This window comes from Salarchaeum japonicum (assembly GCF_049705945.1).
Lineage (GTDB): Archaea > Halobacteriota > Halobacteria > Halobacteriales > Halobacteriaceae > Salarchaeum > Salarchaeum japonicum_A.
Genome location: NZ_JBNAMV010000004.1, coordinates 809,012 through 1,246,263, shown reverse-complemented (window position 1 = coordinate 1,246,263; position 437,252 = coordinate 809,012). Strand labels below are relative to the sequence as shown.

The following is a 437,252-nucleotide window of genomic DNA, read 5'->3' as shown; positions in this document are numbered from 1 at the left end:
TCGCGGTGACGGCGCTGGACGGCGACGTGGCGGACGCGGTGCACACGGCGCTCGACCACCCGCGCTCGCGCGTGGAGACGACGACGGAGCGCGTCGTGCTCGAAGAACTCGGCGGCGGCTGCATCGCCCCCATCGGCGTGCACGCGTTCATCCAGGGCGGCGTCGTCCGCACGCACGTCCAGGTGTTCAACGAGGACGGCAGCGAGTCCGTGACGGAGACGCGCGAACTCGACATCGACGACTACGCGTCCGAGGCGCGCGAACTCGCCGCCGACCTCCGCGAGCGCGGCGCTGCCGACCTCATCGCGGAGGCGCGCCGAGAATGACCGGCACCGTCTCGCTCGTCGGGAGCGGCCCCGGTGACCCCGAACTCCTCACCGTGAAGGCCCGTCGGCTGCTCGACGAGGCCGACGTGGTGTTGCACGACAAGCTTCCCGGCCCGGACATCCTGGAGACGATTCCGAAGGAGAAGCGCGAGGACGTGGGGAAGCGCGCGGGCGGCGAGCGCACCCCGCAGTCGGAGATAAACGCGCGACTCGTCGAACTCGCCCGGGAGGACAAGCACGTGGTGCGGTTGAAGGGCGGCGACCCGTTCGTGTTCGGGCGGGGCGGCGAGGAGATGGCGTACCTCGCGGACCACGACGTGCCGTTCGAGGTCGTGCCCGGCGTCACGTCGCCGCTCGCCGCGCCCGCGGTGACGGGGATTCCAGCGACCCACCGCGACTTCGTGTCGAGCGTCACGCTGGTCACCGGCCACGAGGACCCGACGAAGGAGGAGTCGAGCGTGGACTGGGGCGCGCTCGCGGACACCGGCGGCACGCTCGTCGTGCTGATGGGCGTCGGAAAACTCCCGGAGTACACGCGCGAACTCCGCGGGGCCGGCATGGACCCGGAGACGCCGGTCGCGCTCGTGGAGAAGGGAACGCGTCCGGGCCAGCGCGTCGCCACCGGCACGCTCGACACCATCGTCGGCGTGCGCGACGAGGAGGGCATCGAACCACCCGCGGTGACGGTCATCGGCGAGGTCGCGCGCGTCCGAGAGCGCGTGGAGGCGTGGTTGGATGCCTGACGTCGCCGTCTTCCGGCCCGACGACGGCCGGCTCGCGCGCGCCGCGGACTACCTCGAATCGCGCGGTGCGGACCCCGTCGGGGACCCGATGCTCGCGGTCGCGCCCACCGGAAACGCGCCCCGGGACGACGCGGAGTACGTGGTGTTCACGAGCAAGACGGGCGCGGAACTCGTCGGCGACGCCGGCTGGACACCCGGCGACGCGACCGTGTGCGCGATCGGCGAGTCGACGCGAGTTGCACTAGAAACGGAGGGGTTCGGCGTGGGCGTGGTCCCCGGGGAGTACTCGTCTACCGGCCTCGTGAACGTCCTGCGGGACCGGGTCGGTGGGTTGCGCGTGGAAGTCGCGCGCTCCGACCACGGGAGCGACGTGTTGCTCGACGGCCTCACCGAGGCGGGCGCGTACGTCCACGAGACCGTTCTCTACCGTCTCACGCGTCCGAGCGAGAGCGGCGCGTCGACGGAGCGCGCGGCCAGCGGCGACCTCGACGCCGCGCTGTTCACGTCGAGCCTCACCGTCGAACACTTCCTCGACGCCGCGGACGAACGCGGCCAGCGCGCGCAAGCGGTCGAAGGGCTGAACCGCGCCGTCGTCGGCACCATCGGCGAACCGACCCGCCAGACCGCCGAGGAGCGTGGTATCGACGTCGACGTCGTGCCCGCCGAGGCGAGTTTCGAGGCGCTCGCGGACGCGGTGCTCGACCGACTGTAGGGCGGACGTTTATAGCCGGGAGCGACCTAGCGGGTAGCGATGAGTGAGTCCACGGCGTCCTTTCCCGTTCCCGAACTCGAAGCGCGCGCACGCCGGTGTGCGGACGCGCTCCGCGACGCGGACGACGTTCTCCTCGCGTCCCACATCGACGCCGACGGCCTCACGAGCGCCGGCGTCGCCTCCCAGGCCCTCTCTCGGGCGGGCATCGACCACGAGACCCGGTTCGAGAACCAACTCGGCCCGGAAGAAATCGAAGCCATCGCCGACACCGGCCACGACACCGTTCTCTTCACGGACTTCGGGAGCGGCCAACTGGACGAAATTACCGAGTACGACTTCACGCCCGTCGTGGCCGACCACCACCAGCCCGCGGACGTAGACATCGACTACCACCTGAACCCGCTTCTGGAGGGTGTTGACGGCGGAAGCGAACTCTCGGGCGCGGGCGCGGCGTACGTGCTCGCTCGGGCGCTCGGCGGTTCCGAGAACAGGGACTTGGCGGCGCTCGCCGTCGTCGGCGCGGTCGGCGACATGCAGACGGAGGGCGGGGAACTGGTCGGCGCGAACACCGTCGTCGCGGAGGAAGGCGTGGAAGCCGGCGTGCTCGACACCGCGCGCGGCCTCGCCGTGTACGGCGTGCAGACCCGCCCACTCCCGAAACTCTTCGCGTACGCGAGCGACGTCCACATCGCCGGTATCACGAACGACAGACAGGGCGCGGTGCGCTTCCTCGCCGGTCTCGACATCGACCTCAAGCGGGACGGCGAGTGGCCGACGTGGGCCGAGCTCACCGTCGAGGAGAAGCAGACGGTGGCGAGCGCGCTCATCCGGCGCGCGATACGCAACGGCGTGGACACGGACGACGTTGAGGACCTCGTCGGAACGACGTACACCCTGGTCAAGGAGACGCCGGGGACGGAGGTGCGGGACGCGAGCGAGTTCTCCACGCTCCTGAACGCGACGGCGCGCTACGAGCGCGCGGACGTGGGGCTCGCGGTCTGCCTCGGCGACCGCGGGGACGCGCTCGACGACGCCCGCGACCTCCTCGCCGAGCACCGCCGGAACCTCTCCGCGGGCGTGCGTTGGGTGGAGGAACACGGTGTCACGCAGGAGGAGCACGTGCAGTGGTTCGACGCCGGCGACGAGATTCGGGATACCATCGTCGGTATCGTCGCAGGGATGGCGATGAGCGCGGACGGCGTGCGATACGCCAAACCCATCGTGGCGCTCGCGCGAAAGAACGAGACGGAACTGAAGGCGTCAGCACGGGGGACGGGCCAACTCGTGGACGACGGCCTTGACCTCTCCGTCGTGATGGGGGAGGCCGCGCGGTCGGTCGGCGGTGACGGCGGCGGACACACCGTCGCGGCAGGCGCGACGATTCCGGAGGACGCCGTCGAGGCGTTCATCGACGAGGTCGGGCGGTTGGTCGCGGCGCAGTTAGCCTAACTCCAAAACCCCGGCGTACACGAGCACGGAGACGGAGAACGCGTAGACAGCGCTCGCGGCGGCCAGTACGATAAACGGGACCGAGAGCAGTCGGGCGGTCCGATAACCGACGAACCCTCTGCTGGTACCCATGACGAGGAACCCGCAGAGCGTCGCAATCAGAGTAACGACGGCGGCGGCGACGAGGCGGTCACGGCGGCGCATACCAAGGGATTGCGGAGCGCCGGCAAATCGATGTCGGTCACCAACCAACCCAGATTCTGTATCGTCGTATGGAGTTTATCGTTGGTGAATCGGCCGGTTTTTACTTCCGACTCCCCCGATGGAGGGTATGAGCGACTTCACGCCCGAGGAGTTCGAGGAGGAGAAGTACACGGAGTACTTCTCGCAGCTCCAGACCGCGTACAAGCGGGCGTTCAACGAACTGAACGGGACGTACGACTCGACGCTGATTCACGCCATCGACCAGCAGATACTGAACGAGAGCGAACCGCACTACGAGGGCGACGGCGAGTTCTCGATAGAACTCCCCGAGAACCCCATCGACCGCTTGACGGGCGTGCCCGTGAGCGACGAGAAGGCCGAAGAGACGCTCGACGTGTACGTGGCGGAGTTGAAGACGCAGTTGCGAGCGACGTTCGATTTCGCGTAGGTCCAAGAACTTAAGCCGCCAGACACCGTATTCTTCTATATGAGCACCGAGAGTCAGTCCGGCGACGACCTGGAGGAGCGAATCAACAACTTCCTCCGCCGGAACTTCCCCCAGATTCAGATGCACGGCGGGAACCACGCCATCCAGAACATCGACCGAGAGAACGGCACGGTCAGCATCGCGCTCGGCGGCGCGTGTTCCGGCTGCGGCATCAGCCCGATGACGATTCAGGCGATCAAGTCCCGGATGACGAAGGAGATTCCGGAGATTAACACGGTTCACGCGGACACCGGCATGGACGGCGGCCACGACACCGGCGGGATGAGCCCCTCGTTCCCCGGTGAGACGTCCGACGACGGCGAGGACGACGAAGGCCCCCAGGCCCCGTTCTAGTCCTCAGTCCAGTAGTAGAGCTGTTCTTTTTCGGCGCCACACGACGGACACTCATCGGGAAGCCCGTCGTGGAGGTCGCCCATTTCGCCGCACTCCGAGCAGCGCCAGGTGAGTTCGGCCTCGCCGAACTCGTGGCCGGCGCGTTCGTGTTCGATCGAGAGCGATTCGACGCCCTCGCGGGTGGTGACGTAGAAGCCGTCCTCGTCGAACCCGCGGACGGTGCCGAGTTTCTGTCCGTCCTCGTCGTAGATCGTTGCGCCGAGTGCGACCGTTGGTGAGTCGTCTGCCATACGCGGAGAATCGACTGCATCCGGGATAAAGGCACCCGCCAACTACGCGATAAACTATATTCCACGATATAGAAAAGTGGATTCCCCGCACGGTTTACGGGGTGTGGGGTTCTCCAACGTGTATGGACACGAAGAACTTCCTGTTCTGTTCGCTCGACGCGGCGCTCATCGGCGACGTAGCGTGGCAGGTCTCACGGGAGGGGCACAACGTGAAGTACTACATCGAGGCGGAGAGCGACCAGGAGATAGCGGACGGGTTCGTGGAGAAAACGGACGACTGGCGCGCTGAGGTCGAGTGGGCGGACGTGGTGATTTTCGACGACATCTGGGTCGGGTCGGACATCGGAACCGGCGAACTCGCGGAGGAGCTGCGAGAGCAGGGGAAGGCGGTGGTCGGTGGGACGCCGAACACCGATCACCTCGAAGAAGACCGTGGGTACGCGATGGAGGTTCTCGAAGACCAGGGTGTCAACACCATCGAACACCACATCTTCCACGACTTCGACGCGGGTATTCAGCACGTCCGGGAGAACCCGGCTCCGTACGTCATCAAGCCGCTCGGCGAGGTGCAGAACGTCAAACGGCTGCTCTACGTCGGGAGCGAGGACGACGGCAGCGACATCGTGGACGTCCTCCGCGCCTACAAGAAGGCGTGGGGCCACCGAATGAAGGGATTCCAGCTGCAGCGGAAGGTCGAGGGCGTCGAGGTCGCGGTCTGCGGCTTTTTCAACGGCGAGTCGTTCGTCGAACCCATCAACTTCAATTTCGAGCACAAGAAGCTCTTCCCGGGGAACATCGGGCCGTCGACGGGCGAGATGGGGACGTCGATGTTCTGGGCGGGGCGGAACAGGCTGTTCGAGGAGACGCTCGGCCGGCTGGAAGAGTGGCTCGCGGACGAGGGCTACGTCGGGAGTATCGACCTGAACTGCATCGTGAACGACACCGGCGTCTATCCGTTAGAGTTCACGCCGCGGTTCGGCTATCCGACCATCACGCTCCAAGAGGAGTCCTTCGAATCGGGGACGGGCGCGTTCTTCTACGACCTCGCGAACGGCCGCGACCCCGAGCTCGAAGTGCATCGCGGCTACCAAATAGGCGTGCGGGTCGTGCTGCCGCCGTTCCCGTTCGACGACGAGAAGACGTACGACGAGAACTCCCGGAACGCCGCGGTCGTCTTCGAGTCGAACAACAGGGAGGGCGTGCACATCGAGGACGCGAAACTCGTGGACGGCCAGTGGCGGGTCGCCGGCGAGTCCGGAATGCCGCTCGTCGTGACGGGGAAGGGCGAGACGATGCAGGCGGCGCGCGAGCAGGCGTACTCGCGTATCGACGATATCACCATCCCGAACCTCTACTACCGGGACGACATCGGGGAGCGCTGGGTGGACGGCGACGGCGACCGCCTGCATGCGTGGGGCTACCTCGGGCCGGCGTAGATTAGCTCACGCGGGGGTCAAGAAGGGCGCGTGCGGTGTCCCGGAGGAGCGTTCCGAGGACGCCGAGGCCGACCATGCCGAACACGGCGGTGAAGCTCAGCATCGGGTCGCCCGCGCCGAACCCGTTGAACACGGCGACGCCGACGCCCTGGATTCCCCAGACTTCTTCCACGACGATGGTGGTGAGGACGAGCAAGCCGAGCGCTTCACCGAGGACGACGGAGACGAGCGCGGGCCACGTGTTCCGGAAGACGTGGACGGCGAGGCGGAGGCGGCCGGCGCCCTTCGAGCGCGCGGTTTTCACGAACTCCGCGGAGAGGTACTGCGTCGTCTCGCTCTTGACGTGACGGATTTGGACGGCGGCGAACGTGAACGCGATGAGCGCGGCGGCGAGCGCGAACCGCTGGAGGTTCCGGGGGTGCCAGAAGCCGATGTTTCGGTCGGGGACGTACGTCCAGCCGAGCAGGGTGGGGACGCCGATGAGGAGGGCTTCGGCGGCGACGAACGCCGGGAGGCTCAGTCCGGTGTAGGAGACGGCGGAGAGCGCGCGGTCGAGGAGGCTGTCCGGCTTCACGGCGGCGTACGTGGCGACGCCGGTGCCGAGGACGAGCGACCCGACGAGACCGGGGACGACGTACGCGAGCGTGATGGGGATGCGGTCGGCGTACAGGGAGACGACTGACGTGTCGTAGAACGTGGACTGCCCCCAGTCGAGCGTGAGGAAGGACGCCATCCACTGAACGTACTGTGCGAGCGGGCCGGCGTTCGACTCCGTGACCGCCGCGAACCCCATTTCGATGGGAGTGAGGCCGACGAACCGCGTCGCGGGGAGGGAGGCGAGGATGACGTAGGTCGCGGTGAGCACGACCCAGACGACGCCGACCGCCCACGCCAGTCGGCCGAGGACGTAGCGTGTTCCCGAAGAGTCCGACATGTTCGCACTCACACGACCACTCCGTGATAAGCGTTCCCAATACATCGTGTCGGTAGATGGAAACCTCTATATGGATAACCCTGGGTGATGTTACCAATCGATGCGCACGGACGCCCTCCCCGACGTGGACGAGTCGTCGTCCACCGGTGTCTCGGTGCGCGCGCGGACGCTCGTCGTGCTCGCCGGCCTCGCGGCCATCGCGGTCGTGTTCCTGCGCGCGTACCTCACGCCCGACCCGCCCCACGCGACCAGCTACGAGTTCCTCCAGTACGAAATCAGTCGACTGGAGTGGCTGTGGGTTGCGAGCCTCTGGATACTCGTCGTCTTCGCCGCCGACCTCGTCGTGCGAAGCCCCGGCCGGGTCCGAGATGCGTTCCGCCGCCTCCGCCGCCGTCCAGTGACGCTCGCGGCGGCGGTAGTGACGTTCGTCGTCTTTCTCGCGGGCACGCTCGGCCCCGTCGTCCTCGACCCACCCACCGTCAGCATCCCCTACCGAAACCAACCGCCGGTCTTCACGAGCGTCCGCGAGACCGCGGTCGTTCAGTGCTACAATCCGTCCGGAGACCGATGTTACGGCTCGTGGGCGCACCCGCTCGGCACCGGCCGGTTCGGCGAGGACATGATAACGCTCCTCGTGTTCGGCGCGCGGAACGTCGTCCAGCTCGCGCTGGTCGCCGTCATGCTCATCGTCCCGCTCGCCACAGTCGTCGGAACCGTCAGCGCGTACGTCGGCGGCCGCACGGACTGGGCGCTCTCCGGCATCGCCGAGAGCCTGAAAGCCATCCCCGCGCTCCTCGTGTTCCTGGTGTGGCGGTGGGTCAGCGGCGAGGGCACGCTCTTTATGCTCGTCGTCTCCTTCGGCCTCGTCAACTGGGGGAGCGTCGCCACCGTCGTCCGCAGCAGAACGCTCGACGAGGTCTCGAAGCGCTACGTGCACGCCGCGCGCGCCGCCGGCGCGTCTCCCCGACAGGTCGTCCAGTGGCACCTGCTCCCGAACGTCTCCCGCACCGCAATCACCACCGCCGTCTACCAGGTCCCGCTCTTCATCACCATCGAAGCGACGCTCTCCTTCCTCCGGTTCGGCAGCCCGGCCTCACCCCTCCTCCTCGCCCCGCCCTCCTTCAAGTCCTGGGGCACCATGATCGGCCAAACCATCAGCAACGCCGGGACCTACTGGTGGGAACCAACGATTCCCGTCGCCGCGCTCTTCGTCACGATTCTCTCCGTCAGCATCCTCAGCGACGGCATCAGCGACATCGTCGACGCACAATAACTATCAAAACCCAGCGAGGGCTACATGAAGTCCGCAATCCCGGACTGCTTGTTCTTGTCGTTCTCGAAGATGCTCTCCAGTGACTGTTCGAGGACTTCGAGGCGCTGTTTGGTGTACTCGCGGCAGTCGTACTCCTCCGCGACCTGAATCGCGGTGTCCATGTACTTGTTGACGGACCCCCGGTGCACGGTGAGGTTCACGGTGCCGCCGCACTCCCGGCAGTCACCGGTGAGCGGGACGCGCCGATACTTCTTCCCGCAGTCCAGACACCGCGTCTCCTGCCGGCTGAACGCGCGGAGGTTCCCGATGAGGTCGGGGAGGAAGTGGTACTCGATGACGCGCTCGGCCACGTCCGTCTCGTCCACCGCGCGGAGCTTCCGCGCGAGCTCGAGCTGCGCGTCCATCTTCTCCATCATCGACCCCAGGGTCTTGTACGCGGAGAGGTCGGGGCCGAGCGCGATGTTCGACGTATCGTGCGTGTGGTCGAACCCCGTGTACTCCAGGTCCGTCCCGAGGTTCTCCTCCGCGATTTCCACGTCCACGGACTCCGGGTCCGCGAGCTCCCGGGACGCCTCGTAGAACTCCCGCGAATACTGCCGCACCACGTCCATGTTGTGCGCCTCGTCGTCGATCTCCGACGGGTCGATACGACTCGACATCACGAGCGGCGCGTCCATCTGCCCACCGCGCTTGTCCGGCAAGAACGACTTCGAGAAGTTCAGTAGACCGTCCATCAGCAGCATCACGCAATCTTCATCTCCGTCACAATTCCTTCGCTTCGCTGCGTGGAAGTAGGGGTGGGCGTAGCCGACGGCGGCGCTGGTGAAGCCGACGACGCGGCCGACGGTGGCGGCGCTGGTGTGGGGGGCCATGCCGAAGACGAGTTCGCCGACGAGGTCGTCGCGGTCGTCGAGTTCGTAGAAGGGTTCGACGTCGTAGTATTGGGTGAGGAGGTCGTCGACGAAGTCGGCGGTTTTGAGCATGTGTTCGGCGGCGCCGTCGCTGAGGACGATGTCCTGAACGTTGAGTTCGAGGAGTTGGTCGTCGTGCTGGAGGGGGTCGTCGTTGATGTCGTGGGTGTAGCCGAGTTCGCGGAACTGTTCGACGGTGACATCGAGTTCGCTGGGGCGGACGGAGGTGACGGGGAGGTCCGTCATGTCGTAGCGGACGGTGCCGTCCTTGAACGAGGTGACGTCGTGTTTCGCGCGGAGGACGCCTTTCTCGATGGGTTCGGGGACTTTCTCCGAGGACATGAGTCCTTTGACGCCTTTGAGGATGTCGTAGGCGTTCTCGCGTTCGCCGACGGATTGGAGGGCGTCGGCGTACTTCTTCCGGAGGTCGATGGTTTGAGTGGTGACGTTGTCGAGTTCGCGCTCGCAGCGCGGGCATTCGACGCGCCCGGATTCGTCGGGGTGGGCTTCGACGCCGCAGTCCGGGCATTCGTAGTAGGGGTCGGTCCAGGTCTCGCAGTCGGAACAGCGGGCTTCGTAGGTGTGTTGACTGCAGTCCGGGCACTCGCGGACGCCGAGCTGTACGTCGATTTGGCCGGGCGTGCTCTGCATGTCGGGCGCGTGTTTCGCGGCTTTCGCCACGTCGCGTTGGCTGCCGCCGGCTTCGCCGATCGGGAAGAGCGTGTGGACGGCGGGGGAGAGGTCGCGGGATTCGGATTTCTCGGGGCGGCCCATGCGGTTCCCGATGCGGGTGGGGGCGCGTTCCTGCACGGCGAACGGCGCGACTTCCTCGACGGCTTTCATCGCGTTCTCCCACTGCTTGGCGTCGGGGCTGAGGGCGTCCCACGTCTTCTCCAGGTCGGTGGTGAGGCCGAGCGACCGGACGAACGGCTGCCAGTCCGTCACGCGAATGTGCTCGCCCTGGTGGTGGGGGAGGATGAGGGCTTCGACGGTCTCCCGAACCTCATCGTCGTAGGGGAAGACGAGTTCCTCGCCGTCGATTTCGCCCTGAGAGACGGCGTCGGCGAGCGCGCGAAACTCGGGTACTGAGATGTCGTGCCAGAGGTAGGTGTACTCGGGGTGGAGGGGGGCGTCGTACTCGTCGGCCCAGTCGAGCGCTTGGTCGGGGCTGGGGTGGTCGAGGTCGACGTACGGCGAGTCGCGGAGCGCCTGGAGGTCCGCGCCGGCGGCGGCGAGGTCTTGCTCCCACCACTCGACGACGTAGGACGCGGGCGCGAGCGGGTGGTTGTTCTCCACGAACTCGCCGTAGTTCACGAGGTACTCGCCGAGGTCGAGGATGCGTTCGACGCCGTTCCGGACTTCCAGCGCCTCGCGGGGGTCGTCGATGCGGCGGACGTCCCCGTTCGCGAGTTTGACCGTGGGGCCGTCGATGCTGTCGACGGGCACGACGCCGGCGGCCTTTCCGGGGCGTTCGGTCTTTATCTGGGTGCCGGTGGCGAGGAAGTCGTCCACGAGGTGCATCGTCGCGGGGTGGACTCCGGCGGTCGCGAACCCGTGGTTGCGCGAGCGCCCGTACCGCAACCGGAAGCCGCCTTCGCGGGAGGGGTGGCCGAAGACCGGGCGGCCGGCGATGAGGTCGCGGAGGAACTTCCCCGAGGATTCGACCCGCGGCGGCCCCTCCGGTTCACTCGACGTTCCCCCGCTCTCGCCGTCGTCCTCGCCGTCATTGTCGGCGTCCGCGCTCTCGTCGGTCTGCTCGGCCTCGTCGCTCGCGTCGTCGCTATCGTAGTAGGTGCCGTCGATGAGGTCCTGAAGCCACGGCCAGTCCACCTCGTCCAAGCCGCGCGTGTACCGCTGAATCTTCGGGGCTTTGAGCGCGATTCCCTCCGCGAGCACGAGACACATGCCGCCACGGGGGTTGTTCGTGTCGACGCGTTCGAGGTCGCGGAAGCCGGAGACCTCCTCCTGGCCCGTCGCCTCCCCGTCGAGCATGATGGGCATGTGCTCGGCGATGAATTTGGTTTCCTCGTCCTTCGGCGTGTACTGGAGGCCGGTCTCGGAGTCGTAGAGCGCGACTTCCTCCGCGTACCGCTCTATCTCGTCGTCCCGGCCCTTGTACTCGCTCATCCCGAGGAGCGCGCGGGCGTAGTCCGCGACGAGCACGCTGAGCGCCTGCGCCGTCCCGCCCGCGGAGCGAATCGGGCCGGCGTAGTAGACGTTCACGAACTCGGTTCCGTCGTCGTTTTCGAGGACTTCCACGCGGTCGATGCCCTCGATGGGCGCGGCGACAACGCCCTCCGTGAGTAGAGCGACCGCCGTTCGGACCGCGCCCTCAACCTTCCCGGCGTCGGTCTCGTAGTCGCCGACAGTGCCTTCGACGAAGTCCTCGGTGAGTTCGAGCGCGGCCTCCTCCCGACTCATCTCGCCTTCGAGTTCGCGGACGCGTTCGGCGACGCCGTCAATGCCGAGGATGTTCTCCACGCGGTCGGCCATGTCCTTCGCGACCGGAATTTCCACCTCGGGCTTGGGGTCGCCGCCCCGCTGTTTCGCGCGCTCCGCGAGGTCGAACGCCTCGTCCAACCGGGATTCGAGTCGTTCGAAGTATGCTTCGTCCTCGGAGCGCATGTACGCCTACCGGATACAGCGGACGGACTATTAGGGGTTGTGTTCGCCCACCCCGCCGGGGGTTGCGCGAACCGTGTCGTTTGAAGGCCTCCGCGACGAATCCGAGGTATGGCGCTCATCGCGTTCGATTTCGACGGGACGCTGTCCGACGACGAGATGCTCGTGCTGCTTGCGGAGCAGTACGGGGTCGCGGCGGACGTGGAGGACATCACGGAGCGGGCGATGCGGGGCGAGCTCGCGTACGCGGAGAGCCTGCGCGAGCGCGCCGCGCTCCTCGACGGGCTTCCCGAGCCCGAAGCGCGCGCGGCCTACGAGCAGGTCTATCTCCGGCCGGGCGCGGCCGACCTCATCGAGGCGCTGCGGGACGCCGGCCACACGGTCGTCATCCTCACCGGCGGGTTCGAGGAGGGCGTTCGCGCGGCGCTCGACAAGGAGAACGTCGAGGTCGACGCCATCACCGCGAACGCGCTCCCCGTCGAGGACGGCCACCTCACCGGGGAGGTCGAGGGACCGCTCATCGAGGGGACGAAGGACGACGCGCTCGACGCCGCGATGACGGAGTTCGGCGTCGACCGCGCGGACACCATCGCGGTGGGGGACGGCGCGAACGACCTCCCGATGCTGGAACGCGCGGGCCGCGCGATAGGGTTCCTTCCGAAGCCGAACGTTCGTCCCGAGTGTGACATCGTCGTCGCGCGCATGGACGTGCTCCACGAGGTGTTCGTGGAGGACGGCCTCATACGACCCTGACCTGGAACTCCCTGCGCTCGTCGACGGCCTCGACGTAGTACGTCATATCCGGCGTGCCGTCCCCGACCTTGCTCTCGTCGAGGTCTCCCGACATGTAGTACTCGTCCTCGTACGTCCACGTCCGCGTCTCTCCGGAATCGAGAACGAACGACGGCGTCTCGATGGGGGCGTGCGCGACGAAGGGGCCCGCACGGTTCAGCGCACCGAGGAAGCGCGCGGGCGCGTCGGCGTCGTTGGTTACCGTCAGCCCGACCGTGGGGCGCTCGCCGCGCTCGACGGTCTCCGGGAAGTCGTACTCGACGCTGAAGTCGAAGCCCGCGGCGAGGCGCTCGCGGAGCGACTGTGGGAGCGGCCACTCGCCGCCCGGCCACGAGAGTCGGGCGTTCGCGGCGTCGCCCGACTGTGGAATGTCGAAGAGCAGCCAGCCGTCCCGGCCGTCGACGCCGTACGCGATCGCGCGGTCGCCGTACTCCCGCCACAGCCGAACATCGTCGGGGTCGACGGGCGCGTAGTCAGTGCCGTCGAATCGGAGTGCGAACTCGTCGCGGGCAGGCGCGTCGTCGCCGTCGGGCGCGATGTCGAGGAAGAGCGCGGCCCGGTCACCGTCCCGGACGCCGATGGAGTCGGGAGAGGTCATCGCGACGACGCCTGGCTGATAGCGGTCGAGCGACACCGACAGCGGCGTGCTCGTGGTCGTCTCGGTCTTCGGCGGGTCGGGCGTCTCTCGGTCGGTCGTGCCGGTCGTTTCGGTCGGACTGGAGCCAGTGTTCTCGGTGAGACAGCCCGCGGCGGCGGTGGTGGCGAGCGCGCCGGTGGCGGCGAGGAAGCGGCGTCGGTGCATACCCGATAGCTGGCGCGGACGCGGTAAGTGTCTTCAGCAGGGTGAAAGAGGCGTTTCAGGCTGCGTCGGTGGCGGCGCCGATGGCCTGCTCGAGGTCGGCGACGATGTCCGCGGGGTCCTCGATGCCGACGGAGAGCCGCACCATCTCGGGGAGGACGCCGGCGTCGGCCTGCTCCTCGTCGCTGAGCTGTTGGTGCGTGGTGCTCGCGGGGTGGATGATGAGGGTTTTCGCGTCCCCGACGTTCGCGAGGAGGCTGGCGAGTTCGGTGTTCTCCACGGTCGACTGGGCGGCGTCGAAGCCGTCGTCGAGGCCGAACGTGAGCATCCCGCCGTAGCCGCCGTCGAGGTACTCGCTCGCGGCGTCGTGGGTCTCGTGGGATTCGAGGCCGGGATAGTTCACCCACGAGACCGCGTCGTGGTCCTGGAGGTACTCAGCGACCACTTGGGCGTTCTCGCAGTGGCGGTCCATGCGGAGCGGGAGGGACTCCATGCCCTGCAGGGTCGTCCACGCGTCGAACGGGCTCTGCTGGTTCCCGAGGTCGCGGAGGCCCCTGGCGATGGCGGCGTACGTGAACGCGGCGTCGCCGAAGCGCTCCGCGAAGTTCACGCCGTGGTAGGCGGGGTTGTCCGCGCCGATTTCGGGGTACTTGTCGGCGTTCGCCTGCCAGTCGAAGGTCCCCGCGTCGACGAGCGCGCCGCCGACCGTCGTGCCGGCGCCGTGCAGCCATTTCGTGGTGGAGTGCCAAACGATGTCCGCGCCGTGCTCGATGGGGTTGCAGAGCGCGGGTGTCGCGAACGTGTTGTCCACGAGGAGCGGCGTGTCGTGTTCGTGCGCCACGTCCGCGATGGCTTCGAGGTCGGGCGTCACGAGCGCCGGATTGCCGATGGTTTCGACGAGCACGTACGCGGTGTCCTCGTCGATGGCCTCGCGGTAGGCGTCGACGTCGAGGGTGTCGACGAAGCGCGTGGTGACGCCGCGGCGCTCGACGGTGTGGCTGAGGTAGGTGTGGGTGCCGCCGTAGAGCGCGTTCGCGGCGACGATGTTGTCCCCGGCTTCCGCGAGCAGGAACGTCGCGACGTTCAGCGCGGACATCCCGGAGGACGTGGCGACCGCGCCGACGCCGCCTTCGAGCGCCGCGAGGCGGTCCTGGAGCACGTCCACGGTCGGGTTCATCAGCCGCGAGTAGATGTGGCCGGGTTTCTCCAGCGCGAACTGGGCGGCCGCGTCGTCGGCGTCCGCGAACTCGTAGGAAGTCGTCTGATAAATCGGGGTGGCGCGCGCTCCCGTGGCGGGGTCGGGGTCGCTGCCCGCGTGCACGCTGCGCGTGTCGAATCCGGGCGCGTCGTCGGAGTCCTCTGTCATGCACGACGGTTCTCCCCGACGCGATGTAAAGCAGGCACACACCTGCAGTATCTACCGGCGTCTACCCCGGGAAGAGGCTGTTGTGGACGGGCGCGTGCCCGCCGTCGGTCGAAACGCCGTCGGCGAGGAAGGAGCGGAGGGGCGGGCCGACGTTCTCGGGTTCGACGAGGAAGGCGTCGTGGCCGTGGTCGGAGTCGACGACGCGGTGCGTGACGGGGATGTCGGCGTCCTCGAACGCGGCTTCGAGCGCGTGGGACTGCTCGACGGTGAAGTGCCAGTCGCCCGTGAACGACATCACGAGGGTTTCACCGGTGAACGCGGCGAGCGCGTCAGCGTCGCTCTCGTAGCCGTTCGCGAGGTCGTAGTCGTCCATCGCGCGCGTGAGGTAGAGGTAGCTGTTCGCGTCGAAGCGGTCCGTGAACTGACTCGCGTTGTAATCGAGGTAGGACTCAACCTCGCGGTAGGGGAAGAAGCCGCCCGCGGGGTCGCTCGGGAAGCGGTCGCGCGCGCTCTCGCGGCCCGCGCTCCGCCGACCGAACTTGCGCTCCATCGAGTCCTTCGAGAGGTACATCAGGTGGCCGATCTGGCGGGCGAGCGCGAGGCCGTCTGTCGGGCCGTCGCCGTCGTAGTAGTCGCCGTTCTGCCAGTCGGGGTCGGTGGTGATGGCGCGGCGCGCGATGGCGTCCAGGCCGAGGCACTGCGCGTCCAGTCGGGCGGCGGTGGCGACGGCGACGACTCGACGGACGTCGTCGGGGTAGCGTTTCGCCCAGTCGAGCGCGTTCATTCCGCCGACGCTCCCGCCGACGACGGCGTGGAGGCGGCCGACGCCGAGTTCGTCGAGGAGTTGGCGCTGGGCGCGCGTCCAGTCGCCGACGGTCACGGCCGGGAAGTCGGTGCCCCAAGGGTCGCCGTCCGGGCCCTCGCTCGCGGGGCCGGTGGTGCCGTAGCAGGACCCGGGGACGTTCGCGCAGACGACGTAGTACTCGTTCGTGTCGATGGCCTTCCCGGGGCCGACTACGTCGTCCCACCACGCGCGCGCCTGGCCGGCGGTGCCCTCAGCCTCACGTGCGCCGGAAGCGACGTGCTGGCTGCCGGTGAGGGCGTGACAGACGAGGACGGCGTTGTTCCCGTCGAACTCGCCGTACGTCTCGTAGGCGACTTCGAGTTCGGGAACCGTCTCTCCGCACTCGAACGTGAAACTCCCGAGTTCGACCGTCATAGCGCGTCGTCGAAGTCCGCGAGGATGTCGGCGGGGTCCTCGATGCCGACGGAGACGCGAACCATGTCGGGGAGGACGCCCGAACTGCGCTGTTCGTCCTCGCTCAACTGGGCGTGCGTGGTGCTCGCGGGATGGATGACGAGCGTCTTCGCGTCCCCGACGTTCGCGAGGAAGGACGCGAGATTCACGCTCTCACAGAACGATTTGGCGGCGTCGAAACTCCCGAGACCGAACGTCACCATCCCGCCGTAGCCGCCGTCGAGGTACTTCGTGGCGTTCCCGTGCGTTTTGTGGCTTTCGAGACCGGGATAGGACACCCAGTCGGCGGCGGGGTGGTCTTCGAGGTACTCGGCGAGAATGTGCGCGTTCTCGCTGTGGCGGTCCATGCGGAGGCCGAGCGTTTCGAGGCCCTGGAGGGTCTGCCAGGCGTCGAACGGGCTCTGCTGGTTCCCGAGGCTGCGGGTGGCGCGGTGGCGGGCGACCGCCGCGAACGGCGCGTCCGGGAACCGTTCGGTGAATCGAACGCCGTGGAACGCGGGGTTCTCGCCCGCGATTTCGGGGTACGTCTCGGCGTGTGCGTCCCAGTCGAAACTCCCGCCGTCGACGACGACGCCACCGAGCGTGGTGCCGCCACCGTGCAACCATTTCGTGGTGGAGTGCCAGACGACGTCCGCACCGTGCTCCAGGGGCCGGCAGAGCGCGGGCGTCGCGAACGTGTTGTCCACGACGAACGGAACGCCGTTCTCGTGGGCGATGTCGGCGAGGCGTTCGAGGTCCGCGGTGACGAGCGCGGGGTTCCCGATGGTTTCGGCGTGGACGTACGCGGTGTCCTCGTCGATGGCCTCCTCGTACGCGTCGTAGTCGAGGGTGTCGACGAACCGGGCTTCGACGCCGCGGCGGCGGGCGGTGTGCGCGAGGTACGCGCGAGTCCCGCCGTAGATTGCGCTCGCGGAGACGACGTTGTCGCCGGCGGACGCGAGCGCGAAGTTCAGGGCGTCGAAACTCGCCATCCCGCTGGCGTTCGCGACCGCCGCGCTGGCGCCGGCGAGGTCCGCGATGCGGTCTTCGAGCGTGGCGACCGTGGGGTTGCTGATGCGCGAGTAGATGTCGCCCTTGCCCTCGAGCGCGTAGAGGGAGGCGGCGTAGTCCGCGCTCTCGAACTCGTAGGAGGTCGTCTGAAATATCGGGGTGGCGCGCGCCCCGGTCGCGGGGTCGGGGTCGCTGCCGGCGTGGACGGTGCGGGTGTCGAAGCCCGACTCACCCTCGTCACTCATACACTGCACTCATACTCCTACAGGCTTCTATAACTGACAGTTACGGCGAGGTTTGCCGGCTACAGTGACACCAGCCGAATCGTGAGGTAGGGCGCGAGGTAGCCGAGACAGTACCCGAGCAAGTGCGAGTAGAGGTTCAACACCGTGCCGTCCCCGAACGACACCGTGGTGAACGCCGCGAACGGCGCGCCGACGAACAGAACGAGGGAGAGCGCCGCGAGTTCGAGATGGCCCGCGGGCGTGAGCGCGTGCTGGAAGCCCGCGATTGAGAGGTCGGAGACGTCCCCGTAGATGTCTCGGACGTAGAGCAGAACACCGGCGCCCGCTACCGCCGCGACCGCCAGCCCGCCGATCCGCGACGGGACCGCTATCAGCGCGATGACGCCCGTTCCGACGAAGAACAGCGCAGGGGCGTGCGAGTCGAGCACCTCCGCCGTGAACTGCCGGGAGACGTATCCGACGAGCATCGTCGGGAGCAGGCCGACGAACGCCATGTTCACGCCGGAAAAACCGTAGCCGATGCGGGGGCGAATGAACGCGAGGTTCAGGAGGGAGAGCACGACCGGGAACACTGTCAGAAAAGTTATGAATGCCGCGTAGAACCGCGCGCGCCGCCCGGAGAGCGTCGCGAGCAGGTAGGTCGAGCCCGCGAGCAGGACGTACGTGGAGACGTTCGCGACGAGGTGCGGGCGCGCGATGTGCACGAAACTGGACGTGTAGAGCGTCACGAGCGTCGGGTCCGTGTAGGAGAGGACGTAGTCGTACTTCACCGCGTCCGGGAGCGCGTACACCGCGAAGAGGACGGCGGGGACGGACGCGAGGAGCGGCAGGTCGTACCAGCGCGCACGCTCGGCGAGGGCGCGCAGGAACGACTGGCGCGTCGACATACCGAAGAGAAGAGCGCGAGCCGTAAAAGGGGCTGTGGCCCTACTGGCGGCGGCGTGCCACCGCGAACAGCGCGACCACCAGCATGGCGACGCCGCCGAACACGACCAGCGCGGTGGTGTCGAGCTGGCTCTGCTCAGCGGGCGGCACAGTCGTCGTGGACTGCGTCGTACCGGTCGACTGCGTCGTCGTTGTCGTCTCGCTCTCGACGGTGAGCGTTCCGGCCGTCACGCCGTTCGCGGCGACCTCGTAGGTTCCGGCGTCGGGCGTGACAGTGAACCTCGCCGTGGTGGACTCCCCGGCGTCCAGCGAGACTGTTTGCGTGCTCACTTGGTCGCCGTCCAGTGTCAGTTCGACTGTCGTGTTCCCGGCCGCCGTCCCGTCGTTCTCGACCGTGACGCTCACGGTCGCGGACTCGCCGGCCGCGACGGTCGTCGTGTCGAGCGCGGCGTCGGTGACGTTCAGGGACGCGGACCCGCTGCGGACCGCGAACACCGACAGGCCGGGCGAGACGGCTCCGAACGTGGCGACGCCGTCGGTCGTTCCGATGTGTGTCGTTTCGAGTTCGTTCCACGCGCCGTCGTGATACCGGTAAAGCACGACGTTCTCGGGCGCGACACCGCGCTCCGCGAGTGTCGACTCGGCGACGGTGAAGGAGAACGACACCTCGCCGATGGACTCCTCAGGCACGTCGTGGTCAACCTGGATGTACGTCACGACCTCACCGCCCCCGTCGCCCGCGTCGGGTTCGGGGGTGTCACCAGCCGAGTCGTCCGAGACGGAGACGGAGAGGTTGAGGGATGTGTTCTCCGTCGTGGAGACGTTCATCCCTGTGAGGGTCGTTGACTCCGTCGCGGTCGCGTTCGTCTCCGGGAAGGAGACGGTCGCGGTGTCGTTCGCGGACACCGTGGAGACCGAGACGTTCGTCGCATCCGGCGACAGCGTCACGTTCACCGACGGTTCGTCCGCGGTATCGTTCGCGGGTTCGTCAGCCGTATCGTTCCCGGTGTCTGTGGGTTCGTCCGCGTCGTCAGCGGGTGGCTCCGGCGGTGCGGGGGCCGGAGAGACGGTGATAGTCGTCGTCGCTTCGACCGTGTTCCCGGCGTCGTCGCTCGCCGTGAGCGTCACCGTGTACGTGCCGGGCGAACTGTACGCGTGCGAGACCGAGCTTCCGGTCGCGCTCGCGCCGTCACCGAACGACCACGAGAGCGAGGTTACGCCGACGTTGTCGGTCGCGGACGCGTCGAACGTCACCGTGTTCCCGACGTTCGCCGCGCTCACCGCGTCGATGGACGCAGACGGGGACGTGTCGTCGCTCACCGAGAGCGAGAGCTCCGTCGCGCTCCCTGACGACCAGTTCGCGGAGACGCCGGTCGGTTCACCGGCGACCCGGAACGTCACGGTCGCGTTCTCCGCGTCCGGCTTCGACACGTCGAGTTTGTCCGCGAACGCGCCCGGACCGCCGAACGACCCGTCCGCGTTCGTCTCGATGGTCGCGACGACCGAGCCGTCAACGACAGCCGACACCGACACGCCCGCCGGTGCGGGATCACCGTCCACCGTCGCCTGTCCGTAGTAGGACGCCGGTGGCTCCGGCGGCGCCGCAGCCGCCGCGCCAGCCAGCGGACCCGCGACCGCCGCAGCGAACAGCGCCGCGACCATCGCAACCGTCCGCGCGTGCTCCTTCATCGGTCAGTTCACCACCCGGGGCGGGAGGAACGGAATGTCGCCCCTCTCCGACAGGTAGGCGTTGTGGAGTGCGTACTCCTCGACGGTCGTGCCCGCGGGCATCGCCGCCGCGAGGTCGCCGTCCTCGTTCACGTACACCCAGTAGCCGGTGTGGGCGTTTACGTCAGGCGCGACAATCCCGCCGAACGTGTAAGACGTGAAGTCCGTGCCGGACTCGGTGGGGAGCGAACTCGCCGGCTCGAACGCCGTCATGATGCGCCCGAGGTCCGCGGAGGACGCGCCGAACGCAGCGTTCGCGTTCCCGCTCTGCGGCGCGCCGACGAGGTTCCAACCTTCGTGGAGGTCGGTCGTGGACGGCGTGCTGAGTTCGCCAGTCTTCGTGTCCGCATAGTCCATCGAGATTGTCGCGCGCTCCGTCGCGTTCACTACAACGGCGTCAAGCGCGTGCACGGACTGACTCGCGTCCGGCCGCACCCACGTGCTGTTCGCAGCGTCGTACGCCCAGACGCTGCCGTTGAACTCACCGAACACGTCGCCGAACGTCCCTTCGAGGTCCGCGGGGAACGCGATGGTGTGCAGCTGGCCGTCAGCCGGAATCACCACGTCGTTCCCGAACTGCTGGGACTCACTGAGGTCCGCGGGCTGCTCGCTCGGCGGCGCGGTCAGGAACGGATCGTACGTCACCGGCCCGGAGATGTCACCGGACGCGGGGCCGTCCTCGCTCCCGAACCAGTTCAGCGTCGCGTCGAGCGACCCGGACGCCTCGGTCGCGGGGTCGACCCGAATCGCGTCGGTGGTCGTGTTCAGGAACGCGTTGTTCGTCACCGTGAGTTCGTCGAGGTCTTCGAGGTTCGCACCGACGTTCACCGCGGCCTGCACGTACTCGGTGTCTGTGTCGCCCGCGGCGTCGAACGTGTTGTTCTCCACGACCACATTGTTCGTGCTCGTGTCGAACGCGTCCATGAAGGGACCGTCGACGTACACGCCGGACTTCGTCGTGTTCTCGACCGCGTTCTCGGTGACGGTCGCATCGTCAACCGCGATGAGGGAGAACGCGGAGCCGCTGGCGTTCTCGACCGTGTTATCCGTGACCGTCAGGTCCTGGAGATTCCAGAGCCGGAACGCATCCCCGGTGTTCGTCACTTCGTTCTCGGCGATGGTCCAGCCGGACTTGAGGTCTGCCTTCCCACCGTCCTCGCCGCCGTGAATCAGCGCGTTCTCGACGCCGACAAACTCGTTGTTCTCGATTGTGAGGTCGTCACCGGCGTCGTTCGCGTTAATCGCTACGCCGTCCGTCGTGAACGTGAACCCGGAGACGGTCACGTCCTCGGGATACATCTCGTTCTCGAAGCCGACGGACGCGGTCAGCGTCGCGTCTTCACCCTGCAGCGTGACGTTATCCGCTGCGAACTGAACCGACTCAGTGAACGTGCCCGTTGCGAACACGGTCTCGCTCGACTCCGCAGAGGAGACCGCGTCCGGGAGTGTGCCGAAGATTGATGCACCGTTCGTGTCGCGGTCGGTTCCGACGTAGGCTGCTGCGTCGTAGTCGTTCGCCTCGTAGATATCGGTGGTGTCGAGCGACCCCGTATAGTCCCCGACGTGCCACGTGTTGTTCGCGAAGTCGTTGTCGGTGATGGAAACGTTCGTGGACGCCGCCACACCAATCGCTATCTGGCTGTCTGTTATCGTGTTGTTCTCGACGACAGTCTCTGCGGCGCTACTGTGGCCGTAGAGGAGTACGCTCGATGCGCTCCAGTCCTCACCGGTGTAGGCATGACCCGTGATAGTGTTGTTGACGATGACACCCTGTGCACCACCGGACATCTGCACGCCATTCTGGCCGGTTACATCGGTCGGGCCGTGGCCGATGACGGATGTATCGAGGACACGGGCGGTGAGACCCTCACCGGACGCGACGACACCGCCTTTCTGGTAATTGACGATTCGAGAGTTACTGAGCGTGAACTTCCTGTCCTCGCCATCGAGGTTGAACGCCCCGACCGCGATTCCATGCTGTACGCCGGAGAACTCGGTGTCCGTGACGTTCGTCACGGTAACGTCGTCAACCGTTCCGCTCGCGTTCACGTACGCGACGCCGTAGAACTCGTGGTTCGTGTCGCCGGTCCGCGCCCCATCGACGGTGAGCCTACTGATGTCAGCGGACGCGTTCTCGACGAGCACGACGGCGTGGCTCGCAGCACTACCCCGGGTGAACGTCTCCGGAATTGAAGTCGGCGAGGTCACGGTCGTGTCGTTGTCACCCGCCCCAATGAGCGTGAGCTCGGACTCGATGTGAACCGACTCTGTGTACGTTCCCGGACCGACACGAACGGTGTCGCCCGCGTCAGCCGCGTCGACGGCGGTCTGGATGGACATGCCGTCAGCGACGACGAATGTCGACCCGAGGGCGAGTCCGTCCTCAGTCCGCGTGAGGGTCTGGACGGTGGAACTGTCACTGTTCGCGAGGTTGCGTACGTAGTCAATCGCGTCGGCTTCGTTTTTCAGGAAGAACGTGAAGTCTCCACCGCGATCGCGGTGGTCGGGGTTCTGCACTGCGTAGTCGTACTCGGGCGCGGTGAGAGTCCCGAGCGTGCCGTCGTACTCCATGTCCGCGTATAGCGACGTGGGTTCGGAGAGGTCGCTGGACGCGGTCACGGTGATGTCTGTCGGGTTCGTCCGGAGGTCCCAGCCTTCGGGAGCGTCAACTTCAGGGTTGAGGTCGTAGATTCCGACACCCCCCCACGCGTTTCCGGCGGTGTCGACATCGTCGAGCGTGACGTTCTCCACAGCGGAGAGCGCGATACCGACGCCGGCAGTGTCGTCACCGTTCGCAGTAACGTCGTGGAGCGTCGCGTTCACGACGTTGTTGAGGTCGAATTCGTTACCCGAGGACTCGGAAACTGTGACGTGTTCAATGGTCAGCCCCTCCACGAACGCGGCCTTGACGGTGTCGTCGGAGCCGGACTGCGTCGTCCCCTGAATCGTGAGGTTCCGGAGCGTGACATCGTCAACGTTGTGCGCGTAAACCGGCCACCCCTGACCGGACGCGTCGAGTACGACGCTCGATTCGGCCGCGCCTTCAACGGTAACGCCGTCCGCCGGAATCTGGAGGCGTTCGTCGACGGTGTACGTTCCAGCGCTCACGGAGACTGTCGCACCGTTGCCGGCCTCGCTGAGCGCCGTGGAGACGTCGGTTGCGATGGTCTGGCCGCCGGTCGCGTAGACCGCTTTGTCGAAGGTGTTGTTCTCGTAAAGTACGTCGAGCGATTCGTACGGTGCGGTCCAGTCTTTGACGTGACGGTCGTTGTCTCTGAAGGTGTTCTCCGTGAGGGAGAGGTCGGTGACCGTGCCGATGCCGACGCCCTCGGTGTTGTTCGCGAACGTGTTCTCGGTGACAGTGACGTTCGCGCCTTCGAGGCCGCCAACTCCGGCGGCATTGTGCTGGATGTCGTTGTTCTCAACCGTGACGTTCTCGGCGGTACTGAGGTAGACACCGGTCGTGAACTCGGATATCTCGTTGTCCACGATCATCGTGTCACCGGTCGCGCTCTCGGCGAACAGGACGCCACGGCTCGTTTTGTCCGTGGACTCGACGATGACGTTATCGGCAATGCGGTGGTCGCCCGAGTCGACCGGAACGTAGACGCCGACCTGCTGGCTGACGCCGTGGAAGTTCGCGGACTCGATGGTGAAGTTGATCACGTCCGTGCCGTCCGCGGCGAGCGTCACGCCCTCGCTGAGGGTCGCATCGCCGGTCGCGCGCAGTGTGACGTTCTCCACGTCGAGCGTGACGTGGTCGTAGGTTCCGGAGGCGACCTCGACGGTCGCGTCCTCGGCGTTCGTGACCGCTTGGTCGATGGTCGCGTACGCGGTGTCTCCGACGGTGATGGCACCGTCGTAGACGTGTCCGGAGTCGTAGAACGCGACCGAGTCGACGGCCGCGGAGTCGAGCGCGGCGTTCGCGGTCGCGACGTCGTCGCTCACGCTGCCGTAGTAGCGGACGGCGGGCGCGTCGTCCGCGGTCGTGACGGTTGCGGGGGCGACGGAGTGCTCGTCACCGAGAAGACCGAACCCTTCGGTGAGAGCGCCTGTAATCGTGTTGTCGCGCGCGGTGTCGGCCCCACCCTGAAGCGAGATGCCGACGTTTGCGTCCGTCACGGTGTTGTCGACGATGCTGACGTTCGCGCTCGCGGACGTGGTCTGGATGCCGGTGACGTCCGCGTCGCCGAGAACCTCGACGTTCCGGACTGTCGTGTTCTCACCGCTGACGGAGACGCCGGTGAGGTACGTGTCGGATGCGTGAGTGGCGTCAACCGTGAGGTTGGAGACGGTCGCGCCGTCCGCGCGGACGTCGACGACGCGCTCGCCGGCGCGGCCGAGGCCGTCGCTCGCGGAGACCGTCGCGTCAACGCCGGGTGCGGCGGTGACGGTGAGGTTCGTGTTCAGCAGGAATCCGGCGTACGTGCCGGACTCGGTGATGGTGACGGTGCTCTCGGCGGGCGCGTTCGAGACGGCTTGCTGGAGCGTCGCGTACGTCGTGTCGTCCGCGACGATGCTGGCGTCGTAGACGTGGCCGTTCGCGTTGACCGCCACCGTGTCGACGGTGTCGAGGCCGAGGTAGTCGTTCGCTGCCGCAACCTCGTTCTCGACGCTGCCGTAGAGTTGGACTGCGGGTCCGTCACCGGAGATCTCGTCGTTCCCGGAGAAGTCATGGGTCGCGCCGACCGCGCCGATACCCTCCATAGTGAAGCCGGTGATGGTGTTTTCAGTGACGGTGTGGGTGCCGCCGGTGAGCGAGACGCCGACCTGGGACGGCTCGATGGTGTTGTTCTCGATGAGCGCGTCCGTCGCGGACGCGTCGGTGTTCGCGTCGTCCTGCACCTGAATCCCGGTCGTGACGCCCGTAATCGTGTTACCGGTGATGGTGATGTTGTCCGCCCGGACTTCGACGCCGAGCGTGGCGCCCTCACCCGCGAGCGTGAACCTGTGGAGTGTCGCGCCGTCCGACGCGCCTTCGAGCTGGATGAGCGCGTCGCTGCCACCGGAGACGGTCGCCGTCGCGCCGTCCGCGGCGCGTACCGTCACGTTCTCGGTGACCGTGAACGGCGAGTACGTGCCGTTGTGCACGACGATTGTGTCGTGGTCGTCGGCGAGTGCGAGCGCGTCAGAAATCGTTGCTGTTGCGTTCGTTCCCAGTTCGTAGCCGTCGCCGACGAGGTCCTCGGTGGTGTTGTCGGACCAGTCGTCGTCGACGTGTATCGTTACTGGATTCGTACTGTCAGCCGCTGCGGCGGCGCCCGGGAGCGCCGACGCCGCGGCGAGGATGACAAGCGCGCCCGCGAGGAGTGCGAGGGCGCGTCCCCGATAGTTTCCAGATGTCATTCATCGGGCATCGACACTACGACACCTTACTTAGGATGAAGTTATAGAGTTTTAACTAGTCGTTTCAGCGGCCAAAGCAGGCATATAGGACAAATCATCCGTTGGACAGAAAGTAAGTATGTGGCGAGAGATGACGGCGAAGAATACAACACGTTCAATATGTCGTGAACCAAAGATGTGCGTAATGAGGGGACGGACGCTGCTCTCACAGCCACGATCGAGCAGTCTCGATAAGGCCGACATCCACGACGTCCTCCGGAACGACCGCCGGCGCCACGTCATCGAGTACCTCCGGGACCGCGATGGCGAGACGACCGCGCGCGAACTCTCCGAGTACATCGCCGAACAGGAGAGCGGCGAGTCTCCGCCGCCGCGGAACGTCCGTCAGTCCGTCTACGTCACCCTCCAGCAGACCCACCTCCCGAAACTCGCGGAGCTGGACATCATCGAGTACGACGAGAACGAGAAGACCGTCACGCTCTCCGACCACGCGAAGGACGTCAGCATCTATCTCGAAGTCGTCCCGAAGTACGGGCTGTCGTGGAGCGAGTTCTACGCGGGCCTGAGCGTGCTCGGCATCCTGCTCGTGCTCGCCACCGAAGTCGGCGTTCCCTTCCTCAACTACGTCTCGCCCGCCTACTGGGCTATCTTCACGTTCTGCCTCATCATCGCGTGCGCTGTCTACCAGACGTACGCACAGGAGAGCTCGGTCCTCCACCGCGTCCGCGAGTAACCGCATCGGCTATACGACTTGCCTCCTTGACTTCGGCGTGTGACGGAACGACGTGAACGCGCAGCGCTCGCCGCCGTCGTCTTCGCGACCCTGTTCGCACAGGTCCTCCTCTATCCGGGAATTCCCGACCTCGTGGACGCGCTCGGCGCATCCACGAGTATCGATGCGAGTACGTGGTTCCTCGGCGCGGAGTTCGCGGCGTTCGTCGCGTTCGCCGGCGTTTGGGGCGCCGTGAGCGACCGGACGGGCCGCCGCGTCCCGTACATCATCGCGGGTGCTGTCGGCGGCGCGGTCTGTTACGCGGCGCTCGCCGCGACCGCCGGCGCGCTCTCCCTCCCGGCGCTCGTCGCGCTCCGCGTCCTTCAGGGCGCGCTCACCGTCGGCGCGTTCAGCCTCGCCATCACGATGCTCGCCGATCTCTCCAGCGAACGCGGGAAGAACATGGGCGCCGCCGGTCTCGCCATCGGCCTCGGAACCGCGCTCGGCGCGCCCGTCGGCGGCCAACTCACCGACGTGAACCCAGTCCTCCCGCTCTGGGCGGGCGCGCTCTCCCTCGGGCTTGTGGGCGTGCTCGCGCTGTTCGTCACCGACCGCGCGCCCGACCGCGCCGCGTCCGCGCTCGACGCGCTCCGCACGCTCCGCCGCCGCCCCGAACTCGCCGTCCCCTACACGTTCGGGTTCGTCGACCGGTTCACAGCGGGGTTCTTCGCGCTCGTCGGCACCTACTACTTCCGGGACGCGTTCGGACTGGACGGCGCGGCGACCGGCCTCACGCTCGCGCTGTTCTTCGCGCCGTTCGCCCTCCTCCAATACCCGTTCGGCCGGCTCTCCGATAGGATCGGTCGCACGCTCCCCATCGCCGGCGGGTCCGCGCTCTACGGCGTCGTCGTCGCTGCTGTCGGCCTCGTCCCCACCCTACTCTACGCCCGCGTCGGCATGGTCGCGGTCGGCGTGCTCGGCGCGCTGATGGCACCCGCGACGATGGCACTGGTCGCCGACCTCACCGGAGAAACGGAACGCGGCGTCGGGATGGCGGGGTTCAACGCCGCCGGCAGCCTCGGATTCCTCGTCGGCATCGTCGGCGGAAGCCACGTCGCCGACGAGTACGGATATCAAGAAGCCTTTCTCGCGGCGGGCGGCGCGGAACTCCTGCTCGCCGCCGTCGCGCTACCCGCGCTCCTCAAACTCGACCGCTAACTACTGGCGGAGGTGGTCGCGCGCCGCGTCCAACGCTGCCGCGGTATCGACATCAACGCCGACCGCGTCGAAGGACTCGCCGATGGTCCGAATCCCGCGGAGGACGTGCTCGCTCGTCAGGTTCCCCATGTTCGAGACGCGGAATATCTGCCCGCCGAGGTGGGCCTGACCGCCACTGATTGAGACGCCGCGCTCGCTGATTTCGCTCATGAACGCCTCGGGTTCGCCGTACACCTCGTCTGGGAGGCTGACGGCGGTGAGCGTGTTCGAGTACGTCGAGTGTTCGTTCAAGTCGGGGAAGAGACTGAGCCCCATCGCCTCGAACGCCGCGCGGAACGCCGCGGACTGCCGGCGGTGTCGGGCGATGCGCTCGCTCATGCCCTCGTTGTGGATGTCCTCCACGGCGACCGCCAGCCCACGGAAGAGCGGGACGGCGCTCGTGAACGGCGTCTGGTGGCTGTCGGCCTTCCGGAGGTGCCAGTCGAGGTCCTCGTAGAACGGCGCGTCCTCGCCCTCAATGTGGGCTTCTGCGCGCTCCGAGACGTAGAGCGCGCTCACGCCGGGCGGGCCCGCGAGCGCCTTCTGACCGTCCGTGATGGCGATGTCCACGTGCCAGTCGTCGACCCGGAACTCGTCGCCACCGATGGACGTGACGCCGTCCACGACGTACCGCGCGTCGTGGTCAGCCGCGATTTCGCCGACGGTCTCGACGGGGTTGAGGAGGCCCGTGCTCGTCTCGTTGTGCACCATCGTCACCACCGCAGTGTCGTCCGAAACCGCGTCCGCCACCGCGTCCACGTCGACCGGGCTCCCCCAGTCGAACTCGACGCGCGTCACGTCCGCGTGCCGGTCCGAGATTCGCGCGAACCGACGGCCGAACTTCCCGTTCACGACCGCGACGACCTCCTCGCCGTCACCGGCGAGGTTCGCGACCGCCGCCTCCATTCCCATCGTCGCCGTGCCGTTCAGGACGAGGCTCGTCCCCCCGCTGGAGGTTTCGGCCTCGTCCAGCGTGGAGCGCTCGAACACGTAGTCGAGTCCGTCCTGCGCGCGCTCATAGACGGCCTCGAACTCGCTGGAGCGATGCGACACCATCGGCTCCGACATCGCCATGCGGACGTCGTCCGATAGCGGCACGGGACCCGGGTTCAGGAGGAGGAAGTCCTCTCGCATACCCGTGAATTGGACGGACGCGGGTTAAGCGTCGTGGGTCCGTGCAACTAGTGCCGGCGCGCGGCGGCCCCGTGCTTTACTTCGCCCCCAGTCGTACCTCGAGCCATGTCAGACGCGGCGTTCGAGGACCTGGAGGGAGCCGCGAGCCTCGATTCCGAGAACCCCTACATCACGGACCCGAAGACGGAGTTCAGGAACCCCGATGACCTCACCGAGGAGAAAGCCGAATCACAGGTCGCGCACCTGCGGGAGGCGGTGCGGTTCCACGACTACCGGTACTACGTGCTGAACGACCCCGTGATATCGGACCATGCGTACGACCGACTGTTCGAGCGCCTGCAGGAACTCGAGGACGCGTTCGACCTCCAGACCGAGGACTCGCCGACGCGACGTGTCGGCGGCGAACCGCTCGACGAACTCGGGACTGTCGAGCACGTCGCACCGATGCTGTCCATCGACTCCAGCGGCGACGAAGCCGACGTGCGGGACTTCGACGCGCGCGTCCGCCGGAACGTCGACGGCGACGTGGACTACGTCTGCGAGCCGAAATTCGACGGGCTCTCCATCGAAATCGTCTACGAGAACGGCCGGTACGTTCGCGCCGCGACCCGCGGCGACGGCGAGACCGGCGAGGACGTAACTGAGAACGTCCGCACCATCGAGAGCGTGCCCGCCCGATTGCGCGGCGACTACCCGGACTTTCTCGCCGTCCGCGGCGAGGTGTACATGCCGCGCGAGGCGTTCCAGAAACACAACCGGGAGCGCGTGCAGGCCGGAGAGGAGCCGTTCGCGAACCCGCGGAACGCCGCCGCGGGCACGCTCCGCCAACTCGACCCGTCCGTGACGGCGGAACGCCCGCTCGACTGCTTCTTCTACGACATCCTCGCCGCTGGCGAGAGCGAAGGCGACGTGGCGGGCGCGACGGCGTCCCGGGGTGCGCTCGGCGCTGAGGGGCTCGGAACGCACTGGAGCGAACACGAACAATTCCCCGACTGGGGCTTGAAGGTGAACGGCCGCACGCGGCTCGTCGACGACATCGAGGACGCCATCGCGTACCGGAACGAACTGCAGGACGCGCGCGAGGACTTGAACTACGAGATAGACGGCGTCGTCTACAAGGTGAACTCGCGCGCGCAGTGCGCCGACCTCGGGACGACGAGCCGGCACTACCGGTGGGCGTACGCGTACAAGTTCCCCGCGCGCTCCGAGACGACGCAAATTACGGACATCGTCGTCCAAGTGGGGCGGACGGGGCGACTGACGCCCGTGGCGTTGCTCGAACCCGTGGACGTGGCGGGGGTAACGGTGTCGCGCGCGAGCCTCCACAATCAGGACGAAATCGAGGAGATGGACGTGAACGTCGGCGATGAAGTCCGAGTGGAGCGCGCGGGCGAAGTCATCCCGTACGTTGACGAGGTCGTGGAGAAACGCTCGGACGGCCACTTCGAGTTCCCCGAGGAGTGCCCGGTCTGCGGGAGCGAGACCGAGCGCCGCGGCCCGCTCCACTACTGCACCGGCGGACTGGCGTGTCCCGCGCAGTTGAAGCGGTCCGTCGAGTACTTCGCGAGCGACGACGGCCTCGATATCGAGGGACTGGGCTCGGAAGCCGCGGAACAGTTCGTCGAAGCGGGGCTCGTGGAGCACAGCGTCGCCGACCTCTACGACCTCACCGCCGCCGACATCGCGGAACTGGACGGCTGGGGAGAGATGAGTGCGACGAACCTCGTCGAGGAACTGGAGGCGTCGACGAACCCGTCGCTCGCCGAGTTCCTCGCCGCCATCGGCATCCCGGAGGTCGGGCCGACGGTCGCGCGCGACCTCGCGCGACACTTCGGCGGACTGGACGCGGTGCTGGACGCGAGCGAGAACGACCTCCGCGAGGTGGACGGCGTCGGTGAGACGGTCGCGGGCGAGATTCGCGAGTTCTTCGAGAACGAGCGGAACCGCGAGGTCATCGAGCGCCTGCGCGAACGCGGCGTCACACCGCACGTCGAAGCCGAAGAGACCGGGAGCGAGCTCGACGGTCTCACAATCGTGTTCACGGGGTCGGTCGCGGACTGGACGCGGGACGAACTCGAAACGCTCGTCGAGTCACACGGCGGGAACGTGACCGGAAGCGTCTCCTCGAACACGGACTACCTCGTCGTCGGCGAGAACCCTGGAGCGACGAAGCGCGAGGACGCGGACGAGGAGGACGTACCGGAACGCACGCCGGAGGAGTTCTTCGAGTTGCTCGCCGACCGCGGCGTCGACGTGTGAACTCCGTGGGACAGGGGCGTTCACGGCGACGCGTCCTCGTTCACGGGCGGGCGCGTCGCCGGGGTTTCGGGCTCCCGTCCCGCGCTCCTCTCAGAGCACGCCACCCGCTGGCCCCGACATCCTACTTCAATCTACGCTGATGGGGAAGAGATAGCGTCCACGGTGCGGTCGCGGTGCGGGCACGGTGCGGTGGCGGCTTTTTCCTCCAGCGTCAGAGCGATGCTCGGACTGGCTCCCGCTCACTCACCGTCGTTCGTTCGCGGGAACAGGTTTATCGAGACGAGGCGCAGAGCGCCTCGTCTCCAAAAAGGTGGGTGGGAAAGGACAATTCTTTATGCTCGGCAGATGTAGCGTCGGGCACTATGGGTAAGAAGTCGAAGTCCAAGAAGAAGCGGCTGGCGAAGCTGGAGCGCCAGAACAGCCGGGTTCCGGCGTGGGTCATCATGAAGACGGACCGTGACGTGCAGCGAAACCCGAAGCGCCGAAATTGGCGGCGTAGCGACACTGACGAATAATGAGCGCGAGTGATTTCGAGGAGCGGATCGTGACCGTTCCCCTCCGTGACGTGCTCGCGGAGCCGAAACACGAGCGCGCGGGGAAGGCGATGACGCTCATCCGCGAGCACCTCGCGAAGCACTTCAGTGTGGACGAGGACGCGGTGCGTCTCGACCCCTCCATCAACGAGGTTGCGTGGGCGCGCGGCCAGAAGAAGCCGCCGAGTAAGGTTCGTGTTCGCGCTGCTCGCTTCGAGGAGGAGGGCGAACCCGTCGTGGAAGCGGAGTACGCGGACGAGTAAGTCGTGTTTCGCACGTCGTTCGCGGGGTCCCCGTACGTCGGTGTGTTCGCGCGGGCGACCGATGATTGTGTAGTGGTGCGGCCTGACGTCGAGGATGACGTAGCCACATCGCTCGAAGACGAGTTGGATGTATCGGTGGTTCGGACGACCGTCGGCGGGTCTTCGACCGTCGGGTCGTTGGTCGCCGGGAACAGCAGCGGGCTCGTGGTGAGCGGTCGTGCTCGGGAGCGCGAGCGCGAGCGACTTGAGGCGGAGACCGACCTCGCGGTGGACGTGCTTCCGGGGCGCGTAAACGCTGCGGGGAACGTCGTGCTCGCGAACGACGAGGGCGCGTACGTCCATCCGGACCTCTCGGACCGCGCGCTCGATATCGTCGCGGACACGCTCGACGTGTCGGTGGAGCGCGGGACGCTCGGCGGCGTCGACACGGTCGGCACCGCGGGCGTCGCGAACGACCGCGGCGTGCTCTGCCATCCGAAATCGACGGACGCGGAGTTGGACGCGGTGGAGGACGCGCTCGGCGTCCCCGCGGACATCGGCACCATCAACTACGGCGCGCCGCTCGTCGGCTCCGGGCTAATCGCGAACTCGAACGGCTACATCGTCGGCGAGGACACCACCGGCCCCGAACTCGGCCGCATCGAGGACGCGCTCGGCTACATCTGAAAGCCCTCAGCCCGCCGGAGGCGGGCTGACCCCTTTTCATTTCCCACCACTGCCGTCGGCAGACGCAGTCGCACCCGCTACGCGGGTGCGTACCGCATCACACCGACTCGGTCCACACCGCCCGTTGGTTACTCGGTATCGAGTACGTCGAAAACACTCTCCAGTCCGCCGGCGCGGAGGTTGTTCTTCTCATCTGGAAGATCGTTTCAAGTACGTTCCTGGTCTACCAGCGGGCGTTCGGGGCGTCGTTTCCGGCCGCTTGAGTGTCGGATTGTCTTGCTATGATGCGGTACGCACCCGCGTAGCGGGTGCGACTGCGTCCAACTGCTCAGAAGCAGTTGCCTGGCGGAATCTCCAAGGGCGAACACGCCGGAGGCGTGTGAGGGCTTGGAAAGATACTTCCCGCTTGCGGCCCGCTCTATTGGTATCATGAGTCTTGGAGGCGGCGGTGGCGGTCGACAGCAGCTTCAGGCGCTCTCACAGGAAATCGAAGCTATCGAGGAGGAAATCGAGGAGCTTCGAGCGGACGTCGAGGCCCTCGAAGCGGAGAAGACGGAGATTGACGAGGCCATCGAGGCGCTCGACCTGCTCGAAACGGAGTCGACGGTGCAGGTGCCGCTCGGCGGCGACGCGTACGTTCGCGCCGAAGTCCAGGATATCGACGAGGTCGTCGTCGGTCTCGGCGGCGGGTACGCGGCCGAGCAGGAGGAAGACGAGGCGGTCGACACCCTCGAATCGAAGAAGGAGACTGTGGACGACCGCATCGACGACGTGCAGGAGGAGATCGCGGAGCTCGAGTCCGAGAGCCAGCAGCTCGAACAGCAGGCCCAGCAGGCCCAGCAGCAGATGATGCAGCAGCAGATGCAGGGCATGCAGGAGCAGGGCGAGGACGAATAGGGGATGTTCGACGGGCTGAAGGAGAAACTCGGTCGGTTCAAGTCGGACGCGGAGGAATCCGTCGAGGAAGCGGCGGAAGACGCCGAAGCAGAGGCCGAGGAGGCTGCGGCGGATGCGGCTGCGTCCGAAGCCGGTGACGACGCCGAGGTCGCGGAGTCATCCGAACCGGACACAGAAACGGTCGAACCGGACGCGGCCGAGGAATCGGACGCGGAGTCCGCGTCCGCGGAGCCGTCCGATTCCGAGCCCGAAGACGAGGACGAGTCGGCGGCGGGGTTGGCGTCGCGCGCGAAGTCGTTCGCGCGCGGTCGTGTCGTCATCGATGAGGAGGACCTCGAGGAGCCGCTTCGAGAGCTCGAACTCGCGCTTCTGTCGAGCGACGTGGAGATGAGCGTCGCGGACGAGATACTGGACGCGATTCGAGACGACCTCGTGGGCGAGGAGCGGAAGTTCACGGAGTCCACCGGCTCTATCGTTGAGGACGCGCTCGAGGACGCCCTGCTGTCCGTGATTTCGGTGGGGCAGTTCGACTTCCTCGAACGCATCGAGGAGTCGGAGAAGCCGGTCGTCGTCATCTTCACTGGCGTGAACGGCGTGGGGAAGACGACGAGCATCGCGAAGCTCTCCGAGTACCTCGCGGACCACGGTTTTTCGTCCGTGTTGGCGAACGGTGACACGTACCGGGCGGGGGCGAACGAGCAGATCCGCGAGCACGCGCGGAACCTCGACCGAAAACTCATCACGCACGAGCAGGGCGGCGACCCCGCGGCCGTCATCTACGACGCGGTGGAGTACGCGGAGGCGAACGACGTGGACGTTGTGCTGGGGGATACGGCGGGCCGCCTGCACACGTCGGACGACCTGATGAGTCAGTTGGAGAAGATAGAGCGCGTCGTCGACCCGGACATGACGGTGTTCGTGGACGAAGCCGTCGCGGGTCAGGACGCGGTGAATCGTGCGCGGGAGTTCGATTCCGCCGCGGAAATCGACGGCACGATTCTGACGAAGGCGGACGCGGACAGTCAGGGCGGCGCGGCGATTTCGGTGTCGCACGTCACGGGTAAACCCATCCTCTTCCTGGGGACGGGCCAGGGGTACGACGACATCGAGCGATTCGACCCCGAGGAACTGGTCGCGGACCTAGTCGAGGACTGAGTCTTCCTCTGTTTCGGCCGAGACTATCGTGAGCGAGAGGCGTCGCCCGTTCCGGTCGTACGCGCGCACGTCGTCGGGGTTCCACGGCGGGACGCCGACGAGGATGCGGGCGTGGAGGTCGTCGGTCGTCGATACCGACGGGTCACCCTTCGGATGTGAGAGGAATCTCGCGTCCGTCTTCCCCGAGGGCGTGGTGATGTCCATGCCGAACACGCGGTTGATGGAGTCGCCGGCGTCCGGGAAGTAGAAGTCGCTGAGGACGCGGGTGTCGTCGGGGATGCTGGTGAGCGCGACGCCCGCGTCGTCGTCCGTCGGCAGGAGGTTGCGGGCGGGCGTGGCGGCGAGCGATACGTCGATGGGACGGGGGTCCGCGTCCGCGGCGAGGTCGCAGAGCACGGAGAGGAGCGCGCGGGTGGCGTAGAGCGTCTCGGTCACAGTCCGTGTAGGTGGGCCGCCGGGGAAAGCGCGTCGCACGTGTTCTCGGCAGAAAAAGCCTTTAACCGACGCGGCGACTATCTGTCGTCAAATGGTACTCGACGACCTGGGGAGTTCCCTTCGCGGGACTCTAGATAAGCTGCGCGGGCAGTCCCGCATCTCCGAGGAGGACGTCGATGAGGTCGTCAAGGAGATTCAGCGCTCCTTGCTGCAGGCGGACGTGGACGTCAGCCTCGTGATGGACCTCTCCGACTCCATCAAGGAGCGGGCGCTGGAGGAGGAGCCGCCGGGCGGAACGACGGCGCGCGACCACGTCCTCCGCATCGTCTACGAGGAGCTCGTGGACCTCGTCGGCGACTCGACGAACCTCCCGCTCGAAGAACAGACCATCATGCTCGCGGGCCTCCAGGGGTCGGGGAAGACGACCTCTGCGGCGAAGATGGCGTGGTGGTTCTCGAAGAAGGGACTGCGGCCGGCAGTCATTCAGACGGACACGTTCCGGCCGGGAGCGTACGACCAGGCGAAGCAGATGACGGAGCGCGCGGAGGTCGACTTCTACGGCGACCCCGACGAGGATGACCCCGTGAAAATCGCGCGGGAGGGCCTCGAAGCCACGAGCGACGCGGACGTGCAGATTGTGGACACGGCGGGCCGGCACGCGCTGGAGGACGACCTCATCGACGAAATCGAGGAGATCGAGGCCGAAGTCCAGCCGGACCGCTCGCTTCTCGTGCTCGACGCGGCTATCGGGCAGGGCGCGAAGGACCAAGCGCAACAGTTTGAGGAGTCCATCGGCATCGACGGCGTCGTCATCTCGAAGCTCGACGGAACGGCGAAGGGTGGCGGTGCGCTGACGGCGGTGAACGAGACCGGCTCTACCATCGCGTTCCTCGGGACCGGGGAGACCGTGCAGGACATCGAGCGGTTCGAGCCGGACGGCTTCATCTCCCGGCTGCTCGGGATGGGTGACCTGAAGCAGCTCACCGAGCGCGTGGAGCGCGCGATGGAGGAGACCGGCGACGAGGACGAGGACTGGGAGCCCGAGGACATGCTGAAGGGCGAGTTCACGCTGAAGGACATGCGTCAGCAGATGAGCGCCCTGGACAACATGGGGCCGCTGTCGCAGGTGATGGACATGATTCCCGGGATGGGCGGCGGGATGATGGACCAGTTGCCGGACGACGCGATGGACGTGACGCAGGACCGGATGCGGCAGTTCGAGGTCGTGATGGACTCCATGACCGAAGAGGAACTGGAGAACCCGCGGAGCGTCGGCGCGAGCCAGATTCGCCGCGTCGCGAAAGGCGCAGGTGTCTCCGAGGAGACGGTGCGTGAACTCCTGGAACAGCACAAGATGATGGCGCGCACGATGAAGCAGTTCCAGGGAATGGGCGACGGCGACATGCAGCGCATGATGAAGAAGATGGGCGGCGGCGGTGGCGGCGGTGGCATGGGCGGCATGGGGCCGTTCGGATAAGTGACGGCCCGGGAGACGCTCGCGGACCTCGACGCGCTCGTTCTCGCCGCGGGTATCTGGTTCCTCGCGAAGTTCCTCCGGTACGCGTTCCCGCCGCTGTTCCCGGCGTTCAGCGCCGAGTACGACGTGAGCAATGCCGCGCTCGGCGTGGCGTTCACGGCGATGATGCTCGTGTACGCACTCCTGCAGTTCCCGTCGGGCGCGCTCGCGGACCGCCTCGGCCGCGTCCCCGTCATCGCCGCGGGGGCGGTCGTGGCCGCAGTCGGCGCGCTCGCGCTCACCGTCGACGTTCCCTACCTCGTGCTCGTCGCGGCGATGGTGCTGGTGGGGGCGGGAACGGGCGTCCACAAGACCGTCGCCGTCGGCTTACTATCGGCGACGTATCCCTCGCGAACCGGGCGGTCGCTCGGCGTGCTGGACACGTTCGGCGCGTTCGGCGGCGTCGTCGCGCCCGCCGCAGTGCTCGTGCTCGCGGACGCCGGCGGCTGGCACGCCGTCTTCCTCCCCGCCGGCCTGCTCGGCCTCGCGCTCGCCGGCGTGTTCGTCGCGCGCGTCGACGACCCCGACAAGAGAGAAGCCGAAACGGGCGGCGGGACGCCCGTTCGCGCGTACCTCGGGCTGTTCCGGGACGCGCGGTTCAGCGCGTTCGTCCTCGTCACCGTGGGGTTCTCGTTCGCGTACAACGGCGTCGTCGCGTTCCTCCCGCTCTACCTCACGGACGCCGCGGGCGCGAGCGACGGCGCCGCCGGCCTGCTCTATTCCGGGCTGTTCCTCGTGAGTCTTGTCCAGCCGGTGACGGGCGAACTCGCCGACCGTTTCAGTCGAATCCGCGTCGTCGCGGGGACGCTCGCGCTCGCCTTGGTCGGCCTCGCTGTCCTTCTCGTGGCGGACGCGCCGCTCGTCGTGCTCGCCGCTGGCGTCGTCGCGTTCGGCCTCGGGAGCCACGGCTTCCGACCCGTCCGGGGCGCGTACCTCGTCGACCTCGTCCCCGACTCGATGGCGGGCGGCGGCCTCGGCGTCGTCCGAACCATCCTGATGGGCGCCGGCGCGCTCGCGCCCGCCGTCGTCGGCATCGTCTCCGAACGCGCCTCGTACGGCGCCGCGTTCGCGCTCCTCCTGGTGTCGCTCGCGGCCGCGGCGGCCGTCGCGCTCTGGCTCGCGGCCTCGGAGTGACCGGCCCGGTTTTTTAACCGTTCCCGCACATCTCACTGGTACATGAGCATCCGGGCGGTCGCGCGGGACGCGTACGGGGAAGCGCTCGGCGTGCTCGCGCTCTCCGCCGTCGGCGGCCTGTTCGCCGGCGTCGTGCTCGGCGGGATGGAGCGCGAACTCACCGTCGTCCCCGGCCTCCTCGTGCTCGTCCCCGCGCTGCTCGCGACCCGCGGGAACGTCTACGGGTCGCTCGGCGCGCGCCTCGCCACCGGCCTCCACCAGGGACTCGTCGAACCCGACCTCTCGCTCGACGACGACCGCGTCCGCGCCGCCGTCACCGCCGCGATGGCGAACGGCGTCGCCGTCTCCGCGGTCGCCGCCGTCCTCGGCTACCTCGTCCTCCTCGGCCTCGGCCGCCCCGCCGCACCGCTCCCCGGTCTGCTCGTCGTCGCGCTCGTCGCCGGCGTGCTCTCGGGAATCGGACTGACCGTGGTCGTCGTGGTCGCCGTCTTCCTCGGGTATCGCCGCGGGATGAACCCGGACACGCTCGCGGGCCCCGTCGTCACGACCACCGGCGACGTCATCGGCATCGCCACCATGCTCGCGGGCGCACGGGTCGCCATCGCGCTCGGGGTGACGTAGGTGCCGGAGAACTGGACCGTCCGGGGAATCATCCGCGCGACCTTCCCCCTGCTCGTCGGACTGACGCTCGTCGAACTCGCGAGCGGGCTCGTGCTCGACACCGGCCAGGAGATACTCACGACGTATCCGAGCCTCCTCACGCTCGTCCCAGTGACTATCGGAATGGCTGGAAACCTCGGGAGCGTGCTCGCAAGCAGGCTCTCCACCGCGCTCCACCTCGGGACGCTCGGGTTCGACGCGCGGGACGACGAACTCGCCGGGAACGCGCTCGCCACCATCGCCCTCGGTCTCACGCTCTTCCCGCTCGTCGGCGCGGGCGCGTGGGTCGTCCAGTTCGCGCTCGGCGGCCTCGTCCTCCCGCTCACGACCGTCGTCGTCGTTGCGACCGCGAGCGGCGTCGTCCTCGCCGTGCTCGCCGTCGTGGTCGCAGCCGCCGCGACCTACGCCGCGTACCGCTTCCGCCTCGACCCCGACGACGTGGTGATTCCGGTCGTCACGAACGTCTGCGACGTGCTCGGCGTCGTCGTGTTGCTCACCGCCGTGGAACTGTTCGTCTGAAGCGGACCGCCTTTCTTCCCCGAGTACCTACCAGAGAGTGTGTCACTCGCGGGCCTCCTCGGCGACGTGCTCCCCCGGGTCGCGTCCATCGCCGTGTTCATCTCGCTGGGGCTGTTCGCGGCGAACCTCCTCGTCGCGTTCGGCCTTGTGGAGAAAGTGGCGGGGCTCGCACGCTACCTCACCGGGCCGGCGAACCTCCCGGACGGCGTCGGAACCGCGATACTCGCGACGGCCGCGAGTCCGACCGCGGGCTACGGGATGCTCGCCGAGTTCCGCGAGGAGGGATTGAGCGACGCCGCGACACTCATCGCGGTCACGATAAACACGTTCTTCGGGTTCGTCCAGCACATCTTCACGTTCTACCTCCCGGTGCTCATTCCGATTCTCGGCCTGGAGGTCGGCGTGATGTACGTCGGCGCGCGCGCCGCAATCAGCCTCGCGATTACGCTCACGGGAATCCTCGCGGGGATGGTGCTGTTGTCGTCCCCGGAACCGCTGTCCGCGACGCCGAGCGGCCCCGACACCGAGAACGCGACGCGTCGGGAGAAACTCCAAGAAGCGGGCGAACGGACGGCGTCGAAGCTGACGACCATCGTGCCGCGGCTGGCGGTCGTCTACCTCGCCGTCGCGTGGTTGACGACGAACGACTTCGCGAACGCCCGCCTGCTCGCGGACGCCGCCACGGGAGTGACCGGCATGTCGCTTCCGGACGTGCCCGCGCGCTCACTGCTCGATACGGTGGGGTTGCCGGCGGCGGCCGTTCCCGTGGTGGCGGTGTTCGCGGTGGACACGACGAGCGGCGCGGCGACCATCGCACCCCTGCTCGACGGGACGTTCACGGCACGGCAGGCGGTGGCGACGATGCTCATCGGCGGTATCGTCTCCTTCGCGTTCTCGACGTTCAAGCGCTCGATTCCGTTCCAGTACGGCATCTGGGGACCGAGCTTCGGGTCGAAAGTCGTCGCGCTCAACACGCTACTCAAAGTCGCGTTCATCGGCGCGACGCTCGTCGTTCTGCTCGCGCCCTAGTCCTCGATGGGTTTTCCGTCGCGGGTCTCGGGTGCGAGGTGCGTGACGAACTCGTCCACGCTCGGCTCCTCCACCTCGACCTCGACGTGGATGTCGCCGAGTTCCGCGGGGCTTCCGACGGAGAAGTTCACGACGCCCTGAACCGCCGCCTGCTTCTTCAAGTCGAACGAGAACCCGTCGTCGGTTCGATTCCGCTGGAACTCGGAGCGCGCGGTGTCGAGGATTTCCTGCTCGTACAGGCGTTCGCGGAACGCGTCGAAGTCGTGGGTCGTTCCCCGGACCTCGTCGTCGGTGACGATGAGGTCTGCGTTCGGGAAGAGTTCGCGAATCGCGTCGGCAACGCGTTCGGAGACCTCGGTCGGCTGCACCGGCGCAGTGATGGTGGCGGTGATGGCGTACATCACGCGAGTAGTTCCTCGATTTCTTCTTGGAAGGAGTCCAGGCTTCCGGTGTTCTCGACGGTCACGTCGGCGCGTTCGATGGCGTCGTCCATCCCGAACCCGCGTTCGCGCTCGTCGCGCTCCCGGAGCGACTCGGCGTCGGCGTTGTCGCGGCCACGCGTCGTGATGCGTTCGTTTCGGAGGTCGAATGGCGCGTACACGTTCACGAGCAGGAAGTCGTCGCCGAACGCCTCCTCGAATCGCTCTACTTCCGTGCCGGAACGGATGCCGTCCACGAGCACGGTGTCGTTCTCGTCGAGCGCGTCCCGAATCATGGGGAGCGAGCGGTCGGCGATGGCGGCGGGGCCGCCCTCCTCCCGGAGCGCCTGTGCGACCTCGCCGTGGTGGGTGGCGGGGTCGAGGCCGCGGTCGCGGCAGGCCTGCCGGATGACGTCCCCCATCGTCACGACGGGCACGCCGAGCGTCTCCGCGACGGCCGCGGCCTCGCTCTTCCCGCTGCCGGGGAGGCCGACGATACCGATGACAGTCATGGGCGTTGGTAGCCGCGTCCACCCTAAAAGCACACCCCTTCGGGGAGTACGGCTTAGTGGCCCGCGCGGGAACCCGATGGTATGCGGACCGTGGTCGCACTCGGCGGGAACGCGCTCGTGTCGGGCGGCGAAGGCAGCGTCGCGGAGATGCGCGACCACCTCGCGCGCGCCACGCCGGAGCTCGGCGCGCTCGCGGACCGCGGCCACGACCTCGTCGTGACGCACGGAAACGGCCCGCAGGTCGGCAGTCTCCTCGAAGAACAGGCGGCCACGGACACTCCCGAGCGGCCGCTGGACGTGCTGGTTGCGGAGACGCAAGCCCAGATCGGGACGCTCGTCGTTCGCGCGCTCGACGACGAACTCGACGCGCGCGCCGTCTCGATGGTGACGCACGCGGTCGTCGACCCCGACGACGACGCCTTCGACGACCCAGCGAAGCCCGTCGGTCCCTACCTCAACGCGGAGACGGCCGCGGCCGCGGACTACCCCACGCGCGAGGTCGAGACCGAGCAGGGGACCGTTCATCGCCGCGTCGTCGCCAGTCCGAAACCCCGCGAACTGCTCGAATCCGAGCACGTCGCCCGACTGGTGGACGCCGGTACGCCCGTCGTCTGCGGCGGTGGCGGCGGCGTTCCCGTCTCCCACGGAGACTCCACGGAGGGCGTGGAGGCGGTCGTGGACAAGGACTACACCACGGAACTGCTCGCGCGCGAGACCGACGCCGACACGCTTCTGATGGTGACGGACGTCTCTCACGCGTACCGAGGGTACAACACGCCCGACGAAGAGCCGATTCGGGACGTGAGCGCCGAGACGATGCGCGACTACCTCGACGCCGGGGAGTTCGAAGCCGGGAGCATGCACCCGAAAGTCGACGCCTGCCTCGACTTCCTCGACGCCGGCGGCGAGCGCGCCATTATCACCAGTATCGACGACGTGGCCGCTGCCGTCGACGGCGACGCAGGCACCCGGATTTCGTAACCCAACGGCTTTTGTCCGCCGGCGCGTACCTCGGCCGAGGGCACGTAGCTCAGCTCGGATAGAGCGTTCGGCTTCTAACCGAACGGTCGGGGGTTCAAATCCCTCCGTGCCCGTGACTGTAGGTTTTTGCGATGGAGAAAACTCAGATCGTGTCGCCCCGGAGAGGACGGAATTCTGGGTCGCGTGCTGCGGCTGCCCGGGTGTATGCGTGAGGGTGGGAGGGCGTCAGGTCATCAGTTCGGCAACTTCGTCGAAGTCGCTGCGGCAGAACGGACAACGGTAGTTGGTCTCGAAGCCCGTGGTCTGTGCGACGGTACGCGTTTCGAGTTCGTGCATGGCGATGCCGCGTTCGCACTCCGGGCAGTCGAGCTGAGGCATGTGGTACCACACACCTGCCAAACACTTAAAACGTGGTATGAAAGTTCGTACCACACTCTCGACGTACGGGAGTTCGATGACGAACGGCCAAAAGCGAGTACGACCCCTCGACGGCGAGCGTTGAAGTACGATGGCGCGGCCAGCGGGCGGTGTGACGTAACGACAGTCGGCCGGGGGACGAGACGGGAGCGCGGCGCACCTCGGTCGACCGAACTGCCGCCTGTCAGCCCCATTCGGAGAGCGACGTGCTCGCGTTAGCCGTCGAACCCGTCTTCGAAGCGGAAGGTGCCGTCGCGCTGCACGACTTCTCCATCGACCTCGATAACGGAGTCCTCGCTCATGTCCACAATCATGTCCACGTGCGTCGCCGACTCGTTGGGTTCGCGGTCGTCGGGAACGCAGGCGTCGTACGCCATGCCGACGGCGAGGTGGACGGTGTCGCCCATCTTCTCGTCGAACAGCATGTTGTACGTGAACTGGTCGATATCTCGATTCATCCCGATACCGAGCTCACCGAGGTGGCGCGCGCCCTCGTCCGTCTCCAGAACGCTCGTGAGCACGTCGCGGTTCTTCCCGGCGTCGTGCTGGACGACGCGGCCGTCCTCGAATTCGAGGTAGGCGTCCTCTATCTCCCGGCTCTGATGGTAGAGCGGGAGGTCGAACCGAACAGTCCCCTCGACGCTGTCGGGAACGGGCGCGGTGAACACCTCGCCGCCGGGGAGGTTGTGTTCGCCGTGGTCGTTCAGCGTCTTCATCCCGGAGACGCTCATCGTGAGGTCCGTCTCGTCCCCCGAGCGGATACGCACCTCGTCCGCCGGGTCGAGAATCTCGACCATCTGCGACTGATGTTCGCGCTGGGCCTCCCAGTCCTTGTTGACGGCGTTCCACACGAACTCCTCGTACTCGCCGGTGCTCATGCCGGCGAGCTGTGCGTCCGCCGGCGTCGGATACTGCGTGAGACACCACTGGGTCGAGAGGAGTTCGGTGCGCGCGGGCTGAATCGCGCGCTGATAGGCGGCGTTCTGTTCGTCGTCCACGTCGGCGCGCTCGGCGACGTTATCGTGTCCGCGGATGCGGATGGTCGCGTCGGTTTCCTCGAAGAGCGCCTGGAGGTGGTCGGGGTTCTCGAACTCGTCGGCCTCCCGGAGATACGCGCGAGCGGCGCGATCCGCGCCGAGGCTCGTGTCGCCGCCGTACAGCATGACGGGGGTCGCGCCCTCCTCGGCGAGTCGTTCGTAGACGGCGACGGCGAGGTCTTCCGCCACCGGCGGCGCGGTGACGGCGACCCGGTCGCCGTTCTCGATGCCGGTGGAGTGCGAGACGATGACGTCGGCGTGGTCGCGGATACGGGGATCCATACCGGAACCTGGCGGGGGACGCGAAAACCGCTTTCGGAGTGCCGGAACCGCGAGCGTTTTCCTCCTCGGCGGGCGAGTCGAGGGTATGCTCGATTTCCGGAGCGACACCGTCACGCGACCGACCGAGGAGATGCGGGAGGCCGCGCAGACGGCGGACGTTGGCGACGACGTCTACCGCGAGGACCCGACCGTGAACGAACTCGAAGCCGAGGCCGCTGCGCGCGTGGGGATGGAGGCCGCGATGTTCGTCCCGTCGGGGACGATGGGGAACCAGGTCGCGGCGCGCGTCCACACCGAACGCGGCCAGGAGGCGCTCGTGGAGGAGACGAGTCACGTCTACAAGTACGAACTCGGCGGGTTCGCGCAGCACTCCGAACTCCAGGTGCGGACGTTCGACGGCGGCGAGAACGGCGCGCCGACGCCCGCCCAGGTCGAAGCGGGCTACGTGGCGGAGGAACTCCACCGACCGGGCACGGGCCTGCTCTGCCTCGAAAACACGCACAACGTGAAGGGCGGCGTCGCCGTCGACCCGGACGCCATCGGCGCGGCGGCGGCTGCGGCGCGCGACCACGGCGTCCCCGTCCACCTCGACGGCGCGCGGTTGTTCAACGCCGCCGTCTCTCTCGACGTGCCCGCGAGCGACATCACCGAACACGTGGACTCCGTGATGTTCTGCCTCTCGAAGGGACTCGGCGCGCCCGTCGGGTCGATTCTCGCGGGTGACGCGGCGTTCATCGAGCGAGCGCGCCGCGTCCGAAAGCTGTTCGGCGGCGGGATGCGGCAGGCCGGCATGGTCGCCGCGCCGGGACTGGTCGCGCTGGAGAACGTCTCCCGACTCGCCACCGACCACGAGAACGCGGCGGCGCTCGCGGCCGGTCTCGACGCCATCGACGGCCTGCGCGCGTCCGCGCCGGACACAAACATCGTGCTCGTCGACACCGCGGACGCGGGTCTCACCGCGAGCGAACTCGTGGAGCGCTGCGAGCGCGAGGACGTGCGTGCGTCGGTGTTCGGCGAGTATACTGTTCGGTTCTGCACGCACCAGAACGTGGATTCGACGGACGTGACGACCGCTATCGAGACGGTCACAGACGCGGTTTAGTCCTTCCCATCGTGGAAGCCGTCCCGGAACCCGGACACCGTCCGGATGAGGAAGCGATAGACGTAGAGGACGAACGCGACGAAAATCGCGGCAATCGCGTAGAACACCGGGTCGTCGGGGAGCACACGTGAGAGGTGCCCGTAGTCGCGTATAGGGTTTTCGCCGAGTAACGCTAAAGCCGGAGGACGCTCAAGGAGGGGGTATGTCCCTCTTGCCCTCCCAGAAGCCGGACGCGCCCGACGGGGACCCGCGCGTCATCGGTGTGGACTCGGACGACGCCGACCAGGTGTTGTCCGCGCTCTCCGCCGGCACCGCTCGCACGATGCTCACCGCGCTCCACGAGGAACCGGCGACCGCGTCCGAACTCGCGGACGAGGTGGATACGAGCCTCCAGAACGCCCAGTACCATCTCGGGAAGCTCCGGGACGCCGACCTCGTGGAGGTCGCGGGCACCTCGTACTCGGAGAAGGGCCGCGAGATGACGGTGTACGCGCCGACGGACGCGCCGCTCGTGTTGTTCGCGGGCGACGAGAACACGGGGAGTACGGTGCGGTCGATGCTCGGCGGCCTCCTCGGCGCGGTCGCCCTGCTCGGTGTCGCGTCCCTGCTCGTGCAGTTCCTTGCTGAACGCGTCCTCGCGCCGAGCGGGAGCGGTGGCGGGGTCTCGACCGCGAGCACGGAGACGGCGTCGAACGCGGCGGCGGCCGTGCCGCCGGGCGTCCTGTTCTTCCTCGGCGGCCTCCTCGTGCTCTGCCTCGCCGTGGGATACCGGTACTGGAGATAACTCAAACGGCCGTTTGAGTCTTCACGAACTACTTGATGTATCCGATGGTAGAGACAGGTACAGGCCGCTCCCCCGTGGCCTGACCGCGTCCTCGTGACGCACCCGCTACGTTCGGCCCTCCACCCCGAACGCCTCGACGACCGTTCCGTCCTGTCGCTTGATTTCTCCCGCCAGTCCGGTCTCCGTCGGTTCGAGTTCCGCGTGCGTCACCGGATGGCTCCGGGGTTCCGCGTGCGTCCCGGGATTGAGTAACACCAGGTCGCCCACGTCCGTGACGTTCGGGCGGTGCGTGTGTCCGGAAATCACGAGGTCGGCGCCGTGCTGGCGGCCGAACATCGCGAGACCGGTCTCGCCGCCGCGTTCGGTGTGCGTCAGCGCGACCCGGACGCCGTCGAGGTCGACGGTCCGAGCGCTGGGGAGGCGGTCGCGGACGCCCTGTGTGTCCGCGTTCCCGTGCACGGCGTGCAGGCGGTTCGCGGCGTCGTGGAACGCGTCGAGCGCCGATTCGGTCGTGAAGTCGCCCGCGTGCAGGACGGCCTCGGCGGCGTCGACGGCGTCGCGGGTGCGTCCGGCGAGTTCGTGACCCGTCTCGCTGTGCGTGTCGGAGACGACGGTAATCATGCCGGGGGGACCGCGACGGCGAGCAGGTAGAGAGCGGCACCGGTGACGGCCGCGCCGACGAGGGACTGAACGTGAATCCGGACGGCCTTCCGGCGGTCGGCGCGGCGCGCGGCGTCGTCAACGACCTCGTGACGGTCGTTCGCGCTGTCGCTCACGTCGTAGATACCGGCGGTCGCGAATCCCGCGCAGAACCGCTGTGCGCCCTGAAGTACGCCTTCGAACCCCGCGAACAGGGGGACGACGGCGGCGAGCATCCAGACGGCGGGGAACGAGAACGCGTACACCGCGACGGCCACGGCGGCGGCCACGGCGAACCCCGCAACGCCGAACGCGTACCGCTTTCGTTGCTCTCCCGCGCCGATGTTACACACGCCTGGCTGGTACTCCGTCATACGTCCGGGAAGGGCGGCGACCACCGAAACGGTTCCGGCGGGCGCTTTTTTCACGCCACGGGGAGAAGCCACCGGTAATGGCGTCAAGCAAGTCTGTGGTTCTCGCGGCGTTGTTCGCGAACGCCGCCATCGCGGTCCTGAAGTTCATCGGGTTCACACTCACCGGGAGTCCGGCGATGCTCTCGGAGACGTACCACTCTATCTCCGATACGGGCAACCAGATATTCCTCCTCATCGGCCTGCGGTACGGCGGGAAGAAAGCCACCCGCGCCCATCCGTTCGGGTACGGGAAGGCGCAGTTCTTCTACGCGTTCCTCGTGAGCGTCCTCCTGTTCGGCATCGCCGGCTGGGAGAGCTTCAACCACGGCTACCACGCGCTCACCAGCCACACGTCCGCCGCACCGGCGGGAGATGTCACGCTGCTCTCCCAGACGTTCCCCGCCGTCTGGGTGAACTACGGCGTCCTCCTCGGCGGCATCGGATTCGAGTCGTACGCGCTCCGACAGGCGATTCTCGGGATGCGGGCGGACATCCGCCGGCACGACTGGAGCGGGTTCCGTGAGGCGTTCCGGAAGACCTCGAACGTCACGACGCTCACCGCGTTCACCGAGGACCTCATCGCCGTCACCGGCCTCGTGCTCGCGCTCGTCGGCGTCTTCCTGAGCGACACGACCGGCGACCCGGTCTACGACGCCGCCGCCGCGCTCCTCATCGGCGTGCTCCTGATGGGGTTCGCGGTCGCGCTCGCCTGGGAGAACAAGCGCCTCCTGGTCGGCGAGAGCCTGCAGAAAGAAGAGGAAGACGACCTGCGCGCCATCATCGCCGACTGGGAGGGCGTCGAGGAAATCGAGGACCTCCGCACCGTGTTCTTCGGCCCGAACCGCGTGCTGGTGACCGCTGACGTGGTGTTCGACTCCTCGTGGGACACCGAACGCATCGACGACACCATCACCGCCATCGAGGACGAACTCCAGGCCACGAACAGCGACGTGCGGAAGGTCTACATCGAACCCGAGGTGTAGCGGAACCCCGAGTTTAAGCCGTTTCGCGGTCAATACGTTCCCAACGTGGCTTCGAGCAACGCGGACTACCTCCGGTTCTTCCCGAAACCGTCGCCGTACGACAATCAGTCGGCGGCGATGGCGCGGATTCGGGAGTCCTTGGAGGACGGCCGGAACGTCCTGTTCGAGGGGGCGTGCGGAACGGGGAAGACGCTGGCGTCGCTCGCGCCGGCGCTGTCGTACGCGCGGGAGACGGACAAGACGGTCGTCATCACGACGAACGTCCACCAGCAGATGCGGCAGTTCGTCCGTGAGGCCCGAGAGATTCACGCGGAGGAACCCATCCGGGGCATCGTGTTCAAGGGGAAGGGCGAGATGTGCCACATCGACGTGGGGTACGAGGAGTGTCAGGTGCTCCGGGACAACACCCACGAGGTCGTGGACGCGGAGCGCGACAGGGAGCAGTTAGTGGAGCGCCAGCAGGAGTTGTTGGACGCGGCGAACGAGGGCGAGTCGGGGGCGGCGGACGCGCGGCAGGCCGTGATGGACGAACTCGAATCCGTGGAGGCCGAACTGGAGGAGTTGGAAGAGAAGAACACCTGTGAGCACTACTACGAGAACCTCACGGCGGACACGGACGACTTCTACGCGTGGCTGTACGACGACGTCCGAACTCCCGAGGATATCTACGAGTACGCGGCGATGGAGGGGCTCTGCGGGTACGAACTCCTCAAGGACGGCATCGAGGGCGTGGACCTCGCGGTGTGTAACTACCACCACCTGCTCGACCCCGGCATCCGCGCGCAGTTCTTCCGCTGGCTCGGCCGCGACCCCGAGGACGTGGTGGTGGTGTTCGACGAGGCGCACAACGTCGAGGGCGCAGCGCGCGACCACGCCTCAGAGACGCTCACCGAGAACACGCTCGACGAAGCGGTTTCGGAGTTAGAGGAGTCGAGCGACGCGCGGGCGGACGCGGCGCTGAACGTCGTCGAGGCGTTCCGGGACGCGCTCGTGGAGACCTACGAGGACTCCTTCGGGTACGGGGACGCGGAGCGCGTCGGGGAGAACTGGGAGGACGTGCCGGTCGCGAACGAGACCAAGCGCGACGACCTCACGCTCGCGTTCCTGGAGCACTACGAGGGGCGCGGCATCAGCACGGACGTGGACGACGCGTTCGCGCTCGGCGAACACCTCGACGACGAGTACGAGGACGCGTACCGGAACGGGGACGCGACCACCCGGCAGGACTGTCAGACCCTGCAGTGCGCGCGGTTCGTGGACGCCTACCTGACGAAGGGCACGGAACTCGGCCAGTATCCCACCGTCTCCGTTCGCCGGGATTCGGGCACCGGGAACATCTACGGTCGCGCGGAACTCTACACGTGCATCCCCCGGGACGTCACCACCGAGCTGTTCGAGGACGTGCACGCGAGCGTGCTGATGAGCGCGACGCTGCGGCCGTTCGACGTGACCGCGGACGTGCTCGGACTGGAGGACCCGGAGACGATGGCGTACGGCCTCCAGTTCCCGGAGGACCGCCGGCGGACGTTCGCCGTGGACACGGAGCCGTTGTTTTCGAGCAACCGGGAGGACCCGGCGGTGCAGCGGGAGTACGCGGACGCGCTCCGGGACTTCGTGGAGTTCTCCGCGGGGAACACGCTCCTGTTCTTCCCGAGTTACTCGGAGGCTGAGCGCTATCACGACCTGCTCGCGGACGCGGACGCCGCGCGCTACCTGGACGAACCGGGCGTGAGCGCGCAGGACCTCCGGGAGGAGTTCGTGGCGGACGACGACGCCGTGCTGTTCACGAGCCTCTGGGGGACGCTCGCGGAGGGCGTGTCCTTCGACGGCGACGACGCGCGCTCGGTGGGCGTGGTGGGCGTGCCGTACCCGCATCTGGACGAGCGGGCGCAGGCGGTGCAGGACGCGTACGGCGAGGCGTTCAAGGACACGGGCCGTCAGCGCCGCGGCGAGGACCCGGGCTGGCGGTACGCCGTCGAGATTCCGACGGTTCGGAAGACGCGGCAGGCGCTCGGGCGCGTCATCCGGTCGCCGGACGACTTCGGCGTTCGCGCGCTCTTTGACCGTCGGTACACGAAGGAGTCGCGGACGGCGATGCGGAAGTACAGCGTGAACAACGCGTTTCCGCCGGAGGAGCGCGCGGAACTCATCGACATCGCTCCTGAGAAACTGAAGTTCGCGACTCTGAACTTCTACGGCGACATGGACGCCTGGGACGGCAGTCCGCCGCGGCCCTAGGCGGGAAGGGAGAGCGTGCTGATTCGTTCGTGGTGGGTGGCGTCCCGGAACTCCAGTTCCTCGACGGTCCACGTCACGGAGTCGACGTCGGCGGCGAGCACGTCGTCGAGCGCCGATTGGGCGCGGAACCCGGAGAGGTCGCGGGCGAGCGTGACGTGCGGCGTGTAGTCGTCGCCCTCCATCCCCGGGACGGGGTCGAAGGCGTCACAGAGTCGTCGGTGGATCTCGTGGAGGCCGGGGCTCTCGACGGCGAGGTAGACGACGGGGCTCGTGCCGCTCGGCGGGTCGCGGAACGCGTCGATTCCGGAGATTCGGCACTCGAAACTCGGCGCGCCGCGGAGGGCGTCACGGACGCGGCGCTCGTTCTCGCGGTACGTGCGGCGGTTCTCAGCGGGGAGGCGTTTCGCGACGAGCGAGCGCGTGCGGCGCTCTCGGACGCGGTCGAACGGCGTGAGGAGCGGGCGGAGGTCGTCCACGACCGCGTGGACGGGGTCGGGGACGGGGACGTTCACGCTGTACACGCGAGAGAACAGGGACTGCGGAGGTTTGCTGTTGTCGGCTCAGATGCGGTCGAGGAGCCAGAGGACGATGATGGCGGCGATGAGCAGGCCGACGATGGGGCCGGCGATGGCCGCGAGCGTGCCGACGATTTCGCCGACGATTTCGAGGGCGAGCCAGACGACGACGAGCACGAGCACGATCTTGAGGAGGTCCTCCACCTCCAGTTCGCCACGGTTGCGCATAGCCGGCGGTTCGCGGTCGCCCCTGATAACGTATGCGGCGCGTGCCGCGATGACGAAACCCATTAATACGAGGGCGAGTGTAAGAACGGGTACGATGATGACGGCTCCCGCCAACGCGCGTTCGCGTCCGGTGAGTGAGTCGTCCGCCGCTTTCCTCGCGCGACGACGACGACCGGGGTCTCCTGACCCCAACTAGTTACTCCCCCACGTCGGTTGGTCGTTCGCGCGCTCACTAACTTCGGAATCCAACGATAATGTCAGGAAAAGCGGCGCTCGCCTTCTCGGGCGGGCTCGATACGACGGTCTGTGTACCGCTGCTAAAGGAAGAGTACGGTTACGACGAGGTCATCGGCGTCACGGTCGACGTCGGCCAACCCGAGTCGGAGTTCGCCGAGGCCGAGGAGACGGCCGAGGCGCTCGACTTGGAGCACTTCGTCGTCGACGCGAAGGACGACTTTGCCTCGCTGTGTATGGACGCAGTGCAGGCGAACGCCGACTACCAGGGCTACCCGCTCGGGACGGCGCTCGCGCGGCCGGTCATCGCGAAAGCCATCCTCGAAGTCGCGGAAGAGGAGGGCTGTGCGGCGGTCGCGCACGGCTGTACCGGAAAAGGAAACGACCAGCTCCGCTTCGAGGCGGTGTGGCGGAGCTCCGACCTCGAGGTCGTCGCGCCGGTCCGTGAGATGGGACTCACTCGCGAGTGGGAGGTCGACTACGCGGCCGAGAAGAACCTGCCCGTCGAGGGCGGGAACGCGGGCGTGTGGAGTATCGACTCGAACCTCTGGAGTCGCAGCATCGAGGGCGGCCAGCTGGAGGACCCGGGGTACGTGCCGCCGACGGACATCTACGAGTGGACGGACGACCCCGGTGAGGAAACCGAGCTCGTCGAAATCGAGTTCGAGGCGGGCGTGCCGGTCGCGGTGAACGGCGAGGAACTCCCGCAGGTGCAGCTCATCCAGTACTTGAACGACCTCGCGGGCGGGTACGGCGTCGGCCGTACGGACATGATGGAGGACCGCATGCTCGGGCTGAAGGTCCGCGAGAACTACGAGCATCCGGCGGCGACGACGCTCCTGAACGCGCACGAGGCCCTTGAGGGTCTCGTGTTGACGAAGGAGGAGCGCGACTTCAAGCAGGAAGTCGACGCGCAGTGGTCGCAGAAGGCCTACGAGGGCCTTGTCGACGCGCCGCTCGTCGACGCCCTGGAGGGCTTCATCTCGACGACGCAGGAGCGCGTCACCGGAACGGTGACCATCAAGTTCGAGGGCGGGCAGGCGCGTCCGGTCGCGCGCGACAGCGAGTACGCGGTGTACTCGGAGTCCGCGGCGTCGTTCAACACGGAAACCGTGGACGGCATCGAGCAGGCGGACGCCACCGGGGTCGCGAAGTACCACGGGTTCCAGTCCCGTCTCGCGAACAAGTCGAAGCCGACGCTCACGACGGACGGGGGCGACGACGAATGAGCGACGGAGAGGACTCGACAGCGGTTCGCCGGGAGCGCTTTAGCGGCGGCCCCGCCCGCGAGTTCCTCTCCTCGATGGGCGCCGATTCCCGTATTTTCGCCGCGGACCTCGCGGTGGACCGCGCGCACGTCGTGATGCTCGCCGAGCAGGGAGTCATCGAGGAGTCGGCGGCCGCGACGATTCTGGGCGCGCTCGACGACGTGGAGTCGGCGGGGTTCGACGCCCTCCCGGACGGCGAGGACGTGCACGAGGCCATCGAAACCGCCGTCATCGACCGCGTCGGGCCAGTCGGCGGGAAGATGCACACGGCGCGCTCGCGGAACGACGAGGTCGCGACCTGCATCCGCCACCGGTTCCGCGACGACCTGTTGGACGCCGTGGAGACCACTATCGCGTTCCGGGAGGCGCTCCTGGAGACCGCCGCGGAGCACGCGGACACGGTGATGCCGGGGTACACGCACCTCCAGCCGGCGCAGCCGGTGACGGTCGCGCACTTCCTGCTCTCCTACGAGTCCGCGGTCGCGCGTGACACCGAACGTCTCCTCGACGCCTACTCGCGGACGAACCGGAGTCCGCTGGGCGCGGCGGCGTTCGGCGGCACGCCGTTCGACATCGACCGCGAGCGCACCGCCGACCTCCTCGGATTCGATTCCGTCGTCGAGAACAGCATGGACGCGTCCTCGACCCGGGACTTCCTCGTGGAGGGCGTGTCCGCGCTCGCGGCGCTCGCGACGACGGTCTCGGGGCTGGCGGAGGACCTCGTGGTGTTCTCGAACAAGGGCCTCCTCGACCTCGCGGACGACTACTCCTCGACGTCCTCCATCATGCCGCAGAAGAAGAACCCGGACACGCTCGAACTCGTCCGCGCGACCGCGGGCGACGCGGCGGGCGCGCTCCAGGGGCTGCTCACGACGCTGAAGGGACTTCCGAGAGCGTACAACCGCGACCTTCAGTCCGCGACGGGCTACGGCTGGACGGCCGTGGACGAAGTCAGCGAGGCCGTGGAGGTGGCCGCGGGTGCGGTCGCCACGGCGGAGTGGCCGGTGGCCGCGCTCGCGGACGCCGCGGGCGAAGGGTTCTCGACCGCGACGGGCGTCGCGGACACGCTCGCGATGGCGGGCCTCCCGTTCCGCACCGCGCACGAAATCGTCGCCGAGGCCGGGACGGGCGACCTCGCCGCGCTCGACGATGCGGCGCGCGCGGTGACGGGCGAACCGCTCGCGGACCTCGCGGACATCGAGGCCGTGGAAGCGGCGTTGGACCCGGCGGCGAGCGTGGCGATGCGCGATTCCTTCGGCGGTCCCGCGCCGGACGCCGTCGCGGGCGCGCTCGACCGCGCGGCGGAGTCGGTCGCCGCGGACGTGGACGCCGTGGACGCGCGCCGGAACGCGCTCGCGGACGCCGACGACGCGCTCGCGGCGGAGGTGGCGGCCTATGAGTGACCACGCGGCCGCCGGACTGCTGCGACGACCGCGACCCCCGCTCGGGGGACTTTATAACTACAGCACCGGCTTCGGCTCTCGGTTTCGTTCGGATTTTTCGGGCGTTTTGCCCGGGTAGCGACCCGCACACGTTTTGTTAATTTTTCTGACAGGTTCGACGTGTTTAAGTGAGTGTAGTCGGTACTCGTGAGTGTATGACAGACTGTGTCGAGTGCGGGGCGGAAGTCTCCCTGCACGAGGACCTCGAAGTCGGAGAGATCGTCGACTGTGACACCTGCGGCCAGGAACTCGAAGTCGTCGACACCGAGCCTCCCGTCCTCGACCGGGCTCCCGAGCTCGACGAGGACTGGGGGGAGTAGCGTGAACATCGGCATCCTCTACTCGCGGATACGGAAGGACGAGAAGCTCCTCCTCTCCGAACTCCGCGAGCGCGGCCACACCGTCGAGAAGCTCGACGTTCGCAAGCTCGAGTTCGGCGTCGGCGACCCCCCCGAGGGCGTCGCGGACCTCGACATCGTGCTCGACCGGTGTCTCGCCACCAGCCGCAGCCGGTACGCCACCCAGTTCGTCGACAGCTACGGCGTTCCGGTCGTGAACTCGCCGGACACCGCCGACCTCTGCGCGGACAAGGCGAAGACGAGCATCGCGCTCGACGACGCGGGCGTCCCGACGCCGGAGACGACCGTGGCGTTCGACACGGACAGCGCGCTCTCCGCCATCGAGGAGTTCGGGTATCCCTGCGTCGTCAAGCCCGTCGTCGGGTCGTGGGGTCGCCTGATGGCGAAACTCGAATCCCGGAGCGCCGCCGAAGCCGTGCTCGAACACAAGGCCACGCTCGGCCACTACGAGCACAAGGTGTTCTACGTTCAGGAGTACGTGGAGAAACCCGGCCGCGACATCCGCGTCGTCGCGCTGGACGGCGAGCCGGTCGCCGCGATGACGCGCTCGGCCGACCACTGGCTCACCAACGCCGCGAAGGGCGCGAAGACCAAGGAGTTCGAGCTCACGCCCGAGGTCGAATCCCTCGTCGAACGCGCGAGCGACGCGGTCGGCGGCGGCCTCCTAGGTGTGGACCTGATGGAGACCAACGCGGCGCGGAGCGCCGCGGAACAGTCGAGCGGCGACGAGCCGCGAGACCCCTCGTACACCGTGCACGAGGTGAACCACACGGTCGAGTTCAAGGCGCTGAACGACTGCGTCGACATCGACGTGCCCGCGGCCGTGGTTGACTGGCTGGAGGCGAAAGCCGAGACGGGGGTGCCGGCATGAAGGTCGGCGTCGTCGGTGCGTCGGGGTTCACGGGCGGCGAGCTCTGCCGGCTCGTCGATTCGCATCCCGAGTTCGAACTCACGACCGCGACGAGCCGCGAGTACGCGAACAAGACGCTGGGGAGCGTCCATCCAAACCTCCGCGGACTCGACCTCCGCTTCTCGCATCCGGACGACCTCGACTCGCTAGACGTGCTGTTCGTCGCCGCGCCGCACGGTGTGACGATGGAGCACGTCGAGGAGTACCGCGACCTCGCCGACCTCGTGGTCGACCTCTCGGCGGATTTCCGCCTCGATTCCGAAGACCAGTACGATGAGTGGTACGACGGCCACAGCGCGCCCGAACACATCGCGGACGGCGTGTACGCGCTCCCCGAACTCCACCGCGAGGACTTGCCGGGCGCGGAGTTGGTGGCGTCGGGCGGCTGTAACGCGACCGCGACGATTCTGGGACTGAAACCGCTCGCTGACGCGGGCATCCTCGACGGCGCGGACGTGACCGTCGACGTGAAAGTCGGCTCGTCGGAGGGCGGTGCGGGCGGCGGCGCGGCGTCCTCGCATCCCGAGCGTTCGGGCGTCGTGCGGCCGTACGCGCCGACCGGCCACCGCCACGAGGCCGAAATCGAACAGGAACTCGGCGTCCAAGTCGGGTTCACCGCGCACGCGGTGGACATGACGCGCGGCGCGGCCGCGACCTGCCACGTCTACCCCGAGGACCTCCCCGGAACGGGCGACCTCTGGCAGGCGTTCCGCGAGTGCTACGAGGACGAACCGTTCGTCCGCCTCGTCGCCGGAAGTGGTGGCGTCTACCGCTATCCCGAACCGAAGGCGGTGGCCGGCACGAACTACGCCGACATCGGGTTCGAACTCGACGAGCGCAACGGCCGCGTCGTCGTGTTCTCCGCCATCGACAACATGATGAAAGGCTCGGCGGGACAGGCCGTGCACGCGGCGAACGTCGCGCTCGGCATCGACGAGACATCGGGCCTGGAGTTCGACGGACTCCATCCCGTGGGGGCGCCATGACGTTAGTCGTCAAAATCGGCGGCGCGCGCGCCGTGAACCCGGCGGGCGCGCTGACGGACATCGCGCACCTCGTGTTGAACGACGAGGACGTGGTGGTCGTGCACGGCGGGTCGACCGCGGTGGACGACCTGCTCGACGACCTCGACATCGAACCGGACTACGTGGAATCCCCCTCGGGGATGACGGGTCGGTTCACGGACGCGGAGACGATGGACGCGTTCACGATGGCGATGGCTGGCGTGAACACCGACCTAGTCGCCGCACTCCAGGACACCGGCGTGCCCGCGGTGGGCGTGTCGGGCGTGGACGGCGCACTTCTCACCGGCCCGCGGAAGTCGATGGTGAAGGTCGTGGAGGACGGGAAGAAGAAGATTCGCCGGGGCGACCACTCCGGGAAGATAACGGACGTGAACACGGATTTGCTCGACACCTTGCTCGACGAGTACGTTCCGGTCGTTTCGCTCCCGATGCTCGCGGAGGCTGGCGTGCCGGTGAACGCGGACGCGGACCGCGCGGCGGCGGCGGTCGCTGGCGCGCTCGACGCCGACCTCGTGGTTCTCACGGACGTCGCGGGCGTGTACGCGGACCCGGACGACCCCGGGACGCTCGTGGACACCGTCGAGTCCCCTGAGGGTCTCGATGCGGTCGAGGAGTACGCGGAGGGGTTCATGTCGAAGAAGGTGCTCGCGGCGACGGAAGCGCTCGACGGGGGCGCGGCGTCCGTGACCATCGCGGACGCGAACGCGAACGACCCCATCGTCTCCGCGCTCTCCGGCCGCGGCACGCACTTCACGCCGGGCGCGCTCGGAGGTGAGACCGATGCCTGAGGCGTCGTTCGTCTTCGGCGAGAAACCCATCCGTATCGAGTCCGGCGACGGCGTCCACCTCCACGACGACGACGGGAACGCGTACCTCGACTTCGGCGCGAGTTACGCGTGTACACCGCTGGGGCACAGCCATCCCGCCGTCGTCGACGCCGTTCAGGAACAGGTCGCGGAGTTGACGTTCGTCCAGGGGTCGTATCCCGTGGACGCCCGCGACGGCCTCTACGAGCGCCTCGGCGCGCTCGGGCCGGGCGACTGCTCGAACGTCTGGCTCTGCAACTCGGGAACTGAAGCGAACGAGGCCGCGTTGAAGTTCGCGCGGCACGCCACCGGAAATTCAGAAATCGTCGCGGCGACCCGCGCGTTCCACGGGCGGACGATGGGGTCGCTCGCGGCGACGTGGAAGGACGAGTACAAGGAAGGGTTCGGGCCGCTCCCCGAGGGGTTCACGCACGTCCCGTACGGTGATTCGGAGGCGCTCGCCGAGGCGGTCACGGAGGACACCGCGGCGGTCATCCTCGAACCCGTGCAGGGCGAGGGCGGCATCAACCCCGCTCCGGACGGCTACCTCGAGGCCGCGCGTGACGCGACCGACGCGGCGGGCGCGGCGCTCGTGTTCGACGAGATTCAGACCGGGCTCGGCCGCACGGGAACGCTCTGGGCGTGCGAGGACGCGGGCGTCACGCCCGACATCCTCACCACGGCGAAGGGCCTGGGGAACGGCCTGCCCGTCGCCGCCACGCTCTGCGCGGACTGGATCGCCGAGGACGCCGGGTCGCACGGCTCGACGTTCTCCGGCGGCCCCGTGGTCTGCGCGGCCGCGAACGCCACGCTCGACGCCATCGTCGAGGAGGACTTGCCCGCGCACGCCGCCAGCCTGGGCGAGACGTTCAAGAACCGGCTGGGCGACATCGACGACCTCCGGGACGTGCGCGGCGAGGGCTTGCTCGTGGGTGTCGAGGTGAAACGCGGGGCGAACCGCGCGCTGCGCGACCTCGCGCTGAACCACGGCGTGCTCGCGCTCCCGACCGGACGGACGGTCGTGCGGTTCCTCCCGCCGCTCGTCGCGACTGAGGAGCACTGCACGACGGTTGCCGACGCGCTCGAATCGGTGGTCGGATGACCCGGAGCCTGCTCCGCGACCTCGTCGAGACGCCCTCGGTGTCCGGCGACGAAGCCGCGGCGGCCGCCGTGCTCGTCGACTTCTTCGAGTCCCACGACCGCGAGGTCCGGGTCGACGCGGTCGGAAACGTCCGCGCGCCCGCCGACGACTCCGTGCTCCTCACGTCCCACGTGGACACCGTCCCCGGCGACATCGAGGTGCGCGTCGAGGACGACACCCTCTACGGCCGGGGGAGCGTGGACGCGAAGGGACCGCTCGCGGCGATGGCGACCGCCGCCGTCGAAACCGGCGCGTCGTTCGTCGGCGTCGTCGGCGAGGAGCGCGACTCCCGGGGCGCGCGCCACCTCGTCGCGAACCGCGACGAACCGGACGCCGTGGTGAACGGCGAACCCTCCGGCTGGGACGCCGTGACGCTCGGCTACCGCGGCCTCCTTCCGGCGCGCTACGAGGTGGAGACGCCGACGGCGCACGGGTCGCTCCCGGAGCCGAACGCCATCGACCACGCGACCGCGTGGTGGGAGAACGTCCGGAGAGCGTTCGCGGAAGAGTCCGAGTCCGTGTTCGAGACGGTGACGCCGACGCCGCTCGACCTCACCGGCGGGACGAGCGGGGATGGCCTAAGCGTGGACGCCACGCTCACCGCGTCGTTCCGCCTGCCGCCGGAGACGAGCGCGGACGACGTGAAGGAAACGCTCGCGGGCCTCACCGAGCACGGGAGCGTCTCCTACGACCAGCACTACCAGCCGGTGATGGCGTCCGCACGTACGCCGGTCGCTGGCGCGCTCCGCGCCGCCATCCGCGAGGAGGGCGGGAGTCCGGGGCACGTCCGGAAGACCGGGACGAGCGACATGAACGTGTACGCCGCGGCCTGGGACTGCCCGATGGCGACCTATGGCCCCGGCGACTCCGAGTTGGACCACACGCCGAACGAACACCTCGATCTCGCCGAGTACGACCGGAGCGTCCGGGTGCTCTCGGCGACCGCAGACCGCCTATGCACTTCCTGACTATAGACGACCTCACGCCCACGGAGTTGGATAGCGTGCTCACCAGCGCCCGCGACCTGAAGGGCGACTACGACGGAACCCCGCTCGCCGATACGAGCCTCGCGATGCTGTTCGAGAAGGCGAGCACCCGAACCCGCGTGAGCTTCGAGGTCGGAATGACGAAGCTCGGCGGACACGCCGTCTTCCTCGGGAAGGACGACATCCAGCTCGGGCGCGGCGAACCCGTGCAGGACACCGCCCGGGCGCTCGCGTGCTACGCCGACGCCGTGATGGCGCGCGTGGACGACCACGAGACGCTCGAAACGCTCGCGTCCTACTCGGACATTCCGGTCGTGAACGGCCTCTCGGACGAATCCCATCCGGTGCAAACGCTCGCCGACCTCCTCACCGTCGAGGAAGTCGTGGGCGAGGACGCTTCCGTCGCCTGGGTCGGGGACGGGAACAACGTCGCCGCGTCGTTCGTCGTCGGCGCGGCGATGCGCGGCCACGACGTCTCCGTCGCCACGCCGGACGCGTACGCGCTCGACGGCGGCGTGTTCGACCGCGCGAGCGACTACCCCGGCACCGTCACCGCGACCGCCGACCCCGCGGAAGCGGTCGCCGACGCCGACATCGTCTACACGGACGTGTGGGTGAGCATGGGCGACGAGGACGAACGCGAGGAACGCCTCGACGCCCTCCAGCCCTACCAGGTGAACGAGGAGCTACTCGTGGGAACGAACGCGAAGGTGATGCACTGTCTGCCCGCGCACCGCGGCGAGGAAATCACCGAGAGCGTGCTGGAGAGCGAGCGAGCGGTCGTGTGGCGGCAGGCGGAGAACCGGATGCACGGCCAGAACGGCCTGCTCCTCGAACTGGTGTAGTTGCGCGAAGCGCCCCCTATTTGTGGCTCGGCCGCGCACGTCCGACAATGACCGACCTCAGTCTCGACGTGCCGACGCCGCCGGAAGCGGACGACGGCGTCTGGCTCGCGTGCATCGAGTGCGGGAACGCGGTCGCGCCGTTCGACGACGTCGTCTACCGATGCCCCGACTGCGACGGCCTGCTCGAAGCGCGCTACGACGACTATCCGGACTGGAGCGAGTTCGAGGGGCGTGGCGTCTGGCGGTACAGCGCCGCGCTCCCCTTCGAATCCGGCGTGAGCATCGAGGAGGGGGACACGCCGCTCTACACCGTCCCCGGCATCGAGGACGACCTCGGACTGGCCGACCTCCGCGTGAAGCACGAGGGCATGAACCCCACGGGGAGTTTCAAGGACCGCGGGATGACGGTCGGCGTGAAGGTCGCGGGCGAACTCGGCGTCGGGCGTCTCGCGTGTGCCTCCACCGGGAACACGTCCGCGGCGCTCGCGTGCTACGGCACCCGCGCGGGCAGTCAGGTGCTCGTGCTCCTGCCCGCGGGGAAGGTCGCGGCGGGGAAGGTCGCGCAGGCGAGCCTGCACGGCGCGAAGATCTGCGAGGTCGACGGGAACTTCGACGACTGCCTCGACGTGGTCGCCGAACTCGCGGACCGCGGCGAAGCCTACCTCCTGAACAGCCTCAATCCGTTCCGGCTGGAGGGCCAGAAGACCATCGGGCTCGAAATCCTCGAACAGTCGAAGGCGGCGACCGGCGAGTACCCGGACCGCATCGCGCTTCCGGTGGGGAACGCGGGGAACACCGCGGCATTGTACAAGTGCTTCCGCGAACTCGTCGCGGCGGGCGCGATGGACGACTCGGAGATGCCGAAGCTGACGGGCGTGCAGGCCGCGGGCGCGGCGCCGATGGTCGAAGCGGTGGAGAACGGCTGGGACGAAGTGCAGCCGTGGAGCGATGTGGAGACGCGCGCGACCGCCATCCGCATCGGGAACCCGGTGAACGCGCCGAAGGCGCTGCCCGGGATTCGCGCGACCGACGGCACCGCCGTCGCCGTGGACGACGACGAAATCACGGACGCACAGCGCGCGCTCGCCCGGGAGGGCGTCGGCGTCGAACCGGCGTCCGCGGCGTCGGTGGCGGGCGTGCGGAAACTCCGCGACGCGGGCGAAATCGACGCGGACGAACGCGTCGTCTGTCTCACGACCGGCCACCTGCTGAAGGACCCGGACGCCGCGGCCGCCGCCGGCTCCGAGCCGGTGCCGGTGCCGGCTGACGCGGACGGCGTGCTCGACGCGCTCTAGGCGGTATTCTTATTCCGGTGGGCGTCCGGTAGTCGCGTAGAGAGGGAGAGGGGGATGCAGGTATCGGCCGCAGTCTGGCTGTCGTCGCTGTCCGGAGCGGCCGCGCTGCTCGTCGCCGGCTACTCGTGGCGGCTCCGGTCCGCGCCGGGCGCGCGAGCGCTCACCGCGTTCCTCGTCGCGTCAGCGGTGTGGGCTCTCGGGAACGGGGCGCAGGCCGCGGCGACGACGCTTCCCGGGAAGCTTCTGGCGGTGGACGTCCAGTACGTCGGCATCGCGGTCGCCCCGGTCGCGTGGCTGGTGTTCGCCGCGCAGTACGCCGACCGCGACGACTGGCTCACCCGTCGGACGGTCGCGCTCCTCTGCGTCGTTCCGGTCGTGACACTCGCGCTCGCGTGGACGAACGGGATGCACGGGTTCCTGCGGACGAGCGCCACCCTCGAACAGGCGGGCGGCGTCGCGACGCTCGTCCGCGAGTTCGGGCCGTGGTTCTGGGTGGCGTGGGCGTACTTCGGGGTGACGAACACGCTCGGGACGGCGCTGCTGCTCGGCGCGCTCGTCCGGTCGCCGCCCGCGGTCCGCGGACAGGTCGTCGCGGTTCTCGTCGGCGTGAGCGTGCCCGCGGTCGCGCAGGTCGCGTACTTCTCGGGCGAGAGTCCGTTCGAGCCCGAGGCGTTCGTCGGCCTCACCGCGGTCGCGTTCGGGTACGCGCTCTCCCGGCACGCGTTCCTCGACGTGGTGCCGGTCGCGCGGGACACGCTCGTGGAGGAACTGGACGACGGCGTGCTCGTCGTGGACGCCGCCGGGCGCGTCGCGGACGCGAACAGCGCGGCCGAACGGTTGCTTGACGCGTCGGACGTGGTCGGCGCGCACGTCGACGCCGTGCTCCCTGAACGGGTTCGCCAGGCCGGCGAGGAGACGGCGGTTTCGGTGACAGACGCGGACGGCCGCGAGCGCTGGGTGACGGTCACGGAGCGCGCGCTCGACAACGACGGCGCGCTCGTCCGACTGCGGGACATGACGGAGCTCGAACGCAAGCGCCGCGAGCTCGCGCGGGAGAACAACCGCCTGAACCGGGTGGCGGACACCATCAGTCACGACGTGCGGAGTCCGCTGACGGTGGCGATGGGGTCGCTCGAACTCGCGAGGGAGACCGGGAGCGCGGCGGACTTCGAGCGCGCCGAGCGCGCGCTGGACCGCGTCGAACGCGTCGTCGATAGCACGGTTCGAGCCGCGCGAACCGACCTCGGCGTGCCGGAGCGCGAGCGCGTCGACGTCGAGACGGTCGCGGCGGCCGCGTGGGAGACAGCCGAGACCGGGGACGCGTCGCTCGTCGTCGAGTCCACGGGGACGGTGCTCGCGGACCGCTCGCAGTTCCGGAGTCTGCTGGAGAACCTCTTTCGGAACGCGGTCGCACACGGCGACGCGGACACCGTCACGGTCCGCGCGACCGAGTCGGGGTTCGTCGTGTCGGACGACGGGTCGGGAATTCCCGAGAGCGAGCGCGAGACCGTGTTCGAGACGGGGTACACGACGAACGACGGCGGAACCGGGCTCGGCCTCTCCATCGTACAGGCCATCGTGGACGCGCACGACTGGACGGTCGCGCTGGACAACGCCGACACCGGCGGTGCGCGATTCACGTTCGAGACCGACACGGAGCGGACGGAGAACAGACCGGGGAGCAGCGGGGAGCGTGCGGAACGCGCTGAAGGCGCTTAGTCGCCGTTCAGGTCGATCTCTTGGACGTTGATGATGCGGTCGTCGGCTTCGAGGTCGGCGCGCACGTTCTCGGGGACGGGGTTGTCGAGGTTGTAGACGGTGAGCGCTTCGCCGCCGATGGTTTCGCGGGCGTTGAACATGCCGGCGATGTTGATGTCGCTCTCGCCGAGCACGGTACCGATGAGGCCGATGACGCCGGGTTCGTCTCGGTTGCGCGCGACGAGCATCGTGCCGTGGGGGATGGCGTCGACGCGGTAGCCGTCGATGGAGACGAGGCGGGGTTCGTTGCCGGTGAAGAGGGTGCCGGAGACGGAGAGTTCGCGGTCGTCGACGCCGACGGTGACGGTGAGGAGGCTCTGGAAGTCCTCGGTCGTGTGCGTCTTGGATTCGGTCACGTCGATGCCGCGTTCCTCAGCGACTCGGGGGGCGTTGACGGCGTTCACGTTCCACTCCAGCGGCTCGAAGACGCCCTTCTGCGCGCTCGCGGTGACGAGGTCGAGGTCCTCGTCGGCGATGTCGCCGGCGTACGTCACTTCGATGCTGTCGATGCGCTCGCCGAACAGCTGAGCGGCGACCTTTCCGGCGGTCTCGGCGAGGTCGATGTAGGGCTCGATGCGCTCGTACGCGGTCTCGTCGACGCTCGGCGCGTTCAGCGCGTTCAGCACTGGCTGATCGGCGAGCGCGGCGACGACCTGGTCGGCGGTGGTGGTGGCGACGTGTTCCTGCGCCGCTTCGGTCGACGCGCCGAGGTGGGGCGTTGTGATGATGTCCTCGACGTCGAGGAGCGGCGAGTTCTGGCTCAGGGGTTCGTCCTCGAACACGTCGAGCGCCGCGCCCTTGAGCACGCCGTCCTGAACGGCTTCGGCGAGCGCGGCCTCGTCCACGACGCCGCCACGCGCGACGTTCACGAGGTAGCCGCCCTCGACCTGGGCGAGTTCGTCCTCGCCGATGAGGTGGTGGGTTTCGTCCGTGAGCGGGACGTGGACGGTGACGAAGTCCGCGGCGTCAAGGCAGTCGTCGAGGTCGACGAGTTCGGCGCCGAGCTGGTTCGCGCGGTCCTCGCCGATGTAGGGGTCGTACGCGACGAGGTCCATGCCGACGCTGCCGAGGCGTTTCGCGACCTCCTGGCCGACGCGGCCCAGGCCGACGATGCCGAGCGTCTTGCCGTTGAGTTCGGTTCCCAGGAAGTCGCCTTTCGCCCATTCGCCGTCGGTGAGGCGGGCGTGGGCCTGCGGGATGGAGCGGGCGGTGGCGAACATCATGGCGACGGTGTGTTCGGCGGCGGCGCGGACGTTCCCCTCGGGGGCGTTGGCGACGATGACGCCGTGGTCGGTGGCGGCGTCGATGTCGATGTTGTCCACGCCGATGCCGGCGCGGCCGACGATTCGGAGGTCGGGCGCGTGTTCGAACACCTCGCGGGTGACTTTGGTTCCGGAGCGGACGATGAGGCCGTTCGCGTCGGCGACGGCGTCGAGGAGGGCGTCGCCCTCGATTTCGTAGGCTTCGACGACCTCGTGGCCGGCGTCGCGCAGTCGCTCCAGACCGGCGTCCGCGATGGGGTCCGTGACGAGTACCTTCATGTGGTGGTGGAGTCGGCCCATCCGCCTAAAGGTTTCTGCACGTGCATGAATTGTCACCGCCAAACACACCCAAGAATATGCACGTTTGTGGTGTTTTCGAGGGTTCGGTCGGCGGGGATACCCACGCCCGCGCTACAGCCAGAGGTCGAGGTCGGTCACGTCGTCGTGCTCGCGTTCCAGCGGCGTCTCGAACTCGCGGAGGGAGACCTCGCCCGCGAACACCGTCGCGCGGTCGAGGTGGCCGGCGAGCGCCTGCCCGGACTTCCGGGAGAGCACCGCGTGCGTGTGGGCGAACACGTCCCCGTCGAGCAGGGAGACGTTGCCGACGCACGCCGCGACCTCCAGCGGTTCGTCGAAGCGAGCGGGCTTGTACTCGAAGTCGTCCTGGTCGTAGTACCAGAGTTCCGCGTCCTGTACGGCGCCCATCGCGACGAACCAGCCGGCCTCGACGCCCTCGTCGCGGGCGAGGCTCTCAATCTCCTCGCGCCAGTCCGCGCCGTGTTCCATCCGAGCGAGGAATTCGCGCGTCGTGGTGACTTCGCGGTAGTCCATAGTCGAAGGGAAACCGGGAGTCGGGAAAAAGGTGGGTTATCGCCAGTCGGCGAGCGGTGCTGCGTCCCGTGCATCGATGGTTACCCACGCGTCGTCACGCGAGACGTCCGCGATGACGAGGCGCTCCGTCGGGCCATCGTCGTCTATCGAGGCCATCACATCAGCGCCGGAAGCCGGGACGGCAGTGGCAGAGGTTGCCATGACATATGGTACGTTGTACCAGTCCTATTTAACCCCGTCGTTCCGACAGTTGCCACGTCAACGGTTAACAATAGTCAACCAAAGAGCAGTAGAACCGATAATCTCCAACCATACCCCGCAGAAACCCCTAAATCAGCAACTTTATCATATTGGGGTGGCAAGTACTGCCCGGATGACAGACAATGACAACGTCAGCCGGCGTCGCTTCCTACAGGCGACCGGCGGCGCGGCAACAGCGGCCGCGCTCGCGGGCTGTTCCGGCAGCTCGGACACGACGACGGAGCAGACCACGACTTCCGGCACGACCGACGACGGCGACAGTGGGAGTTCGGAGAAGACGTACCGGCGGACGAACTCCACAATCACGACGCTCGACCCCGTCGCCTCGACCGACGAGGCGTCGGCGTATCTCATTCACCAGCTGTACGATACGCTCACCGTCTACCCGAACGCGTACACGACGGCGGAGACCTTCCTCGCGACGGGCTACGAACTCAACGACGACAGCACCGTCATCACGTTCGACCTCAAGGAGGACGTCACGTTCCACGACGGCGAGTCGTTCACCGCGTCCGACATGGTGTACTCGTGGGAGCGCCTCGCGGCCTCCGACAGCAGCCGCCGCGCCTCGTTCCTCCTGAACGTGCTCGGCGTCACGCACGAGACGAACGACGACGGTTCCTACGTCTCCGGTTCGCTCGGCGTCGAAGCCGTCGACCAGACCACGTTCAAGATCGAGCTCACCCAGCCGTTCTACGCGGCGCTCGAAATGATGGCGTACGACCCCTTCGCGGCCCAGAAGGAGGGCTACGTCGGCGACATCGACGGCTACGGTGGCGAGGTCAGCCAGTCCGAGTACGCGACCGAGAGCCCGATGGGGACCGGTCCGTTCACGCTCGATAAGTGGACGAAGGGTACCGAAGCGACCCTCGAACGCTACGACGACTTCCACGGCGAGACCGCGAAGGTCGCGGGCGTCCACTTCCAGATCGTCGAGAAGACGAACGCTCTCTACACGTACGCGACCAAGAACGTCAACGCAGACCACCCGAACGTTCCGTCCTCGAAGTACGACCCGAGCAAGATCACCATCGAGGGCACGGACGAGAACGGCCACCCCTACGGGACGTACGGTCCGCTCGTCAACGACCTGACCGCGGACTACTACCGCACGTCCGAACTCACGACGTACTACTACGCGTTCAACACGGACGAGGTCATCAAGCCCGCGCGGAAGGCGTTCGCGTACGCGTTCAGCGCGCGCCAGATGGTCAACACCGTGTTCGGCCGTCCGTACAAGCCCGCGTACTTCTTCCTGCCTCCGGGTCTCTACCCCGGCGGCGCGTCCGCCTACAACGAGGCGGCGCAGGACTACCCGTACGGATACGGTGAAAACCAGGCGGCGGAGACGATGCTCCAGAAGGCCCGCGAGGTCATGGAGGACGCCGGCTACAGCCAAGACAACAAGTACGAGTTCACCATGACCTCCTACCAGTCCCAGACGTGGTCGGAGGAGACGAAGCTCATGCGTGACAAGCTCGCGTCCTGCCACATCAAGATGAACTACGAGCAGGTTCCGTTCGCGACGCTCACCGAGCGCGGCCGCAACGGCAACCTCGAAGGCTACACGCTCGGCTGGGGTGCGGACTACCCCGGCGGCGACAACTTCCTCCAGCTCATGGCCCCGCAGTTCTCGCAGGTCGAGAAGGACAACGCGGTGTCCTACACGAACTGGGAGGGAACGCCGGCCGCGGAGCAGGCTCGCGAAGCCTGGAACACCATCACGAGCAACTACGGCCTAAGCGAGGACGCGCAGCAGGCGCGTGCTGAGGCCTACGTCGACATGGAGAAAGCGAACTGGGAGGACGCGGTGTTCATCAACTGCTTCCACGTGAATGCTGAGCACATGTCGTACCCCTGGGTCGACAAGCCTCGTGTCGGCCCGATGGGCACGGCCTCGACAAAGTTCAATCAGGTCTCCATCGGCGACCGCGGACAGTACGAGTAACAAAAGAAACACGACTGGTTTATTTATTTTCTGCGGGTAGCTTCGCATTTATCCAGACGATTGGGAAGTGAAAGCGACAGGCCTAATTACGGCTCACGGGCTACAATACCGCACGCAACATGGAAGTGGTTGGCACGGGGCGGTGGGTACAGTCATGAACAGGCTTGCCTACCTCCTCAAACGAATCCTCCTCTCGATTCCCGTCGTCATCTTCGGGACGTCCCTGACGTTCATCATCCTGTACGCAGGGCCGATCGACCCGGTATCGGCGATTCTCGGCCGCGGGAACGCGAACGGACCCGCCGCTGAGGAGATTCGACGGAAACTGAACTTGAACGAACCGCTCTGGAGTCGCTACTTCGACTTCATGACCGACCTCCTGACGTTCAACCTCGGGCAATCCTACGTGTTCTCGCCCTCCACGCCAGCATTCGACATCATCGTCCAGTTCCTCCCCCGGACGATGTGGATGGGCGCGTGGGCGGTCCTCATCCCGCTGTTCATCGGGATACCGCTCGGGTTCTACGCGGGACTCAACCCGAACACGTTCGGCGACTACACCGCGTCATTCACCGGTATCGTCTGGCGCGCGATGCCGAACTTCTGGCTCGCGGTCATCATCATGCAGTTCCTGTCCGGGTCCGAGGGCGCGACCGTCGGCATCGCGAACTTCCTCAACAGCCTCCCCGCGATCAGCGGCATCCAGCCGTTCAACTGGGAGTCCTGGGTCGTCCAGACGAAAGTCATCGGGCCGCCCGAGCTCGGCCAGCTCCTCGGGCCGAACACGACGCTCGGCCTGCCGATGCCGAACTGGGAGAACCTGCTCGCCGCGACGAAGAAAATCCTCCCGGCGTCCATCGTGCTCGGGTCCGCGAGCATGGGCAACGAGATGCGTATCGGCCGCACCGCCATGCTCGAATCGAAGAACTCGAACTACGTCGAGATGGCGAAGGCGAAGGGGCTGCCGCCGCGCACCATCGTCTGGAAGCACATCTTCCGGAACGCCCTCATCCCCCTGGTGCCCGTCATCACGGCGGAGGCGTTCGTGCTCGTGGGCGGGAGCGTGCTCATCGAGTACGTGTTCGCCATCAACGGTATCGGCTACGTGTTCCTGCAAGCGATGCTGAACGGCGACATCCCGCTTGCGAGCGCGCTCATGTACGTCTTCATCCTGCTGCTCGTCATCATGAACATCGTTCAAGACATCCTGTACACGATAATCGACCCACGAGTCGGTTTCGAGGGACAATAGTATGGCTGCAACCGACTACTCGGACGCCCCTCTCTCGGAACGAATCAAGGCGAACCCGCGCCCCGCCGCGCTCTGGACGGGCGTGTTCGCGGCGCTGATAGCCCTCGAACTCGGCGCGCTCGCCGGGTTCGTGATGGCGATGCCGTACGACGTCATCACCGAACCCCTCCTCGGCGCGCTCCCGAGCCTCATCTCCGGCCCGCTCGGCGGCGTCCTCGGCGCCATCGCCGACGCCGGGGCGGCCGTGAACGGTCTGCCGACGCTGCTCGACCGCAGTCTCATCCCGAACCAGGGCTACCAGATGCCCGACGGTTCCTGGGAGAGCACGTTCCTCGGTCTCTCAGCGGCGTACGCGTGGGCGCTCCGCCTCGTGTTCGTGTACGCGTACGCGTTCCTCGTGCTCTACTGGGTGTGGCGCGGCTACCTCGTGTTCCGCGAGCACTACCGGTACGCGTCTTGGACGCCGACCGACGACATGATCGACCGGCTCCGCGGCCACTCTTGGGGGACGTTCGGCCTGGTCATCGTGTTCGTGTTTATCATCATGGCCATCTTCGCGCCGACCATCAGTCCGACCACGGCGAACGCGAACATCGAGAACCCGTACAGCCACCAGATCGAGTACTACGACGAAGCGTCCGGGAGCGTGCAGACGGTCACCGCGGGCGCGGCGAACATCGCCTCGAAGTCACAGGGCGACCGGCAGAACTTCGGCATCGGCTCCTACGACCGATACGACCGATTCCATCCGTTCGGGACGTTAGTATCCGGAAAAGACCTGTTCACGTTCATGGCGTACGGCGCCCGAGTGAGCCTGTTCATCGGCTTGGTCGCCATCGGTATCGCGGGCAGTATCGCGGTGTCCCTCGCGCTCATGTCCGCGTACTACAAGGGAGTGTTCGACCTCGCGACCGTGCTCGTGAGCGACTCCTTCCAGGCGATGCCCCAGCTTCTGGTGCTCATCATGCTCAGCGTCGTCCTCGGGGATACGTGGATCTCTGAAATCTACAGCGGCGCGTTCGTCCTCGCGCTCATCTTCGGCGCGTGGGGGTGGACGGGACTGTGGCGCGCAGTGCGTGGGCCCGCGTTCCAGACGGTGGAGAACGAGTGGGTCGACGCCGCCGAGTCGTTCGGCGAGCGCGCGGACGTGATGATGCGGAAGCACGTCGCGCCGTACATCCTCGGCTACCTCCTCATCTACGCGTCGATGAGCATGGGCGGCTACATGATCGCGACCGCCGGCCTCGGCTACATCGGTATCGGCGTCCAACCGCCGACGCCGGAGTGGGGGCGCGCGGTCGCGGACGGCCAGAACTACATCATCTCGGCCTCCTGGCACATCTCCGTGCTGCCCGGACTCGCCATCACGACCGTCGTCGTCGGGTTCAACGCGCTCGGCGACGGCATCCGTGACGCCATCGACCCGCAGAGCGAGGGCGGAAGCACGGACGAGGTCGCCGCGACCGGGGGTGGTGCGTAATGACGCGCGCACGCCCCGACACGGACGCCATCCTCTCGGTTGAAGACCTCCACACGGCGTTCTTCACGGAGAAGGAGACCGTTCGCGCGGCGGACGGCGTCTCCTTCGACATCGGGTACGGTGAGACCGTGGGCATCGTCGGCGAGTCCGGGAGCGGGAAGTCCGTCACCGCCCGTTCCATCATGGGCCTCGTCGAGAGCCCCGGGAAGATAACGGACGGCCACATCAAGTACCGCGGCATCGAGACGGTCCAGGAGTTCGAGGACCGCTACAATCGCTCGACCGCCGACCTGAGCGCGGGCGACACCGTCGGCGACGGCGATTTCGTCGTCGTCGAGGAGCGGGACGCGGAGGGCGTAGTCACGGACGGCTACGTCGACATCGCGAACATGCCGGAGAACGCACGACAGCGCCTCCGCGGGAGCGCCATCTCGATGGTGTTCCAGGACCCGCTCACGAGCCTCAATCCCGTCTACACGGTCGGGAATCAGATCAAGGAGGCGCTGCGCCTCCACCAGGACCTGCGCGGCCGGGAGGCGACCCGGGAGGCCATCGAACTCCTCGAAGCGGTCGGGATTCCGGACGCGCCGCGTCGCGTGAACGAGTACCCCCACGAGTTCTCGGGCGGGATGCGGCAGCGCGCCGTCATCGCGACGGCGCTCGCCTGCGACCCCGAACTCCTCATCTGCGACGAACCGACCACGGCGCTCGACGTGACGATTCAAGCCCAGATTCTGGAACTCCTGAAGGAGTTGCAGGAGGAGCGCGACCTCTCCATCATGTTCATCACGCACGACATGGGCGTCGTCGCGGAGATCTGTGACCGCGTGAACGTGATGTACGCGGGCGAACTCGTGGAGCGCGCGAGCGCCGTCGAACTGTTCGGGAACCCCAAGCATCCCTACACGCAGGGCTTGCTCGACAGCATTCCCTCGCGGAACACGGGCGGCGACCGACTCAGCATCATCGAAGGCGACGTCGAGACGCCGAACGAACCCGCGACGTACTGTCGGTTCGCGCCGCGCTGTCCGAAGGCGTTCGACGAGTGCGACCACGTCCATCCCGTCCTCGTGGACGTAAACGAGGAGAACGAGGACCACGAGGCCGCCTGCCTCCTCTATCCGGAGGACGAACCGCAGGAGGCGGCGGTCGAGCGCCACCGGTCGCAGACTACCGGCGCGGAGGTCGAACGATGAGCACGACAGATTCGAACCCGACGACGGAATCGGCCGCCGAAGAGGACACGCTCGTTCGCGTCCGCGACCTGAAGACGTACTACGGCGGCGACGGCGTGTTCGACAACAAGCCCGTGAAGGCCGTCGACGGCGTCTCCTTCGACATCAAGCGCGGGGAGACGCTCGGCCTCGTGGGTGAGTCCGGCTGTGGGAAGACGACGCTCGGCCGCACGCTCATCCGTCTCGAACAGGCGACCGCGGGCGAAGTCTCGTACGACGGAACCGACGCCACCGCGCTCTCCGGGAAGGCCCTGAAGCAGTGGCGGCGGAACGTCCAGATGGTGTTCCAGGACCCGGACAGCAGCCTGAACGAACGGATGACCATCGGCGAAATCGTCCAGGAACCCCTGGACGTGCACGACTGGCCGTACCTCTCCGTCGCGCTTGACAACGCTGGCGACCGGGAGGTCGCGGGCGACATGGTGGCCGCGTTCGACATCGACGCGCACGACCGCCCCGACATCACGGTCGACGTTGAGGGCGGTCAGCCCGCGGTGACCATCCGGGAGGAGATTCCGCTCGAACCCGAGCGCGTCGACGTGACGGTGACCGACGACACGGTGCGGGTTCGCGTGAACACGACGAAACGCCGCCTGCGCCGGGCGCGCGTCCGCGAACTGCTCGACACCGTCGGACTGCAGCCGGAGCACTACTACCGCTACCCCCACCAGTTCTCGGGCGGCCAGAAACAACGCATCGGCATCGCCCGCGCCCTCGCACTCGAACCCGACTTCGTCATCCTCGACGAACCCGTGTCGGCGCTCGACGCGTCCGTACAGGCGAAAATACTCAACCTCCTCGAAGACCTGCAGGACGAGTTCGACCTCACCTACCTGTTCATCGCGCACGACCTCGCGGTCGTCGAACACATCTGTGACCGGGTCGCCGTGATGTACCTCGGGAACGTGATGGAACTCGGGCCGTCGGCGGAGGTGTTCGACGACCCGGCGAACCCGTACACGCACTCGCTGCTGTCCGCGATTCCGGAACCCGACCCGACCGCGGACAAACAACGCATCACGCTCCGGGGAACGCCACCGAGTCCGCGCGACCCGCCGAGCGGCTGTGCGTTCAGCACGCGGTGCCCGATGAAGATTCGACCGGAAGCGTACGAGGACATCGACAACGAGGTCTGGGAGGCCATCGAAGTGTTCCGGGACGTGCTCCGGCAGCGCGAGAGCCGCGAGAAGTCGGTGACTCAGCAGGTGTTCGAACTCGCGGGGCTCTCCGACCCATACGAGGACATCGACAGCCTCGTCGACGAGGTGTTCGGCGACCTCGACCTCCCGAGCGCCGTAGAGACTCATCTAGAAGACGCGGTCGAGCAGATCCGCGCCGGCGAGAGCGACGCGGCGCGGGCGGCGTTCCGCGAGGAGTTCGGAAGCGTCTGCGAGCGCGAACGCCCCGCGGACCACCAGGTGTCGACGAGCGGTCGACGCAGCCGGTGTCACCGCCATCAAGACGAGTACGAGGAACCCGACGAGTACCTCGAAACGCACGTCCTCGACTAATATGAGCGGAAAGCGTCGGCGCTGGCTCGGGAAGACCGCGTACACGGTGACGTACGCTGTCGTCGCGGCGCTCGGCGTTTCACTCGCGTTAGCCGCTGTGAGCGCGCTGTACGACGCGGGCGCGTCCGGCGTGAAGTTCGGACAGTTCGTCGTCGGCTGGCTCCTCCTCGGGTACGCCGCCATCAAACTCCGGCCGACGGCCGCGTGGAAGCGCGATTCGGAGAGCGACCAGGCGACGAGCGCGCGCGTCGAGCAGACCGCCGACCCGGCCGCGGAGGACGACGAACGGAGCGACCGCGAGAAGGCGGCGGCCGCAGCGAGCGTGCTGAACCCGTTCGCGAGCACGGACGGCCGCGTCGGCGCGGACCGGAGCGGCCCGGACGACTTCGGCGAGGCGGAACGCGGCGGGACGGTCGCGCGGTACGTCGCGCGACTGCCGCCAGCCAGCCTCGTTCCCCTCCATCCGGACGACCGGCCGCGGGCCGGTGTGACCGTCGGCGCGACCGCTCTCTGCCTGCTCGCCGTCTCCTTCCTGATCGAGGTCGCGCTCGGCGTCTAACGGCCAGCGGAACGTTCTTCCGTCGGAATCGCCCATTTCGAGGTATGGTTAAGCAGGGGCCGGACACGCCGGACAAGGACGAGCTCGCGGAGCGGCGCGAGCAGATAACGGAGAACCCGGACGCGAAGAAGGACGCGTGGGCGCAGACCCTCGCGGACATGGACGCGCTCGCGGACGAACTCGAAGCAGAGGGCTGGACGACGGTGACGCTGCGCGCGGGCGACACCGCGACCAAGGGCCTCGACTCGAACGACGACCCCGCGGACGACGACGACGTGCAGTACGGCATCGTCCACGTCGTCCCGGACAACGACGCGGAGGAGTTCGCCGACGTGTTCCGCGAGGACGGCTTCCCCGTCTACGACGTGTACCGCGCCGAAGTCGACGGCCGCGTGTTCTTCGTGACGGAGCTTCGCGACCCCGAGACGAAGACGGCTATCTTCATCGCGGGGAACTTCCTCCGGCACTACGCGCAGCCGCTCGTCGAGACCGCAGTCGAACACGGGACGCTGTACACGCACGTCCAGCGGCTCGACAAGACCCATCTCGGGTCGTTCGAGCACGACGGGTACGAGAAGTTCTTCCCGGAGGCGGACCGCGTCGTCGCCGAGAACTGAGGGCGTAGCCTACAAATGGGCGGGCGTCGTAGACCGCCCCATATGAACGTCGCTGACGCGATGACACCACGCTCGGAGCTCGTGACGGTCGAGCTTCCGGGTACTCGCGAGGACGTACTCACGTATCTGCAGGAGCGCGAGTTCTCTTCTGTGCCCGTCGTCAAGAACGACGAGGGCGAACGCTACCGCGGACTCGTTTCCCGCGAGGACCTCATCGAGCAGCCGGACGAGGACCAGCTCGCGCTGCTGATGCAGGAGGTGCCGACGACGACCGCGGACACGTCGGTCGTGGAGGCGGCGCGGCTGATGGTCGCGGAGGACGCGCGCCGCGTTCCCGTTGTCGGTGACGACGACGAGCTGGAGGGTATCATCACCATCACGGACGTGGTGCGCGCCATCGCGGACGGCGACGTGGACGGCGCCAGCGAGGTCGGCGGGCTCGCCAGACGCGATGTGAACACCGTCTACGAGGGAACGCCGCTCCCCGTCTCGGAGCGCGAAATCGCGTACGCGAACGTGCCGTACGCGGTCGTGCTCGACGACGACGCGGAGATGACGGGCATCGTCACCGAGGTCGACGTCATCGACGTGGCGCGCGTCGTCGAGGGTGAGGACGACATCGGGGACTCCATCGCGGGCCAGGACGACGACTGGATGTGGGAGGGCATCAAGGCGGTCGGGAACCGCTACTTCCCGACGCGGAACGTCGAGATTCCCGCCGAACCGGTCAGTGAGTTCATGACTGCCGACCCCGTGACGGTGTCGAGCACGAAGACCGCGCAGGAGGTCGCGCAGTCGATGCTCACGCACGACGTGGAGCAGCTCCCGCTCGTGAACGGCGACGACCTCACCGGCATCGTCCGGGACATCGACCTGCTCTCCGCGCTATGAAGCTGGACGAACTCGCCCGCCGCCGCGGTTTCTTCTTCCAGGCGAACGAGGCGTACGGCGGCGTCGCCGGCTTCTACACGTACGGTCCGGAGGGCGCGAGCCTGAAGCGGAACGTGGAGGACGCGTGGCGCGACCGCTTCGTCACCCGCGAGGGCAACATGGAGATCGACGCGCCGACCGTCACGCCGGAGCCCGTGTTCGAGGCGTCCGGCCACATCGAGACGTTCGACGACATGCTCGTCGAGTGCCCGGAGTGCGGGGAGAGCCACCGCGCCGACCACCTCATCGAGGACAACACGGGCATCGAGGACGCCGAGAGCCTCCCGATTCCCGAAGTCGAGGGCCTGATTCGGGACCACGACCTCGTCTGTCCGAACTGTGGGACGCCGCTCGCGGGCGAGGACGTGGAGAACTTCAACCTCATGTTCAAGACCCAGATCGGGCCGGGCGACGGCCAGACCGGCTACCTCCGCCCGGAGACCGCGCAGGGGATGTTCGTGGAGTTCCCGCGGCTGAAGGAGTACGCGCGCGAGCAACTGCCGTTCGGCGCGGCGCAGGTCGGGACGGGCTACCGGAACGAAATCAGCCCGCGGAAGGCGCTCCTCCGCACCCGGGAGTTCACGATGGCGGAGTTGGAGTACTTCTTCGACCCCGAGTCCGACAGCCCGGACCTCGAATCGGTGAGCGACGTGTCGCTCACCCTCTATCCGGTCGCGGAGCAGCAGGCGGAGGACGGCGAGTACGTCCAGAAGACGCCGCGCGAGGCCGTCGACGAGGGTATCGTCGGCGACGAGTGGACGGCGTACTGGCTCGGCGTGAGCCAGCGGTGGTTCGACCGCGTCGGCGTCGACATGGACCGGTTCCGGTTCCGCCAGCACCTCCCGGGCGAACTCTCGCACTACGCGAGCGACTGCTGGGACGCCGAATCCGAGGTGGACGGCGACTGGATCGAAATCGAGGGGTTGGCGTCGCGGACGGACTACGACCTCTCGAAGCACGCGAAGCACTCCGGGGAGAACTTCACGGTGTTCAAGCAGTTCGACGAGCCGAAGACCGTCGAGCGCGCGACCGTTGACCCCGACATGTCATTCCTCGGGCCGGAGTTCGGCGGCGCGGCGGGCGACGTGGCGGACGCGCTCGAAGCGAAGGCCGAGCGCGACCGCGCGGCGTTCGACGGCGAGACCGTCGAAGTGGAGGTCGACAGCGAGACGTACGAGGTGCCCGTCAAGAAGACCGGCTTCTCCGTGGAGGAGGTGACGGAGGCCGGGCGGCACATCACGCCGCACGTCGTCGAACCCGCGTTCGGCGTCGGGCGCGTCGTCTACACGGTGCTCGCGCACGCGCTCGACACCGACGAGGTGGACGGCGAAGAGCGCGACGTGCTCCGCCTCGACCCCGAGGTCGCGCCGACGTTCGTCGGCGTGTTCCCGCTGATGGACAAGGACGGCCTCGGCGAGGAAGCGCGGGGTCTCGCGCGCGACCTCCGCGAAGCCGGCTTTTCCGTGACGTACGACGACTCCGGGAACATCGGCCGCCGGTACCGCCGGCAGGACGAGGTCGGCACGCCGTTCTGCGTCACCATCGACTACGAGAGCCTCGAAGACGGCGACGCGACCCTGCGCGACCGTGATTCGACCGACCAGACCCGCGTCGAAATCAGCGAACTGCCCGGCGTGCTCGCCGACCTCCGCGCCGGCCGCGTCGACTTCTCCGACCTGTGAGCGAACTCCCGCGGCGCGCCGTTCACGCGAGCACGTCGGTCGTCCCGCTCGCGTGGCTGCTGGGCGCGCCGTGGACGTACGTGCAGGGATTCCTAGTGCTCGCGTGTGTCGTCGTCGCCGCGGCGGAGGCGCTCCGGCTCGCGGGCGTCATCGACCACTGGCGGCTCTTCTCGAAGCTCACCCGTGAGTACGAGCAGGAGAACCCCGCGGGGTACGCGCTCGGTGCGGTGGCGATGACGGTGGTCGCGCTCGCGTTCGACCCGTTCCTCGCGGTGCCCGCGATGTTCATGCTGACGCTCGGCGACCCCATTTCGGGCCTCCTGTCGAGCGACGACCTCGGCGTGAAGCAGTCCTGGGTGATGCTCGCGACGTTCGGCGTCTGCCTCGCCATCGCGAGCGTCCTCCGCGTCCCCCTGCCCGCGGCGATTGCGGGCGCGGTGGCTGCGACCGTCGCGGACGGCGTGAAACCGGTCGTGTTCACGTACGTCGTCGACGACAACTTCTCCATTCCGGTCGCCTCGGCGAGCGCGATGTGGGCGGTCATCAACCTCGTATAGGCCACAAACCGTTTTTCGGACGCGTCCGAACCCCGGGATATGACACCAGTCGAGTGGGCGAGTATCGCGATAGTGGCGCTCGTGGTCATCGCGCTCCTCGTGGCCGTCCTCGACCTCGACACCCTGCTCGAACTCGCGGAACTCGTGGACTGATTCACTTTCACTCCGCCACGCGAACCCTTAAACGCGTGAACGGCCAACGTCGTGGTGAATGGCCGCCACCGACGCAGACTACGTGAGCCGTCCGCTCCTCACCGCGGGCGTCATCGAGCGCCGCGATTATCAGGTCGACCTCGCGGAGCGCGCGCTCTCGGGAAACACCCTCGTCTGTCTCCCCACGGGACTGGGAAAGACGGCGGTGAGTCTGCTGGTGACGGCGGAACGATTAGCCGAAGATAGTGGCGGAAAAGCGCTCTTGCTCGCGCCGACGAAGCCGCTGGTGGAGCAGCACGCGTCGTTCTACCGGGACGCGCTCGAAATCCCGGACGACGAGATAGTGGTGTTCACGGGCGAAGTTCGACCGGACGACCGCGCGGAACTCTGGGAGTCCGCGCGCATCGTGATTGCGACGCCGCAGGTGGTGGAGAACGACCTCGTGGGCAGTCGCGTGAGCCTGCGGGACGTGGTGCACTGCACGTTCGACGAGTGTCACCGCGCGACGGGCGACTACGCGTACACGTACATCGCGGAGCGCTACCTCGCGGACGCCGCGGACCCGCTCGTGACGGGGATGAGCGCGAGCCCCGGCGGGAACGAGGAGGACATCCGGCAGGTGTGCGAGAACCTCGGCATCACGTCGGTCGAGGTGAAGACGGAGGACGACGACGACGTGGCGGCGTTCACGCACGACACGGACGTGGAGTGGGAGCGCATCGAACTCCCGGACGAAATCATCGAGATTCGGGATAAGCTGAACGAGGTGATTCAGGAGCGCTTGGAGGCGTTGAAGGAGTTGGGCGTGACGAACACGACGCAGCCGGACGTGTCGCAGAAGGACCTGAATCGGATGCGCGCCCAGTTGCGGAAGCTCATCGACAACGACCAGTCGGAGGGCTACGAGGGGATGAGCGCGCACGCGGAAGTGATGAAGCTTCGGCGCGCGGTCGAACTGGTGGAGACGCAGAGCGTCGAGTCCGTTCGGCGGTACTTCGAGCGCCAGCGGAACGCGGCGCGGTCGTCGGGCGCGTCGAAGGCCTCCCAGCGGTTGGTGAGCGAGCCGCGGGTGAAGGAGGCGATGCGGCGCGTACAGGAGTACGACGATCTCCATCCGAAGTTCCGGCGGGTGCGGATGTTGCTCGCGGAAACCCTCGGTATCGAGGGCGGCGACCGCGTCATCGTGTTCACGGAGTCCCGGGACACCGCGGAAGCGCTCACCGAGTTCCTCGGGAACCACTTCGAGACGGAGCGGTTCGTCGGCCAGGGCGACAAGGACGGCTCCGACGGGATGACGCAGACGGAGCAGAAGGACCGCCTGGACGCGTTCAGCGCGGGTGACTTCGAAGTGCTCGTGTCCACGAGCGTCGCTGAGGAGGGGTTGGACGTGCCCGAAGTCGACCTCGTGTTGTTCTTCGAACCCGTCCCAACGGCGATTCGGTCCGTCCAGCGGAAGGGCCGGACGGGCCGGCAGGACGAGGGGCGCGTCGTCGTGCTGATGGCCGAGGACACCCGCGACGAGGCGTACTTCTGGATTAGCCGCCGGCGGGAGAAGGAGATGGAGCAGGAACTCCGCGACCTGAAGGGCGTCGCCGACGAGGTCGAAGACGAACTCGACGACAGCCAGCAAGCACTCACGGACTTCGAGAACGGCGGCGACGCGGACGCGGATGGGCAGATGAAAGCGGCGGGGGAATCGGGAGCGGACGCGGAGAGCGGCGAGGGCGATGGGCAGGCGGCGCTGTCAGGGTTCGAGCCGCCGGACCCGGACGAGCAAGCGGTCAAGGCGAAGGAGACGCCCGACGACCCGCATCACGACGACGAGGAGACGGTGGAGGTCGTGGTGGACCAGCGTGAACTCGACTCCCACATCGCCCGCGACCTCTCGAAGCGCGAGCAGGTCGACACGCGCTTGGAGACGCTCGCGGTCGGCGATTACGTGCTCTCCGACCGGGTGGCGGTCGAGCGCAAGAGCATCGAGGACTTCCTCGACACCCTCTTGGGCGGCGACCGCTCCGTGTTCGAGCAGGCGACCGACCTCGTCCGGCACTACGACCGGCCGGTGTACGTCATCGAGGGCGACGACCTCTACGGCGCGCGGAACGTCCATCCGAACGCGATTCGGGGTGCGCTCGCGAGTCTCGCGGTCGACTACGGCGTCAGTATCCTCCGAACCGAGGACGAGAACGATACGGCGGACTTGTTGGAGACCATCGCGAATAGAGAGCAGTTGTCGCGCGACCGCGAGGTGAGCGCGCACGGCGAGAAGTCCGCGAAGACGCTGGACGAACAGCAGGAGTACGTGGTCGAGTCCATCGCGGACATCGGGCCAGTGACCGCGCGCTCGCTCTTGGAGCACTTCGGGACTGTGGAGGAAGTGATGACCGCGCGCGAGGAGGACTTACTGGAGGTGTCGGGCGTCGGCGAGGTGACCGCCGAGCGCGTGCGCGAAGTTATCGGCTCCCAGTACGAGCCCTAGGGGACGACCGTCACCGCGACCGTGTCGGACTTGATGACGGTCTCGGCGGCGCTCCCGAGGATAGCTCGCTCCACCGTACCGGAGCCGTGGTGGCCCATGACGACGTGGTCGTAGCCGCGTTCGTCCACGAGCGTGAGGATGTCCTCGCCGACGCGTTTCGACGGCCGGAAGTCGAGGTCGAGGTCGAGGCTGACCTCGGGGTCGTCGTCGATGCCTTCCGCGTCGAGGATGTCCTGCGCGCGCTCGACGATCTCGTCGGTCACGTCGTTCTTCCGGTCCGTGATGTGGACGACGTGCACCGTGCCCTCGTACCGGCGCGCCATCTCCGCCGCGAAGGAGAGCGCTCGAAAACTGATGTCGCTGCCGTCTACGGGTACGAGTATCTTCATGGCGGAACGTGAGCGGAGAAGAAGGATAAGTGTTGGTGGCCCGTTCCGGCGGCTTCGCCGCCGGAGTAATCGAACGGCAACGCCGGGAGAGTTCGCGTGATACTCGCTTGTCGCGTGGTGTTATCGGTCGAGCGCGCGGAGGGTGTCGGCGGCTTCGTGGGCGGCTTCGAGGTAGTCCGTGGCGCGGTGGGGGTCGTCGGTGTCGGCGGCGCGGCGGGCGAGCGTTTCGATGGAGGTGGCGAGGGCGGCACGGGCGTCCGCGAGGTCGGCGGTATCGGCGGTCGCGGTCTGGGTCGTCGGTTCGTCGGCCTGCGTGGGTTCGTCGGACGGGGTCTGCTCGCTCCGGTCGGTAGTCGTGGTGGGTGCGGGGGCGCGGACGGCGTCGGACGCGTCGGGAGCGGCGTCAGCGGCCTCGTTCGGCGTTTCGTCGGTGGTGTCGGGTTCGGCGGTTGCGGCGGTCTGCGCCGTCGCGGGCTGTTCGGCGCTGTCCGGGCTGGATTCGTCCGTCTGAGGTTGGTTGCCTTCGGCGCGGCAGGTCGGGCAGAACTCCTCGTCGTTCTGGCGGAAAATCGGGCTGCCGCAGCGGTCGCAGTGCTTGTTCGTCATCGTCGCGCCCTGCAGGAGGAGGTCGCTCATTCGCCCCGTCGTCTCGCGGTCCTTTCGGTCCTTCGCGTACTTCTCGCGGAGTTTTCGTTTTTCCTCCTCGCGGTCGAACTCGTCGCTCATGGGTGAGGAGAGGAGGGCTGGGGACTTCTTCGCTGTGGTTAGAAGAGTTTCTCCGCCCATTTCACGGCGTACTCGGGGCCGTGCTCGCGGTAGGCGACGGTGTCGAGCGCGCCGAACGGCGTCGGCACGTCGAGGTCGTGCTTGACGGCGCTGCACGCCAACTCCGCCGCGTCGCCGAACTCGGTGGTGCCGCGCGCGACCTCACCGGGAAGGTCGTCGAGGCGGGGTTGGAGGCGCTCGCCCGCGTCCCGCCACGCGTCGTGGAGGCGGTCGTGTTCGCCCGCCCACGATTCGAAGACGTCGCGGGTGTGGAGGCCACGGTAGGCGTCGTACACCGCGACCGCGATTTGATAAGTCGCGGTCGGGTCGGCGTCCACGGCCGCCGCGAACTCGCGGTAAGTGTCCGTGAAGAACCCGAGGAAGTGCTCGGGGAGGTCGAGTCCGAGTTCGACGAGCGCCTCGGCGACGAGGAAGTCCACGAAGCTCTCGGGCGCGCCCTCGACGCGCGGTTTCACGAGGACGAACGCGGGGTCGGTCTGGCGGGTCCACGCGACGCTGCCGTCGCCGGGCATCCCGACGACGAGGTCGCCCGAGGTGAGCCGCTGGAGCAGCTGCGGGCGGTCCTCGGGGAGCCAGTCGGGGTCGTAGGCGGTTGGCGTGAGGCCGTCCGCGCGGGTGGCGATGTCGTCGAGCGCGTGGCTGGGCAGGGTCTCGAAGTCGCTCGACGCGTCCAGCACGACGGCGTCGGGCGCGTGGTCGTCGCGGACGCTCGTCACGTCGCTGGGAAGGTCGCGCGCCTCGAACACGCTACGCGAGCGCGATCTGCGCGGCGATGACGAGTGAGAGCGCGGCGGACGCGCCGACGGTGCCGAGGACGAACTTCGTCGCTTTGCTCATACTGCGTTACGGGGCCGCGTCCCACTTAAATCAGGTCGTTTGGTTCGTGGCGCGCGCGCCGATCTCGCGCCACTTCCCGGAGCGAAAGCGCACGAAGTTCACGGCGGCGCGCGTGTACATGTCGGCGACGATGGCGACGTAAATGGCGGGGAGCGCCCAGCCGAGTCCGGGCGTGAGCGTGACGCCAAGCAGGGGGACGGTGACCGCGAACGTCGCGGGGAGCGCGGCGAACGCGATGGGGAGTCGGACCACGTACGTGCTGAGGAGGCCGCCGTAGAACGGCCACGAGGTGTCGCCCGCGCCGCGGAGGCCGCCGCGGAGGGTGCGGGAGACGCTGAACGCGGCGACGCCGAGGCCGAACACGCGGATGAAGGTGACGGTGAGGTCGAGGTCGGCGGCGTCGAACGCGGCGGCGATGGGGCGGGCGGCGGCGAAGATGGCGACGGCGATGATGAGCTGGGTGACGAGCGCGATGCGGAGGGTCTGCCAGCCGTATTCGGCGGCCTCGTCGCCTTGGCCCGCGCCGATGGCCTGCCCGACGAGCGTCGAGGACGCCGTGGAGTACCCCCACGCGGGCATCAGCGCGAGGAGCATGACGCGGCGGCCGATGGCGTACGCGGCGACGACTTCGCTGCCGAGCACGGCGAGCACGAACAGGAACGGGAACCGGCCGAACGTCCGGGAGAGCCGGGTGCCGGCGAGCGGGACGGCGACGCGGACGATTTCGCTCGCAATACTCCAGTCCCACTGTTTCCCGCCGAGGTGGAGTTGGACGCTGTACCGTCCGGAGACGAGGAGGACGAAGAAGATGCCGGCGGCGAGCGCGTTCGCGACCGCGGTGCCGATGGCGGCGCCGGCGACGCCGAGCGCGGGGAAGCCGAGCAGGCCGAAGATGAGGACGGCGTTGACGACGATGTTCGTCGGGAGCGTGAGCAGGCGGACGTACATCGGGGTTCGGGTGTCGCCCGCGCCCGCGAGCGCCCGGGCCGCAATCATTCCCCAGAACCGGAACGCGACGGACAGCATCACGATTTGGAGGTAGACCGCGCCCTCCTCGATGGCGACCGGGTCGTTCGTGAGGAGGTCTATCATCGGTTCCGCGTACACCCAGGTCAGGGCGGTGATTGGGACGGAGAGGAGGACGGAGAGCCAGAGCGACTGCTTGATGGCGAAGTCGGCCCTGCGGTGGCGGTCAGCGCCCTTCAATCGGGAGACGACGCTGATGGTTCCGGAGGTGAGCGCGAGCGCCAACCCGAACGGGATGAAGTAGTACTGGAACCCGAATTCGAGCGCGGCGACCGCGCTCCCGCCGGCGGCGACGCTCACCATGAAGAAGTCCGCGGTCCGCAGGAGCGTGCGCAGGCCGCCCGTGACCATCGCGGGGACTGCGAGGTCGAACGCCTCCTCGCCCTTCTCGCGGTCGAGGAACCCGATTCGCGCGAGGAGGACGGGGAAGGCGTAGAGGACGGCGGTGAGCCGGCGGAACGCGGCGCGTAACACGGCGGGCGTTCTCGGCGCGCACAAAAGGAGTTTCGGCAGCCGGCAAACGCGTTTAGTTCTCGAACTTGCGGACGGTCACGTCGAGCGTGTCGAGGTCGAGGATGGGCGCGGTCGCCACGTCCGGGTCGATGTTGACGGACTTCTGGAACTCGGTCTGCTCCTGCCAGCACCCCGAGTTCACGAGGCGGACGTTGTTGTACGTCCCGACGCCGAGCTTGTGGACGTGGCCCGTATGGAACACGTCGGGCACGTCGTCCATGACGAGGTAGTCCTTCTCCTCCGGCGCGACGCGGAGGCGGCCGCCGTACTGGGGGGCGACGTGGCGCTTCCGGAGGAGTTTCTCCATCGCTCGGTGTGGCGCCTGGTAGGAGACGGACTCGCTCGGGTGTTCGGCGATGACCTCGTCGATGCTGACGCCGTGGTACATCAGGACGTTCACGCCCTCGACGGTCACCGTGCTGGGGTTTCCGGTGATGCGGGCGTCGTGCGCGCTCATGATGTCGCGGAGTTCCTCGTCGAACGCCGGCTGGGGTTCCGCGAGCCGGACCGCGTCGTGGTTCCCCGGAATCATCACGATCTCCATGTCTCCGGGGACCTGCTTGAGTTTCTCCGCGAACGCCTCGTACTGCTCGTAGATGTCGACGATGTCGAGCTCGTCGTCCTGATTCGGGTAGACGCCGACGCCCTCGACCATGTCGCCCGCGATGAGGAGGTACTCGACGTGTTCGGCTTCCTCGGTGTGAAGCCAGCGCGCGAACGATTCCCAGGCGTAGTCCGCGAACTCCTGGCTGCCGACGTGCACGTCGCTGATGAGTGCGGCCTGCACGTGGCGGTCGGCGGTGTTCGGCTCGTACGTCCGCGGGACGTCGGGGAAGTGCAGCGAGTCCACGAAGAGGATGCCGCCGTCCTGTGCGAGCGACCCCTCGACGGCGATGACCTCGTCCAAGAGGAGTTCGTCGACGTGCGCGGCGATGTCCCGGTCCTTCATGACGAGCGCGGGGAAGACGCCGTTCGTGTCCTCCAGTTCGATGAGCCAGTGACCGCTCGCGGTGGAGCGGATGTCGTTCACCATCCCGACGATGGCGGCCTCGCTCCCGCCGCCCATCGATTCGAGCGCGTTCGTCGGCCGGTGGTTCACGCGCCCGCGGAGTTTCGAGGAGAGCCGGTCGTAGCGGTCGCGGAACACGGAGACGAAGTCGCCGTAGTCGCCGGTTCCGGTGGACTGGCCCGTGATGTCGTTCGCGACACGCACCTCGTGCAACGTCTCGTCCACCGCACGCTCGAACTCTCCGATAGAATCCGCGTCCAGCGCATCCGAAACGCCAGTTGACCCCTCACTAACCCCCTTTGTTTCGGGTGCAGAACCACTAGCCTTACTCGAGGAAGTTGTTTTCTCGCTTCCACTCGAAATAGTGGGTTCGGAAGGGTTGTCGTCGGTGTGGTCTGTGGTGTGGTCAGCGGCATCCGGAGCGTTCTGTTCGGCAGTATCCGCGGTGTCGTCCGCGGCGGTGGGCGACGCGGCGTCGGTGGACGGCCCGGGGCGGTCGTTCCTGGCTCCGGATGCGTCGGCGGCCTCGTCATCGCCGCGAGCCTTGAGGGCGTCGCGGACCTGCGCGGCGGAGATGGTGAGCACGTCCGCGGGGGCGTGCTCGACGACGTGCTCGACGGCGCGCGCGGGGTCGGGTTCGTCCGCGAGCAGGGTCACGGCGTCCCGGTCCGCGTTGTAGCCGTGGCTCGTGAGTTCCCGAACGACCACGACCGGCGTCGAGTTCGGCACACTCACTCGGGAGGGGGGACGCGAGCAAAAGCCCTGCGGTGGACGTGGGCGTGAGCGGCGTGCCGGACGGTGTCCCGGAGTACCCGCAAGTCGGAGACGACCGGACCGGCGGGGCTTTTGTCCCCCGGGCGCATCGTCCGTTCTGTATGGCCGACGACGACGCGCCGGACCCGCGACGAAGCCCCACGGACGCCGTCCGGTGGGTGTTCCGGACGAACAACGAGTTCGTCGTGTTCCTGCGAGAAATGGTGTCGAGCGCGCTCGCCGTCCTCCTCGTCGGCATGCTGTTGTTCAGCGTGAGCGGACTGTGGCCGCCGCTGGTCGCCGTCGAATCCGGGAGCATGGAGCCGCACATGCAGCGCGGCGACCTCGTGTTCGTCGTCGAGGAACACCGGTTCGCGGGCGACATGGGGTACGCGGACACCGGCGTCATCACCCACGAGATAGCCGAAGACGTGGACTACCAGCGCTTCGGCGGCTACGGCGACGTGCTCGTCTACCAGCGCGACGGCCGGAGCGGCGCCACCCCCATCATCCACCGCGCGCGGTTCTGGGTCGCGGACGGCGAGAACTGGTACGACAGAGCCGACCCCGAGTACGTCGACGGCAACAGCTGTGCGGCGATATCGAACTGTCCCGCGCCCCACGCCGGGTTCGTCACGAAGGGCGACAACAACCAGTACTACGACCAGGTGAACGGCATCAGCAGTCCCGTCAAGCCAGAGTGGGTGCAGGGGCGCGCGCAGTTCCGAGTGCCGTGGCTCGGGTACGTTCGCCTCATCTTCTCCGGCGAGGCCACTGTCGGTGAAGCGGTGACCGAACTCGTCTCGTAGAACAGGTATTCGAGGTTACTCGTTGTCGAAGCGCGCCTGCACGAACGGCGTGACGTTCTCCACGTCCCCCAACCGAGAGTCGGCTTCGAGGACGGCTTCCGTCTCCTCGACGGGCACGGAGAGACTGATTTCTTTCGTGCGGCCGTAGCGGCCCTTCGAGACGACGACGGCGTTCACGATGCCGAGCATGTCGAGTTCGCTGATGAGGTCGGTCACCCGGCGCTGGGTGAGCACGTCGGCGTCGATCTCGTCGCAGAGACGCTTGTAGATGTTGTACACTTCGCCCGTGTTGATGTTGTGCACGCCGTGTTTTTCGAGGACGAGGATGGCGTAGAGGACGAGTTTCGACTGCGTGGGGAGGGTGCGGACGACCTCGACGACGCGGTCGAGTTCGATCTTGTCCTGCGCGCGACGCACGTGGGATTCGGTGACGATGTCGGCCTGGTCGCGTTCCGCGAGTTCGCCCGCGGTGCGGAGGAGGTCGAGCGCGCGGCGCGCGTCCCCGTGTTCCTGCGCGGCGAACGCCGCACACAACGGGAGTACGTCCTCGGAGAGCGCGTCCGCCTTGAACGACGTCTCCGAGCGGTGTTCGAGGATGTCGCGGAGCTGGTTCGCGTCGTAGGGCGGGAAGACGATTTCCTCCTCGCCGAGGGAGGACTTGACGCGGGGGTCGAGGAAGTCCGTGAACTTCAGGTCGTTACTGATGCCGATGATGGAGACGCGTGAGTTGTCGAGTTCGGAGTTCATCCGGGAGAGGTTGTAGAGGGTGTCGTCCCCGGATTTCTCGACGAGTTTGTCGATTTCGTCGAGCATGATGACGGCGACGCGTTCGACGTAGTCCACGGCGTCGAAGAACTCCGTGTACACGCGGTCAGTCGGCCATCCGGTCATCGGAACGTCCTCCATCTCCTCGCGGTCGTCGAGCAGGGAGTCGACGCGTTCGACGACTTCCTCGACGGAGTCGAACTCGGTGTCATCGAGTGCGGGCGGGTCGTCGCGGGCGCGTTCGGCGAGGGCTTCGAGTTCGTCCACGCGGTCGTCGACGAACTCGCGGTTCTGCTGGATGAACGTGTTCGCGAGCTGCGCGAGCACGCGATACTGGGTGTCCGTGACCTCGCAGTTGATGTACTCGACCTCGCAGGGAACCTCGTACTTCCGCGAGGTCTTTTCGAGTTCCTGGCTAACGAACTTCGCGGAGGCGGTCTTTCCGGTGCCGGTTTTCCCGTAAATGAGGATGTTCGAGGGGGTTTCTCCGCGGAGCGCGGCGACGAGGATGGTCGCCATGTTGTTGATCTGTTCGTTCCGGTGCGGGAGTTCGTGCGGGGTGTAGGAGGGGCGGAGGACTTCTTTGTTCTCGAAGATGGGTTCGCCGCGGAGGAGGTCGTCGAAGAGGCCGTCCTCGTCGTCTTCGGCGTCCTCGTCGAGAACGTCGTCGATCTCCACGTCGAAGTCGCGCGCCGTGCGTCGGTCGTCCGCCGGTGTGTTGTCATCCATATCTGAATCGTTCACCCCTCTGTTTCAGGTGGAGATGCCCGCGAGGCAGCGAGAACCGGCGTAAGTGAGACCCTGCCGCCGGAATAACGGTGGCCGCCCGTGAGGCGTATGCAGTTGATGCAGATGAAACAATGGAAAGTACAGGAGTTAATAAGTTTCGGTCCAGCGTGCAGACTCCGCGGATACCACGAGAAATCGACAGACAGAGCGGAGATAACCGAAGACAAGAGAGGCGGGACGACGAGAAAGTTGGAGAACCGAGGCGGCACGAGCGTTTCGTTCGGAGAAAGTGCGGACGCAGAACGTCGAGCGCTGACGACCGTTCATCAGGAAATTCTCGCGTGGTGAAGAGTATTCGGAGAACGATTGGATCCAATCGCAGACGAGCCGGTAACTGAACGGAACGGAGCCCCGAGGAGTCGGAGAGCGGGAGCGCGTGAGGGGAGTGCAACGTTCCGATAGTGAGGAGTTATAGTCGGTTCCACCTGAAACGGGTGGGTCCTGGTGTGGGACGGGTCGGACCCCCCCACCCCTTCGTTTCGGGTGGAGATGGGTGATGGGGTGGGTGGGGTTGCGACGAGGTCGCTAGACACGAGAAAGAACTAAGTAAGATACGGAACAACCAAAACCGTACTGCAACAGTAAGAGAAATTTGGATAGGTGTTGTGTTGGTTTCTAGTGGAGTTCTCGCTCGTTCTCCGCCCAGCCCACCCACCGTTCTCCACCGTTCCACTCGAAACAGAGGGGTGGGGGGCAATCGGGAGGGCTCTCACCCAGTCGCTATGGATGGGCTCCCGCCCTGTCCCAGGTGGTCGTGTTCACCGGGCCAGCTGAACCCCTTCGTTTCGCTTCTACAAACCGCCCGGATGCCGTCCGTCTGACGCGATATCGGCCGTAGGAGTGCGAGTTCTGCGTTAGCCTTACACGTATGGGGGTGCGTAGGAGAGCCAAGGATGGGACTGTTCGCAGACCTCAAAGACAGCATCTCCGGTGTGACGGCGAAGCTCTTCGCCGGTGACGGCGAGGAAGCCAAGCGCATCGGGATATACGGACCACCCAACGCGGGGAAGACGACGCTCGCGAATCGAATCGCGCGCGACTGGACCGGTGACGCCATCGGCCCCGAGAGTCACGTTCCACACGAAACCCGGCGCGCGCGCCGGAAGGAGAACGTCGAAATCGAGCGCAACGGCCGCACCGTCAGCATCGACATCGTCGACACGCCAGGTGTCGCGACGAAGGTCGACTACGAGGAGTTCGTCGAGCACGGCATGGAGAAGGACGAGGCCGTTCGTCGGTCTCGCGAGGCGACCGAGGGCGTCGCCGAGGCGATGCACTGGCTGCGAGAGGACGTGGACGGCGTCATCTACGTGCTCGACGCGACCACGGACCCGTTCACGCAGGTGAACACGATGCTCATCGGCATCATCGAGAGCCGGGACCTTCCCGTTCTCATCCTCGCGAACAAGACCGACCTGGAGGACGCGAACATCCAGCGCATCAAGAACGCGTTCCCCCAGCACGACACCCTCCCGCTCTCCGCACTGGAGGGCGACAACATGGACGAAGTGTACGACGAGATTGCGACAAAATTCGGGTGACACAGGATGCCAGAAATAGAACACGAAGACGGCGTGCAGATCGACTTCATCAGCGGCGAGCGGATGGAGGGAAAGACCTCGATGGAGAAGATCCGGCTCATTCTCGACGGCGTCCACGACGGGAACATCGTGGTGCTCGAACGCGGCCTGAGCCCGGACGAGGAGTCGAAGCTCATCGAAGTGACGATGAGCGAAATCAATCCTGATGGGTTCTCCGGCATCGAAATCGAGTCGTTCCCGCGCTCCGAGACGAACAACGGCGGGTTCCTCAATCGCTTGATGGGGAACAACGAGTCCTCGAAGCTCACGGTCATCGGACCGGCGAACCAGATAAAGTCGCTGCACAAGGACGACACCCTCATCAGCGCGCTCGTCTCCCGCGACTAGGATGCCCCACCAGTGCACGAACTGCGGGCATACGTTCCCCGACGGCTCGAAGGACATGCTGTCGGGCTGCCCGGAGTGTGGCGGAAACAAGTTCCAGTTCCATCCCGACGCCGCGCCCGACGACCCCGAGGAGTCCGCGGAACCGCCGGAGCCGCCAGAACCCGATAGCGGGTCGGTGACGTCCGCGGTCGGCCGCGCAGCCGCGAGCGTCCGCGACACACTCTCCTCGTCGTCCGACAGCGAGGAACCCGACGCCTGGCCCGGCGAGAACCCCGACTCCGATGACGAAACGGACACCGCGTCGGCGGACGCCACAACGGCCGACGCGTCGAGCGACGACGCCGACCCCGTACCCGGTGACATCGAATCGGCGACCAGTGACACCGATTCCGCGACCGGTGACGTAGAAACCGCGAGCGAGGCGGCGGACGCGGACCGCGATATTCCAGAAGACCTTGAGGCGGTGGACGCGGACCGTGAGGACACCGCGCAGGCGGACGCGCGCTCGGAGATGGTGACCTCCGACGACCTGCCGCCGAAACCCGAACGTGAGGGTCGCGTGGTGCAGGAACCGGAGTCGGACGACCGGCCCGATATGGACGAACTCCGCCAGGAACTGAACAGTCAGTTCGAGTCCATCAAGGTCGTCGCGCCCGGGCAGTACGAACTCAACCTCATGGAGCTGTACGACCGCGAGGAGTACATCATCGCGCTCCAGGAGAACGGCCGGTACGTCATCGAGGTCCCCGAGTCTTGGCGCGAGGAGGACTAATCGTACCTGTATCGGGTCGTCTTCTCGCCTGCGAACCGCGGTCCCGGTCCCACGTTCTCGAACCCCTTCGTTTCCACTGCGAACGCGACGCTATCTGCTGATTCTTCGACGAGGAGTTCCACCGGAAGCCCCTCGGTCTCGGCGAACGCCAGCGGCTCGTCGAGCAGTCGCGTCATCGCGTCGCGCTCGCCCGCGAGTCGCGTCACGTGCACCGTGGTGCTGTCGGCGTCGAACGCGACGACACCCACCACGGTTTCGTCTCGAACGGCGACCGAGACGGTGCGCTCGCGTAGCAGGCGGTCCGCGACGCCCGCGGGTTCGCCCAACAGGTCCGAAATCCCTACCCTGTCCGTTTCGACCGCCTCCCTGACGTGCATACGTGACCGTTCGTGTACACGGGCAAAAGTTCCGTGCGACGAAGCCGTTATCTTCGTGCCCGCGCAACCACGGGCTATGAACGCTCTGAGTCACGTGGAGGCGTCGCGATGCGCGTCGTAGCTAAGTTCGGCGGAACGAGCCTCGGAAGCGGGGAGCGCATCGAGCGCGCCGCCGCCTCCATCGCCGCCGCCGTCGACGCGGGCCACGAGGTCGCGGTCGTCGCGTCCGCGATGGGTGATACGACGGACGAACTCCTCGACGACATCACGTTCGAGGCGGAGTCCGCGGACCGCGCGGAAATCGTCTCGATGGGCGAACGCACGTCCGTTCGAATGCTGAAGGCCGCGCTCGCGTCCCGCGGCGTGAACGCGGTGTTCCTCGAACCCGGCCATCCGGACTGGCCGGTCGTCACGAACAGCCGCGGCGAGGTCAACATCGAGGAGACGCAGAAGCGCGCAAAATCGCTCGCCGAAGAACTCGACGACGCCGTTCCCGTCATCACGGGCTTCCTCGCGGAAGACCTGGAGGGGAACGTCACGACGCTCGGCCGCGGCGGCAGCGACACCACGGCCGTGATGCTCGGCCGATACCTCGACGCGGACGAAGTCGTCATCGTCACCGACGTGGAGGGCATCATGACGGGCGACCCACGAGTCGTCGAGGGCGCGCGGAACGTCGGCGAAATCACCGTGGACGAACTCAGAAACCTCTCCTTCCGCGGCGCGGAGGTCGTCGCGCCGAGCGCGCTCTCGTACAAGGACGAGGACCTCGAAGTCCGCGTCGTCCACTACCAGCACGGCGACCTGCTCTCCGGCGGCACCCGCATCGAGGGCCGGTTCGAGAACATCATCGACATGCGCGAACAGCCGCTCGCGTGCCTCACCGTCGCGGGCCGCGCGATGCGGAACAAACCCGGCATCATGTCTCGGCTCTCTACGGCGCTCTCCGAGGCCGACATCAACGTCGACGCGGTCGCCTCCGGCATGGATTCGATGACGTTCTACGTGAACGCCGAACTCGCCGAGGAAGCCGAGAACGTCCTCCACCGCGAGGTCATCGAGGACGACACGCTCTCCAGCGTCACCGTCTCCGACGACGTCGCCGTCATCCGCGTGCTCGGCGGCGAACTCCCGAACCAGCCCGGCGTCATCCAGCGAATCGTCGACCCCATCGCTGACGCCCGCATCAACCTCCACGACGTCATCACGTCCGCCACCTCCGTCGCGCTCTTCGTCGACTGGAACGACCGCGACGACGTCCTCGATATCATTCAAGAACTGTTCGCGGAGTAGGAGACGGCGAAGCCCTCTCCGAACACGCGAGCGGGGAGGAACGACCCGCGAGCGGGCGGCGCCGAAATCCGCGTCTGCGGTCAACCCAGTGTGCGACCGCTCCGGTGTTTCGTGTGGAAACGACTTTCCGTCTCTTCGCCGTGGGTCGCGTAATGGCTGAGACCGACGTCGAGGAGTGTGGGGTCGGGATTCGCGGGGTTGCGTTGGCGGTCGATTCTGTGGTGTGGTTCGCGTTCCTGTTCGTGGCGGTGTACGCGGTTGGGTTCGTGACGGGGGACGTGCAGGTGACCGGGGCGTCCGCGGACGCGGAGCTGTCGGGGCTGGCGGCGCAGGTGGCGTTCCTGCTGTGGCTCGTGCTGTCCATCGAGTACCACGTGCTGCTGGAGTATCGGTACGGGCAGACGATCGGGAAGTACCTCGTGGCGATTCGGGTGGTCGCGGCGGACGGCGGCGACCTGTCGTTACGCGCGGCGACCGTGCGGAACGCTCTCCGTCTGGTGGACGTGCTGCCCGTGTTCTACCTCGTCGGCATCGTCTCCGTCGTGGCGTCGGACCGGAAGCAACGCTTGGGCGACCGGGTCGCGGACACGGTCGTCGTCCGTCCCTAGCTCTCGTTCCAGGGCGCGGCGTCGAAGTCGACGATGCGGTGTTTCTCATCGATGTCGGCGATGCGCGCCATCTCGTCGTCGGTGAGCGTAACGTCTCGGCTTTCGAGGTTCTCGGTGATGTGGTCGGTCGAGGTCGCTTTCGGGACCGCGGCGACGTTTTCGAGGCCGTCGAGCCACGCCAGGCTCACCTGGGCGGGCGTCGCGTCGTGCGCGTCCGCTATCTCCTGAATCACGTCTACGTCGGCGACTTGGTTGCGGGCGATTGGGCAGTACGCGACGAGCCCGTGGTCGTGCTCGCGGGCGTACGCTCGCAGCTCGTCCTGCTGGAGAAGCGGGTGGCATTCGACTTGGTGTGCGAACAGCTCGGGGTCGAGGCGGTCGAGCGCGGCGTCGAGTTGGTCGGGCCGGAAGTTCGAGAGGCCGATGCGGTCGACGACGCCGTCCGCGTGCAGGTCGTTCAGGGCGTCGATGGTCTCCGTCTCGCTGTACGTGTCGAGCGGCCAGTGGACGTAGAGCAGGTCGATGCTGTCGACGCCGAGGCGCGCGGCGGACTCGTGCGCGCTGTCGACGGCGTCCTCGTATTCGAGGTTGTCCGTGGAGAGTTTCGTCGCGACGAACACGTCGTCTCCATCGACGCCGCTGCGTTCGATGCCGCGTCGAACCAACCCCTCGTTCCCGTAGCTCTGCGCGGAGTCGACGTGCCGGTAGCCCGCGTCGAGCGCGGTAGCGACGCTGTCAGCGCATTGGCTGCCCGTGAGTTGGTAGGTTCCGAGGCCGAAGGAGTCGAACTCGCTCATACCGGGTGAAGTCGCGCCCGCCGCCTCAGTGTACCGATTCAGCGTCCTTCTCGGAGGCGGCTCGCCGTCGACTCCGGAAGCCCAGCGTTCCGAACCGCGTCCGCCACCGACTCGATATCGTACTCCACGCGGCGCTCTTCTACCGTGACATCCGCGTCCGCGTCCTTGTCCGCATCCCCGTCCGCCAACTCCACCAGAGCGTACGCGGCCCGTGGGTCGCCGTCACGGGGTTGGCCGACGCTCCCCGGATTGAGGACGACGCCCTCCGGGAACGTCTCGTGCGCCTGCACGTGCGTGTGGCCGAGGACGAGAACGTCTTCTTCCTCCAGGAGGTCGCCAGAGAACTGCTCGGGGTACGTGTAGTGGTCTCGGCGCGTCGGATGGTCGTGCACGACCTTCAGTCGACCGTCGAACAGCACGCGCTCGCGCGGCAACCCCCGAACCCACTCCGCTTGGTCGTCCGTGAGTTCGCGCTTCGCGTGCGTAATTCCCGCGCTCGCCATCCCGTTCCCGTGGAAGTTCGACCCCGTGACTATCTTCCGGTCGTGGTTCCCCATCACCGTCGGCACGTCCCGCTCTCGGAGCGCGTCGACGCACGCCGCTGGCCACGGATTGTAGCCGATGACGTCGCCCGCGCAGACGAGCGCGTCCACGTCCGGCATGTCCTCGAACACGGCGTCGAGCGCCACCCTGTTCGCGTGCACGTCCGAAATCACGCCGACTCGCATACCCGCCCCTTCGACCGCCAGCCCTTACTCGCTATCGGCGAACGCGAACGACACCTCGTCGCCGACGGTGACGCCCGCCGCGCACACCGCGTGCTCGAACCCGGCGTCCAGCACCTCGCGCGCCGCCCCCGCCGCGGTGTCGGCGTCGAGCGCGTACGCCTCCGGGCTGTCCTTCTCGTACGTCGCGACGAGCGTCGGCTCCGCGACCGACCGTACGAGCAGCGCGTCCTTCCGCACGATACCGATGAAGGCCTCGTCAGCACCCACGACGCCCGCGATGCGGGGCGTGTCGTAGTCGTCTTTCTCGTAGTCCAGCGAGAACAACCCCGACACGAGCGCGTCCCGCGCCGGATACCCCATGTCGAGTTTCTCCGTGATCGGGTCGACGTGCGACCCGTTCCCCACCACGGCGCGCCCCCCGGACTCCCGCGCGCAGTTGTACGACACGTACGGGTTCTCCGTCTCCGCCGCGTCCGCCGTCGGCACGACCGTCAACAGGCCGTCGCGCTCCACAACCGTCCGATTCGGGAACGACCGCGACGACACTCGATACGCGCCGACACCCGGACCGACGACCACGAACCGACCAACGTACATACGAAAACGTGCCCACACCACGCAAAAATAGGTGTCGGAGTATGCACGAACGCGGTTCCCGTAGGGGGCGACCGAACCGCCTTCGCAAGGCTAATAAATTCGAGACCCATTCATTCAACTGTAGTCCATTGGGGTAGCTGGCCAATCCTGTTGCCTTCTGGGGGCAACGACTCTGGTTCGAATCCAGAATGGACTACTTCTCTCGCGTCTCACATTCGAGACGGTGTCCTGGGTCCGTCAGACACGCGTCCGCTCTCCGCGGGCGCCGTTTCGACTGGAACTCACTTCTCGCCGTACTTCTCGGACTCCTGTTCTTCGAGCGCGTCGAGTTCGCGTTCGGGGTTGTACTCGTTCTCGTCGCCGTGTTCGCGGCCGGCGGCGCCGGTGAGTTCGCCGAGCACGGCTTCGCGGGCGTCCTCGTGGGTTTCGTACTCCGTGTCTTCGAGGCGGTCGAAGACGTCGCCGAGGGATTCGGTTTCGTTCGGGAGTTCCGACGCGGTTTCGCCGTAGACGGCTTTCATCTCGCTCGGGTTCGTGGGGTAGCTCAGGCCGTCCAGCGTGGCGTCGACGGCTTCGAGGGTCTCTTCGACGCGTTCGGTGCGTTCGTGCTGTCGCTCGCGTGCGTTGTCGGTGACGTCGTCTCGGCTCATAGTCGGATGTTCGACGCGATGGTCAAAAACCGTGGTGGCTACTTCTCGACGTCCAGGAGGGCGACGCGTTCGCGGACGAGGTCCGTGAGGGATGCGTCGGTCGCGGCGCGTTCCGCGTCGGAGATGTCGAAGAAGTCGGTGAGTGCGGGTTCGTCGAGCGAGTCGAGGGTGTCGCGTTCGTCGACGAGCGGTCGGAGTTCGTCGACGGCGGCGGGTTCGTCGCCGCCGTCCACGACGATGACGGCGTCCGTCTCCCCCTCCGCGACCCCCATTTCGAGTGCGCGACGGATCTGTCGGCGGCCGGCGGCGTAGAGGAGGATTTCGACGGCGCGGTCGCGCGCGACGTTCTCGCCGCGGTCGAACGAGCGGTTCGCGTGCCGGACGGCGGTTTCGAGGTGGGGGCGGCCGGCGACGTACGCGGCGTCGAACGCCTGCACCGCGCAGTCGTGGTCGTCCCCGACGGCGCGCAGGGTTTCGACGAACGCGTCCACGTCCGCCACGGTGACGCGGCCCTCGACGGTTCTCATTCGAAGTCACCCAGGCTCGCCTGGCCGTCCTCGTCGCTCATGTCCGCGGTGCGGGCGGCGGCCTCGGCGTCCGCGTCGGCGCGCACGTCCGCCATCGAGGGGTTCTCGTGGCCGACGTTCTCCAGGACGGTTTCGGCGGTTCGGCGGCGTCCGCGGAGCGCGCCGAGGACGACGGGTTTCGCGGCGTTCCGGAGGTCGGCGCGCGTCTCGATGCCGGCCTCGTACAGTCGGCGGGCGCGCTTCCGGCCGACGTTCCGCACGCCCGCGAGGTCGAGCAGTTCCTCGCCGACGCCGTACTCCACGCGCTTTCTGGCGTCCCGAACGGCTTTCGTGTTTCCGTACCCGAGGTCGCCGGCGAGGCGTTCGGCGGCGTTCAACAGCCACTCCGCCGTCTCGACCTTCCCGCGGATGTCGCCGGGGCCGACGCCGTAGCGCTCCGCGATGGTGTCCTCCTCCAGTTCGTTCGCCCAGTCTTCGAGGAGTTTCGCGGTCTTGGTGGCGGCGAGCCAGTCCTCCCACTCGTTCTCCTCGAACTCGCTCGGCATCCGCCCGAGGAACTCCGTTTCGCGCTCGTACGCCACTTCCGTGTACTGTTCGCGGTCTCCGGACCGGAGGTAGAGTCCGTAGAGGTCGGGTGTGCGGGCGACAAGGTGGTAGAGGCCGAACGGCGTCGGGTCGTCGGCGTCTTCCAAGCCGTGGATGAGTTCCGCGGCGCTCATCGGGTCGACGTACAGCCGGCTCACGAGGTGGCCGCTCGACGTGGCTTCGAGGCCGTCGTCGCGCTCCACGAAGTCGTTCGCGACGAGGTAGTCGAGCACGTCGTCGGTCACGGACTCCAGACGCTCCGGGTCGTCCGTCTGCGTCGCGTACAGCGTCCCGGAGAGGAACTCCAGGAGGCCGTCGCGGCTCCGCGCGACCCCGGTTGCGACCGCGGCGAGGACGTGCGTGCGGAGCGCGGGTTCGGCCGCGAGCTTCGACCGCACGGGTTCGGGGTCCGCGTAGATGTATCGGTCGAACAGCTCTTCCAACTCTTCGTGGGTGTTCGCGAGCAGGACGGCTTCGCCGTACGGGTCGAGGCCGGGGCGGCCCGCGCGCCCGAACATCTGGTGGACTTCGAGCACGGACAGCGGCTGCATCCCGCCAGCGTCGCCGTCGTAGCGCTGCCAGTCCCGGACGATGACGCGCCGACTCGGCGTGTTCACGCCGGCGGCGAGCGTCGGCGTCGCCGACACGACCTTCACGAGGCGGTCGCGAAAGGCCTCCTCGACGAGTTCGCGGTGCTCGCGGGCGAGTCCGGCGTGGTGGAACGCCGCGCCGCGCTCCACCGCGTCCGCGAGGTCGTCGCTCGTCTCGGTGTCGCTCACGCCCCGAATCTCCTCGGCGATGTCGTGGAGGGCCTCGCGTTCGTCGCCGTCGAGGTGGTGCCGGCTCACGTCCCCGAGCCGCCCCGCCGCGGACTCGGCGTTCCGCCGCGAGTTCACGAACACGAGCGTCGACCCGCCGTCGTCGAGCGTGTCCTCCACGAGAGCGCTCGTCTGATTCCGGTTCCCGTCCGCGCTGAGTTCGCGCTGGCTGCCGTCGTCGAGGTGGAGCGACTGGCCGTAGTGGACGCCCGTCCGGAGGTCGATGGGTCGCCAGTCGGAGTCCACGAGTTCGGCGTCCAGCCACTCCGCGAGCTCGTCCGCGTTCCCGACCGTCGCGCTCAGTGCGACGACTTGGAGCGACGGGACGCGCTGGCGGAGTTTCGCGAGCGTCACTTCCAGGGTCGGGCCGCGGTGCGCGTCGTCGACGAGGTGGACCTCGTCCGCGACCACGCAGGAGAGGTCGTCCACCCAGTCCGCGCCGTTCCGAATCAGCGAATCCACCTTCTCCGAGGTCGCGACGATGATGTCCTTCGAGCCGAGCCAGTCGCCGTCGCTCTGGTAGTTCCCGGTGGAGACGCCGACGGAGACGCCGTACTCCTCGAACGCCTCGAACTCCCGGGCCTTCTCCCCGGCGAGCGCTCGAAGCGGAACGATGTAGAGGGCTTTTCCGCCGCGCTCGACCGCGGACAGCATCCCGAGTTGTGCGATGAGGGTCTTCCCGCTCGCGGTCGGAACGCTCGCGACGAGGCTCTCGCCCTCGGTGACGCCGGCCTCGACCGCCTCCTCCTGCGGGGGATAGAACTCCTCGATTCCCTCCCCCTCCAGGTAGTCCGTGACGCCCGCGGGGAGGCCGTCGAGGTCCGATGGTCTCATTGCCCGAACGTAGGGCGGTCACGCGGTTTAAAGTATCGTCCTCCCGTCTCACGGGTATGGCGCGTGCGGAACTCACGACGGTCGAAACGGTCCACGACGAGCGCTCCTGGCTTTTCACCGTCGCGGACGACTACGGGAACGAGGAGGAGGTCATTCTACTGCCGTGCGAGGAGTCCGTGGAAGCCTGGGTGAACACGTGCCCCCACGAGTTCCAGCGCTTCGACCGCGGAATGGGCGCGGCGATGCGGGACGGCCAGGTCATCTGTCCGAAACACGGGTCGATGTTCGACACGTGCTCCGGCGACTGCGACAACGGCGAGGCCGCCGGAACGACGCTCGTGGACGTGGGTCTCGCGGTGGACGACGGCACCGTCTACCTCGACGACGAGGACTACGTCTTCCGGCACGAGGGCGGTATCGACGACACCGACGACGGCCCGAGTTCGACCAGCCACCTCTCCTTCTAACCCCGACTGCTTTACCCCGTCCCGCCCCAAGCGCGAGTATGCGAGTCGAGTTCGACCGGGACACCTGCATCGGCATGTACCAGTGCGTCGCGGAGTGGGACGGTTTCGAGAAGAATTCTGACGCCGGGAAGGCCGTGCTCGTCGACGGCGAAGAAACCGAGGACGGCGTGTTCAGCCGGGAAATCCCGGCGGACGCGGAGTTCGACGCGAAGTTCGCGGCGCGGTCGTGTCCCGTCGACGCCATCCGCGTCTACGACGACGACGGCGAACAGGTCGTCTAGGGCTTCACGAGGACTTTCACGGCGTCGCGCTCGTCCATCGCCTCGTAGCCCTCGGGGACGCCGTCGAGGCCGACTGTTTTCGTGAAGATGGGTGAGGGGTCGAGCGTCCCCTGGAGCACGTCCGCCATCAGGTCGTCCACGTAGGCGCGAACGGGCGCGACGCCGCCCTTGAGCGTGACGTTCTTCGAGAACGCGGTCCCGAGGAACTCGGCCTCGTCCACGCCGGCCGGGACGCCGACGTAGCCGACGGTGCCGCCGGGACGCGCCACGTCGAACGCCGTGCTCATCGACGACTCGGCACCGACGCATTCGAGGACGTGGTTCGCGCCGCCGTACGTCAGTTCTCGAACCTCTTCCACCGCTTCCTCGCCGCGACTCGACACGGTTTCCGTCGCGCCGAACTCCTCGGCGATTTCGAGGCGGTCCTCGTGGTGGCCGACCGCGACGATACGTTCCGCGCCCAGTCGCGACGCCGCGAGCACGCCGCACAGGCCGACCGCGCCGTCCCCGACGACGACCGCGGTGTCGCCCGCTTCGACGCCGGCGCTGACGGCGGCGTGGTGGCCCGTGCACATCACGTCCGTCAATGGGAGGAGGGCTTCGAGCGTGTCCTCGTCGTCGGCGTACCGCTCGGGAACCCGGACGAGCGTGCCGTCCGCGGTTGGCGCGCGGATGCGCTCGCCCTGTGCGCCCCCGTTCGCGCCGCTCCAGCCGTCGCCGTTCACGCACGACGTGTGCAGTCCCTTCCGGCAGAACTCGCACTCGCCGCACGAGATGGAGAACGGCGCGAGCACGCGGTCGCCCGGCCGAACGTGCCGCACGTCCGAGCCGACCTTCTCGACGATACCCATCGGTTCGTGGCCGATGCGTGTTCCTTCGTCCTGGTCGCTCTGGCCGCGGTACGGCCAGAGGTCGGACCCGCAGATGGCGGTGTGGGTGACGCGGACGATGGCGTCCGTCGGTTCTTCGAGCTCGGGGTCGGGAACACTCTCGATGCGAACGTCACCGGGGCCGTGGTAGACAGCGGCGTCCATACGCTATCCCCGGACGCGACCCGCAAAAATCCACTCCTCGCGCCAACACTTTTATACTCGAACGACAAATGTGTGGGTGTATACCATGTGTCCCCCCTGGGAGGAGGTACCGGTCTGGACCGATTCGGACGATGACGACGAGGACGCCGAGATGGCGGACGTCCAGCGAGAAGTCCCGCCTAGCTGATTTCGGCGTACTGCTCGGAGAGCTTCTCCGCGGCCTCGCCGAGCTGGTCGCGCTCGTACTCGGTGAGGTCCCACTCGACCACTTCCTCCACGCCGTCGGAGCCGAGTCGCACGGGAACGCCGAACGCCGTGTCCTCGTGTCCGAACTCGCCCTGCAGGGGAATGCTCGCCGGAAGCACTTCGCCGGTGTCCCGGAGCACGGCCTCGACCATGTGCGCGACGCCGGTCGCCGGCCCCCACTGAGTCGCGCCCTTCCGCTCAATGACGTTCATCGCCGACTCCTGAAGGTCGGAGAGGATTTCGCTCCGCTCGTCCTCGTCGAACGACGGGTCGCGACCGTCCACGCGGACCTTCGAGAACACCGGCACCTGTGCGTCCCCGTGTTCGCCGAGGATGGTCGCCTCGACGTTCCGCACGGGCACGTCGAAGCGCTGGGAGAGCACGTACCGGAAGCGCGCGCTGTCCAGACGGCCGCCGAACCCGATGACCTTCTCCCGCGCCCGCTCACCCGTCTCGTAGAGGTGGCGGTTCAGGAGGTCGACGGGGTTCGAGGTCGTGATAGAGACGAAGTCGTCGTTGTACTCCGCCAGACTCGACCCGATGTCCTCCATGATGGGCGCGTTGTCGCCCGCGAGATCGATACGGGTCTGGCCGGGCTTGCGCGGAATCCCGGCGGTGATGACGACCACGTCGGAGCCCTCGGTGGCGGCGTAGTCGCCCTGCACGACCTCCGTATTGGCGTCGTACGCGATACCGTGGTTCGCGTCCGCGGCCTGCCCGACGGCCTCGTCCTCTTTCTCCGGGATGTCCACGAACACGAGTTCGTCCACGACATCGCGGAGTGCGAGACTGTAGCCTGCCGCAGCGCCGACCGTACCCGCCGCGCCGACGATGCTGACTTTCGCCATACCCGAGAGTGCTCGCGGCGTTCTGTTAAGCGCTTCGACACCACCGCGTTCCGCCGGAGTCAGGCGTCAGAGACGGTCACCGAGCCGTCGTCGTCGAGTTCCACGACGAGCCCCGCGTGCTCCCGGAACCGCTCGATGACGTCGGGGTCGTGGACCTCCGCGGAGACGTGGAACAGCCCAACCGCGTCGTGCTCGCTGAGGAGGGCGGCAAGCCGGTCCAGCGCGTCCAGCGCGCGCTCCTCGTCCGCGTAGTACGCGAGTTCCGTGATGGAGTCGAAGCTCACGCGGCGCTTCCCTTCGGTGTCGTTGAGGAAGTCCTCCGCCACCGCGATGATACCGTCCACGTCGTCCGGCGATGACACGTACCTGATGTGTTCTGAGCCGCGCCGCGAGTACCCGCGGTCGACGCTTAGCGCGTCCAGCACGTCCGCCCGCGATTCGTCCACGTCGTAGTAGTTGAGTTTCTGCGCGACCTCCCGCGCGGTGGTTCGCGTGGAGATGACGAGGAAGCGGTCCGTGTCCGTCTTGAGGAAGTCGGTGTCGATACGGTCCGTCTCGGCCGTACTCGGATGCAGGAGGAGGACGGCAGTTCCCCCTGGAATCGACGCCGGCCCGCCCTCGATTGCGAGTTCGTAGTCCACACTACGGGGCAGGGGTTCCCGGAACTTAACTTCCGCTGGCGTGCACGACGAACGCGCTGCTCGCGTGGACGCCTGTTCGTCGGGTTTCGCGGTGGCGTCCACGACGCCGTTCAGGTCACGCCCACTGCTGGGCGCGCGCTCGTATTTGAACGCTCGGCGAAATCGTGGTGGAAAAACGTGGTTAGAGGTCGCGGCCGTTGAATCGGAGGTAGCCGACGAGCGGCGCGAGGACGAACCACGCGACGAGCAGGGCGACCATGGTGACACCATCGAAGACGATGCTGTCGGGGAGGCTGCCGAGGGCGACGCCGAATCCGGCTTCGGGGACGAAGTTCGCGAGCGCGAACGTGTACGCGCCGGACGGCGGGAGGACGTTGAAGACGAACGGCCAGACGGCGTCCGAGGACACCTGGAGGTCGAGGAGGGCGACGAGGCCGGTCGGGATGAGCGGGAGGATGAACTCGACGAGGAGGTAGAACCCGGCGGCGCCGATGGTGGCGCGGCCGCTGTCGTTGGTCAGGCTGGATATCCCGACGCCGATGGCGGTGTAGACCGCGCCGAGCACGAGCGAGAACACGCCGAAGATGGCGAACGACGTGAGCGTGTACTCGTCGTAGAGCGCGACCATGACGAGGAGGCTGGCGACCAAACCGACGAGGATGGAGAGGGAGAGGACGGCGGCGCGTCCGACGACTTTTCCGACGACGGCGTCGCGTCGGCTGTGGGGGAGGGAGAGGAGGAGTTTCGCGCTCCCGGACTCGACTTCGCCCGCGATGGCCTTGTGGCCGACGACGAGGCCGGTGATGGGAACGAGGAGGGTGACGGGACTGGAGAGGAAGGCGATGAGGCCGAGCGTGTCCACGGTCGGGTCGCCCGTTCCGCCGCTCTCGGTGAACACCTGAAAGAGGTACGCCATACCGGCCATGAACAGGACGAACAGGGCGGTGAGCCCCCAGAGCATCCGAGAGCGCATGGCGTCCTGGAAGTCCTTCTTCGCGATGACGCTCCAGCTCATTCTGCGTCCTCCGTGTAGGCCGCGAACACTTCGTCTAGGCTCGCTTCCTCGGTGGCGAAGTCGTTGACCGTCACGCCCGTGCCCTCGATAGCGTCGAGCACGCGGGTTTTGGCGTTACTGTCGGCGCGCACGCGGATGGTGTCGCGGTTGGCGTCCACGTGTTCGACGCCCTCGACTCCACGTGCGGCTTCGAGCGCCTCCGGCGTCACTTCGTCCACGACGACGGTGAGGACGGTGCCGGTGCCGACGGCCTTCCGGAGACCGCGAATGGTGTCCTCGGCGACGAGTTCGCCCTTCCGGAGGATTCCCACTCTGTCGCAGACTGCTTCGACCTGTTCGAGGATGTGACTGGAGAAGAACACGGTCGCGCCGCGGTCGGCTTCTTCGAGGATGAGTTCGCGCATCTCGCGCGCGCCGTTCGGGTCGAGGCCGGTGCTCGGTTCGTCGAGGAGGAGCAGGTCGGGTTCGCCGACGAGCGCCATCGCGAGCGCGAGGCGCTGTTGCATTCCCTTGGAGTATCCGCCGGCTTTCCGGTCGCGGTCGGCGGGCTCGATGCCGACGCGGTCGAGGAGTTCGTCGGCGTCGTCGCTCGCGCCTTTCGATTCGACCGCGAACTCGACGTGTTGGCGGCCGGTGAGGCGGTTGTAGACGGAGAACCCTTCGGGGAGGACGCCGATGTCGTCGCGGATGGAGAGCGAGTCGGCGTGGGCGTCGCGGCCGAGTACGCGCGCCTCGCCGTCGGTGGGGCGGACGAAGTCGAGGATGATGTCGATGGTCGTGGATTTTCCGGCGCCGTTCGGGCCGAGGAAGCCGAACACTTCGCCGTCCTCGACTTCGAGGTCGACACCGCGGAGGGCGGTGACGTCACCGAACTCCTTTCGGACTCCGGATAATTTTATCGCTGCCATGTCTGTCGAATGTCACTGTCGTGTGAAGAAGATACCGGAAAGGGTTGCCTAGAGATCTACTGTGTCGAACCGAGCGCTCCCGAGACCGAGCGGAACGACCGCCCAAGCGAGGAGGACGCCGAACGCGACCACGGCGTTCCCCGTCCCTTCCACCGGAAAGCCGACGCCGCGAAGCACGTCCATGTAGGCGGTCGCGGGATTGAGAGCGGGGTACCACGACAGCCAGTCCGGGTGGGGCGTCGCGGGCCACGCGAACCCGTTGAGGACGAAGTGCGCGGCGTCCACGGGCAGCCACCAGTAGAGGACGAGGCCGCCGACGCCGATACAGCCGATGAGCGCGCGGGTCGGCGTGCGGGTCGCGGCCGACCAGCCGACCGCGACGCCGACGAACGCGGCGGTGAGTGCGAGGCCCGCGATGAGGGTGCCGCCAGCGGCGACGAGCCCGTCGACTGGCCGGGCGCGCGTCACCGCGAACAGCGCGCCGACGGCGAGCAGGACGAATACGGGAACTGCGGTGGTGACGAACCGGCCGAGCGCGGTGCCGGCGACGACTTCGCGCCGCGAGAGCGGGAGGGAGAGCGGGATGCGGAGGCGGCCGGACTGCCGCGGGCCGTTCACGGCGTCGTAGCAGTTCGCGGCGACGGAGATGGGGACGACGACCAACAGCAGCGGCCCGAACAGCCGCATCGTATCGGGCGCGCTCCACGAACCCGTGCTCAGGAGGTCGATGCCGCCGGCGACGAACACGGCGAACAGCGCCGCGCCGGCCGTGGACCACGCGAGGCTACCGTCGGCGCGCGCGACCCGCACGTCCTGTCGCGCGACGACGAGCCAGCCGGGCGTTCTGGAGGACATACTCGCACCTCCCGCCCACAGTCCCCTAAACCTGCCTACACGACGTCCTCGGGGTCGTGCTGGTCCCGCATCCGCTCGGCTTCCTTCCGGTACTGCTCGCGGCGGTCCTCGTCCTCGACGGGTTCGAGCGTGTCCTCGTCCACCATCGTCGCGGCGGTCGGTTCGGCGGCGTGCAGCGACCGCTCCTTGTGGAGCACGCGCTCGCCGTCCGGCGTCGCGTACACCAGGCTCAACAGTCCCTTGTTCGTGTACTCGCGGTAGACGAGCCACGCGCGGGTCTCGCTCATATCTGGGTTTTTCGCGGTTCGAACTTAACGCTGGCCCGTCCGCGGCGGCCACGCTTATCACCGGCGGCGTCGAAGCCGCGAGTGATGTCGGTCGCGCTCTCCGAAGTCCTGTTCGACGGTGAGTCGGTCGTGGAGCGCGTGGACTGCGGCGCGAACGCGCTCGTCGTCACCACTCACCGCGTCGTCGCGCTCACGCCCACCGGGGACGGCGAGCGCGTGCGGTACGCCGACCGGCCGAACGTCGAGACGGTGCGGGTGGAGACGGCAGGAACGACCGGCCACCTCCGCTTCGGCCTCCGACAGACCGCGTTCGCCGTCTTCCTGTTCGCGGCCGGCACGCTGTTCTCGCTCGACGGCATCGCGGACTCCGTGACGGGCGCGACCGGAACCGCGCGCCAGGTTGGCGTCGGGTCGCTCGTCCAGGTGTTGTCGGCGGTCGCGCTGTTCGCGCGGTTCTTCGACGACGCGCTCGTCGCGCTCTCCGGACTGACCGCCCTGCTCGCGGCTGTCGGGTTCGCGCGCTACCTCCGGTCGCGCTCTCGGGCGCTCGTCGTGGAGACGTACGGCGGCGAGGAACTCCGCGTTCCCGCGCCCGACGCCGACGCGGAGACCGCTGGCCGGGTTCTGGAAGCGCTCGACTGAAAGCCCGCGAGCGCCAAGCGTGAGTGATGGACGCGAGACAGGTGCGCGAGCGCGCGAGCGACCTCCCCACGGACCCCGGCGTCTACCAGTTCCTCACCGAGGACGGCGCGGTGCTCTACGTCGGGAAGGCCGTGGATTTGCGCTCGCGCGTGCGGTCCTACGCGGACCCGCGGAGCAACCGCATCGCCCGGATGGTCGAGCGGTCCGCCGCTCTCGACTTCGCGGTGACGGACACGGAGACGCAGGCGCTCCTGCTCGAAGCGAATCTCATCAAGCGCCACCAGCCCCGGTACAACGTCCGCCTGAAGGACGACAAGTCCTATCCGCTGGTCCAGTTTACGGACCACGACTACCCCCGCATCGAAATCACGCGCGACCCCGACGAGGGCGCGACCGCGTACGGCCCGTACACGGACAAGAAACGCGTCGAGACGGTGGTGAAGGCCGTTCGCGAGCAGTACGGCCTCCGGGGGTGTTCGGACCACAAGTTCTCGAACCGCGACCGTCCCTGTCTCGACCACGACATCGGCCTCTGCACCGCGCCGTGTACGGGCGAAATCACGCGCGAGGACTACGTTTCTGATACCGACGCAGTGCAGCGCTTTTTCGAGGGCGAGACGGGCGTGCTCGCGGACCCGATAGAGCGCGCGATGGCGGACGCGGCGGAGCGCGAGGAGTTCGAGCGCGCGGCGAACCTCCGCGACCGATTGGAGGCGGTGCGGGCGTTTCACGGCGGCGGCGGGGAGGCCGTCGCCGGGCACGGCCACGAGCGCCACGTCGACGTTCTGGGTGCGGTCATCGAGGGCGACAGCGCGACCGTCGCGAGGTTGCACGCGGAGGACGGCCAGCTCGTGGAGCGCGACCAGCACCGCGTGGACGCCCCGGAGGGCGAGGACCGCGTCGCAGCGGTGCTCGCGGCGTTCGTTCCGCAGTACTACGCGGAGCGCGACCTCCCGAACGCCCTCCTGCTGCCCGAGGACCCGGACGACCCGGATTTGGACGTGTGGCTGGCCGCGGAGGGCGTGGACGTGCGCGTGCCGGGCGCGGGCCGCGAGGCGACGCTCGTCGACCTCGCGCTGAAGAACGCCCACCGGCGCTCGGGGACGCGGGACGAACTCGGCGCGCTCGCGGACGCGCTCGGAATACCGCGACCGACTCGCATCGAGGGGTTCGACGTGAGTCACGCGCAGGGCAAGTCGGTAGTCGGGAGCGACGTGACGTTCGCCGACGGGTCGCCCGAGAAGTCCGACTACCGCCGGAAGAAACTCGAAGAGGAGAACGACGACTACGCGAACATGCGGCGGCTCGTCCGCTGGCGCGCCGAGCGCGCGCTCGCGGGGGAGGACGACCGTCCCGACCCCGACCTCCTCCTCATCGACGGCGGCCGCGGCCAGCTCGACGCGGCCCTCGCCGCGCTCGACGAAACAGGCTGGGAGGTACCCGTGGTGTCGCTGGCGAAACAGGAGGAGGTCGTCGTCGCGCCCGACCGCTCGTACGACTGGCCGGGCGACGCCCCCCAACTCCACGTCCTCCAGCGCGTCCGCGACGAGGCGCACCGGTTCGCCGTCCAGTACCACCAGAGCCTCCGCGACGACGTGTCCACGGCGTTGGACGACGTGGCCGGCGTCGGCCCGGAGCTCCGCAAACGCCTCCTCCGGCGGTTCGGGAGCGTCGACGGCGTGCGCGCGGCGTCCGAAGAGGAACTCCGCGGCGTTGAGGGCGTGGGCGAGGCCACCGCGGAGACGCTCGAACGCCGGCTCTGAGAAAGGGACGCGGCCCGGGTGCGGAGGGCGGTGGGGCCGCGTCGGTGGCGGCGAACGGGGAGCAGGTCGCCGCCGGTGTTCGCTTCACACCCACCGACAATAAAACCTACTTTCACTAACTCAAACCTAGTTGTTTTACTGGGATGGGTGTCACGGAAGCGTATGGACTCCGTCCCTCTGTTCGACTCCTACACGGAACGCAGCGAGATTCTGATGCCGAACGAGACGAACAACCTCGGGCGCGCGCTCGGCGGCGCGGTCCTCCACTGGATGGACATCTGCGGCGCAATCACCGGCCGGCGGTTCGCCCGCCGCCAGGTCGTCACCGCCTCCATGGACCACGTCGACTTCCTTGCCCCCATCGACCTCGGCGACATCGTGACGGTTCGGGGCTACGTCTTCGACACGGGCGAGTCGAGCCTCGACGTGAAGGTAGACGTGACTGCCGAACGCCCGAGCGACCGCGAGAAACGGGAGACGGCGAGTTCGTTCTTCACGTTCGTCGCGCTCGACGACGACGAGACGCCCGCCGCCGTCCCGGACGTGGAGACGCCGACCGACGAGGAAGCCGAACTGCGGGCCGACGCGCTCCGCGAACGCCGCGAACGGAGGGAGGCGATTCAGTCCCAGTCCAACTGACCGCCGGACTGGTACTCCGTCACGGTGGACTCGAAGAAGTTCTTCTCCTTGTTCAGGTCGGCCTGTTCGGCCATCCACGGGAACGGGTTCTCCGTGCCGAACACGGGCTCCATGCGGAGCTGGCGGAGGCGGCGGTCCGCGATGTACTCGACGTACTCCACGAACTGCTCGCTCGACATCCCGAGCACGTCCTCCCGGCACGCCTCCCGCGCGTACCGCGCTTCGAGGTCGACGGCCTCCCGAATCAATTCCTCGACCTCGCTCTCGAAGTCGGCGGTCCAGACGCCGGGGTTCTCGTCCCGTATCTGATTGATGAGGTCCACGCCGAAGTTCAGGTGGAGCGACTCGTCGCGCATGATGTACTCGAACTGCTCGCCGACGCCCACCATCTTCTTCTGGCGTTTCAACGCGAGCATCATCGCGAACCCCGCGTAGAAGAACACGCCCTCCATCACCACGTAGAACCCCACGAGGTCGCGCACGAACTCCCGGAGGTCGTCCGTCGTCTCGATGGTGAAGTCGTCGCGGTCGAGCGCACGCGTCAAGTCCACTACGAAGTCGTCCTTTGCCTCGATGGCGGGGATGCGGTCGTACATCCCGTACATGTAGTCCGGGTCGAACCCGAGGCTGTCACAGCAGTAGATGAAGGTGTCCGTGTGGATGGCTTCCTCGTACGCCTGCCGGAGGAGGTACTGCCGGCACTCCGGCGCGGTGACGTGCTCGTACACCGCGAGCACGAGGTTGTTCGCGGTGAGCGACTCCGCGGTGGAGAAGAACCCGAGGTTCCACTCCACGAGCTGGCGTTCGGCGTCGCTGAGCGCGTCGCCCCGCCACTGGGACACGTCGTCCTGCATCGGCACCTCCTCGGGCGTCCAGTTGTTCGCGACGCCCTGCTGGTAGTACTCGCGCGCCCAGTCGTAGTCGATGGGCAGTATCTTGTTCGGGTCGTGCTGGCTGTCGGTGTTGATGACGGGCATTACTGGCAGGCCTCGCAGGTCGGGTCCTCGACGCTCGGCAGACTGCTCTCCTCGTCGTCGCTCTCGCCGTCGTCGTTCCGGAACTGGGTGTCGTCGTACTCGGTCATGTCGAGCGTGGACTTCTCTATCTGGCTCGCGCCGAGCGTGCGGAGGTAGTACGTCGTCTTCAACCCCAACTCCCACGCGGCCGTGTACACGTCGTCGAGCTTGCTGCCGTCCGTCGACGGGAAAAAGACGTTGTGGGACTGGCTCTGGTCGATCCAGGTCGCGCGCTCCGCGGACAGCCTGAGCTGGTGCCGGGGGTCGATTTCGAACGCCGTCCGGTACAGCTCCTTGAGGTCGTCCGGCACCGCTTCTATCTCCTGAACGGAGCCGTCGTGGTAGGTGAGTTTGTCGCGGAGTTCGTCCGTCCACAACCCCCGTTCTTCGAGGTCGTCGACGAGGTGGGTGTTGACGCGCGTGAAGTCCCCGCTCATGTTCGACTTCACGTAGAGGTTCGAGTAGACGGGTTCGATAGAGGGCGTCGTGCCCGCGATGGTCGAAATCGTCGCGGTGGGCGCGACCGCCATCGTGTTCGAGTTCCGCATCCCGTGGTCGCTTATCTTCTCCCGCACTCGGCTCCAGTCGAGGCGTTCCTCGACCTCGATGGGCGTCTCGCGGCCGCGTTCGTCTTCGAGGAGTTCGACCGTGTCCTGCGGGAGGATGTCGCGGCTCCACTTCGACCCCTCGAAGGAGTCGTACGCGCCGCGTTCGGCCGCCAAGTCCGCGGAGGACTCGATGGCGTGGTAGGCGACGAACTCCTGCGCGCGGTCCGCGAAGTCGAGGGCGTCAGCGGAGTTCATCGGGACGCGCTGGGCGAGCAGGGCGTCGTGGAACCCCATCACGCCCAACCCCACCGGGCGGTGACGCATGTTCGAGCGCTCCGACTTCTCGCTCGGGTAGAAGTTCAGGTCGACGACGTTGTCCAGCATCCGCATCGCCGTCGAGACGGTCTCCCGCAGTTTCTCGCGCTCCAGCCCGGACTCGGTGACGTGGCGGGAGAGGTTCACGGACCCGAGGTTGCAGACCGCGGTCTCCTCCTCGGACGTGTTGAGCGTGATTTCCGTGCAGAGGTTCGACGAACGCACGACGCCCGCGTGGTCCTGGGGAGACCGGATGTTACAGGGGTCCTTGAACGTGATCCAGGGGTGCCCGGTCTCGAACAGGCGGGTGAGCATCGTCCGCCAGAGGTCGCTCGCGTCCCGCCGCTCGAAGTTCTCTATCTCGCCCTCGTCCGCGAGGCGCTCGTACTCCTCGTACTTCTCCACGAACTCTTGGCCGTACGTCTCGTGGAGGTCGGGAACCTCGTCGGGGGAGAACAGCGTCCACTCCTCGTCGTTCTGCACGCGCTCCATGAAGAGGTCGGGCACCCACGCGGCGGTGTTGAGGTCGTGGGTGCGGCGGCGTTCGTCGCCCGTGTTCCGGCGGAGGTCGAGGAAGGAGGGGAAGTCGAGGTGCCAGCACGCGAGGTAGGCGGCGGCCGCCCCGCGGCGTTTCCCGGAGCGGTTGATGGCACCGGTCACGTCGTTCGATATCTTGAGGAACGGGACGACGCCCGTGGACTCGACGCCCGTGGACGATATCGTCGCGCCGGTCGCGCGGACGGGCGTCCAGTCGTTCCCGAGGCCGCCCGACCACTTCGAGAGTTTCGCGTGTTCGTGGTAGCCCTCGAAGATACCGTCGAGGTCGTCGGGGATGGTGGTGAGGTAGCACGAGGAGAGCTGGGCGTGCGTGGTGCCCGCGTGGAAGAGCGTGGGCGTGGAGTGGACGAACCGCAGCGTGGAGAGCATGTCGTAGAACTCCTCGGCGTACGCCTGCCGGTCCCCCTCGGGTTCGCGGAGCGCGACCCCCATCGCGACCCGCATCCAGAACGTCTGCGGGAGTTCGATTGGGGTGTCGCCGTCCCGGAGGAAGTACCGCTGGTGGAGGGTGTCCATCGCGGTGTAGTCGAGGCGGTCGTCCCGGTCGAGTTCGATGTAGTCGGCGAGCGCGTCGAGGTCGTAGGTGAGCATGCGCTCGTCCAGGATGTCGGCGGCGACGCCGCGTTCGATGCCGTCCACCAGGGAATCGCGGTAGTCGGCGTCGCTGGTGTGGTCGTCGAGGCGTTCGCGGCGGTCGCGTTCGCGCTGGACGCGCGCGGCGACGGTGTCGTAGGCGGGGTCGCGGTCGACGCGCGCGGTGAGCGTGTCGGTGAGCGCGTCGTACTGCTCGCGGGGGCTGGCGTCGGCGTAGCTGTTGCGTTCGGCGGCGGTGACAAGGTCGCTCGCGGTGTCGTCGTCGATGGCGTCCTCGTGGCCGTCGCGGGCGCGGTCGAGAACCGCGCGGAGCGATACGGTCGTGGTGGCGTGTTGTTGACTCATATGTGGTGAGCGCCGCCGCTAACTGGAGCAGTAGCTCCCGGAGAACGGCGGCCAGTCGGTCCGTCCCGACGGATTCGGCGCGTCGGGCGTACTCGGTGTAGTGCGCCGGGACCGACATAAGGTTTTCCAACAGACTTGCACAAGATAAAGTACAGTTTAACGGGCGTGCCGTGCCTTTATGTCACTCGTCGCGGACTCCTTTACCAATGAGCGAACGCGACGACGTGTTCTACCAGCTCGGCCGGCTCACGGCGGGCGACATCCCGCGTCGCCTGCTCGGCGCGCTCGGAGCCGTGACCGTGCTCGTCGCCGCCGTCGTCCTCTTTTCCATCCTCTCCCCGCTGTACGCCGCGGGCGCGCTCCTCCTCGTGCTCGCCGCCGTCACCGTCACCGCCTCCGTCGTGGTCGTACAGGCCTACGAGAAGACCGTTCTCACCGTGTTCGGCGAGTACCGCGGCATCCTCGAACCCGGCATCCACCTCGTTCCGCCGTTCGTCTCCCACACGTACCCGTTCGACATGCGGACGCAGACCCTCGACGTCTCCAAACAGGAGGCCATCACGCGCGACAACTCGCCCGTCCACGCCGACGCCATCGTCTACATCCGCGTGATGGACGCCGAGCGCGCGTTCCTCGAAATCGAGAACTACCGGAACGCCACCGCGTCGCTCGCGCAGACGACGCTCCGCGCCGTCATCGGCGACATGGAACTCGACGACACGCTCTCCCGCCGCGACACCATCAACGAGCGCATCGACAAGGAACTCGCGGAACCCACCGACGCCTGGGGCGTCCGCATCGAGGCCGTCGAAGTGCAGACGGTGATGCCGAGTCAGGGCGTCGTGAGCGCGATGGAACAGCAGTCCTCGGCCGAACGCCGCCGCCGCGCGATGATTCTCGAAGCGCAGGGCGAACGCCAGTCCGCCATCGAGACCGCGCAGGGAGAGAAGCAGGCGAGCATCATCCGCGCGCAGGGGTCGAAGCAGAGCCAGATTCTCGAAGCACAAGGTGACGCCGTCGCCACCGTCCTCCGCGCGAAGTCCGCGGAGTCGATGGGCGAGCGCGCCATCGTCGAACGCGGCATGGAGGCGGTCGAGCGCATCGGGCGCTCGCCGTCCACGACGTTCGTCCTCCCGCAGGAACTCACGAGTCTGGTGGGGCGATACGGCAAACACCTCTCCGGCGGCGTCGAACCCGGCGGCGGACTGGAGAGTCTCGGGTTCGACGACGAGACGCGCGAACTCATCGGCATCGACGACTACGAGGCCGACTTCGTCGAGGGCGAGCGCCAGTAATCCCGCTGGCGTGTGCGACGAACGTGGCGCTCACGCCACCCACGGCATTTATTGTCTATCATGAATAATAGGTCGGTGTGATGAGTTTCGACGACAGTTCCTCCGACGCCGTGGGCGCGGATGTCCCGCGTCCGCCGGACGTATCGGACGAAACGGACGACCGCTCGACGCCGCTCGACGCGCTCTGGCGAGCCTACGAGCGCCTTCGGACGCACGTCCGCGAGTGGCCGAGTCGGTACGTCGAACAGCAGGCGAGCGTCTACGAGGACTAGTCGTCGCTCGGCCGAACGCTCACGACCGGTACCGGCGACCGCCGAACGACTTTCTCCGTCACGCTCCCGATGAGGTAGTGGTCCAGGCCGGTGCGCCCGTGCGTCCCCATCACTATCATGTCCACCCCGGCTTCCTCGGCGTATTCCAGGATGACGGTGCGGGGGACGCCGCTCCGCACGACCTCCTCGGTGGTGAGGCGCGCGGGAAGCGAGGCCGCCGTCTCGCGCACGGCGTCCTCCGCGCGCTCGCGTTCGGCGTCGTTCCACGCGTCGGACGCGATGCCGCTACTCGGACTCTCGAAGCGGTTCCGGGTGTCCATCACGGAGAGCACGTGCACTGTCGCGTCGTACGTCGTGGCGAGTTCGCTCGCGTGCGACACCGCGGCCGCGGTGCCCGCGCTCGCGTCGGTCGGAAGGAGGATATCGTCGTACATCAGAGGACACCCCCGGCCGCCATCACGAAGAGCGCAACGGCGATAATCGCGAACAGACCGCCGACCCCCGTCTTGATGGTGTCCGTGTCGAGCGCCGCGGAGACGTAGGGAGCGACTTGGCCGCCCGTCACCGTCGCCGGCACCGTGAACACGACCATGTTCCACGGCGTGGACGCGAGACTGAGGGAGTGACCGCCGACGAGGCCGCCGCCGAACACGTGGACGAGCGAGGCGATGATGGCGGTGGTCGCGACGACGATGTGGTTCGTGCCGATGGCGACTCGGACCGGGACTTTCGTGCGGAGCATCGAGATGATACCGAGTTCTCCGATGCCGAATCCGGCGAGTCCTTGGAACACGCCGCCGATGCTGTACGTGCCGAACCGTTCGAGGTAGCCGGCCCGCGAGTACCGGTACTCTTGGCCGTCGCGGTCCACGCGCGTCACTTGGCCGTCGTCGCCCGTGCGGACGCCCGCGGGGCCGAGTTTGTCGCTGTCGTCGGGAAGGGTCTTGTTCGTGGCGTCACCGGGGTGGCCGCCGTCCGTCGCGGCCTCGCCGTCCGCCGGTTCGCCGTGTCCGAGGTTGATGCGGAAGAGGAGATAGGACGCCGTGATGAGCGCGACCGCGAGCAGACCGTGGAACACCCACTCCGGGATGACGAAGGAGAGGAGTGCGCCACCGACGACGAACGGGATGCCGCCGAGCACGAGCGCGAGCGCCAGCCGTCGGTCGACGAGGCCGTACCGGATGAACGCGATGGACGAACTCGACAGGCCGAACGCCTCACTGATGAGGCCGACTTTCACGAGCGTCTCCGGCGTCAACGGGTGCGCGAGCAGCGGGAAGACGAAGATGAGGAACGGCACGAACAGCGCGGACCCGCTGATGCCGACGGTGTTGACGATGGTCGCGCCGAGCAGGAAGAACGGGAACAGCCACCAGTATTCGAGCCAGTAGCCGGTTCCGCCGGCGTCACCCGTCGGCGCGAACCCGACGACGCCCGCGATGAAGAGGACTGGCGCCGCGAACACGAACACGTGCTGGTACTTGAGGAACGTCTTGACCGCGCGGTCGTACGACGCCATCTATGTGAACACCTCGCGGCGACTCGGTGACGGGCGGCGAACGCGTGCGGTGAGCGCCACCGAGGCCTCTCGGGGGTCGGTTGTAGTCGACATAGCCAGCGTATACACCCGTATCGGTGGAAAAGTCTTGATATACGGGCGAAGCCTGACGAGTTATCCGAGTTCGGAGCGGCGGAAGGAGACGTAGCCGGCGAGCAGGCCGAGGCCGCCCCACGCGAGCATCACGAGAGCGTTGAACCACCGCTGGTCCTGGAGTTGCGCCGAGTCCTCACCGAACGTCCCTGCGAGCTGCGGGTACTGGTCGAACACGCCGCTGTAGACGGGTTCGGTCGCGAAGAGGTAGGCGGTCGCGGGGGAGAGCGAGTTGACGAACGACCGCGTGGAGTCCGTGATGGTCGTGCCGAACGTGGTCGCGACGGCGTCGAGCACGGTGCCGAGGTTGACGATGGGGAGGAACCCGAACCAGAACGGGACGAGCAGGAAGTACGCGCCGAACACGCCGAGCATCGCCCGGGAGCGCCGACTGGTCGCAGCGGACACGCCGACGAACAGGCCGGTGAGAGACACGCCGTAGAGCGCGGACACGGCGGCGAACGTAGCGAACCGCCCGATGCTCGGCGCGTTCTCGAACGTCGCGAACGCGACGACGAACCCGACCGCGAGCGCGACGACGACCGCGGCGAGCGTGACGCTCACGCGGGACGCGAACTTCCCGAGAACGTAGCCCGCTCGCGAGTTCGGGAGGCCGAGCACGTACTTGATGACGCCGGACTCCCGGTCGCCCGCGACCGCCAGGTAGGCGAGCGGCGCGACGAACAGCGGGAACACGAGGAACGTCATGAAGGACACGTCGAACAGCGTCCGATAGGGGTCGGGGTAGATGTTGCGCTCGGCGACGAACACGAGCGCGACGAGCGCCGCGAACACGCCGATGACGCCGAGCACGACGTACGAGCGCGCGGCGTTCTTCAGGTCGTCCCGGGCGACCGTGCGAATGCTCACGCCGACTCACCTCCGGCGTTCGCGACTGTTTCACTATTTCCGGTCGCCGCTTCGCCCTCGCTCTCGCCGTCGCTCGCTGGCGTTCCGTCCCCGTTCGTGTAGCGTTCGAAGAGGGTTTCGAGGGACGCGTCGTCGATGGTCACGTCCACGACGGATGCGGTGTCGTCGAGCGCGCGGAGCGCGGGCATCTTCGCCGCGGGTCGGGCGACTGTGAGTTCGACGGTGGCGTCGCGTTCGCTCACGGCGGTCACGCCCTCGACGGCTTCGACGGCCGCGAGGTTCGGCGTGCCGTCCACGTCCGCCTCGATGACCGATTCCGCGCTGAGTTCCGCGCGGAGGTTGTCGATGGTGTCGACGGCGACGAGTTCGCCGTCGCTCATGATTCCCACCCTATCGCAGACCTTCTCCACCTGTTCGAGGATGTGACTGGAGAAGAACACGGTCGCGCCGCGGTCGGCTTCCTCCTCGACGATGCGGCGCAGTCGCTTGATTCCCTCCGGGTCGAGGCCCGACGAGGGTTCGTCGAGCACGAGCAGGTCGGGGTCGCCGACGAGCGCGATAGCGAGGCCGAGGCGCTGTTTCATCCCCTTCGAGTACCCGCCGGTGCGGCGGCGCGCCGCTTCTTCCGTGAGGCCGACGCGTTCGATGAGTTCGTCGGGGTCGTCGCTCGCTCCTTTCGTCTCGATGGCGGACGCGACGTGCTCGCGGCCGGTGAGGTTCTCGTAGAGTTCGAGGCCGTCGGGGAGGAGGCCGGTGCGCTGGCGGACCGCCTGCGACTCTCGTGTGGCGTCGTGGCCGAGCACCGTCGCACTCCCCTCGCTCGGGTCGAGGAACCCGAGGAGCATGTCGATGGTCGTGGATTTCCCCGCGCCGTTCGGCCCGAGGAAGCCGTACACTTCGCCCGACTCGACGTCCAGGTCGAGGTCGTCGACGGCGACGAACTCACCGAACCGTTTCGTCAACGACGTGGTCTGGAGGGCTGACACAGCCGAGTGTTATCGACTCGGCCTATCAATCCACCGGACTACCAGTCGGCTTCGGGTTCGACGCCCGCGTCCTTCGCCTCGAAATCCCACTCCTCGCGGAGGTCGCGCACGCGGTCCCGGATGTCCGCCGCGAGCTCGAATTCGAGGTTGTCCGCGGCCTCCCGCATCCGCTCCTCCAGGACCTCGATGCGTTCGCGCGCTTCCTCCTCAGTGTCGGGGCCGTCGCCGGTCACGTCGCTCGTGTCGGTCTTCGCGCCGGGGAGGTTCGTCTCCGACACCGCCTTCTCTATCGTCTTCGGGGTCGCGCCGTGCTCCTCGTTGAACTCCTGCTGGATGCGGCGGCGGCGCTGCGTCTCCTCGATGGCTTCCTCCATCGCGTCCGTGGTCTCGTCCGCGTACAGGACGACTTCGCCGTTCACGTTCCGCGCGGCGCGCCCCATCGTCTGAATGAGGCTCGTGCGCGAGCGCAGGAACCCCTGCTGGTCGGCGTCCAGAATCCCCACGAGCGACACCTCCGGGATGTCGAGGCCCTCGCGGAGGAGGTTGATACCCACCAAGACGTCGAACTCGCCGAGGCGGAGGCCGCGAACGAGTTCGTGGCGCTCCAGCGTGTCCGTCTCGTCGTGCATGTACTCGACCGCCACCCCGGCTTCCTCAAGGTACTCGGTGAGGTCCTCGGCCATCCGCTTCGTGAGCGTCGTGACGAGCACGCGCTCGTCGCGCTCCGCTCGCGCCCGAATACGTTCCAGCAAGTCCTCCACTTGGCCTTCGGCGGGCGACACCTCGACCTGCGGGTCGACGAGGTGGGTCGGGCGAACGATCTGCTCCACGACGTTCCCGGATACGTCGCGCTCGTAGTCGCTCGGCGTCGCGGACACGTACAGCGTCTGGTCGGTCTTCTCCTCGAACTCCTCGAAACTCAGGGGACGGTTCTCGTACGCCGTCGGCAGCCGGAAGCCGTTCTCCACGAGGCTCTCCTTTCGGGACTTGTCGCCCGCGAGCTGGCCCTTGATCTGGGGGACCGTCCGGTGTGACTCGTCGATGACGGTGAGGAAGTCGTCCGGGAAGTAATCGAGGAGGGTGTAGGGCGCGTCGCCCTGCTCGCGGTCCGAGAAGTAGAGCGTGTAGTTCTCGATGCCCGAACAGTACCCGGCTTCCCGGAGCATTTCGAGGTCGAACGTCGTGCGCTCCTCGATGCGTTGGGCCGCCAGGAGGTCGCCCTGGCGTTCGAAGTGCGCGATGCGGTCGTCCATGTCGGTCTCGATGCGCTCGATGGCGTTCTCCAACCGCTTCTCGGGAATCGAGTAGTGCTCCGCCGGGTGGACGAGCACCGCCGGCTCCTCCGACTGCACCTCGCCCTCAAGCGGGTCTATCTTCCGGAGAGTGTCGATTTCGTCCCCCCAGAATTCCACGCGCACGGCGTACCGGCCGTACATCGGGAAAATCTCCACAGTATCGCCGCGCACTCTGAACGTGCCCTGCGTGAAGTCCACGTCGTTTCGCTCGTAGTTCAGGTCCACGAGCCGCCCCAGCAGTTCGTCCCGGTCTATCTCCTGGCCCCGCGACAGTTCGAGGCTCATGTCCACGTAGTTCGACGGGTCGCCGAGCCCGTAGATGGCGGACACCGACGCCACCACGATGACGTCGTCGCGCGTCAGCAGCGACCGCGTCGCGGAGTGCCGCAAGCGGTCGATCTCCTCGTTTACGGACGCGTCCTTGTCGATATATGTATCAGTTTGTTCGACGTACGCCTCCGGCTGATAGTAGTCGTAGTAGGAGACGAAGTATTCTACCGCATTATCCGGGAAGAGGTTCTTGAACTCCTCGTACAACTGCGCCGCGAGCGTCTTGTTGTGCGCGATGACCAGCGTCGGCTTCTGTATCTCCTCGACCGTCCACGACACCGTGTTCGTCTTCCCCGACCCCGTCACCCCGAGCAGCGTCTGCTTGTCCACACCGTTCTCGAACCCGCGCGCGAGCTGCTCGATGGCCTCGGGCTGGTCGCCTGCGGGCTCGAACGGCGCGTCCACGCGGAACGGCTGCTCCGCCTCCGGCCGGTCCGGCTGCAACGCACCCTCAGAATCACTCATTACCAGTTCCTAGGGACGCAGAAACGTAAGGACCGCGCCCGCCACACCCATCTCTCGCCGGTATTCTTCCTCCAGGTTTTCAGCCCTCACCGCCGTTCGGGCTGAAAAAGTGGAACGCAAGGACCGCGCCCATCGCACTCACGCAAGTACCCCGCTCACCGCGCCCGTCTCGGTCGCGTCGTCAGTCGCGGCGTGCGAGCAGGACGGCCGCGAGCAGACCGACCACTGCGACGGCGACGCCGAACCCGGGCACGCTCGCGGCCGACGTATCCTGCGTGGATGTGTTCGTCGTCCTCGACGTGGTTGTGGACTCCGTACCGGCGGTCATGGTGGTGTCGCTGGTCGTTGTAGTGCCGGTGGTCGTCGTGGTTGTCGTGTCCGTTCGAGTCGTGGACTGCGTGGTGGCTGTCGTCGTTTGCGTCGTCGTTGCTGTGGTTGTGGTCGTTGGTGTCGTGCTCGTCGCGGGGTCGGTGGTTGTCGTATCGGCTGGGTCGGTGTTCGTTGGCGTGTCCGCGGTGACGTCCACGGTGAGCGAAGCGGTCTCGGTGTTGCCCGCTTCGTCGGTGACGGAGAGCCTGACCGTGTAGGTACCGGCGTCCTCGTAAGCGTACGTCGTCGTTCGGTTGTCGACGACGGTGGGGCCGAGGTTCCACGTGTAGTCGGCGACGCCGGACGCGTCGTCGCTCGCGGTCTCGGGCGCGAACGTCACCGACTCCCCGATGTTGACTGTCCGGTCCGCGCCGACGGCGACGGTGGGGTCGACGGCGTCGAGCAGGAGGTCGTTCGAGGTGTTTGCGTCCACGGAGCCCTGGCCATCGCGCGCGGTGACGGTGACGGTCTCGTTCCCAGCGGTGTCGTCAGCGTCGACGGCGACGGTCGCGGCGTACGTGTCGCCGCTCTCGTGGGTGAGGGCGACGGTGCCCGCGCCGAACGCGGACGCGTCGGCGGTCACGCTCCCCACGTCACCCGTGACGTTCGCGGTGACGGTCACCGAGTCCGAGGCGTTCACGAGGCCGTCCGCGTTCGTCGCGTCCGCGAGCGTCGCGTTCGCCACGACGACGCCGGTCTGATTCCGGGTCGCGTTCGCGGTGAGCGTCCCGTCGAACGTGTTCATCCCCGTTGTCGCCGAGTCGAGTGCGAGCGTGTAGTTCCCGTCCGTGGCCACCGTGCGCGTGCCCTCGTACCGGAAGGGGTCGCTGGACGAGGTTTCGGCGAGGTCGCTCAGTTCGAGCGTGGCGTTCTCCGCACCCGAGAGGTCGAGGGACGCGCTGTCCAAGTCTGCGGTGGAGTTGAACCCGAACCGGAGGTCGCCGTCCGCGGTCGTGTCGAGCGTGAGCTTCCAGACCGTGAACCCGCGGTCGATGGTGGCGCCGTCCTCGTACCCCGGGCTCACCTTGTCGCCGTCGAGCGAGGTCGCGGACACGAGCGTGCCGTTGTACTCGCCGTTCGCGTCCGGCACGTACGTCTTCGCGTACCGGTAGCCGTCGGCGGTGTCGCTCTCGGTGAAGTCGTCGATGTCGAGCGTGCGGTTCGACGGCCCCGCGATATCGACGGTGGCCGCGCTCAGGCGTTCGTCCGCGCTGAACGCCACGCGGAGCTTTCCGGACTCGTTCGTGAGCGTGAAGTCCCACGTCTCCAGTTTCTGTTCGACCGTCACGGTCTCCGTGAGGTTTTCGTCGTCCGTCCCGGTGGGCGCGGACGCGGAGTCGAACGTCACGGTGTACGTCCCGTCGCTGCTCCCGTCGTACGTGCCGTTGTAGACGTAGGGCGCGCTCGAATCGCTCGTCGAGAACTCGGAGAGCGAGAGCGTCGCGTTCTCCGGACCGGAGATTCCGAGCGTCAGCGAGTCGAGTTCGTCCGTCGCCTCGAACGAGACGTTCAGGTCCTGGCCGGGCGCGGCGCTCGCGTTCAGGTCCGACACGTCGAACACCCGGTCGATCGTCGCGCTGTCGGTCAGGTCGGGGTTCGCGGTGTCGCCGTCTACCGATTCGCCGGATTCGAGCGTCCCCTCGTACGTCCCGTCCGCGGTCGGCGTGTAGTTCGCGACGTACGTGTGGTCAGCGCCCGACGACACCTCGTCGAAGTCCGAGAGCGACAGGTCGGTGCCGTCCGGCCCCGAGACGTTCACGGAGACGGACTGTAGGTCTTCCGTCGCGTCAAAGGATATCTGGAGACTGTTCGAGTCGTTCGACACTGAGAAGTTCGAGAATTCGAGGGGTTCGTCGGTGTCTTGAACCCACGCAATACCCGGTTTCTCCTTCACGTCAGTTCGAACCGTACCGGTCGACCCATCAAGCGTGACGTACTTGATGGTGTTCGCGGAGTTACTGCTGAAATAGAGGGCTTCGAGCGTCTCGTCACCAGTCCAGTTCACTGCCGCAACTGGAACCTTCTTTGCATCACTCGTGAGGGTCGTCTCCGTCCCGTTCATGTACGCAAGCTGGAGGTTTTTGTTGCCGTCCACGTACAGGAGGCGGGCGACGCCGTCATTGTTGAAGTCGCGCGGCGCGGCGATTTCACCGGGCTGGTTCGGTCCGAAACTCTTCTGGACGACGCCCGAGCTGTTGTAGTAATGGAACTGCTCGCCTTGGACGAACACGAGTTCAGCGGCGCCGTCGCCGGTGACATCCGCGACGCCAGCGACGGAGTGCGCGTCATACCCGGTTCCAACAGTCTGGGGCGTCCCGTTGTACGTCACTTTCTGCAGAGTGTTGTCGTCGTTCGCGAAGAAGACGGCGCGCGTCCCGTCCCCATTGAGGTCACCAACCGCGAATTTCGCCACCGCACCCGACGAACCAGTGGGGTTCGTTTTCGCGTTCGACGCGAGTTGTTTCTTTTCGCCGGTTCGGTCGATGACGTAGAGCGCGCCGTTGCTCGTCACATATGGGACTTCAGCGTAGTAGTCGCCGTCGAGGTCCTTCGCCGCGCCGACGACGTCCGCTGTCACGCCCATGTCGATTGTGTCGCCCGATTCGGTCGCGAGCGTGACGTTCCCCGTGCTGTCGTCGACGTACGCGAACTTCACGACCGGGTCGGTGTCACCGGTCGCTGCGGTCGCGTTCTGCGCGGCGATACCCGTCGCGACGGGGGCGGCAACGAGCATCGCGGCGAGGACGAGCACGGCCGCCCGCCCATTTCTCTGACTCATTTGTCAGTCGAACGCCACTCACACGGAAAGACCTTCTCGCCGATTTTACCCTTTTGAACGTTGTGGCAGCCGATATCGGGGCGTACGCCGGTGTCGGGGTTCCAGCAACTTCGACGGACAAATCAGGGCAGTTTAAAGGACGGAGTCCGCGGTTGCGGCACCGACGACGGAGAAAATCGCGCCCACGCACATCGCCTTCAGCGTGAGTACCGCGAGCGGCATCGCCTCCGCGGGCACGTCCGCCGCGCTCGCGAACGTCGACGGCGCGCCGAACGCGAACGCGAGCACGAGCACCGACCCGAACGCCACGAGCAGGAGGCTCACGAACCGCACCGGAACACCCCCGACCTCCGCCTCCTGGTCCGGGTCCCGGTCGGCGTCCGCCTTGTACAACGCCCCGTACCCGATACCCGACACGATGAGCACCGTCACGAGCACGTGATACCACCCCATTCCGCCAGCGAGCACCCACACCTCCTCGGTCACCACGAACGGCCCCGCCAGCAGGAACCCGCCCACGACCTGCTGGGCGGTGTCCGCGACCGCGTACCGTTTCCCTCGCCCGACCATACCAGCCACAGACTCACCACACTCAAGGCGCTTTCGGCGACCTCTCGCGTTGCTCGCGTGTTCTGCTCGCGGGTCACTTCGTTCCCCGCTCGCTTATTCGGAGAGCGCGAACAGCGTGAGCGCTCTCCGACACCACAACGGCTACTTATCACCTCGCCCTTCCCTTGGTATGAGCGTCCGCGAGGAGTTTGACGAGTGGGCGGCGTCGGGCCGCGACAAGGGCATGGAGGACCGACACTGGCACACCGCGAAGCACGTGCTGGCGCGGATGCCGGTCGAGGCGGGCGACACCGTCCTCGACCTCGGGACGGGGAGCGGGTACGCCGTCAGGGCGCTCCGCCAGCGCGACGTGGGCCGGGCGTACGGCTTGGACGGTGCGCCGGAGATGGCGCGGAACGCGCGCTCGTACACGGACGACGACCGCGTCGGCTACGTCGTCGGCGACTTCGGGAGTCTGCCGTTCGAGACGGACAGCGTCGACCACGTGTTCTCGATGGAGGCGTTCTACTACTCGGCGGACCCCCAGGAGACGCTGGAGGAAGTGCGGCGGGTGCTGCGGCCGGGCGGGACGTTCTACTGCGCGGTGAACTACTACGAGGAGAACACGTACTCGCACGCCTGGCAGGACTCCATCAGCGTCGACATGACGCGATGGAGTCGCGACGACTACCGGCGCGGATTCCGCGATGCGGGACTGTTCGTGGCGGAGCAGGACAACGTCCCGGACCGAGACATCCAGATTCCGGACGCCAGCGAGTTCCCCACGGAGTCGTTCGACACGCGCGAGGAGATGGTCGAACGCTACCGCAGGCTCGGCACGCTGCTCACGGTCGGCGTCGCGCCCTAACCACACCAGTTCCACTCGAAACAGGGGTTGTTCTGTGGGTCGGGTGGTGGGATATGCCACACAGTCCCGTCCCACGCACCCTCCCCATGGCTCGCGCTCCGCATCCCGTTCTCGCTCGACCTTCCCGTTTCGCGTGGAGTCACGGCCGATAGCGCCCGCCGACGTAGTCGATGACGACGAAACTCAGCGCCGTCACGACGAGCAGAACGGTCCCCATCGCGGCTGCGGGGCCGATGCTCGGGCCGGCCGTCCTGTCGACGAGGAAGCGCTTCAGCGCGACCGGCATCGTGTACGTGTTTTCGCCCGCGAGGATGATGGTGGAGTCGAACTCGCCGATGCTGATGGCGAACGCGAACGCCGCGCCCGCGACGACACCGGGCCAGACGAGCGGGAGTTCGACGTCCCAGAGCGCGCGGGCGCGGTCCGCGCCGAGGCTGCGCGCCGCCTCGACGAGGCGAGAATCGATGTTTCCGAGCATCGGCGCGACGTTCCGCACGACGAACGGGTAGCCGGCGACCGCGTGCGCGAGCACGACCACTGCGGGGCCGACGACGCTCACTCGGTACGGCCCGATGTCCACGCCGAACACGAGTCCCTGGAGCAGTCCGAACCCGACGACGACGCCGGACACCGCGATGGGCGCCATCAGGACTGTGTCACCGAGTTTGCGGAAGCGGCCGCCGCGCGTGCTGAACGCCGCGACGACGACGCCCATCGGGAGCGCGACCGCGAGCGCGCCGAGGCCGAACAAGAGGGAGTTCCGAACCGCCACGGACGGCTCCGTCCGACTCCCCTGTCGCTCGACGAGCAACCGCCACCACTCGAGCGTCGGGTCCGAGACGCCGCCGACGCTCGCGAGGACCATGCTCACGAGCGGCAGGACGAACACGACGAGCACGACGACGCCGTACGCCGCGACGCCCGCCCGCCTGAGCCAGTCGTGTAGCGTGTCCGCCGAGAACAGGCGCTCGCGCGGGAGCGGTTTGCCCGTGCCGCTGCTCGCGCGACGCGCCTCGTACCGGAGGTAGACGTACATGAAGAACAGGGAAAAGGCGGTTTCGAGCGTGCCGAGCGCGGCCGCGGTCTCGTAGTCGAGCTGGTTCACGCTTGCGTACAGCCAGACCTCGACGGTCGCGAGCCGCAGGCCGCCGAGCCCGAGGACGATGGGGAACGTCATGAACGTGAAGATGAACGTGAGGAGAGCGCTCGCGGCGAGCGCGGGCAGTAGCTGCGGGAGCACCACGTCCGTGAACGACCGCAGTCGGCCCGCGCCGAGGCTGCGCGCGGTCTCGACGGCGTTCGCGTTCACGTTCTCCCACGCCGTCCCGACCATCCGCGTCACCAGCGGCGCGTTGTAGAACGCGTGTGCGACGAGGACGAGTTCGAGCGTGTACAGCATCTCCACTCGCTCCAGGCCGAGCGCGGCGAGGACGTTGTTCACGGTGCCGAACGTCCCGAACGTCGCCACGAACCCCGCGACCACCATGATGGACGGCAGGACGAACGGCAGGATGGTGAGCGACTTCAGAGTGCGCCGGCCCGGGAACTCGAAGCGCGCGAGGACCCACGCGCCCGGCAGGCCGACCAGCACGCTCAACACCGTTGAGAGCACGGCCTGGTACGCGGTGAAGCCGAACAGTCCGAAGTCGACGTTGCCGGCGTCGTGCACGAGGACGACGAACGGCGGGCGGGAGACGACTGCGGGGCGTGCGGTCGCGAGGAACTCGACGGTCCACGCGGCGGCGTCGCCGGGCACGCGCAGCGGCGCTTCGAACAGCGTGTGCGCCGCGCCGAGGAAGAACGGGTCCGAGAGAACGCCTAGCAGCACGTCGGGCGTCACCGCGGCCAGCGGGTCGGCGAGCGCGTCGAAGACGCCGTAGCCGTCGCGGAGCACGGCGTTCTCGAACACCGTCCAGACCGGATAGTAGAAGACGACGAGCAGGACGAGCAGGGTCGCCAGCCCGGCCGCGGCGAGCAGCGCTCGCGCCGGTGTCGGCGCTAGCTGCTCGCTATCTGGCGCGCCCACTCGTTTATCCATCCGTCGAGGTTTCCTGCGAGTTCCTCGTACGTAAACGTCACCGGCTCCGGCGGCTCGTGCGCGTACTGGTCGTACTCGTCGGGGAGGTCAGCCGTCGTCGTCGCCGGGAACTGGACGTTGTTCACCGCGATGTTCGCCTGCGCCTCGTCCGTGAGCACGAAGTCCATGAACGCCGCCGCCGTCTCCGGCTGGTTCGTGTCCGCAAAGCGCGCCATCGCCTCGGGGTTCGCGTACCCTTGGTCGTTCAGGAACCCGATCTGGTGGCGGGGGAGTTCGTCCTCGCCGTGGTAGTACACTTGGTCGGTGGAGTAGGAGACGACCATCGGTCGCTCCCGGTTCATGAATGCGTTGTAGGCCGGCTGCCAGTCGTCGAGGATGCGCACGTCGTTGTCCGCGAGGTCCTGCCAGTAGTCGAGGTAGTTCTCCGGCCCCATCTCGTGAATCGTCCAGAGGAGGAACGCCCGCCCGGGGTCGCTCGTTTGCGCGTTCTCCGCGAGCAGCGCGCCCTCGTAGGCGGGAGTGGTGAGGTCGTCGAACGTCTGCGGTTCCTCGATTTCCGTGCTGTCGTAGACGAGGCTGATGTAGCCCGTGTCGTAGGGGAGCGCGCGGCGCTCGGGGTCGATCTGGAGGCCGTCCTTGATGCGGTTCGCGTTCGCGAGGCCGTCCGGCGTGTCGAACAGCCGCGCGTTCGGGAGTTGTTCGTCAACGCGGACGAGTTCGCCCGTGTTCAGGCCGACGAAGAGGTCGGCGTCGATGCCCGCGCCCTGCTTCTTCCGGCTGATGAACTCGTTGACGCCGTTCGAGGGCGCGGTGAACTCGATTTTCGTGTCGTGTTCGGCCTCCCACGCCTGCTTCAGCCAGTTCCCGGCGGTGCCGTCGTCCCCGAAGAAGGAGTCGTAGGTCGCCACCGTGAGGGGTTCGTCGGGCTCGCTGGTCGTGCCGGTGGTCGTCCCGCCGGTCGTTCCCTCGGTTGTGCCGTCGGTGGTCGTTCCGTCGTTCGAGTCAGTGACGTTCAGACAGCCGGCGAGGCCAGCGATGGCCGCCGCGCCGCCGGTTTTGAGGTACGTGCGCCGCTTCATTACTCGGTTGTTTCACTGGGTGGTACATAAATCGGGCGCTTCCGGACCGAAGCGTTAACTCGGCCGGCCCGGAATCTCCAGGCGTGCCGTCCCGACGCGTCACCCTCACCGCCCTCGTCGCCGCCTTCGCCACCCTCGCGGGAACCGTCCTCTTCGACGTGCTCGGGACCGTCTTCTTCGCGCTCACCGTCACCTACCTCCTCGCACCGCTCCACCGCCGGCTCAACGACCACCTTCCGCCCTGGCCGGCCGCCGCCGCCACCACCGTCGCCGTCACCACCGGACTGCTCGTCGCGCTCGCCTCCATCATCCTCCTGCTCGCCCGACGCGCCGACGACCTCGTCCACCTCATCCGCGAAATCCCCGGCGAGTTCACGTTCGTCGTCTTCGACATGCCCGTCGTCATCGACGTCAGCACCCTCCTCGCCGCCGCCCGCGAAGCCGCCGGCGCAATCGCGGTCGACGCCGCCACCGCGCTCCCCACGCTCGGCCTCAAACTCACCGTGTTCGCCTTCCTCGTCTTCGCGCTCCTCATCCACCACCACTCCGTCGAGCGCGCCGTTCTCGCCGCCATCCCCGACACCTACCACGACGTGGCGGGCGCGCTCGCCGACCGCGCCCGCGCCACCCTCTACGCAATCTACGTCCTCCAGGCCGCCACGGCGCTCGGCACGTTCCTCATCGCGCTCCCGGTCTTCTTCGCGCTCGGCTACCCTGCGTACGCCACGCTCGCGCTCGCCGCCGCCGTCCTCCAGTTCCTCCCAATCGTCGGGCCGAGCCTCGTCGTGCTCGCGCTCGCCGCCTACCACCTCACCACCGGCGACATCCCGAGCGCCGCGCTCGTCACCGTCGTCGCCGGCGTGCTGGTCGCGTGGCTCCCCGACGTGCTCATCCGGCCGCGACTCGCCCGCGAGACAGCGAACCTCCCCGGCAGCCTCTACTTCGTCGGGTTCACGGGCGGCCTGCTCACGCTCGGCCCCGTCGGAATCATCGCCGGCCCGCTCGTCGCCGCACTGCTCGCCGAAGCCGTCCAACTCCTCGCCGCAGAACAGAACCGAACCCGCGTCACGTAGCGACGTCTCGCCCCAGTTCGCGCCACTCCGTCAGACTCCCCTCGTAGAACTGCACGTCCGCGAACCCGAGCCATCGCAGCACGACGAACGTGTGGCTGATGCGGCGCGCCGTGTTGCAGTAGAGAACGACGCGCTCGCCCGGCACGATGCCTCGCTCCCCGAGCACCACGTCGAGTTCGTCCGGGTGTTTGATGCCGCGCGTCCCCTCGTCCACGAGGTCCTTCCAATCGAGGTTCACCGAACCGGGGATGTGGCCCTCCGCGTACTCCTCGGGCCGTCTCGTATCCACGACCACCGCGTCGCCCTCGCTCGCCGCCGCCACCGCGTCCGCGCCGACGAACGGCGTCTCCGCGGGCGGTTCGGGGTCGTACGTCGTCGGTTCGACCGACACTGACTCCGTGGACGATTCGTGGTCGCGCGTCCACGCGCTGAAGTCGCCGTTCAGGAGGTGGAGGCGCTCTATCGGGTGGCCGTGGTAGAGCGCGGTGACGAGGAAGCGCGCCGCGAACACGCCGTGCGTGTCGTCGTACGCCACGAGGTGCGTGTCCGGCGTGACGCCCGCGTCTCCAAGCAGGGCCGTCCAGTTCTCCCGCGGCGGCATCATCCCGGACTCACCAGACTCGGTTCGGAAGGAGTCGAAGGGGACGTTCACCGCGCCCGGCACGTGCCCGATGCCGTCGTACTCCCAGGCGTCCCGCACGTCCACCACGCGCACGCCAGAGTCGTTTAGGCGGTCCGCGACCCACGACGCTGACACAACGAGGTCGTCCGTCTCGCTCATACCCGCTGTAGGACCGGCGCGTCCTTAGCCTCGCGGGACGCGACACTCGTCCAGAATATCGGCAAAAACGACCTGTACATTCGGCGTGTCATCGGCGACCGAGAGATAATCCGCGAACAGTCGGAAATACTTGCCCGTACGTGGGTCGAGAGGGGGTTCCTGCCGACGGCGGATGGGGTTATGTGGCTGGCGAGTGAAACGACACGCGTATGGCAGAAGACGATTACGCGAACGACGTGCTCGTAAGCGCGGACTGGGTCGAGTCGAACCTCGACAAGTTCGAGTCCGACGACCCCGACTACCGCCTCGTCGAGGTCGACGTGGACACCGAATCCTACGAGGACTCCCACGCGCCCGGCGCGGTCGGGTTCAACTGGGAGACCCAACTGCAGGACCAGGTGCAGCGGGACATCCTCGAACAGGAGGACTTCGCGGACCTCCTCGGCTCCCACGGCATCACGGAGGACACCACGGTCGTCCTGTACGGCGACAACTCGAACTGGTTCGCCGCCTACGCGTACTGGCAGTTCAAGTACTACGGCCACGAGGACGTGAAACTCCTCGACGGCGGCCGCGACTACTGGGTCGCGAACGACTACCCGACCACGGACGAAGTCCCCGACTTCCCCGAGCAGGAGTACGACGCGCGCGGTCCCTTCGACGGCATCCGCGCGTACCGAGACGACGTGGAGACCGCCATCGACCGCGGCATCCCGCTCGTCGACGTTCGGTCGCCCGAGGAGTACTCCGGCGAGATTCTCGCGCCCCCGGGACTCCAGGAGACCGCGCAGCGCGGCGGCCACATCCCCGGCGCGCAGAACGTCTCGTGGGCCGCGACCGTCAACGAGGACGGCACGTTCAAGACCAAGGACGAACTCGCCGACCTCTACGAGGACGCCGGCGTGACGAACGACCAGGAGGTCGTCGCGTACTGCCGCATCGGCGAACGCTCGTCCATCGCGTGGTTCGCGCTCAGCGAACTCCTCGGCTACGACGACGTCACCAACTACGACGGCTCGTGGACCGAGTGGGGGAACCTCGTCGACGCCCCCATCGAACAGGGCGAATAATCAGGCCGCTTCCTCGCGGTCCGTTTCGAGCGCGTCCAGAATCTTCTCCGTCGTCTCCGCCACCACTTGCTCGACGAACTCGGGGTCCGCGTTCGTCGGGTCGCCGAGACCGCCTTCTTCCGTGATGTCGTCGAAGTACGCGAACTTCCGCGCCTCGTACGACGCGCGCCGCGTCTGCGGTTCCTTCTCCTCCTCGCGAACGAGTTCGGGATGGAAGAGTTCGATGACGCTCGTCTCGTGGTCGCCCGCGTGCCCCCAGCCCGCGTCGTCGTCCTGCCAGCCCGGCCCGAAGTGCTCCTCCAGTCGGTCGCGCGCGAAGTCCGTCCAGTGGACGAAGTACGTCTCGACGCCGTGGTCGCGCTGGAGGCGGTCCGCCGCGAGGTCGAGCGGCGACCGATTCCCGCCGTGGCAGTTCAACAACACTAGTCGCGACACGTCGTGTTCCGCGAGCGACGCCCCGATGTCCTCGACGACCTGCTGGTAGGTGTCCGCGCTGAGCGTCACCGTCCCCGCGAACCCCATGTGGTGTTCCGAGTAGCCGTAGGGGAGGGTCGGCAGGCGCACCATCGACAGGTCGCGGTCGGCCGCTGCCTCCACGAGTTCTCGGCTCAAGTTCTCCGCACGCAGCGTATCCACGCTCACGGGGAGATGCGTCGAGTGTTGTTCGATACTCCCGCACGGAAGCACGACGAACGCGGCGTCCGCGAGCGCCGACTCTGCGTCCTCCCACGTCATGCTCCCGAGGTCGTAGCCCTCGTAATCGAGCGAAACCGGCATACCCGCGACCACTCCCGCGTCCCTCCTAAACGTTCGCCGCCGACGATGCTTAGAAGGCACTCGCTCCGCTATTCTCGGGCATGACTCCCGACGACGTGTTCGAGCGGGTTCGCGAGGAGAACGACACCGCGCTCTCCCGGCTCGGGTCCTCGAAGTCGCTGTACGCCGCGACTGGCGGCGAGATGGAGACCGCGGACGTGCTGCGCGCCGCCGCGGACGCGGAGCACGCCGCCCATGAGACCTTCCAAGCGTGGGCGGACACCAGCGACGACCTCGTCCACGAACTCTACCAGGAGACGTCGGACGAGGAAGCCGACCACTACGACCGCGTCACAGCCGAACTAGACGACCACACGCCGAGCGAGGACGCGTCCGCGATGCACGCCCACCTCCGCGCGCTCGACGACCCCGTGGAGCGCGCCGGCGGCTACGTCGGCCGTCTCCTCGCTACCCGCGCCTCCAAAGAACAGTACGTCGGATTCTTCGTCGGCCAAGCCGACCCCCAGACGGCGCAGTTGTTCCGCGACCTCAAGGGCGACCTCGACGACCAGAACGTCCGCGCACACGACCTCCTCGACGCCGTCTGCGACACCGCCGAGGACTCCCAGCGCGCCATCGACGCCGCCACCGACACCATCCAAGCCGCCTACGACGAATACACCCACCAACTCGAATCCCTCGGCGTCAACCCCAAACCTGTCTGCTGAGGGACCTTTTTTACGCTCGGGTTCGCGCTACCCGCGAACCGCTCGCGCAAAAAATCTCCACCAAAAAATCCGGTCGCCGAAGGCGACCGGTCAATCCCGCTCACTTCCGGGTTCGTTCGAACCGCTCGTTCGCGCGAACGCGTCCCGCCTCCGATTCCGCTAACCGCACCGCTCCAGCTCCGCGTTCGAGCCGTCGGCGTACGTTGAAGTAGGATGCCGGGGCCAGCCGGTGGCGTGCTCTGAGAGGAGCGCGGGACGGGAGCGCGAAACCCCGGCGATGCGCCCGCCCGCGACCGAGAACGCGTCGCCGTGAACGCCCCGGTTCGGGAGTAGTTCTATACCGTCCGGGTGTGGAGACAGGGGTATGACCGCTCCCCTGTCGGACGACGCAGCGGACCGCTTCGTCAGCGTCGCGCGCACCGCGCTCGGCGACAGCCTGCGCTCGCTGACGTTCTTCACGCGAACGGACTACGAACAGCTCTACCTTCGCGACGACCTCGAACAGGACGCCGACCTCTCCTCGTTCATCGGCCACGAGTGGCAGGCGTTCCAGCTCACGCAGGACACGTACAAGGGCTCGGAACTCGGCGAGTACCAGTACACGGTCCGGTCGTTCGAGAACGGCTTCCTCCTCCGCGTCGCCACCGAACGCGACGGCGTCTTCGTCACCACGGACGGCCTCACGGTCACGCAGTTCGACGAGGCCGCGAGCGCGCTCGAATCCGTGCTCGAAGACCGCCGCGACTAGAGCGAGAACGCCGCCACCGTCTCGTACTCCGCGCCCTCCGGCGTGAGCGTGCTCTTCGTCAACCGAACTTCCGAGACGCGTGCCGTCCCGACGGTCGGCGACCCCTCCCGAACGCGCTCCTGCACGAGGTCCTTCCCGCCCGCGTGCTGCATCCGCGCGAGCGTCACGTGCGGCGTGAACGCGTGGTCCTCCGGGTCGAAGCCGAACTCGACGAGCCGTTGCTCTACGGACTCGTGCAGTCGTACGAACGACTCTGTGCCGTCCTCGACGCCGAGCCAGAGCACGCTGATGTAGTCGAGGTTCGGGAACACGCCGAGCCCGCCGTACGTCGCGTCGAACGGCGTCACGTCCGCGTCCCCGACCGCGTCCTCCAGCGCGTTCGCGACGGCGTCTACCTCGTCATCGGACACGTCCCCGAGGAACTTCATCGTCACGTGGCTCTGGGTCGGGTCGGTGAACGAGAGGCCGCCGGCGGCCGCGAACTCGGCCTGCACGTCCGCGACGGCGTCGTGCAGGTTTGCGGGAAGGTCGACGGAGACGAACAACCGCATACCGCGGATTCGTTCTGCGTAGCCCTTAACCCCGTCCCTCCCATTTCTATAGCTATGACTGACCGAGAGGACGAACGCCATCACTTCTCCGAGGGCCAGGGCTTCGACGACCCCTACGAGGGGTTCGACCTCGACCCGCCGGAACTCGAACCCGACCTGAACGAGGTCGACCCCGTCGACTCCCGGGTCGTCGTTGACAGCCTCGACGAGCGAAACCTCTCCGCGAAGAACGTCGACGCGGACGAACTCATCGACGTGGGCCTGAACTACATGGGCATCAACCGCCACGAGCAGGCCGCGGACGCGTTCGAGCGCGCCGCGCGGTACGCCGAGGACGACGAGACCGCGCAGGAGGCGTGGGTGAACAAGGGCGTCGCGCACGCCGAGATGGAGGAATGGGACGACGCCGCCGGCGCGCACCGCGAGGCCGTGTTCGTGGACGAGGACGGCCCGTTCGCGGCGGAGGCGGAGACGAACCTCGCGTACGCGCTCTGGGAGTTCGGGGACGACGAGGAAGCAATCTACCACGCGGAGCGCGCGGTTCGGAAGAACGACCGACTCCCGCAGGCCTGGTACAACCTCGGCTTCATGGAGAACGAGCGCGGCCGCCACGAGGAGGCGCTGGAGTGCCTCGACAACGCCATCCGTCTCGGATTCAAGCAGGCGGACGTCTACCAGGAGAAGTCTCGCGCGCTCGACGAACTCGGCCGCGAGGAGGAAGCCGGTGAGGTCGAGGCGCAGGCCGACCGCATCCGGAAGGAGCAGGAGCAGCGACTCGTCGACCAGGAATGATAGTCAGCGAGCGACAGACGGACCAGGGACTCCTCGTCACCGTCTGCGATACGGGTCTTATCGGAGAGACGTTCGAGGACGGCGACGTTTCGATAACCGTGAACGAGGAGTTCTACGGCGGCGACGAGGTCGGCGAGGACGACGTGCTCGACAGCCTCGGGCGTGCGAGCGTCGCGAACCTCGTCGGCACGCGAACGGTCGAGTTCGCCATCGACGAGGGGTTCGTGGACGAGTCCGTCGTCCTCGACATCGCGGACACCCGGCACGCCCAGGTCTTGCGGCTCTAACGGCGCACGCCGTCACGCACGCCGGCGAAACCCCGGTGCATCGAAGGAACCAAACGCCTCCGAACCCTGTTTTCGCGTATGGCTACGGGTGAACAGAGCCCGCTCGACGTCGAGCGGGTTCGCGAGGACTTCCCCATTCTCGACCGGGAGGTCGGGGAGGGGGTTCCCCTCGTCTACTTCGACAACGCGGCGACCACGCAGACGCCGAACGAGGTCATCGATACGTTCGGCGACTACTACCGCGGGTACAACGCGAACGTCCACCGCGGCATCCACCAGCTCAGTCAGGAGGCCTCTATCGCGTACGAGGAGGCGCACGACCGGCTCGCCGAGTTCGTCGGCGCGAGCGGCGAGCGCGAGGAGATGATCTTCACGAAGAACACGACCGAGGCCATGAACCTCGTCGCGTACGCGTGGGGGTTGAACGAACTCGGTGAGGGCGACGAAATCGTGCTCACGGAGATGGAGCACCACTCCAGTCTGGTGACGTGGCAGCAGATGGCGAAACGCACCGGCGCGGAGGTGAAGTACATCCGCGTCGACCCCGCGGACGGCAGCCTCGACATGGAGCACGCGAAGGAACTCATCGGCCCCGACACCGCGATGGTGTCCGCCGTGCACGTCTCGAACGTCCTCGGGACCGTGAACCCGCTCGCCGAACTCGCGGACATGGCGCACGAACACGACGCGCTCATCTTCGGCGACGGCGCGCAAGCCGTCCCGAACCGTCCCGTCGACGTCGAAGACCTGGACGTGGACTTCTACGCGTTCAGCGGCCACAAGATGGCCGGCCCCACCGGCGTCGGCGGCCTCTACGGGAAGAAGGCGATTCTGGAGGAGATGGAGCCGTTCATGTACGGCGGCGAGATGATTCGCCGCGTCACCTACGAGGACTCCTCGTGGGCCGACCTTCCCTGGAAGTACGAGGCCGGCACGCCGCTCATCGCGGAGGGCATCGCGTTCGCCGTCGCCGCGGACTACCTTGACGACCTCGGCATGGAGACCATCCGCGCACACGAAGAACACGTCACCGCCGAGGCCTACGACCGCCTCAGCCGCATCGACGGCCTCGAAATCTACGGCCCCCGCCAGGGCGAGGAGCGCGCCGGACTCGTCTCCTTCAACCTCGACGGCGTGCACGCCCACGACCTCTCCAGCATCCTCAACGACCACGGCGTCGCCATCCGCGCCGGCGACCACTGCACCCAGCCCCTCCACCAGAAGATGGACATCGCCGCGTCCGTCCGCGCCTCCTTCTACCTCTACAACACCACGGACGAACTCGACGCGCTCGTCGAGGGCATCGAGGCCGCGAAGGACATCTTCGCCTGACTATTCCAGGCGTTCTCCGAACACGATTTCCGTGCGTGACAGTGCTGCGGTCGGCGGCTGAACCCTACGACCGCACGGCCGGCACGGTAGGCTTTTACGCCGCACGACCCACGTATTCCGTATGAGCATGGGTTCGGACATGTACCGGCAGCAGATCCTCGACCACTACAAGAACCCCCGGAACTACGGGGAGCTGCCGGACCCGACGTTCACCCACGAGGGCTACAATCCCTCCTGTGGCGACGAAATCGAGTTCGATGTCGAACTCGCCGACGACGGCGAGACCATCGAATCCGTGGCGTGGGACGGCGACGGCTGCGCCATTAGCCAGGCCTCCGCGAGCATGCTCTCGGGCGAACTCCCCGGGATGACGCTCGACGAGGTCGACGACCTCGACCGCGACGACGTGCTCGACCTGCTCGGCGTCGAAGTGACGCCGATGCGAATCAAGTGCGCGGTGCTCGCGGAGAAAGTCGTGCAGGACGGCGCGCGCGTCTACCGCGGCGACCTCGAAAAGGCCGCGACCAGCACGGAAGACGACGAATAACCCCCTGCGGGTTTTTCGACTCGCGCTGTTTCTATCGATGAATAGAGAAGAGGACGGATAGAGAGAGAAGCGCGTTATTCGGGTTTCAGGCCGCCGTCCTGGACGCGCATGACGGCTTCGCCGTCGGCGAGGTTCGGCGCGTCGACGAGTCGGACGATGCGCTTGTCGTTCTTGGACTTCCGGAGGTAGATGCGGAACGTGGACTTGTGGCCGAGGATGTTCCCACCGACGGGCTTGGTGGGGTCGCCGAAGAACGCGTCCGGATTGGACTGCACCTGATTCGTGACGACGACGGCGCTGTTGTAGAGGTTCCCGACCTTCTCGAGGTCGTGAAGGTGCTTGTTGAGTTTCTGCTGTCGGTTCGCGAGTTCGCCGCGGCCCACGTACTCCGCGCGGAAGTGCGCGGTGAGCGAGTCCACGCAGAGCAGTCGAACGGGGTAGTCGTCGTCCTCGTACTCGCTCCCGATCTCCTTCGCCTTCTCGGCGAGGAGCATCTGGTGGTTGGAGTTGAAGGCTTTCGCGACGTGGATCTTGTCGAGGACGTCCTCCATGAGTTCATCCATCGCGTCCTCGTCGCGGGGTTCGCCCTCGATTCCGCGGTCTTCCATCGTCGCCGCCAACTGTTCGTCGGACAGCCCGCGAACCATGTCGTCGATACGCTCGGGGCGGAAGGTGTCCTCGCTGTCGAGGAAGATGACGCGGCCGTGCAGGCCGCCCTGGTCCTTGGGGAGCTGGGCGGTCACTGCGAGTTCGTGCGTCACCTGGGACTTCCCGGCGCCGAACTCGCCGTAGACTTCCGTGATAGACTGGGTTTCGACGCCGCCGCCGAGGAGCTCGTCGACGTCGGGGACGTTCCACGTGAGCTTCCCGATTCGCTGGCGCTGTTCGAGGATTGCGCTCCCGGTCTCGAACCCGCCGACGTCGGCTTCTTCGCGAGCGCTCTGAATGATGTCGGCGGCGGTGGAGTCGCCCACGTCCGCGGTGTTCGAGAGTTCGCCGGGGCTGGCGACGGCGATGCTCTGGAACGACTCGTAGCCCGCGTCGCGGAGTTTTTCGGCCGTGGCGGGACCGACGCCGGAGAGGATTTCGAGGTCTGCGTCTGCTGGCATGTACTCATTCATTTTGCCCATACGACCTTAAACCCTCGTAAACACCGGAGTGAAAGTGAAAATAGGGGGTGTGGGTGGGGTGGCGCTCGGTCGCGTACGAAGGTTGAAACCGGGTGCGCGGGACTTAACCGCCTCAGTCGCCTTCGCCCTCCTATGAGTACCGAGTCCGCCACGTTCTGCCCGCGCTGTGGCGACCCCACGACGGAAGCGGAGACGGGGGCGACGCGACGCGAGCGGGCGCTCTGTAACGACTGCTACTTCGAGGACTTCGACCTCGTCGACGTCCCCGACACCATCGAAGTTCGGGTGTGCGCGCGCTGCGGCGCGGTCCACCGCGGGAACCGCTGGGTGGACGTGGGCGCGCAGGACTACACCGACATCGCCATCGAGGAGACCACCGAAGCGCTCGGCGTGCACGTCGGTGCGAGCGAGTTCGACTGGCAGGTCCGGCCCGAGCAGGTCGACGCGACCACCATCCGGATGCACTGCCGGTTCTCCGGTATCGTCCGCGGCGAACCGATGACCGAGGAGGTCATGGTCCCCGTCCGCATCTCGAAGGAGACCTGCCTCCGGTGTGGCCGCATCGCGGGCGACTACTACGCGAGCGTCGTTCAGGTGCGCGCCGTCGGCGACCGCACGCCCACCACCGAGGAGACGGAGCGCGCGACGGAGATCGCGAACGAAATCGTCGCCGACATGGAGGCGACGGGCGACCGGAACGCGTTCGTCACCGAAATCTCGGAGAAGCCGGAGGGTCTCGATATGCGGCTCTCAACGACGAAAATCGGGAAGAAGGTCAGCCGGAAACTCGTCGAGGAGTTCGGCGGGTCCTTTTCGGACTCGGAGACGCTCGTCACGGAGGACGAGGACGGCAACGAGGTGTACCGGGTGACGTTCGCGGTCCGTCTCCCCGAGTTCGTCGCCGGCGACGTCATCGACATCGAGGACGACGACGGCGGCCCCGTGCTCGTGCGGTCCGTCCGCGGGAACCTCAAGGGCGTGCGCGTCACGACGGGCGAACCGTACGAGGCGGGCTACGAGGTCGGGGACGCGCCCGACGCCCGGAAACTCGGGACGACTGACGACGCCGTGGAGACGACGGTCGTCACCGTCGAGGACGAGAACTCGGTGCAGCTCCTCGACCCCGAGACGTACGAGTCGAAGACCGTCGCGCGCCCCGACTACATGGACGAGTCGAGCGACACCGTTCCGGTGCTCCGGAGCCGCGAAGGCATCCACGTCCTCCCCGATGCCTGACCTCGCCGTTCTCGTCGCGAAACCCGACGCCGAGGCCAGCATCGAGAGCCTGCGCGCCGAGGGCGTCTACGACGACGACCGCCGCGTGCGCGAGCGCGACGACCAGCGCGTCGAACTCCCCGTGCTCGCCGCACCGACGGAGACGGACGTGCTCGCCACCGTCGAGCAGTCCGACCCCGACTACCGCGCCCGGGGACTGGACGACCTGCTCCGCGAGCGAGGGTGGAGCGAGGACGAACGCGAGCGCGCGCCGTCGTCGTGGGCGGTCGTCGGCGACGTGCTGCTTGCGGACTTCACCGACTGCCCGCGCCCCGACGCGGTCGCGGACGCGCTCCTGACGCTCCACCGCGAGGCCGACACCGTCCTCGACCGCGGGCCCGTCGACGGCGAGTTCCGCACGCCGAGCGTCACGGTGCTCGCGGGCAGCGGCGACACCGAAACCGTCCACACCGAACACGGCACGAAGTACGCGCTCGACCTTTCCCGGGTGATGTTCTCGCCCGGGAACCAGCACGAGCGCGCCCGGATGGGCGAGGTCGTCGACGCGGACGAGCGCGTGCTCGACATGTTCGCGGGCATCGGTTACTTCGCGCTCCCGATGGCGCGCGCCGGCGCGGACGTGACCGCCGTGGAGAAGAACCCCGAGGCGTTCCGCTACCTCGCGGAGAACGCCCAACTCAACGGCGTCTCGGACGCGATAAACCTCGTCCTCGGTGATTGTCGGGACGTCGAGACGAGCGCCGACCGCGTGGTGATGGGGTACTACGACGCGCTCGACCCGGACTACCTCGCCGCGGGAATCGAGGCCCTCGACTCCGGTGGAACGCTCCACGCGCACGCCACCGTCCACGAGGCCGACCTCCCCGAAACGCCCACGGAGCGCGTCCACACCGCTGCCCGAGACGCCGACCGAACCGTCGAGTCCGTCGACGTTCGGCGCGTGAAGTCCCACGCGGAGGGCGTCTGGCACGTCGTCGCCGACGCGCGCCTCGCGTAGGGACAACACAGAAGGTCGAGCGTCCGATACAGCCAGTATGAACCGTCAGCAACTCATCGCGATATTCTTCACCGTCGTGATGCTCACGTCCGCGGTGTTCTACGTTATCTCCTCCATCTAGTCTACGTCCCACACGTCCGCCATCGGACTCCGCCGCTCCCGCCGACTCCCCGGTTCGTCGGCCGTATCCTCCGGTGTCCCGGCGTCCGAGTCGGCCTGCCCGCCCGGGTTCTGGGTCGCGTGCTCGATGTCGGTCACGCCGGCGCGCGCGGCCGCCGCGTCCAACTCCGGGAGGTCCGGCGTTCTCATTCCGTCGACCTGCTCCGCGAACCAGCTCGGCATGTCGTGGCGTGCGCGCTCGAACACGTCCAGCACGGAGTCGTCGGCGATGTACGTCGCGCCGTAGTCGTCCGGCGCGCGCACCACGCGGCCCGCGGCCTGGATGATGGTGCGGAGCGCGCTCCGGTAGTACCACGACCACTGGCCGTCCTCCAACCGCCGCGCGACCCGGGAGTCGCCCGTGTTCAGGAACGGGGCCTTGCAGACGACCTGCCAGCGCGCGAGGTCGCCCTCCAGGTTCAGCGCCTCCTCCATCTTCACCGAGAGGAACACCTCGGGCTTCCCGCTCGCCTTCCACGCGTCCAGTTCGTTGTCCCGGTTCTCGGACGTGTGCGTCCGCACGCGGTCCGCCACGCCGAGTTCCCGGAGGTGGTCGTGGAGGCGCTCCTGAATCCCGTACGAGTGACAGTGGACGATTCCCTTCTCGTCGTCGTGTTTCTGCATCACGCGCGCCACGACGCGCGCCACCGCGGGCAGCGTCTCGTCGCGCTCGTCGTACGTCATCTTCCCCCGCGTCACGTCGTAGAGCGGGCGATTTTCCACCGGGAACGTGTGCGGCACGTCCACCAGCGCGACGTTCGACGGGTCGAGGCCGACGCCCCGACAGAACGCCTCCTTGTTCAGAATCGTCGCGGACAGGAGCGCGAACTTCTCCGCGCGGTCCCAGACGGTGTGCTGGAGGTACCGCTCGGGATTCATCGGCTTGATGGTGATGCCGCGCGCCGACTGGTCGACCACCCACGTCGTCGCGGACTCGTGGTCGCGGGAGTCCTCCGCGAACCACTCCAGCTCCCCGATGAGTTCCTGCAGTCGGTCGCGCTCTCTCGCCTCGTCCGCGGTGAGTTCGTCCACGCCGACGAGTTCGTCCTTGCGCGACTCGCAGACGCGGACGAGGGTGTCCGCGAACCGCGCCGCCGCGTCCACGTCACCGTCCACGTCGGGCACGTTCACGTCGCTCCAGACGGGGACGCTCGCGGGCGAGAGGTCGATGGTCGCGTACATCTCCGCCCACTCCGCGAGCCCGTGCGCCTCGTCGATGACGCACACGTCCCGGCCCCGGAACACCTCGCTGCCCGCGGTGCGCATGAAGTACGCGAGCGTCATCGCCGCGAACTCCCGGGAGGACGCGATGGCGCGGTCGGAGAAGTACGGACAGCGGTGTTTGACGGCGCAGTCGTAGCCGCGTTCGCGAGCGCAGGGCGCGCGGTCGACGGGGGTGTCCTGTTCGTCCGGCAGAATGCACGTGTAGTTCGACTTCCCGCGAATGAGCTTGAAGTCCGAGAGCAGGTCGTCCGAGGCCACGTCGTCCAGCTGGCTGACCTGCGGCGTCGTGTAGTACGCGCCCACGGGCTCAGCGGGGCCGGCTTCGCCCGCCTGACGCGCGCAGCCCATGATGGCGCGGGCGAGCAGTGACTTCCCGCTCCCCGTCGGTGCGCGCACCAACACCACGTCGTTCCCGTCCGCGAACGCGTCCCGCACGTCCGAGAGCGCTTGCTCCTGTGCGCCCCGATAGGTGGGGGCGGGGAACTCCTCGTGGATGCGCGCGGGGTTCACGTCACGTGTGGAGCGCCGGGAGCGCCTTAGGTCGTCCGGCTCTCCCGAACCGCTTCCACGTCCGCCGCCGTGGGGTTCTCGGGGAGCGCCTCGATGCAGTCGAAACACAGGAAGAACTCGGAGTCGTCGCGGAGCTCGAGCGTCAGCCCGCCCGAGGACGCCTTCTCGAGGTCGCCGAAGTCCCAGAAGTCGCCCGCGCCGCCCGAGATGGCTACGGGGGCCCCGCAGCAGTCACACGTCGCTTTCGCCATACCTCGTGGAGGGGAGAGCGCCGTATAGGCCTCCCGCTCCCGTCCGTGGTTCTCGCCCCCACACCTATGACGTCTCCCGTCCACGTTCGGGTATGCGCGTACTCGTCACCGGGGCGACCGGGTTCGTCGGCGGCCGCCTCGTCCCCGCGATCGTCGACGCCGGCCACGAGGTCGTCGCGCTCGTCCGCGACCCCGACCGATACGACCCGCCCGACGGCGTCGAGGTCGCGACGGGCGACCTGCTTGACCCCGACCTCACGCTCCCCAGCGCGGACGCCGCGTACTACCTCGTGCACTCGATGGAATCGGGCGGCGACTTCGAGGAGCGCGACCGCCGCTGCGCCCGGAACTTCGCAACAGCGGCGACCGCCGCGGGCGTCGAGCGCGTCGTCTACCTCGGGGGACTCGGCGCGGACCGCGACGACCTCTCCGACCACCTCCGCTCCCGGCGCGAGGTCGAGTTCGTGCTCGCGGACGGCGACTACGACCTCACCGTCCTCCGCGCCGCCGTCATCGTCGGCGCGGGCAGCGCGAGCTTCTCCGTGGTCCGCCAGCTCGTCGAACACCTCCCCGTGATGGTGACGCCGAGCTGGGTGCGCACGCCCTGCCAGCCCATCGCCATCTCGGACGTGGTCGCGTACCTCACGTGCGTCCTCTCCCATCCCGAGACCGCGGGCGACACCTACGAAATCGGCGGCCCGGACGTGCTCACGTACGAATCGATGCTGCGCACGACCGCCCGCGTCACGGACAACACGCTCCACCTCCTGCCCGTGCCCGTGCTCTCACCGCGGCTCTCCGCGTACTGGCTCTCGCTCGTCACGGACGTGTCGCCGTCGGTCGCGCGCCCGCTCGTCGAAGGCCTCAAGAACCCCGTCGTCTGCGACGAGAACCGCCTCCTCGACATCTGTGACGTGACGCCGACCTCGTTCGAGGACGCCGTGCGAGCCGCGCTCGCGGAGGCCGCGTGAGCGACCGATACGGCCGCACCTGGGTGTACGAGAGCATCGTCGGCGCGATACCCGGGCTCTCGCTCCCCGACCGACTCGCGGTCGCCGTCCAGTTCGTCCTGTTCGAGACGCTCGTCCTCGCCGCCGCCGCGGTGTACGGCTACTGGAACGCCGTCGTCCCGGGCACGCTCGCCGTCGCGGTCGCGGCCGCCGGGAGCGCGTTCATGCTCGACATGGGCCGTCGCGTCCGCGGCCTCTCGCTCCCCGACTCCTACACGCGCCTCCTGTTCGGGTCGAGCGTCGAGGTCGTGCTCGGCGTCGTCTCCTTCGTCCTGCTCGTCACCTACCTGTTCGTCGTCGACCCCCGGGACGGCGCGACGCTCCTCCGACGGTTGTTCGGTCCGAACCCCGCCGCGCCCGCGGTCGCGCTCACCCTGCTCGTGCTCTGGGACGTCTGCTACCGCATCGGCACCGGCTGGTGGGCCGCCGTCCTCGCCGCCTACCGCGAACTCGCGTACTCGTTCGACGGCGACACCGCCGCGGAACTGCGGGCGCTCGACTCGCGGAACGTCGGGTTCGCGTTCCTCCAGCTCGCGGTGGTTCCGCTGCTCGCCGACCAGCCGCTACTGGCGTTCGCCGTTGCTGGACACGTACTCGCGGTAGGAATTGTGGTGGCGGTCGCTCGGCTCAGTTCTGCTTGATGCGCTCGAACGTTTCGAGCAGGTCGTCCGCGGACTCCCCCGAGTCGTACTCGACCGTGCCCTCGTACTGGGTGCGGGTGTCGTCGTTCGTCGTGTCGACGGACGCGTTCTTGCGTTCGCGGCGCTCGTGTTCGGCTTCGTCGTAAGACCCGATTGACATGGTAAGACAACACATGGTTAGCGACTCGACCATATCAATGTATCGCCGACGGACACGACGACTGACACGATATCTCGACTGAACCGACCGTTCGCACACCACAGAATCGAATCGGTGTGGGTTCGGACGCAGAACCTATCGCTCGTGGAAGAATCAGCAGCGGAGTGCGGCCGGGGTCGTGGCCGCGGCCGTGAACCTATGGAGTCGCCCGCGAAACTGCGGGCGGCCTAAAACGACACCTGAGTGGGGCCGTCGACGCCCATGGGGGTGGGGTCGCGGTCGGAGTAGTTCCGGCGGCCGATGGCTTCGCCGCCGACCGCGCCCATGAGCGCGTGCTGGGCGGCGGTGGCGTCGTCGAAGCGGTCGTCGCCGGCGCGGTCGATGATGTCTCCGAGGGTTTCGGTGCCGTTGGGGAGGTCGAGTTCGAAGTCGCCGTGGGTGGTCTTGATGTCGTCGGCGGTGGTCGGGTACTCCTGGGTTTCGAGCAGTTGCGCGGCGTCTCTGAGCGTCATACACCTTCCTGGATGATAGACCATTAAGAACGTTCTCCATGAACGATGGTGTAGAATAATAGTTTCCTTAAACACAAGCCGCTGGCCGCCAACGGTTTGGTATGGTGTACGCGGACCTCCACGTCCACACGACCCGCTCCGACGGCACGTTCGACCCCGCCGCGGTCGCGCCCGCCGCCGCGGACGCCGGCCTCAACGCGGTCGCCATCACCGACCACGACCGCGTCCAGCCCGACCTCCCGCCCGTCACCACCCGCGCGGGCGTCGAACTCGTGCACGGCATCGAACTCCGCGTCGAAACCCCCGAAGAACAGATCGACCTCCTCGGCTACGGCGTCACCCCGACCGACGCCCTCACCGACGAACTGGAACGCCTCCAGCGCGACCGCGAGACCCGCGGCCGCCGCATCATCGAGAACGTCGAAGCACATCTCGATGTCGACCTCGGCATCGAAGCCCGCGAGGGCATCGGCCGCCCGCACATCGCGCGCGCCGTCGTCGACCACCCAGACACCCGGTACGACGAGGTCTCGGGCGTGTTCGACGAACTCATCGGCGACGACGGACCCTGCTTCGTCGCGCGCGACGTGACCGGCTACGACGAGGGCGTCCGCCTCCTCCGCGACGCCTGCGGCGTCGTCGGCCTCGCACACCCGCTCCGATACGACGACCCCGCCGCCGCGCTCGCCCGCGCGAGCGACCTCGACGCCGTCGAACTCCACTACCCCTACGACCGCCCCGTCGGCGAGGACCCGACCGACGCCGGGTTCGAGCGCGTCCGCGAAACCATCGAAGAACACGACCTGCTCGCCACCGGCGGCACCGACGCGCACGGCACCGAACTCGCCAAAGAAGGCGTGAGCGAGGCCGAGTACGACCGGCTCCGCGAGCGCCTATAACGCCGGAGGCACCAAGTTAAGGTACCTGCGGGCCCGAGTTTCGGGTATGCGTTGTCACTACTGCGACCGGAGCGCCGACGTGTCCGTCGAGAAGGACGGCCTCCAGGTCGGCCTCTGCGAAGACCACTTCCAGGACCGCCTGGAAGAACTCGCGGACTCGGACGCCCTCCACGACCTCCGGGAGCAGCTCGACATCGACCGCGCCTAACGGCTCGAATCCACGTCGATAGCGTCCACCGGACACACGTCGACACAGAGCATGCAGTCGATGCACTGAATCTCGTTCGCCGGGTCGGCCTTCCGCTCCGACTCCGGATGCCCCGGCGTGTCCACCCACTCGAACACGTCCACGGGACAGTCCTCCACGCACGCGCTGTCCTCGATGCACACGTCGAAGTCCACCGCGACGTGCGTGCCGTGAATCCCCAGTTTCTCCGGTTCGTCCACGGGCCCCCAGACGTCGTGGCCCTTGTGCGAATCCACGACCTCCCTGTTCTCGTCGAAACTCGGGTCGATAGCCATACTGATTCGTTCGTGTCGCGCTACTTAATTGGCGCGCAGCGCTCTCGTGCTGGAGGCCGGCCACCACCATTGAAACGTCGCGCACCCCAACACTGGGTATGCGCAAGGTTCGACTCTCCGAGTTCTCCTCCCGAATGAGTCCGGCGGACGTGAGCTATCCGCTCGCGGACGCGCTGGGGACGACGAACGTCTCCCTGAACTACTACGAACTGGACGAGGGCGACAGCACGTCGTTCGGCTATCACGCCCACGAGGAACAGGAGGAAGTGTTCTACGTGCAGGCCGGGACGGTGACGTTCCGCACCGAAGAGGAGAGCGTGCCGGTGCGGTCGGGCGAACTCGTGCGCTTCGCGCCCGGTGAGTACCAGCGCGCGGTGAACGAGCACGCGGACCGCGCCATCGTGCTCGCGGTCGGCGCACCCCGCGAGGCCGGTGAAACTACGATTCTCCGGTACTGCGACGACTGCGAGGCGGAGACGACGCAGACCATCGAACTCGCGGACGACCGCGACTCCATCGTCGCGCGCTGCGAGAACTGCGGGAGCGAGACGGGGCGATTCACCGATGAGTGAACACCCGCCGCGCCTCGTCTACGACGACGAGTGCGGGTTCTGCACGTGGTGTGCGCGCCTCGCCGACGACCTCGGGGACTTCGAACTCGTGGGGTTCCACGAACTCACGCCCGACCAGCGCGCGCGCCTGCCCGACGACTACGAGACCTGCGCGCACCTCCTCACCGACGACGCCGTCTACGACTGCGGCGAAGCGATGGAGCAGGCGCTCGCTCGAATCCACCCTGTCTTCGACGCCGCCTTCGAGGTTCTCCGGGCCGTTCCCGGCTACCCGTCGCTCCGCGAGAAACTCTACCGATGGGGTGCGGACCGCCGCGACTGGTGGGGGAAAATCGTGCGCTGCGACCCGCCCGCGAAGAACTAATCGGACGCGCTCGCCGAGCGCGCGTGCTCGGTGAAGTTCTCGAACAGCCGCTTCGCCTCGCACGCCTTCTCGAAGTTCTCCGGCGTGATGTCGTCCGTGACGGCCTGTTTTCGCTCCTCGGCGAGGTCGTCTTTCCGCCGGGTGACGCTCTCGGCGGTTTCCATGTCGTACTCGGGGTGGAACTGGACGCCGACCGCGTCGCCCTTCCGGAACCCGTGGATGCCGTAGTCGTTCTCCGCCAACAGCTCCGCGCCCGGCGGGAGTTCCGTCACCGCATCCGAGTGCGTGGTGAACACCACGAACTCCTCGCCCAGCCCGTCGAGGAGCGGGTCGTCTCGGGTCTTCGAGACGGTTCGGTAGCCGATTTCGTACTCGTTCATGCCTTCGACGGTGCCGCCGAGCGCGTCCGCGAGGAGTTGATGGCCGAAACAGACGCCGAGCACGGGCATCCGCTCGGCGGCCTCCCCCACCCACTCGCGCGTGGGCTGAATCCACTCCTCGTCCCAGTAGACGGACGCGCGACTGCCGGAGACGACCGCGCCGTCGAAGTCAAATTCCCGCGGGATGGTTCCGTCCGTGACGTGGAACTCCACCAGGTCCGCGTCCAATTCACGGCGGAAGTTCTTCAGGGTGTCAGCGCCGTCGTGCGCGGCGTTGACGAACGCGATACGTGGTTTGCTCATAGCACCGATACCGCGTCCGCGTGAAAATGCGTTTCGCCAGTGTCACTCTCCGACGGTATCCGAGCGGGGATGGAAGTGGTTGTGGTGAACTATCACACCACACGCTACTGGTGGGGTGGCCGGTATAAATCGAGTGGGGTCGCGGAAAAATCTGAACCGGGAGAGATAACGGGCTGCCCGCCGCGCTCTGCACCATGCGCGCCATCAAGGACAGCGTCCACGACTACATCGAGGTGGACGGCGTCGCGTCCGCCCTCCTCGACACCCCGCAGGTGCAGCGGCTCCGCCACATCAAGCAGCTCTCCACCGTCCGCCTCGTCTACCCGTCCGCGAACCACACGCGCTTCGAGCACAGCCTCGGCGTCTACCACCTCGCCGACCGCGCACTCGACCACCTCGGCGTGTCCGGCGCGCGCGCCGACAAAGCCCGCGCCGCCGCGCTCCTCCACGACATCGGCCACGGCCCGTACGGCCACCAGACCGAGGGCATCATCGAACGCCGCCTCGGCCGCCACCACGACGACGTCAGCGACCTCCTCGGCGACGGTCCGGTCGCGGACGTGCTCGCGGACTACGGCCTCGACCCTGATGGCGTCGCCGACCTCATCGCGGGCGACGGCCAGCTCGGCCAGCTCGTCGCCGGCGAACTCGACGTCGACCGCATGGACTACCTCGTCCGGGACGCCCACCACACCGGCGTCCCCTACGGCACGGTCGACCACGGCCGGCTCGTGCGCGCGCTCGCCTTCCGCGACGACGACCTCGTCCTCGCGGAGGGGAACGTCGCCACCGCCGAATCCCTCCTCGTCGCCCGCGCGCTGATGAACGCGACCGTCTACCGCCACCATGTCTCCCGCATCGCCGGCGGGATGCTCGAACGCGCGAGCGAACGCCTCCTCGACACCAGCAGCCTCTCCGTCAGCGAGTTCGCGCGCATGACCGACGACGAACTCCTCGCCGCGCTCCGCGAGCACGACGAGACCGAGGAGTTCGTTCGCCGACTCGCCGAGCGCGACCTCTACAAGCGCGCCGCCTGGTGCGAACGCTCCGCCGTCCCCGAGGACGTGGTCGTCGCCGACCACGACCAGGTCCGGGAGTTCGAGCGCGAGATAGCGGACGCGGCCGGCGTCCCCGAGAAACACGTCGTCGTCGACACCCCCGGCCGGCCGTCGATGCCCGAATCAAGTGCGCGCGTCGTCGTCAACGGCGACACGAAACGCCTCGCCGACCACAGCGCGCTCGTCGAGGGCATGCAGCACTCACAGGAAGTCCAGTGGCGATTCGGCGTCTACGCGCCCGAAGACGACACGGAGGCCGTCGGCCGCGCCGCCCAACGCGTCCTCGGCCTCTCGGGCGTCGGCGACGCCGTCGACTACTGAGAACTCTCTCCCTCCGGTCGTCCGTTTTACGTCCAGCTGTCCGCGATGCGGCCGCCGATGTACCCGCCGACCGCGCCGAGACCGACGGCGAACACGGTGGCGAACAGGCCGGCGACGAGCATGACGGCGACGGTCACGACCTCCAGACCGGCCGCGGAAACGCTGGCGAGCCCGACGTAGAGGCCGGCCGTGACGAAGAGGAGGATGACGAGGAGCGGTGCGGCACCGAGGAGGCCGGAGAGCGCGCCGGGTCCGATTCCTCGCTCGCTCCGCAGGCTTTCGAGGTAGCCGGCGACGCCGCCGCCGATGGCGGGCGAGAACGGAATGAACGAGACGAACGCGGTGACGACGGCGCCGACGACGGCGGCCGACAGGTAGGACCCGGCGGACTCGTCGGGGCCGGCCGCGGTGTGCGCTCGGTGGCGAACGACGACGTAGCCGACCGCGAACAGTACCAGCAGAACGCCGGTCACGAGGAGGCCCCAGCCAGTCCAGTTCGCGACCGCTTGGGCGACTTCGAGCGTCTCCGCCTCCGTGAGTTCGCGCTCGAATATCACGACCGTTAGTTCGCCCGACTGAACGCTCTCGCGGAGGGTGTCTTGGTCGACCGCGAACGCGAGCACCGTTCCGCCGACCGTCAACACGAGGCCGACGAGTGCGATGACAGCGCCTGCGATCCAGTCGACGAATTCGGGGAGATGGTAGCCGAACGGGGTCGAGTCGGCGTCGTCGGACCCGGTGGTGGAGGATGCCATACCTGGAAAATTCTACACCCCCGAACTTGATTGTACTCCTCGACCGCCACGCGGCCCGGTCCGTCGCGGCCCGTCACGGCAGGCGTGTGGAGCGAACTTAGCTCTCCGCGACGACAGTCCGCAGTATCTCGGGCGCTTCCGCGAGTGCGTCGTCGAGTTTGTCGCTGTCGGGGCCGCCGCCCTGCGCGAAGTCCGGCGGGCCGCCGCCGCCGCCGCCGACCATGCTCGCGAGTTCGCTGACGACCTGTCCCGCGTTCACGGGGACGCCGTCGGGGACGCCGACGACGAACTGCGCGCCCGATTTCCCGGAGCCAACGACGGCGATGTTGCCGTCGTCGACGAGCGCGTTCGCGGTCGCGCGGAGTTCGTCCATGTCGCCGTCCACGCGCTGAATCACGGCCGTCGTGCCGGCGACCTCGACCTCTTCGGCGTCCGCGCCGCCGCCCGCGCGGGCTTCCGCGAGCTGTTCCTTGAGGTCCTCTACTTGCTTTCCGCGCTCCTTCCACTCCGTGAAGAACCGCTCGGCGGTCTCCGGGAGTTCGTCCGGTGTCACGTCGAGCGTGTCCGCGGCGTCGAGCAGGTAGTCCTCCTGTTCCTGCACGTGCTCGATGGCGGCGCGCCCGGCGGCGAACGTGAACCGCTCCACGCCGTCCTGCACGCGCTCCGTGTTCAGAATCTTGATGGCGCCGATGTCACCCGTGCGGGAGACGTGCGTTCCGCCGCAGGCCTGGACGTCGTCGCCGACGTGGATGAGGCGGATGTTCTCGCCCGCCGGAATGCCGCCCTGGTAGAGGTCGAAACCGTGCTGGGCTTCCGCCTCGTTCCGGTCCGGCCACTCCTGGTGGACGGTCGTGTTCTCCCGCACGACTTCGTTCGCGCGGTGCTCGATCTCCTTCACCGTCTCCCGGTCGAGTCGCTCGTAGTGCCGGATGTCGATTCGCGAGCTCTCCACGCCCTTCTGCGCGCCCGCCTGCCGGACGTGCTCGCCCAACACCTGTCGGGCGGCGTGCACGACGATGTGGGTAGCGGTGTGGTGCGCCATCAGGCGCTCGCGGCGGTCCCAGTCCACCTGTCCGCGCACGAACTCGCCCTTCCCCGGGTTCTCGTTCGTCCGGTGGAGGACGACGCCGTCACGCTTCTGTACGTCTTCCACCTGAATGGTGGCGTCGTCCGTCGACAGCGTCCCGCGGTCGGCGGGCTGTCCACCGCCCTCGGGATAGAACCGCGTCTGGTCGAGCACTACGTCGTACGCGGTGTCGCCGTCGGTCTCGCGCTCGAACACGTCGAGCACGACCGCCTCGAACTCCGTGCGCTCCTGGTCCTCGTAGTAGAGCGACTCCGTCTCCGGGAGGTCGCCGAGACGGTCGTCTTGGGCTTCCTCGTCCTCGAACGCCTCCGCGGAGTCGTGGCGCTCCGCGACGAGCGAGTAGAAGTCGTCCGGCGCGTCCACCTCAGCGCCTTCCTCGGCCGCGATCTCTTCCACCATGTCCGGCTGGAGGCCGTGGCTGTCGTAGAGGTCCACCAGCGTCGACGCCGGAATCGGCTCGCCGCGCTCGGCGTGGTCGCGCGCCAACTGCTCGACCTTCCGACTCCCGCGCTCCAGTGTCTCCTCGTACTTCGCGACCTCCTTCCGCACGATGTCTCGAATTGTCGAGCGGTTCTCGTACCCCAGTCGGTCCGCTTGTACGTCCACGAGGTCCGCGAGGTCGTCCGTCACGCCGACGGTGTCCATGAGGCGGACCGTCCGCCGCAGCACCATCCGCGCGAGGTAGCCCGTGCCGACGTTCGACGGCACGATACCGTCACCGAACATGTACGCGAGCGTCCGACAGTGGTCGGCGATGGCGTAGAGGTCTTCGAGCGGCCGCATCAGGTCGTGCAGGCGCTCCGTGGACACGTCGAGTTTGTCCGCGAGGTTGTCGCGGGCGGCGTCCATGTCCTCCACCTCGTCGATGTCGAGGTGGCCGGCGAGCTTCGAGGCGCGGTGGACGAGTTCTTCCTCCTCGTCGTCCAGTTCGATGCCCGCACTCTCCTTCAGCGTCGCAATCATCTCGGGATAGATAGCCTCGTACACCGTGGGCGTCCCCTGACTCATCCACGTCCAGCGTTCGAGGCCGTACCCGGTGTCCACGACGCGGCGGTCCATCCGCGCGTACGTGTTCCCGTCCTTCATCTCGTACTCGCCGTCCGGGTCCTGCTCCATCGACATGAAGACCAGCGTGGCGAGTTCGAGGCCCTTGTAGATAACTTCGAACGCGGGGCCGGCGTTCCCGCCGCCCACCCAGGGGTCTTCGATGAACGTCACGTCTTCACGCGGAACGCCGAACGACGCGAAGAACTCCTCGCAGTACTCCACGCACTGGTCCTTCCAGTAGACCTCGCCCTCGTACGCGTAGTCCGTGCCCTCGTCCGCGTTGAACGCGTGATGGCCCATCATCTCGAACGCCATCGTGTGCCGCCCCGTCTTCCCGACGTTGTCGATGTCCTGCATGCGGATGCAGGGCTGACTCACCGCGAGCGGATTCGCGGGCGGCGGGGACTGCCCGCTCGTGACGTGCGGCTGGAAGTCGTAGATGGACGCCTGCGTCAGGAGCACGTCGTCCCGCCAGCGGTTCGCCGCCACCGGATAGGGACTGATGCGTTCGTGGTCGTGCTCCTCGAAGAACGAGAGGAAGGCCTCCCGCATCTCCTCCAGCGTGTACTCGTCGTCGAACCCGGGGTCGTCGATGAACCCGTAGTCCTCACAGGGGGGTTCGCCGCACGTCTCCCGCTCGCCGTCCCGCGTCCAGAAGTTCGCTCCACACTCCGTACAGGATTTCCGCGTGAAGCCCTCCTCTTCGAAGTACTCGAGACGGTACTCCTCGGTGAGGTCGCTCATTGCACACAGGTAGTCCGTCCTGCCGGTAAAACCCTTGTACTTCCGCGCGACACCCGCAGCGGTCGCCGTGGCCCCCGGGTTTTTGCGGCGTCCGACGCATCGTTTGGGTATGGGACGAATGGTCGACGGCGAGTGGCACACGGACGAGGAGATGATAGAACACGACGAATCCGGGGAGTTCGAGCGCACGGAGACCTCCTTCCGGGACTGGATTCGGGGGTCGCGAAAGAGTCCGGACGAAGTCGCCACTGAGGGCCCGGAACCCGCGTCGGGGCGCTACCACCTCTACGTCTCCTACGCGTGCCCGTGGGCGCACCGCGCGCTCACCGTCCGCGCCCTCCTCGGCCTCGAAGACGCCATCTCGGTGAGCGTCGTCGACCCCGTCCGGTACGACCAGGGCTGGGAGTTCGACGCCTCGAAACCCGGCAGCACCGAGGACCACCTGTTCGGGTCGGAGTACCTCCGCGAGGTCTACCGGGAGGCCGACGCCGACTACACGGGACGCGTCACCGTCCCCGTCCTCTGGGACAAAGAGGAGGACACCATCGTGAACAACGAATCCGAGGAGATAATTCGGATGTTCGCCACCGCCTTCGGAGAGTACGACAACGGCGTCGACCTCTACCCGGAGGGCGACCGCGCCGAGATTGACGAGGTCATCGACGACATCTATCCGCGCATCAACAACGGCGTGTACCGCGCCGGGTTCGCGGACAGCCAGGACGCGTACGACGACGCCGTCCGCGACCTCTTCGACGCGCTGGAGGAGTACGACGCCCGTCTCGCCACGCAGCGCTTCCTCGTCGGGGACTCGCTCACGCTCGCGGACGTCTGCATGTTCACCACCCTCTACCGGTTCGACGAGGTCTACCACAACCACTTCAAGTGCAACTACCGCCAGATAGTGGACTACGACGCGCTCTGGGGCTACCTCCGCGAACTCTGCCAGCTCCCCGGCGTCGAGGAGACCTGCGACATGTGGCACGTGAAACAGCACTACTACCGGAGTCACGGCGACATCAACCCGAAGCGCCGCGTCCCTATCGGCCCCGACCCCGACTTCTTTGCGCCCCACACTCGTGACGACCTCCCCGGCGACCTGCCGGCCGTACTCACCCCGTAACTTAGGCCGTCGCGCACGAACAAGGGGATATGTTCTCTCGCGACGACATCCCCGGCCTCGCGCTCGCCATCGTCATCTGTGAAGCCGTCGGCGCCGCGCCCGCACTCGTCACCGCCACCGGCAGCGGGTCGTGGTACGCGACGCTCCTCAGGCCCGCGCTCGCCCCGCCGAACTGGGTGTTCGGCCCCGTCTGGACGACGCTCTTCTTCCTCCTCGGCGTCGCCGTCTACCTCGTGCTCCGAGACGGCCGCGGGAACCCGAGACGGGTCGCGTTCGCGCTGTTCGTCGCGCAGTACGTGCTCAACGTCGCGTGGACGCTGGTCTTCTTCGGCGGCGAGAACATCGCGGGCGGCCTCGTCGTCATCACCGTGCTCTGGGCGCTCATCGCCGCCACGATTCTCGCGTTCTATCGCGTCAGCCGCACCGCCGCGCTCCTCCTCGTTCCCTACCTCGCCTGGGTGTCCTTCGCCGCCGTCCTCAACTACGAACTCTACCGGCTGAACTGACCCGTCAGCCCGCACGACTCCGAACGCCCGTGAACAGTCGTGAACGGTGCCGTATTGTTTTGGTCGTGGCGACACTTATCGTCCGTATGTCCCGAGACACCGCTGCCCTCACGACGCACCTCCGGGAGCGCCTCGGCCCGAACCTCCGCCTCGTCTTCGACTATCAGGGCGCCGACGTGACGTTCTCCTACATCCGCGACGACCTCCCCCGCGACCTCGTGCGCGAACGCTGCGAACTCATGGCCGACCTCTACCAGAACGAGTACCGAGAACTCGTCGAACGCGGCGACGACCACGTCGAACTCAACTCCCTCACCGCCTCCCTCCACCTCTTCGATATCGGACTCATCCTCAACCTCCGCGACCCCCAAAACCCCGAGGGCGGCGTCGCGTTCACGTTCGACTACGAGACCGGCTCTCGACTCATCGGCTTCGTCGCCGAATGCTCCGAAGTCCTCTACGGCGACCCCCACCACACCGTCCCCGACGACCCCCTCAGCAAACTCCTCGAATAAGAACCAAAGCCTAGTTTTCGAGCGCGACAGACGCCAGCAGCGCTTCGAGTTGGACTTTTTCGTTGGCGCCTTCGGCGATGCGGTAGTCGGCTTCGCCGACGCGGTCCATGAGGCGGACGGCGGCTTCCTCTTCGAGGTCGAACTCCCAGACCGAGCGGTGGAGTTGGTCGATGATGTCGCCGCCGGCGAGGCCGCGTTCGGTGAGCATCTCGTCGAGGACGCTGCGCGCGGCGACGAAGTCGCCGGTGATGGCGGCGGTGACCATCTCCTCGATTTCCTCGGGGCGCGCGGTCGCGGTGATTCCATACACTACGTCCTCCTCGACGCGTTCGCCGGTCGCGGCGGCGGCTTGGAGGCTGTTGATGGCGCGGCGCATGTCGCCGTCCGCGGCGTACACGAGCGCGTCCACGCCGTCCTCGGTGTACTCGATACCTTCCTTTTCGGCGATTTTCCGAATCTGGGCGGCGACCGCGTCGTCGTTCAGTTGGCTGAACCGGAACACCGCACAGCGCGACTGAATCGGGTCGATAATCTGCGAACTGTAGTTACAGGAGAGGATGAACCGGGTGTTGTTCGAGAACTGCTCCATCGTCCGACGGAGCGCGGACTGCGCGTCGCTCGTCAGCGCGTCGGCCTCGTCGAGGAAGATGATGCGGTAATCGTACCCGCCGAAGCTCGTGCGCGCGAAGTTCTTGATGCGGTCGCGAACCACGTCGATGCCGCGCTCGTCGCTGGCGTTGAGTTCGAGGAAGTTCTCCCGCCAGTCGTCGCCGTACACTTCCTTCGCGATGCTGACCGCGGACGCGGTCTTCCCGACGCCCGCAGGTCCGGCGAACAGGAGGTGGGGGAGGTCGTTCTGTTCGACGTAGCTCTCGATGCGGGAGATGATGTTCTCGTGCCCGACGACGTCGTTCAGGCTCTCGGGCCGGTACTTCTCGACCCAGATCTCCTGGCGGCCCGCGCGCTCACTCATGCGTCGAGGGAGGCGCGGGCGCGCCTTAAGTTCCGCGAGACCCCCGCGGGTCGCGCGCGAACACGCGGCGACCTATCGGGCGACGAACGTTTATCGTGCCGTGCGACATTTGTCCGCGTATGGTACGCATACAGCGCCTGCTGCCCCTCCTCCTCGTGGTGGCGCTCGCGCTCGCGGTCGTTCCCGGGAGCGCAGCCGCGGACACGCGCGCCGGCGGCACGGTCGTCGTCGCGGAGAACGAAACGGTCGACGGACTCACCGCGTTCGGCGGCACCGTGGTCGTCCACGGCACCGTCGACGGTGACGTGACGGCGTTCGGCGGCACCGTGGTCGTCTACGGAACGGTTACGGGCGACGTGACGGCGCTCGGCGGCACGGTCGAAGTCGACGACGGCGGCGTCGTTCAGGGCGACCTTACCGCCGCCGGCGGCGCCGTCACCATCGCTGGACGCGTCGGCGGTGACGTGAACGCCGCCGCGGACACCGTCACGCTCACCGACACCGCGGCCGTCGCGGGTACGCTCTCCTACGACGGCGAACTCGTCAGCGCGCCCGGTGCCACTGTCGGGGGCGGCGTCGTCGAAGGTTCCGGCGGGTTCGGCCCGCTCCCTGACATCCCCACCTGGGCCGGCACGGTCTCCAGCATCGTCTCCACGCTCGTCGTCGGCGCGCTCCTCGTCGCCGTCCTCCCCGGGTTTACCGACCGTGTCGCGGACGCCGCCGTGGACGCGCCCGGCCGCTCCGCGCTCTCCGGACTCGGTTTCCTCGTCTTCGTCCCCATCACGCTCATCCTCATCGCGTTCACGCTCATCGGCATCCCCGTCACGATTCTCGGCTTCATCGCGTACGCCGTCCTCCTCACCGTCGGGTACGTCGCCGGCAACTACACGCTCGGCCGGTACATTCTCTCGATTCGCGACATGGAGAACCGCTGGCTCGCGCTCCTCGTCGGCGTTCTGCTCGTCGCGGCGCTCGACTTCGCGCCGCTCGTCGGCGGCCTCGTCCAACTCGTGGTGTTCCTCCTCGGTGTCGGCGCGCTCGTACTCGCGCTCCTCGGCGCGTACCGCGACCGCCGCGACCGCCGGAACGACGACGCGGACGCGACACCCTCAAACGAGTCCCCGAACTAACCCGGGTATGCACGTCACGGTCGAAGTCGTGGGGGACGCCACCCACGAGTTCGACGTTACGGACGCGACGTACGCCGACCTCCTCGACCGCGTGGACCTCAGCCCGCACGAGGTGTCGGTGATGGTGGACGGCCGGCCCGTCCCGGAGGACCAGCCGGTCGACACGGACCACGTGACGGTTCTCAGGCTCATTCGTGGCGGTCGACGTTAGACCCGCCGTCGCCCGCGACCCCCTCGGCGTGATGCGGGTGTTGGACGGCGCGATGCTCGACGTCGACAGCGAGACCGTGGAGCGACGCATCGCGGCAGACGGCGTGTTCGTCGCGGACGACGACCGCCGCATCGTCGGCGCGCTCCTCACCGTTCCCCGGGAGACGGGCGCGCACATCGAGGCCATCGCGGTCCGACGCGCGCGCCGGGACAGCGGCATCGGCTCCCGACTCGTCGCGGCCGCCGCGGAGCGCTGGCGACCGCTCACCGCGGACTTCCGCGGGAACGTCAGGCCGTTCTACGCGTCGCTCGGGTTCGAAATCGAAGAACAGGGAGACCGCTATCGGGGGACGCTCAGATGAGTGGTTCGACGAGGTCGCGGCCCGCGTCGAGCAGTTCCTCGACGCGCTCCTGGCTGCCGGCCTCCGCGTAGACCCGCATCTTCGGCTCCGTTCCCGACGGCCGGACGAGCAGCCACGAACCGTCCGCGAGCAGTATCTTGAAGCCGTCCGCGTCGTTCACGCGCTCCACGCGCTCGCCCGCCACCGTCTCGGGGAGGCGGTCCGCGAGCTCGCGGAGCACGGGCTGCTTGCGGTCTTCGAGACAGTCGACGCTCGTCTTCTCCTGATGGATGTCGCCGTACGTCTCGCTAATCTGGTCGAGGCGGCCGTCGATACCGCCGTCCGCGGCCGCAGCCGCGGCGTACAGCGCCATCAGCACGCCGTCCTTCTCCCGGACGTGTCCGCGCACCGAGTACCCGCCGGACTCCTCGCCGCCGACGAGCGCGTCGTGCTCGCCCATCGCCGCCGCGACCCACTTGAACCCGACCGGGGTCTCCACGACCCCGGTGTCGTGCGCTTCCGCGATGCGGTCCACGAGGAACGTCGTCGACACCGTCCGCACCGCCGGCCCCGCCCGGGTTTCGAGGAGGTAGTCGTAGAGCAGCGCGAAGAACTGGTTTCCGTCGAGGTAGCCGCGCTCGGGCGCGACGGCGGCGACGCGGTCGGCGTCCCCGTCGTTCGCGACGCCGAGGTCGGCGTCGTACTCGTCCACGGCGATTTCGAGGCCTTCGAGGTTCGCGTAATCCGGTTCCGGTGGGGTTCCGCCGAAGTCGGGGTCGCGCTCGTCCCGCAGCGAAATCACCTCTGCGCCCGCGGCGCGGAGGAGTTCGTCCGTCACGCCCCGCCCGCTCCCGTGCATCGCGTCGTACACCACCGTCAGCCCCGAGAGGTCCGCGTCCACGAGGTCCAAGGCGTGCTCGCGGTGCGGCGTCACGAGGTCCACTTCCGAAATTTCGCCCCAGTCCCCCTCGGGCTTCACCGTCGGTTCGTCGAGGTGGGACTCGATGGACTCCGTGACCTCGGGGAGCGCGGGCGCGCCGTCCGCCGGAATGAACTTCACGCCGTTGTACTCCGGCGGATTGTGGGACGCCGTGATGACGACCGCGCCCGCGAGGTCGCGTTCCACGATGGCGTGCGCCACCAGCGGCGTCGGGCAGTCGCGCTCCGGCAGCACCACGTCGAACCCGTTCGACGCGAGCACGCGCGCCACCTCGTCCGCGAACCCCTCGGAGGTTTCCCGCGCGTCGTACCCCACCGCAACCGTCTCGCCATCCCGGCCCGCTTCCTTCAGGTGGGTGGCGACGCCCTGCGCGACCATCCGCACGCGGTCGTCCGTGAACACGTCCAGCGTTTCCCGCCAGCCGTCGGTCCCGAACGCGATCTCGTCCATACCCGGACTCTCGCCGGCATCCGGTAAAACGCCTCGCTTCACGCACCGACCGCCGTTCCACCAGGCGGTCCACCAGCCACTCCACCACTCACTCCAGCAGTCGTTCCTTGCGCCGCCGTGAGAGCTGCTTTATCTCGTACTCGCGGCTCATCGCGGCCGATTTCGTGTCGTACTCCTCGACGTGCCGGAGGGTGACCGGGGTACGGCCGCGGGTGTACTTCGCGCCGTCGCCGGCGTCGTGTTCGGCGACGCGGCGCTCCACGTCGGTCGTGTAGCCCGTGTAGTACGTGCCGTCGGCGCATTCGAGCACGTAGACGTAGTGGGACACGGCCGGTTCGTCGCGTTCAGCGGGCTTGGGGGTTTCCGTTCCACCCCGTAATCCGATGGAGGCATATTCGGTGGGGTTCGTGAGGACGAAACCCGGCGTAAATCGCCCCAGTGAGGCCGGTGTGGCCGTTCCCTTATGGGAAGCCTTATTAAGCGGGGCGGGAAAAAACGGCGTGTATGGCAGACCTCATCGTCAAAGCCGCAGTGAAGGAAGCGCTCGACGACAAGAACGTTGCTTCGGACTTCTACGACGCCCTCGACGAGGAAGTCGAGGAGATCCTCGAGGACGCGGCGCGCCGCGCCGAGGAGAACGGTCGCAAGACCGTTCAGCCGCGAGACCTCTAAACAGGATTTTCCCTTCGTATTTTTCTCGCCGCGTAGCGCCGGCTACGGGTACTCGACCGTCACGCCGTCCTCGTCGCCGATGTGGAGTTCGTCCGCCATCGATGGGAAGACACCGTGGTCGACGATTCCCGGGACGGCGTCGAGGTCGAGCGCGGTCGCGCCGGGGTTCGTGAGGTCGCCGAAATCGCAGTCGAGCACGAGGTTGCCGTTGTCAGTGACGACGGGCCCGTCCTTTCGCTCCGCCTGCCGGAGCGTCGGTTCCGCGCCGAAGTTGCGGACGGTGTCCGCGACGACGGGTTTCGCGTCCGGCAACACCTCCACGGGAACGGGATGGTCGAGCACGGAGACGACCTTCGAGGGGTCGGCGACGACGACGAAGCGCTCCGCGGCGGCGTCCACGTACTTCTCGCGGGCGTGCGCCGCGCCGCCGCCCTTGACGAGGTCCGCGCCCGTCACTTGGTCCGCGCCGTCGATGGCGATGTCGAGACTGTCCACGTCCGCGAGCGTCGTGAGCGGGACGCCGGCGTCGCGTGCGAGCTCTCGGGACTGATACGAGGTCGGGACGCCCGCGATGTCGAGGCCCGCGTCGACGCGGTCGCCGAGCGCGCGAATGGCTTCTGCAGCCGTGCTGCCCGTGCCGAGGCCGACGACGTCTCCGTCCTCTACGAGGTCCGCGGCGGACTCGCCCGCGCGGCGCTTCATCTCTTGCGTGTCACTCATGCGTGGGTGGTCGGCCGCCGACGGCAAAAAACACTCACTACAGTCGCTCGCGGACCGCGCCGGGGTCGTGTTCGAGGCTCAACACGCGGGAGCGGCCGCGTCCCTCCAGGCTCTCGTACTCCGCGCGGATGAGGTCGAGCTGGTCGAGCTTGTTCACGATTTCCGTGTAACGCGTGTAGCCGAGGCCGGTGCGTTCGGCGAACGGCTCGTACACGTCGCCCGCGCGCTCGCCGTCGTGGTCGGCGACGACCTCCATCAGCGCGCGCTCGTTCTCCGTGAGGCCGTCGAGCCGCCGCGCGAGGTGGAGGTGTTTGGCTTCCTCGGAGACGGCGTCCACGTCCTCGGCTTCGACGACGGGACTCGCGCGCATCTCCGCGTGCAGTCCCGCGCGCCGCAGGAGGTCGATGCCGATCCGGAGGTCGCCCGCGTCCGCGGTGAACTCCGACACGCGGTCGAGAATCTCCGTGGACACCGCGCCGTCCCGGAACCCGGCTTTCACGCGGTCGCCGAGGATGCTCGCGATTTCGGTGCGGTCGTACACGGGGAAGTAGGCTTCCTCGGGTCGGAAGACGGACTGTACGCGGCCGTCGAGTTCCTCGATGACGTTCAGGTCGAGGTCGGAGGAGACGAGGATGACGCCGACCTTCGCGCCCGCGTGGGTCTCGTGCGCCCGCAGCAGCGAGTAGAGCGCGTCCGACGCCTCGTTCTCGTAGAACAGGTAGTTCACGTCGTCCAGCGCCACCACCAGCACCTCCTCGTCCTCCACGAGCCTGTCCGTCACCTGATTGAACAGCTTCTTGAACGAAATTCCGGAGGAGGGCGGTTCGTAGTCGAAAATAGCCTCGAACACCCGGCTGAACACGGCGTACCGAGTGGAGTCGTGCTGGCAGTTCACGTGCACGGTGCGGACGCCGGTCTGCGCGCCGAGCTCGCCGAACAGCTTCTGGACCGCCGTCGTCTTCCCCGTCCCCGGCGGCCCGCGAACCATCGCGTTCAGCGGGCGGTTCCCGCGGACCGCGGGCCGGAGCGCGTACTGGAGGGTCTGGAGTTGGGATTCGCGGTGCCGGAACACCTCGGGGACGTAGTCGATTTCGAAGACGTGTTCGTCGCGGAACACCGTCTCGTCCCACGACAGCATCCCCTCCTCGGGGTCCTCGGCCATCACGCGAGAGATTCGCCGCAGTCCACTTAACAGTACTGCAGGGATTAGAATTTCTCCAGCAAGCGCCGGTAGAACGCGCGTTCGCGGTCGCTCCCGTCCTCGCCGTCCGCCAGTTTCTCCACGATGAGTTCGGGCGTCGAGCGCGCGAGGTGGTCCTTCACCGGCGAGCGGTTCACGACGAGTTCGCCGTCCTCCAGTCCCACGGCCTGAATGCCGTCCACGGTCACGTCGAACCCGCAGGCGTCCCGTATCTCGCCCGCGAGGTGGCTGACGAACACGCCGCTCGCGCCCGCGTCGTCGAGCGCTTCGAGGATGCCCGCGATGATCTTCGCGGACGCCCCGGGTTCCGTGATGGATTCGAGTTCGTCCACCAACACGAGCGTAGTCGCCTCGGACGCGCCCGTCGCGAGGCGGCCGAAGTCCCGCAGCGTCGCTTCGAACGCGCCCGCGTCGAGCGTCCCCTGGGACTTCGCGTAGTAGTGCAGTTCCTCCACCTCGGGCACGCGCGCGGAGTCGGCGGGGACGGGCAACCCCATGTGCGCGAGCACGACCACCGTGGCGACGAGGTCGAGCGTGCTCGTCTTCCCGCCGGAGTTCACGCCGGACAGGAGCGCGACACCGTCCGCGCCGTAATCCACCGGCTCCACGTCCTCGAACGGAACGTCCAGCAGGGGCGAGCGGCCGCCCTCGATGTCGAACCCGTCGCCGGCGCGCTCGGGCGTCGTGCAGTCGAAGTCGTCGCAGAAGCGCGCGACGGCGAGTTCCACGTCGAGTTCGAGCGCCGCCCGGACGAGCGCCGTCGCGTCTCCGCGGGCGTCCGCGAGGTCCGCCGCGAGCTCGCGTTTCCGCCGCGCCGCCCGCCGGTCGCGCGCCGCCGTGAGTTCCTCTCGAAGCCGTGTGACGGCGTCCTCCTCGCGCTCCACGGGAAACGTCGGGTCGTCCGCGAACGCCTGCCGGGCGACGCTCGCCTCGCCCTCCGTCAGGTCGAGCGCGTCCACGAGGTGGTCGCGGGCCGCCGCGACCGCCTCGTCGAACTCGTCCGCTAACTCCCGGGAGAGCAACGAATCCACGCCGGCGCCGCGCTCCACGAGCGAGAGCAGGTCCGCGCCCTCGATGGTCACGTCCCGCTCCTGAATCGCCTCCCGAAGCCGGTCGTTCGCGACCGATTCCGCCGTCGACACCGCCGCGTCGAGGTCGTTCACCGCGTCCGTGAGTCGGTCGAGCTCGTCGTCGCCCGCGACGCTCCCGTCCGCCTCTAGGCGGGCGAGCGCTCCCTCCAGCGTGTCGAGGTCGAGCGGCGGACTGAGACTGCTGCGACGGTGAACCGCGACGGCGGCCTCCAGGCGGTCGCGGTTCTCGGCGAAGAACGCGAGCGCGCGCTCCGGCACGACCTCCGCCGGGTTCTCCAGCGCGTTCGGCTCGACGCGCACGTCGCCCTCCACGTCAACGCCCGCGAACGCCTCGTCCAGCGCGACGACGGTCGAGTACCCGCGCGCGAGTTCCGCGAGCCCCCTGGCGTCCTCCACGATTTCGACGCTCACCTCCGGAATCAGTTCCTGCGCGCGACTGTACGTCTCCGCGTCCGTCGTCGCGAGACACCGGTCGCGCACCCGCACGCCGGACGGCTCCACCAATGGCTCGACGCCCGCGAGCGCGTCCAGCACGCCGTCCTCGACCTCCCGGCTCCGCGCCCGCTCAACGAACTCCCTGACCTCCGCGATGCGGTCGGGACTCCGCGACGGATAGAGCGTCCGCAGGCGCTTCTCGCCGTACGTCGTCACCGCGCGCTCCGTGAGCAACGCGAGCACGTCCTCGTAGACCTCGCGGGCGCGGTCGGTCGCGAGGAAGCCGCCCGGGTCGTCGTGGCGCGCGCGAATCGCCCCCCGAACGACGCGCGCCGCCCGCCCCTCGCTGATACCCGGCGCACCCGCGATAGCGGCCACGTCCCCGCGCTCCAGCGCGCCCTCCGGGTCGTCCAGCTCCCGGAGCGACGCCGCCGTCTTCGCGCCGACACCCGGCACGTCCTCCAGTTCCATTCGACAACTCTCTACTCGCCCCACCGGAAAAACCTTCGCCCGTGCGTGTCGTTCCGCCCTCTGTTCCGCTTCCCTCGATTCGTACGCTCTCTCCACTTGCACTATCCGCTTCCACTACTGGATTTATTTTGTTTGAAATATTCACCGTAGTATAGAGATGCAACGAGCGCTCGAAACAATCTGTCTCACGCTCTCGCCACTCGGCGGTGGCGCGCTCCTGGTCGCTCGGGTCGTTCCGGCCGACCCGCTCCCGGTCGGCGTCATGGCAGGCGTCCTCTCGATACCCGGCTTCTGGTACGTGCTCCGCTTCGCGCACGACTTCGACTACAAGCGCTTCGCCGCGCACGGAGGCACGCTAGGTCTCGCCGTTTCTCTCGTAGGAGTCGCCGCCGCTCACGCGGCGCTCGGCGTCGTCCTACTCTCGGCTGCCACCGCGTTCGCGCCCGGACTCCTCACCGTCGGCTTGACCTACGCTGTCCTGTGCTGGCTGGGGGTCATTGAAGGACCGAAAGTGTTCGCAGCCCTGGCGGACGACTCTGCCGAGTACGCGCCGTCCCTTCCCTCCCCGAACCGCGTTCTGTCCGCCGCCGGCGCGTGGCTATTCCTCGTCTTCGCGGTGCTCGTCGCCCTCGTCGGAGTTCCGTCACCGGTCGAGGCGAGCGCCACCGGCTGGCTCGGGACGCTTCCGTACGCGTACTCACACGTCCGCGGCCCGTCCCGTCCGTCGGTGCCGTTTCTCGCCCTCGGAACGGTCGTGCACGCGGCACTTACCGCGACCGGCGCAACGATTCTCCTCACGGCGAGCCAACCGACCGCATCGGCGCTCGTGACGTACGCCGCCTGGATAACCGTCATCGCTGTCGCCGTGCTCTCCGCACGCCTGTCGTCTACAACCGTTATTCGGCTCTCCTCCTCGCCATACAGAACTGATAGCCGAGAAAGACCTGACTAATGTCGTCCCGCCGCCTTCCGAGCGTCGTGGTTCAGTGGTCGCCGCTACTGATAGTTCCGTTAGAGTACGTTCTGCACCCAGTCTCAATTGGGGAGGCGCTCGTTTTCTTCCCTGCCGTTACACTCCTTTACCCGTACGAGACGCTTCGATACGGTCAATCAGTGCAGTACGAACGGTTCCGGGAGCGCACGACGTACGGTGTTCTTCCCTGGCTCGTAGTAGGGTACGTCCTCCATGTAATCGCGATGTTCGTCTTTCTCTACGCCGCCTACGCCGCTCTCAACGAACCGGACGGCTGGCTCTTCCTCGCGTTACTCCACGCACCCCTCATGTTCGTCTTCGTCGTCCCACCCGCGGTTGTTCGCATTGCCGGCTTCGTCCACCGGCCAACTATATAAAAGAAGCACAGGTATTGGGGGTCCTGTCCGAGACGAGCGTTCGGGACGTAGCGCTGTTCGTCGGCCTCGGAGCGAGCGCGTACGCGGTTCTCGCGTTGTTCCCGCTTTCGCCGGTGTTCGTCGGCGTGCTGGCCGCGGTGACCGTCGCACCTGGTCTCTGGCTCGTCGTGCGAACGACGACGCCGTTCGAGCATCGAGAATTTGTTCGGGAGCGTGGACGGATTCGCGCCCTCGGGTCGCTGGGCGGACTGCTCGCTATTCCCGGCGTGCTCGCCGCCGGCCTGTACTGGCTGGCCGTCACGCTGTTCGGGACGACGACTGCGCTCGTGTCCGTCCTCGCGTACGTGTTCGCGTGGACAGTCTCGGTGCTCGTCGCGTCCCGCGTGTTCTTCGCGCTCCACGACGACTACTGGACCGGCGACGACCCGGCGCTTCCCCTGACACCGACGCGTCGCCGCGCGCTCCGGTACGCGACCGCGTGGCTACCGTTCGCGGCCATCGTTGCGCTCGCGGCCTTGGTCACGTCCCGCGGCGCGCCGGACATCCCGGTTCTCGTGTTCGCCATGGTCGTGGTGCTCTCGGTGGCCGCGCTCCCCGCCGCGTACGCGTCCCGCCGCTTCCGTGACGGCTCCGAGTCCGTGTCGAGACGCGGCGTCGCGTGGTTCGGCGGCCTGTTTCTCGCGCTCGTTGCGCTCGTCGCCGCGGCCACGGTCGCGGCCGACGCGCTCGGCCTGTTCGACTCGACTGCAGGAACTGTTCTCGTCACAGCAGTCCTCTCACTCGTCGGCCCGTTCTCAGTCACGCGCTTCCCGCACTTCGTCAGCCGTCGTTACGACGAGGGCTAGTTCCCGGTCCAGCGGAGCGCGCCGAGCGTACCCTCGAAGAGGACGACCATGGTGATGGCGACGAGGATGGGGGCGATGCCGGTGGGGTCGGGCGTGAAGAGGAAGGAGATGCCGAGGAAGCCGCCCCAGAAGAGGAGGCGGCGGTTTTCGAGCCAGCGCCGGGTCGTGATGCCCATCATGATGGCGAGCATGATGAAGAGGGGAATCTGGAAGACGATGGCGAGGTACCCCATCAGGATGAGGATGAGGTTGAACGTATCGGAGAGCGCGAACGCGATGTCGGCGACGGGCTGGCTGTAGTTGTAGAAGTAGCCGAAGACGGCGGGGAGGACGACGAAGTACGCGAACGTCAATCCGAGTACGGCGAGCACGAGGCTCATCGGGACGGCGGCGAGGTAGTATCGTCGTTCGTTCGGGTAGAGGCCGGGGCGCATGAACGCGTACGTCTGGTAGACGAACACGGGCAATGCCGCGATCAGTCCGGCGAGGCTCGCGACCTTGAACTGGGTGATGAGGAGTTCGAGCGGCTGATAGAGGTGGGGCGCGCCGCGGCCCGCTCCCGTGGGTGCAGGCGGCGTCGCCGGGATGACGGCGTACCAGAGGTGGGTGATTATCTCCTCGCCGAGCGGCCAGACGGCGATGCTGACGAGGCCCGCGATTGAGACGACGATGGCGAGGCGTTTCACCATCTCCTCGACGTGGTCCGCGAGCGGCAACTCCTCGTCCGTCTCCGGGCCCTGTACGCCCTCGACGGTCTCGTTCTTCCGCTCGACGGGCGTCGCGCCGCTCATGGCCTCGGCGGGCATGTCCGGGAACGCCTCGTCGCTCTCCACGGTTTCCACGCCCTCGCCGCGTTCGTCATCCGCTACTCGTTCGACCGCGGGAGTGGGGGCGACGCGCTCCACCGCGGGCGTCGGCGCGACCCGCCTGACCGCGGGCGTCACGTCCGCCGAATCGACGGGCGGTGCGCTCCCATCGTCGGTGTCCTCGCCCGTCGCGTCGTCGGGTGACGCGGCGCTATCTTCGGGTTTCGAGTCCTGTGGCTCGTCGTGGTCGCCGACCGGCATATCCGCGCCGGGACGCCACTCCTCCCCGTCGCCGGCGCGTTCCCCGTCGTCGCCGTCACCCATTCGTTGCGCGGAAGTACGCGCGTCCCGCGTTATAGGCTTTTTACTTCGTCCAGACGAGAAGATTGATAACTCGCAATCGGCTACCCGCAAGGGAATGAGTAGTTCGGGCGGCGTACGCGAGGACGCAGCGCGCGCTGTTGGCGTCGGCCGCGAGACAATCGGCGTCACGCTCCGCACCCTCCAGAAGAAACTCCAGGTCGCGTTCGTCTTCTTCGTCGTCGGCCTGCTCGGCGGCGTGCTCGGGATGCGCCTCTTCATCTGGCCGCAACTCCGCGCTGACCTCCTCGCGACCGAGGCCCGAATCATCACGCAGACGCCCTTTGACGTCATCCTGATGCAGGTCAAAATCGGGATGATAACCGGTATCCTCGCCACCGTCCCGGCGCTCCTCTATCACGCCCGCGAACCGCTGAAGGAACGCGGCATCATTCCGGATGTCCAAGTGAAGGTCTGGCATCTCGCCGTGTTCGCCGTGTTCGCCACGCTCCTGTTCGCGCTCGGCGTGGCGTACGCCTACGGCCTCTTCTTCCCCATCGTCTTCTATTTCCTCGCGGACTACGCGGTGAAGGCCGGCCTCGCGCCGATGTACTCCATCGTGATGTGGACGGAGTTCATCCTGATGCTCGCGGTGTCGTTCGGACTCGCGGCCCAACTCCCGCTCGTGATGTCCGCGCTCGCGTACGCCGAAGTCGTCCAGTACGAGACGTTCCGCGACAAGTGGAAGTACGCCATCGTCGGTATCTTCCTGTTCGGCGCGGTGTTCTCGCCGCCCGACCCCTTCACGCAAATCCTGTGGGCGCTCCCGCTCTGCCTGCTGTACGGCGTCAGCCTCTACGTCACGAAGGTCGTCGTCACCGCGAAGCGCGGGAGCGAACGCATCGACGTGCTCGGCGTCCTGCGCGAGCGCTGGAACGTCCCGCTCGCCGTCGCCGTCGTCGGGTTCGCGCTCGGGTACGGCGCGTACCGCTACGGCGTCGTCGCCCGCGTGAACGACGCGCTCACCGGCACGATATACCCGCAGGCGTACCTCCTGCCCCAGTACGACCCGCTCCCCGTCGGCATCGCGGTCGGCGTGGTCGCGCTGGTCGGCGCGCTCGCGTACGTCGCGTTCGTCGCCATCGAACGCGCCGCGTCCGCCGAAGCCGAAGTGTACGGCGGACAGGTGCCGAGCCCGGAGAACCTCAACCTCGACGTGCTCGACGCCGCGGGCGTCCGCGCCGCGCCCGAGGAACGATTCGTCGCGATGGACGAGGAGGAAGCGCTCGCCGCCGCCCGCACCGCCATCGACGAGGACGACGACGAGAAGGCCCAGGCCATCCTCGACCGGTTCGACGACGCCGAAGAAGAACGCGAAGAACAGGCCGCCGAGGCCGAGCAGGAGGCCGAGGAAGAAGCGGGAACCATCACGAAGCGCACGGCCGGGATGCTGGACGCGTTCACCGACGACGAGACGACGGAGGACGACGTGGGCGGCTACTACACCGACATTCTCGCTATCGCCGGTGAACTCCGGTCGCGTGCGTTCCGCATCGCCGCGGTGTTCATGAGCGTGCTCGTCGCCGCCTTCGGATTCCTCTACTACGGCGGCCTCGCGACGCTCCGCGACGACTTCATCGGCCGCCTGCCCGCGGACGTCCGCACCGCGAGCAACGCCAGCGCCGGCCCGGCCGCCGACCCCGGAACGGCCGCTTCCGCGATGCAGTGGCCCATCACCCTCCACCCGGTCGAGGCGCTCGTCTTCGAGGCGAAGGTGAGCGCTGTCGCGGCCGCTATCGCCACCCTCCCGCTCGTCGTCTACTACGCGTGGCCGGCGCTCGCGGAACGCGGCATCGTCACGGGCAACCGACGCACCATCGTCGTCTGGGCGGGCGGCGTGTTCGGCGGTCTCGTCGCCGGGAGCGTCCTCGGCTACCTGTTCGTCGCGCCGAACGTCATCACGTACCTCGTCGCGGACGCGCTCCGCGCCGACATGGTCATCAGTTACCGCATCAGCAACTTCCTCTGGATGGTGTTCCTCACCACCGCCGGCATCGGCCTCCTCATGGACGTCCCCATCTCGATGGCGCTGTTCCACGGCGGCGGCCTCGTCTCGTATCGGGCGATGCGGGAGCGCTGGCGGGTCGCCGTGCTCGTGAGTTTCGCGCTCGGCGCGCTCCTCACCCCGGACACGGTGTACACGATGCTCATCGTCGGACTCCCGCTCTCCGCCGCGTACTTCGTCGGCTTGGGCGTGCTCTGGCTGGTGACGCTCGGCGGCCGACGCGGCGGCGGACGCGCGTCCGCGGAACGCACGGCCTAAGTAATACCTCGCGAATACTCGGGTATGCCGAAGATAAGCGTGGACGTGCCCGAGGAGCTCCTCACGGACCTCGACTCGCACGTCGGCGAGAACGGGAAGTTCGTCAACCGCAGCGAGGCCATCCGCGCCTGCATTCGGAAGACGCTCGACCAGCTCGACGAAATCGACGCCCGCCACGGGAGGCTCGACGATGAATAGAGAGTCGCTCGCCACGGGCCGCGTCGTCCTCATCGGCGTGTTCATGACCGCGCTCGTGACGAGTCAGCTCACGGCGTCGAAACTCCTCCTGTTCGAACTGCCGTTCAGCATCCCCGTCACGGGGAGCGAACTCGTGATGCCCGGCGCGGCGCTCGCGTACGCGCTCACGTTCTTCGCCTCGGACTGTTACAGCGAACTCTACGGCCGGAACGCCGCGCGGACGATGGTGAACGTCGGGTTCGCGATGACGCTCCTGATGCTCGCGCTCGTCTGGACGACCATCAAGGCCCCCATCGCACCCTTTTCGGGCGTCGGTCAGTCCGAGTTCAGTCGCGTGCTCTGGTCGAGCGCGAACATCGTCGCCGGCAGCCTGCTCGCGTACGTCGTGAGCCAGAACTGGGACGTGTACGTCTTCCACGCCATCCGCCGCCGCACGGGCGAGCGGTTCCTCTGGCTGCGCAACATCGCGTCCACGGCGACGAGTCAGGCCATCGACACCGTCATCTTCGTCTCCGTCGCGTTCTACCTCGCGCCGAAGTACCTCGGCATCGGAATGCAGTACGAACTGGCGATGGTCGCGTCGCTCATCGTCGGGCAGTACGTCCTCAAGCTCGGAATCGCGCTCGCCGACACGCCGTTCGTGTACGGCACGGTCGCGTACTTCCGGCGCTAAACTAGGGAGGCGAACGCGTAGTTCGGCTTCACGTCCTCGATTTCGATTTCGACCTCGTCGCCCTCGCTCGCACCGGAGACGAACACGGTGAAGCCGTCGACTTTCGCGATGCCGTCGCCCTCGCTCCCCTCGTCCTCCACGGTGACGGTGAGAACGTCGCCGGCCGCGATGGGCGCGTTCACGTAGTTCTTCCCGACGACGTACATCTCGGAGGACGACTCCCGGGACGCGTCGGGGCTGGTGACGCGAACGAAACTGAACGACTCCTCCACGTCCTCGACGAACGCGTCGAAGTCCTGGCCCTCGAACACCTTCACCGCGAAGTGCCCGCCGGGCTTCAGGAGGTCGCGCGCCGTCGCCAGCGCCTGCTGGGCGAGGTAGACGGAGCGCGCCTGGTCGAGGTTGTACTCGCCGGTCATGTTCGGCGCCATGTCCGAGAGCACGACGTCCGCGCTCCCGTTCGCGACCTCCCGCACCTCCGCCTTCGTGTCGTCCTCGGTCATGTCGCCGCGCACCGTCGTCACGCCGTCGATGTCGTCGATGCGCTGGAAGTCCACGCCGATGACGCGGCCCGGCTCCCCGACCTCCTCCGCCGCGACCTGCAGCCAGCCACCGGGGGCCGCGCCGAGGTCCACGACGGTCGCGCCGTGCGGCAGGAGGTCGAGCTCGCGGTCGAGCTGCTTCAGCTTGTACGCCGCCCGCGACCGATAGCCCTCCTGCTTCGACTTGTTGTAGTAGTGGTCCTTCCCGCTCATACTCGAAAATGAGCGCGCGAGCGGTTACGTGCTTCGTTCGCCCGCGAGATACCGCCGCACGCTCGCGCTATCCACTTCCACGACGACCTCGTTCGTCCGGCGGAACGGCGGCGTGAACGGCGCGTCGTACCGCCGCAACGACGGCTCGCCGACCGTCTCGATGTCCGCGTCTTCGAGGGCGTCCGCGAGCGCCGTCTCCTTCTTCCGCACGCGGAACCCGGGCGTCCACCACGAAAAGGAGAGGACGGCGAGCGTCGCGGGCGGGTCGATGACGAGCGAAACGGCGTCGTTCGACGGTTCGGGCGCCGTCTCCGGCGTGTACGATTCGGGGAGGAAGAACGACATCGTCACGTCGCCCTCGGCCGCCTCGGTTTCGACGGGCGCGGTCATGGCGATGGACTCGCCAGCCTCGTCAGTCTCCCCGGTTTCGACGGGCGCGGTCATCGCCACGGACTCGTCGCCGTCGTTCGCGCCGTCGATATACCGATAGAGACGCCGGAACGCCGTCCGTTGCGACGGCGCAGTCGTCTCCACGCGCACTCGCTCGGGATACCGTCGGAGTTCCACGCCGTCCACGTCGCCGACGTGCGTGTAATCGACGCGCTCGACCCGTAGCTTCCCGAGCGCGTCTGCGAGCGTCCACGCGCCCAGCGCGCCCGCCGCGGCACCGACCGCGCCACCGACCACTTTTAGCTTCGTTCGCGTTTCCATACCGAGTGATTCGTCCGCCACCCTGAAAGCCGGTTCGGGCGGGCGAGTCGCGGGCCGCGCTTCACGCACGCGCGCGTACCGTGTGCCTTTTTATGCCGCCTCGTTCTACCTCTGGATAAGATGTTCAAGGCGATTATTAGCGCCGACACGCTCCGCACGACACTCGACGCCGTGAGCGTGCTGGTGGACGAATGTAAGATCCACCTCAACGAGGACGGACTCGCGATTCGCGCCGTCGACCCCGCAAACGTCGGCATGGTCGACCTCGAACTCTCCAGCGACGCCTTCGAGTCGTACGACGCCGACGGCGGCCTCATCGGCGTCAACCTCTCCCGCCTCGAAGATATCGCCGGGATGGCGGACGCCGGCCAACTCATCCATCTGGAACTCGACGAGGAAACCCGGAAGCTCCACATCCAGATCGAGGGCCTCGAGTACACGCTCGCGCTCATCGACCCGGACAGCATCCGGCAGGAACCCGACCTCCCCGACCTCGACCTCCCCGCGACCGTCGTCATCGAGGGCGCGGACCTCGACCGCGCCGTTCGCGCCGCCGACATGGTCTCCGACCACATCGCGCTCGGCGTCGACGAGGCGGACGAACTGTTCTACGTGGACGCCGAAGGCGACACCGACGACGTCCACCTCGAACTCGGCGTGGACGACCTCATCGACCTCGAAGTCGGGCCCGCGCACAGCCTGTTCAGCCTCGACTACCTCAAGGACATGAACAAGGCGATTCCGAAGGACGCCGAAATCACCGCGGAACTCGGCGACGAGTTCCCCGTCAAACTCCACTTCGACCTCGCGGAAGGCCAGGGCAGCGTCACGTACATGCTCGCCCCCCGCATCCAGAGCGACTGACTACGCTTCGTCTACCAATATAGTCTCGCCGGCCCGCACGGTGTCTCCTTCCTCGACGAGGACGTCTGATTTCTCGTACGTCGGCGGGAGTTTCACGTCGGCGCGACTGCCGAAGCTGATGTGGCCGATGCGGTCGCCGCGCTCCACGACCCGTCCGGGTTCGAGGCGGGGGTGGATGCGGCGGGCGAACGCGCCCGCGATGAGCACGACCTCGTAGTCGCCGAACTGGAAGGTGACCCGCTCGTTCCGCTCGGAGTCCTTCGAGAACGCGGGCTTGTGCGCGCCGGGCGTGTGCGTGACGTGTTCGAGGAACCCGGATTTGGGCGCGCGGTTCACGTGCACGTCCGCGGCGCTCATGTAGACGCCGACCCTGAGCCAGTCGTCCTCCTCGCGAATCACGGAGACCGTGCCGTCGGCGGGCGCGACGACGCCGGACTCGGGACTGCTGCGCTCCGGGTCGCGGTGGAACCAGAGGACGAACGCGGGCGCGAGCACGACGACCGCGACGCCGAACGGAACGAACACGAAGGGGAGTGCGGCGACGAGCGCGTACGCCGCGAGCCGTCGCGCACCGGGGGCGAATTGCACACGTGGGGTTCGAACGCCGGGGGTTTGGGTGGTTCGGTCCCTATCCGCGGCGTTTATTCGGGTCCGGCACGACGACGCGAACGAATGGACGCGCGCCACGCCCGATACCCGTTCCTCGCGAGCGCCCGCACGGCGGTCCAGGAGGCCGGCGTGGACCTCGCGGACGTGGTGCAGAACGACGACGCGGTCGTGGAGCGCGCGCTGGAGCGCGTCACCACCGCGGTCACCGAACGCGAGATAGGGGAGTCCGCGCACAGCACGCGCGTCGAACTCCTCTCGTATCCGGTGGCGCGCGTCATCGTCTCGCTCGTGGACGAGAACATCCTCGTGCGGCGGTACGCGCAGGGTGAGGCGAACACCGCGTACGAGCGCTTCCGCGACGATTTCGCGAGCGACGACGACCTCGCGAGCGTCCGCACCGACGCTCGCGTCTCCCGCGACGACCTCCTCACGGAGTTCGACCTCGGAGAACACGTCACTCCCACCGACGAGGGGTTCGACGTGGGCGTCGCCACCTACCTCCTGCTCTCCTCCGGGATTCGCGGCGAGGACTGGCGGCTCGCCAACCGCCGCCTCGACGACGGCCTCGTTCCCGTGACGGGACTCGAACTCGACGAACTCCTCCGGCAGGCCGTCGAGGAACGCGTCGCAGAGGGCCTCCCGCTCGCCGTCCCGGACGCCATCGGGAGCGAACTCGGCGAAGAAGTCTCCGAGGTGAAGACCGTACTCTCCGAACTCGACCTCACCCGGGACATCGACACCGTCGTCCCCGAACTGTTCCCGCCCTGCATGACGCACTTGCTCGAACGCGTCCAGCGCGGCGACCACCTCCCCCACCACAGTCGGTTCGCTATCACGTCCTTCCTCGCGAACATCGGCCTCAGCACGGACGAAATCGTCCAGCTCTACGAGGTCAATCCCGGGTTCGGTGAGGAGATGACGCGCTACCAGACGGACCATATTCAGGGTGAGAGCAGTCCTACCGAGTACACCGCGCCGGCGTGCGCGACGATGAAATCGTACGGCGACTGCGTGAACCCGGACGCGCTCTGCGACCACATCAGCCACCCACTCTCTTACTACGAGGCGAAACTCGACGACGCCGACGAGGACGAACTCGACGACTGGCGCGACGGAGACGAGGAACAGTCCGAGGCCTAGTCGCGCGTCGAGAGGTAGAAGCCGATGCCGCCCATCAGGGCGAGGAAGAGAACGAGACTTCCGACGACTGCGAGCGTTCCCTGACGGCCGAGCGACTCTCCGTTCACCGCCGCGGTTCCGACCAGCGCCGCGATGAACACGACCACGCCGAGCGTCGCCCAGCCGGCCTCCACCAGTTTCTCCCGCTCGAATGCCATACCAAGGGATTCCCGAGAACACGCCAAAAGGGCTTCGAACACGCGCGCTCGCTCTGCCGCCGCTCACGCGCCGAACCCGACCGAACCTTCATCCGTGATACCGCGACCAATCGAGTGCGTGACGTGACACTCGCCGTCGGACGCTCGCGACTTGTGCGGCCACTGCCCGACGCCCCGAAACGGCCGCCTGCACGCCCCAAACGCCCGATTGAGAGCGTAAACGTTCGTCGGAACGGAGCGCCTTACGGTCGCTGAGCCCCTCTTCTCTGTATGGTGCCTTCGAAACCCACCAGCACCACGACCAGCGAACCGACCTCGCTCTCGCCCCGCGGCCCCACCCGGACGCGCGCCGACCGCGCACGCACGGAACGCATGGCCGTCACCACCATCGGCGGCGGCTGCTACGACGTCGCGACCGAGCACGACACCGTCTACACCGTCGACCTCCCCGGAGGGCGATGCACGTGCCCGGACTACCAGCACCGCCGCGCGCGCTGCAAACACCTCCGCCGCGCCGCCATCGACGTGACTGACGGCCGCGTCCCCGCACCCGGACAGCGCGAGGACGCCTGTGCGGCCTGCGAGAAAGCCGTCTACGTCGACGAGGACGAACCCACGCCCGTCTACTGTGAGACGTGCACGCTCGACACCGGCCGGTTCGTCCGCGACCGCGAACGCGGCGACCTCCTCGTCGTCGCGCGCACCACCCGGGACCGCGCGAACACCGTCGAGGTTCCCGGCTGGGACACCACGGTCGCCGACTACCCGACCAACCGCGCCTACCCGGAGACTGACGTGGTCGTCGAAGTCCTCTACCCGATCAGTCGCGACCTCGCGCCCGACGACCTCACCCCGAGCGATCTCAAGCGGTACGCGTTCCCGCGGAGTCGTCTTGAACCGCTACTCCAGTAGTTCGACCGCATCGTCGACGGAGATAGCGCCCTGTTCGAACGCGTTCAGGACCTCGCGAACGCTCCGCTCGCTTCCCCCGTCGTCGCCCCTCGCCTTCAGGTCGGCGATGGTTTCGCCCGATTCAAGCGCCGTCTCCTTCTTCACGCGGTAGTTCCCGCCGTCCGTCTGGTGGAGGTCGTGCGGATGGAAGAAGTACCAGTCCTCGCGGTCGAAGCGCGCGCCGACCTTCGGGCGCGCGCCGAAGTTCTGGGAGAAGTAGACGAGCGCCTCTATCTCCTCGCCCGTGAGGTAGATGGGGTCGCCCGACGACGACTTCGCCTCGACCGCGTAGAAACTCTCGCCGTCGCCCGCGAGTACGTCCGGGAGTTCGCGCTGGGTCGCGCTCCCGGACGCCGGCGCGCGCATCACCGCGAACCCTGCCTCGTCGAGGCGGTTCACGAGCTCGCGCTCCCGCCGGTCGCCCTTCCGGTTCCTGACCATACCCTCCGTTCGAGACCCGCGGTAAAGAGGGACACGTGTCGTCGCGGCCACGCGGTTTTTCTCCATCCGGTCGAACCACCGACAGTGACCGACAGCGACGCACCGGTCGATAAGAAGTCGCAGACGGACATCCTCGCCGTCCAGATAGAGGAGGGATTGGACGAACTCGAACGTCCCGCGGGCGCGCTCTTCCTGTCCGCGGTGTCCGCCGGCCTCGACATCGGGTTCGGGCCGTTCTTCATGGCGGTCGTGCTCACGCTCGTCGGCGGCGCGCTCTCCGACCCCGTGACCACGCTGCTCGTCGCGAACGCATACACGTTCGGGTTCGTGTTCGTCATCCTCGGCCGGACCGAGTTGTTCACCGAGCACACGACGCTCGCCGTCCTCCCGGTGCTCGACGGCCACGCCTCCGTTCGCAGACTCGCCCGGCTCTGGGGGCTCGTCTACGCCGGGAACGTCCTCGCTGGGGCGGTGTTCGCGGCGGCCATGGTCGTGCTCGCGCCCGCATACGGCGTCGTCGACCCCGCGGCGTTCGAACACCTGGCGAGACCGCTCGTGTCGCACCCGCCGCTCGTCCTCCTCATGGGCGGCGTACTCGCAGGCTGGCTGATGGGACTGCTCTCCTGGCTCATCACCGCCGCGGACTCCACGCTCTCCCGCATCGTCCTCGTTTGGCTCGTCACAATGGGCATCGGCCTCGCCCACCTCCCGCACTCCATCGCCGGGAACGTCGAGGTGCTCGCCGCCGTCCTCTCCTCGTCAGTCGCCGTCTCCACGTACGTCGGCTTCCTCCTCCTCGCGACCGCGGGGAACGTCGTCGGCGGGACGCTGTTCGTTGCACTCCTCAAGTACGGCTACGTAGTGCGCGGCGAAGAGTGACCGGCGAAAATTTTTATCCTCAAACTTGATAGTGTGCGTATGGAATTTCGTCGAGAGTTTCTCGGGGCCGTCGCCGGTGGGACGGCGCTGACCGCGCTCCCCACCCGGTCGGTTCGCGCGTCCCAGTCCGCGGGCACGCTCACCGAGTCCGTGACGGTGTCCGCAGACTGGGACGCGCCCCGCGTCCGCTTCGACTACGAGTACGATGTCCCCGACTCGGTGTCCTCCTTCGCTATCTCCGCGATGTCGGCCGGGTTCACCGTCGAATCGAACGGGTTCGAACGCGACGGCCGCAAGTACGTCTGGGACGGCACCGACTCCCCGCGCCAGACCGTCTTCCTCGACGGCGACTCGTCCGCCGTCGGCGACGAACTCACCCTGCAGAACTGGGGGTACGTCGCCGCCGACTCCGCGTTCGTGTGGGTGCCGTCGCTCGATGTCGGTTCGGTCGTGGGCGACCTGGACGCGGTGTCGCGCTCGCGGTCGTTCGACGGCGAGGGAGTCGTCACTCCGTCGTTCGCGTTCGCCGGCCCGAACACGACCGCCCGGGAGTTCGTGAGCGACGCGCACGCGACCCTCGTCTTCTCCGACGAGGTGTCGCGCGACATCGACACCGGCGCGCTCTTCGAGGAACTCGCGTTCCAACAGACCCACCTCTCGCCCCGGCGGCGTTACACCGACACGGCGCTCTTCGTCCTCCCCCGCGAACGCATCAGCCCCCGCGGGCTGGCGTCCGCGCGCGACATGGTCGTCTCCGCCGCCGCCGTCCCCTCCCGGTCGCTCAACGGCGTGCTCCCCCACGAGTTCGCGCACGTCATGTTCGGAACGTTCGGCGGCGGGCGGATGCGGTGGCTGACGGAAGCGAGCGCGGAGTACTACGGCCGGCTCACGCTCTTCAACCGCGGTCTCGCGAGCTTCACCGAGTTCCACAACACGCTCGACACGAACGAGGACTACGACGCCGGCTACACCGACATCGTGCTCGCACAGCCGTACACGTGGCGAGACACCAGCGCGCACTACCGGAAGGGGTCGCAGGTGCTCGCGGCGCTCGACGCCGAGATTCAGCGGCGCTCCGACGGCGACTACGCCCTTATCGACGTCCTCGCGGACACCTCGGTCCCGCTCACGTCCTACCAGGGGTTCGAGAACGCGGTCGCCAATTATGCCGGCGAGCGGATGGACGACTGGCTCGACCAGTACGTCAACTCCGACGGCCTCCCGTCCGTCCCCTACGACCCCGAGTACTACGTGCTCCCCGGCGTCTCCCGCGACACGCTCGACGTCTCGACCACCACCGAGTCCCCGACGACGCACTCCACGTCGACCGAGTCCGCGACCGACCCGACCACGTCGACGGACGCCTCTTCGGGGAGTACGCCCGGGTTCGGCGTCGGCACGGGACTCGCGGCGCTCGTCGGCGGAACGGTCGCGGCGCTCAGAAAGAAAACCGAGTAGGGGCGCTTACGTGCCGTGCTGCCAGGAGTCCATGTACTCGCGCTGGACGTCCGTGAGCTCGTCGAGTTCGATGCCCTCGGCGTCGAGTTTGAGTTCCGCGACCTCGCGGTCGAGCGCGTCCGGCACGTCGTGCAATCCGTCGTCGTAGCCGTCGCCGTGCGTGGCGAGTTCGCGGACGCAGACGGCCTGCACGCCGAACGACTGGTCCATCACTTCGACCGGGTGCCCGAGGCTGACGGGGCTGGCGAGGTTCACGAGGCGGCCCTCGGCGAGCACGTTCACGCGCGAACCGTCGGCGAGTTCGTACTCCTGCACGCCATCGCGGACTTCGCGTTCGTTCACGGAGAGGTCGCGGAGGTCTTCGAGGTTGATCTCCACGTCGAAGTGGCCGGCGTTCGCGAGGACGACGCCGTCCTGCATGTCCTCGAAGTGGTCTGCCGTGACGACGTCCCGGTTTCCGGTGGTGGTGACGAACACGTCGCCGCGCTCGGCGGCGTCGTCCATGCTCGTGACCTCGTAGCCCTCCATGTGCGCTTCGAGCGCGCGCCGCGGGTCGATTTCGGTGACGATGACGTGCGCGTTCTGCCCGCGCGCTTTCTTCGCGACGCCGCGACCGCAGTACCCGAACCCGGCGACGACGACCGTCTTACCGGCCCAGGAGAGGTTCGTGGTCATCGCGATGTTCGCGAGCGCGGACTCCCCGGTGCCGTGCACGTTGTCGAAGAGGTGCTTCATCGGGGTGTCGTTCACGTTGAACATCGGGTAGTCGAGCGCGCCGTCCGCGTCCATCGCGCGGAGGCGGTGAACGCCCGTCGTCGTCTCCTCGGTGCCGCCGATGATGGAGTCGACGAGCTCGGGGTACTCCTCGTGGATGCGGAAGACGAGGTCGCCGCCGTCGTCCACCGTGATGGTGGGTTCGTGGTCGATGACGGCGTCGATACCCTCGTAGTACTCGGTGTCGTCGATGCCGTGCTCGGCGTACGACGTGATGTTCTCGTGCGCGTCCAGCGCGACGCTCACGTCGTCGTGCGTGCTGAGCGGATTACAGCCCGTGATGGCGACCTCCGCGCCGCCCTCGGCGAGCAGTTCGACGAGCGCCGCCGTCTTCGCCTCCACGTGCAGCGCCATTCCGACCGTCTGGCCGGAGAGCGGGCGCTCCGCGGTGAACTCGTCTTCGAGCGCGGAGAGAATCGGCATGTGTTCGCGGGCCCAGTCGATCTTCTGTCGGCCCGACTCGTGTTTCGCGTCCACGTCGGGGACGCGTTCGCTGATGGGAGCAGCCGTTTCCATACCTATGCGTTACGTACGCGACCCAAAACCCTACCGAAGCGAACCGCGTTCGGCTCGGAGACGGCGAACCACTGCGGCGATTCAGACCGCTCGTCGCGCCGGCACTGCGACGACAGCCGTCCATCGACCGCGTTCAGAAAAAGACCGGCGGCCGCAGCAACGGAACCGCGCTACGAAGCGACCGCGTTAGTTCCGGCCGGGCGCGTTCGCCGCGTTACCGTTCGACCCGCGCTCGCTGTCCTCGTCGTCGTCGCTGTCGTCCGCGTCCTCGTCGTCGTCGCTCTCCTCACTGTCCTCGTCGCTGTCGTCGTCGTTCGCGGACGCTTCGTGGTCGGGGCCGCGGTCTTCAGGCGGGCCCTGTGCATCGCTTTCGCCGTTCTCGCTCGCGTCGTCATGGTCGGGGCCGCGGTCTTCAGGCGGGCCCTGCGTGGTGTTCTCCGCCGTTTCGTTCACGTCGTCGGTCGCGTTCCGGTCGTCATGGTCGGGGCGGTCCTCGGGCGGGCCGGCGTGGTCGGGCCGGTCGTCCGCGCCGGGGTTGTTCGCGGTGACGAACTCGGAGAGGACGCTCCCGTCGACCGCGCCGTCACCGAACGCCGCGGCGATGAACTGCTGGACCTGCTGGCCGAACGGACTCTCCTCGGTGACCGTCTCGTTCTCCTCGCTCTCGCTTGCGTTCGTCTCCGCGAGGAGGGTCGCGGTCGTGGACGCCGTCGTGTTGTTGTGCGTCGCCGTCACCGCGACGGTGACGTTCGTGTCGGGCGCGGGAAGCGCGATGGTACCGTTCGCGTCCGTCACGTAGGCTCCCGTGCCGTTGTACGTGGTGTTCGTCGTCTCCGTGACGTTCACGGTCGCGTTCGCGACCGCGGTGTCGTTCGCCGTCACGGTGACGGTCGCGTCGGTTCCGGCGTCGGGCTGGTCGACGCCGACGCTCAGTTCGCCTGTCGCCGTCGCACCGGCGACCGCGGGCGTTGCGACCGCGAGTACTGCCATGGCCACGACGAGCGCGGCGGTGAGTTTCATCGAGCGCATTGCATCCCACCCTATCGGCGGCACGGAGAAAAGGGGGGATGAGCGTTCGACCCGTTCAGTCCGTTCGCGAGAACGCGGAACTCCGTTCACGACCGTTTACCGCGGGCGAAAACAGCGGTATTCGGTTAGTCGGCGCGTTCAGCGAGGTCGGCGGCGCGGTCGGCGGCACGCCCCCGAATCTCGCCTTCGTCGAGCGTCACGAGGTCTCGGTCTTCCATGAGCACGCGGCCGTCGCAGACGGTGTGGCGCACGTCGCTCCCGCGGACGGCGTACGCGAGGTGGCTGACGTGGTCGTGTACGGGCGTCAAGTGGGGGACGTCGAAGTCCACGACGGCGAGGTCGGCGTTCGCGCCCGCCTCGATTCGCCCGGAGTCGAACCCGAGCGCGTCCGCGCCGCCCGCGGTCGCCATCTCCACGGCCGCTTCGGCGGGCACGGCGGCGGCATCGTCCGCGGCGAGCTTCCCGAGCATCGCCGCGTCCCGCAGTTCGTCGAACACGTCGAGGTCGTTGTTCGACGCCGCGCCGTCCGTTCCGAGAGCGACCGTCACGCCGGCCTCCCGCATGCGCTGGACGGGCGCCATCCCCGACGCGAGCTTCATGTTCGACGCCGGACAGTGCACGACCGCCGTCCCGCGCTCCGCCAAGATGTCGATTTCCTCGTCGTCCACGTGCACGCCGTGCGCGAGGAAGTCGTCGCCGGTGAGCAGTCCGAGTCCGTCGGCGTGCGCGAGCGGGCGTTCGCCCTCCGCGTCGACGATGGGGTCGACCTCACCCTGGGTCTCGTTCGCGTGGAAGTGAAGCGGTACGCCCGCCTCGCGGGCCTCCGCGGTGAACTCCGCGAGGAGATCGTCGTCCACCGTCGTCAGGCTGTGCGGCGCGTACACCGTCTTCACGCGGCCGTCCGCGTACCCGTCGTACTCCCGGGCGAACGCGAGGCTCTCCTCGTTGTCCGCGCGCGCCGCGTCGTCGTCCTTCCCGACGGTGACGACGCCGTGGCCGAGGCGCGCCCGCACGCCCGCCTCAGCCACCGCGTCCGCGACCGTGGGTTCCTCGAAGTACATGTCCGCGAACGCCGTCACGCCGCCCCGAATCATCTCCACGAGCGCGAGTTCCGTGCCGGCGCGCACGTCCTCGGCCGTGAGCTCGGCCTCCGCCGGCCAGATGTCCTCCTGCAACCAGCTTTCGAGCGGCTTGTCGTCCGCGTATCCTCGCAGGAGCGTCATCGCGGCGTGCGTGTGCGCGTTCACGAGCCCCGGCATCACCAGACAGCCCGCCGCGTCCAGCGTCTCGTCGCCGGCGTCCATGTCACCCACGTCCAGAATCTCGCCCGCGTCCTGGTCTAGCAGCACGTCCGCGCGCGCCACCGAGAAATCCGGTCGGAGCACTCGCCCGCCCGCGACTCGCAGTGTATTCATATCCCGGAATTCACGGATAGCGGCCGTTAATCTGTTGGAAAATCGGCGGAAGACTTACCCGGAGTCTGACAAACGTCCGGACATGGGCATCATCAGTCGCCTGAAAACAGGGTTCGCGTTCGCTCGTCGGAGCGCCCGCGCCCTCCGCGACCACCCGCGCCTCACCGTCCTCCCCGCGGTCGCCGGCCTCGCCGGCCTGCTGTACCTCGCCGCGCTCTGGGGGGTCGTGCTCTCCGTCGAACCGTCCCCGAGCCAACCCCTCCTCCTCGGCGCGCTCCTCGCGCTCTACTTCGGGTCCACGTTCATCGCGTCGTACTTCACCGCCGCGTTGATGTTCTGCGTGAAACAGGCGCTCGACGGCGAGAACCCCGTCCTCCGGGACGGCCTTCGCGCCGCCAGCCGAAACCTCGGCCCGCTACTCGCGTGGGCGGCCATCAGCGCCGTCGTCGGCGTCATCATCCGCCTCATCGAGTCGAACGACTCCCTCCCCGCGAAGCTCGTCGCGGCCGTGTTCAGCGTCGCGTGGGGCGTCCTCACCTTCTTCGTCGTCCCCGTCATCGTCTTCGAAGACGTCGGCGTCTTCGAGATGTTCTCCCGGAGCAAGGAGACGGTTCGACAGACGTGGGGCGAGTCCCTCGGCGCGGCGGGGGCCGTCGGCCTCGTCACCGTCGCGTTGGTCCTCGTCGGCGCGCTCCCCGGCGCAGTCCTCCTCGTCACCCTCCCCGCCGCAACGCCGGTTTCCCTCGTCGTGCTCGTGGTCGGCGTCCTCCTCGGGGGTCTCGTCGGCCAGACCCTCGACGGTGTCGCGAAGACCGCGCTCTACGTCTACGCCACCGAGGACGAGACGCCCGCGTACTTCGACGGCATCGACTTCGGCGACGACGGCGACGGTGGACGCGGCGGAACCGGCGGCCTGCGCGGCGGCCTCCCCGGCTCCGGCGGCATCGCGGGAAGGCAAAACTAGTTCCCGCTCGCCGCCGACCCTCCCCGTATGCGCATCGCCGTCCCCAACAAGGGCCGCCTACACGACCCGACCGTCGACCTCTTGGACCGCGCGGGGCTCTCGATAGAGCCGACCGCGGACCGACAGCTCTACGCGGACACCGTCGACCCCGACATCACGGTGTTGTTCGCGCGCGCCGCCGACATCCCGGAGTACGTCGCGGACGGCGCCGCCGACCTCGGCATCACCGGCCTCGACCAGGTCCGGGAGTCCGGCGTCGACCTTGAGGACCGCCTCGACCTCGGCTACGGCGAGTGCCGGCTCGTCCTCGCCGCGCCCGAGGAGGACGACGTGGCGTCGGTCGCGGACCTCGCGGGGAAGACGGTCGCCACCGAGTTCCCCCGAATCGCCCGCGAGTACTTCGCGGAGACGACCGTCGACCCGGATATCGTGGAAGTCTCGGGCGCGACCGAACTCACGCCGCACGTGGAGATGGCGGACGCCATCATCGACATCACGTCCACGGGCACGACGCTCCGCGTGAACCGCCTCGAAATCGTGGACGAGGTGCTCGCGAGTTCCGTCCGCCTGTTCGCCCGCCCCGGCGTCGAGAGCGAGAAAGCCAGTCAGGTCGAGACCGCTCTCGACTCCGTCATCGCCGCCGAGGACAAGCGCTACCTCATGCTGAACGCGCCCGCCGACCGCCTCGACGACATCGAGGACGTCATCCCGGGCCTCGGCGGTCCCACCGTCCTCGACGTCGACGAACCGAATACGGTCGCCGTGCACGCCGTCGTCCCCGAACGCGAGGTGTTCCAGACGATTACGGACCTGAAGGAGAAGGGCGCGAGCGACGTTTTGGTGACTGAAATCGAGCGGTTGGTCGAGTAAGCCTACTCACCGAGACGTTCGCCGAGTTCCGCGGCTTTCGCGGGCACGAACCACAGCAGTCCGGCAGCGACCGCGAGACCGAGGAACGCGACCGTCGTCTCGCGGAGCGCGCTCGCGTCGACACTCAGAAAGACCACGACAGCGGCGACGCCGAGCGAGAGCCAGACGAGGCCGAACCGGTCGTCGAGCACGCCCAGCACCACGCCCGCGAACGCGGCGACGCACGCGGCGCCCAGCGCGGCCGCGAGCACGATGGAGGGTTCGAGCACGTAACTCAGCGCGAACAGCGCGACGGCGACGCCGACCAGCGCCGCGCCCGCACGAAACACCGGGTCGCGAGTGGAGGGCTCCATACGTTCGTATTCGACCCGCTTACGCAAAAACGGCGCGCCCGGTTTCACTCGCTGTAACCCCGCATCTGCCGAACGAACGGCTCGAAGAGCCTGAGAGAGGCAGTTCGCTCGCGGCTCCGCCGCGAGGATTTTTATGTTACTTTTTAGCGGAGTGGGTCGCGGAGCGACCCCGACGCTAAAAATTTACTCGAGCAGGCCGAGTTCTTCGAGGCGGCTGACGATCTTGTCGACGGCGTGTTCGGCGTCCTCGGGCTTCTTCCCGCCGGTGATGACGAGTTTGCCGGAGCCGAAGAGGAGCGCGACGACTTCCGGTTCGTCGAGCCGGTAGACGAGGCCGGGGAACTGCTCGGGCTCGTACTCGATGTTTTCGAGGCCGAGGCCGATGGCGATGGCGTTGAGGTTGAGTTGGCGGCCGAGGTCCGCGCTCGTGACGATGTTCTGGACGACGATTTCGGGGTCGTCCTCGACTTCGATGTTGAGTTCTCGGAGTTTGTCGAAGACGATGCGGAGGCTTTCGTGGACGTCCGCGGTGGACTTCGCGCCCGTGCAGACGATTTTGCCGGAGCGGAAGATGAGCGCGGCGCTCTTCGGTTCCTGGGTTCGGTAGACGAGGCCGGGGAACTGTTCGGGGTCGTAATCCGCGCCTTCGAGGTCCATGGCGACGCTCTGAAGGTCGAGCTCCTGGCCGATTCCCGTGGAGGCGACCACGTTTTCAATGTTGATGGTTTCCTTGGGGTCGGTCATATACGACTTAAATATCGTATTTAACCTTTATAAAGTTTGGCGGTCCGGCGAGGCCGACCCCCACTGGGTTTAACAAACGCCTTGTGTCGACGCCGTCAAGAACCGGTGTGTACCTCCTCGAACTCGTCGGTTCGCACGACGACTTCGCGGTCGCGGAGGCGCGCGCGGCCGCCGCACCGGACGTCGACCGAATCGCGCCCGGTCTCGCCGTCGCGCCCTCGCTCGACCTCGAGCGGGCGCGAGACCTCGCGTTCACGCGGTACGCGAGCCGGCTCGTCGGCCGCACCGACGCCAGCGTCGAGCGCGCCGCCACACTTCTGGACGCCGCGAACGTCGGAATCGAGGGGACGGTCGCGGTGCGCGCGACAGATGTTCGCGGGAGCGCGGGCGTCGACACCCAGCGCGCGGAGCGCGAACTCGGCGGCGTGCTCACCGACCGCGGGTTCGCGGTGGACCTCGACGACCCGGACTTCGTGTTGCGCGCGGTGTTCAGCAACGACACGTGCGCGCTCGGCTGGCTGTCGGTCGCGACCGACCGCGACTACGACGCCCGCAAACCCACGAAGCGCCCGTTCTTCCAGCCGGGGTCGATGGATCCGATGCTCGCTCGCGCCCTCGTCAACCTCGCCGGCGCGAGTCCAGGGAGTCGGCTTCTCGACCCGATGTGCGGGACGGGCGGCGTGCTCATCGAGGCCGGGTTGGTCGGCGCGACCCCGCTGGGGAACGACGCGCAGGCGAAGATGGTTCGCGGCGCGCGTGAGAACCTCGCCGCCTACGCCCCGGAGTTCGCCGTCTGGCAGGGAGACGCCACCCACCTTCCCCTCCGGGACGACGCGGTCGACGCGGCGGTGTTCGACGCGCCCTATGGCCGGCAGTCCAAGATAGAGACGCATAGCCTCCGCGACCTCGTCGGCGGCGCGCTCGCCGAAGTCGAACGCGTCACCACCGGCCGCTGCGTGCTCGTCGCGGACCGCGACTGGTGCGACGAGGCCACAGAAGCGGGCTGGACCGTCGAATCGCGGTTCGTGCGGCGCGTCCACCGCTCGCTCGACCGCCACGTTCTCGTCCTCGACCCCGCCACAGGCGACTGACCGCGCACGCAGAACTCGCGTGGTTCGACGCGGCCCGTGTCGCTCGTCGGGCGCGCGCCGGCCGAGAGGATACTCCTATACGTCCTAGGCGTGTGCTCCACGCGTATGGAGCAGTACCTCGGGCTCGTATCTGACACCCTCCGCGAGGGCAACTACAAGCCGAATCGGACGGGCGTCGACACGATTTCGGCGTTCAGCCGGCACTACGAGACGGACCTCGCGGACGGCTACCCCCTCCTGACGACGAAGAAGATGGACGGCTTCCGGTGGAAGTCGATGCTGCACGAACTCCTCTGGTACCTCTCCGGGGAGGAGCACGTCCGCGACCTCCGCGAGAAGACCGGTATCTGGGACGAGTGGGCGGACGAGGACGGCCACCTCGACACCGCCTACGGCCGGTTTTGGCGGCGGTATCCGATTCCGGACGAGGGCTTGCCGGGCGAGACGTGGGCCGGCGAGGAGAACGACTGGGTGAACGATGAGGGGACGTTCGACCAGATACAGTACGTCCTCGACCAACTGGAGGAGAACCCGAACTCGCGGCGTATCGTCGTGAACGCGTGGCATCCCGCGAACGCCGCGGTGTCGACGCTCCCGCCCTGCCACTACACGTTCGTGTTCAACGTCCAGGGCGACCGCCTGAACCTCCACCTGACGCAGCGCTCGGGCGACATCGCGCTCGGCGTGCCGTTCAACCTCGCGGCGTACGCGCTCCTCCTCACCGCCGTCGCGCAGCGCGCGGGCTTCGAACCCGGGACGTTCGCGCACACCGTCGTGGACGCCCACGTCTACTGCGGCGAGGGCGCGCGCGGCGCGTGGTACGGCGACAACCTCGACGAACTCCAGTCCCGGCTCGCCGACGGCGACCCGCTCGACGTGAAATCGTGGGTCGAATCCACAGCGCCCGAAGGGAGCAGTGACCCGCGCGGGAAGCCGTACGACCACGTCCCCGGCCTCCTCGAACAGCTCTCGCGCGACCCCAAGGAGAAACCGACTATCGAGGTCGCGGACGCGCTGCTCGACGCCCTCGAATTCGATGACATCACGCTCACGGGCTACGACTCGCACCCCGGTCTGGACTTCGGCGTGGCGGAATGAAACTCAGCATCGTCGCCGCCGTCGCCGCGAACGGCGTCATCGGCCGCGAGGGCGGGATGCCCTGGCACTACCCGGAAGACCTCCAGCACTTCAAACAGACCACGACCGGCCACCCCGTCATCATGGGCCGGCGGACGTTCGAGAGCATCCGCGACCGCCTCGGCGGCCCGCTCCCCGACCGCACGAACATCGTCCTCACGAGCACTCCAGACAGCCTCCCGGACGGCGTCGTCGGCGTCGGAAGCGTCGACGAAGCCGTGTCCGCCGCGCGCGCCCGCGACGACGAAGCCTACGTCGTCGGCGGCGAAACCGTCTACCGCCAGTTCCTCCCGGACGCCGACGAACTCGTTCTCACCGAACTCAGTGAGGAGTACGAGGGCGACACGCACTTTCCGGACTGGTCGCACGAGAACTGGACGGAAGTCGAGCGCGACGACCGCGAGGAGTTCGCGTTCGTCACCTACCGCAGGCGCGCCAGCACGCGGTCGTAGCCCGCGGCGAGCGCGCCGAGTGCGGCGGCGACGAGCCAGAGCGCGACGCCTTCGACCGGCTGCGGCTCGCGCATGTCCAGGTTGGCGAGTTCGTACAGCGCGAGCGACGCGAGCATCGTCACGATGGCGAACCGCCACGTCCGCGTGTACGAGAGCCGGATTCGGTCGGTGGCGACGAGCCAGCCGACGCCACCGGCGACCACGAGCGTTCCCGTGAAAACCACGCCTGTCCCGAAGTTTGTCGTCACACTGGCGAGCGGGCTGGTCGCGATGATACCGAGCAGCAGCGTTCCGAGCACGATACCGGCGCGCTCGAAGGTGTCAGGGAGGGCCACGTACGCGAACCACTCATCTATCCGATAAAAACCTTCGTCGGACGCTACCGGCCGAGTTCTGCGAGCATTCGGCTCAATTGGACGCGGTCACTGTTTCCTTCCGCGAGCATCACGTCCACGTCGCCCGCGAGTTCGTGGAGTTCGGCGAGGGCGTCGCCCGCGTACCGCGACCGCCCGACGCGGAGGATTTCGTCGAGGACTTCGGTGCCGTTGAGGCCTTCGTCGACGAGGAGGTCGTCGAGGGTGGAGCGCGCGTCCGTGAAGTCGCCGGATTCGGCGTCGTCCAGCATCCCCGAGATTTCGTCGTCCAATCCCACGTCCTGCAGCGTCTCGTAGGCGGCGTCCATCGTCACCTCGCCCTCCGCCTCGTGGGTCGCCTGCGCGGCGGTGACGGCCTTCCGAAGGTTGCCGGCGGCGTACCCCGCGACGTACTCCAGGCCGTCGCCCTCGTACGGCACGCCCTCCGCTTCGACGATGTCGCGGAGCACGTCGACGGTCTCGTCCGCGGTCGGCGCGCGCACCGAGACGGGGAAGCAGCGCGAGCGAATCGGCGGAATGAGCTTCGTCGGCTGTCGGGTCGCGATGACGAACTGGGTCGCCTCGTGGTGCTGCTCCATCACGCGACGCAGCGCCTGCTGGAAGTCCTCCCGGATGGATTCCGCGTTGTCGAGCAGGACTGTCGTGTAGTCGCCCGAAACCGGCGGATAGCTCGCGGACTCCTTCAGCACGTAGTTGATGAGGTCGGCCTTCGAGGACTCGCGCTTGCGCTTCGGCGTGATGAAGTGCTCGAAGCGCGGGTCGTTCGATATCTCCTTCTTCGTCATCCCGAAGAAGTCCTTCACGTTCAACTCGAACAGGTCGTTCTCGCTCTCGTGCGCCGCGTCGGCGAGCGCGCGCACCGCCGCGGTCTTCCCCGAGCCGACGGGTCCGTGGAGCACGAGGTTCACGGGTTCGTCCACGGCGTCCTGGAGTCGCTCGCGCACGTCCTCCTGCGGGATGTCGTCCAAGGAGGGCGCGTGCGTCTCTATCCAGAGCGGGTCGTCCATACGAGAAGAAGTCGCGGCGCGGGTAAGAATCGGTCGGTTACGCCTACTGCTCGCTTCCGCGTTCGCTTCCGCCGCCGCCGTCCCCGCCGCGCTCACCGCCGCCGCGGTCGCTCAGACGGACCGAGAGCGTCCCCTCGTGGTCGTCCGTCTCCGCGAGCACGCGGACGTGGTGTGCGTCCGGGACGGTGACAGCGATGGTGCCGTTCGTGTCCGTCGCGCCGCCGCGGTCGCCGTTCACGGTGACGGTCGCGTTCGCGGCCGCGCTCCCGTTCTCGGTGACGCGCACGGTGACGTTCTCGCCCGCGGAGACGTTCCCCGCGAACGAGACGTTCAGACTCCCGCTACTCCCGCACATGCAGTCCTCGTGCATCCGAACGGGGTTCACGGGCTTGTTCAGGCCGGTCTCGCTCACCACGGGCTTGATGATGTACTTCCCGCTGTTGCCCGCCTTCACGACGTTGATGTCGTAGACGAAGTGCGCGGAACCGCTCACGTTCAGCGTGAACTCCGAGTTCACGTGGAGCTTCTGCGACGGCAGTTTCACGTTCACGGACTCTCCGGTCGTGAGCGTGCCGTTCACGCCGCTCACGTACGCGAACACCTTGTCGTACGTGCCGGCGGGAACCGAGACGTTCCCGAGCAGGCTCGCGTTCTCGCCCTGCAGCCGCGTCAGGTCGACCGTCGTGTCGTTCACGTCGCGCTCAACCCACTCGCCGCCGCCGGACACGGACTCGTCCGTCGTCTCCGCCGCGGTGGTTGTGGTAGTCGCGGTGGTGGTCGTGGTGTTCGTCGCGGTCGTCGTGTCGTTCACGGTCGTTGCGGTCGTCGACGACTCGTTCGTCGCGGTCGTCGATGCGTCGGTCGTGGCGTTCGCGCTTCCGACCTGGTGGAAGCCGACGCGCGTGATGGTGACGTTCAGGTGTTCGAAGTCACCGATAGCGCCCGGGCGGTCGCTCACGTAGAACGCGACCTGCGCCGCGCCGTCGGTCGTCGTGCCGTCCGTGCCGTCGGTTGTGGTCGCCGTCGTGGTGGGGCCGCCAGCGCCGGCGCACCCGGCGAGAACGACGGTTGCCGCGACGACGAGCGTGGCCAGTGTTCGGTTCATGCGTTCGACTGATGGGGCGCGATGTGGATTAAGCCGGACGGCCGTTCACCCGTTTGAACGGTTTCGGACGGTTTGAACGACGAGTCGAAGCCGCTTTCCGGCCGCCACGCCCACTCACGGCTATGACTCTCCACGTTACCTTCCTCGGGACCAGCGGCGCGGTCCCCACGACGACGCGGAACCCGAGTTCCGTCTTCGTGAAGCGCGAGGGTGACGCGTTCCTCTTCGACGCCGGGGAGGGAACGCAGCGCCAGATGATGCAGTACGGCACGGGCTTCGACGTCTCCGACGTGTTCGTCTCGCACGTGCACGGCGACCACGTGCTCGGCCTCCCGGGGCTCGTGCAGACCTGGGACTTCAACGACCGCTCGGAGCCGGTGACGATTCACACGCCCCGCGGCACGAAGTCGAAGCTCGACCAGCTCGTGCGCGCCATCGGCTCCCCGACGGGGTTCTCGGTGCGCGTGAGCGAAGTCACGCCGGGCGAGGTCGTGCTCGACCGGGACGAGTACGAGGTGCGGGCGTTCGAGACGGAGCACCGCACGACCTCGGTCGGGTACGCGCTCCGCGAGCACGACCGGAAGGGCCGGTTCGACCGCGAGAAAGCGGAGGAACTCGGCGTGCCCGTCGGCCCGAAGTTCAGCGAACTCCACGACGGCAATCCGGTCGAACTCGACGACGGCACGCTCGTTCGACCTGAGCAAGTGGTCGGAGAGCCCCGTCCCGGCCGAACCGTCGTCTACACGGGCGACACGCGCCCAGTCGAGTCGACCGTCGAGGCTGCACGGGACGCGGACCTCCTGATTCACGACGCGACGTTCGCGGACGACGCCGCCGAGCGCGCCGTCGAAACGGGCCATTCCACCGCGAGCGAGGCCGCCCGAATCGCCCGCGACGCCGGCGTACAACGCCTCGCGCTCACCCACATCTCCAGCCGATACGCGGGCGACGTGAGCACCCTCAAACAGCAGGCTGAGAGCACGTTCCCCGGGAAGTCCGTCGTCGCGCACGACGGCCTCGAACTCGACGTTCCCTACCCCCGGTAGGGCGGCCGTGCGCTTATATTTCCCAATCGCCTATTTTCCGCCGTGAGTACCCGTACCCGCGCGCTGGACGCGCTGGTGTTCGGCGTCGACGTGCAGAGCGGCGACGTCCGCGGTGACGCACCCTCGTACGCGCTCGTCGTGTACGACGGCGACACCATCGAACGCGACGTGGTGAGCCGCCGCAAACTCCTCCGACTCGTCGACGACGAGGAACCCGACCTCCTCGCGACGGACAACATGTACGAACTCGCGGCGGACAAGGACCAACTCGTCCACCTCCTCCGCGCCCTCCCCGCGGAGACGAAACTCGTTCAGGTGACGGGTGACGAGCGCCCGGAACCGCTCTCCCGGGTGGCGAAGCGCCACGGCGTCCCGTACGGGAAACCGGCGATGGAGGAGGCGGAGGCGGCCGCCCGCCTCGCCGCGCGGAACGTCGGCTACGAGGTCTCAGCGTTCACGAACGAGACCGAAATCAAGGTCTCGCGCGGGCGCTCCACCGGAAAGGGCGGGTGGAGTTCCGATAGGTACACACGCCGCATCCACGGGAACGTGAAGGGCGACGCCCGCGACATCGCGTCGACGCTCGACGATGCCGGATTGGACTACGAGATGGACGAGACCGAGAAGTACGGCGGCTTCTCGAACGCCGTGTTCACCGTGCACGCGCGGATGGAGGACATCCCGGTGTCGAGCCGTCGGTCCGGGGACACCCGCGTGGAAATCGAACCCGTGCGACGGGACGGCATCGAGTTCGTGCCGCTCGCGCGTCGCCGCGACCACGTCCTCGTCGGTATCGACCCCGGAACCACCACGGCGGTCGCGCTCGTGGACTTCGACGGCCGCGTGCTCGACGTGCTCAGCACCCGCACCGCGGACACCGCCGACGTGGTGGAGTGGATTATCGAACACGGCCGGCCCGTCCTCGTCGCCGCGGACGTGACGCCGATGCCCGAAACCGTCGATAGCTTCCGGCGGACGTTCGACGCCGCGGGCTGGGAGCCGGACACCGACCTGCCGGTGGACGAGAAACAGCACCGGACGCGCGAGGCGGGCTACGAGAACGACCACGAGCGGGACGCGATGGCCGCCGCGCTGTTCGCGTACGACGCGCACGAAACACAGATTCGACGGGTGACCGAGCAGATTCCGCCGCAGGTCGAACGAGAGGAGGTACTCGCGCGCGTCGTCGGGAACGACGAACACGTCGACGCGGTCGTGGACGACCTCACCGCGACCGAGCAGTCCGAACCCGAGGAGACCGAACACGAGGTGCGCGAACTCACCGACGAGGAGAAACGCATCCGCGACCTCGAACGCCAGGTCGAACGGCTCAGCGACCACGTCGACGAACTCGAAACCGAACTCGCCGAAAAAGAAGACACCATCGAGGAGTACGAGTCCGAACTTTCGGACGCCCGCCGCGAGGAACGAGAACGCGCTCGGGAACGCCGCGAGGTCACGAAACTCGAATGGGAGAACTCGCGGCTCGAAGACGAACTCGAAGCAGAACGCGAGCGCGCCGACGAACTGGAGTCGAAACTCGCGCGCCTGAAGGACCTCTGGAAGCTCGACCACTCGAACTTCGCGGACGTGAACTCGGGGAACCTCGTCGCCGTGAAACCGGTCGAGCAGTTCACGCGGGACGCCATCGAGACCACCGTCAAGGAGTACGGCATCGCCGCCGGCGATGTGGTGTACTTCCGTGACGCCTCCGGCGCGGGCCGCACGACCGCGGAACTGCTCGCCGACCACGACCCCCGCGTCGTCCTGCTCTCCGGTAGTACGTCCGACGCCGCCCGCGACGTGCTCTACGAGGAAGACGTGGCGTTCGGGCCCGCGGACGACGTGCGAATCCGCGAAATCGACGAACTCGCAATCGCCAGCGAGGACGCCGTCGAAGCCGTCGAAGCCGACTACGCGGAGCGCGTCGAGGAACGCGAACAGGAACAGAACGAGGAGATGGTCGACCAAATCATCTCGGAACACCGCGCTGACCGCGAGTAGTCGCGCGGAACCGAGAGTTTCTTTCCCGCTCGTCGGGAGACTCGTGTATGGACACGTACGAGTTGGTCACGCGGAACGCCGCGGAAGTCGTGACCGAAGAGGAAGTCCGAGCGCTCGCCGACGACCCCGAAGGGAAGCGGGTGTACGTCGGGTACGAGCCGTCGGGCGTCCTCCACATCGGCCACCTGCTCGGCGCGAACAAACTCATCGACCTCCAGGACGCCGGGTTCGACGTGGTGGTGTTGCTCGCGGACGTCCACGCGTACCTGAACGACAAGGGGTCGTTCGACGAAATCGAGCAAATCGCGGAGCGGATGCGCGAGCAGTTCCTCGCGTACGGACTGGACGAGGACTCCACGGAGTTCGTCTACGGCTCTTCGTTCCAGTTCGACGAGGACTACGTGCTCGACCTGCACGCGCTCGAACTGGAGACGACGCTCTCGCGGGCGGAACGCGCGATGAGCGAAATCAAGAGCGGAGACTCCGTGAAGGTCTCGCAGGCCGTTTACCCGTTGATGCAGGCGCTCGACATCGAGTACCTCGACGTCGACCTCGCGATCGGCGGGATGGAGCAGCGGAAGGTCCACATGCTCGCGCGGGACGTGCTTCCGAAGACCGGGTACGACGCGCCGACCTCGCTACACACGCCGCTCATCGCCGACCTCGACTCCGGCGAGGGGAAGATGAGTTCGTCCTCCGGCGTCAACATCAGCATGGAGGACTCGACGGAGGACATCGCGGAGAAGGTCAACAGCGCGTTCTGCCCGCCGACCCGCGACCCCGAGGGCGACCTCGAGAACCCCGTGCTCCAGATCTTCGAGTACCACGTGTTCCCGCGGTTCGACGAGGTTGTCGTGGAGCGGCCCGACGAGTACGGCGGCGACCTGACGTACGCCGAGTACGAGGCGCTCGCGGAAGACCTCGAATCCGGCGAACTCCACCCGGCGGACGCGAAGGGCGCGCTCGCGGACTACCTCGACAAACTCATCGCTCCCGGTCGAGCGCGGCTGCGGGAGCTCCGGTCCTGAGTGGGGCGCTGGGGCGTTCGGGCAGTCGCCGGGGCCGCACGGGAGTGACTGCCGCGTTCCGATTCTTGGTTCCGTGCGGTGGCCTACTGGGTGATAGCGGTGGCTGTGTCGGTCTGGTATGTGAACTATCGGGCGCGGGCGGCGAGAACGAGCGCGGAGACGGTGAGGGCGGCCGCACCGACGGCGGCCGGATAGGGGTGTGCGATGACGTGGACGTGGAGGACGACGGCGAGCGCGGCGAGTGTCGCGCCGACGCCGGCGATGGCGAGCGCGGCGATGTCGAGGGTGCCGATGGGGCGGGGGTGTTCGTGGCGCCACCAGCCGCGGAACGTCGCGGCTGCGACGAGCGCGAGCGCGCCGAGCACGACGACGGCGGTGGCGTACGCGTGGTTCACGGGTGGGTTTCGTGAGTATGGGTCTTGGGCGTTTAGGCCATTCCCATCATCTCCATGCCGGCGCGGAGGCCGCGGCGGACGAGGATGGTGAGGCCGAGCAGGACGACGAACAGGCCGACCGCGACGATTGGTGCGTTGTAGGCGACGATACCGAGGCCGGCGAGCACGAGGACGGCTCCGAGGACGCCCTGCGCGCCGAGTTTGTCGAGCATACGTGTGCGTCTCTCGGGGCGGGGAAGCCGGTTTCGGTGCGAGAGAAGTAGGGATTTAAAAGCCTGCCGCGACTATGCGGGCGTATGAGCGACGACGAGGGGAGCCGCAAGAACTTGCGGATGCCCGACGAGGACGAAGTGTTCGCCGAGGTGACGAACATGCTCGGCGCGAACCGAGTTAACGTCCGCTGTGCGGACGGGACGGAGCGCACCGCGCGCATCCCGGGTCGGATGCAGAAGCGCATCTGGATTCGCGAGGGCGACATTGTGCTGGTGGAGCCGTGGGACTGGCAGGACGAGAAGGCGGACGTGACGTGGCGCTACGAGAAGGCGGACGCGGAACAACTGCGGGAGGAGGGCCACCTGAACTAGCGTGGCAGACGACGACTTCGTAGAGGAGACAGAGGGGGCGGCGGGGGACGAGTTCGAGCAGATCGACGTTACCGACACCGAAGCCGACCGTATCGCGCGCCAGCGGGACCGCGAGTTCGCGGAGTTCCGCAAGCGCGTGAAGGACGCCGACCAGTTCAAGGTCGAGGCGGGCGCGTTCGACGACGCGACGTACGCGGCCATCTACAAGCTCGTGCAGGACGGGTACGTCGCGGCGCTCGGCGGCCCGATTTCGACGGGCAAAGAGGCGAACGTGTACGCGGCGGAAGCACCGGAGGGCGAGACGGTCGCGCTGAAAGTGTATCGCGTGAACGCCTCCGACTTCCGCCATATGCGGGACTACCTGGAGGGCGACCCGCGCTTCGAGGGAATCCGAGGGGACAAGAAGTCGGTCGTGTTGGCGTGGACGCGCAAGGAGTTCGCGAACCTCCAGCGCGCCGCCGAAGCGGGCGTGAAAGTCCCAGAGCCGATTGCGGTGCAGCGGAACGTGCTCGCGATGGAGTACATCGGCGGCGAGGACGAGGCCGCGCCGACGCTCCACGACGTGACGCTGGAGAACCCGGAGACGGCGTACGAGGTCGTGCGGGAGTACATGCGGCGGTTGTACGACGCGAAACTCGTGCACGGCGACCTCTCCGAGTACAACATCGTCGTCCACGAAGGCGAACTGACGGTAATCGACGTGGGGCAGGCGGTGACGACCTTCCACCCGAACGCAGACGAGTTCCTGCGACGGGACTGCAAGAACGTCGTGAACTTCTTCTCGCGCGCCGGCGCGGACGCCGACGTGGACGACCTCTACGCGTTCGTCACCCGCGAGTAGAGCGATACGCTTTTCTGGCGGTCGCGCTGACGCTCGCGTATGCAGTCCGCTCCCGACTGGCGCTGGCATGGCCCGGGAGCGGACAGTGTCGCTCGCGCCGAGTACGCGGCGTAACCGCGTGCTCGCCGGGCGGCGCTCCCTCGCTCTTCTCGCGCATCACACACAGAGAGCCACGCAGCCAGCCACATGACCCAGACAGTCACACCATACCACGTTTCGGGCGACATCGACTACGAACGACTCCTCGACGAATTCGGCGCGGATCGCCTCAGCGACCGCCAGCAGACGCGATTGGGCCATCCGCTCGCGCGGCGCGACGTGTTCTACGCGGGCCGGAGCGTCGACCGGTTCCTTGACGCCGACCGTCGGTCGGTCGTCACGGGCCGCGGGCCGAGCGGGCCGATGCACCTCGGGCACGTCCTCCCGTTCTACTTCGCGAAACACCTCCAGGACGCGTTCGACGCGACGGTGTACGTCCCGCTGTCCGACGACGAGAAGTACTACGCGAAGGATCAGACGTATCCGGAAACCCGGAACTACCTCCGCGACAATCTTCGGGATGTGCTGGCGGTGGGGTTCGACCCCGAGAAGACCCGTATCGTCGTGGACACGGACGACGCGGACGTGGTGTATCCGGTCGCGTCGGCGTTCGCGGGCGACATCACGCACAGTCAGATGACGGCGACGTACGGTGACCCGCCGAACGTCGGCCTCGCGTTCTACCCTGCCGTCCAGACCGCACACCTCCTGCTCCCGCAGCTCGTGCACGGCGAGCACGCCACTCTGGTACCCATCGCGGTGGATCAGGACCCGCACGTTCGCGTCTCGCGTGACGTGGCCGCGAAAGCGAAGTACGACGTCTCGAAACCGGGCGCGCTCCTCGGGAAGTTCCTGCCCAGTCTGGACGGCCCGGGGAAGATGAGTTCGAGCGAGGGCGTCGCCATCCACCTCGACGACGACCCCGAGACGGTGCGGGAGAAAATCTCCTCGCACGCGTACACGGGCGGTCGCGCGACCGTTGCCGAACACCGCGAGAAGGGCGGAATTCCCGAGGAGGACGTGCCGTTCCAGTACCTGCAGGCGTTCTTCGAATCCGACGACGACCGTCTCCGCGACGTTGAGGCCGCCTACCGGTCGGGCGAGTTGCTTTCGGGCGAACTGAAGGAACTCGCGGCCGAGAAGATAGCGGCGTTCCTCCGTGAGCACCAGTCGCGGAAGGCGAATCTGGGGTCGCTCGCCGACGAACTCGCGCCGTACCGACTCACTGCGGACGAGCGCGAGCGCGCGCGGTCGGCGGTCGGCCTGTCGCGCGGAAGCGGAGGACTGAACGCTTAAACCGCTTCATCTCTTAGAATTCGCTATATGACTCAGCACGTGAAGATTCCGCAGGACCGCATCGGGGTCCTCATCGGCGAGGGCGGCGAGACGCTCCGCCGCATCGAGCGGGAGGCGGAGGTCGACCTCGACGTGGATTCCGAGAACGGCGCGGTCGCGGTGGAGAAGACGGGCGACCCGGTTCGCGGCCTGAAGGGCCCGGACATCGTACGGGCCATCGGTCGCGGATTCCGGCCGGACGACGCGCTCACCCTGCTCGACGACGATATGCGGCTGTTCGACACTATCGACATCGGCCGCGCGGCGCGCAACGACAACGACCTCCGCCGCAAGAAGGGACGTCTCATCGGCGAGAACGGCCGGACGCGCCAGCTCATCGAGGAGCTCACGGGCGCGAGCGTCGTCATCTACGGGTCGACGTTCGGCGTCATCGGCGGGCCGAACGAGGTCGAAATCGCGCGGTCGGCCGCGGAGATGATTCTGGACGGCGCGCCCCACGGAGCGGTGTACTCCTTCCTGGAGCGAAAGCGCGCGGAGGAACTCAAGCATCAGGGAATGGAGTACCACGAGTACCACGGATAGGACTTAAACGCTCTTCCTTGGTAGTGTGTAACACGCTGTGGTGGCGTTTCACGCGCTTCGTTAGCACTTCCGTCGGTGGTTTTATGTAGAAGGACAATCAATCATTCGAGTAGCTATGGCGCAGCAAATGGGTAATCAGCCGCTTATCGTACTCTCCGACGACTCGCAGCGAACGTCGGGGAAGGACGCACAGTCGATGAACATCACCGCCGGAAAGGCCGTCGCGGAGTCCGTCCGCACCACGCTCGGCCCGAAAGGCATGGACAAGATGCTCGTCGACTCCTCGGGGAACGTCGTCGTCACGAACGACGGCGTCACGATCCTCAAGGAGATGGACATCGAGCACCCCGCCGCGAACATGATCGTGGAAGTCGCCGAGACCCAGGAGAACGAGGTCGGCGACGGCACCACGTCCGCGGTCATCGTCAGCGGCGAACTCCTCAAGGAGGCCGAGGAACTCCTCGAGCAGGACATCCACGCGACCACGCTCGCCCAGGGATACCGAGAGGCCTCCCAGCAGGCACGTGAAATCCTCGAGGACATCGCCATCGACATCGACTCCGACGACACCGAATACCTCGAAAAGATCGCGTCGACCGCCATGACCGGCAAGGGCGCGGAGAACGCGAAGGACGTGCTCAGCGAACTCGTCGTTCGCGCCGTCCAGTCCGTCGCCGACGACGGCGTCGTCGACACGGACAACATCAAGGTCGAGAAGGTCACCGGCGGCGCAATCGAGAACTCCGAACTCGTCGAGGGCGTCATCGTCGACAAAGAACGCGTCAGCGAGAACATGCCGTTCGCCGTCGAGGACGCGAACGTCGCGCTCCTCGGGGACGCGCTCGAAGTCCAAGAGACTGAAATCGACACCGAGGTCAACGTCACCGACCCCGACCAGCTCCAGGAGTTCCTCGACCAGGAAGAACAGCAGCTCGAGGAGATGGTGGACGCGCTCGCCGACGTGGGCGCGAACGTCGTGTTCGTCGACGGCGGTATCGACGACATGGCCCAGCACTACCTCGCACAGCACGGCATCCTCGCCGTCCGCCGCACCACGAGCGACGACATCAGCCGCCTCGCCCGCGCGACCGGCGCAACCCCGGTCTCGAACGTGAAGGACATCGAGGAGTCCGACCTCGGGCACGCCGGCAACGTCGCGCAGAAGGACATCGGCGGCGACGAACGCATCTTCGTCGAGGATGTCGCTGACGCGAAGTCCGTCACGCTCATCCTCCGCGGCGGCACCGAACACGTCGTCGACGAAGTCGAGCGCGCAATCGACGACTCGCTCGGCGTCGTCCGCGTCACGCTCGAAGACGGGCAGGTGCTCCCCGGCGGCGGCGCGCCCGAGACCGAACTCGCGATGCGCCTCCGCGACTACGCTGACTCCGTCGGCGGCCGCGAGCAGCTCGCCGTCGAGGCGTTCGCCGACACGCTCGAAGTCATCCCGCGCACCCTCGCCGAGAACGCGGGTCTCGACTCCATCGACTCGCTCGTCGACCTCCGCAGCCAGCACGACGGCGGCGCGACCGCGGCCGGTCTTGACGCCTACACGGGCGAAGTCATCGACATGGACGACGAGGGCGTCGTCGAACCCCTCCGCGTCAAGACGCAGGCTCTCGAATCCGCGACCGAGGCCGCGACGATGATCCTCCGCATCGACGACGTCATCGCTGCGGGCGACCTCGCCGGCGGCCAGATCGACTCCGACTCCGGCGGCGACGACGGCCCCGGCGGCCCCGGTGGCGCCGGCGGCATGGGCGGCATGGGCGGTATGGGTGGCATGGGCGGCGCTATGTAAGAGCGGCCATAACCCACGCACCCACGCCGACCGCTGTACCGCTCGCCTGACACACCACGGTTTTTCTTCGCGCGACGCGCCGGGTAGCCGCGACGCCCGAAATCACCGGACTGTCACGGTTCTCGACTCCGGTTTTCGAACACCCTAAGTATTGCCCGGAGAAAGTCCGGGATATGGTTACTCTCCTGCTGAACAAGGAGGACGTGGACGAGAACACGCCGATGGCGGAACTCATCTCGGCGGTCGAGGACGCGTTCGCCGCGTACGAGACCGGTGACGCCCAGATGCCCGCCAAGTCCTACATCGACCTCCCGCAGTACAACGGCGATTTCCGGTCGATGCCCGCCTACCTCGACGCCGGCACCTGGGACGCCGCCGGCATCAAGTGGGTGAACGTCCACCCCGACAACCCCGACCGCTTCGACCTCCCGACAGTGATGGGAACGATGGTGTACTCGGACCCCGAGAACGCCTACCCGCTCGCCATCATGGACGGCACGGAACTCACGATGAAGCGCACGGGCGCAGCGGCCGCCGTCGCCACCGACCACCTCGCGGTCAAGGACGCGTCCAGCTTCGGATTGGTCGGCGCGGGCGTCCAGTCCTACACGCAGCTGGAGGCCATCAGCGAGGTTCGTGACATCGAGGAAGTCGTCGTCAGCGACCTGAACGAGGGCCGCATCGAGCGGTTCATCGACTACTTCGGCGACGAGTTCGACGTGCGCGAGGGCACCATCTCGGAGGCCGGGCACTGCGACGTCCTCTCCACCGTCACGCCCGTCGAAGACCCAATCGTCCACCCCGGCGACGTCGGCGACCACACGCACGTGAACGCGATGGGCGCGGATGCCGAGGGGAAACACGAACTCGCGGACGACGTGCTGCTCGACGCGAAACTCGTCATCGACGACTTCGCGCAGACCACGCACTCCGGCGAAATCAACGTCCCGTGGAGCGAGGGCGTCCTCGACGAGGACGACCTCTATGGCGAAATCGGCCAGATAGTCACCGGCGAACTCGACGGTCGCACCGCAGCGGACGGCGTCACAGTCTTCGACTCCACCGGCCTCGCGATTCAGGACGTCGCCGCCGCGCACGTCGTCTACGAGCACGCGAACGAGAAGGACAACGGCACCGAGTTCGACCTGCTCGGCGTCCGCTAGCCCCCGGTATCGGTCTGACAGGCTGTTCTCCCGCGAACTGTCGTTCGAAAAGGTATAGGGTCGTGGGCCCCCGTGTTCGGAGTAACTGGACTTCCTATGGCTCGCGACTTCCAACACACGGCCGTCGAATCGAAGTGGCAGGACCGATGGGACGACGAGAACGTCTACCACGTCGAGGACGCCGAGGTCGACCCGACGTACGTCCTCGCGATGTTCCCGTACACCTCCGGCAACCTCCACATGGGCCACGTTCGCAACTACACCATCACGGACGCCTACAGTCGGTTCCGCCGGATGCAGGGCGACGACGTCCTCCATCCGATCGGCTGGGACTCCTTCGGGTTGCCCGCGGAGAACGCCGCGGAGGAACGCGACACCAACCCCCGCGACTGGACGCTGGACTGCATCGACACGATGCGCGAGGGGATGCGCGACCTCGGGTTCGGCTACGACTGGGAGCGCGAAATCACCACGTGCGACCCCGACTACTACCGGTGGAACCAGTGGTTGTTCCGGCGGTTCCACGAGGAGGACTTGGTCGAGCGTCGCGCTGCGGACGTGAACTGGTGTCCGTCCTGCGAGACCGTGCTCGCGGACGAGCAGGTGGAGGGCGACGACGAACTCTGCTGGCGGTGTGACACGCCGGTCGAGACGCGCGAACTCGACCAGTGGTTCCTGAAGACGACCGAGTACGCGGACGAACTGCTGGACGGCATCGACGACTTGGACGGTTGGCCGGCGTCGGTGCGGGAGATGCAGCGAAACTGGATCGGCCGCCAGGAGGGCGCGACCGTCGAGTTCGACGTGGAAGACCACGGCCCCGTCGAGGTGTTCACCACCCGCTTGGACACCATTCACGGCGCGACGTTCTTCGCGCTCGCACCCGAGCATCCCGTCGCCCAGTCGATAGCCGAGGACGACGACGCGGTCGCCGACTACATCGACGCCGTCGACCCGGACGCGGACACCGACGAGAAGACCGGCGTCGACACGGGCCTCACGGCGACGAACCCCGCGACCGGCGAGCAGATTCCGGTGTACGTCGCGGACTTCGTGCTCGCCGACGTGGGCACGGGCGCGCTGATGGCCGTCCCCGGGCACGACGAACGCGACCACGAGTTCGCGGTGAAGAAAGACCTCCCGATCAAGCAGGTCGTCGCGCCCGAGGACGGCGACGACGTGGACGTGTCCGAGGCAGCGTACGGCGAGGACGGCGTGCTCGTGAACAGCGACGGCTACGACGGCATGTCGAGCGCGGCGGCGCGCGAAGCCCTGGAAGCGGACATCGAGAGCGCCAGCCACGAGACGAACTATCGGCTGCGCGACTGGGGAATCTCCCGCCAGCGCTACTGGGGGACGCCGATTCCCGTGGTCTACTGCGACGACTGCGGGCCCGTGCTCGTTCCCGACGACGACCTGCCGGTCGAACTCCCCGAGTTCGTCAACACCACCGGGAACCCGCTCGACGCCGCCGACGAGTGGAAGCAGACGACGTGCCCCGAGTGCGGCGGCGACGCGCGCCGGGAGACGGACACGATGGACACGTTCGTCGACTCCTCGTGGTACTTCCTGCGGTACACCGACCCGCACAACACCGACATGCCCTTCGACCCCGAGCGCGCGAACGCCTGGATGCCGGTCGACCAGTACGTCGGCGGCATCGAACACGCCGTGATGCACCTGCTGTACTCGCGGTTCGTCACTCGCGCGCTCGAAGACATGGGGTACGTGGACGAACCCGAACCGTTCGAGAACCTCGTCACGCAGGGGATGGTTCGCCTGGACGGCTCGAAGATGTCGAAGTCCAAGGGGAACGTCGTCTCGCCCGAGCGCATCGTGGAGGAGTACGGCGCGGACACCGCGCGCCTGTTCATGATGAGCGCCGCGCAGCCCGAGCGCGACTTCGACTGGAGCGCGTCCGGCGTGGAGTCCGCGCGCGAGTTCCTGGACACCGTCTACCGCCTCGTCACCGAACGCCCGACCGAGACCGGAGAGAGCGACCCCGATGTGGACGAGTACGTCGCCCGCGAGGTGGACGCCGCGGTCGCCACCGCCACCGACGAGTACGAGGACTTGACGTTCAACAACGCGCTGAGCGAGGCGCGCGGCCTCGCCTCCCTCCTGGTGCGCTACCAGTCGGACGCGACCCCCGACCGCGACACGCTCGAACGCGGCCTGTCCGCGCTCGTCCGCCTGCTCGCACCGGTCGCGCCGCACGTCGCCGAGGAACTGTGGGCGGAGCTGGGCCACGACGGGTTCGTCGCGGAGGCCGCGTGGCCGGAACCCGAGCGCGACGTGTCCGACCACGACCTCGAACGCGCGCTCGTGGAGAACACCCGCGAGGACGTGCGCCACATCTGCGATGTCGCGGACATCGACGACCCCGCGGCGGTCGAAATCGTCGTCGCGCCCGAGTGGATGCACACCGCGCTCGACCTCGCGCGCGACGCCGACGGGAACGTCATGGGTGCCGTGATGGGTGACGAGGACCTCCAGCAGCACGGGGACGCCGCGGCGTCGTACGCCCGCGACCTCCAGGAGTCCGCGGAAGCCCTGCCCGACGTCCTCGCGCCCGAGGAGGAGTACGAGGTCCTCGAACGCGCCGCGTGGCTCGTCGAGGACGAGTTCGACGCCGACGTGTCCATCGAGCGAGCCGAGGACGCGCCCGACGACGTGGCGAGCAAGGCCCGCCCCGGCCGGCCCGCGATTCAGGTCCACGAGGAGTAACTTCTTTTTCCTCCCCGCCGTCGCCCAGCTCGTGGCCGCCTTCACGGACGCCGTTCACGACGCCCTGCGGGACGCGCTCGCGGAGCGACTGCCCGGATTCGAGTGGACGACCGAGGAGCGCGTCCGCCGCACCTCGGTGGATGTGACCGGCGAGCGCGCGGACCGTCGGGTGTTCGTCGAGGTGGAGATGCGGCGAGCGGACCCTGCGAACAATCCCGTGAAGCTCGCGCGGTACGCCGACGCCGGTGACTTCGACTGTCCGGTCTTCCTGGTGCAGGCGTTCAGCGACTACTACGAACTCGACTCAGGGGGCGTCTCGTCGAAACGAAAGAACGCTATGTTCGTCGGCCGACTCGCGGACGACCACATCTCGGGGTTCTCCTATCGCGCGCTCGACCTGTCGCTCACGCCGCCGAAACACGGCGACTACGCGGAGGACTGGCGGCCGGCGGTCGACGCGCTCGCGGCCGAACTCGCGGAGCTAGTCTAGGGTCGCGAGGCCGTCGTCGAGGATGTCGCCGAGCACGTCGCGGGCGTGGCCGTCCGGCTTCACGCCCTCGTAGGCGTGCGTGACCTCGCCGTTCGCGAGCACGAACGTCACGCGCGCCGTGTATCCCTCGCTCGTGTCCACGCCGAACGCGTCCGCGATGTCGCCCTCGGGGTCGGCGAGCAAGTCGAAATCCAATCCGTATTTCTCGCAGAACTCCTCGTGGGACTCCACGTCGTCGAGGCTCACGCCGTAGACGCCCACGCCGGCGTCCGCGTACGCGTCGAGTTCGGCGTTGAACTGCTTCGCCTCGACCGTACAGCCGGGCGTGTCGTCCTTCGGGTAGAAGTAGAGCACGGTGGGGTCCTCGAAATCGAGGTCCACGTGCACGCCGTCCTGATTCTCCGCCGCGACGTCCGGAGCATCCGCACCGGGTTCGAGCATACCCCACCGACGTACGCCCGCAACTTAGCCTTACGCGATGTCGATGCTCGTCGAGTCGTCCGCCTCGTCGGCCTTCGGGAGTTCCACGGTGAGGACGCCGTTGTTGAACGACGCGGACACCGCGTCCTCGTCGACGGACTCGGGGAGCGCGAGCGACCGCGTGACCGAGCGCTTCGAGCGCTCCCGGCGGATGTACTCGTCCTCGACCGAGTCCTCGGGGGATTCCTCGTGGGTCGCGTCGATCTGGAGCGTGTCGTCCCGGAGCCGGATGTCGATGTCGTCCTTCGCGAACCCGGGGAGGTCGGCGGTGACGACGAACGCGTCACCCGTGTCCTCGACATCCACGGCGAGCCGGCTCTCCACGTCGAACTCGTCGAAGTCGTCGAACCGGTCGCTCATTCGTTCGAACAATCGCTCGAACTCGTCGAAGGGGCTGCGTCGTCGCGTCATACACCACCCGGTAGGGTTCGCGGACGCTAAAATTCGACGGCCAACCCGGGTCTAGACGACGTGTCGTACGTCGTAGGAGCCGAGGCGGCGCACCCAGCCGTCCTCGGCGATGGCGTCGATTTCGGCGAGCGCGTCCCGGGTGCGTTGCTCGTAGAGGCCGGCGGCCACGTCGAGGTGGAAGACGTAGTCGCCGAGGCGTTCGCCGCTCGGCCGGGACTCGACGCGGGAGAGGTTGATGTCGCGTTCCGCGAACGGTTCGAGGAGGTCGAGGAGCAGTCCGGGGTAGTTCGCGTTCGGGTAGACGACGAACGTGGACTTCCCGCCGGCGTCGGAGCGCTCGTCCGCGCCCGCGACGACGAAGAACCGCGTCGCGTTCGAGTTCCGGTCCTGGATGTCCTCCGCGAGCACGGTGAGGTCGTCGCCCGCGTTGTCGGGGTGGCCGATGCCGGCGACGCCCGCAGTCTCCCGCGCGAGTTCGACGCCGCGCGCGGTGGACGCGACCGCCTGCCGGTCGGCATCCGGGTAGTTCTCGTCGAGATAGCTCCGGCACTGTGCGAGCGCCTGACTGTGACTCGCCACCGTCTCGACGGTCTCCGTCTGCGCGAGCAGCGCGTGCCGAATCGGCGTCACGACCTCCTGCACGACCGAGACCTCGCGCTCCGCGAGCGCGTCCAGCGACTCCGTCACCGACCCCTCGATGGAGTTCTCGATGGGAACCACGCCCCGGTCCGCGTCCCCGTCAGCGACCGCGGAGACGATGGCGTGCACGGACTCCCGGAACCCCACGTCCGCGTCCTCCGACACGGCGGTCGCGGCGCGGTGCGAGTACGTTCCGGACGGTCCCAGGGTGACGACCTTCATACGCTTCGTACGCCGCGAGGGGGAGAAAAAGCCGTCGCCGACACCAATTCTTCGGCCTCAGCGGTTCAGCGTGTGGATGGCGTGGCCGAGCGCGTGCTCCGCGGCTTCCATCACGGCCTCGGAGAGCGTCGGATGCGTGTGGATGGTCGCCGCGACGTCCTCGAGGGTCGCGCCCATCTCGATGGCCAGTCCGAGTTCCGCGACGAGTTCGCTCGCTTCCGGGCCGACGATTTGCGCGCCGAGGATGAACCCGGAGTCCTCGTCGGCGACGATGCGAACGAACCCGTCGTCGTTTCCGGTGGTGAGGGAGCGCCCGGACGCCCGCATCGGGAAGTTCCCGACCGCGGGCGTGAACCCGGCGTCTTCGGCCTCCGCCTCGGTCATGCCCACCGTCCCGATTTCGGGGTCGGTGAACACGGCCGCGGGCACGGCCTGATAGTCGAGCGCCGCGGGTTCGCCGGCGATGGCTTCCGCGGCGACCTGTCCCTCCTTCGAGGCCTTGTGCGCGAGCATCGGTCCGGTCGCCACGTCGCCGATGGCGTACACGCCCTCGACGTCGGTCTGGGCCTGATTGTCGGTTTCGAGGTGGCCGTCCTCGTTCGGCTCCAGTCCGATGGCGTCGAGGTTCAGCGTGTCGAGCACGGGCTGCCGGCCGACCGCGACGAACGCCTTCTCCGTCGCGTACTGGAACTCCTCGCCCGCCTCGTTCTCGGTGGTGACGACGATGTCGCCGTCCCGTTTCTCCCAACCGCTCGCCGCCTCGCCGAACCGGAAGTCGATGCCCAGTTCCTCGGCGTTCTGTCGGACGACGCTCGTCACGTCCTCCTCGTAGCCCGCGAGGATGTCGTCCAGCATCTCCACGACGGTCACGTTACAGCCCATCTTCGCGAGCACCGTCGAGAGCTCCATCCCGATGTACCCGCCGCCCACGACGACCATGGACTCGGGGACGTGGTCGAGGTCGAGCACGTCCCGCGAACTCAACACGTGCTCGCCGTCGTACTCGAACCCAGGGACTTCGATGGGGCGGCTTCCGGTGGCGATGATGGCGTCCTCGAACTCGATGGTCTCCGAGCCCTGACCGTCGCCGCCGTGCGCGACCCGGAGCTTGTTCTCGCTCTCGAACTCCGCGACCCCCTCGACGAGGTTCACGCCGTTCGCCTTGCAGAGCTTCTCCACGCCCGACGTCAGCTGGTCGACGACGCCGTCCTTCCACGTCGTCATCTGGTCCACGTCGACCTTCACGTCCGCGTGAATCCCCATCTCCTCCGCGGTGTCGGCCTCGTACCCCACGTCGGTCGCGGTGATGAGCGCCTTCGAGGGGATGCAGCCGTAGTTCAGGCAGGTGCCGCCCCACGCGTCCTTCTCGATGAGCGTTACGTCCAGGCCGAGCTGGCCCGCGCGAATCGCGGCGACGTACCCGCCGGGGCCAGCGCCGATTATCGCGAGTTCCGTTCCAGTTGAGACATCTCCGACGACCATTATTCGAGTAGAAGCATGCTGGGGTTCTCCAAGTAGTCTTGCACTGTGTTCGCGAACTCGGCCGCCACCGCGCCGTCGATGACGCGGTGGTCGATGGAGAGCGAGAGCGGGAGCGTCTCCTTCGCCACGACCTCGCCGTCCTCCGCGACCGGGCGCTCGTCGAGCGCGCCGAGCCCGAGAATCGCCGTCTCGGGATAGTTGATTATCGGCGTGGCGTACTCGCCGCCGATAGCGCCGAAGTTCGTGAGCGTGAACGTCCCGCCCTGCATCTCTTCACGACTGATAGAGCGGTCGCGCGCCTTCTCGATGAGGCCGCGCATCTCCTCCGCTATCTCGGGGATGCTCTTCTGGTCTGCGTCCTTGATGACGGGCACCATCAGGCCGGCGTCGGTCGCGACGGCGATGCCGATGTTGTAGTAGTTCTTGAGGACGATTTCCTCGTTCTCCTCGTCCAACTGCGAGTTCAGGTACGGATGCTGCTTGAGACCCGCGACCACCGCCTTCACGATGAACGGCATGTAGGTCAGCCGGAACCCGCGTTCCTCGGCGACGGGCTTCAGTTCCTCGCGCACGTCCGCGAGCGCGTCCACGACGGCCGTGTCGTGGTGCGTGACGTGCGGCGCGGTGTACTTCGACTCCGCCATCTGCTTCCCGATGGTCCGCCGGACGCCCCGGTAGGGAACGCGCTCCTCGCGCTCCCCGGACTTACTGGTGTCGCCCGCCTGCACCGCGGCGGCGTCCACCTCTTGGGCGGCCTGCTGGGATTCGGCGTACTCGCGGACCGCCGCCTCGCTCACGAACGCGCCGTCCTCGCGCTCCTCGCTCGCCGGCACGTCGTCGAGGTTCACGCCGAGTTCCTCCGCCACCCGGCGCGTCGCCGGCGCGGCCAGCGTCTTCTCCCGGCCCGCCGCCTCCGCCGGCTCGACAGACCCGCCGGCGGCCGCGTCGCCCGACTCGGACGCTTCCGATGCCGCCTCGTCGGAGCCGTCCTCGTCGGTGACTTTCGCCACCGCGGACTTCGGCGCGTCCGAGCCCTCTTCACTATCCTCCTCGGCGGCGGCGCGCACGTCGCCCTCGGTGATGCGGCCGCTCGGCCCGCTCCCGGAGACGGTCGCGAGGTCGACGCCGCGCTCGCGCGCCAGCCGACGCACCGACGGCGGCGCGAACGTCCGCCCGGAGTCGCTGGTCGCCGCGGACGCGGCGTCCGCAGTCTCGGTGTCCGCGTCCTCGTCGGCCGCGGGCGTCTCGTCCGGTTCGGGCCCGGCGTCGAGGTCGTCCTCGCCTTCGACGTTGAACGTCACGATGACGCTCCCGACCGGCACCACGTCGCCTTCCTCGTAGTGGAGCTGTTTCACCGTGCCGTCGTACGGCGACGGGACCTCCACGACCGCCTTGTCGGTCTCGACCTCCGCGACCGGCTGGTCCTCGCTCACCGAATCGCCCTCGGAGACGAGCCACGCGACGATTTCGCCCTCCGCCACGCCCTCGCCCACGTCGGGCAGTTTGAATTCCGTCGGCATCTCTAGAACTCCATGACGTTCCGCAGGCCTTCAGCGATTCGGGCCGGCCCGGGGAGGTAGTAGTCTTCGAGCGCGTACAGCGGGAACGGCGTGTCGAAGCCCGTGATGCGTTCGACCGGCGCTTCCTGATGGAGAAGCGCGCGCTCCTGGAGGGTGGCGGCGATTTCGCCCGCCAGCCCGCCCGTGAACGGCGCCTCGTGGACGACCGCGGCGCGCCCGGTCTTCTTGAAGGACTCCACGATGGTGTCCTCGTCCATCGGACTGAGCGTCCGCAGGTCGACGACTTCCACGTCGATTTCGTCCGCGACGTTCTCCGCGGCTTCGAGCGTCGGGCGCGTCATCGCCCCCCACGTGAACACGGACACGTCGCTGCCTTCGCGGCGCACGGACGCCTCGCCGAGCGGGACCTCGTACGGCTCGTCCGGCACCTCCTCGCGGAACGCGCGGTAGATCTTCTTCGGTTCGAGGAACACCACGGGGTCCGGCTCGCGAATCGCGGAGATGAGCAGTCCCTTCGTGTCGTAGGGCGTCGAGGGAATCACGACCTTCAGGCCGGCCTCGTGCGCGTAGAACGCCTCCTTCGACTCCGAGTGGTGTTCGGGCGCGCGGATGCCGCCGCCGTACGGCGCGCGGAGCACCATCGGGAGCGTGTACCGGCCGCGGCTCCGGGTGCGCATCCGACTCATGTGGCTCACGATCTGGTCGAATCCCGGGTACATGAAGCCCGAGAACTGGATTTCGGGCACGGGCTTCAGGCCGTACGCGGCCATCCCGACCGCCGTCCCGATGATGCCGGACTCGGCGAGCGGCGTGTCGATGACGCGCTCCTCCCCGAACTCCTCGTGGAGTCCCTGGGTCGCGCGGAACACGCCGCCGTTCTTCCCGATGTCCTCGCCGAGCGCGACCACGTCGTCGTCCGCGGCCATCGCGTCCCGGAGGCCGTCCCGTACCGCCTGCACGAGCGTTAGGTTCTGTGTCTCAGTCATCTCAGTCCTCCAGCATCTCTTCGGCGCCGTGCTTCTCCCGAACCTCCTCGAACTCCGCGAGCTGGCGTTCGAGCCGGGGCGTCATCTCCTCGTACACGTTCTCGAACATCTCCCGCGGCTCGGGCCGCGGCGTCGACTCCGCCTCCTCGATGGCGTTCGCGACGCGCTCCTCGACCGCTTCCTCGATGCGCGCGACGGACTCGTCGTCCAGTCGACCCGTCGACCGGAGGAACTTCTCCAGGCGCGGAATCGGGTCCTTCGCCCGCCACTTCTCGACCTCCGCTTCCTCGCGGTAGACCGAGGGGTCGTCGGCGGTGGTGTGCGCGCCGAACCGGTACTGCACGGCCTCCACGAGCGTCGGGCGGCGCTCGCCCTCGCTCGGGTTCTTCGCCTTCTCCAGCGCGGCCTGGGTCGTCGCGTACACCGCGAGCGGGTCCATGCCGTCTATCTGGACGCCGTCGAACCCGTACGCGGTCGCCTTCTGCGCGATGGTCTTCGACGCCGTCTGGCGCTCCCGGGGCACGGAAATCGCCCACTGGTTGTTGTTGCAGAAGAACACGTTCGGCGTGTCGAACACGCCCGCGAAGTTCAGGCCCTCGTGGAAGTCGCCCTCCGAGGTCGCGCCGTCGCCGAAGTAACAGAGGAAGCCCTTCCCCTGCTCGTCCTTCAGTTTCGACGCCCACGCCAGCCCGGTCGCGTGCGGAATCTGGCTCGCGATAGGGACCGCCGTGGTGAACACGTTCGCGTCCTCGGGCACGTCGTTCCCGTGCTCGTTCCCCATCCAGAGCAGGAGCGTCTGCTTCAGCGGGACGCCGTGGACGAGCGTCGCCGCGTGCTCGCGGTAACTCGGGACCAGCCAGTCCTCGTCGTCGAGCGCCATCGCGCTCCCGACCTGCGCGCCCTCCTGGCCGGAGAGCGGTGGGTACGTCCCCATGCGGCCCTGGCGTTGGAGGCTCACCGCGCGCTGGTCGAAGTGGCGCGCGAGCTTCATCGTCCGGTACATCTCCACGAACTCCTCGTCGGTGAGGTCCGGGACGGCGGCGCCGTCCACGACCTCGCCGTCGTCGTCGAGGATGCGGAAGCGGTCGTCCGGTTCGCGGTCCAGTATCGACGTCACGGGCATCCCCGTCCTTGCATAGTAATAATTGCCACATCCCGCACCATATGGTTTTCGTAACGCACCCCTCGCACCAGTCGATTCGTGGACTTACGTCCAGTAACCACGGAGAGAAACGCACACCGTCGAAAAAAACCGTCCATTTCCGACCATTCTACCGCCCAAACGGACAGGGGCGGGGGAGAGTGGACGAACGTCTACTCTCCGGCGCGGGCGCGCGCCGCCTCCCGCGCGTCCGCGACCGACCGGTCGTCCCGCCGCAGCGCGTCCACGAACAGTTCGCCCGCGCGGTACGACGACCGCACCATCGGCCCGCTCGCGCAGTAGAGGAAGCCGAGTTCGTCCTCCGCGACCTCGCGCCACGTCTCGAACTTCTGCGGGTGGACGTAGTCCGCGACGTCGAGGTGGGAGCGACTCGGCTGGAGGTACTGCCCGAGCGTCACCACGTCCACGCCGCGCTCCCGGAGGTCGCTCAGGGTCTGGTAGACCTCGTGGTCGTGCTCGCCCACGCCGAGCATTATCGAAGTCTTCGCGTACACGTCCGCGGCGTCCCCGACCTGTTCGAGCACCGAGAGCGACTGCTCGTAGCCCGCGCGGCGGTCGCGCACCGGGAACTGCCGGCGCTCCACCGTCTCGACGTTGTGCGCGATGACGTCCGGGCCGGCGTCGATAATCTGCTGGACGAGCGCTTCCTCGCCCTGGAAGTCCGGAATCAGGGACTCCACGAGGATGTCCGGGTCTCGTTTCTTGATTTCGCGAATCGTCTCCGCGAAGTGGCTCGCGCCCTGGTCGTCCAGGTCGTCGCGGTCGACGGACGTGAGCACCACGTAGTCCAATCCGATTTCGGCGACGGCGTCCGCGACGTTCGCGGGTTCGTCCGGGTCGAGCGCCTCCATCCCGCCGGTCTTCACGTCGCAGAAGTTACAGCCGCGACTGCACCGGTCGCCCATCAACATGAACGTCGCCGTCCCCGGGCCGTCCCGGCCGCTCCAGCACTCGCCCATGTTCGGACACGACGCCTCCTCGCACACCGTGTGGAGGTCGTGGTCGCGGAGGGTGCGCTTTATCTCCGTGAACCGTTCGCCGGACGGTGGCCGCATCTTCAGCCAGTCCGGTTTCCGTCGACGACTCATACCCTAGCGTTCGGCCGCGGCGGCAAAAGCGTGGGGTTCCGCCGGTTCTTCGGACGGATATCCATAGATTAATGAATCATTCGAGTAAGTTGGTCACAACTCGACTGTTGAACTATGTTTGATGTGTCGAACGAAGATATGGTGGAGGGCCGTCTCACGCGCACCCTCCTCCTCCTCGCCGCACCGCTCGTCGCACAGAACTTCGTCGCCGTCGCCCAACAGGTCGTCGACGTGTTCTTCGTCGGGCGCGTCGCCGAGAACGCGGTTGCCGGCGTCGGCCTCGTCGTCCCGCTCACCGCGCTCTCGCTCGTTCCTTCGATGCTCGCCATCACCGGCACGCACGTCCTCACCTCCCAGCGCCTCGGCGCGGACGACGACGACGGCGCGCGCCGCGTCGTCTGGGTCGGTGTCGTCCTCTCCATCGCCCTCCAAATCGTCGTCGCGCTCGTCGCGCTCCTGTTCGCGGACACGCTCGTCGGCCTCCTCGGTGGCGAGGGCGCCGTCGCCGACTACGCGACCATCTACCTCCAAGTGTACGCGGTCGGCACGCTCGCCGCCGGCGTGAGCGACGTACTCGAAATGGGCTTGCTCGCGTCCGGCGACTCGACGGCCGCGCTCTACATCAACCTCGCGTCCTTCGGGTCGAACCTCGTCCTCGACCCCTTCCTCATCCTCGGCTGGGGCCCCTTCCCCCGCCTCGAAGTGTTCGGCGCGGCGCTCGCCACCGCGCTCGGCTTCCTCTTCGGCCTCCTGCTCGCCGTCTTCGTCACGTTCCGCGGCACCCGGAACTTCTCGCTCACCCCCGACTCGTTCGCGTTCGACCGGGACGTGGCGCGCGAGATGGTGTCCGTCGGCTGGCCCGCCGCCGGCCAGCGAACCGCCCAGCAGGCCGCCCGTATCGCCGTCATCGCCATCGTCTCCTTCACCGCCGGGTCCGCGGGCCTCGCCGCGTACACCGTCGGCGCGCGCATCTCCACCGTCGCGTTCGTCCCCGCGGTCGGACTCGGAAACGCCGCGACCAGCATCGTCGGGCAGAACGTCGGCGCGGGCAACCCCGACCGCGCCAGGCGCACCACGTGGGTCGCGGTCGGCATCGCCGTCATCGGCCTCTCCGTCTTCGCCGCGATTCAGCTCGCGATACCCGAGACCGTCGCGACCGTGTTCGCGCCGACGCTCACCCCGGAGGGGCTCGCGCTCACCGTCGACTACCTCGTGATTCTCGCGTTCGGCTACTGGGCGCTCGGCGCCATCTACACCGCCCAATCCGGGTTCGACGGCGCGAGCAAGACCGACGTGTCGATGTACGCGACGATGCTCCAGTACTGGGGCGTCCGCGTCCCCCTCGCCACCCTCGGCTCCGGCGTCATCGGCGTCGGTCTCGGATACGGTGTACACGCCGTCTTCTGGGCGGTCACCATCTCGAACGCCGTCGCCGCGGTCGGCCTCTGCGTCTACTTCTGGTACTCCACGAGCGACGGCATGCTCCGCCGAGCGGCCGACGCGGCGAGCGCGGACTAGAGAGAAACCCCTTTCCCCGCACGTCGGCTTCCCCACACCAATGGAGGTCGCCGAGGCGGTCCCGGAGTTCGCGGACGCGTTCCCCTTCGAGGAGTTCAACGAGATGCAGTCCGAGGCCGCGTCGGCGCTCCTCGACACGGACGAGAACGTCGTCGCCTCGGCCCCCACCGGGTCGGGGAAGACCGCGCTCGCCGAACTCGCCATCTGCAAGACGCTTCGCGAGAGCGGGACCGCGGTGTTCATCGCGCCGCTGCGCGCGCTCACTAACGAGAAGGAATCGGAGTGGGAGCGTTTCGAGGACCTCGGCTACTCGGTGTACGTCGTCACGGGCGAACGCGACCTGAACCCCCGGCGCGCGGAGCGCGCGGACGTGCTCGTGATGACGCCGGAGAAACTCGACTCGGCGACGCGCAAACACGACAGTCCACGGTACTCGTTCGTTACGGACGTGGACCTCGTGGTCATCGACGAAGTCCACCTGCTCGACTCGGAACACCGCGGGTCGGTGCTCGAAGTCGTGGTCGCGCGGATGCGGCGGCTCTGCGACCCTCGCGTCGTCGCGCTCTCCGCGACGATGCCGAACATCGACGACGTGGCGAACTGGCTGGACGCACCGCCGGAGACGACGTTCGAGTTCGGGGACGACTACCGTCCCGTCGACCTGCACGCGGACGTGCGGACGTACACGCACGGCGACAACGCCTTCGCGGACAAGTACCGGCGGCTGTTCACCGCGCTCGACCTCGCGGAACCCCACATCCGGGAGGACGGCCAAGCGCTCGTGTTCGTCTCCAGCCGCCAGGACACCGTGCAGGCCGCGAAGAAATCCCGGGACGAGATAGCGGAGCGCGACATCCCGATGGGCGCGCGCGGCGACTACGACTTCCACACGGAGAGCGAGGCGCTCGACAACTCCACGCTCCGGAAGTCGGTGCTCGACGGCGTCGCCTTCCACCACGCCGGCCTCTCCACGAACGACAAGAACCTCGTCGAACAGTGGTTCCGCGAGGGCAAAATCGAACTCCTCTTCTCCACGTCGACGCTCGCCTGGGGCGTCAACCTCCCCGCGCGCTGCGTCGTGATTCGGGACACGAAACTCCACGACCCCCTGGAGGGCGAAGTGGACATGAGCCCGCTCGACGTGCTCCAGATGCTCGGACGCGCGGGCCGTCCCGGCTACGACGACGTGGGGTACGGCTGGGTCGTCTGCGACACCGCGGACGCCGACAAGTACCGGCGGTTGCTCCGCGAGGGCAAGGAAATCGAGTCACGGCTCGCGGACAGCCTTCCCGAGCACCTGAACGCGGAGGTCGCGATGGGGACGATTCGGGGCGTCGGTGACGTGATGGACTGGCTCGAAACCACGTTCTACTACCACCGCGCACAGTCCGAACCGGACGACTACGACTTCGCGGGCCTCCGCGACCGCGTGCGCGACCACCTCGACACACTCCGCGGCCGCGGGTTCGTCGAAGCCACCGACGACTTGGGGCTCTCCGCGACGACGCTCGGCGTCCTCACGTCCACGTACTACCTCCGCATGGAGACCGCGGAGGCCTTTCACGACCTCGCGACCAGCGAGTCCCCCGACGAGGAGGGGATTCTCGCGGCGGTCGCGGCCGCCCGCGAGTTCGACAGCGTGAGCGCCCGCCAATCGGAGCGCGACGCGATTCAGGAGACGCTCGGAAGCCGCGGCAGCGACCTCGAACCCGGGCCGCGGAAGGTGCTCGCCATCCTCTACGCGAACACGCGCGGGAGCGTGCCGCCCGAACTCCGGAGCGACGCCTGGGTCATCACGCAGAACGCGCTCCGCCTGCTGGCGGCGCTCGCGGAGTTCTTCGAGCGCTTCGACCGGCCGCGCGGCGCGAACCTCGCGAACCGACTGGAGGCCCGCATCGACACCGGCGTCCCTCGGCAAGCGGTCGGCCTCACGGCGCTGGACGGCGTCGGCGCGGGCCGCGCGCACAAACTCGCGGACGAGGGCATCGAGACGCCGGACGACGCGTACGACGCGGGCGTCGAAGGCCTCGTGGACGCGGGGCTCTCCGGCGGCGTCGCGGAGAGCGTCCACGAGCAGGCGACCGACGCCCCCCGAGTGCGTTTCGACTGGGGCGACTTCCCGGACTCCATCGCGTCCGGCGCGAACGAGATGTGCGAGGTGCGCGTGACGAACGACGGCGGCGGCGCGAGCGCGTACGTGAGCGTGCGCGTGAACGACACCGAGATGACGGAGAAGACCGCGTTCCTCACCGACTCGATTCAGGTCCCCGTGGGCGTGTTCGGCGCGAGCGCGGACGAACTCACGTACGAGGTCGAAGTCGTCTTCCCCGACCTCCCGCTCCGCCCCGTGTCCGAGACGCGGACTGTCCGCGTCCGGTAGGCCGAGAGTTCACGTAGGAAGCCGCGGCCACCCCGCGGTGATGCAGGACTCAACTCGCGTCCTCGCCGGCGACTGCACGGTGACGTACGAGAACGGTCGCACCACCACGCAGCGCGGCGAGGTCGTCGTGCTCGTGAAACCCGACAACACCGTTCTCGTCCACGACGACACGGGCTACCAGCCCGCCGCGTGGCTCACCCGCCCGAACTCCGTGCAGTTCGAACGCGACACCGGCGGGTTCGCGCTGGTCGCGACGAAGAACGACGAACGCCTCCGCGTCGACGCGCACGCGGACTACGGGAGCGCGCACTACCCCGTCACGCCCGCCGGCCCCACCGTCGGACGGTGTCCCGACTGCGACGGCGTCCTCGTCCGGGACGGCGCGCGCGTCACCTGCCTCGGCTGCCGCGCCGCGTACGCGCTCCCGCGGGACGCGACGCTCACCGAGAACACGTGCGACGACTGCGGCCTCCCGACGTTCCGCGCCGACCGCGGCGACACCTTCGAACTGTGCCTCGACCGTACCTGCGACTCGCTCGACGACGCAGTCATCGACGCGTTCGACGGCGAGTGGCCGTGTCGATGCGGCAGTATGCTGACTATCGAGCGACGGCGCGCGCTCGACGCCGTCTGCGAGGAGTGCGACGCGGTGTACCGAATCCCCTCGGGCATCGTGGACGGCACCTGCGACTGCGGCCTCCCCCTGTTCGACACGCCGAGCGGCCGGCGGTGTCTCGACGCGACCTGCGACCGCAACCAATAGGGCGCTCGCCGGACTCTCGGCGGGTATGAAGGGACACGCGCGCGACGGCCTCGTCCACGTCGGCGGGGACGCCCGCCAGCGCTTCTACGACTCCCGGGGCTACGGCCGGCCGCGGGACGGCGACGACGTGGTGCTCGCGCCCGTCGAGGCCGCGCACCTCCTCTTCCGCGGCGACCTCGACGCCGTCACCGTCGACGGGGAGGACTGCGAGTTCGCGGACTACCTCGCCCGCCAGGGCCCGGGGTTCGGCGCGCGGTTCGTCGTGTACGCCGACCTCCGCGACCGCGGGTTCTACCTCTCGCCCGCCCGCGACGGCTGGGTCGACGACGCGGGCGGCATTGACTTCGTCGTCTACCCGCGCGGCGACGGACCGTGGGACGACACCGAGGCGTACCGGGTTCGCACCGTCTCGGAGCGCGCGGACGTTTCTGCGAGCGCGCTCGGCGACGTGACGCTCGCCGTCGTCGACGAGGAGAGCGACATCACGTACTTCGAGACCGAACGCCTGACGCTCCCCGCGGACGCCGCGGAGACGCCGCCCGCCGCCGACGGCGTGCTGCTGGACGACCGCGTCGTCGTCTGGGAGCCACCCGAGACGCTCCACCACGCGTTCTTCTACGGCCAACCGCTCACCGGGCGCGCCGCCGAACACGCACCCCTCCAGTTGTCGCTCGTTGAGGCCGCGCACCTCGCGGCGGTCGGCGCGCTCTCCGTCGACGGCGGCGTCGAAGCCGTCGTCGCGCACGGCCGGGACGCAGAGGGCGACCGGTTCGACCGCCGACTTCGCGCGTACCGCGCGCTCCGCGACGCCGGCTACACGCCCAAAACCGGCTTCAAGTTCGGCGCGGACTTCCGCGTCTATCACGACATCGAGGACGCCGACAACCTCGGGCACTCGCCGTGGCTCGTGCGCTCGCTCCCCGCCGACCACACGTTCTCCCCGCGCGACGTGGCGCTCGACGTTCGGCTCGCGCACGGCGTGCGGAAGCGAATGGTTTTTGCGCTGGACGCACAGGATTCACCCGACTGGCTCGCGGTCTCCCGACTCACTCCATGACTGACGACACACCATCTGACGACGAGACGGCCGGCGCGGACGACGTGACCCTCGACCCCTGGGGGTCCTCTACAGTCTCCGACTACGAGAAACTCTTCGGCGAGTTCGGCATCGAGGCGTTCGACGACCTCCTCGCCGACGTCCCGAACCCCCACTACCTGATGCGGCGGGCCATCATCTTCGGCCACCGCGACTACCGCCGCGTCCTCGACGCGATGCAATCGGGGGAGCCGTTCGCGGCGCTCTCTGGGTTCATGCCGACTGGCGACCCACACATCGGACACAAGCTCGTGTTCGACGAGATAATCTGGCACCAACAGCAGGGCGGGGACGCGTACGCGCTCATCGCCGACCTCGAAGCGAACGCCGCGCGCGGCCTCACCTGGGAGGAAATCGACGAACACGCCCGGAACTACCTCCTCAGCCTGCTCGCGCTCGGGTTCGACCCCGAGGAGGGAACCTTGTATCGGCAGTCCGAGAACCGCGAACTCCAGGACCTCGCGTTCGAACTCGGCGCGGAAGCGAACTTCAGCGAACTCGAAGCGATCTACGGGTTCGGCGGCGAGACGGACGTCTCGCACATGCAGTCCGTCGTCACGCAGATGGCGGACATCCTCTACCCGCAGCTAGAGGAGCCGAAGCCGACCGTGATTCCGGTCGGTCCCGACCAGGACCCCCACATCCGGCTGGCGCGCGACCTCGCGTCCCGCGCGCGCTACTTCAAGGTCACCGAGGCGTACGCGAGTTTCGAACTCACCGACGCCGAACGCCCGCTGGTCGCGAGCGCCTACGACGCCCGCGAGACGTACGCGGACGACCCCGAGACGCCGCGCTGCACGGAGGCCGCGCAGTGGCTCGCCGAACAGGGCGTCGACGAATTCCCCGAGGGCGTGGACGAGGCGACGCTGTCCGCGACGGTCGAGAAACTGGAGAACGCCGGGATGGAACCGCTCCGCCCTCGCACCCGTTTCTTCGACCGGAACGCGACCGACGAGGCGTTCGAGGCGCTCATCGACGCCGTCGACGGCGAAAAGCGCGTGTTCGAGGGGCACGTGGACGCGTTCGACCTCACGGAGGCAGAAGCGCGCGACCTGGCCCAGGACGTGGAAGTCGCGCACGGCGGGTACGGGTTCGTCCCGCCCTCCTCCATCTATCACCGGTTCATGACGGGGCTCACCGGCGGGAAGATGAGTTCCTCGATTCCCGCGAGCCACATCAGCCTCCTCGACGACCCTGAGACGGGCTACGACAAGGTGAAGTCCGCGACCACGGGCGGCCGGCAGAGCGCCGAGGAACAGCGCGAGAAGGGCGGGCGGCCCGACGACTGCCCGGTCTACGAACTGTACGCGTACCTCCTTGCGGCGGACGACGACGAGTTCGCCGAACGCGTCTACGAGGAGTGCCGGAACGGCGACCGACTCTGCGGCGACTGCAAGGAGCAGGCCGCCGAACTGATGCGGGAGTTCCTCGCCGACCACCAAGAGAAACGCGACGAAGTCGAGGACCTCCTGGAGGACGCGGACATCCAACTCACGTCCACGCGGGCGTAGACGACACGCTTTTGCCGCCGACGGCTGACGACACTGGTATGGCGTCCGAATCCCACGCGCGCCGCATCGTCCGTGAAGCCGACGGTCCGGGGTTCGGGTTCTTCTTCCGGCCCTGACGGGGGTGGACGCGCCAGCGGGTCGGCGCTGAAACCGCTCGTGCGGGCATCGGAACCGATTTCAGAGTACTCTACGCGAACACGCACAATGCAACTGCCACGACACCAGCTCGCGGTCCTCGAAACCGCGAGCGCCGACGAACCCAGACGAATCGACGACATCGCTGCGGACGCCGACCTGCCGCCGGAGACGGTGACGGGCGCGGCGTTCGAACTCGAAGACGAGGGCTTGCTCTCCGTCACCGAGACGGCGGAGGAAGACCTCGAACTCAGCGAGGAAGCCCGCGAGTACCTCGACGCCGGCCTCCCCGAGGTTCGGCTCTACCGGGCCGCCGTCGAGGCTGGTGCGACCGACGACCCCGTGTCGCTCGGGGAACTCATCGGCCGCGCCGGCCTGGAGGGCCCGCAGGTGGACATCGCGCTGTCGAACTTCGCGCGGAAGGGATACGGCACCATCGACTCCGGGAGCGTCGCCGCGAACCCCGACGCCGACCCCGACGCCGACGCGGAAGCCGCGGCGCTCGCGACCCTCGCCGCCGGCGACCCCGTCACCGACGAGTCCGTCGTGGACGCGCTCGTCCGCCGCGACCTCGTCGAGCGCACCGAACGCACCGTCAGAACCGTCCAGCTCACCCAGGACGGCGTCACCGCGCTCATGGAGGGCGTCGAATCCGAGGGCGGCCTCGGCCAGCTCACCCCTGAACTGCTCGCCTCCGGCGAGTGGCGGGACGCCGACTTCCGGTCGTACGACGTGGAAGCAGACGCCGAAGACGTGACCGCCGGCCGCACCCATCCGCTCCGCGAGATGGCGGAGAACGTCAAGGACGTCCTCATCGGCATGGGGTTCCAGGAGATGGAGGGCCCGCACGCCGACGCCGAGTTCTGGATCAACGACGCGCTGTTCATGCCCCAGGACCACCCGGCGCGCACCCACTGGGACCAGTTCGCGCTCTCCGAACCGAGCGAGATTCGAAGCCTCCCCGACGACCTCGTCGACCGCGTCGAGGACGCCCACCGGAACGGCGTCGGCGACGACGGCGAGGGCTACCACAGCCCTTGGACCGAGGAGATGGCGCGCGGCCTCGACCTCCGCGGACACACGACCTCCCTCTCGATGCGCTACCTTTCAGGGGAAGCTGACGGCGACCTCGAACCGCCGCAGCGGTACTTCAGCGTCGAGAAAGTCTATCGGAACGACACGCTCGACGCCACTCACCTCCTCGAGTTCTTCCAGATAGAGGGCTGGGTGATGGCGGACGACCTCAGCGTCCGCGACCTGATGGGGACGTTCACGGAGTTCTACAGTCAGTTCGGCATCGAGGACGTGACGTTCAAACCGCACTACAATCCGTACACGGAACCGTCGTTCGAGCTGTTCGGCCGCCACCCGCGAACGGGCGAAATCATCGAAATCGGGAACTCCGGCATCTTCCGCCCCGAAGTCCTCGAACCGCTCGGCGTCGACTGCGACGTGATGGCGTGGGGGCTCGCGCTCGAACGCCTGCTCATGCTCGTCACCGGCGCGGAGGACATCCGGGACGTTCACGGAACGCTCGTCGACCTTGATTACCTCCGCAACGAGGAGGTGATGTACTGATGGTCGTCGTCGACATCGACCCCGACGAACTCCGCACGCTCACGGGGCACGACGAGAAATCGGACGACGAACTGAAGGACGACCTGTTCGCGTTGGGCCTCGAATTCGAGGGAGAAACGGACGACGGCGAGTTCCAACTGGAGTTCGCGCCGGACAGGCTCGACCGCCTGAGCGTCGAGGGCGTCGCGCGCTCGCTGCGCTACCAGTACGGCGACACCCGCGGCATCTTCGTGCCGGACGCGAACGACGCCGAGTGGACCATCGAGGTCGACGAGTCCGTCCCCGACTACCGGCCGTACGTCACCGGCGCCATCGTTCGGGACGTGAACCTCACCGAGGACGCGCTCGACTCCCTCATCCAGCTTCAGGAGAAACTGCACGCGACGATGGGGCGCAAACGCGCGAAAGGAGCCATCGGCATCCACGACCTCACGATGCTCAAGGGCGGCGCGCTCGGCCCTGACGCCGCCGCCGACCACAACTCGATCGAGTACCGCGGCGTCAGCCCCGACGGCGACACGTTCGTCGCGCTCGACTCCGACCGCGAACTCACGCCCGAGGAAGTCCTCACCGACCACCCGACCGGCGAGACGTACGCGGACCTCGTCGAAGGCCACGACACGTATCCCGCCATCTACGACGACCTCGGGCTGTTCAGCTTCCCGCCCGTCATCAACGGCCGCCGCACCGAAGTCACCACGGAGTCCCGCGACCTCCTCATCGAACTCACGGGCACCGACCAGTGGACCATCGACAAGATGTGCGTCATCCTCTGCTACGCGCTCTCCGCGCGCGGCGGCCAGATAGAGTCCGTGGACGTCCAGTACCCCGACCACGCGCTCGTCCGCCCGGACTTCGAGACCACGGAGAAACGCGTCACGCACGACCGCATCGAGACCCTGCTCGGCGTCGACCTCAGCGAGGACGAGGTCGTGGACTACATGGAGCGCGCCGGACTGGGCGTCGAAACCGAAGTCTGGGGCGACGGCGTCGACTACGACGTCGAAGTCCCGCCGTACCGCGTGGACGTGCTGCACGCCGTCGACATCGTGGACGACGTGGGGCGCGCGCACGGCTTCAACGAACTCGTCCCGCGCTACCCCGAAGTCGGCACGGTCGGCGGTCGCACGAGCGACTCCCGGCACGCGCGCGCCGTCCGGAACACGCTCGCCGGCCTCGGGTTCGAGGGCCTCCTGAACTTCCACATGATTGCCGAGGACGAGAACTACGACCGGATGAACCTCGCCCCCGGAACGGACGCCGTCGGCGGCGGTCGCGCCGCCACCATCGCCGAACCGTACAGTGAGGACTACGAGATGCTCCGGACGTGGGCGCTCCCCAGCATCCTGATGGTTCTCGAAAACAACACGCACCGCGCGTACCCCCAGGATCTCGCCGAAGTCGGGTTCGCCGCGCACCTCGACGACGACGAGAACACCGGCGTCGCCGAACGCGACACCGTCGCCGCGGTCGTCGCGCGCCACGACGCGTCCTACGAGGACGCGAAATCCCGCCTCCAATCGCTCTGCCGGGCGTTCGATGTCGGTCTCGAAACCCCGCCGACCACGCACCCGTCGTTCATCGACGGCCGCACCGCCGCCATCGAAATCGACGGCGAGGAAGTCGGCGTCATCGGCGAAATCCACCCGCAGGTGCTCGTCGAACACGATCTCGAACTCCCGGTCGCCGGATTCGAACTGCGGCGGGACGCACTAGAATAGAACGCGAGCGCGGAACGAGCGAGCGCTTTTTTTTGGTCCAGATTTTTGCCACGAGCGGTTCGCGTCAGCGAACCCGAGTGGGAAAAAGGTGGGTTTTAGAGATCAGCGCCGACTGCGTCCTCGATGGTGTCGAAGCCGTCGCGGTCGAGGCGTTCGAGGAGGCCGTGGTTGATGTCGCGGGCGATGGTGGGGCCGCGGTAGACGAGGCCCGTGTAGAGTTGGACGACGGAGGCGCCGTTCCGGATTTTCTCGTAGGCGTCTTCGGCGGTGAACACGCCGCCGACCCCGACGACGGGGAGGTCGGTGCGTTCGGCGACGAAGCGGACGAGAGAGGTCGCGCGGTCGCGGAGCGGTTTCCCGGAGAGGCCGCCCTGTTCGAAGCGGGCGGGACTGCGCAGGCTGTCGTCGCGTTCCGTCGTGGTGTTGGTCGCGACGATGCCGTCGAGGCCGAGCTCCTCGGCGAGCGCGACGCCGTCCGCGATGGCGTCCCGGGAGAGGTCGGGCGAGAACTTCACGAGGAGCGGGCTCGCGTCCGCGTCCAGGAGTTCGGTGAAGATGTCCTCGAGGTGGCTGCGGTGCTGGAGGTCGCGGAGCCCCGGCGTGTTCGGGCTGGAGACGTTCACGACGAAGTAATCAGCTGACTCCTTCACGCGCTCGTACGTGTAGCGGTAGTCCGCGGGCGCGTCCTCGGCGGCCTTCGACTTCCCGATGTTCACGCCAACGGGACTATCGGGTAGTGACTGTTCGCGCAGTCGTCGACCGACGGCGTCCGCGCCGTCGTTGTTGAACCCCATGCGGTTCACGATCGCTTCGTCCTTCCGCAGGCGGAACATCCGCGGACGCGGGTTCCCGTCCTGCTGGTCTGCCGTGACGCCGCCGACCTCGACGTGGCCGAACCCGAGCGCGTCGAGCGCGCGCGGGATTTCTGCGTTCTTATCGAACCCGGCTGCGACTCCGACGGGGTTGGGGAACGTGTTGTCGAACGCGCGCACGCGTAGGCGCGACGACTCCACGGTCAACGCGTCGTCGACTGTCGAGAGAAATGGGGTTCGCTGGAGCGCGCGCAGTCCGGCGTGAACGGTTGTGTGCGCTGTCTCCGCGGGCACACGGAACATCAGTGGCTTGACCGCACTGTAGAGGGACACGACTCAGAAGTCGTGGTCGACCTCGTCCGGGTCCGCCTTCTGGATGATAATCTTGTCCTCACGCACGCGCACGAACACTTCGTCGCCGATTTCGAGGCCGGCGACGGCGAGTTCGTCCTCGTGGAGGTTCACGTGGGCGTTGTGGTACTCGCCGTCCTCGCCTTTCGCGCCACTCGGGCTGAGTTTCTTCTTGCGAACCATCGAACTACTGTATCACCTCCTTCGCCGTAGCACGTACTTAAGCCCTTACCTCTCGCCGTCGCTCGCCGGGGATGACGGCGCTGTTTTCCGGGTTTCTCCTGCCGAAACTCCGCTATATGCGGTTGAATTTGCCGATATATTTATGAGAGGGCCTGTGCTTGGTTGGCATGGTGCAAAACCATGGCACGTGAGGACGGTAAACGGAACTTCGCACTCCGCGACGTCGACGGGAACGAGACGAGCGTATTCAGCGGGAACACGCCACGACAGGCCGCACTGAAAGCGGCTCGTCGTCTCGAGGACGTTGCTGACTCGGAACAGCACGCGGAACACCACGAGATACGGCTCCGCGAGAAAGGCTCCGACAAGGTACACATCTACGAGGCGTGGGCCTGGGAGGAGGACTCCCCAGGAGACTCTCCCGACTGGATGCCGGGCCAAATCACTAAGGCAAACGTCTCGAAGCAAGGCATCAAACACGTCGAAGACATCTGACTCGGCTACTCCGCGCGTGTGAGCCGTCGCGGATAGCTTTGCGTCGCGGAACCCACGCTGTTAACACCGTCCGTTCGCGTACGTGGGGATGCGCGGGAAACACCCGACTCGACCGGACGGACGACCGTGGGATGATCAGTCGGCCTCCGCCCGCGCTACAGTTCTCTCGACCGACGCTTCGGGCAGCTGTGCACTCGTCTCGTGAGAACGCTCACCGTGTCGCCGTCTCCCGAACAGGGTAGTGGTTCGACGGCGTTAAGTGTAACCCGGCACTCGAATGGAATGCGAACGACGTGACGTGGCCCGGTCGCCCGGAGCCACCGACGCACGCCCGTCCAACCCCTTCGGAATCGAATCCGGCTCGTCTTTGACGAACCTGATTCAACACCCTTAAGTGGCACTCGGACTTTCGTACGAATGCGAACGACGAGGTGGCGTAGCACTCCTACGCTACTGACGCACGCATTCGACGTTCCGGGTCGGCATGCAACTCACCTCTCGCGAGGTGGGAACGATGCCCTTAAGTGGTTATCTCCCTTCGGAATGAATGTGAACGACGAGGTGGCGTGGCACTCCCACGGCACTGATGTTCTACATTCGACGAGGGTCGGCCGCGGTTCGCCTCTGGCGAATCTGATTCAACGGCCTTAAGTAATACCCGAACGTTGGATGGAATGCGAACGTCGCGTGGAAGCGTCCCCCGCTTCCACGGCTCGGGCCTGTGGAGTTCCGATGGGTTTAATACCCGAAACTCCTTACATTCAGGTCCGAAGGAAATGAGGATCCTACCCCTGCGGTCCGCCGTACAGATGGGATCTGATGTTAGCCCTGATGGATTGGTGATATCCGATTGGCCTCATTAGAGCCAATCATTTGCAATGGAAGCACCATGTACTTTGGTGCTCCCGCCAAGCTGGAGGCTTGACCTCCAGCAGCTGGGTTTATCCCAGCACATTCCGGTTGATCCTGCCGGAGGTCATTGCTATCGGAGTTCGATTTAGCCATGCTAGTTGTGCGAGTTCATACTCGCGGCAGATAGCTCAGTAACACGTGGCCAAGCTACCCTGTGGAGAGGAATAATCTCGGGAAACTGAGGCTAACTCCTCATAAGACTCTTCTTCTGGAAGGAGTTGAGTTGGAAACGCTACGGCGCCACAGGATGCGGCTGCGGTCGATTAGGTAGACGGTGGGGTAACGGCCCACCGTGCCTATAATCGGTACGGGTTGTGAGAGCAAGAGCCCGGAGACGGAATCTGAGACAAGATTCCGGGCCCTACGGGGCGCAGCAGGCGCGAAACCTTTACACTGCACGACAGTGCGATAAGGGAACTCCGAGTGCGAGGGCATAGAGCCCTCGCTTTTGTGAACCGTAAGGTGGTTCACGAATAAGGGCTGGGCAAGACCGGTGCCAGCCGCCGCGGTAATACCGGCAGCCCAAGTGATGACCGATATTATTGGGCCTAAAGCGTCCGTAGCTGGCCGCGCAAGTCCGTTGGGAAATCTGCTCGCTTAACGAGCAGGCGTCCAGCGGAAACTGTGTGGCTTGGGACCGGAAGACCTGAGGGGTACGTCCGGGGTAGGAGTGAAATCCTGTAATCCTGGACGGACCACCGGTGGCGAAAGCGCCTCAGGAGGACGGATCCGACAGTGAGGGACGAAAGCTAGGGTCTCGAACCGGATTAGATACCCGGGTAGTCCTAGCTGTAAACGATGCCCGCTAGGTGTGGCGCAGGCTACGAGCCTGCGCTGTGCCGTAGGGAAGCCGAGAAGCGGGCCGCCTGGGAAGTACGTCTGCAAGGATGAAACTTAAAGGAATTGGCGGGGGAGCACTACAACCGGAGGAGCCTGCGGTTTAATTGGACTCAACGCCGGACATCTCACCAGAACCGACAGCAGTAATGACGGTCAGGTTGATGACCTTACCCGAGGCTGCTGAGAGGAGGTGCATGGCCGCCGTCAGCTCGTACCGTGAGGCGTCCTGTTAAGTCAGGCAACGAGCGAGACCCGCATCCTTAATTGCCAGCAGCACGCCTGTCGTGGCTGGGTACATTAGGGAGACTGCCGTGGCTAACACGGAGGAAGGAACGGGCAACGGTAGGTCAGTATGCCCCGAATGTTCTGGGCAACACGCGGGCTACAATGGTCGAGACAATGGGATGCGACACCGAAAGGTGAAGCTAATCTCCTAAACTCGATCGTAGTTCGGATTGAGGACTGAAACTCGTCCTCATGAAGCTGGATTCGGTAGTAATCGCGTGTCAGCAGCGCGCGGTGAATACGTCCCTGCTCCTTGCACACACCGCCCGTCAAAGCACCCGAGTGAGGTCCGGATGAGGCCACCATGCGGTGGTCGAATCTGGGCTTCGCAAGGGGGCTTAAGTCGTAACAAGGTAGCCGTAGGGGAATCTGCGGCTGGATCACCTCCAACGATCGAGACCAGAGCGTTGCTCTGGCTCACCTTTGGCGATTGGCTCTTTTGAGCCCAATCGGACACCTACAATCCATCAGGGCTAACGAACCTCCAGTTCGGAGGTGGGCCCATAGCTCAGTGGTAGAGTGCCTCCTTTGCAAGGAGGATGCCCTGGGTTCGAATCCCAGTGGGTCCATTACTCTCAACTCGGACGCGAACCGTGCCCCTTAAGTGGGACACGGCGCAACGTTGAGTTGAGTTCGACTGATGCACCAGCCGGCGAGAGCGTGGCTGGGAAGGGTCGATGTACGCTCCCGTGTCACCCACGGGACGTGCGATGAAGACCGTGTGTACGTGCAATCCAGGCGTCCACTGGACTCGTTCATCATTCGTGATGAACGAAATCCAAATCCTCACCATTTCTATGGTGAGTCTCTCACCACTTTGTGGTGAGTATCAACGTGGCTACTGTGCCACTTGGTGGATGGCTCGGCTCGGAAGCCGAAGAAGGACGTGCCAAGCTGCGATAAGCCTGAGGGAGCCGCACGGAGGCTAAGAACTCAGGATTTCCTAATGGGAATCCCTTTACAATTGCTTTGCGCAATGGGGAACGTCGGGAATTGAAACATCTTAGTACCGACAGGAAGAGAAACCGAACGGGACGCCGTTAGTAACCGCGAGTGAAAGCGGCACAGTCCAAACCGAAGCCTTCACGGGCAATGTGGTGTTCGGACTGACTCTCATCGCCGGAAAGTCTGTCTGAAGTCTCCTGAAACGGAGCGCGATACAGGGTGACAGCCCCGTAATACAGTCAAGTACGGCGTGCGTCAGTTCCAGAGTAGCGGGGATCGGAAATTCCTCGTGACTATGGCCGGCATCGACGGCCAAGACTAAGTACTCTCCGAGACCGATAGTGAACAAGTAGCGTGAGCGAACGCTGAAAAGCACCCTCAAACGGGGGGTGAAATAGGGCCTGAAATCAAGTGGCGATGGAGCGACGGGGCATAAAAGGCCTCTTCATGAACGACCCGACCGCAAGGTCGCAGTAGGACTGAAGAGGAGCCGATGTTCCGTCGTACGTTTTGAAAAACGAGCCAGGGAGTGTGTTTGTTTGGCGAGTCTAACTGGAGTATCCAGGAAGGCATAGGGAAACCGATACGGCCGCAGTCTTACGACCAGGGCCACCGTCTTCAAGGGCGGGGAGTCAAACGGACACGACCCGAAACCGGACGATCTATGCGAGTGCAAGGTGAAGCATGGCGAAAGCCATGTGGAGGCCTGTTAGGGTTGGTGTCTTACAATACCCTCCCGTGACATTCGTATAGGGGTGAAAGGCCCATCGAGTTCGGCAACAGCTGGTTCCAACCGAAACATGTCGAAGCATGACCTCTGCTGAGGTAGTTCGTGGGGTAGAGCGACCGATTGGGGAGTCCAACTCCGAGAGGAGTTGGCCCCCCTGTCAAACTCCGAACCTACGAACGCCGCTGACGCAGGGAATCCGGTGTGCGGGGTAAGCCTGTGCACCGTGAGGGAGACAACCCAGAGCTTGGTTAAGGTCCCAAAGTACGAACTAAGTGCGATTGAAGGTTGTTCCAAGCCCTAGACAGCCGGGAGGTGAGCTTAGAAGCAGCTACCCTCTAAGAAAAGCGTAACAGCTTACCGGCCGAGGTTTGGAGCGCCCAAAATGATCGGGGCTCAAGTTCGTCACCGAGACCTAGCAGCACGAGTAACATCGTGATCTTGTAGGTTGGCACTCTGTTCGGGCGGAAGCATGGTCGAGAGATCGTGTGGACCGAATAGGGAAGAAAATCCTGGCCATAGTAGCAGCGTTAGTCGGGTAAGAATCCCGACGACCGAAAGAGCAAGGGTTCCTCGACAATGTTCATCAGTCGAGGGTTAGCCGGTCCTAAGTCCCGTCGTAATTCGAGCGGGACAAAAGGGAAACAGGTTAATATTCCTGTGCTATCATACACCCAAAGCTGACGCCTCAGGAAACATCGAGCCGGGCTTTCGCCCGGTCGAATCAAGGAAGCCCGTGGAAGCCGTAATGGCACGAAGCGAGCGAAGCTTGAGATAGGAAAACTCGATGGTACCTGGGGCCCATGAAAAAGCGAGTATGATATCCGTACCGAGATCCGACACAGGTGCTCTGGCGGCGAAAGCCAAGGTCTGTCGGGGACAACCGACGTCAGGGAATTCGGCAAATTGGTCCCGTAAGTTCGCGATAAGGGATGCCTGCCCCGGAATGGGGCAGGTCTCAGTAACCCGGAGGCTCCGACTGTCTAATAACAACATAGGTGACCGCAAATCCGCAAGGACTCGTACGGTCACTGAATCCTGCCCAGTGCAGGTATCTGAACACCCAGTACAATGGGACGAAGGACCTGTTAACGGCGGGGGTAACTATGACCCTCTTAAGGTAGCGTAGTACCTTGCCGCTTCAGTAGCGGCTTGCATGAATGGATCAACGAGAGCCTCACTGTCCCGACGTTGGGCCCGGTGAACTGTACGTTCCAGTGCGGAGTCTGGAGACCCCCAAGGGGAAGCGAAGACCCTATAGAGCTTTACTGCAGGCTGTCGCTGGGACACGGTCGCTGATGTGCAGCATAGGTAGGAGGCGTTACACAGGTATCCGCGCTAGCGGACCACCGAGCCATCAGTGAAATACTACCCGTCAGTGACTGTGACCCTCACTCCGGGAGGAGGACACCGGTAGCCGGGCAGTTTGACTGGGGCGGTACGCGCTCGAAAAGATATCGAGCGCGCCCTAAGTTCATCTCATCCGAGTCGGAGACTCGGAGAAGAGCGCAAGAGCATAAGATGAGCTGACAGTGTCCTACACAACGAGGGACGCTGACGCGAAAGCGTGGTCTAGCGATCTTATGAGCCCGCCCGATGCGGGCCATAAGCGACAGAAAAGCTACCTTAGGGATAACAGAGTCGTCACTCGCAAGAGCACATATCGACCGAGTGGCTTGCTACCTCGATGTCGGTTCCCTCCATCCTGCCCGTGCAGAAGCGGGCAAGGGTGAGGTTGTTCGCCTATTAAAGGAGGTCGTGAGCTGGGTTTAGACCGTCGTGAGACAGGTCGGCTGCTATCTATTGGGGGTGTTCGGTGTCTGACGAGAACGTTCGTATAGTACGAGAGGAACTACGAACGGCTGCCACTGGTGTACCGGTTGTCCGAGAGGGCATGTGCCGGGCAGCTACGCAGCACGGGGTAAGAGCTGAAAGCATCTAAGCTCGAAACCCACTTGGAAAAGAGACACCGCTGAGATCACTCGTAGAAGACGAGTTCGATAGACTCGGGATGTACGCGCCGAGGCAACGAGGCGTTCAGTCCGCGAGCACTAACAGATCGAAGCCACACCATTCGTACGTTCAACACGATGTTGAGCGAGTCCAGGCGCAATTTGGATTGCACGTATTACACGGTCAGTTTGACCACCGACGTTTGGCGTACCACGGTTCGATTCCGTGGGTCGGCGTTAAGGCGGCCATAGCGGCGGGGCCACTCCCGTACCCATCCCGAACACGGAAGATAAGCCCGCCTGCGTTCCGGTCAGTACTGGAGTGCGCGAGCCTCTGGGAAATTCGGTTCGCCGCCTACCATTCATACTTAGCCCCGAACAGCGCGATAGCTGTTCGGGGCTTTCTGCATTTATTTCGGGGAGCGGTGCCACCGGGCGGTGGCGTTCCGCAATCCCTAAATCGGCTGGCGGTCAAGCGAGACGTGTGCCAAGGTGGCAGAGTCCGGCCTAACGCAGCGGCCTGCAGAGCCGCCCATCGCCGGTTCAAATCCGGCCCTTGGCTTTCCTAACCTTCTTACAATCTGCGATAGAGCGACCGCTTGGCGCGAGACTACTCGATATACGAGGTTATCGTTCGCTGTCCAGAATCTACGGCGGACGACGAAGTCGTTTGCGTGGCTGTTGCTGTGGCTCGTCCGCCACGGTCGATCTTTTCGAGTGCTATCGTCCCGAGCACGTCGAGAACCTGTTGGGCTGCTCTGACGATGCCCTCCGCTACTCACTCTTCAACATCGAACTCTAGCTGGACAATCCACTTGAGGAACGAATGGATCGGTTCACGCTTTACGAGCGGAGAAGCGTAGGTTTTGATTGCACGGATGGCGCGTTTGACGGGCTTGTAGAACAGGTCACAGACGACGACGGCGTCGTCTTGCTTCGTGACTTTCAGTCGGTCACACTCGAACTTCCAATTGACGCTGTCCGAGCTCATATGTCATTATCGAACGCGAAAGTAGAAAAAGGAACACGTTGGTACGGTTTCCGTCGTTGGTGGTTGAACTGTGTCCGTTCGAACTTGAGTGGCGACGCTGCGTGGTTGTTTTGGAGGCGTGAATCCCAGGGTAGTGTGCTCGAAGAGGGGTCGCGAGAAGGGTTTATTCGAGTCCGGTCTGGGTGTCGTCGGAGTTCTTGTAGCGGCCGGAGAGCACGTCGTATTCGCTGAGCATGTATGCGTTCCCGAGGCCGAAGAGGGTGAGTGCGCCGACGGCGAGTCCGGGGAGGGAGCCGGCACCGGTGTTGGGGATGAACGGGTAGGAGAGAGCTTTCTCTTCGACGATGGTTTCGGAGTCGGGGACGACGCCGGAGCCGACGCTGTCCGGGATGGAGCCTTCCGCGCCGGGACCGCCGGGTTCGCCGACGACGAGGCGGGCGACCATGCCGAGTGTCTTGTGGGGGATGCAGTAGTAGTCGTAGGTTCCTTCGGTTTCGAAGGTGTGCGTGAACGTTGCACCGTCTTCGGTGAGGGTGCCGCTGTTCCAGCTCTCGGCGCCTTCGGGGATGCGACGGACGCTGGACTGGGGGTTGTCCGTGGTGTAGGAGGTCGCGCTGTGGTCGCCGGACGCGTTCACCCACTGGACGGTGTCGCCGGGTTCGATGTGGATGCCGACGGGGTCGAAGTAGTATTCGCTGCTCTCCGTGTACATGTTGACGACGTACGGGTCGTCCTCGGTGCCGCTTCCTTGCCGCGGGTCGCTACCTTCACCGTCTTCTTGGGCGGTGGCCGTGGTGGTGGTGAGCGCGAGTGCACTCGTGCCGGCCGCGCCCGCGAGGAATTCCCTCCTGTTCATGATTAGTGTGTCCGTGTGGACGGTTCTAGTTGGGTTTGGGACGGGGAGTGTTGAAGTGGTTTCGGTTGGGCGGCCGTCTCGCGTTCAGCGTAACCGAAACAACGATGTATGTCTCTCCCAATTTCCCCACTAGAAGTCCAACTATCGACTGTCGTCCGGTTCCGGGCGGCGTCATGGACACGAAGCTTGATATGAGACGGGAAACCGCTGTCATCGTACTGCTCATCAGCGCCGTACTGGTGCCGATGTGGTTCGTCGCTCTGGCGAGTGGCGGCCACGCGGGGGGCGAGGAGATCGCTCTCCAGCCGGCGCCGAACAGTTCACTGAATCCGACTGGGTACTTCATCGACGCGCCGACGGAGATTAACGTCAACGTCGCGGGTGTGGTGACCTGGTTGGGTCTGTTCGGCCTGTTCGGGATGCTCTTCGCGAGCATCCGGTTCGCGCACCGTGTGGGGCGTTCGGGTGAGCCGATCGAACCGACCGATGGAACAGACCTCAACCTCCCTGGGTACCTTGAATCCGAGCACCGGAGCGTCGTTGCGTACTGGCCGGCGAAGGCGAACCTGACCGGCGTGTGGCTGGTCGGTGGGTTCACGTTCGCGACCGTCGTGTTCGCGGCGTTGCTCGCGAGCGAAGTGTTCGGCGCGGCCCGCCACCAGTTCCTCGGGTTCTACGGGGCGTTGTTGTGCGTGAGCCTCGCGGAGACGGTGTTGCTCTACTACACGTACTTCACCCCGAGTATTGACGTTGCGGAGGAACGCGACCACTAATGTCCACGAACGACGACACCACGACGGCGGATGCGGAACAGGAACCGGAGCCAGAGGGAGAACCAGAGCCCGAGCAGCCCGCTGAGCGGGATACGCTCGTCGAGACGCGGCGGAACGCGGCGAAGCTCTTCGCGGGTATCGCGGGCGCGGCGGCTATCGGGTCGTTCGCGGTGAACGGCCTCGTGGGTGTCGACTCCGCGGCCGCGAAGGATACGTCGACGCTGACGTACGAGACGATGTACGTGAGCGGCACCCACCTGGTCGACCAGGAGGGGAACCGTCTCGGTCTGGATGCGCTTCCCGCCGGGAGCGGTGAGACGATGACCGTGTTCCCGGAGGCGGAGGGCGGCGGCGCGCTCACGGCTGCAGGGCAGACGGCGACGCTGCTCATGCGGTTCGAGCAGGGTCAGTACTCGGAGCCGACGAATCTCGACGGGACCGTCGAGGGGTACGCGGCGTACTCGAAGGTGTGCACGCACGCGGGCTGTCAGGTCAGTCAGCGCGACGGCCAGGACCTCCTGTGTCCGTGCCACCAGAGCGTGTTCGACCCCTTGAACGGCTGTGAGGTCGTCGGGGGACCGGCACCGCGCCCGCTCCCACAGCTCCCGATCGGTGTGACGGAGGAGGGAGAGCTCTTGATGGCAACTGGTCACTTCGAGGCGCCTATCGGGGCGGGAGGCGGCGAGTGATATGAGCACGGAGACAGATCAGAACCCCGCGGAGGGAACGGCGTCGGAGGACGAGAACCCGAGCCGTGTCTACCGCTGGCTCGATGACCGCTTGGAACTCGACGATACGTTCCTCGGGAAGGCGTTCCCTGAGGACGCGTACGGCTCGTTCCTCCTCGGTGAGGTGAGCCTGTTCACGTTCGCCATCCTCGTTCTAACCGGGACGTTCCTCGGCCTGATTTACACGCCGAGCACCACCGCCGTCGAGTACACGGGACGTGTCGCGGCGTACGCGGGCACGGAGCTTCCGGCGGCGTTCGCGTCCGTTCTCCAGATCACGTACGGAACGCGGTTCGGGATGACGCTTCGGATGGTGCATCACTGGGCGGCGTTCCTGTTCGTCGCCGCGATGGGGCTCCACATGCTCCGCGTGTTCTTCGCGGGCTCCTACCGGAACCCCCGTGAGTTGAACTGGATCGTCGGCAGTACCCTCCTCTTCCTCGGTCTCGCGGAGGGATTCCTCGGGTACGCGCTGCCTTTCGACGAGTACAGCGCGACCGCGACCGGTATCGGATACGAGATTGCGGGAACCATCCCGTTCATCGGGAAGCAACTCCAGTACCTCGTGTTCGGCGGGTCGTGGCCGGCGGCCGCGGACACGATCATTCCGCGGTTGTTCTTCCTGCACGTGTTCCTCGTGCCACTCGTCATCGGCGGCCTCATCGCCGTCCACATGTTACTGCTGGTGCGGCAGAAGCACACGGAACAGAAGGGCGAGCGCCACGACTCCGACAGCGGTCCTGAGTCCGGCGACCAGAGTTACGTCGTCGGCACGCCGCTGTTCCCGAACCAGGCGATGGTCACCATCGTCGTGTTCCTGATGACGTTCGCGGTGTTGTTCCTACTAGCGGCGTTCTTCCCCGTCCAGCGCCTCCCAATCTGGGGGCCGAGCGACCCGGCATCGACGCCAGCGAACGTCGGGCCGGACTGGTACCTCATGTGGCCGTTCGGCATCCTGAAGATCATCCCGGCGATCCCGTTCCACGACGCGATTTCGAGCGTGCTCGGCGGTATCCCGGTCGGTGAGTTCATCGCAGGCGTTGTTCTGCCCGGAATCATCGCCACGGTGCTCGTGCTCTGGCCGTTCATCGACTACTCGGAGCACGAGGTTCACTTCACGGCGGATCCGCTTGACCGGCCGTTCCCCACTGCTGTCGGCGTGGGCGCTATCTCGCTTATCGTGATGCTCTCGATGGCCGGGATGAACGCGACGGTTGCGACGGTCGTTAACGGACTCGTCCACTGGGCGACGCCGATACCGGTGCTCGGCGGCCTGTTCACGTTCGTGTTCACGCAGGCGCCGGTGACGACGGAGGAGGTCACGCTTCCGCTTCAGATAGCGACTGTCAGCGTGCCGCTCCTCGAAGGCATTATCGTCTACGTGATGCTCGCCCGGCGTAAGCGCCGGAACGGCATCAAGGACCCGAGTGAGGCGGCGGCCGCGCGTGCGGCGAGCCAGGACGACTGATGGTGTCGCTGGCCCCCCGAGCGTACCGCGCGCTCGACGTGGGGTCGAAACTCCTCGGACTCGTTCTTCTCGCCGCCGCGCTCGGCGGCGACGCGGGCGCGTACGCGATTCCCGCCGCACTTCTCGGTCTCGCGTTCGGCCTTCTCACCGTCTTTATCGACGTTGACGACTGAGTCTGGCTTCGAGTTCGCCGGCGTTCACGCGAAACTTGAACGCCGGGTCGTCGTCCACGAACACGTACGGCACGCGTTCGCCGTACTCCTCCCGTAACGCCGGGTCGTCATCCACGTCCACTTCCTCGATAACCACGTCGACGTCCACGCGCTCGCGAACTGCTTCGATGGTCTCGATGGCGTCCTCGCAGAGATGGCAGTCCTCCCGCGAGTACACCGTCACGCGAACAGCCATACCCGCGAGTACGCGGTGACGCCCGTTATCGCTTCCTAAAAACGAACTCTCGTCTACGCGGTCGTATGCACGAAGTACGCCAACCCCAGGCCGATGACAATCGCCGACAGCGCACCCACTATCTGTCCGACGGTGACGACCACGCTGTTCGCGTACTGCCACGGCATCCCCACAAGCGTCCCCACACCCATCAACGCGACGAGCACGCCCACAACCACACCGAGGACGTCGAGCTCGTCCTTGAAAACACCGATATCGAGGTTCATACCCGCCACCTCGAACTCGACACCAAAAGCACTACCGGAACCACCTCTACGAAGCGTGTCGCCAGAAAGCAGGCCGGGCGCGATTTGAATTGCGTCAGACTCGCTATCGCTCGCCTGACTAACCCAAATCGTGCTGGCCGCTTCGCTCCTCACCAGTGTTCGTCGCAGAAGCGGGCCGGGCGCGATTTGAACACGCGACCGTCTGGTTAAAAGCCAGACGCTCTGCCAAACTGAGCTACCGGCCCTTATTCGTACGTGGGTGCTGGCGTGGTTAAACGTTTACCATCCGTCTAGTCGTCGCGGAAGTCGTCGAGGGCGTCGGCGACGATGTCGCCGGGGGCGGTGTCGGTCATGGCGGCGCGTCGGCGGAGGTCGCGGTACGCGTCCGGGGGGAGTGTGAGCGTGAGTTCGCCGGGGGTGACGCCGTGCTCGCGGAGCGCGTCGTCGAGACTGCGGCCGTCGTTCACGTCGCTCGCGACGCGGCGGACTTGGCGGACGGTGAGGTCGTTGTCGAGGACGGCCCACGCGAGCCGGAGGCGGGCGTCGCCGCTGACGCGCGCAATGTGTTTCGCGGCGGTGGGCGGGATGTGGCCGAGCGCGACGTGCCGGCGGACGGGCTGTGGGAGGTCGTGGACGCGCGCCCATTTCCGGATGAACGGCACTGTCACGTCGCCGCCGGCGCGTTCGGCGGCGGCCGTGTAGGATTGTTCTGCGCGGACGAGCGCGGCGCACGCGGCGGCGCCGCGGAGCATCGCGAGATGGTCGTCGCCCAACTCTCCGCGCTCGAACCTGCGGACGGCGTCGACGGCGGCGGCGACGCGTTCGGGGTCGTCGGGGTCGAAGGAGACGGCGTCCGCGGCGTGGTCGCCGACGACGCGTTCGTCGCCCCGGATGACGGGTTCGCCGACGGGTGATTCGCGGTCGGTCGGCGGGAGGTCGTCCGGCGTCTCGGTCATACGCGGTATAACCGGCGTCGGTACAAACGTCTGTTCGTCGCGTCAGACCCTGACGGTCTCCCCGCGCTCGGGAGCGCTCGCAGTCCACCCGTCGTCGCGGAGTTCGTCGGCGAACGTCCGGCAGCGGTCGCCGTGGTTCACGAGCACCGACGCGTTCCGATAGGCGTCGAGGAAGTCGAGGATTCCGTCGCGGTCGGCGTGCGCGGAGAAGTCGTACTGGTCGACGCGCGCGCTCACTCGCATCCGCCGCCCGTCGAGTTCCGTCTGTCCGGTGTCGAGGAGTTCCCGGCCGGGCGTTCCCTCGACTTGATGGCCGGTGAACGCGACGAGGTTTCGCGGGTGGCCGGCGATTTCGGGGACATAGGTCATCGCGGGGCCGCCGGAGAGCATCCCGGACGTGGTGACGACGACGGTGTTCTGCGCGGCGATGCGTTTCTTCTGCCCCTGTCGGCCGGTGACGAATCGTGCGTGTCCTTTCGCGCGCCGCAGCGCGTCCGCGTCTCGGAGGAACTCGGGGTGTTGGAGGACGCTCCGCGTCACGTCCTTTCCCATGCCGTCGACGTAGCAATCGATGTCGTACGCCTCGCACACCATGAGCACCTCCTGGGTGCGGCCGATGGCGAACGCGGGCACGACGACAGTACCACCCTCCCAGACGGTGCGCGCGACCCGTTCCGCGAACCGCTCCTCGACCGCGCCCCGGTCGTCGTGTTCCACATCGCTGTACGTGCTCTCTACGATGACTGCGTCCGCGTCTGGACGCGCCCGTGACCCCGCGACGAGGCGCTGGCCGCCAACGCCGTCCGCGTCGTGGTCGTCGACGTGGAAGTCGCCCGTGTAGAGCAGTCGAGTGTCCCCATCGTCAATCAGGACGTGGGCGCTCCCGGGGATGTGTCCGGCGTTGTAGAACGTCACCTCGTAGCCCGCGGCCTCGAACGACTCTCCGTAGCCGTGCGTCACCGACACCTCGCTCATCCGGTGGACGTCCGTCTCCGTGAACGGACACGCGAGCGTCCCGCCGTGGAGTTTCAGGGTGTCGCGGGCGAGCGTGTTGGCGAGGTCTCTCGTCGGTGGTGTCCAGTGGATCAGCGGGCGGGCGTCCCCGGAGAGGAGGCTCGGGAGCGCGCCGACGTGGTCGAGGTGGCCGTGCGAGACGACGACCGCGTCCGGGTCGGCGTCCAGCGGGAACTGCGGCGGGTTCCCGGTGAGCATCCCGTAGTCGAGCAGGAGGCTGTCGTCGACGAGTATCGCGCTCCGCCCGACCTCGCGCGCCCCTCCGAGGAACCGTATCTCCATCACGTCCTCCTACCGGCCGCGGCGGTTTGGGTTCGTCGCTACTCTCGCCACTGCCGCACCTGAAACTCGCCGAACCCGCCGTGCGCGAGGTCGAGACTCCCGATCCACCAGTTCCAGCGACTCGCGACGGAGTCGTCGGGCGCGTCCCGGAGGTGTTCGAGGAGTTCCGCCGCGGTGAGTTCGCGGCCGGTCGCGGCCTCGTACCGCCCGCTGTCCGCGAGGTCGCCGGCGGCGCGCGCGACCGCCCGGCGCTCCGCGTCGCTCCCCGAAAACTCGGAGAGCGCGCCTCGAACGCGGTCCTGATTCACACCACGACGTTCGACTCGAACCGCCTTCAACGCTCGGGACGCGTATTCGACGGGTTTTAGGGCGTTCTTCCTCTCCTATCGGGTATGGCTACGTTCGATGTCGTGGTGGCCGACCCCGAGGCGGGTGAAAGCCACCAGTTCGAAGTCGACGGACAGGACGCAAATCGATTCCTCGGTCGGGAACTCGGCGACGAAGTGGACGGCGACGCCGTGGGACTGACCGGCTACACGGTCGAATTGACTGGCGGCAGCGACGCCGCCGGCCGTCCGATGCGGTCCGACGTCCGCGGGAGCGGGCTCGCCGACCTCCTGCTCCGCGGCGGCCCCGGCTTCAACCCCAGCCGTGACGGCGAACGCAAGCGCGTGAGCGTTCGCGGCCGCGAGGTCTCCGACGAGACCGCACAGCTCAACGTCAAGATCACCGAGTACGGCGAGGAATCCGTCGCCTCCCTCCTCGGCGAGGACGACGAGAGCGAGTAGAGTCGTCGCGCTTTTTCGCGTTCGCCACGAACGACCAGCGATGAGTACCTACGAGGAGTTCCTCGACGGCGAGCACCCCGAACACGTCGCCGTCTACCTCACCGAGGAGATGGTGGGCGACCTCGGACCGCTCGAACAGTACGGCGAACGCACCGACGACGGCATCGTCCTCGTCGTCCCCGGCGACCAGGGCCGTAGCGTCTTCAAACAGGTCACGGGCATGGAGGCGATGCAGTTCAGCCAGCAGGCGATGGGGACGGACGGAACTGTTCGAGCGGACCTCGCGGGCGGCGACTGCCCGTCGAGGCATCCCGACGAATCGGAGAGCGACCACGACACCGAGTTCGTGTTCGCGTTCTTCGAGGAAGAGAACGAGGAGGTCGGCGGCCTCTACGCGGAGGGCGACGTGATGCACGCGTACGCCTACTGCGAGTGCGGCACTTCGTACTCGGACCGCTGGGTCGTTTAGCGCTCGGTGTCCGCGCCCTCCTCGTCGTTGGGGAGCGAGGCGAACGCGTCCAGTATCTTCTGCTTCGCGACCGCGCCCTGCGTCGTCCAGTGGTGGGCGTAGTCCATCATGTCGTCGTAGATGTGGGGTTTACAGCCCGCCGCACGCGGGTGGCCGCCGCCCTGCACTTGGCGCGCGACCTCGTGACAGCGCTCGAAGTCCTCGCTCCCGCGGATGCTCGCGCTCCCCGAGGGTTTCACGACGACGGCGGCGTCCGCGCCCTGCTCGCGGAGTTCGTCCGCGACCTCGTTCTGCGAACACCGACCGTACGTCACGCCCACCGTCACGCCGTTGACGGTCTTCATCTCGGCGCGGTGGACGGCGCGCTCGATGAGGTCGTCCTTCTCGACGCGGCGCTCCGCGAGGAACTCCTGGACGGACTCCGGGAGGTCCGGGCCGTGTTCCTGCACGGTATCCGCGTACTCCTCGTCGTCCACCCAGTGCGAGTAGTCCGCGAGGTCGTCGCTCCGCGGGTCCTCCTTCAGCCAGAGGTCGTGGTCGCGCGTCACCGCCGCGAGTTCGATGAGGTGACGGGGAACGTCCTCGTCGATGCTGCGAACGGCCACGTCGGCCGTGCACTCCTCGTCCGACTCGCCGACGACGAGGTCGACGCCCGCGTCACGCACGCCGCGCTTCGCGCTGTCCGTCCACTGGTGGTGGTCGAACCACCGCACGGAGTCCGCGTGCTCGGTGAGCAGGCCGAGTTCGACCTCCACGTCCGCGTAGTCGTCCGGGCAGAGGTCGCAGATGAACACGCGCGCACCCGCTTCGCCGTACTCCGCGGCGCGCCGGATGCCGTCCGCGAGTTCGTGCGGCCCCGTCGGGATGAGCGCGCCCTCGCCGTACACTTCCCGGATGATTGCGGCACACGCGAGCCCGTCCGCGTCCGGGTCGGTCACCACGATGACGTTCGCGCCCTCGGCGCGGTCCTCGATTTCGCGGTCCTCTCGTTCGTCCTCGATGCTGTCCGGAACGAAGAACCCCGTCCCCGGGAGGAGGGATTTGCGCTCCAGGGAGAGGTTGTCGTCGTCGATAACCCAGTCCTTCATACCTCGACCAGAACGCCTCGCGTGAAAAGGACGCCGCTACCGCGTCGCTACCCCGACGCTACCTCGTCGCTCGCCATCTGCCGCACCGTCAACACGGGCACCGGACACGTCCGAACGACCCGTTCTGCGACCGACCCGACGAGGAAGCGGTTCTCGCCGTGCCGGCCGCGCGTCCCCGTCGCGACCACGTCCGCGTCCACTTCGCGAGCGTACGCTCGAATCTCGTTCGCCGGCCGGCCCTCCCGGACCGCCGTGGTGACGCCGTGGTCGGCGCGCTCGACGACGCGTCCGGTGGCTTCCTCGCCGCGATCGGTGAGTGCGGTGCGGAGTTCCGCCCGGAGGTCTTCGGGTGCGTTCTCCACCTCCCCGGCGTCCACGACGGAGAGCGCGTGCACGTCCGCGTCGAAGCGCTCCGCGAGGTCCAAGGCGACCGCGACGGCGCGCTCGACGCTCTCCGAGCCGTCCGTCGCGATGACGACCGTCCCTATCATATTCGGCGCTTCGCCCGCCTGCGACATAAATGATGGCGCGTCCCCGTCACTCGTACGCCTCCACGCGGCCTTTCCCGACGGCGATGATGTCGTGGTCGCTCGTCCCGATTTCGAGCGTCGCCGTCCCGTCCCACTCCACCGCTCGGAGCGCGTCGAACACGGGGTCGAAGTCGAGGCGTCCCATCCCGACCGGCAGGTGTTCATCCGTGTCCCCGCGCGTGTCCACGAGGTGGAGGTGGTGGACGCGGTCGGCGTGCTCGCGCAGGAACTCCCCCATCTCGTCGGCCGTCATGCCGGCGAGGTGGGCGTGGCTCGTGTCGAACGTCATCGACGCTTCCGGGTAGCGTTCGAGGAGTTCCGGGAAGGTCGTGGCGTCGTAGTACGACGAAACGATGTTTTCGAGGCAGGGGTCGAGGCCGCGTTCGCGCGCCGCGGGCACGAGCGCGTCGAGGCTGTCGTGGACGAACTCCTTGGTCTCCGCGTCATCCCAGCCGAGACGCCACGCGTCCGAGGACGGGTGGAAGACGACGGTCGTCGCGCCGAGTTCGACGGCGAGGTCCATGCCAGCCACTAGTTCCGTGACGACGCCTTCGCGGACGGGCGCGAACGGCGACCCCGGGTCGGGGTTGAACGGCAAGTGAACCACGATGCCGACGCCGTGTTCGTCGAGCGCGTTTGCCATCTCCGCGACTCGTGGTTCGACGCGCTGGCGGGCGTAGGGGCCGTCGAGGAGGAGTTCCACGAAGTCGAACCCCTCACTGGTGGCCCAGCGAACCGTGGGTTCGAACGACATCTCCAGGCCGAGAGTGAATCCGAGGTCGAGCGAGCGCATGGACTCCGATTGTTCCCGGCCGGTGGCTTAGCGCTTGCGGAGCGCGGAGTCTTTTTACCGCCCCGGGACGCACGTCCGCGTATGTCTCTCGACGTGGACACCGTGCTCGTTCCCGTGGACGGCGGCCAGGAGTCCGTCAACGCCACCGAGTACGCGGTCGCCGTCGCCGAGAAGTACGACGCCACCCTCCACGCGCTGTTCGTCGCCGGTGAACAGGTGTCGCGCCGCGTGGAGTCCGGCGAGGTGTCGGAGGACGCCGTCGCCGACCGCTCGGAAGCGTTCGCGGAAGACCTCCGCGCTGTCGCCGACGACCGCGTTCCACTCGACGTGTCTATCGCGCTCGGGTTCTCCACGACGCGGAAGATGACGCATCCCGGGAGCGTCATTCTCGACGCCGCCGACGACCTCGACGCGGACTTCCTCGTCGTTCCCCGCGAAGCCGGCGAGGACAGTTCCGCCGTCCTCGAAAAAGCCGCTGAGTACGTTCTTCTCTACGCGAGCCAGCCCGTCCTCTCCGTTTAGACCCGGATGGCCATTTCGAGCTCGAAGCTCTCCGTGTCCACGGTCTCGAACCCGACTTTCTCGTAGAGCGCGACCGCCGCGCGGTTCCAGCGCTCGACGGTGAGCCACACGCGCTCGACGCCCTGGTCCGCGCCGTGCCCGAGGAGGTTCCGAAGGAGGCGAGTGCCGATGCCCGCGCCCTGGTAGTCCTGATGGACGAAGATGGCGAGTTCGTATCCGCCGCTGCCGTCCGGCACGAGCGTGGCGTGGCCGACCGCGCGGTCGTCGTGCCACGCGACGACGTTGTAGCCCTCGCCGGTGAGCGTGTCGAGCCAGTCCCGCACGCGGTCCTCGCCGACGGGCGGCACGCCCTGCGCGCGGTCCTCCTGCGAGAAGTCCACGTACATCTCGACGAGCGCGTCCGTGTCGTCGTCGAACGCCCGCACCTCGATATCGCGGTCGTCGCCGTCCGTGAATGACGACGGCGGGGACGGGAACGGCCCGGACGCCGTGTCGGGGTAGTCGTCTACGGTCATCGGACGAGCGTGACGGAGACGTGAGCGTTCAGGAGCACGAACTCGGCGATGTGGCCGAGTCGGAGCTTCCCCATCGGACTGCGCTCGCCGCCGCCGAGCGCTATCTGGTCGAAGTCCTCCGACTCCGCGATGGTGACGAGCTGACTTCCGGGGTCGCCGGAGACGTGGCGCACCGACGCGTCGATGTCGTACTCGTCGAGCACGCGCTCGACGGCGTCCTCGATTTCGTCCGGGGTGCGGTCGCTCTCCGGGTTCTCCACGATGGCGACCGTGAGGTCGTCACCGGCCTCCCGGGCGCGCTCCGCGGTCTTGGAGAGCGCGTCCAGGGAGTCCTCGCTACCGCCGATTCCGAGCAGGACCTTCATATCAGGGCCGTCGCCCTCTCCCGAGTAAAGCGTTGCGTCCTCCCCGACACCCTTTTGCGGCCGTACTCGCTATCCGAGAGTATGACTGAGGACGCCGAACCCGCCGGGGAGCGCGCCGCTCCGGCCGACGCGCGCGACGACGAGTCCGAGTCGGACGCCACTCCCGGCGTTCCCGAGGACACGAACACCGACGCCACCGGGGACGTGCCCGAGGACGTGGTCTCCTACGACCGGTTCACGAAGATGGACGGCGCGCAGTACGAGCGCGTGAACGAATTCCTGCGCGACCGCACGTACATCACGGCCCGCGAGTGGGCGATAGCCCGCCTCTGCGCGGACTTCCGCACCGAGACGGGCGTGGAGATGACAAAAATCGGCGAGAACCTCCCCGAACTCGTGCCGTTCATGACGGACACGTACACGCCGCAGGCGGTGAATCAGGCGCGTTCGGCGTTCGAGGACAAGGTCCGGACCGCGGGCGCGACCTTCCTCTACGGCGCGATGAGCGACTTCTTCACCGCGGACGAACTGGACGACGTGATGTACGAGGCCACCGAGGTCGCGAAGTTCCTGCTCGAAGTCGAAGGCGTGGACCTCGGCGTGGAGGACGAACTCGACGCGGAGGAACGCATTTCCAGCGTCATGCGCGAGGTCCGGGAGGCGAGCGACGAACTCCGCCACGGCGAGGAGTGCCCGCACTGCGGCGGCGACCTCACCACCGCCGACTGAGCACCCAACCGTTTTTCGGGGTTCGGGAGTGTTTTCCGCGTATGTCGCTCGGAACGGCGTTCCGTCGCGCCGCAGCGTTCGTGAAGCGCAGACCCGACGCGTTCGCGCTCGTCGTCGCCCTCCTCGCCGTCGTGCAGGCGCTCAACGTCCCGCGGTTCGCGCTGTCCGGACAGGCCGCGAACCTCGTCGGGTCAGCCCTCTCGCTGTTCGTCGCGCCCTTCCTCACGATTCCCGCGCTCTCGCTCGTGTACGCGGACGCCGAACGCGATAGTCGAGTTCCGTTGGCGGCCGCATTCGAGGAGTACGGCGCACGCGTCGCCCAGTTGCTCGGCGCGAACCTCGTCATCGTCGCGTTCGGCGTCGCCGCGGTCGTCGCGCTCGTCTTCCTCCTGTTCGTCCCACTTCTCAACGTCATCGCGCTCATCGTGTTCGTCTTCGCCGTACTCGTCGCAGCGTTCTTCCTGCAGTTCGTCTCCGCCGCGGTCGTCGTGGACGACGTCGGCGGCGCGACCGCCCTCCGCACCAGTTGGGAGTTCGTCGACGAACACACCGGCGACGCGTTCGCGTTCGGTGTCGCTCGCGTCGCCGTCACGCTCCCGCCAGCGGTCGCGTTCCTCCTGCTCTCCGACGCCTTCCCCCGTGACGCAGCCTTCGCGGTGACGCCGTGCGCGCTCGCCGCCGGCGCGGCCGCGGTGCTCGCGTCCGCGTTCATGCACGTCGTCTACCTCCACTACTACCGCGCCGCAAAACAGAACCCGCCCTACTCGTCGCGGCCCGCGAACAACCCGGGGTCCTCGTACACGAACTCCACCGGCTCTTCCTCCAGTCCACGGAGGTGAACGACGAACTCGCCGCGGTCCTGCGCGGCATCCACGGCGTCCTCGGCGTCGTCCTCGGCGTACATTCCCGCGAACAACAGCGCGACCTCGCGCTCGGGGTCTTCCATCACGACGACGACGTACACCGTCCCCGCCTCGGTCGCGGTGAGCACCTCGTACTCGGTGAAGGAGACGCCGTCCTCGATGAGGTCCGTAATCGTCTCGTAGTCCGGGCCGGTGACGACCACGTCGAGGTCGGCGCGCTCCTCGGGCTCGGTCGCCAGCAGGGTCGTGTCACCCGGCTCTATCTCGTACGTCTCCCAGCCGGCGTCAACGTAGGCGTCAGCGGTCGCCGCCATGTCCTCGACCGTCGCCGCCCACGCACCCGCCCGCGGGTCCGTCGTGTCCTCGCTCATACTAGAATGGGCGCGTGCCGCGCCGAAAAACGTTACCGTCGCACGTTCTCGCCGCACGCACTCCCGAACTCCCCGTCGCGGTAGGCGAACTCGCCACGAACCATCGTCCACTCCGGGAACACGCCCGCGAAGCCCTCGAACGGCGTCCATCCGCACTTCGAGTGCAACTCATCTCCCCGAATCTTCCGGGCGTTCTCGGTGTCGACGAGCACGAGGTCGGCGTCCCGTCCCGCTTCGATGCGTCCCTTCCGCGGGAGGTCGAAGATTTCTGCGGGGTTCGCGGCGGTCACGTCCCGCACGCGCTCGTAGGACAACTCGCCCTCGCGCGCCGCGTTCAGGAGGAGCGGGAGCGCGGTCTCGACGCCCGGCACGCCGGAGGGCGCGTCCCAGATGCTCGCGTCCTTCTCCTCGCGCGTGTGGGGCGCGTGGTCGGTCGCCACCACGTCCACCGCGCCCTCCCGAAGCCGCTCGAACACGGCTTTCCTCCTCTCCTCGGAGCGAAGCGGCGGGTTCATCCGCCCGAACGTACCGAGGTCGGGGAGGTCGTCCCGGGAGAGAAAGAGGTGGTGGGGCGTCACCTCGCAGGTCGCGCCGCCCGCGCGCGCCGCGTCCACGCCCTCCGGCGTACTCGTGTGCGCGATGTGTACCTGCGCGCCCGACCCGTCCGCGACTTCCACCGCGCGCTCCACTGCCGCCTCCTCGGCCTCGGCGGTTCGGTACGCGCTCCACGCGTCCGCGTCGGTTCGTCCGCCTCCTCCCGCCTCGCTAGCGCTCGCGTCTCCGGTGTTGCGGGGCAGCACCGACTCGTCGAACAGGTCGGCGTCCTCCGCGTGCACCGTAACGGGTACGTTCTCGTTGGCCGCGCGCTCCACCGCCGCCGCGAACAGCTCAGCGTCGATACCCATGTTTCCGGTGGAGTCCGCGAGGAACACCTCGCCCAGCGCGAACAGCGGCTTCCCGAACAGCGAGTCCGGGTCCCAGTTCTCGGTGACGCCGCCGTTGATGCCGTAGTCCACGAGCGACGCGCTCGCGAGTTCGTCCTTCTCGTCGAACGCCGCGCCCGTCACCGTCGGCGGGCTCGTGTTCGGCTGGTCCACGACCGTGGTGACGCCGCCCGCGGCCGCTGAGCGGCTTCCGGTCGTCCAGGTCTCCTTGTGGCTCGCGCCCGGCTGGCGGAAGTGGACGTGCACGTCTATCATCCCCGGCAGGAGGAGCTTTCCGCCGGCGTCCACGAGCAGTTCGCCGTCCAGGTCGTCGCCCACGGCGTCGATGCGGTCGCCGTCGAGTCGAACGTCGGCCCGTCGGCCGTCCGCGAGCGCCGCGTCCCGAATCACGCGCATACGTCGAGTGCGGCGAGTACGGGCCTAAGTCTGACGGACGCTCTCTGTTCGATACGTCTCGCCCGCGAGCGCCGTTTCGAGTTCGGAGAGCACCTCGACGGGGTCGGTGGTCGCGCCGGCGCGCTCCAGACTCCCGACCGACTGCGGGTCGAACGGCACGCCGAGCGCGCCGTACACGTCGTCCAGCACGCGCCCGATTTCGCGGTGGTCCTCGACCACGAGCACGCCGGAGACGAGCGCGGCGTTCGACGTGACGCGTTGTGCGACGCCCGCGAGCTTCCCCCGGTACTGGAGGCTGTACGCGCCCGGACAGAACGACTCCGGGGGCTCGCCGCGCTGCGCGGGTGCACCTAGTCGCCAGCACGCCCGCTGCACGTCCGACACCATCGCCTCGTAGCGCTCCTCCAGCCCTGTTCGGATGTCCGCGATGGGTTCGACGCGCGCGAACGCGACCGTCGTCCCCGTGTACGCCACCGCGCGCCCGCCGACGCTGCGCTCCACGGACGCAAAGCCGTGTTCGCGCGCCGCCTCCCGCGCCGCCTCGTAGCCCCCCGTGCGAGCGTCCCGTCGCCCGAACGCCACCTGACGCTCCGGCCGCCACACCCGCACGGCGGGTTCGCCCGACTCACCCACCTGTTCCGTGAGTCGTCGCGTCACCTCGCCGTCCTTCGTCCGCGTGTCAGCCACGCCACGAACCACGCGCATACCCGCCCTTCGCGCGACACGGGTAAATGCGCTCGGTGTAACCCACGGGTATGGTCCGTCTGCCGGCCGACGTTCTCGAACGCTACCCGCGGTTCTCCCTCTACAACTCGCCCTACCCCGCGCACGACGCCGGCCGCGCTATCGACCTCTATCCGGAGACGAACGACGCGCCCAGCCCCGTCGCCGGCACGGTCACGCACGTTCGCACCGTTCGCTGCCCGCCGAAACCGTACGCGAGCGACCACGACCACCTTATCGTCGTCGACACCGACGACGCCCTCGCGCGCATCCTCCACGTCGACCCCGGCGTCGCGGTCGGCGACGAGGTCGCGGTCGGTGAGTCGCTCGGCGAGATGGTGCGCTCGGGGTTCTTCGCGCCCTGGGTCGACAACCACGTCCACCTCGGCTTCCGCGACCGCGACGCCGACCCCGTGCGCGCGTCCGGCAATCGCCCGCTCGAACTTGGCCTCGACGTGCGCGGCGTTCCCTGGGACGGCACCGGTACCGTCGCCGACACCGGCGAGACGTACGTCGCGCTCGATACTCCTGCGCACCCGAGTCCAGGAACGTTCGCCGCGCTCGGGAGCGACGACGGCCGCCCGCTCGACGGCGGCATCCCTCACTACCGCCACGGCGGCGTGTACGAGACGCGAGGCGACGGCCCGCTAACGCTCCTTGACACGCCGCTCGGGACGCCGGACGGCCGCGACGTGACTTGGGCGGGCGTCGCCGTGCGCGCGAACGACCATCCCGCCACCGGCCTCTCCCTCTTCTGCGGTCGCGACGCCCTCAGCGCGAAACTCGTGTTCGCCGACGGCCACGACTTCGCGGTCGGCGACGACGTGACCGTCACGTTGCACGTGACCGACGACCCAGTCCGCCTCGACTAACGCGGGGGCCGGTGCGCCCTGTCTCGACTGCGGGAGCGCGGGTCGGTTCGCGGGGCTATTCGAAGTCGATGTCGTCGCGTTCCGCGAGTTCGCCGAACAGCCAGTCGGCGTGTTCGACCGCGTACTCCTTGTGGTCGTCCTCGATGTAGCCGAGGGCGTCGGTGACGACGACGGGCCGGTAGTCGCGGAGGCCGGCCGAGGACGCGGTGTGGAGGACGCAGACGTTCGCGAGCGTGCCGCAGACGAGGAAGTCGTCGATGCCGCGCGCGCTCAGCCAGCCGTCGAGTTCGGTCTCGTGGAAGGCGTCGTAGGTGTGTTTCTCGACGACGTGGTCGGGGTCTGGGAGGTCGTCGACGAGTTCGGCGTCCCAGGAGCCCTCGACGACGTGCTCGCCCCAGCGCTCGAACTCGTCGTAGTAGTGGGTGTCGTCGAACTGGCCGGGCGGATGGACGTCCCGGGTGTAGACGACGCGGACGCCGGCGTCGCGAGCGCGCTCCGCGAGACCGGCGACGGGGGCGACGGCGTCACCGCTCGCGGGCGCGTACAGGCTTCCCTCGGGGTGACAGAACCCGTTCTGCATGTCCACGACGACCAGCGCGGTTCGGTCGGGGTCGAACTCCATGTGCGGGGTGTCTCCCGCGGCCGGCAAAACGGTTACGCGCCCGACGTGTACGGGGTTTTAGTTCTTCGAGGTCGGGTTTCGGATATGGATCGCCGACTACTCGCCGTCGCGCTGGTCGCGATGGTCGCCCTCGCGGGCTGTCAGAGTCCCTTCGCCTCCGGGACGACGACGCCAGCGCCGACCAGCACGGACGCGACGACGACACCTCCAACGGGCACTGACACCACGACCGACCAGTCCTACGAGGACCCCGCCTCAGACCGCCTCGGATGGGAGGGCGGCCTCTGGTACGACGAACCCATTCAGGTCGACCGCTCCGACGGCCTGAACGACAGCGAACTCGCCGCGGTCGTCAATCGGTCGATGGCGCGCGTCGAACAGGTCCGCCAACTCGAGTTCGAGCGCACGGTCCCCGTCTCCATCATCACGCGCGCCGAGTTCCGGAACCAGACGCAGTCGGGCGGTGAGCCTCCGCGGAACGCGACCCTCCACCAGAACGTGAAGTGGGAGGCCGTGTTCATGACGGGCGAGAACGAGAGCGCGCTCGCCGCGCAGCGCTCGAACACCGCCGGGAGCGTCGGCGGCTACTACAGTCCGAGCGAGGACCGCATCGTCATCGTCTCGGACAGCGAGAACCCCCAGATGAACGAGGTGACGCTCTCTCAAGAGCTCTTCCACGCGCTCCAAGACCAGCGGTTCAACATCACGCAGTACGACCAGTCCACGACCGAATCCCACAACGCCATCGACGGCATCATCGAGGGCGACGGAAATTACGTGGACTACCTCTACGAACAGCGCTGCGAGGACGACTGGGACTGCCTGATGCCGCAGTCCTCCGGCGGTGGCGGCTCCCCGCCCGACCTCCACATCGGCATGTACGCCATCACGTTCCAGCCGTACAGCGACGGCCCGCCGTTCGTCCAGCAGATTCGAGAAGAGGGCGGCTGGGAGGCCGTGAACGCCGTGTACGAGAACCCGCCGGCGAGCACGGAACAGACCATCCACCCCGCGACGTACGGCGAGGACGCGCCGACCGACGTCACCGTCGCGGACACGAGCACGCCGGAGTGGTCCGTCCCCGACCTCGGCCCGAACAGCGTCGACTACGCGGAGTTCGGCGAGGCAGGGATGTACGTCGCGCTCTGGTACCAGAGCTACCTCGCGTCGAGCGAGGCCGGTGCCGTGCGGAACGTCGCCATCCCCTACCAAGACTTCTTCTCCGCGTCCGGTGAACTCGACGCGTACAACTACGACCACGAGATGACCGCTGGCTGGGACGGCGACAAACTCGTGCCGTACGTCCGCGACGACTCCGCTGAGACGAACGAGACCGGATACGTCTGGAAGTCCGCCTGGGACTCCCCCGAAGACGCCCAGCAGTTCGCTGACGGCTATCGCGCGGTCGTCGAACACCTCGGCGGCACCGAGGTCTCCGCGGACACGTACCGGATTCCGGACGGGAAGTACGCGGACGCCTTCCACGTCTCGGTGTCCGGGGACACGGTCACCATCGTGAACGCGCCGACCGTGGACGCCCTCGACGACGTCCACGAAACCGCCTGACTCGCCGTCGACGGTAGCCTTTTCTTTCTCGTGACCCGACTAGGCGTGTGAACACTCGGCTCGCTGTTCTCGTCGGCCTCGCCGCGCTGCTCGCGCTCGCGGGCTGTGCGAACGCGCCGACGGACGACACGCTCGCCGGCGCGGCGGACGCGCCCCCGGACCCCGCGTCCGACCGCCTGGGCTGGGAGCAGGGGTACTGGTACAACGAATCGCTCCCCGTCACCACGGCTGACGGCCTGAACTCGACCGAGCAGGACGCGGTCGTCCACCGCGCGATGGCGCGCGTCGAACACCTCCGACGGATCGAGTTCACGAACGACGTACCGGTGTCCGTCATCAGCCGCGAGACCTACCGCGAGCAGACCGGCAGCGGCGGCAGCGGGTCGGGGTCGAGTAGCGAAATTACGTTCGACGACGTGCGTTACGAGGCGCTGTTCCTCGTCGGCGAAACGGCGAGCGGGAGCGAGGAGTCCTCGGAGACCACGTCCTCCAGCGTCGCGGGCTACTACAGTCCGAGCGCCGACCGCATCGTCATCATCAGCGACACCGCGACGCCGGTGATTTCGGAGACGACGCTCGGCCACGAACTCGTGCACGCGCTCCAGTACCGGAACTTCGACCTCGGGTTCTCGGGGTCGACGCTCGAAGCCCGGAGTACTGCGCTCGGCCTCATCGAGGGTGACGCCGAACTCGTCGCGCAGCGCTACGACTCGTACTGTGCCGACGACTGGCAGTGCGTCAGCCAGCCGGCGTCCGGGGGCAGCGGCGAAAGCGAGAGCGGGAGCGGTGACGGCGGGAACGGCATCCACTACGGTATCTACTTCACGCAGTACTTCCCGTACAGCGACGGTCCCGGGTTCGTCGAGTCCGTGCAGGACTCGGGCGGCTGGGACGCGGTAAGCGACCTCTACGCCGACCCGCCGGCGAGTTCGGAGCAGGTCGCCCAGCCGGAGACGTACGGCGTGGACGAACCCACGGCCGTCAGCGTTCGAGACCGCTCCGATAGCGACTGGACGCGACTCACGCGGTCGAGCGGCGCGCCGTACGCCGAGTTCGGCGTCGCCGGACTCACCGGGATGTTCGCGTATCCCGCCTACGAGTCCTCGATGGACGACACCGCGCCCCGGCCGTACGTCCTCAGCCCGAACGAGTTCCTGAACCGGAACGCCCAGGGGAACGTCGACACCACAGACCCCATCAACTACACGACGACGCCCGTGGACGGCTGGGACGGCGACAAACTCTACGCGTACGAGTCGGACGGTGAGGCCGCCTACGTCTGGAAGTCGGTCTGGGATTCGAACGCGGACGCCCGCGAGTTCGCGGCGACCTACCGCGACCTCCTCGCGTACTGGGGCGCGCAGTCCCAGGGGAACGGCGTCTACACGATTCCGGACGGCGCGAGCGCGTTCGCTGACGCCTTCCACGTCTCGGTGTCCGGCGACACGGTCACCATCGTGAACGCACCGCGCCCGAGCGAACTCGACGACGTGCGCGCCGGCACCCCCACGTCGTAGTCTTTTTCGACGCGGCGCGACACGTCTGCGTATGAGTGAGTCCCACGGCTTCGACATCGTGCCCACGGACGCTATCGCCGACGGCCGTGCGACGGACGCGTACTTCGACCGAACGCTCGAAACCCTCGAGCACGCGGGGAAGAACCCGCGAGTCGTCGCGGAAGTCACCGCGGACCAGTTCCCCACCGGCGAGTTCGAACTGTTCGCGGGCGTGAAGGACGCCGCCCACCTCCTCGCCGGCCTCCCCGTGGATGTCGACGCGCTCCCCGAGGGAACGCTGTTCGACGGCGGCCCCGTGATGCGAATCGAGGGGCAGTATCGGGAGTTCGCGCGCTACGAGACCAGCCTCCTCGGATTTCTCTCGCACGCCTCCGGCGTCGCCACCGCCGCGCTCGACGCCCGCCGCGCCGCCCCCGACTCCCAAGTGTTGAGTTTCGGCGCGCGCCACGTCCACCCGAGCATCGCCGCGATGGTGGAGCGCTCCGCGCTCCTCGCGGGCCTCGACGGCTTCAGTCACGTCGCCGCGGGCGACGTGCTCGGGAAGACCGCGTCCGGGACGATGCCGCACGCGCTCCTCATCGCGTTCGGCGCGGGCCATCAGGAAGCCGCGTGGGAAGCCTTCGACGACGCCGTTCCGCCCGAGGTGCCGCGGGTCGCGCTCGTCGACACGTACTCCGACGAGAAGGACGAAGCCATCCGCGCCGCCGACGCGCTCGGCGACGCCCTCGACAGCATCCGCCTCGACACCACCGGCAGCAGGCGCGGGAACTTCGAACACATCATCCGCGAGGTCCGCTGGGAACTCGACGCGCGCGGCCACGACGACGTGGGTATCTTCGTCAGCGGCGGCCTCGGCCCCAGCGACCTCGAAGAACTCCGGGAGCACGTGGAAGGGTTCGGCGTCGGCGGCTACGTCTCGAACGCCGACCCCGTGGACTTCGCGCTCGACATCGTCGAACGCGACGGCGACCCCTGCGCGAAACGCGGGAAACTCTCCGGGAAGAAAAACGTCTATCGAACGGCCGAGGGCGGCCACGAGGTCGCGCTCGCCGACAATTCGGCCGGTCGCGGCGACTCACTCCTCCAGCCGTTGCTTCGGGACGGCGACATCGTTCGCGAGTTCGACCTCGACGGGTCGCGAGAACACGTCCGCGAGGACGTAGACCGAGTCTTCTAGTCGGTCAACTGCTCGACGCTTCCCTCGGGTTCGCGCTCCTGGAACACCTGCCCCTCGAACAGCGTCACCATCACGTCGTCGTCCTCCCACGCCCCCGGTGCGAGGCCGGCCTTCCGGCACGTGCGGTCGAGATACTCGTAGACGCTCCAGTTGTTCTCCACGGGCACGGTCGGATACATCCAGCCGTGCTTTCCGCTTCCGTCCACGGCGATGCCGTGCGTGCCGAGTTCGAGGTCCTCGTCCGGATTGTCCGTGAGGAGGAGATTGGAGACAGTGCAGACCGAGACCCGGGTCGACCCGAGCTCAGCGGGTTCGAGCTCGGAGCCACACGAATCGTCGCTCGCGGCCTTGATGGCGGCGTCGACGATGGCGTGTCCGAGCTGTTTCGTGCCGTTCCCGAGCTCTCGGGCGGACTCGTGTGCCCCCGCACACCCCCGGAGTCGGCCGCGGCCGCGTGTCGATTCGAGCCGGACGAACGCGCCCGTACGGTTGTAGAACGCGTCCCGCATGCTGCCCGGCTGCTCTCGCTGCCCGTTGCGGACGAACGCCTCCACGGAATCCCGTGCGAGTTCGACCGCCCGAGCGCCGTCTTCGAAAGAGAGGTGGACTGACTGGGCCTCGGACATTACGAACAGATATATGTACGATTCCAACTTCAACCCTTCCCTTCACATCCACAATCGTGACAAACTCCGCTCGGCGCTCGTCGCGCCCGAAAACACCGCTCTCAGTGGTGTCAACGAACCTGCTGATTGTGTGGCGCTGGGAAAAACACACCGCGAGTACCGAACGCCTTAACCCACGCTCGCCCCCACACTGTAGCGGGCAGCGGGAGTCCGGCTCCCGTGCACACGCATGAGGAAAGTCCCCCCACCGCCCGAGCAGGCGGCCGGACACACGTCCGGAGCGGGAGACCGCTGGCACTGGAACAGACACGACACGCCTCCCGGCGACCGAGGACGTGCGCGACCCCCGACGCAAGAAGGGGAAGTGAACCCACAGAGGGCCGACCCGGGAGAACCGATGGAACGGCCACCCCCGCCGGTGCAAGTCCGCGCGACACGGTAGCTCGGGCACCCGCGCGGACGCTCAGCCGAATGCCGGACCGAACAGAAGGGGGCTTACTCCCCGCAGCTCTACCTTACACCACACACGCACCGCCCGCAGCGACGCGTCCACCCAGCAGCAGCCGCCGAACGTTCAAATACGATACCGCGACCAGACCCGGCGTGCCGTAACTCTCCACCCGGGCGCGTCCTGCGGTTGCGCGGCGCGTCGCGCCCGGAAGCGTAGCGCCGCCTGTCCGCCCCTAGCCAGCGAGCGCTAGCTGTCGAAACCGTCCTCCCAGCGGAAGACGCCGTCCTTCTGCACGGTCTCGCCGTCCACGTCGAGGCGGCCGCCCGTCCGGAGGTCCGTGATGAGGTCGACGTGAACCGCGGACTCGTTCGCCTCGTCCGTTCGGTCCTCCGGGAAGTTCGACGTGTACGCTCGGCCGAGCGCGAGGTGGACCGTGCCGCCCATCTTCTCGTCGAAGAGGATGCTGTCCGTCACGCGGTCGATGCCGCGGTTCATCCCGATGCCGAGTTCGCCGAGCCGCCGCGCGCCGTCGTCCGTCTCCACGACTTCGCGGATGACGTCCTCGTTCTGCGCGGCCGCGTAGTCCACGACTTCGCCGTCCTCGAAGGTGAGGTGGACGTCGCGGACGCGCTTGCCGTTGATGGTCATCGGCACGTCGAACAGGACCTCGCCCTCGGTCGCGTAGGGCGCGGTGAACACCTCGCCCGACGGGAGGTTGTGTGAGTCGTACGCGACGCTCGCACACGAGTTCACCGCGACTCGGTCGTCGATGCGCATCGTCAGGTCGGTATCCGCGGAGACGATGCGGACTTCCTCGCCGTCGTCGAGCACGTCCTTCAGTTTCGCCTGCTCGTCCGCGAGTTCCTGCCAGTCCCGGTTCACCGCGTCGTACACGAAGTCTTGGTAGGCTTCGTAGCTCATTCCCGCCTGCTGGGCGAGCGACCGCGTCGGATGCACTGTGCTCACCCAGTCGGTGTCCATGCGGGCTTCCCGAATCTCCTCGCGAGCCTTCCCGTACGCCTGCCGGGTGTCGCTGTCCACGTCCGCGCTCGCAGCGGTGTTCCGTCCGCCGCCCAGCCGGAGCACGGCGTCGGCGTGCTCGTAGAGCGCGCGCTCGAACTCGGGGTTCTCGTCGAAGTCGCCGTCGTGCCCGCGGAGGTACGCCCGCGACACCTCCGCAGACCCGTACGTCGTGTGGACGTTCGCGCCGCGCTCCCCCAGCGCTTCCGCGACCGCCACGCCCAGTTCGTGCGCGTCCTCCGCGACGGACAACACCACGTCGTCGCCCTCGCTGATTCGCGCGCTCCAGTCCACCAGCGTCGCCGCGTGCTCCTGCACTCGCTCGTCCATACAGTCGCTCACCACGCCGCCCGCAAAAACAATCGGGTTCCGAACGTCACGGCGCGATGGTGGAGCGGTTGCGGCTCGGTCGCGGATGTGGTGTCGTTTCGACGCCATACCGCGCGCCAGAGGCGCGCGGCCTTTTTAGTGAAGGTTTTTACGGCAAGCGGTCGCGCGGAGCGCGACCCGCGCCGTAAAAAAGTTCAGGGGTAGACGAGCACCGTCCCGAATTCGGCTTCGAGGACGGCGACTTCTTCGCCGGATTCGGCGCGGAACTCCTCTTCGATGTCGACCATTTCGGGGTCGAGTTCGACGGTTTCGTCGTCGAGTTCGAGCGGAATCGAACCTTCCGTCTTCCGGGCGTTGATGACGGCGGGGTCGGCTTCTTGGAGCGCTTGGATGACCGCGCCGGCTTGACTCCGGAATTCGGGGCCGATGAGGGAGTCGTCGGGGTCGACGCCGACCGGGACGAGTTCGACGCTCGGTCGGCCGGTCTCGACTTTCACGGGCGCGTTGACGGTCTCGGAGAGGTCGTAGGTGTCTATCGGGCCCTCGACCTCGGTTTCGAGGTAGAGTTCGATGCGGTCGAGTTCGGCGTTCAGCGGCCGGCCGGTCTCGGATTTCCAGGCGCGCACGTCGCTCGCGGTTTCGGCGATGACGCCGCCCTTCGCTTCGGCGTTCTCGTCGTAGTGGTCGAGGTCCGGCCAGTCGGCGTTGTGAACGCTACCCTCGGTGCCGGGGAGGTACGTCCAGATCTCTTCGGCGAGGTGCGGGCTGAACGGCGCGAGCATTCGCGTGACCGCGGAGACGGTCGTGTAGAGCGCGTGCCGCGCGGCGTCGCGTTCGCCGGGTCGGCCGTTGTAGAGGCGGCCCTTCGCGAGCTCGACGTAGTCGTCCGCGAGGTCGTTCCACGCGAACTCGCGGAGTTCGCGGAGCGCCGAGTCGAACCGGTACGCCTCCATCTCGGCTTCCATATCGTCCGCGACCCGCGTGAGTTTGGAGAGTATCCAGTCGTCGGCGTCCCGGTACGCGGGCGCGTCGATATCGGGCGTGTCCTCGTCGAAGTGCCCGCTCGCGAACTGGAAGATGTTCCAGAGTTTCGTGAGGAAGCGGCTCGCGGACTTCGCTTCCTTCCACTGGAACTGCACGTCGCTCCCGGGCTGTCCGCCGAGCGCGAGCGCCTGCCGGAGCGCGTCCGCGGAGTACTCGTCGACGGCGTCGTCGGGCGCGACGACGTTGCCGCGGCTCTTGCTCATCTTGTTCCCGTCCGGCCCGAACACCATGCCGTTGACGAGGATGTCCTCCCACGGCTTCTCGTCGGTGAGCGCGCCGGTGCGGAGGAGCGTGTAGAACGCCCACGTTCGGATGATGTCGTGGCCTTGCGGCCGCAGGCTCACGGGTTCGAACTCGTCGAGGCCGACCTCCTCGGGCCAGCCCGAGATGTGGAGGGGCGTGATGGAGGAGTCCATCCACGTGTCCATCACGTCGGTCTCGCCCGTCCAGTTCGAGGAATCGCATTCGGGGCAACTCCCGACCGCGGGGTCCTCCTCGGTGGGGTCGACGGGCGTCTCGGCGGCGTCCGCGATGTGCCAGTGTCCGCAGTCGTCGCACTCCCACGCGGGAATCGGCGTCGCGAACACGCGCTGGCGGCTGATGACCCAGTCCCACTCCATGCCCTCCGCCCAGTCCACGAGGCGGTCGTGCATGTGGTCGGGAATCCACTCGACGTCCTCCGCGAGGTCGAGCACGAGGTCCTCGTCGACCTCGACGAACCACTGTTCCTTCGAGAGAATCTCGATGGGCGTGTCACACCGCCAGCACGCGCCCACCGACTGTTCGACGGGTTCGGTGTCGTTCAGGTAGCCCTCGGCGTCGAGGTCGTCGGCGATGGCTTCCTTCGCGTCCTCGATGGTGAGGCCGGCGTAGTCGCCGGCGTCCTCGTTCAGGTGGCCGTCCTCGGTGAAGACGGCGCGCAGGTCGAGGTCGTACTCGGCCCACCAGTCCACGTCCTGCTTGTCCCCGAACGTACAGATCATCACCGCGCCGGACCCGAAGTCGGGGTCGACTTCCTCGTCCTCGATGATGCCGACTTCGTGGCCGAACAACGGCACCTCGAACGTGTCGTTCTCCCGGCCGTCGTAGCGCTCGTCGTCGGGATGAACGGCCACCGCGACACACGCGGCCATCAGTTCGGGGCGCGTGGTCGCGATTTCGAGGTCGTCGTTGTCCACACCGGGGAACGTGACGTAGTGGAGGGTGCCGTCGCGGTCGACGGGTTCGACTTCGGCGTCCGCGATAGCGGTCTCGCAGCGCGGACACCAGTTCACGGGGTGTTCGTCGCGATAGACCATCCCCTGGTCCGCCATCTCGGTGAACGAGTGCTGGGTCTTCCCCCAGTACTCGGGGTTCATCGTTCGGAACTCGTGGTTCCAGTCCTGACTGAACCCGAGTTCCTGCATCGTCTGCTTCATCGACGCGATCTGGGTGTTCGTGTGGTCGATGCAGAGGTCGCGGAACTCCTGGCGGGACACGTCAGTTCGGTGGATGTCCTCGTTCTCCTCGACCTTCACTTCGGTCGGGAGTCCGTGGCAGTCCCAGCCCTGCGGGAAGAGCACGTCGCGGCCCTGGAGGCGATGGTAGCGCGCGGCGAAGTCCATGTAGCTCCAGCCGAGCGCGTGCCCGATGTGGAGGTTGCCCGTGGGGTAGGGCGGCGGCGTGTCGATGACGTACGCGGTGTCGGCGTCACCGTCGTATGCGTAGGTTTCCTCGTCGAGCCATCGCTCTTGGAGGCGCGGTTCGAGTTCGTCGGGGTCGTAGTCCGCTGGAACGTCTGTCATGACTTGAGAGTCGTCGCTGGTCGGTCGTGGGCGGTCCGCGCGTCAGAAACGAGGGGCTTATCCACGTACTACCGAGAGAGCGACGCGCATACCCGAATCGTGCGGACGTGCGTGCTTAAAAGTTCCCGTCCTCACCGTTTAGGCCCGCCGAAAAACCGGAGGTTTCTTACCGTTTAGGCCAACCTAAACGAGTATGGATCGACGGAAGTTCCTCGGCACGACCGGTGCTGTGCTCGGCGCTGCCCTCGCGGGCTGTCAGAGTAGCGGCGACTCGACCACCAGCACGACGACACAACCGACTACCGATTCGACCACCACCAAGGAGACGACCACGCAGTCCAGCACCCCGTACTCGGTGTCGATGGTGCCGACGGGTGAGGTGACGTTCGAGTCCGTTCCCGAAACCTGGATCGCGAACAACGGCAGTTACGCCGACATGGGGCTCGCGCTCGGCGTCGAGGAGCCGAAGGCGCTCTGGCTCGCGAACCGCTGGCACACGAACTACTACGACGAAATTCCCGATGTGTCCGTAGACAAGAGCGATACCATCTCGCTCTACCAGGACGGCATCTCGAAGGAACGGTTCTACGCGCTTGAACAGAAACACGGCATCGACGTGCAGGTGTACGACCCGAACTTCCTCATCAACCGCTTCGGGTGGAAGCAGGCCGACGTGGACGAGATAGCGAACGGCGTCGCGCCCATCCTCGGGAACTCCATCTTCTCTCAGACGTACCCCTGGCACGACTACCGGTACTACACGCTGTACGAGGCGTTCGAGAAGGTCGCGCAGGTCTTTCAGCAGCAGGAGCGCTACGAGGCGTTCGCGAGCCTGCACGAGGAGTTCCAGTCGAACCTCGACTTCGTCCCCACGTCGGACTCGGAACGCCCGCGCATCGCCATCCTCTGGCCGGCGTCCGCCTCCTCGTTCTACCCCTACCTCGTGGGTGACGGCACGAGCTACAAGCAGTGGCGCGACCTGAACGTTCGGGACGCGCTCGCGGAGACGGACGTCCAGGACTTCCACTCCGGGCGCGGCGAGATCGACTACGAGACCCTGCTCGAGGTGGACCCGGACGCGCTCATGATTCGCGGTCACGAGAGCAAGACCGCCGACGAGTTCCAGGAGTCCGTCGTCGCGCCGATGGAGTCCGACAACACAGCGAGCCAGCTCACGGCCGTCCAGAACGGCGACGTGTACCGCGGCGGCCCGCTCTACCAGGGCCCGATTTCGAACCTCGTCGTGACGCAGCGCGCGGCGGAACAGCTCTACGACGTCGACGAGCAGCTCTACGACCCGCAGCGCGTCTCCGACATCGCGAACGGGAACATCTAACCGCAACAGATTTAGGTAGCCCTAATCTTCTCTGGGGTAGATGACGCGAACCAGCCGACGAGTGACATCCTATGCATGGAGGTCGCTCGATGAGTAACGAAACGAGTACGCGGGAGTCGATTCGCTCGTTGGTCGCGCCGCGCGATAAGCGCCTCCTGACGCTCATCGCCGGCAGCCTCCTCGCCGTGCTCGCTTCCGGTTTCGTCCAGGTCTGGTTCGGGTCCTACGACATGACCGTCGCGCAGACGGTCTCGGTCGTGACCAACCCACGCATCCTCTTCAATCCGGACGTGTGGTCCGCCGCCCTGCTCGGCAACGAGTTCCCCGAGTGGATGACGACACCCCAGGTCATCGTCTGGAACCTCCGGATGCCGCGCGTGTTCATCGGCATCCTCGTCGGCATGAACCTCGCTATCTCCGGCGCGGTGTTCCAGGCCGTCACGCGCAACGAACTCGCGAGCCCCTACATCCTCGGCGTCAGCGGCGGCGCGGGCCTCGCGGTCCTCCTCACGCTCGTGTTCTTCTCCAGCGCGTACATCGTCCTCCCCGTTGTCGGCATCCAGTTCTCCGCGCTCCCGTTCGCCGCCGCGGTCGGCGGCGCGCTCGCGTTCTTCCTCGTGTACGCTATCGCCTGGCAGGGCGGCACGAGCCCCGTTCGTCTCGTCCTCGCCGGCGTCATCGTCGCGACCATCTTCCAGTCTCTCCAGACCGGCCTCTTCTACTTCCTCGACAGTACCGCCGCCGTGAAGACCGCAATCGCGTGGACGACCGGCTCACTCACCGGCGTCGACTGGGAGCAGTTCCGCCTCGCCGCGCTCCCCACGCTGTTCGTCGTGCCCGCCATCTTCCTCGCCGCCCGCCACCTGAACGTCCTCCTGCTCGGCGAGGACACGGCGCGCTCGCTCGGCATGCCGGTCGAACTCGTTCGGTTCGGCGTGTCCACGCTCGCCATCCTCGCCGCCGCGACCGCGGTGTCCGTCGCGGGCCTCGTCGGGTTCGTCGGCCTCGTCGTCCCGCACGCCGTCCGCACCGTCGTCGGCAGCGACTACCGACGGCTCGTCCTCGGGTCCCTCTTCCTCGGGCCCGCCCTGGTCGTTGTCGCCGACGTGGTCGCACGTCTCGCGCTGATGCCCGTCCAGGTCCCCGTCGGCATCGTCACCGGCCTCATCGGCGGCCCGTACTTCCTCTACCTGATGCGCCGCAACGGCGACGTCAGCGAGTTCTAACCATGTCACAAACACACGCCACCGACTCGACCGACGAACGCACCACCGAAGAGACGCCGGACGCGAAACTTCGCGCGAACGAACTCGAACTCCGGTACGCGAGCGTCGGCGAACCCGTCGTCGACTGCGACACCCTCGTCATCCCCGAGGGCGAAATAACCGCCTTGGTCGGCCCGAACGGCAGCGGGAAGAGCACGCTGCTCCGCGGACTCGCCCGCCACCTCGCGCCCGCCGACGGCGACATCGTCCTCGACGGCCGCGACATCGCCGACCTCGGCGACAAGGAGTTCGCGCGCGAACTCGGCCTGCTCTCCCAAGAGAACAACGCGCCCGGCGGCCTCACCGTCGAAGACCTCGTCCACCACGGCCGCTACCCGCACAAGGGCTTCTTCGACGGCCGCACGAGCGACGACGAGGACGCCGTCGAACGCGCGCTCTCGCTCACGGGCATCGAACACCTCCGCGACGACGACCTCGGGAACCTCAGCGGCGGCCAGAAACAGCTCGTGTGGATCGCGATGACGCTCGCCCAGCAGACCGACACCATCCTGCTGGACGAACCCACCACGTACCTCGACCTCCACCACCAGCTCCGCGTGATGGACGTCATCCACGAACTCAACGAGGAGCGCGGCGCGACCGTCTGCGTCGTCCTGCACGACCTCCAGCAGGCCGCGCGGTTCGCGGACTACCTCGTCGCCCTCCGGGACGGCAAAGTGTACGACTGGGGGCCGCCCGAGGACGTGGTGACCGAGGAACTGCTCGCGGACGTGTTCGGCGTGGACGCCGCGGTGGACTTCGACGACGGCGACCCCCGCATCCTCCCGCGGCAGGCGTTAGACCGATAGGCTGGCCGCTACCACAGCCCTCATCCCATTCCTGCTCGACGTACGGATAGATGTCTACGCCGGAGGAGGAGAGCGTGTTCGACACGTACCGCGACCGCGTCGAACGACCGCTCTATCGATTGTTTTCGGAGTACGGTGTATCGGAGTGGCAGTTCTTCGCGGGGGGGATGGCGGCGAACGTCGTGGCGCGCGCCGCGAGCCTCCTCCCGCCGCTTCTGTTGGGGGCGGCTATCGACAGCGTGTTCACGGGGGACTCGGCGTTCTCGCTGCCCGTCGTGCCTGCGTCGTGGCTGCCCGCGACCGCGCCGGACGCCACCCAGTTCCAGTTCGCGGCCGTCGCCATCGTCGTCTCGTTCTTCGTGACGGCGGTGTTCACGTGGCTGTACGGGGTGGCGGCGAACCTGTTCGCGCACCGCGTGATGCACGCCGTCCGCACCGACTCCTTCGAGAAGATGCAGCGACTCGACATGACGTTCTTCGACGACAAGCAGACGGGAGAGGTCATGTCCGTGCTGAACAACGACGCGAGCAACCTCGAAGTCTTCCTCGACAACGCTCTCCAGAACACCGCGCGGCTCGCCGTGATGGTCGTCGGCATCGCCGGTATCATGCTCTGGATGAACTGGCAGCTCGCCGTCGTGACGCTCGCCGCGATTCCGCTCATCGTCCTCCTCACGCTCTGGTTCATGCGGAAGGTCGAACCGCGCTACGTCGCGCAGCGCCAGAGCATCGGCGACCTCAACACCCGCCTCGAGAACGCGCTCTCCGGCGTCGAACTCGTGAAGACCTCGAACACCGAATCCTACGAGACCGGCCGCGTCCGCGACGCCTCCTACAGCTTCTTCCAGGACACGATGAGCGTCCTCAAACTCAACTACCTCTACCGGCCGGGCATGGAGTTGCTCGCCGGCCTCTCCTTTGCAGTAACATTTGTCGTCGGCGGTATCTGGCTGTTTCAGGGGCCGCCGCTGTTCTTCTCCGGCACGCTCTCCACGGGCGAGTTCGTGACGTTCATCCTGCTCACCCAGCGCTTCGTCACGCCGCTCGCGGAGGTCTCGAACATCGTCGACCAGTACGAGAACGCGAAGGCGTCCTCCGAGCGCGTGTTCGGCCTGCGCGACATCCCCGTCCGCATTCAGGACGACCCGGACGCCACCGACATCTCGCCCGTCGACGGCCGCATCGAGTACGACGACGTGACGTTCGGCTACGAGAGCGACCCCTACGGCGACCCCGACGACGACACCGCGAACCCGCTCGCCGACGAGGACGTGATTCTCGACGGCGTGAGCTTCGACGCCGACCCCGGCGAGACCACCGCGCTCGTCGGACCGACCGGCGCGGGGAAGTCCACGATTCTGAAACTCCTGATGCGGCTGTACGACGTTGACGACGGCGAAATCCGCGTGGACGGCCACGACATCCGGGACGTGACGCTCGAAAGCCTCCGCGGCGCTATCGGCTACGTCGGGCAGGACACGTTCCTGTTCGACGGCACCATCGCGGAGAACATCAAGTACGGCGAGTTCGACGCCGACCGCGAGGACGTGGTGGAAGCCGCGAAGGCCGCGGAAGCCCACCAGTTCATCACGGAGATGCCGAACGGCTACGACACCCGCGTCGGCGAACGCGGCGTGAAACTCTCGGGCGGCCAGCGCCAGCGCGTCAGCATCGCCCGCACCGTCCTCCAGGACCCCCAGATACTGATTCTGGACGAAGCCACGTCCGCCGTGGACACCGAGACGGAGTTCCTCATCCAGCGCAGCCTCGACCGGCTGAGTGAGGACCGCACGACGTTCAGCATCGCGCACCGCCTCTCCACCGTGAAGAACGCCGACCAGATTCTCGTCGTGGAGGCGGGCGAGGTCGCGGAGCGCGGCACGCACGACGAACTCCTCGCGAAGGACGGCGTGTACGCGGCGCTCTGGAACGCACAGACGGGCGACCGCGACCGCCTGAAGCAGGAACTCGACATCGAGACCTAATCACCCACCGCTAAGAGGGCGGAGGCCCGGTATCGAGTATGGAACTCGGCGTGCTCGGCCTCGGACGGATGGGGCGAATCGTGGTAGACCGGTGTCTGGACGCGGGCATCGACGTGGTCGCGTTCGACATCGACGAGGACGCGGTCGAATCGGCGGCGGACGCCGGCGCGACGCCCGCACACTCGATAGACGAACTCGCGGAGACGCTGGGGGAGGAGAAACGCATCTGGCTGATGGTGCCCGCGGCCGACCCCGTTGACGCCGCGCTCGACGACCTCGAACCCCACCTCGATTCTGAGGATATCGTCGTGGACGGCGGGAACTCCTACTTCCAGGACTCCATCCGGCGCGCGGAGTTCTGCCCCGCCGCCTACCTCGACTGCGGGACCTCGGGCGGTCCCGCGGGCGCGGAACTCGGCTTCAGCCTGATGGTTGGCGGCCCCGAGTGGGCGTACGACGAACTCGCGCCCGTCTTCGACGCCGTCGCCACGGGCCCCAGCGGCCACGACCGAATGGGCGAAACCGGGAGCGGCCACTACGTCAAAATGGTGCACAACGGCGTCGAGTACGCGCTCATGCAGGCCTACGGCGAAGGGTTCGAACTCCTCGCGAACGGCCGATACGACCTCGACCTCGAAGCGGTCTCCCGCACCTGGAACAACGGCGCGGTCATTCGCTCGTGGCTGCTCGAACTCTGCGAGGAGGCCTTCCGCGAGGAGGGTAACGACCTCGGCGACGTGGCGGACCACGTCGAAGGCGGCTCTACCGGCACGTGGACCGTGCAGGAAGCCCTCCAGCAGGAAGTCCCCGTCCCCCTCATCTATCAGGCGCTCGCCGAACGCTTCGACTCCCGGAGCGACGGCCGGTTCGCCCGCCGACTCGCCAACCGATTGCGGTACGGATTCGGGCGGCACGACGTAGTTCGAGACGAGTGAAACGAGCGAGAACTACGGAATGAGCGAGTGTTAGCGCGCGACGAGTGTTTTTCCGCGGGGTTCGTACTCCATCTCGGTTTTGACCTCGTCAGCGGTGTCGCGGCCGCGGATGGTTTCGATTAGTTGGAATGCGAGGTCGAGGCCGGAGGTGACGCCGCCGGCGGTGAGGACGTCGCCGCAGTCGACGACGCGGGCGTCGGCGATGCGTGCGCCGGTCGCTTGGAGGTCGTCGGTGGCGGTGTGGTGGGTGGTCGCGGGGCGGTCGTTGAGGAGGCCGGCTTCGGCGAGGAGCATGCCGCCGGTGCAGACGCCGGCGACGGTCGCGCCGTTCTCGTGGGCGTCGGCGAGATATTGGGGGATGGTGCCGTCTTCGTATTCGGTCCACGCGCCCGGCTGGTCGCGGTCGTTCCAGCCGCCGCCGCCGGGCGCGAGGACGAGGTCCGAGCGGTCGTGGTCGGTGTCGGTTTCGACGCGGAGGCCGTGGCTGGCTTCGACCACGGACGCGCCGTGCGGGCTGACGATGCGGGCGTCGAGGCCGGCGTTCACGAACACTTCGTAGGGCGCGATAGCGTCGAGTTCGTCGAAGCCGTCGTAGACGAGAACGGACACCGTCTGGATGCTGTCTCGGTCCATACGCGGGGTTCGGTCGCCGGCACGAAAAGCGTTCACGCGACCCGCAGACTTATCGGCCGGCTCGGCCTCCGTCGGGACGTGAACCTCCCCGGTAGTCGTCGCGCCACGTCCTTCCCGAGCGTCCGCCGTCCGGTCGCTATTTTCTTCCTCTCGGTGTTCGTGCTGTTGGCGGCGTTCGTCGCGGGAATCGGCGCGCTCCATTACGAATTCTTTCTCACCGGGACTGGCGTGGACGCGATGCGGAACGTCGTCGAAGTGTACGAGTACGCGGCGCTCCCCGCGGCCGACCGGGCGACCGTGGACGCCGCCATCGCCGGCGAGCGCTTCGTCTACACGTCGGTCGAGCCCGTCCCGGGATACGGCGGCGTCGGACTCAGCGAACAGATCGGCGTCGTGAAAGACGACACGACGTACGTCTTCGAGCGCCGGCTGTTCTTCGACGCGACCGCTCCCGTCGGCCTGCTCTCGATAGGACTCGGCGTCGCCGGACTCGCGCTGTTCGCGTCCGCGCTCCGGCTGGATATGACCGCACGGCACTGAAAGTCGAAGCGCTCATTTCGATTTGAAGCTAGGCTCGGGTAGTGTCAGAGCCCCGCGTCGAGAATAGTATCACGGAAGGCGACCTGATTCGGCCGATGCTCGCGCTCGCCTGGCCGATGGTCGTCATTCAGCTCCTCCAGGTGGCGTACAACCTCGCCGACACCTTCTGGCTCGGCAGGCTGTCCTCCAACGCCGTCGCCGCCCTCAGCCTCGCCTTCCCCCTCATCTTCTTCCTCATCAGCGTCGGCGGCGGGTTCACCACCGCCGGCTCCATCCTCGTCGCGCAGTACACGGGCGCGAACAGCGAGGGGTCCGCGGGGAAGGTCGCCGCGCAGACCATGGGGTTCGTCTGCACGCTCGCCACAGTCTTCGGCATCGTCGGGCACTTCATCACTCGGGACATGCTCTCCGTACTCCCCGCGGACTCCGAGACCGCCGCGGTCGTCATCCCGCTCGCCGCGGACTACATGGAAGTGTTCTTCCTCGGGATGCCCGCGCTCTTCGGGTTCTTCGTGTTCTCCAGCCTGATGCGGGGCTACGGGAACACCCGCACGCCGATGCGCGTGATGTTCGTCAGCGTCGCCATCAACGTCGTCCTTGACCCCTTCCTCATCTTCGGCTGGTGGGTGTTCCCCGAGATGGGAATCGTCGGCGCCGCCGTCGCCACCATCTTCGCGCGGTTCGTCGCCGCTATCATGGGCGCGTACGTCCTCTTCTTCACGGACGCCGGCCCGGACGTCGCGCTCGCCGACTTCTATCCCGACTTCGGCCTCGTTTCGAAAATCGTGCGCGTCGGCACGCCGAGCGCCGCCGAACAGTCCACGAGCGCGCTCGCAATGATTTCGCTGACCGCGATGGTCGCGTCCTTCGGCCCGGCGGTCGTCGCCGCGTTCGGCCTCGGGAACCGCCTCGTCAGCCTCGTCTTCCTCCCCGCGATGGGGCTCGGGCGCGCGACGAACACGATGGTCGGCCAGAACCTCGGCGCGAACCAGGCCGAACGCGCCGAACGCGCCGTCTGGCTCGCCGCGAAAGTCGCCGCCGGCGTCCTGTTCTGCATCGCAATCGTCGCCGCGCTCTTCCCGCGCCCCATCGTCTCCGTCTTCATCGAACCCGGCGTGGAGAACGCCGCCGCCACCATCGCGTTCGGCAGCGAGTACGTCCGCATCCGCGCCATCGAGTTCGTGTTCATCGGCGTCCTCCAAGTCGTCCTCGGCGCGTTCCGCGGCGCGGGCAGCACGAAGACAGCGATGGTGATTTCGATGGTGACGCTCTGGCTCGGCCGCGTCGCCACCGTCTACGTCCTCGTCTTCCTCCTCGACATGGGCGCGACCGGCATCTGGCTCGGAATGATGTGCGGGAACGTCCTCGGCGCTATCGTCGGCGTCGCGTGGTTCCTCCGCGGCACCTGGAAGAAGACAGTCATCGACGACGACCCCGACTCGGGCTCCGGCCCAAGCCCCGACACCTCGGACGCCTAGCGCACGTCCGGCGAGAAGTACCGGTCGTAGTGCCGCCGACACCCCGGATTGAAGTCCGCGCCGCAGTCCGGACACGTGTTCTCACACGCAAAATACTCACTCACCGTCAACTCCCCGCCACACACGCCGCACAGCACCGCACGCGCCGACGCGTCCTCCCACACCGCCGCCTCGTGGTCCGCAACCGCCTCGTGGCACTCGTAGCACGGATAATATTCGCCACAACACGCGAATCGAATCGCAATCACGTCCACGTCCGAATCGTAGTGCGCACACCGCGTCTCCACGCCTACATCCACGCCGTACACCTCCCGACCACCAACGACCTCCATACCCAGACTCCACGTCCCACACCCTTCGACCTACCCATTCCAGAAGCGTTAAAGCCGCAACACCGATAGACAGAATAAGGGCTCGTAGCTCAGTGGACAGAGCACTTGGTTCCGGACCAAGATGCCGCGGGTTCAAATCCCGTCGAGCCCGTTCTCACGCTCACTTCGTTCGCGGAGAACGGGGTCGACTCGCAGGACGCGAAGCGTCCTGCTAAGTCACACTCGTTCGCTTCGCTCACTCGCGTGACTCCCGTCGAGCCTATCTCGAAATATCCTGAAGAGGAATCATACGACAGTGTAGAACTTCATCGACTGGGGCGGTATATTTTACAACCCGTCAGCGGTTTGTAGTTGTATGGGTGACAGGGGTTCGTCTGACTCGGAGATTCTGTTAGAAGAGCTACGACGACAGTCAGTTGAACAGAAGGAACAGCACCAAGAGAACATCCAAATACTCGTTGCACTCTCTCTATTTGCGGGGTATATCACGGCGTTCTTCAACAATCTCTTCGACAATTTTGCTCTGAATATTGCAACCACTCTACTCGCGTCGATTGTGTTCCTCTTCCTTCTCTATAAGCTCATACTCAACTCACATGTCGTAAACAGTGAATTGATCACCTCTGATCGAGTTGATAAACTCTTCTCAGCATTCTATTTGGTTTCTGTCGTCGGATTTGGACTTGTAGCTGTATTCATAGTTACTGCCGAACAATTCGACATATCCATACAAAGCATAAGCTCAGAGACAGTGGCTACCATATTCTCGGCTTCTATAATTCCGTTTATGATAGCTCTATTAACGTGGTTAGGATGGAAGAAGAGACAGATTCTCCACAGACAGGAAGATCAATTACGGGAGCGGTTCCCACAAGCTCTTGAAATGCTGGACAACGGAGGTATAGTGAACACTCAAAAGAAACAGGTTCTAATCGAGCGGCTCGAAGCATTGCTTGATAAGGATCGTCAGCGAGAGCCGAATCTGTTCTGGCTTGCTAGTATCTTGATGGTCTCAAATGCCGATACGCTCACCGCTCTCACTGCCGATGCCCGTTTACGTCTGTTAAATATCATCGAGAGGATTGAACGACGGGACAAGTACGGAGAATACAATGAAGAGGATTTACGGAAAATAGAAACAATTCTTGAAAGCGCTGAAGAGAGTAGTTGAATCGGTAAAACCCGCTAGTCACCACGTTTGTACGGCGGTAGTTCGTCTGTGTGTAGGTCGAATACTTCGTGAACGGGTATCCCCTCTGTTCAAGGTGGCTGTAGTGGGTACGGAAGTCGGCCCCTTCGTACCAGTTTGCTCTGACGCAAATGCTGATATAAGCACAGAAACCGGGCGGATGAGTGATTATTCGAACCTCTCGAATCTCCGGATTGAGTAAACTCCACTGGAACAAGTACAATTAAGTTTTCTCGCGGCGTCGGGTTCAGTCGAAGCCGGGGGTCAGGTGACACGAACCCCGCTTCGTTTCTGCGACGCGACTGACGCACTCGGAGAGCGCGCTGGCGGTTCTCGAATTGTGTGATTTTCAGGGTCGCAGGGCGTGCCAGGGTGGCTTTTCGGTGTGCTGTGTCCAGTACTGTTTTCCGTTTGTCTGGAAGGAGTGTACGTATGGCTGATTCGGGGGACGAGAGCGTCGAGAGCGTCGAGGAGTGTCTCGAGAACGCGCTCGATTACGCGGAGAACGACGAGGCCGGATACTGGATCCGCATCGCGTTACAGCGACTGGTGGTCGACCGCAGCGACGAATAGCCGCACTCGCACTCCAGCGTCGTGGCGCGCGGTGTGAGACTCCGCATCGTGGGACGTTCGGTGCTAGTTCTCGATGAGTCGGTCGAGGAGCGCGTTCGCGCGGTCGAACTCGTCGTCCGTCACCTCGTGGCCGACGCCGTCGTATATCTCGGTGGTCACGTCCGCATTGAGCGACTCGAACACGGCGGCTGTGTCCTGAACGCGCGCGGCGGGGACGCGGTCGTCGTCCGCGCCGACGCCGAGAAACACGGGGGTGCCGTCGAGACTCCTCGCGTACTCGCTCGGGTCGATTGTGGGGCCGAGCAGGCCGCCGGCGAGCGCGACGATGCCGCCGTATCGCTGGGGGTGTCGCGCGGCGTACTCGCAGACGACGCACGCGCCTTGACTGAACCCGAACAGGAGCACGCGCTCGGGCGGCAGGCCGGAATCGCGGGCACGCTCGAGCGCGGCATCCACTTGGTCGAGCGCGCCGGAGAGGTGTGGTTCGTTTCGCTCCCGCGGCTGGTCGAACGCGTACGGATACCAGCGACTCCGCTCCGCGTCGGGCGCGAAGAACGTCACGCCGTGCCGATAGAGCGGTTTCGCGAGGTTCGTCACGCCCTGCGCGGTCGCGCCGCGCCCGTGAAGCAGGACGACGCCCGCGTCCGCCGCGCCGCGCGGTGCGCCCGACACGACTATCGGCTGGTCCGCGTGCGGCCGGGTCACGTCTCCAGGTCGGGGAGCTGCGATTCGATGAGGTCGCGGTCGTCCGCGAAGAACTCCGGCAGCACGAACGACCCGCCGAGGTCCGAGCGGGGTTCGTCGAGCGTGTACCCCGGCGTCTCGGTCGCGAGCTCCCAGAGGATGCCGCCGGGGTCGCGGACGTACAGCGACTCGAAGTACCGGCGGTCGCGGATGCGTGAGACGCGGAGGTCGCGCTCCCTGAGGAGGTCGTGGTAGTCCATCAGGTCGTCGCGGCCGGGGACGCGGAGCGCGACGTGCTGGATGGACCCGACGCCCTCCCGACCGTACCCGGCCTTCCGGTTCAGCACGTCCACGACGGTCGCGCGGTCGCCGGGCGCGCGGTATCGCACGCGGTCGCCGTCCTCCGCGTCGAGCGCGAAGCCGAACGTTTCGAGCGTGCTCGCGGTCGCGTACGGGTCCGCGGGCAGCGTCGTGACGCCGTGGAACCCCCGAATCGCGTGCTCGTCGGGGACCGTCGCGGCCCACGGTTCCACGGGCGACTCCGCCGCGACGAGCTCGAGCGTCGTCCCCGCCGGGTCCGCGAACCGGAGCGCCGTCTCGTCCAGTCGCTCCCGCGTCTCGTGGCTGATGTCGTGGTCGTCGAGCCGGTCGCGCCAGAAATCGAGATTCCCCTGCGGCACGGCGAACATCGCCGCCGGAACGCTCGGTTTCCCGGGACGCGCGGGCACCTCGTTCGGGTACGGGAAACACGTGTACACCGTGCCCGGCTCCCCCGCCTCGTTCCCGTAGAACAGGTGGCGGGTGAGCATGTCCTTCTGGTTCACCGTGTGCTTCACGAGCCGGAGGCCCAGCACGCCCGTGTAGAAGTCGACGCTGTCCTGTGCGTCGGCGACGAGCGACGTGACGTGATGGAGTCCCGGACTGTCGGCGGGCATTACTCGCGGATTCGCGTTCGAGCCAATTAGGCTGTCGGGCCGGGGCGGATTCGGCCCACAGGCTTTTGACACGAATTCCTCTACGTTCGATGATGGCTCCCTCGTTCCGACGCGTCACGTCCGCTGGCCTCGTCAGCGCGCTCGGCGTCGGCCTCCTCTGGTTCCCGCTGCTCGACATCTTCGACGACTGGGCGAACCCGCCGTCCAAGCCGCTGTGGTCCACGCTGTTCGAGAACTCGCCCGGCCTCGTCCTCGCGCTCACGCTCGCTATCGGCGGCGTCTGGCTGTACACGCGAGAGTGGGAGGACACGTACGTCGTGAACGCCGCGGCGTGGTCGCTCGGCGTCATCGTCGCGTTCGCCGTGCTCTGCGCGTGGGTGCTCGGCATCCAGCAGTTCGTCCAGAACGACCTCAAACCCTACTTCATCGCGCTCGACGCCGTCGTGTTCGGCGGCGTCGTCGCGCTCGGCATCGGCATCTACGACTCCCGCCGCCGCCGCAACGACTCCCGGCTCTCGCTCGAACGCGACCGGCTGTCCGCGCTCTACGAGAACGCCGACGACGCAATCGCCACCGTCCGGTTCGACGACGGCCCCGTCGTCGAGTCCGCGAACGACGCCTTCCGCACGCAGTACGACGACGTAGCGGCCGTTCTCGACGCCGCACCCGGCGTGAACGGCACGTACGACTCGATCGCCGACCCGCTCGCCGACGGTGACACCGTCGAGTTCGAGTGGAACGGCCCCGCCGGCGACCACACGTATCTCGTCAACGCCACGCCCATCACCACCGAGGACGCCGTTCGCGCGCACGTCCGCATCTCGGACATCACCGAGCAGAAACAGCTCGCCCGGGAGTCCGCCGCCCGCGAACGCCTCGAACATCTCCACCGGGTCGCCTCCGACCTCTCCGCCGCCGACACCGAGACAGAGGCGTACGACCGCACGCTCAACGCACTCCGCACCGCCGTCGGGTTCGACCGCGGCTGCGTCGTCGTCGACGGCGACGTGGTCGCCGCCCGCGGCACCCGTGACGCGCTCGACTGGCCGAGCATCGACCGCACCCAACCCGGCGCGGTCCCGACCGACGGCGGCGCGACCACCCGCGAGGTCGACGGCGCGACCGTGCTCACCGTCCCCGTCGGCACGGACGCCGTCCTCCAGGCGAGCGCGGGCGACGACTTCGAGCACTCCCAAGTGACTGCCGCGGAACTCCTCGGCACCCACCTCCGCGAGACGCGGAAACGCCTCGACCGCGAAGCCCGGTTGCGCGACCAGCACGAACGCCTCGAACTGCTCGCGCGCACGTTCCGCCACGACCTCCTGAACGACGTGAACGTCATCAACGCCCGCGCCACCGTCCTCGAAGAGCACGTGGACGCGGACGCACAGGAGTACCTCGACACGCTGACCGAGCGCACGGACGACATGGAAGAACGCATCGAGACGATGCGCTCGCTGATGAAAGCCGTAGAGGGCGAACACCGCGACCTCGAACCCGTCGCGCTCGCCCCCGTGGTGAAGGACGCGGTGGACGACGCCCGCGACACCTACCCGAGCGCGGCGTTCGAACTCGACACGCCGCTCCCCGCGGTGGACGTGCTCGGCGACGACCTCCTTCCGGACGTGTTCCAGAACCTCCTCTCGAACGCCGTCGAACACAACGACACCGCCACTCCGCGGATTCGCGTGTCCGGCGAGCGCGACGGCGACACGGTCGTCGTCACCGTCGCCGACAACGGCCCCGGCGTCCCGCCAGAACGCAGGGACGACGTGTTCGACCTCGGCGAAAAGGGCGTCGACAGCGGGGGAACGGGCGTCGGACTGAACCTCTGTCACCGCATCGTCGAGACGTACGACGGCGCGCTCACCGTCGAGGGCGCCGACGACCTCGGCGGCGCCGCGTTCCACGTCCGCCTCCCCGTCGACGAGTAACGAAGGCGTAAGCTACAAGCGGTTGACGGCTTCCCGTGTACGTGTATGCATCGACGTACTGTCGCCCTCGTCCTCCTCGCGGGCCTGGTCGCGCTCAGCGGCTGCGCCGGCCTCACCGACTCGTCACCCACCGACACCACGTCGAACGTGGACGCCGACGCCGACGCGGTCCAGGCTGACACGCTCGACGCGATGACGACCGTCACGAGCTACGAGTTCTCCGCTGACCTCCAGCAGGACCTCGGGAACGTCCAGACCGACATCGACCTCACCGGCGTCGTCAACACGACCGCAGAGCGCATGTACCAGAAGAGCGACGCCACCGCCACCCGCGGCGACCAGTCGACCTCCGCGACAACCAAATCATACATCGCCAACGACACCGCGTACATCCACTCGCAGGGCGTCTGGCAAACCCGGCCCGCGCCCGAGCGAACGTGGACCAACACGCCGGTCGACCGCCAAGTCCAGTTCCTCACCGGCGCTGAGGTCACCGTACTGAACAAGACCACCGTCGACGGCGTCGAGACGTACGCGCTCTCCGTCCAGCCCGACCCCGAGCGCGTCGCGGGCTACATCGAGAACCAGAGCTCCGTCGGCGGTGACGCCACCGTCGACTCGGTTTCTGTCACGCAGTACGTCGCCGTCGACACCCACCGCATCCGGAAGGCGACGCTCGACATGAGCGCGACGATTCAGGGGCAGACCATCGACCAGACGCTCACCATCACGTTCAGCGAGTACGGCACCGAGACGGACATCACCGTCCCGGACGAAGCGACGAACTAGAGCCGCTCGCCCTGATAACTCCCGTCGTACATTTCTTCGTGCTCCGCGTCCGCGAGCACCAGCTGGGCGATGCGCGCCCCCGCCTCCAGTTCGACCGCGTGATGCACCTGGAGCAAGCCCTCGCCGCGCCCCTCGTAGCCCGCGTCCCACACCGCCGTGTTGAGCATGCAGGAGTTCCGGAGGAGGCTCGACCGCGGGTAGACGAACCCGACGTGCTCCTCGGGGATGCGAACGGTCTCCGCGTACTCCACGACGTACCCGCCCGGTTCCAATCGGTAGGTGTCGTCGTCCGCGTCGACCGCCCGCCGGTCGCCCACCTCTTTCCCATCGGTTCCGATTCGCCCGGGGATCGTCTGCTCGTACACGCCCGCGAGCGTCAGGTCGACGCCGTTCGGCTGCACCTGCTCGTCGTCCACGCCGCCCAGCGCCGCCGCGACGTACGCGCCACTCTCGAACATACCGCGTACTCCGCCACGACCCGGTTAGGCGTGTCGAATCGACACGCACTCCCGTCCGCCCGCCGTCCGTCGACGCGATGCGCGAATGCGTCCGCCGGCGCGCCCCCGGCTTTCTCGTCCTCGTCGCCGTCGCCGCCCTCGCCGTCGCCGTATCGCGGGCGGTCGGCGTCGGCAGTCCGCTCCTCCTCGCGGTCGCGTTCGGCGCGGTCGCCGCGAACGCCTTCCCGACACCCGACGCGCTCGCCCCCGGTCTCGCGCTCCACGGCCGCCTCCTCGAAGCCGGTATCGTCGCGCTCGGCGCGACCCTCGGCCTCGGCGCGCTCGCCGCGGTCGGCCCGCTCGTCCTCTTGCTCGTCGCCGCCGTCGTCGCCGCGTCCGTCCTCGTCACCGAACTCGGCGCGCGCGTCGCCGGGCTCTCCCGCGAATCCGGGTCGCTGCTCGCCGCCGGCGCGAGCGTCTGCGGAGTCTCCGCCGTCGCCGCCGTCGCCGGAAGCATCGACGCCGCCGAGGAGCGCGTCGCGTACGCCGCCGCCACCGTCCTCCTCTTCGACGCCATCACACTCGCCGTCTTCCCCGCGCTCGGCCACCTGCTCGCGCTCACGCCCCGCGAGTTCGGCGTCTGGGCCGGCCTCGCGATGTTCTCCACCGGCCCCGTCACCGCCGCCGGGTTCGCATACGGCCCTCTCGCGGGCCAGTGGGCGACCGTCACGAAGCTCGTCCGGAACACCGCCATCGGCGTCCTCGCCCTCTTCTACGCCGTCGGACACGCCGACGCTGACCGCCCCCTGCGCGCGCTCACTAGCGGGATTCCCGGGTTCCTCGTCGGCTTTCTCGCACTCGCTGCGCTCGCCGCCACCGGCGTCCTCCCCGCCCCCGTCAGGTCCGGGTTCGACGCGCTCTCCGAGGCGTGCTTCCTCCTCGCGTTCGCCGGCCTCGGCTTCGACCTCCGACTGGACGCCTTCCGCACCGCCGGCCTGCGGCCCGTCGCTGTCGTCGCCACAACCCTCCTCGTCGTCGGCACGCTCTCACTCGCCGCCGTCGTCGCACTCCTCTAAACGCCTGATAACCGCCCTCATACGCACTCCCTCCGTGTGTATAAGGAACATACGCCCGTCCTGAAACACGCGGGATTTATAATCGTAGACAGTGGAGTTTCGGACGCTATGGGACAGACGATTACCGAAAAAATCCTCGACGACCACCTCGTCGAGGGTGAACTCGAGACCGGCGAAGAAGTCGGCCTCGAGATCGACCAGGTCCTCACTCAGGACACGACAGGGACGATGGTCTGGCTCCAGTTCGAGGCGCTCGAACTCGACGAAGTCCAGACGGAACTCGCCGCGCAGTACTGCGACCACCAGACGTACCAGTTCGACTTCAAGAACACGGACGACCACCGCTTCCTCCGCAGCGCAGCCGGCACGTACGGCGCGTACTTCTCCCGGCCCGGGAACGGCATCTGCCACCAGGTCCACAAGGAGAACTTCGCCGCACCCGGCAAGACCCTCCTCGGGTCCGACAGCCACACGCCGACCCCCGGCGGCCTCGGCCAGCTCGCCATCGGCGCAGGCGGCCTCGACATCGCAGTCGCCATGGGCGGCGGCGCGTACTACGTCGAGGTCCCCGAAGTCGTGAACGTCCAGCTCGAAGGCGAACTCCCCGAGTGGGCGACCGCGAAAGACATCGCGCTCGAAATGCTGCGCCGCCTCTCCGTCAAGGGCGGCGTCGGCAAGATCTTCGAGTACACGGGCGAGGGCGCGGAATCCCTCACCATCCCCGAGCGCACCACCATCACGAACCTCGGGACGGAGCTCGGCGCGACCTCCAGCATCTTCGGCACGGACGAGAAGACGAAGGACTGGCTCTCCCGGATCGGCCGGGAGGACGAGTACGTCGAACTCTCCCCGGACGAGGACGCGGAGTACGCCGACACGGTCACCATCGACCTCTCCGACCTCGAACCGCTCATCGCGGAACCGTCCATGCCCGACAACGTCGTGCCCGTTCGCGAAGTCGAGGGCGTCGACGTCGAACAGGTCATGGTCGGCTCCTGCACCAACGGCGCGTACGAGGACATCCTCCCCGCCGCGAAGATGGTGGAGGGCCGCGAGGTCGCGAAGCACACCGAGATGATCGTCGCACCCGGTTCCAAGCAGGCGAGCGAGATGCTCGCCCGCGAAGGCTGGACCGCCGAGATGATGGCGGCCGGCGTCAACTTCAGCGAAGCGACGTGTGGCGCGTGTATCGGTATCGGTCACGTGCCCGCCTCCGACTCCGTCAGCCTCCGGACGTTCAACCGGAACTTCGAGGGTCGCTCCGGCATCGAGGACGACTCCGTCTACCTCTGCAGCCCCGAGGTCGCCGCGGCCGCGGCCATCACGGGCGAAATCGTCGACCCCCGCGACCTCGCCGACGAACTCGGCGACCTCGAAGCCCCCGGCCTCGAGATGGGTTCGACGTACAGCCCCGGCATGGGCCAGGACGACCCCGACATCATCAGCCCCGACGAGGCCGTCGACGACGACCTCATCAAGGGCCCGAACATCGGCGACGTCCCGCTCAAGGACCCGCTCGACGCCCACCTCGAAGGTGAAGCCCTCCTCAAGATGGAGGACAACATCACCACGGACCACATCATCCCGGCGACGTCCGACATCCTGAAGTTCCGCTCGAACGTCCCGAAACTCTCCGAGTTCACGCTCTCGCGCGTCGACGACACGTTCGCCGAGCGCGCGAAGCAGTCCGACGGCGGCTTCCTCGTCGCCGGCGAGAACTACGGTCAGGGGAGCTCGCGCGAACACGCGGCGCTCTGCCCGATGTACCTCGGTATCGAGGGCGTGCTCGCGCAGTCCTTCGCCCGCATCCACAAGGCGAACCTGTTCAACTTCGGCCTCCTCCCGCTCACCATTGACGAGGACGCCTACGCGAAGATCGAACAGGGCGACGACATCGAAATCGTCGACGACGTCGAAGAAGCCGTCCGGTCCGGCCAGGAGGAGTTCACGGTCCGCGTGAACGACGACTGGGAGGCGACCGGCAACCTCGACGCGTCCGAGCGCGAACGCCGTATTCTCGCCGCCGGTGGGAAGCTCTCCCTCACGAAGCAGCAGTACGGCGACGACAGCGGCACGGCGTCCCCCGCGGACGACTAACGCCACACCTTCTCTCTATCTTTCACGTCGCGTAGCGACAGCGCCACCTATACGTGCGCGCTCGCCCTCCATTCCTGTATGGAGTTCCTGCTCGCGGACTCGATAATTCCACACGCTCGCGCCGTCTACGTCGTCTTCGCTCTCTGGCTGCTGTCAGTCGTCTGGGTGAACGTCGATTCGGACGAGCACGCGCCCGAGTCCGGACTGCGGTGGACGCTCGCCACCGTCGTCGGCGGCGTGTTCGTCGCCGCGCTCTACGCGTACGTCGCCCGCGAGTAGGGCCGCAGGCCATTTACCCGCGCCACACCAACGATTCTGGTATGGCATCGGGGGACCCGTTCCAGCACGCGGGCATTCGACAAGCCGACCAGGGCGACCTGCTGGACGTGTTCCGCATCGAGAAACAGGCGTTCGAGCAGCCGTGGCCGTTCTCGGCGTTCGAACGCTACCTCGGCGAACCCGGGTTTCTGGTGGCGGAACGCCCCGAGGCCGCGGCGCTCGCGGGGTTCGTCGTCGCGGACACCATCCCGAACCACGGCCGGCCGCTCGGCCACATCAAGGACCTCGCCGTCCACGCCGACGACCGCGGCGATGGACTCGGCGGCGCGCTCGTCGACCGCGGCCTCGCCGTGCTCCGCGCGCAGGGCGCGCGCTCGGCGAAACTCGAAGTCCGTCGGTCGAACGACCCCGCAATCTCCCTCTACCGCGAACGCGGCTTCGAGTACTACCGGACGCTTGACCGGTACTACGCCGACGGCGAGGACGCGTTCGTGATGGTCGCGCGACTCGCGAACCACGAGTAGTTAGTGTCTCGCGCTCCCAGTCTTCTCCATGAGTGGCTACGAGTGTCCCGTCTGTGGCGTGCCGCAGGCAGAAGCCGACCATCTCGCGAACCACGTCGCGTTCGCGGCGATGCTGGACGAGGCCGACCACGAGGCGTGGCTGGACGAGCACGCGCCCGACTGGAACGAGATGAGTCAGTCCGAACTCGGTGCGGTCGTCGTCGAGTACGCGCCCGAGTCCGACGTGGAGTTCGAGGAGGGCGAGCACGCGCACGCGGAACAGCACTTCGCGCAAGAGGGTGGGTACGGCCGCGACGACCTCGGCGGCGACGAGCAGGCAATCGTTGAGGAGGCGATGGAACTCACCCAGGAGATGCGAGAGGGGGACGAAGAGTGATGGAGACGCACGGCATTCTCGCGCCCGAGACGGACGGCGAGGTTCGCGCGGCGTACGAGGACGTGGGGCCGGCCGCGCAGAACGTCACCCGCGAGGTCGCGAAGGCGATGGAGTTCAGCAAGGAGGAGTACGGCGAGCGCGTCACCGGCGAGGTCGTGGAGACCGCGCGGGACGCGCTGTTCGCGAACCTCCTCCGAGTCCACTCCGGCACCCGCGACGAGTTCGAGGAATGGCTCGACGGAACCGACTACGAGGTCGCGGAGAACGGAAGCGACGATGTCGACCACGTCGCCTGGCACGTCGTCGAATTCGAGGACACGGTCGTGACGGCGTCATACCAGAACGAACCGGCGGCCGCGCGCGGCACCCTCCGCCGCATCGTCCACGGGAAGTACTACCGGGACGCGCTCCGGACGGACGACTGACACTCGCTGTACTCCGCGTCCGGCGCGTCGCACTCGCCCGAACACGGATGGTCGATGAACGACTTGAGCGCCGCGGCGACCTCGCCCGAGAGCGCGTGCCCGAACGCCGTCACGTCCGCGTCCTCGTCGTCCACGAGGTTCTCCGCGAGACAGCGCTTCCAGAGGAGGTCGCGCGCCACCGCCTCGCCCTCCTCGGTGAGGGTCGCGCCCTCGTATCGCTCGTACGCGACGAGGCCGCGGTCCGCGAGCGTTCCGATTCGCTCCGTGACGCTCGCCGGACTCACGTCCAGTTCCTCCGCGAGCTCCCCGGTCTTCGCGGGGCGGCCAGCGGTCTCGCTCGCGAGGAGGATGGCGCTCACGTACCGTCCCTCGCTCTCCGACACCGCGGGCGTGCTCATACACGCAGGTCGCGGCGCGCGCCGAATAAGTGTGTTCATGGTCTCCGCGGCGAACACTCGCACATGGACGACTGGACGCTCCGCGAGTCGGTCACGGAGTACGAGACGCCGTGGTACACCGGCGGCTACGACCGCCTTGAACAGCCGGACGGCAGCGAGAAGAACTACTACTGGGCGTCCCTCCCGGACGCCGTCGTCGTGGTCGCGCTCGACGACGATGACGTGGTGATGGTTTCCCAATATCGCCCCGTCATCGACGCGCACTGCCTTGAACTCGTCGCCGGCATCGTCGAGGACGAGTCCTACGAGGCCGCCGCGCGCCGCGAACTCCGCGAGGAAACCGGCTACGATGCCGAATCCGTCACCCTCGTTGAGGAGTTCGCGGTCGCGACCGGCGTCCTCCGGCACAACCGCGGCATCGTCGTCGCGGAGGGGCTCAGCGAATCCGCCGAAGGACGCGAACTGGACAACAACGAGTTCCTCACCGTCGAACGCGTCCCGCAAGCCGACGCGCTCGCCCGCGCTCGCGCCGAACAGCCCGCGAACGACGCGACGCTCGAAGGCCTCCTGCTCGCGAGCGCGGACAACTACCTGCCCTGACCGCGACGCTTAACCGACTCACCACCCACTCGATGCGTATGGACGGCGAAATCGAGCCCGACGAACTCGAAGAACGGCTCGGCGACGACATCAGGGTCGTGGACATCCGAAACAGCCTCGCGTTCGACCACGGCCACATCCCCGGCAGCGAGAACATCCCGTTCAACGAACTCCCGCAGCGCGTCGACGCGCTCGACGGCGCACGCCACGTCGTCACCGTCTGCCCGCACGGCAAATCGAGCGTGCAGGCCGCATCGCTCATCAAGTCCTACGAGGGAATCAGCGAGGACACGCCCGTCGAGAGCCTCGCCGGCGGCCTCGACGCCTGGAACGGTCCGCTCGACTCCAACACGGCAGACCGCGAGGCCGACGAAGGCCCGCAGAGTCCGTTCTAACCCCGTACCGTCGTTCGACGCGAGGTCGTCCTCCATACGAGCCTGCAGATAACGAAACGAGCGCGTACCCGGCCTCTACTAAGACACGCGGCGACTTTCCGCGAGCGAATGGCTCGAAGAGCCTGAGTGAAGCGGTTCTCCGAGCGCGGAGCGCTCGGGCCAAGGAGCGACTACGCGCCGAAGGCGCACAGGAGCGACGCAGCGCTTTTGCCCGAGATTTTGCCGAGTGCGCCCGAAGGGCGCACGCAGCGCAAAAGGTCGTTAGGCGACGTTGAATCCCTTGTCGCGGAGGAAGTCCTCGACGCGACCGGAGTGATTGCCCTGGAGTTCGATTTCACCGTCTTCGACGGTGCCTCCGCATGCGAACTTGGACTTGAGGTCCGACGAGAGGCTGTCGAGGTCGACGTCTTTCGGGTCGAGTCCTTGAATAACGGTGACTTCTTTTCCGTAGCGGCGCTCGTCGATGCGGATTGACACCTGTTGGGACTCTTTAGCGACGTCCTCACAGACGCATAGTTCCTGGGGCAATCCACACGTCGAGCAGACTTCCGACATTACGGTTTGAAGTAGGAAATCGTCCTATTAAACAGTGTCGCCGGACGCGTCTCTCGGCCGGTTTCCGAAACGAGGGCCGCGGCGAGCGCGGTCGCGCGGTCGGCGTCCGCCGCTGTGACACTCCCGCCGTAGGTAGCGCGTTCGCGGAGCGTGGCGAGTTCGCGGGCGCGGCGGTCGGCGTGCACGGCGTCCAAGTACTCGGTCACCGTCTCGCCGCGCTTCCGCGGGCGGTTCGTGCGCTCGACGAGGTAGAGCGTGCGCTCGAACGCGCCGACGACGCGCTCCTCGGGGCTGCCGCGCGGACTGGTGCGCATCCAGACGAACCGGTACGCGCGCGCGGCGGCGCCGGAGCGATGGGCGGCGGCGAGCAGTCCGCCGACCAGTATCGTCCAGACGGCCGCGGTTCCGGGCGGTACGTCGGGAAGCACGCCGCCGTTCCCGTCACCGCCGCTCCCGCCCTGTGCGCCCGCGGGGTCGGTGACGTTCACGCCGCCCGGGTCGGCGACGGTTCGGATGCCGCGCGTGGGGTCGAGGCCGGGCCCGACCTGCGTCGAGCCGTTCGTTGTCGTCGTGTTCTCGGTCCGCGTCGTGGTCGTGGCTGTCGTGGTGTACGTGCCGTCCTCGCTCCCGTCGGTGTCGACGCCCTCGACGCCGTCGTCGCGGGCCTCGGCGACGGTTTCGCTCTCCACGCTCTCGCGGGGGTTTCCGGGCGTCGGGTCGAAGCGCACCCAGCCGGTGTCCGGGAAGTAGACTTCGACCCAGGCGTGCGAGTCGACGCCGCGCACGACCCAGGTGTCCTCGCTCACGCGCTGTCCGGGCGTGTACCCGACGACGTACCGCGCGGGAACGCCCTGCGTGCGCAACATCATGGCCATCGCGGACGCGTAGTAGACGCAGTAGCCGGCTTCCTGTTCGAGGATGAACTGATTCACGAGGTTGCCGTCCGGCGTCGGCACGGACAGCGAGTACTCCTTGTTCGCCTCCAGCCAGGACTCGACCGCTCGCGCCGTCGCGTACGGCGTCTCCGCGCCCGCGGTGATGTTCGCGGTGAGCGACCGCACCGCGTCGCTCGTGCTCTCAGGCACCTGGAGGTAGCGGTCGCGCACGTCGCTCGGGTAGTCCGTCCCCGCCCGCCGGAGTTCCGCGGTGGTCGCGTTCAGGACCGCGCTCTCGACCGTGTAGGAGTCGCCGTTGTCGAGCGCGCCGTCCGGCCGCGGGTTCCCGAACGCGCTCACCGTGTGGTCCGCGCCCGACACCCGAATCGGCGTGGCGGCGGCGGGCATCACGCCGAGCGGCTGGCGCGCCGTCACCTCCTGCGTCACGCGCTCGGTCCGTCCGGGCGGCGCGTCCAGCACGCCGCCCTCGTCGGGCCCGGTTGCGCGCACCCAGCCCTGGCCGGTGAACCGGTCGTAGACGCCCGCCCGCCAGTACTCGGACTGCTCCGACTCGACGACGAACTGGACTTTCGGGGAGAGCGTGATACTCCCGCCGACGCCGACGCGGTCCCCGGCGACGGCGAGCGACCCCTCGGGCGCGGTCGCCGACTGCGGGACGAGCGGATTGCCCGTGCTCGGCACGGCGCTCACCGTCGCGGACGCGAGCACCGCGACCGCGAGCACCGCGGCGACGACCTCGACCTGCCGGCGGCGGCCGTGGTGGACGTCGAGCGTGCCGAACCCGAGCGCGCCGAACGCGCCGAGCACGCCGACCATCGTGCCGACCGCGCCGCTGTCGCCGGTGAGCACGAAGAACCCGAGCGTCAGCCCACCAACGGCGGCGCTCGCGGCGTAGTTCTCGCGGAGCGCGAAGTACCACGTCAGAAAGACGGGCCCGGGTGTGACGGCGAGCGCCCACGCGCCCGCCTCTGCCATCCGCAACACGGAGAAGCCGGTGAGGAGCGCGATGGTGTCGGAGAGCACGCGCTCCCCGGAGAGCGCGGCGGCGTACACGTCCGGCATCACGACGACGTAGACCGCGAGTCCGCCCGCGAGCAGGACGGTGGCGAGCGCGGCGGCGAGGCGCTCGGGGAGCGCGCGGAAGAACACCGCGAGCGCGAGCGAGGCGACGACGAGCGGCCCGAACACGGAGACGCCGCCGACAACGTCCACGACGTGGTAGAGCACGGAGAGGAAGGACGCCGTCACCATCGCGACGGACGCGAGCGCGGCGAACCGCCACGGCCGCACCGGGAACCGGTCGCTCATGCGTCCGCCCTCCGCGCGCCGACCACGTCCCGGTACCGGCGCGCGCGGTCCCCGGCGCTGATTTCCACGCGCTCCGCGACCGACCGAACCACGATGTCCGCGTCGTCGCCGGCACCGCCCGGGAGACGGCCGTCGTCCAGCAGCGCGAGGTGCGCGAAGACGACGCGCCGGTGCGCGTCACCCGTCGCGGGCGACACTGACCCCGTGGCCGTGGTGACGCCGACGGAGATACCGGCGTCGAGGAGGTGCGCGACGACGCTCGCCGCGGCCTCCGCGACCGCGTCCGCGCGCCCGCCGCCCGCGTCCGCCGCGACCACCACGCGGTTCGTCGCACCCTCGCCCGCGAACGTCGTCACGACGAGGTCGCCCGGGCGTTTCGCGCTCGCCCGCCAGTTCACGTCCCGCAGCGGGTCGCCGCGCTGGTACTCCCGCAATCCCTCGAACTGTCCGCGTTCGTCCGTCACGCCGATGTAGCCCGTGAGGAGGCCGGCGGTGTCCGTGAGGTCGTGGACGCGCGGGAACACCGTCACGCGGTCGACCTGCGCGTACCGGAACGTCCGCGACCAGAGCCCGAACGGGTCCGTCGCAACCAGTTCGGTCGGACCGATGCCGTGCTCGCCCCGTTCCGCGAGTTCGATCTCGAACGAATTCTCGCGGCCGTCCGCCACGGTCTCCAGACGACCGTTCCCGACGAGGCCGTCCGCGAGCGACTCCCGGACGCTCACTGGGTACTCGTGGCGGGCGTCCACCGCGATGTCGACCGTCCGCGTTTCCCCCTGATGGGCGTGCTCGGGCACGGTGCGCGTCACCGTCGGACGGTCGTAGCGCGCGACGTACACCCCAGTCAGCACGACGGCCGCGGCCGCGGGCATCACGACGACGTTCAGGCTTCGCCCGCCGAACAGCCAGCCGAGCGCGAACCCCGAGAGCGCGACCGCGGCGACCGCCCACCCCCGACGCGTCGGGCGAGCGCTCATGCCTCCGGGTCCACGCGCGACAGCGCCTGCTCGACGATTCGCTCCCCCGCCTCGCCGCCGACCGCGCCGCCCGGGTCCGCGCGGATGCGGTGCGCGAGCACGGACGGCGCTTCCGCCTTCACGTCGTCCGGCGTCACGTACTCCCGACCGTCCAGAGTCGCGCGGCCCTGCGCCGCCCGGACGAGCGCGATGGAACCACGGGGACTGACGCCGAGGCTCGCGTGCTCGCGCGTGTAGCCCGAGAGACGCGTCACGTACTGCCGCACCGGCTCCGCCACCGTCACCGACGCCGCGGTCGCGCGCGCCCGCCGCAGGTCCGCGACGGACGCCACCGCGTCCACGGAGTCGATGGGGTGGTCGCCGACCGCGCGCTCGATGACCGCGACCTCCTCGTCCGGACTCGGGTAGCCGAGGTGGAGTTTCTTCGTGAACCGGTCGACCTCCGCCACCGGGAGTTCGTACGTGCGGTCGCGCTCCACCGCGTTCTGCGTCGCGATCACGGTAAACGGGTCCGGGAGCGGGTGCGTCGTTCCGTCCACCGTCACCTGGCCTTCCTCCATCGCCTCCAGCAGCGCCGCCTGCGTCTTCGGCGGCGCGCGGTTGATCTCGTCGCCGAGCACGACGTTTCCGAAGATGGGGCCCGGCTGGAACTCGAACTCGCGGGTCTTCTCGTTGAACACGTGCGACCCGGTCACGTCCGCGGGGAGGAGGTCGGGCGTGAACTGGACGCGGGAGAAGTCGCCGTCGACGGAGCGCGCGACCGTTCGGGCGAGCATCGTCTTCCCGACGCCGGGAACGTCTTCGAGGAGGAGGTGGCCGCCCGCGAGCACGGCGGTGACGATGTGCTCGATGGCGTCCCGGTTCCCGACGATGACGGTTTCGACGTTCTCGACGAGCGACCGCGCGAGGTCGCTGGCGTCCGCGGCTGAAAACGGTGCTGCGTCGGGCGTCGCGTAGGGGGATTCGAGGGAGTCAGTCATGTGAACACGGGCCGCGACTATCGTCCGCACGGACGGGCGCACCGAAGGTATGTTTGTTGGTCCCGCTGACCGTCGCCGCTACGCGTCCGCGAGCAACTCGATGGCCGCCTCGCGGTCCGGGCCGAGCGGCGACCCCGCCACCACGCCGTCCACGTACTCCCGGATTCGGTTGAGTCGCTCCCCGACCTCGGCGGGCGTGCCGGCGACGCAGAACGCGTCCAGCATCCGCTCCGACACCGCGTCGAACGCCGCGTCGAACTCGCCCGCCTCGATGTGCTCGCCGACGCGCTCCGCGCGCTCGTGGCTCACGCTGTGCCGGTCGAGCACGGGCGGGGCCGCGCCCGCGGCGATGAACGCGACCGGCGGCCGCGCCGCCGCCCGCGCCGCCTCGCCGTCCGTCGCGACGCTCACCGACGCGAACGCCACCGCCTCGAACGCGCCCCGCTCGTCGGGCCGCTCCCCGAGCCCCTCGTCGAGTCGATCGCGCGCCCACGCGAAGTCGTCCGGATGGCTCGCGTTCACCAGCGCGCCGTCCGCGTGCTTCGCCGCCATCCGCAGCATGTGCGGCCCCTGCGCCCCCACGTACACCGGAATCCGGCCCGGCTCGAAGTTCAGGCCCGCGTCCCGCGCGACAAACGTCCCGTCGTGCTCCACGCGCTCGCCGTCCCACAACCGCTGCGCGACCTTGAACGACTCCAGCACCCGGCGGAGCGGTCGGTCGCGCTCCACCCCGAGATTCCGCAGGGTCGACGCGTCGCCCGCGCCGATGCCGAACACCGCGCGCCCCCTGCTAAGTTCGTCCAGCGTCGCCGCCCGGGACGCCAGCGCCACCGGATGCGTCTCGTAGGGGTTCGCCACGCCCGGCCCCAGTCGAACCGACTCCGTCGCCTCCGCCGCGAGCGCGAGCGCCTGGAACGGGTCGCGGTTGTTGTAATGCGCGGACGCGAACACCGTGTCGAACCCCGCGTCCTCCGCCCGCGCCGCCAATCCCGCCACCTCGCGTACGGGAATTTCGGGCGTGAGCTCAATTCCCCGCATACGACCACCCCCGGAGCGCCTGCCGCACGAAGTCGCCCGAAACCTCCCGATAGAGCTCCTGGGAGCCGTCGTGGTCGCCGAACTCGAACTCCCGCACCACCACCACGGGCGTCCCGCCGTCGCCCTCTCCGGAGACGAGGTTCGCCGTCGCCGCGAGTTCGTCCACCACGCTCTCCACCGTCACTTCGAGCTCGTGGCCGTCCCGGTCCGCCTCGCCGCGCCAGTCACGGGACGCCGGCATCCCCGCCCAGCCGAGCGTGACGCCGCGCTGGCCGTGCCGGAACGGCCGCCCCGACGTGTCCGTCACCAGCACGGGACAGTCCACCGGTAAGCCCTCACGGATGCGCTTCGCGCTCTTCGAGGGCTGTTTCGGCAGCAGCAGCAGGTCGTCGCCGCCCGTGTTCGACCGGTCGATACCCGCGTTCACGCCCACGTGTCCGAACCGGGTTTCCGTGAGGAGGAACGGCGCATCCATCAGGACATCCGTGGACTCCTCCAAGACCGCCTGCGCGCACCGCGGATCCTTCTCCTCGCCCGTCACCGACTCCAGCCGCGACGCGAGTTCACGCGCCCGCGGCCCCGCCGGATACTCAGAGAGGGACGCTGTCCGCCCCTCCGCCTTCGACACCACCGTGCTCGCCACGCACACCACGTCGTCCTCGCGGAGGCTCACGCGGTCCGCGACGAGCGCCGCGAGGTCGTCGCCCGCCTCGATTTCGGGGAGGCCGGGCACTGCGAACGCTTCCATACCTCCACTGCTCGCCGTCGCGTGAAAGAGACGGCGGTACCGGATGTTCCGGCCTCACCGCCTATGTGGCCGCAGCGTCGAGAACGAGCATGGACGAAGTGCACGTCGTCACGTGCGTGCTCCGGAACCGCGGCCGCGTGCTCCTCCTCCGGCGAAGCGACGCCGTCGGCTCCTACACCGGCCGCTGGGGAATGGTCGCTGGCCACGCCGAAGGCCAACCCGACGAACAGGCCTGGGTCGAAATCGTGGAGGAAACGGGGCTCCGCGACGCTTGCACGCTCGTTCGACACGGCGACCCGTTCACCGTCACCGACGCCGAGCGCGGCACTCGCTGGGTCGTCCACCCGTCGCTCTTCGACTGCGCGACCCGAGATATGACGCCGAACGAGGAAACGACCGACTGGGAATGGGTCAACCCCGTCGAGATACGACGCCGCGACACCGTCCCCGAACTCTGGACGTCCTATCGGCGAGTCGCGCCGACGCTCGACACAGTTCGAAACGACCGCGAACACGGGTCCGCGTGGCTCTCGCTGCGCGCGCTCGAAGTCCTCCGCGACGCCGCCATCGACGGCGACAGCCGAAGCGACATCGCCGCGCTCGCCCGCGACCTCCGGGACGCCCGCGACATGGGCGTCGTCACGAACCGCGTGAACCGCGCGATGGCGACCGCCGACTTCGACGCGTTCGCCGACGCGGTTCAGGCCGTCATCGACGCCGCCGCCGCGGCGGACGAGCAGGCTGCCGCGCGGGCCGCGGATCGACTCACGAACGAAACCGTCGTGACGCTCTCGCGCTCCGGCACCGTCCAGCGTGCGCTCGAAACCGGCGACCCCGACCGCGTCATCGTCGCCGAATCCCGGCCCGAACGCGAGGGAACCACGGTCGCCGAAGCGCTCGCGCCCGCTGTCGACGTGACGCTCACCACGGACGCCGCCGCACCCGGTCTGATCGCGGACGCGGACCGCGTAATCGTCGGTGCGGACGCCGTCCAGCCCGACGGCAGCCTCGTGAACAAGACCGGCACGTACCCGCTCGCGCTCGCCGCCGCCCGCGCCGGCGTCACCGTCGACGCCGTCTGCGCTCGCGACAAGATAGCGACCGACCGCGTCGATCCAACCGAGGAGAGCGATCACGCACTCGTCTACGACGGGGACGCCGACCTCAATGTCGCCGCGCCGCTGTTCGAGACCGTGCCGAACGACCTTGTGGATTCCGTCGTCACCGAGACGGGCGTGCTCGACGCCGCCGACATCGAACGCGCCGCCGCGGAACATCGACGGATCGCGGACTGGGAGTGAAACGCCTATACTCCGGGACGACGAACCCCGAGTGGGCGACAGTGACGAGGTGTTACCCCCACCGAGCCCCTTGTGACGAGGCCTTCTTCCCGAGTCGCCCGTTCCACAACGTTCAATCGGACGCCCGAAGTAGCCGCGAGCATGGACGTCACACACCTCGGCATCCACGACTCCGTCTCCATCGTCTTCCCGCCGGAGCGACTGCTCGACGCGCTCGAATCGGTCGACCCCGACGTGTCCATCGTCAGTGACGACGACCTCGACAGCGTCGACGCGGTCGTGACCTTCCTCCACCGCGACGCCTTCCTCGACAGCGTGCAGTGGGTGCACTCGATTCAGGCCGGCTACGACCGATTCCCGCTCGACGACTTCGAGGACGCCGGCGTCGTCTTCACGAACAGCTCGGGGATCCACGGCGCGTCCGTCGGCGAGTACGCGATCGGCCAGATGCTCGCGCTCGCGCGCCGCCTCCACACGTTCCGGGACGCCCAACACGAGCGTTCGTGGGACCGCCCCGACTGGGACGAGCCGTTCACGGTGTTCGACGAACCACTCACCGTCGTCGGGCTGGGCGCGCTCGGACAGGGTATCGCGCGGCGCGCCGACGGCGTCGGGATGCGCGTCACCGGCGTCCGCCGAACGCCCGTGAAGACGCCGCACACGCGCGAGGTATACGGCCCGCAGGACCTCCACGACGCCATCGAAAACGCGCGGTTCGTCGCGCTCGCGTGTCCCCTCACCGACGAGACCGAAGGCCTGTTCGGGTCGGAGGAGTTCGCGGCGATGCGCGACGACGCCTACCTCGTGAACGTCGCGCGCGGTGAAGTCGTGCAGGAAGGCGCGCTCGTGGACGCGCTCGACGACGGCGAACTCGCGGGCGCGGCGCTCGACGTGTTCGCGGACGAACCCCTCGACCCCGAGTCGCCGCTCTGGGACTACGAGGACGTGCTCGTCAGCCCGCACGCCGCCGCCGCCGAGCGCGACTACTACGAGCACATCGCCGACCTCGTCCGACAGAACGTCCTCCACGCGAACGCGGACGAGGAGTTCGTCAACCGCGTCGCCTAGGGCGTTCGGGCAGCACACCACGCGCACGGGACTCGCCGCCGCTCACCGAATCCGCTCCCGTGCGTCGACTCTCAGAACATACCGACCGCTGGCCGCGCCCTCCTATTTGAACGTTCGTCCGGTGTACGAAGATGCTGCTCTGACAGCGTAACGCCGGCTAAAAGAACTTCTTGAGGTCGTGGCGCTTGTGGTCTTCGAGATGACTGTTGATGGCGTCCTCCAGCGCGCCGATGTTGCCTTTCTTCGCGGTGATGGGGGCGATGGTGTCCGTCCACTGCTTCCAGGGCGGGAGGAGGCCGAAGCGGTCGGCGATGTCGTCGAGTCGCTCGTCCTTGTCGTCGACTTTGTCCATCTTGTTCACGGCGATGACGGTGTCGATACCGAGTTCGCGGAGGAGGCCGTACATTTCGACCGTGTGCGGAATGCTTTCGTCGGTGGTGTGGCGGTCGATGATGTCGACCGCGCTCTTCCCGTCGAGCACGATGACGCCGACGAGGATGTTGTCCGCGTACTCCTCGAGGTAGTGAACGATGTCGGTTTTGATGGACTCCTGGCGCTCCTCGGGGACGCCCTGCATGTACCCGAACCCGGGGAGGTCGGTGATGACGAAGTCGTCGCTCGCCCAGTCGTAGTGGTTCGGCTCCCGGGTGACGCCGGGTTTGCCGCCCGTGCTGAACGTGTGGCCCGTTATCTCGCGCATTATCGTGGACTTCCCGACGTTCGACCGCCCGATGAGGGCGACTTCGTCGGTGCGGTCGGGCCGCGTCTCGAACATACTATTTCTATTTCGTCCCGGCGGGTAAGCCTGCCGTCGTGACACAAGCCGCGCTTTGAGTTATAGCGAGGTTGATACCGAGTGATGGCGTCTCGACGACTGTATGACGAAGAAATTGCTCTCCGTGCTCGGACTCGCGGTGCTCGTCGCGACCGCCGGCTGCCTCGGCGGCGTGCAGGCCGCGTCGTCCGACGACACGACGACGAAGACCATCGACGTCTCCGGGTCGGAAACCATCTACGCCACGCCGGACCAGGTCGTCCTCCACATCGCAGTGGAAGCGACCGGTGACTCCGCGAGCGACGTGCGCGACCAGCTCGACGCTGGTGCTGCGGACTTGACGAGTTCGCTCGAATCACAGGGTGTTGCGAGCGAGGACATCGTCAAGTCGCGCTACGACCTCGCCGTGCGCGACCGCGAGTCCGGCGAGACCTACCGCGGCGTCCACGCGTTCCGCGTGACCTCCGACGACGTGGAGAACGCCGGCTTCCTCGTGGACGTGGCGCTGTCGAACGGCGCGAACCGCGTCGACGGCGTCCAGTTCACGCTCAGCGAGGAAACCCGCGCGGACCTCCACCGCCAGGCGCTCGCCGCGGCTGTCGCCGACGCGCGCGGTGACGCCGACGCGCTCGCCGACGCCGCCAACCTCAGCGTCACGGGCGTGCAGGCCGTCTCCACGTCCGACGTGAACTACGTCTACAGCGGCAGCGTCTCGACCGCGAGCACCGAAATCCGCGAGAGCTCGGTCGCCGTCACTGCCACGGTGTCCGTCACTGTCACCGCCGCCTAACCCCGAAACCATTTCTCCCCGCGCGCCGTCGGTGGCGTCGTGCGACTCATCCAGGTGACGATTCCCGCGGGCAAGCGGGACGCGGTGCTCGGCGCGCTCGACGACGAGGGCGTCGACTACGTCGTCACGGAGGAAGTGAGCGGCCGCGAGTACACCGCCGTCGTCTACTTCCCTCTGCCGACGAACGCCGTCGAACCCGTGCTCGCCACGCTCCGCGAGGTCGGCCTCGGCGAGGACGCCTACACGGTCGTTCTGAGCGCCGAGACAGTGATATCGCGGCACTTCGACCAGCTCCAAGCCGAGTACGAGGAGGAGGGAAGCGAGGACCGCATCGCGCGCGAGGAACTGAAGGCGAAGGCGGGCGACCTCGCGTCCGCGGTTCCGACGTACGCCATCATGACCGTCGTGAGCGCCGTCATCGCCACTGCCGGCCTCCTCCTCGACTCCCCCGCGACCGTCGTCGGGTCGATGGTCATCGCCCCCCTCATCGGGCCGGCGATGGCCGCGAGCGTCGGCACGGTCGTGGACGACAGCGACCTGTTCCGGCGGGGCGTCCGCATGCAGGCGCTCGGCCTCGGTCTCGCTGTCGGCGCCGCCGCCGTGTTCGCGCTCGGCGTCCGCACCCTCAACCTCATCCCGCCCGGCCTCGACCCCTCGACCATCGGCCAAGTCCGCGAGCGCCTCGCGCCCGACTTCCTCTCGCTCGCCGTCGCGCTCGGCGCCGGCGTCGCCGGCGCGATCAGTCTCACCACGGGCGTCTCCTCCGCGCTCGTCGGCGTCATGATCGCCGTTGCGCTCATCCCGCCCGCCGCCACCGTCGGCGTCGGCATCGCGTACGGCCTCCCGTCGATGGCGCTCGGGTCGGGCGTGCTCGTGCTCGTGAACATGCTCTCCATCAACCTCGCCGCGCTCGGCGTGCTCTGGCTCTCCGGGTATCGCCCCGAAGATTGGTTCCGGCAGTCCGAGGCCCGCGCCGCGACCGTCAAGCGCGTCGGCGCGCTCGTCGCCGCTATCGCCGTGCTCTCCGTCTTCCTCGGCGGCGTCACGCTCGCGTCCTACCAGCACGCGAACACCGAACAGACCGTCTCCGCGGAGACCGAGGCCGCGCTCACCGCGCCCGAGTACGCCGACCTCACCTTCCTCAGCGCGGACGTCGAGTTCACGGACGGAATCGTGTTCACGCAGTCACCGACACGAGTCATCATCACGGTCGGCGCGCCGCCGGGTGGCACCTATCCCGGACTCGCGGACGTGCTGGACGACAGGATAGACGCCGCGCTCGGCACTGACGTGGCGGTACAAGTACGGTTCATCGAGATAGACACCGCGAGCGGCTAACCTAGTTCTCGAACGGGAGTTCCGCGTCGTAGTCCACGGCGTCGACCGCGGCGGCAAGCACGCTGCCGACGTTCTCGCCCGTCTCCACGCTCAGGTAGTAATCGGCGTCCGCGTCAGTGGAGAGGTCGCTCTTGTTGCACGCCACGACGAACGGCGCGTCCGAGAAATCCTCACGCAAGTCCTCGAGGAGCGCGTACTGGTCGTCGAGTTCGTACCCGCAGGTCTCGCTCGCGTCCAAGAAGAACAGGATGGCGTCCGCGGCGTGCGCGACCGCCGACACCGCCTGGTTCTCGATGTCGTTGCGCTCCTCGCGCGGCCGGTCGAGCAGGCCGGGCGTGTCCACGAGCTGGTAGCGGATGTGGTCGCGCTCGATGTGCCCGACCCGGACGCCCGTCGTCGTGAACGGGTATTCCGCGGTCTCGTTTCGCGCGTTCGTCACCGAGTTCACGAACGACGACTTCCCGACGTTCGGGTAGCCCGCGACCACGATTGTCGGCTCGTCCGGCCGGATGTCGGGGAGCTTCGAGAGCTTGTTCCGCGCGTCGTTCAGGTACTGGAGGTCGTCCTCGACCTCCCGCATCACGGACCCCATCCGCGCGAACCCCTGCTTGCGGAGTTTCCGCGCGCCGTCCACGTCGCCCGGGAGTTTCCCCTGGTACTCGCGGCCGAGCTCCTTCGTCTTCCGGGACGCCCACCCGACCTCGGAGAGACTCGCGCGAATCTCGTCCACGTCCGCGACCGCGTCCGCGAGTTCGTAGTAGAACGGGTCGACCTCGCCGAAGTCCGGCCACGCAGTCACCACGTTCTCCAGGTTGTCCGAGAGGATGTTCGACGCCGTCTGCAGCATCGACTCCTGTGCCTCCCGCCCGTGCTTCGCTCGCCCCGACCGCGCCGCGCGCGAGAACGCCTTGTCGATGAGTTCCTCCGACTTCGGGGTCGTCGGAAGATCCTCGAAAATCATACGCCACCCTATTCGCGCACGGCTTAAAAGGCCGTTTATCGGCGCTCACACCACCGTCTCCCGCTCGGCTGTGCTCGCCACGCTCGCACACCGCTCACGGCAAAACCCTGGACGAAAAAGGCGCGCACTCCGTGCGCGTGAACGCCTCACTTCGTTCGGCGATGCCAGCTATCCGCGCCGCTCGCGAAGCTCTTCCAGAAGCTCTTCCACGTCAACGTCGTTCTGCGCGAGGACGACGAGCATGTGGTAGATGATGTCGGCGCCCTCGTGCGCGAGTTCCTCGCCGTCGCTGTCCTTCGCGGCGAGCACGAACTCCGTGGCTTCCTCGCCGAGTTTCTCCAGTGCGGCGTTCTCGCCCTTCTCGTGGGTGAACAGACTGGCCGTGTAGGAATCCTCCGGGAGAGTTTCTTTCCGGTCTTCGATGACGGCGTAGAGGTCGCGGAGGAGGTCGTCGCTCATCGCGCCACCTCCCGAATGTCCTCGAAGTCCGCGTAGTTCGCGAGCGGTTCGCGGGCGTCCTCGAACACCTCGCGCGCGACCTTGATGGGTGCGTTCGTGCGGGCGACGAGCGCGACCGCGTCGCTCGGCCGACAGTCCACCACAGCGCTCGACCGCGGCGTGTCGACGTGGAGGTCCGCGACGAACGTTCCCTCCTCGACGCCGCGGATGACGGCGTGGTCGACGCGCCCGCCGAGTTCCTCCACGAGGTCGAGCGTCAGGTCGTGCGTGAGCGGCCGCCCGAAGTCCTCCGCGTCCAGGCCGCGCGCGATGGACTCCGCTTCCTCGAACGCGATGAACACCGGCAGCACGTCCCGTCGGTCCTCAACGCCGAGCACGAGCACGGGCACCGGGCCGTCCGGACTGCCCGCGACCTTCACCGCCTCCACGGAGGCGTCCAGCAGGTCGCTCACGCCTCGGCCTCCGTGAAGAACGCGAGGTCGTGGATGCGGCTATCGTTCGTCAACTCCGGGTGGAACGACGTGCCGACGACCGGGCCGTCCCGAATCGCGACCGGCCGTTCCTCCCAGGATGCGAGCACCTCCACGTCCGGCCCGACCTCCGCGATGAGGGGTGCGCGGATGAACACCGCCGGGAACGGCTCGGAGAGGCCCGCCACGTCGAGCGGTGCCTCGAAACTGTCCGTCTGCCGGCCGAACGCGTTCCGGTCGACAGTCGCGTCCACCAAGTCGAGCGTCTCCACGCGCTCGTCGCGCGCGTCACGGGACGACACGATGAGACCGGCGCACGTCGCGAGAACCGGTTTCTCCTCGGCGACGTGCTGTTCGATTTCGTCGTCGATACCCTGCCGGGAGAGGAGTCGAGAAATAGCGGTGGACTCCCCGCCCGGAAGCAAGAGCACGTCGCACTCCGGAACGATTCCGGACTTCCTGATTTCGACGACCTCGGCGTCCCGGCCGTGGTTCGCGGCCGCTCGCCGAATCGCGTCGCCGTGTTCGCTGACGTCGCCCTGCACGGCGACGACACCGGCTGTCAGACTCATACTCGGAGGTTCGCGGGGGACCGGTTTATGCGCCCCGGAACTCAGACCATCATGCTGAGAACGAGGATGGCGATGCCGAACAGGACGCCGGACGCGACGACGGACTTCGGACCGACGCGGATCGCGTTCGAACTCTCGGAGTCGAAGTACCGGACGAGTCCCGCGCTCGACATCAGGCCGCCGGAATTCTGACCACTGCTCATATCCCGGTATCGGGGCTCGGACCGCCTAAACCTTTCCATGGATGGCGGCAAGCGCCGTGCTCTGAGAAACCCTTATGCGAGCGGAAGAGCAAATCCTGATAGACCGATGACTGTCACCCTCAAAGACTTCTACGCCGACTGGTGTGGCCCGTGCAAGACGCAAGACCCGATCCTCGAAGAACTCGAGGAGGACTGGGGCGACCGCGTCCAGTTCGAGAAGATCGACGTGGACGAAGCGCAGGACGTGGCGAACGAGTACCAGGTTCGCTCCATCCCGACCATCGTCGTGGAGAACGACGACGGCATCGTCGAGCGGTTCGTCGGCGTGACGCAGGCCGAGAAGCTCGAAGCCGCGTTCGAGGAAGCGGGCGCGTAATCGCGGATTCTTCTTCGTTCGCTACCGGACGCGTAGTCGTGCGCTCACTCGCTGGAGTGACCGCCGTCCGCCATCGGTTCGGCGTCCATGTCGACGTGCGCTTCCTCGCCGAGGTCGATGTTCGGGAGGACGAGCGCGACGACGAACGCGAGTCCGACGATGACCGCGCCGGTGAGGAACAGCACGTCGATGCTGCTCGCGAGCAACCCCTTCACGATAGGGATGTCGGCGGCCGTCATCGCGTCGAAGACCTCGGGGCTGAGGTTCGACCCGGTGTCGGAGAGCGCGGCTATCGTGGCTTGATGGAGTTCGCCGCTGGCGGCCGCGCTCGCGACGCGGTCGCTCATCTGGTTCGTGAGCACTGCGCCGAAGACCGAGACGCCGATGGCGCTCCCGAGACTACGGCTGAACGTCACTGACGTGGTGGCGACACCGAGGTTCTTCCGGGTGACGACGTTCTGCACCGCCACGGTGAGCGTCGGCATCACGAACCCGAGGCCGAGTCCGGTGACGAACATGAACGTACTCGACCAGAACTGGGTGGTTCCCGTCCCCATCGTGGAGAGGAGGTAGTAGCCGACGGTGGCTATCGCGCCGCCCGCGACCGTGAACGGCTTGTAGTAGCCGAGTCGCGTCATGAGCTGGCCGGTGAGCGCGCTCGTTATCATCAGGCCGCCGACGAGCGGGAGGAGGAGGAGTCCGGAGTTCGTCGCGGACTGCCCGAGGACGGTCTGGAGGAAGACGGGGAGGTAGGTGGTGCCGCCGAGCATCCCGACGCCGACGCAGAAGCTGAGGATGTCGACGCCCGCGACGGTTCGTTTCCGGAGCAAGTGGATGGGGAAGACCGGTTCGTCGACGCGGAGTTCCTGGTAGACGAACAGGACGGTTGCGACGGCCGCGACGGCGGCGAGCCCGAGTATCTGCGTGGAGTACCAGTCGTAGGTCGTGCCGCCCCAGGACGTCACGAGCATCAGGGAGCCGACCGCGACGGTGAGGAGAACCGCGCCGAGGTAGTCGATAGTGTGCGTTTCCGAGGGGACGGGGAGGTCGAGGTAGCGGTGGATGACGGCGAGGGCGGCGACCCCGATGGGGATGTTGATGTAGAAGATGTACCGCCACGTGAAGTTGTCCGTGAGCCAGCCACCAAGGAGGGGGCCGGCGACCGTGGACGCGCCGAAGATGAGCATCATGTAACTCATGTACTGGCCGCGTTCGCGGGGGCTGAAGATGTCGCCGAGAATCGTCGTCGCCATCGCGATGAGGCCGCCCGCGCCGATTCCCTGGAGCGCGCGGAAGGCGGTGAGTTGGACCATTCCGCTGACGTACTGGTCGAGGACGGGGATGTCGCCGGCGAGGCCGCTGAGCATACTTCCGAGGAGGAAGACGACGATAGAGAACTCGTAGACGATGCTGCGGCCGTACAGGTCGGAAATCTTCCCGTAGAGCGGTGTCGTCACGGCCGTGGTGATGAGGTAGGCGGTGACGATCCAGGAGAGGCTGCCGTTCCCGCTGAGCTCGCCGACGATGGTCGGGAGTGCGGTGGAGACGATTGATTGGTCGATGCTGCCGAGGAGCATGCCGAGCATGAGGCCGATGAGGATGACGAGGCGTTCTCGCCCGAGACCGCCGTTCTCGGTGCTACTCACGCTGACCACCCCGTGAAGTATCGTTCAACACGATGCTGACTAATCAGTCAGTCAGCGTTAAGCCTGTCGGAACAGGAACGCGAACGACCGAGAGGAATCGAGGGCGACTAGTCGAATTTCACGCCGACGTCGTGCATTCGCTTGTTGTTCATCGCGATGTTGATAACGAGCGGCGTCACTGTCTCTACTTCCGCCGCGACCCCGAGCGGGCCGGCGTCGAGCACGCGCAACCCCTCGATGTCGCCGCCGAGCTCCGCGATAAGTCCCTTCGCGTCCTCGTCGTCGCCCACGACGAGCGTGTCGAGGTCGAGTTCCACGTCGAGGTTCGCGAGGCGGTCCGCCGCGAGGTTGTGGAACGCGCCCACGACCGGCACGTCGTCCGGCGCGGCCTCCGCCGCGAGCGCCGTGACGCTCCCCGCGCCCGGTCGATTGTAGTGGAATCCGTCCTCGTCGCGCTGCATCCCGACCGCTGGCGACACCAGAATCGTGTCCTCGTCGAGCGAGTCCGCGACCGACTCGACGGTGTCGCTGAGGTGGTACGCGGGCACCGCCGCCACGACCACGTCCGCGCGGTCCGCCGCCATCCCGTTCTCGAATCCGGTCACCTTCCGCTCGATACCGCGGCTATCCAGTTCAGTCTCGTACTCGTTGGCTTTCTCCCGGGCGCGAGCGGGGTCTCGCGACCCGATGACGATGTCGTGGTCGGTGTCGTATCCCCATCGGAGCGCGAGGCCTTCGCCGATGTCGCCCGTGCCGCCGAGTAACGCGATTCGCATACCGATACGTCACCCGGGCCGCGAATAAGAATGTCGGGCTCTACGCGAATCCGAGCGTGGTCGGCGTCTCGCTCGTGAGGTTGTCGGCGACGGGGCAGCGCTCCTCGACGGCGGCGAGCCACGCGTCCAGTTCCGACTCGGTCGCGTCCGACTCCACGTCCAGTTCGACCTCGATGTGCTGGAAGCCCGCGCGAACGTCGTCAGCGCGACCCTGGAGCTTCCGCGGGTCGAGGCCGCCGGCGAGGTCGATTTCGAGCGACTCGATGGTGATGTCGTGGTCGTCCGCGACCGCGTGCCCGGTGACGTTCAGACAGCCCGCCCACGCGCCGAGCAGATACTCGACGGGCGTCGGTCCCTCGTCCTGCCCGCCGTTCGCCGTCGGTTCGTCCACGACGAACTCGTGACCGCGGGTCGACACGGTCGTCTGCGCCGCGTCGTTCGATTCCGCGCTCACCGAGAACTCCGGCAACTGGGTTTCGGAACTCATCACCACACACCACACCCGTGAACGGCAAAGGAACGCGGTCCTCGTCCGGATTTACCGATGAAACGAGGTGGGCGCGAGATTCGCCACTATCCCTCGAGGAAGTCCGGGAGGTCGTTCACGGAGTCCAGCACGGCGGTCGCGCCCGCGTCCTCGTACTTCCGCCGTCCCTCAGCGCCGGTCAATCCGCCGGTGAGGACGCCGACGCCGTGGTAGTCGCGCTCGGGGTCGGCGTTCGCGGCGTTCACCGCGGTCTCGATGTCGTCCAAGGTGTCCCCCACGAACACCACGCTATCGGCGTCACAGCGCTCCGCGAGCGCCACCAACGCCCGCGGATGCGGCTTCCCCTCCTCCCAGTCGTCCATCGTGAACCGCCGCTCGACGGGAACCTCGAGGCCCACCCGTTCGAGGGCGATTTCGGCCTCCGCCTCCGGCCGCCCCGTCAGCACGCACACCGCGTACTCGCTCGTCAGGCGCGCTATCGTCTCCGATTCGACGATGACCGGTTCGTCGTGGATGAACCCCCGAGTCTCCCGCGTCGGCTCCCCTCCCTCGATTTCCCGGTACAGTTCGCTCCCGAGGTAGAGTTCCTGAAAGGTCTCCCGCAGCCGCTCGGGCTCCCAGTCGTCGCGCACGCGTTCCTCGGCGTCCGCGGGGAGCGCCGCCTCGACCACTGCCTCCGCCGCCGACAGCCCGCCGCCGCGCTTCCCGATCTCATCCGTGAAACCGTCAAGGCTCATCGAGAGGCCCTCGCGTTTCGCGAGCACGAACAGCGCCGCCGCGTCCGTCAGCGTCCAGTCGTTGTTGAACCCGCCCGCGTCCTTGAACGACTGAATCCCGTCTTTTGGAATCGTCTCCCCGTACACCGACTCGATGGACTCCACGATGGCCCGCCGGTAGGAATCCGCCACGTCCACCAGCACGCCGTCGACGTCTAGGACGACCGCGTCCACGTTCATACACCCTACTCGCCCCGCCCGCGAAAAATCAGTTCCGGGAACCGACGAACAACGTCTCCCGCCCGACCGTCCGGCGCTCCACCGGAACCACCGCCGGGTCACCGCCGAGCGTCGTGAACTGACACGCCGCCCCCACTCGCTCCGCCACGTCCGCGACCGGCCGCTGGAGCTCCGGCGGAAGGTTCCGCGCGAACACAACGTCCGCGTCCTCGTACACTGCGATGTCGGGGTCGGTCACGTCGTCGACGACGAACGACACGCCTGCCGGGGTCTCCCGATCCACCACATCCGTCGCAACCACCGACACGCCGCGCGCCGCCAGCCCCGCCGCCACGTCGGGCCGGTTCCCCACGCCGACCTCCACCACGCGCTCCGCGCCCGCCAACGCGTCCACGAGACTGCCCGCGAAATCGCTCACGTCGGGATGTTTATGCCACAGCACGGCATAGGCGTTCCCATGCGCGTCGACATCGTCCCCATCGGGGACGTCCCCGCGAGCGTCAAGCGAGAGGCGTCAGCGGGCCTCCGCTCCATCTACGACTGCGATGTCACTCTCGTCACGGAACAGCCCGTTCCCGACGGCGCATACGACAGCGCACGCGGCCAATACCGCGCCAGCGAATTCATCGACATCGCCACCCGCGCCGGCACCGGCGAGAAAGCCATCGCCATCACGCCGAACGACCTCTACTACCGCCGCCGTAACTACGTCTTCGGCCTCGCCTACCTCGACGGCCGCGGCTGCGTCGTCTCCACCTACCGCCTCCAGACCTCCAGCGACGGCGGGTTCTCCGAACGCTCCTCCACGCAGGTGTTCGCCGACCGCGTCCGCAAGGAAGTCGTCCACGAAGTCGGCCACACCCTCGGCCTCGAACACTGCGACAACAACCGCTGCGCGATGAGCTTCTCACCCACCGTTCAGGAAGTCGACCGGAAGGAACAGACCCTCTGCGGCAGCTGTCAACGCTCCGTCTTCTAGCGAACTTTCCTTTCCCAGATAAGCTCTCTCACGAGCGAACGTTTAGGTACGATGCCGCGACCAGCGGGTGGCGTGCTCTGAGACGAGCCGTGGCGGAGAGCGCGAAACCCGGCGGCGCGCCCGCTACGAGTCCCGACGCGCCGCCGTGTCAGCCCCAACGTCGTCCGCGCGACCGCGAGCGAGCGCCACGACCTCGCGCCGTCCCGATATCTCTACCTCGACGGTCTCGCCGTGCGCGACATCCACCGTGTTCGCGTGGTCGTAGAGCCACGAGACGAACGACATGGTCGCATCCGACTGCGGGAGCGAGAACCGCGCCGTCTCGCGCTCCGGGAGCGACGCCGCCAGGCGGTCCGCGAGCGCGTCCAGTCCGCTCCCGTCGAGCGCGCTCACGCACACCGGGTCGCCGACGAGGTCCCCGACGACCCGTCGTTTCTCGTCGAGCCGACTCGCCGCGTCGACCTTGTTCAGGACGGGAACGACGCCGCCGTCCGCGTCCCTGTGGTCGGCGAGCACATCCCGGCTCGTCGTGACCTTCTCGCGGAGACGGTCGACGGAGTCGGTGGCGTCCGCCACCAACAGCACCGCGTCCGCGCGGTACGCCGACGCGAGCGTCGACTCGAAGGAGTCCACGAGCCAGTGCGGGAGCCCGGAGACGAACCCGACGGTGTCCGTCACCAGCAGTCGACGGTCGCCGAGCGTCGCGCGCCGCGTCGTCGTGTTCAGCGTCGTGAACAGCCCGTCCCGCGACTCTGCGACGCCCGCGAGGTCCGCGTGCCGGCGGTCGTTCTCCTCGACCGCGTGGTCGTCCGCCAGCCGCCGCAGGAGCGTGGACTTCCCGGCGTTCGTGTACCCGGCGAGCGCGACGAGGTCGAACCCCGCCGCATGCCGGTCCGCCCGCCGGTTCGCGTCCGCGCTCTCGATGTCCGCGAGCGCGTCCTCGACCTGCTTGATTTCGCGCTTGTACGCCGCGCGAACCTGCGACGCCGGGGACTCGCCCGCGCTCTTGAACCCCTGGCGACCCACGTCCTCGCCGCGTTTCGCGCGCTCCTCGGCCCGCGGGAGTTCGTACTCCAGTTCGGCTAATCGAACCTCTAATTGGGCGCGCCGGGTCGCCGCGCGCTCCCCGAAGATGTCGATAACGAGGCGTTTCCGGTCGCGAACGGCGGTGTTGTCTGGGAGGCGGTCCGCGAGCGCGAACGCCCGGTTCGCGTCGAGGTCGTTGTCGACCACGACCGCGCCCGCGTCGCACTCTTGTACCTCACGTCGCAACTCCGCAATCGCGCCCGTGCCGAACTCGTGGCCGGGATGCGGGTCGCGCTGCTGGACGACCTCGCCCACGACGGTGTAGCCCGCCGACTGGGCGAGCGCCCTGATTTCTCCGGTGTCCGCTGGAGACTCGTCTACGCGTTTCGCTACTATCGCTGTGTCTTCTCGTGACATTGGATTCTGGGTGTCGGTTGCTCGACGAACGAACACGTCGTGAGCCGGCCGACCCAGTCGCTACCGGGCGGCGGCCCCGGTTACTGAGAAAGGGTCTCCATGTCGACTCGACACACTCAGGCGAGCGACAAGAATCTTGGGCCTACTCGACGGGGAAGCGGAGGAGCGCGGCGACGCCGCCGAACGCGTCCGCGAACCGCTCGCCACCCTCGATGGTCGTGGGGACGACGACGAACTCCCCGCCCTCGTCTTCAGCGCGTTCGACGTACGTCTCGCGCGCTGCGGCGTCGACGGTCTCCGACACGAGCAGGCGGTCGACCGCGCCGTACGTGAGCGCGTCGTCCACCGATTCCGTGCCGTACACAACCTCGTCGTCGGGGAGGCGGTCGAAGAACGCGTCCAGCGCGTCACGGGCGTCCGCGTGGGCGTCCGTCACGTCGCCCCTGGATTTCGCTGCGAGCTGTTCGAGACCGCGCTCTCCGGCGTGTTCGACCGCGTACGTGTCCGTGACGCGGTCGGCGAGCCACGTCGGGAGGTAGTCGCCGTCCCGGAAGTCCTCCACGGTGACGTGCGTCCCGCCGAGGGCGACTGCGTCCGGGTCGTCGAACGCGCGGTCGGCGGCGTCCGCGACGCTCTCGAAGAACTCGCGCTTGCGTTCCTCGCGCCGCCGCCGGAACCGGTCTGCGGACTGCCCGCCGGCCCGGGTCTTCCCCGGAACCTCGCTGTCGAGCGTCTCCAGCACCGCGACGCCGTCGTCCCTTCGGCCGACGGCCGCGCCGCCGCGTTCCACGACAATCAGTCCGACCGTCGGCGCGTCCTCGGTGCGGTCGTCGAGCGGGTCCGTGACGAACGCGTTCCCGTGCTCGAAAACAGTCTGGGACACGCGACCCGGCGGGTCCGCGAACACGAACTCTCGGAGGTCGCCGTCGAGTACGCCCGTGTAGACGAGCACGCCGTCGTCGCCCACCTCGGCCTCGTGGAGAACGTGGACCGCGCGGTCCAACGCCTCCCGGAGCGGTTCGCTCGCCCCGCCGTCGAGGTACTCCGCCTCCGCGCGCGCTTCCTCGACGCGTTCGAGGACGGCTTCGCGGCTGTCGGGCGGCACCGCCACCGACACCAGCCGGTCGCCGTCCGCGTCCGCCGCCCGCACCGCCTCGATGCGCTCCCCGCGGTCCCACTCCGCCATACGTCGACTATCGGGGGATTCCGGAAAAGCGGCGGGGCCGAACCCGCTTACTGCGTGTAGTAGTACTCGCCGTCGCGCTTCTGCTGCTTGTCGAGCTGACTCCCTGGCTTGTTGATGCGGGGACGGCCGAGGTTCTCGTCGCGGCGGAAGGTGATGTCGAGGTTCGCGAGGAACTCGTTCATGCCGGCCCGCATCTCCTGGGCGGGGCTGGCGCGGCCGTGGTGGGCGGGTTCGCCGTCGAACACCATCAGGCGGTCGGAGACGAGGTCTATCATGTAGATGTCGTGGTCGATGACCATGACGGTGGACTCGTGGTTTTCCGCGTACCGCCGGATTGCTCTCGTCGCGAGCACGCGCTGCTCCACGTCGAGGTGCGCGCTCGGCTCGTCGAGCAGGTAGAGGTCGGCGTCCCGGCTGAGCGTCGCGGCGATGGCGACCCGCTGGCGCTCCCCGCCGGAGAGGTCGGCGAGGTTCTGCTCCATGATGCGTTCGAGCTGGAGCGGCTGCGCGATTTCCGTGTTCCAGTAGCTCGTCCCGAACTCGTCCGTAATCGAGGAGAGGAAGGCGTCCACCCGCATGTGCTGGTCGACCTCGACGTACTGGGGTTTGTACGCGATGTCGAGGTCGAGGTCGAGGTTAGTGTTCTCGCCCGAAACCGTGGTCGGGTCGGTGCGGCCGGCGAGCAGTTTCGCGAACGTGGACTTCCCGATTCCGTTCGGGCCGACCACGCCGAGCACTTCGTTCGTCCGGATTTCGCCGCCCTCGACATCGAGGCTGAACTCGCCGTCACCGTAGGATTTCGTCATCGCGGGGTAGTCCACGAGCGTGTCGGCCTCTGTCACCGGACGCGGCGCGTGCTCCTGGAACTCGATGGCTTCCGGACGAATCCGCATGTTCTCGTTGTCGAGGTAGCCGCGGAGGTACTCGTTGATGCCGTTACGCACCGACTTCGGGTCGGTGACGACGCCGTACACGGACGGTTCTCCGTACGCGACGTGGAGGCTGTCCGCGAGTAGGTCGAGGACCGCGAGGTCGTGTTCGACGACGAGCACGGCCTTGTCCTCTTCCTCGGCGAGCTCGCGCACGAGTCGCGCGGCGGCGACGCGCTGGCCGATGTCGAGGTATGGCGTGAGCTCGTCGACGAAGTAGAAGTCCGCGTCCCGCGCGAGCGTCGCCGCGAGCGCGACCCGCTGGAGCTCGCCGCCGGAGAGCGAGTCTATCTTCTGGTCGAGCACGGGCGTGATGGAGAGGCGTTCCGCGAGGTCGTCGAGCACGCCGCGCTCGTCGGCGCGTTCGAGGAGTTCGCGCGTGTTCCCGTCGAACGTCTCCGGAATCTGGTCGACGTACTGGGGTTTGCGCGCGACGTTGATGTCGCCGTCCCGCACGCCCCGTAGGTAGTCCTGGAGTTCGGTGCCCCGGTAGTGCTCGATGACTTCGTCCCAGCCGGGTTCGTCGTCCACGCGTCCGAGGTTCGGCGTGATTTCGCCCGCGAGCACCTTCACCGCCGTACTCTTCCCGATGCCGTTCGGGCCGAGCAGCCCCGTCACCTTCCCCTTCTCGGGGATGGGGAGGCCGTAGAGCGCGAACGCGTTGTCGCCGTAGCGGTGGGTCGCGCGGTTCTCCAACTCCTGGGGGAGATTGATGATTTCGATGGCGTCGAACGGACACTTCTCGACGCAGATGCCGCAGGTCTCGCCGAGACAGATCTCCTCCGAAATCTGGACCTGGTCGGGCGCGCCGGTCTCGGCGTCGTCGCCGCGGAGCGTGATGCACTCCTTGCCAGTCCGGTTCGGCGGACAGTAGTTCGAACACTCGTAGTTACAGCGGTCGGGGGAGCACCTATCGAGGTCCACGACCGCGATGCTGTCCTCGGCCATCCTACAGGCTCACCGATTCAGTGAGAAGGATGCCCCACGTGATGAACCAGAGCGCGAACGTCATGAACCCGGTGTAGAGGTGGTCTTTCGCGCCGAACTCGCTGACGTTCACGCCGACCACGCGGAGCACCCCGAGGTTGACGAGCATCGCGACGATGGCGAGCCCGAGACCGGTGGTGTCCGTCGCACCGGTCGCGAGCACGCTCGACAGAACGCCCGCCGCCACGCCGGCGAGGCAGGCGACCGTGGTCACGGTCACGCCGCGGCGGTGAGCGTCCATTCGGGACGCTGTCTCGGTCGACATACCCGGAACTGCGCGCGGGACGCTCAAAAGCGGTTCGCTTGCCGTACGCTCGCCCCGCGCGCTCTGCCACACCACCCCACGAGAAGAGTTCCCGCAGATTTATGGTTATCCGGGATGTTTCGATTCGTAACGATGGATGCAGCCGAGGACGTCCTCGAAGACCTCCCGCCGAGCGCGAAACTCGTCTACAAGGTTCTCGAGTACGACGGTCCGAAAACACAGAAGGGAATCGTCGAGGAGTCGATGCTCTCCGCGCGCACCGTCCGGTACGCGCTCGAACGCCTCGAAAACCGCGACGTCGTCGACGAGGACATCTACTTCGCCGACGCCCGGCAGAGCCTCTACTCCCTCACCACGACCCCGGACGACGCCGAGACGGAAGCCGAAACCGCCACGTAACCCACTCGCTCCCGCGCCGTTTCGTCCGCCGCCCCATCGTCGGGCGGCGTTTCGTCCGCCGACGTACCGACCGCCGTTTCGTTCACCGACACACTGCTTTCGTTTACCGTGGTCTCGTTCACCACGGCCGAGTCGGCATCCGCGGTTCCACCGGCCGTTTCGTTCGCGGGCGGCGCGGTCGCCGTTCCGTTCGTCACTGTTTCGTTCCCGCTCCCCGCTGACTCGTTCCCGACGGTTTCGTGGTCAGCCGACGGCGCGCCGGTGCCGTTCGCGGTGGCGGTGCCGTCGGTTCGCGTGTCGTTTCCGGGCGCGGTCGTCTCGTTCGAAACGGTGTCGTTCGCCGGGTTGAGCGGCGTGTCGGTGCCGTTCGCGGGTGGCGTGTCGTTTCCGGGGGTGGTCGTGTCGTTCTCGCTGCTCGCGGCGTCGGACGTGACGGCGGCGGTTCGGACGGCCCAGCCGTGCCCCCCGTCAGTGGTGTGGGAGGTGTCGATGCTGATGGTGCCCGACACCTGTTCCGTGTCCGTGAACAGGCCGTACGTGACGCCGCCGCTGACGACGGCGAGCGCGAGCACGACCGGGAGGGCGAACCGGAGGGCGCGCATCACTCGTTCCTCCCCGCGTCCTCGTCGTGGACGTAGACCGCCGCGTCGTCCACGACGACGTACCGGCGGGTGTCGGGGTCGTACACGACGGCGCGGTCGAGGTCGGCCGCGAGCGACGCCAGGTCGCCCGCCGCGTGCACGGCGACGACCGGAACGCCGTAGTGCTCCGGGACGGAGCCGGCGACCGCGCCGAGGCCGCCATCCGCGTGTGTCGCGGGGTCGCCGGTACTGCGCCCGTCGTACTTCACGGACGCGACGAACGCGATGCCGACGACGCCGGCGACGAGCGCCGCGACCGCCCACGCCGTCCGCACGAGGTACAGGACGACGAGCGCGTACGCCGTCGCCGCGCCGAGCACGCCGAGCACCGCGTTCAGCGTTCCGTCGGTCACCGCGAACCCGGTCGCCGTCTCGCGCTCGGGAACCGGCGTCGGCCCCGACACGACGACCACGTCGTCCGCCGCGTCGAACGCGCCCGATCCGCCCCCGTTCTCGCCACTGCGGTCGTTTCCGCCGTCGTTCTCGCGCCGCCGAAGGTACGCGTAGGCTTCGGTGAGCGCGAGCAGGCCGAACGGCGCGACGACGAGCGCGAGGAACCCCACCTGGGTGTTCGCCGCGTTCACCACGTACCCGATGTACGGGATGACGAGCGTCACCCGGCCGACAACGTCGCTCGCCGCGACGGCCGCGCCGTCGGGGTCTTCGTTCGCGTCACCCATCGTGCGGAACGCCATCGAGCCGCCGCCGTCGTCGAGGATTTCGATGATGCGGTGCGTCGTCGGCACCGGGGAGGCGTCCCGCTGGAACGTCACCACGTCGTTCACGACGATGGCGGCTGGGTCGACGTCCGAGACGATGACCACGTCACCCGGGCTGATTGCGGGTTCCATGCTCCCGCTGAGCACGACGTAGCTGTGACTCCCGCCGGCGACTTGGGGAACGGCGAACACCGCGAACGGAACGACGAGCGCGCAGAGCAGGAGCGTTCCCGCGACCGCGAGCGCCCGCTTCCGTCCTATCGAGCGAATAGTGTCTCTCATGAGTTACCAACAGCGCGGCGGAACGCCGCACGTGTAGACCGTGACGTGGCTGATTCCGGGGCGTTTCTCGCCCCCGTTCGTCGGCGCGTCGAACGCCCCGGACGGGGCGGCGGTCGGCGGGCACACCTCGTGCGTCCGCGTCCCGCCCGTCCGGCCGCCGTGGCCGTCCCATCCTGACGCCGAGTTCGTCCGCTTGTCGCGGCCGCCGTGCCCGCCTTTCACGTCGACGCGGCAGACCGGCGGGCCGAGCACGGGCGCGTCCCCGGTTCCGGCTTCGACGAGTCGGAACGCGCGAACCGCCACCGTCTCGCCGTCGTCCGTTCGTTCGACGGCGTCGACGAGCATCGCGTACCCGGAGTCGCCGACGCGGTACTCGGTTCCCACGGCGAGGTCGCCGTCGATGTCGTCGACCTTCCCGAGGCCGCGACAGCCGACGCAGCGGGCGGCGACGGACTGACAGTCCGCCGCGTTCCACGGCGACAGGTCGGGCGACGCGTGGCGTGCCTGCAGCGCGCCGAACTCGAACGCGAACGCGACCGGGTCGCCGAGCGCGTCCGACTCGACCGTGCAGGCTGTGTCGACGCCGTCCTCGATGTCCGCGACGCCCCACTCGACAGTGAGGCAGACGCGGTCGCCGGGCGCGACCGGTGCGTCCGCGCCGGTCGGGTTGAGCCGAACCGCGTCGGCGAGTACGCCGAACACGCGGCGTGCGGTTCCGGCCAGCACGGTGCCGTCCGCGGTCTCGACCACGGCTCCGTTCGCGTACCGGACGCGGAGGAACACGGCATCGAAGACGGGGTCGTTCGTCGGGCAGGTCGCGCGCAGCCACAGCCACGCGGGGTTTCCGTCTACCGCCCCGCACAGGGTCGCGTCGCCGCACGCGCCCGGGTCGAGGTCGGTGAGGTCGAGCGCGACGCGCTCCTCACGAACCACGCAGCCGTCGCCGCCCTCGACGCGAACGTCGAGCGCGCCGGCGCGCAGACCGGCCGTAAACGATTCCGACTCGCGGAGTAGCGCCGCCGTCCCGGATCCGGCGAACGCGCCCGTGAGGCCGACGCCGCCGACCGCCGCGAGCACGTCGCGGCGGCGCAGTCCGGTCATTCCTCCCCCCACGGGTTCGCGACGCCCGCCGCGCAGTCCGCGCCGACGAACTCCACGTCGAACGTCACGCTGTCCCCCATCGCGGCGTTCCCGACGGCGGTCGCGAGCGACCAGTCGAACGTCACGCACCGCGGCTCACCGGCCGGGAGCGCGCCCGGACAGCCGGTCGCGCCGTCGAAGTCGAGTCGGACGCCGGACGCGAGCGCGTCCGAAACGCCGTGCAGCGTGCCGCCCGCGACGTACGCGTACTCGTCGCTCAATCCGCCAGCGCACGAGTCGAGGGCGACGGACACGTCCGTCACGTCCGCGAGCGTCGCGTCCGCGGCGTCCTCGTCCGGCTCCGGGTCGGCCGCGTTCGTCGTCGCGCGAACGCGAAGCCACACGTCGAGCGGAACGTCCTCCGCGAGCAACCCGAACATGGCGGAACCGTAGTCGCCGGGGAGCGCGTTCGTCACACCGACCACGGGCGACGCCGGGTCGTCCACGTACCCGGTCTCTGCTTCGAGCGCGCTCGCGCGCGTCGTCCCGTTCGACGCCGACCGCACGCGGCCGTTGTACTCCTCGTACCACGCCACCCGGAACGCGCCGCCGTCCGACTGCGCGTACGTGTAGTGCTGATAGGGCGGCGTGCGGTCGCGAGCGAGCACGGCACGGCCCGCGAGAGCGGTCGCGCCGCCCGCGCCGAGCATGCCGAGCAGATGTCGTCGAGTGAAGTGTGGAGTCATCGTCGGGTGGCGGCCCGCGGCCGCTGCGTGGTTCTCCCTCAGGCCGTCCCGAGGCATGGGTATAGGTCTCCTACCCCGGCGGTAGGTCGAGCGTACCGTGAAGACCCGCCGGCGGAATCGAACCGCCGAACGCCGTGACGGGTCAGCGTCTCGAAGCCGATACTACTGCGGCGTCGTGGTCTGGGGATTGTGGCGGTACTGGGTCGCGGTGAAGTCGATGTCGAACGAGACGCTGTCCGTCTGCACCTCGTTCCCCACCTCGGCGGGGAGCTCCCACTCGAACCCGATGCATTGCGTCGTGTTCCCGGGGTACGGCTGGCGCTCCTCCTCGTTGCGGTCGCCGTCCAGTTCGACGCCCGCCGCGAGCGTCGCCATGACGTCCGAGAGCGTGCCCTCCGCGATGACCTGTTCGCCCGCGAGCACGATCTGCGCGATCTCGGAGTAGACCGTGTCGAGGTCGGCGGCGTCGGGTGCGACGAACGCGTCGCCGGGACTGGACGCGATGTTGTTCGCGAGGTAACTCTGCCCCGCGCCCGAACCGAGCGCGATGGCGAAGATGCGGATGCCCGCGTTCTTCGCGGCGGTCGCGGCGGCCGTCGCGGCGCTCTGACTGGTCGGCTGGCCGTCCGTCAGGACGATCATCACCTTCGACGCGCTGGCCGTCGCGTTCGCGCCGCCCTGGAGTTCGTTCGACGCGGTGGTGATTCCCTGACCCATGTCGGTGCCGCCGCCCGACGTGTAGAGGTCGATTGCGTCCTTGACGGCCTGGTAGTTCGTCGTGAGCCCCTGGTCGAGGCTCGCGCCGTCCGAGAACGAAATCGCCGCGGCCTCGTCGGGGCTGGAGAGGTTGTCGACGAAGTCCTTCGCCGCCGTCTGCAGGTCGCCGATCTCCTGGCTCATTGAGCCGGAGGTGTCGCTGACGAGCGCGATTTCGAGTTCCTGCTGTTCGCCGGTTCCCGTGGGTTCGTAGACGTTGTCGCAGTCCTCGTCGTACCAGGCGGTGACCTCGATGGCGTCCGCGAGCTCGCCCGCCATCGGGCCGTCGGTCTCGTCGACCTCGCTCTCGGGTTCGTTGATGCCGTTCTCGGCGTTCTCGCTGAGTTCGCCGCCCATCTCCAGCCACGCGGGGTTGTCACAGATGTGGATGCTGATGGTCACTTCGCCGGAGTCGCCGGGCTTCACGTCCTCCAGGTGGAAGATGGAGATACCGTCGCCGTTCACGAGGAACTCGTCGGCCTCCGGGGAACAGAAGTCGAACTCAGCGAGGTTGTCCTCCCACGCTTCCATGTCGCTCGGCTGCGGGGTCTGGTCGAGGAGGTAGACGCCGTCGCCGAGGTCTTCCGCGTCACCGTACCCCATCGACACGATGTCGTCCAGGCGACCGGGGCCGCCCGCGTACGTGGACTTGTAGTCGAGCTTGAGGTCGAGTTCGCCGGCGGCGAGCGTGTTTCCGGTGAGAGATTCGGTGTCGGTGAAGTAGGCGCTGGTACCGAGGCCGGCACCGGCGGAGGCGAGGCCGACGGCTCCGAGGCCGCCGAGGACTTTGCGCCGCGAGAGGTTGTACGGTTGTCCGTCGTTGGTGTCGTCGTTCATGGCTGTGTTCCCCGCTCGGGGGAGGCCCACCGGCGGAGTCGAACCGCCGCGGTCGCGTGACCGGATAGCCGGCGTGGGGAAACTGAACCCTGGAGCGGGTCAGTTCGAGGTCGTGGTCGTGTTGAACGGGTTCGCGCCGGACGCGTTGCCGTTCGGGTTGTGGCGTTCCTGCACGGCGACCAGGTCGAAGTCCATCGTGAGGGAGTCCGTCTGCACCTCGTTGCCGACGGTCGTCGGGAGTTCCCAGTGAACGCAGATGCAGGGGCCGGTCTGGGTTTCGGCGTCGGGCGACGCGGGGTACGCGTCGACTTCCTGGGTGCTGCGGTCGGCGTCGAGCAGGAAGCCGGATTCGAGTTCCGCGGCGAGGTCGGCGAGCGTGAAGTCCGCGGGGTAGTTGAGCACGGCTTCGTTCGTGCAGACGACTTCGCCGTCCTCGATGGCGACGCTGTCCGCGTACGCGACGGACACGATGATGCTCTCGCTGAGTTCGCCTTCTTCCGCGCCGGCGGTCGCGTCGACCTCGGCCTCGGGTTCCGACTGCTCGTTCTCGTAGTCGGTCACGCCGTCGCTCCCGAACCAGAGCCACGCGGGGTTGTCGACGATCTTCGGGCAGAACGCGAGGACGCCGCTGTCCCCGGGCTTCACGTCGGAGACTTCGTAGGAATAGTTCGACGGATTGCCGTCGATGGTGCCGCTGGCCGTGGGCTGCGCGGGCGTCGCGGAGCCCTGGTCGACGCCGGTGACCCAGTCCACCACGAGGTCGAGTTCGCCGGCGGTGAGCGTGTTGTTGTTGAGGGATTCGGTGTCGGTGAAGTAGGCGCTGGTGCCGAGGCCGGCACCGGCGGAGGCGAGGCCGACGGCTCCGAGGCCGCCGAGGACTTTGCGCCGCGAGAGGTTGTAGAGTTGGTTGTCGTCTTCCATGGTGTGTTGGCCCGACGCGGTCGCGCCGCGGTGGCGAGGCCGACTGTTTCGGGTACTCGACCCCAGGACGGACACCCTTCTAAGTATGGTTCCGCTGACACGACCTGGGTGTCGGCCTAACTCCGCCGAGGGTCGGCCTACCGGCGCGTAGGCTCGCTCGCGCCGACCGACAACGAACCGTTTACGCGCGGTACGCACCCCCTACCGACCGTCCATTCCGTTTATGCGCTGCCTACCCCGTGACTAGGCAATCCATACCTATCCCCTTCCACGCCCTTCTCTCGTGTCGTGGTACTCCAGACGTATTTCCCTCGACCGTACGTGGCTCAGACGGACGTGTTCGACTTGCTCAGCAACGAACGCCGCTGCCGGTCGATCGAGTACATCGTCACGGCCGAGGACACGACGCTCCGCGCGCTCGCCGACCTCGTCGCCGCGGACGAAGCCGGCACCGACACCCCGTCCGACGCCGTCCGCACCGCCGTCTACGTCTCCCTCCGACAAGTCCACCTTCCGCGGCTCGCGGAGGCCGGCCTCGTTGAGTTCGACGCGGACGAGAACACCGTTCGCGTCCTCCCGCGTGCGCGAGGCGTGACGCTCTACCTCGAACTCGTCACGCGCTACGGCGTCACCTGGGGCGAGTGCTACCAGTACATCGGCATCACCGGCTTCCTCACCGTCCTCGGGTCGCTCCTCGCGCTCCCCGTCCTCGACGCCCTCCCGACACTCGTCTGGACGACCGCGTTCCTTGCGCTGTTCGCCGCCGTGAGCGCGTACCAACTGCTCGCCGATCGACGCACCCCGACCCACTGACCATGCTCGCACTCCCGCTGACGCTCGACGCCGTCCGCCGCCCCGAATACACGGGTGAGAACCGCTGTCTCCCCTGTACTGGCGTGAACATCGTGCTCGCCGCCGCGGGCGCGCTCGCGCTCGCCGCGTTCGTCTCCACGCCGGTCGCGCTCGCCGCGTTCGCGCTCGCGCTCGCGGCCATCTACGTCCGGGGCTACCTCGTCCCCGGCACGCCCGCGCTCACCGCGCGCTACCTCCCCGACCGCGTGCTCCGCGCGTTCGACAAGCGGCCGGCGCGCGACGCCGGCGACCTCGACGTCCTCGACACTCTCAGCGCGCTCGGCGCAGTCGTCGAAACCCCGGACAGCGACGTGGGGCTCGCGCCCGATTTCGACGCCGAGTGGCGCGCCCGCATGGTCGCCAGCGACACAACCACCCCGCGAACCGCTGACCTCGCCGCGCTCCTCGACGCCGACCCCGCCGACATCGACGTGCAGTACCACGGCGACGGCGCGTGCAGCGTCTTCTGCGGCCCCGACATCGTCGGACGCTGGGAGTCCCCCGCCGCGTTCAACGCCGACGTGACCGCGGACGCCGTGCTCGACGCGCGCGACGAGTGGCGCGCCCTCCCGCTCACACACCGCGGCGAACTCCTCGCCGCCCTCCGCGCCTGCCTCGACACCTGCCCGGCCTGCCACGGCCGCGTCGAACTCGGCGCGGACACCGTGGCGTCCTGCTGTCGGAGCGTCGACGTGGCCGCCGCCGACTGCACGCAGTGCGGCGCGCGCCTCTTCGAGGTGGAACTCGACCCGCGCGTTCTCGACGCCGCAAACGTGTAAAACACCCAATTAACTATGACGGGTGCTATCCTACTTCGCTAACGATGGATTCCCTCGATGTCTGAACAACTCTTCACGAAGCTCGAAACGACGCTCACGCCCGACGACGTGTTTCGAACGATGAGCAATCAGCGCCGCCGCTACGCGTTTGACTACCTCCGGTCGGCGGACAGTCCCGTCTCCCTCCGCGACCTCTCCGAGTACGTCGCGTCCCTGGAGAACGACGTGCCGGTCGCCGAACTCACCGGGCCGGAACGAAAACGCGTCTACACCGCGCTCCACCAGACACATCTCCCGATGATGGACTCGCTCGGCGTCGTCGAGTACGACCGCAACCGCACCACCGTCCAGCTCACGGCCGCCGCGCGCGAGGTCGAACTGTACGTCGAAGTCGTCCCCGAACACCACTTCACGTGGGCGGAGTACTACGGCCTGCTCGCCGCGTTTGTCGCGTCGCTCGCGCTCGCCGTCCAGCAGGGCGTCGCGCCGGGCTGGCTGACGAACTCCCTCCTCGTCTGGCTCTCCGCCCTCTCCTTCGGCGCGTCCGCGCTCGCCCAGCACGTCACGTCCCGAACGCTCCGCGTGCCGCCCCGCGAGGACTGAGGGCCACCCTATCGCGCCGGTAGCCCCGTCATACCTATCTCCCGTGCCGTCCTCCGTCTCTCTATGTACGACATACTCCCGTCGTTCATCGGTGGACTGCCCGGCGGCATGGAATTCGCGGTCATCCTGCTGCTCGCAATACTGCTGTTCGGCGCGAACAAACTCCCCGCGCTCGCCCGGTCGTCCGGGCAGGCCATTGGCGAGTTCAAGCGCGGCCGCGCGGAACTCGAGGACGAACTCCGCGACGCCGCGACCGGCGAGGACGACTAACTACTTCTTCACTGTCACGTCGTCGCCGGGCCGGACGCCGAACGCGTCCGCGCCTCGCCCCTGATTCACGGCGAGTTCGACGTTCTCGTGGCTTGCCACGGTCACGAGTCGCTTCCCGACCGCGACGTGCGCGTACGACGGTTCGACGGGCGCGCGCTCGCCGTTCACGAGCACGGAGGCGGCGTCCGCGACGAACCCGCCGGGAACGTTCGTGATGGCGTTCCCGAAGTCGTCCACGACCAGCACTTCGCCGTGCGCCACGTCGCCCTCGACGGTCGCGTCGGGGAGCGTGAGGTCGACGCAGTCCGCGGCGGGCGTGACGTTTTCGAGTGACTCGATGTTCTCGACGCCCGCCTCGTGCACCTCGGCCGCGGCGGGCGCGAACACGTCGCGGCCGTGGAACGTCGAACTCGCCGGGTTCTCGACGCCGATTTCGAACACCTCGACGTCGCCGTCGAGCGCGCGGGCGGCGGGCCGGACGACGCCGTTGTCGGGCGCGACGAACGCGTGGTGGCCGACGCGGACGACGACGGCGGCGCGGTCGGTCCCGACGCCCGGGTCCACGACAACCAAGTGGACTGCGGGCGGGTAGTGCGGGACGACCTCGCGAAGCCAGAACGCGGCCGCGCGGACGTCCTGGCGCGGGAGGTCGTGCGCGATGTCCACGAGGCGGGCGTCGGTCCGCTGGAGCACGACGCCCTTCATCGCCGCCGGGTAGGGACTGCCGAAGTCAGAGGTGAGCGTTATCATAGTACCGTGGCGTCCTCGGGCGCGAACCCGAGCGTGAGCGTGTCCGTTTCGGGTACGTCGTCGAGGCGCACGACGACCTGCCGGTCGTTCCACGTCCCGTACACTCTCGTCGTCTCCCCGAGGAACTCCGCGGTGTCGACGGCGATATCGAGGCGGTTCGCCGTCGCGTCCCGCGTGAGGCGTTCGGGGCGCACGCAGAACGTCACGCGGTCGCCCGCCGCGGCGTCGATATCGTCGTCCGTGATGCGGAGCGCCTCTCCGTCCACGTCCACCGTCGCGACGCCGTCCTCGCGGCCGGTGAGCGTGCCGTCGAGGACGTTGTTGTCGCCGACGAACTCCGCGACGAACCGCGTCCCCGGCGTCCGGTACACCTCCTGCGGCGTGCCGGCCTGTTCGACCCGGCCGTCGTTCATCACCGCGAGGCGGTCGGAGATGCTCAGTGCCTCCTCCTGGTCGTGCGTGACGTAGATGGTCGTGATTCCGAGGTCGCGCTGGATGCGCTTGACGTGCCGCCGCAGCGTCTCGCGGAGGCGGGCGTCGAGCGCGCTCATCGGTTCGTCCAGCAGGAGGAGGCTCGGGCCGGGTGCGAGCGCGCGGGCGAGCGCGACCCGCTGTTGCTGGCCGCCCGATAGTTCCGCGGGGTCGCGGTCCTCGAACCCTTCGAGGTCGACGAGGTCGAGCAGTTCCGCGACGCGTTCGTCCCTGCTTGCGCCGCCCGGCGCGTCCCGGAACCGTAGGCCGTACGCGATGTTCTCCGCGACCGTCATGTGGGGGAAGAGCGCGTAGTTCTGGAAGACGATGCCCACGTCGCGTTCGTCTACGGGAACCCCGGTCACGTCCGCGCCGTCGAACCGCACCGCGCCCGCCGTCGGCTCCTCGAACCCCGCGACCATACGGAGAGTCGTCGTCTTCCCGCAGCCGGAGGGCCCGACGAGCGTGAAGAACTCGCCGTCCCGAACGTCGAGCGACACGCCGTCCAGCGCCGTCGTCGCGCCGAACGCCTTCGTTACGCCGTCGAGACGAACGTCAACCACGAGTCGTCGCCCCCGTTCCGCCGCGGTCCGTAGCCATAGAACACACGTCTAACCACTCGGTGTTATCACCACCGAATTCACTCGTTGGCGACGACCGTGATTCGCTCCTGGCGGTCGATGGCGCGTTCGAGTTCCTCCGCGATGGCGCTCCCCCGGGAGACCTGGATGTCGCCGCCGCGACCGACCGTCGCGGTGAACAGGTAGTCGCCGTCCGCCTGCACTTCGACCGTGTCGCCCGGACTCGCGGTCTCCACGGGGATGTTGATGTGGCGGGACGTGATGTCCGGCGTCACGACCTCGCCCTGCGGTTCCGCGCCGCCCGACTTACTCGCGCCGTTCGCGCCGCCCGCCCCCGACGCCGTGGGCGTGTCCGGAAGTTCGTCCAGCGTCCGCACGTCGATGCTGATGCCGAGGCGCTCCTCGATTTCGCTGATGCGACCGCCGCCCTTCCCGATGACGTGACTGATCTCGTCGTCGGAGACGTAGACGACCGCGGTGTTCTGCCCGCGGAGTTCGACCTCCACGGGACCGCGGGTCGCCGACTGGATCTCGCGCTTTATCTCCTGCTTCGCGAGGTTCCCGACGCCCGACTCCGTACTCCCGCCCGCTTCGTCGAGCGGGACGGTGACGACCTGGCGGTTGAACGTGTAAATCTCGTACGCCGGCCGCCCCGTCTCGAAGTCCGTCACCTGAATGACGGGGCGCGCGAGGTCTTCTTCCATCAGACCCTCGGGAACCTTCACCTCGGTCGTCACGTCGTACACCGTGTCCACGTCACCGGCCTCGATGAACACGACCGTGTCCACGATCTGCGGAATCATGCCGAGTTCGACGCGGCCGACGAGGCGCTGGAGCGCGTCGATGGGGCGGGTGGCGTGCACGACGCCGACCATCCCGACGCCCGCGAGCCGCATGTCCGCGAACACCTCGAAGTCGTCCGTTTTCCGGACCTCGTCGTAGATGGTGTAGTCCGGTCGCACCATCAGCAGGGAGTCCGCGGTGGTCTCCATCGACCCGCCGAGCTCCGTGTACTGCGTGATTTCGTCGCCGACCTGGAGGTCGCGCGGCTTCTCCATCGTCTTCACGACGTAGCCGTTATCGTCCAGGAACTCCGCGACCGCCTGCCCGAACGTCGACTTCCCCGCGCCCGGCGAACCGGCGATGAGGATGCCGCGGTCGCGCTCCAGCATCCGCTCCTTGAGTTCGCCCGAGAACTCGTACTCCTCCATCGTCGTCTTCACGATGGGGCGCACCGCCGTAATCTCGAACCCGTCACTGAACGGCGGTCGCGCCATGGCGATACGCATGTCCCGAATCTGGGCGATGGTCATCCCCTCCTCGGAGAGCTCCACGAACCCCTCGTCCGTGCGTTTCGCGGTGTCAATTATTTCGTTCGAGTACTCCTTGAGCGTGTCAACGTCGAGCTTCGTGGAGCCGATTTCCTGATAGGAGATGTCGCCCACGTCGCCGCGTTTCGCCATCGGGACCACACCCGCCTTCAGGTGGACGCTCATCGTCGACTCGTCGAAGTACTGCTCGATTTCGAGCGCGCCAGCCTCCTCGTCGAGCGGTTCGAGGTACTGCACGTCGAGGCCCTTCGCCTTCGCGACCTCGGACTGCACGATGTCGCTCGTGACGAACGTCGCGTCGTACTCCACCGCCACGTCCCGAATGATGGCGTCGATGGCCCCGGCGGCGGCGCGCTTGATATCTTCTTCCGTTGCTCGGTCACCCACGTACTGGAGGTCGATGTCGCCGTCGTCCGCGAGGTCCGCGAGCCGCTGTAGCTCCGAGAGGCCGTCCCAGCCGGTGCTCCGGCCGCTGTTGGCCTGCGCCTCGATTTCGCCCACGACCGCTTCGGGGACGATAACCGTCGCGCCAGCGTACTCGCCGGACTCGACGCCCGCGCTCACGCGGCCGTCGATGACGACGCTCGTGTCCGGCACTAATTTCATACCCACAGATAACTGCGGCCCGCTGATAAGGGTGTTCGTCGCCGCCGACGCGAACCGCCCGCATCGCCGCTCCACGACACGCCAACCACCGCCGCGGCGCGGAGCGCGAGCGAACACGCGACGCTTCCGGGGACGCGTTCGCCGCCGTCGAATCACTCGACAGAGCTGTCGGGGACCGGTACGGTTTTGGCGGGGGTTGCCGTTGCACTCGACAAACGGATGGAGGTCAAGACCGTCGACGAACAGGGGACGTCCGTCGGCCGCCTCGTCGCCTATGTCGGGGTAGTCGCGGCCTTCCTCGTGTTCGTCCTCGCACCCGGCGTCGTCTCCGTGCCGTACCGTCGATGGTTGAAAACGATTCTCCTCGTCGTCATCTTCGTCCAGCTCGCCCGGCTCGCCGCCTCCACGCTCGCGTCCTACCCAGAGGTCTCCGACCCGCCCGACCTCGACGTGCCCGACGCCGACCTCCCGTCGGTGAGCGTCGTCATCCCCGCGTACAACGAGGCCGCCGTCCTCCCGAGCACTCTCGACGCCTGCCGCGCGGTCGACTATCCCGAAGACCGCCTCGAAATCGTCGTCTGCTACGAGTCCGACTGCACCGACGGCACGGCCGACATCGTCGAATCGGCGGCCGCCGCGGACGACCGAATCGTCGCGCTCGAACGCGACGAACCCGGCGGCGGAAAGGCCGCCGCCGCGAACTACGCCATCGAGCGCGCGAGCGGCGACATCATCGCGAGCATCGACGCCGACCACGAGTTCGCGCCCGACGCCATCCGCCGCGCCGTCACGTGGTTCGTCGCCGAACCCGAGACGTGGTGCGTGAAAGGCCGGTGTTACGGCCACAACCCCACGGACTCCCTCGTCGCGCTCTACGCGACGGTCGACCGCCACATCGTCGAGAAGGTCGAACTGTTCGCGCGCGAACTGTTCGGCGGGTTCCGGCTGTTCGGCGGCGGACAGGCGTTCTTCCGCAGCAAAGTCTTCGAGGAAATCGGGCCGTTCGACGAGGAAATCCTCGTGGAGGACATCGACATGAGCGCGAAACTCCACGCGAACGGCAAGCGCATCCGCATGGACCCCGGCGTCGTGACGTACGAGGAACAACCGACCACGCTCTCCGCGTGGTGGAGTCAACGCAAGCGCTGGGCGCGCGGCTGGCTTCAGGTGTCGGTCCGGCACTTCTCGTCCGTCCTCCGGTCGAACAACCCGACGCGGGTCGCGAAGGCGGACGCCGCCCAGACGTTCGGATACACGATGCTCACGCCGTTCCTCGTCGTCGGCCTCCCGCTCCCCCTGTTCGACGTCGCGGGCGCGCACGCCTCGGCCTACATCCCCTACAGCGAGATACTCTGGACGATTATGGGCGTGTTCCCCGTCGCCGCCGCGCTCGCCGTGTTCGCCGCGGACCGCCGCGACGGCTACTCCCACCACCCCGCCGAGTACGTCGTCGCGCTCACGATGGGCGCCTACATGGTCGTGAACTCCGTCGTGTACGTCGTCGCGTTCATCGAGGAGTTCGTGCTCGACAAACCCTCCGTCTACGTCACCACCACGCGCGCCGACGACGACCCCGCCGACTGACTCCGCCGCCTTCCTCGCCGACTGCCCCGCGGACTGACCCCGAAACCGCCACCCAGCGCGCCCCCTTCTTTTTCCGCTCGTGTCCCCTGTCTCTCGGTATGGACGAGGTTCACGCGCTCGCGCGACGGCTCGTCGACGTACCGAGCCACGAGGACGAGACCGCCGCCGGGGACGAAATCGAGAACTGGCTCCGCGAACACACCGACGCCGAGGTCACCCGGGACGACGCGCCAAACGGCGGAAACATTATCGCGCGAAAAGGCTCGGGAGAGTCCGTCGCGCTCGTCGGCCATCACGACGTGGTGCCGCCCGCGGACGAACAGACGGAAGATGGCGAGTACGTCGTCTCCGAGGAGGACGGCCGGCTGTACGGCCGCGGTGCGGCGGACATGAAGGGCGCCGTCGCCGCCGCGATGGTCGCCTTCCGGGACGCCGACCCGGACTGCGAACTCGTCTTCTGCTCGTTCGTCGGCGAGGAACAGGGCGGCGTCGGCGCTCGACACTACCTCGACCACAACGACGCACCCGATTACGCTATCGTCGCCGAAGGGTCGACGAGCTACACGACCGACGGCGTGACGGACGTGGTCATCGCGCACAAGGGCCGCCGCGGCAGCACCATCCGCGCACAGGGCGTCGCCGCGCACGCGAGCGAACCCGCGTCCGGCGAGAACGCGATCTATCGCGCGAGCGACGCCATGGACGTGGTGCGCGAACTCGACGCTCCCGCGGTCGACGTGCTGGGCGAGCGCGTCGAAGGAAGCGTCGCGGTCACCGAGATCGACGGCGGGAGCGCGTGGAACGTCATCCCCGACACGTGCGAAGTCACCGTGGACGAACGCACCGTTCCCGGCGAGCGCGCGGACTTGCGCCGCGTCACCAGCGTCCCCGGCGTCTCCTGGTCCGTCGACCAAGACCTCCCGCCGATGGAGTGCACGAGCGAAGCGTTCGCGGACGCCGTCCTCAACGCCGCGAACGCCGCCCAGGACGGCACCCCCCAGCATGTCTCGAAACCGCACGCCACCGACGCCGGCTGGCTCGCCGACGAGGGAACCGCGTGCGTCGTCTGCGGCGCGTCTGAACCCGGAGAAGCCCACACGAAGTCGGAGAGCGTCTCCCTCGACACGCTCTCAGTCTGCTACGAGACGTACCTCGGACTGGCGAACGCTTGGCCGGTTCGGGAGGATTGATACGTCCGCGCGAGTGACTGATTCGCATGGCAACCGCAGAGGAGACTGACGCCCCCGAGGCGTACGAGGAACTACTCGACCAGTACGAACGACTCACGTACGTCGGCGGCGCGTCCGGCGTGCTGTCCTGGGACCAGCAGGTGATGATGCCGGAGGGCGGCGCGCCCGCGCGCTCGAAGCAGCTCTCGGCGCTCTCCGCCATCCACCACGAACTCCTGACGGACGACGACGTGGGGGAGTGGCTGGACGAACTGGAGGACGCCGACCTCACCGGCGAGCAGGCCGCGGTCGTCCGTGAGATTCGACGGCAGTACGAGCGCGCGGACGCCGTGCCCGTCGAACTCGTGGAAGAGATTTCGGAGACGTCGAGCGAGGCGCTGCAGGTGTGGGAGGACGCGAGGGCCGAGGACGACTTCTCGAAGTTCGCGCCCTACCTCGAAGACCTCGTGGAACTCAAACGCGAGTACGCGGAGCACATCGATCCGGACGCCGACCCGTACGAGGTCCTGTTCGCGGACTACGAACCGTACCTCGACCTGGACACCGCGGAGCGCGTGCTCACGCGGCTTCGCGACGAACTCGTTCCGCTCATCGACGAACTGAACGACGCGGACGCCGACCTCGCCCAGCCCTTCGACGGCACGTACCCCGAGGACGCCCAGGAGGCGCTCAGCCGGGACGTGCTCGAACTGGTGGACTACGACTTCGAGCGCGGCCGCCTCGACACCTCCAGTCACCCCTTCACGTCGGGGAACCAGTTCGACACCCGCATCACCACGCGCTTCGACGAATCCGACCCGCTGGGCGCGCTGATGAGCACCGTCCACGAGTACGGACACGCCCAGTACAACCTCGGCGTCCCCCAGGAGGAGTACGGGACGCCGCTCGGCGAGTCCCGCGACCTCACCGTCCACGAGTCCCAGAGCCGACTCTGGGAGAACCACATCGGCCGCTCCCGCGCGTTCTACGACCTCGTTCTCGACGACCTCACGGAGCACTTCGACGGCCTCGACGACGCGACCGTCGAGGACGTGTACGAGGCCGCGAACCAGATCTATCCGGAGAACCTCATCCGCGTGGAGGCGGACGAGCTCACCTACCACATGCACATCATCCTCCGGTTCGAAATCGAACGGGACCTCATCAGCGGCGACCTCGACGTCGAGGACGTACCCGAGGTCTGGAACGAGAAGATGGAGGAGTACCTCGGCGTCACTCCGGACACGGACGCTGAGGGCTGCCTACAGGACATCCACTGGAGTCACGGGAACTTCGGGTACTTCCCGACGTACTCGCTCGGGAGCGTGCTCGCCGCGCAACTGTACGCGAGCGCCGAGGACGACATCGACGACCTCGACGGGAAGGTCGCGGCGGGCGAGTTCGACGACCTCCACGACTGGCTGGGCGAGAACGTTCACCAGCACGGAAAGCGCTACACGACGCCCGAACTCGTCGAGGAAGCGACCGGCGAACCCTACACGGCCGACTACTTCCTCGACTACGCGGAATCGAAGTTCCGCGACCTCTACGACCTCTAACGGCCGCGATAACAACATTCACACGACTACGAGTTTTTATACCAACGCAGTCTGTCACTTCGCGCATGTCTCGAACTCAACAGCCTGGGTTCGTCGGCGCGGCGCGTCAATCGCTCGCGGGAAGCGCTGTCGTCGGCGCACTCGCGTTCGTCGCGAACTACATCCTCGTCTACGCGATGATGGTCATCGACGACGTGGAGTTTACCGGTACAGACGTCGAGATGTGGAAAATCGCCGGCTGGGTGTTTTACAACGCGCAGAACGTCAAAATCGAAGTGACCTCGGCGGGCCGATCGCGGACCATCGACTACCTGTCGGCGGCACCGTCGGCCAGCAACCTCACCAGTACGGTCCCGAAGCTCGCCTACTACGTGGTCCCCGCTCTCGTCCTCCTCGTGGCGGGCTACGTGGCCTACCAGCGCTCGAACCGCAGCCTCGGCGCCGAGAGCGCGGCGGGCGTGGGAGCAGCGATAGCGGGGGGATACGTCGTGCTCTCTGCCGCCGGCGTGTTCGTTTTCGAGTACACGCAGTCCTCGCTCAACACTACTGGTACCGCCGCGCCGAAACTCTCGACCGCGATTCTCGTCGCCGGCCTCGTCTATCCGGTCGTGCTCGGCGCCATCGGCGGCTACTTCGGCGTGAACTGACCGGTAGCGTTTCCGCCCCTCCCTGTAGTGGGGTGACTGTGGACGCTTACGACGACCTCTCGGCGTGAGCACGCGCCTTCGACGCCTGCAACCTCCAGCGGCCGCGAAACCGCTGTTTTCACCGGCGGCCGCGTGCGAGATTTTATATGGACAGGCGTCCCGCATCCGGTATGGCAACGAACCGACGGTCCGACTCCGGCAGCGCGGTTCCGTCAGCCCTCCCGGTCAGCGCCGCCATCGGCGCGGCCGCGTACGTCCTGAACTACGTCCTCGTCTACCTGTTCATGCTCGTGGACGGCGTCGAGTCCGGCGGCGACATCCCGGCGTGGAAGGTCGCTGGCTGGGTGTTCTACAACGCCCACAACGTCGACGTGACGGCGACGGTCGGCGGCGAGACCGCGTCCGTGAACTACCTGGAGAGCGCGGCCGCAGGCGGCCTCACCGACGCAATCTCCCAACTCACGAGCACCGTCCCGAAACTCGTCTACTACGTCGTGCCCGCGGCCGTGCTCGTGCTCGCGGGACTCCTCGCCGCTCGCCGCGTCCGCGCGAGCCTCAGCGGCGTCGAAGCCGCGGGCGTCGGCGCGGGCATCGTCGGCGGCTACCTCGTGCTCTCCGCCATCGGCGCGTTCGTCTTCGAGTACACCGTCTCCGCGTTCGGCGCGTCGGCCTCGCTCGCGCCGAACCTCGCGTCCGCGATTCTCGTCGCTGGCCTCGTCTACCCGCTCCTTCTCGGCGCCATCGGCGGCATCGTCGACACCATCTAGCACACGCCTCCGCGCGCTCCTCTCGCGTTTGCGGCGTTCGCGTCCGATTTTTCTGATTCTACAGTTTCAGCTGTCCGCCCGACACGCTTAAGTCGTGGTGTGGTATAGCATACCGTGTATGTCGAGCGCACAGGAGTCAATCGACGGCGTCCTCGACGAGTTCCTCGAAGCACGCGGTCACGACACGTCGCAGGTAGCGTGGGACCGAAGCTATAACAAGAAACAGTGTCCCGACTGCGGCGGACTCCACGACGAGGACGCCACCACCTGCACAGTCTGCGGGTGGGCGCCCTAGAGCACGCCGTCCGCCATCGCCGCGACGAACGCTTCCTGATTCGGGCTACTCGAGAGGAGTTCGACCTCGTCGAACCCCGCGTCCGCGTGTCGCGCGAGCAACTCCCCTACCTCGCCGATGTCGTCCGTGACGAGCCCCCAGTCCGTCCAGTTTTCCCGAGGTACGTCGCGACCGCGTGACTCGATTTCGCGCGGGTCGGCGACTGGTTCGTCGAACCCGACCGCCATCGTTCCCGTCCAGAACTCCACCGCGTCCAGCGCGTCCGCGTACTCGTCGGCGTAGGAGACACCGGCCTGCCGGATGCGACGGATGTCGTCGGGGTCGCGGCCCGCTTCCGCCGCGCCGGCTTCGAGCGCGGGCACGAGCTCGGTCTCGTACGTCTCGACGGGCGCGAGCGTGAGGAACCCGTCCGCGTACTGGCCCGCCACCTTCGCCGAGTGCACGCCGTTCCCCGCGACGTACAGCGGAACGTCCTCGTCCGGGCGCGTGTAGAGCCTCGCGTCGTCCAGATTCCAGTAGTGGCCGTCGTAGTCCACGAACCCTCCGCTCATCAGCTTTCGATAGATTCGGCAGGCGTCCACGAGACGCGCGCGACGCTCCGGGTAGTCCGGCCAGTCGTAGCCGAGCGGGCGCTCGTTCATCGCCTCGCCCGTCGCGAGCGTCAGGTGCGCGCGCCCCGGATACATCGACCCGAGCGTCGCCGCGAACTGCGCCAACAGTCCCGGATGGTAGCGACCCACCGGGGGCGTGACGCCCGTCCCCATCCGCATCGAATCGGTGCGTTCGAGCGCCGCGCCGAGCCACGGCCACGCCGCCCCGCAGTGCGCGCCCGTGTCCCACCACGGATGGAAGTGGTCGCTCGTCCACACCGAATCGAACCCCGCGCCCTCCGCGAGTTCCGCGTGGTCGAGGAGCCGACCCGGCGCGTACTGCTCGTGGGCAGCGAAGAACCCAACATCCATACCCGGGAGGTCTGTTCCTAGCGGAAAACAGTTAGTGGCCGCTCGTCGGTGTCAGTCGTCGTCCTGGGTCGGCGTCTCGCCGTCCTCGTCCACGTCGACCTGGCTCGTGCGTTCCGCGGCGCGCTCGATGAACTCGTCCGGGAGTTCGTCGATTTCGCCCGCCTGCACGCCCCAGAGGTTCGCGTACAGGCCGTCCTCCGCGAGGAGGTCCTCGTGCGTGCCGCGCTCCACTATCTTCCCGTCTTCGAGGACGACGATCTGGTCGGCGTCCTTGATGGTGGAGAGCCGGTGGGCGATGCTGAACGTGGTGCGGTTCTCGGTGAGGTCGTCCAGGCTGCGCTGGATGAGCATCTCCGTCTCCGTGTCCACGTCGCTCGTCGCCTCGTCCAGAATCATGATGTCCGGGTCCTTGAGGATGGCGCGCGCGATGTCGATGCGCTGGCGCTGCCCGCCGGAGAGTTTCACGCCGCGCTCCCCGACTTTCGTCTCGTAGCCGTCCGGGAGGTTCGTGATGAACTCGTGGGCCTCCGCGGCCTTCGCGGCCTCCACGACCTCCTCCTGGCTGGCGTCGAACGACCCGTACCGGATGTTCTCCTCCACCGTCCCGTAGAACAGGAAGGTGTCCTGACTCACGTAGCCGATGGACCGCCGAATCGACGGCAGCGTGACGTTCCGGATGTCCTGTCCGTCGATTTCGATGCGGCCGTCGTCGGGGTCGTACATCCGCAACAGGAGTTTCAGGACCGTGGACTTCCCCGCACCCGTCGGCCCGACGAGCGCGAGCGTGTCGCCGCCGTCAACGTCGAAGGACACGTCCTCGATGATGGGTTCGTCGTCGTACCCGAACGTCACGTCGTCGTAGACGACTTCGCCCTCGGTCACGTCGAGTTCCTCCGCGTTCGGGTCCTCCTCGATACGGGACGGCTCGTCCATCAGCCCGAAGATGCGCTCGCCCGACGCACGCGCCCGCTGATACATGTTGATGATCTGCCCGAACTGCGCCATCGGCCAGATGAACTGCTGGCTGAGCTGGATGAACACGACGAACTGACCGATGGTGAGCGAGCCCGCGAGCCCGAACGGCGCGCCGACCGCCGCCCAGTACCCGCCGACGAGGAACGTGAGCACGAACCCGATGCCCGCGATGACGCGGAGCGCCGGGAAGAACTTGATGCGGATGGTAATCGCTCCCCAGTTCGCGTCGAAGTAGCCCTGAGAGACGTCCTCCACGCGCTCGCCCTCGTAGTCTTCCGTGTTACTGGTCTTGATGACTTGGATGCCGCCGAGGTTGTTCTCCAGCCGCGAATTCATCTGCCCGACGGACGACCGCACGTCCGCGTACTCCGGCTGAATCCGCTTCACGAACCGGTACGTGAACCACGCGATGATGGGCACCGGGAGCATCGTGATGATGGCGAGCTTCCAGTTCAGGTAGAAGAGGACGCAACCGACTGCGAACACCATCACGGAGAGCCGGAACGCCGAGTTCATCCCGTCGTTCAGGAAGCGCTCCAGGCGGTTCACGTCGTTCGAGAGGATGGACATCATCTCGCCCGTCTGCTTCGTGGCGAAGAAGTCCATGTTCAGCCGCTGCATCTTGTCGTACGTATCCGTCCGGACCGCGTGCTGGATGTGCTGGCTGAACGAATTGAACCCCCAGTTCCGGAACCAGTGGAAGCCCGCGCCGCCGAAGAACGCGAACGCGATGATGCCGGACGCCACCAGGAGTTGGTTCATATCGCCAGTCGGTTGGAGACTGGCGGGGAGGAAGCCGAGGAATGGGTAGGAGTCGTAGAGGATGCTGTCGATGGCGTACCCGAGCATCAGCGCGGGTACGAGGTCGAGGACGCGCGCGAAGAGACTCGCCACCACACCCACGACGAACGCGAATCTGTTCTCGCTTCCGTAGGTCTCGAAGAGACGACGCATCGCGTTCGAGGAGTCCGCGCGGACGTCCTCGAACGGGTCGTCGTCGTCCAAGCTACTCATTACTGGTAGAAAGTGACACCCTAACAAAAGAGTTTCCTACGAACCGAAACATGCCACCTCGGTTCCGGCGCTGACGCCGCGGTCCACGGTCCAGTTGTAGGGAAGTTCGAGCACGCAGTCCGCGCGCCCCCGATACCGCGTGAGCGGCGCGTCCTCCACGACCGCGTGATGGACCGCCGTCACCTCGCCGTCCGCGACGAACACGATGTCGATGGGGTAGTTCATCCCCCGCATCACGTACGCCCGCGCCCCCACCGAGGCGTACCGGAAGACCATCCCGTCCGCCGGCAGGTCGGTGGTGCCACTGAGGCCCTCGTAGCGCTCCCGCGCCGTGTCCGCCACTACCATCTCCAGAACCGCGGTGCCGTTCGCCGTCTCCACAGTCACGCGGGCCCGGTCGACCCCGTCGTCCGCGAACCACCACACGCCGACCGCCGCGAGCGCCGCGACCAGCACCACCGCGACCACCGTCGAACGACGCACCATACCACAGGTAGTCGGGCGAAAGGCAAACGTTTTCCCCGCTCACCGGCCAAATTCCGGTGCGGGTCCGTGGTCTAGTGGTTATGACGCTTCCCTTACAAGGAAGAGGTCGGTGGTTCGACTCCGCCCGGACCCATGAGCAGTTTCGACGAGCGTAGTGAGGAGAAACAGAATGGGGGGAGGACAGAGTCCGAATCCAGCGAGTCGCAGCGCGAACGAAGTGAGCGATCGTCTCGCGTTGGTTCGACTCCGCCCGGACCCACTACTTCTGCGGCGAGCCAAGGTGAGCCGTGAAGTCGTGCGGAGGACGGATTCGCGGCCCAGCGGACGAGCAGAGCGAAGTCCTCGTGGTTCGACTCCGCCCGAGTCCACTTCTCGTGCAGTCTCGACCGCAACGAGACCGCCGCCCGACGGCAATCCGAAACCCTTTTTCACGCACTCCTCATTCGATAGCGTGCACGCCGCCTTAGCTCAGACTGGGAGAGCACTCGACTGAAGATCGAGCTGTCCCCCGTTCAAATCGGGGAGGCGGCACTTCTCTGATTCCGACACGCGAGCGAAGCGAGCCGTCGGAATCGAAACGTGACACCGAGCCGATTTGAATCAGCGGGACGGCCGTCGAGGGTCTCGCGCGCTTCAAATCTTTCTGGTGGGGGAACGTTTGTTTCGTCGTGGCGCGAGGGTTCTGTTGATGGGTTCGTTCGCGCGGTTTCGGCGGTTGTCGGTGTTCGTGATGAGTGCGTTCTACGTGGTGGCGGGTGTGGCGCATTTCCTGTGGCCGCGGGGGTTCGAGCGTGCGGTTCCGCCGTCGTTGCCGCGGCCGCGGCTGTTGGTGTACGTGTCGGGTGTCGCGGAAGTCGTGTTGGGTCTCGGGGTGTTGGTTCGGCGGACGCGGCGGGTGTCGGCGTGGGGGTTGATTGCGTTGTTGGTGGCGGTGTTCCCGGCGAACGTGCATATGGCGCGGAGTGACGTGTTTCGGGATGCGGTGCCCGAGCGGTTCTCGTGGGTGGTGGACGTGGTCGCGTGGGCGCGGTTGCCGTTGCAGGGCGTGTTGGTGCTGTGGGCGTGGTGGTGCGCGCGAGTGGACGCCTAGAGCGCGCTCGCGCCGTCGCGGACGGTGGCGAGCACGGTCTCGATGTGGTCGTCTCGCGTGCTCGAATTGAAGAGTTCGTGGCCGTCGGTGAACGCGACGCGGTTGGCTTCGGGGACCTGGGATTCGATGGTGGCGCCGCTGACGATGGGGTCGTCGGGGTTGTAGAAGACGGCGTCCCGGGTGTCGAACGGCGGGAGAGACTCCTGTGCGTGCTTGGCTTCGCGGAGGAAGGTCGGGGCGGCGTAGTCGGGTGAGTCGGCGACCCAGGCGTCGCTCGCGAGGCTGCCGAGTTCGTCCCGTGTCGCGCTCGCCGGGAGGACGGGCGTGGAGACGGGGAGTTTGCGGAGGAGGGAGACGAGCGGGTTCTGGAGGTCGCCGTGAAACCCCAACCAGGGGCTGAGGTAGGTGCGCGTCCGGCGGGCGTCGTCGGCGTCGAGGTGGCGCGCGACGAGGCCGCCCGTGCTGTGGCTGAGGAGGCGGTACTCGTCGAGGTCGTCCACGAACGACTGGACGGGCGCGAGGTACTCGCGCTCGAAGTCGGTGATGGTGCGCGGGAGTTCGAACGCGCTCACGCGGTATCCGGCGTCGGTGAGGTGGTCGATGAGCCACTGGACGCCGTCGTGTTCGGGTCGGTTCCCCCAGCCGAGGACGAGGACGAGGCGGTCGTCGCCGTCGCCGTAGTCGACGCGTCGCATACTTGAAGTCGGGCGGGCGCGCCCAAAGCGTTTGCCGTGGGTACCTTTATCACGGGCTGTCGTGCACGCCACGGTATGCCGTCTATCGAGAGCGAGCACGTGAGCATCGAGGTCGAAGGAACGCGAGCGGATGTCGTCATCACGCGCCCGGAGAAACGAAACTCGCTCACGGGGGCGGCCGTGCGCGACCTCACCGAGGCGGTGCGCGCCGTCGAAGCCGACGACGACGTTCGCGCGGCGACGCTCCGCGGCGAGGGCCACGTGTTCTGCGCGGGGTTCGACCTGGAGATGATGGCCGGTAACGACGTGCGCGAACACGACGCCCTCCACCGGGACTTCCGGGAGCTCCTCGACACTATCGACGCGATGACGACGCCGACCGTCGCGGCGGTGCAGGGCGCGGGCATCGCGGGCGGGTTCGAACTCACGCTCCCCTGCGATTTCCGCGTGCTCGGCGCTGACGCGAAGTACGGCGTCATCGAGGTCGACCTCGGCATCTTTCCCCACCAGGGGTCGACGCAGCGCCTCCCGCGCCTCGTCGGCCTCGCGAAGGCGAAGGAACTGGTGTTGACGGGCGAGTTCGTCGACCCCGCGGAGGCCGACCGCATCAACCTCGTCACGGAGGTCGTGCCTGGCGACAAGGTGGACGACCGGGCGCGCGAACTCGCGGACGACCTCACGGAGAAAGCGCCGCGCGGCGTCGAGAACGCGCTCCGGGCGTTCTCCCACACGTTCGACGTGCCGCTCGACGAGGGCCTCGACTACGAGCACGCGCTCGCGATGGAAGTGTACGGAACCGACGACCGCCGCGAGGGCTTCGAAGCGCAGCTGGAGGGCCGGGAGCCCGAGTTCTCCGGGCGCTAACGCCGAGCCGGGATGGAAACCCCTATTGTTTCGAACCGAAATAGTGTGTGGTAGTGCGTTTTCCGAACCCCGTTCGGCTGGTCATCCTCGGGGTCGGCCTCCTCCTCTCCCGGGCCGGTCTCGTCGACCGCCAGCACGTGCGCTCGACGACCGACCTCTCGTGGCCCCGCATCGTCACGGGACTCGCGCGAATGTCGAAGAACGCCGCCGACGTGGCGATGGTCGGCGTCGTCCTCGGCGAAGCCGCCATCGGCGGCGTCGGTCTCGCCTCCCCGTTCTGGGGGCTCGCGTTCTCCATCGGCGGCGGGATGGCCGCCGGCACCATCGCGCTCGTCTCCCAAGGCCACGGCGCCGAGGACTACGACCAGTTCGGGCAAGCCATCCGCTCCAGCGTGCTCGTCGTCCTCGCGCTCACCCTCCCGCTCGCTGCCGTCCTGTTCTTCTTCCCGACCGACCTCCTCGGCCTCCTCTCGGGCGACCAGACCACCGTCACGTACGGCGCGGACTACCTCCGCATCCTCGCGTTCGGCGTGCCGTTCGCCGGCCTCAACCTCGTCGGTAGCCGCATCTACATCGGCGCGGACGACGCCTACACGCCGATGATCGTGCGCGGCGGCGGCGCGGTCTCCAACATCGCCCTGAACGCCCTCTTCATCTTCGGCCTCGGCATGGGCGTCACCGGCGCCGCGCTCGGCACCGTGCTCGCGAACGTCCTCGGCACCACCGCGTTCGCCGTCGGCCTCGCCCGCGGCCGCCTCCCCTTCTGCAACCCGCTCCCCGCCGCCGTCTCCCTCCGCGACCGCTACTTCGACCGCGAAACGATCACCGACATCGTCCGCATCGGCACGCCCGTTGTCGGCCGGAACGGCGTCTGGACCGTCGCCCGCATCCCGATGCTCGCCATCGTCGCCAGCTTCGGCACCACCGTCCTCGCCGCCTACACCGTCGCTCGACGCATCTACGCCCTCATGAACACGCCCGGCTGGGGGTTCGGCCTCGCGTCCAGCAGCCTCGTCGGCCAGAACCTCGGCCGTGGTGACGAGGCCGGCGCGGAAGCCGTCGCGAAGGACGTCGTGTTGTTCTCCATCGGCACCTACCTCGTCGCATCTGCCATCGTCGCCGCCTTCGCCCACCCCATCGCGGTCCTGTTCGTCAGCCCCGACGCAGCACCCGGCGTCATCCCCACTACCACCGCGTTCGTCTACGTCTGCTGTATCGCGGTACTCGCGCAGGCAGTGAAGGGCGCGGCCGCCGGCCCGCTCGACGCCGCCGGCGACACTCGCGTCCCCTTCTACAGCCAACTCGTGGGCATGTTCGGGTTCGCGCTCCCGCTCGCCGCGCTCGGCGCGTACACCGACCTCGGCCTCGTCGGCCTCTACCTCTCGCTCGTCGCGGAAACGTTCGTCCCCGCTGCCATCAACTACTGGTGGTTCTCTACCGGCATCTGGAAGGAACGCAGCCGCGAATTCCGCCCCGGCACCCCCGCAGACGACTAACTCAGTTGACACTACCTATCGCGCAAGGGTTATGAGTGAGGAGCCAGTGTATCGAACTGTAATGGCAACTGGTACGGTTGATTTCTTCAACGACACTGGCGGTTACGGTTTCATCGAGACTGAGGATGCGGACGAGGACGTTTTCTTCCACATGGAGGACGTTGGCGGCCCGGACCTCGAAGAAGGGCAGGAGGTCGAGTTCGAGATCGAGGACGCCCCGAAGGGTCCTCGCGCGAAGAACCTCAAGCGCCTCGAATAAGGCGTAACCCACGGTAACGGTAGCAAAACAGATTTTCCACGTATTCACACCGCGTAGCGACCGCTTTACTCACCCGAACCGATAGTCACTCGAAGCGCCACTGGTCGCTCAGCTCGGACACCGCACCCCGCGGGTCGTCGCCGCGCGCCAGCCGCCGCAGTTCCTCGCCGTCGAACGCGTACTCGCGGTCCCCGTTCCGCGTCACCAGCCGTCGACTCCGCAGCGCGTCGAGCAGGCTCTGCGCGTCCCCGATGGGGAGCGACGCCGCCTCGCAGAGGTCGTGCGCGGTCCGTCGCCCGTCGAGTTCGTCCAGCAACCGCCGCGCACGCTCCTCGTTACACTGCGACTCCCGAATCGCCGCCTCCACCCGAACCCGCACGGACGGCGACTCCAACAACGCGTCCACGCGCTCCGACTGACTGTCTTCTGCCGTATCCGTGTCCTCACCGGACTCCGTGTCCGGTGTCCCGTCGGTGAGTTCCTCGCCGCGCTCCCGGAACTTCTCCTGAATCTCTTCGATGTCGTACGACTCCGGTTTCTCCTCGTCGAGCGCGTCTTCCAACCGTTCGACCTTCGTGCGCAGCGCCTCCACGTCCTCGTCCGAATCGGTGGGAAGCGTCGTCTGCACGCCCTCCGCCGTGAGCACGTTCGCCATCTGGCGCGCCGCCATCGAGACGTTCCGCGCCGACCGCAGTTCCTCCTCCAGTTCGTTGATGCGCTCGCGCTTCGCCGCGAGTTCCTCCTCCAACTCCGCGATGCGGTCCGCCTCGCGCTCCTCGCGCTCCGAAATCGACGCCAGGTCGTCCATCAACCCCTCGCTCACGGACTTCAACTCCGGGCGTTCGAAGTCGTCCAATCCCGGGGTCGCGCCGGCGTCGAACGTCCGCTTGCGCTTGAACTGGATGCGGGACACCGCGTCGTCCGTCCAGTCCGCCTGCACGAACGCTTCCCCCGCATCCAACTCGGACACCTGTTCGCCGTACTCCGAGCCGACGATACGCCCGACGACCTTCGTGTCGTTCTCCCACGTGAGCCGGTGCCAGACCAGCCAGTTCGCCTGCGTGATGAAGTCCTTCTTCACGTCCGCCGGGCGCTGACTGATACCCATCACGCCCAGTCCGTGCTTGCGCCCGCGCTTCCCGACCTTGATGAGCATCCGCCCCGTTTCGCCCATCCCCGCGCCCTCCGGGATGTACTCGTGGACTTCCTCCACGACGAGCAGGAACGGCTTCTTCAGCTTCTTCTCCTTCACGAACAGCTGACGCGCCGTCTCCCGAACCAGCTCGTCGGACGCGTCCTCGTCCAGGAACCCCGATACGTCGAGGATGACGGGAACGTTCTGTTCGAGCGCGAGGCTCGCGAGCTTCTCCGCGTGCTCCGGGCCGACTTGGATGTCGCACTCCTCGTCTGCGCCCGCGTGCAGTAACTCGAACTCCTCCTTCAATCCGTAATACTCGCCCTCACAGTCCACGATGAGGACGGGAAAGCCCGCGTCGAGCAGTTCCTCGATGACGACGCTCGCCGTGTTCGACTTCCCGCTCCCGGACTTCCCCGTGAGGAACGCGCGTCCCGTGAGGATGTCGACGGTCGGCAACTCCACGGGCGCGCCGTCCGCCGTCTCCCCGACGTGAATGTGCTCCTCGTCGGTGCTCGTCGGCTCCATCAGTTGTCGGAGAATGAGCGCCCGCCCGAATGAACGTTACTCCTGTCGCGCCGGATGACTCTCGTGGAGACGGCTGCGGCCGAACGTCCGCTCCCGCAGCGTCCCCGACGACGACTCCTCGGGGAGGAGGTCGCGCTCGCGGAGTTCGGGAACCACGAGGTCCACGAAGTCCTGGAGCGTGTCCGGCCGCACGACCTCCTTCACGTTGAAGCCGTTCACGCCGACCTCGTCGTGCCAGCGCTCGAACTCGTCCGCGACCTGCTCGGGCGTCCCGACGACGACGGGCGATGTGGTGCCGAGGCCCGCGAACTCCGCGACCTCCCGAACCGTCCACTCGCGGTCGTCGTTCGTCGTGAACGCGTTCACGACACCCTGAATCGCCTCCGTCTCGATGTGTTCGAGCTTCTGGTCGGGGTCGAGTTCGGAGAGGTCCATGTCCACGAACCCGGAGAGCAACGTGAGCACGCCCTCAACGTCGATGGCGTCGACGTAGCTCTCGTACTTCGCCTCAGCGAGCTCTTCGGTCTCACCGACGACGGGAACGATACCCGGGAAGAACTCGAGCGTGTCCGGGTCGCGGCCGTATGAAGACGCGCGCTCGCGCACGTCCTCCATGTAGTCCACGACCGCCTGCTCGTTCGGCTGGCTGACGAACACCGCCTCGGCGTTCCGGGCCGCGAACTCCCGGCCCCTGTCGGACGACCCCGCCTGGTAGAGGACTGGCGTGCGCTGCGGGCTCGGCTCGCAGCCGTGCGGCCCCGGCACTTGGAAGTACTCGCCGTCGAAGTCGACCTCGTGAACCTTCTCCGGGTCCGTGAAGACGCCCGAGTCGCGGTCCCGGACGACCGCGTCGTCCTCCCAGGAGTCCTCCCAGAGCCGATAACAGACCTCCATGAACTCGGCCGCTCGGTCGTAGCGCTCGTCGTGCTCGATTCGGCCATCGAGACCGAGGTTCGCCGCCGCGCTCTCTAGGTACGAGGTGACGATGTTGAACGCGATGCGGCCGTCCGTCACGTGGTCCAGCGTCGACAACTCCCGAGCGAGCTGGTAGGGATGGTTGTACGACGTGGACTTCGTCACCGCGAACCCGAGGTCGTCCGTCACCTCGGCCATCGCGGGCACGACGTACGCGGGGTCGTTCGACGGCGTCTGCACCGCCTTCTCGACCGCGGGGTCGACGGAGTCGTCGTACACGTCGTAGACGCCGCGCACGTCCGCGAAGAACACGGCGTCGAACCCGCCGCGTTCGGCGGTTCGCGCGACCTCCGTCCAGTACTCGCGGTCCGTGTAGCGGTGCGATTGGTCGCCGGGATATCGCCACGACCCGACCGTCACGTGCTCCACGGAGTTCATCGTGAAGAGGTTCAGATGCAGGTAGTCGTCGCTCATTGACCAATGGGACGGCCGCGACCGCCTAATAGCGACGGACACCGGCGAGTTTGCGTGGTGTCTTCTCTCTGCAGTCACCGACACCGGCAAGAATGGCGTTCGGATGACACCGCCGCCGCGCGAGGCTCGTCACCGCCTCCGAACCGGACCTCGCGCGATACCTTATCAGGACATACCGACCGCTGGCCGCGTCTTCGTATTTGAACCCTCGCGCAGGCAGTCGCGACAGAACGGCTGCTGAGACGACAGTCATGGAGTGGCGGAGAAGCATTCGCGGCGCAACGCGCCGCGATTCACTCGCTCGCGGAGCGAGCGAGCCTTTTTCCCTCCAGGTTTTTACTCAAGCGGTCGCGCTTCGCGCGACCCGCAGAGTAAAAAGGTGGGTCAGCAGGCGCAGTAGTAGTCCTGCATGCCGAGAGTATTTCTGAGTATTTGGTAGGCGGGGTCGGGGTCGTCGGGGCGGTAGACGCCGGCGGTGAGGTCGCCTCTGGTGACGAAGTCGCCCGAGAGGAAGCTCGTCCAGTCGCTCGCTTGGAGAACGTCGACGAAGGTCTGGTCGGTGGCGAGGAGTTCGAGGTAGTCGGGGAGGAACACCCAGGTCGCGTCCCGGAGGTCGTCGGATTCGTAGTCGGTGTCGGTGGCGTCGGCGTAGGCGGCCATCGGGAGGTTCGCGCCGGCCTGTACGGGAAGCCCGATCCACTTCCACGGCCGGGTGTTGATGTCGAGCAGGACGTACTCGTCGCGCTGTTCGTCGTACACGAACTCGCTCTCGCTGATGCCGTAGTAGTCGGTTTCGTCGAGCACGCCGAGCGCGCGCTCGCGGAGCGCGTCGTTCGCCGTGCGCTGAACGACGCACGACGTGCCGTACCCGAGCGGCTTCCGAACTCGCGCGTTCCCGACGATGCCGAGAGCGTCCTCGGTGCCCGACGGCGGGACGTAGGACGCGAGGCTCGCGTCCTCGCCCGTCGCCTTCTCCACTTTCTCCTGTGCGAGAACTTCGATGCCTTCCTCGTCGGCGAGGTCGACCACGTCCCGGAACTCCTCTTCCGTCGCGACTTCCACGACGTTCGTTCCGACCGCCTCCTCGAACTCGCGCTTGAGCGCGGGCTTCACCACGAGCGGGAGGCCGAGGTCGTCGATAGCGTCCGCGACGCTCGTCTCGTCCAACCATCGGGTCTCGGGGTAGGGGACGTCGAGGTCGTCCGCGATGCGGTAGAGCGAACTCTTATCGAGCACGGCGTCGACACGGTCGGCGGCGAACGGCAGGCGGACGCCGTCGGGGTCCGCGTCCGCGAACGCGTGCACCCACTCGTCCATACAGCCGAAGGCCACGAGGTCGCGGCCGGCGGCGTCGGCGATGGCTTCCACGTCCTCGCGGAACCCGTCGAGGTCGTTGAGCGGGTAGGTGACGCGGCCCGCGAAGTCCACTGCGTCCGACGTGGGCGCGGCGCCGTCTCCGACGCGGTCCACGGCGATGACGGGCACGTCGTGGGCGGCGAGCGCGCGCGCCACGCCGAGTCCGGTGATGTGTGCGTTCGCGACGATGGCGGGCGGCCGGTCGAAGTCGGCGGCCGCCACCGCGTCCACCAGTTCGTCGTGCGTGCGGAATTCGGCCATACCTCAGTCTCCCGCGCCGCGGGGTAAAACGAACCGATACGGGGAATCCTGGCCGGTACTCCGGTCGGCGCAAAAGGATGGGTTTATGGGCGCGCTGACCGAACACGCCTGTAGTAACCATGGCTGACAATCCGGCTTCCATGTACCGGACCATCGATAAGCCCTCGTACACGCGTCGCGACTACGTCACGGGCATTCCGGGTTCGAAGATCGCACAGTTCAAGATGGGAGACCTCCAGTCCGAACCGGAGGACTACCCCGTCCAGATTAGCCTCGAGACCGAGGAAGAGTGCCAGATTCGGCACGGTTCGATGGAGGCCGCGCGCCTCTCCGCGAACCGCTACCTCATCAAGGAACTCGGCGAGGGGAACTACAAGATGATCCTCCGCAAGTTCCCGCACCAGATCCTCCGCGAGAACAAGCAGGCGACCGGCGCGGGCGCGGACCGTGTCTCCGACGGGATGCGTCAGGCGTTCGGCGTGCCCGTCGGCACGGCCGCCCGAATCTACCCCGGCGACCGCATCTTCACGGCCTGGTGTCAGCCCGAGGAAGCCGCTGTCGTCAAGGAGGCCTTCCGCCGCGCGTACAACAAGATCACGCCGCCGTGCAAGATTTCGGTGGAGCGCGGCGAGGAACTCATCACGCAGCTCGACTAGTGCTCTCCCTCGCGGTCGCGACCGACGCGGAGACCCTCGACCGGATTCGAGGCCCGCTCGCCGACCGCGGTATCTCGGCGTCCTACGTTCCCTACCGGAAGCGAACGCTCTCCCTCTCCGATCCTCCCTTCTCGCCCGACGAGTTCGACGTCGGCTTGGTCTACCCGGGTCGCCTCATGGAGGGCGGCGTGCTCGACGCGTTGCTCGACGTGCCGTGGGTGAACGACCGCGAGACGGTGTTGCGGTCGCGGAACAAGGCCGGCGTGCTCGCTCGCCTCGAACGCGCCGGCGTTTCGGTCCCCGACACGGTGCTCGTCTCGAATCCCGTGAACGAGGACGACGTACTCGACGCGCTCGCCGGCTTCGATTATCCGGTGGTCGTGAAACCGAACTCCGCTACCCGTGGCGTCGGCGTCACCAAGCTCGGCGACGCGGACTCCGCGCTGGGCGTGACGGACTACCTCGACCTGATTCACGACTTCCCCGCGACCGACGACAAGTCCTACCTCGTTCAGGAGTACGTTCCGGACGCCACCGATTACCGCGTGATGGTGCTCGACGGCGAGTACGCGGGCGCGGTCGAACGCCGCGGCTCCGGCTGGAAACACAACGTCCACCGCGGCGCGGACGCCACCGGAACCGACCCGCCCGAGCGCGTGAAGTCGATTGCCGAGGACACCGCGGATGTCCTCGACATCCCGATTCTCGGCGTGGACGTACTGGACACCGGGTCGCGGGCGCTGGTGAACGAGACGAACGCGCGACCGACGATAGATGCGGAAACGAAGTACGAAGACGGCTTTTACGACCGGTTCGCCGAACTGGTGCGGGCTACTCGACGCTGATGTCCGCGGAGTCCTCGAGGCGGTCGAACGACACTTCGAGCACGCCGTTGTTGTAGGTCGCGCTCGCCGAGTGCTCGTCAACGCGAGCGGGAAGGTCGATGCGTTCGTCGTACTCGCGAGCGTCCGTCGCCGCGCTGATGGTGAGGACTTCGCCGTCGCACTTCAGGTCGATGTCGTCCTTCTCGACGCCGGGGAGGTCCGCGACCACGCGCACCTCGCCGTCCTCCTCGTAGACGGTGACGTGCGTGTCCGTCCCGAACCCGGACTCGTCCATCCCGCCGCGCATGTCGTTCATCATCCGCTCTATCTCGTCGAAGAAGTCGTCGAACGGGTCGTCTCGGTCGTCGCGGCGCATACTCCGCCCTAGCGCCGGCCCGGGGATAAGGTTTCGGGGGGTCTAGATGCCGAGCGCGTCGTTCGTCGTCTCGATGCTCTCCGCGGCGTCCATCGAGTCGGTGACCGCGCGGATGGCGTCGACGTTCTCCGGGACGACGTCGGACTCCTGGTGGATGGCCTGGAACAGGTAGAGGTCGCGGCCCTCCATCGTGACGGACTCGCTCCAGAGGCCGTTCTCCCAGACGTCGCCGCGCGGCCGGCCGAGGTCCTTCGCGTACTCCTTGAGTTTGCCCGTGCCGTCGATGTCGAACTCGGGCGGGATGCAGAAGATGCGGGACTCGTCCTCGAGGAGGTCGCGCACGTCGTCCGCGCTCGGTTCGGCGTCGAGCGTGACGTTCACGGAGTGCATGTGCATCAGGGTCGCGGGCACCTTCAGGCCGAGCGTGTCGATGTCGAGGTCGGGGAAGATGGTGTTCACGTCCGGGCCGTGATGCGAGGGGAGCGTGATGGGGTTCGGGAGGATGTCGTCGATGGGGCCGCGACTCGTCTGTCCGGGGTCGCCGCCGCGCCGCACCAGCGTGACGCGCGCCTTCTCGACGCCGTACTCCTCTTGGAGCGGCGCGAGCAGCCGGCTGAGTCCTGTTGTGTTGCAGGAGACGACACGGACGTGGTCGGCGTCCCGGGCGTCCGCGAAGTTCCCGCGGGCGTTGAAGCTCACGTCCGCCACGTCGGCGTCTTCACCGCCCTGGTAGAGCGCGGGCGTGTCGTACTCCTCGTACAGTTCCTTGTTCTGCGCGCCGATACCCGACGGCGTCGCGTCCACCATCACGTCGCTCGACGCGACGAGTTCGTCCACCAGGCCGGCGGTCTCGATGCCGGCGTCCGCGAACTGGCTCGCGCGGTCCTCGATGGCTGCGTAGAGGTCGTAGCCGCGCGCCACCGCGCGCTCCGCCTCGAAGTTCGGTCGCGTCTTCGCGACGCCGACGACCTCCATGTCCGGCTGGTCGCGGACCGCGTCCGCCACGCGCTTCCCGATGGTTCCGTAGCCGTTGATACCGACGCGAATCATACTGCTCACTCCCCACGGACGCCGGATAACCGTTTCGAGAGAAGACAACGCATAACGTCCTTCCCACGAAACCCCCGCTATGAGCACGCTCGAAGAGGCCGCGGAGACCGCGGTCGTCCAGTGCCTCGGCGTCGAACCCGGTGAGACGTGCGTCGTCGTCACCGACGACAAACGCGAACGCATCGGGGAGGCGCTCTACGCCGCCGCCAGCGACGTCACCGACGACGCGACGATACTCCGGTATCCGCCGGGCGACCAGCACGGCGCGGAACCGCCCGCACCGGTCGCGGCCGCGATGCGTGAGAGCGACGTGTTCCTCGCACCGACGACGAAGTCGCTCTCGCACACTCGCGCTCGCTCCCGCGCGAACGAGGCGGGCGCTCGCGGCGCGACCCTCCCCGGCATCACGGAGGACGTGTTCACCACCGGCTTGGACGCGGACTACACCCTGATTCGCCGGCACTGCGCGGACGTGCTGAGTCAGGTCGGTGACGCCGACGAAATCCGGGTGACGACGCCCGCCGGGACGGACATCACGTTCGAACCGGGCGCGCGAGACTGGCTGCAGGACACGGGCATCGTCCACGAGGCGGGCGAGTTCTCGAACCTCCCCGCGGGCGAGGTGTTCGTCAGCCCCGAGACCGCGAACGGCACGTACGTCGTGGACGGCACGATGATGCCCCACGGCAAACTCGACGAGGGACAGGAACTCACGTTCGAGGTCGAGGACGGCTACGTCACCCACATCTCCGACGACGACGTGCGCGAGCAGGTCGAGGCGGCCGAGGAGGAAGTCGGCAAGGCCGCGCGCAACCTCGCGGAACTCGGCATCGGCACGAACGTTGCCGTCACCGACCTCGTCGGGAGCGTCCTCCTCGACGAGAAGGCCGCGGGCACGGTCCACATCGCCATCGGCGACGACGCCGGCATCGGCGGCGACACCGACGCCCCGCTCCACCTCGACGGCATCATCGAGAACCCTACGGTGTACGCGGACGGGGAAGCGATCACGCTTCCGAACGGCGAGCGGTGAACACCGCGAGCGGGGACGCGGTCACGCTTCCGCGCGCGGACGACTAACTCCGCGGATTTTTACGGCTCCACGCCCTCGGAGTCGATATGAGCCAACAGCAGCGCGTCGGCATTCCGTGTCCGTCGTGTTCACCGGACCTCGAAACGGAACACGAGGTCCTCACGACGGGCGGCGGGACGGCGACGGTGAAGTGCACGGACTGCGGGCACGTCCACAAGAAGCCCTTGGAGTCCGAGCGGACGATAGAGCGAGACGTCGTCGTCTCCCAGGGCGGCGAGTCTTTCACCACGACGGTGGAGGTGCCGGCGGACGAGACCGTGGAGACGGGCGAGGAGTTCATCGTCGAGACCGAGGAAGCAATCATGCAGGTCCGCATCACGGACCTCCAGACGGACGACGAGACGCGCGCGGTCCGCGCGGACGCCGAGGACGTGGAGACGTTCTGGACGCGCGCCGTGGACAACGTCGAGGTCGACGTGACCCTCCATCCGCAGGACGGCGCGCACGACCAGACGCGCAGCATCACGCTCCACGTTCCGGGCGATTACGAGTTCACCGTCGGCGAAACCCACGAGTTCGGCGAGGAGGCGTTCTCCATCACGGGCATCCACGTCCGCCAGGACGCCATCGAACGCTACGACTTCCAGAAGATCGGTCACGACGGCGACGTGGCGATGGCGAAGGACATCAAGCGCGTGTACGGCTACGACGAGACGTCCACCGCTTGGTCCGCCTGGTAGCATGAACCCCGCGGCCGCCCGCGACCGCCTCGTCGACGACCTCGCCCGCAGACACGACTTCTCCGAGCACGTTCTCGACGCGCTTCGCTCTGTTCCACGCCACCAGTTCGTACCCGAGGGCCAGCGCGAGGACGCGTACGCCGACCGCCCGCTCCCCATCGGGGACGGCCAAACTATTAGCGCGCCCCACATCGTTGCCGCGATGTGCGACCGCCTCGACCTCCGCGAGGGCGAACACGTCCTCGAAATCGGCACCGGCTGTGGCTACCACGCCGCCGTCATCGCCGAACTCGTCGGCGCCAAACACGTCTACAGCGTCGAATACCTCGAATCGCTCGCCGACACCGCCCGCGAGAACCTCGCCGACACGGGCTACGGCGATATCTCGGTCCGACGCGGCGACGGCCACGACGGTTGGCCCGAGCACGCGCCCTACGACGCCGCCTATCTCACCTGCGCCACTCGCTCGATTCCGACCGCGGTTATCGACCAACTCCGCGACGGCGGTCGCGTGCTCGCACCGGTCGGCGACGTGAGCCAGACGCTCGTCTACGGCGAGAAGACCGGGGAAACGCTCGACCGCGAGTTCCTCTCCGGCGTCCGGTTCGTCCGCATGCAGGGCGACAGCGAGTGATTTTATCCCGGCCCGCGACGATTCTCCCGTATGGATTACCGGGAACTCCTGTTCCTCCGCGCCGTCCGCGAAACGGGCGTCCTCGACGCCGTCGTCACTGACGCCGACACCGTCGACGCCGTCGCCGAGGAGACCGGCGTCACCGAACGCGCAGCCAGCATCGGCGTCGAGACGCTCTGCGACCTCGGATTCCTTCACCGGACCGACGAGGGGTTCGAACCCACGAACCGCATGCTCGGCTTCCTCTCGAAGACCGACCTCCGCTCCGTCGGCTCGCTCCCGCACGAACTCGACACGCTCGACGACTGGATTGCGCTCCCCGAGACGATGCGGACCGGCGACCGACCCACGCCGAGTCCCGACGCCACCCGGAACCGCCTCGGCGCGATGGCCGCGCTCGACGAGGGTGACGTGCGCGCCGCCGTCACCGCCGCCGTCCACGAACACCCCGACGCGGACAGCGTGCTCGACGCGTACGGCGGTGCCGGCACCTTCTCCCGGGAGTTCGCTCGCCGCGGCTACGACGTGACGCTCGCCGACACCGACGAGGTCATCGAGGTGGACGAACCGCTCCTCGAACACGAACCCGTTACCCTGCAGGCGACCGACCCGATCGACGGCGTGGACGGCACGTACGACCTCGTGTTCTGCGCGAACACCGCACGCACGCTCTCCCCGGACGCCAACGAACGACTCCTGGACGCGCTCTACGACGCCGTCGCATCAGGTGGTACTGTCGTGCACGTCGACCGACTCCGCAACCACGCGGAGCACCCCGGACTGCTCGCCGCCGAGATGCTTGCACGCACCGACGGCGGGGACGCGTACGCCGAAGCCGACTTCGGCGAGTGGTTCGCGGCCGCGGGCTTCGAACACCCCCGGGTCTCCGACGTGCCCGGCACGCGCTCGCAGGCCGTCGCCGCCGACCGCCCCGCGAACGATTGAAGGTCGCTCACGCCAACCCATTCGTATGGAGTACGCGGCGGTTCGGGACCACATGGTGACGAGTCTCGAACACGACACGAAGGACGTCGTCCACGACCCCGCGGTCGCGGACGCGATGCGCACCGTCCCCCGCCACGAGTTCGTCGAGGACGGCGGTCACCGCGCGTACGCCGACCGCGAGTTCGAACACCGGGGGACGCGCGTTCTCGCACCCTCCACGGCCGCCCGACTCGTCGAAGCCCTCCAGCCCGAACCCGGGAGCGACACGCTCGTCGTCGGCGTGGGCGTGGGGTACACGGCCGCGCTGCTCGCGGAAATCATCGGCGCGCAGCACGTCCACGCGGTCGACATTGACCGACGACTCGTCTACGACGCCCGCGGAACGCTCGCGGACGCCGGCTACGGCGACGTGCTCGTGGACTGCGCGAACGGCGCGGACGGACTGCCCGCGTACGCGCCCTACGACCGCATTCTCGTCGAAGCGGCCGCCGTTCGGCCGCCGCGAGCGCTCCGCGCGCAGCTCGCGGACGGCGGCCGACTCGTCTACCCCGAGGGCACGCAGCGCCAGCGACTCGTCGCCGTCGAGAACGACGAACAGCGCGACTACGGCGACATCGAGTTCGCGCCATTGCTCGTCGAGGGCGAGCAGGCGAGCGCGCCCGTCCGCAACCGAACCGTCCGCGAGGACCGCGAGCGCGCCGCGAAGGTCAATGAGCGCCGTCACGGCTGGGAGCAGGACTGGATCGACTGGGACGCCCGCTAACCTCCGTACCCCCGGACGACCAGGATTCGCGTGTTCCCACGGCGGTCCACGTACTCGCCGCCAGCAGGCGGTTTCACTGTCACCGTGAGAGTGCCGTCCGCTTGATTCGCACCGAGCGCCGGATCAACGGTCACCATCGCTACGCCTGTTTCGTTCGTGCGTGCGACCACCGTCCCGTCCAGCCGCGCCGTCCCCGCCTTCACCAGAACCGTCGCGCCAGCGACGCCGTTCCCCGACGCGTCCACCACAGAGAGCGCCAGCGACTGCTCGTCAGGACCGACTACGTCCGGGGTCGGCTTCACGTCGAGTTCGGTCGTTGCGAGCGTCCCCACGCCGGACACCGTCTGCAGGAGTACACCGAGCGTCGCCACGCCGACGACGAACGCGATGAGCAACCGCACCGGCAGCCCCTCTATCGCGCGCTCGTCCCGCCGCAGTTCGTGGAACATACCCCGGTGTGGCTGCGGCTTCGCACTTGAACGCTCGTCCGAGCATTCAAACCGGCAGCCGAACCCAGTCCGGGTGATGCACGTCCTCGGTCGCTCCAGCGACACTGACGGGCCGGTCCTCCCGCTCGGCCGGTTCCGCGCCCCCGACGGCAGCCACGGCGTTCGGGTCGGCGTCGACGCGAACGGCCCGCACGCCGCGCTCGTCGTCGGGAAACGCGGCAGTGGAAAAACGTACACGCTCGGCGTGCTCGCGGAAGCGCTCGCCCGCACCGACGGCGTCACCGCCGTCGTCGTCGATCCGATGCGGGCGTTCACCACGCTCCCGGACGCCGTCCCCGCAACCGTCACCCGACCGCGGATTCCCGCTGGCGCGCTCCCGCCGCGCGCGTGGTGCGACGTACTTTCCATTCCGTCGCATACTCCGGCCGGCGCACTCCTCTGGCAGGCCGCTGCAGAGGCTAAAACACTCGACGCCATGCGGGACTTCCTCGCCGCTCACGACACGACCGCCGGCCGCGCCGCCCGGAACGCCCTCGCGCTCGCCGACTCCTGGAACGTCTTCGGTGAGCAACGAACCGAGGTTCTCGACCTCGACCGCGTCACCGTTCTCGACTGCGCCGGCCTCCCCCGGCCAGCGCTCGCCGCCGTCACCCGCGCCGTCACCGACACCGTCTACGACGCGGCCATCACAGGCCGACTCGACGTGCTCCCCTGGATTCTCCTCGACGAAGCGCACGCCGTCACCGACACCGCCGTCTGGCCCGGTCTCCGCCGCCTCCTCACACGCGGCCGCAAACCCGGCATCAGCACCGTTCTCGCCACCCAACGCCCCGGCGCACTTCCACCGGAAGCGGTCTCGCAGGCCGACCTCCTCGTCGCCCACCGCCTCACCGCCCGCGACGACATCGACGCCCTCGAAACCGCCATCCCTACTTACCTCCCGGCCGCGCTCGCCGACGCGCTCCCGCGTAATCCCGGCGACGCCCTCGTCGTCGACGATGCCGGCGAGACGGCGCACGACCTCACTGTCCGCGAACGCGACGCACCGCACGGCGGCCGCAGCCGCACCGTCACCTGACCGTCACGCCTATCCCCGAGAACCACGAACTCACGGCCAATGTCGCTCGCCCTCACGAACACCCTCGCGTGGGTCGTCGTCTCCGCCTTCGCCCTCAGCGCCCTCCTCGCAACCCGCGACGACGAACACCCCGCCCGGGTCGCCGCAGCCGCCGCCTGGACCGTCTTCGCCGTCTTCTGGGCGCTCCTCATCGACCACTTCCTCTTCACCCAGAACAGCTTCATCGAAGGCGTCCTCTCCGCCCTCGCCGTCCCCCTCAGCCTCTACGCCGCCTACCTCGTCCTCACCGACCGCCCCACCCTCGTCCGCCTCTCCCGCGCCATCGCCGTCATGGGCATCATCTACCTCCCATTCCAAACCATCCCCGCACTCACCGAAGCCGCCATCACCATCACCGCCGAGAGCACGTACGCCCTCATCACCCTCGTCGGCTACAACCCCCAATTCATCACCGACCCCTACCCCAGCGCCGTCGTCTTCATCCACGACGGCCACACAATCACCACCAACATCCTCCTCGCCTGCAGCGGCATCGGCAGCATCGCCATCGTCAGCGGCCTCATCGCCGCCACCACCGCCCCCATCCGCCGCCGCCTCACCGGCATCGCCCTCGTCGTCCCCCTCATCTACGCACTCAACGTCATCCGCGTCAGCTTCATCGCCATCGCATTCGGCAACCAATGGTTCCAGTGGACGCGCCCCCTCATCACCCTCCTCTACGCCCCCCTCCAGAGCGACCCCCGCGTCTCCTACCTCTTCGCCGACAAAATCCTCGCCCAAAGCCTCTCCGTCGTCGCCCTCGTCCTCATCACCCTCGCCCTCCTCCGCATCCTCCCCGAGCTCGCCGCACTCCTCGACGACGCCCTCTACGTCGCCACCAAAACCGACTACAACCTCGAAGACCACTTCACCCGATAACCCCCGAAAACTCGAACCCCGACGCCCAATTAATCGACGGATGGTCGATATCGGCGTCCTCGACACGGAGGTACGTGTTCTTCCGTCCGGCGTCCTCCACGGGGACCCAGTACACTGACTCGGTGTCCTTACAGCGAACCATGAACGCGTCAATCTTCCCGTCGTAGTCGGTTGTCGTCGCCTTCCCGTTCTCCGTGGTTTTACTCGCGGTCTTGAACCGGATTCGACCATCCTCCAGCCAGCCGGTCTTACATTGCACGCGCACGAACTCGTCACCCGTATCGACGACGAGGTCGTACGGGTCGTTGTCGCCGAACGGAACCGAGACGCTGTACCCGGCTGCCACCAGCTCGTGGAGGAGACGAGTCTCCGTTACGTCGCCTGTCTCTTTCGTGTTCACCATACCACGACCAGGAGTATCGACTACATATCTTCTGCGTGGATAGCACCGAAGCTGTCGAAAATTAGCGTCGAAAGGAAAGCGCCCGAGGCGGGATTTGAACCCGCGTCACGACCGTGACAGGGTCGTATGATGGGCCACTACACCACCCGGGCTCCCTGCACTCATTCGTAGCCGGGTGTTACAGATAAGGGTTTCCAATCGGGAGTGGCGTGTGAGGGCGTCTCGTCCGGTATTCGGGTGCATGGCGTGTTGTTTTGGCAAGGGTTAAGTAGGTTTCGCGTGTACGTGCCTGTAGTATCTCGTGAGAGCCACTTCTCCCCCCAGGCAGGTGTTCCCATGGTAGATGACGTAACTAACCACGAACTCGTACCCGAGCATGAGCTTCTCGAGGAGGACGCGGTGGAGTCCGTTCTCGAGGAGTATGATATCGAACGTACCGACCTCCCGAAGATCAAGCGCAAGGACCCGGCGCTCCCGGACGACGCGAGCGCGGGTGACGTCGTGAAGATCACGCGGGATTCCCGAACGACTGACACAGCGATTGTGTACCGACTGGTGATCGATTGATGGAACTCGACAACAAACGCACGCTCTCGAAGGCGTATTTCTCGAAGGAACGACTCGCAGAACATCACTATCGCTCGTTCAACGCCTTCTTGAAGCGCGGAATGCAGGAGGTCGTTGACGAGAAGGAGACGATCGACACGGACATCGGCGACAAGGAAGAGGAGGAGCCGGTGTGGGTGGAACTCGGTGACGTTCGCATTCTGACGCCGCGCGTGCGTGAGGCGGACGGGTCCGAGGAACTGCTCTATCCGCAGGAGGCGCGGTTGCGGAACATCACGTACTCGGCGCCCGTGTTCATGGAGATGTCCATCAAGCGCGGCGGCGAGGAGGAGCCGGAGGAGCTCTTGGACACGACCGAGACGAAGGTGGGTCGGATGCCCATCATGGTCGGGTCCGATAAGTGCAATATCTCCGACTTCAGCGAGGAGGAACTCATCGATATCGGCGAGGACCCCGAAGACCCCGGTGGGTACTTCATCGTGAACGGGTCCGAGCGCGTGCTGATGACGTCCGAGGACCTCGCGCCGAACAAGATTCTCGCGGAGTACGACACGAAGTACGGCGACGAGATTCAGGTCGCGAAGACGTTCAGTCAGCGACGAGGATATCGAGCGCTCGTACTGTGTGAGCGCAACCGCTCCGGCCTTCTCGAAGTCTCTTTCCCCTCCGTTTCCGGTTCTATCGATTTCGTCACGCTTGTTCGCGCGCTCGGCCTCGAATCCGACGAGGAGATCGTCCACCGCGTCAGCGACGACCCCGAGATTGTGAAGTTCATGCTCGAAAACCTGGAGGAAGCGGACGTTCAGACCCAGGAAGAAGCCATCGAGACGCTCGGGAAGCGCGTCGCGTCCGGCCAGGGCAAGAACTACCAGTTGAAGCGTGCGAACTACGTCATCGACCGCTACCTGCTCCCGCACCTCCACGAGGAGGGTATCGAGGAGGAGGAGACGCGGATGAACAAGGCGTTCTATCTCTGTCGGATGGCGGAGGCGTGTTTCGAACTCGCGCTCGACCGCCGCGAGTCCGACGACAAGGACCACTACGCGAACAAGCGCCTGAAGGTCAGCGGCGACCTGATGCGTGACCTGTTCCGCACCGCGCTGAACAAGCTGTCGCGGGACGTGAAGTACCAGCTCGAACGCGCGAACATGCGGAACCGGCAGCTCACCGTGAACACGGTCGTGCGGTCGGACGTGCTCACGGAACGCCTCGAACACCCCATCGCGACGGGGAACTGGGTTGGCGGCCGCAGTGGCGTGAGCCAGCTCGTGGACCGCACCGACCACATGGGCGTTCTCTCGCACTTGCGGCGGCTTCGCAGTCCGCTCAGCCGGTCGCAGCCGCACTTCGAGGCGCGCGACCTGCACGCGACCCAGTGGGGTCGCATCTGTCCATCCGAGACGCCGGAGGGACCGAACTGTGGGTTGGTGAAGAACTTCGCGCAGGCGATGGAGCTCTCACAGAACGTCGACGACGAACAGGACTTGAAACGGGAACTCTCCTCGATGGGGGTCGAGGGCGTCCCCGGTCTCACCACCGAACCCACCTCCGCAGACGACTAACATGAGCCAGTCACAGGAAGCGAAAGTCTACGTGAACGGCAGCCTCGTCGGGACGCACGACGACCCGCACGAGCTCGCCGAGAGCATCCGAGAAGCGCGACGCCGCGGCGACATCAGCGACATGGTGAACGTCTCGGTGAAAGAACGCACAGGCGAAGTCATCGTGAACGCGGACGCGGGCCGCGCCCGCCGCCCGCTCCTCGTCGTCGAGGACGGCGAACCCCTCGTCACCGAGGACGACCTCGAAGCGCTCGAAAACGAGGAGGTCGAGTTCGAGTCGCTCGTCGACGAGGGGAAGGTCGAGTTCATCGACGCCGAGGAGGAAGAGGACATCCTCGTCGCCGTCGAGGAAGAGGACCTCACCGAGGACCACACGCACCTCGAAATCGACCCGCAGCTCATCTTCGGTATCGGCGCGGGGATGATTCCGTACCCCGAGCACAACGCCAGCCCGCGCATTACGATGGGTGCGGGGATGATGAAGCAGAGTCTGGGGCTGCCGGCGGCGAACTACCGCATCCGGCCGGACACCCGTCAGCACCTGATGCATTACCCGCAGAAGGCGATGGTGAACACCCAGACGACGAAACAGATCGGGTACGACGACCGGCCGGCCGGCCAGAACTTCACGGTCGCCGTGATGAGCTACGAGGGGTTCAACATCGAGGACGCGCTCGTCATGAACAAGGGGTCCGTGGAGCGCGCGCTCGCCCGCTCGCACTTCTTCCGCACCTACGAGGGCGAGGAACGCCGCTACCCCGGCGGTCAGGAGGACCGCTTCGAGATGCCGGACGACGACGTGCGCGGCGCCCGCGGCGAGGACGCGTACAAGCACCTCGACGAGGATGGCCTCGTCAATCCCGAGACGCGCGTGGACGAGAACTCCGTCCTGCTCGGGAAGACCAGTCCGCCCCGGTTCCTCGAGGAGCCCGACGAGATGGGTGGACTGAGTCCGCAGAAGCGCCGTGAGACCTCCGTGACGATGCGGTCCGGCGAGGACGGCGTCGTGGACACGGTGACGCTGATGGAAGGCGAGGACGGGAGTAAGCTCGCGAAGGTGAGCGTTCGCGACGAACGCATCCCCGAACTCGGGGACAAGTTCGCGAGCCGGCACGGCCAGAAGGGCGTCGTCGGCCACCTCGCGCCTCAGGAAGACATGCCGTTCACGCAGGAGGGCGTCGTGCCCGACCTCGTGCTGAACCCGCACGCGCTGCCGTCCCGGATGACGGTCGGTCACGTGCTGGAGATGCTCGGCGGGAAGTCCGGCGCGCTCGAAGGCCGAACGGTCGACGGGACCGCGTTCACTGGCGAGGACGAGGAAGAGATCCGGAACTCGCTCCAGGAGCGCGGATTCAAGTCGAGCGGGAAGGAAGTCCTCTACTCGGGCGTCTCCGGCGAGAAGATCGAGGCCGAGATCTTCGTCGGGAACATCTTCTACCACAAGCTCTACCACATGGTGTCGAACAAGATGCACGCCCGGTCGAAGGGGCCGGTGCAGGTCTTGACTCGACAGCCGACCGAGGGACGCGCCCGCGAAGGCGGTCTCCGGCTCGGGGAGATGGAGCGCGACACGGTCATCGCCCACGGCGCGGCGATGGTGCTGAAGGAACGCCTCCTCGAATCCTCCGACCAGGAGTACGTCGACATCTGTGGGAACTGCGGGATGACCGCGGTGGAGAACAGAGAACAGCGCCGCGTCTACTGTCCGAACTGCGGCGAGGAGACGGACGTGCACAGCATCGAGATGAGTTACGCGTTCAAACTCCTCCTCGACGAGATGAAGGCGCTCGGCATCGCGCCGCGACTCGAACTGGAGGACGCAGTCTAACATGAGTGCAGGACAATCACCCAAGGAGATAGGCGAAATCAGCTTCGGGCTGATGGACCCCGAGGAGTACCGGGACATGAGTGCGACGAAGGTCATCACGGCCGACACGTACGACGACGACGGCTTCCCCATCGACATGGGCCTCATGGACCCTCGACTGGGCGTCATCGACCCCGGTCTGGAGTGCAAGACGTGCGGCGGCCGCTCCGGCTCGTGTAACGGCCACTTCGGCCACATCGAGCTCGCCGCGCCCGTCATCCACGTCGGGTTCTCGAAGCTCATTCGTCGCCTCCTCCGCGGCACCTGCCGCGAGTGCAGTCACCTCCTGCTCACCGAGGACGAACAGGAGCAGTTCCTCGACGACGTGGAGCGAACCCGTGGCCTCCAGCAGGACGTTTCCGACGTGACGAAGAACGCGATCCGGGAGGCCCGGAAGAAGTCGCACTGTCCGCACTGCGGGGAAGTCCAGTACGACGTGAAACACGAGAAACCCACGACGTACTACGAGGTCCAGCAGGTCCTCGCGAGCGACTACCCCGAGCGCATCGCGTCCGCGATGCAGCCCGAGGACGACGAGGACGACGCCATCAGTCCTCAGGAACTCGCGGACGAGTCCGGCGTCGACCTCTCCCGCATCAACGACATCCTCAGCGGGGAGTTCCGGCCGCGACGCGAAGACCGCGAGGCGCTGGAGAAGGCGCTCGGCACGGACCTCACGACCGAGGACATGAACAAGCTCATGCCGAGCGACATCCGGGACTGGTTCGAGGACATCCCGAACGAAGACCTCGAAGTGCTCGGCGTCGACGCCGAGCACAGCCGTCCCGAGTGGATGATTCTCACCGTCCTCCCGGTTCCGCCGGTCACCGCGCGCCCGTCCATCACGCTGGACAACGGTCAGCGCAGCGAGGACGACCTGACGCACAAGCTCGTGGACATCATCCGCATCAATCAGCGGTTCATGGAGAACCGCGAAGCGGGTGCACCCCAGCTCATCATCGAGGACCTCTGGGAACTCCTCCAGTACCACGTCACGACGTTCATGGACAACGAGATTTCGGGGACGCCGCCCGCCCGACACCGCTCCGGCCGCCCGCTCAAGACGCTCAGTCAGCGTCTCAAGGGCAAGGAAGGACGGTTCCGCGGGTCGCTCTCCGGGAAGCGCGTGAACTTCAGCGCGCGTACCGTCATTAGCCCCGACCCGACGCTCAGCCTGAACGAGGTCGGCGTTCCCGACCGCGTCGCGACGGAGATGACGCAGACGATGGTCGTCAACGACCAGAACATCGAACGCGCCCGCCGCTACGTTCGGAACGGACCCGAGACGCATCCGGGCGCGAACTACGTGAAGCGGCCGGACGGCCGGCGCGTCCGCGTCACCGAGAAGGTCTGTGAGGAACTCGCGGAACGCGTCGAACCCGGCTGGGAGGTCCAGCGACACCTCATCGACGGCGACGTCATCATCTTCAACCGCCAGCCGTCCCTGCACCGGATGTCTATTATGGCGCACGAAGTCGTCGTGATGCCGTACAAGACGTTCCGCCTCAACACGGTCGTCTGCCCGCCGTACAACGCTGACTTCGACGGCGACGAGATGAACATGCACGCCCTCCAGAACGAGGAGGCCCGCGCGGAGGCGCGCGTGCTGATGCGCGTGCAGGAGCAGATCCTCAGCCCGCGGTTCGGCGAGAACATCATCGGCGCGATTCAGGACCACATCAGCGGGATGTACCTGTTGACGAACGACAACCCGTCGTTCAACGAGACGCAAGCGCTCGACCTCCTCCGCGAAACCCGCATCAACGAACTCCCCGACCCCGCGGGCGAGGAAGCGGACGGAACGCCCTACTGGACGGGCCGCCAGCTGTTCAGCGAACTCCTTCCCGACGACCTCAACCTCGAATTCACCGGTACCACCGGCGACCAGGTCGTCATCGAGGACGGCCAGCTCATCGAGGGCACTATCGCCGAGGACGAGGTCGGCGAGTTCGGGAGCGAAATCGTCGACACCATCACCAAAGTGTACGGCAACACGCGTTCGCGCATCTTCATCAACGAGATTGCCGCGCTCGCGATGCGCGCCATCATGCACTTCGGGTTCAGTATCGGTATCGACGACGAGACGATTAGTTCGAACGCCCGCGACCGCATCGACGAGTCCGTTCAGAACGCGTACGACCGCGTGCAGGAACTCATCGAGACCTACGAGAACGGCGACCTCGAAAGCCTGCCCGGCCGCACCGTCGACGAGACGCTCGAAATGAAGATCATGCAGACGCTCTCGAAGGCGCGTGACTCCGCCGGCGACATCGCGGAGGACGACTTCGCCGACGACAACCCCGCCGTCGTCATGGCGGAGTCCGGTGCGCGTGGTGGCATGTTGAACCTCACGCAGATGGCCGGTATGGTCGGTCAGCAGGCAGTTCGCGGCGAACGCATCAACCGCGGATACGAGAACCGGACGCTCAGCCACTATCCCGAGAACGAACTCTCCGCGGAAGCCCACGGGTTCGTCGAGAACTCGTACGCTGACGGCCTGACGCCGACGGAGTTCTTCTTCCACGCGATGGGCGGCCGCGAAGGCCTGGTCGACACGGCAGTCCGGACGTCCAAGTCCGGCTACCTCCAGCGCCGCCTCATCAACGCGCTCTCCGAACTCGAAACCCAGTACGACGGCACGGTCCGAGACACCTCGGACACCATCGTGCAGTTCGAGTTCGGCGAGGACGGCACCAGTCCCGTCCGCGTGTCCTCCAACGAGGACACCGACATCGACGTGGAGAACGTCGCGGACCGCATTCTCGAAACCGAGTTCGAGACCGACGAAGACCTCGAGGAGTTCCTCGGGGAGAAAGAACCGCCGACGAACCTCTCCGAACACGGCGAGTCCTGGCTCGCGGAGGGTGACGACTGATGACTGAAATCACCGACGACATCGAAGCCGCCGTGGAGGACCGCAGCCTCCCGCGACGGCTCAAAGAAGAGGTCTACGACGCGGTCGAAGCGCGTGACGGCGTCACGACCAAGCAGGCAGAACAGATCGCGAAAGCCGTCGAGTCCCAGTACCTCGACACGCGCGTCGACCCGCTCGACCCGGTCGGGACGGTGAGCGCGCAGTCCATCGGGGAGCCCGGGACGCAGATGACGATGAACACGTTCCACTACGCGGGCGTCGCGGAGATGGACGTGACGCAGGGCCTTCCGCGCCTCATCGAACTCGTGGACGCCCGAAAGAACCCGGACACGCCCGTGATGACCGTCCACCTGGACGAGGAACACCGGGGCACTCGGGAGAAAGCCCACGAGGTCGTGTGGAACATCGAGTCCACGAAAATCCTCTCGCTCGGCGACATCTCGACGAACGTCGCCGACATGATCGTCAGCATCAACCTGAACGAGGACACGCTCCAGGAGCGCTGGCCGACTATGGACTCCACGAACGAGATCGCGGGCGACATCGCGGACATCATCGAGGACTCCCTCGGCGTGAAAGTCACCCAGCAGGGAACCGTCCTCGAATTCGGGCCGGAAGAACCGAGCTACCGCGACCTCCTCCAGCTCGTCGAACAGCTCCGCGACGTGGTGTTCAAGGGAATCGAGGACGTCACGCGCGTCGTCGTCCGGAAGGAGGACACCGAGGAGGGCGAGGAGTTCGTCCTCTACACCGAGGGTTCGGCGCTCAAGAAGGTGCTTCGCATCGACGGCGTCGACGAGACCCGGACCTCGTGTAACAACATCCACGAGATTCACAAGACGCTCGGCATCGAGGCCGCGCGCGAAGCCATCATCAACGAGACGATGGACACGCTCGAAGAACAGGGCCTCGGTGACGTGAACATCCGCCACCTGATGCTGGTCGCGGACATCATGACGAACGACGGCACCATCCAGTCCATCGGCCGCCACGGCATCAGCGGGAACAAGGACTCCGTGCTCGCACGCGCGGCGTTCGAGGTCACGGTCAACCACCTCCTCGACGCCGCCATCTACGGCGAAGCGGACGACCTCGACGGCGTCATCGAGAACGTCATCGTCGGCAAACCCGTCAAACTCGGGACCGGCGACGTCGACCTCCGGATGGGCTCCAAGTCGGACTGATGACGGTCACGCTCTCCGACGACGCCCGCCAGTGCATCGTCGCGTTCGAGGAAGTCACGGACGCCACTGCCGTCGACTGCCTCGTCGACGACGAGAACGACCGCGTCGTCTTCGTCGTCAAAGCGGGCGAAATCGGGAGCGCCATCGGCCCCGGCGGTCGGAACGTCGAACGCGTCGAGGACGAACTCGGACGGGACGTCAAACTCGTCGAGGACGCGCCGACGCCGGAGGCGTTCGTCGCGAACGCGCTCAGCCCCGCCGCCGTCTACAACGTCACCATCAGCGAGAACCGCGACACCGTCGCGTACGCCGAAGTCGCGCACGAGGACCGCGGCGTCGCCATCGGCGAAGCCGGGCACAACATCGAGCTCGCGAAGACGCTCGCGAAACGCCACTTCGACATCGACGACATCCAACTGACCTGAGCGGGCCGTGTTCCTCTGTCACACGCTCGTCGACGCGAAAGGCCGAATTTAAGTATTTGCCTCCGTAATCCATCCGTATGGCTAACGGCAAGTATGCCGCCCGTAAGCTGAAGAAGGACCGCCAGAGTCACCGGTGGTCCGACTCGGATTACGCGCGGCGAGAGCGCGGGCTCCGGTCGAAGTCCGACCCGCTCGAGGGCGCGCCGCAGGGTCGCGGCATCGTCCTGGAGAAGGTTGGTATCGAAGCAAAGCAGCCGAACTCGGCGATCCGGAAGTGCGTCCGAGTGCAGCTCATCAAGAACGGGAAGCAGGTCACCGCGTTCTGTCCCGGTGACGGCGCTATCTCGTTCATCGACGAGCACGACGAGGTCACCATCGCCGGTATCGGCGGTGCGAAGGGTCGTGCGATGGGCGACCTCTCCGGCGTGAACTACAAGGTCGAGAAAGTGAACGGTGTCTCGATGATCGAGCTCGTGCGTGGGAACGCGGAGAAGCCGGTACGATGAGCAGCGACGCACCCGAGCCCGAGACGCCCGCTGGCAGCGAGGAGGCGGAGGCGAACGCCGAACTCTTCGGGAAGTGGAGCGTCACGGACATCCAGTACCGCGACCCGAGCACGCGGCGCTACATCACGGTCACGCCCATCGCGCACACGATGGGGCGACACGCGAACAAGCAGTTCAAGAAGAGCGAGATCTCCATCGTGGAGCGCCTCACGAACCGTCTGATGCAGACGGAGGACAACACGGGGAAGAAGCAGAAGGCCCTCCAGATCGTGCGCGAGGCGTTCGACACGATTCACGAGCGCACGGAGGAGAACCCCGTGCAGGTGCTCGTGCGCGCGGTCGAGAACGCCGCGCCCCGCGAGGAGACGGTTCGCCTGAAGTACGGCGGTATCTCGGTGCCGAAGGCGGTCGACGTTGCGCCTCAGCGCCGCGTTGACCAGGCGTTGAAGTTCATCGCGGACGGCATGCACTCCGCGTCCTTCAAGTCGGCCACGAGCGCGTCGGACGCGCTCGCGGAGCAGCTCCTCGGTGCGGCTGACTACGACGTGCAGACGTACGCCGTCAGTCAGAAGGAGGAGAAGGAACGCGTCGCCGCGGCGGCACGCTAACGCGGTTTTCTTTCGTTTCTCACAGCCGAGTAGCGGTTGCTCAGTCCGCGGCGGGGCCGTTCGTGGTCGGTTGGCTGTCGACGTACGCGCGGACGAGGTCGACGAGTTCGCGGCGGTACGTGGACTGGTCGGGGTCGTCTGCGAAGGACGCGAAGCGGTCGCGGAACTCGTCGACGCTCACGTGGGGCGTGTCCTCGTCCGCGGCGTGCGCGAGGTCGTAGAGTCGGCTGGTCGGACTGATGGCGTCGTGGCGTTCGAGGAGCGCGAGCGCGAACGCGGCGTTCACGGCGGTCATCCCGGGGTCGGCGCCGGCGGTGATGCGGTGGCCGTCCCGGGCCGGCTCGGGGCGGTCGGAGACGGCGGCGGCGAGTTCGGATTCGAGGAACGCCGCGAGCTTATCCGCCGGGCCGACGGTGAGCGTGATGTCGTCGGCGTAGATGTCCTTCGCGTGGTTCGCGAGCTGATAGCACTGCGTGAGCACGCGCCGCTCGACCTGTCGTCCGGGAAGCGCGAGGAAGAGGACTTCGTCCATCGAGAGCGTGTGGGAGGGATGGCCTTCCTCGTGGCGGTGCATGTGCGCGTACTCGTGGAGCGCGAGTTCGCGCGCCATCGCGGACGTGGCGGCCTTCCGAGAGATGTTGAGGACGTGGTGGTCGTCGTGGTGGCCCGCCCACGTGCGCTCGTCCGGGTTCTCGCGGACGTGGACGTGCACGGGCTTACTGAGGTCGTGGTCTATCTCGAAGACGTCACGGGCACCGAGAAACGGTGCGGTCGGACCCGCACCTTGCACGAGAACATCCATGTAAGTCGTTAGCACGGTTCGAGCGAATAAGGCTCTTGCGCCCGCCGCGGGTCCTGCTGTGATACCCGATACCGTACGGAGACGGCTTCCTCGCGGAGAAACACTACCCTTTTGAACCCGCTGCCGGTATAATCCTCCATAATGGGCCGACGCAAGAAGATCGTCGAACAGTGCGAGCGGCTGATGGACGAACCGGAGAACATCCGGAACATCGCCATCGCCGCCCACGTCGACCACGGGAAGACCACCCTCACCGACAACCTCCTCGCCGGCGCGGGGATGATCTCCGACGAGACCGCGGGCGAGCAGCTCGCGATGGACACGGAGGAGGACGAACAGGAGCGCGGTATCACCATCGACGCCGCGAACGTCTCCATGACGCACGAGTACGAGGATACGAACCACCTCGTGAACCTCATCGACACGCCCGGCCACGTCGACTTCGGTGGCGACGTGACGCGTGCGATGCGTGCGGTCGACGGCGCGCTCGTCGTCGTGGACGCCGTCGAGGGCGCGATGCCGCAGACGGAGACCGTCGTCCGGCAGGCGCTCCGCGAGGGCGTGAAGCCGACGCTGTTCATCAACAAGGTCGACCGCCTCATCAGCGAACTCCAGGAAGGCCCGCAGGAGATGCAGGAGCGGCTTCTCGACGTCATCAACGACGTGAACGAGCTCATTCGCGGGATGACCGAGGACCGCGACGACATCGACGACTGGACGGTCAGCGTCGAGGACGGCACGGTCGCGTTCGGGTCCGCGCTCTACAAGTGGGGCGTCTCGATGCCGTCGATGCAGCGCACCGGCATCGACTTCGGTGACATCATCGACCTCGAACGCAACGACAAGCGCCAGGAACTCCACGACCGCACGCCGCTCGCGGATGTCGTCCTGGACATGGTCGCGGAGCACTTCCCGAACCCCATCGAGGCGCAGCCCCGCCGTATTCCCACTGTCTGGCGTGGCGACGCGGACTCCGACCTCGCCCACGACATGCGGGACGTCAACCCCGACGGCGAAGTCGTCCTCATGGTGACCGACATCGGCGTCGACCCCCACGCGGGCGAAATCGCCGCGGGTCGTGTCTTCTCCGGAACGCTGGAGAAGGGCCAGGACCTCCACGTCTCCGGTACCGCGAACACGAACCGCGTGCAGTCCGTCGGTATCTACATGGGTGGCGAACGCGAGGAAGTCGACCGTGTTCCCGCCGGCAACATCGCCGCTGTCACCGGTCTGAAGGACGCCATCGCCGGCTCCACGGTCTCCTCGGTGGAGATGACGCCGTTCGAGTCCATCGAACACATCAGCGAGCCCGTCATCACGAAGTCCATCGAGGCGAAGAACATGGACGACCTGCCGAAGCTCATCGAGACGCTCCAGCAGGTCGCGAAGGAGGACCCCACCATCCAGATCGAGATCAACGAGGACACCGGCGAACACCTCGTCAGCGGTCAGGGTGAACTCCACCTCGAAGTCATCACGCAGCGCATCGAGCGCAACCAGGGCATCCCGGTCATCACGGGCGAACCCATCGTCGTCTACCGGGAAGCGCCGACTCAGGAGTCCCGCGAGGTCGAAGGGCGTTCCCCGAACAACCACAACCGGTTCTACATCACCGTCGAACCGCTCGAGCAGGACATCGTCGACGCCATCCAGCTCGGCGAGGTCTCCATGGACATGCCCGAGCAGGAACGCCGCGAGGCGCTTCAGGACCTCGGGATGGACAAGGACACCACGCAGAACGTCGAGGAGATCCACAAGACGAACGTCTTCATCGACGACACGAAGGGTATCCAGCACCTGAACGAGACGATGGAACTCGTCCTCGAAGGCCTGCAGGGCGCCCTCGACAACGGCCCGCTCGCGAACGAGCCCGTTCAGGGCGCGCTGTTCCGCCTGCACGACGCTCGTCTCCACGAGGACGCCATCCACCGCGGCCCCGCACAGGTCATCCCCGCAGTGCGTGACGCGGTCCACCGCGCGCTCATCGACGCGCAGGTTCGCCTCCTCGAACCGATTCAGGACGTCCGCATCGACGTCCCGAGCGAGCACATGGGCGCGGCGTCCGGCGAGATTCAGGGTCGCCGTGGCCGCGTCGACGACATGTACCAGGAAGGCGACTTGATGGTCGTCGAGGGCATCGCGCCCGTCGAGGAGATGATCGGCTTCTCCAGCGACATCCGCTCCGCGACCGAGGGTCGCGCGTCCTGGAACACCGAGAACGCCGGCTTCCGCGTGCTCTCCGACAACCTCCAGCCCGAGAAGATCACGGAGATTCGAGAGCGCAAGGGCATGAAGACCGAGCTCCCCGAGAGCATCGACTACTTCTAACGCCGTCGTTCGACCGCGGGCCTCCACACCCGTTCACCGTTTCACGATAGTTCCGGGAGCGGTGCGTCCGGCAATTTCGACCCCTGCCGAAGGCTTATACCGCACAGGGATGTGAGGAGTGGGTATGCACGCAGGCAGGGATGCTGCGAGCCGTATCGACGCGGAGCCACCGGTATCGCGCTTCGCGTCGACAATTAGGGACATCCCGACTGCACGAGGTGGTGGCCGTGAGTGAGGACGCGGTGCGGCAGGCGCACACGGTCCGCCTCGAACTCGTGGACGAACCGGGCGAACTCCTCGCGGCGCTCCAGCCCATCGCGGAGAACGGCGGGAACCTCCTGAGCGTGTTCCACGAACGGGGGCACGTCACGCCGCGCGGCCACATTCCCGTGGAGGTCGACCTCGAGTGTACGGCCGGCCAGTTCGACACCATCGTCGAGGCGCTCCGGGAGAACGGCGTGAACGTCACGCAAGCCGGTGCGGAGGCGTACGGCGAAGAGGTGACGGTCATCATCGCCGGCCACCTCGTCGACACCGACCTCTCGGACACGCTCTCCCGGCTCGAATCGGAGGCGGAGGCGAGCGTGACGGACTTCTCGTTGAGTTCGGAGGAAGGAACGAGCGAGCGGTCGAGCGCGCGCGTCCGACTTGCCGTCGAATCCGGGTCCGTGGAACGCACGCTGGAGGCGGTACGCAGTATCGCGGACGAGAAGGGACTGCGCGTGGTTGCGCCGTTCGCGGGGGTGGCCTGAATGCGGCTCTGCATCTTCGGTGCGGGTGCGGTCGGAGCGTCGGTCGCTCGGCTCGCGGGCGACTACGGACACACGGTGACGGCGTTCGCGGATTCGACTGGCGCGGCCGTCGACGCCGGTGGTATCGACGTTGCGGGCGCGCTCGCGCACAAGGACCGCGTCGGGTCGGTCGGCGAGTCCGATCCGGCGGACGCGCTCGCGGCCGAGTACGACGTGCTCGTGGAGGCGACACCGACGACGCTCGGGGACGCACACCCCGGGTTCGAGCACGTCGAGGCGGCGTTCGACCGCGACAAGCACGTCGTGCTCGCGAACAAGGGTCCGGTCGCCGAACGCTACGACGACGTGGTCGCGCTCGCTGATTCGAGCGCGGGCGAACTCCGGTTTGAGGCGACTGTCGCCGGAACGATTCCCGTTCTCTCCACTATCGAAGGCGTCGGTGCGGCGCGCGTGAACGCGGTGCGGGGCGTGTTCAACGGAACCGCGAACTTCGTGCTTTCCCGGATGAGCGCCGACGGACTGGGGTACGAGCACGTGCTCGCGGAAGCCCAGGACTTGGGCGTGGCGGAAGCCGACCCCTCGTTCGACGTGGACGGCACGGACGCCGCGCTCAAGGGCGCGATTCTCGCGAACGTCATCCACGGCGGCGGGTACTCGCTCGCGGATGTGGACGTGGAAGGCATCGAGGACTTCCCGGGGAGCGCACTGGAGGTCGCCGCGGAGGACGGTCGGACGGTCCGCCTCATCGGCGAGGTCACCGCAGGCGGCGACATCCGCGTCAGCCCGCGCCTCGTCCCTGAAAACGACCCGCTCGCCGTCACCGGCACGGACAACATCGTCCAGCTCGACACGGAGCACGCGGGCCGACTGAACCTCAGCGGCGCGGGCGCGGGCGGTCCCGAGACCGCGACGGCGGTGCTGGCGGACATCACGCGACTCCCCTGACTGGGGGGAGTTAGCACGACACTTACTCTCACTAATCGCCAGACTGCGCGGCGATGCGGCTAAGGAGATTCCGAAATGGTTTTAACCGAATCAGGCGAATAAAACGCACAGAGCGCACTTACGCGCGAATCCTGACCATGAGCGACAAACCGCACCAGAACCTGGCCGTCATCGGCCACGTTGACCACGGAAAGAGCACGATGGTCGGCCGACTCCTCTACGAAACGGGGAGCGTGCCCGAGCACGTCATCGAACAGCACAAGGAAGAAGCCGAGGAGAAGGGCAAGGGCGGATTCGAGTTCGCCTACGTCATGGACAACCTCGCGGAAGAGCGTGAGCGCGGTGTCACCATCGACATCGCCCACCAGGAGTTCGACACCGACGATTACTACTTCACTATCGTCGACTGTCCGGGCCACCGCGACTTCGTGAAGAACATGATCACGGGCGCGTCCCAGGCCGACAACGCCGTTCTCGTCGTCGCCGCCGACGACGGTGTCGCGCCCCAGACCCGCGAGCACGTCTTCCTCGCGCGCACCCTCGGTATCGACGAACTCATCGTCGCCGTCAACAAGATGGACGTCGTCGACTACGAGGAAGCCACCTACAAGCAGGTCGTCTCCGACGTGAAAGACCTCTTCAAGCAGGTCCAGTTCAACACGGACGACGCCTCCTTCATCCCGACGTCCGCCTTCGAGGGCGACAACGTCTCGGAAGCCTCCGAGAACACGCCGTGGTACGACGGCGAAACGCTCCTCGAGGCCCTCAACAGCCTGCCGGAGCCGCAGCCGCCGACGGACGCGCCGCTGCGCCTCCCGATTCAGGACGTCTACACCATCTCCGGCATCGGTACCGTCCCTGTCGGACGTATCGAGACTGGAACGATGAACACGGGCGACAACGTCAGCTTCCAGCCGTCTGATGTCGGTGGCGAGGTCAAGACCATCGAGATGCACCACGAGGAAGTCCCGAGCGCCGAGCCCGGTGACAACGTCGGATTCAACGTGCGCGGCATCGGCAAGGACGACATCCGTCGCGGTGACGTCTGTGGTCCCGCCGACGAACCGCCGACGGTCGCGGAGACGTTCACGGCGCAGGTCGTCGTGATGCAGCACCCGTCCGTCATCACGGCCGGCTACACGCCCGTCTTCCACGCCCACACGGCGCAGGTCGCGTGTACCATCGAATCCATCGACAAGAAGATGGACCCCGCGAGCGGCGAGGTCGCCGAGGAGAACCCGGACTTCATCCAGTCCGGCGACGCCGCGGTCGTCACCGTCCGCCCGCAGAAGCCCCTCAGCATCGAGCCGTCCTCCGAGATTCCGGAACTCGGCTCCTTCGCGGTCCGCGACATGGGTCAGACCATCGCGGCCGGCAAGGTCCTCGACGTCAACGAGGCCTAACTAACGCATGCAACAGGCACGCGTTCGCCTCGCCGGTGTCAGTCCCGACGACCTCGACGACATCTGCGCTGATGTCCGAGAGATCGCGGAGAAAACCGGCGTTAACCTCAGCGGGCCGGTTCCGCTCCCCACAAAAACTCTCGAAGTCCCCTCGCGAAAGTCCCCCGACGGTGAAGGGACGGCGACGTGGGAACACTGGGAGATGCGCGTCCACAAGCGTCTTATCGACATCGACGCGGACGAACGCGCGCTCCGACAGCTCATGCGAATCCAGGTCCCGAACGACGTCAGTATCGAAATCGTTCTGGAAGACTAAGAAGCGCTCCGCGCTTCTGAACAGCCAAACGGCAACGCCGTGAGGCAGAGTCAGCCCTTCGGGCTGACTAACCTAGCAAGCGGGCGTCGCCCGCGAGCCGAGAAGCGCGGAGCGCTTCTCACTGAGCGGCTCTCACGCGACTCTACTCTCTCCGTTATTCGACTCGCGTAGCGGCGGTGCTCGCACGCCGAAGCCGTTCACGGCCGTCGACGGCCCACAGCGGCCGATAGGCGGTCTATAACATTGTCGCCGGTCCGGTACGGTCCCGGTAATGCTACCGCAACGACTCAGGCGGACGTTCGACCAGGCGAAGACGCGAGCGAAGTCCAGCGAGACGCTGTACAGTCTCGTGTACGATGTCGTGAACGCCGGGGAGTTCAGTGACCTCTACGAGCACGAGAAGATGCTGGCCGACTCCATCCGCATCGACAACTACGCCGCGGCTATCCACCGGCACGTGTCGTCTGACGACGTGGTCGTTGACCTCGGAACCGGCACCGGTATCTTGGCGATACTGGCGGCACGCGAGGGCGCGACCGTCTACGCCATCGACCACTCGGAGTTCATTGAGGTCGCGGAACTGGTCGCCGAACACAACGACGTGACGGACATCGACTTCCGACAGGTCCACAGCAAGGATTTCTCGTGCCCGGAGCCAGTCGACATCCTCCTCCACGAGCAGATGGGTGACGACCTATTCAACGAGAACCTCGTCGAGAACGTCCTGGACTTCAAAGAACGGTGCCTCGCCGACGACGCGCGGATTCTCCCCGGGCGCTTCGAACTGTTCCTCGAACCAGTCACGTTGACGGACGACGAACGCTTCCCGTTCATTCACGAGCTGTCGGTCGCGGGCGTCGACTTCGGCGTGCTCGAAAACCATCCACTGTTGGACCCGTACAAGTCCACGGGCTACGAACGCCGGTTCGCCGACGCGTCGGCCGTCGACGGCTTCCTCTCGACGCCAGAGCCGATACTCTCGTTCGACCTCAATGACATGGAGAACGGGGACGCCCTCTCGTCGGAGCTGACTGCGTCCCGCCGCGTCGACCGAGCCGGCGTGATGGACGGACTGTGCTTGTTCTTCGGCGTCACGTTCGACGACGATACCCACTTCGACACGTCCCCGTTCCACACCAACACGTCCTGGCGGAACCGAGTACTGCGGACGCCCCAGCGAGAGTACGCCACCGACGACGAAATCGCGTACACCGTCGACATTGACTTCCTCACCAACACCGGCATGTGGGAGGTGGACGTCCACGGCTCGACGTGACCCGGAACGACGCGGACGAGGTTGCGTCCCCAGCCGCTCCACGCGCCGCCGTACTGGAAACAGAAGCCTGAAATACATCGGTCGACTTCAATCGGATGCGGGCTCGTAGATCAGTGGTAGATCGCTTCCTTCGCAAGGAAGAGGCCCTGGGTTCAAATCCCAGCGAGTCCACTTCACTTCCTTTCGCTTCGCTTCAGCCGCTCAGTGGAATCGCGCTCGTCGAAAAAAGAATGGGTCCAGGGGGTTACTCGACGGCGACAGTCGCGGTCGAGACGGTCGAACCGGATTCAGTGTCGATGACCTGTACGGTGAAGTCGCCTGCGGTCACCGAATCGTTCTCTACTTCACTGATTGTGAGCTGGTCACCGGCGTCGAATGAGCTGTCCGCGAGCGTGCTCGATATGTTCAGATTCCCGGTTGTTTCCCAGTCTTCGTCACTACTGTTCCAGTTGATGTCCGCGATCTGCGCGCCGGATTCGTTGGTTACTGTGAGGCGGAGGTTGGACTGCTTGATGGAATCGCCCTGCTGGTGATTGACGTACAGGACGGTGTCAACCGTGCTTGAGTTGAGTTGGCCGCCGGCGTCAGAGGCTCCGATGCTGGCCGTGGGTGCGGTGTTCTGGATGTCGTTGCCGAGGTTGAGGACGAACGCGCCGATGACCGCCGCGAGAATTACTGTGATGGCGACCATCAGGATAACCCCGATGACGGGGCTGACGGCCCGGTCGTCGTCCGCTTCGAGGGATGGGATGGTGAGTTTCATTGGTTGCTTGCACTCTGGATGGCCGGCAACGCCATAGCGGCTGACGCGCTAGTAGCGGTTGGGAGGCCGCTTTCTTTCGGCACCCTGCGTGCGTACCTATCAAGTGGGCTTCTACTTGCTTAAAAGCATTCGCCGAGTACGTTGACATTACCTCTGTGCTGTCCGGCACACACGGGGTAACTAACACGCCGCGTTCGCGGTCGTTTCGGATTATTCCCCGTCGTTAGTCGTCGACGGGTCGCATGACACCCGTGAAGAGGAGACCGTCGCTCCGGGTTTCGTACTCGTCGAACGCGATTTCGACGGTGCGTTCGGTGCCGTCAGCGTGTACCGCGGGGAACTCGGTGCCGTTCCAGTCCACGTGCGTCTCGCCGGTTTCGAGGTAGGACTCGACGGCGGTCTCGTGGTCGTCGGCGAGGCGGTCCGGAATGATGGTGTCGAGGCGTTCGCCGTCGAGGTCGCTGGGAGTGTAGCCGAGAAGGTCCTCGACGGCGTCGTTCACGTACTCGATGTGACTAGTCTCGTCGATGGTGATGACGGTGTACTCGGTGTTCTTCACGAGCGCGTCGAACCGGGCTTTCGCGCGTTCGAGGTCGGCGCGCGCTTCGGCCTGTTCGATGGCGTTCTGGGTGCGGTTCGCGAGCAAGTCGTACTTCTCGGGACTGCCCTTCGGGAGGTAATCGGTCGCGCCCGCGGAGATGGCTTTGCTCGCGACGAGTTCGCTGCCACGCGCGGTGAACAGGAGGAAGGGGAGCGCGGGGTAGTCTTCGCGGATGTCTTCGAGGAGGTCGATGCCGGTGGCGTGCGGCATCTGGTAGTCGGAGATAACGCAGTGAACAGTCGATTCTTCGAGGCGGTCGAGTGCGTCCGCAGCGCTCGTCTCGATGACGGTTTCGAGGTTCGTGCCGTCTTCGAGGTAGAGACTGATCGTTGCGGCGACCTCTTCGTCGTCGTCGACGACGAGGACGCGGTACGGCGTCGTGTCGTCCCCGGCAGAATCCATCGTGTGCCGTCTGTCTGCGCTCCCCCTACTTAGTAGTTCTCAGGGCTGTTCATCGAGGCAGGTTTATCAGTACTCGATGTCGTCGACGTCCGCGACCTCGATACCGCGGTTGTTCACGGCGTTCGGGTCGAGGCCGACCTCCTCGAGGAACTGCTTGTACTCGCGTTCGCACTGTTCGCCGTCCTTCTGTTTCTCGCTCGCGTGGTCGCAGAGTTCGATGAGCGTCTCCGGCACGTCGTTCTGGTAGACGATCCAGTGGTTCACGAGGTCGCTCATCCGCCGAATCGGGCTCGTGAAGTGGCCGTAGATTTCGAAGTTCAGCGCGTGATGGCCGCCGAAGGGGTCGTTCATGTACTTCGCGCGCGGCATCACCTTCATCACCGCCCACTGAATCTTCCCGAGTTGGCGGTCGGGCGCTTGCTCCAGCGTCGCGTTCACGGCCTTCCGCGGGTCGTCCCAGGAGTCTCCGGGAACGGAGACGCCGTCGAGTTCCTGAATCTCGCGGAGCGCGTCGCCCCACTCGTCGGGACTCGGCTGGGGGTGGACGCGGTAGACGGCTTCAACGCCACGCGACCACATGAGCTCGTGCGTGACCGCCTTGTTCGCCTTCAGCATGCTCTCCTCGATGATGGTGTGCGCGCGGTCCCGCCGCGGGTTCAGCACGAGCGAGCCGTCCTCCTTGCGCTGTTCGTGCATCTGGTCCGCGAGGTCGAACACGAGCGAAATCTCGTCGTGCAGCGGACTCTCCGGGTCGTCGAGGCGGTCCTCGGCCTGCGTGTACGTGAGGCGTTCGTCCGAGTGGATGACGGACTTGTAGATGTCGATGGTCTCGTACCCCAGCGTCTCCTTGTCGAGGTGCATCTCGACCGTGTGCGCGAGCCGGTCCTCGTTCGGGACGAGCGAACACACAGTCTCCGCGAGCACGGGCGGCAGCATGTGGACCGTGTACCCGGGGAGGTAGACGGTGTTCGCGCGCGTCACCGCGGACTCCCACATCTCCGTGTCCGGCGTGACGTAGTGAGTCACGTCCGCGATGTGCACCCAGAGCACGTACTCGTCCTCGCGCTCCTCGACGCTGATCGCGTCGTCGAAGTCCTGCGCGTCGACGGGATCGGTCGTCCACGTCGTCATCTCCCGGAGGTCTTCGCGCTCGCCGAGTTCGTCCTGAATCTCTTGCTGGACGCCCTCCGTGCGCGCTTCCGCTTCCTCGACGACCTCGGGCGGGAACGCGTCCTCGATACCGAACTTCTCGAAGAGGTCCTCGCGCTTCGATTCGAGTCGGTCCGCGAGGTCCTGGGGGACGCGCACGGGCCCCTGTCCGTCCGGGGTGCCCGCCGCGGCCTGCTCGTCTGACATACCCCGGAATACGTGAGTCCCGTAGTTAGTGGTGTCGCCCTCCGCACGCCGACACGACATCGTGAGACGGACGTTTTAAGCGGTGAGCCCACCCATCAAGGGGTATGGAGATCTCTTCGCGCCACCACTTGCGGAGCGACGAAGTGTCGCGCCTGAACGACAACCTCGAGGACACGCTCGGGGTGTCGTTCGACGCGGACACCTACGAACTCGTGGAACTCACGGACTCCGAGTTCGACCTCATCCTCGTGGACGGCGAACCGCTCGCGTGCTACATCGACGACGAACCGTTCGTTACCGTGCGCGGCGCGAACGAAACGAACCCCGAGACGGGAACGGTCACGGTGGACGCGGGCGCTATCTCGTTCGTGAGCGGCGGTGCGGACGTGATGCGGCCCGGTATCGTCGACGCGACCGACTCCATCAGCGAGGGCGACCTCGTCGTCATCGTGGAGGAGACGCACGGGAAGGCGCTCGCGGTCGGCCGCGCGCTCGTCGATGGGAGCGAGATGACCGGGGACTCCGGGAAGGTCGTTGAGTCCATTCACCACGTCGGCGACGACCTCTACGAGTTCGTTCCCTGACTATTTCGGAGAAAATTATATGCGGTCGGTCGCTGTACTCCCAGCCGAAGCACGATGGTTCGCGACCAGTCACGCCGCGACGAACCCTGTCCCATCTGCGAAGCCACCACGCAACACGTGGTCACCATCGAAGTCCGCCAGGAACGCCCGGACGGCGAGAACTGTGCGTACTCCCGCGAACCCTACCGTGTCACCGAGTGCACCGTCTGTGGCGACTCACGAGCCAGCCGCGTCCGTAGCGCCTAACTACTCCGCGCTCCCCGCGTCGGCGCTCCCGCTCGCGTCTTCGTTTGCGTCCGCGTTTTCGTCTGCATCCGCGTTTTCGTCTGCGTCCCCGTCCTCAGCGTCTTCAGCGTCCTCTGCGTACTTTTCGAGCGCCGTCTCCTGGCCCTCGCTCGCGAGGCGGAACGTCTCCCGGAGGTCCTGCACCGGCTCCGTCGTCGCGTCCACCCGCAGGTCGTCGTAGTACGGGTCGAACTCGCGGTCCTCCGTCGTCGCCACCTTCACGGCCGCGGACTGCACTTCGAGGTCTTCGCGCTTGTCCCCGCCCTCGGCCTGCCCCGCGCCGAGCGCGTCGATGAGGCGCTTCGCGAGCGGTTCGTCGCGGTCGCTCTCCTCGTAGGCGGCCGCGGTCTCCTCGATGACGGATTCGCCCGTGAGGAGGTTCCCCGCGACCGTGTAGTTCTCCCCGACGAGGTCGCCGAACCACTCCCCGCACTCCGCGCCCGAGAACGCGAACTCCCCGTCAGCGTCGACGCCGTGAAGCTGGCGCTCCGGCTTCCCGTCGTCCGCGTTCAACAGCGCGTCCAGCGCGTCCTCGACCGCCAGTCCGTCCCCGAGGTATTCGACGCCCTTCCGGCCGAGTTCGACGTTCACGAGGCTCTGCGTCGCCACCGCCCCGTGTTTGGAGACGAACGGACACAGCGTCCCCACGCCCGGCAGCCGCGTCGTCACCGCAACCCCGAACCGGTGCTGGGTGTCGCCGTCGTCGTCCTCGTACTCCTCTCGCACGCAGATACTGAACGTCATACCGAAATGAGAGTCGGGCGTCCCGCGTAAAGGTCCGTGAACCGGCAGACCCGCCTCCGTAAACTCTATTGAGGCGCCTCGGGAGGACTATGGTATGGGATTCATGGATAAAATCCTCGGCGCGGGCGGGAACTCGACCGAGGACTACGTCGAACTCGACGTCGGCGACTTCGAAACGAGCGCCGGCAACGCACGCAAGAGCGTCCACATCGCCGAAATCGACGGTCAAGAGGACGTCATCGCCATCAAGGACGCGGTCTACGACGGCGACGTCGTCATCGCGGACATCACGCGCCTCCGCACCGAGGACAAGATGGTCGACCACGTCATCGACGAACTCCGCCAGGTCGCCCAGGAGGTCGGCGGCGACATCGTCCAGAAGGGCGACGACCAACTCATCGTCACGCCCTCCGGTATCTCCGTCAGCCGCGAAAAACTCAACCGATAACGCGGATTACGAGACGCCGTCCGGCTTGTCCGCGTCGTCTTCGACGGAGCGCTTCATCGAGTCGCGGCGGGACTTCGCGTCCCGGCCGGTCACTTCCTTGAGGAAGTCGTTCTTCGCGCTCACGGCATCCTGCGCGGCGTCCGCGTTCCCCTCCGCAATGACGTCCGCGGCGTCGCGCTCCACGAAGTCCACGCCGAGCTTGTCCTTCTTCCCCGAGTACTCGACGGCGCCCGCGACGATGCGCTTGAACACGGGATTGTCGGGGTCTTCGACGACGAAGAGGTCGCTGCCCTTGTACTCCTCCGTGGCGGTGATGTCTCCGAAGTACTCCTCGACTTTCCCCTTCAGGTCGGGAACTCGGTCTTCGAGGTGCTCTCCCCGCCGCATCTTGTACTCCTTCATGGACGGGAGAAGCCGCGGCGGAACTATAACCCCTTCGTGTCCTACTGCTCCGCGAGGTAGCCCTTCCGGCACTCGGGACAGATGTCGCCCGCGCGCAGCGACGACCCGCTCACCGCCGTCCGATGCCCGCACTGCGGGCAGACGAGTTCACTGCCGTCCGCGTCCGCGGCGCGCTCGGGGTCGATGCTGCCCGTGGACTCGAACCCGGCTTCGACGTACTCCACGTCCTCCTCCCCGTCCGCGGGTTCGGCCTGTGCCGCGGCCTGTCCGCTCCCGTCGAGGTCGACGCCGCCGCCCGTCCCCGGTTTCGCGTCGAACCCCTCGTCATCGCCGTCCACGTCCGGCCACGGGTCGTGCTCGCTCTCGGCGCTCGCGTCCGCCGAGTCCACTGGCTCTGCTGTGTCCGAGCCCCCAGTCTCGGTGCCGCCCTCCGCGTCGGCGTCGAGGACTTCCGCGCTCTCGTCACGCTCGCCCATCGCGTTCTCGGCCTCTTCTCCAGCACCCGCTTCCGTGATGTCGCGTTCGTCCTGCCGGGTGTCGTCCGCGTCCGGCCACTGACCGGGTTCGCGGTCCGCCGGCACCGCCTCTTCGTCCTCGTCGTCGGAGAGGATGACGCCGTCGTCTTCCGCCGCGGACACGTCCTCGAACTCCCCCGTACTGGCTCCCGCAGACGGGCTGTCCGTGGACGCCGGAGCGGCGTCCGCGGCGTTCTCGCCATCGGAGACGCGCGTCACGGCGGCTTCGAGGTCGGGAGCGGGCGACGCGGACGCGTCCGTCGTCGCGCTCGCCGCCTCGGATTCCTCGGCGTCCGCGGAGTCGCGTTCCGCCCGCGGGTCGGGCTTGATGGAGCGGACCTCGGTGTTCTCGCTCACGACCGACTCCGACCCACACCGTTCGCAGACCTTGACCTCGCGAACGGTTTCGATAACCTCGTTTCCGCGTTCTTCGCGCTCGCGTTCGACATCGGGCTCCCCGAAGTCGTGGCCGAGCAGCGAACACCTGAGTCCCATTGGCGAACGCGTATCCGAGCCAGCGACAAAAGACTACCGCTCGCCGGGGAACACGGCTAAGGGCCGGCGACGCGTACGTCTCGCCATGCAGGCAGCGCGCGAACACCGCGACCGAGAGAACCCCCAGACGGAGATACTCGACGTGCTCGTCGGCCGCGACGAGGGGATGACGGTGTTCGAACTCCGCTCGCACGTCGACGCGGACATCGACACCCTCGAAGACGCGCTCTCCGAGCTCAAATCTGACTCCCTCATCGCGGCGGAGACCGAGAACGGCCGCACCGTCATCACCGCCACCGAGCGCGCCGAACCCACCCGCGAGGAGGTCGAGGAGACCTGGGTCGACCGCGTGCTCGACCGCCTTCCGTTCTGACGCCGTTTTCTATGGCTTTAACCGCCCGCGGCTCCGTTCTTCAGATATGACTGTGTTGCGGGAGTTCCACGAGGACTACGGGGCGTCGTTCGTCGAGGTCGGCGACCGCGACCTCCCCGAGGACTACGGCCGGCCCGAGCGCACGCAGCGCGCCGTCCGGAACGCCGCGGGCGCGACCGAGATGGCGTACGGCGTGCTCGTCGTCACGGGCGACGACCGCGTCGACTTCGTCGACAACGCCGTTTCGAACCGCGTCCCCGAGACCGACGGCGAGGGCTGTTACGCGCTCCTGCTCGACGCGCAGGCCCGCGTCCGCACCGACATGTACGTCTACAACGCCGACGACAAACTCCTCGTCTTCACGCCCCCCGAAACCGCGGGCGACCTCGTCGAGGAGTGGCGGGAGAACGTCTTCATCGAGGACGTGGAAATCCGGAACGCCACGACCGACTTCGCGGTGTTCGGCGTGCACGGCCCGAAGTCCACGGAGAAAGTCGCGAGCGTGCTGCACGGCGGCACGCCGCCCGACGACCGCCTCACGTTCGACCGCGGCCGCATCAACGAAGCGGGCGTGACGGTCGTGCGGACGGACGCGCTCGCGGGCGAGGAGGGATACGACGTGGTGTGCGCCGCCGAGGACGCCGAAACCGTGTTCGACACGCTGCTCACGCGGGGATTGAACGCCGCGCCGTTCGGCCGCACCGTCTGGGAGGCGCTCACGCTCGAAGCCGGTACGCCGCTCTTCGAGTACGAACTCCGCGACCGAATCCCGAACGTCGCCGGCGTCCGGAACGCGCTCGACTTCGAAAAGGGCTGCTACGTCGGCCAGGAAATCGTGTCGAAAGTCGAGAACCGCGGCCGCCCCAGCAAGCGCCTCGTCGGCGTTCGGCTGGACGACGCGACGGAGGGAGGCGCTGAAGTCCTCCACGACGGCGACGTCGTGGGAGAACTCACGCGCGTCCGGCACAGCCACACGCTCGACGCCCACCTTGCCCTCGCGTACGTCGACTTCGACACGCCCGCGGACGCGACGCTCGCCGTCGACGACATCCGCGGCGAACTCGAACCGCTGCCGTTCGTCGAGGGGAGCGACCGCTCCGCCCGCCTCCCGACCTACTAGCGCAGCATCGACCGCACCTGCTCCACCGAGAACACGCTCGTCGGGCGGTCCATGTGCACGCCGATTTCACCCTCGAACAACCGCATCCCGAGTTTCTGCACGACCTCCGGCGCGTCGTACCCCATTCGGATGAGCTTCCCCAGCCGAATGTCGCGTTCGAGGTCGTCGCGCCACGCCCGCTCGTAGTCAGCGAGCGTCCGCGGATTCGTTGGGTCGATGGTGGCCGCGGCGTGGTCGGCCGCGGTCATCCCGTAGAGGATGCCGCCGCCCGTGAACGGCTTCGTCATCCCCGCCGCGTCCCCGACGAGGAAGCCGCGCGTGCTCGTCACCGAGTCGGGCGGCCCGACCGGAATCAGCCCCGAACACCGGTGTTCGATGCGCTCCGCGACGCCGTAGTCCTCAACGAGGTCGTCGAACCGCGTCGCCACGTCGCCGTCGGCGGACGGCGCGGCCGCCAGTCCGTACTCCACGCCGCCCGGGCCGCGCGGGATGCGCCACGCGAAAAAGCCCGGCACGGTGAGGTGAACGTCCACGAAGTCCTGGTCGTCCGGCTCGGGGTCGAAGGCGAGCACGCCGTGCAGGAACTCCTCCGGTTCGGGCAGGCCGAGTTCGTCGCGGACGCGCGAGCGCGGGCCGTCACAGCCCGCGACCATCCGCGCCTCGGTCGTGAACACGCCGTCCGGGCCGTTCACCGTCAGCTCGACGTGTCCCGCGCGCTCCGTGACGGCCGTCACCGTATGGCCGTCCCGCACGTCCGCGCCCGCGTCCCCCGCCGCCTCGGCGAGCGTCTTGTCCAACTGAACGCGGTCCACCGCGTTCGAAATCGGCGTCTCCGTGTAGAACTCGTGGCTCTCCGAGCGCGCGCCACCCGTGTGGAATCGCGCGCCGTAGATGTCGTTCTGGAACAACTCCTCGCGCGCCGACTCCGGCACGTACTCCCAGACGTCGAGGCTGACGTGCCCCGAGCACGCGAGCGGTTTCCCTATCTCGCCGCGCTCGAACGCGACCACGTCGTAGCCTTCCTCGGCGGCCCGTCGCGCGAACCGCGCGCCCGGCGGCCCGACGCCCACGACGGCGAAATCGTACATCACTCCGGCGTAGGCCCCGTGTCGAGATAGGTCTTGGGAGACGTTACAGGGAGAGCGCGAGGTTCAACAGCGCGCCGAGCAGACTCACCGCCGCGGCGAGAACGAGCGCGAACACCGCGCCAGCGGACGCGTCGAACGTCGCGGGGTCGCGCCGAACCACGTCGTAACTCGCACCGACGAGGGCCCCGATACCACCCACCACCATCAGGACCGTTCCGAGCGATGGGTCGCCGCCATCGAGCGACACCGCTGCCTGCACGGCCACCGACAGCCCGATGGCGGCGAGCGCGCCCTCGTACACGTACAACCGCTCCATACCGGGGCTTGCGGCTCCCGTCACTACTCTGTTCGGGTCACCGAACGGCCGAACGTATTTGTCGACCGAACGCCACATTCCGGTATGTCGGTCTTCGACGCGGACGGTCCGGCCCGAATCGAACAGCTGTTCGCCGCGCAGCTCGACGCGGGCCTCCACCACGGCGCGCAGCTCGCGGTCTACCGGGGCGAGGACCGCGTCCTCTCGCTCACGGGCGGCGAGGTCGGCCCCGACGGCGACCCCGTCACGCCCGACCAGAAGTTCGTGCTGTTCTCCTGCACCAAACCCTACACGGCCGCGTGCGTCCACCACCTCGTCGACGAGGGCGACCTCGCGTACGACGACCCACTCACCGAGTACTGGCCCGAGTACGCCGACCCGGGTACCGAGAAAGCGGAGACGACCGTCGCGGACGTGCTCACCCACCGCGCCGGCCTCGCGCTCACCGACCTCGACCGTCAGCCGGATACCTGGACGGACTGGGACGCGTCGGTCAGCATCCTCGAAAACGCCACGCCGCAGGGTCTCGGCGAACCCGCCTACCACCCCGTGAGCTTCGGGTTCCTCGCCGGCGAACTCGTCCGCCGCGTCACCGGTCGCTCCGTCGGCAGGTACGCCCGCGACCACATCTTCGAACCTATCGAGATGGACGACACCCACATCGGATTGCCCGAGAGCGAACCCGACGACGTCGCCACCCTCACCGGGTTCGCCGACCCCGACCGCTGTCGAACTCCCGATAGCGGCCTCGGCCTCGACCGCGGCGACTCCGCCGCCACGTTCAACCGCGAATCGATTCACCGCGCCGAAATCCCCGCCGCCGGCGGCGTCGGTACCGCCGCGGACATGGCGCGCTTCTACGCCTGCCTCGCCAACGGCGGCCGCATCGGCGACGACCGCATCCTCGACACCGACACCGTCGCCACACTCACCCGCGTCCACGCCCAGACCGAACGCGACCCTACACTCGGCGTCCCCCGCCGCTACGGACTGGGCGTCGTCCGCGCCGGCACCGCCCACGACAAGTACGGCACGCTCGCCCCCGACGCGGTCTTCGGCCACGGCGGCCTCGGCAGCAGCGTCGCCTGGGCCGACCCCGAAACAGGCGTCGCCTTCGCCTACGTCACCAACGGCATCCGAGACCCACTCGAACATCGCCAGCGCGTCAACGAACTCGCGGATGCCGTGCGGCACGTGTACGCGTAGCTACCACCAGTCGAGCGTTTCGTTGTGGCGGTCGAGGTACTCGGGAGCGACGTCGACGTCGATGCGTTCCGCGGATTGCTCGACGAGCGTCCGGGTGAGCGTCTCGCTCTCGGTCTCGAAGTCGGGCGCGATGCGGAGGCGGTAGTCGGTGTCGAGCGTGAACAGACCCGCGTCGAACGCCGCGTGGTGGGTTTTGCTCAACGGAAGCACGTTCGCCGGGTCGGTTCGCCGCTCCGGGTGGTCCGCCCACGAGAGGACGTGCGCCACGTCGAGGAGGCGGTCGTGGTCGACAGCGGACACGGGACACCGGCGGCCGTACTGGTCGAGCACGTACTCGCGGAACGCCGCGGGCATCGACCGCGCGCCCACCGTCGTCTCGTACTCGCGCGCGGTGTACTCGGGGCCGCTGTCCCGCTCTCCTTCGCGTTCCGGTGCGCGGTCCGCGTCGAGGTCGAGAATCCGATAGGTGCCCGCGCCGTCGACGAAGTCCACCTCGTCGCGGTCTCGGAGGTCCTGCATCACCCGACTGAACGTCTGTCCCGGCGTGCTCGCGTCCGGGTACTCCGACTCGAACACCGGGCGCGCGAACGAGAGGAACTCCTGTCGGTCGACGAAGTCACTCCCGGTCTGCTCTCTGTACCGCGCGAGTTCCCGACGAACCACCTGCCGCCACGTCATGTGGCGGCGTAGGTGATCAGTTGATCAAAAGATTTCGCCGATTTAGTAGCCGAGCGTCTCCTCGACGAGGACGACGGTCGTGCGGCCCTCGACGGTCTCCTGGCGGAAGACGAGTTCCTTCGACGGGTAGCTTTCGACGCCGTAGGCTTCCTGTGCGCGCTCGTTCTCGAACGCGTACGCGTACTCCTGCAGGCGCTCGCGGGCGGACTCCTCGTCCGTCGTGATTTTGTTCACGCCGGCGACGGTGACGACGTGGCCCGCGGCGAACGGGTACGCGCCGATGCGGCTGCCGGAGAGGTCGGCGGCGACGAGCGTGCCGTCCTCGCGGCCGATGGCGTTCACGCTCCCGAGGAAGTAGTCCGCGGTCTGGGCTTCGCGGCGCGCCTTCGCGCGCGCCTGGTCGTCGTCGATGCTGAAGACCTCGGCGTGGAGGTTCTCCCAGTCGTGGTCGCCCTCGTTCAGGTACTCCGTGAACCCGATCTCTTCGAGGGTCGTGGAGTGGCCGTTCATCACGGACGCGTCCGCGGGAATCTCCTCGGTGACGAAGTCGAGTGCGGCCTCGGCGTCCGGCACGACTTCGACCTCGAACCCGCTCGCTTCGAGGCTCTCGACGGTCTCGTCGAGTTCGCTCTGGCTCGGCGTGGCGTCCCACTCCTCGTCCACGCTCACGTCGTCGATGTAGTCCGCCTTCGTCTGTTCAGACATACTGAGAGAGTGGGCTGGACGCCGGAAGAACGGCGTGGTTGCGGCGGCCGCTGCCCCGGTGAGTAACCCCTGTGTCACCCGATTACGCCGGTTTCATCGACACCGACTGGCACGGAGTCAGTCCTGTGCGGGAGCGGGCGCGTCCGGCTTCTCGCGCTCGTCGCGCGGCCCCGCGATGTCCACGGCTGGGAGTTTGTCGCGGAGGTAGCGGCCGGTGTGGCTGTCCTCGTTCCGCGCGATTTCTTCGGGCGTGCCCGCGGCGACGACCTCGCCGCCGTTCTCGCCGCCCTCCGGTCCCAAATCGATGACGTGGTCGGCGTTCTTCACGAGATCGAGTTCGTGCTCGATGACGGCGATGCTGTTCCCGCGGTCGGTGAGCCGTTGGAGCACCTGAATCAGCTTCCGCTCGTCCTCGCTGTGGAGGCCGGTCGTCGGTTCGTCCAGGAGGTAGAGCGTGTCACCGGTCGCCTTCTTCCCGAGCTCCTCCGCGAGCTTCACGCGCTGGGCCTCCCCGCCGGAGAGCGTGGTCGACGGCTGTCCGAGCCGCATGTAGTCCAGTCCGACGTCCTCCAGCAACTGGAGGCGGCGGCCGAGCCGGCTGTCCGCCTCGAAGAACTCCCGGGCTTCCTCCACGGACATGCCGAGCACGTCGGCGATGGTCTTGCCCTTGAACGTCACGTCGAGCGTCTCGTCGTTGTACCGCGCGCCCCCGCACTCCTCGCAGGGAACCTGCACGTCCGAGAGGAAGTTCATCTCGATGGTCACCGTGCCCTGGCCGCCGCACTCCTCGCAGCGCCCGCCCTTCACATTGAACGAGAATCGGCCCTTGTCGTAGCCGCGCTGCTGCGCGAGCTTCGTCTGCGCGAACTTCTCCCGCACGTAGTCGAACACGCCCGTGTACGTCGCGGGGTTCGACCGCGGCGTTCGGCCGATGGGCGACTGGTCGATCAATCGCACCTTCTCGATGTGCTCGGTCCCCTCGATGCCGTCGTGTTCGCCGGGGTCGACGCTCGTGTTCCCGTTCATCCCGCGCGCCAGTCCCTTGTACAGCACGTCGTGCACCAGCGTCGACTTCCCGCTCCCGGAGACGCCCGTGACGGCCGTGAACGCGCCGACGGGAATGTCCACGTCGACGTTCTTGAGGTTGTGCTGGCGCGCCCCCCGAACCGTCAGCGTGTCCGACCACTCGCGGCGCTCCTCCGGCACGGGAATCTGCTTGCGACCCGCGAGGTAGTCGCCCGTGATGGACTCCTCGGACGCGACGATGTCGTCGAAGTCGCCCTGCGCGACGACCTCGCCGCCGTGTCGGCCCGGCCCCGGCCCCATGTCCACGATTTCGTCCGCGCGCCGCATCGTCTCCTCGTCGTGCTCCACCACCAGCAGCGTGTTCCCGAGGTCGCGGAGTTCCTCTAGGGTGTTCAGGAGGCGGTCGTTGTCCCGCTGATGCAGGCCGATGGACGGCTCGTCCAGCACGTAGAGGACGCCGACGAGCCCGCTCCCGATCTGGGTGGCGAGCCGAATCCGCTGGCTCTCGCCGCCGGAGAGCGTCGACGCCTCGCGGTCAAGCGTCAAGTATTCGAGCCCGACCTCCTCCATGAACCCGAGACGCGCCCGAATCTCTTTGAGAATCTCCTCCGCGATTTTGCGCTCGCGGTCGGACATCCCGGCTTCGAGACCCTCGAAGTGCTCGCGGGCGTCCCCGATGCTCATCCGGTTCACTTCCGTGATTGCCGTGCCCTTCACGAGCACCGCGCGCGACTCGGGCTTCAGTCGCGTCCCGTCGCAGGCCGGACACGCGGTCGTGCTCATGAAGTCCTCGATGTGCTCGCGCACCCGCTCAGAGTCCGTTTCGCCGTACCGACGCTCGAGGTTCGGAATCACGCCCTCGAACGGCTCTTCCTTCCGCCGCACGCCGTTCTTCGTCTCCCGGCGGAACACCACGTCCTCCGTCGTCCCCCAGAGGAACGCCTCCTGCACGTCCGGCGATAGCTCCTCGAACGGCGTCGAGAGGTCGACGTCGAAGTGGCGCGCGACGTTGTCGAGGAGGTTCCGGTAGTACGACCGGTTGTAACTCCACGGCTCGAACACGTGCTTCACGGGCTTCGACGCGTCCTGCACCACGAGGTCCTCCGAGACCTCCTTCGACTGCCCGAGCCCCTCACATTCCGGGCACGCGCCGTGCGGGCTGTTGAAGGAGAAACTCCGCGTCTCGATCTCGCTGATGTCGATGCCGCAGTGCGTGCACGCGAGGTCCTCGCTGAACTCCACCACCAGGCGGTCGTCGCCGTCGTCGTCCGCGAGATCGCCAGTCGCGCGCGCCGTCGCGCCGCCCAATTCGGCGTCCGCCGGCGGGTCCGGCACGATGACCTTCAGCACGCCCTCGGCCTCGTCCAGCGCCGTCTCGACGGAGTCCGTAATTCGCGACCGCGCGTCCTCGCTGACCGCCACGCGGTCCACGACTACGTCGATAGTGTGGTCGTAATTTTCGTCCAAGTCGGGGGACTCCACCGCGAGGTCGTAGGACTCGCCGTCGACTTCGACCCGCGAATAGCCGTCCGCCATCAGGTCCTCGAAGAGGTCCTCGAACGCGCCCTTCTGGTCGCGCACCACGGGCGCCGCGACCTTCGCCCGCGTTCCCTCCGGAAGTTCCATCACGCGGCGCACCATCTGCTGGGCGGACTGCTCGCCCACCTCGCGGCCGCACTCCGGACAGTGCGGCACGCCGACGCGCGCGTACAGCAAACGGAGGTAATCGTGGAGTTCGGTCACCGTCCCGACCGTCGAGCGCGGATTGTTCGCTGCGTTCTTCTGGTCGATACTGATAGCCGGCGACAACCCCTCCACGGACTCGACCTGCGGCTTGTCCATCTGCCCGAGGAAGTTCCGGGCGTACGCCGACAGACTCTCGATGTACCGCCGCTGCCCCTCCGCGTAGATGGTTTCGAACGCCAGCGAGGATTTCCCGGACCCCGAGAGTCCGGTGACGACCGTGAACTCCTCGCGCGGAATCCGAACGTCGAGGTCCTTCAGGTTGTGCTCTTCCGCCCCGCGGACCTCGATGTAGTCCTCACTCATTAGTTACCGTCATTACGCGCGAACGAACGAAAACCCCTCGGTGCCGGAGAGCGCTCACCACGAGGCTTTTCCCGTCCGGCGATGACCCCTCACCTGTGAGCGACTACGACATCTCCACCGTCGACCTCACTGGCGACCGCTACGAGGTCAAGCAGTCCCTCGTCCGCAACAAGTACACCGTCACCGACGCGTCCGGAACCGTCGTCCTCCGCGGGAAGCAGAAGATGTTCAAACTCAAGGAGGAGTTCCCGTTCGTCACCGGCGACGACCAGGGCGCCTTCACCGTGAAAGCCGGCGGCATCATGGACATCGCCGGGAACTACACCATCACCGACGCCGGCACCGGCGACCCCGTCGTCGTCCTCGACGAGGACTGGTCGTGGTTCATGGAGAACTGGACGATTCGAGACCCCGACACCGGCGAAGCGCTCGCCACCATCACCTCCAAGAACAAAGTCCTCCAGGTTCTCCGCCACCTCGTCGGCGCCGCGAACCTCATCCCGAACAAGTACGAGATACGCGACCCGCAGGGCGACCACGTCGGCGATATCGAGGGCCAGTTCTCCCTCAAGGACACCTACACCGTCACCATCGACGACGCCACCGACGTGCCAAAGGAGGCCGTGCTCGCCGCCGCGTGCATCCTTGACGCCCTCGAAAACAACTAGTCCTCCGCCACGTCCGTGACCTCGGCGTCCGCCAGGTCCGCGAGGTCGTCGGGGTCGCTCGGCCACACCGCTTCCGGCGTCCCCGCGGCCGCCCACACCCGGTCGTGGCCGAGCAGCGTCTCGTCGAACAGCACGCGCGGACGCCCGTCGTGACACACCGGCGGTACGCCGCCGATGCTGTACCCGGTCGCCGACTTCACCTCGTCCGCGTCCGCCATTCGCGCCGACCCCGCGCCGACGGACGCCGCGACCTTCTCCACGTCCACGCGGTTCGCGCCGCTCGTCACCACGACTACCGGCGTGTCGTCCGCTACGAGCACGATACTCGACGCTATCTGCGCCACCTCGCAGTCCAGCGCCTCGGCCGCGTCCGCCGCCGTCTTCGTCCCCGCCGGGAACTCCTCCACCTCCGGCCGGAACCCGAACTCGGATTCGACGCGCTCCGCGAACTCCGCCGCTCGTTCGTGCATACCACGTTCTCCCCGCCATCCCTCAAAAACGTTCGCGCTCACGCAAACCCTCGACCACCCGTTCTTTAGACGGTTTCGGGGAGCCAGCCGCCGTCGATTTCGATGTTCTACACGGACCTTTTCCGGCCTCGCGATGCTCGGACGCAAAACCTCCACGAAAAGCGACTTAGACGGTTTCGGGGAGCCAGCCGCCGTCGATTTCGATGTTTTCGCCGCTGATGTACGCGGAGTTTTCGTCGCAGAAGAAGAGGAGCGCCTGCGTCACGTCGGCGTAGTCGGCGGGGCGGCCGCGGGGAAGGTCGTCCGGGAACTCGTCCGAGTTCTCGACGACGTAGGGCGAGACGGCGTTCGCGGTGATCCCATCATCCTGGGTGTCGGCGGCGAGCATCCGCGTGAACATCAGGACGCCCGTTTTCGCGGCGAAGTACGGGAAGTTCTTCGGGCTGACGAGTCCCTTCTCGCCCGAGGCGTATCCGACGTTCACGACCCTGCCCCACGACCGCTCGCGCATCCCGGGGAGCGCGCGCTTTGACGTGAGGTAGGTCGCGGTGAGATTCGTGTGGATGACGTCCACCCACTCTTCGTGGTCGATGTCGGTCCAGTGTTTCGGCGCGAAGTTCCCGACGTTGTTCACGAGCACGTCCACGCCGCCGAGTTCGTCCTCGATTTCGGAAAACAGGTCGTCCACGGAGCCGGGGTGGGTTACGTCGCCCTGCACGGCGACCGCGTCCCCGCGCCCCGTTTCCCGGGCTTCTTCGGCGGTCGCGTACGCGGCGGCGTCGCTCGACCGGTAGTGGACGGCGACGTCCGCGTCGTTCCGGGCAAGCGCGAGCGCGAACGCCCGCCCGAGGCCCTTCGCGCTTCCCGTCACGAGCGCCGTCCGACCGTCGAGGTCTGGAGAGAGCATACCCGAGTCCTCGACCGCCAGCGAGGAGAGGGTTCCGACGGACGCCACGCTTTTCTCCGCGTCACGCGAACTCCGCGTATGGAGTTCTCCCGGCGTGCCGCGCTCAAGGCGGGCGGCGCGGCGCTCACCCTCCCGCTCGTCGGTCGTGCGAGCGCGCACCCGGAGCCGTACGAACCACGAGACAGCGTCGCTATCGAGGGCGCGACCGAGGCTGTCGTCGGGCCGGACGGAACGACGGTGTTCGTCGCCGCGACGACGGGGTTCGCCGTCGTGGACGCGAGCGACCCCACCGACCTCACCGTGCTCGCGGACCGCTGCGGCCTCCTCGCCGACCACGAGAACGGCCCGCTCGACGGAATTCACGACGTGAAAATCCAGGGAGACCGGCTCGCCGTCGTCGGCCCCGCGAACGCCGGCAGCCCCAGCGCGCTCCTCCTCTACGACGTGTCGACCCCCAGCGACCCCGTTCTGGAGACCGTCTACGAGACCGACTACCCGATTCACAACTGCGCACTCACCGACTCCCACGCCTACCTCACCGCGAACGGCAGCGACCGCCGCGAACTCGCCATCGTCGCCCTCGACGACCCGCCACGGGAAGTCGCGCGCTGGAGCGCCGCGGACGAGAACCCCGCGTGGCTCGACGTTCCCGGCTTCCTCTGGTCGTGCCACGACGTGTTCGTGCAGGACGAGGTCGCGTACGTCGCGCACTGGGACGCCGGCACGTGGCTGCTCGACGTGTCGACCCCATCGGAGCCGACCGTGGTTTCGCACATCGCGCCCCACGACCCCGCCGACCTCGCGGACGCGCCGACGAGCCAGGGGTACGAACTCCCCGGCAACCACCACTACGCCGCGCCCAACGACGACGCCAGCGTCCTCGCGGTCAACAGCGAGGCGTGGGAGACCACGCCCGAGGACGACCACGCGGGCGGGCCGGGCGGCATCACGCTCTACGACATCACCGACCCCGCCAGCCCGCGCGAACTCTCACACATCCCCGCACCCGAGAGCGCCGACCCCGGACTCGGCGGGACGTGGACGACGAGCCACAACTTCGAACTCGCGGGTACTCGCCTCTACACGTCGTGGTACCAGGGCGGCGTGAAACTGTTCGACGTGCGCGACCCGACCGACCCGTTCGAACTCGCGTGGTGGCGACAGCCCGCGGAGGCCGCGTTCTGGACCGCACGCGCGGCCGCCGACTGCTTCGTCGCCAGCAGCTACGCGGGCGTTCCCGCCGGTACCCGGGGCGCGCTCTACGCGTTCCCCGACCACGCCGGCTACCAGCCGGACGCGCCCTCGCTCACCGGGACGACCACGACCGGCGCGACCACGAACGCAACGACCACCGCAGCCACGCGACCGCCGACGCGGACGCAGACCCCCAAGACGGACGAGTCCGAGGGAGGTACGCCCGGATTCGGGGTTCTCGCGGGCGTGCTGGGCGCGGCGGGCGCTGCGAGTGTGGTTCGGTGGCTGCGGAACGAACCGAACAGTTAGGAGTCTCGACCTCCACCTAGAACGTAATGAGTGACGCCGCAACCGACGCCAGCCTCCACGACGAGGTCGAGACCTGGCTCACGGCCCAGATGCCCATCATCAAGATGCACGGCGGGACGAGCGCCGTCCGCAAGGCCGACCCCGAGAGCGGCGAGGTCGTCGTCGAACTCGGCGGCACGTGCAGCGGCTGCGGCATCAGTCCGCGTACCGCCCAGCGCATCAAGACCGAACTCGCGAAGGAGTTCCCGGCCGTGACGGACGTGACCGTTCGGTTCGCGAGCGACGGCTCGGACAACTGGGGCACCGAGCAGGCGGAGTCCGTCATGGGCATCGACCGGAACGAGGGCGGTCGCGGCGGCCGCGGCGAGAGCGGACCGGGGGAGGCGAACCACCAGAGCCACTTCTAGATGGCGAGCGACCGTCACGCGCGCCTCGTAAGACTCGTGCAGGCGGAGGCCGGTGACGCCTTCCGCACGGGCGCCCGGTACACGGCCTCCGGCTTGGAAGTGCTCTACCGTCGCAACGACCTGCCCGAACAGCGACTCCGGGAGCGAAGCCAATCCATCGTGGACCGGGCGCGCGACCACGAACCGCTCCGCGAACCCGATAGCCCGTTCGGGGACGTGCGAGCGAGCGTCGAACTCTACGAGGACGGCGTGCTCATCCACCTCCGCGAGGGCCCGCAGAGCGGCGTCGTGCTCGCGTTCGAGGTCGGTATCGCGCAGAACCTCGCTGGGTTCGTCGTGAAGTGCCAGCGAACCCTCCAGGACTAGCTGAACGCGTCCTCGATGCGGTCCGCCACGCCAGCCGCTTTCTCCGCCAGGTCTTCGGTCACGAGGCCGTCGTCCACGCACGCCCGGAGTTCGTCCATGTCCACTTGTTCGACGGTGCCGTCCGCGTGTTTCACCACGTCGAGGTGGAGGTCGACGTACCGAACATCTGCTGGAAAGAGTTCGAGCGGCGTGTTCACGTTGATGTACGTCCCCCGTCGGGTGCCGTCCTCGCCGCGGTAGACCGTCGGATACCACCAACGTCCTTCCTGGAAGCGGGTGACCGCCACGTCGCCCTCCTGGCGTTCGACGCCGAGCGCGTCGTACGTCCCGCCCGCGGTCATCTCGCGCTCGACGGTGATGCGGCCCGCGTCGCGGTCGATGTCCGTCACGTCGCCGCGTCCGAGCGTGATGAGGCGGCCGTCCGGCTTCCCGTGCTCGATGCGCACGCGGTCGCCCGCCGCCGGCCCGAACTGCTCGCTCACCGCCGCGAACGGGAACTCGTCGGGGAGCGCGCCGAGCGACTCCGCGAAATCCACGGCCGTGCTCGCCGACGAACTCCCTGCCTTGATGCGGTGGTGGCCGACGATGGTGTCCGTTACGCGCCGTCGCACGTCGTCCAGCGAGCGCCGCGCGTCCCCGCCGAACCACACCCAGGTCGTCGCGTCCGGCGCGGCGAGTCGCGCGGGCACGTCGTCCACGTCCACGCCGCCGAGCGCGTCATCGAGCGATTTTGCCGACGCGACGGCCGCTGCGAGCGCGTCGCCGAGAGCGTCCATCGACAGGTCGGTCGCCGCGTCCCCCCACTCGACCGCCCAGCCGTCGGGTATCTCGGGCGGCAGGATTTCGGTCGTTCGCGCGAGTTCGGGCGCGCCGCTGGGCGTGTCGGCGACCAACGCGTCCCGTCCCCGGACGAGCGTCGCGGCGTCCCCGAACGCCCGAATGTCGGTCGAGAGCCGCGGCCGCCGGGACGCCCACGGCGGCTTCGGGCCCACGACCTGAACGCGCACGATATCGCCGTCGTCGACGTACTCGGCGGCGTCGTCGAACGATAGGTAGCCCTCCGTGTCGCCGAGGTCCACGACCGCGCCGCCGCCGCGCGTCTCCGAGACGTATCCCTCGAACACCGCGCCGCGCGGCGCGTCGTCCGGATACCGGAACGCGTCCAGACCCACGTCGCGGAGGCGCTCGACGGTCTCAGCCACCGTGTCGGGGTCGCCGGTGACGCCGACGCCCTGCCGGTCGCTCGTCGTGGAGACGTGCGCCGCCGCCGGTCCCGCGTCGAACGCGCGGTCGAAGCGCTCCCGAATCGGCTCGGACGCGTTCACCACACCGACATCCGCGAGGAGTTCCGTGAGCGCTGTCGCGTAGATGCCGCGTACCGAGACCGTCATTCCAGGCGCTCCCGGTCGGGCGCGAACCGCACCCGGTCGTGCACCGTCTGCCCGAGTTCGAGCTCCACGACCGTCGGCGTCCCGTCCGCGTCGTCGAGGACGCGCGCGTCTTCGACGTACGCGCCCCACGTGTCGAACCGCAGGAACCCGTGCACGTCCTGGCTGTGCGTGAACAGGTCGGCGTACTCGACGGCGTGCTCGGGGTGCTCGCTCGAACTGTGCGTCAACTCCATATCCGAGTAGACGGTGTCCTGTGCGTCGAAGAACGCCGCCACGCGCTCGGCCGTCTCGCGCGCGTCCGCCGCCACGCGGTCCTCTATCTCGCGGAGCGTCGCCGGGTCCACGCCCGCGTCGTGGAGTTCCGTGCGCACTCGCTGGTCGAACAACATGTGGCTACCTCGACACCGCACTCCCTAAAATCAGTCGTCAGCGGGCGCCGCCGTCGTGCCCTCGCTCTCGGCCGTCGGTGTTCGTTCCTCCTCGGATTTCGGCGGTTCCGTGTACAGGAATCCGCGGCTCTGACTGAATGCCATACCAACTGGTGACATGGCCATCGTAGATAAGCCGTCTCCTTTAGGCATATTATGACATACAAATCTCTTGGGCGGGAACGGTTTTGTACGCCGCATCGGTACCACTCGCGCATGCCGGAGAAACGCGACCCAGTGCAGCGCGCCGCCACGGGCGACCGCGACCTCTACGACATCACCGACTGGGAAGTCCGCGGCCTCCTCGACCGGGCCGCGGTCGCCGTCCACAACGGCCTCCTCGCCGGCAGTCGGTACGCCGTCGTCACGCTCGCGCTCCTCGTCGTGTTCGCGCTGTTCGCCGCCAGCCTCGGGTTCGTGTTCCTCCAGCGTCCCTACATCGCCGCGTACGTCGTCCTCTCCGTCCTCCCCGCGCTCGGCCTCGTCGCCTACGTCTGGCACGCCGACGCGACCACCGGCGAACCCCTCCACCTGCTCGCCGCGACCTTCGTCCTCGGCTTCCTCTTCGCCGGGTTCGCCGCCGTCCTCAACACGGCCTTCCAGCAGGCGTTCGCGCTCGTCGGCGTCACCTGGATGGTCGTCTTCTTCTACCTCGTCGTCGGGCCCGTCGAGGAGACCGTGAAACTCCTCGCCGTCCGCCTCTACGCCTACCGCAGCGACCGCTTCGACGCCGTCGTCGACGGCGCGGTGTACGGAGCCGTCGCCGGCCTCGGGTTCGCCACCATCGAGAACGCCATCTACATCGGCCGCGACGTGCTCCAGACCCTCCAGGCGACCGGCGTCGACGCGAACGTCGCCGTCCTCCAGATAGCCGCCGTCCGCACGTTCGCCGGTCCCGGCCACGTCATCTACTCCGCGTTCGCCGGCTACTACCTCGGCCTCGCGAAGTTCAACCCCGAGAACAGGGGCCCAATCGTCGTGAAGGGACTGCTCGTCGCGGCGTTCATCCACGCCACCTACAACACCGCCGTCAGCAACCTCCATCTCGTCTACGACCCACTCGGCGTCCCCGAAGGGTTCGTGTTCATCGCGTTCGTCCTCCTCTACGACGGCTTCTTCCTCTCCGTCCTCGTCCGGAAGCTCAAGCGCTACGGCGCGGCCTACGAGGAATCGGACGCCGCGCGCTACGACGAGGGCGACACCGACCGCAAGAGCGCCGTCCGCAGGGTCGACTAGTACGCGTCGAGGCGTTCGACGTACTTCGCCACCACGTCTACCTCGACGTGCACCGGGCTCCCGGCGTCCTTCGCGGAGAGCGTCGTCAGGTCGTACGTCGTCGGAATCACCGCCACGTCGAACGTCCCCGCGTCGTCGTCCACGCCGGCGACGGTGAGGCTGATACCGTCGAGCGCCACCGACCCCTTCTCCGCGACGTACCGCTCGTAGCCGTCCGGCAGCGCGAACGTGAACGTCCAGTCCTCCCCCACCTGCTTGACCGCCACGACCTCCGTGACGGTGTCGACGTGCCCCTGTACGATGTGGCCGTCGAGGCGGCCGTCCGCCGGGAGCGCGCGTTCGAGGTTCACCACGTCGCCCTCGTCGAGTTCGCCCAGATAGGTCTTCTCCAGCGTCTCCGCCGCCGTGAACGCCGAAAACCAGTTTTCACCGTACTCCTCGACGGTGAGGCAGACGCCGTTCACGCTGATGCTCTGCCCGTGCGCGAACCCGCTCAGGTCCGTGGTTTCGATGCGGAGCCTGCGGCCGTCGTCCGTCGATTCCACCGACGCTACCGTGCCGGTGTCCTCGACGATGCCCGTGAACATACGTCCAGTACTGGGATGCGACTCAAATGTGTTGCGAACGCGGGGTTTAGGGCGCTCCGTCACTCCAAGACAGGTATGGGTATCATCGGCACCGTGAAGTTCGCCGCGACGTTCGCGTTCGCGCTCCCCGTCGCGTTGTACGGCGTGAACCGCGTCGTCGCCGGCCACAACACGGGCTGGGCGTTCCTCGCAATCGCGGTCGTGATGCTCGCCGCGGAACGCTACATCACGACGCCGTTCGACGCACCCGAGCGCGCCGCCGAGGAAGCCGCTGCGGCCGTCGCGGACGACGACGAGGACTAGGCGCGCGGCGTGAACGAGCGCGGATACTCGCCGAGGAACTCGAACCCGTCGTCGGTGACGACCACGAGGTCGCCGAGGCGGACGCCGCCCTCGCTCGGGTCGTAGACGCCCGGTTCTATCGCGAGCACCGTCCCGGGTTCGAGGCGCGTGTCGTCCCGCAGGTCGGGGCTCTCTCGCCGACTCACGCCGACACCGTAGCCCGCGCCGTGCGTGAATCCGGTGTCGCCGTAGCCCGCGGGGAAACCGTACGCGCCGATTTCCGCCGCCGTCTCCTCGTGCACGAGGCTCGCGTCCGCGCCGCCCGCGAGTTCGTCCAGGCCCACCTGCTGGGCGGACTCGACCGCGAGGAACGCGCGGCGCTCCCAGCCGCCGTCCGAGTCCACGACGAACGTCCGGGTCAAGGCGCCGTGGTAGCCGTGCGGCCCCCGCGGCGCGAGGGCGACGACGACGGTCTCGCCCGGCCGTACCGGCACGTCCCCGCGGAAGTGGCGGTCCGTGCACGCGCCGCCCGCCGCGACCACCGTGTTCTCCCCGGGGAGCGCGCCCTCGCGGACGACCGCCGCGTCCACCTCGCGGCGGAGGTGGGTCGTCGTTAATCGCTCGCCCTCGTACTGTAGTGCGTCGTCCGCGCCGTCCGCGTCAGCGGCGGCGAGCACGGTCTCCGCGCGCCGCATCCCCGCGGTCGCCGCGGCCTGCGCCTTCCGCAACGCTTCGATTTCCTCCGGGTCCTTCACGACGCGTTCGCGCGCCACCGCGTCGGTGGACGCGACCTCGAACCCGGCGCGTTCGAGGCGGACGGCGGCGTCGTGCGGCACGTCCTGCGGGACGAGTACGGTTCCGTCCGCGTCGTACGCCGCTAAGACCTCGACCGCGCGCCCGCCCGGCGTGTCCGCGCGCAGGTCCTCGGGCGTGTACACGTAGTCGCCCGTGAACTCGCGGCGCGCCTGTCGCTCGAAGCCGTCGGGCGCGCACAGTATCGCGTCGCCGCCGACGAACACGAACGCGTACCGGTCGTCGGAACCCGAGAAGCGCGTGAGATACCGCAAGGTGTCGTCGAACCGGCCGCCGACGTGCACGAACCCGGCGGCGTCCCGGGCTTCGAGTTCGTCGTAGAGGAACGCGAACGTCGTCTCCGGCGCGACCATCAGTTCAGCTGGATGGGGGCTTCCGCGTCACCGAGCGACTCCTCCAGCGGCGCGCCCGACGGCTCCCCGTACAGCAACACGTCGATGGGGAGCGTCGGCGCGCCGTTGATGACGTTCTGCATGAGCACGAGGCGCTCGCGCGCGCGGCTCATCCCGACGTAGAACACGCGGCGCTCGTTGTCCGTCACGAGCGGAACCGGGTCGGTCTGTCGCGTGAACTCCTCCACGCCGTCCGGAATCTCGGACTCCTCGACGGTCGCCGCCATCTGCTCGACGACCTTCTCCGTCAGGTCCGTCCCGAGGAAGACGTGGTCCGCCTCGCGGCCCTTCGCGGAGTGAATCGTTCCGACGCGGACGCGAGTGGGGTCCATCCCGCGGTAGTCGCCCGCGAAGTACGCGTCCACGGACTTGCGCTGGTAGCGCGTCACCTTCCGCAGCATGTCCGCGGCCGCGCCCGGCGACGGCATAAACGGCGCGTACTCCTGAATCACGTCCGCGCCGATCTCGATTTCGGTCGCGTCCTCGGTCTCCGCGGCCTCCTCGCGGTCCTCGATTTCGTCCCGGAGGTCGCTGCGCTCGTTCGTGCTGAACGCCGAATCCTGCAGCATATCGACGACCCGCCGCGCTTCGAGCGCGGTCACCGGGTCCCCAGCGTCGATTTTCTCCACCGCGTGCACGTAGTCCGCGAGGCGGTCCGTCCACAGGCGCTGGTCGGTCAATGCCTTGAACGGGATGCCGTTCCCGATGAACTCGTCCACGAACTCGAACAGCTGGTAGCGCGCCCGGAACAGCACCATCACCGTGTCGTCCTCCGTCGCGGCGATGGTCTGCTTCACGTTCCGCGCCACGTCCAGCATCGACGGGCTCTCCACCGCCTCCACGGTGCCGCCCTCCTTCCGCGGCTTGAGGTCCTTCTCCTGGCGGTTCTCGATGTGCCCGACCTCCTGCTGCACTACCTTCAGAACTTCCGAGGGGAGGCGGTAGGAGTTCGGGAGGATGACATCGTCTGTCACCTCGGTTTCGAGGAGGAGGTCGGGGTCAGCGCCCTGCCACGCGTACACGACCTGGTCGTCGTCACCCGCGATGAGCACCGACTCCATGTGCGGCTTCCACTCCTCGTACACGTCGTACTGGAGCGTCGTGATGTCCTGGAACTCGTCGATGACGAGGTAGTCGACTCGCGGGACGAGCGACCGCTGCTCCACGCGTTCGAGCATGTCCGCGAACCCGACGAGCCCCTCCTCGCCCTTGTACGTCCGCCACGCGCGAATCGCTTCAGGGATGTCGAAGCGGTCGTCGTCCGACGGCCACGTCGGCGTGTACTTGTTCCCGGTCTGCGCGTTCTCGTCGATATCGGGTGGAAGCCGGACTTCCTCGTCGTTCCACCGGAACGGCACGTCGTACCAGTCCGCCACGTCGCGGCTGGTTCGCTGGAGCCACTGGCTCGTCGCGATGACTTTGTTCCCGAGCGTCGTCGAACGCGCCGTCCGCCGACTCCCCGAAGAGTACTCGTCCTCGTACGGCAGCCCGTAGTCCTCACAGAAATCTTCCTTCGCGGACTCCCCAACCACGTCGCTCCGCGAGAGGTCGAGGAGTTCGTACGCCTTCGCGTGCATCGTGCAGACGTTCCCCTGCAGCGACCGCGGGTTCACGTCCAACCGCTCCGCCAGGCGCTCACGGACCTCGGCGGCCGCAGCGCGAGTGTAGGAGACGACGAGAACGTCGCGAACGTCCACGTCCTCGTCTTCGAGGATTTCCTCCACGCGGTCGAGCAGTGCGGTCGTCTTCCCGCTACCCGGCCCACCGAACAACCTGGTGACTGCCGGCTCCGACTCGGTCATTGGACAACAACAGGGACCGATACCGTATAAATAGCGTGACTTCGCGGTTACGTTCGCCGGGTCGACCGGGCCTCTCTCACCTGTGCACCGTCCCGAATCTTGTCCTCGCAGTTCGGACAGACGCGCGGCTCGGACTCGCCATCCGGCGTAAACACTCGTGCGTACGCGTCCGTCACGAACGACTCGCAGTTCTGGCACTCCGGCATGACTGTACCTCTCTTTTTCTTTCGCCTATATTAATGCCGTCGGCCGATACACGAAGGGAAAGGCCGATTACGGTCTCTATCGTCCCCCCTGGTATGCGACTCAGCGAGGCAGCGTGGCCGGACACGACCGACCTCGACCCGGACGCCGTTCTGGTTCCCGTCGGCTCCACCGAACAGCACGGCCCGCACGCCCCGCTCGGTACCGACCACCTCACCGCCGAAACTGTCGCCGACGCGGCGGACGACGCCTACGACGACACGCTCGCCGTCGCACCCACGATTACGGTCGGCATCAGCGAGGAACACCGCCAGTTCCCCGGAACGATGTACGTCTCCCCCGACACCTTCCGCGACTACGTCCGGGACGCCGCCACCTCCCTCCTCGACCACGACTGGCGCACCATCGTCTTCGTGAACGGCCACGGCGGCAACACCGACGCGCTCCGCGAAGTCGCCGCCGACATCACCCGCCACGAGGACGCGTACGCCGCCGCCTACACCTGGTTCGACGCCGTCGGCGACCACAGTTCCGACATGGGCCACGCCGGCCCGCTCGAAACCGCCTTCCTCCGACACACCCATCCCGACCTCGTGCGCGAAGACCGCGTCGAGGCCGCCCGCGACGGCGCGAGCGACGGCTGGGGCGAGTGGACGAGCTACACGAACCTCGCGTACGACGCCGCGGAGTTCACCGAGAACGGCGTCGTCGGCGACCCAACCGACGGAACCGCGGACCGCGGCGCGGACCTCCTCGCGCTCGCGACCGACGCGCTCTGCCGGCTCGTCGACCGCCTCGCGTCCCGGGAGAACGGCCGACCGCCGCACAAGTAACACCCGCCGAAACTGCTTTCTCGCGCCCGAGAAAACGCCTCGATCATGGATTCCGAAGAATTCGGGGACGTCGTCGTCGCCGCGCTCCGCGACCAGGCCGGCGACCACCTCCGCTCTATCGTCGGCTACACTCGGGACAACTACACGCTCCACTACGTCCGCGACGACGTCCGCGAACGCTACACGGAAGACGAACTCGACGAGGCCGTCGAGGAGATGCGTCTCGAAACTTTGGAGAAGAACTACCTCAACAGCGTCTTCCAGCGCCGCCACGGCGACCTCTACTGTCGCCTCGTCGTGTTCTCCGAGGCCACCGAGATGAACTTCGTCGTCTCCGACGGCGAGGGGCTGGCGGTCGCCGTCGATACGCCCTACTTCGAGGCCGAGGAGAACGTCGTGAAAGCGATTCTCGGCACTATCGAAGAACACACCGACTGGGAACTCGACGAGACGTAACCCTACTCCTCGTCGTCCAGGCTCTCCAGTTCCCCCCGGAGTTCCGGGATGGTGGACGCGAGGTCGCCGACTTTCTCGGAGACCTCTTCGAGGTCGTCGAGAACGTCCTCGATTGACTCGATTTCCTCGCGGAGGTCGTCTGCGTCCTCGAAGGCGTCCGCGCGCTCGCCGATGGTGAACCACTTCTTCGCGTCCCGCAGGTGGCTCTCGACCTCCTCGGCTGCGAGCGCGGACCGCAGGCCGTTGAGCACGCCGAGCGTGTTGTCCGCCTCGACCGTCCAGATGGCGTCCGCGTCCGGCAGGGCCGCACGCGCCGCATCGAGGTGTTCTTCCACGTCGCCGCGGATTTCGTCCGCCGCCTCGCCGAACAGCTCGTCGTCCGCCATGTCACTCATACCCGGGAATTCGACGGAGAGTGGTTTAAAACTACGCCGCGTTCTCCACCGAATCGAGGCGCATCAGCGGATAGCCGTCCGCCATCTCCATCGACGCCACCACGGTCGCGCCCTCGTACGCGACGACGAGTTCGACCTCCATGTACTCGCCCGTCAACTCCGTGTACCCGTGCGCGGTGTCTAAACGGTCGGTGAGAATCTCCACCGACACGCGCTCGCAGTACGGCTGATTCTCGATGGATTCCTCGATAGCGCGCTCCAGCGACGCCGCGCTCCCGGGACTCACCGGCGTCCCCGCGAACTGATGGTAGAGCGTCCCGAACTTGATTCCCGCCTCGAAACACGCCTCCTCCGGAGTGCTCGCCATACCCGTCCTCGAACCCGCGGCGAGTAAGCCGTGTCGCCTCCGACCGGAACCGCACCATTGATTTTCCCACTCGCCGAGTGTCTACTCGAATGGACGACCCGGTACTGCTCACGGGCGCGTCGGGGCGCGTCGGACAGGCCATCCTCGGCGGTAACGAGGACGACTACGACTGGCGACTGTTCGACCGCGAACCCCCCGAAGCCGCCGCCGACCACGAAGTCGTGGTCGGCGACATCACCGACGAGGATGTCGTCCGCGACGCCATGCAGGGCGTCGGCGCCGTCATCCACCTCGCCGGCGACCCCCGCCCGGACGCACCCTGGGACTCCGTCCTCGCGAACAACATCGACGGCGCTCAGACCGTCTACGAGGCCGCCGTCGACGCCGGCGTCGACAAACTCGCGTTCGCGTCCTCCAACCACGCCGTCGGCCACTACGAGACCGACCGCAAACCAGGCCTCTACCGCGAAGACGACGACTTCGCGCTCGACGGCACCGAACTCCCCCGACCCAGCAACCTCTACGGCGTCTCGAAGGCCGCCGGCGAAGTCCTCGGCCGCTACTACCACGACGAACACGACCTCTCCGTCGTCTGCGTCCGCATCGGCAACCTCACCAAAGGCCATCCGCCCATCGACTACGAACGCGGCCAAGCGATGTGGCTCTCCTACCGGGACTGCGCGCACCTCTTCGAACGCTGCATCGAAGCCGACTACGCCTACGAAATCGTGTACGGCATCAGCGACAACGACCGGAAGTACTACAGCCTCGAACGCGCCCGCGACGTGCTGGGATACGAACCGCGGGACAACAGCGCGGAACACGACGCCTGACCGCCGCCTTTATCGCCCACGACGGCTAAGAAGCGAGTATGAGACACGTCGGACTGAAAGTCCGGATGGCCATCGTCGGCGCCATCCTCTTCGCGTTCTACTCGGTCGCGGTCGCCGCCGCGTGGTTCTTCTTCGGCCAGAGTACGACGATTCTCGGTATCGCCATCGTCGGCAGCGTCCTGCTCGTCGGCGTCCAGTACAAAGTCGGGAAGTGGGCGGCGCTCCGGTCGGTCGGCGCGGAAGACATGTCCGAAGACCAGTACCAGGAGATCCACTGGATGGTTGAGGACATCTCCGAGTCGATGAACGTCAAGAAACCGCGGCTGATGATCGCGGACATGGGCGTGCCGAACGCGTTCGCGGTCGGTCGGAAGGGCGCGGGCGTCGTCGTCGTCTCCCGCGAACTCATGCAGATACTCGAAAAGGACGAAATCGAGGGCGTGCTCGCGCACGAAATCGCGCACATCGCGAACCGCGACGTGGTTACGATGCAGCTCGGCCAAGGTATCGCGTCCATCGTCGCCATCGTTGCACAGTACATCGTGCTGTTCACGGGCGACAACGACCTCGCCGACTTCTTCCTCGCCATCTTCGTCGGCCAGATCGTCCAGTTCATCGTGATGATATTCGTGCTCGCCATCAGCCGATACCGCGAGTACGTCGCGGACGCAGACGCGAAGCGCGCCATCGGGAACGGCGACCCGCTCGCCCGCGCGCTCGAAAAGATTAGTCAAGGGAACGCGCAGGCTGCCGAAACCTCCCGGAACGCCCAGCGCACGCGCGGTCGCGGCCGACAGAACCGCCAGCGCGACTCCGGGGTCGACCAGCAAGTGAGCGCGCTCTGCATCGCCAGCCCCGAACGCGGCTTCCTCGAGAAAGTGCTGTCCACGCACCCGCCGATGGAGAAGCGTATCCAGCGCCTCCGCGAGTAACGCAGGGGTTTTATCGCTTCCCTGTTCCCCCTAGCTATGGCTGGCATTCGTGAACTTCTCGCCGTCGCGCTCGGTGTCGTGCTCGGCGTGCTGCTCCTCGTGTACCCACAGGCGTTCATCCGCATTCAGACGCTCGGCCGCGTCCCCCACGACCGCCACGGCCACTACGGCAGCGACGACGCGCCGAGCGGCTGGGTGCGCGTCGTCCAACTCATCGGCGCCGCCTGCCTCCTCGTCGCCGGTTACGTCGCACTCCAACTCCTCTAGAACAAGCCCTCGACGTCCCGCTCGCGCCGCCGACGCTCCTCCGCGTGCTCACCCAACCGCTGCGCGACGATCGCGCGCTTCTCCGCGTCCGTCACAAAATCGATCGCCAGCCGAACGAACACGCTGTCCGTCTCCCCCAACTCGAAATCCTCGCGCGCGTACGCCACGCCCTGACGAACCGCGTCCTCGCCGCGTTCGTCCGCGAGCACCGGCGCAGCACGCAACGCCGCCTCCGGACCCAACGCACTCAACGACACTAGCTCTCCGTCTATCGTGATTCCCTGCGGCGGCCCGCGCTCCACCCGCTCCGGGTCCGCCGCCAACCCCCGCAGATACGCCCGAATATCGTCCACGTTCACCCCACGCGACTCAGCGGACTCGAGATACTCGCACGCACTCCCCGCCAGGCTCACACAGCCCTCCCAGTTCCGCTCCCGCGCGTGATGCACCGCCCCCGCGTACTGAATCAACCCCTGCAAGAGGTCGTCCCGCTCGTCCAACCACGCAGACTCCCACACGTCGTGCGCCGCATAATAGTAGCCCGAATCGAACACCGCCACCCCCGCACGAAGCCCGTCCATACCCGAGACACGAGACACGAACTAAAACGACTCCCGATTACCGAACCCACGAAAAGCGAACGCAAAACCACTTCCAGAAACCCGGGGGTTTCTGGACTCGCGCCAGACACCGAGCGTCTGGCTGAGCGTGTTTTTCGCTGAAAAACACGCCGCCGCCAGGGCTCGAACCTGGGACAACCTGGGTAACAACCAGGTGCTCTACCAACTGAGCTACGGCGGCTCGCACCCGTCAGTAGTCGCGTTCTTTTGAAAGGGCTTTCGTTTCTCGGCGGGTGTGTGCCGGTATTCTTTCCCGGAGGGCGGGCGAATCCGGGGGTATGAGTGAGTTCGAGGACGTGCTGGCGCGGGTGCGTGAGCGCGTGGACCCGACGCCGAGCGAGCGCGAGCAGTTGCGGGCTGCGGCGGACCGGCTGGTGGCGCGAACGGAGGACGCGCTCGCCGACCTCGGTGTCGACGCGGACGTGATGCAGGTCGGGAGTACCGCGCGCGGGACGTGGGTTCGAGGGGACCGCGACATCGACGTGTTCGTGCGGTTCGACCCGAGTCTCTCGCGGGAGGAACTGGAAGACCTCGGGCTGGATGTCGGGAATCGCGTGCTTCCGGATGGGCACGAGGAGTACGCCGAGCACCCGTACGTGAAAGGGACCTTCGAGGCGTACGACGTGGACCTCGTGCCGTGCTATCGAGTGGAGTCAGCGACGGAGATTCAGTCGGCGGTGGACCGCACGCCGTTCCACAACGTCTACCTCCGCGAGCGCCTCACCGACGACCTCGCGGCGGACGTCCGGCTGTTGAAGCAGTTCCTCAAGGGCGTCGGCGCGTACGGGAGCGACCTCCGAACCCGGGGGTTCTCGGGCTACCTGACGGAACTCCTCGTCCTCGAACACGGCGGGTTCCGCGAGGTTCTGGAGGCGGCGCGGGACTGGCATCCGCCCGTGGAGTACGACCCCGAAGCGCACGCCGAGGCGTCGTTCGACGACCCGCTCGTCGTCGTTGACCCGACCGACCCCGAGCGGAACGTCGCGGCCGTCGTCTCCGACGAACAGGTTGCGCGCCTCCAGCACTACGCCCGCGTCTTCCTCAACACTCCCCGGGAGCGCGTGTTTTTCCCGGACGAACGCTCGGCGCTCGACCCAGCGGACGTGGAGGCGCACTTGGAGCGTCGCGGGACGAGCGCGCTCGCGGTGCGGTTCGACGCCCCCGACCTCGTGGAGGACCAGCTCTACCCGCAGCTCCGGCGTTCCCGGAAGGGCTTCGTGCGCGGCCTCGAACACGCCGGGTTCGACGTGCTGCGGTCGGCGGCGTGGGCGGACGACTCCGCGGTGCTGTTCGTCGAACTCGCGACGGCGACGCTGCCGGCGGTCGAGCGCCACGACGGTCCGCCCGTGCACGTCGGCGAGCATGCGACCGGGTTCTTCGAGAAGTACGAGAACGAGGGCGTGTACGGGCCGTTCCTCGACGGCGACCGGTACGTCGTGGAGCGCGAGCGTGACATCCGCACCGCCGCCGGATTCGCGACTGAGCGACTCGACGAAGTCGCGCTCGGCACCCACGTCGCGTCCGTTGTCGACGCCGGCGACTACGAGGTGCTCGTGGACGCGGACGTGGCGGTGCTCGCGAACGAGTTCGGCCGCGAACTCGCGACTTACTTCGACCCGATTCCCTGACGCGCGTTGAGTACATCGTCGATGACCGCGCGCGCAGCCTCCGATACGTCGTCCTCGGGCGTGACGGGCGTCATTCCGTCGAACACTTCGTGGACCATCCCGACGCCGTCGGAGAGCGTGTCGAGGCTGTACCCGCCTTCGAGCACGAACCCGAGACCGGCGTCCACGGCGTCCGTGACGGTGCGCATTCGCTCCGTAAGCACGCCGTAGCCGTCCGTCGAGACGTGCATCCGCGAAATGGGGTCGTGGCGGTGCGCGTCGAACCCCGCGCTCACCAGCACGAGGTCGGGGTCGAACGCCTCGAACGCCGGAATCACGAGTTCGTCGAACGCCGCGATGTACTCCGCGTCGCCCGCGCCCGCCTCGAACGGCACGTTCAGCGTCGCACCCTCGCCGTCGCCCTCCCCGGTCTCTTCGATGTCCCCCGTACCCGGGTAGAGGCCGTCCTCGTGGACGGACGCGTAGAACACGTCGCCGCGGTCGTAGAAGATGTCCTGCGTGCCGTTCCCGTGATGGACGTCCCAGTCCAGAATCGCGACGCGCTCTGTTTCGGTCGTCGCGAGCGCGTGTTCCGCGGCGATGGCGACGTTGTTCAGGAAACAGAACCCCATCGCGTTGTCCGCGACCGCGTGATGTCCGGGGGGTCGCCCGAGCGCGAACGGCGTCTTCCGGCCCGAATCACCGGCGACCGCGCGTCGCGCCGCCCACATCGACTGCCCCGCGGACGCCAACGCGGCCGGCCACGTCTCCTCCACCGCGGACGTGTCCGGGTCCCAACTCCCGCCGCCCGACTCACAGAACTCCACGAGCCGGTCCACGTACCCGGATTCGTGCGCGCGCTCCACCTCCTCGCGCTCCGCGTCCCGCGCCGCGACGTACTCGACGCCGTGGCGTTTCGACAACGCCTGCCGTATCGCTCGCAAGCGGTCTGGACTCTCCGGATGACGCGGCCCCGGGTCGTGGTCGAGACACGCGTCGGCGTACCCGAACCTCATTCCACGAGCTCGAAGTACGTCTCGACGTCCTCTGCCTGCACAGTACGTCGTCCCGCGTGCTCCGCCAGTATCGCCGCTCCCGCCGCCGCGTCCGCCGCGTACTCCTCCAAGCGTGCGGCGAGCGCGAGTCGCGCGTCCTCCGACACCCGGTACTCGTCGGGGATGTCGAGTCGCGCGATACGATCGATGGGAGCGACCGGAAGCGCGAGCGACTCCCGGTCCGTCACGTTCTCGACGCTGAAATCAGCCGCCATCAGCGTCTTCCGGCCGTCGGTGTCGGCGCGCTCGGCAGCGGTCGCCGCCACCGCCGCGCCGTGGTTCTGGATGCGTCGCGCGAGTTCCTCTGCCGCGTCGGCGCTCACCCGCAAGTCGCCCGCGTGCCGCCGAATGATATCGTCCACCGGCGCGAACGGGAGTTCGACGCTCATACCCAACTACGGGGCAGTCTCTCTCTTAACACTTATCGTGTGGGCGCGTCTCGCACACCGTTCCGCCATCACGAATAACAGGCGCGCGCCGGAATCCCCGTATATGGCGAAGAACCCACACCAGTCGAACGCCGACGACATCGCGGAGCAGGAAGTAGAGGCGAACGAAGAACAGGCCGAAGAAGCCGTCGAGGAACGCCGCGCCGCCGACGAGGAGTACGAGGAAGAACGAATTCGGGAGGAACTCGACCACGAGGACGAAGCGCGCCACGAGGACGCCAAAGAGGAGCGAAACCCCGATAACTTCCGGGACGACGAACCCTACGACGACTAACGCACGTCTTCGGCGTCTAGCGTGCCGTCGCGGAGCGTTCCGCGCACCGTGACTTCCTCTCCGAGCGTCACGTCCGTCTCGGTGTCGACGCTCATCGTCTCTTCGCCGTCGTCCAGAATCACGGGCGACCCCGCCTGCACGACAACGCCCGTGAACTCCACGTCCTCACCGCCCGCGGACGCTTCCTCCTCCGCCTCCTCGGTTGAAGAGGACGTATCGGGACTGGTGCCGTCCTCGAACGAGGAGAGGTCCGCGCCCGCGGACTCGGATTCCGACTCGGTCGCCGCGCCGTCGTCTAGCGCGATGACCGTGGACTGCCAGCCAGCGGACGCTTCGAGGTCGTCCTGCCAGCCGTCCTGTACGTCTACGTCCGTGAACAGGAGTTCGTCACCTGGTCCGATGTCGAGGTCCGCCTTCTCGCCCCAGAGCGCCACCCGGATGTCGCCCGACTGGTCCTGCAGGCGAACGTTCCGCACTTGGCCCTCACTGCCGTCGTCGCGGTCGAACGTCCGCTTTTCGTCCACCGACCGCACGACGCCCGCGATGTCCGCGGTCTCGTCCAGCTCGAGGTCGTCGATGGGTTTCGCGTCCGGCACGAACGACACGTCCTCGTCCACGGTCTCGACGCGCCCGCGGTTCCCGACGTGCAGTTCGAGCGACCCGTCGCGCTCCCGCACGTACCCGTCCGTTATCTCCACAATCTCGCCCGCCGCGAACTCGTCCGCGAGGTCGGCCTGTTCGTCCCAGAGCGTCACCCGCACGCGCCCCGTCTCGTCGCCCACGAGCAAGTTCGACACCTTCCCCTCCGACCCGTCGTCGCGACTGAACGTCCGCACGTCATCCGTCGACAGGACCTCCCCCACGAGGTCCACGTCAGACGCGCCCATCGTCAAGTCCTCCACGCGATACGTGTCCACGACCTGCACGTCGATTTCCTCGTCCTCGTCCACCTCGACCTGGGAGACGTTCACCTCGACGCCGTTGTAGCCGTCCTTCGGCCGACCCTTGATACGCAACACCTGGCCGGGTTCGAGTTCGTCCGTCGCCGCTGCGGCCTGCTCGTCCCAGAACGACACCCGCACCGACCCGGACTCGTCCGCCACATCCACGTTCAACACGCGACCGTCCTCGTCCTCCTCGTCGCGGTCGAACGTCCGCACCTCCCCCACGCTCGTCACTTTCGCCAGAAACTTCACCTCCTCCATCTCCGGCTCGATATCCGCGATACCGTTCACCTCCCCCTCGTCTAACTCGTGGGCGAGCAACATCGCCGCCGTCTCCTCGTCCGCCAACCCCCCCATCTGCTCCACCTTCGCCTCCACCGCCTCCCGAAACTCCTCCAGGGAAACGTCCGTGTCGAGGTCCTCGTACGTCTCCTCAATAGCGCCCATAATCGTGAATCAAGCCACGTGAGTCCCGCGCATAAACATTGTCCTCTCCACCACACACCGACGCCCTCTCCCGAACGCTCACCCAGCAATCCATACCCACGACTCCCCCGCCATCACACAAGAACCCTCACACCCCGACCGCCGAATCGTAACCGCTTTACATACCACCACGCTACAGATAGATGAGTCCGGGTAGGGTAGTGGACTATCCTCTTGGCTTGCGGAGCCAGGGACCGGAGTTCAAATCTCCGTCCGGACGTTTCTCACATCGCTACACGGCGAGCGTCCCGCTCGCCGTTCGCTCGTTCGAAACGCCCGGCCTGCCCCCGCTCGCCGCTGGCTCGCGGGGACTCCGTCCGGACGTTTCCACGGACACGCTTGTGGATATCGGCCCGCAAACCCCGCAATCGCCGGCAGCGTCGGCTCGCCGCGTCCCGGTAGTCTAAAGTCGCGGACTCGGTTACGTAGACGCGAGGGCCCTTAGCTTAGTCTGGTTAAAGCGCCCGGCTCATAACCGGGTGAGCGGTGGTTCAAATCCGCCAGGGCCCATCCGATTCACGCCCGTTTCCTAGTGAAACCCCTCCATAGCCGTAACTCTCTCTCTAAAGTTTATTCGTTTACGCGTTTCGAGGAGAGCAGCTCCGAGGCGGCGGCTCTCGCGTGTTGTGTACGAAAGAAAGGCGACGGTGTAAATCGGGTTATTCGACGCGGACGGTCGGCGTCGCGACGGTCGAACCGGATTCCGTGTCGATAATCTGCACGGTGAGCGTCTGCCCCGCGGTCACGTTAGTGCCCGACACTTCTTTGAGGGTGAGCTGGTCCCCTGCATCGAAGGAACTGTCGCTCAGCGCGCCGCTAGAGACGTTCAGATTACTGTTGGTACCGGCGTCCCAGCTTCCCTTGGTGGTGTTCCACGTGATGTCCGCAATCTGGGCTCCGCTTTCGTTACTGACCGTGATACGGAGGTTGGACTGCTTGATGGAATCGCCCTGCTGGTGATTAATGTACAGGACAGTCTGATCACCCGTGCTATTCAGCTGTTGACCGGCGTCAGTGGCGCCGATGGATGCGGTGGGTGCGGTGTTCTGGATGTCGTTGCCGAGGTTGAGGACGAACGCACCGATGACGGCTGCCAGGATGACAGTGATGGCGACCATCAGTATAACTCCGATGACGGGGCTGACGCCACGTTCGTCGGCGTCTATGGACGGTATTTCGAGTTTCATGATTGGGTGTGCACCGAGAGCACCACAACACCCATAGTGAGGTAGGCCGGAAAATCCGGTGGCGGTCAGGTGGTGTCGTGGTTTTTCCCGCGTGCTTACCATATAGTGGGAGCCAAAGCATCTTAAATGCCATTGCCATACCTGTATAGACGCACGCCTGACAGTGTCTGACGCCCGAATGTCGGATTTCAGAAAACCTTCACGAGTTTGGTCGGCGCTGCGCTTTTAATTACTGAGAGCGTGGGAGAGAACCCCGCCCGTTAGCCACTATCCGTCGCGAGAGCTTGTGATTCCCTCGGCGTTTACCGGACAGCAGGGGTGCACCGCCAAACCCACCCGTACGATTGAGGGGGGTCGCGTTATCCTCCCGTGTCCCGGCCGCCGTCCTCCGTCCGACTCGACACGCGTGTTCGATGGCGGTGTCGCTGGCGTTCGATGAGTGGTCCCGATACGTTTTACCGCGCGGTCGTTCATATGTGTGGTATGAGTCAGTTCGACCGGTCCGCGCGCGAGGACGCGGACGGCGCGGGTGAGGCCGCTGGCGAGGGCGGTGTGGCGACGCCCCGGACAGAGGAACGCATTCCGCCCGCGGACGTGTTTTCGGTGCTGGGGAACGACACGCGCGTGGACATCCTGCAGGCGTTGCTCGAACTCGGCGCGGACGAGGAGCCCGTGAGTTTCACGGACCTCTTCGAACGCGTGGATATCGCGGACAGCGCGAACTTCAACTACCACCTCCGGAAGCTCACCGGCCACTTCGTGAAACAGACGGAGGACGGCTACGCGTTCCGCTATCCCGGCCGGAAGGTCGTGAGTTCGATCTTCACGGGGACGCTGACGGAGCGCGCGCAACTCGGGTTCTTCCCCGTCACGGGGTCGTGTTACGACTGCGCGGGAAGCCTGCACGGCTGGTACGTCGACGACACGCTCACCGTCGGCTGCACCGAGTGCGGCACCATCCAGGTGAGCTATCCGTTCCCCTCCGGTGGACTGGACGACCGGACGACCGACGACCTGATGCAGGCGTTCCATCACTACGTCCGCCACCACTACTGCCTCGCAGCGGACGGCGTCTGCCCCGAATGCACGGGCAGCGTCGACACCAGCCTCGTCCGCGACCCCGACCGCGACGACCTCGACGTCGCCGTTCGCCACGTCTGCTCGCGCTGTGGCTACCAGCTTCAGTCCACCGTCGGCGTCACCCTCCTTGACAACGCGCACGTTCTCGTCTTCCACTCCGAGCGCGGCATCGACCTCAATACCGAACCCTTCTGGCACTTCGACTGGTGCGTGAGCGACCGCCACACCGAAGTCGTCGCCGAAGACCCGCTCACGGTCGAACTCACCCTCGAATGCGAGGGCGACGAACTCCGCGTGCTCGTCGACGACGACGTCACCGTCACCGACACCGCGGTCGTCGAACACCTCTCCAACTGACTGCTGTACGCGTCTGCAGAAAGCGTTCTTCTCCCTCCCGACCCACTGTTCGAGTATGACGCACCAGACTCGTCACGCACGCACCGCCTCGGAACCAGCGACGAACCGGGGTGGTGTGTGATGGTGGACGCCGACGCCTTCCGCACCGTCCTCGGGAACTTCGCGACGGGCGTCACCGTCGTCACGCTGCCCGGCGAAGACCCGCACGGCATCACCGTCAACGCCTTCGCCAGCCTCAGCCTCGACCCGCCGGTCGTCCTCGTCTCCTTGGACCACGGAACCGAAGCCCACCGCATCCTCCAGGAGACCGACACTGACAGTTACGCCGTCAACGTCCTTACCACCGAACAGCGCGGCCTCGCCGAACACTTCGCCGGCATGACCGAGGACGGCGACCCGTTCACCGAAGAAGCGACGACCACCGAAGCCACCGGCGCCCCACTCTTCGAGGAGTCGCTCGCGACGATCGACTGCACGCTCCACGACACATTCACCGTCGGCGACCACACTATCTACGCCGGACGCGCCGAACACGCCGCCGTCCGAACCGAGAGTGCGGATCCGCTCACGTTCTACCGCGGCGAGTGGGGAACCGTCACGGACGACCCGTTCGACGACTGAAACCGGCTAATTTCTATTTCTGTTCTTTTCGCTGCGCGTACGCGTAGCTTCGCGACTCGTTGAGACGGGTGGAACCCGGATGGGTTCCGAAAAGGTGCCAACCGTGGGCCGACTGTCACCGCGGGGTGGAACCGGTGGTCCGCTTACTCGAAGCGCTCGACGGCGTCCGCGAACCGGCTCGCGGGCTCGTTCCAGTCGACGACGTCGAAGAAGTTGCTGATGAAGTCGCCGCGGTCGGGGCCGTAGTCGTAGTAGTAGGAGTGCTCCCAGACGTCGAGAGCGAGGATTGGGTGGCTGCCCCAGAGCGCGCCCTGGTCGTGCTTGTCGACCACGACGTTGCGGAGCTGCTGGCTGTGGCTGTCGTAGACGAGGAGCGCCCAGCCGCCGGCGGCGGACGCCGCGGCCTCGAACTCGCCCTTCCAGGCGTCGTAGGAGCCGAAGTCTTCCTCGATTCGGTCTCGGAGGTCGCCTTCGGGTTCGTCGCCGCCCTCGGGGCTCATGGACTCCCAGAACAGCGTGTGGAGCACGTGACCGCTGCCGTTGTGGGTGACGTTCCGGATTGCGCCCGCGGAGGAGGAGAAGTCGCCGTCCTCGCGGTTGGATTCAAGGGTTTCTTCGGCGGAGTTCCAGCCGTTGACGTAGCCCTGGTGGTGGGTGTCGTGATGCCAGGTGAGTACCTGTTCGCTAAGCGCCGGTTCGAGCGCGTCGTAATCGTACGGCAACGCGGGAAGTTCGTAGTCGCTCATAGTGCACTCCATTCTACCGGCGCTACGAGTATGAAGGTTCTCTGTAGCGCGTTCAAGTAAGAAAAACAACTTCTTCTGAAACGCTCAAAAGAGCCTCTATGCGGTCTAAAAAAAGAAAACTCGAAATTAAGGTTGCCCAACGGCCACTTTCCGACTTCCGGCTACGTGATGCTTATCAGTATTGGGCGGGTTCGTTTCGGTATGTCTACTGACGACCCCGAACGACGGCCCGAACCGGTCGCCGGACAGACCGTCCAGCACGGAACGGGCGTAAACTCGAATCGCGCGTTCCCGACGAACAACTACCCGCACAACCTCGATCCATTTGTCCTCTTCGAGCGGTTCTACATCGACCCCGACAAGGGGTTCCCGATGCACCCGCACAAGGGATTCGAGATCGTCTCCTACATGATAGACGGCGGGATGGAACACGAGGACTCCCTCGGCGTCAGCCACACCGCCTACGAGAACGAGGCGATGCGCATCACCACCGGCGGCGGCATCGAGCACTCGGAATTCCCCGCGGACGGCGACGCCTGCAACGGCCTCCAACTCTGGGTGAACCTCCCGCGCGAGAAGAAGGAGATCGACGCGGACTACGAGGACGCCGACCAAACCGACCTCCCCACCGAGGAACAGGACGGCGCGACCGTCACGACGGTCGTCGGCGACGGCTCCCCGCTCAGCCTCCACACCGACATGCAGTACCTCGACGTGCGCGTCACCGACTCGTGGACGTGGACCGTGCCCGACGGCTGGGCCGGCTTCCTCTACGGCGTCGCCGGCGAGGGCACCGTAGACGGTGACGACTTCGCCGAAGGTAATGTCTTCCCCACCACGAACGGTGACGAGTTCGCGGTCGAGACCGACGACGCCCTCCGCCTCGTCGCCGTCGCCGGCGAACCCCACGACGAACCAATCCGCCAGCAGGGCCCGTTCGTCTTCTAACGCCCGACCCCCAGTTCTATACTCGCCCCCGTCCAGTCTCCTCCCGTGAACGACGTCGAGTGGTACGCGGTCACGCCGCCCTGCAGCCACGAGGAGTTCCTCGCCGCCGTCCGCGTGTACGCACGCGACCTCGTCTCCGCCCACGACCTCTCCGTCCAGGTCTCCGACCTCGCGTGGTCCGTGAGCACGCGCGCGAAACGACGCGCCGGCGTCCTCCGCTACCGCGACGACACGCCCGTCGAGGTTCGGCTCGCGTGGCGGCTCTTCGAGAACCGGGGCTGGCACGCCGTCGCCAGCACGGTCCGCCACGAACTCGCGCACGCACACCTCGTCACCGAACACGGCGACGGGAGCCACGGCCCGCGATTCCAGCGACTCGCCGACCGACTCAACACCGCGACCCACTGCGAGCGATTCACGCCGCCCACTTGGTGGGTCGTCTGCACCGACTGCGACCACCGTCTCCCCCGCTACCGCGAATCCCGTCTCGTCCGCAACCCAGAGCAGTACGCGTGCGGCCGCTGCGGCGGCCCGCTCACCGTCAACACACCCGAATAACCGGCTTCCTGGCTGCCTCAACGCTTATCCGTCCGTGCGACGAAGCACTCCTAATCGATGGCTAGCGTCTCCGCCTCCCACGTCATCCTCTTCATCGCCGCCGTCGCCGTCGCCGCGATGCTCGCCGGCACCGCCACCGGCGTCGCCAACGACGTCTCGACCGCCATCCGCGACACCGGCGAGGACTACGGGGAGACACTCGACACCGACTTCGCCATCATCAGCGACTCCGGCTCCAGCGCCATCTACAACGACTCAAACACGACCGTCACCCTCCTCGTGAAAAACACCGGCGCGAACGTCCTCCCCACCGACCCCAACCGCATCGACACCCTCATCGACGGCGAATTCGTGCAAGAGACCGACATCACCGTCCTCGATGGCGACTACTGGCGGCCCGGCAACGTCGCCCGAATCACCCTCGACACCACCCTCGACGACGGCGCACACCGCGTCGTCGTTCGCGCCAACGAACGCCGCTCACTCCTCACCTTCCCGTTCTACGGAAGCGCTGCGGATCTTAGCGGTGACGTGGTGTTCTCCGGGTCAGTGAAACTGTATGACGCCGACACGCAAGTCGTCACCACGTATCTCAACGAAATGGTTCCGGAAGGACTCGGGCCGTCACAGGACTTTGACGAGGACGGCGCGGCCGACATCCCGTACGTCAACCAGTCCGGTGCTCTGAAGATCGCCTACGGTAACGGCACCAACGTCACGCTTCCTGGACAACCGTTCACCAGCACCAGCTCGGACGCGGGCACGCGGCTCGCCGTCGGCAGTTGGAACGGCTCCGACCGCTCCATCTTCTTCGGCAACAACTCCGGCATCTACGGTGTCACGCTTGACAGCCGAGACGTGTTCACCGTCGCCGACCAGTCGAACGCACAGGCGAACGGCATCGTCGGCATCACGGACTTCGATGGGGACTCCGCTGACGAAATCGTGTTCGTCACGTCGAACCCCGGGCTCACGTTCTTGGACGACGACGGGACCGTCCATTCCTCGTCCAAGAGTCTCTCCTCGTCGCTTGGTGTCGGAACGCCCGCTGACTTCGACGGCGACGGGAACGTCGGCGTCCCTTACCGCGACAGTTCTGGATACATCTCTGTCCTCGAATACACGTCGGGGTCGCTCTCTTCCTACCAACCGAACGGCGTTCAGGAACAACCGGAGAGCGGAACTGGAATGGGCGCGGCTGATGTCGACGATGACGGCACACCCGAAATAATCTATGTCGAGTACGCCTCGAACGATGGCGACCCGGCCCCGCTACGGTATATGGAGGGAACCACCGGCGACATCGGGTATCTCCGCGACGAATCCGGCACCGTCGTCATCGTCGATACCGACACCACGATCGGCGTCGCGTAGTGTTAAGCGGTGCTTTCTTTCACTCGCGCTCTGCGAGCACGGCCCTAAACCACTCATTAAACTGTCGGCCAGCTGTCTCGAAAAACCGGGTCTCGACCCCTGATTTAGCCAATGAGTTTATGTGTATGTCCCGTGTTTGTGGTGTTACAGGCGGCGCGCAGGCTGTGTGACTGCGTCGCTGACGGACCGCCAACAAACCATCCCAATCCAATCATGGTAGACATCAGCATTCCCCGCCCCGACTTCGAGAAAGACCGGGGCCAGATCGGTATCGAAACGCTCGTCGTGTTCATCGCAATGATCCTCGTCGCCGCACTCGCGGCCGGCGTCCTCATCAACACGGCAGGCATGCTTCAGACATCCGCGCAATCCACGAGCCAGGACGCCCAGTCCGGCGTCACGGACCGGCTCGACGTGAGTGCCGCGACCGGTGTTGTCCAGAACGCGAGTAAACTTCCTGCCAGCGCTGGCCACGAAAATTCCAGTAAAGTCATTAATGAGACCACAATTTCGGTCAGTCTTGCGCCAGGTTCCGATCCTATTAATGTAAATGACACTACGATTCGCTGGACGGGACCGGGCGGTGCTACGACCCTTACTAACGAGAACTTCACGGTCAGCGCAGTGACGGACGAGGGTGAGACCAAACCGGTGCTCAATTCTCAAACGGATCGCTTCCAGGTTACGATTAATCTTACTGAGCAGCCAGTCAGCGTACTTGAGGGCGGTGAAACTGTTCACCTTACGTTCGTAACGTCCTCGGGTGCCGAGACGGTGTTCCAGATGAACGTCCCGGCCTCGCTCGCTGACGCTTCGCCAGGCGAAGCTGTCCGTCTCTAAGTCGGACTTTCACTTCCGAACACGCCGCGGTTTTTCTTTCGGACACAAACCGGATAGCGACGCGTCCATTCCCACTCGCTGGGTAGTCTGGCTCGTTCAATCAGCGTCGCGTGTATCGCCACATTCGCGCTCACGGTCCGGCATTTCTCGCCAGTCGCCTATCGCTGTAGTTCTGTACAAATTCCATACTCCGGGGCACACGCGTCTTTGCCACACAGAGCGGGCTTGTGGTAGTTGCGCCTTACTGTACCCATCTACTCTAGAACGCGTCCGCTGTCTCGTTTTCAGTAGTATTCGTCCCCGTGACGCCCCTCCCGCACCCACTCGAACTCGTTCTAGGCTGTGATGCTATCCATGGCGCACGTACCGGGTAGCAACCGAGTGGCCTTTTCGCTGGCTAGAGGTATTGGTTGAGGAAGCCGAGGAAGAGCGCGCCGGCGAAGACGACGAGCAGGAAGAGTAGGGCGAACGCTGGGTGGGTGAACGCGCTCTGGACGCTGCCGTCGGCTTTCTGGGCGGCGACGAACATCGCGCGGAAGACGACGAGGCTGGCGCCGAGGAAGAGCAGGAAGACGACCGTGCCGAGCACGGGGATGACTTGTTCGGGCTGAATTTGGGCGACGGTCGCGACCGCGGCCACGGCGATGCTGACGACGAACGCCGAGAGGATGACGAGCGCGGCCTGGTTACGGGGTTTGATGTCGCGGAAGCCGGGGAGCCTGTCGGGCAGGTAGTCTTTCGTTTCGGCCATTGGCGCTCGCTACACCGTCCGCCGTCTTAAATATCAAGGGCCGTGGGCTATGTTGGAACGACGACGCGGACGACGCGCTCCGCGTACCAGCGGAACGGGTAGAGGAAGACGAGGAGGGTCGGAGTGCCGATGGCGACGTACAGCAGCGTCCACACGTCCACGAACACCGTTCGTACGTTGAACAACTGGGCGGCTTCGCCGGTCACTGGGACGGGGTCCACGCCGAGCGCGAGATACCACGCGAGCACGATTACGGGAAGCGTCCAGAGGTAGTGCCAGACGGCGGGCAGAACGTGGAATCCGCGTTCGTAGCGGTCGGTCGCGGTGCGCTGGCCGAGCTGGTAGACGAGCACCACGTAACTCACGGGCACGACGAATACCGAGATGGCGATTGCGAGGTACGTGAACGCCTCAGTCGTCGAGAGGAGGAGCGGAAGGGCGACGCCGGCCGCGATGACGCCGATGACGGAGAACGCGGCGACGGTCGTCATTCCGATCAGGGACGCGTCGTTCGCGATGGAGAGGTCGCCGCGAGCGACCACGGCGTCCCGCCGTGCCTGCGCGAGAACGAACGCGAGCGCGCGAGCCCCCAAGAAGATGGAGAGTACGCCGATGGAGTTCGACACGCTCCGCTGGAACCCACGCAGCAGCGGTGCGTCGTAGAGCACGACTCCCGTGATGGCGACGAACACGACCAGGACGCCCGTGAGCACAACCGTGCTCGCCCAGATCTGGCGCGAGACGAGCCAGCTCACGGCCTCGATTTCCTTCGTGCTCGGGGTTTCGGACGACATGAATCAGAACGCCGTCGTGCTCAACACACCGAGAACGAGCAGGATCATCCCGACGAGCAGCATCGGGGCCACTCGGAGCGGGAGATGCGCGCGGCAGCCCGGGACTGCGCGGTCCAGACCCCAATCTAGCACGTTCTCGAACGATACGTTCATCGTATGAAACTGGCGGCTACGGACGGTTATAGCTTATCGCCCGTAAGTGAGATGTTCTCGCTCGTAGTCGTCGGTTGTTCGAACGTCGACACGATCTCCCCGATGTACTGGTTTCCGGATATCTCGCCCGCGTTGTATTGTCGGGCCCACTCCCGCGCGATACCGAACGAGGCGGGCTGTCCGTCATACCTGTCCTCGACGGTGACTGTGAAGTCCGTCGCCGCTTCTCCGCCCGCACCGACGTAGGTCGCGTAGCTCCGCGCGAACACGCCCACCTCGGAAATGAACTCGCCGCGGTCGCCCGCTGTCGAGTCGTACGTCGCAGTGATGTACGTGAACGATCCCTCGTCGTTGCTCGCCGTCCCGGTCGCCATCCGCGTGAGGGGTATCGCGAAGTCGTTGTCCCCCTGTTCCGTCTCGATGAGGTAGCGGAGTTCCGCGACCGTTCCCTCCCCGTCCGCGTTCGGTTGAGTCGCCGTCACCGTCCGTTCGGTCCGCCCGTCGTCGCCGGTAAGCGACGAACAGCCCGCAAGCGCGCTCGCGCCTGCTACACCGAGTGCGCTGGCGAACGCTCGTCGGTCGAGTCTCATACCAGTACGCGGCGCCTTACCGAGAAAAGCGTTGTTGCCTCACGCCAGCATCTCGATGACGATGAGGCCGAACCCCGCGATGAGGAGCGCGAACGCGAACCCGTATTCGAGAACCACGAGGTGGACGGCGTCGGTCTCGTCGCTGTCCGCGAGCCGGAGGAACGCCGCCGCCGCGACGACCAGCCCGAGGCCGGCCGCGACGACCGAGAGCGAGACCATACTCGACTGGACGAGCGCGCGCGTCCTCAATGCTTCGCCCACGGGATTATGTCGCTCGCGCTCCACTCCACGCGTATGGCCGACGATTCGAACCCCACGGTCGAGGACGTGGAGGACGTGCCACCCGAGGACCTCGCCGAAGACGGCGTGCTCTCCCCCGACGACCTGGATGTGGAGGACCGCGACGAAGTCCAGGAAATCGGGGACGGCCGGTACGTCGTCTCCACGAGCGAGGGACAGTCACCCGACCCGCGACCCACCGCCGACCTCCCAGCGGAGGCCGACGACTCCCCGACGCCCGCTGAGACGCCGTCCGCTGCCGCGGCGCTATCGGCGGTACCAGAGAAGTACGCGGCGGCGCTCGCGGTGAAGACCGACCGCGGCGTCGCGGACGAGCGGTTCGCGTCGAACAACGTCGTGGACGCGTTCGAGCACACGCTCCGCTGGTACGCCCGCCGCATCGACGCCTCGGAACCGCCGGAGGACGTGCTGCGCGTGCTGCTCGCGGAGTCCGACCTCGACCTCTAGAGGGGGATGCGCTCGTAGAGGAAGACGAGCAACGCGGACAGCACGACCACCGCGGCGAGCGTGAGCTCGGGGCTCGGCGCGGCGCCGCCGAACGCCTGGTAGAGGATGGCAAGTTCGACGCCAATGACGATGCTGAGAAGCGCGACGACCGCGACGGCGAACCGCCACACGCGGCTCGGCCAACCGTGCTCTTCCACGGTTTCCGTGGTGGGGTTGCGCCGCAGGAACGTCACTTCCTCCATATCCAGCCCCATCGCTTCGTACTTGAACTCGCCCATCCGCCATCGGTCGAGGTCGCGCTCCGGGAGCAGGTAGCCGAACACGACGAGCGTGTCGACGCGCTCCTGGATGCGGTCGCTCTGTGCGTGTAACTCCACTGAGTCGGCGTGGCTGAAGTCCGTGAACACGAGCACGCCTACACTGTCTACGGTGATGTCGCACGGGCCCTGCGCCGTCCGCTCGACGGACACGTCCAGGCCGCGGTCGTCGAGTTCCGATTCGAGGTGGGCTGCGAGTCGCTGATTGAACACGCGCTTGTTCGCCACCGGACTCTCCCACCGAGAGAGAAGGTCGACGACCGCCTCGTGTACCGCGTTCTCGTCAGCCATCTGTAGCGTCTCTGTCCACTCGTCGCCCCAGAGCGGCTTAAACCCCAGTCTCCCTGCCCAAAGGTTCTTCTTCGCCGGGACCGAACCGAGTTACGAATGAACCTCGGCGACGTGATGCGGGAACTCGGCCTCGACTCCCTCGTTCCAAACAATCAGTCACGAGAGGACGAACAGGACGCCGAGGACGAGACGGAACAGGCGGACGCGGACGCTGACGCTGGGGAGGACACGGAGGAAGAAGAAGCGGTCTCCGAACCGCAGCAGCCCCGGATTTCGACGGAGGCGTTCGAGGGAGATGTGGGTGACGCGGTCGAGGAACTCCAGTACAACCTCGACGAAGTCCGAAACCGCGTCGACACCAACGAGTCCGCCATCGAATCCCTGGAGAACACCCAGGAGTCGATGGACGGCCGCCTTGACGATATCGAGGAGACGAACACGATTCTTCTCGGCGTGTACGACCGGCTCACCGACGACATCAATCCCTTCTCGTCGGACGACGAGCGCGAGGCGGCCGCGCCCGACGACGAGACGTACGGCGTGATGTCCGGCGAGGCGTCCGACGACATCGGCCACGAACGCCACACTACCGCTGACGCGGACGCTGACGACTCGGAAGACGAGGACGACGAGGATGTCGTCAGCTTCGCGGACCTCAAGCAGAACCTCGACGAGGACGCCGAGGAAGACGAACCCGACGAACCCGAGACGCCCGCGGATACACCGGCGCGGCCGGTGTCCGCGTCCCAGTCCGGCGACTCGCCCTACCTGAACGCGCTCGCGCCGACGTACGCGACTGACGTGGTGCTGATGCAGTGGGTGGCGATGCTCGTCGACACCGCGGGACCGGCGGGCGCGCTGAAAACCATCGACTACTACGCTCAGATCGACTGGATCAGTCCGTCCGTGAAGCGCCAACTGGAGACGGTGCTGTCGGGCGCGCACGACATCGACGAGGACCAGCCGTCCCGGCCGCCGAGCGAACTGTCCGTGGAAGCGCACAGCGAGAGTTTCGAACACATCCAGAAACTGGCACAGCAGACGGAGCTCGCGGGGACGTAGCAGTTCATGGGGTTCAGTACGAACGGCGCAGCCGCGATTCTGTTCGTTGCGGCGTTCATGGTCGTGGGCGTCGTCGTTCCCGCGGCGCAGGCCGGCTTCGAGGACGTCTCCGAGTCGATGAGCGCACAGGAGAACCGCGCGCTGGACGCCGGAAATACCGATATCGCGCTCGACAGCGTGACCTACAACAACACCTCGGACCAGCTCACCGTTCACGTCTCCAACACGGGCACGACCAGCCTGCACGTGACCGACACCGACCTACTCGTCGACGGCGCCTTCACGAACCCCGAGACGGCCGTCGAGGGAGCGAGCGCACGCACCGTCTGGGCGCCCGGTGAGACACTCACGTTCACGCTATCGACAGCGGACGAGCCCAAACGGGTTGTCGTCGTGACCGAGCACGCGGTGAGCGCGGGGACGAACAACGTGACGGTGGTGTCCTGATGGCGAGCGTCTCCGTCGACAAACTCATCATCTTCATCGCGTCCCTGATGGTCGCGGCGACGGTCGCGTCCACGCTCACCGCGAGCGTCGTCGACCTCGACCAGACCCTCGAAGGGTCGGGGCTCGCCGCCGCCGACAAGATAGAGACCGACGTGGACATCGTCGGCGACACCGGAAGCGACGCGTTCTACAACGACTCCACGGGGAACGTCACGCTCCTCGTCAAGAACACCGGGCAAAAGGACTTATACGCCCAGACGTCCCAAATAGACGTATTCATTGATGGTCAGTACGCGACGGTGGACGCCCTCTCCAGGCCCGACAACGCGACGGGCGACGTGTGGGCGACCGGCGAAATCCTTCGCCTCACCCTCTCGTACCCCCTCGACGCCGGCGAACACACCATCTCGGTGCACGTCGTCGGTGACGAGGAGACCGTGACCATCTACGTGTAGACCAACCATGCCAGACCTCTACGAACTCGGACTCGACACCCGTGACCGCGTGAACGCGCAGCTCGGCGGCGGCCTCCCCACGGGCAGCCTCGGCATCCTCGAAGGCGAGCACGGCTCCGGGAAGAGCGTCATCACGCAGCGGTTCGCGTACGGACTCTGCGAGACCGGGAACACGGTCACGTACGTCTCCACGGAGGAGACCGCGGCGAGCTTCATCGACCAGATGCAGTCCCTCGACTACGACGTCGTCGAACACCTCACGCGCGAGAACATGCTCTTCCTGCACGCGGACGTGGACACGACGAACACGTTCAGCGACGTGGACGCCAAGCGCCCGCTCCTCCAGCGACTGATGGACGCGGAGACGATGTGGAACAGCGACGTCATCATCTTCGACGGGTTCGACTCCATCCTCCTCCACGACCCCCACTACGAGTCTATCCGAGAGCACGGGGACGAGGACGACGTGATGCAGAACCTCATCAGCTTCTTCCGGACGATCACCTCCCACGGAAAGACCATTCTCCTCACCGTGAACCCCGACTCCCTGACGGACGCCGCGCTCCGTCCCGTTCGTGACGTCTCCGACGTCTACCTCAAACTCTCCTCGGAGGAAGTCGGGAACGACATCCGCCGACAGATGGTCGTGCGGAAGTTCGCGGGCATGGGCAACCAGGTGGACGACACCATCGGGTACGAGGTCCAGACCGGCCGCGGACTGACCATCGTGACGCGGACGGTGGCGTAGATGACGGAACTCGGCTCCCAGCGCGCGAGCGCCGAACTCCAGTCGCTGATGGACGAACACACCCATCTCCGCGACCACCTGGAGACGTTTCGAGAGGAACACGGCGAGTACCCGCTGTACGTGGACGAACTGTCGGACGAACACGAGATGCACAATCCCCACGTCATCTATCCGACGGTCTCCGAACACCCCACGTTCTGCCACATCCACGGGGACGTGGGTATCGACACCACGTACTACGTCATCGAACCGTCGCTCCGGCCGGACGAACACCAGCAGTACGAGACCATCCGCCAACTCCTCCTCGACAAGAGCGTCACCAAGCCCGCGCCGAGCGAGGAACGCCAGTTCGACGAACACCTCGACGAACTCCTCGACGAAATCGTCTCCGTCGGCGGCGTCGCGTCCGGCGCTATCGGTTCCTTCATCGGCACCACCGTGAACGTCGACCCGGAGACCTACCGCCGAGTGCGCTACCGCCTCCAGCGCGACATCGTCGGACTCGGCCCGCTCGACCCCATCATGAGCGACCCCGAGAACGAGGACATCCACGTCATCGGCCCCCACCAGTGCTACGTCGACCACGCGACGTACAGCATGCTCCCCACCACGGTCGACTTCGGGTCGAGCGAGGAGTTCGAGAACTGGATTCGGAACATGGGCGAGCGCATGGACACGCCGGTGTCCGACTCGAACCCCATCATCGACTCCACGCTCCCCGACGGCTCCCGTATCAACATCATCTACTCCGACGACGTGTCCGTGCAGGGCCCGAGTCTCACCATCCGTCAGAGCGAGGAGGTACCGCTCTCCATCTTCCAGATTACGAAGTGGGGGACGCTCAGCCCCGAACTCGCCGCCTACCTCTGGCTCTGCCTGGAGAACGAGCGCACGGTGTTCGTCGTCGGTGAGACCGCGTCCGGGAAGACGACGACCCTGAACGCCTCCATCTCGCTCATCCCCCGCGACTCCAAGATTTACACCGCGGAGGACACCGCCGAGGTGAACGTCCCGCACTCGACCTGGCAGCAACTCCTCACGCGGGAGGGCCAGGGCAACGACGAGAACGCGGACGTGGACATGTTCGACCTCGTCGCCGCCGCGCTCCGCTCGCGTCCCGACTACATCATCGTCGGCGAGGTCCGTGGTGCGGAGGGGCAGATGGCGTTCCAGGCCGCACAGACCGGCCACCCGGTGATGCTGACGTTCCACGCGAGCGACATCGTCTCCATGATTCAGCGCTTCACGGGCGAACCCATCAACGTCCCCGAGACGTTCATGGACAACTGCGACGTGGCGCTCTTCCAGAACCGCGTGAAGCAGGGCGACCGCGTGCTCCGCCGCGTCACCTCCGTCCAGGAAATCGAGGGGTACAGCGACCACGACGGCGGCGTCATCACCCGGCAGGCGTTCAACTGGGACCCCCGCGACGACGAAGTCGTGTTCACGGGCATGAACAACAGTCACGTGCTCGAAGACCAGATCGCGGAACTCCTCGGCTACCAGGACACCCGGGAGATATACAACGAACTCCGCCGCAGGGCCGAAATCATCCGCCGCCTCATCGACGAGGACGTGCTGTCGTGGTCGGAGGCGAACAACGCCATCTCGACCTTCCAGCGCGACGGCGTGGAGGCACTGCCGATAAATACTGGTGGCCTGCCCGACTCACCGGAAGCATAGATGGCGACGGAGACCGGGGCGGGAACGCAGGTCGGCCGGGACGACGACGAGTTCGACATCGGCGATGTCGTCCGGTCGCTCCTGCGGGACTACGAGTACATGGGGATGCCCGCGCAGCGGTACGCGCTGGTCGTCATCCTCCCGTCGGTCGTCCTCGGGTTCGGCGTCATGCTGTTGCCGTTCATCCTCGGTCTCCCGCTCTTCGTCGTTCCCGTCACCGTCCTGTTCGGGGTGTTCGTGCCGTTCGTCGCGCTCATCTACCCGAAAATCCTCCAGGACCGCAAGCGCAAGCAGATACGCGAACACTTCCACCTCTTCATCACCCACATCACCATCCTCTCCACGACGAACATCGACCGCGTGGAGGTGTTCCGGACGCTCGCACACGAGGACGAGTACGAAGCCATCGCGGAGGAGATGGGGCACGTCGTCGGCCTCATCGACACGTGGAATCAGAGCCTCGAGGACGCCTGTCGGATGCGCGCGAAACGCGTCCCCAGTCCCCTGATGCAGGACTTCCTCGAACGCCTCGCGTACACCGTCGGCGCCGGACAGACCATCGACGACTTCCTGCTCTCCGAACAGGACTCCATCATTCAGAGCTTCGTCACGCGCTACGAAGCCCAACTCGACCGGCTCTCCCTCATCAAGGATGTCTACATGAGCATCGTGCTCTCCACGACGTTCGGCCTCGTGTTCGCGCTCGTCGTGCCGTTCATCGTCGGTATCGACCCGATGACGCCCGTAATGGCGGTTATCCTCCTCTACCTCTTCCTCCAGGTCGTGTTCGTGTACGCGATGAACAGCGTCGCCCCCAAGGACCCCGTCTGGTTCTACCGCACCGAAATCGCGCTCGACCGGAACGCCCGCCTCCGCACCGGCTTGCTCGTCGGCACTGGACTCAGCCTCGCGCTCACCGCGCTCACCTACGGCATCCTCTCGGGCCTCGTCCCGTTCGGGTCCGACATCCCGCTCCCAATCTACCTCGCGCTCCCGTTCACGCCGTTCATCATCCCCGGCCTCATCGCACGCCAAGAACAGAACCGCATCAAGAACCGCGACGAGTCCTTCCCCTCGTTCATCCGCGCGCTCGGCGCGGTCGAATCCGTCAAACAGAGTTCCACCGGCTCGGTCCTCGAAAGCCTCCGGAAGAAGGACTTCGGGAACCTCACCGACAACGTCGACGACCTCTACAAGCGCCTCTCGATGCGTATCGACTCCAACCTCGCGTGGCGGTACTTCGCCGCCGAAACCGGCTCCTACCTCATCCAGAAGTTCAGTGAAATGTACGTCACCGGCCGCCGCATGGGCGGTGAACCCCGCCAACTCGGCAGCCTCATCGAGGCCAATATCAGCGAAGTCCTGAACCTCCGTCGGAAACGCAGCCAGGAAGCCGGAACGGTCGTCGGAACCATCTACGGCATCACGGGCGCGAGCGTGTTCGCGATGTTCGTCGGCCTCGAAATCTCCCGGCTGTTCATGACCATCGCACAGGACATGGACCTCAGCAACGCCCAACTCGGCGGCCTACTCTCCGTCAGTCAGTACGACATCCCCGAACTGCAGTTCATGCTGTTCATCATCGTCCTCCTCAACGCCCTCCTCACGTCAGTGATGATTCGCATCGTCAGCCGCGGCCACTCGCTCACCACGCTCACGCACTTCGTCGCCCAACTCTGGATCAGCGCCGTCGTCGCCGTCGCCACCAGCTACCTCGTCGGCGCGCTCGTCCAGGTCTAAAAACTACTCTTCGTCCTCATCGTCGTCGCGCGCGGCGGCCTGCGCGGGCTCCGGAATCTCCTCCTGGAACTCGCCGGCCGCGGCGGCGGCCTCCCGGGCGGCCGCGCTCCCCGAAATCGTCGCGAGCTGATGGGTAATGTTGTCGTTCGCGATAGCCGCGACGTACTCCAGTGATTTCGCGTGCGCGTCGAACGGCGAGTCGTCGAGGTCGTCGAGCTCGGTGCTCAACTCGGGGTCGTAGTCGGGGTCGGACTCAAGCGCGTCCAGCGGGAGGCCGCGAACGTAGTCGGCCATCGTCTCCTTCACCGTCTCGCTCACCCAGCCGACCTCCTCGTAGTAGCGCAGCGCGCTGATAGCGCCGGACGCGCCGAACGCGCGGCCGAGGTGGCGACCCCACTCCATCGCGGTGACGCGCTCCGCCGCGCTCCCGTCCAGCGACGTGAGGTATGGCGACGCGTCCCGGCGTAGTCGTCCGTCAGGCATACGTTATCTCCTCTTTCGCCCCTCGTCTTATTGGTTTTCCGGCCCGGTTGCACAATCCTTATGCGTCGTTTCGACTAGTTACAGGTAATGTTGGACTTCGTTGGTCTGGAAGAGGACCTCTCAGCCGAAGAACGGATGATTCGGGACACGGCCCGTGATTTCGTTGAGTCCGAAATCAAACCGGACATCGGCGAGCACTTCATCGAGGGAACGTTCCCCACGGAGATCATCCCGAAACTCGGCGAGATGGGCTTTTTCGCCCCGAACCTCGACGGCTACGGCCTGCCCGGCGTGTCCGAGACCGCGTACGGTCTCCTGATGCAGGAACTCGAAGCCGGCGACTCCGGGCTTCGGTCGATGGCGAGCGTGCAGGGCGCGCTCGTCATGTACCCGATTCACGCCTACGGCAGCGAGGAGCAGAAAGAGGAGTGGCTGCCCGCGATGGGTCGCGGCGAAGCCGTCGGCTGCTTCGGGCTCACCGAACCCCAGCACGGTTCGAACCCGTCCGGGATGGAGACGCACGCGGAGAAGCGCGGCGACGAGTACGTCCTGAACGGCTCGAAGACCTGGATTACGAACTCGCCCATCGCTGACGTCGCGGTCGTGTGGGCGAAGGACCGCAGCGACGACGACACCGTCCGCGGATTCCTCGTCGAGACGGACCGCGAGGGCGTGACGACGAACAAGATCGACGAGAAGCTCAGCCTCCGCGCGTCCATCACGGGCGAAATCGGCCTGAACGACGTGGTCGTCCCCGAGGAGAACGTCCTTCCCGGCGTCTCCGGCATGAAGGGGCCGCTCTCGTGTCTCACGCAGGCGCGCTACGGTATCGCCTGGGGCGTCATCGGCGCGGCGCGCGACGCCTTCGAGGAGGCCCGCGAGTACGCGAAGGGCCGCGAACAGTTCGGGAAACCCATCGCGGGCTTCCAGCTCCAGCAGCAGAAGCTCGCCGAACAGGCGACCCAGATCACGACCGCGCAACTGCTCGCGCACCGCCTCGCCGACCTGAAGGAACGCGGCGACCTCGAACCCGGACACGTCTCGATGGCGAAGCGGAACAACGTCCGGATGGCGCGCGACATGAGCCGGGTCGCCCGCGAAATGCTCGGCGGGAACGGCATCAGCGCGGACTACTCGCCGATGCGGCACATGGCGAACATGGAGACAGTCTACACGTACGAGGGCACGCACGACATCCACACGCTCGTGCTCGGCCAGGAACTCACCGGCATCCAGGCGTTCCAGTAAACCCCTCGACGGAAGCCTTTTTGACCGCGTACGGGGTAGCCAGACGCACATGCACGACTTCTCCGAGTCTGATTCTCGATGACTGACAACGTTACCGACCGCCTGAACGGCGACCTCCCCGTCCGGGACGCCGCCTCGGTCGCCGCTGACATCGACACGGACGCGACCGTACTCACGAGCGGGTTCGGGAGCGTCGGCTACCCCAAACTGGTGCCGCTCGCGTTGGCCGACGACGAACGCGACCTCGAACTCACGCTCGTCAGCAGCGGGAACGTCGGCGACGAAATCGACGTGGACCTCGTGGAGTCCGGCGCGCTCGCCCGTCGGTTCAGCTACCAGTCCTCGGAGGTCGCGCGCACCGCGACAAACCGCCGCGACATCGCGTTCAGCGACCGGAACGCGTCCTCGATGGGTGACGACGTGCAGTACCGCGGCATCGTCGACCCCGACATCTGCGTCGTCGAAGCCGTCGCCGTCGGCCCTGACTGGTTCATCCCCTCGACATCGCTCGGCCAGGTGCCGGCGTTCGTCGAGGCCGCGGACGAACTCGTCGTCGAAGTCAACGCCGCGCAACCGCTCGAACTTCAGGCGCTCCACGACATCTATCGGCCGGACGCGCCCCCGAACCGCGACCCCGTTCCACTCACCGACCCCGGCGAACGCATCGGGAGCACGCGCGTCGAGTTCGACCCCGAGAAACTCACCGCGGTCGTGGAGTCCGACCGCCCCGACGACACCTACACGTTCCGCGACCCCACCGACGACGACCTCGCCATCGCCGAGAACCTCGGGGACTTCCTCACCCGGGAGATGGAGCGCTCGCCCGTCTTCGAGGACTCCATCCACCTCCAGTTCGGCGTCGGCAGCCTCGGAAACGCCCTCATGGGCGAACTGAAGGAACTCGACTTCGGCGGCCGCGACGTGGTGTACTTCGGCGAACTCATCCAGGACGGCCTGTTCGACATGCTCGACGAGGGCCGCCTCGAAGCCGCGAGCGCCACCTCGCTCGCGCTCACCACCGAAGGCCAGGAACGCCTGTTCGACGACGTGGAGCGCTACGCCGAGGACATCGTCCTCCGCCCCGCCGACATCTCCAACCACCCCGGACTCATCGACCAGTTCGGCGTCGTCGGCGTGAACAGCGCCATCGAGTTCGACATCTACGGGCACGTGAACTCCACGCACGTCAACGGCAGCCGAATGATAAACGGCGTCGGCGGGAGCGCTGACTTCAACCGGAACAGCCTCGTGTCCGTCTGCGCGCTCCCCTCCACCATCAAGGACGGCGAGGTATCGCGCGTCGTCCCGATGTCGTTCCACGTCGACCACACCGAACACGACATCGACGTGTTCGTCACCGAACAGGGCGTCGCGGACGTGCGCGGCCTCGCGCCCGTCGAACGCGCGGAACGCATCATCGAGAACTGCGCGCACCCCGCGTTCGTCGACGACCTCCGCGACTACCTCGCGGACGTGAAAACGCAGGACGCCCACATTCCGATGGACGTAGAGCGCGCGGCGAACTGGCAGTAAAGAGAGAGAGACGGCGGTTTTTATCCGAGGTAGATGGTGAGCCACCAGACGTAGCCGATGGCGAGCCCGAGGCCGAGCACGAGCTCCATCACGCTCGTGTAGGTGTCGCCCCACGTGTCCCGGAACTCCTGGATGCGCTGAATCGGCATCCAGAACGGCTGCAGGGGTTCTGGGAGGACTTCGCCCAGGCCGCCGACGTCGTTCGTGTCGACCTGGTCTTCGGGGGCTTCGCGGCGCTCACTCATTGTGCATCACCTGTGGTTGGCCGCCTCATATCACCGTACAGCATCTTCTCACCGAAGAACACTGCGGCGAACACGAGGATGCCCGCGATCTTCACGTAGTCGTTCGGGTACACCATCACGACCGCGCCGAGTACGGAGAGACCGATTCGCGCGGCCACGGTCTGCCAGAACCCGAGCGTGAACGGATAGTTCAGGCCGTAGATGATGGAGATTGCGCCGAGCAGCACGAGCAGGCCGACCCAGAGGGTCGTCAGCCCGAGCGAGAACGACACGAGCGAGGGATTGTAGAAGAACGCGACCGGCAGAACGAACAGCGGCGCGGCGATCTTGATGGCCGCGCCACACGTCCGCCAGAAGTTCGCCTCCGCGATACCGGCGGCGACGACGGCCGCTGTCGCAACAGGCGGCGTAATACCCGCCAAGATGGCTGCGTAGAACACCGTGTAGTGCGACGCGATCTGGGGGATGTCGAAGTTGTTTGTCAGCGCCGGTGCGATGAGCACGGAGACGATGACGTACGCCGCAGCCGTGGGCATACCGACGCCCATCAGGATGCTCACAGCCATCGCGAGCAGCACCGCGATGAAGGGCACGCCACCGGAGATGCCCATGATCATAATCGCGATCTTGCTCGGAACGCCGGTGACCTGCAGGATACCGATGACGCCGCTGACTGCGACGAGGATGATGGCGATGGGAGCGAGAATCACCGCACCACGGCGGAAGCCGTGCACGGTGTTCCAGAACTGGTTCACGAGCTCTTTCAAGGGCGACTCTCCGGTGATCGCGGACCGCACGACCGGCAGCACGACGCCGAACGAGACCATCGCGATGATGGTCCACATCGCGGACGTCGTCACCGTGAACTGGAGAACGCCCAGCAGGCCGATGAGGACGAGGAACGGAACGCCGAACCGCACGGCCTCGACGACTTTGTCGGTCGTCGTGAGCTCGTCGTCGAAGAAGCTGTCGAAGTCCATGTTCTGGCTGCTCTGGTCGCTGATCGCCGTGTAGTGCACGGCGATACTGATACACGCGACGAGGATGGCGGCCGGAACGAGTCCGGCGACGACGATGTCGATGTAGCCGGTCTGGAGCGTCGACGCCATGATGAACGCGGACGCGCCCATGACGGGCGGCAGCACTTGGCCGGACGTGGACGCGACCGCTTCGATGGCGGCGGCGCGGTGTCCGGACATCCCGGATTCCTTCATCGTCGGAATGCTGAACGACCCCGTCATCGCGGCGTTCGCGGTGTACGAGCCGTTGATGGAGCCGATGACCGCGGACGCGAGCACGGCGGTCTGCGCGACGCCGGACTCGATGTACTTCGCGGACTGAATCGCCACGCGAAGGATGAGGTCGAACGCGCCGTACGCGAACAGGAGGCCCGCGTACAGGAGGAACGGCGCGATCCAGGACGCGGTGAGCTGGGTCAGGCTCCCGTAGAACCCGCCGAGGTCGGTGACGAGGGTCTGGAGGAGCGTGAGCTGATCCATCCCGCCGTGGCTGAGGATGATGCTGTCCGCGATGTAGTTCCCGAACATTCCGTAGATTATCATCCCGCCGACGAGGCCGAGGAAGAGGTTCCCGAACTCGCGCCACGTGAGGTAGAGGATGGAGAGGATGATGAGGCGCGCGAGCATGTACTGGTGCTCGGTCGCGTACCCCTGCTGCTGGAGGTAGACGAGTTGGAAGTTCGTGGCGAAGAAGACGGCGGCGCTGATGAGGATAATCGAGGACGGGATGAGAACGATGCCGTCTATCCAGTCCTGATTCTCGACGGCTTCCTTCGTCTCGTTCAGCGCGTAGACCGTCATAATACCGCCGACGAAGACGACGCCGTACTGCACCGTGGACGGCAGGAACCCGTTCGCGTACGAGCGGTAGAGGACGATCGCCCAGAAGAATATCGCGCTTACTGTGACTGTGATGTCGAGCCCGCGGCTGACGATTGTGTTAGGTGAGCTTTGATTCGATTGCGTACTCATGTGTGGTATTGCTTGGTGTCGTGAATGCGACTGAACCGCAAAAATGCGCGGACAGTCCGCGCGTTAGTTACGGATTCAGTCCCGCGAAGCCTCGGTGAGGCTGTCGTCCCACGCGTCGTTGTCCTTGTAGTACTGGGCCGCGCCGGGGTGAACCGGAATCTGCTCGCGGGCGGACGCGTGCATGTCGCTCGTCGACTCGAAGTTGTTGAACTGCGCTTCCGTGCTGTTGATGTCCTCGTTGTGCTCCTCGACGACCCGGCAGAGCTCGTAGACGGCGTCGTCGCTCGCGGTCGGGTTGAACGTGTAGTTCACTTCGAGGTCCCACGTGAACACTTCGTCCGTGCCGATGTCCGCGTTCCCGAGCGACCAGTCGCTGTACGAGACGGTGGACGTACCCGCGCCGCCGTAGCCTTCGGCGGACTGCTTGAGTGCGTCCGTCGGTTCGACGTAGTGGACGTCGATGCGGGACGCGATCTGAGTGACGAAGCCGGTGTAGCCCGCGCCGGGCGTCCCGTACGCGATGCTCGCGTCGATTTCGCCTTCTTCCATCGCGCCGGGGGCGTCCTCGACGCTGAGGTCGACGATGTTCATCTGGTCGTAGATGTCCGCCGTGGGTTCCTGCGACCAGACGTCGAGCGTCGTCGCGCGCGTGGAGTAGCCGGGTTCTGCGGGGTAGACGTTCTTACCGGCGAGGTCGTCGAACGTCTCGATGCCCGTGCCGTCACGCGCGACGACGTAGATGCTGTACGGGAACGCGTAGAAGCCGTACCACGGGATGCTGTCGACGCCCTGCTCGGCGAAGGTTCCCGTGCCTTCGATCGCCTTGTTGAGCGAGTTGTTGTCCGTGATACCGGAGTTGAACTGGCCCTGGGCCATCCGGCGAATGGTGCCGATGTAACCGGGGCTCTCGACCGTCGCGTACTCCAGGCTATCGCTGTGGTTCGATGCCGCCTGTTCGACCGCGAGGCCGACGTTCTTCGTCCCGCCGGCGGACGTGCCGACGCGAAGCGACATGTCGCTGTCGCCGCCACCGCTCGTACACCCGGCCAGTCCGAGCGCACCCATTGCTGCCGTGCCATACAAGAACTCCCGTCGGTTCATGCCATCATCCGACATAGTCGTTCGTAACACTCACAACCATATATAATAATCTGTTCCTTTCAGACTATTAGTACCGCTAATTGGGCTGAAATCTCTGAAAATTCGTGATAGTTAAGTGGGTATTATTCGCTCGTAATGACCGTCACCGGACGGTCGACTGAGAGCATCGTTGCCTGCGTCGTACTCCCGAAGAGGAGCTTTCCGGTCGGACTGCGCTTCCGCGCGCTCATGACGATGTTGTCGACGTCCAACTCCTCTGCGACCGACGGCACGACCTCTTCCGGTTCGCCTTCCTCGCGGCGCTTCGACACTTCGACGCCCGCGTCCTCCAGGTAGTTCACGGCGGCGTCCACGCTCGGCGGGAAGTTCCCCTCGTGGGAGTCCGAAATCTCTTCCTCGTACGCGCTGTCGGAGGAGACGTGTCCGGCCTCGCCCGACACCTCGAAGTCCTCGAACACGTTCAACACAACCACTGAAATCTCGTCGACCGCGCCCGGGAAGTCCGTCACGACCTCCGCGGCTCGCTTCGCGCGCGACTCGCTCTCCCCGACTGGCAATAGTACTTCGTACATACAGGGAGACTCGCCTCCCCCGGCATAAAGATTCGGTGGCCTGTCGCAGTCGGCAACCATTGCCGCCATACGCGTCTCTTTCTCTGGAGGGCGTAGCGTCCACGTATGGAGATAACCGAGGTGGAGTCCTTCCCGATACAGATTCCACTGGAAACCCCCGTATCGTTCTCCAACCGAACCCTCACCTACCGCGACCACGCCATCACGTACGTCCGGACGGACGAGGGCCACGAGGGCGTCGGGTACTCGCTCGGCTACGACGGTGCCGGCCTCATCGCCGACGCCGTCAACGACCTCCTCGAACCCCTGCTCGTCGGCGAGGACCCCCGCGACACCGAACGCCTCTGGCACGAGATGTACAACGGGAACGTCCAAATCGGTCGCCACGGCCTCTTCCTCCGCGCCATCTCGACCGTCGACATCGCGCTCTGGGACGTGAAAGCCAAGGCCGCGGGCGAACCCATCCACAAACTCCTCGGCGGTCACGCCGACGCCGTTCCCTCCTACGGGAGCGGCGGCTACTACCGCGACGAGAAAGGCCACGAGGGCCTGCGCGCGGAGATGCGGCGCTACCTCGACGAGGGCCACGACGTCGTGAAGATGAAGGTCGGCCGGAAGTCCGTACAGGAAGAGGAAGCCCGCGTCGCCGCCGTGCGCGACGAAATCGGCGACGACGTGACGCTCCTCCTCGACGGGAACGGCGTCTACCCCACCACCACGGACGCCGTGCGCGCGTGCCGGGCGTTCGAACCCTACGACCCCTACTTCATCGAGGAACCCGTGATGATCGACCGCGTCGACACGATGGCCGAGGTGAACGACGCGCTCTCCTACCCGGTCGCCACGGGCGAACTCGAAGGCACCCGCCACCAGTTCGCGAACCTCGTGGACTCCGGCGCGGCGACCATCCTCCAGCCCGACGTGACCGTCTGCGGCGGCATCACGGAGTGGCTGAAGATAGCGAACTACGCGTCCGCCTACGACATCCCTATCGCCCCGCACTACAACTGGAACATCCACGCGAGCCTCCTCGGCGCAATCGAGAACGGCCTCTGGATCGAGTACTTCTACCGGGACATGGACGTGAAAGTGTTCGACGACGTGGTCGAGGAACCGCTCGCGCCCGACGACGACGGCATGATTCCGCTCCCCGACCAGCCCGGACACGGCGTTCCGCTCGACAAGGACGCGCTGGAGGAGTACCGCCTATGAGGGACTACTCGCTCCAGACCACCCGCTCGAACGCCCGCGATGTAGAAATCACGGACATCAAGACCGCGGTCGTCGAGGGGAACTTCGAGTGGAACCTCGTCAAGGTCGAGACCGACGCCGGCGTCACCGGCATCGGCGAGTCCTACCGGGGCGGCGGCATCCCCGAGATAATCGAGTACACGAAGCGCTTCCTTATCGGCGAGAACCCGCTCGACGTGGAACGCCTCACCCGCTACATCTTCCAGGAGATGAGCGGCCACGGCGGAACCACGGGCAAGGTCGTCACCGCCGCCTCGGGCATCGAGGTGGCGCTCTGGGACGTCGCCGGGAAACTCCTCGACCTCCCGGTCTACCAGCTTCTCGGGTCGAAGTACCGCGACGAGGTCCGGATGTACTGCGACTGCCACGCGGGCGAAGCGTACGCCGTGGAGGACGGCGCGACCGCGTACGCCGAGGCGGACGCGTACTCGCCCGAGGCGTACGCCGCGGAAGCCCGGCGCGTCGTGGACATGGGTTTCAGCGCGCTGAAGTTCGACCTCGACCTCCCGCGCGACAACGAACCCGACCCCTACAACGGCCGCCTGTCGAACACCGCGATTCGGGAGAAGCGCGAAATCGTCGAAGCGGTGCGGGACGAAATCGGATACGACGTGGACCTCGCGTTCGACTGTCACTGGGACTACTCCGTCGAGAGCGCGAAACGCCTCGCGTACGAACTGGAGGAGTTCGACCTGATGTGGCTCGAAGACCTCGTGCCGCCGGAGAACATGGACGCGCAGACCGAGGTGACGAAGGCCACGCGAACGCCCGTCGCAACGGGTGAGAACCGCTTCCGCGTGTTCGAACTCAGCGACCTCGTGTACGACCACGGCGTGGACGTGCTCACGCCCGACCCGACGACCGTCGGCGGCCTCGCCGAAACCCTGCGCGTCGCGGACCGCGCGGAGGAGAACTACATGCCGGTCTCGCCGCACAACGTCTGCAGTCCCGTCGGCACGATGGCGTGCGTCCACCTCGCCGCCGCGATGCCGAACTTCGACGTGCTGGAGTTCCACGCGCTCGAAGTCGACTGGTGGGACGACCTCCACACCGGCAGCGACCTCATCGAGGACGGCTACATCGAGGTCCCCGAAGAACCGGGCCTCGGCATCGAACTCGACGAATCGGTCGTGGAGGAACACGTCCTCGACGGCACGACCGCTTTCTAACTCTCCCCCTCTATTCGAGCGACTTCAGCATCCCCTTGAGGTAGCCGACGGTGTAGGAGCGCCCGAGCGTGCTCCCGAACTCCCAGTCGGACTCGCCCTCCATCAGCGGAACGTGGTCGGGCGTCATCACGCCGCCGAACCCGGCGTCGTCGAGCGCCTCGATGACCTCGTACTCGTCGAAGTTCCCCGCGGGGTCGTCCACGAACGTCTCGTGGAATTTCGGTACTGTACCGACCACGTCGCGGAAGTGCGCGTACACGATCTGGTCGCCGCCGAAGTGCTCGATGACGTCCACGAGGTCTTCGCCCATCTCGGACCAGCAGCCCATTCCGAGTTTGAGGCCGTGGTTGTCGCTCGGGTGGATGTCGAGCGCGCGCTGGAAGTTCTCGCGGTTCCGGAACAGCAGCGGAATCCCGAACAGCTGTTCGACGGGCGGGTCGCTGGGGTGAACGCCGAGCGTCACGCCCGCATCCTCCGCCACCGGAATCACTTCGTGCAGGAACTCCTCGTAGCGCTCCCACATCAGCTCTTCAGACACGTCGCGCTCGATGTCGTCGTCGCGGTCGAGTTCGTGGAGGTCGTCCACGTCGTAGGCGGACGCGAGCGCGCCACCCCGAATGGAGTGCTCGCGGGTGGTGCGGACCGCGCCGTCGGGCGGGTGGCCGCTGTACCCGAGGACGGGCACGCCCGCCGCGCCCATGTTCGTGATGGTTTCCGTGATGATGCTCGTGAGGTCCGCGCGCTCCGCGTCGTCGTCGGTGAGGAGTATTTCGTAGAGCGGCACCGGCATCTTCTCCACCGCGTACAGTCGGAGGTCAGCGCCGTTCGCGCGCGACTTCAGTTCCGCGAGCGCGTCCTCGCTCCACGCCTCGCCGAGCGGGAGCGCGGACTCGAAGCCGGGGTGGCGGTGCGGCGTGAGGAGGATGTCGTCGACGCCGAGCTGGGCGGCGAACCGCAGGAAGTCGTCGGTCGCGGGTTTGTACGTGCCGATGGCGACCCGCATCTCGTCGGGGAATTCCGATTGCATTGTCACCCCAGACCACGGGTCGCCACTTAACGTCTAGAGTTTCTCCTCGACCAGTCCGGCGATGTGGTCGCCGAACGGGAGCGAGGACGTGAGACCGGGGGAGACCGCGTTCAGGATGTGGACGGCGTCCTCGGTCTCGACGAACAGCGGGTCCTTCACGAGGTCGCCGTCGTCGCTCACCAGCTGGGCGCGGATGCCCGCGTAGCTCTTGTTCAGGTCGCGTTCGCGAATCTCGGGCACGAGCTTCTGGGAGGCCGCCGCGAACTTCTCCTTGCGGTACGACTTGTTGAGTTCGTCCCACGCCACCCCGAGCATCATCGGGTCCGCGATGAGCTTCCAGAACCCGTCGTACGTGAGGGTTTCCTTCAGGTCGGAGAGGTCGAAGTCCGTGTTCTCGTACGCCTCGCGGCCGAACGCGAGCACGGCGTTCGGGCCGACGATGACCTTCCCGTCGGAGCGCCGCGTGTAGTGCACGCCGAGGAACGGGAGGTCGGGGTCGGGCGTCGGGTAGATCATGGACTGGCAGAGCTCGGCGCGGTCGGGCGTGACCTCGTAGTACTCGCCGCGGAACGGCACGACCTGGTAGTCCTCGCCGACGCCGACCTGATGGGCGAGCGTGTCCGCGTGCAGGCCCGCGGCGTTCACGAGGTAGGTCGCGTCGATGTCGCTGTTCGACGTGGCGAGCCGGTAGCCCTCGTCGGTCTCCCGGACGCTCGAGACCTCGTGGCCGAGGTAGAGCGACACGCCCTCGCGCTGGACTTCGCGGCCGAGCGTGTACACGTACTGCTGGGAGTCCACGGACGCCGCCTCCGGCGCGCGGAGTGCGGCCTGCCCGACCGCGTGCGGTTCGTACTCCCGAATCTCCTCCTGGGAGTCGAGCAGTTCGTACTCGACGCCGTTCGCCTCCGCCTGTTCCGCGAGGTCGTCGAGCCGCGCCTCCTCGCTGTCGTCGGTCGCGACGACGAGCACGCCGAGTTCCTCGCAGGGGATGTCGTGCTCCGCGCAGTACTCCTTCATCCGTTTCGTCCCCTCGGTCGCGAACCGCGCCTTCTCGGACTCCGGCGGATAGTTGAATCCGGGGTGGAGGACGCCCGAGTTCCGGCCGGACTGGTGTTCCGCGAGATGGTACTCCTTCTCCAGGACGGCGATGTCGAGGTCGGTGCGCTCCGCGAGGTGCTTCGCGACCGACAGCCCGACACAGCCACCGCCGACGATTGCCACGTCGTGCGTCGTCATGACTAGTCCTTCTCACCCCCGCGCTTTGGTGTACCGTTTTCCGGCAGTGTTGGCGCGACTTCTCAATACCTAAGTCCCGGGAGGCTATGCTGTGCGTATGGACCTCGATATCGAGGGGAATGCGGCGCTCGTAACGGCATCCAGTAGCGGCCTCGGTCAGGCCTCCGCGAAGGCGCTCGCCCGAGAGGGAGCGAACGTCGTCGTGAACGGCCGCAGCGACGAATCCGTCGCGGAGGGCGTCGCGGCGGTCGAGGAAGTCGCGACCGGTGACGTGGTCGGCGTGAAGGCCGACCTCACCGAGAAGGAAGACATCGAGAACCTCGTCCAGACGACGGTGGACGAGTTCGGCGGTCTCGACCACCTCGTCACGTCCGCCGGCGGCCCGCCGTCCGGCCCCTTCCTCGACACCACCGACGAAGACTGGTACGACGCCTACGACCTGCTCGTCATGAGCGTCGTCCGCACCGTCCGAGAGGCCACCGAACACCTCCAGGCGGGCGACGGCGGCACCATCGTCAACATCACCTCGCGCAGCGTCAAGGAAGCGATTCCGTCGCTCGTCCTCTCGAACTCCGTTCGGATGAGCGTCATCGGTCTCGAGAAGACGCTGTCGACGGAGCTCGCGCCCGAGGTGCGCGCGAACGCCGTTCTCCCCGGCCCCCACGAGACCAGCCGTATCCAGGACCTCATCGACCAGGGCGTCGAACGCGGCGAGTACGACTCCTACGAGCACGGCCTTGAGGAGCGCGGGAAGGGCAACCCGCTCGGCCGCATCGGCGACCCGATGGAACTCGGCGACACCGTCGCGTTCCTCTCCTCGCCGAAGTCCGGCTACATCAACGGCACGGCGGTCCCCATCGACGGCGGCGCGGGCAGTTCTAACCTCTAAGGTTACCCGTTCCGTCACCTACTTATCGCAGCCCCGGGTTCGGTTTCGCATGGAGCCAGTCGACTTCGACGACGCCGAGACGTACGAACCCGACGAGGGCTGGGGGCGCAAGGCGCTCGCCGGCAGCGACAAGTTCACCTTCGAGTGGTTCGAGAAGCCCGCGGGCCACAGTTCGCCGATGCACGACCACGAGAACGAACAGGTCTGCGTCTGCCTCGAAGGCGAACTCACCATCCACACGGAGGACGACTCCGTCACCCTCCACGAGTACGATTCCGTCCACCTCGACTCATGGGAGGAACACCGGGTGGAGAACACGGGCGACGAACGCGCCGTCGGCCTCGACGTGTTCGCGCCGGGCCGGAGCTTCGACTTCTGGACGGACCGCCAATGAAGTACGTCGCCCGCGCCGCGGACGGCACGCCCCTGCTCGGCGACGACGACGGGTTCGTCCCGCTGAACGCCGCCGACCCCGCGCTCGAAACCGTCGAAGACGCGCTCACGCAGGCGCCCGACGGTCTCCCGGACCCCGCCGATGCGACCGCCGAGCGCGTCGCCGCCGACGACCTCGCCTTCGGCTTCCCACTCGACCAGCCCGGCAAACTCTGGGGCATCGGCCTGAACTACGCCGACCACGCCGAGGACCTGGACGAGGTTCGCCCCGAGGAACCCGCGAGCTTCATCAAGCCGCCGTCGGTCGCCGCCGGCCCGGACACGCCGATTCGCCTCCCGCCGATGGACGTGACCGACCGCGTCACCGCCGAAGCTGAACTCGGCGTCGTGCTTGGCCGCACGTGTTCGAACGTCCCCGAAGACGACTTCGAGAGCGTGGTCGCCGGGTTCGTCCCCATCATCGACATGACGTCCGAGGACATCCTCGAACGCAACCCGCGCTTCCTCACGCGCGCCAAGAGCTTCGACACGTTCCTCGTCGCCGGCCCCTACATCGCCGTCCCCGAGAACGTCTCCGAGTTCCTCGACCAGGTCGCCGTTCGCACCGTCGTGAACGACGAAGTCGTCTCCGAGAACACCCTGTATGGAATGCTCTTCAAGCCGCCGGAACTCCTGAACTACCTCTCTCAGTCCACCACGTTCCAGCCCGGCGACGTAATCAGCACCGGCACGCCCGGCGCGGGCGTCATCGAGGACGGCGACACCGCGCGCGCCGAGGTCGAACCCATCGCCGACCTCGAAACCGACGTCGTCCGCCAGTAAATCGCGCGTCTCTTTCTTCGCAGTAGGTTCGCCGCGACCGTCCGGCTTTACACCCCCTGGCGTTCTACCTCCGCCATGGCAATCGACCCCGCCGCCGACTCCCGGGCGGCGTACGACTACGCGAGCGACGACGTAGAGCGCCCCGACCTCGTGGACGCGCTCTCCCGCGTCGTCGACGGCGACGTGCGCTTCGACACGTACACCCGTCAGCTGTACGCGACGGACGCGAGCGCGTACGAACTCACGCCCGTCGGCGTCGTCTTCCCCGAGAACGCCGCGGACGTGGAGGCGACCGTCTCCTACTGCGCGGACCACGACATCCCCGTCCTCCCCCGCGGCGGCGGCACGAGCCTCGCCGGCCAGACCGTGAACGAGGCCGTCGTCCTCGACTTCTCCCGACACATGGACGACGTGCGGTCGGTCTCCCCCGAGGACGCCCTCGTCACCGCACAGCCCGGTATCACGCTCGGCGACCTCAACGCCGACCTCGCCGAGCACGGCCTGAAGTTCGCGCCCGACCCCGCGTGGGGCGATAAGTCCGCGCTCGGCGGCGCAATCGGAAACAACTCCTCGGGCTCGCACTCGCTCGTCTACGGGAAGACCGACGCGTACGTCGAGTCCCTCGAGGTCGTGCTCGCCGACGGCACCCGCACCACGTTCGGCCAACTCAGCGTCGCCGAACTCCGCGAGCGCGCCGACCCCGACGGCGACCGAGACGCCCAGATTTACGCCGAAATCGAACGCCTCCTCGACGACGACCTCGACGAAATCCGCGCCCGGTACCCGGACATGAAGCGGAACGTCTCCGGGTACAACCTCGACTACGCGTTCCGGGACGCCGACGCGGACGGCGGCGTCGTGAACGTCGCCGCGCTCCTCGCCGGAAGCGAGGGCACCCTCGGAATCATCACGGAGGCGACGGTCTCCCTCGAACCCGTCCCGGAGACGAAGTCCGTGGCGTTGTTCGCGTACGACGACCTCGTGGACGCCGTCTCGGACGTCGCGCCGATACTCGAACACGACCCCGCGGCCGTCGAACTCGTGGACGACGTGCTGCTCGACCTCGCCGCGGACACCGAGGAGTTCGCTGACGTGGTCGGCATGCTCCCCGAGGGAACGGGGAGCGCGTTGCTCGTGGAGTTTTACGCGGAGAGCGACGACGACGGACGTCAACAGGTCGCCGACCTCGTCGCGGACCGCGCGCCCGGCACCGAAACCGAGGTCGCGCCCAGCGAGGACCACGCGGTCGCGGACGCGCCCGTGTACGCGACGCACGCGACGGAAGCCCACGACGAGGAGAAACGAGGTCGGTTCTGGAAGATGCGGAAGGCCGGGATGCCGATTTTGCTCTCCCGGACCTCGGACGAGAAACACATCTCGTTCATCGAGGACTGCGCCGTCCCGCCCGAACGCCTCCCCGAGTACGTTCAGGACTTCCAGGACGTGCTCGACGCCCACGACACGTTTGCGTCCTTCTACGCGCACGCTGGTCCGGGCGTCCTCCACGTCCGCCCCTTGGTCAACACGAAAGCCATCGACGGCGCGGAGACGATGGAGTCCATCTCCGACGCGGTCACCGACCTCGTCGTCGAATACGGGGGGAGTGTCTCCGGCGAACACGGCGACGGCCGCGCGCGCACCCAGTGGAACCGGAAACTGTACGGCGACCGCCTCTGGCGGGCGTTTCGCGACCTCAAGTCCGCGTTCGACTCGAACTGGCTCCTCAACCCCGGTCAGGTCTGCGGGTTCGACGACACCGAGAGCGCCGACGCCGCCGGCCTCCCCGAACGCGCGACCGCGGTGTCGATGACGGAGAACCTCCGGTACGGCGCGGACTACGAGTTCGACGCCGGGTTCCAGCCCACGCTCTCATGGGAGAACGAGAACGGCTTCCAGGGGATGGCCGAACTCTGCCACGGCTGCGGCGGCTGCCGCGGCAGCCAAGAAGCGACGGGCGGCGTGATGTGCCCGACGTACCGGGCCGTCGACGAGGAAATCCAGGCGACCAGGGGCCGCGCGAACCTCCTCCGGCAGGCGATGAGCGGCGACCTCCCCGAGGACGAGCAGTTCAGCGACGAGTTCGTCACGGAAGTCCTCGACCTCTGCATCGGCTGCAAGGGCTGCTCGCGGGACTGCCCGAGCGAGGTCGACATGGCGAAGATGAAGGCCGAACTCACGCACGAACACCACCAGCGCGAGGGCGCGAGCTTCCGCTCCAAACTCTTCGCGAACATCGACACGCTCTGCAAGGTCGGGAGCGCGACCGCCCCCGTCTCGAACCTCGCGACGAAACTCCCGGGCGCGCGCGAACTCGGCGAACGCCTGTTCGGCGTCTCGAAAGACCGCACGCTCCCGTCGTTCTCCCGGGAGACCTTCCACGACTGGTTCGACGCCCGCGGCGGCAGTCGGGTCCCCGAATCCGACGCCGACCACGCGGTCGTGTTGGTCGCGGACACGTACTCGAACTACTGCACGCCCGCCCCCGCGAAGGCCGCCGTTCGCGTCCTCGAAGCCGCGGGCGTCCACGTCACGCTCGCCGACCGCACCGACGTCGGGCGGCCCGCGTTCTCCAAGGGCTTCCTCGACGCCGCCCGCGAACGCGCCGAAGCGACCGTCCGCGACCTCGCGCCCGCCGTCCAATCCGGGAAGGACGTGGTGCTCGTCGAACCGTCCGACGCCGTCATGCTGCAGTCCGACTACCACGACCTCCTCGACGGCCGCGAGATGGAGCGCGTCAGCGACCACGCGTACGGCGTCCTCGAATACCTCGACCGCCACCGCCTCGACGAGGACCTCGCGCTCGCGGGCGACGCCAGCCTCGCCTACCACGGCCACTGCCACCAGAAATCCACGAAGAAAGACCACCACGCGGTCGGCGTGCTCCGCCGCGCCGGCTACCAGGTGAACGCCCTCGACTCCGGGTGCTGTGGGATGGCCGGGAGTTTCGGCTACGAAGCCGAACACCACTCGATGAGCATGGCCATCGGCTCCATCCTCGAAGACCAAGTCTCGGGAGCCGACGTGGACGAAGTGGTCGCGCCCGGCGCGTCCTGCCGCACCCAACTCACCGACCTCGACGACGCCCCCAACGACCCCCGAACGCCCATCGAGGCGTTCGCGGACGCGCTCGCGGACGGCCCCGGCGCTTAATCCCCCGGCGCGCAATCCTCGGGTATGAGCGCGGAGTCAGCGGTCGGCGACACGCCGCTCGTCGCCCTCGACCTCGACGTGACGCCCGACGTGTACGGGAAGGTGGAGTGGCTGAACTTCCACGACCAGCCGTACGGCGGCGGGAGCGTGAAGTCCCGTATCGCGGTGTCGATGCTGGACGCCGCCGAATCCGCGAACGAGATAGGGAGTCGGACGATTCTCGAACCGTCGAGCGGGAACACTGGTCTCGCGCTGACGCGGGTCGGCGTCGCTCGCGGCTACGGCGTGGAAATCGTGAGCTACGAGGGGACGAGTCGGACGAAACTCGACGCCATCCGGGACGCTGGCGGCACCGTCCATCTCGCGGAAACGTATGAGGGGATGCTCGCAGAGGCCGACCGACTGCTCGACTCCGGCGGGTATTATCGGCCCGACCAGTACGCGAACCCCGCGAATCCACGCGCGCACGAGACCGGAACGGGTCCCGAAATCCACGAACAGACCTCGGGCGAGGTGACGCACTTCGTCGCCGGCGTCGGGTCCGGCGGCACCATCACGGGCGTCGGTCGCGCGCTCGCACCCGAGGGCGTCGAAATCATCGGCTACGAACCGCACGCGCCCTATCACGCCATCGACGGCCTGAAATTCATGCGCGGACGGCGGTTCGAGACGCCCGCCGTCTACGACGAGTCCGTGCTCAACGACCGCCTCGACATCTCCACTCGTGCGGCGTACGCGCACACGCACCGCCTCCGCGGCCGCCACGCCGACCGAATCGACATCCGTGACCTCGGCCAATACGATGAATCCGTGGTTCGCGAGCGCCTGCGCGTCGACGGCGACTTCCTCGTCGGCGCGTCCGGCGGCGGCGCTGTCGCCGCCGTCCACGAACTCGACCGGCGCGGCCGCTTCGACTCGGAGGACACCGTCGTCGTTCCGCTCCCTGACAGGGGCGACCGCTACCGGACGCTCCCGCCGTGGGGGCGGTTCTGCCACCGATAGTCGTTAGGCCGCCCGACGACAACACGGAGTATGAGCGGTCTCGACCTCGACCCCACCCAACTCGACCGGTACTCCCGTCACATCATCATGGACGACGTGGGTCCAGAGGGTCAGCGACGCCTCCTCGACGCGGACGTGCTGGTGGTCGGCGCGGGCGGCCTGGGCGCGCCCGTCATCCAGTACCTCGCCGCCGCCGGCGTCGGCCACCTCGCAATCGTGGACGACGACGCCGTCGAACGCTCGAACCTCCAGCGCCAGATAATCCACGCCGACAGCGATATCGGCACCCCGAAAGTCGAGAGCGCGCGCGACTACGTCGAATCACTGAACCCCGACATCGCGGTCGAAACCCACCACACGCGACTCGACACCGAGAACGCCCACGACCTCGTCGAGAACCGCGATTTCGTCGTGGACTGCTCGGACAACTTCTCGACCAGATACCTCGTGAACGACGCCTGCACACTCGAAGACGTTCCCTTCAGCCACGGCGCGATCTACCGCTTCGAGGGCCAGGTCGTCACGTTCGACACGACCGAGGACTCTCCGTGCTATCGGTGTCTGTTCCCCGAAGCACCGCCGGAGGGGACGGTGCCGGACTGCGCGACCGCGGGCGTGCTCGGCGTCCTCCCTGGCACTGTCGGGTGCATTCAGGCCACAGAGGCCGTCAAGCGCCTGCTCGACCACGGCGACCTCCTCGACGGTCGCCTCCTCTTCTACGACGCCGCCGACACCACGTTCCAGGAAATCGACTTCGAGCGCGACCCCGACTGCCCGGTCTGCGGCGACACTCCCGAAATCGAGAGCGTGCGAGAGGTCGAGTACGCCGACGGTTGTAGAGTTTAAGTAGGAAGCCGCGGCCAGCGGGCGGCGTGCCCTGACTTGGGCCGTGCGCGGGCTACTCCGGAAGGGCGGCGCGTCGCGCACGGATTCGGGAGCGCCGCCTGCTAGCCCAGCGTGGATTTCGCGTCCCGGAACAGTCCGTCCAGGAGCTCGGGCGTCGTCGGATGGTACGCGCGGTCGGGGAGGTCGCGCACGTCCATCCCGTTCTCCACGACGACCTGCAGCGTCTTCGCCATCACGTCCGCGTGGTGGTGGAGGCCGTGATACCCGAGCACGGTCCCGTCCGCGGCGACGACGAGCTTCGCCCACCCCCACGGCACCTGTTTCGACTTGAAGATGCCGTCGCTGCTCGCCTCCCGGGAGACCGTTACCACGTCCTCGTATCCCCGGGATTCGGCTTCCTCGACCGTGTATCCGACCGACGCGTACGGGTAGACGCCCGCACCCGCGAACATCACGTAGTGCGGAATCGGGTCGTACGCCTCCAGCGACTCGCCCGCGTGCTGACGCAGGACGTTCTCGCCCGCGATGTATCCTTCTTCCTTCGCCATGTGGAGTATCATGCGCTCGCCGAGAACGTCCCCGGCTGCGAACACCCACGGCGCGTCCCGCGACTGCATCGTGTCCGCCACCCAGTCGCCGGTCGCGTCCCCGCCCGCGTTCTCCAAGCCGACGCCGTCAACCGCGGGTTCGCGGCCCGTGAAGCAGAACAACTGGTCCGCGTCCACGTGACTACCGTCGTCGAGGAACAACCGCACGCCGTCATCGCGCTCCTCGACCGCGGTCTCCCGTACCTCCGTCTTCACGGTCACGTCGAACTCATCCCTGTACAGTTCGAGGAGTTCGTCGCCGATGCGGTCGTCCGCGCGGTCGAGCGGCCGCGCGTCGTGCTCGATGACCGTGATGTCCATCCCCGCGGCCTCGGTGAGGTACGGGACGAGTTCGACGCCGACGTATCCGAACCCCATCACCACCCCGGAGTCGGGGAAGTCGGTCGTGTCCAGCACGTCGCGGCTCCCCATCCAGTCCACGTCCTCGATACCGGGAACGGCGGGGACGTCCAGGTTCGAGCCGGTGGCGACGACGACGTAGTCCGCGTCCACGCGGTCGCCGCCGATTTCGATCTCGTGCTCGCCGACGATACGGGCCGTGTCGTGGACGAATGTCACGTTCTCGCGCTCCGCGAGCTCGTGCACGGCGTTCCGGCGGTGTTCCGCGAACCCGAGTACGCGGTCGTTCTTCGTCTCCACGGTGTCCGCGAGGTCGACGGACAGCGCGTCAGCGCCCTCGATGCGGTGGTCGTGGCGCGCCTGGTGCGCGTGCTCGGCGGCCGAAAGCAGTTCCTTCGACGGCATGCAGCCGCGGAGGATGCAGAGGCCGCCGCCGGGGTCGCCGTCGTCGACCAACGTCACCTCGAAGTCGGAGTCAGCGAGCGTCTCCGCCGCCGCGACGCCGGCGCTCCCGTACGCACCGATGACGACTACGTGGGGCATACTCGAAGAACGACGGCTGCGAAGTTAGGCGTTCGGCCCGCGGCGGTCCTCGTCGCGGAGTGCGGCGTACGCCGGCCAGAACGGATCCGATTCGGGTTCCGGGAGCGGACTGCCGTCGACGCGGACGCCCGAGTCGGTCACCCGTCCCACGTCGGCGGCGGGTATCCCTTCGGCGGCGAGTGCGTCCACGACGGCCGCGCTGTCGCGCGCGGCGAGCACGACCGTCCCGGAACTCGACGCCGTCCACGGGTCGATATCCAGGTGTTCGCAGACTTCGCGCACCCCGGGTGAGGTCGGCACCGCCTCTCGATCGATTTCGAGGCCGACGCCGCTCGCGGCGGCGAGTTCGTGGAGGCCGTTCGCGAGGCCGCGCTCGGTCGCGTCGTGCATCGCCGTCACCTCGCCGGTCGCCGCCGCCGCGAGCGCGTCCCGGACGGGCGACGCGTCCCGCAGGCGCTCTCGCGCCGCGTCGACGGTCTTCCCCGGGAGGCTGAGACGGTCGCCGAAGACGCTCGCGATGATTCCGACGGTTTCGATTGCGGGGCCTTTCGTGACGACGACGCGGTCGCCCGGGGTCGCGCCGGTGGGGAGAACGAGATCGTCGCGGTCGCCGAATGCGAGCGCTGTCGCGCCGCCGACCGTCGGGAACGAACACCCCTCATACGCGCCCGTGTGGCCCGTGACGATGCTCGTTCCGAGGTCGCGCGCCTCCGCGTCGAACACAGAGAAAATTTCGCCGACGAACGCGGAGTCGGCGTCGAGCGGGAGGTTCCAGTCGAGAGCGAGGTGCGTTGGCGGGAGGCCGGAAAGCGCCACGTCGGAGACGGCGATGTGGAACGCGAACCACGCCGCGTCCCGGACGCCGAGGTCGCCGAGCACGAACAGGGGGTCGCTCGCGAGCGCGAGCACGCGGTCGCCGAGGTCGACAGCGCCGAAGTCCGCGCCGTGCGTCGGTCCCAAGAGCACGTCGTCGCGCTCCGCGCCGAGGTTCGGCGCGACGTGTCGGTCGAAGAACTCGCGGCTCGCCTTCCCGTGGTTCATACACGCCCTCGTTGCTCTCGCGGCGTAAGCGGTTCGGGATTCAAGTGGGTGAAGCAACGACTCCGCGTGTGAGCGACCTTGCGACCTCGCCCGCCGCGTTCTGGAACCGCCGCCGCGACCTCACACCCGAGCCGGTTACGCCCGCGGACGAGTCCGCACGCCACCTCGTCTTCCTCGCGGACGTGGGTGGCGCGCTGACCGAGCCCTGCACCGGTCTCGACCAGTTCGACTGTCTCACCGTCGCGCCGCCGGACTACCACCACGTCACTGTCACTGTCGTCGGGAACGTCGGCGACTCGATTTCCGAATCGGCCGAGGAACGCATCCGAGACGCCGCCCGCGACGCGTTCGTCGACATCGACGCGTTCGACGTCTCCTTCCCCCGGTACAACATTTTCCCGACCGTCGTCTACGCTGAAGTCGACGACAGCGGTGCGTTCGCCGCGTTGAACGACCGCGCGTGCGCAATCGACGACGTGCCAGTTCACGACCGCGACGACGCGTTCGTCCCGCACGCGACGCTCGCTCAGTTCACGGACGACTCCGACTACGACGAACTCCTCGACGTCCTCGAAGCGAACCGGTCGCTCGAAGCGAGAGCGACCATCGATGAAGTGGAACTGGTCGCCGTCGACCCGTCTGTTCGCTTCCCCGACTTCGAAACCATCGAACGGTATCCGCTTCAGTAGACGCGGTCGAGGAAGTCGTCGAGCGCGTCGTTCACCGCGCTCGGGTTCTCGCAGTTCGAGGAGTGCCCGGCCTCCGGAATGGGTTCGAACGTCAGGTCCGGAATCCTCTGGTAGGATTCGCGGGCTTCCTCGATGCCGAGCGTGGCGTCCTCCTCGCCGTGCACCGCGAGCACGGGCACGTCGATTTCCGCTACGTCGTCGCGGAGGTCGTCGCGGCCGAGCCACGAGTCGACCTCGCCCTTCACGGCGTCCCCGGGATACGTTGTCCAGCGGTCCACCCAGGCGTCCACGAGGTCCGTTCGTTCCTCGCGAGTCGTCTCGCCGAACAGTTCGTGCGTGACGGGTCGCGCGGCGTCCTCGGGGACGGCGGGGAGGCCTTCGAGCGCGTCCACGGTCTGCCCGTGGCGTTCGCGGTCCTCCGCCGAGTGCGGTTTCGCCATCGAGTCGATGAGAACGAGTCCGTCGAGCCGGTCGGGGTGCGTGAGTGCGAACTTCAGTCCCATGAATCCGCCCATGGACATGCCGGCGAGGACGCAGGAGTCGATGCCTTTCGCGTCGAGGAAGCGTTCGGTGTCGGCGACCAAGTCGTCGAGGTCGTAGTCGCCCGCGTACCGGTCGGTTCGAGCGCGAAGGTCGAACGAGACGGTTCGGTAGTCGTCCGCGAACGCGTCCAGCTGGGGCGCGAACATCGTGCGGTCCATCAGGGTGCCGTGCGCGAACACGACGGCGTCCCCGCTTCCGCGGTCGGTCGAGACGGTTTCGGCTCGGTGCGTGTACAGTGGTGCGCCATCCCGTGACATACCAATTCCTTAATGATTATCGTGTATATAGATGGGTGTCGGCGAACCGTTATCCGCGTTCGTCGCCCATCCTCGCCCGTGACCGACGACGCCGACGCCGTGCGGGACGCGATGACGCCGCTCGAACCGTACACCACCGACGAGGTGGCGTCCCGAATCGACCGTACCCGGGACGCCGTGAAACGCGCGCTCCGCGCGCTCGTCGAATCCGACGACGTCCGCCGGAAGTCCGTCGGCGACCGCTCCGTCTGGATTCGCCGCGCCCCCACCTACGCGTGCCCCGACTGCGAGTACGAATTCCAGGTGAAACCCCTCCATCCCGTGCTCACCACGGCGACCTACTGCCCGCGCTGTGGCGCGCGCGTCGAATAGCGTAAACCCCCGCACGCCCTCCCCTCGGATATGACTGATGCGGCGTTCCTCGCCGACCCGACGCCCGCCGAGGCCGCCGACGCCGTCCGCGAGGCCGACGACCGCACCGTCGCGCTGTACGGCGCGTGCGAACTCGCGTACGACGGCCGCGCCACCAGCACCCTCCCCGCCGGCCGCCGGCACGTCCTCCGCAAGCCCGACGGCACCCTGCTCGCGCACGCCGCCACCGGCCACCAGCCCGCGAACTGGCTCGCGCCCGGTGCCTCCCTCACGGTCTCCGTCGAGGACGACGAACTCCTCCTGCGCGGCGAACGCGACGGCGAAACCCTCGACTGCCGATTCACCCGAATCCACCACGTCTCACTCCTCCCGCTGGACGACGCCGACGCCGAAGTCTCCGGGACCGAAGAAGACCTCCGCGAGCGCGTGCTCGCCGACCCGGACCTCGTCTCCGAGGGCTTCCGGCCGCTCGCGACCGAACGCGACACCGCCGCCGGTCCCGTCGACGTGTACGGCGAGGACGCCGACGGCACGCGGGTGGTCGTGGAACTGAAACGCCGCCGGGTCGGCCCCGACGCCGCGAGCCAACTCGACCGGTACGTCGACGCGCTCGAACGCGACCTCCACGCCGACGCGGACGTGCGCGGCGTGCTCGTCGCGCCCTCCGTCACCGACCGCGCCCGTCAGTTGCTCGCGGAGGCCGGCCACGACTTCGTCCCGCTCACCCCCTAGAGCCGGCGCTTCAGTTCCTGCAGAACCGTCATCGCTTCGAGCGGCGTCGTCTGCGCCAAGTCCACATCCCGCAATGCGTCCTCGATGTCGCTCGGCGCGCTCCCGCCGTCCGCCTCCTTCGCGGCCCGTTCGCTGGTCGAGTCGGCGACGGCGTCCCGCTCGCGTTCGCGCTCCACGAGTTCGCGCGCACGG

At 67.1% G+C, this 437,252-nt stretch carries 454 protein-coding genes, 12 tRNA genes, 3 rRNA genes, 1 other RNA gene and 1 pseudogene (2 of these 471 running past the window's edge); 256 read left to right on the top strand and 215 right to left on the bottom strand.

Features of this window, described 5'->3' with window-relative positions; all coding sequences use genetic code 11:
• The 4 genes in view from hemC to ACOZ4O_RS08335 are tightly spaced (at most 39 nt apart) and all read left to right on the top strand, a layout consistent with a single transcriptional unit that may run on beyond the window.
• Positions 1-326: the final stretch of a hydroxymethylbilane synthase gene (gene hemC / locus ACOZ4O_RS08350; protein ID WP_424524849.1), read on the top strand. Its footprint begins 793 nt before the window's first position; the window shows 326 of its 1,119 coding nt (coding positions 794-1,119); the start codon falls outside the window, past its left edge; it ends in the stop codon at positions 324-326.
• The gene (cobA, locus tag ACOZ4O_RS08345) at positions 323-1,069 is read left to right on the top strand and encodes a uroporphyrinogen-III C-methyltransferase (protein ID WP_424524848.1); all 747 of its coding nucleotides are present in this window, start codon (positions 323-325) and stop codon (positions 1,067-1,069) included. Before hemC ends, cobA begins: the two co-directional genes overlap by 4 nt.
• A complete protein-coding gene (locus tag ACOZ4O_RS08340) occupies positions 1,062-1,781 on the top strand; it encodes a uroporphyrinogen-III synthase (protein WP_424524847.1) in 720 nt (239 codons plus the stop codon). The genes cobA and ACOZ4O_RS08340 overlap by 8 nt, the downstream gene beginning before the upstream one ends.
• Before the next feature lie 39 nt (positions 1,782-1,820).
• On the top strand, positions 1,821-3,230 hold the full coding sequence (locus ACOZ4O_RS08335; protein WP_424524846.1) for a DHHA1 domain-containing protein: 1,410 nt from the start codon (positions 1,821-1,823) through the stop codon (positions 3,228-3,230).
• Here the strand turns inward: ACOZ4O_RS08335 and ACOZ4O_RS08330 are convergent.
• Positions 3,222-3,434, bottom strand: a complete 213-nt coding sequence (locus ACOZ4O_RS08330) for a hypothetical protein (RefSeq protein WP_424524845.1) — start codon at positions 3,432-3,434, stop codon at positions 3,222-3,224. The genes ACOZ4O_RS08335 and ACOZ4O_RS08330 overlap by 9 nt on opposite strands.
• Before the next feature lie 127 nt (positions 3,435-3,561).
• On the opposite strand from ACOZ4O_RS08330, the gene ACOZ4O_RS08325 reads away from it, so the two are divergent.
• Together ACOZ4O_RS08325 and ACOZ4O_RS08320 are read left to right on the top strand one after the other, a co-directional pair.
• Positions 3,562-3,882, top strand: coding sequence for a DUF5783 family protein (locus ACOZ4O_RS08325; protein WP_424524844.1), 321 nt, complete (start codon positions 3,562-3,564; stop codon positions 3,880-3,882).
• Positions 3,883-3,921: 39 nt separating this feature from the next.
• Positions 3,922-4,275, top strand: a complete 354-nt coding sequence (locus tag ACOZ4O_RS08320) for a NifU family protein (RefSeq protein ID WP_424524843.1) — start codon at positions 3,922-3,924, stop codon at positions 4,273-4,275.
• Here the strand turns inward: ACOZ4O_RS08320 and ACOZ4O_RS08315 are convergent.
• Positions 4,272-4,565, bottom strand: a complete 294-nt coding sequence (locus ACOZ4O_RS08315; RefSeq protein WP_424524842.1) for a DUF7130 family rubredoxin-like protein — start codon at positions 4,563-4,565, stop codon at positions 4,272-4,274. The two genes, ACOZ4O_RS08320 and ACOZ4O_RS08315, sit on opposite strands and share 4 nt — an antisense overlap.
• 122 nt (positions 4,566-4,687) lie before the next feature.
• Between ACOZ4O_RS08315 and ACOZ4O_RS08310 the strand changes: the two genes are divergently transcribed.
• Complete coding sequence (locus tag ACOZ4O_RS08310) at positions 4,688-6,001, top strand: phosphoribosylamine--glycine ligase (RefSeq protein WP_424524841.1); 1,314 nt, start codon at positions 4,688-4,690, stop codon at positions 5,999-6,001.
• A 1-nt stretch (position 6,002) separates the two neighbouring features.
• Here the strand turns inward: ACOZ4O_RS08310 and ACOZ4O_RS08305 are convergent, their stop codons facing one another.
• Positions 6,003-6,935, bottom strand: a complete 933-nt coding sequence (locus tag ACOZ4O_RS08305) for an ABC transporter permease (RefSeq protein WP_424524840.1) — start codon at positions 6,933-6,935, stop codon at positions 6,003-6,005.
• Between the two features lie 100 nt (positions 6,936-7,035).
• Between ACOZ4O_RS08305 and ACOZ4O_RS08300 the strand changes: the two genes are divergently transcribed.
• Positions 7,036-8,208, top strand: a complete 1,173-nt coding sequence (locus ACOZ4O_RS08300; protein WP_424524839.1) for an ABC transporter permease — start codon at positions 7,036-7,038, stop codon at positions 8,206-8,208.
• A 20-nt stretch (positions 8,209-8,228) separates the two neighbouring features.
• On the opposite strand, the gene ACOZ4O_RS08295 is transcribed toward ACOZ4O_RS08300, so the two are convergent.
• A complete protein-coding gene (locus ACOZ4O_RS08295) occupies positions 8,229-11,744 on the bottom strand; it encodes a DNA polymerase II large subunit (RefSeq protein WP_424524838.1) in 3,516 nt (1,171 codons plus the stop codon).
• Between the two features lie 108 nt (positions 11,745-11,852).
• Between ACOZ4O_RS08295 and serB the strand changes: the two genes are divergently transcribed.
• Entirely contained in the window at positions 11,853-12,494 is a 642-nt protein-coding gene (gene serB / locus ACOZ4O_RS08290; RefSeq protein ID WP_424524837.1) for a phosphoserine phosphatase SerB, read from the top strand.
• Here serB and ACOZ4O_RS08285 read toward each other — a convergent pair.
• From ACOZ4O_RS08285 to ACOZ4O_RS08255, 7 genes are all read right to left on the bottom strand, one after another.
• Positions 12,481-13,335, bottom strand: a complete 855-nt coding sequence (locus ACOZ4O_RS08285) for a hypothetical protein (protein WP_424524836.1) — start codon at positions 13,333-13,335, stop codon at positions 12,481-12,483. The genes serB and ACOZ4O_RS08285 overlap by 14 nt on opposite strands.
• A 55-nt stretch (positions 13,336-13,390) precedes the next feature.
• Positions 13,391-14,698 carry an O-acetylhomoserine aminocarboxypropyltransferase/cysteine synthase family protein gene (locus ACOZ4O_RS08280; RefSeq protein WP_424524835.1) on the bottom strand — a complete coding sequence of 436 codons (1,308 nt, stop codon included), beginning with the start codon at positions 14,696-14,698 and terminating at the stop codon, positions 13,391-13,393.
• A 61-nt stretch (positions 14,699-14,759) separates the two neighbouring features.
• Positions 14,760-15,917: a homoserine O-acetyltransferase MetX gene (metX, locus tag ACOZ4O_RS08275; RefSeq protein WP_424524834.1), complete on the bottom strand. Its 1,158-nt coding sequence runs from the start codon at positions 15,915-15,917 to the stop codon at positions 14,760-14,762.
• Complete coding sequence (locus tag ACOZ4O_RS08270) at positions 15,914-17,191, bottom strand: O-acetylhomoserine aminocarboxypropyltransferase/cysteine synthase family protein (RefSeq protein WP_424524833.1); 1,278 nt, start codon at positions 17,189-17,191, stop codon at positions 15,914-15,916. The genes metX and ACOZ4O_RS08270 overlap by 4 nt, the downstream gene beginning before the upstream one ends.
• A 59-nt stretch (positions 17,192-17,250) precedes the next feature.
• Entirely contained in the window at positions 17,251-18,078 is an 828-nt protein-coding gene (locus ACOZ4O_RS08265) for a hypothetical protein (protein WP_424524832.1), read from the bottom strand.
• Between the two features lie 40 nt (positions 18,079-18,118).
• Positions 18,119-19,765 (bottom strand): PKD domain-containing protein, encoded by a 1,647-nt coding sequence (locus ACOZ4O_RS08260; protein WP_424524831.1) that lies wholly within the window; start codon positions 19,763-19,765, stop codon positions 18,119-18,121.
• A 3-nt stretch (positions 19,766-19,768) separates the two neighbouring features.
• Positions 19,769-25,150, bottom strand: a complete 5,382-nt coding sequence (locus ACOZ4O_RS08255) for a beta strand repeat-containing protein (protein WP_424524830.1) — start codon at positions 25,148-25,150, stop codon at positions 19,769-19,771.
• 184 nt (positions 25,151-25,334) lie between these two features.
• Here ACOZ4O_RS08255 and ACOZ4O_RS08250 point away from each other — a divergent pair, with 184 nt between their 5' ends.
• Positions 25,335-25,883 (top strand): DUF7344 domain-containing protein, encoded by a 549-nt coding sequence (locus ACOZ4O_RS08250; RefSeq protein WP_424524829.1) that lies wholly within the window; start codon positions 25,335-25,337, stop codon positions 25,881-25,883.
• Between the two features lie 39 nt (positions 25,884-25,922).
• On the top strand, positions 25,923-27,080 hold the full coding sequence (locus tag ACOZ4O_RS08245; RefSeq protein ID WP_424524828.1) for an MFS transporter: 1,158 nt from the start codon (positions 25,923-25,925) through the stop codon (positions 27,078-27,080).
• Here the strand turns inward: ACOZ4O_RS08245 and ACOZ4O_RS08240 are convergent, their stop codons facing one another.
• On the bottom strand, positions 27,081-28,253 hold the full coding sequence (locus ACOZ4O_RS08240) for a pyridoxal-phosphate-dependent aminotransferase family protein (RefSeq protein WP_424524827.1): 1,173 nt from the start codon (positions 28,251-28,253) through the stop codon (positions 27,081-27,083). It lies immediately after the preceding gene.
• Positions 28,254-28,358: 105 nt separating this feature from the next.
• Between ACOZ4O_RS08240 and ligA the strand changes: the two genes are divergently transcribed.
• From ligA to ftsY, 6 genes are all read left to right on the top strand, one after another.
• Positions 28,359-30,512 carry an NAD-dependent DNA ligase LigA gene (gene ligA, locus ACOZ4O_RS08235; protein ID WP_424524826.1) on the top strand — a complete coding sequence of 718 codons (2,154 nt, stop codon included), beginning with the start codon at positions 28,359-28,361 and terminating at the stop codon, positions 30,510-30,512.
• Between the two features lie 362 nt (positions 30,513-30,874).
• Positions 30,875-31,027: a 50S ribosomal protein L39e gene (locus tag ACOZ4O_RS08230; protein ID WP_145845054.1), complete on the top strand. Its 153-nt coding sequence runs from the start codon at positions 30,875-30,877 to the stop codon at positions 31,025-31,027.
• The gene (locus ACOZ4O_RS08225) at positions 31,027-31,308 is read left to right on the top strand and encodes a 50S ribosomal protein L31e (RefSeq protein WP_424524825.1); all 282 of its coding nucleotides are present in this window, start codon (positions 31,027-31,029) and stop codon (positions 31,306-31,308) included. Before ACOZ4O_RS08230 ends, ACOZ4O_RS08225 begins: the two co-directional genes overlap by 1 nt.
• A gap of 3 nt (positions 31,309-31,311) precedes the next feature.
• The gene (locus tag ACOZ4O_RS08220; protein WP_424524824.1) at positions 31,312-31,974 is read left to right on the top strand and encodes a translation initiation factor IF-6; all 663 of its coding nucleotides are present in this window, start codon (positions 31,312-31,314) and stop codon (positions 31,972-31,974) included.
• Between the two features lie 429 nt (positions 31,975-32,403).
• The gene (gene pfdA, locus ACOZ4O_RS08215) at positions 32,404-32,871 is read left to right on the top strand and encodes a prefoldin subunit alpha (RefSeq protein WP_424524823.1); all 468 of its coding nucleotides are present in this window, start codon (positions 32,404-32,406) and stop codon (positions 32,869-32,871) included.
• A 3-nt stretch (positions 32,872-32,874) separates the two neighbouring features.
• Positions 32,875-34,026 carry a signal recognition particle-docking protein FtsY gene (ftsY, locus tag ACOZ4O_RS08210; RefSeq protein ID WP_424524822.1) on the top strand — a complete coding sequence of 384 codons (1,152 nt, stop codon included), beginning with the start codon at positions 32,875-32,877 and terminating at the stop codon, positions 34,024-34,026.
• Here ftsY and ACOZ4O_RS08205 read toward each other — a convergent pair.
• Complete coding sequence (locus tag ACOZ4O_RS08205) at positions 34,012-34,461, bottom strand: hypothetical protein (protein ID WP_424524821.1); 450 nt, start codon at positions 34,459-34,461, stop codon at positions 34,012-34,014. The genes ftsY and ACOZ4O_RS08205 overlap by 15 nt on opposite strands.
• 91 nt (positions 34,462-34,552) lie before the next feature.
• On the opposite strand from ACOZ4O_RS08205, the gene ACOZ4O_RS08200 reads away from it, so the two are divergent.
• From ACOZ4O_RS08200 to ACOZ4O_RS08180, 5 genes are read left to right on the top strand one after another with little or no spacing between them, the layout of a single operon-like run.
• Positions 34,553-35,938 carry a signal recognition particle protein Srp54 gene (locus ACOZ4O_RS08200; protein WP_424524820.1) on the top strand — a complete coding sequence of 462 codons (1,386 nt, stop codon included), beginning with the start codon at positions 34,553-34,555 and terminating at the stop codon, positions 35,936-35,938.
• Complete coding sequence (locus ACOZ4O_RS08195) at positions 35,939-37,111, top strand: MFS transporter (RefSeq protein ID WP_424524819.1); 1,173 nt, start codon at positions 35,939-35,941, stop codon at positions 37,109-37,111.
• Positions 37,112-37,153: 42 nt separating this feature from the next.
• Positions 37,154-37,732 (top strand): magnesium transporter, encoded by a 579-nt coding sequence (locus ACOZ4O_RS08190; RefSeq protein WP_424524818.1) that lies wholly within the window; start codon positions 37,154-37,156, stop codon positions 37,730-37,732.
• Positions 37,733-38,290, top strand: a complete 558-nt coding sequence (locus tag ACOZ4O_RS08185) for a magnesium transporter (protein WP_424524817.1) — start codon at positions 37,733-37,735, stop codon at positions 38,288-38,290. It begins immediately after the preceding gene.
• Positions 38,291-38,329: 39 nt separating this feature from the next.
• Positions 38,330-39,319 (top strand): nucleoside recognition protein, encoded by a 990-nt coding sequence (locus tag ACOZ4O_RS08180; RefSeq protein ID WP_424524816.1) that lies wholly within the window; start codon positions 38,330-38,332, stop codon positions 39,317-39,319.
• On the opposite strand, the gene ACOZ4O_RS08175 is transcribed toward ACOZ4O_RS08180, so the two are convergent.
• Positions 39,316-39,723 (bottom strand): RNA-binding domain-containing protein, encoded by a 408-nt coding sequence (locus tag ACOZ4O_RS08175; protein ID WP_424524815.1) that lies wholly within the window; start codon positions 39,721-39,723, stop codon positions 39,316-39,318. The two genes, ACOZ4O_RS08180 and ACOZ4O_RS08175, sit on opposite strands and share 4 nt — an antisense overlap.
• Positions 39,720-40,250, bottom strand: a complete 531-nt coding sequence (locus ACOZ4O_RS08170) for an AAA family ATPase (RefSeq protein WP_424524814.1) — start codon at positions 40,248-40,250, stop codon at positions 39,720-39,722. Before ACOZ4O_RS08170 ends, ACOZ4O_RS08175 begins: the two co-directional genes overlap by 4 nt.
• Positions 40,251-40,331: 81 nt before the next feature.
• Here ACOZ4O_RS08170 and ACOZ4O_RS08165 point away from each other — a divergent pair, with 81 nt between their 5' ends.
• Together ACOZ4O_RS08165 and ACOZ4O_RS08160 are read left to right on the top strand one after the other, a co-directional pair.
• Positions 40,332-41,231 (top strand): carbamate kinase, encoded by a 900-nt coding sequence (locus tag ACOZ4O_RS08165; RefSeq protein ID WP_424524813.1) that lies wholly within the window; start codon positions 40,332-40,334, stop codon positions 41,229-41,231.
• Positions 41,232-41,269: 38 nt separating this feature from the next.
• Positions 41,270-41,344: transfer RNA gene (locus tag ACOZ4O_RS08160), tRNA-Arg, on the top strand.
• A gap of 112 nt (positions 41,345-41,456) precedes the next feature.
• On the opposite strand, the gene ACOZ4O_RS08155 is transcribed toward ACOZ4O_RS08160, so the two are convergent.
• Positions 41,457-41,609, bottom strand: coding sequence for a hypothetical protein (locus ACOZ4O_RS08155; protein WP_227261261.1), 153 nt, complete (start codon positions 41,607-41,609; stop codon positions 41,457-41,459).
• A gap of 254 nt (positions 41,610-41,863) precedes the next feature.
• On the bottom strand, positions 41,864-42,967 hold the full coding sequence (locus tag ACOZ4O_RS08150; RefSeq protein ID WP_424524812.1) for an aminopeptidase: 1,104 nt from the start codon (positions 42,965-42,967) through the stop codon (positions 41,864-41,866).
• An 85-nt stretch (positions 42,968-43,052) separates the two neighbouring features.
• Between ACOZ4O_RS08150 and ACOZ4O_RS08145 the strand changes: the two genes are divergently transcribed.
• The gene (locus tag ACOZ4O_RS08145; protein ID WP_424524811.1) at positions 43,053-44,069 is read left to right on the top strand and encodes a threonine aldolase family protein; all 1,017 of its coding nucleotides are present in this window, start codon (positions 43,053-43,055) and stop codon (positions 44,067-44,069) included.
• Here ACOZ4O_RS08145 and ACOZ4O_RS08140 read toward each other — a convergent pair.
• Positions 44,066-44,194 (bottom strand): hypothetical protein, encoded by a 129-nt coding sequence (locus ACOZ4O_RS08140; RefSeq protein ID WP_424524810.1) that lies wholly within the window; start codon positions 44,192-44,194, stop codon positions 44,066-44,068. The genes ACOZ4O_RS08145 and ACOZ4O_RS08140 overlap by 4 nt on opposite strands.
• Before the next feature lie 77 nt (positions 44,195-44,271).
• Between ACOZ4O_RS08140 and ACOZ4O_RS08135 the strand changes: the two genes are divergently transcribed.
• Positions 44,272-44,853, top strand: a complete 582-nt coding sequence (locus ACOZ4O_RS08135) for an ArsR/SmtB family transcription factor (RefSeq protein ID WP_424524809.1) — start codon at positions 44,272-44,274, stop codon at positions 44,851-44,853.
• 105 nt (positions 44,854-44,958) lie between these two features.
• Here ACOZ4O_RS08135 and ACOZ4O_RS08130 read toward each other — a convergent pair whose 3' ends face one another.
• Entirely contained in the window at positions 44,959-45,474 is a 516-nt protein-coding gene (locus ACOZ4O_RS08130; protein ID WP_424524808.1) for a metallophosphoesterase, read from the bottom strand.
• Positions 45,471-45,866 carry a hypothetical protein gene (locus tag ACOZ4O_RS08125; protein ID WP_424524807.1) on the bottom strand — a complete coding sequence of 132 codons (396 nt, stop codon included), beginning with the start codon at positions 45,864-45,866 and terminating at the stop codon, positions 45,471-45,473. Before ACOZ4O_RS08125 ends, ACOZ4O_RS08130 begins: the two co-directional genes overlap by 4 nt.
• Positions 45,867-45,943: 77 nt before the next feature.
• Between ACOZ4O_RS08125 and ACOZ4O_RS08120 the strand changes: the two genes are divergently transcribed.
• Both ACOZ4O_RS08120 and ACOZ4O_RS08115 read left to right on the top strand, forming a co-directional pair.
• Positions 45,944-46,888, top strand: a complete 945-nt coding sequence (locus tag ACOZ4O_RS08120; protein WP_424524806.1) for a cation diffusion facilitator family transporter — start codon at positions 45,944-45,946, stop codon at positions 46,886-46,888.
• A 45-nt stretch (positions 46,889-46,933) separates the two neighbouring features.
• Complete coding sequence (locus ACOZ4O_RS08115) at positions 46,934-49,126, top strand: ATP-dependent DNA helicase (protein ID WP_424524805.1); 2,193 nt, start codon at positions 46,934-46,936, stop codon at positions 49,124-49,126.
• Here ACOZ4O_RS08115 and ACOZ4O_RS08110 read toward each other — a convergent pair.
• A complete protein-coding gene (locus ACOZ4O_RS08110; protein WP_424524804.1) occupies positions 49,123-49,647 on the bottom strand; it encodes a 2'-5' RNA ligase family protein in 525 nt (174 codons plus the stop codon). The two genes, ACOZ4O_RS08115 and ACOZ4O_RS08110, sit on opposite strands and share 4 nt — an antisense overlap.
• A gap of 39 nt (positions 49,648-49,686) precedes the next feature.
• Entirely contained in the window at positions 49,687-49,869 is a 183-nt protein-coding gene (locus ACOZ4O_RS08105; RefSeq protein WP_424524803.1) for a DUF7554 family protein, read from the bottom strand.
• Between the two features lie 254 nt (positions 49,870-50,123).
• On the opposite strand from ACOZ4O_RS08105, the gene ACOZ4O_RS08100 reads away from it, so the two are divergent.
• From ACOZ4O_RS08100 to ACOZ4O_RS08050, 11 genes are all read left to right on the top strand, one after another.
• Positions 50,124-51,332: an argininosuccinate synthase gene (locus tag ACOZ4O_RS08100; RefSeq protein WP_424524802.1), complete on the top strand. Its 1,209-nt coding sequence runs from the start codon at positions 50,124-50,126 to the stop codon at positions 51,330-51,332.
• Positions 51,329-52,774 carry an argininosuccinate lyase gene (gene argH, locus ACOZ4O_RS08095; protein WP_424524801.1) on the top strand — a complete coding sequence of 482 codons (1,446 nt, stop codon included), beginning with the start codon at positions 51,329-51,331 and terminating at the stop codon, positions 52,772-52,774. The genes ACOZ4O_RS08100 and argH overlap by 4 nt, the downstream gene beginning before the upstream one ends.
• Positions 52,775-52,968: 194 nt before the next feature.
• Positions 52,969-53,133, top strand: a complete 165-nt coding sequence (gene lysW, locus ACOZ4O_RS08090) for a lysine biosynthesis protein LysW (RefSeq protein WP_424524800.1) — start codon at positions 52,969-52,971, stop codon at positions 53,131-53,133.
• 1 nt (position 53,134) lies between these two features.
• A complete protein-coding gene (gene lysX, locus ACOZ4O_RS08085; protein WP_424524799.1) occupies positions 53,135-54,043 on the top strand; it encodes a lysine biosynthesis protein LysX in 909 nt (302 codons plus the stop codon).
• Positions 54,040-55,068, top strand: coding sequence for an N-acetyl-gamma-glutamyl-phosphate reductase (gene argC / locus ACOZ4O_RS08080; protein WP_424524798.1), 1,029 nt, complete (start codon positions 54,040-54,042; stop codon positions 55,066-55,068). The genes lysX and argC overlap by 4 nt, the downstream gene beginning before the upstream one ends.
• Positions 55,065-55,895 carry an acetylglutamate/acetylaminoadipate kinase gene (locus tag ACOZ4O_RS08075; protein WP_424524797.1) on the top strand — a complete coding sequence of 277 codons (831 nt, stop codon included), beginning with the start codon at positions 55,065-55,067 and terminating at the stop codon, positions 55,893-55,895. Before argC ends, ACOZ4O_RS08075 begins: the two co-directional genes overlap by 4 nt.
• A complete protein-coding gene (locus ACOZ4O_RS08070; RefSeq protein ID WP_424524796.1) occupies positions 55,888-57,015 on the top strand; it encodes an aspartate aminotransferase family protein in 1,128 nt (375 codons plus the stop codon). Before ACOZ4O_RS08075 ends, ACOZ4O_RS08070 begins: the two co-directional genes overlap by 8 nt.
• Complete coding sequence (locus tag ACOZ4O_RS08065; protein WP_424524795.1) at positions 57,012-58,022, top strand: [LysW]-lysine hydrolase; 1,011 nt, start codon at positions 57,012-57,014, stop codon at positions 58,020-58,022. Before ACOZ4O_RS08070 ends, ACOZ4O_RS08065 begins: the two co-directional genes overlap by 4 nt.
• Positions 58,010-58,885, top strand: a complete 876-nt coding sequence (argF, locus tag ACOZ4O_RS08060) for an ornithine carbamoyltransferase (protein ID WP_424524794.1) — start codon at positions 58,010-58,012, stop codon at positions 58,883-58,885. The genes ACOZ4O_RS08065 and argF overlap by 13 nt, the downstream gene beginning before the upstream one ends.
• A 47-nt stretch (positions 58,886-58,932) precedes the next feature.
• Positions 58,933-60,180: a threonine synthase gene (gene thrC, locus ACOZ4O_RS08055; protein ID WP_424524793.1), complete on the top strand. Its 1,248-nt coding sequence runs from the start codon at positions 58,933-58,935 to the stop codon at positions 60,178-60,180.
• Between the two features lie 54 nt (positions 60,181-60,234).
• Positions 60,235-61,899, top strand: a complete 1,665-nt coding sequence (locus ACOZ4O_RS08050) for a histidine kinase N-terminal 7TM domain-containing protein (RefSeq protein ID WP_424524792.1) — start codon at positions 60,235-60,237, stop codon at positions 61,897-61,899.
• Here the strand turns inward: ACOZ4O_RS08050 and serA are convergent.
• The 3 genes from serA to ACOZ4O_RS08035 form a co-directional block, all read right to left on the bottom strand.
• A complete protein-coding gene (gene serA, locus ACOZ4O_RS08045; protein WP_424524791.1) occupies positions 61,896-63,479 on the bottom strand; it encodes a phosphoglycerate dehydrogenase in 1,584 nt (527 codons plus the stop codon). The two genes, ACOZ4O_RS08050 and serA, sit on opposite strands and share 4 nt — an antisense overlap.
• A gap of 132 nt (positions 63,480-63,611) precedes the next feature.
• Positions 63,612-64,031, bottom strand: a complete 420-nt coding sequence (locus tag ACOZ4O_RS08040) for a PPC domain-containing DNA-binding protein (protein ID WP_424524790.1) — start codon at positions 64,029-64,031, stop codon at positions 63,612-63,614.
• A 36-nt stretch (positions 64,032-64,067) separates the two neighbouring features.
• Positions 64,068-64,232 carry a DUF7556 family protein gene (locus ACOZ4O_RS08035; protein WP_424524789.1) on the bottom strand — a complete coding sequence of 55 codons (165 nt, stop codon included), beginning with the start codon at positions 64,230-64,232 and terminating at the stop codon, positions 64,068-64,070.
• Positions 64,233-64,404: 172 nt separating this feature from the next.
• Here ACOZ4O_RS08035 and ACOZ4O_RS08030 point away from each other — a divergent pair, with 172 nt between their 5' ends.
• The 11 genes from ACOZ4O_RS08030 to ACOZ4O_RS07980 all read left to right on the top strand — a co-directional run bounded on the left by ACOZ4O_RS08030 (position 64,405) and on the right by ACOZ4O_RS07980 (position 78,695).
• On the top strand, positions 64,405-66,240 hold the full coding sequence (locus ACOZ4O_RS08030; RefSeq protein WP_424524788.1) for an ABC transporter substrate-binding protein: 1,836 nt from the start codon (positions 64,405-64,407) through the stop codon (positions 66,238-66,240).
• 154 nt (positions 66,241-66,394) lie between these two features.
• Entirely contained in the window at positions 66,395-67,492 is a 1,098-nt protein-coding gene (locus tag ACOZ4O_RS08025) for an ABC transporter permease (protein WP_424524787.1), read from the top strand.
• A gap of 1 nt (position 67,493) precedes the next feature.
• Positions 67,494-68,972, top strand: coding sequence for an ABC transporter permease (locus ACOZ4O_RS08020; protein WP_424524786.1), 1,479 nt, complete (start codon positions 67,494-67,496; stop codon positions 68,970-68,972).
• Positions 68,972-70,168, top strand: a complete 1,197-nt coding sequence (locus ACOZ4O_RS08015) for an ABC transporter ATP-binding protein (protein ID WP_424524785.1) — start codon at positions 68,972-68,974, stop codon at positions 70,166-70,168. Before ACOZ4O_RS08020 ends, ACOZ4O_RS08015 begins: the two co-directional genes overlap by 1 nt.
• Positions 70,165-71,718 carry an ABC transporter ATP-binding protein gene (locus ACOZ4O_RS08010; RefSeq protein WP_424524784.1) on the top strand — a complete coding sequence of 518 codons (1,554 nt, stop codon included), beginning with the start codon at positions 70,165-70,167 and terminating at the stop codon, positions 71,716-71,718. The genes ACOZ4O_RS08015 and ACOZ4O_RS08010 overlap by 4 nt, the downstream gene beginning before the upstream one ends.
• A gap of 1 nt (position 71,719) precedes the next feature.
• Positions 71,720-72,277, top strand: coding sequence for a DUF7555 family protein (locus ACOZ4O_RS08005; protein WP_424524783.1), 558 nt, complete (start codon positions 71,720-71,722; stop codon positions 72,275-72,277).
• Between the two features lie 44 nt (positions 72,278-72,321).
• A complete protein-coding gene (locus ACOZ4O_RS08000; protein ID WP_424524782.1) occupies positions 72,322-72,894 on the top strand; it encodes a DUF7529 family protein in 573 nt (190 codons plus the stop codon).
• Positions 72,895-72,936: 42 nt separating this feature from the next.
• Entirely contained in the window at positions 72,937-73,785 is an 849-nt protein-coding gene (locus tag ACOZ4O_RS07995; protein ID WP_424524781.1) for a CBS domain-containing protein, read from the top strand.
• Positions 73,782-75,506, top strand: a complete 1,725-nt coding sequence (gene glyS, locus ACOZ4O_RS07990) for a glycine--tRNA ligase (RefSeq protein WP_424524780.1) — start codon at positions 73,782-73,784, stop codon at positions 75,504-75,506. The genes ACOZ4O_RS07995 and glyS overlap by 4 nt, the downstream gene beginning before the upstream one ends.
• On the top strand, positions 75,503-76,063 hold the full coding sequence (locus ACOZ4O_RS07985; RefSeq protein ID WP_424524779.1) for a dolichol kinase: 561 nt from the start codon (positions 75,503-75,505) through the stop codon (positions 76,061-76,063). The genes glyS and ACOZ4O_RS07985 overlap by 4 nt, the downstream gene beginning before the upstream one ends.
• A 211-nt stretch (positions 76,064-76,274) precedes the next feature.
• The gene (locus ACOZ4O_RS07980) at positions 76,275-78,695 is read left to right on the top strand and encodes a DEAD/DEAH box helicase (RefSeq protein ID WP_424524778.1); all 2,421 of its coding nucleotides are present in this window, start codon (positions 76,275-76,277) and stop codon (positions 78,693-78,695) included.
• Here ACOZ4O_RS07980 and ACOZ4O_RS07975 read toward each other — a convergent pair.
• The 6 genes from ACOZ4O_RS07975 to ACOZ4O_RS07950 form a co-directional block, all read right to left on the bottom strand.
• Positions 78,692-79,084: a universal stress protein gene (locus tag ACOZ4O_RS07975; protein WP_424524777.1), complete on the bottom strand. Its 393-nt coding sequence runs from the start codon at positions 79,082-79,084 to the stop codon at positions 78,692-78,694. The two genes, ACOZ4O_RS07980 and ACOZ4O_RS07975, sit on opposite strands and share 4 nt — an antisense overlap.
• Before the next feature lie 120 nt (positions 79,085-79,204).
• A complete protein-coding gene (locus ACOZ4O_RS07970) occupies positions 79,205-79,810 on the bottom strand; it encodes an Sjogren's syndrome/scleroderma autoantigen 1 family protein (RefSeq protein ID WP_424524776.1) in 606 nt (201 codons plus the stop codon).
• 38 nt (positions 79,811-79,848) lie between these two features.
• Positions 79,849-80,616: a DUF7089 family protein gene (locus ACOZ4O_RS07965; RefSeq protein WP_424524775.1), complete on the bottom strand. Its 768-nt coding sequence runs from the start codon at positions 80,614-80,616 to the stop codon at positions 79,849-79,851.
• A gap of 1 nt (position 80,617) precedes the next feature.
• The gene (locus ACOZ4O_RS07960; protein WP_424524774.1) at positions 80,618-80,707 is read right to left on the bottom strand and encodes a hypothetical protein; all 90 of its coding nucleotides are present in this window, start codon (positions 80,705-80,707) and stop codon (positions 80,618-80,620) included.
• A 30-nt stretch (positions 80,708-80,737) separates the two neighbouring features.
• The gene (locus ACOZ4O_RS07955; protein WP_424524773.1) at positions 80,738-82,207 is read right to left on the bottom strand and encodes an MATE family efflux transporter; all 1,470 of its coding nucleotides are present in this window, start codon (positions 82,205-82,207) and stop codon (positions 80,738-80,740) included.
• A 52-nt stretch (positions 82,208-82,259) separates the two neighbouring features.
• Positions 82,260-83,984, bottom strand: coding sequence for a DNA-directed DNA polymerase II small subunit (locus ACOZ4O_RS07950; RefSeq protein ID WP_424524772.1), 1,725 nt, complete (start codon positions 83,982-83,984; stop codon positions 82,260-82,262).
• Positions 83,985-84,130: 146 nt separating this feature from the next.
• Here ACOZ4O_RS07950 and ACOZ4O_RS07945 point away from each other — a divergent pair, with 146 nt between their 5' ends.
• Positions 84,131-84,817, top strand: coding sequence for a S26 family signal peptidase (locus ACOZ4O_RS07945; RefSeq protein WP_424524771.1), 687 nt, complete (start codon positions 84,131-84,133; stop codon positions 84,815-84,817).
• 15 nt (positions 84,818-84,832) lie between these two features.
• Here the strand turns inward: ACOZ4O_RS07945 and ACOZ4O_RS07940 are convergent, their stop codons facing one another.
• Positions 84,833-86,311 carry a Cdc6/Cdc18 family protein gene (locus ACOZ4O_RS07940; RefSeq protein WP_424524770.1) on the bottom strand — a complete coding sequence of 493 codons (1,479 nt, stop codon included), beginning with the start codon at positions 86,309-86,311 and terminating at the stop codon, positions 84,833-84,835.
• A 953-nt stretch (positions 86,312-87,264) separates the two neighbouring features.
• Between ACOZ4O_RS07940 and ACOZ4O_RS07935 the strand changes: the two genes are divergently transcribed.
• Genes ACOZ4O_RS07935 through ACOZ4O_RS07925 form a run of 3 tightly spaced genes read left to right on the top strand, consistent with a single transcriptional unit; the run spans position 87,265 to position 89,071 of the window.
• On the top strand, positions 87,265-87,912 hold the full coding sequence (locus ACOZ4O_RS07935; protein ID WP_424524769.1) for an Era-like GTP-binding protein: 648 nt from the start codon (positions 87,265-87,267) through the stop codon (positions 87,910-87,912).
• 6 nt (positions 87,913-87,918) lie between these two features.
• The gene (locus ACOZ4O_RS07930; RefSeq protein WP_424524768.1) at positions 87,919-88,299 is read left to right on the top strand and encodes a DUF2073 domain-containing protein; all 381 of its coding nucleotides are present in this window, start codon (positions 87,919-87,921) and stop codon (positions 88,297-88,299) included.
• A gap of 1 nt (position 88,300) precedes the next feature.
• Entirely contained in the window at positions 88,301-89,071 is a 771-nt protein-coding gene (locus ACOZ4O_RS07925) for an OapC/ArvC family zinc-ribbon domain-containing protein (protein WP_424524767.1), read from the top strand.
• Here ACOZ4O_RS07925 and ACOZ4O_RS07920 read toward each other — a convergent pair.
• The gene (locus tag ACOZ4O_RS07920) at positions 89,068-89,448 is read right to left on the bottom strand and encodes a hypothetical protein (protein WP_424524766.1); all 381 of its coding nucleotides are present in this window, start codon (positions 89,446-89,448) and stop codon (positions 89,068-89,070) included. The genes ACOZ4O_RS07925 and ACOZ4O_RS07920 overlap by 4 nt on opposite strands.
• A 108-nt stretch (positions 89,449-89,556) precedes the next feature.
• Here ACOZ4O_RS07920 and ACOZ4O_RS07915 point away from each other — a divergent pair, with 108 nt between their 5' ends.
• Both ACOZ4O_RS07915 and ACOZ4O_RS07910 read left to right on the top strand, forming a co-directional pair.
• Positions 89,557-90,741, top strand: a complete 1,185-nt coding sequence (locus ACOZ4O_RS07915; protein WP_424524765.1) for an aspartate kinase — start codon at positions 89,557-89,559, stop codon at positions 90,739-90,741.
• A 152-nt stretch (positions 90,742-90,893) separates the two neighbouring features.
• Entirely contained in the window at positions 90,894-91,349 is a 456-nt protein-coding gene (locus tag ACOZ4O_RS07910; protein WP_424524764.1) for an RDD family protein, read from the top strand.
• Here the strand turns inward: ACOZ4O_RS07910 and ACOZ4O_RS07905 are convergent.
• The 6 genes from ACOZ4O_RS07905 to ACOZ4O_RS07880 form a co-directional block, all read right to left on the bottom strand.
• Positions 91,346-92,146 carry an aldo/keto reductase gene (locus ACOZ4O_RS07905; RefSeq protein WP_424524763.1) on the bottom strand — a complete coding sequence of 267 codons (801 nt, stop codon included), beginning with the start codon at positions 92,144-92,146 and terminating at the stop codon, positions 91,346-91,348. The two genes, ACOZ4O_RS07910 and ACOZ4O_RS07905, sit on opposite strands and share 4 nt — an antisense overlap.
• A 38-nt stretch (positions 92,147-92,184) precedes the next feature.
• The gene (locus tag ACOZ4O_RS07900) at positions 92,185-92,874 is read right to left on the bottom strand and encodes a metallophosphoesterase family protein (protein WP_424524762.1); all 690 of its coding nucleotides are present in this window, start codon (positions 92,872-92,874) and stop codon (positions 92,185-92,187) included.
• Between the two features lie 24 nt (positions 92,875-92,898).
• Positions 92,899-93,471 carry an IMP cyclohydrolase gene (locus ACOZ4O_RS07895; RefSeq protein WP_424524761.1) on the bottom strand — a complete coding sequence of 191 codons (573 nt, stop codon included), beginning with the start codon at positions 93,469-93,471 and terminating at the stop codon, positions 92,899-92,901.
• A 281-nt stretch (positions 93,472-93,752) separates the two neighbouring features.
• Positions 93,753-94,121 carry a hypothetical protein gene (locus ACOZ4O_RS07890; RefSeq protein ID WP_424524760.1) on the bottom strand — a complete coding sequence of 123 codons (369 nt, stop codon included), beginning with the start codon at positions 94,119-94,121 and terminating at the stop codon, positions 93,753-93,755.
• Between the two features lie 38 nt (positions 94,122-94,159).
• Positions 94,160-94,648, bottom strand: coding sequence for a KEOPS complex subunit Cgi121 (cgi121, locus tag ACOZ4O_RS07885; protein ID WP_424524759.1), 489 nt, complete (start codon positions 94,646-94,648; stop codon positions 94,160-94,162).
• Positions 94,645-96,885 (bottom strand): ATP-dependent DNA helicase, encoded by a 2,241-nt coding sequence (locus ACOZ4O_RS07880; protein ID WP_424524758.1) that lies wholly within the window; start codon positions 96,883-96,885, stop codon positions 94,645-94,647. The genes cgi121 and ACOZ4O_RS07880 overlap by 4 nt, the downstream gene beginning before the upstream one ends.
• Positions 96,886-96,941: 56 nt before the next feature.
• Here ACOZ4O_RS07880 and ACOZ4O_RS07875 point away from each other — a divergent pair, with 56 nt between their 5' ends.
• Both ACOZ4O_RS07875 and ACOZ4O_RS07870 read left to right on the top strand, forming a co-directional pair.
• Positions 96,942-97,352, top strand: coding sequence for a Rieske (2Fe-2S) protein (locus ACOZ4O_RS07875; RefSeq protein ID WP_424524757.1), 411 nt, complete (start codon positions 96,942-96,944; stop codon positions 97,350-97,352).
• Positions 97,353-97,390: 38 nt separating this feature from the next.
• A complete protein-coding gene (locus ACOZ4O_RS07870; protein WP_424524756.1) occupies positions 97,391-97,633 on the top strand; it encodes a ferredoxin in 243 nt (80 codons plus the stop codon).
• Here ACOZ4O_RS07870 and ACOZ4O_RS07865 read toward each other — a convergent pair.
• The 7 genes from ACOZ4O_RS07865 to ACOZ4O_RS07835 form a co-directional block, all read right to left on the bottom strand.
• A complete protein-coding gene (locus ACOZ4O_RS07865) occupies positions 97,630-98,667 on the bottom strand; it encodes a zinc-dependent alcohol dehydrogenase family protein (RefSeq protein WP_424524755.1) in 1,038 nt (345 codons plus the stop codon). The two genes, ACOZ4O_RS07870 and ACOZ4O_RS07865, sit on opposite strands and share 4 nt — an antisense overlap.
• A 179-nt stretch (positions 98,668-98,846) precedes the next feature.
• A complete protein-coding gene (mdh, locus tag ACOZ4O_RS07860; RefSeq protein WP_424524754.1) occupies positions 98,847-99,761 on the bottom strand; it encodes a malate dehydrogenase in 915 nt (304 codons plus the stop codon).
• Positions 99,762-99,820: 59 nt separating this feature from the next.
• A complete protein-coding gene (locus ACOZ4O_RS07855; protein WP_424524753.1) occupies positions 99,821-100,402 on the bottom strand; it encodes a DUF7090 family protein in 582 nt (193 codons plus the stop codon).
• A 181-nt stretch (positions 100,403-100,583) separates the two neighbouring features.
• Positions 100,584-101,417 (bottom strand): ABC transporter permease subunit, encoded by an 834-nt coding sequence (locus tag ACOZ4O_RS07850; protein WP_424524752.1) that lies wholly within the window; start codon positions 101,415-101,417, stop codon positions 100,584-100,586.
• On the bottom strand, positions 101,414-102,325 hold the full coding sequence (locus ACOZ4O_RS07845) for an ATP-binding cassette domain-containing protein (RefSeq protein ID WP_424524751.1): 912 nt from the start codon (positions 102,323-102,325) through the stop codon (positions 101,414-101,416). The genes ACOZ4O_RS07850 and ACOZ4O_RS07845 overlap by 4 nt, the downstream gene beginning before the upstream one ends.
• A 48-nt stretch (positions 102,326-102,373) precedes the next feature.
• A complete protein-coding gene (locus tag ACOZ4O_RS07840) occupies positions 102,374-103,180 on the bottom strand; it encodes an ABC transporter permease subunit (protein ID WP_424524750.1) in 807 nt (268 codons plus the stop codon).
• 35 nt (positions 103,181-103,215) lie between these two features.
• Entirely contained in the window at positions 103,216-103,467 is a 252-nt protein-coding gene (locus ACOZ4O_RS07835) for a hypothetical protein (RefSeq protein WP_424524749.1), read from the bottom strand.
• An 84-nt stretch (positions 103,468-103,551) separates the two neighbouring features.
• Between ACOZ4O_RS07835 and ACOZ4O_RS07830 the strand changes: the two genes are divergently transcribed.
• The 3 genes from ACOZ4O_RS07830 (at position 103,552) to ACOZ4O_RS07820 (ending at position 106,511) form a co-directional block, all read left to right on the top strand.
• On the top strand, positions 103,552-104,109 hold the full coding sequence (locus ACOZ4O_RS07830; protein WP_424524748.1) for a hypothetical protein: 558 nt from the start codon (positions 103,552-103,554) through the stop codon (positions 104,107-104,109).
• 26 nt (positions 104,110-104,135) lie between these two features.
• Positions 104,136-105,872, top strand: a complete 1,737-nt coding sequence (locus ACOZ4O_RS07825) for an excinuclease ABC subunit C (protein WP_424524747.1) — start codon at positions 104,136-104,138, stop codon at positions 105,870-105,872.
• A gap of 162 nt (positions 105,873-106,034) precedes the next feature.
• Positions 106,035-106,511, top strand: coding sequence for an acyl-CoA thioesterase (locus tag ACOZ4O_RS07820; RefSeq protein WP_424524746.1), 477 nt, complete (start codon positions 106,035-106,037; stop codon positions 106,509-106,511).
• Here ACOZ4O_RS07820 and ACOZ4O_RS07815 read toward each other — a convergent pair.
• On the bottom strand, positions 106,493-107,488 hold the full coding sequence (locus ACOZ4O_RS07815) for a ribonucleotide-diphosphate reductase subunit beta (protein ID WP_424524745.1): 996 nt from the start codon (positions 107,486-107,488) through the stop codon (positions 106,493-106,495). The two genes, ACOZ4O_RS07820 and ACOZ4O_RS07815, sit on opposite strands and share 19 nt — an antisense overlap.
• A complete protein-coding gene (locus tag ACOZ4O_RS07810; protein ID WP_424524744.1) occupies positions 107,488-109,887 on the bottom strand; it encodes a ribonucleoside-diphosphate reductase subunit alpha in 2,400 nt (799 codons plus the stop codon). The genes ACOZ4O_RS07815 and ACOZ4O_RS07810 overlap by 1 nt, the downstream gene beginning before the upstream one ends.
• A gap of 206 nt (positions 109,888-110,093) precedes the next feature.
• On the opposite strand from ACOZ4O_RS07810, the gene ACOZ4O_RS07805 reads away from it, so the two are divergent.
• Together ACOZ4O_RS07805 and ACOZ4O_RS07800 are read left to right on the top strand one after the other, a co-directional pair.
• Complete coding sequence (locus ACOZ4O_RS07805) at positions 110,094-111,182, top strand: SPFH domain-containing protein (protein ID WP_424524743.1); 1,089 nt, start codon at positions 110,094-110,096, stop codon at positions 111,180-111,182.
• Between the two features lie 80 nt (positions 111,183-111,262).
• Entirely contained in the window at positions 111,263-111,454 is a 192-nt protein-coding gene (locus tag ACOZ4O_RS07800) for a hypothetical protein (RefSeq protein ID WP_424524742.1), read from the top strand.
• On the opposite strand, the gene ACOZ4O_RS07795 is transcribed toward ACOZ4O_RS07800, so the two are convergent.
• The 7 genes from ACOZ4O_RS07795 to ACOZ4O_RS07765 form a co-directional block, all read right to left on the bottom strand.
• Positions 111,451-111,888 carry a universal stress protein gene (locus ACOZ4O_RS07795; RefSeq protein ID WP_424524741.1) on the bottom strand — a complete coding sequence of 146 codons (438 nt, stop codon included), beginning with the start codon at positions 111,886-111,888 and terminating at the stop codon, positions 111,451-111,453. The genes ACOZ4O_RS07800 and ACOZ4O_RS07795 overlap by 4 nt on opposite strands.
• Complete coding sequence (locus tag ACOZ4O_RS07790; RefSeq protein ID WP_424524740.1) at positions 111,888-112,973, bottom strand: sulfite exporter TauE/SafE family protein; 1,086 nt, start codon at positions 112,971-112,973, stop codon at positions 111,888-111,890. The genes ACOZ4O_RS07795 and ACOZ4O_RS07790 overlap by 1 nt, the downstream gene beginning before the upstream one ends.
• 153 nt (positions 112,974-113,126) lie before the next feature.
• Positions 113,127-113,975: an ABC transporter permease gene (locus ACOZ4O_RS07785; RefSeq protein WP_424524739.1), complete on the bottom strand. Its 849-nt coding sequence runs from the start codon at positions 113,973-113,975 to the stop codon at positions 113,127-113,129.
• Positions 113,972-114,961, bottom strand: a complete 990-nt coding sequence (locus ACOZ4O_RS07780; RefSeq protein WP_424524738.1) for an ABC transporter ATP-binding protein — start codon at positions 114,959-114,961, stop codon at positions 113,972-113,974. The genes ACOZ4O_RS07785 and ACOZ4O_RS07780 overlap by 4 nt, the downstream gene beginning before the upstream one ends.
• A 38-nt stretch (positions 114,962-114,999) precedes the next feature.
• Complete coding sequence (gene uvrB, locus ACOZ4O_RS07775; protein ID WP_424524737.1) at positions 115,000-117,051, bottom strand: excinuclease ABC subunit UvrB; 2,052 nt, start codon at positions 117,049-117,051, stop codon at positions 115,000-115,002.
• Positions 117,052-117,232: 181 nt separating this feature from the next.
• Positions 117,233-120,199: a PKD domain-containing protein gene (locus ACOZ4O_RS07770; protein WP_424524736.1), complete on the bottom strand. Its 2,967-nt coding sequence runs from the start codon at positions 120,197-120,199 to the stop codon at positions 117,233-117,235.
• Positions 120,200-120,331: 132 nt separating this feature from the next.
• Entirely contained in the window at positions 120,332-120,769 is a 438-nt protein-coding gene (locus ACOZ4O_RS07765; RefSeq protein WP_424524735.1) for a DUF2391 domain-containing protein, read from the bottom strand.
• 169 nt (positions 120,770-120,938) lie between these two features.
• Between ACOZ4O_RS07765 and ACOZ4O_RS07760 the strand changes: the two genes are divergently transcribed.
• Positions 120,939-121,616 (top strand): class I SAM-dependent methyltransferase, encoded by a 678-nt coding sequence (locus tag ACOZ4O_RS07760; RefSeq protein ID WP_424524734.1) that lies wholly within the window; start codon positions 120,939-120,941, stop codon positions 121,614-121,616.
• Positions 121,617-121,755: 139 nt separating this feature from the next.
• Here the strand turns inward: ACOZ4O_RS07760 and ACOZ4O_RS07755 are convergent, their stop codons facing one another.
• Both ACOZ4O_RS07755 and ACOZ4O_RS07750 read right to left on the bottom strand, forming a co-directional pair.
• A complete protein-coding gene (locus tag ACOZ4O_RS07755) occupies positions 121,756-123,654 on the bottom strand; it encodes an ABC transporter permease (RefSeq protein WP_424524733.1) in 1,899 nt (632 codons plus the stop codon).
• Positions 123,615-124,733, bottom strand: a complete 1,119-nt coding sequence (locus ACOZ4O_RS07750; RefSeq protein ID WP_424524732.1) for a thiamine ABC transporter substrate-binding protein — start codon at positions 124,731-124,733, stop codon at positions 123,615-123,617. The genes ACOZ4O_RS07755 and ACOZ4O_RS07750 overlap by 40 nt, the downstream gene beginning before the upstream one ends.
• A gap of 83 nt (positions 124,734-124,816) precedes the next feature.
• Here ACOZ4O_RS07750 and ACOZ4O_RS07745 point away from each other — a divergent pair, with 83 nt between their 5' ends.
• Positions 124,817-125,806 carry an AI-2E family transporter gene (locus ACOZ4O_RS07745; RefSeq protein WP_424524731.1) on the top strand — a complete coding sequence of 330 codons (990 nt, stop codon included), beginning with the start codon at positions 124,817-124,819 and terminating at the stop codon, positions 125,804-125,806.
• Here ACOZ4O_RS07745 and ACOZ4O_RS07740 read toward each other — a convergent pair.
• A complete protein-coding gene (locus ACOZ4O_RS07740) occupies positions 125,799-126,587 on the bottom strand; it encodes a sulfurtransferase (protein WP_424524730.1) in 789 nt (262 codons plus the stop codon). The two genes, ACOZ4O_RS07745 and ACOZ4O_RS07740, sit on opposite strands and share 8 nt — an antisense overlap.
• Positions 126,588-126,796: 209 nt before the next feature.
• Between ACOZ4O_RS07740 and ACOZ4O_RS07735 the strand changes: the two genes are divergently transcribed.
• Entirely contained in the window at positions 126,797-127,657 is an 861-nt protein-coding gene (locus tag ACOZ4O_RS07735) for a sulfurtransferase (protein WP_424524729.1), read from the top strand.
• Here the strand turns inward: ACOZ4O_RS07735 and ACOZ4O_RS07730 are convergent, their stop codons facing one another.
• On the bottom strand, positions 127,658-128,434 hold the full coding sequence (locus tag ACOZ4O_RS07730; RefSeq protein ID WP_424524728.1) for a creatininase family protein: 777 nt from the start codon (positions 128,432-128,434) through the stop codon (positions 127,658-127,660).
• Positions 128,435-128,514: 80 nt separating this feature from the next.
• Between ACOZ4O_RS07730 and ACOZ4O_RS07725 the strand changes: the two genes are divergently transcribed.
• Both ACOZ4O_RS07725 and ACOZ4O_RS07720 read left to right on the top strand, forming a co-directional pair.
• Positions 128,515-129,141, top strand: coding sequence for a rubrerythrin family protein (locus tag ACOZ4O_RS07725; RefSeq protein ID WP_424524727.1), 627 nt, complete (start codon positions 128,515-128,517; stop codon positions 129,139-129,141).
• A 364-nt stretch (positions 129,142-129,505) separates the two neighbouring features.
• Complete coding sequence (locus tag ACOZ4O_RS07720) at positions 129,506-129,889, top strand: DUF7522 family protein (protein ID WP_424524726.1); 384 nt, start codon at positions 129,506-129,508, stop codon at positions 129,887-129,889.
• On the opposite strand, the gene thpR is transcribed toward ACOZ4O_RS07720, so the two are convergent.
• Entirely contained in the window at positions 129,886-130,440 is a 555-nt protein-coding gene (gene thpR / locus ACOZ4O_RS07715; RefSeq protein WP_424524725.1) for an RNA 2',3'-cyclic phosphodiesterase, read from the bottom strand. The two genes, ACOZ4O_RS07720 and thpR, sit on opposite strands and share 4 nt — an antisense overlap.
• A gap of 54 nt (positions 130,441-130,494) precedes the next feature.
• Between thpR and ACOZ4O_RS07710 the strand changes: the two genes are divergently transcribed.
• The 4 genes from ACOZ4O_RS07710 to ACOZ4O_RS07695 all read left to right on the top strand — a co-directional run bounded on the left by ACOZ4O_RS07710 (position 130,495) and on the right by ACOZ4O_RS07695 (position 133,398).
• The gene (locus tag ACOZ4O_RS07710) at positions 130,495-131,232 is read left to right on the top strand and encodes a tetratricopeptide repeat protein (protein ID WP_424524724.1); all 738 of its coding nucleotides are present in this window, start codon (positions 130,495-130,497) and stop codon (positions 131,230-131,232) included.
• Positions 131,229-131,519, top strand: a complete 291-nt coding sequence (locus tag ACOZ4O_RS07705) for a DUF424 domain-containing protein (protein ID WP_424524723.1) — start codon at positions 131,229-131,231, stop codon at positions 131,517-131,519. Before ACOZ4O_RS07710 ends, ACOZ4O_RS07705 begins: the two co-directional genes overlap by 4 nt.
• Positions 131,520-131,597: 78 nt before the next feature.
• On the top strand, positions 131,598-132,851 hold the full coding sequence (locus ACOZ4O_RS07700) for an aminotransferase class V-fold PLP-dependent enzyme (protein ID WP_424524722.1): 1,254 nt from the start codon (positions 131,598-131,600) through the stop codon (positions 132,849-132,851).
• Between the two features lie 121 nt (positions 132,852-132,972).
• On the top strand, positions 132,973-133,398 hold the full coding sequence (locus tag ACOZ4O_RS07695; RefSeq protein WP_424524721.1) for an iron-sulfur cluster assembly scaffold protein: 426 nt from the start codon (positions 132,973-132,975) through the stop codon (positions 133,396-133,398).
• Between the two features lie 74 nt (positions 133,399-133,472).
• Here ACOZ4O_RS07695 and radA read toward each other — a convergent pair whose 3' ends face one another.
• A complete protein-coding gene (radA, locus tag ACOZ4O_RS07690) occupies positions 133,473-134,507 on the bottom strand; it encodes a DNA repair and recombination protein RadA (protein WP_424524720.1) in 1,035 nt (344 codons plus the stop codon).
• A 153-nt stretch (positions 134,508-134,660) separates the two neighbouring features.
• On the opposite strand from radA, the gene ACOZ4O_RS07685 reads away from it, so the two are divergent.
• Together ACOZ4O_RS07685 and ACOZ4O_RS07680 are read left to right on the top strand one after the other, a co-directional pair.
• Positions 134,661-135,764 carry a 60S ribosomal export protein NMD3 gene (locus tag ACOZ4O_RS07685; RefSeq protein WP_424524719.1) on the top strand — a complete coding sequence of 368 codons (1,104 nt, stop codon included), beginning with the start codon at positions 134,661-134,663 and terminating at the stop codon, positions 135,762-135,764.
• Positions 135,757-136,761 carry a class I SAM-dependent methyltransferase gene (locus ACOZ4O_RS07680; protein WP_424524718.1) on the top strand — a complete coding sequence of 335 codons (1,005 nt, stop codon included), beginning with the start codon at positions 135,757-135,759 and terminating at the stop codon, positions 136,759-136,761. Before ACOZ4O_RS07685 ends, ACOZ4O_RS07680 begins: the two co-directional genes overlap by 8 nt.
• A gap of 117 nt (positions 136,762-136,878) precedes the next feature.
• On the opposite strand, the gene ACOZ4O_RS07675 is transcribed toward ACOZ4O_RS07680, so the two are convergent.
• Both ACOZ4O_RS07675 and ACOZ4O_RS07670 read right to left on the bottom strand, forming a co-directional pair.
• Entirely contained in the window at positions 136,879-138,654 is a 1,776-nt protein-coding gene (locus tag ACOZ4O_RS07675) for a helicase C-terminal domain-containing protein (RefSeq protein WP_424524717.1), read from the bottom strand.
• 26 nt (positions 138,655-138,680) lie between these two features.
• Positions 138,681-138,905, bottom strand: coding sequence for a DUF7561 family protein (locus ACOZ4O_RS07670; RefSeq protein WP_424524716.1), 225 nt, complete (start codon positions 138,903-138,905; stop codon positions 138,681-138,683).
• 92 nt (positions 138,906-138,997) lie between these two features.
• Here ACOZ4O_RS07670 and ACOZ4O_RS07665 point away from each other — a divergent pair, with 92 nt between their 5' ends.
• Both ACOZ4O_RS07665 and ACOZ4O_RS07660 read left to right on the top strand, forming a co-directional pair.
• The gene (locus ACOZ4O_RS07665; protein ID WP_424524715.1) at positions 138,998-139,876 is read left to right on the top strand and encodes an NAD(P)H-binding protein; all 879 of its coding nucleotides are present in this window, start codon (positions 138,998-139,000) and stop codon (positions 139,874-139,876) included.
• Complete coding sequence (locus tag ACOZ4O_RS07660; protein WP_424524714.1) at positions 139,873-140,556, top strand: DUF7530 family protein; 684 nt, start codon at positions 139,873-139,875, stop codon at positions 140,554-140,556. Before ACOZ4O_RS07665 ends, ACOZ4O_RS07660 begins: the two co-directional genes overlap by 4 nt.
• Here ACOZ4O_RS07660 and ACOZ4O_RS07655 read toward each other — a convergent pair.
• Together ACOZ4O_RS07655 and ACOZ4O_RS07650 are read right to left on the bottom strand one after the other, a co-directional pair.
• Positions 140,543-140,716 carry a DUF5786 family protein gene (locus tag ACOZ4O_RS07655; RefSeq protein ID WP_424524713.1) on the bottom strand — a complete coding sequence of 58 codons (174 nt, stop codon included), beginning with the start codon at positions 140,714-140,716 and terminating at the stop codon, positions 140,543-140,545. The genes ACOZ4O_RS07660 and ACOZ4O_RS07655 overlap by 14 nt on opposite strands.
• A gap of 227 nt (positions 140,717-140,943) precedes the next feature.
• A complete protein-coding gene (locus ACOZ4O_RS07650) occupies positions 140,944-141,228 on the bottom strand; it encodes a DUF5789 family protein (RefSeq protein WP_424524712.1) in 285 nt (94 codons plus the stop codon).
• A 101-nt stretch (positions 141,229-141,329) separates the two neighbouring features.
• Between ACOZ4O_RS07650 and ACOZ4O_RS07645 the strand changes: the two genes are divergently transcribed.
• Positions 141,330-142,127: a PHP domain-containing protein gene (locus ACOZ4O_RS07645; RefSeq protein ID WP_424524711.1), complete on the top strand. Its 798-nt coding sequence runs from the start codon at positions 141,330-141,332 to the stop codon at positions 142,125-142,127.
• Between the two features lie 46 nt (positions 142,128-142,173).
• Positions 142,174-142,335, top strand: coding sequence for a DUF6757 family protein (locus ACOZ4O_RS07640; protein ID WP_168219932.1), 162 nt, complete (start codon positions 142,174-142,176; stop codon positions 142,333-142,335).
• Here the strand turns inward: ACOZ4O_RS07640 and ACOZ4O_RS07635 are convergent.
• Positions 142,332-142,649, bottom strand: coding sequence for a 4Fe-4S dicluster domain-containing protein (locus ACOZ4O_RS07635; protein ID WP_424524710.1), 318 nt, complete (start codon positions 142,647-142,649; stop codon positions 142,332-142,334). The two genes, ACOZ4O_RS07640 and ACOZ4O_RS07635, sit on opposite strands and share 4 nt — an antisense overlap.
• Positions 142,650-142,747: 98 nt before the next feature.
• Between ACOZ4O_RS07635 and ACOZ4O_RS07630 the strand changes: the two genes are divergently transcribed.
• Both ACOZ4O_RS07630 and ACOZ4O_RS07625 read left to right on the top strand, forming a co-directional pair.
• The gene (locus ACOZ4O_RS07630; RefSeq protein ID WP_424524709.1) at positions 142,748-143,221 is read left to right on the top strand and encodes a cupin domain-containing protein; all 474 of its coding nucleotides are present in this window, start codon (positions 142,748-142,750) and stop codon (positions 143,219-143,221) included.
• The gene (locus tag ACOZ4O_RS07625) at positions 143,214-143,585 is read left to right on the top strand and encodes a DCC1-like thiol-disulfide oxidoreductase family protein (protein WP_424524708.1); all 372 of its coding nucleotides are present in this window, start codon (positions 143,214-143,216) and stop codon (positions 143,583-143,585) included. The genes ACOZ4O_RS07630 and ACOZ4O_RS07625 overlap by 8 nt, the downstream gene beginning before the upstream one ends.
• Here ACOZ4O_RS07625 and ACOZ4O_RS07620 read toward each other — a convergent pair.
• The gene (locus ACOZ4O_RS07620) at positions 143,582-144,268 is read right to left on the bottom strand and encodes a type 1 glutamine amidotransferase (RefSeq protein WP_424524707.1); all 687 of its coding nucleotides are present in this window, start codon (positions 144,266-144,268) and stop codon (positions 143,582-143,584) included. The two genes, ACOZ4O_RS07625 and ACOZ4O_RS07620, sit on opposite strands and share 4 nt — an antisense overlap.
• A gap of 194 nt (positions 144,269-144,462) precedes the next feature.
• Here ACOZ4O_RS07620 and ACOZ4O_RS07615 point away from each other — a divergent pair, with 194 nt between their 5' ends.
• Positions 144,463-145,647 (top strand): HD domain-containing protein, encoded by a 1,185-nt coding sequence (locus tag ACOZ4O_RS07615; RefSeq protein ID WP_424524706.1) that lies wholly within the window; start codon positions 144,463-144,465, stop codon positions 145,645-145,647.
• A gap of 26 nt (positions 145,648-145,673) precedes the next feature.
• Here ACOZ4O_RS07615 and ACOZ4O_RS07610 read toward each other — a convergent pair whose 3' ends face one another.
• On the bottom strand, positions 145,674-146,402 hold the full coding sequence (locus ACOZ4O_RS07610) for a DUF5518 domain-containing protein (protein WP_424524705.1): 729 nt from the start codon (positions 146,400-146,402) through the stop codon (positions 145,674-145,676).
• A gap of 97 nt (positions 146,403-146,499) precedes the next feature.
• Complete coding sequence (gene alaS, locus ACOZ4O_RS07605) at positions 146,500-149,280, bottom strand: alanine--tRNA ligase (RefSeq protein ID WP_424524704.1); 2,781 nt, start codon at positions 149,278-149,280, stop codon at positions 146,500-146,502.
• A gap of 109 nt (positions 149,281-149,389) precedes the next feature.
• Here alaS and ACOZ4O_RS07600 point away from each other — a divergent pair, with 109 nt between their 5' ends.
• The 3 genes from ACOZ4O_RS07600 (at position 149,390) to ACOZ4O_RS07590 (ending at position 151,424) form a co-directional block, all read left to right on the top strand.
• A complete protein-coding gene (locus tag ACOZ4O_RS07600) occupies positions 149,390-150,403 on the top strand; it encodes a glutathione S-transferase family protein (protein ID WP_424524703.1) in 1,014 nt (337 codons plus the stop codon).
• Positions 150,404-150,432: 29 nt separating this feature from the next.
• Complete coding sequence (locus ACOZ4O_RS07595) at positions 150,433-150,909, top strand: TspO/MBR family protein (protein WP_424524702.1); 477 nt, start codon at positions 150,433-150,435, stop codon at positions 150,907-150,909.
• 86 nt (positions 150,910-150,995) lie between these two features.
• On the top strand, positions 150,996-151,424 hold the full coding sequence (locus ACOZ4O_RS07590; RefSeq protein WP_424524701.1) for a hypothetical protein: 429 nt from the start codon (positions 150,996-150,998) through the stop codon (positions 151,422-151,424).
• Between the two features lie 10 nt (positions 151,425-151,434).
• On the opposite strand, the gene ACOZ4O_RS07585 is transcribed toward ACOZ4O_RS07590, so the two are convergent.
• Positions 151,435-152,397 carry a replication factor C small subunit gene (locus ACOZ4O_RS07585; protein WP_424524700.1) on the bottom strand — a complete coding sequence of 321 codons (963 nt, stop codon included), beginning with the start codon at positions 152,395-152,397 and terminating at the stop codon, positions 151,435-151,437.
• 119 nt (positions 152,398-152,516) lie between these two features.
• On the opposite strand from ACOZ4O_RS07585, the gene ACOZ4O_RS07580 reads away from it, so the two are divergent.
• Genes ACOZ4O_RS07580 through ACOZ4O_RS07570 form a run of 3 tightly spaced genes read left to right on the top strand, consistent with a single transcriptional unit; the run spans position 152,517 to position 154,099 of the window.
• A complete protein-coding gene (locus tag ACOZ4O_RS07580; RefSeq protein ID WP_424524699.1) occupies positions 152,517-153,527 on the top strand; it encodes a bactofilin family protein in 1,011 nt (336 codons plus the stop codon).
• Between the two features lie 7 nt (positions 153,528-153,534).
• Positions 153,535-153,738 carry a ubiquitin-like small modifier protein SAMP2 gene (gene samp2 / locus ACOZ4O_RS07575; RefSeq protein WP_424524698.1) on the top strand — a complete coding sequence of 68 codons (204 nt, stop codon included), beginning with the start codon at positions 153,535-153,537 and terminating at the stop codon, positions 153,736-153,738.
• Complete coding sequence (locus ACOZ4O_RS07570) at positions 153,722-154,099, top strand: GNAT family N-acetyltransferase (protein ID WP_424524697.1); 378 nt, start codon at positions 153,722-153,724, stop codon at positions 154,097-154,099. Before samp2 ends, ACOZ4O_RS07570 begins: the two co-directional genes overlap by 17 nt.
• Here ACOZ4O_RS07570 and ACOZ4O_RS07565 read toward each other — a convergent pair.
• Both ACOZ4O_RS07565 and ACOZ4O_RS07560 read right to left on the bottom strand, forming a co-directional pair.
• Entirely contained in the window at positions 154,092-155,468 is a 1,377-nt protein-coding gene (locus ACOZ4O_RS07565; protein WP_424524696.1) for a phosphoglucomutase/phosphomannomutase family protein, read from the bottom strand. The two genes, ACOZ4O_RS07570 and ACOZ4O_RS07565, sit on opposite strands and share 8 nt — an antisense overlap.
• An 88-nt stretch (positions 155,469-155,556) precedes the next feature.
• A complete protein-coding gene (locus tag ACOZ4O_RS07560) occupies positions 155,557-155,796 on the bottom strand; it encodes a GIY-YIG nuclease family protein (protein WP_424524695.1) in 240 nt (79 codons plus the stop codon).
• 176 nt (positions 155,797-155,972) lie between these two features.
• Here ACOZ4O_RS07560 and ACOZ4O_RS07555 point away from each other — a divergent pair, with 176 nt between their 5' ends.
• A complete protein-coding gene (locus ACOZ4O_RS07555) occupies positions 155,973-156,140 on the top strand; it encodes a DUF1931 family protein (RefSeq protein ID WP_424524694.1) in 168 nt (55 codons plus the stop codon).
• A 42-nt stretch (positions 156,141-156,182) separates the two neighbouring features.
• On the opposite strand, the gene rpiA is transcribed toward ACOZ4O_RS07555, so the two are convergent.
• The 3 genes from rpiA to ACOZ4O_RS07540 are packed head-to-tail and all read right to left on the bottom strand — an operon-like array spanning position 156,183 to position 160,058.
• Positions 156,183-156,860: a ribose-5-phosphate isomerase RpiA gene (gene rpiA / locus ACOZ4O_RS07550; RefSeq protein ID WP_424524693.1), complete on the bottom strand. Its 678-nt coding sequence runs from the start codon at positions 156,858-156,860 to the stop codon at positions 156,183-156,185.
• Between the two features lie 37 nt (positions 156,861-156,897).
• Positions 156,898-158,022 carry an ORC1-type DNA replication protein gene (locus ACOZ4O_RS07545; RefSeq protein ID WP_424524692.1) on the bottom strand — a complete coding sequence of 375 codons (1,125 nt, stop codon included), beginning with the start codon at positions 158,020-158,022 and terminating at the stop codon, positions 156,898-156,900.
• A 44-nt stretch (positions 158,023-158,066) separates the two neighbouring features.
• Positions 158,067-160,058: a MutS-related protein gene (locus tag ACOZ4O_RS07540; protein ID WP_424524691.1), complete on the bottom strand. Its 1,992-nt coding sequence runs from the start codon at positions 160,056-160,058 to the stop codon at positions 158,067-158,069.
• 157 nt (positions 160,059-160,215) lie between these two features.
• Between ACOZ4O_RS07540 and ACOZ4O_RS07535 the strand changes: the two genes are divergently transcribed.
• Genes ACOZ4O_RS07535 through ACOZ4O_RS07525 form a run of 3 tightly spaced genes read left to right on the top strand, consistent with a single transcriptional unit; the run spans position 160,216 to position 162,253 of the window.
• Positions 160,216-161,010, top strand: a complete 795-nt coding sequence (locus ACOZ4O_RS07535; RefSeq protein ID WP_424524690.1) for a hypothetical protein — start codon at positions 160,216-160,218, stop codon at positions 161,008-161,010.
• Positions 161,010-161,408 carry a hypothetical protein gene (locus ACOZ4O_RS07530; RefSeq protein ID WP_424524689.1) on the top strand — a complete coding sequence of 133 codons (399 nt, stop codon included), beginning with the start codon at positions 161,010-161,012 and terminating at the stop codon, positions 161,406-161,408. The genes ACOZ4O_RS07535 and ACOZ4O_RS07530 overlap by 1 nt, the downstream gene beginning before the upstream one ends.
• Before the next feature lie 14 nt (positions 161,409-161,422).
• Complete coding sequence (locus ACOZ4O_RS07525) at positions 161,423-162,253, top strand: hypothetical protein (RefSeq protein ID WP_424524688.1); 831 nt, start codon at positions 161,423-161,425, stop codon at positions 162,251-162,253.
• Here ACOZ4O_RS07525 and ACOZ4O_RS07520 read toward each other — a convergent pair.
• Positions 162,250-163,383 carry a twin-arginine translocase subunit TatC gene (locus tag ACOZ4O_RS07520; RefSeq protein ID WP_424524687.1) on the bottom strand — a complete coding sequence of 378 codons (1,134 nt, stop codon included), beginning with the start codon at positions 163,381-163,383 and terminating at the stop codon, positions 162,250-162,252. The two genes, ACOZ4O_RS07525 and ACOZ4O_RS07520, sit on opposite strands and share 4 nt — an antisense overlap.
• 94 nt (positions 163,384-163,477) lie before the next feature.
• Here ACOZ4O_RS07520 and tatC point away from each other — a divergent pair, with 94 nt between their 5' ends.
• Genes tatC through ACOZ4O_RS07505 form a run of 3 tightly spaced genes read left to right on the top strand, consistent with a single transcriptional unit; the run spans position 163,478 to position 166,553 of the window.
• A complete protein-coding gene (tatC, locus tag ACOZ4O_RS07515) occupies positions 163,478-165,682 on the top strand; it encodes a Sec-independent protein translocase TatC (protein WP_424524686.1) in 2,205 nt (734 codons plus the stop codon).
• Between the two features lie 24 nt (positions 165,683-165,706).
• Entirely contained in the window at positions 165,707-165,880 is a 174-nt protein-coding gene (locus ACOZ4O_RS07510; RefSeq protein ID WP_424524685.1) for a ribbon-helix-helix domain-containing protein, read from the top strand.
• Entirely contained in the window at positions 165,873-166,553 is a 681-nt protein-coding gene (locus tag ACOZ4O_RS07505) for a queuosine precursor transporter (protein WP_424524684.1), read from the top strand. The genes ACOZ4O_RS07510 and ACOZ4O_RS07505 overlap by 8 nt, the downstream gene beginning before the upstream one ends.
• Here ACOZ4O_RS07505 and ACOZ4O_RS07500 read toward each other — a convergent pair.
• Together ACOZ4O_RS07500 and ACOZ4O_RS07495 are read right to left on the bottom strand one after the other, a co-directional pair.
• Entirely contained in the window at positions 166,550-167,308 is a 759-nt protein-coding gene (locus ACOZ4O_RS07500; RefSeq protein ID WP_424524683.1) for an SAM-dependent methyltransferase, read from the bottom strand. The genes ACOZ4O_RS07505 and ACOZ4O_RS07500 overlap by 4 nt on opposite strands.
• Positions 167,309-167,332: 24 nt before the next feature.
• Positions 167,333-168,019: an SOUL family heme-binding protein gene (locus tag ACOZ4O_RS07495; RefSeq protein WP_424524682.1), complete on the bottom strand. Its 687-nt coding sequence runs from the start codon at positions 168,017-168,019 to the stop codon at positions 167,333-167,335.
• 120 nt (positions 168,020-168,139) lie between these two features.
• On the opposite strand from ACOZ4O_RS07495, the gene ACOZ4O_RS07490 reads away from it, so the two are divergent.
• On the top strand, positions 168,140-168,883 hold the full coding sequence (locus ACOZ4O_RS07490) for a DNA polymerase sliding clamp (protein ID WP_424524681.1): 744 nt from the start codon (positions 168,140-168,142) through the stop codon (positions 168,881-168,883).
• On the opposite strand, the gene ACOZ4O_RS07485 is transcribed toward ACOZ4O_RS07490, so the two are convergent.
• Entirely contained in the window at positions 168,884-169,471 is a 588-nt protein-coding gene (locus ACOZ4O_RS07485; protein ID WP_424524680.1) for a protein sorting system archaetidylserine decarboxylase, read from the bottom strand.
• An 84-nt stretch (positions 169,472-169,555) separates the two neighbouring features.
• Here ACOZ4O_RS07485 and priL point away from each other — a divergent pair, with 84 nt between their 5' ends.
• Positions 169,556-170,632 carry a DNA primase regulatory subunit PriL gene (gene priL, locus ACOZ4O_RS07480; protein ID WP_424524679.1) on the top strand — a complete coding sequence of 359 codons (1,077 nt, stop codon included), beginning with the start codon at positions 169,556-169,558 and terminating at the stop codon, positions 170,630-170,632.
• Here priL and ACOZ4O_RS07475 read toward each other — a convergent pair.
• Positions 170,629-170,829 (bottom strand): DUF7472 family protein, encoded by a 201-nt coding sequence (locus tag ACOZ4O_RS07475; RefSeq protein WP_424524678.1) that lies wholly within the window; start codon positions 170,827-170,829, stop codon positions 170,629-170,631. The two genes, priL and ACOZ4O_RS07475, sit on opposite strands and share 4 nt — an antisense overlap.
• A gap of 270 nt (positions 170,830-171,099) precedes the next feature.
• Here ACOZ4O_RS07475 and ACOZ4O_RS07470 point away from each other — a divergent pair, with 270 nt between their 5' ends.
• The gene (locus ACOZ4O_RS07470; RefSeq protein ID WP_424524677.1) at positions 171,100-171,741 is read left to right on the top strand and encodes an SWIM zinc finger family protein; all 642 of its coding nucleotides are present in this window, start codon (positions 171,100-171,102) and stop codon (positions 171,739-171,741) included.
• Here the strand turns inward: ACOZ4O_RS07470 and hjc are convergent.
• Positions 171,730-172,221, bottom strand: a complete 492-nt coding sequence (gene hjc, locus ACOZ4O_RS07465) for a Holliday junction resolvase Hjc (RefSeq protein ID WP_424524676.1) — start codon at positions 172,219-172,221, stop codon at positions 171,730-171,732. The genes ACOZ4O_RS07470 and hjc overlap by 12 nt on opposite strands.
• Positions 172,222-172,305: 84 nt before the next feature.
• Here hjc and ACOZ4O_RS07460 point away from each other — a divergent pair, with 84 nt between their 5' ends.
• Together ACOZ4O_RS07460 and ACOZ4O_RS07455 are read left to right on the top strand one after the other, a co-directional pair.
• A complete protein-coding gene (locus tag ACOZ4O_RS07460) occupies positions 172,306-173,100 on the top strand; it encodes a formate/nitrite transporter family protein (RefSeq protein WP_424524675.1) in 795 nt (264 codons plus the stop codon).
• Positions 173,101-173,139: 39 nt separating this feature from the next.
• On the top strand, positions 173,140-174,558 hold the full coding sequence (locus ACOZ4O_RS07455; protein WP_424524674.1) for a PGF-CTERM sorting domain-containing protein: 1,419 nt from the start codon (positions 173,140-173,142) through the stop codon (positions 174,556-174,558).
• Between the two features lie 6 nt (positions 174,559-174,564).
• On the opposite strand, the gene ACOZ4O_RS07450 is transcribed toward ACOZ4O_RS07455, so the two are convergent.
• The 3 genes from ACOZ4O_RS07450 to ACOZ4O_RS07440 all read right to left on the bottom strand — a co-directional run bounded on the left by ACOZ4O_RS07450 (position 174,565) and on the right by ACOZ4O_RS07440 (position 178,292).
• Entirely contained in the window at positions 174,565-175,848 is a 1,284-nt protein-coding gene (locus tag ACOZ4O_RS07450) for an adenosylhomocysteinase (RefSeq protein WP_424524673.1), read from the bottom strand.
• A gap of 186 nt (positions 175,849-176,034) precedes the next feature.
• Positions 176,035-176,877 (bottom strand): hypothetical protein, encoded by an 843-nt coding sequence (locus ACOZ4O_RS07445; RefSeq protein WP_424524672.1) that lies wholly within the window; start codon positions 176,875-176,877, stop codon positions 176,035-176,037.
• A 125-nt stretch (positions 176,878-177,002) separates the two neighbouring features.
• On the bottom strand, positions 177,003-178,292 hold the full coding sequence (locus tag ACOZ4O_RS07440) for an amidohydrolase (RefSeq protein WP_424524671.1): 1,290 nt from the start codon (positions 178,290-178,292) through the stop codon (positions 177,003-177,005).
• Between the two features lie 82 nt (positions 178,293-178,374).
• Between ACOZ4O_RS07440 and ACOZ4O_RS07435 the strand changes: the two genes are divergently transcribed.
• Positions 178,375-179,256, top strand: coding sequence for a DUF6159 family protein (locus tag ACOZ4O_RS07435; RefSeq protein ID WP_424524670.1), 882 nt, complete (start codon positions 178,375-178,377; stop codon positions 179,254-179,256).
• Positions 179,257-179,283: 27 nt separating this feature from the next.
• Positions 179,284-180,126, top strand: a complete 843-nt coding sequence (gene hisG, locus ACOZ4O_RS07430) for an ATP phosphoribosyltransferase (protein WP_424524669.1) — start codon at positions 179,284-179,286, stop codon at positions 180,124-180,126.
• Between the two features lie 2 nt (positions 180,127-180,128).
• Here the strand turns inward: hisG and ACOZ4O_RS07425 are convergent, their stop codons facing one another.
• Positions 180,129-180,479, bottom strand: coding sequence for a hypothetical protein (locus ACOZ4O_RS07425; protein WP_424524668.1), 351 nt, complete (start codon positions 180,477-180,479; stop codon positions 180,129-180,131).
• 183 nt (positions 180,480-180,662) lie between these two features.
• The gene (locus tag ACOZ4O_RS07420) at positions 180,663-181,223 is read right to left on the bottom strand and encodes a TATA-box-binding protein (RefSeq protein ID WP_145844647.1); all 561 of its coding nucleotides are present in this window, start codon (positions 181,221-181,223) and stop codon (positions 180,663-180,665) included.
• A 107-nt stretch (positions 181,224-181,330) separates the two neighbouring features.
• Here ACOZ4O_RS07420 and ACOZ4O_RS07415 point away from each other — a divergent pair, with 107 nt between their 5' ends.
• From ACOZ4O_RS07415 to ACOZ4O_RS07405, 3 genes are all read left to right on the top strand, one after another.
• Positions 181,331-182,314, top strand: coding sequence for a TIGR01177 family methyltransferase (locus ACOZ4O_RS07415; RefSeq protein WP_424524667.1), 984 nt, complete (start codon positions 181,331-181,333; stop codon positions 182,312-182,314).
• A 105-nt stretch (positions 182,315-182,419) separates the two neighbouring features.
• The gene (thyA, locus tag ACOZ4O_RS07410; protein WP_424524666.1) at positions 182,420-183,412 is read left to right on the top strand and encodes a thymidylate synthase; all 993 of its coding nucleotides are present in this window, start codon (positions 182,420-182,422) and stop codon (positions 183,410-183,412) included.
• The gene (locus ACOZ4O_RS07405) at positions 183,409-183,903 is read left to right on the top strand and encodes a dihydrofolate reductase (protein ID WP_424524665.1); all 495 of its coding nucleotides are present in this window, start codon (positions 183,409-183,411) and stop codon (positions 183,901-183,903) included. The genes thyA and ACOZ4O_RS07405 overlap by 4 nt, the downstream gene beginning before the upstream one ends.
• On the opposite strand, the gene ACOZ4O_RS07400 is transcribed toward ACOZ4O_RS07405, so the two are convergent.
• From ACOZ4O_RS07400 to ACOZ4O_RS07390, 3 genes are read right to left on the bottom strand one after another with little or no spacing between them, the layout of a single operon-like run.
• Positions 183,873-184,238: a hypothetical protein gene (locus ACOZ4O_RS07400; RefSeq protein ID WP_424524664.1), complete on the bottom strand. Its 366-nt coding sequence runs from the start codon at positions 184,236-184,238 to the stop codon at positions 183,873-183,875. The genes ACOZ4O_RS07405 and ACOZ4O_RS07400 overlap by 31 nt on opposite strands.
• A gap of 44 nt (positions 184,239-184,282) precedes the next feature.
• Positions 184,283-185,284, bottom strand: a complete 1,002-nt coding sequence (locus tag ACOZ4O_RS07395) for an AAA family ATPase (RefSeq protein ID WP_424524663.1) — start codon at positions 185,282-185,284, stop codon at positions 184,283-184,285.
• 43 nt (positions 185,285-185,327) lie between these two features.
• Positions 185,328-186,389 (bottom strand): DUF4382 domain-containing protein, encoded by a 1,062-nt coding sequence (locus tag ACOZ4O_RS07390; protein ID WP_424524662.1) that lies wholly within the window; start codon positions 186,387-186,389, stop codon positions 185,328-185,330.
• Positions 186,390-186,511: 122 nt separating this feature from the next.
• Between ACOZ4O_RS07390 and rnz the strand changes: the two genes are divergently transcribed.
• The 3 genes from rnz to ACOZ4O_RS07375 are packed head-to-tail and all read left to right on the top strand — an operon-like array spanning position 186,512 to position 190,467.
• A complete protein-coding gene (gene rnz / locus ACOZ4O_RS07385; protein WP_424524661.1) occupies positions 186,512-187,435 on the top strand; it encodes a ribonuclease Z in 924 nt (307 codons plus the stop codon).
• Positions 187,436-187,477: 42 nt separating this feature from the next.
• Positions 187,478-189,439: a DUF460 domain-containing protein gene (locus tag ACOZ4O_RS07380; protein WP_424524660.1), complete on the top strand. Its 1,962-nt coding sequence runs from the start codon at positions 187,478-187,480 to the stop codon at positions 189,437-189,439.
• A gap of 47 nt (positions 189,440-189,486) precedes the next feature.
• Positions 189,487-190,467 carry a tyrosine--tRNA ligase gene (locus tag ACOZ4O_RS07375; RefSeq protein WP_424524659.1) on the top strand — a complete coding sequence of 327 codons (981 nt, stop codon included), beginning with the start codon at positions 189,487-189,489 and terminating at the stop codon, positions 190,465-190,467.
• A gap of 125 nt (positions 190,468-190,592) precedes the next feature.
• Here ACOZ4O_RS07375 and ACOZ4O_RS07370 read toward each other — a convergent pair whose 3' ends face one another.
• Positions 190,593-190,862 (bottom strand): hypothetical protein, encoded by a 270-nt coding sequence (locus ACOZ4O_RS07370; RefSeq protein ID WP_424524658.1) that lies wholly within the window; start codon positions 190,860-190,862, stop codon positions 190,593-190,595.
• A gap of 32 nt (positions 190,863-190,894) precedes the next feature.
• The gene (locus ACOZ4O_RS07365; RefSeq protein ID WP_424524657.1) at positions 190,895-191,074 is read right to left on the bottom strand and encodes a DUF7470 family protein; all 180 of its coding nucleotides are present in this window, start codon (positions 191,072-191,074) and stop codon (positions 190,895-190,897) included.
• Between the two features lie 84 nt (positions 191,075-191,158).
• On the opposite strand from ACOZ4O_RS07365, the gene eif1A reads away from it, so the two are divergent.
• The 8 genes from eif1A to ACOZ4O_RS07325 all read left to right on the top strand — a co-directional run bounded on the left by eif1A (position 191,159) and on the right by ACOZ4O_RS07325 (position 200,385).
• Positions 191,159-191,446, top strand: coding sequence for a translation initiation factor eIF-1A (eif1A, locus tag ACOZ4O_RS07360; protein WP_424524656.1), 288 nt, complete (start codon positions 191,159-191,161; stop codon positions 191,444-191,446).
• 1 nt (position 191,447) lies between these two features.
• Entirely contained in the window at positions 191,448-192,287 is an 840-nt protein-coding gene (gene rio1, locus ACOZ4O_RS07355; protein ID WP_424524655.1) for a serine/threonine-protein kinase Rio1, read from the top strand.
• A gap of 186 nt (positions 192,288-192,473) precedes the next feature.
• Positions 192,474-193,622 carry a tryptophan--tRNA ligase gene (locus tag ACOZ4O_RS07350; RefSeq protein ID WP_424524654.1) on the top strand — a complete coding sequence of 383 codons (1,149 nt, stop codon included), beginning with the start codon at positions 192,474-192,476 and terminating at the stop codon, positions 193,620-193,622.
• A 27-nt stretch (positions 193,623-193,649) separates the two neighbouring features.
• Positions 193,650-194,204, top strand: a complete 555-nt coding sequence (locus tag ACOZ4O_RS07345; protein WP_424524653.1) for a KH domain-containing protein — start codon at positions 193,650-193,652, stop codon at positions 194,202-194,204.
• Positions 194,205-194,331: 127 nt separating this feature from the next.
• Positions 194,332-196,005, top strand: a complete 1,674-nt coding sequence (thsA, locus tag ACOZ4O_RS07340) for a thermosome subunit alpha (RefSeq protein WP_424526156.1) — start codon at positions 194,332-194,334, stop codon at positions 196,003-196,005.
• 173 nt (positions 196,006-196,178) lie between these two features.
• Positions 196,179-197,168 (top strand): ornithine cyclodeaminase family protein, encoded by a 990-nt coding sequence (locus ACOZ4O_RS07335; protein WP_424524652.1) that lies wholly within the window; start codon positions 196,179-196,181, stop codon positions 197,166-197,168.
• 96 nt (positions 197,169-197,264) lie between these two features.
• Positions 197,265-199,895 carry a leucine--tRNA ligase gene (leuS, locus tag ACOZ4O_RS07330; protein ID WP_424524651.1) on the top strand — a complete coding sequence of 877 codons (2,631 nt, stop codon included), beginning with the start codon at positions 197,265-197,267 and terminating at the stop codon, positions 199,893-199,895.
• Positions 199,896-199,926: 31 nt separating this feature from the next.
• Entirely contained in the window at positions 199,927-200,385 is a 459-nt protein-coding gene (locus tag ACOZ4O_RS07325) for a hypothetical protein (protein ID WP_424524650.1), read from the top strand.
• Here ACOZ4O_RS07325 and ACOZ4O_RS07320 read toward each other — a convergent pair.
• The 8 genes from ACOZ4O_RS07320 to lipA form a co-directional block, all read right to left on the bottom strand.
• Positions 200,377-200,826: a peroxiredoxin gene (locus ACOZ4O_RS07320; RefSeq protein ID WP_424524649.1), complete on the bottom strand. Its 450-nt coding sequence runs from the start codon at positions 200,824-200,826 to the stop codon at positions 200,377-200,379. The genes ACOZ4O_RS07325 and ACOZ4O_RS07320 overlap by 9 nt on opposite strands.
• A gap of 30 nt (positions 200,827-200,856) precedes the next feature.
• Positions 200,857-201,276 carry an Hsp20/alpha crystallin family protein gene (locus ACOZ4O_RS07315; protein WP_424524648.1) on the bottom strand — a complete coding sequence of 140 codons (420 nt, stop codon included), beginning with the start codon at positions 201,274-201,276 and terminating at the stop codon, positions 200,857-200,859.
• Between the two features lie 51 nt (positions 201,277-201,327).
• Positions 201,328-202,137 carry a prephenate dehydratase gene (gene pheA, locus ACOZ4O_RS07310; RefSeq protein ID WP_424524647.1) on the bottom strand — a complete coding sequence of 270 codons (810 nt, stop codon included), beginning with the start codon at positions 202,135-202,137 and terminating at the stop codon, positions 201,328-201,330.
• 57 nt (positions 202,138-202,194) lie between these two features.
• Positions 202,195-203,619, bottom strand: a complete 1,425-nt coding sequence (gene lpdA, locus ACOZ4O_RS07305) for a dihydrolipoyl dehydrogenase (protein WP_424524646.1) — start codon at positions 203,617-203,619, stop codon at positions 202,195-202,197.
• Positions 203,619-205,139, bottom strand: coding sequence for a 2-oxo acid dehydrogenase subunit E2 (locus ACOZ4O_RS07300; RefSeq protein ID WP_424524645.1), 1,521 nt, complete (start codon positions 205,137-205,139; stop codon positions 203,619-203,621). The genes lpdA and ACOZ4O_RS07300 overlap by 1 nt, the downstream gene beginning before the upstream one ends.
• A 2-nt stretch (positions 205,140-205,141) precedes the next feature.
• A complete protein-coding gene (locus ACOZ4O_RS07295) occupies positions 205,142-206,125 on the bottom strand; it encodes an alpha-ketoacid dehydrogenase subunit beta (protein WP_424524644.1) in 984 nt (327 codons plus the stop codon).
• A gap of 1 nt (position 206,126) precedes the next feature.
• Entirely contained in the window at positions 206,127-207,248 is a 1,122-nt protein-coding gene (gene pdhA / locus ACOZ4O_RS07290; protein WP_424524643.1) for a pyruvate dehydrogenase (acetyl-transferring) E1 component subunit alpha, read from the bottom strand.
• 191 nt (positions 207,249-207,439) lie between these two features.
• Complete coding sequence (gene lipA, locus ACOZ4O_RS07285) at positions 207,440-208,375, bottom strand: lipoyl synthase (RefSeq protein WP_424524642.1); 936 nt, start codon at positions 208,373-208,375, stop codon at positions 207,440-207,442.
• Positions 208,376-208,489: 114 nt separating this feature from the next.
• Between lipA and ACOZ4O_RS07280 the strand changes: the two genes are divergently transcribed.
• The 7 genes from ACOZ4O_RS07280 (at position 208,490) to pheT (ending at position 219,077) form a co-directional block, all read left to right on the top strand.
• Complete coding sequence (locus tag ACOZ4O_RS07280) at positions 208,490-209,893, top strand: MATE family efflux transporter (protein WP_424524641.1); 1,404 nt, start codon at positions 208,490-208,492, stop codon at positions 209,891-209,893.
• A gap of 40 nt (positions 209,894-209,933) precedes the next feature.
• Positions 209,934-212,273 carry a DEAD/DEAH box helicase gene (locus ACOZ4O_RS07275; protein WP_424524640.1) on the top strand — a complete coding sequence of 780 codons (2,340 nt, stop codon included), beginning with the start codon at positions 209,934-209,936 and terminating at the stop codon, positions 212,271-212,273.
• Between the two features lie 40 nt (positions 212,274-212,313).
• Entirely contained in the window at positions 212,314-213,036 is a 723-nt protein-coding gene (locus tag ACOZ4O_RS07270) for a DUF91 domain-containing protein (protein WP_424524639.1), read from the top strand.
• Positions 213,037-213,061: 25 nt separating this feature from the next.
• Entirely contained in the window at positions 213,062-214,093 is a 1,032-nt protein-coding gene (endA, locus tag ACOZ4O_RS07265) for a tRNA-intron lyase (protein ID WP_424524638.1), read from the top strand.
• On the top strand, positions 214,090-215,643 hold the full coding sequence (locus tag ACOZ4O_RS07260; RefSeq protein ID WP_424524637.1) for a tryptophan--tRNA ligase: 1,554 nt from the start codon (positions 214,090-214,092) through the stop codon (positions 215,641-215,643). Before endA ends, ACOZ4O_RS07260 begins: the two co-directional genes overlap by 4 nt.
• 204 nt (positions 215,644-215,847) lie before the next feature.
• Positions 215,848-217,356 (top strand): phenylalanine--tRNA ligase subunit alpha, encoded by a 1,509-nt coding sequence (locus ACOZ4O_RS07255; RefSeq protein WP_424524636.1) that lies wholly within the window; start codon positions 215,848-215,850, stop codon positions 217,354-217,356.
• Positions 217,356-219,077: a phenylalanine--tRNA ligase subunit beta gene (gene pheT, locus ACOZ4O_RS07250; RefSeq protein ID WP_424524635.1), complete on the top strand. Its 1,722-nt coding sequence runs from the start codon at positions 217,356-217,358 to the stop codon at positions 219,075-219,077. The genes ACOZ4O_RS07255 and pheT overlap by 1 nt, the downstream gene beginning before the upstream one ends.
• A 95-nt stretch (positions 219,078-219,172) precedes the next feature.
• Here the strand turns inward: pheT and ACOZ4O_RS07245 are convergent, their stop codons facing one another.
• Positions 219,173-220,222: a quinone-dependent dihydroorotate dehydrogenase gene (locus ACOZ4O_RS07245; RefSeq protein ID WP_424524634.1), complete on the bottom strand. Its 1,050-nt coding sequence runs from the start codon at positions 220,220-220,222 to the stop codon at positions 219,173-219,175.
• A 3-nt stretch (positions 220,223-220,225) separates the two neighbouring features.
• Complete coding sequence (locus ACOZ4O_RS07240; protein ID WP_424524633.1) at positions 220,226-220,423, bottom strand: AbrB/MazE/SpoVT family DNA-binding domain-containing protein; 198 nt, start codon at positions 220,421-220,423, stop codon at positions 220,226-220,228.
• A gap of 180 nt (positions 220,424-220,603) precedes the next feature.
• On the opposite strand from ACOZ4O_RS07240, the gene ACOZ4O_RS07235 reads away from it, so the two are divergent.
• From ACOZ4O_RS07235 to ACOZ4O_RS07210, 6 genes are all read left to right on the top strand, one after another.
• Positions 220,604-220,918 carry a non-histone chromosomal MC1 family protein gene (locus ACOZ4O_RS07235; protein WP_424524632.1) on the top strand — a complete coding sequence of 105 codons (315 nt, stop codon included), beginning with the start codon at positions 220,604-220,606 and terminating at the stop codon, positions 220,916-220,918.
• Between the two features lie 953 nt (positions 220,919-221,871).
• Positions 221,872-223,344: ribosomal RNA gene (locus ACOZ4O_RS07230) — 16S ribosomal RNA — on the top strand.
• Positions 223,345-223,452: 108 nt separating this feature from the next.
• A tRNA-Ala gene (locus ACOZ4O_RS07225) sits at positions 223,453-223,524 on the top strand.
• 260 nt (positions 223,525-223,784) lie between these two features.
• A 23S ribosomal RNA gene (locus ACOZ4O_RS07220) occupies positions 223,785-226,701 on the top strand.
• Between the two features lie 116 nt (positions 226,702-226,817).
• A 5S ribosomal RNA gene (rrf, locus tag ACOZ4O_RS07215) occupies positions 226,818-226,939 on the top strand.
• The 16S, 23S and 5S rRNA genes sit together here with 2 tRNA genes alongside, the layout of an rRNA operon.
• Before the next feature lie 126 nt (positions 226,940-227,065).
• Positions 227,066-227,141 (top strand) — tRNA-Cys (locus ACOZ4O_RS07210).
• 216 nt (positions 227,142-227,357) lie between these two features.
• Here the strand turns inward: ACOZ4O_RS07210 and ACOZ4O_RS07205 are convergent.
• Positions 227,358-227,570 (bottom strand): hypothetical protein, encoded by a 213-nt coding sequence (locus tag ACOZ4O_RS07205; RefSeq protein WP_424524631.1) that lies wholly within the window; start codon positions 227,568-227,570, stop codon positions 227,358-227,360.
• Positions 227,571-227,733: 163 nt separating this feature from the next.
• Positions 227,734-228,426, bottom strand: a complete 693-nt coding sequence (locus ACOZ4O_RS07200; RefSeq protein ID WP_424524630.1) for a plastocyanin/azurin family copper-binding protein — start codon at positions 228,424-228,426, stop codon at positions 227,734-227,736.
• Positions 228,427-228,617: 191 nt separating this feature from the next.
• Here ACOZ4O_RS07200 and ACOZ4O_RS07195 point away from each other — a divergent pair, with 191 nt between their 5' ends.
• From ACOZ4O_RS07195 to ACOZ4O_RS07180, 4 genes are read left to right on the top strand one after another with little or no spacing between them, the layout of a single operon-like run.
• Positions 228,618-229,199, top strand: coding sequence for a hypothetical protein (locus tag ACOZ4O_RS07195; RefSeq protein ID WP_424524629.1), 582 nt, complete (start codon positions 228,618-228,620; stop codon positions 229,197-229,199).
• Positions 229,199-229,888, top strand: coding sequence for a ubiquinol-cytochrome c reductase iron-sulfur subunit (locus ACOZ4O_RS07190; RefSeq protein WP_424524628.1), 690 nt, complete (start codon positions 229,199-229,201; stop codon positions 229,886-229,888). The genes ACOZ4O_RS07195 and ACOZ4O_RS07190 overlap by 1 nt, the downstream gene beginning before the upstream one ends.
• Before the next feature lies 1 nt (position 229,889).
• Positions 229,890-231,395 (top strand): cytochrome b, encoded by a 1,506-nt coding sequence (locus ACOZ4O_RS07185; RefSeq protein ID WP_424524627.1) that lies wholly within the window; start codon positions 229,890-229,892, stop codon positions 231,393-231,395.
• Positions 231,395-231,568, top strand: coding sequence for a hypothetical protein (locus ACOZ4O_RS07180; protein ID WP_424524626.1), 174 nt, complete (start codon positions 231,395-231,397; stop codon positions 231,566-231,568). Before ACOZ4O_RS07185 ends, ACOZ4O_RS07180 begins: the two co-directional genes overlap by 1 nt.
• Here the strand turns inward: ACOZ4O_RS07180 and ACOZ4O_RS07175 are convergent.
• The 6 genes from ACOZ4O_RS07175 to ACOZ4O_RS07150 form a co-directional block, all read right to left on the bottom strand.
• Positions 231,549-231,803, bottom strand: coding sequence for a glutaredoxin family protein (locus ACOZ4O_RS07175; RefSeq protein WP_424524625.1), 255 nt, complete (start codon positions 231,801-231,803; stop codon positions 231,549-231,551). The two genes, ACOZ4O_RS07180 and ACOZ4O_RS07175, sit on opposite strands and share 20 nt — an antisense overlap.
• A gap of 53 nt (positions 231,804-231,856) precedes the next feature.
• On the bottom strand, positions 231,857-232,069 hold the full coding sequence (locus ACOZ4O_RS07170) for a hypothetical protein (RefSeq protein WP_424524624.1): 213 nt from the start codon (positions 232,067-232,069) through the stop codon (positions 231,857-231,859).
• 171 nt (positions 232,070-232,240) lie between these two features.
• Positions 232,241-232,314: transfer RNA gene (locus tag ACOZ4O_RS07165), tRNA-Lys, on the bottom strand.
• A 45-nt stretch (positions 232,315-232,359) separates the two neighbouring features.
• Positions 232,360-233,025 (bottom strand): DUF7119 family protein, encoded by a 666-nt coding sequence (locus ACOZ4O_RS07160; RefSeq protein ID WP_424524623.1) that lies wholly within the window; start codon positions 233,023-233,025, stop codon positions 232,360-232,362.
• Positions 233,026-233,067: 42 nt separating this feature from the next.
• A complete protein-coding gene (locus ACOZ4O_RS07155) occupies positions 233,068-234,321 on the bottom strand; it encodes an MBL fold metallo-hydrolase (RefSeq protein ID WP_424524622.1) in 1,254 nt (417 codons plus the stop codon).
• A gap of 38 nt (positions 234,322-234,359) precedes the next feature.
• Positions 234,360-234,629 carry a hypothetical protein gene (locus tag ACOZ4O_RS07150; RefSeq protein WP_424524621.1) on the bottom strand — a complete coding sequence of 90 codons (270 nt, stop codon included), beginning with the start codon at positions 234,627-234,629 and terminating at the stop codon, positions 234,360-234,362.
• 84 nt (positions 234,630-234,713) lie between these two features.
• Here ACOZ4O_RS07150 and ACOZ4O_RS07145 point away from each other — a divergent pair, with 84 nt between their 5' ends.
• Both ACOZ4O_RS07145 and ACOZ4O_RS07140 read left to right on the top strand, forming a co-directional pair.
• The gene (locus tag ACOZ4O_RS07145) at positions 234,714-235,109 is read left to right on the top strand and encodes a 30S ribosomal protein S6e (RefSeq protein ID WP_424524620.1); all 396 of its coding nucleotides are present in this window, start codon (positions 234,714-234,716) and stop codon (positions 235,107-235,109) included.
• 40 nt (positions 235,110-235,149) lie between these two features.
• Positions 235,150-235,578, top strand: coding sequence for a DUF5807 family protein (locus ACOZ4O_RS07140; protein ID WP_424524619.1), 429 nt, complete (start codon positions 235,150-235,152; stop codon positions 235,576-235,578).
• Here ACOZ4O_RS07140 and ACOZ4O_RS07135 read toward each other — a convergent pair.
• Genes ACOZ4O_RS07135 through ACOZ4O_RS07125 form a run of 3 tightly spaced genes read right to left on the bottom strand, consistent with a single transcriptional unit; the run spans position 235,575 to position 237,989 of the window.
• Positions 235,575-236,666 carry a DHH family phosphoesterase gene (locus ACOZ4O_RS07135; RefSeq protein ID WP_424524618.1) on the bottom strand — a complete coding sequence of 364 codons (1,092 nt, stop codon included), beginning with the start codon at positions 236,664-236,666 and terminating at the stop codon, positions 235,575-235,577. The genes ACOZ4O_RS07140 and ACOZ4O_RS07135 overlap by 4 nt on opposite strands.
• A 47-nt stretch (positions 236,667-236,713) precedes the next feature.
• The gene (locus tag ACOZ4O_RS07130; protein WP_424524617.1) at positions 236,714-237,157 is read right to left on the bottom strand and encodes a universal stress protein; all 444 of its coding nucleotides are present in this window, start codon (positions 237,155-237,157) and stop codon (positions 236,714-236,716) included.
• Positions 237,158-237,203: 46 nt separating this feature from the next.
• Complete coding sequence (locus ACOZ4O_RS07125; RefSeq protein WP_424524616.1) at positions 237,204-237,989, bottom strand: sugar phosphate isomerase/epimerase family protein; 786 nt, start codon at positions 237,987-237,989, stop codon at positions 237,204-237,206.
• 81 nt (positions 237,990-238,070) lie between these two features.
• On the opposite strand from ACOZ4O_RS07125, the gene ACOZ4O_RS07120 reads away from it, so the two are divergent.
• Entirely contained in the window at positions 238,071-238,511 is a 441-nt protein-coding gene (locus ACOZ4O_RS07120) for a universal stress protein (RefSeq protein ID WP_424524615.1), read from the top strand.
• On the opposite strand, the gene ACOZ4O_RS07115 is transcribed toward ACOZ4O_RS07120, so the two are convergent.
• Together ACOZ4O_RS07115 and ACOZ4O_RS07110 are read right to left on the bottom strand one after the other, a co-directional pair.
• Positions 238,508-239,026, bottom strand: coding sequence for an N-acetyltransferase family protein (locus tag ACOZ4O_RS07115; RefSeq protein ID WP_424524614.1), 519 nt, complete (start codon positions 239,024-239,026; stop codon positions 238,508-238,510). The two genes, ACOZ4O_RS07120 and ACOZ4O_RS07115, sit on opposite strands and share 4 nt — an antisense overlap.
• Positions 239,023-239,391: a universal stress protein gene (locus ACOZ4O_RS07110; RefSeq protein ID WP_424524613.1), complete on the bottom strand. Its 369-nt coding sequence runs from the start codon at positions 239,389-239,391 to the stop codon at positions 239,023-239,025. The genes ACOZ4O_RS07115 and ACOZ4O_RS07110 overlap by 4 nt, the downstream gene beginning before the upstream one ends.
• 54 nt (positions 239,392-239,445) lie before the next feature.
• On the opposite strand from ACOZ4O_RS07110, the gene ACOZ4O_RS07105 reads away from it, so the two are divergent.
• Both ACOZ4O_RS07105 and ACOZ4O_RS07100 read left to right on the top strand, forming a co-directional pair.
• On the top strand, positions 239,446-240,120 hold the full coding sequence (locus ACOZ4O_RS07105; RefSeq protein ID WP_424524612.1) for a DUF5806 family protein: 675 nt from the start codon (positions 239,446-239,448) through the stop codon (positions 240,118-240,120).
• A 41-nt stretch (positions 240,121-240,161) separates the two neighbouring features.
• Positions 240,162-240,959 carry a hypothetical protein gene (locus tag ACOZ4O_RS07100; protein ID WP_424524611.1) on the top strand — a complete coding sequence of 266 codons (798 nt, stop codon included), beginning with the start codon at positions 240,162-240,164 and terminating at the stop codon, positions 240,957-240,959.
• On the opposite strand, the gene ACOZ4O_RS07095 is transcribed toward ACOZ4O_RS07100, so the two are convergent.
• The 3 genes from ACOZ4O_RS07095 to ACOZ4O_RS07085 are packed head-to-tail and all read right to left on the bottom strand — an operon-like array spanning position 240,881 to position 243,399.
• Positions 240,881-241,354, bottom strand: coding sequence for a DUF7529 family protein (locus tag ACOZ4O_RS07095; RefSeq protein WP_424524610.1), 474 nt, complete (start codon positions 241,352-241,354; stop codon positions 240,881-240,883). The two genes, ACOZ4O_RS07100 and ACOZ4O_RS07095, sit on opposite strands and share 79 nt — an antisense overlap.
• Before the next feature lie 32 nt (positions 241,355-241,386).
• Positions 241,387-242,694, bottom strand: coding sequence for a dihydroorotase (locus ACOZ4O_RS07090; RefSeq protein ID WP_424524609.1), 1,308 nt, complete (start codon positions 242,692-242,694; stop codon positions 241,387-241,389).
• A 24-nt stretch (positions 242,695-242,718) separates the two neighbouring features.
• On the bottom strand, positions 242,719-243,399 hold the full coding sequence (locus ACOZ4O_RS07085) for a lipoyl protein ligase domain-containing protein (protein ID WP_424524608.1): 681 nt from the start codon (positions 243,397-243,399) through the stop codon (positions 242,719-242,721).
• Between the two features lie 50 nt (positions 243,400-243,449).
• On the opposite strand from ACOZ4O_RS07085, the gene ACOZ4O_RS07080 reads away from it, so the two are divergent.
• A complete protein-coding gene (locus tag ACOZ4O_RS07080) occupies positions 243,450-244,289 on the top strand; it encodes a hypothetical protein (protein WP_424524607.1) in 840 nt (279 codons plus the stop codon).
• A 55-nt stretch (positions 244,290-244,344) separates the two neighbouring features.
• Here the strand turns inward: ACOZ4O_RS07080 and ACOZ4O_RS07075 are convergent, their stop codons facing one another.
• Positions 244,345-244,911: a cysteine hydrolase family protein gene (locus ACOZ4O_RS07075; protein ID WP_424524606.1), complete on the bottom strand. Its 567-nt coding sequence runs from the start codon at positions 244,909-244,911 to the stop codon at positions 244,345-244,347.
• An 84-nt stretch (positions 244,912-244,995) separates the two neighbouring features.
• Here ACOZ4O_RS07075 and ACOZ4O_RS07070 point away from each other — a divergent pair, with 84 nt between their 5' ends.
• Genes ACOZ4O_RS07070 through ACOZ4O_RS07060 form a run of 3 tightly spaced genes read left to right on the top strand, consistent with a single transcriptional unit; the run spans position 244,996 to position 249,171 of the window.
• Complete coding sequence (locus ACOZ4O_RS07070) at positions 244,996-246,477, top strand: Hvo_1808 family surface protein (protein WP_424524605.1); 1,482 nt, start codon at positions 244,996-244,998, stop codon at positions 246,475-246,477.
• A gap of 47 nt (positions 246,478-246,524) precedes the next feature.
• The gene (locus ACOZ4O_RS07065; RefSeq protein ID WP_424524604.1) at positions 246,525-247,994 is read left to right on the top strand and encodes an Hvo_1808 family surface protein; all 1,470 of its coding nucleotides are present in this window, start codon (positions 246,525-246,527) and stop codon (positions 247,992-247,994) included.
• A gap of 31 nt (positions 247,995-248,025) precedes the next feature.
• Positions 248,026-249,171, top strand: a complete 1,146-nt coding sequence (locus ACOZ4O_RS07060; protein WP_424524603.1) for a nicotinate phosphoribosyltransferase — start codon at positions 248,026-248,028, stop codon at positions 249,169-249,171.
• Here ACOZ4O_RS07060 and ACOZ4O_RS07055 read toward each other — a convergent pair.
• Positions 249,168-249,797 carry a TIGR00296 family protein gene (locus ACOZ4O_RS07055; protein WP_424524602.1) on the bottom strand — a complete coding sequence of 210 codons (630 nt, stop codon included), beginning with the start codon at positions 249,795-249,797 and terminating at the stop codon, positions 249,168-249,170. The genes ACOZ4O_RS07060 and ACOZ4O_RS07055 overlap by 4 nt on opposite strands.
• A gap of 198 nt (positions 249,798-249,995) precedes the next feature.
• Here ACOZ4O_RS07055 and rnpB point away from each other — a divergent pair.
• An RNA gene (gene rnpB, locus ACOZ4O_RS07050) (RNase P RNA component) lies at positions 249,996-250,307 on the top strand.
• 187 nt (positions 250,308-250,494) lie between these two features.
• Here the strand turns inward: rnpB and ACOZ4O_RS07045 are convergent.
• Entirely contained in the window at positions 250,495-251,598 is a 1,104-nt protein-coding gene (locus ACOZ4O_RS07045) for an aminopeptidase (RefSeq protein ID WP_424524601.1), read from the bottom strand.
• A 194-nt stretch (positions 251,599-251,792) separates the two neighbouring features.
• The gene (locus ACOZ4O_RS07040) at positions 251,793-254,426 is read right to left on the bottom strand and encodes a valine--tRNA ligase (RefSeq protein WP_424524600.1); all 2,634 of its coding nucleotides are present in this window, start codon (positions 254,424-254,426) and stop codon (positions 251,793-251,795) included.
• Between the two features lie 193 nt (positions 254,427-254,619).
• On the opposite strand from ACOZ4O_RS07040, the gene ACOZ4O_RS07035 reads away from it, so the two are divergent.
• The 5 genes from ACOZ4O_RS07035 (at position 254,620) to gnd (ending at position 260,756) form a co-directional block, all read left to right on the top strand.
• Complete coding sequence (locus tag ACOZ4O_RS07035; RefSeq protein WP_424524599.1) at positions 254,620-255,762, top strand: ABC transporter substrate-binding protein; 1,143 nt, start codon at positions 254,620-254,622, stop codon at positions 255,760-255,762.
• A gap of 89 nt (positions 255,763-255,851) precedes the next feature.
• Positions 255,852-256,988 carry a FecCD family ABC transporter permease gene (locus ACOZ4O_RS07030; protein WP_424524598.1) on the top strand — a complete coding sequence of 379 codons (1,137 nt, stop codon included), beginning with the start codon at positions 255,852-255,854 and terminating at the stop codon, positions 256,986-256,988.
• A 2-nt stretch (positions 256,989-256,990) separates the two neighbouring features.
• A complete protein-coding gene (locus ACOZ4O_RS07025; RefSeq protein WP_424524597.1) occupies positions 256,991-257,836 on the top strand; it encodes an ABC transporter ATP-binding protein in 846 nt (281 codons plus the stop codon).
• Positions 257,837-257,886: 50 nt separating this feature from the next.
• A complete protein-coding gene (locus ACOZ4O_RS07020; protein WP_424524596.1) occupies positions 257,887-259,821 on the top strand; it encodes an ABC transporter ATP-binding protein in 1,935 nt (644 codons plus the stop codon).
• Between the two features lie 38 nt (positions 259,822-259,859).
• A complete protein-coding gene (gnd, locus tag ACOZ4O_RS07015; RefSeq protein ID WP_424524595.1) occupies positions 259,860-260,756 on the top strand; it encodes a phosphogluconate dehydrogenase (NAD(+)-dependent, decarboxylating) in 897 nt (298 codons plus the stop codon).
• A gap of 30 nt (positions 260,757-260,786) precedes the next feature.
• Here the strand turns inward: gnd and ACOZ4O_RS07010 are convergent, their stop codons facing one another.
• Entirely contained in the window at positions 260,787-261,389 is a 603-nt protein-coding gene (locus tag ACOZ4O_RS07010; RefSeq protein WP_424524594.1) for a DJ-1/PfpI family protein, read from the bottom strand.
• 78 nt (positions 261,390-261,467) lie between these two features.
• Between ACOZ4O_RS07010 and ACOZ4O_RS07005 the strand changes: the two genes are divergently transcribed.
• Both ACOZ4O_RS07005 and ACOZ4O_RS07000 read left to right on the top strand, forming a co-directional pair.
• A complete protein-coding gene (locus ACOZ4O_RS07005) occupies positions 261,468-261,929 on the top strand; it encodes a hypothetical protein (RefSeq protein ID WP_424524593.1) in 462 nt (153 codons plus the stop codon).
• 95 nt (positions 261,930-262,024) lie between these two features.
• On the top strand, positions 262,025-263,407 hold the full coding sequence (locus tag ACOZ4O_RS07000; protein WP_424526154.1) for an MATE family efflux transporter: 1,383 nt from the start codon (positions 262,025-262,027) through the stop codon (positions 263,405-263,407).
• Here ACOZ4O_RS07000 and ACOZ4O_RS06995 read toward each other — a convergent pair.
• Positions 263,404-263,739, bottom strand: a complete 336-nt coding sequence (locus ACOZ4O_RS06995) for a CHY zinc finger protein (protein WP_424524592.1) — start codon at positions 263,737-263,739, stop codon at positions 263,404-263,406. The two genes, ACOZ4O_RS07000 and ACOZ4O_RS06995, sit on opposite strands and share 4 nt — an antisense overlap.
• Before the next feature lie 78 nt (positions 263,740-263,817).
• Here ACOZ4O_RS06995 and ACOZ4O_RS06990 point away from each other — a divergent pair.
• The 3 genes from ACOZ4O_RS06990 (at position 263,818) to ACOZ4O_RS06980 (ending at position 265,501) form a co-directional block, all read left to right on the top strand.
• A tRNA-Arg gene (locus ACOZ4O_RS06990) sits at positions 263,818-263,890 on the top strand.
• A gap of 204 nt (positions 263,891-264,094) precedes the next feature.
• Positions 264,095-264,910, top strand: coding sequence for a hypothetical protein (locus tag ACOZ4O_RS06985; RefSeq protein ID WP_424524591.1), 816 nt, complete (start codon positions 264,095-264,097; stop codon positions 264,908-264,910).
• 450 nt (positions 264,911-265,360) lie between these two features.
• Positions 265,361-265,501: a hypothetical protein gene (locus ACOZ4O_RS06980; RefSeq protein WP_424524590.1), complete on the top strand. Its 141-nt coding sequence runs from the start codon at positions 265,361-265,363 to the stop codon at positions 265,499-265,501.
• A gap of 63 nt (positions 265,502-265,564) precedes the next feature.
• Here the strand turns inward: ACOZ4O_RS06980 and ACOZ4O_RS06975 are convergent, their stop codons facing one another.
• Both ACOZ4O_RS06975 and ACOZ4O_RS06970 read right to left on the bottom strand, forming a co-directional pair.
• Complete coding sequence (locus tag ACOZ4O_RS06975) at positions 265,565-266,206, bottom strand: alpha/beta hydrolase (RefSeq protein ID WP_424524589.1); 642 nt, start codon at positions 266,204-266,206, stop codon at positions 265,565-265,567.
• Positions 266,203-267,120 carry a VOC family protein gene (locus ACOZ4O_RS06970; protein ID WP_424524588.1) on the bottom strand — a complete coding sequence of 306 codons (918 nt, stop codon included), beginning with the start codon at positions 267,118-267,120 and terminating at the stop codon, positions 266,203-266,205. The genes ACOZ4O_RS06975 and ACOZ4O_RS06970 overlap by 4 nt, the downstream gene beginning before the upstream one ends.
• Positions 267,121-267,212: 92 nt before the next feature.
• Between ACOZ4O_RS06970 and ACOZ4O_RS06965 the strand changes: the two genes are divergently transcribed.
• Both ACOZ4O_RS06965 and ACOZ4O_RS06960 read left to right on the top strand, forming a co-directional pair.
• Positions 267,213-269,054 carry a sensor histidine kinase gene (locus tag ACOZ4O_RS06965; protein ID WP_424524587.1) on the top strand — a complete coding sequence of 614 codons (1,842 nt, stop codon included), beginning with the start codon at positions 267,213-267,215 and terminating at the stop codon, positions 269,052-269,054.
• Between the two features lie 45 nt (positions 269,055-269,099).
• A complete protein-coding gene (locus ACOZ4O_RS06960; protein ID WP_424524586.1) occupies positions 269,100-269,843 on the top strand; it encodes a DUF6612 family protein in 744 nt (247 codons plus the stop codon).
• On the opposite strand, the gene ACOZ4O_RS06955 is transcribed toward ACOZ4O_RS06960, so the two are convergent.
• Entirely contained in the window at positions 269,840-270,301 is a 462-nt protein-coding gene (locus tag ACOZ4O_RS06955; RefSeq protein ID WP_424524585.1) for a deoxyuridine 5'-triphosphate nucleotidohydrolase, read from the bottom strand. The two genes, ACOZ4O_RS06960 and ACOZ4O_RS06955, sit on opposite strands and share 4 nt — an antisense overlap.
• Before the next feature lie 77 nt (positions 270,302-270,378).
• Here ACOZ4O_RS06955 and ACOZ4O_RS06950 point away from each other — a divergent pair, with 77 nt between their 5' ends.
• The 6 genes from ACOZ4O_RS06950 (at position 270,379) to ACOZ4O_RS06925 (ending at position 275,057) form a co-directional block, all read left to right on the top strand.
• Entirely contained in the window at positions 270,379-271,356 is a 978-nt protein-coding gene (locus ACOZ4O_RS06950; RefSeq protein ID WP_424524584.1) for a YeiH family protein, read from the top strand.
• 108 nt (positions 271,357-271,464) lie between these two features.
• Entirely contained in the window at positions 271,465-273,453 is a 1,989-nt protein-coding gene (locus ACOZ4O_RS06945; RefSeq protein WP_424524583.1) for an aconitate hydratase, read from the top strand.
• Between the two features lie 78 nt (positions 273,454-273,531).
• Positions 273,532-273,732: a hypothetical protein gene (locus tag ACOZ4O_RS06940; protein ID WP_424524582.1), complete on the top strand. Its 201-nt coding sequence runs from the start codon at positions 273,532-273,534 to the stop codon at positions 273,730-273,732.
• 41 nt (positions 273,733-273,773) lie between these two features.
• Positions 273,774-274,256: a GNAT family N-acetyltransferase gene (locus ACOZ4O_RS06935; protein WP_424524581.1), complete on the top strand. Its 483-nt coding sequence runs from the start codon at positions 273,774-273,776 to the stop codon at positions 274,254-274,256.
• Between the two features lie 28 nt (positions 274,257-274,284).
• Positions 274,285-274,632 carry a DUF5810 domain-containing protein gene (locus ACOZ4O_RS06930; RefSeq protein WP_424524580.1) on the top strand — a complete coding sequence of 116 codons (348 nt, stop codon included), beginning with the start codon at positions 274,285-274,287 and terminating at the stop codon, positions 274,630-274,632.
• Positions 274,632-275,057, top strand: coding sequence for a DUF5809 family protein (locus ACOZ4O_RS06925; protein ID WP_424524579.1), 426 nt, complete (start codon positions 274,632-274,634; stop codon positions 275,055-275,057). The genes ACOZ4O_RS06930 and ACOZ4O_RS06925 overlap by 1 nt, the downstream gene beginning before the upstream one ends.
• Here the strand turns inward: ACOZ4O_RS06925 and ACOZ4O_RS06920 are convergent.
• On the bottom strand, positions 275,027-275,455 hold the full coding sequence (locus ACOZ4O_RS06920) for a metal-dependent transcriptional regulator (protein WP_424524578.1): 429 nt from the start codon (positions 275,453-275,455) through the stop codon (positions 275,027-275,029). The two genes, ACOZ4O_RS06925 and ACOZ4O_RS06920, sit on opposite strands and share 31 nt — an antisense overlap.
• A gap of 63 nt (positions 275,456-275,518) precedes the next feature.
• On the opposite strand from ACOZ4O_RS06920, the gene ACOZ4O_RS06915 reads away from it, so the two are divergent.
• Both ACOZ4O_RS06915 and ACOZ4O_RS06910 read left to right on the top strand, forming a co-directional pair.
• Positions 275,519-276,055, top strand: coding sequence for an NUDIX hydrolase (locus ACOZ4O_RS06915; protein ID WP_424524577.1), 537 nt, complete (start codon positions 275,519-275,521; stop codon positions 276,053-276,055).
• Between the two features lie 38 nt (positions 276,056-276,093).
• Positions 276,094-276,450 carry a rhodanese-like domain-containing protein gene (locus ACOZ4O_RS06910; protein WP_424524576.1) on the top strand — a complete coding sequence of 119 codons (357 nt, stop codon included), beginning with the start codon at positions 276,094-276,096 and terminating at the stop codon, positions 276,448-276,450.
• 261 nt (positions 276,451-276,711) lie between these two features.
• Here ACOZ4O_RS06910 and yciH read toward each other — a convergent pair whose 3' ends face one another.
• From yciH to ACOZ4O_RS06880, 6 genes are all read right to left on the bottom strand, one after another.
• Positions 276,712-277,005, bottom strand: a complete 294-nt coding sequence (gene yciH, locus ACOZ4O_RS06905; RefSeq protein ID WP_424524575.1) for a stress response translation initiation inhibitor YciH — start codon at positions 277,003-277,005, stop codon at positions 276,712-276,714.
• Positions 277,005-279,209 (bottom strand): transglutaminaseTgpA domain-containing protein, encoded by a 2,205-nt coding sequence (locus ACOZ4O_RS06900; RefSeq protein ID WP_424524574.1) that lies wholly within the window; start codon positions 279,207-279,209, stop codon positions 277,005-277,007. Before ACOZ4O_RS06900 ends, yciH begins: the two co-directional genes overlap by 1 nt.
• Positions 279,206-280,186 carry a DUF58 domain-containing protein gene (locus ACOZ4O_RS06895; protein ID WP_424524573.1) on the bottom strand — a complete coding sequence of 327 codons (981 nt, stop codon included), beginning with the start codon at positions 280,184-280,186 and terminating at the stop codon, positions 279,206-279,208. Before ACOZ4O_RS06895 ends, ACOZ4O_RS06900 begins: the two co-directional genes overlap by 4 nt.
• Positions 280,183-281,166, bottom strand: a complete 984-nt coding sequence (locus tag ACOZ4O_RS06890) for an AAA family ATPase (protein WP_424524572.1) — start codon at positions 281,164-281,166, stop codon at positions 280,183-280,185. The genes ACOZ4O_RS06895 and ACOZ4O_RS06890 overlap by 4 nt, the downstream gene beginning before the upstream one ends.
• Positions 281,167-281,244: 78 nt before the next feature.
• Positions 281,245-282,204, bottom strand: a complete 960-nt coding sequence (locus ACOZ4O_RS06885; protein ID WP_424524571.1) for a 5,10-methylenetetrahydromethanopterin reductase — start codon at positions 282,202-282,204, stop codon at positions 281,245-281,247.
• Positions 282,191-282,952 carry a coenzyme F420-0:L-glutamate ligase gene (locus tag ACOZ4O_RS06880; RefSeq protein ID WP_424524570.1) on the bottom strand — a complete coding sequence of 254 codons (762 nt, stop codon included), beginning with the start codon at positions 282,950-282,952 and terminating at the stop codon, positions 282,191-282,193. Before ACOZ4O_RS06880 ends, ACOZ4O_RS06885 begins: the two co-directional genes overlap by 14 nt.
• Positions 282,953-283,041: 89 nt before the next feature.
• Here ACOZ4O_RS06880 and ACOZ4O_RS06875 point away from each other — a divergent pair, with 89 nt between their 5' ends.
• Both ACOZ4O_RS06875 and ddh read left to right on the top strand, forming a co-directional pair.
• Positions 283,042-284,253, top strand: coding sequence for an NUDIX domain-containing protein (locus ACOZ4O_RS06875; RefSeq protein ID WP_424524569.1), 1,212 nt, complete (start codon positions 283,042-283,044; stop codon positions 284,251-284,253).
• A 141-nt stretch (positions 284,254-284,394) separates the two neighbouring features.
• Positions 284,395-285,321 (top strand): D-2-hydroxyacid dehydrogenase, encoded by a 927-nt coding sequence (ddh, locus tag ACOZ4O_RS06870; RefSeq protein WP_424524568.1) that lies wholly within the window; start codon positions 284,395-284,397, stop codon positions 285,319-285,321.
• A 157-nt stretch (positions 285,322-285,478) separates the two neighbouring features.
• On the opposite strand, the gene engB is transcribed toward ddh, so the two are convergent.
• The gene (engB, locus tag ACOZ4O_RS06865; RefSeq protein WP_424524567.1) at positions 285,479-286,096 is read right to left on the bottom strand and encodes a GTP-binding protein EngB; all 618 of its coding nucleotides are present in this window, start codon (positions 286,094-286,096) and stop codon (positions 285,479-285,481) included.
• A 103-nt stretch (positions 286,097-286,199) separates the two neighbouring features.
• On the opposite strand from engB, the gene ACOZ4O_RS06860 reads away from it, so the two are divergent.
• Positions 286,200-286,886: an SIMPL domain-containing protein gene (locus ACOZ4O_RS06860; protein ID WP_424524566.1), complete on the top strand. Its 687-nt coding sequence runs from the start codon at positions 286,200-286,202 to the stop codon at positions 286,884-286,886.
• A 39-nt stretch (positions 286,887-286,925) separates the two neighbouring features.
• Positions 286,926-288,224 (top strand): TIGR00341 family protein, encoded by a 1,299-nt coding sequence (locus ACOZ4O_RS06855; RefSeq protein ID WP_424524565.1) that lies wholly within the window; start codon positions 286,926-286,928, stop codon positions 288,222-288,224.
• Position 288,225: 1 nt separating this feature from the next.
• Here the strand turns inward: ACOZ4O_RS06855 and ACOZ4O_RS06850 are convergent, their stop codons facing one another.
• From ACOZ4O_RS06850 to ACOZ4O_RS06830, 5 genes are all read right to left on the bottom strand, one after another.
• Positions 288,226-289,185 carry an NOG1 family protein gene (locus tag ACOZ4O_RS06850; protein WP_424524564.1) on the bottom strand — a complete coding sequence of 320 codons (960 nt, stop codon included), beginning with the start codon at positions 289,183-289,185 and terminating at the stop codon, positions 288,226-288,228.
• A gap of 168 nt (positions 289,186-289,353) precedes the next feature.
• Positions 289,354-289,644 (bottom strand): phosphoribosyl-ATP diphosphatase, encoded by a 291-nt coding sequence (gene hisE / locus ACOZ4O_RS06845; RefSeq protein WP_424524563.1) that lies wholly within the window; start codon positions 289,642-289,644, stop codon positions 289,354-289,356.
• Positions 289,641-290,084, bottom strand: coding sequence for a bifunctional nuclease family protein (locus ACOZ4O_RS06840; protein WP_424526152.1), 444 nt, complete (start codon positions 290,082-290,084; stop codon positions 289,641-289,643). The genes hisE and ACOZ4O_RS06840 overlap by 4 nt, the downstream gene beginning before the upstream one ends.
• An 8-nt stretch (positions 290,085-290,092) precedes the next feature.
• Positions 290,093-290,686, bottom strand: coding sequence for a pyridoxal 5'-phosphate synthase glutaminase subunit PdxT (gene pdxT / locus ACOZ4O_RS06835; RefSeq protein ID WP_424524562.1), 594 nt, complete (start codon positions 290,684-290,686; stop codon positions 290,093-290,095).
• A gap of 41 nt (positions 290,687-290,727) precedes the next feature.
• Positions 290,728-290,889 carry a preprotein translocase subunit Sec61beta gene (locus ACOZ4O_RS06830; RefSeq protein WP_424524561.1) on the bottom strand — a complete coding sequence of 54 codons (162 nt, stop codon included), beginning with the start codon at positions 290,887-290,889 and terminating at the stop codon, positions 290,728-290,730.
• A 106-nt stretch (positions 290,890-290,995) separates the two neighbouring features.
• Between ACOZ4O_RS06830 and trxA the strand changes: the two genes are divergently transcribed.
• Positions 290,996-291,265 (top strand): thioredoxin, encoded by a 270-nt coding sequence (trxA, locus tag ACOZ4O_RS06825; RefSeq protein ID WP_424524560.1) that lies wholly within the window; start codon positions 290,996-290,998, stop codon positions 291,263-291,265.
• 44 nt (positions 291,266-291,309) lie between these two features.
• Here the strand turns inward: trxA and ACOZ4O_RS06820 are convergent, their stop codons facing one another.
• The 5 genes from ACOZ4O_RS06820 to ACOZ4O_RS06800 all read right to left on the bottom strand — a co-directional run bounded on the left by ACOZ4O_RS06820 (position 291,310) and on the right by ACOZ4O_RS06800 (position 295,548).
• Positions 291,310-292,911 (bottom strand): MDR family MFS transporter, encoded by a 1,602-nt coding sequence (locus ACOZ4O_RS06820; protein ID WP_424524559.1) that lies wholly within the window; start codon positions 292,909-292,911, stop codon positions 291,310-291,312.
• A 107-nt stretch (positions 292,912-293,018) separates the two neighbouring features.
• Positions 293,019-293,687, bottom strand: coding sequence for an NADPH-dependent F420 reductase (gene npdG, locus ACOZ4O_RS06815; RefSeq protein WP_424524558.1), 669 nt, complete (start codon positions 293,685-293,687; stop codon positions 293,019-293,021).
• Between the two features lie 40 nt (positions 293,688-293,727).
• Positions 293,728-294,174: an OsmC family protein gene (locus ACOZ4O_RS06810; RefSeq protein ID WP_424524557.1), complete on the bottom strand. Its 447-nt coding sequence runs from the start codon at positions 294,172-294,174 to the stop codon at positions 293,728-293,730.
• A gap of 86 nt (positions 294,175-294,260) precedes the next feature.
• On the bottom strand, positions 294,261-295,130 hold the full coding sequence (locus tag ACOZ4O_RS06805) for a TIGR01548 family HAD-type hydrolase (protein ID WP_424524556.1): 870 nt from the start codon (positions 295,128-295,130) through the stop codon (positions 294,261-294,263).
• Between the two features lie 28 nt (positions 295,131-295,158).
• On the bottom strand, positions 295,159-295,548 hold the full coding sequence (locus ACOZ4O_RS06800) for a UPF0146 family protein (RefSeq protein ID WP_424524555.1): 390 nt from the start codon (positions 295,546-295,548) through the stop codon (positions 295,159-295,161).
• 39 nt (positions 295,549-295,587) lie between these two features.
• Between ACOZ4O_RS06800 and ACOZ4O_RS06795 the strand changes: the two genes are divergently transcribed.
• A complete protein-coding gene (locus tag ACOZ4O_RS06795; RefSeq protein ID WP_424524554.1) occupies positions 295,588-296,109 on the top strand; it encodes an archaemetzincin family Zn-dependent metalloprotease in 522 nt (173 codons plus the stop codon).
• 123 nt (positions 296,110-296,232) lie between these two features.
• On the opposite strand, the gene hflX is transcribed toward ACOZ4O_RS06795, so the two are convergent.
• The 4 genes from hflX to ACOZ4O_RS06775 form a co-directional block, all read right to left on the bottom strand.
• Positions 296,233-297,552: a GTPase HflX gene (hflX, locus tag ACOZ4O_RS06790; RefSeq protein WP_424524553.1), complete on the bottom strand. Its 1,320-nt coding sequence runs from the start codon at positions 297,550-297,552 to the stop codon at positions 296,233-296,235.
• Positions 297,553-297,694: 142 nt separating this feature from the next.
• The gene (locus ACOZ4O_RS06785) at positions 297,695-298,738 is read right to left on the bottom strand and encodes a Vms1/Ankzf1 family peptidyl-tRNA hydrolase (RefSeq protein ID WP_424524552.1); all 1,044 of its coding nucleotides are present in this window, start codon (positions 298,736-298,738) and stop codon (positions 297,695-297,697) included.
• A gap of 47 nt (positions 298,739-298,785) precedes the next feature.
• Positions 298,786-300,615 carry a ribosome biogenesis/translation initiation ATPase RLI gene (locus ACOZ4O_RS06780; protein WP_424524551.1) on the bottom strand — a complete coding sequence of 610 codons (1,830 nt, stop codon included), beginning with the start codon at positions 300,613-300,615 and terminating at the stop codon, positions 298,786-298,788.
• Between the two features lies 1 nt (position 300,616).
• Positions 300,617-300,919, bottom strand: a complete 303-nt coding sequence (locus ACOZ4O_RS06775) for a hypothetical protein (RefSeq protein WP_424524550.1) — start codon at positions 300,917-300,919, stop codon at positions 300,617-300,619.
• 114 nt (positions 300,920-301,033) lie between these two features.
• Between ACOZ4O_RS06775 and ACOZ4O_RS06770 the strand changes: the two genes are divergently transcribed.
• Entirely contained in the window at positions 301,034-301,318 is a 285-nt protein-coding gene (locus tag ACOZ4O_RS06770) for an ArsR family transcriptional regulator (RefSeq protein WP_424524549.1), read from the top strand.
• On the opposite strand, the gene ACOZ4O_RS06765 is transcribed toward ACOZ4O_RS06770, so the two are convergent.
• From ACOZ4O_RS06765 to ACOZ4O_RS06740, 6 genes are all read right to left on the bottom strand, one after another.
• A complete protein-coding gene (locus ACOZ4O_RS06765; protein ID WP_424524548.1) occupies positions 301,261-301,920 on the bottom strand; it encodes a SipW-dependent-type signal peptide-containing protein in 660 nt (219 codons plus the stop codon). The genes ACOZ4O_RS06770 and ACOZ4O_RS06765 overlap by 58 nt on opposite strands.
• Positions 301,920-302,960 carry a signal peptidase I gene (locus ACOZ4O_RS06760; protein ID WP_424524547.1) on the bottom strand — a complete coding sequence of 347 codons (1,041 nt, stop codon included), beginning with the start codon at positions 302,958-302,960 and terminating at the stop codon, positions 301,920-301,922. The genes ACOZ4O_RS06765 and ACOZ4O_RS06760 overlap by 1 nt, the downstream gene beginning before the upstream one ends.
• 3 nt (positions 302,961-302,963) lie before the next feature.
• Positions 302,964-304,061, bottom strand: coding sequence for a hypothetical protein (locus ACOZ4O_RS06755; protein WP_424524546.1), 1,098 nt, complete (start codon positions 304,059-304,061; stop codon positions 302,964-302,966).
• On the bottom strand, positions 304,058-304,843 hold the full coding sequence (locus tag ACOZ4O_RS06750) for a hypothetical protein (protein ID WP_424524545.1): 786 nt from the start codon (positions 304,841-304,843) through the stop codon (positions 304,058-304,060). The genes ACOZ4O_RS06755 and ACOZ4O_RS06750 overlap by 4 nt, the downstream gene beginning before the upstream one ends.
• A gap of 105 nt (positions 304,844-304,948) precedes the next feature.
• Positions 304,949-306,379: a VWA domain-containing protein gene (locus tag ACOZ4O_RS06745; RefSeq protein ID WP_424524544.1), complete on the bottom strand. Its 1,431-nt coding sequence runs from the start codon at positions 306,377-306,379 to the stop codon at positions 304,949-304,951.
• A gap of 99 nt (positions 306,380-306,478) precedes the next feature.
• Positions 306,479-307,300, bottom strand: a complete 822-nt coding sequence (locus tag ACOZ4O_RS06740) for a SipW-dependent-type signal peptide-containing protein (RefSeq protein WP_424524543.1) — start codon at positions 307,298-307,300, stop codon at positions 306,479-306,481.
• A gap of 321 nt (positions 307,301-307,621) precedes the next feature.
• Between ACOZ4O_RS06740 and ACOZ4O_RS06735 the strand changes: the two genes are divergently transcribed.
• The 4 genes and pseudogenes from ACOZ4O_RS06735 to ACOZ4O_RS06720 form a co-directional block, all read left to right on the top strand.
• Positions 307,622-308,113, top strand: a complete 492-nt coding sequence (locus ACOZ4O_RS06735) for a DUF7344 domain-containing protein (RefSeq protein ID WP_424524542.1) — start codon at positions 307,622-307,624, stop codon at positions 308,111-308,113.
• Between the two features lie 2 nt (positions 308,114-308,115).
• A complete protein-coding gene (locus ACOZ4O_RS06730) occupies positions 308,116-308,931 on the top strand; it encodes a hypothetical protein (protein WP_424524541.1) in 816 nt (271 codons plus the stop codon).
• A gap of 57 nt (positions 308,932-308,988) precedes the next feature.
• Positions 308,989-309,534, top strand: coding sequence for a DUF7344 domain-containing protein (locus ACOZ4O_RS06725; RefSeq protein WP_424524540.1), 546 nt, complete (start codon positions 308,989-308,991; stop codon positions 309,532-309,534).
• A 63-nt stretch (positions 309,535-309,597) separates the two neighbouring features.
• Positions 309,598-309,801 (top strand): annotated as a pseudogene (locus ACOZ4O_RS06720) (twin-arginine translocase TatA/TatE family subunit); the annotation flags it as partial.
• Between the two features lie 3 nt (positions 309,802-309,804).
• Here ACOZ4O_RS06720 and ACOZ4O_RS06715 read toward each other — a convergent pair.
• From ACOZ4O_RS06715 to ACOZ4O_RS06705, 3 genes are all read right to left on the bottom strand, one after another.
• Positions 309,805-310,554, bottom strand: coding sequence for an SAM hydrolase/SAM-dependent halogenase family protein (locus tag ACOZ4O_RS06715; RefSeq protein WP_424524539.1), 750 nt, complete (start codon positions 310,552-310,554; stop codon positions 309,805-309,807).
• Positions 310,551-311,588 carry an ABC transporter ATP-binding protein gene (locus tag ACOZ4O_RS06710; RefSeq protein WP_424524538.1) on the bottom strand — a complete coding sequence of 346 codons (1,038 nt, stop codon included), beginning with the start codon at positions 311,586-311,588 and terminating at the stop codon, positions 310,551-310,553. Before ACOZ4O_RS06710 ends, ACOZ4O_RS06715 begins: the two co-directional genes overlap by 4 nt.
• A gap of 77 nt (positions 311,589-311,665) precedes the next feature.
• On the bottom strand, positions 311,666-313,543 hold the full coding sequence (locus ACOZ4O_RS06705) for a PINc/VapC family ATPase (protein ID WP_424524537.1): 1,878 nt from the start codon (positions 313,541-313,543) through the stop codon (positions 311,666-311,668).
• 219 nt (positions 313,544-313,762) lie between these two features.
• Between ACOZ4O_RS06705 and ACOZ4O_RS06700 the strand changes: the two genes are divergently transcribed.
• From ACOZ4O_RS06700 to ACOZ4O_RS06675, 6 genes are all read left to right on the top strand, one after another.
• Positions 313,763-315,127 carry a glycosyltransferase gene (locus ACOZ4O_RS06700; protein ID WP_424524536.1) on the top strand — a complete coding sequence of 455 codons (1,365 nt, stop codon included), beginning with the start codon at positions 313,763-313,765 and terminating at the stop codon, positions 315,125-315,127.
• A gap of 98 nt (positions 315,128-315,225) precedes the next feature.
• Entirely contained in the window at positions 315,226-316,317 is a 1,092-nt protein-coding gene (locus tag ACOZ4O_RS06695; RefSeq protein ID WP_424524535.1) for a M20 family metallopeptidase, read from the top strand.
• A gap of 26 nt (positions 316,318-316,343) precedes the next feature.
• Positions 316,344-317,855 carry a carboxypeptidase M32 gene (locus ACOZ4O_RS06690; RefSeq protein ID WP_424524534.1) on the top strand — a complete coding sequence of 504 codons (1,512 nt, stop codon included), beginning with the start codon at positions 316,344-316,346 and terminating at the stop codon, positions 317,853-317,855.
• Between the two features lie 65 nt (positions 317,856-317,920).
• Entirely contained in the window at positions 317,921-318,502 is a 582-nt protein-coding gene (locus ACOZ4O_RS06685; protein ID WP_424524533.1) for a hypothetical protein, read from the top strand.
• Between the two features lie 170 nt (positions 318,503-318,672).
• Positions 318,673-319,269: a transporter gene (locus ACOZ4O_RS06680; protein WP_424524532.1), complete on the top strand. Its 597-nt coding sequence runs from the start codon at positions 318,673-318,675 to the stop codon at positions 319,267-319,269.
• Positions 319,270-319,387: 118 nt separating this feature from the next.
• Positions 319,388-319,564 (top strand): HVO_0416 family zinc finger protein, encoded by a 177-nt coding sequence (locus ACOZ4O_RS06675; RefSeq protein ID WP_424524531.1) that lies wholly within the window; start codon positions 319,388-319,390, stop codon positions 319,562-319,564.
• Here the strand turns inward: ACOZ4O_RS06675 and ACOZ4O_RS06670 are convergent.
• The 3 genes from ACOZ4O_RS06670 to ACOZ4O_RS06660 are packed head-to-tail and all read right to left on the bottom strand — an operon-like array spanning position 319,561 to position 323,001.
• Positions 319,561-320,526, bottom strand: a complete 966-nt coding sequence (locus ACOZ4O_RS06670) for a TIGR03557 family F420-dependent LLM class oxidoreductase (RefSeq protein WP_424524530.1) — start codon at positions 320,524-320,526, stop codon at positions 319,561-319,563. The two genes, ACOZ4O_RS06675 and ACOZ4O_RS06670, sit on opposite strands and share 4 nt — an antisense overlap.
• A 51-nt stretch (positions 320,527-320,577) precedes the next feature.
• A complete protein-coding gene (locus tag ACOZ4O_RS06665; RefSeq protein ID WP_424524529.1) occupies positions 320,578-322,515 on the bottom strand; it encodes an ABC transporter ATP-binding protein in 1,938 nt (645 codons plus the stop codon).
• Positions 322,516-322,551: 36 nt separating this feature from the next.
• A complete protein-coding gene (locus ACOZ4O_RS06660; protein WP_424524528.1) occupies positions 322,552-323,001 on the bottom strand; it encodes a DUF192 domain-containing protein in 450 nt (149 codons plus the stop codon).
• A gap of 60 nt (positions 323,002-323,061) precedes the next feature.
• Between ACOZ4O_RS06660 and ACOZ4O_RS06655 the strand changes: the two genes are divergently transcribed.
• The 3 genes from ACOZ4O_RS06655 (at position 323,062) to ACOZ4O_RS06645 (ending at position 324,091) form a co-directional block, all read left to right on the top strand.
• A tRNA-Val gene (locus ACOZ4O_RS06655) sits at positions 323,062-323,134 on the top strand.
• 324 nt (positions 323,135-323,458) lie between these two features.
• Positions 323,459-323,532 (top strand) — tRNA-Phe (locus tag ACOZ4O_RS06650).
• Between the two features lie 157 nt (positions 323,533-323,689).
• Positions 323,690-324,091 carry a DoxX family protein gene (locus tag ACOZ4O_RS06645; RefSeq protein ID WP_424524527.1) on the top strand — a complete coding sequence of 134 codons (402 nt, stop codon included), beginning with the start codon at positions 323,690-323,692 and terminating at the stop codon, positions 324,089-324,091.
• Here ACOZ4O_RS06645 and ACOZ4O_RS06640 read toward each other — a convergent pair.
• Positions 324,088-324,786, bottom strand: a complete 699-nt coding sequence (locus ACOZ4O_RS06640) for an alpha/beta hydrolase (RefSeq protein WP_424524526.1) — start codon at positions 324,784-324,786, stop codon at positions 324,088-324,090. The two genes, ACOZ4O_RS06645 and ACOZ4O_RS06640, sit on opposite strands and share 4 nt — an antisense overlap.
• 75 nt (positions 324,787-324,861) lie before the next feature.
• On the opposite strand from ACOZ4O_RS06640, the gene ACOZ4O_RS06635 reads away from it, so the two are divergent.
• The 3 genes from ACOZ4O_RS06635 (at position 324,862) to ACOZ4O_RS06625 (ending at position 327,405) form a co-directional block, all read left to right on the top strand.
• Entirely contained in the window at positions 324,862-325,650 is a 789-nt protein-coding gene (locus tag ACOZ4O_RS06635) for an enoyl-CoA hydratase/isomerase family protein (RefSeq protein WP_424524525.1), read from the top strand.
• A gap of 47 nt (positions 325,651-325,697) precedes the next feature.
• Complete coding sequence (locus ACOZ4O_RS06630; protein ID WP_424524524.1) at positions 325,698-327,146, top strand: MATE family efflux transporter; 1,449 nt, start codon at positions 325,698-325,700, stop codon at positions 327,144-327,146.
• Positions 327,147-327,207: 61 nt separating this feature from the next.
• Positions 327,208-327,405, top strand: coding sequence for a cold-shock protein (locus ACOZ4O_RS06625; RefSeq protein ID WP_145844272.1), 198 nt, complete (start codon positions 327,208-327,210; stop codon positions 327,403-327,405).
• Between the two features lie 85 nt (positions 327,406-327,490).
• Here ACOZ4O_RS06625 and ACOZ4O_RS06620 read toward each other — a convergent pair whose 3' ends face one another.
• The 3 genes from ACOZ4O_RS06620 to ACOZ4O_RS06610 all read right to left on the bottom strand — a co-directional run bounded on the left by ACOZ4O_RS06620 (position 327,491) and on the right by ACOZ4O_RS06610 (position 332,074).
• A complete protein-coding gene (locus ACOZ4O_RS06620) occupies positions 327,491-329,068 on the bottom strand; it encodes a helicase HerA domain-containing protein (RefSeq protein ID WP_424524523.1) in 1,578 nt (525 codons plus the stop codon).
• A gap of 36 nt (positions 329,069-329,104) precedes the next feature.
• Positions 329,105-330,457 (bottom strand): LLM class flavin-dependent oxidoreductase, encoded by a 1,353-nt coding sequence (locus ACOZ4O_RS06615; protein WP_424524522.1) that lies wholly within the window; start codon positions 330,455-330,457, stop codon positions 329,105-329,107.
• Positions 330,458-330,841: 384 nt separating this feature from the next.
• A complete protein-coding gene (locus ACOZ4O_RS06610) occupies positions 330,842-332,074 on the bottom strand; it encodes a carboxylate--amine ligase (RefSeq protein ID WP_424524521.1) in 1,233 nt (410 codons plus the stop codon).
• Positions 332,075-332,193: 119 nt separating this feature from the next.
• Between ACOZ4O_RS06610 and ACOZ4O_RS06605 the strand changes: the two genes are divergently transcribed.
• Together ACOZ4O_RS06605 and ACOZ4O_RS06600 are read left to right on the top strand one after the other, a co-directional pair.
• Positions 332,194-332,730, top strand: coding sequence for a 50S ribosomal protein L16 (locus ACOZ4O_RS06605; RefSeq protein ID WP_424524520.1), 537 nt, complete (start codon positions 332,194-332,196; stop codon positions 332,728-332,730).
• Positions 332,730-333,575 carry an ATP-grasp domain-containing protein gene (locus ACOZ4O_RS06600; protein ID WP_424524519.1) on the top strand — a complete coding sequence of 282 codons (846 nt, stop codon included), beginning with the start codon at positions 332,730-332,732 and terminating at the stop codon, positions 333,573-333,575. Before ACOZ4O_RS06605 ends, ACOZ4O_RS06600 begins: the two co-directional genes overlap by 1 nt.
• Here the strand turns inward: ACOZ4O_RS06600 and ACOZ4O_RS06595 are convergent.
• Positions 333,562-333,930, bottom strand: coding sequence for an Hsp20/alpha crystallin family protein (locus tag ACOZ4O_RS06595; protein WP_424524518.1), 369 nt, complete (start codon positions 333,928-333,930; stop codon positions 333,562-333,564). The genes ACOZ4O_RS06600 and ACOZ4O_RS06595 overlap by 14 nt on opposite strands.
• A gap of 42 nt (positions 333,931-333,972) precedes the next feature.
• A complete protein-coding gene (locus ACOZ4O_RS06590; RefSeq protein ID WP_424524517.1) occupies positions 333,973-334,980 on the bottom strand; it encodes a type II glyceraldehyde-3-phosphate dehydrogenase in 1,008 nt (335 codons plus the stop codon).
• A gap of 79 nt (positions 334,981-335,059) precedes the next feature.
• Between ACOZ4O_RS06590 and ACOZ4O_RS06585 the strand changes: the two genes are divergently transcribed.
• The 5 genes from ACOZ4O_RS06585 to ACOZ4O_RS06565 all read left to right on the top strand — a co-directional run bounded on the left by ACOZ4O_RS06585 (position 335,060) and on the right by ACOZ4O_RS06565 (position 339,095).
• Complete coding sequence (locus tag ACOZ4O_RS06585; protein WP_424524516.1) at positions 335,060-336,013, top strand: aminopeptidase; 954 nt, start codon at positions 335,060-335,062, stop codon at positions 336,011-336,013.
• Between the two features lie 86 nt (positions 336,014-336,099).
• Positions 336,100-336,753: an HVO_0476 family zinc finger protein gene (locus ACOZ4O_RS06580; protein ID WP_424524515.1), complete on the top strand. Its 654-nt coding sequence runs from the start codon at positions 336,100-336,102 to the stop codon at positions 336,751-336,753.
• Between the two features lies 1 nt (position 336,754).
• Complete coding sequence (locus ACOZ4O_RS06575; protein WP_424524514.1) at positions 336,755-337,387, top strand: protein-L-isoaspartate(D-aspartate) O-methyltransferase; 633 nt, start codon at positions 336,755-336,757, stop codon at positions 337,385-337,387.
• 30 nt (positions 337,388-337,417) lie between these two features.
• The gene (locus ACOZ4O_RS06570; RefSeq protein WP_424524513.1) at positions 337,418-338,332 is read left to right on the top strand and encodes a class I SAM-dependent methyltransferase; all 915 of its coding nucleotides are present in this window, start codon (positions 337,418-337,420) and stop codon (positions 338,330-338,332) included.
• Between the two features lie 25 nt (positions 338,333-338,357).
• Positions 338,358-339,095: a protein-L-isoaspartate O-methyltransferase family protein gene (locus tag ACOZ4O_RS06565; protein WP_424524512.1), complete on the top strand. Its 738-nt coding sequence runs from the start codon at positions 338,358-338,360 to the stop codon at positions 339,093-339,095.
• Here ACOZ4O_RS06565 and ACOZ4O_RS06560 read toward each other — a convergent pair.
• Positions 339,092-339,544: a DUF7382 domain-containing protein gene (locus tag ACOZ4O_RS06560; RefSeq protein ID WP_424524511.1), complete on the bottom strand. Its 453-nt coding sequence runs from the start codon at positions 339,542-339,544 to the stop codon at positions 339,092-339,094. The genes ACOZ4O_RS06565 and ACOZ4O_RS06560 overlap by 4 nt on opposite strands.
• A gap of 76 nt (positions 339,545-339,620) precedes the next feature.
• Here ACOZ4O_RS06560 and ACOZ4O_RS06555 point away from each other — a divergent pair, with 76 nt between their 5' ends.
• Positions 339,621-340,622: an ATP-binding protein gene (locus tag ACOZ4O_RS06555; protein ID WP_424524510.1), complete on the top strand. Its 1,002-nt coding sequence runs from the start codon at positions 339,621-339,623 to the stop codon at positions 340,620-340,622.
• A gap of 39 nt (positions 340,623-340,661) precedes the next feature.
• Positions 340,662-341,540: an archaeosortase A gene (gene artA, locus ACOZ4O_RS06550; RefSeq protein ID WP_424524509.1), complete on the top strand. Its 879-nt coding sequence runs from the start codon at positions 340,662-340,664 to the stop codon at positions 341,538-341,540.
• Here artA and ACOZ4O_RS06545 read toward each other — a convergent pair.
• Positions 341,530-341,943 carry a group I intron-associated PD-(D/E)XK endonuclease gene (locus tag ACOZ4O_RS06545; protein ID WP_424524508.1) on the bottom strand — a complete coding sequence of 138 codons (414 nt, stop codon included), beginning with the start codon at positions 341,941-341,943 and terminating at the stop codon, positions 341,530-341,532. The two genes, artA and ACOZ4O_RS06545, sit on opposite strands and share 11 nt — an antisense overlap.
• A 79-nt stretch (positions 341,944-342,022) precedes the next feature.
• A tRNA-Asp gene (locus ACOZ4O_RS06540) sits at positions 342,023-342,095 on the bottom strand.
• Positions 342,096-342,279: 184 nt separating this feature from the next.
• Between ACOZ4O_RS06540 and ACOZ4O_RS06535 the strand changes: the two genes are divergently transcribed.
• The 8 genes from ACOZ4O_RS06535 (at position 342,280) to ACOZ4O_RS06500 (ending at position 351,537) form a co-directional block, all read left to right on the top strand.
• On the top strand, positions 342,280-342,510 hold the full coding sequence (locus ACOZ4O_RS06535) for a DNA-directed RNA polymerase subunit H (RefSeq protein ID WP_424524507.1): 231 nt from the start codon (positions 342,280-342,282) through the stop codon (positions 342,508-342,510).
• Positions 342,510-344,072 (top strand): DNA-directed RNA polymerase subunit B'', encoded by a 1,563-nt coding sequence (locus ACOZ4O_RS06530; protein ID WP_424524506.1) that lies wholly within the window; start codon positions 342,510-342,512, stop codon positions 344,070-344,072. The genes ACOZ4O_RS06535 and ACOZ4O_RS06530 overlap by 1 nt, the downstream gene beginning before the upstream one ends.
• 1 nt (position 344,073) lies before the next feature.
• Positions 344,074-345,900 (top strand): DNA-directed RNA polymerase subunit B, encoded by a 1,827-nt coding sequence (gene rpoB / locus ACOZ4O_RS06525; protein ID WP_424524505.1) that lies wholly within the window; start codon positions 344,074-344,076, stop codon positions 345,898-345,900.
• A gap of 1 nt (position 345,901) precedes the next feature.
• A complete protein-coding gene (locus ACOZ4O_RS06520; protein ID WP_424524504.1) occupies positions 345,902-348,814 on the top strand; it encodes a DNA-directed RNA polymerase subunit A' in 2,913 nt (970 codons plus the stop codon).
• A complete protein-coding gene (rpoA2, locus tag ACOZ4O_RS06515) occupies positions 348,814-349,998 on the top strand; it encodes a DNA-directed RNA polymerase subunit A'' (RefSeq protein WP_424524503.1) in 1,185 nt (394 codons plus the stop codon). Before ACOZ4O_RS06520 ends, rpoA2 begins: the two co-directional genes overlap by 1 nt.
• Positions 349,998-350,423, top strand: coding sequence for a NusA-like transcription termination signal-binding factor (locus ACOZ4O_RS06510; RefSeq protein WP_424524502.1), 426 nt, complete (start codon positions 349,998-350,000; stop codon positions 350,421-350,423). The genes rpoA2 and ACOZ4O_RS06510 overlap by 1 nt, the downstream gene beginning before the upstream one ends.
• 77 nt (positions 350,424-350,500) lie before the next feature.
• Positions 350,501-350,929 carry a 30S ribosomal protein S12 gene (locus ACOZ4O_RS06505; protein ID WP_424524501.1) on the top strand — a complete coding sequence of 143 codons (429 nt, stop codon included), beginning with the start codon at positions 350,501-350,503 and terminating at the stop codon, positions 350,927-350,929.
• Complete coding sequence (locus ACOZ4O_RS06500; protein ID WP_424524500.1) at positions 350,926-351,537, top strand: 30S ribosomal protein S7; 612 nt, start codon at positions 350,926-350,928, stop codon at positions 351,535-351,537. The genes ACOZ4O_RS06505 and ACOZ4O_RS06500 overlap by 4 nt, the downstream gene beginning before the upstream one ends.
• A gap of 40 nt (positions 351,538-351,577) precedes the next feature.
• On the opposite strand, the gene ACOZ4O_RS06495 is transcribed toward ACOZ4O_RS06500, so the two are convergent.
• Positions 351,578-352,339 (bottom strand): DUF5781 family protein, encoded by a 762-nt coding sequence (locus ACOZ4O_RS06495; RefSeq protein WP_424524499.1) that lies wholly within the window; start codon positions 352,337-352,339, stop codon positions 351,578-351,580.
• Between the two features lie 141 nt (positions 352,340-352,480).
• Here ACOZ4O_RS06495 and ACOZ4O_RS06490 point away from each other — a divergent pair, with 141 nt between their 5' ends.
• The 7 genes from ACOZ4O_RS06490 to ACOZ4O_RS06460 all read left to right on the top strand — a co-directional run bounded on the left by ACOZ4O_RS06490 (position 352,481) and on the right by ACOZ4O_RS06460 (position 359,530).
• Positions 352,481-354,667, top strand: coding sequence for an elongation factor EF-2 (locus tag ACOZ4O_RS06490; RefSeq protein ID WP_424524498.1), 2,187 nt, complete (start codon positions 352,481-352,483; stop codon positions 354,665-354,667).
• A 221-nt stretch (positions 354,668-354,888) separates the two neighbouring features.
• A complete protein-coding gene (locus ACOZ4O_RS06485; protein ID WP_424524497.1) occupies positions 354,889-355,419 on the top strand; it encodes an amino acid-binding protein in 531 nt (176 codons plus the stop codon).
• Positions 355,420-356,364: a homoserine dehydrogenase gene (locus tag ACOZ4O_RS06480; RefSeq protein ID WP_424524496.1), complete on the top strand. Its 945-nt coding sequence runs from the start codon at positions 355,420-355,422 to the stop codon at positions 356,362-356,364. It begins immediately after the preceding gene.
• 137 nt (positions 356,365-356,501) lie between these two features.
• Entirely contained in the window at positions 356,502-357,767 is a 1,266-nt protein-coding gene (gene tuf / locus ACOZ4O_RS06475; protein ID WP_424524495.1) for a translation elongation factor EF-1 subunit alpha, read from the top strand.
• A gap of 7 nt (positions 357,768-357,774) precedes the next feature.
• Positions 357,775-358,083 carry a 30S ribosomal protein S10 gene (gene rpsJ, locus ACOZ4O_RS06470; protein ID WP_424524494.1) on the top strand — a complete coding sequence of 103 codons (309 nt, stop codon included), beginning with the start codon at positions 357,775-357,777 and terminating at the stop codon, positions 358,081-358,083.
• 271 nt (positions 358,084-358,354) lie between these two features.
• Complete coding sequence (locus ACOZ4O_RS06465; RefSeq protein ID WP_424524493.1) at positions 358,355-359,359, top strand: methyltransferase domain-containing protein; 1,005 nt, start codon at positions 358,355-358,357, stop codon at positions 359,357-359,359.
• Between the two features lie 99 nt (positions 359,360-359,458).
• Positions 359,459-359,530, top strand: a tRNA-Ala gene (locus tag ACOZ4O_RS06460).
• Between the two features lie 73 nt (positions 359,531-359,603).
• Here ACOZ4O_RS06460 and ACOZ4O_RS06455 read toward each other — a convergent pair.
• The 3 genes from ACOZ4O_RS06455 to ACOZ4O_RS06445 form a co-directional block, all read right to left on the bottom strand.
• The gene (locus tag ACOZ4O_RS06455) at positions 359,604-360,122 is read right to left on the bottom strand and encodes a type IV pilin (protein WP_424524492.1); all 519 of its coding nucleotides are present in this window, start codon (positions 360,120-360,122) and stop codon (positions 359,604-359,606) included.
• Positions 360,123-360,345: 223 nt separating this feature from the next.
• Positions 360,346-361,125, bottom strand: coding sequence for a response regulator (locus tag ACOZ4O_RS06450; protein WP_424524491.1), 780 nt, complete (start codon positions 361,123-361,125; stop codon positions 360,346-360,348).
• 66 nt (positions 361,126-361,191) lie between these two features.
• Complete coding sequence (locus ACOZ4O_RS06445) at positions 361,192-362,481, bottom strand: RNB domain-containing ribonuclease (RefSeq protein WP_424524490.1); 1,290 nt, start codon at positions 362,479-362,481, stop codon at positions 361,192-361,194.
• A gap of 104 nt (positions 362,482-362,585) precedes the next feature.
• Here ACOZ4O_RS06445 and ACOZ4O_RS06440 point away from each other — a divergent pair, with 104 nt between their 5' ends.
• Positions 362,586-363,065 (top strand): RNA-binding protein, encoded by a 480-nt coding sequence (locus tag ACOZ4O_RS06440; RefSeq protein ID WP_424524489.1) that lies wholly within the window; start codon positions 362,586-362,588, stop codon positions 363,063-363,065.
• A 54-nt stretch (positions 363,066-363,119) separates the two neighbouring features.
• The gene (locus tag ACOZ4O_RS06435; RefSeq protein WP_424524488.1) at positions 363,120-363,311 is read left to right on the top strand and encodes a hypothetical protein; all 192 of its coding nucleotides are present in this window, start codon (positions 363,120-363,122) and stop codon (positions 363,309-363,311) included.
• Here ACOZ4O_RS06435 and ACOZ4O_RS06430 read toward each other — a convergent pair whose 3' ends face one another.
• The gene (locus ACOZ4O_RS06430; protein WP_424524487.1) at positions 363,312-364,094 is read right to left on the bottom strand and encodes a DUF1028 domain-containing protein; all 783 of its coding nucleotides are present in this window, start codon (positions 364,092-364,094) and stop codon (positions 363,312-363,314) included.
• Positions 364,095-364,188: 94 nt separating this feature from the next.
• On the opposite strand from ACOZ4O_RS06430, the gene ACOZ4O_RS06425 reads away from it, so the two are divergent.
• Complete coding sequence (locus ACOZ4O_RS06425) at positions 364,189-364,542, top strand: cell division protein SepF (RefSeq protein WP_424524486.1); 354 nt, start codon at positions 364,189-364,191, stop codon at positions 364,540-364,542.
• Positions 364,543-364,548: 6 nt separating this feature from the next.
• Here the strand turns inward: ACOZ4O_RS06425 and ACOZ4O_RS06420 are convergent, their stop codons facing one another.
• Positions 364,549-364,944, bottom strand: coding sequence for a DUF5611 family protein (locus ACOZ4O_RS06420; RefSeq protein ID WP_424524485.1), 396 nt, complete (start codon positions 364,942-364,944; stop codon positions 364,549-364,551).
• A gap of 41 nt (positions 364,945-364,985) precedes the next feature.
• Positions 364,986-365,954: a DUF7093 family protein gene (locus tag ACOZ4O_RS06415; RefSeq protein WP_424524484.1), complete on the bottom strand. Its 969-nt coding sequence runs from the start codon at positions 365,952-365,954 to the stop codon at positions 364,986-364,988.
• A gap of 85 nt (positions 365,955-366,039) precedes the next feature.
• Between ACOZ4O_RS06415 and ACOZ4O_RS06410 the strand changes: the two genes are divergently transcribed.
• Positions 366,040-366,327, top strand: coding sequence for a DUF6432 family protein (locus tag ACOZ4O_RS06410; protein WP_424524483.1), 288 nt, complete (start codon positions 366,040-366,042; stop codon positions 366,325-366,327).
• A gap of 46 nt (positions 366,328-366,373) precedes the next feature.
• Positions 366,374-367,447: an aminomethyltransferase family protein gene (locus tag ACOZ4O_RS06405; protein WP_424524482.1), complete on the top strand. Its 1,074-nt coding sequence runs from the start codon at positions 366,374-366,376 to the stop codon at positions 367,445-367,447.
• Here ACOZ4O_RS06405 and ACOZ4O_RS06400 read toward each other — a convergent pair.
• Both ACOZ4O_RS06400 and ACOZ4O_RS06395 read right to left on the bottom strand, forming a co-directional pair.
• Positions 367,444-368,535, bottom strand: coding sequence for a geranylgeranyl reductase family protein (locus ACOZ4O_RS06400; protein WP_424524481.1), 1,092 nt, complete (start codon positions 368,533-368,535; stop codon positions 367,444-367,446). The genes ACOZ4O_RS06405 and ACOZ4O_RS06400 overlap by 4 nt on opposite strands.
• Before the next feature lie 43 nt (positions 368,536-368,578).
• Complete coding sequence (locus tag ACOZ4O_RS06395) at positions 368,579-368,851, bottom strand: hypothetical protein (protein WP_424524480.1); 273 nt, start codon at positions 368,849-368,851, stop codon at positions 368,579-368,581.
• Positions 368,852-368,935: 84 nt separating this feature from the next.
• On the opposite strand from ACOZ4O_RS06395, the gene ACOZ4O_RS06390 reads away from it, so the two are divergent.
• A complete protein-coding gene (locus tag ACOZ4O_RS06390) occupies positions 368,936-370,057 on the top strand; it encodes a serine hydrolase domain-containing protein (RefSeq protein ID WP_424524479.1) in 1,122 nt (373 codons plus the stop codon).
• Here the strand turns inward: ACOZ4O_RS06390 and ACOZ4O_RS06385 are convergent, their stop codons facing one another.
• From ACOZ4O_RS06385 to uvrA, 3 genes are all read right to left on the bottom strand, one after another.
• Positions 370,058-370,735, bottom strand: a complete 678-nt coding sequence (locus ACOZ4O_RS06385) for an HNH endonuclease (protein WP_424524478.1) — start codon at positions 370,733-370,735, stop codon at positions 370,058-370,060.
• 42 nt (positions 370,736-370,777) lie between these two features.
• Complete coding sequence (locus ACOZ4O_RS06380) at positions 370,778-371,440, bottom strand: lactate utilization protein (RefSeq protein WP_424524477.1); 663 nt, start codon at positions 371,438-371,440, stop codon at positions 370,778-370,780.
• 117 nt (positions 371,441-371,557) lie between these two features.
• Positions 371,558-374,515: an excinuclease ABC subunit UvrA gene (uvrA, locus tag ACOZ4O_RS06375; protein WP_424524476.1), complete on the bottom strand. Its 2,958-nt coding sequence runs from the start codon at positions 374,513-374,515 to the stop codon at positions 371,558-371,560.
• 95 nt (positions 374,516-374,610) lie between these two features.
• On the opposite strand from uvrA, the gene ACOZ4O_RS06370 reads away from it, so the two are divergent.
• Positions 374,611-375,183: an LURP-one-related/scramblase family protein gene (locus ACOZ4O_RS06370; RefSeq protein ID WP_424524475.1), complete on the top strand. Its 573-nt coding sequence runs from the start codon at positions 374,611-374,613 to the stop codon at positions 375,181-375,183.
• Here ACOZ4O_RS06370 and ACOZ4O_RS06365 read toward each other — a convergent pair.
• Together ACOZ4O_RS06365 and ACOZ4O_RS06360 are read right to left on the bottom strand one after the other, a co-directional pair.
• Positions 375,180-375,653, bottom strand: coding sequence for a YbaK/EbsC family protein (locus ACOZ4O_RS06365; RefSeq protein WP_424524474.1), 474 nt, complete (start codon positions 375,651-375,653; stop codon positions 375,180-375,182). The two genes, ACOZ4O_RS06370 and ACOZ4O_RS06365, sit on opposite strands and share 4 nt — an antisense overlap.
• Before the next feature lie 166 nt (positions 375,654-375,819).
• Positions 375,820-376,560, bottom strand: a complete 741-nt coding sequence (locus tag ACOZ4O_RS06360) for an SDR family oxidoreductase (RefSeq protein WP_424524473.1) — start codon at positions 376,558-376,560, stop codon at positions 375,820-375,822.
• A 78-nt stretch (positions 376,561-376,638) separates the two neighbouring features.
• On the opposite strand from ACOZ4O_RS06360, the gene ACOZ4O_RS06355 reads away from it, so the two are divergent.
• Genes ACOZ4O_RS06355 through ACOZ4O_RS06345 form a run of 3 tightly spaced genes read left to right on the top strand, consistent with a single transcriptional unit; the run spans position 376,639 to position 378,836 of the window.
• Positions 376,639-378,063, top strand: a complete 1,425-nt coding sequence (locus ACOZ4O_RS06355; protein ID WP_424524472.1) for an LVIVD repeat-containing protein — start codon at positions 376,639-376,641, stop codon at positions 378,061-378,063.
• A gap of 26 nt (positions 378,064-378,089) precedes the next feature.
• Positions 378,090-378,470 carry a NifU family protein gene (locus tag ACOZ4O_RS06350; protein WP_424524471.1) on the top strand — a complete coding sequence of 127 codons (381 nt, stop codon included), beginning with the start codon at positions 378,090-378,092 and terminating at the stop codon, positions 378,468-378,470.
• A complete protein-coding gene (locus ACOZ4O_RS06345) occupies positions 378,471-378,836 on the top strand; it encodes a hypothetical protein (protein ID WP_424524470.1) in 366 nt (121 codons plus the stop codon).
• Here ACOZ4O_RS06345 and ACOZ4O_RS06340 read toward each other — a convergent pair.
• Together ACOZ4O_RS06340 and ACOZ4O_RS06335 are read right to left on the bottom strand one after the other, a co-directional pair.
• Positions 378,833-380,227 (bottom strand): DUF402 domain-containing protein, encoded by a 1,395-nt coding sequence (locus ACOZ4O_RS06340; RefSeq protein ID WP_424524469.1) that lies wholly within the window; start codon positions 380,225-380,227, stop codon positions 378,833-378,835. The genes ACOZ4O_RS06345 and ACOZ4O_RS06340 overlap by 4 nt on opposite strands.
• The gene (locus ACOZ4O_RS06335) at positions 380,224-380,616 is read right to left on the bottom strand and encodes a DUF7532 family protein (protein ID WP_424524468.1); all 393 of its coding nucleotides are present in this window, start codon (positions 380,614-380,616) and stop codon (positions 380,224-380,226) included. Before ACOZ4O_RS06335 ends, ACOZ4O_RS06340 begins: the two co-directional genes overlap by 4 nt.
• 255 nt (positions 380,617-380,871) lie before the next feature.
• On the opposite strand from ACOZ4O_RS06335, the gene ACOZ4O_RS06330 reads away from it, so the two are divergent.
• Positions 380,872-381,891 (top strand): PrsW family intramembrane metalloprotease, encoded by a 1,020-nt coding sequence (locus ACOZ4O_RS06330; RefSeq protein WP_424524467.1) that lies wholly within the window; start codon positions 380,872-380,874, stop codon positions 381,889-381,891.
• Here ACOZ4O_RS06330 and ACOZ4O_RS06325 read toward each other — a convergent pair.
• Positions 381,888-382,478, bottom strand: a complete 591-nt coding sequence (locus tag ACOZ4O_RS06325; RefSeq protein WP_424524466.1) for a riboflavin synthase — start codon at positions 382,476-382,478, stop codon at positions 381,888-381,890. The genes ACOZ4O_RS06330 and ACOZ4O_RS06325 overlap by 4 nt on opposite strands.
• A 75-nt stretch (positions 382,479-382,553) precedes the next feature.
• Here ACOZ4O_RS06325 and ACOZ4O_RS06320 point away from each other — a divergent pair, with 75 nt between their 5' ends.
• On the top strand, positions 382,554-382,781 hold the full coding sequence (locus ACOZ4O_RS06320) for a DUF7533 family protein (RefSeq protein ID WP_424524465.1): 228 nt from the start codon (positions 382,554-382,556) through the stop codon (positions 382,779-382,781).
• Here ACOZ4O_RS06320 and ACOZ4O_RS06315 read toward each other — a convergent pair.
• The 3 genes from ACOZ4O_RS06315 to ACOZ4O_RS06305 are packed head-to-tail and all read right to left on the bottom strand — an operon-like array spanning position 382,778 to position 385,973.
• Positions 382,778-383,926, bottom strand: a complete 1,149-nt coding sequence (locus ACOZ4O_RS06315) for a M24 family metallopeptidase (RefSeq protein WP_424524464.1) — start codon at positions 383,924-383,926, stop codon at positions 382,778-382,780. The genes ACOZ4O_RS06320 and ACOZ4O_RS06315 overlap by 4 nt on opposite strands.
• On the bottom strand, positions 383,926-385,767 hold the full coding sequence (locus ACOZ4O_RS06310; protein ID WP_424524463.1) for a UvrD-helicase domain-containing protein: 1,842 nt from the start codon (positions 385,765-385,767) through the stop codon (positions 383,926-383,928). The genes ACOZ4O_RS06315 and ACOZ4O_RS06310 overlap by 1 nt, the downstream gene beginning before the upstream one ends.
• A 47-nt stretch (positions 385,768-385,814) precedes the next feature.
• Positions 385,815-385,973: a DUF7563 family protein gene (locus tag ACOZ4O_RS06305; protein WP_227260906.1), complete on the bottom strand. Its 159-nt coding sequence runs from the start codon at positions 385,971-385,973 to the stop codon at positions 385,815-385,817.
• Positions 385,974-386,066: 93 nt separating this feature from the next.
• Here ACOZ4O_RS06305 and ACOZ4O_RS06300 point away from each other — a divergent pair, with 93 nt between their 5' ends.
• The gene (locus ACOZ4O_RS06300; RefSeq protein ID WP_424524462.1) at positions 386,067-386,804 is read left to right on the top strand and encodes a creatininase family protein; all 738 of its coding nucleotides are present in this window, start codon (positions 386,067-386,069) and stop codon (positions 386,802-386,804) included.
• Positions 386,805-386,849: 45 nt separating this feature from the next.
• Positions 386,850-387,260, top strand: a complete 411-nt coding sequence (locus ACOZ4O_RS06295) for a DUF7522 family protein (RefSeq protein ID WP_424524461.1) — start codon at positions 386,850-386,852, stop codon at positions 387,258-387,260.
• A 2-nt stretch (positions 387,261-387,262) separates the two neighbouring features.
• Here the strand turns inward: ACOZ4O_RS06295 and ACOZ4O_RS06290 are convergent, their stop codons facing one another.
• Positions 387,263-387,655 carry a DUF5790 family protein gene (locus tag ACOZ4O_RS06290; protein ID WP_424524460.1) on the bottom strand — a complete coding sequence of 131 codons (393 nt, stop codon included), beginning with the start codon at positions 387,653-387,655 and terminating at the stop codon, positions 387,263-387,265.
• 31 nt (positions 387,656-387,686) lie between these two features.
• Positions 387,687-388,022, bottom strand: coding sequence for a dihydroneopterin aldolase family protein (locus tag ACOZ4O_RS06285; RefSeq protein ID WP_424524459.1), 336 nt, complete (start codon positions 388,020-388,022; stop codon positions 387,687-387,689).
• 89 nt (positions 388,023-388,111) lie between these two features.
• On the opposite strand from ACOZ4O_RS06285, the gene azf reads away from it, so the two are divergent.
• The 3 genes from azf (at position 388,112) to ACOZ4O_RS06270 (ending at position 390,054) form a co-directional block, all read left to right on the top strand.
• Positions 388,112-388,855 (top strand): NAD-dependent glucose-6-phosphate dehydrogenase Azf, encoded by a 744-nt coding sequence (gene azf, locus ACOZ4O_RS06280; protein ID WP_424524458.1) that lies wholly within the window; start codon positions 388,112-388,114, stop codon positions 388,853-388,855.
• A 65-nt stretch (positions 388,856-388,920) separates the two neighbouring features.
• Positions 388,921-389,787, top strand: coding sequence for a M48 family metallopeptidase (locus tag ACOZ4O_RS06275; protein ID WP_424526150.1), 867 nt, complete (start codon positions 388,921-388,923; stop codon positions 389,785-389,787).
• A 36-nt stretch (positions 389,788-389,823) separates the two neighbouring features.
• On the top strand, positions 389,824-390,054 hold the full coding sequence (locus ACOZ4O_RS06270) for a hypothetical protein (protein WP_424524457.1): 231 nt from the start codon (positions 389,824-389,826) through the stop codon (positions 390,052-390,054).
• Here ACOZ4O_RS06270 and ACOZ4O_RS06265 read toward each other — a convergent pair.
• Together ACOZ4O_RS06265 and ACOZ4O_RS06260 are read right to left on the bottom strand one after the other, a co-directional pair.
• Positions 390,051-390,635, bottom strand: coding sequence for a DUF309 domain-containing protein (locus ACOZ4O_RS06265; protein WP_424524456.1), 585 nt, complete (start codon positions 390,633-390,635; stop codon positions 390,051-390,053). The two genes, ACOZ4O_RS06270 and ACOZ4O_RS06265, sit on opposite strands and share 4 nt — an antisense overlap.
• A gap of 147 nt (positions 390,636-390,782) precedes the next feature.
• Positions 390,783-390,855: transfer RNA gene (locus tag ACOZ4O_RS06260), tRNA-Asn, on the bottom strand.
• 97 nt (positions 390,856-390,952) lie between these two features.
• Here ACOZ4O_RS06260 and cca point away from each other — a divergent pair.
• A complete protein-coding gene (gene cca, locus ACOZ4O_RS06255) occupies positions 390,953-392,302 on the top strand; it encodes a CCA tRNA nucleotidyltransferase (RefSeq protein ID WP_424524455.1) in 1,350 nt (449 codons plus the stop codon).
• On the opposite strand, the gene ACOZ4O_RS06250 is transcribed toward cca, so the two are convergent.
• Together ACOZ4O_RS06250 and ACOZ4O_RS06245 are read right to left on the bottom strand one after the other, a co-directional pair.
• On the bottom strand, positions 392,281-393,297 hold the full coding sequence (locus ACOZ4O_RS06250; RefSeq protein ID WP_424524454.1) for a histone deacetylase family protein: 1,017 nt from the start codon (positions 393,295-393,297) through the stop codon (positions 392,281-392,283). The two genes, cca and ACOZ4O_RS06250, sit on opposite strands and share 22 nt — an antisense overlap.
• Positions 393,294-393,725, bottom strand: coding sequence for a histone (locus ACOZ4O_RS06245; RefSeq protein WP_424524453.1), 432 nt, complete (start codon positions 393,723-393,725; stop codon positions 393,294-393,296). The genes ACOZ4O_RS06250 and ACOZ4O_RS06245 overlap by 4 nt, the downstream gene beginning before the upstream one ends.
• A gap of 103 nt (positions 393,726-393,828) precedes the next feature.
• On the opposite strand from ACOZ4O_RS06245, the gene ACOZ4O_RS06240 reads away from it, so the two are divergent.
• Positions 393,829-394,059, top strand: a complete 231-nt coding sequence (locus ACOZ4O_RS06240) for a hypothetical protein (protein ID WP_424524452.1) — start codon at positions 393,829-393,831, stop codon at positions 394,057-394,059.
• Here the strand turns inward: ACOZ4O_RS06240 and ACOZ4O_RS06235 are convergent.
• Positions 394,056-395,450, bottom strand: a complete 1,395-nt coding sequence (locus tag ACOZ4O_RS06235; RefSeq protein ID WP_424524451.1) for a single-stranded DNA binding protein — start codon at positions 395,448-395,450, stop codon at positions 394,056-394,058. The two genes, ACOZ4O_RS06240 and ACOZ4O_RS06235, sit on opposite strands and share 4 nt — an antisense overlap.
• Positions 395,451-395,636: 186 nt before the next feature.
• Here ACOZ4O_RS06235 and ACOZ4O_RS06230 point away from each other — a divergent pair.
• Positions 395,637-395,709, top strand: a tRNA-Arg gene (locus tag ACOZ4O_RS06230).
• Positions 395,710-395,924: 215 nt separating this feature from the next.
• Positions 395,925-395,999, top strand: a tRNA-Ile gene (locus ACOZ4O_RS06225).
• Positions 396,000-396,148: 149 nt separating this feature from the next.
• On the opposite strand, the gene ACOZ4O_RS06220 is transcribed toward ACOZ4O_RS06225, so the two are convergent.
• Positions 396,149-396,676, bottom strand: a complete 528-nt coding sequence (locus ACOZ4O_RS06220) for a type IV pilin (protein ID WP_424524450.1) — start codon at positions 396,674-396,676, stop codon at positions 396,149-396,151.
• Positions 396,677-397,159: 483 nt separating this feature from the next.
• On the opposite strand from ACOZ4O_RS06220, the gene ACOZ4O_RS06215 reads away from it, so the two are divergent.
• The gene (locus ACOZ4O_RS06215; RefSeq protein WP_424524449.1) at positions 397,160-398,113 is read left to right on the top strand and encodes a winged helix-turn-helix domain-containing protein; all 954 of its coding nucleotides are present in this window, start codon (positions 397,160-397,162) and stop codon (positions 398,111-398,113) included.
• A gap of 120 nt (positions 398,114-398,233) precedes the next feature.
• Entirely contained in the window at positions 398,234-398,734 is a 501-nt protein-coding gene (locus ACOZ4O_RS06210) for a flavin reductase family protein (RefSeq protein ID WP_424524448.1), read from the top strand.
• Between the two features lie 143 nt (positions 398,735-398,877).
• Here the strand turns inward: ACOZ4O_RS06210 and sod are convergent, their stop codons facing one another.
• Positions 398,878-399,480 (bottom strand): superoxide dismutase, encoded by a 603-nt coding sequence (gene sod / locus ACOZ4O_RS06205; RefSeq protein WP_424524447.1) that lies wholly within the window; start codon positions 399,478-399,480, stop codon positions 398,878-398,880.
• A gap of 201 nt (positions 399,481-399,681) precedes the next feature.
• Between sod and ACOZ4O_RS06200 the strand changes: the two genes are divergently transcribed.
• From ACOZ4O_RS06200 to ACOZ4O_RS06185, 4 genes are all read left to right on the top strand, one after another.
• A complete protein-coding gene (locus ACOZ4O_RS06200; RefSeq protein ID WP_424524446.1) occupies positions 399,682-400,428 on the top strand; it encodes a pirin family protein in 747 nt (248 codons plus the stop codon).
• Positions 400,429-400,473: 45 nt separating this feature from the next.
• The gene (locus ACOZ4O_RS06195; RefSeq protein WP_424524445.1) at positions 400,474-400,986 is read left to right on the top strand and encodes a SprT-like domain-containing protein; all 513 of its coding nucleotides are present in this window, start codon (positions 400,474-400,476) and stop codon (positions 400,984-400,986) included.
• A 57-nt stretch (positions 400,987-401,043) separates the two neighbouring features.
• Complete coding sequence (locus ACOZ4O_RS06190; protein ID WP_424524444.1) at positions 401,044-402,360, top strand: hypothetical protein; 1,317 nt, start codon at positions 401,044-401,046, stop codon at positions 402,358-402,360.
• 213 nt (positions 402,361-402,573) lie between these two features.
• Positions 402,574-403,200 carry an archaellin/type IV pilin N-terminal domain-containing protein gene (locus ACOZ4O_RS06185; RefSeq protein ID WP_424524443.1) on the top strand — a complete coding sequence of 209 codons (627 nt, stop codon included), beginning with the start codon at positions 402,574-402,576 and terminating at the stop codon, positions 403,198-403,200.
• Positions 403,201-403,597: 397 nt separating this feature from the next.
• On the opposite strand, the gene ACOZ4O_RS06180 is transcribed toward ACOZ4O_RS06185, so the two are convergent.
• From ACOZ4O_RS06180 to ACOZ4O_RS06160, 5 genes are read right to left on the bottom strand one after another with little or no spacing between them, the layout of a single operon-like run.
• A complete protein-coding gene (locus ACOZ4O_RS06180) occupies positions 403,598-403,951 on the bottom strand; it encodes a hypothetical protein (protein WP_424524442.1) in 354 nt (117 codons plus the stop codon).
• A gap of 47 nt (positions 403,952-403,998) precedes the next feature.
• A complete protein-coding gene (locus ACOZ4O_RS06175) occupies positions 403,999-404,745 on the bottom strand; it encodes a hypothetical protein (RefSeq protein ID WP_424524441.1) in 747 nt (248 codons plus the stop codon).
• A gap of 3 nt (positions 404,746-404,748) precedes the next feature.
• Complete coding sequence (locus tag ACOZ4O_RS06170) at positions 404,749-404,898, bottom strand: hypothetical protein (protein ID WP_424524440.1); 150 nt, start codon at positions 404,896-404,898, stop codon at positions 404,749-404,751.
• Positions 404,899-404,924: 26 nt separating this feature from the next.
• Entirely contained in the window at positions 404,925-405,488 is a 564-nt protein-coding gene (locus ACOZ4O_RS06165) for a hypothetical protein (protein WP_424524439.1), read from the bottom strand.
• A gap of 39 nt (positions 405,489-405,527) precedes the next feature.
• A complete protein-coding gene (locus ACOZ4O_RS06160) occupies positions 405,528-405,707 on the bottom strand; it encodes a hypothetical protein (RefSeq protein ID WP_424524438.1) in 180 nt (59 codons plus the stop codon).
• 75 nt (positions 405,708-405,782) lie between these two features.
• Between ACOZ4O_RS06160 and ACOZ4O_RS06155 the strand changes: the two genes are divergently transcribed.
• Positions 405,783-406,235 (top strand): DUF7500 family protein, encoded by a 453-nt coding sequence (locus ACOZ4O_RS06155; protein ID WP_424524437.1) that lies wholly within the window; start codon positions 405,783-405,785, stop codon positions 406,233-406,235.
• Here ACOZ4O_RS06155 and ACOZ4O_RS06150 read toward each other — a convergent pair.
• On the bottom strand, positions 406,232-406,843 hold the full coding sequence (locus ACOZ4O_RS06150; protein ID WP_424524436.1) for a hypothetical protein: 612 nt from the start codon (positions 406,841-406,843) through the stop codon (positions 406,232-406,234). The genes ACOZ4O_RS06155 and ACOZ4O_RS06150 overlap by 4 nt on opposite strands.
• A gap of 96 nt (positions 406,844-406,939) precedes the next feature.
• Here ACOZ4O_RS06150 and ACOZ4O_RS06145 point away from each other — a divergent pair, with 96 nt between their 5' ends.
• From ACOZ4O_RS06145 to flaJ, 6 genes are read left to right on the top strand one after another with little or no spacing between them, the layout of a single operon-like run.
• Positions 406,940-407,905 carry a FlaD/FlaE family flagellar protein gene (locus ACOZ4O_RS06145; protein ID WP_424524435.1) on the top strand — a complete coding sequence of 322 codons (966 nt, stop codon included), beginning with the start codon at positions 406,940-406,942 and terminating at the stop codon, positions 407,903-407,905.
• 6 nt (positions 407,906-407,911) lie between these two features.
• Complete coding sequence (locus ACOZ4O_RS06140; protein WP_424524434.1) at positions 407,912-408,352, top strand: flagellin; 441 nt, start codon at positions 407,912-407,914, stop codon at positions 408,350-408,352.
• Positions 408,352-408,807, top strand: a complete 456-nt coding sequence (locus ACOZ4O_RS06135; RefSeq protein WP_424524433.1) for a flagellar protein G — start codon at positions 408,352-408,354, stop codon at positions 408,805-408,807. The genes ACOZ4O_RS06140 and ACOZ4O_RS06135 overlap by 1 nt, the downstream gene beginning before the upstream one ends.
• A 7-nt stretch (positions 408,808-408,814) precedes the next feature.
• Positions 408,815-409,555 carry an ATPase domain-containing protein gene (locus tag ACOZ4O_RS06130; RefSeq protein ID WP_424524432.1) on the top strand — a complete coding sequence of 247 codons (741 nt, stop codon included), beginning with the start codon at positions 408,815-408,817 and terminating at the stop codon, positions 409,553-409,555.
• The gene (locus tag ACOZ4O_RS06125) at positions 409,556-411,238 is read left to right on the top strand and encodes a type II/IV secretion system ATPase subunit (RefSeq protein ID WP_424524431.1); all 1,683 of its coding nucleotides are present in this window, start codon (positions 409,556-409,558) and stop codon (positions 411,236-411,238) included.
• Positions 411,239-412,978: an archaellar assembly protein FlaJ gene (flaJ, locus tag ACOZ4O_RS06120; protein WP_424524430.1), complete on the top strand. Its 1,740-nt coding sequence runs from the start codon at positions 411,239-411,241 to the stop codon at positions 412,976-412,978.
• A 3-nt stretch (positions 412,979-412,981) separates the two neighbouring features.
• Here the strand turns inward: flaJ and ACOZ4O_RS06115 are convergent, their stop codons facing one another.
• Complete coding sequence (locus ACOZ4O_RS06115) at positions 412,982-413,461, bottom strand: FlaD/FlaE family flagellar protein (protein ID WP_424524429.1); 480 nt, start codon at positions 413,459-413,461, stop codon at positions 412,982-412,984.
• A gap of 87 nt (positions 413,462-413,548) precedes the next feature.
• Between ACOZ4O_RS06115 and ACOZ4O_RS06110 the strand changes: the two genes are divergently transcribed.
• Together ACOZ4O_RS06110 and ACOZ4O_RS06105 are read left to right on the top strand one after the other, a co-directional pair.
• Positions 413,549-414,709, top strand: coding sequence for an acyl-CoA dehydrogenase family protein (locus ACOZ4O_RS06110; protein WP_424524428.1), 1,161 nt, complete (start codon positions 413,549-413,551; stop codon positions 414,707-414,709).
• A gap of 78 nt (positions 414,710-414,787) precedes the next feature.
• Complete coding sequence (locus tag ACOZ4O_RS06105; RefSeq protein WP_424524427.1) at positions 414,788-416,242, top strand: acetyl-CoA hydrolase/transferase C-terminal domain-containing protein; 1,455 nt, start codon at positions 414,788-414,790, stop codon at positions 416,240-416,242.
• 20 nt (positions 416,243-416,262) lie between these two features.
• Here ACOZ4O_RS06105 and ACOZ4O_RS06100 read toward each other — a convergent pair whose 3' ends face one another.
• From ACOZ4O_RS06100 to ACOZ4O_RS06085, 4 genes are all read right to left on the bottom strand, one after another.
• The gene (locus tag ACOZ4O_RS06100) at positions 416,263-416,487 is read right to left on the bottom strand and encodes a hypothetical protein (RefSeq protein ID WP_424524426.1); all 225 of its coding nucleotides are present in this window, start codon (positions 416,485-416,487) and stop codon (positions 416,263-416,265) included.
• Positions 416,484-418,478: a TRAP transporter permease gene (locus ACOZ4O_RS06095; RefSeq protein WP_424524425.1), complete on the bottom strand. Its 1,995-nt coding sequence runs from the start codon at positions 418,476-418,478 to the stop codon at positions 416,484-416,486. Before ACOZ4O_RS06095 ends, ACOZ4O_RS06100 begins: the two co-directional genes overlap by 4 nt.
• A 75-nt stretch (positions 418,479-418,553) precedes the next feature.
• Entirely contained in the window at positions 418,554-419,594 is a 1,041-nt protein-coding gene (locus ACOZ4O_RS06090) for a TAXI family TRAP transporter solute-binding subunit (protein WP_424524424.1), read from the bottom strand.
• 107 nt (positions 419,595-419,701) lie between these two features.
• A complete protein-coding gene (locus ACOZ4O_RS06085) occupies positions 419,702-420,151 on the bottom strand; it encodes a universal stress protein (protein ID WP_424524423.1) in 450 nt (149 codons plus the stop codon).
• Positions 420,152-420,256: 105 nt separating this feature from the next.
• Between ACOZ4O_RS06085 and ACOZ4O_RS06080 the strand changes: the two genes are divergently transcribed.
• Positions 420,257-421,363, top strand: coding sequence for a mandelate racemase/muconate lactonizing enzyme family protein (locus tag ACOZ4O_RS06080; protein WP_424524422.1), 1,107 nt, complete (start codon positions 420,257-420,259; stop codon positions 421,361-421,363).
• Positions 421,360-422,571, top strand: a complete 1,212-nt coding sequence (locus ACOZ4O_RS06075; RefSeq protein ID WP_424524421.1) for a mandelate racemase/muconate lactonizing enzyme family protein — start codon at positions 421,360-421,362, stop codon at positions 422,569-422,571. Before ACOZ4O_RS06080 ends, ACOZ4O_RS06075 begins: the two co-directional genes overlap by 4 nt.
• Positions 422,572-422,581: 10 nt before the next feature.
• Here the strand turns inward: ACOZ4O_RS06075 and ACOZ4O_RS06070 are convergent, their stop codons facing one another.
• Both ACOZ4O_RS06070 and lhgO read right to left on the bottom strand, forming a co-directional pair.
• Positions 422,582-423,598, bottom strand: a complete 1,017-nt coding sequence (locus ACOZ4O_RS06070) for a mannonate dehydratase (protein ID WP_424524420.1) — start codon at positions 423,596-423,598, stop codon at positions 422,582-422,584.
• A 33-nt stretch (positions 423,599-423,631) separates the two neighbouring features.
• On the bottom strand, positions 423,632-424,834 hold the full coding sequence (lhgO, locus tag ACOZ4O_RS06065) for an L-2-hydroxyglutarate oxidase (RefSeq protein WP_424524419.1): 1,203 nt from the start codon (positions 424,832-424,834) through the stop codon (positions 423,632-423,634).
• A gap of 97 nt (positions 424,835-424,931) precedes the next feature.
• Here lhgO and ACOZ4O_RS06060 point away from each other — a divergent pair, with 97 nt between their 5' ends.
• From ACOZ4O_RS06060 to ubaA, 6 genes are all read left to right on the top strand, one after another.
• Complete coding sequence (locus ACOZ4O_RS06060; protein ID WP_424524418.1) at positions 424,932-425,723, top strand: SDR family oxidoreductase; 792 nt, start codon at positions 424,932-424,934, stop codon at positions 425,721-425,723.
• Positions 425,724-425,772: 49 nt separating this feature from the next.
• Positions 425,773-426,117 (top strand): cupin domain-containing protein, encoded by a 345-nt coding sequence (locus ACOZ4O_RS06055; protein ID WP_424524417.1) that lies wholly within the window; start codon positions 425,773-425,775, stop codon positions 426,115-426,117.
• Entirely contained in the window at positions 426,114-426,938 is an 825-nt protein-coding gene (locus ACOZ4O_RS06050) for a fumarylacetoacetate hydrolase family protein (RefSeq protein ID WP_424524416.1), read from the top strand. The genes ACOZ4O_RS06055 and ACOZ4O_RS06050 overlap by 4 nt, the downstream gene beginning before the upstream one ends.
• Before the next feature lie 75 nt (positions 426,939-427,013).
• Complete coding sequence (locus ACOZ4O_RS06045) at positions 427,014-430,088, top strand: FAD-binding and (Fe-S)-binding domain-containing protein (protein WP_424524415.1); 3,075 nt, start codon at positions 427,014-427,016, stop codon at positions 430,086-430,088.
• 24 nt (positions 430,089-430,112) lie between these two features.
• The gene (locus ACOZ4O_RS06040; RefSeq protein ID WP_424524414.1) at positions 430,113-431,090 is read left to right on the top strand and encodes a PLP-dependent cysteine synthase family protein; all 978 of its coding nucleotides are present in this window, start codon (positions 430,113-430,115) and stop codon (positions 431,088-431,090) included.
• A 30-nt stretch (positions 431,091-431,120) separates the two neighbouring features.
• Positions 431,121-431,936 carry an SAMP-activating enzyme E1 gene (gene ubaA / locus ACOZ4O_RS06035; RefSeq protein WP_424524413.1) on the top strand — a complete coding sequence of 272 codons (816 nt, stop codon included), beginning with the start codon at positions 431,121-431,123 and terminating at the stop codon, positions 431,934-431,936.
• Between the two features lie 101 nt (positions 431,937-432,037).
• Here ubaA and ACOZ4O_RS06030 read toward each other — a convergent pair whose 3' ends face one another.
• Positions 432,038-433,426: a dihydrolipoyl dehydrogenase family protein gene (locus ACOZ4O_RS06030; RefSeq protein WP_424524412.1), complete on the bottom strand. Its 1,389-nt coding sequence runs from the start codon at positions 433,424-433,426 to the stop codon at positions 432,038-432,040.
• Positions 433,427-433,450: 24 nt separating this feature from the next.
• Complete coding sequence (locus ACOZ4O_RS06025; protein ID WP_424524411.1) at positions 433,451-434,467, bottom strand: AIR synthase family protein; 1,017 nt, start codon at positions 434,465-434,467, stop codon at positions 433,451-433,453.
• A gap of 68 nt (positions 434,468-434,535) precedes the next feature.
• On the opposite strand from ACOZ4O_RS06025, the gene ACOZ4O_RS06020 reads away from it, so the two are divergent.
• A complete protein-coding gene (locus tag ACOZ4O_RS06020; RefSeq protein ID WP_424524410.1) occupies positions 434,536-435,156 on the top strand; it encodes a 2'-5' RNA ligase family protein in 621 nt (206 codons plus the stop codon).
• Here the strand turns inward: ACOZ4O_RS06020 and ACOZ4O_RS06015 are convergent.
• Positions 435,150-435,956: an alpha/beta fold hydrolase gene (locus ACOZ4O_RS06015; protein WP_424524409.1), complete on the bottom strand. Its 807-nt coding sequence runs from the start codon at positions 435,954-435,956 to the stop codon at positions 435,150-435,152. The two genes, ACOZ4O_RS06020 and ACOZ4O_RS06015, sit on opposite strands and share 7 nt — an antisense overlap.
• Before the next feature lie 78 nt (positions 435,957-436,034).
• Between ACOZ4O_RS06015 and ACOZ4O_RS06010 the strand changes: the two genes are divergently transcribed.
• Entirely contained in the window at positions 436,035-436,328 is a 294-nt protein-coding gene (locus ACOZ4O_RS06010; protein ID WP_424524408.1) for a hypothetical protein, read from the top strand.
• A gap of 30 nt (positions 436,329-436,358) precedes the next feature.
• A complete protein-coding gene (nucS, locus tag ACOZ4O_RS06005; protein WP_424524407.1) occupies positions 436,359-437,060 on the top strand; it encodes an endonuclease NucS in 702 nt (233 codons plus the stop codon).
• Here nucS and mutS read toward each other — a convergent pair.
• Positions 437,057-437,252, bottom strand: the 3' end of a protein-coding gene (gene mutS, locus ACOZ4O_RS06000; protein ID WP_424524406.1) for a DNA mismatch repair protein MutS. Its footprint extends 2,387 nt past the window's final position; only the last 196 of its 2,583 coding nucleotides appear in the window; its start codon lies off the right edge, out of view — the gene reads right to left on this strand; its stop codon occupies positions 437,057-437,059. The two genes, nucS and mutS, sit on opposite strands and share 4 nt — an antisense overlap.

Excerpts from the sequence above, each read along its gene's own strand:
- ACOZ4O_RS06740 (WP_424524543.1), bottom strand. The coding sequence starts at position 307,300 with ATGGAAGACGACAACCAACTCTACAACCTCTCGCGGCGCAAAGTCCTC.
- ACOZ4O_RS07890 (WP_424524760.1), bottom strand. The coding sequence starts at position 94,121 with ATGAGCCGAGACGACGTCACCGACAACGCACGCGAGCGACAGCACGAA.
- ACOZ4O_RS08280 (WP_424524835.1), bottom strand. The coding sequence starts at position 14,698 with ATGACAGAGGACTCCGACGACGCGCCCGGATTCGACACGCGCAGCGTG.
- ACOZ4O_RS06090 (WP_424524424.1), bottom strand. The coding sequence starts at position 419,594 with ATGTCGGATGATGGCATGAACCGACGGGAGTTCTTGTATGGCACGGCA.
- ACOZ4O_RS07260 (WP_424524637.1), top strand. The coding sequence starts at position 214,090 with ATGACTGACGACACACCATCTGACGACGAGACGGCCGGCGCGGACGAC.
- ACOZ4O_RS07875 (WP_424524757.1), top strand. The coding sequence starts at position 96,942 with ATGGCGCGTGCGGAACTCACGACGGTCGAAACGGTCCACGACGAGCGC.
- ACOZ4O_RS06390 (WP_424524479.1), top strand. The coding sequence starts at position 368,936 with ATGTCGGTCTTCGACGCGGACGGTCCGGCCCGAATCGAACAGCTGTTC.
- ACOZ4O_RS08190 (WP_424524818.1), top strand. The coding sequence starts at position 37,154 with ATGAGCATCCGGGCGGTCGCGCGGGACGCGTACGGGGAAGCGCTCGGC.
- ACOZ4O_RS07945 (WP_424524771.1), top strand. The coding sequence starts at position 84,131 with ATGGCCGACGACGACGCGCCGGACCCGCGACGAAGCCCCACGGACGCC.
- ACOZ4O_RS07160 (WP_424524623.1), bottom strand. The coding sequence starts at position 233,025 with ATGACCGAGACGCCGGACGACCTCCCGCCGACCGACCGCGAATCACCC.
- ACOZ4O_RS08020 (WP_424524786.1), top strand. The coding sequence starts at position 67,494 with ATGGCTGCAACCGACTACTCGGACGCCCCTCTCTCGGAACGAATCAAG.
- ACOZ4O_RS06980 (WP_424524590.1), top strand. The coding sequence starts at position 265,361 with ATGGCTGATTCGGGGGACGAGAGCGTCGAGAGCGTCGAGGAGTGTCTC.
- argC (WP_424524798.1), top strand. The coding sequence starts at position 54,040 with ATGAAGGTCGGCGTCGTCGGTGCGTCGGGGTTCACGGGCGGCGAGCTC.
- ACOZ4O_RS07830 (WP_424524748.1), top strand. The coding sequence starts at position 103,552 with ATGTCGGTCGCGCTCTCCGAAGTCCTGTTCGACGGTGAGTCGGTCGTG.
- ACOZ4O_RS07920 (WP_424524766.1), bottom strand. The coding sequence starts at position 89,448 with ATGCACGTCAGGGAGGCGGTCGAAACGGACAGGGTAGGGATTTCGGAC.
- ACOZ4O_RS07825 (WP_424524747.1), top strand. The coding sequence starts at position 104,136 with ATGGACGCGAGACAGGTGCGCGAGCGCGCGAGCGACCTCCCCACGGAC.
- ACOZ4O_RS06925 (WP_424524579.1), top strand. The coding sequence starts at position 274,632 with ATGGAGACGCACGGCATTCTCGCGCCCGAGACGGACGGCGAGGTTCGC.
- radA (WP_424524720.1), bottom strand. The coding sequence starts at position 134,507 with ATGCCAGCAGACGCAGACCTCGAAATCCTCTCCGGCGTCGGTCCCGCC.
- rpsJ (WP_424524494.1), top strand. The coding sequence starts at position 357,775 with ATGCAACAGGCACGCGTTCGCCTCGCCGGTGTCAGTCCCGACGACCTC.
- ACOZ4O_RS06140 (WP_424524434.1), top strand. The coding sequence starts at position 407,912 with ATGGGGTTCAGTACGAACGGCGCAGCCGCGATTCTGTTCGTTGCGGCG.
- ACOZ4O_RS08040 (WP_424524790.1), bottom strand. The coding sequence starts at position 64,031 with ATGGACTACCGCGAAGTCACCACGACGCGCGAATTCCTCGCTCGGATG.
- trxA (WP_424524560.1), top strand. The coding sequence starts at position 290,996 with ATGACTGTCACCCTCAAAGACTTCTACGCCGACTGGTGTGGCCCGTGC.
- ACOZ4O_RS08105 (WP_424524803.1), bottom strand. The coding sequence starts at position 49,869 with ATGCGCAACCGTGGCGAACTGGAGGTGGAGGACCTCCTCAAGATCGTG.
- ACOZ4O_RS07705 (WP_424524723.1), top strand. The coding sequence starts at position 131,229 with ATGATAGTCAGCGAGCGACAGACGGACCAGGGACTCCTCGTCACCGTC.
- thrC (WP_424524793.1), top strand. The coding sequence starts at position 58,933 with ATGACCGACCTCAGTCTCGACGTGCCGACGCCGCCGGAAGCGGACGAC.
- ACOZ4O_RS06030 (WP_424524412.1), bottom strand. The coding sequence starts at position 433,426 with ATGCCCCACGTAGTCGTCATCGGTGCGTACGGGAGCGCCGGCGTCGCG.
- ACOZ4O_RS08015 (WP_424524785.1), top strand. The coding sequence starts at position 68,972 with ATGACGCGCGCACGCCCCGACACGGACGCCATCCTCTCGGTTGAAGAC.
- ACOZ4O_RS08030 (WP_424524788.1), top strand. The coding sequence starts at position 64,405 with ATGACAGACAATGACAACGTCAGCCGGCGTCGCTTCCTACAGGCGACC.
- ACOZ4O_RS08255 (WP_424524830.1), bottom strand. The coding sequence starts at position 25,150 with ATGACATCTGGAAACTATCGGGGACGCGCCCTCGCACTCCTCGCGGGC.
- samp2 (WP_424524698.1), top strand. The coding sequence starts at position 153,535 with ATGCACGTCACGGTCGAAGTCGTGGGGGACGCCACCCACGAGTTCGAC.
- ACOZ4O_RS06300 (WP_424524462.1), top strand. The coding sequence starts at position 386,067 with ATGCGACTCAGCGAGGCAGCGTGGCCGGACACGACCGACCTCGACCCG.
- ACOZ4O_RS07490 (WP_424524681.1), top strand. The coding sequence starts at position 168,140 with ATGTTCAAGGCGATTATTAGCGCCGACACGCTCCGCACGACACTCGAC.
- thsA (WP_424526156.1), top strand. The coding sequence starts at position 194,332 with ATGGGTAATCAGCCGCTTATCGTACTCTCCGACGACTCGCAGCGAACG.
- ACOZ4O_RS07695 (WP_424524721.1), top strand. The coding sequence starts at position 132,973 with ATGAGCATGGGTTCGGACATGTACCGGCAGCAGATCCTCGACCACTAC.
- hisE (WP_424524563.1), bottom strand. The coding sequence starts at position 289,644 with ATGAGCGACGACCTCCTCCGCGACCTCTACGCCGTCATCGAAGACCGG.
- ACOZ4O_RS06040 (WP_424524414.1), top strand. The coding sequence starts at position 430,113 with ATGAGCGCGGAGTCAGCGGTCGGCGACACGCCGCTCGTCGCCCTCGAC.
- ACOZ4O_RS07045 (WP_424524601.1), bottom strand. The coding sequence starts at position 251,598 with ATGGACGAGCGAGTGCAGGAGCACGCGGCGACGCTGGTGGACTGGAGC.
- ACOZ4O_RS07270 (WP_424524639.1), top strand. The coding sequence starts at position 212,314 with ATGCAGGACTCAACTCGCGTCCTCGCCGGCGACTGCACGGTGACGTAC.
- ACOZ4O_RS07295 (WP_424524644.1), bottom strand. The coding sequence starts at position 206,125 with ATGACTGAGACACAGAACCTAACGCTCGTGCAGGCGGTACGGGACGGC.
- ACOZ4O_RS07350 (WP_424524654.1), top strand. The coding sequence starts at position 192,474 with ATGACCCAGACAGTCACACCATACCACGTTTCGGGCGACATCGACTAC.
- ACOZ4O_RS07880 (WP_424524758.1), bottom strand. The coding sequence starts at position 96,885 with ATGAGACCATCGGACCTCGACGGCCTCCCCGCGGGCGTCACGGACTAC.
- pfdA (WP_424524823.1), top strand. The coding sequence starts at position 32,404 with ATGAGTCTTGGAGGCGGCGGTGGCGGTCGACAGCAGCTTCAGGCGCTC.
- ACOZ4O_RS08005 (WP_424524783.1), top strand. The coding sequence starts at position 71,720 with ATGAGCGGAAAGCGTCGGCGCTGGCTCGGGAAGACCGCGTACACGGTG.
- ACOZ4O_RS07770 (WP_424524736.1), bottom strand. The coding sequence starts at position 120,199 with ATGAGTCAGAGAAATGGGCGGGCGGCCGTGCTCGTCCTCGCCGCGATG.
- ACOZ4O_RS08230 (WP_145845054.1), top strand. The coding sequence starts at position 30,875 with ATGGGTAAGAAGTCGAAGTCCAAGAAGAAGCGGCTGGCGAAGCTGGAG.
- pheT (WP_424524635.1), top strand. The coding sequence starts at position 217,356 with ATGGTCGTCGTCGACATCGACCCCGACGAACTCCGCACGCTCACGGGG.
- cobA (WP_424524848.1), top strand. The coding sequence starts at position 323 with ATGACCGGCACCGTCTCGCTCGTCGGGAGCGGCCCCGGTGACCCCGAA.
- ACOZ4O_RS07275 (WP_424524640.1), top strand. The coding sequence starts at position 209,934 with ATGGAGGTCGCCGAGGCGGTCCCGGAGTTCGCGGACGCGTTCCCCTTC.
- ACOZ4O_RS07760 (WP_424524734.1), top strand. The coding sequence starts at position 120,939 with ATGAGCGTCCGCGAGGAGTTTGACGAGTGGGCGGCGTCGGGCCGCGAC.
- ACOZ4O_RS07895 (WP_424524761.1), bottom strand. The coding sequence starts at position 93,471 with ATGTACGTTGGTCGGTTCGTGGTCGTCGGTCCGGGTGTCGGCGCGTAT.
- ACOZ4O_RS06850 (WP_424524564.1), bottom strand. The coding sequence starts at position 289,185 with ATGATTTTCGAGGATCTTCCGACGACCCCGAAGTCGGAGGAACTCATC.
- ACOZ4O_RS06095 (WP_424524425.1), bottom strand. The coding sequence starts at position 418,478 with ATGAGTACGCAATCGAATCAAAGCTCACCTAACACAATCGTCAGCCGC.
- rpoA2 (WP_424524503.1), top strand. The coding sequence starts at position 348,814 with ATGACTGAAATCACCGACGACATCGAAGCCGCCGTGGAGGACCGCAGC.
- ACOZ4O_RS06880 (WP_424524570.1), bottom strand. The coding sequence starts at position 282,952 with ATGGAAGCGTTCGCAGTGCCCGGCCTCCCCGAAATCGAGGCGGGCGAC.
- ACOZ4O_RS07070 (WP_424524605.1), top strand. The coding sequence starts at position 244,996 with ATGGATCGCCGACTACTCGCCGTCGCGCTGGTCGCGATGGTCGCCCTC.
- ACOZ4O_RS06240 (WP_424524452.1), top strand. The coding sequence starts at position 393,829 with ATGGCGAAGAACCCACACCAGTCGAACGCCGACGACATCGCGGAGCAG.
- ACOZ4O_RS06405 (WP_424524482.1), top strand. The coding sequence starts at position 366,374 with ATGACTGTGTTGCGGGAGTTCCACGAGGACTACGGGGCGTCGTTCGTC.
- ACOZ4O_RS07655 (WP_424524713.1), bottom strand. The coding sequence starts at position 140,716 with ATGTCAATCGGGTCTTACGACGAAGCCGAACACGAGCGCCGCGAACGC.
- ACOZ4O_RS07095 (WP_424524610.1), bottom strand. The coding sequence starts at position 241,354 with ATGAGCGAGGACACGACGGACCCGCGGGCGGGTGCGTGGGCGGCGACG.
- ACOZ4O_RS06885 (WP_424524571.1), bottom strand. The coding sequence starts at position 282,204 with ATGCGGGGAATTGAGCTCACGCCCGAAATTCCCGTACGCGAGGTGGCG.
- ACOZ4O_RS07590 (WP_424524701.1), top strand. The coding sequence starts at position 150,996 with ATGTCCCGAGACACCGCTGCCCTCACGACGCACCTCCGGGAGCGCCTC.
- ACOZ4O_RS06965 (WP_424524587.1), top strand. The coding sequence starts at position 267,213 with ATGGCTCCCTCGTTCCGACGCGTCACGTCCGCTGGCCTCGTCAGCGCG.
- ACOZ4O_RS06435 (WP_424524488.1), top strand. The coding sequence starts at position 363,120 with ATGGTTCGCGACCAGTCACGCCGCGACGAACCCTGTCCCATCTGCGAA.
- ACOZ4O_RS06220 (WP_424524450.1), bottom strand. The coding sequence starts at position 396,676 with ATGAAACTCGAAATACCGTCCATAGACGCCGACGAACGTGGCGTCAGC.
- ACOZ4O_RS07915 (WP_424524765.1), top strand. The coding sequence starts at position 89,557 with ATGCGCGTCGTAGCTAAGTTCGGCGGAACGAGCCTCGGAAGCGGGGAG.
- ACOZ4O_RS06785 (WP_424524552.1), bottom strand. The coding sequence starts at position 298,738 with ATGGCGGAGTGGGACCGCGGGGAGCGCATCGAGGCGGTGCGGGCGGCG.
- ACOZ4O_RS06315 (WP_424524464.1), bottom strand. The coding sequence starts at position 383,926 with ATGGTCGCGCCGGAGACGACGTTCGCGTTCCTCTACGACGAACTCGAA.
- ACOZ4O_RS08240 (WP_424524827.1), bottom strand. The coding sequence starts at position 28,253 with ATGCGAGAGGACTTCCTCCTCCTGAACCCGGGTCCCGTGCCGCTATCG.
- lhgO (WP_424524419.1), bottom strand. The coding sequence starts at position 424,834 with ATGACGACGCACGACGTGGCAATCGTCGGCGGTGGCTGTGTCGGGCTG.
- ACOZ4O_RS07835 (WP_424524749.1), bottom strand. The coding sequence starts at position 103,467 with ATGAGCGAGACCCGCGCGTGGCTCGTCTACCGCGAGTACACGAACAAG.
- ACOZ4O_RS06070 (WP_424524420.1), bottom strand. The coding sequence starts at position 423,598 with ATGCAATCGGAATTCCCCGACGAGATGCGGGTCGCCATCGGCACGTAC.
- ACOZ4O_RS07765 (WP_424524735.1), bottom strand. The coding sequence starts at position 120,769 with ATGGTCGGGCGAGGGAAACGGTACGCGGTCGCGGACACCGCCCAGCAG.
- ACOZ4O_RS08300 (WP_424524839.1), top strand. The coding sequence starts at position 7,036 with ATGCGCACGGACGCCCTCCCCGACGTGGACGAGTCGTCGTCCACCGGT.
- ACOZ4O_RS07335 (WP_424524652.1), top strand. The coding sequence starts at position 196,179 with ATGGTTACTCTCCTGCTGAACAAGGAGGACGTGGACGAGAACACGCCG.
- ACOZ4O_RS07975 (WP_424524777.1), bottom strand. The coding sequence starts at position 79,084 with ATGAAGATACTCGTACCCGTAGACGGCAGCGACATCAGTTTTCGAGCG.
- hjc (WP_424524676.1), bottom strand. The coding sequence starts at position 172,221 with ATGGTCAGGAACCGGAAGGGCGACCGGCGGGAGCGCGAGCTCGTGAAC.
- ACOZ4O_RS07510 (WP_424524685.1), top strand. The coding sequence starts at position 165,707 with ATGCCGAAGATAAGCGTGGACGTGCCCGAGGAGCTCCTCACGGACCTC.
- ACOZ4O_RS06945 (WP_424524583.1), top strand. The coding sequence starts at position 271,465 with ATGGGACAGACGATTACCGAAAAAATCCTCGACGACCACCTCGTCGAG.
- ACOZ4O_RS07810 (WP_424524744.1), bottom strand. The coding sequence starts at position 109,887 with ATGAGTCAACAACACGCCACCACGACCGTATCGCTCCGCGCGGTTCTC.
- ACOZ4O_RS06235 (WP_424524451.1), bottom strand. The coding sequence starts at position 395,450 with ATGGGCGCTATTGAGGAGACGTACGAGGACCTCGACACGGACGTTTCC.
- ACOZ4O_RS06605 (WP_424524520.1), top strand. The coding sequence starts at position 332,194 with ATGGCTGACAATCCGGCTTCCATGTACCGGACCATCGATAAGCCCTCG.
- ACOZ4O_RS06960 (WP_424524586.1), top strand. The coding sequence starts at position 269,100 with ATGCATCGACGTACTGTCGCCCTCGTCCTCCTCGCGGGCCTGGTCGCG.
- ACOZ4O_RS06045 (WP_424524415.1), top strand. The coding sequence starts at position 427,014 with ATGGCAATCGACCCCGCCGCCGACTCCCGGGCGGCGTACGACTACGCG.
- ACOZ4O_RS08250 (WP_424524829.1), top strand. The coding sequence starts at position 25,335 with ATGAGGGGACGGACGCTGCTCTCACAGCCACGATCGAGCAGTCTCGAT.
- ACOZ4O_RS07800 (WP_424524742.1), top strand. The coding sequence starts at position 111,263 with ATGAGTTTCGACGACAGTTCCTCCGACGCCGTGGGCGCGGATGTCCCG.
- ACOZ4O_RS06645 (WP_424524527.1), top strand. The coding sequence starts at position 323,690 with ATGGGTTCGTTCGCGCGGTTTCGGCGGTTGTCGGTGTTCGTGATGAGT.
- ACOZ4O_RS07455 (WP_424524674.1), top strand. The coding sequence starts at position 173,140 with ATGGAATTTCGTCGAGAGTTTCTCGGGGCCGTCGCCGGTGGGACGGCG.
- ACOZ4O_RS07790 (WP_424524740.1), bottom strand. The coding sequence starts at position 112,973 with ATGGCGTCGTACGACCGCGCGGTCAAGACGTTCCTCAAGTACCAGCAC.
- ACOZ4O_RS06270 (WP_424524457.1), top strand. The coding sequence starts at position 389,824 with ATGGCTGGCATTCGTGAACTTCTCGCCGTCGCGCTCGGTGTCGTGCTC.
- glyS (WP_424524780.1), top strand. The coding sequence starts at position 73,782 with ATGAAGCTGGACGAACTCGCCCGCCGCCGCGGTTTCTTCTTCCAGGCG.
- ACOZ4O_RS07555 (WP_424524694.1), top strand. The coding sequence starts at position 155,973 with ATGGCAGACCTCATCGTCAAAGCCGCAGTGAAGGAAGCGCTCGACGAC.
- ACOZ4O_RS07000 (WP_424526154.1), top strand. The coding sequence starts at position 262,025 with ATGCTCGCGCTCGCCTGGCCGATGGTCGTCATTCAGCTCCTCCAGGTG.
- ACOZ4O_RS06430 (WP_424524487.1), bottom strand. The coding sequence starts at position 364,094 with ATGACGTTCAGTATCTGCGTGCGAGAGGAGTACGAGGACGACGACGGC.
- ACOZ4O_RS06725 (WP_424524540.1), top strand. The coding sequence starts at position 308,989 with ATGTCTGAACAACTCTTCACGAAGCTCGAAACGACGCTCACGCCCGAC.
- ACOZ4O_RS07440 (WP_424524671.1), bottom strand. The coding sequence starts at position 178,292 with ATGAATACACTGCGAGTCGCGGGCGGGCGAGTGCTCCGACCGGATTTC.
- ACOZ4O_RS07155 (WP_424524622.1), bottom strand. The coding sequence starts at position 234,321 with ATGGAGATACGGTTCCTCGGAGGGGCGCGCGAGGTCGGGCGGAGCGCG.
- ACOZ4O_RS07750 (WP_424524732.1), bottom strand. The coding sequence starts at position 124,733 with ATGAAGCGGCGCACGTACCTCAAAACCGGCGGCGCGGCGGCCATCGCT.
- ACOZ4O_RS06330 (WP_424524467.1), top strand. The coding sequence starts at position 380,872 with ATGCCGGAGAAACGCGACCCAGTGCAGCGCGCCGCCACGGGCGACCGC.
- serB (WP_424524837.1), top strand. The coding sequence starts at position 11,853 with ATGGCGCTCATCGCGTTCGATTTCGACGGGACGCTGTCCGACGACGAG.
- ACOZ4O_RS06505 (WP_424524501.1), top strand. The coding sequence starts at position 350,501 with ATGGCTAACGGCAAGTATGCCGCCCGTAAGCTGAAGAAGGACCGCCAG.
- rpoB (WP_424524505.1), top strand. The coding sequence starts at position 344,074 with ATGAGCCAGTCACAGGAAGCGAAAGTCTACGTGAACGGCAGCCTCGTC.
- ACOZ4O_RS07900 (WP_424524762.1), bottom strand. The coding sequence starts at position 92,874 with ATGCGAGTCGGCGTGATTTCGGACGTGCACGCGAACAGGGTGGCGCTC.
- ACOZ4O_RS06625 (WP_145844272.1), top strand. The coding sequence starts at position 327,208 with ATGGCAACTGGTACGGTTGATTTCTTCAACGACACTGGCGGTTACGGT.
- ACOZ4O_RS06565 (WP_424524512.1), top strand. The coding sequence starts at position 338,358 with ATGGAGTACGCGGCGGTTCGGGACCACATGGTGACGAGTCTCGAACAC.
- ACOZ4O_RS06510 (WP_424524502.1), top strand. The coding sequence starts at position 349,998 with ATGACGGTCACGCTCTCCGACGACGCCCGCCAGTGCATCGTCGCGTTC.
- ACOZ4O_RS07205 (WP_424524631.1), bottom strand. The coding sequence starts at position 227,570 with ATGAGCTCGGACAGCGTCAATTGGAAGTTCGAGTGTGACCGACTGAAA.
- npdG (WP_424524558.1), bottom strand. The coding sequence starts at position 293,687 with ATGCGAATCGCGTTACTCGGCGGCACGGGCGACATCGGCGAAGGCCTC.
- eif1A (WP_424524656.1), top strand. The coding sequence starts at position 191,159 with ATGAGCGACGACGAGGGGAGCCGCAAGAACTTGCGGATGCCCGACGAG.
- ubaA (WP_424524413.1), top strand. The coding sequence starts at position 431,121 with ATGAGCGGTCTCGACCTCGACCCCACCCAACTCGACCGGTACTCCCGT.
- ACOZ4O_RS07795 (WP_424524741.1), bottom strand. The coding sequence starts at position 111,888 with ATGTACGACGATATCCTCCTTCCGACCGACGCGAGCGCGGGCACCGCG.
- ACOZ4O_RS07595 (WP_424524702.1), top strand. The coding sequence starts at position 150,433 with ATGTTCTCTCGCGACGACATCCCCGGCCTCGCGCTCGCCATCGTCATC.
- ACOZ4O_RS08155 (WP_227261261.1), bottom strand. The coding sequence starts at position 41,609 with ATGCCTCAGCTCGACTGCCCGGAGTGCGAACGCGGCATCGCCATGCAC.
- ACOZ4O_RS08130 (WP_424524808.1), bottom strand. The coding sequence starts at position 45,474 with ATGATTACCGTCGTCTCCGACACGCACAGCGAGACGGGTCACGAACTC.
- ACOZ4O_RS07010 (WP_424524594.1), bottom strand. The coding sequence starts at position 261,389 with ATGGACCGAGACAGCATCCAGACGGTGTCCGTTCTCGTCTACGACGGC.
- ACOZ4O_RS07580 (WP_424524699.1), top strand. The coding sequence starts at position 152,517 with ATGGTACGCATACAGCGCCTGCTGCCCCTCCTCCTCGTGGTGGCGCTC.
- ACOZ4O_RS07960 (WP_424524774.1), bottom strand. The coding sequence starts at position 80,707 with ATGAGCAAAGCGACGAAGTTCGTCCTCGGCACCGTCGGCGCGTCCGCC.
- nucS (WP_424524407.1), top strand. The coding sequence starts at position 436,359 with ATGACTGATGCGGCGTTCCTCGCCGACCCGACGCCCGCCGAGGCCGCC.
- ACOZ4O_RS06560 (WP_424524511.1), bottom strand. The coding sequence starts at position 339,544 with ATGTTCCACGAACTGCGGCGGGACGAGCGCGCGATAGAGGGGCTGCCG.
- ACOZ4O_RS08050 (WP_424524792.1), top strand. The coding sequence starts at position 60,235 with ATGCAGGTATCGGCCGCAGTCTGGCTGTCGTCGCTGTCCGGAGCGGCC.
- ACOZ4O_RS07630 (WP_424524709.1), top strand. The coding sequence starts at position 142,748 with ATGCGCAAGGTTCGACTCTCCGAGTTCTCCTCCCGAATGAGTCCGGCG.
- ACOZ4O_RS06530 (WP_424524506.1), top strand. The coding sequence starts at position 342,510 with ATGGAACTCGACAACAAACGCACGCTCTCGAAGGCGTATTTCTCGAAG.
- ACOZ4O_RS08010 (WP_424524784.1), top strand. The coding sequence starts at position 70,165 with ATGAGCACGACAGATTCGAACCCGACGACGGAATCGGCCGCCGAAGAG.
- ligA (WP_424524826.1), top strand. The coding sequence starts at position 28,359 with ATGTCAGACGCGGCGTTCGAGGACCTGGAGGGAGCCGCGAGCCTCGAT.
- hisG (WP_424524669.1), top strand. The coding sequence starts at position 179,284 with ATGCGCATCGCCGTCCCCAACAAGGGCCGCCTACACGACCCGACCGTC.
- ACOZ4O_RS06085 (WP_424524423.1), bottom strand. The coding sequence starts at position 420,151 with ATGTACGAAGTACTATTGCCAGTCGGGGAGAGCGAGTCGCGCGCGAAG.
- ACOZ4O_RS06365 (WP_424524474.1), bottom strand. The coding sequence starts at position 375,653 with ATGCACGAACGAGCGGCGGAGTTCGCGGAGCGCGTCGAATCCGAGTTC.
- ACOZ4O_RS06635 (WP_424524525.1), top strand. The coding sequence starts at position 324,862 with ATGCCGTCTATCGAGAGCGAGCACGTGAGCATCGAGGTCGAAGGAACG.
- ACOZ4O_RS08270 (WP_424524833.1), bottom strand. The coding sequence starts at position 17,191 with ATGAGTGACGAGGGTGAGTCGGGCTTCGACACCCGCACCGTCCACGCC.
- ACOZ4O_RS07030 (WP_424524598.1), top strand. The coding sequence starts at position 255,852 with ATGAGTAACGAAACGAGTACGCGGGAGTCGATTCGCTCGTTGGTCGCG.
- ACOZ4O_RS07615 (WP_424524706.1), top strand. The coding sequence starts at position 144,463 with ATGCGCGCCATCAAGGACAGCGTCCACGACTACATCGAGGTGGACGGC.
- ACOZ4O_RS07025 (WP_424524597.1), top strand. The coding sequence starts at position 256,991 with ATGTCACAAACACACGCCACCGACTCGACCGACGAACGCACCACCGAA.
- flaJ (WP_424524430.1), top strand. The coding sequence starts at position 411,239 with ATGGCGACGGAGACCGGGGCGGGAACGCAGGTCGGCCGGGACGACGAC.
- ACOZ4O_RS07870 (WP_424524756.1), top strand. The coding sequence starts at position 97,391 with ATGCGAGTCGAGTTCGACCGGGACACCTGCATCGGCATGTACCAGTGC.
- ACOZ4O_RS07110 (WP_424524613.1), bottom strand. The coding sequence starts at position 239,391 with ATGAAGGTCCTGCTCGGAATCGGCGGTAGCGAGGACTCCCTGGACGCG.
- ACOZ4O_RS06675 (WP_424524531.1), top strand. The coding sequence starts at position 319,388 with ATGTCGAGCGCACAGGAGTCAATCGACGGCGTCCTCGACGAGTTCCTC.
- ACOZ4O_RS06715 (WP_424524539.1), bottom strand. The coding sequence starts at position 310,554 with ATGATAACGCTCACCTCTGACTTCGGCAGTCCCTACCCGGCGGCGATG.
- ACOZ4O_RS07925 (WP_424524767.1), top strand. The coding sequence starts at position 88,301 with ATGCCCCACCAGTGCACGAACTGCGGGCATACGTTCCCCGACGGCTCG.
- lipA (WP_424524642.1), bottom strand. The coding sequence starts at position 208,375 with ATGAGTCGTCGACGGAAACCGGACTGGCTGAAGATGCGGCCACCGTCC.
- ACOZ4O_RS06170 (WP_424524440.1), bottom strand. The coding sequence starts at position 404,898 with ATGAACGTATCGTTCGAGAACGTGCTAGATTGGGGTCTGGACCGCGCA.
- ACOZ4O_RS07585 (WP_424524700.1), bottom strand. The coding sequence starts at position 152,397 with ATGAGTGAGCGCGCGGGCCGCCAGGAGATCTGGGTCGAGAAGTACCGG.
- cgi121 (WP_424524759.1), bottom strand. The coding sequence starts at position 94,648 with ATGAGAACCGTCGAGGGCCGCGTCACCGTGGCGGACGTGGACGCGTTC.
- ACOZ4O_RS07315 (WP_424524648.1), bottom strand. The coding sequence starts at position 201,276 with ATGACGCGACGACGCAGCCCCTTCGACGAGTTCGAGCGATTGTTCGAA.
- ACOZ4O_RS08000 (WP_424524782.1), top strand. The coding sequence starts at position 72,322 with ATGGTTAAGCAGGGGCCGGACACGCCGGACAAGGACGAGCTCGCGGAG.
- ACOZ4O_RS07235 (WP_424524632.1), top strand. The coding sequence starts at position 220,604 with ATGGCACGTGAGGACGGTAAACGGAACTTCGCACTCCGCGACGTCGAC.
- ACOZ4O_RS06105 (WP_424524427.1), top strand. The coding sequence starts at position 414,788 with ATGACTGACAACGTTACCGACCGCCTGAACGGCGACCTCCCCGTCCGG.
- ACOZ4O_RS06185 (WP_424524443.1), top strand. The coding sequence starts at position 402,574 with ATGGTAGACATCAGCATTCCCCGCCCCGACTTCGAGAAAGACCGGGGC.
- ACOZ4O_RS06395 (WP_424524480.1), bottom strand. The coding sequence starts at position 368,851 with ATGGAGCGGTTGTACGTGTACGAGGGCGCGCTCGCCGCCATCGGGCTG.
- ACOZ4O_RS06180 (WP_424524442.1), bottom strand. The coding sequence starts at position 403,951 with ATGGCCGAAACGAAAGACTACCTGCCCGACAGGCTCCCCGGCTTCCGC.
- ACOZ4O_RS07670 (WP_424524716.1), bottom strand. The coding sequence starts at position 138,905 with ATGGCGAAAGCGACGTGTGACTGCTGCGGGGCCCCCGTAGCCATCTCG.
- ACOZ4O_RS06995 (WP_424524592.1), bottom strand. The coding sequence starts at position 263,739 with ATGGAGGTCGTTGGTGGTCGGGAGGTGTACGGCGTGGATGTAGGCGTG.
- ACOZ4O_RS06900 (WP_424524574.1), bottom strand. The coding sequence starts at position 279,209 with ATGAGCGACCGGTTCCCGGTGCGGCCGTGGCGGTTCGCCGCGCTCGCG.
- ACOZ4O_RS07120 (WP_424524615.1), top strand. The coding sequence starts at position 238,071 with ATGTCTCTCGACGTGGACACCGTGCTCGTTCCCGTGGACGGCGGCCAG.
- ACOZ4O_RS06875 (WP_424524569.1), top strand. The coding sequence starts at position 283,042 with ATGGACGAAGTGCACGTCGTCACGTGCGTGCTCCGGAACCGCGGCCGC.
- ACOZ4O_RS06920 (WP_424524578.1), bottom strand. The coding sequence starts at position 275,455 with ATGAGCACGCCCGCGGTGTCGGAGAGCGAGGGACGGTACGTGAGCGCC.
- ACOZ4O_RS06015 (WP_424524409.1), bottom strand. The coding sequence starts at position 435,956 with ATGTCACGGGATGGCGCACCACTGTACACGCACCGAGCCGAAACCGTC.
- ACOZ4O_RS06245 (WP_424524453.1), bottom strand. The coding sequence starts at position 393,725 with ATGAGCGTCGAACTCCCGTTCGCGCCGGTGGACGATATCATTCGGCGG.
- lpdA (WP_424524646.1), bottom strand. The coding sequence starts at position 203,619 with ATGGTCGTCGGAGATGTCTCAACTGGAACGGAACTCGCGATAATCGGC.
- ACOZ4O_RS07815 (WP_424524745.1), bottom strand. The coding sequence starts at position 107,488 with ATGCCCGTCATCAACACCGACAGCCAGCACGACCCGAACAAGATACTG.
- ACOZ4O_RS06200 (WP_424524446.1), top strand. The coding sequence starts at position 399,682 with ATGTCTACTGACGACCCCGAACGACGGCCCGAACCGGTCGCCGGACAG.
- ftsY (WP_424524822.1), top strand. The coding sequence starts at position 32,875 with ATGTTCGACGGGCTGAAGGAGAAACTCGGTCGGTTCAAGTCGGACGCG.
- ACOZ4O_RS06805 (WP_424524556.1), bottom strand. The coding sequence starts at position 295,130 with ATGAACGTGGACGCGGTCGTCCTAGACGTCGACGGCGTGCTGGTGGAC.
- ACOZ4O_RS07680 (WP_424524718.1), top strand. The coding sequence starts at position 135,757 with ATGCCTGACCTCGCCGTTCTCGTCGCGAAACCCGACGCCGAGGCCAGC.
- ACOZ4O_RS08315 (WP_424524842.1), bottom strand. The coding sequence starts at position 4,565 with ATGGCAGACGACTCACCAACGGTCGCACTCGGCGCAACGATCTACGAC.
- ACOZ4O_RS07865 (WP_424524755.1), bottom strand. The coding sequence starts at position 98,667 with ATGGACGCCGCTGTCTACCACGGCCCCGGTGACGTTCGCATCGAGAGT.
- ACOZ4O_RS06610 (WP_424524521.1), bottom strand. The coding sequence starts at position 332,074 with ATGGCCGAATTCCGCACGCACGACGAACTGGTGGACGCGGTGGCGGCC.
- ACOZ4O_RS08035 (WP_424524789.1), bottom strand. The coding sequence starts at position 64,232 with ATGGCAACCTCTGCCACTGCCGTCCCGGCTTCCGGCGCTGATGTGATG.
- ACOZ4O_RS06420 (WP_424524485.1), bottom strand. The coding sequence starts at position 364,944 with ATGAAGGAGTACAAGATGCGGCGGGGAGAGCACCTCGAAGACCGAGTT.
- ACOZ4O_RS06700 (WP_424524536.1), top strand. The coding sequence starts at position 313,763 with ATGGAGGTCAAGACCGTCGACGAACAGGGGACGTCCGTCGGCCGCCTC.
- ACOZ4O_RS07540 (WP_424524691.1), bottom strand. The coding sequence starts at position 160,058 with ATGGAACTGGAGGACGTGCCGGGTGTCGGCGCGAAGACGGCGGCGTCG.
- azf (WP_424524458.1), top strand. The coding sequence starts at position 388,112 with ATGGACGACCCGGTACTGCTCACGGGCGCGTCGGGGCGCGTCGGACAG.
- ACOZ4O_RS06450 (WP_424524491.1), bottom strand. The coding sequence starts at position 361,125 with ATGGATTCTGCCGGGGACGACACGACGCCGTACCGCGTCCTCGTCGTC.
- priL (WP_424524679.1), top strand. The coding sequence starts at position 169,556 with ATGGACGCGCGCCACGCCCGATACCCGTTCCTCGCGAGCGCCCGCACG.
- ACOZ4O_RS07805 (WP_424524743.1), top strand. The coding sequence starts at position 110,094 with ATGAGCGAACGCGACGACGTGTTCTACCAGCTCGGCCGGCTCACGGCG.
- ACOZ4O_RS06590 (WP_424524517.1), bottom strand. The coding sequence starts at position 334,980 with ATGATTCGCGTCGGTATCAACGGCTACGGAACCATCGGGAAGCGCGTG.
- ACOZ4O_RS06050 (WP_424524416.1), top strand. The coding sequence starts at position 426,114 with ATGAAGTACGTCGCCCGCGCCGCGGACGGCACGCCCCTGCTCGGCGAC.
- ACOZ4O_RS06640 (WP_424524526.1), bottom strand. The coding sequence starts at position 324,786 with ATGCGACGCGTCGACTACGGCGACGGCGACGACCGCCTCGTCCTCGTC.
- ACOZ4O_RS07060 (WP_424524603.1), top strand. The coding sequence starts at position 248,026 with ATGAGTGAGTCCCACGGCTTCGACATCGTGCCCACGGACGCTATCGCC.
- ACOZ4O_RS06575 (WP_424524514.1), top strand. The coding sequence starts at position 336,755 with ATGAACCCCGCGGCCGCCCGCGACCGCCTCGTCGACGACCTCGCCCGC.
- ACOZ4O_RS07085 (WP_424524608.1), bottom strand. The coding sequence starts at position 243,399 with ATGCGCGTGGTTCGTGGCGTGGCTGACACGCGGACGAAGGACGGCGAG.
- ACOZ4O_RS07640 (WP_168219932.1), top strand. The coding sequence starts at position 142,174 with ATGCGTTGTCACTACTGCGACCGGAGCGCCGACGTGTCCGTCGAGAAG.
- ACOZ4O_RS07755 (WP_424524733.1), bottom strand. The coding sequence starts at position 123,654 with ATGGATAAACGAGTGGGCGCGCCAGATAGCGAGCAGCTAGCGCCGACA.
- ACOZ4O_RS07185 (WP_424524627.1), top strand. The coding sequence starts at position 229,890 with ATGAGCACGGAGACAGATCAGAACCCCGCGGAGGGAACGGCGTCGGAG.
- ACOZ4O_RS06580 (WP_424524515.1), top strand. The coding sequence starts at position 336,100 with ATGAGCCAACAGCAGCGCGTCGGCATTCCGTGTCCGTCGTGTTCACCG.
- ACOZ4O_RS06985 (WP_424524591.1), top strand. The coding sequence starts at position 264,095 with ATGGGTGACAGGGGTTCGTCTGACTCGGAGATTCTGTTAGAAGAGCTA.
- ACOZ4O_RS06670 (WP_424524530.1), bottom strand. The coding sequence starts at position 320,526 with ATGGATGTTGGGTTCTTCGCTGCCCACGAGCAGTACGCGCCGGGTCGG.
- ACOZ4O_RS06830 (WP_424524561.1), bottom strand. The coding sequence starts at position 290,889 with ATGAGCAGTGGTCAGAATTCCGGCGGCCTGATGTCGAGCGCGGGACTC.
- hflX (WP_424524553.1), bottom strand. The coding sequence starts at position 297,552 with ATGTCACGAGAAGACACAGCGATAGTAGCGAAACGCGTAGACGAGTCT.
- ACOZ4O_RS06400 (WP_424524481.1), bottom strand. The coding sequence starts at position 368,535 with ATGTACGATTTCGCCGTCGTGGGCGTCGGGCCGCCGGGCGCGCGGTTC.
- ACOZ4O_RS07935 (WP_424524769.1), top strand. The coding sequence starts at position 87,265 with ATGGGACTGTTCGCAGACCTCAAAGACAGCATCTCCGGTGTGACGGCG.
- ACOZ4O_RS07200 (WP_424524630.1), bottom strand. The coding sequence starts at position 228,426 with ATGAACAGGAGGGAATTCCTCGCGGGCGCGGCCGGCACGAGTGCACTC.
- ACOZ4O_RS07100 (WP_424524611.1), top strand. The coding sequence starts at position 240,162 with ATGTCGCTCGGAACGGCGTTCCGTCGCGCCGCAGCGTTCGTGAAGCGC.
- ACOZ4O_RS06730 (WP_424524541.1), top strand. The coding sequence starts at position 308,116 with ATGCTCGCACTCCCGCTGACGCTCGACGCCGTCCGCCGCCCCGAATAC.
- ACOZ4O_RS08260 (WP_424524831.1), bottom strand. The coding sequence starts at position 19,765 with ATGAAGGAGCACGCGCGGACGGTTGCGATGGTCGCGGCGCTGTTCGCT.
- ACOZ4O_RS06100 (WP_424524426.1), bottom strand. The coding sequence starts at position 416,487 with ATGAGTGAGCGCCGCGAAGCCCCCGAAGACCAGGTCGACACGAACGAC.
- artA (WP_424524509.1), top strand. The coding sequence starts at position 340,662 with ATGTCGCTCGCCCTCACGAACACCCTCGCGTGGGTCGTCGTCTCCGCC.
- pdhA (WP_424524643.1), bottom strand. The coding sequence starts at position 207,248 with ATGCCCGTGACGTCGATACTGGACCGCGAACCGGACGACCGCTTCCGC.
- ACOZ4O_RS07130 (WP_424524617.1), bottom strand. The coding sequence starts at position 237,157 with ATGATAGGGACGGTCGTCATCGCGACGGACGGCTCGGAGAGCGTCGAG.
- ACOZ4O_RS06335 (WP_424524468.1), bottom strand. The coding sequence starts at position 380,616 with ATGTTGTTCGACCAGCGAGTGCGCACGGAACTCCACGACGCGGGCGTG.
- ACOZ4O_RS07600 (WP_424524703.1), top strand. The coding sequence starts at position 149,390 with ATGGGACGAATGGTCGACGGCGAGTGGCACACGGACGAGGAGATGATA.
- ACOZ4O_RS07995 (WP_424524781.1), top strand. The coding sequence starts at position 72,937 with ATGAACGTCGCTGACGCGATGACACCACGCTCGGAGCTCGTGACGGTC.
- ACOZ4O_RS06660 (WP_424524528.1), bottom strand. The coding sequence starts at position 323,001 with ATGGTGCGTCGTTCGACGGTGGTCGCGGTGGTGCTGGTCGCGGCGCTC.
- ACOZ4O_RS06755 (WP_424524546.1), bottom strand. The coding sequence starts at position 304,061 with ATGACCGGACTGCGCCGCCGCGACGTGCTCGCGGCGGTCGGCGGCGTC.
- ACOZ4O_RS06770 (WP_424524549.1), top strand. The coding sequence starts at position 301,034 with ATGTTTCGATTCGTAACGATGGATGCAGCCGAGGACGTCCTCGAAGAC.
- ACOZ4O_RS06750 (WP_424524545.1), bottom strand. The coding sequence starts at position 304,843 with ATGCCTCGGGACGGCCTGAGGGAGAACCACGCAGCGGCCGCGGGCCGC.
- ACOZ4O_RS07685 (WP_424524719.1), top strand. The coding sequence starts at position 134,661 with ATGAGTACCGAGTCCGCCACGTTCTGCCCGCGCTGTGGCGACCCCACG.
- ACOZ4O_RS08335 (WP_424524846.1), top strand. The coding sequence starts at position 1,821 with ATGAGTGAGTCCACGGCGTCCTTTCCCGTTCCCGAACTCGAAGCGCGC.
- ACOZ4O_RS07930 (WP_424524768.1), top strand. The coding sequence starts at position 87,919 with ATGCCAGAAATAGAACACGAAGACGGCGTGCAGATCGACTTCATCAGC.
- ACOZ4O_RS06970 (WP_424524588.1), bottom strand. The coding sequence starts at position 267,120 with ATGCCCGCCGACAGTCCGGGACTCCATCACGTCACGTCGCTCGTCGCC.
- ACOZ4O_RS07280 (WP_424524641.1), top strand. The coding sequence starts at position 208,490 with ATGTTTGATGTGTCGAACGAAGATATGGTGGAGGGCCGTCTCACGCGC.
- ACOZ4O_RS06290 (WP_424524460.1), bottom strand. The coding sequence starts at position 387,655 with ATGAGTGACATGGCGGACGACGAGCTGTTCGGCGAGGCGGCGGACGAA.
- ACOZ4O_RS06500 (WP_424524500.1), top strand. The coding sequence starts at position 350,926 with ATGAGCAGCGACGCACCCGAGCCCGAGACGCCCGCTGGCAGCGAGGAG.
- ACOZ4O_RS08070 (WP_424524796.1), top strand. The coding sequence starts at position 55,888 with ATGCCTGAGGCGTCGTTCGTCTTCGGCGAGAAACCCATCCGTATCGAG.
- ACOZ4O_RS08150 (WP_424524812.1), bottom strand. The coding sequence starts at position 42,967 with ATGGATCCCCGTATCCGCGACCACGCCGACGTCATCGTCTCGCACTCC.
- ACOZ4O_RS08340 (WP_424524847.1), top strand. The coding sequence starts at position 1,062 with ATGCCTGACGTCGCCGTCTTCCGGCCCGACGACGGCCGGCTCGCGCGC.
- ACOZ4O_RS06350 (WP_424524471.1), top strand. The coding sequence starts at position 378,090 with ATGAGTGACGCCGCAACCGACGCCAGCCTCCACGACGAGGTCGAGACC.
- ACOZ4O_RS06150 (WP_424524436.1), bottom strand. The coding sequence starts at position 406,843 with ATGGCTGACGAGAACGCGGTACACGAGGCGGTCGTCGACCTTCTCTCT.
- ACOZ4O_RS07035 (WP_424524599.1), top strand. The coding sequence starts at position 254,620 with ATGGATCGACGGAAGTTCCTCGGCACGACCGGTGCTGTGCTCGGCGCT.
- ACOZ4O_RS07145 (WP_424524620.1), top strand. The coding sequence starts at position 234,714 with ATGGCTACGTTCGATGTCGTGGTGGCCGACCCCGAGGCGGGTGAAAGC.
- ACOZ4O_RS07195 (WP_424524629.1), top strand. The coding sequence starts at position 228,618 with ATGAGACGGGAAACCGCTGTCATCGTACTGCTCATCAGCGCCGTACTG.
- ACOZ4O_RS08120 (WP_424524806.1), top strand. The coding sequence starts at position 45,944 with ATGGCGTCAAGCAAGTCTGTGGTTCTCGCGGCGTTGTTCGCGAACGCC.
- ACOZ4O_RS06410 (WP_424524483.1), top strand. The coding sequence starts at position 366,040 with ATGCAGGCAGCGCGCGAACACCGCGACCGAGAGAACCCCCAGACGGAG.
- ACOZ4O_RS06705 (WP_424524537.1), bottom strand. The coding sequence starts at position 313,543 with ATGAAATTAGTGCCGGACACGAGCGTCGTCATCGACGGCCGCGTGAGC.
- mdh (WP_424524754.1), bottom strand. The coding sequence starts at position 99,761 with ATGGCGAAAGTCAGCATCGTCGGCGCGGCGGGTACGGTCGGCGCTGCG.
- ACOZ4O_RS07840 (WP_424524750.1), bottom strand. The coding sequence starts at position 103,180 with ATGTCCTCCAGAACGCCCGGCTGGCTCGTCGTCGCGCGACAGGACGTG.
- thyA (WP_424524666.1), top strand. The coding sequence starts at position 182,420 with ATGGAGCAGTACCTCGGGCTCGTATCTGACACCCTCCGCGAGGGCAAC.
- ACOZ4O_RS06680 (WP_424524532.1), top strand. The coding sequence starts at position 318,673 with ATGGCAACGAACCGACGGTCCGACTCCGGCAGCGCGGTTCCGTCAGCC.
- ACOZ4O_RS07320 (WP_424524649.1), bottom strand. The coding sequence starts at position 200,826 with ATGCTCGAACCCGGTGCGGATGCTCCGGACGTCGCGGCGGAGAATCAG.
- ACOZ4O_RS08330 (WP_424524845.1), bottom strand. The coding sequence starts at position 3,434 with ATGCGCCGCCGTGACCGCCTCGTCGCCGCCGCCGTCGTTACTCTGATT.
- ACOZ4O_RS07620 (WP_424524707.1), bottom strand. The coding sequence starts at position 144,268 with ATGAGCAAACCACGTATCGCGTTCGTCAACGCCGCGCACGACGGCGCT.
- ACOZ4O_RS06685 (WP_424524533.1), top strand. The coding sequence starts at position 317,921 with ATGTCTCGAACTCAACAGCCTGGGTTCGTCGGCGCGGCGCGTCAATCG.
- ACOZ4O_RS06385 (WP_424524478.1), bottom strand. The coding sequence starts at position 370,735 with ATGACGTGGCGGCAGGTGGTTCGTCGGGAACTCGCGCGGTACAGAGAG.
- ACOZ4O_RS07435 (WP_424524670.1), top strand. The coding sequence starts at position 178,375 with ATGGGCATCATCAGTCGCCTGAAAACAGGGTTCGCGTTCGCTCGTCGG.
- ACOZ4O_RS06360 (WP_424524473.1), bottom strand. The coding sequence starts at position 376,560 with ATGCTCTCTCCAGACCTCGACGGTCGGACGGCGCTCGTGACGGGAAGC.
- ACOZ4O_RS07365 (WP_424524657.1), bottom strand. The coding sequence starts at position 191,074 with ATGCTCGACAAACTCGGCGCGCAGGGCGTCCTCGGAGCCGTCCTCGTG.
- ACOZ4O_RS06345 (WP_424524470.1), top strand. The coding sequence starts at position 378,471 with ATGGCGAGCGACCGTCACGCGCGCCTCGTAAGACTCGTGCAGGCGGAG.
- ACOZ4O_RS07475 (WP_424524678.1), bottom strand. The coding sequence starts at position 170,829 with ATGGCATTCGAGCGGGAGAAACTGGTGGAGGCCGGCTGGGCGACGCTC.
- ACOZ4O_RS06915 (WP_424524577.1), top strand. The coding sequence starts at position 275,519 with ATGGACGACTGGACGCTCCGCGAGTCGGTCACGGAGTACGAGACGCCG.
- uvrA (WP_424524476.1), bottom strand. The coding sequence starts at position 374,515 with ATGAGTGAGGACTACATCGAGGTCCGCGGGGCGGAAGAGCACAACCTG.
- ACOZ4O_RS06940 (WP_424524582.1), top strand. The coding sequence starts at position 273,532 with ATGGAGTTCCTGCTCGCGGACTCGATAATTCCACACGCTCGCGCCGTC.
- ACOZ4O_RS06690 (WP_424524534.1), top strand. The coding sequence starts at position 316,344 with ATGGCAACCGCAGAGGAGACTGACGCCCCCGAGGCGTACGAGGAACTA.
- ACOZ4O_RS06175 (WP_424524441.1), bottom strand. The coding sequence starts at position 404,745 with ATGTCGTCCGAAACCCCGAGCACGAAGGAAATCGAGGCCGTGAGCTGG.
- ACOZ4O_RS07505 (WP_424524684.1), top strand. The coding sequence starts at position 165,873 with ATGAATAGAGAGTCGCTCGCCACGGGCCGCGTCGTCCTCATCGGCGTG.
- ACOZ4O_RS06555 (WP_424524510.1), top strand. The coding sequence starts at position 339,621 with ATGCACGTCCTCGGTCGCTCCAGCGACACTGACGGGCCGGTCCTCCCG.
- ACOZ4O_RS08170 (WP_424524814.1), bottom strand. The coding sequence starts at position 40,250 with ATGACTGTCATCGGTATCGTCGGCCTCCCCGGCAGCGGGAAGAGCGAG.
- ACOZ4O_RS07725 (WP_424524727.1), top strand. The coding sequence starts at position 128,515 with ATGACTCCCGACGACGTGTTCGAGCGGGTTCGCGAGGAGAACGACACC.
- ACOZ4O_RS08200 (WP_424524820.1), top strand. The coding sequence starts at position 34,553 with ATGGTACTCGACGACCTGGGGAGTTCCCTTCGCGGGACTCTAGATAAG.
- ACOZ4O_RS06190 (WP_424524444.1), top strand. The coding sequence starts at position 401,044 with ATGGCTAGCGTCTCCGCCTCCCACGTCATCCTCTTCATCGCCGCCGTC.
- ddh (WP_424524568.1), top strand. The coding sequence starts at position 284,395 with ATGGACGTCACACACCTCGGCATCCACGACTCCGTCTCCATCGTCTTC.
- ACOZ4O_RS06305 (WP_227260906.1), bottom strand. The coding sequence starts at position 385,973 with ATGCCGGAGTGCCAGAACTGCGAGTCGTTCGTGACGGACGCGTACGCA.
- ACOZ4O_RS07395 (WP_424524663.1), bottom strand. The coding sequence starts at position 185,284 with ATGGACGACCCGCTCTGGATAGAGACGCACGCGCCCTCCTTGGACGAC.
- argH (WP_424524801.1), top strand. The coding sequence starts at position 51,329 with ATGAGCGACGGAGAGGACTCGACAGCGGTTCGCCGGGAGCGCTTTAGC.
- ACOZ4O_RS07405 (WP_424524665.1), top strand. The coding sequence starts at position 183,409 with ATGAAACTCAGCATCGTCGCCGCCGTCGCCGCGAACGGCGTCATCGGC.
- ACOZ4O_RS07720 (WP_424524726.1), top strand. The coding sequence starts at position 129,506 with ATGACCGCTCCCCTGTCGGACGACGCAGCGGACCGCTTCGTCAGCGTC.
- ACOZ4O_RS07535 (WP_424524690.1), top strand. The coding sequence starts at position 160,216 with ATGCAACGAGCGCTCGAAACAATCTGTCTCACGCTCTCGCCACTCGGC.
- ACOZ4O_RS07075 (WP_424524606.1), bottom strand. The coding sequence starts at position 244,911 with ATGGAGTTCGACCCCGACCGAACCGCGCTGGTCGTCGTGGACATGCAG.
- ACOZ4O_RS06535 (WP_424524507.1), top strand. The coding sequence starts at position 342,280 with ATGGTAGATGACGTAACTAACCACGAACTCGTACCCGAGCATGAGCTT.
- ACOZ4O_RS06445 (WP_424524490.1), bottom strand. The coding sequence starts at position 362,481 with ATGTCAGACGAGCAGGCCGCGGCGGGCACCCCGGACGGACAGGGGCCC.
- rpiA (WP_424524693.1), bottom strand. The coding sequence starts at position 156,860 with ATGAGTGACACGCAAGAGATGAAGCGCCGCGCGGGCGAGTCCGCCGCG.
- ACOZ4O_RS06110 (WP_424524428.1), top strand. The coding sequence starts at position 413,549 with ATGTTGGACTTCGTTGGTCTGGAAGAGGACCTCTCAGCCGAAGAACGG.
- ACOZ4O_RS06520 (WP_424524504.1), top strand. The coding sequence starts at position 345,902 with ATGAGTGCAGGACAATCACCCAAGGAGATAGGCGAAATCAGCTTCGGG.
- ACOZ4O_RS06210 (WP_424524448.1), top strand. The coding sequence starts at position 398,234 with ATGGTGGACGCCGACGCCTTCCGCACCGTCCTCGGGAACTTCGCGACG.
- ACOZ4O_RS07255 (WP_424524636.1), top strand. The coding sequence starts at position 215,848 with ATGCAACTGCCACGACACCAGCTCGCGGTCCTCGAAACCGCGAGCGCC.
- ACOZ4O_RS06310 (WP_424524463.1), bottom strand. The coding sequence starts at position 385,767 with ATGACCGAGTCGGAGCCGGCAGTCACCAGGTTGTTCGGTGGGCCGGGT.
- ACOZ4O_RS06810 (WP_424524557.1), bottom strand. The coding sequence starts at position 294,174 with ATGAGTTCCGAAACCCAGTTGCCGGAGTTCTCGGTGAGCGCGGAATCG.
- ACOZ4O_RS06910 (WP_424524576.1), top strand. The coding sequence starts at position 276,094 with ATGGACGGCGAAATCGAGCCCGACGAACTCGAAGAACGGCTCGGCGAC.
- ACOZ4O_RS07980 (WP_424524778.1), top strand. The coding sequence starts at position 76,275 with ATGGCCGCCACCGACGCAGACTACGTGAGCCGTCCGCTCCTCACCGCG.
- ACOZ4O_RS07850 (WP_424524752.1), bottom strand. The coding sequence starts at position 101,417 with ATGAGCTGGAGCGTCATCGCGAAGAAGGACTTCCAGGACGCCATGCGC.
- ACOZ4O_RS07450 (WP_424524673.1), bottom strand. The coding sequence starts at position 175,848 with ATGGAAACGGCTGCTCCCATCAGCGAACGCGTCCCCGACGTGGACGCG.
- ACOZ4O_RS08265 (WP_424524832.1), bottom strand. The coding sequence starts at position 18,078 with ATGTCGACGCGCCAGTCGTTCCTGCGCGCCCTCGCCGAGCGTGCGCGC.
- ACOZ4O_RS06275 (WP_424526150.1), top strand. The coding sequence starts at position 388,921 with ATGGCCATCGTCGGCGCCATCCTCTTCGCGTTCTACTCGGTCGCGGTC.
- ACOZ4O_RS06780 (WP_424524551.1), bottom strand. The coding sequence starts at position 300,615 with ATGGCCGAGGACAGCATCGCGGTCGTGGACCTCGATAGGTGCTCCCCC.
- ACOZ4O_RS07175 (WP_424524625.1), bottom strand. The coding sequence starts at position 231,803 with ATGGCTGTTCGCGTGACGGTGTACTCGCGGGAGGACTGCCATCTCTGC.
- ACOZ4O_RS06570 (WP_424524513.1), top strand. The coding sequence starts at position 337,418 with ATGGATTACCGGGAACTCCTGTTCCTCCGCGCCGTCCGCGAAACGGGC.
- ACOZ4O_RS07375 (WP_424524659.1), top strand. The coding sequence starts at position 189,487 with ATGGACACGTACGAGTTGGTCACGCGGAACGCCGCGGAAGTCGTGACC.
- ACOZ4O_RS07820 (WP_424524746.1), top strand. The coding sequence starts at position 106,035 with ATGGACTCCGTCCCTCTGTTCGACTCCTACACGGAACGCAGCGAGATT.
- ACOZ4O_RS07190 (WP_424524628.1), top strand. The coding sequence starts at position 229,199 with ATGTCCACGAACGACGACACCACGACGGCGGATGCGGAACAGGAACCG.
- ACOZ4O_RS07665 (WP_424524715.1), top strand. The coding sequence starts at position 138,998 with ATGCGCGTACTCGTCACCGGGGCGACCGGGTTCGTCGGCGGCCGCCTC.
- ACOZ4O_RS06320 (WP_424524465.1), top strand. The coding sequence starts at position 382,554 with ATGGGTATCATCGGCACCGTGAAGTTCGCCGCGACGTTCGCGTTCGCG.
- ACOZ4O_RS08310 (WP_424524841.1), top strand. The coding sequence starts at position 4,688 with ATGGACACGAAGAACTTCCTGTTCTGTTCGCTCGACGCGGCGCTCATC.
- ACOZ4O_RS06135 (WP_424524433.1), top strand. The coding sequence starts at position 408,352 with ATGGCGAGCGTCTCCGTCGACAAACTCATCATCTTCATCGCGTCCCTG.
- ACOZ4O_RS06440 (WP_424524489.1), top strand. The coding sequence starts at position 362,586 with ATGGAGATCTCTTCGCGCCACCACTTGCGGAGCGACGAAGTGTCGCGC.
- ACOZ4O_RS07115 (WP_424524614.1), bottom strand. The coding sequence starts at position 239,026 with ATGACCGTAGACGACTACCCCGACACGGCGTCCGGGCCGTTCCCGTCC.
- ACOZ4O_RS06285 (WP_424524459.1), bottom strand. The coding sequence starts at position 388,022 with ATGGCGAGCACTCCGGAGGAGGCGTGTTTCGAGGCGGGAATCAAGTTC.
- ACOZ4O_RS07565 (WP_424524696.1), bottom strand. The coding sequence starts at position 155,468 with ATGGACGAGATCGCGTTCGGGACCGACGGCTGGCGGGAAACGCTGGAC.
- ACOZ4O_RS06745 (WP_424524544.1), bottom strand. The coding sequence starts at position 306,379 with ATGAACGACGACACCAACGACGGACAACCGTACAACCTCTCGCGGCGC.
- ACOZ4O_RS08305 (WP_424524840.1), bottom strand. The coding sequence starts at position 6,935 with ATGTCGGACTCTTCGGGAACACGCTACGTCCTCGGCCGACTGGCGTGG.
- sod (WP_424524447.1), bottom strand. The coding sequence starts at position 399,480 with ATGAGCGACTACGAACTTCCCGCGTTGCCGTACGATTACGACGCGCTC.
- ACOZ4O_RS07240 (WP_424524633.1), bottom strand. The coding sequence starts at position 220,423 with ATGGTTCGCAAGAAGAAACTCAGCCCGAGTGGCGCGAAAGGCGAGGAC.
- engB (WP_424524567.1), bottom strand. The coding sequence starts at position 286,096 with ATGTTCGAGACGCGGCCCGACCGCACCGACGAAGTCGCCCTCATCGGG.
- ACOZ4O_RS07970 (WP_424524776.1), bottom strand. The coding sequence starts at position 79,810 with ATGAGCGACGAGTTCGACCGCGAGGAGGAAAAACGAAAACTCCGCGAG.
- ACOZ4O_RS06080 (WP_424524422.1), top strand. The coding sequence starts at position 420,257 with ATGGAGATAACCGAGGTGGAGTCCTTCCCGATACAGATTCCACTGGAA.
- ACOZ4O_RS06495 (WP_424524499.1), bottom strand. The coding sequence starts at position 352,339 with ATGGATGTTCTCGTGCAAGGTGCGGGTCCGACCGCACCGTTTCTCGGT.
- ACOZ4O_RS07090 (WP_424524609.1), bottom strand. The coding sequence starts at position 242,694 with ATGCGCGTGATTCGGGACGCGGCGCTCGCGGACGGCCGACGGGCCGAC.
- ACOZ4O_RS06250 (WP_424524454.1), bottom strand. The coding sequence starts at position 393,297 with ATGAGGTTCGGGTACGCCGACGCGTGTCTCGACCACGACCCGGGGCCG.
- ACOZ4O_RS06860 (WP_424524566.1), top strand. The coding sequence starts at position 286,200 with ATGACGAAGAAATTGCTCTCCGTGCTCGGACTCGCGGTGCTCGTCGCG.
- ACOZ4O_RS07910 (WP_424524764.1), top strand. The coding sequence starts at position 90,894 with ATGGCTGAGACCGACGTCGAGGAGTGTGGGGTCGGGATTCGCGGGGTT.
- ACOZ4O_RS06695 (WP_424524535.1), top strand. The coding sequence starts at position 315,226 with ATGGACGAGGTTCACGCGCTCGCGCGACGGCTCGTCGACGTACCGAGC.
- ACOZ4O_RS06930 (WP_424524580.1), top strand. The coding sequence starts at position 274,285 with ATGAGTGGCTACGAGTGTCCCGTCTGTGGCGTGCCGCAGGCAGAAGCC.
- ACOZ4O_RS07500 (WP_424524683.1), bottom strand. The coding sequence starts at position 167,308 with ATGAGCGGGAAGGACCACTACTACAACAAGTCGAAGCAGGAGGGCTAT.
- ACOZ4O_RS06165 (WP_424524439.1), bottom strand. The coding sequence starts at position 405,488 with ATGAGACTCGACCGACGAGCGTTCGCCAGCGCACTCGGTGTAGCAGGC.
- serA (WP_424524791.1), bottom strand. The coding sequence starts at position 63,479 with ATGAAGGTACTCGTCACGGACCCCATCGCGGACGCCGGTCTGGAGCGA.
- tuf (WP_424524495.1), top strand. The coding sequence starts at position 356,502 with ATGAGCGACAAACCGCACCAGAACCTGGCCGTCATCGGCCACGTTGAC.
- argF (WP_424524794.1), top strand. The coding sequence starts at position 58,010 with ATGCACTTCCTGACTATAGACGACCTCACGCCCACGGAGTTGGATAGC.
- ACOZ4O_RS07635 (WP_424524710.1), bottom strand. The coding sequence starts at position 142,649 with ATGGCTATCGACCCGAGTTTCGACGAGAACAGGGAGGTCGTGGATTCG.
- ACOZ4O_RS07125 (WP_424524616.1), bottom strand. The coding sequence starts at position 237,989 with ATGCGCTCGCTCGACCTCGGATTCACTCTCGGCCTGGAGATGTCGTTC.
- ACOZ4O_RS06620 (WP_424524523.1), bottom strand. The coding sequence starts at position 329,068 with ATGGAGCCGACGAGCACCGACGAGGAGCACATTCACGTCGGGGAGACG.
- ACOZ4O_RS07530 (WP_424524689.1), top strand. The coding sequence starts at position 161,010 with ATGTCGTCCCGCCGCCTTCCGAGCGTCGTGGTTCAGTGGTCGCCGCTA.
- ACOZ4O_RS06595 (WP_424524518.1), bottom strand. The coding sequence starts at position 333,930 with ATGCGCCGCGACGACCGAGACGACCCGTTCGACGACTTCTTCGACGAG.
- ACOZ4O_RS08100 (WP_424524802.1), top strand. The coding sequence starts at position 50,124 with ATGTCAGGAAAAGCGGCGCTCGCCTTCTCGGGCGGGCTCGATACGACG.
- ACOZ4O_RS06055 (WP_424524417.1), top strand. The coding sequence starts at position 425,773 with ATGGAGCCAGTCGACTTCGACGACGCCGAGACGTACGAACCCGACGAG.
- ACOZ4O_RS06545 (WP_424524508.1), bottom strand. The coding sequence starts at position 341,943 with ATGGTGAACACGAAAGAGACAGGCGACGTAACGGAGACTCGTCTCCTC.
- ACOZ4O_RS06890 (WP_424524572.1), bottom strand. The coding sequence starts at position 281,166 with ATGACTGACTCCCTCGAATCCCCCTACGCGACGCCCGACGCAGCACCG.
- ACOZ4O_RS08225 (WP_424524825.1), top strand. The coding sequence starts at position 31,027 with ATGAGCGCGAGTGATTTCGAGGAGCGGATCGTGACCGTTCCCCTCCGT.
- ACOZ4O_RS06355 (WP_424524472.1), top strand. The coding sequence starts at position 376,639 with ATGGAGTTCTCCCGGCGTGCCGCGCTCAAGGCGGGCGGCGCGGCGCTC.
- ACOZ4O_RS06425 (WP_424524486.1), top strand. The coding sequence starts at position 364,189 with ATGGGATTCATGGATAAAATCCTCGGCGCGGGCGGGAACTCGACCGAG.
- ACOZ4O_RS06380 (WP_424524477.1), bottom strand. The coding sequence starts at position 371,440 with ATGTCTGAACAGACGAAGGCGGACTACATCGACGACGTGAGCGTGGAC.
- ACOZ4O_RS07625 (WP_424524708.1), top strand. The coding sequence starts at position 143,214 with ATGAGTGAACACCCGCCGCGCCTCGTCTACGACGACGAGTGCGGGTTC.
- ACOZ4O_RS07545 (WP_424524692.1), bottom strand. The coding sequence starts at position 158,022 with ATGGCCGAGGACCCCGAGGAGGGGATGCTGTCGTGGGACGAGACGGTG.
- thpR (WP_424524725.1), bottom strand. The coding sequence starts at position 130,440 with ATGCGGTTGTTCGTCTCCGTCGACCTTCCCGCAAACCTGCACGACGCC.
- ACOZ4O_RS06060 (WP_424524418.1), top strand. The coding sequence starts at position 424,932 with ATGGACCTCGATATCGAGGGGAATGCGGCGCTCGTAACGGCATCCAGT.
- ACOZ4O_RS08075 (WP_424524797.1), top strand. The coding sequence starts at position 55,065 with ATGACGTTAGTCGTCAAAATCGGCGGCGCGCGCGCCGTGAACCCGGCG.
- ACOZ4O_RS06585 (WP_424524516.1), top strand. The coding sequence starts at position 335,060 with ATGAGCACGCTCGAAGAGGCCGCGGAGACCGCGGTCGTCCAGTGCCTC.
- ACOZ4O_RS07735 (WP_424524729.1), top strand. The coding sequence starts at position 126,797 with ATGGCAGAAGACGATTACGCGAACGACGTGCTCGTAAGCGCGGACTGG.
- ACOZ4O_RS06480 (WP_424524496.1), top strand. The coding sequence starts at position 355,420 with ATGCGGCTCTGCATCTTCGGTGCGGGTGCGGTCGGAGCGTCGGTCGCT.
- ACOZ4O_RS07470 (WP_424524677.1), top strand. The coding sequence starts at position 171,100 with ATGGTGCCTTCGAAACCCACCAGCACCACGACCAGCGAACCGACCTCG.
- ACOZ4O_RS07040 (WP_424524600.1), bottom strand. The coding sequence starts at position 254,426 with ATGACAGACGTTCCAGCGGACTACGACCCCGACGAACTCGAACCGCGC.
- rnz (WP_424524661.1), top strand. The coding sequence starts at position 186,512 with ATGACTCTCCACGTTACCTTCCTCGGGACCAGCGGCGCGGTCCCCACG.
- alaS (WP_424524704.1), bottom strand. The coding sequence starts at position 149,280 with ATGAGCGACCTCACCGAGGAGTACCGTCTCGAGTACTTCGAAGAGGAG.
- ACOZ4O_RS07140 (WP_424524619.1), top strand. The coding sequence starts at position 235,150 with ATGAGTACCTACGAGGAGTTCCTCGACGGCGAGCACCCCGAACACGTC.
- ACOZ4O_RS07170 (WP_424524624.1), bottom strand. The coding sequence starts at position 232,069 with ATGAACCTCGATATCGGTGTTTTCAAGGACGAGCTCGACGTCCTCGGT.
- ACOZ4O_RS08125 (WP_424524807.1), bottom strand. The coding sequence starts at position 45,866 with ATGACGGAGTACCAGCCAGGCGTGTGTAACATCGGCGCGGGAGAGCAA.
- ACOZ4O_RS07495 (WP_424524682.1), bottom strand. The coding sequence starts at position 168,019 with ATGGAAACGCGAACGAAGCTAAAAGTGGTCGGTGGCGCGGTCGGTGCC.
- ACOZ4O_RS07135 (WP_424524618.1), bottom strand. The coding sequence starts at position 236,666 with ATGAAGGACTGGGTTATCGACGACGACAACCTCTCCCTGGAGCGCAAA.
- ACOZ4O_RS06025 (WP_424524411.1), bottom strand. The coding sequence starts at position 434,467 with ATGAACCACGGGAAGGCGAGCCGCGAGTTCTTCGACCGACACGTCGCG.
- ACOZ4O_RS06935 (WP_424524581.1), top strand. The coding sequence starts at position 273,774 with ATGGCATCGGGGGACCCGTTCCAGCACGCGGGCATTCGACAAGCCGAC.
- ACOZ4O_RS07940 (WP_424524770.1), bottom strand. The coding sequence starts at position 86,311 with ATGGATGACAACACACCGGCGGACGACCGACGCACGGCGCGCGACTTC.
- ACOZ4O_RS08285 (WP_424524836.1), bottom strand. The coding sequence starts at position 13,335 with ATGCACCGACGCCGCTTCCTCGCCGCCACCGGCGCGCTCGCCACCACC.
- ACOZ4O_RS07905 (WP_424524763.1), bottom strand. The coding sequence starts at position 92,146 with ATGAGCGAGTTCGACTCCTTCGGCCTCGGAACCTACCAACTCACGGGC.
- metX (WP_424524834.1), bottom strand. The coding sequence starts at position 15,917 with ATGACGGTCGAACTCGGGAGTTTCACGTTCGAGTGCGGAGAGACGGTT.
- ACOZ4O_RS07645 (WP_424524711.1), top strand. The coding sequence starts at position 141,330 with ATGGTGTACGCGGACCTCCACGTCCACACGACCCGCTCCGACGGCACG.
- ACOZ4O_RS06775 (WP_424524550.1), bottom strand. The coding sequence starts at position 300,919 with ATGTCGACCGAGACAGCGTCCCGAATGGACGCTCACCGCCGCGGCGTG.
- ACOZ4O_RS07710 (WP_424524724.1), top strand. The coding sequence starts at position 130,495 with ATGACTGACCGAGAGGACGAACGCCATCACTTCTCCGAGGGCCAGGGC.
- tatC (WP_424524686.1), top strand. The coding sequence starts at position 163,478 with ATGAGTAGTTCGGGCGGCGTACGCGAGGACGCAGCGCGCGCTGTTGGC.
- ACOZ4O_RS08295 (WP_424524838.1), bottom strand. The coding sequence starts at position 11,744 with ATGCGCTCCGAGGACGAAGCATACTTCGAACGACTCGAATCCCGGTTG.
- ACOZ4O_RS07020 (WP_424524596.1), top strand. The coding sequence starts at position 257,887 with ATGTCTACGCCGGAGGAGGAGAGCGTGTTCGACACGTACCGCGACCGC.
- ACOZ4O_RS06795 (WP_424524554.1), top strand. The coding sequence starts at position 295,588 with ATGCGCGTCGACATCGTCCCCATCGGGGACGTCCCCGCGAGCGTCAAG.
- ACOZ4O_RS07425 (WP_424524668.1), bottom strand. The coding sequence starts at position 180,479 with ATGGAGCCCTCCACTCGCGACCCGGTGTTTCGTGCGGGCGCGGCGCTG.
- ACOZ4O_RS06950 (WP_424524584.1), top strand. The coding sequence starts at position 270,379 with ATGCGCGAATGCGTCCGCCGGCGCGCCCCCGGCTTTCTCGTCCTCGTC.
- ACOZ4O_RS07180 (WP_424524626.1), top strand. The coding sequence starts at position 231,395 with ATGGTGTCGCTGGCCCCCCGAGCGTACCGCGCGCTCGACGTGGGGTCG.
- ACOZ4O_RS06125 (WP_424524431.1), top strand. The coding sequence starts at position 409,556 with ATGACGGAACTCGGCTCCCAGCGCGCGAGCGCCGAACTCCAGTCGCTG.
- ACOZ4O_RS06465 (WP_424524493.1), top strand. The coding sequence starts at position 358,355 with ATGCTACCGCAACGACTCAGGCGGACGTTCGACCAGGCGAAGACGCGA.
- ACOZ4O_RS06760 (WP_424524547.1), bottom strand. The coding sequence starts at position 302,960 with ATGAGAGACACTATTCGCTCGATAGGACGGAAGCGGGCGCTCGCGGTC.
- ACOZ4O_RS07845 (WP_424524751.1), bottom strand. The coding sequence starts at position 102,325 with ATGGCAGCGATAAAATTATCCGGAGTCCGAAAGGAGTTCGGTGACGTC.
- ACOZ4O_RS07650 (WP_424524712.1), bottom strand. The coding sequence starts at position 141,228 with ATGACGCTCAGAGACGCCGCGCAACTGCTCGAAACCCAGGAGTACCCG.
- gnd (WP_424524595.1), top strand. The coding sequence starts at position 259,860 with ATGGAACTCGGCGTGCTCGGCCTCGGACGGATGGGGCGAATCGTGGTA.
- ACOZ4O_RS07610 (WP_424524705.1), bottom strand. The coding sequence starts at position 146,402 with ATGGCATCCTCCACCACCGGGTCCGACGACGCCGACTCGACCCCGTTC.
- ACOZ4O_RS07445 (WP_424524672.1), bottom strand. The coding sequence starts at position 176,877 with ATGCGCTCGATGAAACTCACCGCCGCGCTCGTCGTGGCCATGGCAGTA.
- ACOZ4O_RS07730 (WP_424524728.1), bottom strand. The coding sequence starts at position 128,434 with ATGCCGGTTTCGCTCGATTACGAGGGCTACGACCTCGGGAGCATGACG.
- ACOZ4O_RS08325 (WP_424524844.1), top strand. The coding sequence starts at position 3,562 with ATGAGCGACTTCACGCCCGAGGAGTTCGAGGAGGAGAAGTACACGGAG.
- pdxT (WP_424524562.1), bottom strand. The coding sequence starts at position 290,686 with ATGAGTCTGACAGCCGGTGTCGTCGCCGTGCAGGGCGACGTCAGCGAA.
- ACOZ4O_RS07740 (WP_424524730.1), bottom strand. The coding sequence starts at position 126,587 with ATGAGCGAGACGGACGACCTCGTTGTGTCAGCGTCGTGGGTCGCGGAC.
- ACOZ4O_RS07055 (WP_424524602.1), bottom strand. The coding sequence starts at position 249,797 with ATGTCCGAGGCCCAGTCAGTCCACCTCTCTTTCGAAGACGGCGCTCGG.
- ACOZ4O_RS06265 (WP_424524456.1), bottom strand. The coding sequence starts at position 390,635 with ATGGACGGGCTTCGTGCGGGGGTGGCGGTGTTCGATTCGGGCTACTAT.
- ACOZ4O_RS07390 (WP_424524662.1), bottom strand. The coding sequence starts at position 186,389 with ATGAACCGAACACTGGCCACGCTCGTCGTCGCGGCAACCGTCGTTCTC.
- ACOZ4O_RS08065 (WP_424524795.1), top strand. The coding sequence starts at position 57,012 with ATGACCCGGAGCCTGCTCCGCGACCTCGTCGAGACGCCCTCGGTGTCC.
- ACOZ4O_RS06155 (WP_424524437.1), top strand. The coding sequence starts at position 405,783 with ATGGCCGACGATTCGAACCCCACGGTCGAGGACGTGGAGGACGTGCCA.
- ACOZ4O_RS08320 (WP_424524843.1), top strand. The coding sequence starts at position 3,922 with ATGAGCACCGAGAGTCAGTCCGGCGACGACCTGGAGGAGCGAATCAAC.
- ACOZ4O_RS08165 (WP_424524813.1), top strand. The coding sequence starts at position 40,332 with ATGCGGACCGTGGTCGCACTCGGCGGGAACGCGCTCGTGTCGGGCGGC.
- leuS (WP_424524651.1), top strand. The coding sequence starts at position 197,265 with ATGGCTCGCGACTTCCAACACACGGCCGTCGAATCGAAGTGGCAGGAC.
- ACOZ4O_RS06895 (WP_424524573.1), bottom strand. The coding sequence starts at position 280,186 with ATGAGCGCTCGCCCGACGCGTCGGGGGTGGGCGGTCGCCGCGGTCGCG.
- ACOZ4O_RS07520 (WP_424524687.1), bottom strand. The coding sequence starts at position 163,383 with ATGGGTGACGGCGACGACGGGGAACGCGCCGGCGACGGGGAGGAGTGG.
- lysW (WP_424524800.1), top strand. The coding sequence starts at position 52,969 with ATGACAGACTGTGTCGAGTGCGGGGCGGAAGTCTCCCTGCACGAGGAC.
- ACOZ4O_RS06215 (WP_424524449.1), top strand. The coding sequence starts at position 397,160 with ATGAGTCAGTTCGACCGGTCCGCGCGCGAGGACGCGGACGGCGCGGGT.
- ACOZ4O_RS07420 (WP_145844647.1), bottom strand. The coding sequence starts at position 181,223 with ATGACCGACCCCAAGGAAACCATCAACATTGAAAACGTGGTCGCCTCC.
- ACOZ4O_RS07300 (WP_424524645.1), bottom strand. The coding sequence starts at position 205,139 with ATGCCGACGGAATTCAAACTGCCCGACGTGGGCGAGGGCGTGGCGGAG.
- ACOZ4O_RS07080 (WP_424524607.1), top strand. The coding sequence starts at position 243,450 with ATGGTCCGTCTGCCGGCCGACGTTCTCGAACGCTACCCGCGGTTCTCC.
- yciH (WP_424524575.1), bottom strand. The coding sequence starts at position 277,005 with ATGTCGGAAGTCTGCTCGACGTGTGGATTGCCCCAGGAACTATGCGTC.
- endA (WP_424524638.1), top strand. The coding sequence starts at position 213,062 with ATGAAGGGACACGCGCGCGACGGCCTCGTCCACGTCGGCGGGGACGCC.
- ACOZ4O_RS06340 (WP_424524469.1), bottom strand. The coding sequence starts at position 380,227 with ATGACGGTCTCGGTACGCGGCATCTACGCGACAGCGCTCACGGAACTC.
- ACOZ4O_RS06075 (WP_424524421.1), top strand. The coding sequence starts at position 421,360 with ATGAGGGACTACTCGCTCCAGACCACCCGCTCGAACGCCCGCGATGTA.
- ACOZ4O_RS06115 (WP_424524429.1), bottom strand. The coding sequence starts at position 413,461 with ATGCCTGACGGACGACTACGCCGGGACGCGTCGCCATACCTCACGTCG.
- ACOZ4O_RS06160 (WP_424524438.1), bottom strand. The coding sequence starts at position 405,707 with ATGGTCTCGCTCTCGGTCGTCGCGGCCGGCCTCGGGCTGGTCGTCGCG.
- uvrB (WP_424524737.1), bottom strand. The coding sequence starts at position 117,051 with ATGAGTGATTCTGAGGGTGCGTTGCAGCCGGACCGGCCGGAGGCGGAG.
- ACOZ4O_RS06615 (WP_424524522.1), bottom strand. The coding sequence starts at position 330,457 with ATGAGCGACGACTACCTGCATCTGAACCTCTTCACGATGAACTCCGTG.
- ACOZ4O_RS06325 (WP_424524466.1), bottom strand. The coding sequence starts at position 382,478 with ATGTTCACGGGCATCGTCGAGGACACCGGCACGGTAGCGTCGGTGGAA.
- ACOZ4O_RS06490 (WP_424524498.1), top strand. The coding sequence starts at position 352,481 with ATGGGCCGACGCAAGAAGATCGTCGAACAGTGCGAGCGGCTGATGGAC.
- cca (WP_424524455.1), top strand. The coding sequence starts at position 390,953 with ATGAGTGAGTTCGAGGACGTGCTGGCGCGGGTGCGTGAGCGCGTGGAC.
- ACOZ4O_RS06765 (WP_424524548.1), bottom strand. The coding sequence starts at position 301,920 with ATGCGCGCCCTCCGGTTCGCCCTCCCGGTCGTGCTCGCGCTCGCCGTC.
- ACOZ4O_RS08145 (WP_424524811.1), top strand. The coding sequence starts at position 43,053 with ATGCTCGATTTCCGGAGCGACACCGTCACGCGACCGACCGAGGAGATG.
- ACOZ4O_RS06295 (WP_424524461.1), top strand. The coding sequence starts at position 386,850 with ATGGATTCCGAAGAATTCGGGGACGTCGTCGTCGCCGCGCTCCGCGAC.
- ACOZ4O_RS07700 (WP_424524722.1), top strand. The coding sequence starts at position 131,598 with ATGGCTACGGGTGAACAGAGCCCGCTCGACGTCGAGCGGGTTCGCGAG.
- ACOZ4O_RS06955 (WP_424524585.1), bottom strand. The coding sequence starts at position 270,301 with ATGTTCGAGAGTGGCGCGTACGTCGCGGCGGCGCTGGGCGGCGTGGAC.
- ACOZ4O_RS06145 (WP_424524435.1), top strand. The coding sequence starts at position 406,940 with ATGAACCTCGGCGACGTGATGCGGGAACTCGGCCTCGACTCCCTCGTT.
- ACOZ4O_RS08135 (WP_424524809.1), top strand. The coding sequence starts at position 44,272 with ATGTCCCTCTTGCCCTCCCAGAAGCCGGACGCGCCCGACGGGGACCCG.
- ACOZ4O_RS07345 (WP_424524653.1), top strand. The coding sequence starts at position 193,650 with ATGACTCAGCACGTGAAGATTCCGCAGGACCGCATCGGGGTCCTCATC.
- ACOZ4O_RS08025 (WP_424524787.1), top strand. The coding sequence starts at position 66,395 with ATGAACAGGCTTGCCTACCTCCTCAAACGAATCCTCCTCTCGATTCCC.
- ACOZ4O_RS06415 (WP_424524484.1), bottom strand. The coding sequence starts at position 365,954 with ATGGGACTCAGGTGTTCGCTGCTCGGCCACGACTTCGGGGAGCCCGAT.
- ACOZ4O_RS06455 (WP_424524492.1), bottom strand. The coding sequence starts at position 360,122 with ATGAAACTCACCATCCCATCCCTCGAAGCGGACGACGACCGGGCCGTC.
- ACOZ4O_RS06665 (WP_424524529.1), bottom strand. The coding sequence starts at position 322,515 with ATGAGTAGCTTGGACGACGACGACCCGTTCGAGGACGTCCGCGCGGAC.
- ACOZ4O_RS06130 (WP_424524432.1), top strand. The coding sequence starts at position 408,815 with ATGCCAGACCTCTACGAACTCGGACTCGACACCCGTGACCGCGTGAAC.
- pheA (WP_424524647.1), bottom strand. The coding sequence starts at position 202,137 with ATGAAGGTCGTCACCCTGGGACCGTCCGGAACGTACTCGCACCGCGCC.